The sequence below is a fragment of the Shewanella sp. 433 genome (assembly GCF_059338565.1).
Genome location: NZ_CM181703.1, coordinates 1,384,111 through 1,845,483 on the forward strand (window position 1 = coordinate 1,384,111; position 461,373 = coordinate 1,845,483).

Below are 461,373 nucleotides of genomic sequence, written 5' to 3' on the forward strand. Positions count from 1 at the left end.
TGGTAACTAGAGCGAACCATTGGGCCACATGCTGCATGGGTAAAGCCTATCTTTTCGGCAAACTCTCTTAGTTCGTCAAACTCCGCAGGCGGAACATAACGTTCTACAGGTAGGTGAAACTTAGATGGCTGAAGATATTGCCCTAGCGTGAGCATCTCGACGTTATGAGCGCGCAGATCTTGCAATACTTCAGCGATCTCTTCGTTGGTTTCACCAAGTCCCATCATCAATCCAGACTTCGTTGGTATTGATGGATGACGCTCTTTAAATTTCTTCAGCAGATCCAGTGACCATTGATAGTTGGCGCCAGGACGGGCCTTACGATAGTGCTTAGGCGCCGTTTCTAAGTTGTGGTTAAACACATCAGGTGGCTCAGTGGCTAATATGTCCAGCGCCGCATCAATACGGCCTCTGAAGTCAGGCACGAGAATCTCAATTTTGATCTCTGGATTTAATATCCGAATTTCACGAATGCAGTCGGCAAAATGTTGTGCTCCACCGTCTCTAAGATCGTCACGATCGACAGAAGTGATCACCACATATTTGAGCTTCATATCGCGAATCGTTTGTGCAAGCTTGACGGGCTCTTCGGCATCAGGCTTTAGTGGTCGGCCATGGGCTACGTCACAAAATGGACAGCGGCGAGTACAAATAGCACCCAAAATCATGAAGGTAGCTGTCCCATGGTTAAAGCACTCTGCTAAGTTAGGGCAAGATGCTTCTTCGCAGACAGAGTGCAAACCGTTTTTACGCAGTGCTTGTTTGATGTCGATAATACGCTGATTAGAAGCGGGTAATTTTACCCTTAACCAATCGGGTTTACGTAACATTGTTTCGCGCTCTGAAGGCACGATCTTAACAGGAATGCGTGAGACCTTATCGGCGTCACGTAACTTAACTCCCGGTTGTAGTCTTTCAGGCCTATTCATATGACTTTGCTAACCCTTGATGATGTTCTAAATGATGATAGCCCAGTGTTTGGCTAAAGGTTTGGATAAGTTTTTCACCAGCTTCTATAACAGTTTGAGGTCCGTTTAACGGTTTGCATTGCGCCATCTCTAAACCCGCATACCCACAGGGGTTGATGCGTTGAAATGGGGACATATCCATATCGACATTAAGTGCAAGGCCATGAAACGAGCATCCTTTGCGGATACGTAATCCGAGAGAGGCTATTTTACGCTCATCGACATAGACACCTGGCGCATCGGCTTTAGGATACGCCTTGATATCATACATCGCCAGCATACTGACGATGCTTTGCTCTATATCGGTCACCAGTTGGCGCACCCCAATTTTGAGACGCTTGATATCCAGTAAAGGATACGCTACCAGTTGTCCAGGCCCGTGGTAGGTCACTTGACCACCTCTGTCGACTTGAATAACGGGGATGTCACCAGGGTTAAGTATGTGCTCGCTCTTACCGGCTTGACCTTGGGTAAAAACGGCAGGGTGCTCTACTACCCATAGTTCATCTTGGCTGTGTTCATCGCGAGTATCGGTATAATGCTGCATGGCATGCCATACCGATTCGTAATCTTGACGACCAAGATGACGAATGTGTAAAACCTTATCCTTCAAGGGCAACCTCTCCCCTTAGCATTTTGTGCGCTTATTATACGCGCGAAATTAAGAAATGTAATATAGATCACACTTCTTCTTGTATGGCGCTGGATTAGAGTACGCGCTTAACACCATCAATTGCGGCTAATTCAACGTAAAGCGTCTCGATTTGCTCTTTACTGCTAACCGTCACTTTGATGGTGATGGAGTTATAAGTGCCCTTGCTCGACGCTTTAGTGGTCGGAATATAATCACCAGGCACATGGCGTTGCACTACTGCAACCACATCATCGGCCAGTGTGTCTCTTGCATCACCGACAACTTTAAATGGAAATGCTGCTGGGAACTCCATGAGCTCGTGAAACTTAGTGTCTAACATTGGTTTTAATCTCTTGCCGAAATAGATGAGGTAATAAATGGGGCGCATTATACCTAATTCAACCCCAGTAAGGTAAAACAAAAAGGCCACCCAGAGGTGACCTTAGTTTCGTACAATTAAGTTAGTTGAACCAACTGGCAAACATCTGCTTGAAATAGTCCATTAACTTACTGAACCAGCTGCCTTCTTTAACTTCTTGTAAGGTGACCAGCGGGAATTGGGCGACATCTTTACCATCAAGCTGGAAATAGAGCCGTCCGACAACTTCACCTTTGGCGAGTGGCGCGGTAAGTTCTTTATTGAGCTCAAAGTTAGCTTGGAGGTTTTGTGCCTGGCCACGGTAGATGGTAATTGGGGTGTCTGTAGTCACGCCCAAATCAACGGCTTCTCTATCACCGTACCAAATTTTTTGGGTCACAAAACTGTCACCAGCTTGGTATGGGGTAATTGTTTCGAAGAAACGGAAGCCATAATTGAGTAGCTTTTTGCTTTCAGCTTTACGTGCTGACTCGCTAGCGGTGCCCATGACAACTGAAATAAGACGCATACCGTCTTTAGTTGCTGAAGTGACAAGATTGTAGCCTGCGCCTGAAGTATGGCCAGTTTTGATGCCATCGACATTTAAGCTTTTGTCCCACAACAATCCGTTACGGTTGTATTGTTTTATGCCATTGTAGGTAAATGATTTTTCTGAGTAAACGCGGTACTCTTCTGGTACATCACGGATAAGTGCTGCGCCAAGAATCGCCATATCATAAGCGGTCGTTTTATGATTTTCAGAGTCGAGACCGTGGGAGTTTTCAAAGTAACTGTCGGTCATGCCGAGCTGCTTGGCCCATGAATTCATCAGGTCGACAAAGCCATCTTCTGTACCAGCAATATGTTCAGCCATCGCAACGCAAGCATCGTTACCCGATTGAATAATGATCCCGCGATTAAGATCGTCTACAGACACCTGTTTACCCACCTCGATAAACATCTTTGACGAATCGGGAAAGTTTTTAGACCACGCTTTTTTACTAATAGTGACCTGATCGTCGGGTGAGATGTTGCCCACTTTGATCTCATGACCGATGACGTAACTGGTCATCATTTTGGTCAAGCTGGCTGGATTTAAGCTTTCATAGGCATTTTCTTCAGCAATGATTTGACCAGAATGGTAATCCATTAAAATATAGGCTTTAGCAGCGACCTTAGGCGCATCAGGTGTCACCACTGGTGCGGCGCTGGCTGTGGTAAAGGAGAGTGAGGTCAAAAGGAACAGTGATTTTGCGTATTGATTGATCAATTTCATATTAAAAAGGCACGTCTTTTAGTTGAATGCGAAAAGAAAGCTGCTATCTGCTCGAGTATAACATTAGTCGACCGTGTAAATCAGTGAAGGTTCATTAATCTTCATTCAATTGAGTCGATTATTCACCTACTCTGTAACGACATAGCTTTGAGGAAAACCGTTTTGCTGCAGGGTTTGATGTAACTCTGTGGCTATTTGTTGGCGGCCAATGGGGCCTAGTTGAAGTTTATACAAGTTACCCGCTTGCAAAATACGCGTCTTTACCTGGTATTGGTTGGCTAACTGGTTTCCAAGCTGAGTGATGCGTTGTTTGTCTGAAGACGCTACCACTTGCACGTAATGTAAATCGGTATTTTTTAGTTCGGCAAGGGCGGTTGATTCTGGGCTCTCGATATAAATCACTTCTACATTAACCCTGGCCGTACCGGTTTTAAGCATATCGAGTCGATGAGCGGCGGCGTAAGATAAATCAATCAAACGCTCATCATGGAACGGACCGCGATCGTTAACCCGAACAACAACGCTCTTGTTGTTGGCTAAGTTAGTGATTTTAGCGTAACTGGGTATAGGCAAGGTTTTGTGAGCCGCCGACATCGAATACATATCATAGGTTTCACCATTAGAGGTGAGGTGGCCATGAAACTTAGCACCATACCATGACGCTATGCCTGCTTGTTGGTAGCCTTTCCCCGTATCGAGTACGCGATAGGTTTTGCCGCGTACCGTATAACTCTTACTGTTCCCACCCCGGCTGTAGGGTTCAAATTTAGGATGTGCATCTTCGACCTTAGTGACATCTGGGGTGTTGTTAGGCGCCGCATCATCGTTCATTTTATAGCGCCGATCGCTGCTTGATGAACATGCTGTCAGCAGTAAAATCAATGCAATTATGCTGGCATGATACAGCTGGCGACTATTGTGATAAAAGCGGTAATTATTTCGCATAAGCGTCTTTAAGTTGTTGGCTGAATTGATACACAGCCATGGCGTACAAGGGGCTACGATTATAACGGGTGATCACATAAAAATTGTGCAATCCTAACCAATAATCGGTTTGCTCGGCTTGCTCCAGTTCTACTATCATCGCCGGTTGGCTGATATCTAAATCGGTATTTTGCCCCAGTGCTATCTGTGGCGAGAGTATATCGGCCACTCGATAATGCAACTTTTCACCTTGCCACACATTTAAATGTTCTGGCAGCGCATGATTGGTCAATGGCAATGCCACAGGGTCACCTTTACGCCAATGATGTTGATGAAAGTAGTTGGCAACACTGCCAATGGCGTCGATGGGATTGCCAATTAAGTCACGCTGGCCATCATTATCAAAATCCACTGCGTAATGGCGATAGCTAGAGGGAATAAATTGACCAAACCCCATTGCGCCTGCATACGAGCCCTTTAGGTTGGCAATATCCAGCTGCTCCTCTTTGGCGAGCATTTGCAGATTAGCCAGTTCTTTACTAAAGAAGCTCGCTCTTGGAGTGTAGTGAAAGCCTAAAGTGTAAAGAGCATCAACTACAGGGTAATTACCTAAGTAGCCCCCGTAAAAGGTTTCGATACCGATAATGGCCACAATGATCTCGGGCTCAACCTGAAACTCATTGGCCGCCTTGGTTATGGTGTCGGCATAACGCTGCCAAAATTCGAGGCCCTTTGCTAGGCGTTGTTCGGTCAGGAAGATAGGCTGATAAAGGTGCCAAGGCTTGGCTTCCCATGGGGTGGTGATTGCATCAATCACTTTTTGGTTATAATTAGCCTTGGCAAGAAACTGCTCAATCTCTTGCTGGGTAAATCCTGCATCGAGTTGTGTTTGAATAAAAGCTTGCTTAGCGGTGCGAATATCACCATCGGCTGCTACCACAGTTGCAGCATGGGTCGTTGGCGAGTCAAGGCCCAGTGTAAGGGCTGCCATAATGGCAATGAGGGGCAATCTTAGCTTCACTCTGTGCTCCGTTATCGGTCGACAAAACGTCTATGGGTATGGATGCTCATTAAGATACCAAAGCCTGTCATCAGCGTCAGCATCGAGGTACCACCGTAACTAATTAAGGGTAATGGCACACCGACTACAGGTAAAATACCCGACACCATGCCTATGTTGACAAAAATATACACAAAGAAGGTTAAAGTAATACTGCCAGCGAGTAAACGGGCAAAACTGGTTTGTGCCCGCGCTGCAATTACTAAGCCGCGGCCAATCACATATAAATAGAGCGCCAATAACAATAGGCTACCGATTAAGCCAAACTCTTCACCAATGACCGCGAAGATAAAATCGGTATGGCGCTCGGGTAAGAATTCCAGTTGTGACTGAGTCCCTTCTAGCCAGCCCTTGCCCCATAAGCCTCCTGAGCCAATAGCAATTTTCGACTGAATAATATGGTAGCCTGCGCCCAAGGGATCCTTTTCAGGATCGAGTAGGGTTAATACCCGCGTGCGTTGATAGTCGTGCATTAAGAAAAACCACAGCACGGGTAACATGGCGAGTACGCCGCCGACAAAGCTGCCGACAATCGCCCAACTCATGCCTGACAAAAACAGTACAAATATCCCTGATGCGGCCACTAAAATTGAGGTGCCTAAGTCTGGTTGTTTGGCAATCAACAACGTCGGGATCAACAGTAACACCCCTGCTCCCGCTAGATAACGCTTCTTTGGTGGTAGCGGAAACTTACTGATATACCAGGCCATAGTGATGGGGAAGGCCAGTTTAATCAGCTCTGAGGGTTGAAACTCCATAAAGCCCAAGTTTAACCAGCGCTGAGCCCCCTTGTTGATCTCACCAAAAAAATGCACCCCCAGCAACAGTACTATCCCGGCAATATAGATAGGAAATGCCCAGCGCCTGAGAACTTCAGGGTTGATCTGCGCCACAAATAGCATGATGGCCAGTGACAGGCCGATACGCACTAATTGACGTTCCATCAGGGCAATATCTTCACCGCCAGCAGAATATATAACAAATAGGCCAAAGCACATCAGTGCCAAGATCCCCAACAGCAGGGGCAGGTCTATATGTAAACGTTGCCAGATGTTAGGGCGGTGGCTATGGGCGGTCATGGTGCGGCGCTCCGGCGGTGATGGTGGCAGGCTCATCTCTGAGAATATATTCATCGAGTAAGGCGCGTGCGACTGGGCCTGCATTAGCGCCACCCCAGCCGGCATTTTCGAGTACCACGGCTAATACAATTTTGGGTGACTCATAGGGCGCATAAGCAATGATTAGCGCATTATCGCGCAGGTGCTCATCAATGGTGTCGGCATCATATTTTTCATCTTCTGCCACGGTAAATACCTGTGCCGTACCGGTTTTCATCGCGGCTGTGTAACCGGCGTCGACAAAGCGCGATTTATGCGCCGTGTCCTTCATGGCGGTGTTGATGATCTCCCAATTGCGGGGATCTTTCAGTTCCAGTGGGGGCATTTTATCGATCAAGGTATCGACCTTGGTCGTGTCGTTTTCCACCGATTTAAGCAGGTGAGGCACAAATCGCTGGCCATTATTGGCTAAGATAGCCGTTGAATTAGCAAGCTGTAGCGGGGTGGTGGTCCAATACCCTTGGCCTATCCCAACTGAAATGGTGTCACCTATATACCAAGGCTGATTATACTTAGCCCGCTTCCATTCGCGAGAGGGCATAATGCCGGCCGATTCCTCGAAAATATCCACTCCGGTACGTTCACCAAAGCCAAATTGGTGCATAAAGTGGCTCATCTTATCGATGCCAGTTTTATAAGCTAAATCATAGAAGTAGGTGTCGCAGGAGTGCACGAGCGCACCATTGACATCAACCCAGCCATGGCCCCAGCGTTTCCAATCGCGATACTTATGATCGACATTGGGGATCTGCCAAAAGCCCGGGTCCCAGACGCGGGTTTTGGCGGTGACGACTTTATCTTCTAAGCCCAATAGCGCCATATGAGGTTTCACCGTTGAGGCCGGTGCATATTGCCCTTGGGTGGCGCGGTTAATTAAGGGGCGTGAGCGCGAGTTAAGCAGCTCGCCATAGGCTTTAGAGCTAATGCCGTGTACAAATTGGTTCGGATCGTAAGTTGGGCTAGATACCATGGCTAATATTCCGCCATCGCGGGGATCGATAGCCACTATAGAGCCGCGTCTGCCGTCTAATAGCTCCATGGCCTTTTTTTGCAGCTGCAGATCTAAGGTGAGGTGGATATCTTGGCCTGGTATCGGTGCGACCGACTTGAGGGTCCTAATGGTGCGGCCGCGATTATTGACCTCTTCCTCTAGGTGGCCTGGCGTGCCGTGTAACAAATTCTCATAAAACTTTTCAATGCCCTGCTTACCAATGTCTTTGGTGGCGGCATAATTTTTCCATAAGCCAGCGCTTTGTAGGGCTGCTTGATCGCGGTTGTTGATCCGGCCGACATAGCCAAGTACATGGGTCATCAAACCGTTGTAAGGGTAGTGACGTTTAAGGCCTGCATCGATAGAAAATCCGGGGAAGCGATGTTGGTTAACACTGAAGGCGGCGACTTGCTCTTCTGTCAGGCGGTTTTTAACCGTAATAGGCTTAAAGCGGCGATGATATTTTAAGGCTTCCAGCAGATTTTCTCGTTCATCGCTACTGATCTCAATCACCGCGTTAAGCACATCGAGGGTCGAGGCTACGTCAGTGACTTTTTCAGGAATAAGTTCAAGTGAGAAGAAGGGCTGATTTTCTGCCAGCAGTTGCCCATGGCGGTCATAAATCAGGCCGCGACTCGGTGCAACAGGAACCACTCGAATGCGATTGTCATTGGAGCGGGTTTCATAATCGGTGTAAGAGAGGACCTGTAACTGATAGAGATTGGTGAACAGGATGCACAATAACACCACGACACATACGAAAGTAAAAATAGCTCTTCGCTTGAACAGCGAGGCTTCGGCGGCATGGTTATGCATCGCCATCCGTTTACGTGGCGCCAATTATACTCTCTCCAGCAGTAAGTTGGTGTTCGTAATCATTAGCCTATCCTGTGGTGTCCTACGGGCATAGGAGCGCAAGGGTTATTCTCGATGATAGGGATGGTTATTGTTGACGCTCCAGGCCCGATAAAGGCTCTCAGCCACCAATACCCTAACCAAGGGGTGAGGTAATGTCAGTGCTGAAAGGCACCAGCTTTGGGTCGCCGCTTGCTTACAGGCGGGGGCAAGTCCTTCTGGACCACCAATCAGTAAGCTTACGTCGCGTCCATCATGTTGCCACCGGCTAAGCTGGGTTGCCAGTTCTGGTGTTGTCCAGTTTTTGCCGGGGAGATCGAGGCTAACGATATGATTACCTTTCGGTATCGCCGCTAGCATCAGCTCGCCTTCTTTATGAAGAATTCGAGCTATATCGGCATTTTTTCCACGTTTACCCGCTGGGATCTCAGTTAATTCGAAAGGCATATCCCGTGGAAAACGGCGCTGATACTCTTCAAATCCTGTGGTGACCCAACTGGGCATACGGGTGCCAACGGCAACTAACTGTAACTTCATTACTCTGGCTTTTCAGACCACAGCTTTTCAAGCTGGTAAAAATCACGAGTCTTGTCTTGCATCACATGCACAATAACATCGCCTAGGTCGACGAGAACCCATTCGCTGCTATCACGACCTTCAACACCATTGATGTGTAGGTTGGCACGTTTAGCTTCTAGTACCACGTTTTCAGCAATTGCTTTTACGTGAGTCTTAGATGTTCCTGAGCACACCACCATAAAATCGGTGATATTTGATTGCTCACTCACATCTAATACTGTGATATCTCTTGCTTTTAAATCTTCGACTTTGTCGATGACAAATTGTTTTAGCTCGGCGCTTTGCACGCGGTTTTCCTCATTCATTTTTGACAGCGGGGCAGTATAACAGGTTATCTTGCCAAAGTAATCGCCTATAGGCGGCATCAGCAGGGGATTTTTTAGCAAATTAGAACGCCAATAGCAACGCCTGTATCGCGATCAACGGTACAGCTGGTGCTCGGCGATATAGTCGCTAACGACTTTGGGCATGGCGTCAGCGGGCAAGGTGTTGTTAGCCAGTTGCTTTCTTATTTGCGTCGACGAGTAAGGTTGCTCTGTAATGGCCACTGGCAGAATAAGCCCGCCATATTGCCCCCGCTCTGTGGCGATGGCGAGGCTGGTTTTATCGCCGCGGCGCTGTTCAAGTAACTGCTGCATGGGAGAGTCGCTTGCTAGTTGCCAGCCCGGTCGTTGGCATACCACCAAATGGCACAGCTCGAGTAATTGCTGCCATTGATGCCAGCTAGGGAGGTTGATAAATGAGTCCATGCCCATAATAAATAGCAGTTGATCATTAGGGTGCGCCGTACGTAAACGTTTAAGCGTGGCCACTGAATATGACGGGCTGCTACGTTTAATTTCAATATCACATACCTGCATTTGTGGGTATTGCTGGCAGACTAAGCGCGCCATTTGCAGCCGGTGTGCAGTGCTGCACATAGGCTGAGGCTTGTGCGGCGGAATATTATTTGGCATTAGCCACACTTGGTCTAATCCAAGTGCTTGCTGCACCTCAAGTAACGGTGTGATGTGACCATAGTGGATCGGGTCAAAAGTGCCGCCGAGCAAGCCGATATTCATTTTATGCTAATTCGATATGGCTCAAGTGCTCGTGAGCGCTGGGATCGTACAACAGGCATAGGTGGCTCAAAGCGGTCCAATCTTCGACGCCTTGTTGTTTGAGTCTTAGCTCTGTTTTGGATGCAAACGCCAGCATGGCTTCGATTTGCGTTAGGCTTAAACGCGACAGCGCCGCTTGGTATAACGTTTTACGTTTATCCCAAATACGCAGTTTGCTCCATAAGCTACTGACATTGCCGCCCAGCTCTTGTGCCTGCTTTAGCTGTAATAGCGTGGTCAGCTCTTTAAATTGGCTCCATAATAAAATCGGCATAGCTACGCCTTCGGCCTGCAGTTGCGACAACATATGTTGCGCCTTATCTTGCTGATTATTAAGCAGTACATCGGCTAGCTGGAAAACGGTGAAGCGAGATTGATCTTCAAAGTACTGTTCAAGTTGTTGGCTGTCGATCAGATCGTTAGGGTTGAGCAACTGCAGCAGTTGCAACGCTTGATCGGCGGCGAGCAAGTTACCTTCATATAGGTTAAACAGCATCTGCTGTGCATCTTGGGTCAGCCGTAACTTAAAGTGACTGATTCTGCCTTGCAGCCAGCGCTGAAATTGCGCGCCTTCAGGCGTGGTACACGGAATATAAACGCCTTTAGCGTCGAGACTTTTAAACCACTTAGATTTAGTCTGTTCGCTGGCTAATTTGGGCCCGGTAAGCAGCAATAAGATATCGGGGTTATCGTGTTGCATTAACGCTTGCAACTGTGCGCTGCCGTCACTGCCAGGTTTGGCTTGGGGTAAAAACAACTCAATAATGCGGCGGCTCGCGAACAGGCTCATGGTGTTCCACTCTTCGAGCAAGTCTTGCCAATTAAACCCTGTTTCTTGGGTGAGTTGAATTCGCTCTTCGAAACCGTCGCGTTTGGCTTGGGCGTAAATTAAGGATTTACTGGTTTCGCACAGCCAAGGATCATCGCCAAAGACTAAATAGCATTGGGCTAATGGCGTGAGCTGTTTGGCTAATTGATCTGGATAAACCCGCATTAATTGGTCTCGATTGAAGCCAAAATTTGAATGATTTGGTCAGCCGCTTGGATGCGCATCTCTTTAACCAGCAGTTCCATTTCACGGCTTTTGGCCAGTGCAGTGCGCGGGTCATCGAGGTAGTCGCGATGAATTGCCACTTCAAAACGCTGTGCATCACGTTCAGGCAGTTGCACCGCAAATGAGACTAGGTAGTTGAGCTCATACTCGGCGACATTCCCTGTGGGATATAAGGAGAGTGTGGTTCTGTCGAGTGAATCATTAAGGATGCTCAGCGTGGGTAAGGCCGCGTTCGCGTCAACCACATTGATGCTGTTAAGACGTAAGCGTTCACGTACCAAGCGGGTGAGTTCGCTGTATTGATCTTGACTGCTAAGATGCAGTGATTTTAGCGCATCGGGAATAGAGTAACTGCGCTGCAGTTTAAAGCCGCAACCGCTGGTGGCCAAAAGGGTCAGGGTTAACAGGGCGAAACACAGGCGTTTAATAAACATAAGTGAGTCTGTTCTTCCTAAAGTAATGATGCTCAGCCTAACAACATAGGCTGAGCATTGCAGCACCTGAATCACAAAGGTTATTCAGGTGCCGGGCTTGCGACAGTTAGCTTGCTACGATATTGAGCAGCTTACCAGGGACATAAATCACTTTACGTATGGTTTTGCCTTCGGTGTGTTTAATCACGCCTTCTTGCGCCATACCCAAAGCTTCAACTGCGTCTTTATCGGCATCGGCCGCGACAGTGATTTTAGCACGTAGCTTGCCGTTAACTTGCACTATGATAAGTTTACTGTCTTCCACTAGCGCCGCTTGATCGACTTCAGGCCACAGTACCTCTTCAATCGCTTGTTCGTGCCCTAAAGCTTGCCATAGGCTGAAACACGTGTGCGGAATGATTGGGTACAGTAGGCGTACCACAGCGCAAAGTGCTTCTTGCATTAAGGCGCGGTCTTGCTCGCTCTCTGCTGGGGCTTTTTGCAGACGGTTCATCAACTCCATTACCGAGGCGATGGCGGTATTAAACATCTGACGACGCTCAATATCATCACCCACTTTAGCAATGGTCTTGTGCAGCTCGCGGCGCAGCTCTTTCTGTGCTGGATTGAGCGCAGTGAGATCTAAGCTCGTGGTCGGCCCTTGAGAGACATGGTCGTGTGCCAGTTTCCATAAACGCTTGATAAAGCGATGCGCGCCTTCAACACTCGACTCTTGCCATTCCAGAGTTAGCTCTGGTGGCGCAGCGAACATCATAAACAAGCGTACGGTATCGGCGCCGTATTTATCGACCATCTCTTGTGGGTCAATACCGTTATTTTTAGATTTAGACATCTTGCTCATGCCGGTATAAACCAGTTCATGGCCTTGGCTGTCTACCGCTTTAACGATACGGCCTTTGTCGTCCGTTTCAGTGACGGTGGCATCATTTGGTGAAACCCAAACGCGGGCGCCTTTCTCGTCGTTGTAGTAGAAAGCATCGGCCAACACCATTCCTTGAGTCAGTAGGCGTTTGGCTGGCTCATCACTGTTGACTAAGTCCATATCACGCAGCAACTTGTGGAAAAAACGGAAGTAAAGCAGGTGCATACATGCGTGCTCAATACCACCTATATATTGGTCCACAGGCAACCAGTAGTTGGCTTTCGCAGGATCTAACATCTGGTCTGCGTGCGGGCTGCAGTAACGAGCATAGTACCAAGATGACTCCATAAAGGTGTCAAAGGTGTCAGTCTCTCTGAATGCTTCTTGGCCATTAACTTGAGTCTTGGCCCACTCTTTGTCCGCCTTGATTGGGCTTTGAATACCATCCATCACCACATCTTCTGGCAAGATGACCGGCAGTTGATCTTCTGGCGTTGGCATTACAGTGCCATCGGCGAGTGTGACCATAGGAATAGGAGCACCCCAGTAACGCTGACGAGAAACTCCCCAGTCGCGCAAACGGAAGTTAACTTGGCGCTTACCTTTTCCTTCGCTCGATAGCTTGGCATCGATGGCATCGAATGCCGCTTGGAAGTCCAGACCATCTAGCTCTGGGAATGCGTCGCCAGAGTTAAACACAATGCCTTTTTCGGTATAAGCTTCTTTACTAATATCAAGCTCACCATCGACTGGCTTAATCACGCCCTCGATTGGCAGGCCATATTTAGTGGCAAATTCATAGTCGCGTTGGTCATGACCTGGAACCGACATCACCGCGCCAGTACCGTAGTTCATCAACACAAAGTTAGCTGCCCAAATAGGCACTAACTTACCCGTGAGTGGATGAATCGCTTTAAGACCAGTATCGACGCCTTTTTTCTCCATCGCAGCCATAGCGGCCTCGGTGGTGTCGGCATTTTTACACTCTTCGATAAAGTCTTTAAGTGTAGGGTTGTTGGCCGCGGCTTGCTCAGCGAGTGGGTGACCGGCGGCAATCGCCACATAAGTCACACCCATAACTGTATCGGGACGCGTGGTATATATATCGAAACTCTGCTCGCTATCAGCCACTTGGAAGGTCATCTCTATGCCTTCACTGCGACCAATCCAGTTGCGCTGCATGGTCTTAACTTGCTCAGGCCACTCATCGAGTTGGTCGATGTCGTTGAGTAGCTCTTCGGCGTAATCGGTGATTTTAATAAACCACTGAGGGATCTCTTTTTGCACCACTTCGGTGTCACAGCGCCAGCAGCAGCCGTCTTGTACTTGCTCATTGGCGAGTACGGTTTCATCGTTGGGGCACCAGTTAACCGCCGAGGTCTTTTTATAGACTAGGCCTTTTTCGTACAGCTTAGTGAAGAACCATTGTTCCCAGCGGTAGTACTCTGGGGTACAGGTGGCGATTTCACGGCTCCAGTCGTAGCCAAATCCCAGCATTTTCAGCTGGTTTTTCATGTAGTCGATATTTTCGTAAGTCCAAGGAGCTGGCGCCGTCTTGTTATTGATTGCCGCATTTTCAGCTGGCAGGCCAAATGAGTCCCAACCGATAGGTTGTAGGACATTTTTACCCTGAAGACGCTGGTAACGTGCAACTACATCGCCTATGGTGTAGTTGCGAACATGGCCCATATGGAGTCGGCCAGAAGGGTATGGAAACATCGAGAGGCAGTAAAACTTCTCCTTGCTTTCATCCTCGGTTACTTCAAATGTTTTTGTGTCTTGCCAGTGCTGCTGCACCTTAGCTTCAATCTCTGAAGGTAGATATTGCTCTTGCATTGATGATTCCCGGCCATGTCGCCTATTATTTGATCTTGCGCACGTTGTGCGCGAGTGAGATCTGCATAGAATAAACTAGAAGTGAGTCATTAAAAAGGTTCGCATGAAGGAGTATTGAACATGAGTCAAAGAAGTGCCGAATTACTATCGCTTTATCAGGCCCTGATCACGCAGGTTAAGTTGGATTTTGCCGACGATAACTCTATGACAGTAAAGGAGTTATATAAGCTTGTCACTAACAGTAAGGACTTTTTGGCTCTCAAACAACAAGCTAAAGCGGAAGAGTTAGCTTTAGTCGAACAATTTTTAAAACGTGATATCGCTGATTACTTGCAAGAGAAAAATGCTACCGACTTAAGCCATAGCCCTACAGTTATCGCGGTAGAAAATACGTTATGGCATTGGTTAAGTGAAATTACTGACCGTAGCCAAGTGGAGTGGCATGAGGTCACGCAAGACTTTAAACATAATGGCCTGTATCAGAGTGGTGAAATTATCGGGCAAGGGACGTTAGTGTGCACCGCCTGTGGCCATGAGATGCGCATTGAGTTTCCAGGGGTGATCCCCGACTGCCCTGAGTGTGATTGCGGGCAGTTTACTCGTGAGGCGCTAACGCCTTAGGGTTAGCTTATGAGTGTCATCAATCTCTTTAACGGCGGCACGGTAGCGCTAATGAGTCTTTGTTCTTAGCGCTACCATCACTATCGAAACGGCTAAGTGGTTAGCTTAATGTTTAGCTTAGTGTTTAGTTGATTTTCATACCTGTACGCTGAGCAATTGATAATCGCTCAGCGCACAAGCCATCGGCGCACAATCACATACCCCAATACGCCCCAACTAAATAGCAATATTGGCCATTGTCCCCAGCGGCTAAACAGCGTTTGCCCTGTCATTAGTGGGATACTGGCGTGTAATACCCCAGTTTCAAATTGCGGTAAGCTGGCGGTGATCTCGCCATCAACATTTACCACTGCGGTGACGCCATTATTGGTGCCCCTGACTAAGGGGCGACCCAGCTCAATGGCGCGCATCTGGGCAATCTCCATATGCTGCAAAGGACCATTTGAGCGGCCAAACCACGCGTCGTTAGACACCGTCAGCAGTAATTCGGTGTTGTTGGTCACATTAGCGCGCAGTTGCTCAGGAAAGGCTATTTCGTAGCAGATAGCGGGCGCGACTTGATGGCCTAGGGCATTGAGATTAGGTTGCTGATAATCGCCGCGAGCAAATGAAGACATGGGTAAGTTGAAAAAAGGTGCTAGCGGGCGTAGCAAGGACTCAAAGGGCACAAATTCACCAATAGGGAGAAGGTGATGCTTTCTAAACTCATTAATTCCATTGGCTTGATAATCCGGGCTACTTTGCATCGGCGCCTGGTGATTGCCTAAGACAATAAGCGAGTTATAAAACTGCTGTTGTTGACGGCTGATAATGCCGGTAATGATGGCGCTATTATTAAGATTGGCCACCTGATTGGCATTGTCGAGAAAATCACTCACCATATCTTCAGGAGCGGGAATTGCAGCCTCTGGCCAGATAAAAATATCGGTATTAGCAAATTCAGGTCGCGACAAGTCCATATATTTAAGCATGGTGGGCCATAGGGCTTCGGGCTGCCATTTCATGCTTTGGGCAATATTGCCTTGCACCAAGGTGACATTAACCTGTTTACCGGTAGGCGTGATGGGTGACAGTACTTTAGTCATGTAGCTCGCTGAGCAGGCCACTAATACGATGATGAATAAAGGCGCGCCGCGCTTTGCCAATGATGTTTTATGAGCGCTAAACAGCAACGCAAGCGCGCCAGCCAACAGTGCTACTAGGTAACTGAGGCCGAGTGCGCCGATCACACTGGCTAATGGACTCAACGGGCCGCTGGTTTGGCTGTACCCGGCCCATAACCAAGGAAACCCCGTCAATACCCAGCCACGAGACCATTCGGTGAGCATCCAAAGGGCAGGGAAGAGTAATAGGTTGCGCAGATAATGCGATTGCGGCGTCAGCTTGGCCAGTAAATAGCCTGCCAGCGCAGGATACAGTGCCAAATACAGGGCCAATAACGCCATTAATCCAATAGAGGCCGCCAGCGGCAGGCCGCCGAAGGTGTCCATGCTCACGTGCACCCAGCTAATGCCTACTGAGAAGCAGCCAAAGCCAAAGCTAAGCCAATAGTAAAATGTCAGCTTCGGTGAGAGTGGCTGGCTTTGACTAAGGGCAAAGGCCATTGAAACCAGATAGATAGGCCATAGGCCATAGGGAGCAAACGCAAGGGTAGTGCTGGCACCCGCCAGATAGGCGAGCACCAGTTTTAACCAAGGTTGATGGGCTATAGCCCTAAGTGGTAGCAGCATTTAAGCCTCATCAAGGGGATACGAAACTAGTCGTTATCGTTGTCAGTTTGGTTATCGGGTAATTTAACCCTGAGTTGGACCAGTCTGCGGGTATCGGCGCTAATGACTTTAAATTCTATATCGTCGATCATCACCTTTTCATTACGTTCAGGCAGGTGCCCAAAAGCATGGGAGACCAAACCACCGACAGTATCAAATTCTTCGTCACTAAAGTGAGTACCAAATTTTTCATTAAAGTCTTCAATGGGCGTTAAGGCTTTAACCATATAAAGCTGTTTGCCCACTTGACGGATTTCCGTTTCTTCGGCCGAATCGTGGTCAAATTCATCTTCAATTTCACCGACAATCTCTTCGAGAATATCTTCAATCGTCACCAAGCCCGATACGCCACCATATTCATCGACGACAATCGCCATGTGGTAGCGTTGTGAACGGAACTCTTTTAATAAGACATCAACACGCTTGCTCTCTGGCACAACAACAGCAGGGCGGATCACTTGCCCTAAAGAAAAAGGTTCGTCGTTGTTTTTAAAGCCGTATTTAAGCAGATCTTTGGCAAGTAAAATGCCTTCGATATGATCTTTATCTTCGTTGACGACAGGAAAGCGAGAGTGTGCAGAACCAATGACTGTCGACAGTAGTTCTTCAACTGTACTATCAATCTTTAGCGCCACAATTTGTGCTCGTGGGATCATGATGTCACGCACGCGCAGATCGGAAACTTCTAAAACACCTTTTATCATCTCGCGAGTGTCTTCGCTAATCACTTCTCTTAGCTCAGCATCGTGGATCACTTCCACTAACTCGTCGCGACTCTGTGGTTCGCCCTGGAATAACTGACTTACTTTTTCAAACCAGCCCTTCTTGTGGGCGTTGGTACTCGGTGGGATGTCATCGCTCATAGTAATTTCCTGGCTATTACAGCCAATTATTGCTCCTTGTAAGGATTAGGAAAGCCTAGGCTTTCAATCAGTTGAGTCTCTAAGGACTCCATCTCTTCTGCTTCGCTATCATCGATGTGATCATACCCTAGCAGATGCAGACAACCATGTACAACCATATGAGCCCAGTGGGCTTCTAAGGCTTTATCTTGTTGTTTTGCTTCAGCTTCGACAACGGGTACGCAGATCACTAAATCGCCAAGTAGTGGTAATTCCACTTCTGGAGGCGCTTCAAACGGGAATGATAGCACATTTGTCGGCTTGTCTTTACCGCGATAGCTATGATTTAAGCGTTGGCTCTCTTCTATGTCAACCAGTCGAATCGTCATTTCAGCTTCGGCCATAGTGTTGCCCAGTGCTAAGCGCACCCAGGTTTCAAATTGTGCCTGAGTCGGAAGCGCTTGGCTGTCGGTTGCAATTTGCAGGTCGAGACTCAATGCAAGAGTAGGGTGATCAGACATCATGTTGGGCTTGTTCCTGGGTTTGGTATTGGCTTGCGCGCTTGGCTTTTTCGCTAGCCATTTTTTGCTCATGGGCTTCATAAGCTTCGACAATTCGGGCCACAACGGGGTGGCGCACCACATCTTTGGCTTGGAAAAAGTTAAAGCTCACCTCATCGACATCACTAAGGACTTCAATGGCGTGACGCAAGCCTGATTTTTGGTGCTTGGGCAGATCGATCTGAGTAATATCGCCGGTGATCACGGCGCGCGAATTAAAACCGATGCGGGTTAAAAACATCTTCATCTGCTCGACGGTGGTATTTTGGCTTTCGTCTAAGATGATAAAGGCATCGTTTAGGGTTCGTCCGCGCATATAGGCAAGTGGCGCCACTTCGATAACGCTGCGTTCAATTAATCGTTCGACTTTTTCAAAGCCCATCATCTCAAATAGTGCATCGTATAGCGGGCGCAGATACGGATCGACCTTTTGGCTTAAATCACCTGGCAGAAAGCCCAGTTTCTCACCGGCTTCAACCGCAGGGCGCGTCAGTAAGATGCGTCTTACCTCTTGGCGCTCGAGGGCATCGACTGCGGCGGCGACCGCAAGGTAGGTTTTACCCGTACCAGCAGGGCCAACGCCAAAGCTGATGTCATGGCGGACGATATTGGCCACATAATCACTTTGGTTGGGGTTTCTTGGCTTAATGACACCGCGTTTGGTTTTTATATACAGCTCTTTGTCATCGCGGGGGGCGTCGGCCTCTAGCGCGATGGCAGCTTGAATAGCCATATGAACAGCATCTGGCTCTAAGTCAGGAGTACTGCCTCGTACAGGCTGGGTTTCAACATACAGCTCTTTGAGTAAGTTGTTGGCGGTTAAGCAGTTGCGTGGCAGGCCAACAATTTGAAAATGGTTGTTGCGGTAATTGATCTCAACACCGATGCGGCGTTCTAACTGTTTGATGTTGTCATCAAAAGGGCCGCATAGCGATGCAAGCCTACGGCTGTCAGCGGGTTCGAGATACAAATTGAGGGTGGTTAATTTATTTGACAAAAATAACTCCAAATGATGTTTGTCTGTATCCACAAATAGGGTTAATTCAGACAGTTTACGAGGCATTAAGTTGAAATGCTAACGCTAATTTTAGTGATCGATTCCATTCAAAGGGGACCACAGGTGTAGTGGCCTAGGTGTACTGGCAAGTCGAGCGAGCAATAAAAAAGCGACTGTGATGACAGTCGCTTTGATTCAACTTAGGTTGTCACTCGCCCAAGTGTTTAAGGGATGTACTGGGTGACGCCTAGCTCATCATCTTTCTTGTGCTTAGCTAAGATGTCTGATGGACGAAGATCGCGACGTAAATCCATCTCATCTTCACCACGGATAAAGATACCGCGTAATGAATTAGTGTAAACGTCGACAATTTCAACATCGACAAAGCTGCCAATGTGCTTAGGATCGCCCTCGAAGTTCACCACGCGGTTATTCTCGGTGCGTCCACGTAGCTCCATTGGGTTTTTAACCGATGGCCCTTCGACTAAGATACGCTGCACGGTCCCGAGCATTTGACGACTGTAACGCATCGCTTGCTGGGTGATCCTGTCTTGCAATATGGCTAAGCGCTCTTTTTTCTCTTCCATTGAGACATCATCTGGCAGATCGGCCGCAGGCGTGCCCGGACGAGCGCTATAGATAAAGCTAAAGCTGTGGTCAAATTGCACATCTTCTATCAACTTCATGGTGTCAGCGAAATCTTGTTTCGACTCACCGGGGAAGCCAATAATAAAGTCAGAGCTTATCTGAATATCGGGACGTGCTTTGCGCAGACGACGAATGATAGATTTATATTCAATCGCCATATGACCGCGTTTCATCTGGGTCAAAATCAGATCGGAGCCCGACTGCACAGGCAGGTGCAGGAAGCTCACCAATTCTGGGGTATCTTCATATACATCTATGATATCTTGAGTAAATTCAATCGGATGGCTGGTGGTAAAACGAATACGGTCAATACCGTCGATGGCTGCCACATAGCGCAGCAGTTCGGCAAACGTACAAATGTCATCGTCGTGAGTAGCACCACGATAAGCATTCACGTTTTGGCCAAGTAGATTGACCTCACGCACTCCTTGAGCCGCTAATTGGGCGATCTCTAAAATGACGTCATCGAGCGGGCGGCTGACCTCTTCACCGCGTGTGTATGGCACTACGCAGAAAGAGCAGTACTTGCTACAGCCTTCCATAATCGATACGAAGGCACTTGGCCCTTCGGCACGTGGCTCTGGCAGGCGGTCAAATTTCTCGATTTCAGGGAAACTGACATCGATAACCGCTTTGCCGCCTTGCTGGATTTGGTCAATCATTTCAGGCAAACGGTGCAAGGTCTGTGGCCCAAAGATCAGATCCACACACTGGGCTCTGTCTTTAATCGCCTTACCTTCTTGCGAGGCAACGCAGCCGCCAACACCAATGATAAGGCTTGGATTTTTATCTTTTAAGGTTTTCCAGCGACCAAGCTGGTGAAACACCTTTTCTTGCGCTTTTTCACGGATTGAGCAGGTGTTAAGCAGCAGTACATCCGCCTCTTCTGCATTATCCGTTAAGGTATACCCTTGGTATTCGTCTAGTAGGTCGGCCATCTTTGATGAGTCATACTCATTCATCTGACAGCCCCAAGTTTTAATATGGAGTTTCTTACTCATCAGTTTTGCGCCGTGGTTGCAATTACTGGGAAAAATAGCGCGACATTTTACCCTTTGAGCATCACTCTGGCTACCTTTTGCGCGTTATATATTAGAAATTACTCCGGGCTAAAGGTTTTTGCCGTTAACATTGAAGTTGGCGTTGTGTCGAAAGCAGGTTCAAGGGCTGCCGTTTCGAAGGCTCGGGCCATTGCAAGGCTGCTACTTCTGGCTTGATCTTGTATGCTGTCATAGATTTCAACTCTATATTGACTGCGCCATTCTGTCGTATATTGATATAGGGCATAATCTAGCGGTGCGCGGTAGGTTACAGTAATGACTTCCATAACCTCAGTTTGTTCGGCTAACGCTACATTGGCGATTAATGATGAGGAAATCATTACACTGGCAATTATTGAGCGTTTCATAGTGAACCTCTAATGCAATAAATAGTGAATGTAGGTGCATGAGTGAGTATCCATACTGACTAACGTCCACAACCACTATAGGACAAGCTGGGCTTGGGCTCAGCCGCCTTTGTAACTGAGTGTGAGTGAGTGCTGTGTCAGTCATATTTGCATACGTAATAGGCCTAATTGACATATTTAGACACAGAAATTGGCCGTCCAGCGATCTAAAGTGCTATCGCTATAGGTAATAGCTCTTTGTTTAGTCATAATCGGGCACTAGAAAGTTATCCATCAGGGAGAAAAGCGCAAGGTGAGTCAGAATCAAAGCCAACATCTAGAGCAAGATATCGTGATCCTCGGCGGTGGCATGGTGGGAGCCGCGACCGCAATTGGGTTAGCTCAGCTAGGGTTAAAGGTTGCCGTTATTGAATCTTTTGCGCCTAAAGCGTACAGCCCTGAGCAACCATTGGATTTACGTGTTTCAGCCATCAGCGTCGCTTCTGAGCAGTTGCTGCAACAGCTAGGAGCGCTCGAGGCTATTGCCGCGATGCGTCAAGTTGCCTATAAAGGGCTGGAAACCTGGGAGCTTGATGGGTGCCAGACACAGTTCCATAGCGATCAAGTTGGGGCGACTCATCTTGGGCACATTGTCGAAAATCGTGTGGTGCAACTAGCCTTATGGCAAGCATTTGACCAATATGATAATTTGCAGCTTATCTGCCCGGTGAAGGTCGACCAGCTTAACCGTAGCGAGCAGAGGGTTAGGCTGCAATTAAGTAATAACACAAGCATAGATACTCGCTTGTTAGTCGGCGCCGATGGGGCTAACTCTCAAGTTCGTCAGTGGGCAGGGATCGGTTTGACGGGGTGGGATTATGCCCAGTCGGCGATGTTGATTAATATTGAGACCCAGCAGGAAGAGCAAGATGTCACTTGGCAACAGTTTACTCCCCAAGGCCCACGCTCTTTGTTGCCGCTACCGGGTCGCAACGCGTCTTTAGTGTGGTACGACGATGCAAATAGGATTGCGCAGTTAAGCGGATTAAGTTCTGAGGCGATGTACGATCAAATTAACGCCCATTTCCCCGCGCGCCTCGATCGGGCATTTAAAGTGGTGTCTCATGGTAGCTTTAAGCTTACCAGACGTCATGCGCAGCGCTACTATCAGGATAATGTGGTGATTTTAGGTGACGCCGCCCACACGATCAATCCATTAGCTGGTCAAGGGGTGAATATTGGCTTTAAAGATGTGGCTGCATTAATAGCATCGGTTAAAGAGGCAATCGATGCTCAGCGCAGCTGGTGGACTCAAGATGTGTTGGCGCAATATCAGCGCCGCCGCTATGGCGACAATTTGTTGATGATGAGCACCATGGATCTCTTTTATGCCGGCTTTAGTAACAATAACTTGCCGCTGAAATTACTGCGTAATAGTGCACTTAAAATCGCCAATATTGACTCGCCGATTAAACATAAGGTGTTGAAATACGCCATGGGCCTCTAAGCGTCAACTCAAACGAGCTGGCTTTACCTATCATCTAATGGATCGAGCCGCTCACCGTTCAGCCTCCTCACCTCTCATGGCGATTGATTTAGCGGGTGAGGTTAATCGCTTAGGCCTTAGGGCATGGCGCAGTGCTAACCTTCCTTAAATTCCGCTGTCTTCACTACAACAAATTTGTTGCTCGGGCGATAGAGTGCTAAAATGCCGCGTTTTTATGCGCCCTTGCGAGATGGACATAGGTTAAATGAGCAATATTAAGCTGATTGTTGGGCTTGCAAACCCAGGTGAGAAGTACGAGCAAACCCGCCACAATGCGGGCGCTTGGTATGTTAATGAACTGGCGCGCGTTTGCGGCGTAACATTAGTTGCAGACAGTAAATATTACGGCCTTACAGCGAGAGCGACCCTATACGGTAAAGATGTTCGCCTATTGATCCCAACCACGTTTATGAACCTCAGCGGTAAATCGGTTGGTGCCTTGGCTAATTTCTTTCGCATCGAACCCGAAGAGATCCTGGTCGCCCATGATGAACTGGATATGCCGCCCGGCGTGGCCAAGTTTAAACTCGGTGGCGGTCATGGTGGTCACAACGGTTTAAAAGATATCATTGCTAGGCTTGCCAATAATAAAGGCTTTTATCGTTTGCGCATTGGTATCGGTCATCCAGGTGATAAGAGCCTAGTGAGCAATTATGTTTTAGGTAAGGCGCCGCAAGTTGAGCAAAGGTTAATCGAAGACGTGATTGACGAAGCGGTGCGGGCCACCGAACTGTTATTTAAAGAAGATATGAGTAAGGCGATGCATAGACTGCATTCTTACAAGGCGGGTTAATCCATCACATTCTGAAGCAATCAGGTGTGAGCAGCGTTATTATTAGTTGTGCTGATAATACTAATTGAATAAAGGTAAAAATATGGGTTTTAAATGTGGCATCGTTGGCCTACCAAACGTAGGTAAATCGACATTGTTCAACGCACTGACTAAAGCGGGCATCGAAGCGTCTAACTTCCCGTTTTGTACGATTGAACCTAACACCGGTGTGGTGCCTGTGCCCGATCCACGATTAGCGGCATTGGCTGAAATCGTTAAGCCTGAGCGTATTTTGCCGACCACGATGGAATTTGTCGACATCGCAGGCCTAGTGGCGGGCGCTTCTAAAGGTGAAGGGCTTGGAAATAAGTTCCTTGCTAATATTCGTGAAACCGATGCGATTGGTCATGTTGTGCGTTGCTTTGAAGATGACAATATCGTGCATGTGGCGAATAAAGTGTCGCCAGCCAGTGACATTGAAGTGATCAATACCGAATTAGCCTTAGCTGACTTAGACTCGTGCGAGCGCGCTATTACGCGTCAGCAAAAGCGTGCAAAAGGTGGCGATCAAGAAGCTAAGTTCGAAGTCAGCGTGTTAGAAAAGATGCGCCCAGTATTGGACGAAGGTCAAATGCTGCGTTCAATGGACTTAACTAAGGAAGAGTTGGCGGCAGTCGCTTACCTTAATTTCCTTACACTTAAGCCAACCATGTATATCGCGAACGTCGCTGAAGATGGCTTTGAAAATAATCCGCATCTGGATACGGTTCGCGACATTGCGGCCAAAGAGAATGCCGTGGTGGTTGCCGTGTGTGCTGCCATTGAATCTGAGCTGGCTGAGATGGACGCTGAAGACCGTGAAGAGTTTATGGCCGACCTTGGCTTAACCGAACCTGGATTGGATCGTGTGATCCGCGCTGGTTACGAGCTACTCGATCTGCACACCTACTTTACCGCAGGTGTTAAAGAGGTGCGTGCTTGGACCGTTAAAGTTGGGGCGAGTGCACCACAAGCCGCTGGCGTTATCCATACGGACTTTGAGCGCGGCTTTATTCGCGCCCAGGTGATGTCTTATGATGACTTTATTACCTATAAAGGTGAAGCTGGCGCGAAAGAAGCGGGTAAACTGCGTATCGAAGGTAAAACCTATATCGTTAAAGATGGCGATGTAATGCACTTCCTATTTAACGTATAAGCACGAGGCTAATCTTGTTAATAAAATAGCAAGGGGCATCATAGAATCTAAACGGCTCAATACATTATTGAGCCGTTTTTGTATTTTAAGGCCTATATCGATCTGCTATTTAATCCCTGCCTAAGGCCTAATATGGCGCTTTTATCCGCTTTATTGGATAACTGCTGCTCACTTTGGTGAGTTTATAAGCGAACGATGAGGTAAGTGTAAATTAGCGAAAAAAAGCTGTTGACCTCAATACGCTGAATAAGCATAATACGCCCCGTTCCTCACCAAGAGGGACGCGTAAGAAAACGATGGCAATGTAGCTCAGCTGGTTAGAGCACAGCACTCATAATGCTGGGGTCGCAGGTTCAAGTCCCGCCATTGCTACCATCTTATTCGGATGGAAAATGAATGCGTAGCGAGTCGGTATAAGCCCCGGCAATATGGCTACCATCTTCTCTAAGATGTAAAACTTGAGGTAAGCCAACTAGTTGATGATTGATGTTATATCTGTCAGCAGAAATAGGGTTGGTAACATCTTAACAAAGATGTAAAACTAGGTACCGCGTGAGAGTGGTGGATGTTGATAGTTAGACTCGCCATATCTTAATGCCATCTTAATCTAGATGTAAAACCTGATGCAGTGCGGGAGTGGTGGAATTGGTAGACACGCCAGATTTAGGTTCTGGTGCCGTAAGGTGTGAGAGTTCAAGTCTCTCTTCCCGTACCATTTATTTTAAGTTAGAGATTGTAACGTCTTTAACTTGAAGCAAGAAAAGATTGGGGTATCGCCAAGCGGTAAGGCACCGGGTTTTGATCTCGGCATTCCCAGGTTCGAATCCTGGTACCCCAGCCATTTCTTTTTGCTTCACACAGTTTTGGGGTATCGCCAAGCGGTAAGGCACCGGGTTTTGATCTCGGCATCCCCAGGTTCGAATCCTGGTACCCCAGCCATTATCTATATGATAATATGTGGCAATGTAGCTCAGCTGGTTAGAGCACAGCACTCATAATGCTGGGGTCGCAGGTTCAAGTCCCGCCATTGCTACCATCTTATTCAGATGTAAAATGAAGGCGCAACTTGAGTGAGTTGCCATCTTAATCGAGATGTAAAGCTAGGTGCAGCGTGAGAGTAGTGGATGTTGATAGTTAGACACGCCAGATCCATAATGCCATCTTAATCAAGATGTAAAACTAGATGCAGTGCGGGAGTGGTGGAATTGGTAGACACGCCAGATTTAGGTTCTGGTGCCGTAAGGTGTGAGAGTTCAAGTCTCTCCTCCCGTACCATTTATTATAAGTTGCAACCTTGTAGTCTACGAGGATGTAACAAAAGCGAAAGCTTTTGGGGTATCGCCAAGCGGTAAGGCACCGGGTTTTGATCTCGGCATTCCCAGGTTCGAATCCTGGTACCCCAGCCATTATTAACCACCCAAGTCATTGACTTGAGTGAATGGGTTAGCCCCATCATCTTTAATCAGGATGTAAAACTTGATGCAGTGCGGGAGTGGTGGAATTGGTAGACACGCCAGATTTAGGTTCTGGTGCCGTAAGGTGTGAGAGTTCAAGTCTCTCCTCCCGTACCATTTATTAAAAACAAATAAGCCTGTCTTTTTGACGGGCTTTTTTGTGTCTGAAATCTGCTCCTGCTATCTTGCGCCCCTTATTGTTCATTAGTGCTAATCGATGCTCACTCATGGCTTAATCACCCCATAGCAGTCATTTTTATAGTTTTAGAGGCTTAACCCTTAATCACTACATACTGACTAAATCCGCGCGGTTGTTGATATTGCCATCTGTAATATTGCCACCTAAGGCATAGTAGGTCGTCAGAGCGACTGAGTGAATAGAGGGCAAGAAGGTAAAGAATAGCGATGTTTGGGCTGATGGCGCTTCTAATCGCACTTGTACATCGTTTTATTGGTTGCCATACAAATGATGTAAGCCAAGCGCGGGATGATAAGCTGCGCGGACTTAGGGCTATGTTATAGGCAGGACTGGAGATAAAGAGTAGAGCGGCATGTTGTGGGAGGGGACGCTCAGATGGCTGCCATTGAAAGGCATAAAAAAACGCACTCAATTGAGTGCGTTTTCTGTTTAAACAATCTAATTGATTAGTGCTTGAACATCGCAGAGATAGACTCTTCGTTACTGACACGGCGGATCGCTTCAGCCATCACAGTCGACATGGTCAACTGGGTAACCTTATCTAATGCTGCAATTTCAGGGCTTAGCGGAATGGTATCGGTCACAATGACTTCATCAATCACTGATTCAGCAATGTTCTTAGCAGCGTTGCCAGAGAATACTGGGTGAGTCGCATAAGCAAATACTCGGTTAGCACCATGTTCTTTTAATGCTTCAGCAGCTTTACACAGTGTGCCACCGGTATCAATCATATCGTCAACGATAATACAGTCACGGCCTTGAACGTCACCGATGATATGCATAACCTGCGCGACGTTTGCCTGTGGACGACGCTTATCGATAATGGCGAGATCTGAGTCATCAAGTAGTTTGGCGACCGCGCGAGCACGTACTACACCGCCGATATCGGGTGACACTACGACAGGGTTATCTAACTTCTTAGCTAACATATCTTCTAACAGTACTGGGCTACCAAATACGTTATCAACAGGTACATCGAAGAAACCTTGGATCTGCTCGGCATGTAAGTCACAAGTCAGTACGCGGTCAACGCCTACACTTGATAAGAAATCGGCAACCACTTTAGCGGTAATAGGTACACGAGCGCTACGAACACGACGATCTTGACGTGCGTAACCAAAGTAAGGAATAACCGCTGTAATACGGCCAGCAGATGCGCGACGTAACGCATCAACCATCACGATAAGTTCCATCAAGTTATCGTTAGTCGGTGCACAAGTAGATTGAATGATAAATACATCCGCACCACGTACATTTTCGTTAATCTGGACACTGATTTCACCGTCGCTGAAAACGCCAACCTCTGCGTCTCCGAGTTTACAAAATAGACGATCTGCTATCTTCTTTGCGAGACTGGGTGTTGCGTTACCGGCAAATAGTTTAATGTCAGGCACTGTATGAACCTCAGGCGTATGCTTCATTTTAATGACCGGGATAAAGTAGCCTTATCCCGCATGATTCTAATCCTGCGCTAAGCGCAGCATTAATGGTGATTTATTTGTCCCTTTCGCGATAAAACCGCTCATATCGGCAGGCATTTTGGCAAATACCTGCTCAGCTTGCTCGCGAGTAGTGAATGTACCGAAAACACATGCACCTGTTCCGGTCATTCTAGACGGCGCATATTCTATCAGCCACGCCAATGCTTTGGCAACTTGGGGGTGACGTTTGGCGACCAGTTGTTGGCAATCATTGTGCCAGTTGCTGGTCATTAAATCGGCTAAAGACAACTTTGGTGTGTCTCGTGGTAATTGTGGGTCGTTAAATACCTCTGCCGTTGATACATGAACATCAGGTGTCACTACTAAATACCAAGGTTCTGGTAAATCTACCGCAATAAGTTTTTCACCTACCCCTTCGGCAAAAGCGGCTAAACCATTAATAAAAACAGGCACATCAGCACCTAAACTTAAGCCAATCTCTGCTAATTGTGTTAATGATAATTGGGTGTCCCATAAGTGGTTTAGCGCCACCAATGTTGTAGCCGCATCTGACGAGCCGCCGCCAATTCCACCGCCCATGGGTAATTTTTTATCGAGCCATATCTCTGCGCCTAAAGTGGTGGCGGTTTTTTTTTGCAGTGATTTTGCTGCTCTAAGAATTAAGTTATCTGTATTTGCGACAACATCACTGATGTTGGAGTGTAAGGTGAGTTCGCCAGTCTGGTTGATGGCAAAATCCAGTAGATCACCCTGCTCGATAAATTGAAACAGAGTTTGCAGTTCATGGTAACCGTCATGACGACGGCCATTGATGTGTAAAAACAGGTTAAGTTTTGCTGGCGCAGGCCATGCGGTAGAGCGTTTATTGGTCATGCGGTAGTCCGGCGTAATCAGTTAATTCTGTGCTGTTAGCAAGTGCTTGCCATAGATTAATTTGTATTTTTAATCGAACATCTTCACGGGTTAGTTCAAGTGTTCTAGGAAGTTGTGCGCCGCTTTGAGATTGCCAACTTTTAAACTCCACCTGCCATGGGGCTTGAGTCATGGTTGACTGCACTCGTTGAGGTCTGTGGTTGTTATCGTAACTGACTATCTGATCTGTAGGCGACACTTGGCCAGTTATCCATAATGGTAAATGTTCGACAGGGATAGACCAGCCTGTGAGCCGCTTGAGCAATTGCTCGGCATCATGATGCTCATAGGTGTTGTCGTCAATCATTAAACGAGCGCCATTGTCGTCACGCTCTAGCAGCATGATCGTTGTGCCTAACATTGTGGTTAGGCGTAATTGATCGCTGTCAGGGGTGTGAAGCCAATATAAATTAGTACTAAATTTATCGTCACGGGTTTTGGCCGCGAGCTTGCCCTGCATCTCCCAAGCTTTGGCCTGCTTTACATGGTCAACATTGACGGCCTGCAGAGCAATATCGGAGTGGCTTGCACACCCCCCTAACAATAAAGGGGTCAGTAATAGGGCGCTAATAAAGATTTTTGTGAAGTAGTTCAAATTATTCATCTATTACTGTTATATCGAGCCCATATCATACGAGCGCTGGATATAAATACCAATGCCAATCGTTAAATTTCCTGCTAACTCTAGGTTTAAAGGCGATACAACCTCTTGGTTCAATCACTTGTTTTTGGTCGTTTTTGTCCCGCTTTAACGTGAGAAATACGTTACAAACGAGATTATTATTCGGTTTTGTTAAGCGTATTCTGTTTTTAGTTGGCTCAATTCAGTAGAATGGCCGCCACTAAGAGAGATTAATCAGGGCGATGGCCCTTGCATGAGGATTTTGCCGCCAGTTGATATTAGGTCATGTGACTTGCATTACTCCTAAGTGTTGTCGGTTTATGGTGTAATGGTTACAGCACTTTGTTGGCAAAATTTAACTGCAAGCTAAACCCTAGTCGTTCGCCTCAAAGCCGTTAGTGGAGCAATATGAGCCAGTCGCATTTTCGCTTGTATTCTGACCACCGCTTTGAGCCAGAACAAATCTAATTCGCAAGATAAACAGACCCTAGAGACCAGAAAGAGTCAGATGAGCCTTGTAGCAATCGGTATTAATCATAAAACAGCGACGGTAGACCTACGTGAAAAAGTAGCGTTTTCACCCGATAAAATTCATGACGCGATGAAAAGCCTTGCCAGTCAAACCAAGACGGGTGAAGCGGTGATCATCTCGACCTGTAATCGCACCGAACTTTACTGTAACAACGGTGAAGTGCAGGACGTGATCAAGTGGTTAGAGGATTACCATCAGCTGTCCCATGAAGACGTGCTGCCTTGCCTGTACCAATATCGCGGCCAAGAGGCCGTGCGTCACCTGATGCGTGTCTCTGCTGGTCTCGACTCGCTTATCTTAGGTGAGCCACAGATTTTAGGCCAAGTTAAGCAATCTTTTGTTAAGGCCAAAGAAGCTGGCACGGTGGCAGTCACCATGGACCGACTGTTCCAAAATACCTTCTCTGTTGCTAAAAAAGTGCGCACCGAAACTGAAATCGGCGCCGCGGCCGTATCGGTGGCGTTTGCCGCCGTGAGCATGGCTAAACATATTTTCTCGGCTTTGAGTGCCACCAAGGTGTTACTCATCGGCGCAGGTGAGACCATAGAGTTGGTTGCTCGGCATCTTAAAGACAATGGCGTCGAGTCGATGATTGTGGCTAACCGCACAATTTCACGCGCCGAAGCCATGTGCGAAGAGTTCGGCGCGACCGCTATTACTCTAGAACAGATACCAGATTTTCTCCCTAAGGCCGATATCGTGATATCCTCTACCGCCAGCCCATTACCTATACTGGGTAAAGGCATGGTAGAAAAAGCGCTGAAACAGCGTCGTCATCAACCTATGTTGTTGGTTGATATAGCAGTTCCTAGAGATATTGAAGCCGAAGTAGGGGATCTAGATGATGCCTTTCTCTACACGGTTGACGACCTGCAAAGCATCATTGAACAGAATATGGCCTCCAGACGTGAGGCTGCCGAGCAAGCCGAATTAATTGTTGAAGAAGAATCTCATCTTTTCATGGAGTGGATCCGCTCATTAGAGTCGGTCGACAGTATTCGTGAATACCGTACCCAAAGTATGGCGATTAAAGATGAGCTGGTGGAGCGTGCGATCAATAAGTTAGCCCAAGGCGGTGATAGCGAACAGCTAATACTGGAACTGGCCAATAAGTTAACCAATAAATTGATCCATGCGCCGACTCAAGCCCTCACTCAGGCGAGTCGACGCGGTGACTTTAACAGTATCGGACAATTAAGAACGGCGCTTGGATTAGATAAAGACTAAGGTTAGCGTTGGAATGAAGGACAGTGTGATTCGCAAGCTTGAAGGCTTGCTTGAGCGTAATGAAGAAGTATTGGCGCTACTGAGCGATCCTAGCGTGATTGCCGACCAAGAGCGTTTTCGCGCTCTGTCCAAAGAGTATTCACAACTCGAAGACGTGGTAAGAAGCTTTAAGGCATTTCAACAGGCGCAGGCCGATCTCGAGTCGGCGCAAGAGATGTTAGCCGAAGACGATGCCGAGCTAAAAGAGATGGCGCAAGAAGAGATTAAAGCCGCCAAGCAAGTGATTGAGACGCTCGAAGACGAACTGCAGATCCTACTGCTGCCTAAAGATCCTAAAGACGACAACAATGCCTTCGTAGAAATTCGTGCCGGCGCAGGGGGTGATGAAGCTGCCATCTTTGCCGGTGATCTGTACCGTATGTATAGCCGTTACTGCGAAGCCAAACGTTGGCAGGTCGAGGTGATGAACGCCAACGAAGGCGAGCATGGTGGCTTTAAAGAGATCATCATTAAAGTGTCTGGCGATGGGGTTTATGGCCGACTGAAATTTGAATCGGGTGGTCACCGTGTACAGCGTGTGCCAGAGACCGAGTCGCAAGGACGAGTGCACACCTCTGCTTGCACTGTGGTGGTTATGCCTGAAGTCCCCGAAGCCGAAGCGATTCAAATTAATCCTGCCGATCTGAAAGTGGATACTTTCCGTGCATCGGGCGCGGGTGGTCAGCACGTTAACAAAACCGATTCGGCTATCCGTATTACGCACATTCCGTCTGGCATCATCGTAGAGTGTCAAGATCAGCGCTCGCAGCATAAAAACCGTGCTCAGGCGATGAGTGTACTGACGGCCCGTATACAAGCTGTTGAAGACGAAAAACGCCGCAGTGAAGAGGAATCGACTCGCCGAACATTAGTGGCCAGTGGTGATCGCTCTGAGCGTATCCGTACTTATAACTTCCCTCAGGGACGCGTCAGTGAGCACCGTATCAATTTGACTCTTTATCGCTTAAATGAAGTGATGGAAGGGGATTTAGATGCGATTATCGAACCACTAATGCAAGAAAACCAAGCCGATATGTTGGCTGCTTTAGCAGACGATTAATATACTCTAATATCGCGACTCTAGGTTAATAAGGATATTTTTTTGTACCAGACGTTAGCTGAAGCCCTTCAATGGGCTTCTTCTCAACTTGTTGAGATCTCTGATACCGCCAAGCTAGATGCCGAAGTGATGCTACTGCATGTCATCCATAAGCCGCGCAGCTACCTCTACACTTGGCCCGATGAACGTATTACCAGTGAACAGTCCACCGCGTTTCAGCAGATGGTCGCAAGGCGTGCTATTGGCACTCCGATTGCGCATATTGTGGGTGAACGTGAGTTTTGGTCATTGCCGTTTATGGTTAATCCCACCACGCTTATTCCGCGTCCTGATACCGAAATTTTGGTTGAGACCGCGTTAAACTTGCCGTTAGCACAAAATGCTAAGGTGCTCGATTTAGGCACGGGAACGGGGGCAATAGCCCTGTCGTTAGCCTTTGAGCGCAGCACATGGCAGATCACGGCCGTCGACAAAGTGATTGAAGCTGTGGCTTTGGCTAAGGCGAATCGTGACAACTTGAAGTTACCGCAAGTCGAGGTGCTACAAAGTGATTGGTTTGATGCTGTCAATCAGTACGATTTCAATCTTATTGTCTCTAACCCGCCTTATATCGACGAAGAAGATGAGCACTTGTCTCAAGGCGATGTACGCTTTGAACCACAGAGTGCGCTGACCGCTGCCGAACATGGTTATGCTGATCTGTTCCATATTGCGCAGTCGGCGCGTGATTATCTGGCGCCCGGTGGCTATTTGCTACTCGAACACGGTTTTGAGCAAGCCATTACGGTGCGCAATAAGATGATTGAGCTAGGTTATGAGTCGGTGTCGACCGTGAGAGACTTTGGCAGTAACGACCGTTGTACCTTAGGTCGCTGGCCTAGGCAGGGTTAACTGACACGCCTGATGCTTGACAGCGACTAACGTGATTAAACGCCATTGGCTTATGCTAATGGCGTTTTTGTTTGTGTATCTTACCGTTGTGGATGTTGCTTATCTCTATATTGAGCTAGGGGCTATCTCTATGGATTTTATTGTAGATTGTGGGCAAACGTAATATGAATGCAATCTCGTTAATTAATGATGTTAACCCATTGGACTGGTTTAATTCTTAAGAGCTTAGTTATTAGGCAAGGGTCATAGCACCGCTTATAGATCAATCGTTAAGGCAGTGGTACTAAGCCAAGCCTTCTTACCTCTTACACCTGCGCAAAGTAAATGAGCTTCGGTAAGGTGACTGCTCATATAGGCAACAATTGCTTGTATAAACTCATCTGCAACACTACCTTAACATTCTGGGTGGGTAAATTATTGTATGTTTATTCACCTCTAGATAGGTTAGTCATCGTAGTAGGTTATGGGTGTAACGTCAGTCAATACTTACAGAAACAGTTGGGTAACTTGTTGTTTATTAATAACCAAGGAGCTAGGTCTATGAATGTTAAGTTAGCCAATGTCGCGCTACTATCAGCCATCATCAGTGTGTCAATGTCGACTCATATGATTGCCAACGCCGCAGGTGGTGGCGGTGTGGTCACAAGCGAACCGGGTCAGCACTTTGATACTAAAGGGCAAGAGCCATCGCAATACACCATAGCGTTACAAAATGGCTTGCGTAAAACCCTGCCGTTTGATGATAAGCGTGACTTTGAAGAAGCCCAAAAAGGCTTTATTGCGGCGCCTGACTATAAACAAATTATGGCCGAAGCCGGTAACGTTGCTTGGGATATGGGCAGTTACGAGTGGTTGCTCGATGAAGGTCAAACCTTCGATACCATTAACCCTTCGTTGCAGCGTCAAGCAGTGCTCAACATGGCTTATGGCTTGTATGAAGTGTTGCCCGACCACATTTATCAGGTACGAGGCTATGATCTTGCCAATATCAGTTTTATTAAAGGGAAGACGGGTTGGATTGTATTTGATCCTTTAACGGCCAAAGAGACCGCGGCGGCGGCATTGGCCTTTATTAATCAGCAATTGGGTGAGCGTCCGGTCGTGGCCGTGGTCTACTCACACTCTCATGCCGACCACTTTGGTGGGGTCCGTGGTGTGGTCGATGAGCAAGATGTTCAAAGTGGTAAGGTGAAAGTCATTGCCCCAGAAGGCTTTATGCATCATGCGGTCGCAGAAAATGTGATGGCAGGTAATGCCATGACGCGTAGGATGTTTTTTCAATACGGTGTACTACTTCCCAGAAGTCCCTATGGTCATGTGGATCAATCTATCGGTAAAAATACCGCGGCGGGTAATTTAGGCTTAATCGCGCCTAACGTGATTATCGATAAAGCCTTTACTGAAATGACCATAGATGGTGTCAACATGGTGTTTCAAAATACTCCAGGCACTGAAGCGCCAGCAGAGATGAACACTTGGTTCCCAGACTTGAAAGCCTTTTGGGCCGCCGAGAATATTACCGGCACTATCCATAATATCTATACCTTACGTGGCGCATTGGTACGCGATGCATTGGAATGGTCTAAGCAAATTAATATTTCGCTGTATAAATTTGGTCAGCAGGCTGAGGTGATGTTTGCTTCCCACTCTTGGCCGCGCTGGGGCAATGAGCGTATTCAAGAGGTGATGCGCAGTCAGCGTGATACCTATGCTCACCTCAATAATCAGGTGCTGCACCTGGCCAATCAAGGGGTAACAATTAATCAAATTCACAATGTATATAAGCTCCCCGAGAGTTTGCAGCAGCAGTGGTCAGCCCACAGTTACCATGGCTCTGAGGAGCACAATAGCCGCGCGGTGTTGAATCGCTATCTAGGTTACTGGGATGCTAACCCAGCCACTTTAATGCCACTATCACCAGAAGAATCAGCGCCCCTATACGTTGAGATGATGGGTGGCAGCAGTAACATTATCGCCAAAGGCCAGCAATTATTTGAGCAAGGAAAATATTTTCATGCCATAGAGATCCTCAATAAACTGGTGTTTGCTGAGCCTCAAAATCAAGCGGGTAAGGATCTACTGGCTAATGTATATGAGCAGATTGGTTATCAAAAAGAGAGCCCTAGTGTGCGTAATAGCTTTTTAGCGGCGGCTTACGAATTACGTAACGGCATGCCAACAGGCGCTTCGCCTAAATCGACAGGGCCTGACCTTATCCGTGGTATGTCTACCGGGTTATGGCTTGACTACCTCGGAGTTCGCCTTGATACCAGCAAGACTGCAGATAAACACTTTGTCATTAACTTGGTCACTCCGGATAACGGCGAGCAGTATCTGGTTGAGTTGAGTAATTCGGCGCTGACCAATATCGAAGGGGTACAATCACCGCAAGCGGATCTCACCTTAACGATAGATCGCAGCGAGTTAAATGATGTGATGATGGGCGCGCAGAGTTTCGATGAAAAAATCAAAGCCGGCAAGGTGAAGGTTGAGGGCAACCGCCGTGCCATCGATGAGCTAATGGGCGCATTGGTCGAGTTCTCTATGGCGTTTGAGCTGCTGCCTGGGACACTGTCAGACACAGCCAAATAAGTCTGGATACTCTTACCGCTGATAGTCAGTTTTAATTGATTGGCGGTACGATATAACACCACGCTAAAGCTGCTGCCTTAGCGTGGTTTTTTATTGGGCCATTGGAGGTTGATAATAGGAGAGGGCATGAATCAGTGACATTATCTTATGTAAATTCATCACGCTGCCTAGATTATCTTAGGTTGATGGTCGCGACGCTAATGAGGGGGAATTTATCGTCAATAATCGGTTGATGCTATTGGTGCGGCTGGAGCAGATCAGTTACACTAGCGCCTTTGCCAGCAACCAAAGAATTTAAAATGGACAGTTTATACCCCGCTATAAAGCATATTCACCTGACGTTTATTGCCCTCAGTGTACTGTTTTTTATTGTGCGTTTTGCGCTGCACTTAAAGCAGTCGCCTATTATGGATAAGAAGTTCGTTAAGATAGCCCCGCACGTTATCGACACTTTGTTGGTGCTGTCTGGTTTAACCCTGTGTTTTATCATCAAGCAATATCCTTTCCAAGATGCATGGCTGACCGAAAAGATCGGTGGACTATTGGCTTATATTTTCTTAGCGACTATCGCGCTAAAAGCCAATCGCAACAAGCTGTTTAAAGTGTTTGCAGCCCTTGGTGCAATCGCTTGGGTAGCCTATGCAGGTAAGGTCGCCATGTTTAAACAAGCGATATTACTGAGTTAATGACACAGATGATCCTACAAGATGAGCTCTTGTTACCCGAGAGCGCGTTTGACATCACTCAGCATTTAGGTTTTTCCAATAAGAAGAGTGCTAATTGGGCCTGGCTTGAACTTGCAGGCTCAGTGCTGAGTCACTATGTGGTTGACCGTGAAGATCGATTGAATGCTCTGCTTAAGTGGTTTTATGGCGACTTAGGTTTTTGCGCTCGAGATGCTTATTTTAGTGTTGAAGCTGCCGATTTAGGCAGCTGCATACTCACTCGCCAAGGCAATAGCACAACCTTGGCCACGTTACTGATGTTACTGGCGAAACAGTTAGACCTAGTGCTTGAGCCTTTGCTACTGCCGGGCAATACAGTGCTGTGCAGTCGAATCGATAAGCAGGTGCGTTATATTGACCCATTAACGGGTCAGTCACTGACCAAGCATCAGTTACATGTTTTGGTGCGTGGCGAGTTGGGTAATGGGGCGGCCTTTAAACCGCGTTACTTAAAGCCTGCAAGTTTAAAGCGGTTATTGTCGCGCATGATCCACGAGCTTAAAGCGGGCGCGATTTTATCGAACCAGTTTGAGAGTGCGATGGAGTGTTGCAACCTGTTATTGCAATGGCATAGCGATGATCTCAACCTCAATCGTGAACGAGCCTTTATTGCACAGCAGTTAGGCTGTATCAGTGTTGCCGCCGCGGATTTACAGCATTTTGTCGACAATAGCCCGCATGATCCTGTGACTGAATTAGTTAAGCTGCAGATTAAAGAGCTAAGCGAAGATCTTGAGGTATACCATTAAAGAAAAGCTGAAGCCGTTATGGTTTCAGCTTTTTTATGTGGTTTGATGACGGCCATGACAATAGACGCCTTGCAGGGCAATCAATTATTTTATGCTGCTCGGCTCGCAATCTTGTCAGTCTTATATTGAACCGCCTGCAGTAACAGGCTAAAAACGACTCACCATTTAATCAGCAATACCATCATTAATATTTACAATAGGCTTGCATCACAGGCCAAATAAAAACGTGCTTTGATAAGCCGAATAAAACAACAAATTGATATTAAAAATAAAACTAAAAATAGATGTGAATTAGGGGGAAATATGAGCGGTACCGCATTAGTGACCAATGATGCCACTGGGCTGGGATTATTAGCAGCCATTTTAGGCTTGGTGTTTTATACCAATAGCAGTTCTCATCCATTTTGGGTGAAATTTTATCGTTACATTCCGGCGTTGTTACTGTGTTATTTCCTGCCATCACTGCTTAATTCATTTAATATTGTCGATGGCGATACCTCTAAGCTCTATTATGTGGCTTCACGTTATTTACTGCCAGCCTGCTTAGTATTATTGATCTTAAGCGTCGATTTAAAAGCGATCTTAGGCTTAGGCCCTAAAGCCATTGTGATGTTTCTCACCGGCACCGTTGGTATCGTGATTGGCGGGCCGATTGCGTTGCTTATTATCTCCAGCATTAATCCTGAGATCTTAGGTGTGAGTGGCCCCGATGCGGTCTGGCGTGGCATGACCACCTTAGCCGGTAGCTGGATTGGCGGTGGCGCTAACCAAGCGGCGATGAAAGAGATCTATGAAGCGGGCGGTAACATCTTCTCCATTATGGTGACAGTGGATGTGATCGTAGCCAATATCTGGATGGCGGTGCTGCTCTATATGGCCTCCAAAGCCAAGGAGATCGATGCCAAAACTGGCGCCGATACCCGTGCTATCGAGACCTTAAAACTTAAGGTTGAGAAGTACCATGCCGAACATTCGCGTATTCCAAGCTTACGTGACTTGATGATGATAGTGGCGGTCGGTTTTGGTATTACCGGACTGGCGCACATGTTTGCCGATTTCCTCGGGCCTTTTTTCGAAACCAACTATCCGTGGACACGTGATTACAGTTTAACGTCTAAATTTTTCTGGTTAATCGTCACTGTCACCACTATCGGTTTGGCGATGTCATTTAGCCCAGTGCGCCATTTAGAAGCCGCTGGCGCCTCTAAAGTGGCGTCGGCCTTTTTGTATATTCTGGTTGCCACCATTGGCTTGCATATGGATGTGTTTAAACTATTTGATCCGGCAAATCTTTGGTATTTCGCCATCGGTATTATCTGGATGTTAGTGCATGCCAGCTTTATGCTGCTGGTGGCTAAACTGATTAAGGCGCCGCTGTTTTATATGGCGGTGGGCAGTCAAGCCAATGTGGGCGGAGCAGCATCTGCGCCGGTTGTGGCGGCGGCATTCCACCCCGCATTAGCGCCCGTCGGTGTGTTATTGGCGGTGTTGGGCTATGCTGTAGGCACTTATATGGCATGGTTATGTGGCCAAATTTTACAGGCAGTTGCGCTATAATCGCCTGCTGCGATACCTATTTGAACAATGCTAAGGTGTGGCCTTAGCTTCTTAAGAGAGAAGTAACGATGAGTAATAAAACCATAAAGTTAGGTAGCATTGAGATTGCAAACGATAAGCCGTTTGTGTTGTTTGGCGGCATGAATGTGCTTGAATCGCGTGATTTAGCCATGCAGATCGCGGAAACCTATGCCGAAGTTACTCAAAAATTAGGGATCCCTTATGTGTTTAAGGCTTCATTCGATAAAGCCAACCGCTCTTCGGTGAACTCCTACCGTGGCCCAGGTATGGAAGAGGGGTTGAAGATTTTTCAAGAGATAAAATCGACCTTTAACTTGCCGTTGATCACCGACGTCCATGAAACTCATCAGTGTGCGCCAGTTGCCGAAGTGGTCGATGTGATTCAGTTGCCCGCGTTTTTAGCTCGCCAGACAGATCTGGTGGTAGCAATGGCCAAAACCGGTGCCATCATCAACGTTAAAAAACCGCAATTTTTAGCGCCACACGAGATGCGCCACATCATCACTAAGTTTAATGAAGCGGGTAACGATGAGATCATGCTGTGCGAGCGTGGCTCAAGCTTTGGTTACAATAATTTGGTGGTCGACATGTTGGGCATGGATGAGATGAAGCAATCGGGTTACCCAGTGATCTTCGATGCGACCCACGCCTTGCAGCGCCCGGGTGGCCGCAGCGACAGTGCCGGTGGACGTCGTGCTCAAGCCACTGAGCTTGCCCGCAGTGGTATGGCGTTAGGCTTAGCCGGTCTGTTTATTGAAGCGCATCCCGATCCAGATAACGCTAAATGTGACGGCCCATGTGCACTGCCACTGCACCAGCTGGAAAACTACCTCAAGCAGATGAAGGCGGTGGATGAACTAGTTAAATCATTCGAGCCTATCGATACCAGTAAATAATAACTTAACGTCACTTTATCAAGCCTCGCCATTGCGAGGCTTTTTTTTGCCTATTTTTAAGGTTGGCTACAGCCTGATTCGGTATCGTGTTGAATATTCAGCGTTATACTCCGTGACGCCCAAAGATTGCGGCAGTGAGTATGGTTGGGGTAAGCCGAACGGTATTAGGCTGGCTATAATGAACGCTGCAATGACAGACGATAATAACAAGTACGCTTAAGTACAAGGAGTGATGATGACAACAAACACGCAGGCACCCGGTTTATTAGGGCGGGCACTGGATACCATAGAACGAGTGGGCAATAAATTGCCCGATCCGGCCATGTTATTCTTAATGTTACTGTTTGCGGTGTGGGGCCTATCGGCGCTGTTATCTGGGGTCAGTTTTGAGGCTATCGACCCTCGTACCGATGCGCCCATCATAGTCACCAACCTCTTGAGTGCTGAGGCGCTAACGCACTTTCTAACCTCCATGGTATCGACGTTTACCGCCTTTGCGCCTTTAGGTGTGGTGTTAGTGGCGATGTTGGGTGTGGGAGTGGCGGAGCATTCTGGCTATATCAATACCGCGTTAAAGCAGATGCTTAAGATAACGCCGGCTAAATTGTTAACCCCTGCTGTGGTTGTGGTGGGGATTATCTCCCATACCGCGACCGATGCGGGCTATGTGGTGGTGATCCCGCTGGCAGGGGTGATCTTTTTTACCGTAGGCCGCCATCCGCTGGCGGGGATCGCGGCAGCTTTTGCTGGTGTGTCTGGCGGCTTTTGTGCCAACTTTATTCCCTCGGGTATCGACCCATTACTGCAAAGTTTTACCCAATCGGCCGCGCAGATTGTCGATGGCGATATTCAAATTAATCCGTTGAATAACTGGTTTTTTGCCGCTTCATCGTGCATTCCAATCACCTTGATTATTTGGTATCTCACCGACAAAGTGTTGGAGCCGCGTCTTAATCGAACCCACAAGGTCAATCGCGACGCGGTAGATATTCCTGAGATGGAGCTGACAACGCCGAGCGAGCTTAAGGCGTTTCGTATCGCCAGCCTAACGATGCTGGTGGCGATTATTGGCTTTTTCTCGTTAACCCTGCCTGAAACCTCGACCTTGCGCGACGCTAACGGCTCACTCACCAGTTTTAGCGCCCCTTTGATGAAGTCGATCGTGCCATTGATTTTTATCTTCTTCCTGTTGCCTGGGCTAGTGTATGGCTATCTCACTAAGACCTTTACTCAGTCTGCCGATGTGGTGCAGGCGATGTCTAAATCGATGAGTGGCATGTCGCACTATATTGTGATGGCTTTTTTCTGCGCCCAGTTTGTTGCGGCGTTTTCAGCCTCTAATTTGGGGGCATTAATCGCGGTAGAGGGGGCTGGTGCACTCAAGGCACTCAACTTGTCAGCTGAAGTCACCATCGTCGGCATGATACTACTGGTGGGCTTTGTTAACTTATTTGTCGGCTCATCGTCAGCCAAATGGGCACTGATTGGGCCGGTATTGGTGCCCATGTTAATGCAGCTTAATATTAGTCCAGATCTGTCGCAGGCTGCCTATCGTGTCGGTGACTCGAGCTCAAATATCATCACCCCTTTGATGCCCTATTTTCCCTTGGTGGTGGTCTATTGTCAGCGATATGTGCAAGGCATAGGCATCGGCACCTTAATCGCCATGATGTTGCCTTTTAGTGTGGCATTGATGTCGATTTGGAGTGCCTGGTTATTGCTGTATTGGTCGCTTGGGTTGCCACTGGGCTTAGGAGCCAGCTATACCTACTTTTAGTTCTAGACACTTCACTCACTTGAGATTAGAACTACCACGTTGAGCAAAGAGTGACTGTGTAGCGAGCCAACAGGATAAGAAAAACGCCATGATCAACATGGCGTTTTTTTATTAGCTACGCAGGCTCTCAATCAGATAATTGAGGCTGGGGTTGTCCTCTAAGTTTGCGGTCGGGGTGACGTTAAACTTAGGGGCGATGAGCCAGTTGCGCTGCACTAGCTCATCGAGCAGATCCAGATACTGCACGCTGGTTTTTCCCACCAACAGATTGGTTAAGCCGCGGCTGCTAGAGAGCTGCAACATCTGCAGAAAACCACTGAGGTAAAGGTGGTCTTTGGTGAAACCGCCGCCGCGATAGACCCGCGCCGTCGTCACAAAAGCGTCACCTGGCTCCATACCCACCTCATCTACTAGGTAATTATGGGTGAGATAAAAATCTTGCTCTTTGAGCATAGATTCAACCGCCAATACGCGACAGGCGAGGGTATTGAGGCGTGAGTGTGCCATAAAGCCAGCCTTTAGTTCGGCCAAGATAGCCAAACCTTCCTGGGTATAGGTGGCGCCTGGTAATCCAAGGCGTAACACCTTTAAGGGCTGTTGTTTGGCATTTAAGGTGGTTGCCATGTGGACCCCCAGTTCATGCTGGATCAGCCGCTGTACCTCTGCATGGGAAAATGTCGCATGGCTGTTAACGGTCAGCTGTGGTGGCATCGAGCTCACCATGGCCCGCGCCACAATCGATGAGCTAAGGCTTACCTTGCACTGCATGTCCCATTGCTCAGCTTGTCGCTTCATGAGTTCGGTGGCGGTTTTGGCATCATATTGCTCACCAGCAACCTCAGCAATCTCTTTGGCATATAACAAGAACTTCGCATTGTTAATTGCATGCGTATCGGGGCGGCCATGATAGCGTAGCGAGTTATAAACAAAGCCTTCTTGGCCAACACTGGTCAGTAAGTCGACCTGTTCGCCGAGCTTATTGACGATATCGCTGTACATCTGTTTGAGCGCAGGATCCGAGATATTGTCTATCGGTAATCGATACAACTTATATTTAAACTCGTTGGCATCGATAGGCAACTGACGGTAGCGAAAGTTGGGCTTATAACGGCTTGGCGCGCTAAAAAAGCGTTTGCGCTCAGCAACCAAGTTGGTCGGATTGACATACTTTAAGGTGTCGACCTTTTGCGCTAAGCGAAACAGGGTAGCATCGATGTCCAGTACTGCTGGCTCTATGGCACTGCTGAGCATGTCGGCGCTACGGGTTTTACTGCGTCGATTTAACTTGCGCTGAAAATAGGCACTGGTGGCACTGAAGGCGTTTTTAAGCCCTAACTTTAAGTCATCGAGCACGATAGGATAAACTTCGCCAGTAAGTTCATCCATAAACACTTTTTTGATCTCAGTGGGTAACACTAAGGTGCGGTCAAAGTGCGCATTGGTATGGGCAATAAGGTAGCCTCTACCCTCAAAAATCGCATTAATTTTAGCGTCAACTTCAATATTGGGTAGGGTGATCTGATTGAGTTCACTCTCGAACTTTTTCACCACAGGTGCCCAACGCTCCATGTCGATTTGCGCGGTGCCGATATTGAATACTGGCACGGATTTGTCGATGCGTTTGTAATTGTACGAATGCAGGTCAAACACAATCACCATGCCAAACAAGGACTCTAGTTTGGAGATTAGCGCTTCATAGAGAAGATAAAAATCATTGTGTTTGGCTTGGCTGATCGCGCGCTGTTTGGCACTAAGCGGTTTACGCCATACCTGTTTTAACCAGGCTGATTTGTAATAGGTGCTTAAACTTTTGGGTCGATTCAGATCGTACTCAAAACGTGAGTCAGTACCCACTAATGTGATGGGTTGTGATGCAATCACCTCGTCTGTGTATGGATCTTCCTCAAAATAGCGTTCCTCAGCGCTAAGCTGACCGAGTTTGATCAGCTCATGACGCAGAGTATGGCCCGCATGGATAGCAGTACATACTACAGGCAGGTATTCTTCAATTTTAATAAAACAACCTGACGATTCGAGTTGCCCCGAGAACGCTTCGCCGCGTTTAATCAGGCCTAACATTTGCTCTAAACTATAGGTTTGCATCTTCTACCGCACGTCGATATGCACTCTTACGTTGCATCAATAAGTCTTTTGAATTGATGATGTTTTCGGCAAAATCGATCACCTGCTTTTGCAGTTTAACGCGGTTAAGCTTGTTAATACGGGTTATGCCACCTGGGCTTAACACGTTTACCTCGACCAATTTATTACCTATCACGTCTAGGCCGGTAAAGTAGAGACCATCGCGCACCAGTTTAGGGCCAATCGCGGCGCACAATTCGCGCTCTTCGCGGGTGATGGTGTGTTTGACGACGGTACCCCCGGCGTGCACGTTAGAGCGAAATTCACCGCTGGCGGGGACGCGTCTCATGGCACCAATCGGTTCGCCATTGAGCATTAAGATGCGTTTATCGCCTTCCTCGGCGCCTTCGATGTAATCTTGTAAGATCACGTAGTTACTCTGATCATCCGTGCCAATATAAAAGTCGAGTAGCGAGCTAAAGTTCTGCCGTGCGCTTTTTTCAATGACAATAACTCCGTGACCGCCAAAACCGTTTAAGGGTTTAAGGATCATCTTGTCGCTGTCACTCTCTTCGAGTACGCGTTGCAAGTAGTCACGGTTTTTGGATACGTGGGTGGTAGGAATATAGCGACTCGCCGCACCACTCATGCTGGCGGTGTACAGTTTGTTATTGGCAACCCTTAACCCTTCAAGATCGTTAATGATCAGGGTGTCACCTTTTACCGAGTCGAGAAAGTTTAACGCTAAGTTGTCCAGTGGTGGGTTAGCGCGCATAAAAATGCAGTCAAACCCAGCCATTGGCAGACGCGCCTTATGAAACTCAACTGAGCGATAAAAGCGCGGAATATTATCCGGAATTTTCATGCCCTTTTTGATGATTTGGCAGAACCCGTAGACGCTACTGTCTCGAATGGTTAAACCACTGGTGGTGGTTATGGCAACGGTGTGACCACGCTGAGCGCACTCATGAACTAGTCTTAGGGTAGTATCGGATTCAGCATCGATACGTTCCCACGGGTACATCAAAAAGCAAATGTGCATCTTAGTTAAGCAACCTCATCTTCCGGGTGTGATTCTACATAAGTGTATTGTTCAACACGCTGATTAACAGTGCTGTTGAGCGTGTGAAATTTCTTTGGCTCTCGTGTGAGTTTTAGGTATTTCATCCACACATGTTCGAGCTTAGTATTGGCTTTATTAGGGTGTTTTAGCACCTTAATAAAATGTTTTTCCTCTGCAGTCTCAGGGTCTAATTGCCCGGCCTCGAAGGCTTGCATTGTGTCGCCGTATAGGCTTAACAATTCCGCTTCGGATAAGGTAAATTCTCCTGACTTGCTGAACCCTCTTGGAAAGTTTTTGTCATCAAAAAAACGCTTTTGACCAAAACGGAATGACTCTTCTGACATGGCAACCTCTAACTGTGATTTAAACGCTTTAACTACAGGGATATTCGATCGCGAAATTATGTTTTTTGGGGGCAAAAGAGAAACAAAACATTTTTGTCGTCACCATCAGGATTAGTTGTTATTCTCTCGGTCAAATCGATAGAGAGACCAAAATGGACGTCAAAGTATTTAAAACGTTTTTAGAAGTTGCGCAAACCCGCCATTTTGGCCGCGCCGCTGAGAACTTATATATTACCCAAGCTGCTGTTAGTGCTCGAATTAAGCAGCTAGAGTCTTTTTTTGATTCAGCACTTTTTATTCGAGACCGCAACAGCATTAAATTGACCTCGGCAGGCGAGCGTTTAGTCGGTTATGCCCATGTGATGGTCAATACCTTAGAGCAAGCCAAAAATGAGTTAGCCTTAACCAACAATAAAGCGCTGCAACTGACCATGGCGGGGACGCCTAACATTTGGGATGCCTATTTGCAGCACTGTTTAAGCAAGGTGACAGATGCCTTTGGTGGCTATGGCTTTATGGCACAGGCGCTCAGCCGTGAGCAGCTTAATCGCAACCTCATTGAGCGCACCTTAGATATGGCGTTTGCCTTTGACCCACTAAAGTCAGACGAATTAGTCTGTAAACAGGTAGCCGATTTAGTGCTGGTGCTAGTGTCGACATCGCCGTGCACTAAAGAGCAGGCATTAGCGGATAAATATGTGTATGTGGATTGGGGCACACGTTTTGCCTCAGAGCACGCCGAGCGTCATCATTGTGCGGTGCCGCCGTATTTACGCACCTCGACTGGGCGCATCGCGCTTGACTTTATTCTCGATAAAGCGGGCGCGGCTTATCTGCCGTTATCGATTGTTGAGCCTTTTTTGGCATCAAAGCAGCTGTATCGTGTTGCGGACGTCGAGCCTTGGCATCGGCCTATTTATCTTTCTTATCGCAAGGATAGCAGCTCATTAGAGGCGATCACTAAAATCCAAGAGCTGGTAAAAGAGATTGATCCCCTGACGGCATATACGCTGCAACAGATAGGGCAAATGCGTTAACCCATATCTGTAACTTATCGTTTACCCTGGCGGCGTTTATAGGCAATCGCAATGCAGAGCGCCGCGCCTCCCCAAGTGAGCGTTAATGCAAGACACATCATAATTAAGGCACTGTTACTCATGGCGGTTATCTCCTTTAGTCGATGATGTTGGGGGGCTCTGGTGCCACAGTCCATGATGACGTGAGCGCTTACTGGCAAAATCGATCAATAGCGCAAATAGCAACATGGCCGCCACCAGTCCCCAGCCCAACAGGAGTTGGTCGGCAATAGGGTAATCACCGTAGCCATTAGTCAGGGTGTTATAGAGGTTCTTAGCTAATATAGTGGCTAAAATGGCGGGGCTTATTATCTGTAAACAGATCTCTAACCAGCGCCCGACATGGAACTCAGAGCAATGATTAGCGTGGCGCCTGACTAAATTGACCTTTAACATCCAAGTGATAATCAGCAGTTCTACTAGGCAGCTCATTAACAGGGCGATGTTATTAATAAAGTAATCGACCAGATCCAGCAGTAGCAGTCCACCACTGGTGGCAAAGGCCATCGACACCAGATAACCGACCGCGCACACGATTATGGCCGCCGTTTTTCGTGGCAGATGAAACTTGTCGATGATCGCGCTGATAACCGCTTCTATGATAGAGATGTGTGAGCTTAATCCTGCGATAACTAAGGCCACAAAAAACAGCGGCCCAAGCAGTTGTGGCAGTGGCATCAAATTGATGGCCGTCGGGATGGTCACAAAGGCAAGTCCGATGCCTGAGCTGACCACTTCGGTCAAGGGCTTCATCTGCTGCTCAGCCATGTAACCGAGCACCCCGAAAATCAATATGCCCGCCAAAATAGAGAAGCCACAATTGATCAGCACTGTCATAAAGGCATTATTGTTAATGTCGGCTTTGGTGGGCAGGTAGCTGGAGTAAGCTAGCATAATGGCAAAGCCGACGCTTAAGGTGAAAAATATCTGCCCATAAGCGGCGGACCAGACTTGAATATCCAATAACCTACTAAAATCGGGCTCAAACAAGTAGTTAAGACCCGATAGCGCGCCGGGTAACAATAGCACTCGGGTGATCAACACCAACACCATAATAAATAGCATGGGCATCATGATTTTACTCGCCCGTTCAATGCCGCCTTTAACTCCGGTGAACACCGCCATTGTGGTGATGGCCCACGCTAAGCTCATGGCGGCAGCGATGCCCCACTGGAACTGCCCCAAATTTGTTGGGGAGTTATTACCTAGCTGTAAATACTGCTCAAAGAAGAAGGCGTTTGGATCATCCCCCCAACTCTGGCCGAAAGAGAAGCCTAAAAAAGAGATGGTCCAGCCGATAATGGCCACATAATAGACCGCGATGATGGCGGCAATAAACACTTGAAACCACCCCAACCACTCGAGGCGGAGCCCTAAGCTGGTGCCCAGCTGACTAAAGATGCGCGGGGCGGTTTTTTTGAGTTTATGACCTAGGCTAAACTCCATGATCATAAATGGGATGCCTGCGGTGAGCATGGCAAACAGATAGGGCACAAAGAAGGCGCCGCCGCCATTTTCGTAAGCCATATAGGGAAAGCGCCAAATATTGCCCAGCCCAATGGCTGAGCCCACTGCGGCTAAGATAAACCCCACCCTCGAATTCCATTGCTCTCGCTTCATCACTCACCTCGTGTCAGGCTGGTCCGTTAGTGCCTTAATTAACTGTAGCCGTTAATCCATGGATGAGTATGGAAAACACATTAAAACAAAGACAAGCAGTGAAGTGTGCAGCGTAAATTCGGTTAGCTCGAGCGCTGTTCAAGCGTCGTCAACTGCTGATAGATAGCCTGATTATGGGGCGTAGGGATACCATGAGCGGCTGCGCGATGGATAAGATAACCTGTTATGGCATCGATTTCGGTTGGTCGCCGATGGGCAATATCTTGATACATCGACGAGAAGTTATTGGCGGTTAAGTGAATAACGTCAAATACCCGCGCAATGAGGGGAGCTCTGGCAAGGGGCACTTGCTCAGCCTGAGCCACCAAGATCACCTCATCGAGCAGTCCTAAGATGGTGTGACGATATTCAGGGGCCGCCAATGCCCCATTGCGGCATTGATAAATAGCGGTTAAGGGATTTATAGCAATATTGACCGCCAATTTCTGCCATAGCATAGGAATAATGTCGTTACACCACTGGCTATTGGGAATGGCATTAAGTAGATAGGCTTTCGTCGTTTGCGTCAGCTCCTGGCCGCTAAACAAGCCAAGCTGAGTAAGGCCTGCACCGGTTTGACGCACCTGCCAGCGCTGCTGCTTTAACGCCCCTTGCGATGTGGTGCCAAGGCAGAGGGTTCGCCCGTTGAGATGGGGCGCAAGGTCTAGGTGTGGGCCCATGCCATTATGCAGCAATAACAGTTGGCACTCTCGATTAAGGCGCGGCAGCAGCGGTTTGAGAGTATCAATGACTTGATAGGCTTTGACGCAGACAATCAGTAGCGTGATGTGCTTTAAGTCAGCCTGCGCATCATCGCTGTTAGGGCTGATAACTTGAGCGGTGCGGGTTGATGAGACACCGTTTAGGTCGGTAAATTGCAGCAAGGTAGGCGTATTGTCGGCGCTAGCTTGTTGCCGGCCGATCAGCAGCGGCGCTTGTCCTACGCTGGCGAATTGATGAAACAGTAACTGACCGATAGCCCCAGCGCCGACAATAGCAATGTTGGGCTGGCAGTGGACAGGCTGGCTTTGCGGCGTGATTTGAGGGCTCGTCATTCGCTCAACTTTGCTGTAACGCACTGGCTTTAAGGTAACGCCGATACAACCACAAGCCGCAATAAAACAGCATGACGCCGAGCATGTCAGCGATAAAGTCGCCGAGTGAGGCGCTGCGATAAGGCAGGCGCGATTGCACCGCTTCGATAAAGCAGGCGTAAGCGGCGAGTATTGCAGCCAGACCATACCATTTAGGCTCAAAGGCCAAATGGGTGAGTAGGGCTAGGCAGAAAAAGCTGCCTAGATGGCCAATTTTATCTAGATTGGGGATCGCTTGCGAATAACTCGGGCGAGAAAAGACTAAATAACTGATCACCAGTAAGGCGATAAGTAGGGCGATTTTAAAAATGAGTTTTCTTGAGTTCACAGGTCACGATACATCAGCGAATTTTAGCAATCATAGGAAAATGTCACCCTAAAGTCATTAATAATTAAGTCTGAGTCGTTCGCGCTAGCGTTAACTTTTTTTGCCCCCACTGACTGCAAAAAGGTAAACTAGCGCCATTAGATTGAGCGGCGAGATGAGGAATAAACATGCCATCAATGGATATCGTATCGGAAGTGAATGAAGTTGAACTACGTAATGCGGTCGATAATACCCGTCGAGAGCTGAGCACTCGGTTTGATTTTCGCAACGTTGAAGCTGAAATTACCTACAAAGATCATCAGGTGACTTTGGCCTCAGAGTCAGATTTTCAATGCCAACAACTGCTCGATATGTTGCGTAACCAATTGAGTAAACGCAATGTCGATCCGGCTTCGATGGAGGTCGCCGATAAGGCGATCCACAGCGGTAAAACCTTTTCGCTTAAAGTGACCTTTAAAGAGGGCATCGAAAGCCTAGTGGCGAAAAAGCTGGTTAAACAGATTAAAGATAGCAAGCTTAAAGTGCAGGCAGCGATTCAGGGTGACTCGGTGCGAGTGACGGGTAAGAAGCGTGATGATTTACAGGCGGTAATGGCATTGGCCCGCGAATCGGATTTAGGCCAGCCATTCCAGTTTAATAACTTCCGTGACTAACATGCTGTCGCACCAGATGACATCTCATCGTGCGTAAGCGTATCAGGTCTAAGTACATCAGGTTTAAGCGCATCGACTGCGGCTTTAACTAAGCCCAACCTGCCCGCGATTATAAAAAGCCCCGCGTGAGTCATCACGTGGGGCTTTTTATGGCTGTAAGCCTAATATCGACCTTATCGAGCATGGATTACTGCAGGTTAGTGCTCTGCTTTCGCGGCCGTAGATTTTGGCTCTGTACTGGCTTGGGACGCACTTAAATCATCACTCGGATGGGGCGCGAATTTCTGCACCAACACAATTAAGCCCAATACGGGAAAACCAATAACACTGGCCGCAACAAAAAAGTTGATATAGCCGAAAGCGTCGATATAGGCTCCTGAAAATCCGGCAATAAACTTAGGGAATAACAACATAATTGATGACAGCAATGCATATTGTGTCGCGCTATAGCCGCTACTGGTCAAGCTAGAGAGGTAGGCAATAAAGGCCGCGGTGGCGATGCCCGCGCTGAAATTATCGATGGAGATCACCGCCGTTAACAGATTAACGTCATAACCTATCATCGCCTGATAGGCAAATAACAGGTTTGTGAGAGCGACCATCAAGGCGCCTAAAAATAATATCTTCATGGTGCCATAACGGGCCAGTAATACGCCACCCGCGCCCGCACCAACTAAGGTCATGATTAAGCCATAAACCTTACTGATGGCGGCGATTTCAGCCTTGGAAAACCCCATGTCGACATAGAACACATTCGCCATGATCCCCATGACGATATCTGAGATACGATAGCAGGAGATCAACAGTAAGATGAGCATGGCGCTGTAGCCATAGCGTTTGAAAAAGTCGATAAAGGGTAAAATACTGGCGGTATAAAACCATGAAAGTGCCGCAGCCACCACTCTATGATGACGCTTAGCGAGGGCAATGTTAAGCTCTGCTTCTTTAGCGTCAGCCTCTTTAGTTTCCACCAGGGGCTCTTTACTCATTAAGGTGGTGATAATGCCGACAGACATCAGCGCGGCCATCACCAGATACGCGGTTTGCCATGAAGCAAGATCATAGGCTTCGCTACTGGGGCCGACCCATGCGGCGATGGTTAAGGCGCCAGCTGTAGCCACAATCATGGCGCTGCGGTAACCCACTTGGTAGGCGGCGGCCAGCGCAGCTTGCATTTTTACTGGTGCTGAGTCGATACGAAAGGCATCAATCACAATATCTTGCGTCGCTGAAGCAAAGGCCACCATAAGCGCAAAGAGTGCCAAGCGTTCCAGATCTTGTACCGGATCACTCTGGCTCATGCCCAAAATAGCGACCACTAATATTAACTGGGCAAACAGCATCCATCCGCGTCGTCGGCCGAGTAAGCGGGTAAAGAGGGGGAGTGAAAGGCGATCAACTAAGGGCGACCAAGCCCATTTAATGCCATAGGCTAAGGCTATCCAACTAAAATAACCGATGGCGGTTCTGTCGATACCAGCTTCACGTAGCCAGAAGGAAAGAGTGGAAAATACCAGCATTAAAGGCAAGCCGGCAGAAAAGCCTAACAACAGCAGAATTAACACCCGCTTGTGACAGTAAATAGAGAGGGCGTCTTTTACATGAGAAAGGGTCACAGACATACAACAGGTTTACAGTAAGGTGAACTTAGCTTAAACGCTACGGCGGCAAATAAAAAGCGAAAATCGGCCATAAAAAAGCTCAGCCTATACGGGCTGAGCTTTTTTAGACGTTATCATGATAAAGAGCAGGGCCTGTTACCGATACAGCCACTTGGACATTGGCCGCCAAGACTCAAGAAGTCACAGCATTCGTCTATTTGCTTGCGCAAAAATTGATTGCCGCGAATACTCCAGTCAGGCCATTTGTTGAAGGCATGTATTAGGTGCCAAAACACTTTCTCCATATCACTTTGCGCATCACCCTGATGATTGAACTGCTGCCATTCTTCAAGGGTGTCCCATAAATAAAGCTGGATCTCATTGAAATCGAGTTGATTATTCAAAAACGCTTTTCCATATAGAGCCAACTGGGGCGCTTTATTATCGATGAACTCATTAGGGGTCACCGTTCGCCTCCTTGCTGCTACACCGAAGTAAGTATAGTCAGCCATTTTTTGTTATTGCAATTTTATCCATCTCATCAGCCGTCGGCGAAATATGCTGCTGTGGCGCTAGATTAGGATAACGCGATTCTGCTTGAGTATTGTGGCGCTAGGGGATATGCGCCACTTTGATTGGTCGACTTTGTGATGAGGCTAACGCTTATTTTTGTGGCCACTATTTGCGCGGCAACGACCTTTAACGCTAACGACTTTCGGGGCAACTATTCTCGCGGTAATAGCGTTGCCTTGGTTAAGATTATTGGCGTAACAGGCACATCGGGCCATCCGAGCTTGCTATTGATAGCCGTGGGTTGCTGCGCCATGGCTTCAAGCACCGCCAAGCCCTCGGTCACTTCACCAAATACGGCATAGCCCCAGCGACGTTTAGAGGGATCTAAGCGTTTGTTATCGGCCACGTTAAAATAAAACTGCGCCGTGGCCGAGTGCGGATCATTTTCCCGTGCCATGGCGATGGTGCCTAGGCTGTTACTCAAGCCGTTACCCGCTTCATTGACTATGGGGTTATCGGTCGGCTTTTCGTTAAATCTTGGGTCGAGTCCGCCACCTTGAACCACAAAGTCGGCAATCACCCGATGAAACAGGGTGTTGTCATAATGCCCTTTTACGACATAGGTGAGGAAGTTATCGACTGTGATAGGCGCGCGTTGACGGTCGAGCTCAACCACAATGTTGCCCATGCTGGTTTGCAGCTCTACCTTAGGGTAAAGGGTGTCAGCTTGTATATCGACCGCATGGGCCATGTTGCACAGCGACAGTAAAACCCATGCCAATATCCACTGTTTCATCTATTGCTCCTCGATGGGCTTATTGCTGAATAAACTGATTGAGTTCGGGATCGTTAATGATTTTGCCGGTTAAATCGCTCAATAGATCGTTGACGGCTAGCTCTAATGTGGCGAAGTCGGCGCTCAGCGGTCCCGATACCGTATTGCGCGCGGTATACCGCTTGGTGAATGTTTGGCTGCTATTTGTGGCAATAACGTTGATGATAATGTCATTGCTGGCTTCATAGCCAAACGTGGTCTCATTGACGTCGGTTAAGAGTTTCTCTAATTGCAGCTGCATATGGTTAGTGGCAGCAGGGTCAATTTGGTAACCGGCTTGGCTAAATCCTTGACGAAAGACCGCATCGAGCTGTTGACGCGGCGCTTCCGATGGGCTCACTAAGCGTGCGGCATCACCATCATGATTGAATCGGGCGACAAAGTTGGCCGAGCGAGTATCGATCATTTTAATGGCAATCGGTTTGGCTGCCATCGTGTGGGCGCTGATGGCTGGCAGCTGTGGATTCAATGCCATGTGAGTGGGGGCGTTACTGGCACACCCAAACAAAATGCCTGCGGTGGCGATAAGTAAAGTTAAGCGTCGCATAGTGGTGATTTTTATAGTCAAAAGGTGGCATCAGCATACCAGAATCGGCCGTCGATTCCACTGTTAAGCACGCCCCCTTGAGGGGGCTGATGACGTGATATGTTACGTGTTTGTTGCTTTGGGCTGTTAACTTACCTTAGAAACCGTTAGAGTAAAAAATCGATAGCAAAAAACCGTGCTCAGCGCTGCCTAATCCCTTGCCATGTTATCCCGGCGCCTTGGGGGATTTGCTCAGTAGCAGCGCTTGTTTATGGTTAAACCTGAACAGTTAATGCGAGGTTCCAGTGACAGAGTTAATCTCCCCTGCGGCGCCAGAGAGCCTGATATTACCCTCAGGAGAAGTCCAGTTTGGCCACTTTGATGGTCCCGTTGACTCTTTGGGACTGGCGCACTTTGAGTACCGCAATAACATGGATAAGCTGGCAAGTCGCTGGGCGCGGCATTTTCATTTTAAGCAGTTTCAATTTGTGTCGCTCCTCACGCCCCGATATGTGATTGGTGTGGCGTTGGCCGATATTGGTTATGTGGGCAGCGCCTTTTGTTATCTGTACGATATTGCGGCCAATACACTGGTTGAAACCACTTGGCTCAAACCGTTCGCCAAGGGGATGTCGATGTCGCCATCGCCTCGTCAGGGTAAAGCGTGCATTGGCGGTCGCCGCGGCAGTATTACTTTTAATCTGGTCGATGGCTTATGGCAATTGAGCCTAGAGACGCCACAGATAAGCGCCGAGCTTGAGCTGCATCCTTTGGCGCTGAGCTTGCCAATGGCGATGTGCACCCCAACAGGCTATAACGGCTGGACCTATACCCAAAAGCACAACGGCTTGATCCCCAAAGGGCGACTGACCATTAAGCATGAGCCGCAGCCGCTTAACAATGCACTAGCAGGTTATGACTATTCTGCAGGCTATATGCGCCGCGAGACCAGTTGGCGCTGGGCGAGCATTAATGCTCGAGTGGGTGATACCATCATAGGGCTTAACTTAGCGGCAGGGGTTAATGAAACTGGCGCCACAGAAAATGTATTGTGGATTAACGGGGCGCGGCATCTATTGGGGCCTGTGCAATTTGATTTTTTACGCAACAGTGATCATATGAGCGATGACTGTTGGCGAATAACGTCACTTGATGGACGGGTGGATCTGCGTTTTAAGGCGCGTAATGGTCGTCAGGAAAAACTCAATTTATGGCTATTACAGAGTAATTTTCGCCAGTACATAGGTCACTTTGAAGGCGAGGTTATCGATGGTGAAGGCCAGCGGCATCATTTGCAGCAGGTGCTTGGTTTAACTGAAGATCATTTTGCGCGCTGGTAAGAGCCGATGTGCAGGTTGATTTTATTAACGATTGAGCGGGATAGAAAAGATGGATTTTGATTGGTTGATATCACACCCTGAAGTGTTGCTCTTGGCCTTAGCGCCGATTTTCTTTATCTGTCTCTTACTCGAGTGGCAGTTTGGCGCTCGGTTGGGCCGCTTGCCGGCGAATGCGGCTTACCATTGGCCCGAAGTGTTATGTAACTTTACCTTAGCGGCGCTGCATCAAGCCAGCGACATCCTTACTGGTTTGCTGGTGGCTCACGTCTATCTGTGGGTATTTGGTTGGCGCCTGTTTGATATTGAGATGGGCGTCGTCAGCTTTATTGCCCTTATCATCGCCCAAGACTTTTGCTATTACTGGTTTCACCGCGCCAGCCACAGAGTACGCTGGATGTGGGCGGCCCATGTGGCGCACCACAGCTCAGAGCATATGAATTTTAGTACGGCGTTTAGGCAGAGTTTAATGTACCCATTGGCAGGCATGTGGTTGTTTTGGCTACCGCTGGTTATTATGGGTTTCGATCCCAACTGGGTGGTTTTTGTGGTGCTATTGAACTTAGGTTTACAGTTTTTTGTTCACACTCAAGCGATTAAATCCCTTGGGCCGCTAGAGTGGATCTTTAATACCCCATCGCATCATCGAGTGCACCATGGTCGCAATGCGCAGTATATTGACAAAAACTATGCCGGCGTGTTGATCATTTGGGACCGACTGTTTGGCACTTATGTTAAAGAGGAGGAGACGGTGGAGTATGGCATCACTAAGCCAATTAATAGCGTTAATCCTTTGGTGGTCACCTTTGCTGAGTGGCGCGATATGTTAGCTGAGGCCTTCGCTAAAGGGCTTAGGCTGAGGCAGCGTTTAAGGGTGTTATTTGCGCCGCCAAGCACTGTGGCGCAAACCACAGCGATGCCCATGGCTGCGAGTACAGAGCCTGATGCGGCGCAGGCAAATAAGGCGCGTTAATCGGTTGATTTAGCTTTATTAACCTGTTTTTTGGCTTGTAAAATCACAAATTTGCCGTTGGATGCCACAGTGGCGCAGTTTTTAAAGATGCGCTGCAGTTTAACGTGGTACGCCAAATGACGATTACCTACCACATGTAAGATCCCGCCATCGCCGAGTCGCCTAAAGGCATCTAAAAACATCTGCCAAGCAATATGGTCAGTGATGGCTTCGCCTTGGTGAAACGGCGGATTACATAAGACTAAATCGGGCTGAATCTCATCGCCCAAATGGGTTAAGCAGTCATCCCAATGAAAGCTGGCTTGCTCGCCCTCAAGGTCTGGATTAGCCAGTTGATTGAGCTGCCAGTTATTGCGAGCAGAGACGATGGCCATCTCGGAGTCATCGACAAAATGCAGCCGGGCATCAGGAAACAACTGTTTGGCCCTGAGTCCCAATATTCCGTTACCACAGCCTAAGTCGACAATGGACTTAAAATCACCTTGAGGCATATTGTCTAGCATGATCCGCGCGCCAATATCGAGTTTGTTGGCGGCAAAGACATTGCTTAAATTGCTGAGCGTTAATTGATATTCAGGCACATTCCAGCGAGTATCTGCTGGCAGCGGGCGGGCGATGCCATCACTGATGCAGGTGATAACGCGGGTCTTTTTCCAGGTGAGGCTGGCCGTCGCAGGGCCTAAATGCTGCTTGAGTAGTTGCAGCAGCGCCTTATTTATCGATTTGGCTTTGGCGCCAATATAGACTGTGGTGCCCTTGGTGAGCACCTGAGATAACCTGTCGAGTTGATGGGCCAAATAGTTAAGGTTTTTGGGTAATTTCATCAACACCAATTCAGGGCGCTGCGGTAATACATCGCGGCTATTACACCATTGAATATTATCGTCAGGCAGTTGGTTACGGCCAAGATTTTGCAAGGTGCCTAGCTGGCTGGTTTTCGCATCGGTTTCTACAAGCAATGGCCAAGCGCTATTTTGGTGAGTCAGGGCGCAGGTTAAGGCGCCAAAATTATCATTAATAATGGCAGTGCGACATACAGTTTGCTGTTGCTCAGTTAAGTGTTTAATCAAGTGCTCATCGGCGGCGTCCCAGGCCTGCAGGTTAGATTCCTGCTTGGCGGGATAACGATAAAGTTCAAGTTCGATATCGGCGACGGAGAATTGAGTTGTCATGACTGCACTGCTACGTTGAATTTGGGGGCGCGATTATCGCAGATTTCCCCCATCAGGTATAGTTAAGCTAGCGCACCGTTGACGTGAGTAACCCCTAGGCTTACTACGTTAAGCTCTGGATGCATTTTAATTCACTGCTCGAAATAATCAGGTGTAACGATAATGATTGAAGAAGCCAGAGTGCGTCAACCGAGTCTGGATTTAGAGGAGCAAGCCCAAGCCTCCCAAAGTAGTGTGCCGTTTACCTTAGTAGAAGGGTATCTTTCAATGGCGCAGCAACAGGCATTGTGGCAAGAGTCACTGGATTACCCTTTTAATCGTCCGCATATCCAAGTATTTGGTCAGTCACATGCGATCCCGCGCAGTCAGGTGTGGTTTGGTGATAAGGGCTGTGATTATCGTTATTCGGGGTTGTTTATCGAGGCATTGCCTTGGCCTAAATATGCCCAGCGTTTACAGGCAAAGCTTGCCCGAGAATGGCGATTAAACAGCAATGGCGTGCTGGTAAATCGTTATCAAGATGGGCAAGAGTCGATGGGCTGGCACAGCGATGATGAGCCTGAAATAGCGCCTGGCAGCGATATTGCCTCGGTCACCCTAGGGGCAAGTCGCGATTTTTTACTGCGCCATAAACAGACAAAACAGAAGATAAGCTTAAGCTTGCACAGTGGCGATCTGCTGATCATGCACTGGCCGATGCAAGCGTATTGGCAGCACAGTCTGCCTAAACGGTTAAGGGTTAAGCAAACGCGGCTTAATTACACGTTTAGGCAATTAACACCTAACTTTCACCAAGCTTGATGGTCTTATTTTGACGTGGTTGTGGACACTTCTTCGTTATTCGCCCGTTTGCTGTTGATAAATTTAGCGACCAACTGGTCTTATCACTGACTTTTGTTAGCCAGCTCTCACTTCGACATAAGTGAATGTTTTATGCTCAGTAAGCTATGGGAGCATTTATTGGAGCCAGCGATGCAAAAAATGATGATTACAACCGTTGTGGGCAGTGTTACCCCTGGGGTGATAAAAGCCTTAGCCGATACCACACGCGCTGTAGGCGGCGAATGGGTCACCAGTAAGGTGATTAAGCTCGATAGCCAGTTTGCTGCCCTGTTGAAAGTGGCAATCGCAGTAGATGCAATCGCTGAACTACAACAAGCGTTTGCACAAAAATTTCCACAGTTACTGTTTAACTATAGCGATCAAGCGTTGTCACCACCTCAGCATACGCGCATATTAAAATGCAATGTCGATTGTCGCGATCGCCCAGGATTGACCCGTGAAATTGTCGACCTCCTGTCCAATCTAAACCTAGAGATTGAGCATATGGAGTTTAATCGAGTCCATGTTTCGACAATTGGCCAAACGGTATTTTCATCTCAGCTAGCTATCATCGTGCCAGATGAGGTGAGTGATGCCAGTGTGGTTGAGTTATTGGAAGGTGTGTCAAAGGATGCCCGGGTGAGTTTGGGTTGATGGTTGACCTTTTGGCGTCAGCGCAGTAATCTGCCGCCATCATTTTTGTACTCAATTGAGACAATGGCTATGTCCGTCAAACAGATTATTATTGAAAAGCTTACCGCTGCATTATCTCCTGTTTATCTGGAAGTGATTAATGAAAGCGACAATCATCATGTGCCGCCCAATTCAGAAACTCACTTTAAGGTGATTATTGCCAGTGAGGCATTTGAAGGGCAGCGCTTGATAGGGCGTCACCGCAGTGTCAACCAAGCCTTAGCGGATGAATTTGCCAATGGCTTGCACGCCTTGTCTATGCATACTTTTACACCGAGCGAGTGGCAGGCCGAAGCAGAAATACCTAATTCTCCTAAATGCCGCGGTTAATAACCGAGCCCACATCGCATGACTCATTCATTAAAGCGCTTATCACTAAGCGCTTTTTTATTGGTAAATCACTTAAGCTTTATTACTCATCAATCTTCGCCGTATCTTGGTTGGTATAGAACGCAGGATCAATTTATCGCCGCACCGTATTTGTTTCTGGTGGAGAAGGTGCGCCATGGCGTTGGGTTAGCATGAGTGAGCTCGCCAAGTGGGGCAATCTTAGTTGCAGATACTTTACATCCGATTAACAGTGACGCATATTAAGTCCAGCGTAATACTGAGCAGTGTTGATTCACCGCTATTTTAGTTGAGTTTAGGTGCCTCTCGCCATAAGTCATCATGGTTTGAGTCGCCATAAGGAGATAAAAGCAATGCCGTTACTAGATAGTTTTACCGTCGATCATACTCGAATGTATGCCCCTGCGGTGCGAGTGGCTAAAACCATGAAAACCCCCAGTGGCGATGCGATCACGGTATTTGATTTACGCTTTTGTATTCCGAACCAAGAGATCTTAAGTGAGCGCGGTATTCATACGCTGGAGCATCTGTTTGCCGGCTTTATGCGTGATCATCTTAATAGCGATAAGGTTGAGATTATTGATATTTCGCCTATGGGCTGCCGCACCGGTTTTTATATGAGCCTTATTGGTACGCCATCAGAATCAGTCGTGGCGGATTGTTGGTTAGCGGCGATGGAAGATGTGCTTAAAGTTAAGCAGCAGTCAGAGATCCCTGAGCTCAATGAATATCAATGTGGTACCTATGAGATGCATTCGCTAGATCAGGCTAAAGAGATCGCCCGCAACATTATTGCGTCCGGAGTGAATGTTAATAAAAATGATGAACTAAAACTCAGTGATGAGATCCTCAAAGGGCTGTAATTAAGCGACCATTTTATAATGATAAAAGCAGCTGTGGCTGCTTTTATGTTATCTATATATTGGCTTGCCGACATTCATTATTGCTCGTTAAATCACATGCCCTATTTTGGTTGTTGCTAAGGTGAGCTGGTGCTCACTTTGGTATTTATTTACGCAGTTATGGGGTCTTGCTGCTGGTTTTTTCAGCGAACGTTCGGCGAGTTCGGCTAGACCTTAGTCTAATTTTTATGCAAACGATAACTTGGTGTTACTTAATTATTGAGCCAGAGTTTTACCTACTTTTTGATTCGCTCAAATGCTATAACCCTGCTAGGACAAGGGGCTAAATTAATTCGGCTTAATCTAATGATTAAAAAAACATAGAATTGTGATCAACTGCCCACAATAAAAATCCCGCTTTCCTTTTAAAACACCTGTATTTGCCATGGCGATAACTATTTATTTACGGTAAAATGCGCCCGACCAGCGTGATTGCGATCGCATTTCTGTAATAAATCTGCGCTAGCTCAATGAGATAGGATTTGCTTGAAGCTTCTCTCATTTAGCAGGAACGCGACGCATTATCTTTCCTTCATAACGTAGTGCTTGTGGATATGATTACAATAAAGAAAGGATTGGACCTACCTATAACAGGTGGACCAGAGCAAGTTATCCATAATGGCCCAGCCATTAAACATGTAGCTACTTTGGGTGAAGAGTATATTGGCTTACGTCCCACCATGAAGATCAAAGTGGGCGACAAAGTGCAAAAAGGTCAGGTGATTTTTGAAGACAAAAAGAATCCTGGCGTTAAATATACTGCTTTAGCCAGTGGCACAATTTCAGACATTAACCGGGGCGCTCAGCGTGTTCTTCAGTCGGTTGTCATTGCAGTGGAAGGGGACGATAGCGTTGCCTTTGCTAAATATGATGCATCTGCTTTAGACTCTCTTGACCAGCAACTGGTGCGTGACAACTTGATTGAATCAGGTTTATGGACCGCACTTCGCACTCGTCCCTTCAGTAAAGCACCTGCCGTAGATTCTTCTGCCGCTGGTATCTTTGTCACCGCTATCGATACTCAACCTCTTGCTGCCGATCCTGTCGTTATCATTAACGAGCACAAGGAAGATTTTGCTAATGGCTTAAAAGTCTTAGCCAGATTGACCGAAGGAAAAGTATATCTGTGTAAAGCGCCTGGTGCTGATATTCCAGCTGCCAATGCACAGGTTGAAGAGTTTGCCGGTCCGCATCCTGCGGGTCTTGTCGGTACCCATATACATTTTGTCTTACCAGCATCTGCAAAACGTACTGTTTGGCATATCGGCTACCAAGATGTGATCGCTATCGGTCAACTGTTCACTACGGGTGAGTTAAATACCCAGCGTGTGGTTGCTGTTGCCGGTCCTAAGGCGCTTAAGCCTAGATTGGTTCGTACCTTAGTGGGTGCATCGACGGTTGAGCTGACCGCAGGTGAAATGGCGGATGGTGATGTTCGTGTGATTGCCGGTTCCATTTTAAATGGTAAAACCGCCGTAGGCGCACACGCTTATATTGGTCGCTTCCATAACCAAGTATCACTACTTGAAGAAGGCAGACAGCAAGATTTTATCGGTTGGGCTATGCCTGGTGCTGATAAGTTCTCAATTACGCGTGCGTTTTTAGGCCATTTGTCACCTTCACGTCTGTTTAATATGACGACCAGCACAGGTGGTTCAGACCGTGCTATGGTGCCAATCGGTAACTATGAGCGTGTCATGCCTCTGGATATTCTTCCTACCATGCTATTACGTGACCTAGTGTCAAGTGATGTCGATGGCGCCGCCGCGTTAGGTGCGTTGGAGTTAGATGAAGAAGATTTGGCACTATGTACATTCGTATGTCCCGGCAAGTATGACTATGCGTCATATCTACGTGACTGCTTAGATACGATTGTGAGGGAAGGCTAATGGGCTTGAAACAGTTTTTCAAAAGTATTGAACCGCAGTTTGAAAAAGGCGGTAAATACGAAAAGTGGTACGCGCTGTTTGAAGCCGCGTACACAGTATTTTATACCCCGGGTCACGTAAACAAGGGTCGTACCCATGTGCGTGATAACCTCGATCTAAAGCGTATGATGATTACGGTTTGGGCCTGCGCATTTCCAGCCATGTTTGTGGGAATGTACAACGTGGGTCTGCAAGCGCAAGACGCCTTAGCCGCTGGTTTTGCAACGCCTGACGTGTGGCAAACCGCCTTGTTTGGCTTGTTTGGTACCGAGTTAACTGCCGACTCAGGTGTGGCCGCATTAATGTGGTACGGCGCCTGTTTCTTCCTGCCTATCTACGCGGTAACGTTTGCCGTGGGTGGTATATGGGAAGTGTTGTTTGCGACAGTTCGTGGCCATGAAGTTAACGAAGGTTTCTTTGTTACCTCTATCTTGTTTGCGCTGACACTGCCCGCGACTATCCCGTTGTGGATGGTGGCCTTAGGTATTACCTTCGGTGTGGTTGTGGCGAAAGAGATCTTCGGTGGTACTGGACGTAACTTCTTAAACCCAGCTCTTGCAGGTCGTGCTTTCTTGTTCTTTGCTTACCCGCTCAACATGTCAGGTGATACCACTTGGGTGGTGGCTGACGGTTACTCAGGCGCTACGGCACTGAGTCAAGCGGCGCAAGGCACCCTTGAGTATGGACTGACCCAAGACTGGTGGAATGCCTTCTTCGGTTTCATCCCAGGTTCAGTGGGTGAAGTGTCAACCTTGGCCATCTTGATAGGTGGCGCGGTGATCGTCTATACCCGTATCGCTTCATGGCGCATTGTGGGTGGCGTACTTGCCGGTATGATCGCGGTATCGCTACTGCTTAATGCCATTGGCAGCGACACTAACCCTATGTTTGCTATGCCTTGGTACTGGCACTTGGTGTTAGGTGGCTTTGCGTTCGGTATGATGTTTATGGCGACAGACCCGGTTTCTGCGTCATTCACTAATAATGCCAAATGGGCTTACGGTATCCTTATCGGTGCTATGGCGGTGTTCATTCGTGTTATCAACCCTGCTTTCCCTGAAGGCATGATGTTGGCCATCTTGTTCGCGAACCTGTTTGCTCCATTATTTGACCATTTCGTGGTTCAGTCGAATATCAAGCGGAGGATTGCACGTGGCTAATAATAAAGATTCGTTCGGTAGAACACTGTTTGTTGTTGTTGGATTATGTTTCATCTGCTCGGTATTTGTATCGACCGCAGCGGTACTGCTAAAGCCGACTCAACAAGAAAACAAGCTGCTTGATAAGCAAAAATACATTCTTGAAGCTGCAGGCCTGGTGGACACTAAGTCAGGTAGCGTTGAGAAAGATCAAATCTTAGCCACTTACAATAAGTATGTAGAAGCTAAGCTGGTCGATCTTAAGTCGGGAGAGTGGGTTGAAGGCGATGCCAACACCTTCGATGCCGATAAAGCAGCCCGTAACCCTGAGACCTCATTTAAACCTAAAAATGATATTGCATCGGTTAAAAATGTGGCTAACACCGGCGTGGTTTACTTAGTAAATGACGATAAAGGTGAGCTGAAAACCGTGATCATTCCTGTGAAAGGTTATGGTCTATGGTCAACCATGTATGCTTTCTTAGCGGTAGAAGCTGATCTTAACACTGTACGTAGTTTAGTTTATTACGACTTTACCGGGGCAGGGGAAACTCCAGGTCTAGGTGGCGAAGTGCAAAACCCGCAGTGGATTGCTAAGTGGGAAGGTAAAAAACTTTATGACGAGCAGGGCGACCTGGCGATTAAAGTGACCAAAAACCCAGCTATTGCAAACTCGGTACACGGTGTTGACGCACTATCGGGTGCGACCCTAACCAGTAATGGTGTGCAGTATTCACTCGAGTTTTGGTTGGGTGAAGAAGGTTATGCTCGCTTTATTGAAAAGGCGCGCAACGGAGGGCTAAGCTAATGGCTAATGCTAAAGAACTTAAACAGGTTCTGACTGGACCTATTATTAGTAACAACCCGATTGCGTTGCAGATCTTGGGTGTGTGTAGTGCTTTGGCTGTGACCAGTAAGATGGAAACAGCATTAGTGATGACCATTGCACTGACTGCAGTAACGGCCTTGTCTAACTTATTCATCTCGATGATCCGTAACCACATTCCAAGCAGTGTGCGTATTATCGTGCAGATGACGATTATCGCGTCGCTGGTTATCGTGGTAGACCAAGTCTTGCAAGCTTATGCCTATGACGTTGCCAAGCAGCTGTCGGTATTCGTGGGTTTGATTATTACCAACTGTATCGTAATGGGCCGCGCTGAAGCCTATGCGATGAAGACACCGCCAATGATGAGTTTCATGGATGGTATCGGTAATGGTTTAGGCTATGGTGCCATCCTGTTATCAGTCGGCTTCATTCGTGAGCTGTTTGGTAACGGTTCTCTATTTGGCGTTGAGATCTTAAGTAAGATTTCTGACGGTGGTTGGTATCAGCCAAACGGCTTGTTGTTGCTACCGCCGAGTGCGTTCTTCCTGATTGCTGCACTGATCTGGATTATCCGTACTATGAAGCCTGATCAAGTAGAAGCAAAAGGGTAAGCGCTATGGAACATTATATTAGTCTTTTAGTCCGTTCTGTTTTCATTGAAAACATGGCGTTATCCTTCTTCCTTGGTATGTGTACTTTCTTGGCTGTATCGAAGAAAGTGACCACCGCCATGGGCTTAGGTGTTGCCGTTATTGTGGTACTGGCGATTTCTGTACCCGTTAACCAAATTATCTATCAAGGGATCTTAGCCCCTGGTGCACTTGCTTGGGCTGGTGTTCCTGATGCTGATTTGAGCTTCTTGAAGTTCATCACCTTTATCGGTGTGATCGCCGCCTTAGTGCAGATCCTTGAGATGGCACTGGATAAGTACTTCCCACCGCTATACAACGCGTTAGGCATCTTCCTGCCGTTGATCACGGTAAACTGTGCGATTTTTGGTGCGGTATCTTTCATGGTTGAGCGTGACTACAACTTGACCGAAAGTTTAGTGTTTGGTGTCGGTTCTGGTATCGGTTGGGCATTGGCACTTGTGTTGCTGGCCGGTATTCGCGAGAAGTTAAAGTATGCTGATGTACCTGATGGTCTACGTGGTTTAGGTATTACCTTTGCTACCGCGGGTTTAATGGCGTTAGGTTTTATGTCGTTCTCAGGTGTGTCTCTGTAAAGAGACACCTTAACGGCTTCAGATTTTGAACCTTAAAGGATAAGTTCATGGGTATTATTGAATCTACTCCAATCGACGTCTATCTCGGTGTGAGTATGTTTACTGCCATTGTACTAGTGTTGGTATTGGTTATTTTATTTGCCAAATCAAAATTAGTCCCAAGTGGTGATATCACAATTGGCATCAATGATGATGCTGGCAAAGCAATTAAAACCAGTGCTGGTGGCAAACTACTTGGCGCACTCGCTGAAAACGGTATCTTCGTTTCATCGGCTTGTGGTGGCGGTGGCTCTTGTGGTCAGTGTAAAGTGATCGTTAAGTCGGGTGGTGGCGATATTCTGCCAACAGAGCGCGACCATATCTCTAAAGGCGATGCCCGTAACGGTTGCCGTTTATCGTGTCAGGTAAACGTGAAAGCCGATATGGAGATCGAACTAGAAGAAGAGATCTTCGGTATTAAGAAGTGGGATTGTGAAGTTATCTCTAACGATAACAAAGCGACCTTCATTAAAGAGCTTAAGCTGCAAATTCCTGATGGCGAATCAGTGCCTTTCCGCGCTGGTGGTTATATTCAGATTGAAGCGCCTGCTCACCATGTAAAATATGCTGATTTTGATGTACCAGCAGAATATCGTGGTGATTGGGAACATTTTGGCTTCTTTAATCTTGAATCAAAAGTGGACGAAGAAACCATTCGTGCGTACTCCATGGCGAACTATCCTGAAGAGGAAGGTATCATCATGTTGAACGTGCGTATTGCTACGCCGCCTCCACGTAACTTGAGCTTGCCTTGCGGTAAGATGTCGTCGTACATCTGGAGCCTGAAAGCGGGCGATAAGGTAACTATTTCTGGTCCATTTGGTGAGTTCTTCGCTAAAGATACCGATGCAGAGATGGTCTTTATCGGTGGTGGTGCAGGTATGGCCCCAATGCGTTCACACATCTTTGACCAGCTCAAGCGTCTTAAGTCTAAGCGTAAGATCAGCTTCTGGTACGGTGCACGTTCTAAGCGTGAAATGTTCTATGTTGAAGATTTTGACGGCCTAGCAGCAGAGAACCCTAACTTTGTGTGGCATGTTGCCTTGTCAGATCCACAGCCAGAAGATAACTGGGATGGTTACACAGGTTTTATTCATAACGTCTTGTATGAAAACTACCTACGCGACCATGAAGCGCCTGAGGATTGTGAGTACTACATGTGTGGTCCTCCAATGATGAACGCGGCCGTTATCGGTATGCTAAAAGATTTGGGCGTTGAAGATGAAAACATCTTATTGGATGACTTCGGCGGTTAATCGCAGGTTCTTGTGATAATATCGAATCAGCATTATGTGATTTCACCCAGGGCGCTTAGGCGTGCTGTGGTGAAATCCATTGTTGTTAATCTGATTGATTATTAAGGAATACGGTCAATATGTTGAAGACCTTTATCAATAGGTTAGTCTTAATTGGGCTAGCCTTTTTTGTTTCTGCTTGTAACCAAGCGGCTCCCATGATCTCGCTATCAGGCCAAACCATGGGCACCACCTATCACATCAAGTTGGTCAGTGGTGAACAGGTGCCAAATGAGCAGCTTTTGCAGGCCGAAATTGAGCTGGCACTAGAAAAAGTCAACAACCAGATGTCGACCTATCGAAGTAACTCCGAACTGTCACGTTTTAATCAGATGGCATTGGCTAGCACTATCGAGGTCTCACCAGATACGGCTTATGTGATTCAGGCCGGGATCGACTTATATCAGAGCACCGATGGTGCGTTAGATATCACACTGGGTCCGCTGGTGAACTTGTGGGGGTTTGGCCCCGACAAGCGCCCCGTCAAAGTGCCTAGCAGTGAGCTGATAGCGCAGACCAAAGCTAAAACGGGTATCGAGCATTTAAGCATCGATGGCGTGAAACTCAATAAAGATAATCCTGACCTGTATGTCGATTTATCCTCCATTGCTAAGGGGTTTGGGGTCGATAAAGTGGCTAGCCTTTTAGCTAAATATCAACCTAAAGGTTATTTGGTGGAGATAGGCGGAGAAGTGAGCCTGTACGGCACCAAAGCCGATGGTAGTCCATGGCGTATTGCCATTGAGCAGCCCGATGTCGATGAACGTCAGGTGCAGCAGGTGATAGCGCCAGGTAATATGGCGATGGCAACCTCAGGTGATTACCGTAATTATTACGAAGAAGAGGGTCAACGCTTCACCCATATAATCGACCCAAGAACTGGTTATCCGGTCAATCATCGTCTCGCTTCTGTGACTGTGCTACACAAGCAGTGTATGATAGCCGACGGCTACGCGACGGCCATGATGGTGATGGGCACCGAAGACTCATTAGCCTTAGCCCAAGAGCACAATCTTGCCATCATGCTAATAGAAAAGCAGCCTGACGGTTTCAAGGTCTATTACAGCGATGCGTTTAAGCCTTTTGTTGGCTTGTGATACAATATTAGATCTGTCATAGGCATCATCGCTGTTTGGCAGTTCACCCAATTGATTATTGACGCATATTGTCTGTCCAGTAGGCGGTGTGCATTTGGAGTATATGATGGGCACTTTTTTAGCGGCTTTTGTGGTATTACTGCTGTTTTTTGTATTAATGTCGGTTGGTTATATCGTGAAGCAGAAAGCGGTTGCCGGTAGCTGTGGTGGATTAGGCGCCTTAGGCATCGACAAAGCGTGTGATTGCGATGATCCGTGCGACAAGCGCAAGGCGAAAATGGCTGAAGAAGAACGCAGCAACAAATATAATCAAGACCGCATCATATAACACCTCAATTTGATGTAACAAAGGCACCGATAGCGGTGCCTTTTTTATTGCCTTCTATGACTCTCATTCACGGGGCTTTCAGCCTAAGATTAGTGCCATATACTATACTGTGATCCTATTAGAGTTAAGGTTTGGGCTAATAAGTTCACTCCCCAGTCTAAGGGTAACATTGTATTCCTTGCCACGATCCAGTAGCTTGAGGGTGTTATTCCCTAACGGGGTAATGTTGTGTAAGCGCATCAGACTTATGCTATGTCGGTGTTAGTTTACGTCGTCAGCCTGCTACCGTTTCTCATAGAATATAAGGATAATTGCTATGAAAGGTCATCCGAATGTCATTCGGCATCTCAATAAGATTTTGACATTTGAGCTTACCGCCATTAACCAATATTTTTTGCATGCGCGTATGTACAAAAATTGGGGTTTAGAAGAGCTCAACGAAAAATGTTATAAAAAGTCGATTCAGGACATGAAACACGCCGACAAGTTGATCGAGCGGGTACTGTTTCTCGAAGGTCTGCCTAATCTGCAGCAACTTGAAAAACTGCATATTGGTGAAAACCCGCAAGAGATGCTGCAATGCGATAAAACCATGCTTAAAGCACAATTGAGTGAACTACGTAACGTGATCAGCCTTTGTGAGTCTGAGCAAGATTATGTCAGCCGTGAAATCCTAGAAGATCTACTTGAAGATGAAGAGACCTACCTCGATTGGATTGAAGCGCAGCAAGACTTGATTAAGATGACAGGGATCCAGAACTATTTACAAGCGCAGATAGAGTCAGAGTAGGAGTTTAGGATGAAAGGAAATCAAGACATTATTAATACACTTAATCAATTACTTACTGGCGAATTGTCGGCGATGGATCAATATTTTGTTCACGGGCTGATGTACGATGATTGGGGCTTAACCGAGCTTCATGAGCGCATTTCCCATGAGTCAGATGATGAACGTGAACATGCCAAAAAGTTGGTTGAGCGCATACTGTTTCTCGAGGGCACACCCGATGTAGCCAGCCGCGAAGCACTGCACATAGGTAAAGATCCGCAAGAGATGCTGCAAAATGATCTTAACTATGAGTATCAAGTTGCCGATAACCTGCGCAAAGCCATCGCCTTATGTGAAGCCCACAAAGATTATGTCTCACGCGAATTGCTCGAGGTATTACTTGAGGAAACCGAGTCAGATCACATGTATTGGTTAGAGAAACAACTGGGTCTCATCGATAAAATTGGGCTGCAAAATTACCTGCAGTCTAAGATGTAAGGTTATAAGCTGTGGGCTGCAACTAAGGTAGTGCAAGTCGCGGTTATTTGAATTGCTCCAAGTTCACTCTGGTTGTTCTAATCATGGCGGATAAAAGTAGCTGATAGCTAAAACGTTAGATCTAAGCCACAGCATAATGCTGTGGTTTTTTGTTTACGCTTAAGGCGGTAGGGCCTTTAAGCCTACTGCTGTGGCAGGTTTAGGTGAGTTGGCATGGATAAGTGTTTGTGCACTGTTTAAATATACAGTATTCTTGCGGGTGGAGGTAATGCCCATTGAGAAAGATTATTCATGTGGACATGGACTGCTTTTATGCGGCAGTTGAAATGCGAGATTTTCCCGAGTTAAGAGACAAGCCGATAGCCGTGGGCGGGCGCAGCGATCGCCGCGGGGTGATCAGTACCTGTAATTATCAGGCTCGGCAATTTGGTGTACGCTCGGCTATGGCCTCAGCCTATGCCTTAAAGTTGTGTCCCGATTTAATTTTGGTGCCGGGTCGAATGGATGTGTATAAAGCGGTCTCCACTCAGATCCGCAGCGTCTTTAATCGCTATACCGAATTAGTCGAACCCTTATCGCTCGATGAAGCCTACCTCGATGTCACCGATTGCGATGCCCATAAAGGCTCTGCGACCTTAATTGCAGAAGCGATTAGGCAAGAGATATTTGACCTTACAGGTCTCACTGCATCGGCTGGGATAGCCCCAGTTAAGTTTTTAGCCAAAATTGCCTCCGATCTCAATAAACCCAATGGCCAATATGTGATCACCCCGGATGCCATAACCGAATTTGTTAAAACCTTACCCCTGATAAAGATCCCCGGAGTGGGAAAAGTCACTGCCGCCAAGTTAGCGCAGATGGGATTGAACACCTGTTTGGATGTGCAGCAGTGTTCTAAAACGGCGTTAATCGAGCGTTTCGGTAAGTTTGGTGGTGTCTTAGCCGAGCGGGCACAAGGGATCGATAATCGCAGTATTTCACCTCACCGCGAACGCAAGTCGGTGGGAGTCGAAACAACGCTGGCCAAGGATATCTATACCTTGGAGCAGTGTGAATCGGTTATGCCGCAACTTATCCAAGAGTTAGGGGCACGCATTAGTCGCAGCGCGTCGGCGCGGCGTATTCATAAGCAAGTGGTTAAACTTAAATTTGATGATTTTAAACAGACCACGATAGAGCATCGCAGCGATCAGGTGTCGGTGAAATTGTTTTATGACCTGTTATCGCAAGCGTTAGCACGCCAAGAGGGACGCGGCATCCGCTTGCTCGGTGTGTCGGTAGGGTTAGAGAGTGCTGCTGTCAGCGCTGACAGTGAAGATGAATTTAATGCTGCACAGATGGATCTCGGGTTTTAGGGTTAACCTTCAAATGAAGGTTTGTCATTTTTTCGTTTGGTTTAGTTGGTATTGGTTTAGAGTATTTGAAGGCGTACCTTCACTGTGGTCAATCGCCTGTCCGGCGGGTGCAGTGCATGGATGCGCAAATGTCGTGATCACATGGATGTGACAGAACGACCTTATGTGTAAACACTTCTGCTACACGGTGAGCTTGGCGACAGCCATATACTCGTGAACGAGAGACAAGGATGTCGAACTGGCTTTTGTATATGGATATATTTTGTCGAACTGGCTTTTAGATAGGGATATCGTTGTGAGCCATCCGTGGAGGCTCGACGATGGTATCCCTGCCATCAACGTCCGCAGCTGTATCTACACAGGGTTATTTCATCTCTTCGATTTGACTGCATTTGGTGTGAGTGGCGAGTAGAAAGCTAACTCAGTTTTGCCCCAAAGTTTGGTGGTCTTGGAATGACGGCATGGCATTTTTTTAAGTTTAATTGAGCAGCGTTATGCTGAATTTTCATTTATTGATGTGCTATGAAAACGCACCTTAATGGCAATTAATAGCCTGCCGCAGGCGTTATGTGCAAGCGCTCTTTTGGCTCGCTGTGAATATATCCCTATACGCTCCACGGCGGCATCCATGCCGCCAAGGGCCAAAACCGCACCTACACCTATCTCTAACGCTTCTTCGATTGGACTTCATTTGATACGAATAATGAGTAAAAAGCTAACGTGCTTTTGCCCCAAAGTTTGTTACCTTCGAATGAAGGTTTGACATTTTTTGGCTTAGTAGCGTTGGGCTACACTCTCATTTATTGAAAGTCTTTGAAGGTCACACCTTCGCTGTTACTAATCGCCTGTCCGGCGAGGAATGTGCAAGCGCTCTTTTGGCTCGGTGAGTGAAGCATAGCTTCGTGCTTACGAACGAGAGGCATGGATGCCGAACTGGCTTTTAGGCATGGACGTTGTTCAAGCACGTCCGTGTGGGCTCTGCGAAATCATCCATGATTTCGAAGGCCAAAACCGCGCTTACACCTCTACCTAACGCCTCTTCGATTGGACTTCATTTGATACGAGTAGCGAGTAAAAGGCTAACGTACTTTTGCCGCTTTATCATTTAGAACAATTACTCATTCGAACTTTGTGTTTCTGTGTTTACCTTATATTAACTAATGCGGAAAGCAAAAGATAAGGCCCTAGTAACTTGTCTTGTAGTATGCCTTAAAGACTATCAAGAGGGCTTATGACCCCAGTATGATGGCCACCAATCACATGGGTATATATCTCGGTTGTTTTGACATCACTGTGTCCCAATAACTCTTGGATGGTACGAATATCATGCCCTTTGAGTAATAAAGATGTTGCAAATGAATGGCGGAAAGTATGGGCGGTAACGCGCTTATCTATACCACTGTTAGTGGTAGCTTGCCTTAATACTCGTGAAAAAGCCGTTGGATGAATATGGTGTCTGCACACGTAGTTGTCACTTGGGTGCATACAACGGCGGCTAGCAGGAAAGATATATTGCCAATGAAACTTAGAGGCGTTACTGCGGTATTTTCTGATGAGAGAGATGGGCAATGAAGCAAGTCCAAAGCCATCTGACAAATCCGTCTCGTGGAGCTTTTTTACCTGTTTTATTTGTGACTTTAGAGCATCAATCAATCCGTTAGGTAGCATACAAACTCGATCTTTTTGCCCTTTACCTCGGTACACAAAGATAGATTTAGTGGTTAGATCAATATCTTTTACCCTAAGTTTTAGGGCTTCCTTTAATCTTAGGCCTGAGCCAAATAGGATGGCACCAATTAAATAGTGGTAGCCTGACAAATTGCTGATGATCAGTTTTGCTTCTTCGTTAGACAATACCTGCGGTATTCGTTTAGGGGCTTTTGCATAGGGAAATTGTAACTCATTGGGCTCAACGTTTAACACATGGCGACAAGCAAATACAATGGCACATAGGGCCTGTTTCTGGGTGCTCGCCGACACTTCACACGCCACAGCTAAAAAGCAGAGAAATTGTTCAATCAAAGCGGGGGTTATATCAGCGCCATGACGAATATTGCAATGTCGAATGAAATAGCGGTTCCAATAGAGGTAGGATTTTTCTGTTTGATAGCTGTAATGGCGTACCCTGATCTCTGTCCGTATAGCCTCCAAAAATGTTAATTGCCCCATAACCGTTACCTCACTAGAGCGCTGTATGTATATACAGTTATAGTTCAAGTTAAGATAATTACTATGAAAAAGATGCATAAATCGTTGGATTGGCGCATCGATAATACTAACTGTTAAACATTAACTCATTATTATCAATAGTTTGTAATATATATAAAAGTGCTATGCAGACCTCGTAAACACCTATGCATCTTTTTTATATGTTAAATTGTCATGTTTAACCTGTATTTTTTTGTTAAAAATATATTTACAACAAACACTTACAAGTGATATTTTGACGAAGAGACTTACAAGAAAGCAGGAGGTTATCCTGCTGCTAATCAATAAGCTGTTATACGAAATAGGATATCCAGTGAATAAAATTGAATTCACAAAAATCATCAAAGAAGTAGTAGCAAAATCAGCTATTGAAGATACGATTGAAAACCTTAATGATCCACCAGGACGAAAGCCGGATGCGCAGTTAGTTGCTCAGTCAGATTGGTTTAAGTCGTTAAAACCAATCGATCGTGAAATGGTAAGTAAAGTAATTGCTGAGGCAGTCCATGAATCTGTATTTGGCTTTTTCTGTGTCCTTGATGGAGTTCGTTCAATATCAAAGGCTGGTGAAACTAATAATTTGAATTTATCGCTAAATGATGTGCAGTTAAACGATATTTCAGGCGAACTACTGCATGATATCTACAAAAACGTATAACAAGTGCCAGCAAGCGGACTTGGGTAAATCGTCACCGTTTTTGCAAAAAGACGCAAAAACGCCGCCAATTCACCCAAGCCGTTGTGGCAGGCGTTATATGTCTCTCAAGTTTAGAGTTTTAATTTAATAAGGAAGTTAATCATGTCGAATACAGAACGGTCAAAAATGGCCATAAATTTAGATAAAGTTTTTTGTCCAAAGTGTGATGAAAAAATGCCTGCTTTGCGTATACCTAAAAATATTCAGCAATTAATGTGGGGTGGTTGGACTTGCCCTAAATGTGATTGCAAAATGAATAAATTCGGTAAAGAAATAGTTGAGTAAATAAACATATAACAAGCTAATAAATAAGGACAAAAAACAGTTGGCTGTTTTCGTTCCTCAACATTTTAGCCAACAATTTTTTGCCCATTATTAGGGCGTTAGCTTGATATCTCATAATATAGTCAATGCATTAGGTAATTAATGAAAAGAACCAATATCTTATACATGACCATTTTTTTGCTTGTCCTGTTTTCGGGCTGTCTAGCAATATGGGTGTATTACTTGAAGGAAGGCAAAGACCTCCTGAATTTCACTATATCAATAGTCGGATTTTGTATTGCATTGTTGGCCCTGTTTATCGCTGTTCGCACGTACACTTCAATTGATAGTGTAAACAATATAAGCAAGATGGATGGCAATATTCTCGATAACGAAAGATATGTAACTTCTCTACCAGAACTTATAAGTCAATATAAATCTAAAAACGAAAAAGATTTAGATGAGGAGCTGTTTGATGCGATAGAGCGAAAATTAAAAAGAGACTCCAATACGGCAGTGCTCTTCGCTGACACATTACAGTATTTGGTTGATCTAATCGTACTATTTCCTGCAGTTTTCAATGCAGCTGACACTGATAAAAAACGATATAAAAAGCGAATGGATCGGATATTAAAAAACATAGATAGACAACGTGATATTCTCCAATCTATTAGTAAAGGTAACTCCATACAAATTACTGAAACTATCAAGCTTTTCAAAGCGGTTGTTTCTTATCAAAGTTTTGTAGCTAATGGCAACTTCAATATCCATGCTGATCTTCTTCATGTTCGAGGTCCTATTCTGCGAAATCCGGTCACAAAAACGATTTATCACAACTACCTAGGCTTGTATTACAATAAAAAAGGTATGCACTTGCTTAAAGAGTCCATGAGCATGGGGTCTAGGGATATCCTTTCGATTGATGGACTTGATTTTGTGAGATCTAATATTGATTTTTGCTCGCCCTCAGTTATTGAAGAAGTGGTCATGTATTTGAGGTCTGCATGTGAACAGTTCGATCGCGCGCTTGAGATATCGAGCGAGGATGTAATGTGGCCAGGATTTATAAATTATAACAAGGCTAGGACTTTGTATTTTATGAACTTGCTTTCTGAATCAAAAGAAAGTTGGATTGGTGTTATGGATGATGCAGTTAAGTCGCGTTCTAGGCTAAATCGACTTATTGATGAGGTTTTAACAGTAAATCAAGCGGGTAAGGCCTGCGTTATTGATACGCACTTGAGGCAGTTTTTCCTTTATCAAGAAGAGCTTTCTCGCGTAATAAAATTAAATTTCATGCTCTCCGATGGAGCAAGTAAAAGTAAGACATCCCCTATTCTTTACAGAGGATCAAACATCGAAAACACAAAGAAAGGTGAGTTAATGAAACTGTTTGTGAATGTCGATAGTTTTCCTTTAGTCACATCTTACCAAGAAAAAGTTGTTGAAACTCTTGCTATAGATGGAAATTTATCAAGCTAACAAAGCATTGCAGCGGACAAGCCGCTGAATGCAGGCGTTATGTGCTTTTGAGATATCGAGTATGAAAATAGACTTCTACAAAATGAGTGATGACGTAGAAACGGAAGAGGACTTCATTCAATTTCTCGAGGCTTTGGCAGCAGATAAATTCGATGAGGATGAAAAGGAAGCTAATGAACCTTCATCCCCATTTTGCTCAGGTCATAATGATTGGGAAAATGGCTCAATCGGAGCATTTCTTGATGCTGCAAGTGGGTGGGGCGAGTCTACGACTAATGGCACTGAATTTTATAAAAAGCCAACAAATCCATGGAAGCGAGCCGCACAAATAATTCATGCAGGTAAGTTCTATGAGTAATCACATAACCAGGGCAGGCAACGGACCTCCGGCAACTGTCACCTTTTGTGCGGTGGATCTGCACAAAAGGCGCCATTTACCTCCGGCGGCTGCTGCCGGCGTTAGCTGTACCTAGGCAAATCGTTCTGTCTAATCCTAAGAACTAATAAAGAACAGGAAGAGTTTGTGAATTTGGTGAGTTCCACAATTACGGAAATGTCCGACTACGATCAGAATGCCACAGGAAAGATATACTCATTGGCTATAGATCTTTCTGATATTGAGCTTCGTGTCCAAGAAATGCACCAAGTAATAACTGACACAAGCTGGTTGAAGCCCTTAGATATTATTGATCATGCGACATATAAGGCACGTTCGAAGCCAACTATTGAAAAAGTTGTTAATGAAATACTTCAAAATATTGAAAGTGAAATCTCAGTGGATTTTGGAGAATATATGGTGTCGGATTCAGCTCAAACAGCTTTAGCTGACCATCTTAACCATATACGGCTACCATTAGCCGAGCTATTGAAAGAAAAAATATCAGGTAACCCAGGATTTGATTTTCATACAGAATCGCACGATTCAATTATAGCGTTCGGTGAGGCGAAGTACAGTGGAGTGGCAAATGCTCATGGTAGAGCTTTAAAACAAATAGGTGAGTTCATAGTTGCAGAGAAAGATATTCAGGAACTTTCAGATTTGAGGAAGTTTGTTACGGGTTCCGCTATTCAAAATGCAGTGAATGGAAAAAAAGCATTTTGCGCAGCCTTTTCTATAGTGTCAGATGATATTTTGAGTATTATGAAAAATGCCCTTGATTCCGAACATATTAGCGAACTGTATTGCTATGAAGCAGTATATCTTGTTGGAGTGAAAGTTAGTGCTTGAACAACTAGTCCAAGGTGATGATATAGAATTAGCTATTGAAGAAGCCATTTCGGAATTTCATGGGGTAGGGCCAGTAAATCCCGCAACACTCGAAAAGCTCAGTTTAATAAAAAAATATCATAATAATGTTTTCATGGAATACGAGGGAAAAATACTAAGTTCGATGGGGTTGTTTTACAAGCTCGGGGAACCTAGGTCATTCATGGAGGCTATCTATAGAGATTTATCAGAGACGATAGAAGATCAATATGGTCGATCTTTTACGCCAATGCAGGCTAGCGCTTATAAGTCTATATCAGAAAATCACCTTTATTCTTTCTCAGCCCCGACCAGCACCGGAAAATCTCATCTGTTTCGTGAGCTAATAAAGGAATATGACAACGATATTATAATTGTTGTCCCATCAAGAGCGTTGATCGCTGAGTTTTATGCGGCAATAATTGGCTTGGTGGAGAAGGACGTTCTTGTGCTTCAGTTTGTTGAAAATGTAAACCAGCACAATGCCTCTCGGCGGATTTTTATCATTACGCCGGAAAGAGGGGTCGAAATCTTCAAATATGCAGATGTGTTTGACGTTGGGTTATTTCTATTCGATGAGGCTCAAATATCAGAGGAGCCGATTAGAGGTATTTCATTCGATGCATTCGTAAGAAGATCAGAAAAGATTTTTCCAAATGCCAAAAAGGTATTTGCGCACCCATTTGTTGCTAATCCAGAGGCTCAATTCTTAAAGCATGGTTTCCAAAATGATCTAAAGTCCTTCAGTTTTACGCAGAGTAATGTGGGTAAGATTTATGTTGCCCGTGAAGTAGATGAATCATTTAGCTATATTTCCCCATTTGCTGATACCGAAGATCTTCCGATCGACTATGACCTAATCGAGGATACATTACGGCGAGATGGGGCCGTACTGATTTATATATCTAAAAGTAAAATATTTAATGGTGGGCATATAGAAGGTTTCGGGAATTATATAGATCTATGCCCGATGATCGAAGACGAGTCTGCACTTAAATTAATAGAAACTCTTGAGACTTATATTGGTTCATCTAGTACGCAATTGGGTAAGCAATCATCATTTATTCAACTTATGGCTAGAGGTGTGGTGGTTCATCATGGCTCTATGCCATTGAAAGCACGGCTGCTTATAGAACACTTTGTTCGAAAAGGTTATGCGAAGATTTGCTTTGCAACCTCTACGTTAAATCAGGGAATAAACATGCCGTTCGATTGTGTGTTGATAGACAATTTTCATAATATGGGAGAATTAACATTAAAAAACCTAATTGGAAGATCTGGGAGGAGTAGCAACCTAAATCAGTTTGATTATGGGTATACCATTGTAAATAGGAGGAATGTGGCGACTTTTACAAGACGTATCCAGAAAGAAGTGTATTTGACTAACTCCTCCATGCTTGATGGTGAGCAAAGCGATATTCCAGAGGATTATTCTGATCTTGTTGAAGCGATAAAAACAGATTCGTTCGATGATGATTTGCACCTCACAAATGAGCAGGTGGATCGAATTCAGAAATCCAACCTGAAATCAGACATTAAATATGTATTGGATAGGCTCATTGATGGTGATAGAACAATAACAGGTGCAGGGCGGGATCATACTTTGTTAACAGTAGGGAACTTCTTCGTATCTGCATGATCTGATCGGGCATGTTATTCTACTGAGCCTAATCCATGTCCTTATTTGAACACTTGAAACTCATCGAAGACCCTCGCTCCCACATCAACCTAAACCATGATTTAGTTGATATTATTTTTCTCGTTTTAGCCGCTATCGCTTCAGGTTGTGATGGCTGGCAAGCTATCGAAGAATTCGGCCAAGAGAACCTATCTTGGCTGCGTAAACATCGAGATTTTGATAGCGGGATCCCTACTCGGCATTCCATTGCTCGCATCATTAAAGTGATCGATACCGAAATACTGGTTATGACACTTTTTAGTTGGGCAAATCGTTTAAGAGAAGCTTCATCCAAGCCATTGATCGCTATTGACGGCAAAACCTTGCGTGGGGCAGTTAATCAACATGGCGCTAACAATGCGCTTCACTTGGTTTCGGCCTTTGATACCGAACAAGGAATTGTGCTGTATCAGCAAGATACACAGACTAAAGGCAGTGAAATCGCAACGGTTCAGGCGTTGTTGCACATGTTAGACATTAAAGACGCTGTTGTAACCTTTGATGCACTTCACTGCCAGCGGGAAACGCTTCAACAAATCATCAAAGCTAAAGGCGACTATATTGTTCAGGTAAAAGGCAACCAACCGCTACTGAGGCAGGCCATAGAGGAGCAGTTTCAACCTCACTGGGATAACGACGGCGTCGACACATTGAGTATCGAAGAGGATGACAAGGGGCATGGGCGTAAGGAGCGTCGCACGACGTTTCAAATTCCAGCAAAGCTGCCGCAGGCGCTCGCGAAAAAGTGGCCGTCAGCAAAGTCGCTCATTGCCATTGAACGTCAACGAACATGCAAAGGCATTACAACCATAAGTACGGATTATTTCTTAAGTTCTTTGTCTCTAGACGTCGAACTTGCAGCCAAAGCAGTGCGTCAGCATTGGCACGTCGAGAACCAGCAACATTGGGTTCTTGACGTCACCTTTAGGGAAGACAGTTCAAGGATTGGTGACCATGAAAACGCGAAGAAGATGGCGCTATTTCGGCGTATCGTGCTGAACCTTTTAGAGCAGCATCCGCTAAAAGCCAGTAAACCAACCAAGATAAGAAAAGCAGCATGGAATGGCGATTTTAGAAGCGAGATTTTCTTTGGTTAAATGATTTAACAAAGTTTAATCCCGCCCTGATAACAGGTGCTCAGTACTATGAACTTGGCAATGGTGTACGTCGAGGAATTAAAGAGAGGCTAAAGAAAATATATTGCTCCCATTTAAAGAAGACAAAACTCTCAATCCCTGAGCAAGGAGTACTCAGTACAGCTATTCCGCTGTTATTGTGGAAGGTTCAAGGAAAGTCATTTAGCGAAACACTTTCGCTCAGACACTCGTATCTTACAGAACGGGATAAAAGACGGAATCTTGGTCGACAATTGAGAGAAGAGAAAATAAGCCAATCAGAGTTTAATGAGAAATTAAAAAAAATTAAAATTAAGTTCTCCCCCAAGGCAGAAAGCCTTCCTAACTCAAAGTTATCGGCATCTATCCCGCTGTACCCCAATGGCGAGCCAGTCACACAATTCAATTATGATTTGCTAGTTTATGATACGTATGATTATTTAGATAAAGTGATTAGTTTATCACTGGCAGATCCTCTGGCTGCAGCCCTGACGCTTTATTATGAGGAACATGGCGATGAAAGGGCAAAGATCCTTAAGAATTACATTCAATATGGAACTAATGACGAAGTCGAAATTTGGTTGCTGAGATATGGATTTGATGCAGAGGATATTGAGTGGATCGCTGAATTAGTCGATCATATCGATGAGAATGGTATAGTTTTTAATAGTGATACTGCAGAGATATCTGAAGGAAAAAAATTTTTATTAAGTAGGTACCTTTAATATAGCTGCTGGATATACCAGGGCGGGATCATACTTTGTTAATAGTAGGGAACTTCTTCGTATCTGCATGATCTGATCGGGCATGTTATTCTACTGAGCCTAATCCATGTCCTTATTTGAACACTTGAAACTCATCGAAGACCCTCGCTCTCACATCAACCTAAACCATGATTTAGTTGATATTATTTTTCTCGTTTTAGCCGCTATCGCTTCAGGTAATGTTGTCGACAGACTATATTGACCATATTCCGCCTAAAGACTATGCGCAGATTGTGTATGAGAAGAACTCTGCGTTAGTAAACTATTTGGACAGTATCGAGCGCTGTGCGGTTAATACAGGTTTTAATCTAAATGACTTATAAAGCTTAAGTCTAAGCCTAACTAATAAGGATAGGCCGCGCGTAGCCGCGTCCTTATCCCGAGTGTTGAACAAGCCCGGGTTTGTAGGAAGTGATACCTTTATATAGTAAATAGCGGCGTGAGATCTCACGCTGGTTTAGGTCGGGGAGCTTAATTTACACTTTTGGCTAGCCATAGCTATCCCTTAGCACCGACAGCCAATAAGTAAGTCTATAGTTTCAAAAGCTTAATCACCTCCTGCGTTTCACTTCTAGAGATCTAAAATTTCAAAATCCTGTTATCTTACCGCTTAAACAGTAGCGTTAGATTGCTAAGTGCTCTGGCTATGAAAGCTTGTCAGTCGCCCCTGCTTTTTTCCATGTACGCCCATAAATGTCATCGGCTGCTGGCAGCAAGAACAAGGCCGTATTGCCGCAATGCGTTTTGCCTCTTCGACTAGGGGAAATACCGCCCCTGCGACAACGATCATCAACTGTATTTGTTGCCTCAGTTTGCTGCAATTCCCGCTAAGTAATCCATAATCTCGTACTCGGCGTAACCCTTTGGGCAAAACATGCTGAAGCACTAACCATAGGAACTCTATCGCGGGTAAGGTACGCACTTTATTGGTTTGAGTTTGGCTGTCTAGATACTCGAAGCTGACGTGCCCATCGATATTACTGATGATATTTTTATCAGGCAATACACCGCGATAGAGGTATCTTGATAAGTACTTCAGTGCAGGTAAGCCTTTGCCAACATGCTGGCAATCTACCACCCACTTCTTTGGGGTAACTGCTGACAGTGTGATATCTAGCTTATTTGTCAGGTATTCCAGCAATCTTGCTCGCCACACCGTGGCGAGATTAAAGGCGTTGAACAGATATTTACCTCTGCTTTTTTGCCACTGCTTTTTGCCTTTGTTGAAGCTTCCTGCGGGAATGATGAAGTTAAGATGCGGATGGTAGTCTCGGCGTCTGCTGTGGGTATGCAGTACTCCCGTGAAACCTATCTCTCCGCCAAGTGATTTTGAGTTGTGTGCAAAGTCTTTAAGTACACTGGCCGCTACTGAAAACATAGCTTGATAGATCTGCTCAGGTTGATGTTTTGCAATGACTCGAAGCTCAAAAGGTAAAGTGAACGTCACCATGTAATACTCAACGGGCAATAACTTAGTCTGTTGTTTAGCTAGCCAATCTGCTGTGGTGTTGTGCTGGCATTGAGGGCAGCTCCGGTGACCACATGAGAGTGGATAATCAGTGGTATGAGTACAACTCTGACATGCCCAATGACTCGTGCGTTCAGTATTGGTGCGGCAGCTGAGCATCGAATAAATGGCTTGTCGCATCGCGGTTGTTATCTGTTGCTCGTATGCCTGATTAAACGCATCAAGATGAGCATGTAAAATATCGACGAACTTCATACGCCACACTCCCATTTCAGCGCTAAACTATCCGTCAGCAGGTTAATTGCTTCGACCGTGTTCTTGCGAGTGATCTGGGTAAGTCGTGTATAGCGTGCAGTAGTATTTAGGCTGTTATGGCCGAGCAGACTTTGAACAGAGCGCAGATCTAATCCTTGTTCTAGCAAGTGAGTGGCATAGCTGTGGCGTAGATTATGCGGGCTGATAGATTTATGAATATTGCACTCAGTAATCACTTTTTTTAGTGCTTTCTGGATGCCGCCTTTGTCCAAAAACAATTTAGCTTTTAACGGCTATGTGGATACCAATGACGGCTAAATCGAAGAGATAGATAAGCCGGTGTAGGTATGTCGGTGGGGGTTGGTGGCATGGATGCCACCGTCGAGCGTATAGGGATATACTTGCAGCGCCCCACCGAAATACCTGCACGAAAGGCATGCTGCAGGCAATTGGTTGCCATGAAGGTTAACGCTACCATCAGCGATGTAAAAACCAACTCAGCCAAATGCAAAAGCCAAAAATGCCAACACCTTCATTCGAAGGCAAACACACTTTTGTCCAAAAACAATTTTGCTTTTGATTGTCCGAGACCCAAGATTAAGGTCAAATCGAAGAGATTAAGAACTCGGTGTAGGTGCGGCTGAGGCCTTCTATTTCAGGGATGAAATCGCAGAGCGCCTAGGGATGGCTCTTGTTTAACAAAAAGTCAGTGAGCCTCAGAAGTACCTGCACCAAAGGCATGCTGCAAGCAATTCAAATCAATAAAGGTTAACGCTAGCGTTCGTTAGGTAAACACCCATATCGTTGAATACCGCATAACAGCAACATTTTGTGTGCCGACAAAAAAGGCGCCTATGATGACTCATAGGCGCCTTTTTGATGTATCGCCGCTTAGGCTTTTGCTGGAATACGTTCGAGTACGGCTAGAAGCAGCTTCCAGTATTGATCGACGGTCTCAATCAATACCATCTCATCTGGGCTGTGAGGATAGCGGATGGTGGGGCCAATGGAGACCATATCCATCTCAGGGTAAGGCTTCTTAAACAAGCCACACTCAAGCCCGGCGTGGATCACCATAATGGTTGGCTCTTTATGGTAAATTGCCTCATAGGTGTCTTTGACAATCGCCATCACTGGGGAGCTGCTGTCTGGCTTCCAGCCGGGGTAAGCACCGCTAAACTCCACCTCTGCGCCCGCTAAGTTGCTCAGTGCTGTTAGGTTGCCTTCCACTTCTTTACGACCAGAATCGATAAGCGAGCGAATTAAACAAAGAATATTGACTGATTCTGCTTCGGTTGAGATCACGCCAACGTTTAACGAGGTTTCTGTTACGCCTGCTATCTCATCGCTCATGCGCATCACGCCATTAGGGCATGCATGCAGCAGATCGATAAGCGTTTGCTGCGCATCTTCACTCATTACCTGTTTCGCCGCTGGAGCCTCTTGCAGGGTTAACTGCATATCTGGGTCGGCAATGGCTAACTCTTGTCGAACGAGAGCGGTAAACTCTTGCATTAACTCATTTAGGCGCGCCACATTTTCACTGGGCAGCATAAAGCTGACGCTTGCCTCGCGGGGGATGGCATTACGCAGCGAGCCGCCAGTAAAGTTGGTCAGTTCAAGTGCTAACTCATCGGCGTGATTAAATAAAAAACGGGCCAGAAGCTTGTTGGCATTGCCGCGGCCTAAATGAATGTTAACACCTGAGTGCCCGCCTTTGAGACCTGAAATCGACAGAGTGTAGGTCGCGTTTGACGGCTCTGGCGCTTGCCATACCATAGGCACATTGATTTGAGCATCAACGCCACCGGCGCAGCCCATATAGATCTCACCCTCTTGCTCCGAGTCGGTGTTGATCAAGATCTCAGCATCAAGATAACCTGCTTCTAACCCAAATGCACCGGTCATGCCTGCTTCTTCATCTATGGTCAGTAGCACTTCTAATGGGCCGTGAGCAATATCATTGCTGCCCAGAATAGCCAAGGCCGACGCCATGCCGATACCGTTGTCTGAGCCTAAGGTTGTGCCTCTGGCTTTTACCCAATCACCATCGACATAAGCTTCGATAGGATCTTTTTCAAAGTCATGTTCTTTGTCGGCATTTTTTTGCGGCACCATATCGATATGGGCTTGCAGGGCGACGACTTTACGGTTTTCCATGCCTGGTGTGGCGGGTTTCTTAATGATCAGGTTGCCAACTTTATCTTCGACAACGCTGAGCCCTTTGTCTTTGGCCCAGTTTTGAATATGTTGACTTAATGCTTGCTCATGCTTTGACGGGTGGGGAATGGCGCAGATCTGTTCAAACCACTGCCATAAGGCTTGAGGTTGCAATTGACTTAATGTGCTCACGGACAAACTCCTCTTTCATTCTTTAATATAGGTCTTTGAGGTCAAAATTGGCCACAGTCTATCATAAGGTGATTTTACTCGGGTCGATTAAAGTCGATTTTGCCTGTGATATATGTCATACAAAGTTGCCAGATAGGATAACAATAGTTCTGATTTCACTTGGCTTTATTGCTACATAAAGTGAATAATGCCACAACAATCTGACTACGATGATCCGCCGCAGAGCGATATCGAGTTCACAAGCATAGGGAATGGATATGAATCCAATAACGTTTGTTGATGTACAAGATAATGATGCCATTTTTGAAGGTGCAGGCTGGGATGCACTTATCGTGGTAACGCCAAGTATCGATGCTATCGATATCGACGAGATCAGTTTACTGGCGCGCCATGGCGCTAAGGTCGATGCGCGAGTAGGGCGCAGTGCCACCTTATTATTTGCGCCCGGTTTGGCTGGCGGGCGTTTAATCGTCGCGCCAGTACTGGGTCATGACCAGGATGTTGAAGATGTGCGTATTTACGCCGAGGCTGCCCGTCAAGGCATTGCGCTGGCTAAAGATGCTGGGGCTCGTCAGCCACTATTGATTATTTCACCGAGTAACGCCCAGCAATATCGTCAATCACTTGCTGTTGCGGCTTTGGCTTGTGGCCAAGAGCTGTGGCAAGCATTAGAGCTGCGTGAAGCGGTCGCGCTCACCGATGGTATCGATACTATTGGTTTATTGGTTAGTGATGTGCAGGCTAAGGTACTTAATGCCATCGAAGCTGGGCGTCATCTTGCACGAGATCTGTGCGGTACCGAGCCCGAGCGGATGTCGGCCCCCGCGTTTGCACAATATTGCCTTGAGGCGTATCAAGATTCGGGCTTAAGCGTGAGCGTAATTGAAGATCGAGATGTACTTGAGCGTGATTATCCTCTGCTGAGCGCCGTTGGGCGCTCCTCTTTTGCGGTATCGCGCCACCAACCTCGGGTAGTTAAGGTGGAATATTGTGCCGATGACGAGATCACCCGCAGTTACTTTTTTGCCGGTAAAGGGGTGGTGTACGACACTGGTGGCGCCGATATCAAGGTCGGTGGCGGCATGGCGGGCATGAGCCGTGATAAAGGCGGGGCCGCTGCCATTGCCGGGCTGATGAAAACCTTGGCCATACTCAAGCCAAAGGGAATACGCGTCGTTGCCGAGCTTGGGTTGGTACGTAACAGTATTGGTAGTGAAGCCTTTGTTACCGATGAGATCATCAGTAGCCATGCGGGCGTGCGCGTGCGCATCGGTAATACCGATGCCGAGGGACGTTTAGTCTTGGCCGATCTGCTGTCGCATTTACGTATCAAGGCGGCTAATGCGGTGGCACCGCAGCTGTTTTCGGTCGCAACCCTAACAGGGCATGTGGTGCGCTGTTATGGCAATTATACTGCTGTGGTTGAAAATGCCGTGGCGCGTTCGCAGCGCGTGGCGGAGCAATTGCAAGAGGTGAGTGAAGCGTGGGCTGAGCCTATCGAGGTGTCTCGTTTGCGCCGTGAAGATTATAAGATGCTTATCGACCCCTCCGCGGCGGCCGATATTGTGTCATCCAATAATGCGCCTTCTTCGGTTACGGCTCGTGGTCATCAATACCCTGCAGCATTTTTACTTAAAGCCTCAGGGTTACAAGCCCACGGCTTAATGAGTGATAAGCCGCTGGCTTATACTCATGTGGATATTGCAGGCAGTGCCACTGAAGGCTCACCGCTGTATGGTAAACCGACGGCGGCCCCCTTAGTGGGTCTGTTTCAATATATCTTTGCCGCTGAGTGAGCCGTTGGCGCCAATGAATTTGGGTTACCTCATGCGAGCGTCGATTGGTGCAATGACTAAGGTGCATTAACTCAGTTTTAGTGTGAACCTCTCTATTGAGGGGCAAATTATCTTATGTTGATGGAGGCAGGCTTAGGCTTGCCTCTTGTCGTTTTTAGTTCAAAAAAAGCCAAATAGTGTGATCTTAATGCGCTGCCTAAGTTGTTTTGTTGTATTAAAACTACAAAATGAGCCTTTTTTACAAAAGATTGCCATAAAGGGTTGTAATAAAATTACGGTTTTGATTATAATAGCTTCGTTGGTTGGCACAGGCCCTCCAACATAAGTCTATCCAGGATGGATAATTCTCCAAGGAATCGAGCGACAAGTTGACTCTGCGGTATATCGCCCAATTTGAGCGACTAATATCAAGTTTCATTTATTCAACTTTGTTAGGAGTTTTGACTATGTCTTATACAGGAATGCAATACGTTTATTGGCAGAATACTTGGTTTAACACTGATGCTCTGCGTGGCGGATTGTTTGCTATGTCCTTTAAGGGTTAACTACCCCTTTATCAATTGAACCTAGTTCACTTGATAGCAAGTAGTTGCATCATCCATCAACCTTACCCCAATATTGGGGAATTTTAGACTCAAGTTGCATATTGTTCATATTGACCCATGAATGATATGTCAGTGTCATCCGCTAGCGCGGTAACTCTTTTCCGTTAGGAACACTTGATACATGTCTTGCCTGCTCTTTGAGCAGGCTTTTTTTTGCCTAAAATTCAGTGTTCTGCATCTTATTGCTCTCTGATTGGCTGTTATTGGGGCATTGTCGAGTATAATCGGCGCGCGATATCCCAGTGCTCTGGTGATATTACTAACCCCTACAATGACTTATTATTCAAGGAACCTTGTTCCATGTTAGAAAAATTATTCAAATTAAAAGCACATCAAACTAGTTTGAAGCAAGAAGTGGTGGCCGGATTAACCACTTTTTTAACCATGGCCTACATCATTTTCGTTAACCCTATGATGCTTGCTGATGCCGGCATGGATCACGGCGCAGTATTTGTGGCGACCTGTCTTGCGGCCGCCATTGGCTGTTTAATTATGGGGATAGTGGCTAATTACCCCATAGCATTAGCACCAGGCATGGGGCTCAATGCCTTTTTTACCTACACAGTTGTCGGTGAAATGGGTTATAGCTGGGAAACGGCACTAGGTGCAGTGTTTCTGTCTGGCGTCTGTTTTCTCGTGTTGTCTTTAGTCAAAATTCGCGAGTGGATTGTTAACAGTATTCCTATGTCGCTGCGTTTAGGTATTGCGGCGGGCATAGGCCTGTTTTTGGCGTTAATCGGACTAAAGAGTGCTGGCATTGTTGTGGCGAATCCGGCGACCTTGGTCAGCATGGGGGATGTGACGGCATTTCCTGCTGTGATGGCGGTGCTGGGCTTTTTTATGATCATCGCCATGGTGCATCGCGGCATGAAATCAGCCGTTATCGTCAGCATTCTGTCGATCACCGTGCTGGGGGTATTATTTGGCGATGTGCAATATAATGGCCTGATGGCGATGCCACCCTCTATTGCACCGACCTTTATGCAAATGGACCTCTCTAGTGTCCTAGAGATCAGCATGCTCTCGGTTGTGTTTGCCTTTTTGTTTGTCGATCTGTTCGATACCTCTGGCACCTTAGTGGCTGTTGCCCATCGTGGTGGGTTTCTGGATGATAAAGGCCGCTTGCCTAGATTGAACCGCGCGCTGACTGCCGACAGCACAGCGACCATTGCTGGTGCCATGTTAGGCACCTCAACAACCACAAGTTACATTGAAAGTACCGCAGGTGTCAGTGCCGGTGGCCGCACTGGACTCACCGCCGTGGTGGTTGGGGTAATGTTTTTATTATCGCTGTTTATCTCACCGCTGGCCGGTATGGTGCCAGCCTATGCCACCGCAGGCACTTTGTTTTATGTGGCTATCTTAATGATGTCGGGCCTAATGCATGTTGATTGGGATGACTTAACCGAAGCGGCCCCAGTGGTGGTGGTATGTATCTTAATGCCACTGACCTTCTCGATAGCAACGGGTATTGCCATGGGGTTTGTGGCCTATGCGGCGATTAAGCTATTAAGTGGTCGTTATAAAGATTTGAGCCTGGGCGTGGCAGTATTAGCCGTTCTATTTTTAGCTAAGTTTATCTATGGCTAACTAACTTCAGCCCACTTTTTACAGAGTCTCACATGTCTATTTTGTGTGAGACTCTTACCATTTAGTAAACTGTTTCTTTTTTATTTTAGATGTCCGCTCATCCCTCCTATCTGCTTTTTGCGTTTATGTCTCACGGTTATTTCTCGCGCTAGTGAACCACTGTTTTAGATTTACCCCTGCTATACAGAAAAAGATTCAACTAAATCAATGAATTTTGACAGATGCTATGTATTTAAAAATATGCCCACGCTATACTTTTTTACAAGTTGATAACTTGGTGTCTACTTTAGTTGGGCACTGGAAACCTTGCCATGAAATCATTTTTAAATGCCTTATCAGTGTTGTTTATCTGTTGTTTGTTTTTGCTTTGTAGTCCCCCAGTAAAATCTTTATTGCTCGAAGCCCCTCTGGCCGATTTTAGGCCTGTAAAGGTAGTTCAGTTTGCCTATGGACAGGGGACGCGAGAACGGGTGTTGCCTGGAGAAGTCAGGGCTGCTGATCGAGCCATACTCTCGTTTCGTGTCGCGGGCGAGATAGCCAGTATTTTGGTGAGCCCAGGTGATGAAGTGCGTATGGGAGACACCTTGGCGACGCTAGATCCGGCCATTTATGAGCAGCAAAGAGCAGTGGCTAACGCCCAGTTTGAGCTGGCGAAGGTCTTATTTGAGCGCGCCAGCAACTTAGTTGAGCAAGGTGTGGTTTCACGAGGGGATTATGATCAATCAAAAGGTGAGTATACCGTGGCGCAAGCTGCGTTAGATAAGGCCAATTCTGACTTAACTTATACCCGCTTATTGGCGCCCTATGACGGAATCATCTCTAAGCGTTATATGCGTGTGTTTCAATATGCACAGACGCAGGAACCAGTATTGGGGATCCAAACCGAGAATGCGGTAGATGTTAGCTTCCAATTACCAGAACAGTTTATTGGCGCATTACAACGGCTTAATCGGTTTGATAGCGAGTATGCCGGGATAGAAGTGAAGTTTGATAGCCGCGATGAGTGGTTTGCTGCCAGATTAAAGGAGCTTAATACCGTCGCTGATCCCGATACTGGCAGCTACACCCTGATCGTGACATTACCCATTCCAGAAAAACTCAATGTCTTGCCCGGCATGGCGGCGAGTGTCAAGGCCGTGCTGCCTTCAGGTGTGAGTGATAGTGGGGTGACATTGTCTGATGGTGCCATTGTGGAATCAGACGGGCAACGTTATGTATTTCGATGGTTGGAGAGGGTTAAGCGCGTCGAGAAAGTTCCCGTAGTGATAGAGTCAAATCAAATCGTTGAGGGGCTAAATGATGGCGACTGGCTGGTGGTTGCAGGGGCGTCGGAGTTAGTCGATGGGCAAAATGCGGTGCGTTGGTTAAAAGAGCGGGGGCTTTAATATGAAAACACTTATGGCCTCATGTCTAGTGGGTGGACTTTTGCTGATGGGTTGCAGTGAGTCTATGGTGATTGAAGCACCAGTGGCTCGAGTTGAAACGTTCACCCTACCGTACAGCAACAATCAAGTGATTAGAGAGTTTAATGCGCTGGCGCGGGCTCAAGATCTCACTCCGCTTTCATTTCGCGTCGATGGCAGGATCAGTAGCATACCCGTTATAAAAGGTCAGCGGGTTAAAAAGGGCGATTTGCTGGCGGCATTGGATAAGCAGGATTACGAAATAGTGTTAAACGATCGCACTGCGAGGATGGAGGTCGCTCGTAAACAGGCTCAGCGAACCAAACTGTTAGTCGATAAGCAGCTGATCTCGCAATCAGAATATGACCAGATAAAAGCTCAATATTTAGTGTCTCTTGCCGAGGCCAAGCAAGCAAAATTGTATCTAGATTACACCGAGTTACGAGCACCGTTCGATGGTGTTGTCAGCGATATTTTTGTGGAGTCCTTCGAGAATGTCCGACCTGGCTCTGAAATTGTCACTATGCATAAAGTTGAACGCATAGATGTCGAGGTGCAGATCCCAGATATTTTGCTAGCGGTATCAAAGCGCAATGATGTTAAGGCTATGCAGCAGGTTTATGATGTGACGTTTGACGCGTTTCCTGAGGTGATTTTTAAAGGCACCATCTTAGAGATAAACACGGAAAAAGATCCCTCATCTTATACGTTTATTGCCACACTAGCGGTGCCCTTAGATGGCAAATATAAAATCCTTGAGGGGATGCCTGCCAAAGTAAAAGCTAACTTAAGCCATTTGACCTACACCTACACTCGGCAGCACTTGGTGCCAATTGAGGCTGTGCTGATGCGAGATGGTAGTCAAATAAATGAACAAGAGGGTGGAGTGTGGCTGTATCAGGCTGATAGCGATAGCGTTAAATATCAGCAGGTTAAGCTGGGTGTAATTGTCGGTGACATGATTGAAGTGGTTTCAGGGTTATCCGGTGGGCAGATCATCATCACTGGTGGGGCTAAGCGCTTAGTTGATGGACAGAGAGTTGAGCTGATTAAGGGATAGTCACAATGAATGTAGCAGGGTACTTTGTCAAAAATGCCGTGATCAGTTGGATGTTTTCACTGATCTTACTCATCGGTGGGCTAATGGCCTTTACTGGCCTAGGTCAGTTAGAAGATCCCCCTTTCACCATTAAAGATGCCGTTGTGGTAACGCTTTACCCCGGTGCGACATCCACTGAGGTTGAGGAAGAGGTGACTTACCCCATAGAAAAGGCGATTCAGGCGTTGCCTTATGTGGATAAGATCCGTTCGTTGAGCACCTCAGGGTTGTCACAGATAAGCGTCACCATGAAAAACAACTATGGCCCAGATGAATTACCACAGATTTGGGATGAGTTGCGCCGTAAGGTCAATGATATGTCCGCTCAGTTGCCACCAGGGGTGAACCCGCCAATGGTGAATGATGACTTTGGCGATGTTTACGGCATCATGTATATGGTCAGTGGGCCTGATTACAGCTATCGAGACCTGCTTGATTATGTTGATTTTGTTAAACGTGAATTAGAACTGGTGCCTGGTGTCGGCAAGGTTTCATTGGCCGGGGCACAGCAGGAACAGATTTTTCTTGAGATATCATTAAACAAGTTATCTAACTCAAATATAGACCCAGCAACGATTAGTAATCTGCTGAACTCTCAGAATATGGTGTCAGATGCGGGCAATATTCGCGTGGCGGGTGATAACTTACGGATCCGCACCAGCGGCGGTTTTAAAACAGTTACCGAACTTGGCGATCTGATCATTCCAGGGGCTGCGGGGGCTAAACTGATTTACCTCAGAGACGTCGCCAGTATTAAACGGGGCTTTCAGGATATCCCAAGTAATGTCCTAAGTTTTAACCAAGATAGCGCAATCAATATTGGTGTCTCATTTTCATCCGGTGTGAATGTAGTGTCAGTAGGCGACGCGGTCGCCGAGAAATTAGCCGAGATAGATGATGCTCGCCCTGCGGGGATGAAAATCGCAACCATGTATAATCAGCCTGAAGAGGTTGATAAATCGGTGGGCAGTTTTGTATGGAACCTCATTGCGGCCGTGGCGATCGTTATTGGTGTTCTACTGGTCTTTATGGGGCTAAAGAGCGGGATATTGATTGGTTTAATCCTCTTTTTAACCTGTCTTGGCACCTTTATATTGATGTTGCAGGCTGATATTGAGCTGCAGAGGATCTCCTTGGGCGCGCTGATCATTGCGCTAGGGATGCTGGTTGATAATGCCATTGTGGTGGTTGAGGGGATCTTAATTGGTCGTCAACGCGGCGAGACAACCTTGCAAGCTGCGCAAGCAATCGTTAAACAAACCATGTGGCCACTGTTTGGCGCCACAATTATTGCCATTACCGCGTTTGCACCGATAGGCCTGTCGCCCGATGCGACCGGCGAGTTTGCCGGATCGCTATTCTGGGTGTTGTTATTTTCTCTGCTACTTTCTTGGGTCACGGCGATTACCATCACCCCTTTCTTTGCGCAACTTTTCTTTGGTGCAGATGGTGAGAAGGTGGTTAAAGGCGCTGAAAAGGACCCCTATGGCGGAGCATTTTTTACCGCTTACAAAGCTTTATTAGATATTTGTATGCGTTTTCGTTGGGTCACGGTTTTGCTGGTTTGCAGCGCTTTCGTCGCGGCTTTGGCTGGGTTCGCTTATGTGAAACAGTCCTTTTTTCCGCCATCTACGACCCCTATTTTTTTGGTCGATGTGTGGCTGCCTGAAGGCACTGATATTCGTGAAACACAGCGTGTGACGCAAGAGATGGAATCGATGGCCGTTCAAATCGACAATGTCGAGTTTGCGGCTTCTACGGTTGGTAAGGGATTCCCGCGTTTTCTGTTGACTTATGCGCCAGAGAAAAACTACTCATCCTATTCACAACTGGCGTTACGTACCACAAGCTTTGATGCCTTGTTGCCTGCCATGACAACCTATCGCGAGCAGGTTGAAGCCAGGTTCCCTCAGGTACAGTTTAAGTTTAAGCGCCTAGAAATCGGCCCCTCTTCCGATGCCAAAATTGAAGCCAGGATCAGTGGTGCAGATCCCGATGTCCTGAGGGAGTTAGCATTCCAAGTGATGACCGTTTTTAATCGCACGCCAGGAACCGTCAATGTGCGCCATGATTGGCGTGAGCGTGTGAAATTTATCTCTCCGGGCTTTAATGAGTCTCAGGCACGTCGTTTAGGCATAGTCAAAAGTAACGTTGATGACAACCTTAAGTTTGCATTTGCCGGGATGAACATCGGCATGTATAGAGAGGGGACAACACTGTTACCCATAGTGGCTCGATTACCCGAAGAGGAACGAGTTGATATTGGATCCTTGGAGAGTTTGCGGATATGGAGCCCTGTGCTGGGCGTTTATGTGCCTATGCAACAGGTCGTTGATGGCTTTGATGTAAAGTTTGAAGACCCTATTATTCAACGCAGAGATCGTAAGCGCACCATCACAGTGTTTGCCGATGCCGATTTTGCCTATGACATATTGCCGACGGAACTGCTTTCTAAGATGCAGTCGAGTGTCGAGGCGATAGAACTCCCCTCTGGTTATGAGCTTAATTGGGGCGGTGAGTATGAATCATCTAATGATGCTCAAGAATCCTTGTTTGCGACCTTGCCTTTGGGCTTTCTATTTATGTTCCTGATCACTGTTTTTCTGTTTAACTCGGTACGTAAGCCGCTGGTTATTTGGTGTTGTGTGCCGTTAGCCATTATAGGGATCACCTTGGGGTTATTGGTGCTCGATAAACCCTTTAGTTTTATGGCGTTATTAGGAATGTTAAGCCTATCTGGTATGTTATTGAAAAATGGCATTGTGCTGTTAGACCAAATCAATACGGAAATTGAGAAGGGAACAGAGGTGTTTGAGGCGGTATTTGAATCCACTGTTAGTCGTGTTAGACCTGTTTGTATGGCGGCCATCACGACCATTTTGGGGGTATTGCCGCTCATTACCGATGCATTTTTCGAGTCTCTTGCAGCGGTAGTGATGTTTGGTCTTGGGGTGGCGACCGTATTGACGCTAGTCGTTGTGCCTGTGTTCTATATCATTTTCTTTAAGGTGAAATATCGAAGCTATAAAACGTTTTCCAGTTAGTGATACTAAACACTCCACTTATTATAAAACGGCTAGGCAGGTCATTTAGGCCTGCCTTGATGTTGCAAGCTACTCATCTTTTAGTTCATTCGCTATCAATTTTTCTGTGGATTGGGTATAACGCTAAGTTCGGCATTATTTACTTTTTTTAAAATGAACTTAAGTGAGATTGGTTACCGCCGTGTGGTGGTGAAATTGGGGACCAGTGTGCTGACATCCGGCTCTAGGCAGCTAGATAAGGCGCATATGGTTGAACTGGCGCGCCAGATGGCAAGCTTAATGAAGTCAGGCATTGAAGTGGTGTTGTGTACCTCGGGGGCCATAGCCGCTGGGCGCGAACATTTAGGTTATCCTAGCCTGCCCGATACGGTGGCCAATAAGCAACTGTTGGCCGCTGTGGGGCAGGGACAACTGATTCTGGCGTGGTCACAACTGTTTAGTATTTACGGTTTACATGTCGGGCAGATGTTGCTGACCCGCGCCGATCTGCACGACCGAGAGCGTTATCTCAATGCCAGAGACTCGCTTAATGCGTTATTAGCTAATGGCATTATTCCTATCATTAATGAAAACGATGCGGTGGCGACCAACGAGATAAAAGTGGGCGATAACGATAATTTATCGGCCAGGGCGGCGCTACTGTGTGATGCCGACCTTTTGATTTTATTGACCGACCAAAAAGGGCTGTTCGATGCCGATCCTCGTGCCAATCCTGATGCCAAGTTGATTAAACAGGTGGTTAATATTGATGACAGTTTACGTCGGCTTGCAGGCGGAGCTGTGTCTGGATTAGGTACTGGCGGCATGGCGACCAAGTTGCAGGCCGCCGATATTGCCCGCCGCGCCGGTATTGAAGTGGTTATAGCATCAGGCCATAGACCAAGGGTCATCCAAGATGCGGTATGTAAAGAGGCGGTGGGTACGCACTTTACCGCGCTAGAAAACCCGCTTGAAAGCCGTAAGCAATGGATCTTAGCAGGACCTGCCACTAAAGGTAAATTAGTACTCGATAGTGGCGCGATTGTGGCTGTTACCCAAAAAGGTCGCAGCCTACTGTCAAAAGGTATTGTCAGCGTCAGTGGCCAATTTGAGCGTGGTGCGACCTTGCAGCTGGTGGACGAGTTGGGCCGCGAATATGCAAGGGGCATGACTCGTTACAGTGCTAAGGATCTGCTGGCCATTGCTGGTAGGCACTCAGATGAAATCGATTCTATCCTTGGCTACGATTATGGCGCTGCCGTTGTACACCGTAACGATATGGTGGTGCTGTAAAAGTACATAATATTAATCATTTCAGTAACAGCTGAGATAACTTTAGGAGTAAGGGTGTGATTGAACATCATCAAGCCTACTTGCAGACACTCGGTCAGCAAGCAAAGCAGGCAAGCTATGCACTGGCCAATCTCAGTGGTGAGCAGAAACAGCAGCTACTGAGCGCCATCGCGACCACGTTAACCGCCCGTAGCGACACCATTATCGCGGCCAATCAGCAAGACGTGGCTAACGCACGTGCCAGCGGCCTTAATGATGCGATGATCGACCGTTTGCTGCTTGATAAGGACCGGCTTAATAATGTCATAGCCGATATCGACAATGTGATACGCCTTGCCGATCCTGTCGGGACCGAGCTAGAAAGTCAGTTGCTCGATAACGGGCTGCGTTTGTCGCGTCGCCGCGTGCCATTAGGGGTGGTTGGGGTGATTTATGAGGCGCGCCCAAATGTCACCGTCGATATCGCAGTGTTGGCCCTAAAGACCGGCAATGCCGTTATCTTGCGTGGTGGTAAAGAGACATTGCTGTCAAATGTGGCACTCAGTGATGCGATTCGTGAGGCCATAACCGCGCAAGAGCTACCAGCCGATGCGGTGCAGTTGATCCAAAGCCCCGACCGTGCCTTAGTGACGGGACTGTTAAAGCTCGATAATTATATCGACATGATAGTGCCCCGTGGTGGCCAACATCTGCAGCGCTTATGCGCCGAGCAAGCGACTATCCCCGTGATATTGGGCGGGATAGGGATTTGCCACCTGTATGCAGACAAAGAGGTCGATATCGACAAGGCGATAGTCGTGATCGCCAACGCTAAGGTGCAGCGTCCTACCGTGTGTAATGCGCTCGATACCGCGCTAGTGCATCGAGACATCGCTGGCCAGTTGCTGCCTAAACTGTATCGTCAATTGGCCGATTTAGGCGTGAGCTTTTATGCCTGTCCGCAGGCCAAAACCTTGGCTGATGGTTTAGCTGTGGATATGCATGATGCCACTGAGGACAGCTATGCACAGGAGTGGTTAGCACTCACATTAGGCATTAAGGTGGTCGATGATATTGACGCCGCGATTGCCCATATTCGTCATTATTCCAGTGGTCATTCTGAGGGGATATTAACTGACAATATCCACGCCGCCGCCTACTTTGTTAATCAGGTCGATGCCTCTGCGGTATACGTGAATGCGAGTACGCGCTTTACCGATGGCGGTCAATTTGGGCTTGGTGCCGAAGTAGCGGTGTCGACGCAAAAATTGCATGCGCGGGGCCCGATGGGGCTTGAAGCCTTAACCACCTATAAGTGGATAGGGGTTGGGGATTATACCGCCCGTCGCTAATGGCGTTGACTTGAGTCAACGCCTGTAAAACTAACACGGCTTAAAGAGAAAGCAGCTATTCCCTAATGCTTTCTCTTTTTTATGTTTAAAGGTGTCTGTGCTGGGCTGTTGTTCAGTGCAGCCATTTTATTTTGTACGACAAAATAAAATGGCTTCCGAGCACCTAATCGCTAGTCTCAATTGGGGAAGGGCATCTTATAGCCCAATAGACTATAGCCCTGGAGATAGCGGGGCTTTGGGCGGACGCCGTTTTAGCTGTGGTAATAACTGCTGCAGTGCCAGTGCCGATAAAATTAACCCGAGGCCGATGAAGGTCGAGCGGGTAATGGTTTCTTGTAATATCCAAGCGATAAAGCCCACCGATAATACTGGTGTGATAAACACTAACGTGCTCATGCTGGCAGTGCGGTCGGCTTTTTTCAGGGCCACTAACCACAGAACAAAGGTCACACCCATCTCAAACAACCCCACATAAACCGCAGCGCCAAAGGCGTTGGCGTTCCAAGTGGGCAGCGATTCGGTCAGTAGCAATGTCACCACAATAAAAGGCAAGCCCATTAAAAAACTGAGTAGCAAGCTAACCACAGGGTCGCCACTGTCTTTGGTGTTGATTATCCAATAAAGACACCAAAGTACGGTGCTGGTGAGCGCAAGCATCACCCCTGCAGCGCTGTCAAAGTGGATATCGGTAATATGACCATTGGTGGCGATAATAAACACCCCTAGATAGGCGATAAGCGCCGCGGTGAGATCGCTTTTGCGTAGCTTTTGTTTGAGTAGCGGCACCGATAATAACGGCAATAGAATGGCCCAAGTGTAATTGAGCGACAGCGCCTGCTGCGCCGGTAATAAGTCATAGGCCTTAAACAGCACCAAATAATAGAGAAACGGATTGAGCAGCCCACTTTGTAAATAAAACCAAGGGCGGCGAGCCCATTGGCGTTGAATTAGGTGAAATTTGCCCATAATTAGCAGGATGACAGTCAGTGCCACAATGGAGCTGGAGACGGCAATAAACACCAACTGCAATGGCGTAAAGTGGCTCAAGGCTAACTTAAATGCGGTGGCGACGGTGGACCAGAGTAATATGGCACCAATGGCATAGAAGTAGGCTTGATTAGATGATTTCACTGACTTATCTCGTTAACTGAAATGGCCATAGAGCATGGCTATTGTGGGCTGTTTGGATGACTAATTGTATACATTATACCTATAAGGCCGGTTATTGAACTGACTTTCAGCCAAAAAAATGTTCAATTAAGCTAATTTTTATATTTTTAACCCTTGTAATCATCTCAGGCGGCCCAATATAGGGTGTTAAGGAAAGATATTGGCTTGGATAGTAAGGCTTGAAAATCATGACGCCTATCCCCATATCTGAATCAGATGACAAATTTAGCATTCGTTAAAAGTTTTTATTGGAGGACTCCATGGGTAAAATTATTGGTATCGATTTAGGTACAACCAACTCTTGTGTTGCAGTATTAGATGGTGGCAAGGCGCGCGTAATTGAAAACGCAGAGGGCGATCGTACCACCCCTTCAATCATCGCTTACACAGGTGAAGAAGTATTGGTTGGTCAGCCTGCGAAGCGCCAAGCGGTAACTAACCCAAAGAATACCTTCTTTGCGATTAAGCGTCTTATTGGTCGTCGTTTTAAAGATGATGAAGTACAGCGCGACGTAGACATCATGCCGTTTAAGATCATCGGTGCTGACAACGGTGATGCATGGGTTGAAGCGCACGGTAAGAAAATGGCGCCACCACAAGTGTCTGCAGAAATTCTGAAGAAGATGAAGAAGACTGCCGAAGACTTTTTAGGTGAGCCAGTAACAGAAGCGGTAATTACCGTTCCTGCATACTTTAACGACTCACAGCGTCAAGCGACTAAAGATGCTGGCCGTATCGCGGGTCTTGAAGTTAAGCGTATTATTAACGAACCAACGGCTGCGGCATTGGCTTACGGTATCGATAAGAAGCAAGGCGACAACGTTGTTGCGGTATACGACTTAGGTGGTGGTACATTCGATATCTCTATCATCGAAATCGATAGCGTAGATGGTGAGCAAACATTCGAAGTACTGGCGACTAACGGTGACACTCACTTAGGTGGTGAAGATTTTGACAACCGTCTAATCAACTACCTAGCCGATGAGTTCAAGAAAGAGCAGTCAATCGATCTACGTAACGATCCGCTAGCAATGCAGCGTCTAAAAGAAGCTGCTGAAAAAGCGAAGATTGAACTTTCTAGCACCACACAGACTGAAGTTAACCTGCCTTATATCACGGCAGATGCGACAGGTCCTAAGCACTTAGTGGTTAAGATCACACGCGCTAAACTTGAGTCACTGGTTGAAGATTTGATTGCTCGTACACTTGAGCCGCTAAAAGTAGCTTTAGCTGACGCTGATCTATCAGTATCAGATGTAAACGAAGTGATTTTGGTTGGTGGTCAAACTCGTATGCCTAAAGTACGCGCAGAAGTTTCTGCCTTCTTTGGTAAAGAGATCCGCCAAGACGTTAACCCAGACGAAGCGGTAGCTATCGGTGCAGCAGTGCAAGCTGGTGTACTTTCTGGTGACGTAAAAGACGTACTATTGCTAGACGTTACACCACTTTCTTTGGGTATTGAAACCATGGGTAGTGTAATGACTAAGCTAATTGAGAAGAACACGACTATCCCAACTAAGGCGAGTCAAGTCTTCTCAACAGCAGATGACAACCAGAGTGCGGTGACTATTCACGTACTTCAAGGTGAGCGTAAGCAGTCAAGTGCCAACAAGTCTCTAGGTCAATTTAACCTAGAAGGTATCGAGCCTGCGCCACGCGGTATGCCACAAATTGAAGTGGCGTTCGATATCGATGCTGATGGTATCTTGCACGTGTCTGCGACTGACAAGAAGACAGGTAAAGCACAAGCGATCACCATTAAAGCCTCTTCTGGTCTAAGTGAAGAAGAAGTTGAAGCTATGGTTCGTGATGCTGAAGCACACGCAGACGAAGATGCTAAATTCGAACAGCTTGTAACCGCACGTAACCAAGCCGATGGCATGGTGCATGCGACCAAGAAGCAGATCGAAGAAGCAGGCGATGCGCTACCAAGCGAAGACAAAGAGAAAATTGAAGCTGCGATGGCCGATGTTGATACCGCAAGTAAAGGTAACGACAAAGAAGCTATCGAGAAAGCGACTCAAGCATTGATGGAAGCATCTGCTAAGTTGATGGAAATTGCTCAAGCTAAGGCACAAGCAGGCCAAGGCGAACAAGCTGAAAAATCAACTGATTCGTCTGCTGATGATGTTGTCGATGCTGAGTTCGAAGAAGTTAAAGACGACAAAAAATAATTCAGGCTTAGCCTAAATTATTTCCAGCGGGCGTTATGGGGAAACTCTAACGCCCGTTCGTACAACTCTAGCGCAGAAAGTATAAGACTATGTCAAAGCGAGATTATTACGAAGTATTAGGCGTAGGTCGTGACGCCAGCGAACGCGAGATTAAAAAGGCTTATAAGCGGCTAGCCATGAAGTTTCACCCAGATCGTAATCCGGGTGACAAAGAGGCAGAAACCCGCTTTAAAGAGGTAAAAGAAGCCTACGAAATCCTAACCGACAGCGATAAGAAAGCCGCCTATGATCAGTTTGGTCATGCGGGTGTCGATCCTAATCGTGGTGGTGGCGGATTCGGCGGCGGTGCCGATTTCGGTGATGTGTTCGGCGATGTGTTTGGCGATATCTTTGGTGGTGGCCGTCGTGGTGGTCAGCGTCAAGCAGCGCGCGGTAGTGACTTACGTTACAACCTCGAATTGTCGCTTGAAGAAGCGGTGAGAGGCTTAACCAAAGAGCTACGCATTCCAACCCTTGCAGCATGTGATGCGTGTGATGGTAGCGGCGCGAAAAGAGGCTCATCGCCAACCACATGTGGCACCTGTCATGGACAAGGCCAAGTGCAGATGCGCCAAGGTTTCTTTGCCGTACAGCAAGCCTGTCCAACGTGTCATGGCCGTGGCAAGATCATTAAAGATCCTTGCAACAAGTGTCATGGCGAAGGTCGCGTCGAGAAGAGTAAAACCCTGTCAGTTAAAATCCCCGCTGGGGTGGATACTGGCGATCGCATTCGTCTCTCTGGCGAAGGTGAAGCGGGCGAGTTTGGCGCACCAGCAGGTGACTTATATGTTCAAGTCACGGTGCGAGAACATGCTATTTTCGTGCGTGATGGCAACAACCTGTACTGTGAAGTGCCTATCTCATTTAGCACTGCAGCCCTGGGCGGTGAGATTGAAGTGCCTACCCTAGATGGTAAGGTGAGCCTTAAGATCCCTGCCGAAACACAAACAGGACGTATGTTCCGTTTACGCGGCAAAGGGGTGAAATCGGTTCGCAGCCATGCAGTGGGTGACTTACTGTGTAAAGTTGTGATGGAAACACCAGTCAACTTAAGCGAAAAGCAAAAAGAGTTACTGCGTGATTTTGACAAAACACTGACGGGTTCGGCAAAGAAGCACAGCCCTAAAGCTGAAGGCTTTTTCGATGGTGTGAAAAAGTTCTTTCAAGACTTAAATAGCTAACGTCTGTTGGCAACTAAAAAAACCTCGCATAGCGAGGTTTTTTTATGGCTTACTCTCGCTAATATATGCTGTAACGGCTCAACTTTACTCGGCATTATCATCAAACGATTAAGCCCATAGCCTCTAGCTCCTTTAGCCATGATATCGAGCCATAGTATCGAACCATTGCTGCGACGGAAGATTACTGTGATTAGGGCTAGTATTATGATGATAGAGTATCCGTTGCATAATGCGGCTATAGTCGCTGGCTGGTGGACCCTAAAGGAATTGATGATGAAACAAATGATAACAGTGATAATACTAGTCATATTAGCTGGCTGCGCGACAAATCAGTCGCCCACAGGGCGATCGCAAACCTTGCTGTTTTCGGCGCAGCAGATGGATCAAATGGGCACCGAATCATTTGAGCAGATGAAACAGCAACAAGCCTTAAGTAAAGATAAGCAACGTATCGCCTATGTTCGCTGCGTCGCCTCTCGCATTACCGCAGTATTACCAGCAGGGCAACCCAAATGGGAGGTGGTGCTATTTGAGTCTGAGCAGATAAACGCCTTTGCATTGCCTGGTGGCCATATTGGGGTGTACACCGGCTTGCTCAAAGTGGCGACGAATCAAGATCAGCTAGCTACCGTTATCGGTCATGAGGTGGCACATGTGCTAGCCAATCACAGTAATGAGCAAGTCTCTCGGGCGCAGATGACTGGGGTTGGCATGCAGCTGGCGAATGCGGCACTGGATGTCAGCGGGGTGGGCAATCGCGACCTTTATATGGCGGCGCTTGGCTTAGGTGCCCAAGTGGGCTTTGTATTGCCCTATGGTCGTGAGCAAGAAAGTGAGGCCGATATTATGGGCGTTGAGTTAATGGCTCGGGCGGGGTTCGATCCCAGCCAAAGTATCGAGCTATGGCAAAATATGGCCAAGGCGGGCGGCAGCCAGGGACCTGAGTTGCTCTCGACACATCCGTCTCACGGACGCCGTATTGCCGATTTACAACAGATGCAACCTAAGGTGATGCCCTTATATCAGGCAAGCCAAGCTAAGGTAAAAAATAGCTGTGACTAATTGGCTATTCGCGAGTTTTTTGTTGCATAGTATGGTAAAATCCGCCGCGAAATTAATTGAATAAATGAGAGTATTATCATTATGTCTGACAAGTTCACCACAATTGAACAGCATGCCAGCTACGGTGTCGGTCGCCAATTAGGCGAGCAATTAGCGGCAAACTCTTTTGAAGGTATTGATATTTCAGCTGTACAAGTTGGTCTATCTGATGCGTTTGACGGTAAAGAGAGTGCGGTTTCTATGCAAGATCTTCAAACTGCCTTCACTGAAATTAGTCAGCGTATTCAGAAGGTACAAGAAGCTGCAGCAGCAGCTGCGTCTGCAGAAGGTGATACTTTCCTTGCGCAAAACCAACAACGTGAAGGTGTCGTAACCCTAGAGTCTGGTCTGCAGTATGAGATCATTACCGAAGGTAATGGTGATAAGCCTGCTTATGATTCTACTGTTCGTACTCACTACCATGGTACTTTTATCGGTGGTGACGTATTTGACAGTTCAGTATTACGTGATCAACCTGCCGAGTTCCCTGTGTCTGGCGTGATTGCCGGTTGGACCGAAGCACTACAACTTATGCCTGTTGGGTCTAAGTGGAAGCTGTATGTTCCGCATCACCTAGCTTACGGCGAGCGTGGTGCTGGTGCATCAATCCCGCCATACTCGGCGTTAGTGTTCGAAGTTGAGTTGCTCGATATACTTTAATAAAAATAGCCTAAGCCATTGCTTAGGCTTTTTTTTGTATTGTATTTAAAGCGAGTTTTGTGGTCTATTGGACATAATAATAAACCGTAAAACAGCGCAATATAGATCGAAGGGAGAAGTAGATGACAGAGCAAGTAAGAGTCGCTATTACTGGTGGCAGCGGCCGAATGGGTCGAACTCTTATTGAATCGGCCAAACTGAGTAGCAATATCTTTTTAGGTGCTGCGATTGAGCGTGCTGGATCGACACTGATTGGTGTCGATGCTGGTGAGCTTGCTGGTGTCGGGGCGATGAATGTGGTGATCACCGATTCGCTCGATCAAGCTGTCGATGACTTTGATATTTTGATCGACTTCACTTCTCCTGAAGCCAGCGTGGTACATACCGATTGGTGTGCACGCAATGGCAAGGGTATCGTTATCGGTACCACAGGCTTTAACCATGCTCAAAAAGAACAGATTGCTGCATATGGCGAAACCACGCCTATCGTGATGGCGCCCAATATGTCTGTTGGGGTGAATTTGATGTGGCGTTTGTTGGAATTAGCCGCCGAGGTGATGGGCGACTATACCGATATCGAGATCATCGAAGGCCATCACAGACATAAAAAAGATGCACCATCGGGCACTGCGTTAAAAATGGGCGAGGTGATTGCTGAGGTGTTGGGCCGCGATCTTGAAAAATGTGCCGTTTATGGCCGCGAGGGCATAATGGAAGAGCGTTCGCGCGAGACCATAGGTTTCTCGACCATCCGTGCTGGCGATTTAGTCGGTGAGCACACGGCGATGTTTGCTGATATCGGTGAACGTTTAGAGATCACCCATAAGGCATCCAGCAGAATGACCTTTGCTAATGGTGCAATGCGCGCCGCATTTTGGCTTGGCGATCAAGATCCGGGTCTCTATGACATGCAGCAGGTGTTAGGCCTGAAAGATTAGTATTTGATCAAAAACGCCCACGTGGCGTTTTTTTTTGAAATAAAATACCGCTTCACTATAGACGAGTAGCTACTTCACCTATAGAATTGACGGAATTTGTCAAAATTTCGTATTTCAGCGGAAGTTGGTATTTTAAAAGCAAGATAAAACCCTATTATACAATGGCTTGGCTCTTTTCGGAGGTCGCGTTGACAAAGTCTGCCTTACTCGTACTCGAAGATGGAACCGTATTCTCAGGCACTGCAATTGGTGCTGATGGACTGGCAGTAGGAGAAGTCGTTTTTAACACTTCAATGACTGGTTACCAAGAGATTCTTACTGATCCATCCTATTCTCGTCAAATTGTTACTTTAACCTACCCACACATTGGTAACACTGGAACCAATAGTGAAGATACCGAATCTGATGCAGTGCATGCATGCGGGTTAATCATTAGAGATTTACCACTAATGGCCAGTAACTTCAGAAATCAGCAATCCCTCAGTGATTATCTTAAAGCCAATAATGTTGTCGGCATCGCTGATATTGATACGCGTAAACTGACGCGTATTTTAAGGGAAAAAGGCGCGCAGGCTGGCGCTATTTTAGTCGGTGATACGGATGAAGCTAAAGCGCTTGCTGCAGCTCAAGCCTTTCCCGGATTAAAAGGCATGGATTTAGCCAAAGAGGTCACCACCGACACGCAATATCAGTGGCGCAGTGGCAGTTGGCGCTTAGTCGGCGGTCTACCAGAGGACACACCAAAAGCAGAACTAAAATTTAAAGTCGTTGCTTATGACTATGGTGTGAAGCGCAATATTTTACGTATGTTAGTTGACCGCGGTTGTGATGTGACAGTGGTTCCCGCCCAAACGCCTGCTAGCGAAGTGTTAGCGATGAATCCTGATGGGGTGTTTTTATCAAACGGCCCAGGCGATCCAGAGCCATGCGATTACGCTATTAGTGCGATTCAAGATATTTTGAAGACTGACGTTCCTGTATTTGGTATCTGCTTAGGGCATCAATTACTGGCACTGGCCTCTGGTGCTAAAACCTTGAAGATGAAGTTTGGTCACCATGGTGCTAACCATCCAGTGAGCAACATCGAACTCGGCAACGTGATGATCACCAGTCAAAACCACGGTTTTGCCGCTGATGAAGCTAGCCTACCCGATAATATCAGAGTGACGCATAAGTCGTTATTTGATGGTTCGTTACAAGGTATCCATCTTACCGATAAGCCAGCCTTTAGCTTCCAGGGGCACCCTGAAGCGAGTCCTGGCCCTCATGATGCGGCCCCCTTGTTTGATCACTTTATTGAATTGATTGAACAATATCGTCACCACGCTAAGTAGTCCGGGAGAAGGTTTCAGCAATGCCAAAACGTACAGATATAAAAAGTATTCTAATCTTAGGTGCCGGCCCGATTGTGATTGGGCAAGCGTGTGAGTTCGATTACTCGGGCGCTCAGGCCTGTAAAGCACTTCGTGAAGAGGGTTACCGAGTTATTTTGGTTAACTCGAATCCTGCGACTATCATGACCGACCCTGAAATGGCCGATGCGACCTATATCGAGCCGATCCAGTGGGAAGTTGTACGCAATATTATTGCCAAAGAGCGTCCAGACGCCATTTTGCCTACCATGGGTGGTCAAACTGCACTTAACTGTGCATTGCGCCTCGAAAGCGAAGGTGTATTGAGTGAATTTAATGTCGAGATGATTGGCGCCACAGCTGATGCAATCGATAAGGCTGAAGATCGTAGTCGCTTCGATGAAGCGATGAAGGCGATTGGTTTGGAGTGTCCACGAGCGGGTATCGCCCGTAGCATGGAAGATGCTTATGGCGTGCTTGAGCAGGTCGGATTCCCTTGTATTATTCGCCCATCATTTACCATGGGTGGTAGCGGTGGCGGTATCGCTTACAACAAGGAAGAGTTTGAAGAGATCTGTTCTCAAGGTCTTGACCTTTCACCGACCAATGAACTGCTTATTGATGAGTCGTTAATTGGTTGGAAAGAGTATGAGATGGAAGTGGTTCGTGATCGCAACGATAACTGTATCATCGTGTGTTCAATTGAAAACTTCGATCCAATGGGTGTTCACACGGGTGACTCAATCACAGTTGCTCCAGCACAGACGTTAACCGATAAAGAGTATCAGTTGATGCGTAATGCATCATTAGCTGTGCTGCGCGAGATCGGTGTTGAAACTGGTGGCTCTAACGTTCAGTTTGGTATCAATCCACTAGATGGGCGCATGGTGATCATCGAGATGAACCCACGGGTGTCTCGCTCATCGGCATTGGCATCTAAAGCCACAGGTTTCCCGATTGCTAAAATCGCCGCTAAACTTGCGGTTGGTTTTACCCTAGATGAACTAAGCAACGACATCACTGGTGGTGCGACCCCTGCCTCATTCGAGCCTGCTATCGATTACGTTGTGACTAAGGTACCTCGCTTTAATTTCGAAAAATTTGCCGGTGCCAATGACCGTCTAACCACTCAGATGAAATCTGTGGGTGAAGTGATGGCGATTGGCCGTACTTTCCAAGAGTCGCTGCAAAAAGCGCTGCGTGGGTTGGAAGTGGGCGTCAATGGTCTCGACGCTATCATCGATATCAAAGATAACGATGCGCTGTCACGTATTCGACACGAGCTCAAAGAACCTGGTGCAGACCGTATTTGGTATATTGGCGATGCGTTTCGCGCGGAATTGAGCTTAGAAGAGATTTTTAAGCTGACCAATATCGACCCTTGGTTCCTTATCCAAATTGAAGAGCTGCTTAACCTAGAGACGCAAGTCAAAGAGGTTGGTATGTCGGGCATGGATAAGGATTTCTTATACAAGCTCAAGCGTAAAGGCTTTGCCGATTCTCGTCTTGCCGTGCTGTTAGGTGTCAGTGAAGCCGAGATGCGCAAATTGCGCTACCGCCACGAGATCTATCCGGTGTACAAGCGCGTCGATACTTGTGCGGCTGAGTTCTCAACCGATACGGCTTACATGTACTCTACCTATGAGGAAGAGTGCGAAGCTAACCCGTCAGACCGTGAAAAAATCATGGTGATAGGGGGGGGGCCAAACCGTATTGGTCAAGGTATTGAGTTTGATTACTGTTGTGTTCACGCCGCTTTAGCACTGCGTGAAGACGGTTACGAAACCATCATGGTCAACTGTAACCCAGAGACGGTATCAACCGATTATGATACCTCTGACAGACTGTATTTCGAATCGATAACCCTTGAAGATGTGCTTGAAATTGTACGTATCGAAAAGCCCAAGGGGGTGATTGTACAGTACGGTGGTCAAACGCCACTTAAACTGGCGCGAGATTTAGAAGCTGCTGGCGTTCCGATTATAGGTACTAGTCCTGATGCCATCGACAGAGCCGAAGACCGCGAGCGTTTCCAGCAAGCGATTCAGCGTCTCGAGATGAAACAGCCTGAAAATGATACCGTAACCACGGTTGAAGGCGCGGTGATTTCTGCCGAGCGTATAGGCTATCCGCTCGTGGTACGTCCATCGTATGTACTGGGTGGCCGTGCAATGGAAATTGTCTATGACGAGCAGGATTTGCGTCGCTACTTTAATGAAGCGGTTAGCGTCTCTAATGCCTCGCCTGTGCTGCTGGACCGTTTCCTCGACAACGCGATTGAAGTGGATATCGACGCGATTTGCGACGGTGAAATCGTGGTGGTTGGTGCGATTATGGAGCATATCGAGCAAGCGGGGGTTCACTCTGGTGACTCAGGCTGTTCTCTGCCACCATACACCCTAAGCCAAGCGATACAAGCTGAAATGCGCGAGCAGGTTGGCAAGCTAGCAATGGAGTTGGGAGTGGTTGGCCTGATGAATGTGCAGTTTGCGGTGCAAGATAACAACATCTACATGATTGAGGTTAACCCTCGCGCAGCACGTACCGTGCCATTCGTCTCTAAGGCGACGGGTGTGCCGTTAGCTAAGATTGCCGCGCGCGTGATGGCGGGCCAATCGCTAACATCGCAAGGTTTTACTCAAGAAGTGATCCCACCTTTCTACTCAGTCAAAGAAGTGGTATTGCCGTTCAATAAATTCCCTGGTGTTGACCCATTGCTTGGCCCTGAAATGCGCTCAACCGGTGAAGTAATGGGCGTTGGTGACACGTTTGCCGAGGCTTATGCAAAAGCACAGCTTGGCGCGACATCAGAAGTGCCTAAGTCGGGTCGTGCGCTCTTGTCTGTGCGTAACAGCGACAAGAACCGCGTTGCCGATTTAGCGGCTAAGTTGATAGAGCTTGGTTACGAAATCGATGCCACTCACGGCACAGCTGTTGTGTTAGGCGAAGCGGGCATTAACCCTCGCCTCGTGAACAAGGTGCACGAAGGTCGCCCTCATATTCTTGACCGCATCAAGAACGATGAATACACCTACATAGTGAATACCACCGAAGGTCGTCAAGCGATTGAAGACTCACGTCAACTTCGCCGCGGTGCATTGCGTTATAAGGTTAACTACACGACGACATTGAACGCGGCTTTTGCCACGTGCATGGCGCACGCTGCAGATGATCGTACTAATGTGACGTCGGTGCAAGAGTTGCACAAGCGTATTACTGGCTAAGAGTTATTGAGCGTTAAAAAGGCCGCAGTAGCGGCCTTTTTTATGGGGTTGATTTACAATAAATACTCCTATGATAGCTTGTCGTTTAGCCATGGATTACCTACTATGTTTGCTGTGTTGTTCGGGTTGTATGTTAAGCAAGGTGGAGTAAAATACACCGTTCTTATGGCCTTACGATTAACAGAGTGTGATTCAATAGCATCTCGTAGCATCACGGTATAGAATAGAGTAATTCCACGCGTTATTTTACTTAGTCAGTGGCCTCAATATGGGTCAGGCTGGCTAGGATGCTTTTGTTTTTAAGGAGACGATCGTTCCTATGAATAAGGTTCCGATGACTGTAGTTGGCGCAGAACAACTACGTAAAGAGTTAGATTTTTTAAAGTTTGATAAGCGTCCTAAGATTGCTGAAGCGATCGGTATTGCCAGAGAGCTAGGTGATTTGAAAGAAAACGCTGAATATCATGCAGCCCGCGAAGAGCAAGGTTTGTGCGAAGCGCGTGTACGTGACATCGAAGGTAAACTGTCTAATGCACAGATCATCGATGTGACTAAGATGGAAAATACGGGCCGAGTTATTTTTGGTGCGACAGTGACTATCTTAAATATTGATACCGAAGAAGAGTTCACCTATCGCATCGTGGGCGAAGATGAAGCTAATATTAAACAAAATTTGTTGTCGGTTAGCTCACCTATCGCCCGTGGTTTGATAGGTAAAAATGTCAATGATGAAATCTCAATCACCACGCCGGGTGGCACCAGTGATTTTGAAATCATCAAAGTTGAATATATCTAGTCGACCAGGTGATACAAAAAAGCCGCTAATGGATAGCGGCTTTTTTATTAAGCAAAATGAATTTACTTTGCTCTAGGGATGGCAATCTTCATTTCTGGAGATTGACGGAAAAGGACCAATACGTGACCGATAAGCTGAACCTTTTCAGCTTGAGTTTCGCGTACAATGGCGTCAACGACTGCATTTTTTAGCTCTCTGTCTCCAGAGGCTACTTTCACTTTGATTAATTCATGATGAGAGAGTGCATTATCAATTTCAGCCAGTACACCTTCAGTCAGACCATTGGAACCAAGCTGTACAACAGGCTTTAGGTTATGTGCTAAGCCTTTTAAGTGCTGTTTTTGTTTGGTTGTTAAGTTCATTTCTACCAACTTTATGCTGAGTTACTGTTGAAAAAACGCTATTCTACCCTCATATAGCCTTTGTGTAACTCATATTTGTTACGGATTTTAAATGTCAGGTAAAAAACGAACAGCAAGTTCCTCGCGCTGGATGCAGGAACATTTCGATGATCACTATGTTAAATTATCGCAAAAGCGGGGCTTACGTTCGCGTGCCGCGTTTAAACTTGAAGAGATTCAGCAGAAAGATAAATTAATCCGTCCGGGAATGACAGTGGTTGATTTAGGTGCTGCGCCAGGAGGTTGGTCGCAAATTGCGGTTAAGCTAGCTGGCGATAAGGGTAAAGTCATCGCCTGTGACATTTTACCTATGGACCCAATCGTTGGGGTCGATTTTTTACAAGGAGACTTTCGAGAAGATAAAGTGCTCGAGGCCTTACTTGAACGTGTCGGTGATGCTAAAGTTGATGTTGTGCTATCTGATATGGCGCCCAATATGAGTGGTACAGGCGGTGTCGATCAGCCGCGGGCCATGTATTTGGTCGAACTTGCATTAGATATGTGTCATCAAGTGTTGGCACCTAACGGCAGTTTCGCGGTCAAAGTCTTTCAGGGGGAGGGCTTTGACGATTATATGAAAACGGTTAAAGAAGCTTTCACAACCGTTAAAACACGTAAGCCAGACTCTTCGCGACCGCGTTCGCGTGAAGTCTATCTTGTGGCGACAGGATACAAGTTGTAGTAACCTAACGTCAGTAACCGCAAGACTTTATGAGGTCTAGTAATTTTGAGTGATATGGCAAAAAATTTAATTCTCTGGGTTGTCATCGCCGTAGTGTTGATGTCAGTGTTTCAGGGCTACTCCCCCTCTTCATCAAATTCGTTGAAGATGGATTATTCAACATTCTTGGACGATGTGCGTTCCGGACAAATTAATACTGTCGAGATCAAAAGTGATCAACGTACTATCGAAGGGACTAAAAAAACCGGCGAAAAATTTACCACCATCATGCCGATGTATGACCAAGATCTGATTAACGACCTTGATCGCAAAGGGGTGATAATGAAAGGCCAAGAGGCGGAGGAATCCGGCTTCTTGACTCAGATCTTTATTTCTTGGTTCCCAATGTTACTGCTTATCGGGGTGTGGATATTCTTCATGCGCCAGATGCAAGGCGGTGGCGGTAAGGGCGCGATGTCGTTTGGTAAGAGTAAAGCCAAATTGATGAGTGAAGATCAGATTAAAACGACTTTTGGTGACGTTGCTGGTTGTGACGAAGCTAAAGAAGACGTTAAAGAGCTGGTTGATTACCTCAGAGAGCCAACTAAATTCCAAAAACTAGGTGGCCGTATTCCAACGGGCGTGCTGCTAGTTGGGCCTCCTGGTACAGGTAAAACCCTACTGGCTAAAGCAATTGCTGGTGAGGCGAAAGTACCTTTCTTTACTATTTCAGGTTCAGATTTCGTTGAGATGTTTGTTGGTGTCGGTGCATCACGTGTGCGTGACATGTTTGAACAAGCCAAGAAATCAGCGCCTTGTATCATCTTTATCGATGAGATTGATGCTGTCGGTCGTCAGCGTGGCGCTGGCGTTGGTGGTGGGCACGATGAGCGTGAGCAAACACTAAACCAGATGCTCGTTGAGATGGATGGTTTTGAAGGTAATGAAGGTATTATCGTTATCGCGGCGACTAACCGTCCAGACGTACTCGATGCAGCGCTATTGCGTCCAGGTCGTTTTGACCGTCAGGTGGTTGTTGGTTTGCCTGATGTGCGTGGTCGTGAGCAAATTCTTAAAGTGCATATGCGTAAAGTACCATTAGCCGATGATGTTAAAGCGAGTGTGATTGCTCGTGGTACACCAGGTTTCTCTGGTGCGGATCTGGCCAACCTTGTTAACGAAGCAGCGCTCTTTGCTGCACGAGGCAACCGCCGCGTAGTTGGTATGGAAGAGTTTGAAAGCGCTAAAGACAAGATCATGATGGGCGCAGAGCGCCGCACCATGGTGATGTCGGAAGAAGAGAAAGAGATGACCGCCTATCACGAAGCGGGTCACGCTATTGTGGGCTGTTTAGTACCAGAGCATGATCCTGTGCATAAGGTGACCATTATTCCTCGTGGCCGTGCGTTAGGTGTGACTTTCTTCCTCCCCGAAGCCGATGCAATCAGCCAGAGTCGCAGAAAGTTAGAGAGCCAGATTTCAGTCGCTTATGGTGGCCGTCTTGCCGAAGAGTTGATTTATGGCAGCGAGCGAGTCTCTACTGGTGCATCACAAGACATTAAGTATGCAACCTCTATCGCCCGTAATATGGTGACTCAGTGGGGCTTCTCTGAAAAGTTGGGTCCAGTCCTATATGCGGAAGATGAGAACGAAGTGTTCTTAGGTCGTAGCATGGGTAAGTCACAGCATATGTCTGATGAGACGGCTAAGATCATCGATGATGAAGTCAAAATGCTGATCGACGCTAACTATGACAGAGCCAAAAAATTCTTGACCGATAACATAGACATTCTTCATGCCATGAAAGATGCGTTAATGAAGTATGAAACACTTGATTCAACGCAAATAGAAGATCTTATGGCACGTCGTGAAGTTCGTCAGCCAGCCGATTGGAATTTGGATGAGAATGGCAGTAACGGTGGTGACAAAGGTGGCAAAAAAGCCGCCAGCGACACGGCAACGGCTACCGATGATACAACATCTGCAGAAGATCAAGATGATTCAGTAACGCCAACTGATGTTACTGAACAAGGTGACGCTAAAAATGTTGATGAATCGCCAGTGACTAAATAAGTCAATGCCTTAATAATCAACCGTTACTAACAGAAAACCCCGCAAGGGGTTTTCTTGTTTCGAGCCACCTATGGGTTATGAGTCTGGCGTAATAGTGAGTAGGTTTGGTCAAATTAGCGGCTAAGTTATTTTTAGAGTCGTTATTTACTTACTCGCTGTACAATTTGATAAGTGTCATTTCCTGTGACCATTAACGTTACTCTGCGTAGAAATGGTCACAATATCGAGGATCCTCTTTTGCAATTAGTTAGTAGACAGAAAACATTAGATTTAAATCAACCTAGAGTCATGGGGATATTAAATACCACACCAGATTCTTTTTCTGATGGCGGCAGGTACTCGCATTTTGAACATGCTTGCCAGCATGCCGAGCAGATGATTGCTGCTGGTGCCGACATTATTGATATTGGCGGCGAGTCTACCCGCCCTGGTGCGGCAGAGGTTTCTTTACAAGAAGAGCTAGATAGAGTTATCCCACTGGTAGAATATATTCATGCCCGTCACGAGGTATGGATATCTATCGATACCAGTAAAGCGCAGGTGATGGCGCAGGGGGTTAAAGCTGGAGCAGATCTCATTAATGATGTCAGGGCACTGCAAGAACCGGGCGCGTTAACAACGGCTGCAGCGCTTGGTGTCCCTGTTTGTTTAATGCATATGCAAGGTCAGCCTCGTACTATGCAAGAATTGCCTCAATACAATGATGTTATTGCTGATGTTACTCAATTTTTTGCTGAACGTATTCAAGCCTGTATTGATGCTTCAATACCTCGCTCACACATTATTCTAGATCCAGGTTTCGGATTCGGAAAAAGCTTGGCACACAATTACGAGTTACTGAATCGTTTGGCTGAGTTTAAGCATTTTGAATTGCCACTGCTGATAGGGTTATCGCGTAAGAGTATGATCGGCCAATTATTATCAGCAAGTGTCGAGCAGAGATTAGCCGGCAGTTTAGCCGCGGGTATGTTGAGTCTTCAGCGCGGTGCACATATTCTTCGAGTGCATGATGTAAAAGAGACTGTGGACATGATTGCCGTTATGCAGGCAATGGAGCACTATAAAACACTGTAAGTGAGTTTGATAAGCGATAAAATACAGCATTTGTGGTTAAGTGTCGGCACTTTTGGGTCGCTTAGTCAGTGATGCTTATCAGTACACATTGTAAAAAATGAAGTCCTAAGAAAGGACTCAAGGGGTTAATATTGTGAGAAAGTTTTTTGGCACCGATGGCATTAGAGGCAAGGTCGGCTCAGGTAAAATGACGCCTGAATTGGCGTTAAAATTGGGCTGGGCAGCGGGTAGGGTATTATCGCGCTCTGGTACCAATAAGGTGATTATTGGTAAGGATACGCGAATTTCAGGTTACCTATTTGAATCTGCGATGGAAGCGGGCCTGTCTGCTGCCGGATTAAATGTGATGCTAATGGGGCCGATGCCGACGCCTGCGGTCGCGTATTTAACCCGTACCTTTAGAGCCGAAGCGGGCGTAGTGATCAGTGCGTCACATAATCCCTATTATGATAACGGCATTAAATTCTTTTCCAATGATGGCAGTAAATTGGACGATGCCATCGAGCTTGAGATTGAAGCTGAACTAGAAAAGCCGCTTGTCTGTGTTGAGTCTCATCTACTAGGTAAAGTGTCACGTATCGAAGATGCACCTGGCCGATATATTGAGTATTGCAAAGGTAATTTCCCCGCCGAACATACCCTCAAAGGGCTTAAAATTGTGGTCGATTGTGCCCATGGCGCCACTTATCATATTGCCCCTAATGTTTTTCGTGAGCTTGGCGCCGATGTTGTTGTGATTGGTGCATCGCCTAATGGCACCAATATCAACCATGAGGTGGGGGCCACCTCAATGGGCAAGATCCGTGAAACGGTCATTGCAGAACAAGCCGATCTAGGTATTGCACTCGATGGTGATGGCGATCGCATCATGATGGTCAATCGTCATGGTAAGGTGATCGATGGTGACGAGATCCTATATATTTTAGCTTGTGATGCACAGGACAGAGGCATACTTAAAGGTGGGGTTGTCGGTACCTTAATGTCCAACCTCGGGTTAGATCTTGCCCTTAAGGCGCGAGGCATCGCTTTTGCTCGCTCTAAAGTCGGCGACCGCTATGTGATGGAGATGCTGAAAAAGAACCAATGGCGTATTGGCGGCGAAAATTCAGGTCATATTTTGAATTTAGATCACGGTACAACTGGTGACGGTATCATTGCGGGTATTTTAGTCTTAGCCGCAATGTGCCGTAAGCAGGCGACGTTGGAAGAACTGACCGAAGGCATTAAAATGCTACCGCAAGTCCTGGTTAATGTTCGTTTTGAAGGCAGCCATGATCCACTCAAAGCTGAGAGCGTGTTAGCGGCTAAAATTGAGGTCGAGAAACTACTGGGCGATCGCGGTCGGGTATTGTTACGTAAGTCGGGAACTGAGCCGCTGATCCGTGTGATGGTTGAGGGAGATGTAGCCAGTGATGTGACTCGTCACGCAAATACCATCGCCGATGCTATCAGGGCATTGGTCTAATTAGTTTTTACGCGTAAGATCAATAGGATTTAATCTTTCATGGTTAAATCCTGTTCGTTTACTCTCCGTTAAGGATAAAAAGTAGCCGAGTGGCGCGTTTATCGTAAAAATTCGTTATTTAGGTATTGTAAGTTCACAAGTGGTTCGCTATTATTCACGCCGCTTTCAGAAGGAGACAGTGATGGCACTAAGACGCCCAATGGTCGCTGGTAACTGGAAAATGAATGGCACAGCGCAATTAGCGCAAGAGCTATTTAATAAATTCGCTACCAAGCTTCAAAACGATTCTGCGGAAGTAGTCTTATGTCCGCCAAGTATATTTCTTGAAAGTGTGCGGCAGCAGCTTGATGCTAATAAAGAAGCTTTAAATGGTTGTCTAGTCAGAATGGGCGCGCAAAACGTAAGTCAACATGACTTCGGTGCTTATACTGGTGAAGTGTCAGGGCAAATGCTAAAAGATTCAGGATGTCGATATGTGATTATCGGTCACTCCGAACGTCGCCGTATGTACGGCGAAACTAGTGATATCGTAGCAGAGAAATTTGCTGCAGCTCAGAAGCACGGTTTGACCCCAATCTTATGTGTTGGTGAGTCAGGTCCAGCTCGTGAAGCAAGACGCACTTTTGAAGTGATAGCTGAAGAGCTAGACATAGTCATTGAAAAAAATGGTACCATGGCTTTTGATAACGCAATTATCGCCTACGAACCTTTATGGGCAGTAGGAACAGGTAAGAGCGCTACGCCAGAGCAGGCACAAGAAGTACATGCGTTTATACGCAAGCGTCTCTCTGAAGTTTCTCCATTTATTGGAGAGAATATCAGGATTTTGTACGGTGGTAGCGTAACGCCGAGTAATGCAGCAGATCTATTTGCTCAACCTGATGTAGATGGTGGACTGATAGGCGGTGCAAGCTTAAACTCTACCGAGTTTTTAAGTTTATGTTCGATAGCAATGAGCGCATAATATGTACGAAGTTTTAATGGTTATATACTTGTTGGTTGCACTAGGTCTAGTTGGCCTAATTCTAATCCAGCAGGGTAAAGGTGCTGATATGGGGGCCTCTTTTGGTGCCGGTGCTTCAGCAACGTTATTCGGATCTTCAGGGTCGGGTAACTTTTTAACACGTTCTACTGCCATATTGGCAATCGCATTTTTTGCATTAAGTCTAACCATAGGTAACTTAAGTGCAAACCATGCTAAAAGCGAAGAGTCGTGGAAAGATTTAGGCACAGATGCTGCGGCAGTGACTGAGCAAGTTACCGAAGCAACGGAAAGCCAAACTCAGTCAGAAGACAAAATTCCTGACTAAGACTCAGCCTAACTGGTTAAGTCAAGACACCGTGAAATATGGGTGTCACTATTAAGTCTCTTGGTAGTCCTCACTGCCAGATAGTAGAGATAAAATAGTAAAGTGTAACAATCACATGCGGATGTGGTGGAATTGGTAGACACGCCATCTTGAGGGGGTGGTGAGCTATGCTCGTGGGGGTTCAAGTCCCCCCATCCGCACCAAATTTAGATTGGTTTTATCATCGGTCTGAGTTAAATAAAGTCGCTAACTAAGCCGCTTTATTATTGCAAATATGGGTGACTATCCATATAATTGCAGCAGTTGACGCGGGGTGGAGCAGTTTGGTAGCTCGTCGGGCTCATAACCCGAAGGTCGTCGGTTCAAATCCGGCCCCCGCAACCAGCTCCCAGTAATGAAGATACTCTTCATTACTGCTACAGGTTCTGAATGCTATGACCTCGTGATTACGGGGTTTTTTGTTATCTGGACTTTTAAAATATCGCTATTTAGCGATGTCATACTGGGGCTTTAGGCCCTTTTTTGTTTTTCGGGGGGTAACCTTGGCAACTTTAGAAAGTAAACTGGAACAGATGCTTATCGCACCAGTTGAAGCATTAGGCCACAGTCTTTGGGGTATTGAATTCGTACATGCGGGTAAACATTCAATCTTGCGTGTTTATATTGACAATGAAAAAGGCATCTTTATTGACGATTGTGCCGACGTAAGTCGTCAAGTCAGTGCCGTACTCGATGTCGAAGACCCCATTTCAACCGAATACACATTAGAAGTTTCTTCTCCAGGTGTAGATAGACCACTATTTAATGCGGCGCAATATGCGCTCTACATCGGTGAAACCGTAAAGGTTCAATTGACTATGCCTGTTGCTGGTAGTCGCAATTTAAAAGGTACCGTCGTGGGTGTAGAGGGGCAGATGCTCACTCTAGCTGTCGATGGCAACGAACTGATTATTGCCCTGGATAACATCCGCAAAGGCAACTTAATCGCTAAGTTTTGATGGATTCAAGGTGAACGAGGCAAGAGGATGAATAAAGAGATTCTGCTAGTCGCTGAGGCGGTTTCAAATGAGAAAGCCGTGCCACGCGAAAAGATTTTTGAAGCGTTAGAAATAGCGCTCGCCACAGCAACCAAGAAAAAGTATGAAGGCGATATTGAAGTTCGTGTCGCTATCGACCGTAAAACGGGTGCTTATGAAACTTTCCGTCGCTGGATGGTGGTTGACGATAATGGTGAAGCGTTAGAAAATCCGTTTCGAGAAATTACATTAGAAGCGGCGAAATACGAAGACCCAGAGATCCAAGTCGGTGAATATATCGAAGATGAGATCGAATCTGTGGTATTTGACCGTATTACGACCCAAACAGCCAAACAAGTGATCGTACAAAAAGTACGTGAAGCTGAACGTGCTCAAATCGTGGATCAATTTCGTGAGAAAGAAGGCGAGTTGATCACCGGTGTCGTGAAGAAGAGTAACCGTGAGAGTGTCGTGGTTGATTTAGGTAACAATGCTGATGCAGTGTTATTTAAAGAAGACTTGATTTCCCGCGAAAGCTTCCGTCCTGGTGACCGCGTTCGTGCATTACTTTATGCCGTACGCCCTGAAGCGCGTGGTGCTCAGCTGTTTTTAACGCGTACAAAACCGGAAATGCTCATGGAGCTGTTCCGTGTTGAAGTGCCTGAAATTGCAGATGAAATGATTGAAATCATGGGCGCTGCTCGTGATCCAGGCTCGCGTGCAAAAATCGCCGTTAAATCCAACGACCGTCGTATCGATCCAATCGGTGCATGCGTTGGTATGCGTGGCGCACGTGTACAAGCCGTTTCTAATGAGTTAGGTGGCGAGCGTGTTGATATTGTGCTTTGGGATGATAATCCAGCACAGTTTGTGATTAATGCCATGGCACCAGCTGATGTGGCTTCTATCATCGTTGATGAAGATAACCACTCAATGGATATTGCTGTTGAAGCAGATTCATTGGCACAAGCTATTGGTCGTAATGGTCAAAACGTACGTCTAGCAACCCAGTTATCGGGATGGGAGCTAAACGTAATGACAGTGGCTGATATGCAAGCTAAACACCAAGCGGAAAGCGCGAAGGTTGTTAACTTGTTTGTTAGCGCATTGGATGTCGATGAAGATTTTGCTCAGGTACTTGCTGATGAAGGTTTCACCTCATTAGAGGAGATTGCTTATGTACCAGAAAGTGAGCTACTGGACATCGACGGATTCGACGAAGATATCGTTGAATCATTGAGAGAGCGTGCAAAAGCCGCTATCTCTACACGGGCTCTGGCGTCCGAAGAAGCACTTGATGGTGCTGAGCCGAGCGAAGATTTACTTGCCTTAGAAGGTTTAGAACGTCATTTGGCGTATGTGCTGGCAAGTAAAGGCGTAATTACGCTTGAAGATTTAGCCGAACAAGGCATTGATGATTTGATCGAGATTGAAGAATTAACAGAACAAAAGGCTGGTGAGCTCATCATGGCAGCCCGCAATATCTGTTGGTTTGGCGAAGAAGCATAAGTCGATCAACAGAGGGGATTTTACAGATGGCAGAAACTACAGTAGAAAAACTGGCGGTAGAAGTTGGCAAAAGTGCTGAACGATTAGTTGAGCAATTTTCCGAGGCTGGTATTAAGAAAAGTAAAAGCGATACAGTTTCAGAACAAGAAAAGCAGCAACTGCTTGATTTCTTGAAGAAACAGCATGGTGGCGATGCAACGCCAACGAAGATGACATTACAGCGTAAATCTGTGTCAACACTCAGTGTTGCAGGCAGTGGTGGTCAATCTAAAGACGTTAAAGTTGAAGTGCGTAAAAAACGTACCTTTGTTAAGCGTGACCCAGCTGTAGAAGCTGAAGCAGAAGCTAAAGCCAAGGCAGAAGCAGAAGCCCAAGCTGCGGCAGAAGCAGAAGCTAAGGCAAAAGCCGCTGCAGAAGCTAAAGCTAAGGCTGAAGCCGACGCAGCAAAAGCTAAGGCAAAAGCCGAAGCTGAAGCCAAAGCTAAAAAAGCCGCTGAAGCTAAGCCAGCAGTGCCAGAAACAGCTGAAGAGAAAGCAGCCAAACTTGAAGAGGCGCGTTTGTTAGCAGCAAAAGAAGCAGCAGCAAAACAAAAACTCGATGAAGAAGCCAAAGCGGCTGCTGAAGAAGCACGTCGATTAGCAGAAGAAAACGAGAAGCGTTGGGCGGAAGAAGAACGTCTGCGTAAAGAGTCTGAAAAGACCGGTGACCACCATGTCACTACGTCTACCGAAGCTCGTGCTGCAGAAGATACCGCCGACATGAACGCTGAAAAACGCGGACGTCGTGCACGTAAACCTGCTGGCGGCAAAGCTGCAACCAATAAAAAACGTGGCGGTAAAGATACTCGTGGCGGACGTGACCGTAATGGCCGTAATCAGCGTAATGCGCCTGAGTCAATGGATCATGGCTTTAACAAGCCTGTCGCTGCTGTTAGCCGCGATGTCAGCATTGGTGAAACCGTAACGGTTGCTGAGCTAGCTCAGAAGATGGCCGTTAAAGCCACCGAAATCATCAAGCAGATGATGAAGATGGGTTCTATGGTTACGATTAACCAAGTGCTCGATCAAGAAACAGCGCAGATGGTTGCCGAAGAGATGGGTCACAAGGTTGTGCTAACTCGTGAAAACGAGCTAGAGCATCAAGTACTTGCAGACCGTGATGGAAACGTTAAGCTGGAGCCACGTGCGCCTGTTGTGACCATTATGGGTCACGTTGACCACGGTAAAACATCGCTACTCGACTATATTCGTCGTGCGAAAGTGGCCTCAGGTGAAGCGGGTGGTATTACCCAGCATATCGGTGCTTACCACGTTGAAACCGAAAATGGCATGATCACTTTCTTAGATACTCCTGGTCACGCGGCGTTTACCGCTATGCGTGCTCGTGGTGCTAAGGCAACCGATATTGTTATTTTGGTGGTTGCAGCAGATGATGGTGTGATGCCACAAACGATTGAAGCGATTCAACACGCTAAAGCCGGTGGTGTTCCGCTTATCGTTGCAGTGAACAAAATTGATAAGCCAGAGGCCGATCCGGATCGCGTTAAGTCTGAGTTATCTCAGCACGGCGTAATGTCTGAAGATTGGGGCGGAAACAACATGTTCTGTCACGTGTCTGCTAAGACTGGTGAAGGTATCGACGAATTACTTGAAGGTATCTTGCTGGAAGCCGAAGTATTAGAGCTTAAAGCGGTTCGTGAAGGTATGGCAGCTGGTGTTGTTGTGGAATCTAAGCTTGATAAAGGCCGTGGCCCTGTGGCTACTGTACTGGTTCAAGAAGGTACCCTAAGACAAGGTGATGTTGTTCTGTGTGGTCTTGAGTACGGTAAAGTCCGTGCGATGAAAGATGAGAACGGTAATGCTATCACTGAAGCGGGTCCATCGATTCCTGTCGAGATCTTAGGTTTGTCAGGTGTACCATCAGCTGGTGACGAAGCAACCGTTGTACGTGATGAACGAAAGGCGCGTGAAGTTGCACTGTACCGTCAAGGTAAGTTCCGCGATGTGAAACTTGCTCGTCAGCAGAAGTCTAAGCTTGAAAACATGTTTGCTAACATGACAGAAGGCGAAGTTCAGGAGCTTAACATCGTGCTTAAGGCCGATGTACAAGGTTCACTTGAAGCGATTTCTGATTCACTTAACAAGCTGTCTACCGATGAAGTTAAAGTTAACATCATTGCTAGCGGTGTAGGTGGATTGACCGAGACTGATGCATCACTTGCAGCAGCATCAAATGCGATTATGGTTGGCTTTAACGTTCGTGCCGATGCACAAGCGCGTAAGACTATCGACAGCGAAAGTGTTGACCTACGTTATTACAGCGTTATCTATCATCTTATCGATGAAGTTCGCGCTGCAATGGGCGGCATGTTAGCGCCAGAATTTAAGCAAGAGATCATTGGTCTTGCTGAAGTTCGTGATGTGTTTAAGTCGCCTAAGATTGGTGCTATTGCTGGCTGTATGGTTACCGAAGGTACCATTAAGCGTAGCGCGCCAATTCGTGTACTGCGTGATAACGTGGTTATTTACGAAGGTGAACTTGAGTCACTGCGTCGCTTTAAAGATGATGTTAGCGAAGTGCGTAATGGCATGGAGTGTGGTATCGGTGTGAAGAACTATAATGACGTCAGAGTTGGCGATCAGATAGAGGTCTTCGAAACGATCGAAATCGCTCGAACCTTATAATCGAAAAGGGGCGGCGCAAGCCGCCTTTTTTAGTTAAGAGATGGCAATAATTATGGCAAAAGAATTTAGTCGTACCCGTCGTATTGCTCAGCAGCTCCAGCAAGAGCTTGCTCAAGTGTTACAGCGTGATATAAAAGATCCGCGTATTGGTATGGTTACCGTCAATGACGTCGATGTGTCTCGCGATCTCAGCTACGCCAAAGTCTATGTTACCTTCTTTGAAGAGGACAAAGCTGTGGTCGAGGAAAAGCTTGCTGCATTAGAAACCGCCGCTGGATATGTTCGTTCATTGGTCGCCGGCCGTATGAAGCTGCGTGTGATGCCTGAAATTCGATTTATTTATGATGCATCGTTAGTTGAAGGTATGCGTATGTCTAACTTGGTGAGCCAAGTGATCAGCTCTGATCAGGCTAAAGCGAAAGAGCATGGTTCTGACGTAGCAGACACTGATGAACATGAGCAAGGTGATAAGTAATGGCGCGTAAACCTAAAGGTCGGTTTATCGACGGCATAGTGCTACTCGATAAAGACACTGGGATGAGCTCCAACTTTGCATTGCAGCGTGTTAAGCGTATATACAATGCCGCTAAAGCGGGGCATACCGGTGCTTTAGATCCATTAGCTACCGGTATGCTACCTATCTGCCTTGGTGAAGCGACCAAATTTTCGCAGCACTTACTTGATGCAGATAAGCGTTATTTAGTCACGGCGAAACTGGGTGTACGCACCGATACCAGTGACTCTGATGGTGAAGTGGTACAAACGCGTCCGCTCAATTTTACCCAGGCACAACTTGAAGAGGCCTTAGCGTCTTTTCGCGGTGAGACCATGCAAGTGCCTTCAATGTTTTCGGCATTGAAATATCAAGGTCAACCACTGTATAAGTATGCGCGTGAAGGGATTGAAGTACCTAGAGAGGCAAGGCCTATAACCGTATATGAGCTTAATTTTATTAAGCTAGATGGTGATGAGCTAACCTTGGAGATCCATTGTTCTAAAGGTACCTACATTCGCACCATTACCGATGATTTAGGTGAGATGCTCGGTTGCGGTGCTCATGTCATCATGCTGCGCCGCACTGGTGTGGCTGGTTACCCTTATGACAAGATGGTCACGCTTGAACAGTTAGAGGCGTTATTAGCCCGAGCTGAAAGTGAGCAGCGCCCACCGAAAGAGCTGCTCGACCCGTTATTGCTACCAATGGATACCGCGGTTAGTAGCTTTAAAGAGATCAATGTATCTAGTGAGTTGGCACATTACCTCATGAATGGTAATCCAGTTCAGGTAGCCAATTTACCTATTGACCAATTAGTGAGAATTACCATTGGTGATGAGCACAAATTTGTTGGTATTGGTGAAATGAATGATGACGGCTTGCTAGCGCCCAAGCGCCTGATTGTTTTACGTGATGAGCAGGCTTAATGCTTGCAAGTGATGACTAAAATCGTTACTATATCGCGCTCTCTTTGGCTGAGTTAGTGATCGGCTAAAGTATTTATATTATTTTTGGAGATAAAAATGTCACTAAGTACAGAAGTAAAAGCACAAATTTTGGCTGATTTCGGTCGTTGTGAGAATGATACTGGTTCTACTGAAGTTCAAGTAGCTCTTTTGACTGCACAGATCAACCATCTGCAAGGTCACTTCAAAGAGCACATCCATGATCATCATTCACGTCGTGGTTTGCTTCGTATGGTTAGCTCACGTCGTAAGCTTCTAGCTTACCTTAAGCGTACTGAAAACGTTCGCTACCAAGAGCTGATCAAAAAGCTAGGTCTACGTCGCTAATATTACATTAGTGTTCGTTAGTAATTAAAGGAGGCTTAGCCTCCTTTTTTTTCTTTTATTTATAGTGTTTAGATTTGGCTGATTGTCGCGGTATTTGGCGCAATATATTTAGCTTCAAACTCATCTAGCGGCAGTGGTTGGCTGTAGTAAAACCCCTGACCGATTTCACAATTCATCTGCTTTAACCAATCTAATTGGGCTTCATTTTCAATCCCCTCCGCTACAATGTGTAAATTAAGCTGCTGGCCTAACATTAAGATTGTCGAGGCGATTGGGCTTTCATGGGGCAAATCGTTAACAAAACAACGATCAATTTTCATGGTGGTAATAGGCAGATGTTTAAGGTACGACAAAGATGAATAACCAATACCAAAGTCATCCACAGCAATACTAAAACCTGCCGATTTGAGTTGCTGAAGTTTATTGATGGCCAATTCGATATCATTCATCAATGAGGTTTCTGTTATCTCAAGCTCGAGCAAGTTTGGATCTATTTGGTACCTTAAGGAGAGTTGTTTAATATCCGGTACTAGACTGGGATCGGCAAATTGCTGTGAGGCCACATTGACGGCAACAGGGATTGCTACGTTGTAGCGGCGTTGCCAATGCTTGATAGTTTTACAGGCCTCTTCGATCACCCAGCGTCCAAGAGGGATGATGATGCCCGTTTCTTCGGCGATGGGAATAAAGGCCATAGGACTAATTAATCGTCCCTCTTTCTTCCAACGAATTAGCGCTTCACAGGCAACAACTTCGCCGGTTTTTATATTAAATTTAGGCTGAAAGTGTAGCAAAAACTCATTGTTTTTTAAGGCATCGTGTAGAGATGCTTCGGTTCTTAACCGCACCGCTGCGCGATCGGTCATCTGCTGCTTAAAGAACGCCCATTGATTGGTGCCTGAGGCCTTGGCGCTGTACATGGCAATATCTGCATGGCGAATCAGGTCTTCAGCGGTCAAGCCGTCATCTGGGTAGAGTGCGATACCTATTGAGGCGGCTGGATGAATCGTATGCTCGTTAAGTTGCAGTGGAATATTCAGTTCGATTAATAGCGTGTCGACTAAGTCAGCGGCTTGATCTGGTGTGTGTGCTTCGTTGGCTAAAATGACAAATTCGTCGCCACCAAGACGTGCCACTGTTCCAGTATCGCCCATCACACGCTCTAAGACTCTTGCGATTCTGGCAAGAAATTGGTCGCCCATAGCGTGCCCCAGTGAATCGTTAATATTTTTAAAACGATCCAGATCGATAAACAATAAACTAAACGCTTGTTGATGCACCCGGGCGCGTTGTATCGATATTGCGATGGTCTCAAGTAGTAAGGTACGATTAGAGAGTCCGGTAAGGGGATCGCGAGTCGCCATCTTACGGAGTTTATTTTGTGTTTGACCAAACTGAATGAGGATTTGATTAAATTTAGAGGTCACTAAGCCTAGTTCATCATCTTTATGTTCTGGCGACATCGGCAGGAGATTTTCATCTGGGGATTCAGGATCAATTTTATCAATGGCTTCGCTTATTTGGGCTATTGGCTTAGTTAAAAAACGGTGAAATAGCACCGAGAGCACTAAGGTCACGAGCAAGGCTCTGAGTAAGGTGGCAAAAAAACTAAATCTTAGCTGAGATAGTAGTGAATCGCTCAACTGCTCGGTGTTGTAATGCACAACCAAGGTGCCAATGACTTCGGGAGAGATGGCTACGCCAGAAGCTGTAGGACGGTACAATAATCGTGAGGTTTGTTTTAAGTCACTAAACAATCTATCGCTCAGTAGACCTATGACTGCGCTATCACTGGAAGAGTTGGTCATAGACACAAATTGTATGCCGTCATCGAGCTCAATCGTGGCCTGCGCAACATGCTCGACTTTTAAGACTCCGGTTAAGGTCTGCTTAGCTAAGTGATCGTCTAATGCCCATACGGCATTAGCTGCAGGTTGCTCAACAGAATTGAGCAATTCATATTGTGCTTCAAGTAAGTGCTGTCTGGCTGAAATACTGACTAATGCGATTTCGACGATGAAGATGGCTATGGCAAAAAATAACGCCGAAAAAACCACTAAGGTTGTCTGTTTCCATGTTAATGACTTGAAACTCGCGCTCATTTGCCATTCCTATTTTGGCGACTCATTACAGTATATTACAAATAAAGCCGTTAGATATTGCAGAAACTCAGGTAACTTGCCACTTTAGAGAAAAGATTCGGCTTTGTCATCCACATGGGCTCTTTATCTATTGAATAGACTTGAAGTATACTTACACGGGAAAATAAGGTTATTAAATTAAGGAATGGTTCACGTGAATCCAATCGTAAAAAGTTTTGAATATGGTCAACATACAGTCACATTAGAGACTGGGGTTATTGCACGTCAAGCTGACGCTGCTGTTTTAGCAAGTATGGGAGATACAACAGTACTAGTCACTGTTGTCGGAAAGAAAGCTGAAGAGCCAGGTCGTGACTTTTTCCCGCTAACCGTTAATTATCAGGAAAAGACATACGCAGCAGGTAAGATCCCAGGTGGATTTTTCAAGCGTGAAGGTCGCCCTTCTGAAAACGAAACACTGATTGCACGTCTTATTGACCGTCCAATCCGTCCACTATTTCCAAATGGCTTCAAGAATGAAGTTCAGGTAATTATCACAGTACTTTCTGTCGATCCTGAAATCAATCCTGACGTTATTTCTATGATTGGTACCTCTGCGGCGCTTGCTATCTCAGGCTTGCCGTTTAATGGACCTTTGGGTGCTGCTCGTGTTGGTTATATCAATGGCGAGTACGTATTGAACCCTGACGTTAGTCAACTTGTCGATAGCCAATTAGATTTGATTGTTGCTGGTACTCAAGGTGCCGTCCTGATGGTTGAATCAGAAGCCGATGCACTACCAGAAGAGGTTATGCTTGGTGGTGTGGTTTATGGTCATCAACAACAGCAATTAGTTATCGATGCCATTAGCGATCTAAAAGCCGAAGCCGGTAAGCCCGCTTGGGATTGGACTGCGCCAAAAGCGGATGAAGACTTAGTTGCCAAGATTAAGGCATTAGCTGAAGCAGAAATGACGGCAGCATACCAAATCACTGCTAAGCATGAGCGCCGTGATGCGGTGAATGCATTAAAACAAGCGACTGTCGCTAAATTAGTTGAAGAAGATGCCAACGTTGATTTACGTGAGCTAGACAAGTTACTGGGCAGCTTAGAAAAGAGCGTCGTACGTAACCGTATTATCGCTGGCAACCCGCGTATAGATGGACGTGAACCAGATATGGTTCGTGCGCTAAGCGTTATGGCTGGCGTATTGCCTCGTACTCACGGTAGTGCACTGTTTACCCGTGGTGAGACTCAGGCATTAGTAACCTGTACTTTAGGTACCGAGCGCGATGCACAGAAAGTCGATAGCATTATGGGCGAGTATACTAACCGCTTTATGCTGCATTATAACTTCCCTCCATATTCTGTTGGTGAAACAGGTATGGTTGGTTCACCAAAGCGTCGTGAAATCGGCCACGGTAAGCTAGCATGGCGCGGCATTAATGCGGTTATGCCATCTGCTGAAGAGTTCCCATACAGTGTTCGTGTCGTATCAGAAATTACTGAATCTAACGGTTCGAGTTCAATGGCTTCTGTTTGTGGTACTTCGTTAGCCTTAATGGATGCGGGTGTTCCAATCAAGACATCTGTTGCTGGTATTGCTATGGGCCTTGTTAAAGAAGGTGATGACTTCGTCGTGCTTTCTGACATTCTAGGCGATGAAGATCACTTAGGTGACATGGACTTTAAAGTGGCAGGTACTCGCGACGGTATCACTGCATTGCAGATGGATATCAAGATTGAAGGTATCACACAAGAGATCATGCAAATTGCATTGCAACAAGCTTATGGTGCTCGTGTACATATCCTCAACGTGATGGATCAAGCGATTGGTTCACATCGTGACGATATCTCTGATCACGCTCCACGTATCACCACTATCAAGATCAACCCTGAGAAGATCCGTGACGTGATTGGTAAAGGTGGCGCAACTATCCGTGCACTAACTGAAGAGACTGGCACGACTATTGAGCTTGAAGATGACGGTACGGTTAAAATTGCCTCTTCAAACGGTGAAGCGACTCAAGAAGCGATTCGTCGTATTCAAGAGATCACTGCTGAAGTTGAAGTGGGTACTGTCTATAACGGTAAAGTGGTTCGTATCGTTGATTTTGGTGCCTTTGTTACCATTCTTCCAGGTAAAGACGGCTTAGTACACATTTCGCAAATCGCTGAAGAGCGTGTCGCGAACGTGTCTGACTTCCTTGAAGTCGGTCAAGACGTAAAAGTGAAGGTAATGGAAGTGGATCGCCAAGGTCGTGTGCGTCTTTCAATGAAAGAAGCCCAGCCTAAAGCAGAAGCTGCAAGCGAGTAATTTATTCGCTAATGAATCAAAGGAGACCCTTAGGTCTCCTTTTTTATTGGGATTTTAAAAATGCAGATAGCCCTTGCTATTAGGGATTGCTATGATTGGTGCTATTGCGAAGCAAATAAGGTTAAATGGATGACTTATCAATTGCGCACAAAGACAGTCGCGGTGATGGCTGCTCTTAGCATGCTGCTGACAGGATGTGTATCGACTCAACTAGGACAAAGTGCAGCGCATGGCCAACTGATCGTTGCGCCAGTGATGCCCGATTATAAGTTAGAAGTGACCCTTGCCCGCCTTAATGACATCTTGGCTTCAGCTGAACTGACCATAGAGCAACGTGCGCGCTTTCATTATGATCGTGGCGTGATTTACGATAGTGTTGGTTTACGCATTTTAAGCCGTATTGATTTTCATCAAGCGTTAAAGCTACAGCCAAACTTAGCCGATGCCTATAATTTTCTTGGTATTTATTATACTCAAGAGGGTGAATTTGAGAGTGCCTATGAGGCTTTCGATGCGGTATTAGAACTCTCCCCCGATTATGATTATGCCTATTTGAATCGTGGTATTGCACTTTACTACGGCGAGCGCAATGAATTAGCGCTGACCGATATGCAGAGTTTTTATAACGGTGATAACCAAGATGGTTATCGTGCATTATGGCTATACATCACCGAAGCAAAAATCGATATTGAGCGAGCCAAAAATAATTTGCGAACCCATCGTAAATTATTAGCCGATAGCGCCTGGTCGACAATTATCATCGACTATTATTTAGACGACATCGATCGGGAGCAAGTTTTTAATTTAGCTAAGCAGGGGTTAACCCACCCTAATGAATATGCTGAGCGCTTATGTGAAGCTTATTTTTATATTGCTAAAGTTGCGCAGCAACAGCAGCGTTATAATGATGCCGCTAATTACTACCGTTTGGCGTTGGCCACCAATATTTATGATTTTGTTGAACATAGATATGCCAGAGTTGAGCTAGCTAGGATAGGTCAAAGCTTAAATGAAGAGTGAGCACTCTAATGGGGTTGCAGGCAATTAATGGCCTTGTTTAGGCGGGGTGAATAATCCGTCATTCAAGGCTTTTTTCTCTCTGTGGCTTGCGGGATCCTTTCACTATAAGCTTTACTTTCGAATGTTTGGTTGGTCATGGGATAAGGTAAAGCATATTTGATTAATTATCACCTTACTCAATATGACGTTAAATCTTTGTCTTTATGATTGAGGTTTCGTGTTAGTGTTACACTCCAGATCACATCTTAAGCTTCGTGTTTAGTAAAAAAGCCCCATCTATCTGCACCGCATTGATTGTTTAAAACGCCTAAATCGGTGAAAATAGACGCCAATGATTATTCACCTAACGGATTGGTTAACGCAGTCGCCCCTTTGGGTTACAGCAACGCGTGCTCAATTTCGTGTACAACCTAAAAAGAACTTTTAATGGCTGACCAGACTTTCCTTAACGAAATCAATAAGCGAAGAACATTCGCTATTATCTCTCACCCCGATGCCGGTAAGACCACCATTACTGAAAAGGTACTGCTGTTCGGCAACGCTTTGCAAAAAGCCGGTACGGTAAAAGGCAAAAAATCAGGCCAGCATGCTAAATCAGACTGGATGGAGATGGAAAAAGACCGTGGTATTTCCATCACCACCTCTGTGATGCAATTTCCTTATCGTGATGCCTTGGTGAACCTGCTCGATACCCCTGGTCACGAAGACTTCTCGGAAGATACTTATCGTACCTTGACCGCCGTTGATTCCTGTTTGATGGTGATCGATTCGGCTAAAGGTGTCGAGCAACGTACTATCAAATTAATGGAAGTGACGCGTCTACGTGATACACCAATTGTCACCTTTATGAACAAGCTCGACCGTGATATTCGAGATCCGATTGAGTTGATGGACGAAGTTGAAGATGTGCTTAATATTGCTTGTGCTCCTATCACTTGGCCTATAGGCGCGGGTAAAGAGTTTAAAGGGGTGTATCACCTGCTGCGTGATGAGGTGATTCTGTATCAAAATGGTATGGGACATACGATCCAAGACTCGCGCGTCATAAAAGGGTTAAATAATCCGGAGCTAGACCAAGCCATTGGCAGCTATGCGCAAGAGATCCGTGATGAGATGGAACTCGTGTTAGGCGCCTCTAATGAGTTTGATTTAGATGCCTTCCTAAAAGGTGAGCTGACTCCGGTTTTCTTTGGTACCGCATTGGGTAACTTTGGTGTTGACCATATACTTGACGGTATCGTGCAGTGGGCTCCGCGTCCTCAGCCTCGAGAAACTGATGTCAGAGTCATGGACCCTGAAGAGCCAAAGTTCAGTGGTTTTGTGTTTAAGATTCAAGCCAACATGGATCCGAAACATCGTGACCGTGTAGCCTTTATGCGTATCTGTACTGGACGTTACGAACAAGGCATGAAAATGCATCACGTGCGTATAGGTAAAGATGTCAACGTCAGTGATGCCTTGACCTTTATGGCTGGCGATCGTAATCGCGCTGAGGCGGCTTACCCTGGCGACATTATTGGCTTGCATAACCACGGTACTATCCGAATTGGTGATACCTTCACTCAAGGTGATAAGTTTCGCTATACCGGCATCCCTAACTTTGCCCCGGAAATGTTCCGCCGTATTCGCTTAAAAGATCCGTTAAAGCAGAAACAACTGTTAAAAGGCTTAGTGCAACTGTCTGAAGAGGGGGCTGTACAGGTGTTTAGACCCTTAGACACTAACGATTTAATCGTCGGCGCTGTCGGTGTGCTACAGTTCGAAGTGGTTGTACAGCGCTTAAAGAGCGAATACAAGGTGGAAGCCATTTACGAAGCGATCAGCGTAGCAACGGCGCGCTGGGTTTATTGTGACGATCACAAAAAGCTGGATGATTTTAAGCGTAAGTGTAGCAATAACTTAGCCCTCGATGGAGGTGATAACTTAACCTATATCGCACCCACTATGGTTAACCTCAACTTGTCGATGGAACGTTATCCAGACATTGAGTTTGCAAAAACACGCGAAAACTAAATGGCACTGAAGTGTGGCTCGATATGATTGAGCTTAGCACCATAGATAAAAAAGCAGATCCGTCTGCTTTTTTTTGTACCTAAATAGACTGGCTTTGCTAGCGGAATGTTAAATCGTTATTGAAACATGCTTGTAGCAAGAGAGGGGGTGTAAGTGAAATGTAAGTTTAGTCACCTTTATAGTGTTCACTGTTTTAACCGTAAATTAGAGCAGGAGGCTTAAGCTGATGGTTGATCATCTTATCTTCGATGCCAAAGCGCCCTCTATGTTCGTTATTGACAGCCATATCCATTTGGACTTTGAGCAGTTCGATGCAAAACGTGACGTGTTGATGTTACACATGCAGCAACAAGGTTTACAACATGCGGTGATCCCCGGCGTATCTGCGGCTCATTGGGCTAAACAATATGCCGTGGCGCAGCAGTATGATTGCAGCTACGCCTTGGGTATTCATCCTTGGTATTGCAATCAACATTGGTCTACAGAAATAGCCCAACTTGAACAATTACTCATAAAAAATAAGCAAGACAAACGCTTAGTGGCGATTGGTGAATGTGGTCTCGATGGCGGATATCGTGACACATGGCATATGCAAATAGCTTGTTTCGAGGCGCAGTTAAGCTTGGCGCAGCGTTTTGACCTACCTGTGATAGTCCACAGTGTCAAAGCTCATAATGAAGTACTGCATTTACTTAAACGTTATCCATTAAAAAAAGCGGGAGTGATCCATGGCTTTTATGGCAGTACTCAATTGGCGCAGCAGTATCTTGATTGTGGTATGAAGCTTGGGATCGGTCATTTGTTATTAAATAAAACAGCCAAAAAATTGCGGGAGTCCATTGTCAATGTTCCCTTAGCTTCTTTAGTGATTGAAACGGATCTTGCACTTGCCTCACTGCAGGGAAATCCTGATGTTGCCGATAATATCAACGAATCGAACTTAATGTTGCATTTGCTGATCGAAGAAATTGCAAGATTACAGAAAAAATCTCGCGTTCTAGTTTCAGAACAAGTGTTTCAAAATACCATGCAACTCTTTGACCTCTAATTTGATTTTTAAAAAACAGATGTGGCTCGCATCAAATTTATCGCCTAACGTATTGAAATAAAACTTCAAAAATTTGATCAAAACGACGATTTTAGCTAATCGCTCGGGTATAATCTGATGTTGAAAAAAGGTTGGTTAACAACATAATTAAAAATTATTAACAATAGGGTGATGGTTAATGGATATTTTAATGAGCTTGGTAGGGGTGGTCACCCTACTTGCAATAGGTTTTTTGTTATCGAATAACAAAAAAGCTATTAACTTCCGCACTGTGTTTGGCGCACTTGCTATTCAGGCGTTCTTCGCAGGTTTCGTGTTATATGTTCCAGTCGGTAAAGATATTCTTCAAACAGTATCTAATGGCGTGTCAAGCGTTATTAGTTACGCACAAGACGGTATTAGCTTCCTTTTCGGCGATTTAGCTAACTTCAAAGTTGGTTTCATCTTCGCGGTTAACGTGCTACCTGTTATCGTATTCTTCTCTTCACTTATCGCAGTACTTTACTACCTAGGCATCATGCAGTGGATCATCCGTATTATCGGTGGCGCGCTACAAAAAGCACTGGGTACTAGCCGTACTGAGTCTATGTCTGCGACAGCAAACATTTTCGTTGGTCAAACTGAAGCGCCACTAGTGGTTCGTCCGTTTATCGCGACGATGACGCAATCTGAGTTGTTTGCCATCATGGTTGGTGGTCTAGCCTCTATTGCGGGTTCGGTATTAGCCGGTTATGCGCAAATGGGTGTGCCTATTCAGTATCTTGTTGCTGCCTCTTTCATGGCGGCTCCAGGTGGTCTGTTAATGGCTAAGCTTATGCATCCAGAAACCGATAAAACGGTTAACGAAATGGATGAGCTTCCAGATGATCCAGATAAGCCAGCTAACGTGTTAGATGCTGCTGCTGCAGGTGCTTCATCGGGTATGCATTTAGCTCTAAACGTCGGTGCTATGCTACTTGCCTTCGTGGGGCTGATAGCCATGCTTAACGGCATCATTGGTGGTGTAACGGGTCTGTTTGGCTTAGAGGGGATTACCCTAGAGCTAATTTTAGGCTATGTGTTTATGCCACTTGCATTCCTTATCGGTGTACCTTGGAACGAGGCTTTAGTTGCTGGTTCTTTCATCGGTCAGAAGATTGTGGTTAACGAATTCGTTGCATACCTAAACTTCGCTCCATACCTAAAAGATGTCGCTGATGGCGGTTTATTAGTCGAAGCAACTAATGCTGTGATGACGGATAGAACTAAAGCTATCATTTCGTTCGCACTATGTGGCTTCGCTAACTTATCTTCAATCGCTATCTTACTTGGTGGTCTTGGTTCAATGGCGCCAAGCCGTCGTCACGACCTTGCTAAGCTAGGTTTCCGTGCGGTGATTGCTGGTTCACTAGCAAACTTGATGAGTGCAACGCTTGCGGGTCTATTCCTGGCGTTATAAGTCTCAGGTAATTCCTTGGGGGGATGCCCCTGAATGATGACTCTGCCCAGCAGGGCAGAGTCAGCGTTAACTACACCATTTTTCACAACAAGCAAAACAGCGTTATTAATTAACATTGTACTAGCGAGTCATGTGTCTGTTGCTGCAGGCGGCAGATTTATGAGGGTGCTAAGCCAGCGAACTCAGTCAGTCAGGTTGTAAATAGGGTCAATATTTACCAACCATGACCAATCATTGTAGTTTGTTTTTATGTTAGGAAATTGTGTTCGCATTTTCACGTTAATTGTATTGTGATTTAATACCATTTGGGTAAAATGCGGCGCGAAACAAAAAGAAACACTGACTCTTTAAGAGCAGTAAAACCATAAAATAATGGGGTTGATGATGAAAAACGTTAAAACTTTAGCTTTAGCTGCTACAGCCGTAGCTGCAATGTCAGGTACAGCCTTTGCTGCTGATCGCTCAGACCTTCATGGTAGCGATTACAAGTGGATGCAGTTCAATGCAATGTACTCAATCGATGAGCATCCAATCGCTGATGGTTCAGATGCACAGCATGATTACCTTGAGATGGAATTCGGCGGACGCTCTGGCGTTGTTGATCTTTACGGTTACGTTGACGTATTCAACCTAGCTAACACCAGTTCAGGTGACAAAGTAGATAACGCAAGCAAAATCTTCATGAAGTTTGCTCCTCGTTTCTCTATTGATGCGATCACAGGCAAAGATCTGTCTTTCGGTCCTGTGCAAGAAATTTACTTCTCTACTCTATTTAACTGGGGCGGCGGTGGAATCACTGGTTCATACACTGCTTCTGATAAAGACTTTAATGAGTTTGCAGCATACACTAAAGGTGATGTGAACATGTCTTTCTGGGGTATTGGTGCTGATGTGATGGTTCCATGGTTGGGCAAAACGGGCATGAACCTGTACGCCACTTACGACATCAATAGCAAAGATTGGAACGGTTACCAGTTCTCTGCTAACTGGTTCAAGCCTTTCTACTTCTTCGAAAACAAGAGCTTCCTATCTTTCCAAGGTTATATTGATTGGCAGTTTGCTATGGACGAAGAGCTTAGCGGCTTCAATGACTATACTGGCGAATATAACAACTCTACCGATGGTGGTAATCTTTTCCTAGGCCTATACTGGCATTCAGACCGCTACGCTGTGGGTTATGGTGCTAAGTACTACAACAAAGTATATGGTCTAAATAACCAAGCATTCGCTAATGAATTCTGGGGCGGATTAGACACTACTGGTTGGGGTCACTACTTCAGCGCAACTTACAAGTTCTAAGAATAGAATAAGTAAGTATTTGGGGCCGCCAACGCGGCTCCAAATTATTATCTTGTAAAGGAGCGACATCTTACGAGATAGGTTAATTTTTACTTAAGCATGGACTATATTGATAGAGCTTGTTTAGATAAAGGTTAGTCGTTTTACGCGCTAAAATGGATTTTTCGCGGAAAGGCAGGAACACTACTCTACAGTGATAATAACTCGTTCCCCTTCCCGGTCTTCAAGGATTCAAGTCGTTACCTTGTTTCAGGATGGATCGCAACATAGTGTGCGGCAATGAACTCCTGAATGTGTAAAACATATGCCACCTCTGTGTAATGGGGATGGTCTTGTTTTATGCCAACGCTGAAGACCCGGCCATAACAATAATCACAATTGCCAACTCTTAGGCGCTGTCATACGTCGATCTCTTTTTATTATTTTTAATTAATAAATTACGTCTCGGAGAGCTATTATGAGCGATTTAAAAAAAGCAGCACAACAAGCCATTCAATTGATGGACTTGACCACGTTAAATGACGACGATACCGATCAAAAAGTGATTGAGCTTTGTCATAAAGCGCAGACCCCTGCAGGCAATACCGCCGCTATCTGTATCTATCCTCGCTTCATTCCTATTGCGCGCAAAACCCTCAATGATATGGGCTGTGAAGAGATTAAAATCGCCACAGTGACTAATTTCCCTCACGGCAACGATGACATTGCTATTGCGGTACTCGAAACCCGCGCGGCAGTGGCTTATGGCGCCGATGAAGTGGATGTAGTATTCCCTTACCGCGCGTTAATGGAAGGCAACGAAACCATAGGTTTTGAACTTGTTAAAGCCTGTAAAGAAGAGTGCGGTGACGATGTCTTACTAAAAGTCATTATCGAATCGGGTGTGTTGCAAGATCCAGCATTAATTCGCCGTGCATCAGAGCTGTCTATCGACGCTGGCGCTGACTTTATCAAGACCTCAACAGGTAAAGTTGCAGTGAATGCCACCTTAGAAGCGGCAGAAATCATGATGACAGTGATCAGCGAAAAGAACCCTAAAGTGGGCTTTAAGCCTGCCGGTGGTGTGCGTGATGCCGCTGCCGCTGCCGAGTTCTTAGGCCTTGCAGCCCGCATACTCGGTGATGATTGGGTCAGCCCTGAGACATTCCGCTTTGGTGCATCTAGCCTACTCACTAACTTGCTACATACTTTAGAGTTAGGCGATGCCCCTAAAGGGCCGCAAGGTTACTAAAACTTTAAGCTAAGGCTTAATCAGTTTAGTGAGTTAGCGTTTAAATTAAGTGTGATCTAAATCTAATTGAAGACGCCATTTCAGCCAGTGTTTTACCTTATCTGTAGACTGGCATGGCGTCTTATAAAAGAGCTTGTCGTTATAACATAACGTAACGACAAACTTGGAGGCAGCACCATGTTTTTAGCACAAGAAATTATTCGTAAAAAACGTAATGGCGAAGCATTAACCACCGCAGAAATCCAGTTTTTCGTTAAAGGGATCACTGATAATAGTGTGTCAGAGGGGCAGATCGCGGCTCTAGGCATGGCGGTTTATTTTAATGACATGAATATGGATGAGCGTATAGCCCTCACTACGGCGATGCGTGACTCTGGTACCGTGCTCAATTGGGATAGCTTAGGGCTAAATGGCCCGATTATTGATAAACACAGTACCGGCGGTGTCGGTGATGTGATAAGCCTCATGCTTGGCCCCATGGCCGCCGCGTGTGGTGGTTATGTGCCGATGATATCGGGCCGAGGACTTGGTCACACCGGTGGCACGCTAGATAAGTTTGATGCAATTCCGGGTTACCAAACTGAACCCGACAGTCAGCTGTTTCGTCAGGTGGTTAAAGACGTTGGCGTTGCCATTATTGGTCAAACGGGTGACTTAGTCCCTGCCGATAAGCGCTTTTATTCTATTCGTGATAATACCGCCACGGTTGAATCTATCTCGCTTATCACCGCTTCTATCTTGTCGAAAAAATTGGCCTGCAGCCTTGATGCACTCGCGATGGATGTCAAAGTGGGCAGCGGCGCTTTCATGCCGACCTACGAAGCATCTGAAGAATTAGCGCGCTCTATCACTGCCGTTGCCAACGGCGCAGGGACAAAGACCACTGCATTACTAACCGACATGAACCAAGTCTTGGCGTCTTGTGCGGGTAATGCTGTTGAGGTGAAAGAGGCGGTTGATTTCTTAACCGGTGCCTATCGTAATCCCCGTCTATATGCTGTCACTATGGGACTGTGCGCCGAGATGTTGCAACTCGGTGGCCTTGCAGCCAGTGAAGCCCAAGCGCGTGACATGCTTAATCGCGTGCTAGATAACGGCAAAGCCGCCGAAATTTTTGGCCGGATGATCTCAGGTCTTGGTGGCCCAAGCGACTTTATCGAAAATTACGCTAACTATCTGCCACAATCAGCCATTATTCGCCCTGTGTATGCTAACCGCAGCGGATTTGCTGCGGCAATGGACACTCGCGAACTGGGTTTAGCGGTAGTGACCTTAGGTGGTGGGCGGCGTAAACCAGGGGATAAACTTGATTACAGTGTCGGGTTAACCCAAGTGTGTGCATTAGGTGATGAGATCACGGCCGATAAACCCCTCGCCATGATCCATGCACAATCGGAAGATGCATTTGATGCCGCGGCGCAGGCCGTACAAAATGCGATTCATATTGGCGATAGCGCGCCAGAAAAAACACCAGAGATCTATCGTTACATTCGTCAATCTGATCTCTAGGAGAGTAAACGATGAAAAGAACAGTAATTATGATGCTTGACTCATTCGGCGTCGGTGCAGCATCAGATGCACAAGCGTTTGGTGATGTGGGCTCAGACACCTTTGGTAATATCGCTAAAGCGTGCGCCGAAGGTAAAGCCAACGATGGTCGCGAAGGGCCATTAAAGTTGCCAAACCTTGCTAAACTGGGTTTAGCGTTAGCGGCTAAAGAGAGCACGGGCAACATGCCACAAGGTTTCAGCGATGACGTTGAGATCATTGGGGCTTATGGCCATGCCGATGAATTAAGTTCGGGTAAAGATACTCCCAGTGGCCATTGGGAAATGGCGGGCGTGCCTGTGCTTTATGAGTGGGGCTACTTCAGCGATCTAACCAACTCTTTTCCGCAAGAGCTGACTGATAAAATTTTGGCAAGAGCAGGTCTGAGCGATTATTTAGGTAATTGTCACGCTTCTGGCACCGCAATTTTAGAAGAGCTGGGTGAAGAGCATATGCGTTCAGGTATGCCCATTTTTTACACCTCAGCCGACTCGGTATTTCAAATTGCCTGCCATGAAGAGACCTTTGGTCTCGAAAAACTGTATGAGCTGTGTATTATCGCCCGTGAAGAACTTGAGCCATATAATATTGGCCGTGTTATTGCGCGCCCCTTTGTTGGCTCAGGCCCTAGTGATTTTGCTCGCACCGGTAATCGTCGTGATTACGCGGTTGAGCCGCCAGCAAAAACCGTACTGGATAAATTGAAAGAGTCAGGCGGCGAAGTGGTCAGTGTCGGTAAGATTGCCGATATCTATGCTCACTGTGGCATTACTCAAAAAGTGAAAGCGACTGGGTTAGAAGCCCTATTCGATGCGACACTTGAGCAAGTTAAGCTGGCGGGCGATCGGACTCTAGTCTTTACCAACTTTGTTGATTTTGACTCTCATTATGGTCATCGCCGCGATATTGCTGGCTACGCTCGTGCACTGGAGTATTTTGACAGCCGTTTACCTGAAATATTGGCATTGCTAGATGCTGATGATTTATTGCTGCTGACCGCCGATCATGGTTGTGATCCGACTTGGCCTGGCAGTGATCACACTCGTGAGCGCGTACCGGTATTAGCTTATGGCGCCGGGTTGGCCGCAGGCTCGCTTGGACTGCGTAACAGTTTTGCCGATATTGGCCAGAGTATCGCAAGTTACTTTGAGCTTGAACCGATGGAATATGGCACATCATTTGTAGGTTAATCTACCTGTAAATGGTCTAGAATTATTGATTTGGCGGAGCTGATTTTCCGCCAGTACTAGAAAGACTTAAGTCTAAAAAAATAGGGGTTAAATAGATGGCTACACCACATATTAATGCAGTAGACGGTGCATTTGCAGATACCGTGTTATTCCCAGGCGATCCACTACGTGCTAAATACATTGCTGAAACTTTCCTTGAGAATGTTGAGCAAGTAACTGACGTGCGTAACATGCTAGGGTTCACTGGTACTTACAAAGGCGTGCGTATTTCAGTGATGGGTTCTGGCATGGGTATTCCTTCATGCTCAATCTATGCCACTGAATTAATTAAAGATTACGGTGTTAAAAACCTAATCCGTGTTGGTACCTGTGGCGCGATCAGCACCGACGTTAAAGTGCGTGATGTGATCATCGGTATGGGTGCTTGTACTGACTCGCAAACTAACCGTCTGCGTTTCAAAAACCAAGACTTCGCTGCAATTTGTGATTACAGCCTATTGAGCGCTGTGGTTAAAGCTGCCGATGCTCGTGGTACCAAGTACCGCGTTGGTAACGTGTTCTCTGCTGATTTATTCTATACGCCAGATCCAGAAATGTTTGACGTAATGGAAAAAATGGACGTACTAGGTGTCGAAATGGAAGCCGCTGGTCTATATGGCGTTGCTAAAGAGTTCGGTGCTAAGGCGTTATGTGTGGTTACCGTATCAGATCATATCCGTACCGGTGAGAAAACCTCTTCAGATGAGCGTCAAACCACTTTTAACGAAATGATTGAAATGACATTGGAAGCTGCAATTACTCTGTAATTGGCTTACCCATTATTTTAAAACGGGCCTTAGGGCTAATGCCGATCAGTTAAGCATATAAACGATCAGTTGACCGATCTTTAAAAGGCTTCAAAATCCAATATCAGAAATGATATTGGATTTTTTTATGTCTTTAGAACAAGCTTTCTGCACCGCTTTTGAATACCACCAAGAAGCCACAGCCTTTACCAATCTTAATCACTTATTGGATGAAAACATCATCCAGCAAGCCTTTGAAACTGCTGGGGTCGCCACAGTAAGAAAACGTCGCTTACCCCTTGATGCAGTTATGTGGTCTGTCATTGGTATGAGTTTTTACCGACAACAGTCTGTATGGGAGCTTGCGACTCATATGGAGTTGATGCTACCAGGTAAAAAGAAGCTCATTGCCCCCAGTGCTCTTGTTCAAGGGCGCCAGAGGTTAGGTGTGCAGAGTATGAAAAATGCCTTTCAAATGATGGCAAAACATTACTATAGCAACACTCAATTTGAGACGTGGTGTGGACTGAATTTATTAGCCGTTGATGGTGTAGTCTGGCGCACTCAGGACACCGCTGATAATCGTAATGCTTTTGGCTCACCATCAAATCAACATGGTGACACCTCATTTCCTCAGGTTCGTATGGTGTGTCATATGGAGCTCACTAGCCATCAACTGATAAATAGCGCGTTTGATGGTTATAAAACGAGTGAAATGAAGCTAGCAGAAGCGCTCATACAGTCAACTCCAGACCATAGTCTCACGATGTTCGATAAAGGTTTTTACTCCTTAAACTTGCTACATCAATGGCAACTAGGTGGTGAAGAGCGGCACTGGTTAATCCCTGCGAGAAAGGGGCTTCAGTACGAGGTTTTACACTCAAATGGCCGGTTAGATAAACAGGTGAAATTGGCAATAACCGCCCAAGCCAGACAACAAAACCCAGCGCTACCGACGCATATAGAAGCGAGGCTGGTGACAAAATCAATAAAAGGTAAGACGCATCAGGTATTAACCTCAATGGTCGACCCATTACGCTTTCCAAGTGCTGACATCGTTGAGTTATATAATCATCGATGGGAAATAGAGCTTGGCTACCGAGAGATGAAACAGACCCTACTAAACAGCGAGTATACGCTAAGAAGTAAAAAATCAGAGATGGTAGAACAGGAACTTTGGGGCTTACTACTTGGCTACAACCTGATGCGTCAAGCAATGACTGAGGCCGCGTCAAGAAAAGGAATATGGGCCAATCGCCTCAGCTTCAGTAACTGCGCGAGTACGATACTAAGTTACCTAGCAAGATTACCACTGATGAGCCCAGGAAATTTACCCAATCATTACGAGCAACTGATAGAAATGCTAGGTAACTTCGAGCTACCAACGAAACGAGAAGATAGGGTGTACCCAAGGGCTATAAAGTCAAAACCAAGCAAATATCCCCATAAAAAGAAAAATGCCAATCAGCTTAACTGACTGGCATTAGCCTTAGGGCCCGTTTTTTGTGGCCCATATAAAAGCAACTGTGTAATTGATGGGCTGATATCTATTTTCTGTACCCATATTGTTTTCATATCAGCATATTAACGGATTGACTTAGTTTGACTCTATCTAGGCATGATTGCTTGTCATATCGTTAATCTGACTTTAATCAAGCTGAGGGGACTTTAATCGGATTTGCTTGCCGGTGTTTTATCCTTATCTGGCATAGACTCTTTGGCTGAATCAGTGGCAGGTCCAGCTAACGATTTAGTGTTTGACTGTGCTTCTGCCTGCTCTACCGTCAGAGCGGCAACCAGTTTCTTATCTAGCTTGCTTTTACGCTTTAAGCGATCAAATTGAGCTCGCTTAAACGAAAGCGCCCGTGATAACAACATGCCAATCAGCCCAGCGATGATTAACATCATCTGTTGCTGCTCCATATTGAGCTGATGCGCCTCTTTAATTTCGTTAAAAAACAGTTCAGGCACTAATCGTACTTCTACATAGCCTAAATTTTTATCCCCCTGTAGCACAGCTTCAACGTAAGGTGGGTAGTCGGCTAACAAGGCCTTTAACTCTTCGGCGTCGGGATCTAAATCCTGCTTGGTGACGCTTTGGGCAAATGAGAGCCGCTGGCCTTGTTCACTATAAATTGCAGCAGACATGACTTTAGGATCCAATACTAATGCACTGGTTAACCACTGAAGTTGTTCATCATTTTGTAATTGTAATGCAGGTCCAGCGCCATAAGCAGTTTGCTGTACTAGTAATCGCGCCATCTTTTGCGTTTGGGACTTTAGAAGCTGCTGACCTTGTAGTAGGCTTGTTTCCCATAATTGAAATAGGCCCACCATAAGCGCCAGCGCAATGCCAATTTGCAGTAACCGCGATAGCCGCTGGGTTTTTTTGAGTCCTTTAATAAAAAACACTGTGTACCTGAAGATGATAAGGGTTTGATTAATCATAATTGATTATGGTTAAACCCGATAGCCGGAGATGCGATACCAATGGAAAGTCAGCACCAAAATTCACTGTTTTCGTGGCTATATGAAGAGACCAGCGATCAGTTTGAATATCAAGGCAAACGGTTTGTCCGCCATAGCGAGGCTGAAGTCCCTGATGATACTCATCGAGTTCGTTTGGTTTATGACGCCGTAGCCCTTGAGGCGCAGCTCACCGATAACCTTATGGAGCTGACTTCACTCGTCAGTATGGCGACGATCCTGCGTCCGTTAGGGCTTTGGTGTGTTGAGCTGGGTTTAAACTCGCCCTTAACTGAATTGCAGCGTGCTCTCTTATCCGCCTTGCCTAAGCTTGAGGTGATTGAGATGTCTGAGCAGCCAGTTAGATTAGATCTCCCCGGTTTATTGGTGATGGACATGGATTCCACCGCCATTGAAATCGAATGTATCGATGAGCTGGCCAAGATGGCGGGGGTCGGTGCGGCGGTGGCAGAGGTGACCGAGCGAGCCATGTTGGGCGAGCTTGATTTCGAGCAAAGCTTACGCGCTCGCGTTAGCCAGCTCGCCGGAGCCGATGCCAGCATCATAGATAAGTTATGCACCGCGCTGCCTCTGATGCCCGGTCTTGAAGCCATGATTACCCTGTTGCAAGCGCGCCAATGGCGTTTGGTGTTAGCCTCTGGGGGCTTTACCCCCTTTGTTGGCCACCTGAAAGACTTACTTGCGTTAGATGCCGCTTACGCTAATGAGTTGGTCATTGAGTCTGGTACCCTTAAAGGTGAGGTGCGCGGCACGGTAGTCGATGCTCAGTTTAAGGCCGATACAGTAGCGCGCTGCGCCGAGGAGTGGGGTATCACTGTAGGTCAGCGCTGCGCCATTGGTGACGGTGCCAACGACATTCCTATGGTGCAAATGGCCGACTTTGGCATCGCATTTCATGCCAAACCTAAATTACGTCTTGCCGCCGATGCCGCTATAGCGCATTTAGATTTGCGTGTTTTACCCTATATGTTGCTCGATCTTAGCGAGTAATAGTGAATAAGACCGGGGCGCTGCGACTGAGTATCGTCCCTATCATTCCTCCAACATGCTGATAAACGCTGGAATTGTTGGTTAGCGCTCACATTATTTATTACAAGCTCACCGTTTTAATCAGAGATTTATTGACTGATCTATAAGTTGATTTTTTTAAACAGGTGTTTACTTATCGAGTCCCCGCAGTATTGTGACCCTTAATGCTCTTGTTTTATATCTTATTTGTCAGTAGTTTAGTTTAAATTTATTTTTAGTTGATGCCATTTTGAAACTTATACAGCAATCACTTTATATTCCCTATCGTCAAGGTCAATTACACCTTAGGCAGCTTAAACGAGCCGATGCCGATATGCGTAAGCCACCCATATTGATGCTCCATGGCGCTATGTCGAATGGACGGGTGTTCTACAGCGATAGCGGCCAAGGATTAGGGGGGTATTTAGCTCAAGCTGGGTTTGTGGTGTATGTGCTGGACACTTTGGGCAGAGGCTTAAGTACACCCAAGCTCGCCGCAGGTGCTAACCATGGTCAAGGTGAGGTGATCCGTGAACAGTTACCCTTAGTGCAGCATTATATTTTGTCTCAGCATCCAGATGCGGGCAAAGTGCATTGGTGTGGTCATTCGTGGGGCGGAGTATTAATGGCTAGCGCGATTGCCCGTTTCGATTTTTTTCAGCACAGTGTGGCCTCATTACTCACTTTTGGTAGTAAGCGTGCTATCAAAGTTCGCTCATTTAAGAAGTGGTTGATGGTCGATGTGGCGTGGAATACCCTTGCACCTGCCATCGCTAAAGGCCATGGGTATCTGGCCGCGGATCGTTGGCGCATGGGGATGGATAACGAGAGTAAGGCGTCGCTAGCACAAAGTATCGATTGGGTGCAAGGTGAGTGGATAGATCATGATGATGGCTTTAATTATGCGAGAGCGGCTAAGCAGTTAGGGTCTTGCAAAGGTTGGCCAAAAGCCTGGTTTATTGCTGGTTTGGGCGATGCAGTATTGGGCAATCCTGCCGATGTGCAGCGGATGATCGCCGAATGTCACTGTCATGATGTTAACTATACTTTGTTATCTAAAGCCAACGGCTATCGGCATGATTATGGCCATGCTGACATGCTCACCCACAAAGATGCCCGCGGTGATCACTTTTTGCAGGTGCTGAGCTGGTATCAGCGTGCCAATGGCGTTGATAAGCCTTGTCGTTAAGGCATTCTAGGCTATGAGTGTTTTAAGGGGCGAGTCAGCTCATGATAGTGGTTAGGGTAGCGTAGTAACACTTCGGCGGTAATATCGAGAAACTCACCGACGCCGATGATCCGCCACATCAATTGTTCTATCTGCGTGGCCTTGTGATGTGCGTGCACGCTAATGTGTTCCAGTTCGCGCTTAATGTAAGTTAGATCTGGTTTTGCTGTCGCGCCTCGATAGATCCGCAGTGCCATAAACTTACCTAAGTTATGGCTTTGGCGGATAAAATGAATTTGAGCCGTCTCATCGCCTATCTCAGCGGCAGTAACGCACTTGAGCTTTATTCGCCCCTGCGATTGTCTTGACACTTGCACGAATACTTCAAAAAAATCCAAGCCATCTTGGGGCTTCATTTGGCGTAAGGGATCGATTAAATCACGTTTAAGACGGCCGTTATCCAGTAAGCTGGCCAGATCATATTGCAGCGATTGTTGCGTGGTGGCGGCAAACAAATCGGCAATTTCATTAGTATGTTTACTTACACCAAGCACATTTAGCATGGCTGATTTTTGAGTTTTTTCGATAAAATAAGGCACCGACGCTAATTTGCGCATGAGTAAGTTTTTTAACCCGTCGGATAACTCTTTCATGTCACCATTGGCTTCAGTTAACTTTTTAAGTTTATCGCGATTGGTTTCGATTAATCGGTTTAAAAAGGCAACGCCGACATGTTGAGTGTGACCGATTATGGCCGCTAAATGCAGAGTGATGCCATTTTTACGGGTACGAATTAATCGGTATGGTAGTTGTGACAAATTGGCTTTACCTGCCAGAGGTTGTAACTTGGGAAAGCTTAATAGCAAGGGTTCACTGCTATCAAAGTCGGTGGGATCATTTAAGTTAACCTGTAAGCCTTTACCCGAAATGTCTAAGGTAAAGCCGGATACCGATAGTTGACCTTGGGTAATGGCGACCTGAGTTTTAAACGAAAACCGCGCTTCATTGCGCCTTTCGGTAAATTGTAGCGATAAGAGCTTAATCTGGTTTTCGGTGATTTTCTGTTGGCCAAAGGGCTTGAGTTGATTGACTTCTCGTCCCTGAGGTTGCCACTGACGGTAACGTGCTAGCATCTTTTCATTGGTTAAATCGATCAGCTGTAACACATGGCTAAAACGCTTAAGTTGTGCCTCAGTTAGCGCTGAATAATGGCTGCTATCACCAGGTAAAATACTCGATTTATAAGAAGTTTGATGATCGACTTCGTGACTGACGATCTTAAAAATACGCCAACTGGATTTGCTCGCGCCAAAGTGAATAAATAGCCCCAGTAGATCTTGCTCTAGCAGCTCAGCTAAAGTAGCTGAGTAAAAAAAGATATTGCCTTGAGTTTGAAAGGTAAAGCAAAAAAACAGTGCATGAGCTTCATTATCGGGCTGAGCAATCAAAGCATTAAGCCGTGATGGTGTCAGCATACCCGACAGCTGGCTAATCTCTTTTTCATCGATAAAGAAGTGATGTAAGCGCTGGTTGTCACGACTGAGTAATTTATGGGTGACTCTATATTGCCCGCAGTGGCGCTCAACATATAAGGGTAGGTGTGGTAAATGCGGTAAGTAGTGTCGCTCAAACCCAAGCCCATTGGCGGCCACCCAAATATCGTTGATATCGACCTTGTAGCGAAATTTATAGCTGTGGATCAGCTTGCTGAGCATCTCGGAAAGGGCATCGCTACCACTGATACGCTTAAGGCGTAACCAACTGTATTCGTGATTACTCTCGACATCGACCACTTGATAGTCAACCCCTTGCTGTAAATCTTGAAAATAGTACTCGTCACTGAGTTCTAATAGTTTTACTCGCAGTGGTTTATCTGTATTGAGCCCATGATCTAGCGGTAATCGGATCCGGGCGCCACCCACGGAGAGATCCACAGTAATGCCGCTTAACTCGCTTAAGGGCGCTTGAATGACCCCGATGCGCATAGAGTAGTTCATGCGCTCTTCGCTGCGGCTAAAATAACTGCCTAATACTGCTCCAGTAGCAATATAAGGGGTTAATACCACCTCTTTCTCGACTCTATGACGAGATTTTTGGCGTCTTAATTTGTGTGCGCTCATTACCTGCTCATAGACGCCAAGGGTATAATGGCCCTGATACAGAGCTAGCGCTTGGATAAAATTGTTTTTGGCTGGGGTGTCGATATAGTGGCTCTGTTCGCCGCAGATAAACAGCTCACAGGGTAATTCTGACTTGTCTCTTAAATCGATGATGCGGGTGCATAATGAGGCTAATCGTTTGAGTTCCATCTTGAGTAAGAAACGCGTAGAGTTCGACTCTTGCGCGGTCAAATTATCGAACAGCTCATTGAAATTAGCTTCCATGAGTAAAGGTTTTAATTGTTCGATTAATGCGTTGTGTTGCTCAAAACTCATCGGCGGTATCTTTTTAGAGTACGAAATGATTCAGTGACGGCTAATATGGTATCGGCAATTAGTCGAAAAACTTGATAGTCTTCTGTTTATTAACAACAAAACTTTTGGCGCGAGCACTGATGATTATTGAAACAGTGTAAGGCATTAGGGTCGGCCAGTGCGACTGATTTATATCGAAATACGACATTAGAATTGATTATGGCTAAGAATAAAACAGCGTATGTGTGTAACGAGTGTGGGCAAGACTTTCCCCGTTGGCAGGGGCAATGCAGTGCCTGCCAAGAGTGGAATACCATTACCGAGGTGCGATTAGCTCCAAGTAAATCGGCTAAAACGTCGGTATCGGGTTACGCCGGTGCGGTGGGCGGTGGCTCGAAAAAACTCAGTGAAGTGGAGGAGTTTGAAGCCAAAAAAATGCTCACCGGCATCGGAGAACTTGACCGAGTGTTATGTGGCGGCCTAACCACGGGCTCAGTGAATATCATTTCAGGCGATCCTGGTGCGGGTAAAACCACCATATTGTCCGATCTGGTGTCACGTATGTCGCAGTTTATGCCGTCACTCTACTGCACAGCAGAAGAGTCGCTGTCGCAGTTTAAAAACCGGGTTAATCGTCTCAAGTTAAACTGCAATGAAGATAACTTATACCTGATGGCTGAAACCAGTGTTGAGTCGATTATTGCCGAGCTTGAGGCCAAGCAAGTAAAGTTTGCGGTGATCGACTCTATTCAGGCGGTGGTGACCGACTTAGCCAATGGCAGTCCAGGCTCGCCTTCGCAAGTCAAAAGTAGTGCTCAGGCGCTGACACAGTATTGTAAGCAAAATAACGTCACCATGTTTTTGGTGGCACATGTGAATAAAAACAATGAAACGGCAGGGCCGCAAACCCTGATCCACATTGTCGACTGTCTAACCCATTTAGAGTGCAATGATGGGCAGGTACGTACCCTCAGGGCCAATAAAAACCGTTTTGGTGATGTCGATACCGTGGGTATTTTTAAGATGACCGAGCGCGGTATGATAAGCGTGGATAATCCCAGCGAAATCTTTCTGTCGGGCTCCACGACCGACTCGCCGGGAGCAGCCATTACCTGTATCCGCAAGGGTAATCGTAACTTGTTGTTAGAAATCCAATGTTTAACCACAGAAACAGAGGGCGAGTTCCCCCAGCGGGTGTGTGTTGGTTTGAATATGAACCGCATTAAGATGCTCACCGGCATATTGCGTAAGCATACCCGCACTAAGATTTTCCATGACACCTATTTTAATCTCGTTGGCGGATTAAAAATCGATGAGTCAGAAACCTGTATCGATTTAGCCTTGGTTGCGGCATTGCTGAGTAGCTTAAATGATTTTGTGGTGCCCAGAACCACCTGCATCATGGGTGAGCTGAGCCTCAATGGCGATGTGCGCCCCATAGATAGTGGTGTTCCACGGGTGAAAGAGGCGGTGCAACATGGGTTTACTGAGATCTATATTCCGTTTCGAAATTATCATAAATCGATGGAAGGCTTAGGAGCTAAGATCCACCCAATAAAAACGATCCATGAGCTACTCGAGTTGATTAACTAGTGGTTTATCAAATAACTGGTTATATCAATTGACTCGCAGATTGTGCTGGCAAAGGGGAGCGAATCGCTTAAGTGATTGCGCGTGACATCAAAGTGACGCGCAGTTACTGGATAAGCCAATTCTAATCTAAATTGAAACTGAGTTCAGTCACAGGGCTGAGCTCGCAAGAGGGGCATTCAAGCCGATGCAGTGACGCCGATGTGATGTTAGCAAGTCATCAATTGTCACCGCAGGGCTACTTTGGCTATGGCTATTCAGAGAGAGGCTATTCAGATTCGCAGCTGGCTTGCGGCTCAATAATCGACAACTTATTACTTAAAATCAGCGAATTAGGAATTAAGTGAGTCACCCCATCTCCTTTAATGGTGATATAACGTAAGTTCAAGTCAATCACTGTACCTTTAGAACCCGTTACTTCAATGGTATTGCCCATTCTTATGGGTTTATAAAGTACTATCATTATCCCGGCGACTAAGTTTGATATCGCATCTTTTAAGGCGAAGCCAAGCGCAAAGCCTGTTAATCCTAAGCCTGCCACTAACGCGCCTACATCAAAGCCCATCTTTGACAGGGCTAATATGCTACCAATAAAAAGTAACATGGCTTTTTGCGAGTTAGAGATTAATCGAAATGATTCAGACGCTGTCGAATCGAACCGAGTCTCGATTTTTTTTAGTAGCTTATCAATGGCTAGACTTAATACAAAAAATGCGGCAAAAACCAGGAGGGCGAAGATGATCTGTTGGCTCATTTAATCTGCTCATTTTATTAAAATAATGCCAGCTAATGCTGGCGAAGTAACCCTAATGCACAGTGTAAATGGCTTAAGCAAAACACTAAAGTGATTTTTAATCTTGTATTATCACTCAATAGCGAATTGCCAAGGCGCCTTACGGAGCTCACTCACTCAATCACTCACTTTAATTATGGGCTGAACACTTATGTTTTTGTACCCTTCAACTGGGCTAAGGCATTCACCTGAGGCTGCTACTCACGATTTAAGTTTGCTCGTGCACTTTAACAAACAGTTTAAGTTCACGATTGAGTAGTTCAGCATCCCCCAAGTTAAGTTCTAACATTCGCCGTAAGTGACTGATGCTGTCGAGGTCGATAAACAGGCAAGACAACCCCAGGAGATCATCTTGTCGATGGCTTAATTGGGTTTCCATCGACACCACCATATCTGAGTCGCCTAAGGTAAAGCTTAATTGCAGTGGCTGGTCGTTCAGCGACAACCCGTCTGGTTGTTCTACAAGAGCGCCATTGAGGCTGAGATCATGGATTGTGGTTGGCCAGGTGGTCTGTCCCTGAGTGAGTGTTGCTTTCGCTTCATATAAGATCCGCGAAAATTGGCGTCGTTCATTCATTATCTGTCCTTAACTGCCTTAAACATTGCACTGGCTGGCTTTAGCCTACTAACTAAGCATAAGCTAACATGGGCTAGCTGTAAAAATCTTGTTTTATATCGATATTTTTCATTTGTTTAGTTGATTTAGTCAACGCTTAGGTTAGGCGCATTTTGTGGGGCATGTCGATATTAACGACAGTGTATTGCCTGAGGGGATTCAAAACGCTTCTTGCTTAGGTTCGCAGTTTTACAATATTACTAATATGCTTATATGCATATATGAAAAATTATGAATAATGTCGTTATCAGGCGATAAACCGATTTAGGGCGGGCAAATGGCTCATTCTCTTATGATTAATACAGTGCTGGTGGTTGATGACGAGGCGGTCATTCGTGCTCGGTTAAAAGGCTATTTTGAGAAAGAGGGCTATCGGGTGATTGAGGCTGAAGATGGCGAGCAGATGTGGCAGCAATTTTCGAGTCAACATGTTGATTTAGTTATGTTAGACATTAACCTTCCCGGTGTTGATGGCTTGAGTTTAGCGCGCGAGCTCAGAAGTCGCTCCGATGTGGGGATCATCTTAGTGACCGGGCGTGATGAAGCCATTGACAAGATCATCGGCCTCGAAATGGGGGCCGATGATTATGTGACCAAGCCCTTTGAGTTACGTGAACTACTGGTACGAGTCAAAAACCTGCTTTGGCGTATGTCATTAGTTAAAAAAGCCCAGCAAGAGACCATTGCCCAGTTAGAGTGTAAAGATGATGTGATGGAGTTCGAGGGCTACACCTTAGAACTCAACAGTCGTAAATTAAAGTGCGGCGATGAGATCATCAAACTCACTAAAGCCGAGTTTGAGCTATTAGTTGCGTTTTCGTTACACCCTCAGCAAGTGCTATCGCGCGAGCGCTTGATGCAGCAAACCAGCCATCGTAATCAAGATGTGAATGACAGGACCATAGATGTCATTATTCGTCGGCTGCGCAATAAACTGCATCCAGAGTTGTTTGTGACTGTCCATGGTGAAGGGTATCTGTTCTCTGCCAAAGTCGACAACTAGTTGTCGACGTGCTTCAGCGCTGTAACCCGATAGATGGGATAAAAGTCGGCAGGGGCCAAACTGTGACGCAGTTGATTAGCTGAGGGTACCTCTTGGTGTAAACCGATAATTTTAGGACCGATATCACCAAAGGCTGCGGCGCCTTGTAGTTCTCGCACCACTATATCGATGGCGAGTTTTCCCTGTAATACCACCTGATCATCGGCGCTAAAAGCCACTTTGTGTCGATAAAGCCCTCTAAGGATCGCGGGCGATAGGTAGCTGCTGACTAGAGTGACCTTGGTATCGAGTTGTTGCTGTTGCAATGCGCCTATCGCCGCTTCAATGGCCACCGCGCTGCCTAGAATAAAGTCAGGCATATGGTCTTTGAGTAAATGATGCAGTTGGTCTCGGTATAAATTGCGATTATTATCGGCATGGCGATTCGATGATATGGTCACTGGGCTATCGGCTAGAGCGTCAATAACGCCTTGCTCTACCCAAGTGGTGCCGCCCACTTTTTCGGGGCCTGTGAGCAGTGCCAAACGTATGTTGGTCTTCGATGGGGCTTTGGTCAACAATTGCCGGATATAGTCGCCGCCAGTCCAGCCCATCTGATACCAGTTGACCCCTATGCGAGTGGTTACCAACTCACTGTCGAGGCGATTGACGAGCGCAATAATCGGCTTATTGACCGGTCCTTGGTAACCTCGCAGCAATAGCGGATCGACACTACCCAGTAATACGGCGTCGAAAGGGGATTGCATGCAGTGTTCAAGTTGTGCCAATTGGCGGTCTTTATCGTAATAACTACCCGCTTCAAATAATTCGAGTTCGATACCCAGTTGTGTGGCTTGGGTGACGAGTCCATAATCTATGCCTATCCAATAGGCATCTTTAAGGTGCGGCACTAACACACAGACGCGCCAAGGTTTTTTAGACGATAATAAAGCGGTGTGTTCAAGAATGCTTGTCTGTTGCAGCTTGGCATTAAAGGGACTGCGCTGTTCGAGTATCCATGGCCTATGATTGGCCGCAGTTGCCGAATAACTTAACCATATCAACATTAATATGAGATGAAGTAAGGTTTTTGTTAGGCTGCTCATAAGGTAATGCTCATCGATAGAGAATAGAGGAGAGCTCATGGTCGCCGTAGCTATCTACGCCATGGCGTAACGTTTATCATTGTAGTGTAACAGTTTGAGGAGTGTTGTGGGCGCGTTATCGTTATCAAGCAAAAGCTTAGTTGGCCGTTTAATGGTTGCGTTTAGCCTACTAGGTTTGCTGTTATTATTGCTCGTTACCCTAGGCAGTGTATCGCTTTATTGGGTTAAAGAGGCTGACCAATACCTCTATGAAGAGGCATTACCAGCCTCCGAAGCTGCGCGCCAATTAATGCAGTCTTCCAATGCCTTACTGGATAACGCTCAAGGTTTAAAGCAGGTTGAAGAGGAAACGCAGCGAGCATTTTTAGGTCGAAAGTTATCATTAGAAGGCAGTAACTTACTGGGGGCTATTGCGCGCTTAAAGACGTTAAATGTCGAAGACGATCGCCTTTTAGAGCTTGCCGCGGGCGACATTTTACGTGATTTATCGCAATTAGGCCGTCAAGTGGGTGAGCGTTTAATTTTGGCTAAAAAACTAAGTGAGCAGGGGCAAGCACTAACAGACGCCGCCAGCCGTGCCATTGAGCTGCTAGAGGCTGAGCTGGCCATTGTGGACTCGGCGGTATTGGCCAAGCTAAGTTTGGCCTATCCACAAGTCGTGGGGGAGTTACAAACGGCACACCTGCTTGATACCATAATAGAGCAAGATCTCGATATTCAAGAACGACTTAATCGTGCCTTAGCCTTAGTGCATCATATCGCTCTGGTGGGACAGTTACTTCAGTCACCCGAGCAGCAACTAGGCTTAAATAAGGTGCTGACCAGCATGTCCAATCTGGTGCCTACAACGCGTAAAGTGTATCAAGTTGAGCCTATAACACTGGCGGATTCGGCGCAGATGTTGCCATTCACGCAGATAAATATGATGCCGCTGGAGCTCTTAAAGGGGTTGATACGCGATCCTAGGCGCGCCGTGGAACTAGATAAAGAGTTAACCATTTTACGCGGTGTGAGCCAAGGGCTCGCGTTGCAGCAAAACTATGGTCAAGTATTAGCGCAGCAAAATCAGCAGCTATTCAATTTGACGGAAAAACTGGCGCAGTTAAATAGTGCGGTTGACGAGGCCATGCAGGCACAGCAGGCTAAAGCCGCCGAGGCGCGGCAGCAATTTTTACAGCAACTGTCTTGGGCTAAAGCCGGGTTATGGAGTACGGGCTTATTGATGTTGATCTTAATGCTGCTGGTGGTCTATCGGGTGATTTACCGTGGTATTGCGCTGCGTTTAAATGAGGCGACCTATGCGCTGTCTCGCCTCAGTCGCGGTGATACCTCGGTCGCGTTAGACCCACACGGTGATGACGAACTCACCGCCATGGCATCCGCTATCGAAGTGTTTAAGCAAAAGACGCGGCATAATCAGAAGCTGCAAGCTGAGCTTATTCAGCATAAAGCCTCGCTGGAAAAGACCATTCAAGCTAGAACTCAGCAGCTCGCCGAGGCGAACCGCCAGCTCGATGCCGAGGCCAAAGGGCATAGCGCGGCAAGGGTGATAGCCGAGGAAGCCAGTAAAGCCAAATCGCTATTCTTAGCCACGATGAGCCATGAAATTCGCACGCCGCTCAATGGATTATTAGGCACTTTAACCTTGCTGGGACAATCACCGCTGCCCACGGCGCAAAAACAGATGTTGGCCTTGTCGCAATACAGCGGCACGCTGCTGCAAACGGTATTAAATGATATTTTGGATTTTTCACGTTTAGAGCAAGGTCAGTTTAATAATGAACCGCGTCCGGTCGCCTTGCCTGCGCTGCTCGACGATATCGTGGCCATTATGTTAGCCGGCGCCGGATTATCTGGTTTAGCTCTCAGGCTCGAGAGTGACAATGTGCCTGATTGGACGTTGCTTGATGGGCCTAAACTGCGCCAAGTGTTGTTTAACTTATTGGGCAATGCCATCAAGTTCACTCCCGAGGGTGGGATCATCTTACGAGTCCGCGCACAGGAAAATCGGCTCTATTTTGAGGTGGCCGATACTGGCGTTGGCATCAGTGATGAGGGGAAAGCACAACTTTTTAAAGTGTATAGTGACTTGCCAAATCAAGGTCGCTCGCGCGGAACCGGGCTAGGGTTAGCCATCAGTAAAGAGCTGGTGGAGGTGATGAATCAAGGCGCAAGCGAACACGCCGCGAGCGAGCACACCACATTATGGGTGCAAAGCGAGCAAGATAAAGGCAGTGTATTTGGTTTTAGTGTGCCATTTATTAACTGTGAGCCGGCGGTTGAGGCCAGCGGCGAAATCATCAAAACCGTGTTAAAGCAGCGAGTGCTTGTCGTTGAGGACAACAAGGTTAATGCCATGGTGGCGCAAGGCTTTTTAGCCCATTTAGGGCATGAGGCCGTACTGGCGACCAGCTGTGCACAAGCGCTCAATTGCTATTATGCTGACGCGCGTGGTTTCGATGCCGTTATGCTTGATATTCAGCTAGGTGATGGTTCGGGATTTGAACTACTGAGGCAATTGAAACCTGACAATGACACCAACATATCATCGGTAACGTTTGCGGCATTTACGGCGCAGATCCAAAGCGAGGATGTTGTCAGTTATCAGCAAGCGGGTTTCGATGTGGTATTGGCTAAACCGCTCAATATGCAAGCCTTGATGAGTTGGATTGGTGTGGTTGCAGTTAAAGATACACCACACACGCCTGATGAGGTTGTTATACAAACTGACGGGCAGCAAGATAGTGAGGTAATAGCAGGGGATGCAACCCTGCCGCACCCGTTACTCAATCAGCGCCAGCTAGATGAAGATAGGCAATATATAGGTAAAGCCACCCTAGTTGAGATGTTTACCTTGTTTCAAAGCTCGAGCCGCGAGCAGCTTGCCCGCTTGAGCGTGTTACCCGAAGACGCCGCTAAATGGCTGCATGGGTTAAAGGGCAGCAGCGCGAGCATGGGCATGTTGGCGTTGATGCAGCGGTGCCAATTACTCGAAGCGCAACTGGCTGCGGGAACTGCTTTGACTCTTGAGCAGTATCAACAGCTAGAAGCCTTATGGCTAGCCTCGTTAGCTGCCATGACCGCTGAGTTGGATAAAGAGGCGTAATGAAACACAGTGCCAGCGTTGCAGCAGCCTTAACGGGAGAGGTGGCTTACAGCGGGCGTAAATCTGGTAAACTTGACGCTTATTGATTGTCTCTTACTCGTTACTTATTGTTTTTACGCTTGTATCTGCAAGCAACAGGTTGATTTGAATGCAATTTGCTCAGTTAGATTTACATCCATCATTACTCCGCGCGCTGACACTCTTAGGCTTTGCTCAGCCAACGGCGATTCAGGCCGCCGCCATCCCGGCCATTTTAGCGCAGCAAGACATACTCGCCTCGGCGCAAACGGGCACAGGTAAAACCGCCGCATTTGTGTTGCCGATATTGCAACAGCTGCTGGCGCAGCAGGATGACGGGAGTCACTCACCCGTGGCGATTAAGGCGCTCATTTTAGTCCCAACACGCGAGCTGGCGCTGCAGGTGCAAGCGAGTGTACAAGCCCTTGCGCAGATGACGTCATTGCGCAGCGCCGTTGTGTATGGTGGTGTCAGTATCGATGCTCAGCAAAGCCAATTACATCAAGGTGTTGACCTGTTAGTTGCAACCCCAGGACGGTTACTCGACCACCTACGCCGCGGCGGATTGAGTGTGGACGCGGTCTCATACCTGGTGTTTGATGAAGCTGACCGCATGTTGGATATGGGCTTTATGGATGAGATAAACGCCGTGATGGCGCAGCTGCCAAGCACTCGCCAGACCTTGTTATTTTCAGCAACCCTTGACGATAGTGTGCTGAGCTTTAGTCGCAATCTGCTGCGCAGCCCCCAACGTATCGAGGTCGACGCCCCTCATAGTGCGGCGCGCGACATAGAACAACGGGTTTATGCGGTCGATAGTGATAATAAGTTCGCTCTACTCAGCCATCTTATTCGTCAAGGTCAGTGGCAGCGGGTTTTGGTGTTTAGTCGTAAAAAGATCGCTGCCGATAAGTTAGCTCAGCGCTTAATTGATGCGGGTATCATGGCTAGGGCACTTCATGGTTCATTGTCGCAAGGCGGGCGAGAGCAAGTGTTGCAAGCATTTAAGGCTGGCGATATTAATGTGTTGGTGGCGACCGATGTGGCCGCTCGTGGTATCGACATTGCCTCGCTCGATCATGTGGTTAATTATGAGTTACCGTTTGCGGCGCAAGATTATGTGCATCGCATTGGCCGTACTGGGCGAGCCGGACAAAAAGGAGTGGCTATTACCCTGTATAGCGAGGAGGAGGATGCCTTACAGCTCGAAGAGGTCGAAGCCCTATTAGACAAGCGTTTGCCGCAGCAGTGGTTGCCAGGGTTTGAGCCCGATCTGACTAAAATGGCGCCGTTGGCGGGTAAGCAGGGGAAGTCGGCGCAGAAACGCCGCGCTAAACGCCGTGGTCGCGGCTGAACAGTACCTATAAAAAAGCGCCGCAGAAGCGGCGCTTTTTTTCGTGTTGTGCTGATTTAATGCGATTGTGATGCGGCTAGCGTTTCACAATCAACCTTGACCCAATGGGTGGTTAAATGGGCCAATGCGGTATAAAACTGACCATTATCGCACTGGCTCACTTTGTCGCTAAACGTCTTTAACCAACTATTAAGGTAATTGTTGATAAACGCCTGTTGTGTGGTGCTATCGGCTCGTTCAGCCTGATGGGCAACATAGGCTAAGATCACCGCCAGATGATCTGCAGGCTCAGGGAATTCACTCTGAACCTGTAACTGACTCTGTTCTAAATGGTCGAGCATCTGTTGATGTTGCTCGCCAAACAGCAGTACGTCATCATCGTCTTGCTTATCATTGGCCATATACAGGCTAGCGTATGGGCTGGCGCTATGTTTAGTGCCGACCAAAAACAGGCCGCAATAGTCCGCAGCCAGTTCCAGTAGGGCTTTATCTGTGGTTAAACCTAACAATACCGCGTTGATCTTAGCCACATCGGCGCCCAACAGTGGATCGCTTGCCAGCTGTGCCAAGAAGGCTTGCGCCTGCGCACTGGTCAGTTCATGCAATAGTGGCTGGTCGACCTCTTTAGCAAATAATGCCGACAGTAAGCGATAGACCATGGCTCTGCCCTGATTAACGTTATTGTCCTGTGCGTTGCTGTTATTCATTGCTGTCTCCTTGGCGTTGGCCATTGTCTTAAATTGCCGTTTCGATAGGGCCACTAAACGAGCTGACCTCAGGCACTTTACCTTGGTAGCGCTCAAATTCGACCAAACAGGTGTAGGCCGAGCAGGCTTGGGCCAATTTTGAGGTACCGATATCGAGGGTCAAGGTATTGGGGTCACCATAGCTGCACAATGCGCCAATTTCGTTGCCGCCTTGCTTGCTACCATCTTTACCGACCGGGCCATACCAGGCACCTTCTTGGATACGCACCACCCCTTGAGGGAAGCGGTTAGACACCACCGCACCAGCCAGTAACTGACCTCGGCCGTTAAATACCCGCACAATATCGCCATCGTTAATGCCGCGCTGCTTGGCATCGAGTGGATTGATAAACACTGGCTCACGACCCTGAACCGTATAGGTTTCTCGGTATTGCTCTGACTCACACATCTGCGAATGTAAGCGATGGTCAGGGTGGCATGATTGCAGCCAAATCGGGTGTTTATCCGAACCAGGGCCGCCATGGCTGCGCTCTGATTTTTCTATCCAGGTGGGGTGACCGGGGCAATCATCGTAATTATATTGCGCTATTTTACGACTGAATATTTCAATTAAGCCCGAAGGTGTACCCAGTGGATTGATTTCAGGATCGTCTCTAAAGTCAGCGTGACGTGTCCACGGTTCGCCCTCGCCAAAGTGGACATAACCTTGCTTCCAGAAGGTGTCAAAGTCAGGCATGGCAAAACTACCATCGTTATCGGCCTTACAGTCGTTATACAGCTTTTTGAGCCAGTCAAATTCACTCATGCCGCGAGTATACTGTTCACCTTTGCCTATCAGAGTGGCAAAGCGGGTGAAAATTTCAAAATCTGACAAGCTTTCATACAATGGCTCAACCATCTTTTGCATCGCCAAGACCCCGCGATTAGCATAACTGCCGTACACATCTAGATCGTTGCGCTCAAAGGTAGTACAGGCTGGCAGCACGATATCAGAGAAGCGGCAAGTGGCTGTCCAGTTAGTATCTATGGTGACGACACATTCGAGTTTGTGAAATGCACGTTTCATGCGGTTACGATCTTGGTGGTGATTCCAAGGGTTATTACCGGAAAATACCATCATCTTAATGTCTGGATAGGTAACCTTAGAACCATTAGCTTCAATGGTTTTCCCAGGCTCTAAAATGGCATCAATCCAACGTGCTACCGGGATAGTGCTACTGGCGCCCTTAAAGTCATTGTTATCAAATAACGGCTTTTGGCCTTCATCTAGGTTACGCGGAAACGCGCCCGGCGCCGCGGCACCCGATGAGGGCACACCAATACCCGAATAGTGATGACCATAGCTGATACCTCCGCCCGGTAAGCCAATTTGGCCTATCATGGTGGCGAGTACGGCGGCCATCCAATAGGGTTGCTCGCCATGTTGTTGGCGTTGAATACACCAACCCATCATAATTTGGGTGCGCCCCGCAGTCATCACTTTAGCCAGATCGCGGATGATCTCCTGGCTAACGCCGGTGATCTTACTGGCCCACTCGGGGGTTTTCGCTACGCCGTCTGACTCACCCATAAGGTAGGGGAGGAATTGATCGAAGCCTAAGCTATAGCCTTCGATAAACTGTTTATCATGCAGGTTTTGGCTCACCATCTCATGGGCGATACCCAGCATTAAGGCGACATCGGTTTGCGGATTGACATATAACTGCTCACAACCCAAGTATTTTTGGGTTTTGGTGACCACAGGATCTATGCTGATCACTCGGATCTTGCCTTGTTTCACTTTTTCTTTAAGTTGCGCAAGGTAAGCAAATGACTCATGAGTCTCGGCGTTCCAACCCACTTGCAGATTTTTATAGGGATCATTTGACCATAAAATAATGGTGTTGGATTCTTGTAAGATCAGCTCCCATGAGGTGCCCTGTGCATAAACCTCGGTCGAACCGAGCACATAAGGCATGATGGTTTGACCGGCTCCGGTTGAGTAGTCACCGATTTTTTTGATGAAGTTACCGTGCATACCCACAGCGCGTTGCATATGGCTGGTACAAGAGTGCAGTTGGCCTGTGGCGCGCCAGCCCGTTTGGCCAGCGTGTAGGCCTGAGGGACCATATTTGGTTTGCACTTCATCGAGTGAATCTTTAAACAGTGATAAGGCCTTATCCCAGGTCACACGTACAAAGCGAAAATCACCACGTTGGCTGGTGTCACTCTTGTGGCCGTTAAGCAAAAAGTCTAAGCGCACCATAGGGTAACGAACCCGAGATGGATTGTAGACCAAGCCTTTAATACCGTTAATCATATCGGTTGGATATTGGTCTCGGTCAAATGGGATCACCTGATCGATAACGCCATTTTTACGCTTCATCTTAAATGCACCAAAGTGCGACCCGGTTGTTAACCAGCCATCATTGGCGCCTGTGTTGGCGAGGGCATTAAGGGGGGCCAATACTGACGCACCACTGAGGGTCACATAAGAGGTGGCTGCAAGGCCCTTAAGAAAATCTCTTCTGTTCATGTTGATATCCTTTTTAGTGCGCCGACTTATCGAAAGTAGATGAATGTTCTTGCAAGTATTTTTGTACTAACGCTTGAGTGTCTTGGTCCATGTTGACGAACGCTATCATGCCTTGGAACATGCCTGGCCAAGTGTTGGCATCGAAATGCGCTTCGTCTGGTTGGGTATGACAGACGCTACAACTGGTGGAGTAGGTCTCACGTGCGTAGTCCCACAGGGGTTGTAAATCTTTGACGAGGAAATCTTTTTCGGTCCAAATCTTGGCTTCGACTCGTTGCCATTGCAGCCCTGTCATCGGATCTTCTTTCTGCTCGAACACCTCCATGACGCCTTCTTCCAGTGCGGCTTCTTTTGACAGTTGCGCCGACAAGATATTGAGACCAAAATCGAAGTAGATCACCCGTCCCGCGCCCACTTTCTTACGCCAGCCGTCGATGCCGACTTTAACGCGATCGCCTTGGGTTTCGAGTACGGTCACTTTAGTGGCGATATTCAATGTGCCGGCTTCGACATCTGTGGTGCCATTAAAATAGAGTGGTTTAGTCAGTGCGGTGAAGTAGGTGTCACCCACTTGTAGGCTGCTTTCGCCAGAGCCCACTTGGGCGATGAGTTCAGGTGCACGTGAGGTGCCCATATCAGGTAGTTTGTGAGCAATACCTTTATGGCAATCGACACAGCTTTGATCCATTTCGGCTGCGCGTTTCATCTGTTTTTGCGCCAGTTTTGACATGCTTTCCCATTTCATTGAGGCATAGTCGTGGCAATTTTTACAGGCTAGCGAGTCATCGCGATCGAATCGTTTCCATTCGCGGCTGGCCATTTCAAGTCGCTTAGCTTCAAATTTTTCATCTGTGTTGACCGTTTGCAGTAACCAACCCCAGACATCGTGAGAGGCTTCCATTTTACGGGCAATTTTACGCGTCCAGTTGTGTGGTACATGGCAGTCAGGGCAGGTGGCGCGCACCCCTGAGTGATTTGACCAGTGCACCGTTTGTTGCAGCTCTTGGTAAGGCTTACTTTCCATGCTGTGACAGCTAATGCAAAAGGCTTCGGTATTGGTCATTTCCAGTGCGGTGTTAAAACCACCCCAGAAAATAATGCCCATGAGAAAGGCTGATAAACTGATGGTACCTAAGGTGAGGTACTTGGCGGGCTTGTTGAGCGTACGCCAGATAGTAATAAACCACTTCATAACAGCATCCTTAAAAAATAGATCAGGTAATTATTTAACTTAGTGTGAGACGACGCCGCCGAACGCTTGGATCATCCAAATGACAAAGCCATAAGCCCCTATGCCGCTGACCGTTAAAATGGGAAACAGTAAAAAAATGATGAAGCCCAGCGCCTTAAGTTCTTTGGATTTCACCTGACTGGGTTTAGTCGCTAACTCTTGCTCTGCCATGATCTGCTCTCTTAGTGGTGATCTTTGTCTATGGCTACAATATTAGAGGAGGGTTGTTAACGGCTGTCACACTTGGGATGAATGAACATCGACAACTTATGAAAAAATATGAAAATTAATTTTGAACATCACAGCAATTGCCCACTGTTACTGTTAATCATCTGGTTTTAAATGGATTAAATTGACATGTGCATCTAAAAAATCGCTACGATCAGGTGTGCAGAAGCTGCTTTAATCACAACAGGTACAGGAAGCCTTGGCCTATGTGATAAATATCTGCTGATTTGTTAATTTGCGCTAGTTTATCGCGCCAGATTTCCTGTAAAATTCGCGCCAATCAAGGTTGTGTTGGCGCTCGATTATGCCGAGCTTCGCTAGGTGCTGCATTTTTGTTCCCTCATTATGCCGCGCACAATAAGGTACATCATAAGTACTCTGTGGTTCTTTAATCCGATAGTGTTGAACGGGATCCTCACTGCCATAACCTTGTCAAACTAAGCGCACAATAAAGGTAAATAATTATGAAGTCTGAACAGACTCTCGATACCCCTGCTGTACCTACAAGTTCGATGTTGGATCGTTTTTTTACTATTTCTGCCCGTGGCAGTAGCATAAAACAAGAAGTGATTGCCGGGTTTACCACCTTCTTGGCCATGGTTTACTCGGTCATAGTGGTGCCTAATATGCTTGGTACCGCTGGCTTTGATGCTGGCGCAGTATTTATTGCGACCTGTTTAATCGCCGCTTTTGGTTCGTTGTTAATGGGGCTGTGGGCTAACCTGCCAATGGCGATTGGCTGTGCCATCTCATTAACCGCTTTTACCGCGTTTAGCATGGTATTAGGCCAAGGGATCTCGATTCCGGTCACGTTAGGCGCCATCTTTTTAATGGGGATAGTGTTTACGTTAGTGAGCGTGACGGGGATTCGTCAGTGGGTACTAACCAACCTGCCTAAAGGGATTGCCCACGGTACGGGTATCGGTATCGGCTTATTCCTTTTGCTTATTGCCACTAACAGTGTGCAGCTTATCGTCGCTAACGATGCGGGTTTACCGGTGAAGTTGGGCGATATCCATAGCTTACCTGTGCTTGCGACCGTTATTGGCTTGGCGGCGACCATTGGCCTTGAGCGCCGTGGTGTGCCAGGTGGCATTTTGTTGGTGATTATCGCGCTGTCGCTATTTGGCCTTATGTTTGACCCTTCGGTGACCTATCAAGGCTTGTTTGCTTTGCCGGATCTGATGTCTGAACAATCGTTGATCGGTCAGCTCGATATAATGGGGGCGTTAAACCCCTTAGTATTACCTATCGTACTCGCGTTAGTGATGACAGCGATTTTTGATGCCACAGGCACTATCCGTGCGGTGGCGGGTCAAGCCGAATTACTCGATAAAGACGATAATATTGTTGGTGGTGGTAAGGCGCTCACCTCTGACTCTGTGAGCAGCATCTTTGCTGGTGCTGTGGGCGGCGCGCCCGCTGCTGTGTATATCGAGTCGGCTGCAGGGACCGCCGCTGGTGGTAAAACTGGCCTGACAGCGACCATTGTCGGTGTGCTATTTTTACTGATGATGTTCTTGGCACCACTGAGTTATTTAGTGCCTGCTTACGCCACAGCGCCTGCGCTAATGTATGTCGGATTGTTGATGTTGAGCAATGTGACCAAGCTTGATTTTAACGATAAAGTCGATGCTATGGCTGGACTAACTTGCGCAGTGTTTATCATTTTAAGCTGTAACATTGTCACAGGGATCATGTTGGGCTTTGTCACCTTAGTGATAGGCAGACTGTGCAGCGGCGAATGGCGTGCCATCAAGCCGGGTGTGTTAGCGATCACTATCGGTCTGGTGGTTTTCTATCTCGGTGGCTGGGCAATTTAAGCGCTTATCCATATCATAACCTGCCTAAATTTGTTGCTGTAGCTGAATTGCCCCTCAGCGCAGCGCATAAAAAGGACCCCAAAAGACGAAATATCCTTTCGTCTTTTTTTATTGGCTGTAAGCGCGCAGCAGATCTTTCCAGGTGACGATGCCGACAATCTTATCCTGAGATAATACTGGCAGTGAGCCAATATTATGTTGCAACAACAAATGAGCCGCCGCTTGTAAGGAGCAATCTGTTGTGGTGGTGATAGGGTTGCGCGTCATCACTTGGTGTGCGCGTCGCTGCAGGGTTTCAGCATCACGTTCGGTTGCGTTGATGGCGCCAATATGGGGGCTTAATGTGCGCAGGTAATCTCGCTCAGATAACACCCCTTGTAGTTTATCGTTTTCAATCACCAATAGATGATGAAACGGCGCACTGTCAAAAATCTCTTTGACTACGGTAAGACGGTCATCCATGTCGATAGTGGCGACTCGGGTACTCATAATATCGGCAACGGTGACGCTCATAGTCTACTCCCTCATGTTGATGTTATTTATAACAGACAATTAACCGTTCAACAAATCAACGATTTTGCTGAAATATGCAAAGGCTTACTACCGTGATATAACCTGCGGCAAGTGTTGCTGTGCGTCATTCACCAACAGGAGATGAGTCAGTCACACTGAGCCTTAGTCTGTTGGCGTTAGGCAGATAAAGAGTGTTAACAGATTGAGAGACTAGCCATTGCATGGTGTTTCTTAACTATGACGGCAGGGCCCAAATTGAGGCGTGTTATCGAGGTGAAGGGGACATCAGCCTAGGCGATCCTAGGCTGATGTTAGGTTTTATGTGTCGAATGTATTAGAAAATCAGATGCGCGGCACCCGCGATAACAGGCAGGGTCACTAGGGTTCTTAAAATAAACACTACAAATAACTCGACAATATTGACCGGGATCTTACTGCCTATCAGCAAGGCGCCCACTTCACTCATATAGATAAGCTGGGTGACCGACAGGGCGGCAATAATAAAGCGAGTCATATCTGATTCGATAGTACTGGCCAAAATCGAGGGGATAAACATATCCGCAAAACCCACTACGATGGTTTTTGAGGCCTCAGTGGCTTCAGGAATTTGCAGTAACTCAAGTAGTGGGATGAATGGCATGCCAAGGTAGTTAAATAGCGGCGTGTATTCGGCGATCATCAATGCGATGGTGCCGATAGCCATGACGACCGGGATCACGCCAAATACCATATCGATGACATTTTTGAGGCCATCTTTTAAGGTGTGCGACACGCCTTGTGCATGCGCCGCTTTGTTCATTGCTTGCTCAAAGCTCCAAGCAAACACGCCCTTGCCGTGCGGCACGACTTCATCGTCTGGGTGACGTGGTGTGTCGTCGATGTAGAGATCTTTTTTCCAGCACAGTGGCGGTAACTTAGGCACGATAATCGCTGCAACCACACCTGCTAAACAGACGGTTAAGTAAAATGGTGCAAACAGGTGCTCCAATTTAACCTGCGAAATCACCACCAATGAGAAGGTGATTGAAACCGCCGAAAAGGTAGTCCCTATCACAGCCGCTTCTCGCTGAGTATAAAGGCGGGCTTCATATTGTTTACTGGTCATCAATATGCCAACGCTGCCGTCGCCAAGCCAAGAGGCCATGCAATCAATGGCGCTGCGACCTGGCAAGTTAAATACTGGGCGCATAATTTTGGTTAACAAGGTGCCAAATAGTTCTAGCAAGCCGAAGTTAAGCAGTAATGGCAATAACATACCGGCAAAAATAAATACGCAAAATAGCACGGGCAGTAGGTCGTTGAGGACCAAAGCGCCGGTATTACCCGAATGTATCGCTTCGGGGCCTATGCCCATATAAGTCAATACAATGAAGACCGCACCAATGATGCGAACGATTGCCCACATTGGGTTTACGTCAAGCAATGCATTGATAAAGTGATGCTGCTTTAAAGCGTTAGGCTTGAGTAATTTGCAGATAATGGTCGCGATAGCGGTAATGACCACTATAAAGGTCACTATGGCGGTTAGTGCATCGCCTAATAAGCTTTGTAATCCTTTTGATACGATAGCGATGGGGATGGTGATCGCATCTTGATAGCTAATCGGTGTCATAAACAGTAATAAGCCGATCAGCGAAGGGATGAGAAATGTAAGTAACGTTTTTATGTTAGTTTTTTGTTTTATAGCCACTTTTTTTGCCTTAAATTACGCTGTCTGTACAACGGCAAGAAATAAGAATTAAATCCATAATTTTATTTACAATGAATATCCATTCATCTAATCGACGGAGGTTACCGCCTAAGTCCAGTGATGTAAAACCATTTAATGCGCAATCTTGTGACTGGTTGCAATAGCATAGTTATTTGCACTTAATGACTATTTATATTGTACTCAAAATTATCGCTTTTGCACTATGTAATTTCTGGTTGCAATTGGGTTAAGTGTTTGTTGTTGATTGGTTTTATTAAGTTTGCTCTAGCGTCAGCTGTTGTCGGTTGAGAGCGGCATTAATTGGGTGAGTTCGGCGCTAACATGATGATGCTAAAGCATTTGATTTGTGGACTTAAGGGGCTATGACGACAAGTTTTGCGCCTAATCGACTGTCGATTAGGCGCTGTTTGCGGTAAATACACGGCTAATATAGAGCGGTTAATAACGTATGTGGTCAATAGTTAGCACGTTTCAGTGCTGCGTTTTTATCGACTTAATGCTCGCTCGGGATAAAGATATTCGCGCGCCAAGTTTAGTGGATTTTGTCCGCCAGTTAACCGAAAGTCTGCCTTAGGCTTTTGGCTTTATCCGCATTAATTTTCAGCTCAGAAATGGAGCCTTCAACGCTCTGTAGTGCAACCAGATTATTATTCGATGCCTGGGTGATCTGATTAATTCCCTGATTTAGTTCTTGTACCACTTGCATCTGCTGCTGCGCCGCGACGGCATTTTGCTGGGCAAATTCGTGAATGCTGCTGATTGATGTATAGAGTTCATCCAGCTTTATCGCCGAAGATTCGGTTTGCTGGGCGCAGTGTTCGGCCAATTGCTGGCTTTGACGCATCTCTTCGCTCCAGTCGCTGAGCATCTTGAACATTTTGTCGACGCTTTGGGATATGCTGGTTGTCGATTCTTGAGTGCGGCTCGATAGCGCCCTGACTTCATCGGCAACGACCGCAAAGCCGCGCCCCTGTTCGCCTGCTCGGGCAGCTTCAATGGCGGCATTGAGTGCCAATAAGTTGGTTTGCTCGGCGATGGCATCGATTTCGCCCATGGCATTGGCCACATGTTGAGCTTCTTGATGCAGCTGCTGAGTATTTTTTGCTACATGGGTGACGCTTTGAGTGAGCGAGTCGATATCTTGGCTGTTTTGCTGCATCATGGTGCGATTATCGTGACAAATTTGATAAGTGTCATCGATATGGTTTGAGGTCGACTGAATATTACTCACCACCTCATTAAGGGTCGCCCCCATCTCTTCCATAGCGCTGGCCATCTGCTCAATTTCTTGATGCTCTTTATCGATGCCACTGTGAGTTTGATTCACGGCAATAATCAGTTGATTGGTGATGTCGGTGATCTTATCGGCGCTATCTTGATTTTTGCCTAACACGCCCTGCATCTTGGCGTCTTTCATCAATATCTGAAATGTTAGTAGTGAGGAGGAGTCTTTTCCGCAATACACAAAGCGGCTGACCGAGTCATACTCTTGTTTCATCGCCATTAACTGCGTTGGCACCCGAAAGGCCTCATCGTAAAAGATGGCCAGATTCAATCCGATCAATACCAGTCCGACTAAAATGGTCTGCCAGCCTAAGAAGTAGCCCGCCATCGCCAGCCCTAGGGTGGTAACCACCGCAGAAACGATGCGCTTTTGCACTAATGAAAGTGGATCCTTGACCGTTTTACCTTGGTTAATTTGCTCATATAGGGCCTGCGCGCTGCTGATTTTTTTTGCATCGGGTTTTACCCTTACAGATTGATAACCTATGAGTTTGCCTTGCTCGTATAAGGGGGAGACAAAAGCATCGACCCAGTAAAATGAGCCATCTTTACAACGGTTTTTCACCATACCGCGCCAAGATTGGCCGGCTTTTAGTTTTTGCCAAAGATCGGCAAATGCCGCCGCAGGCATGTCGGGATGACGCACCAGATTGTGATTATGGCCCACCAATTCTGATTCACTGTAACCTGAGATGTTGATAAAGGCTTGGTTAACGTAAGTGATCACGCCACGGGTATCAGTGCTCGAAATGAGCTCGTCTTTATCTGCAAGTTTTACCTCGCGCATCGAGGTGGGGAGATCATGATGTCTAGTTGTGCTCATGTAGGGAGGTCTTCAGCAAGTCGCCATCTCCAGCTTGTTATTTGCGAAGTGGTTGGTGGCGTAATAAAAAATTCATGGGAATTCTAACAGGCATGCCATCAATTTGTTAGCTGCCTCACAAATCTATTTTTAGTGAGACGTGGCGCGTAAAATAAATGCTAAGATTATGATCTTGCTCTAATAAAAATATTGACTCAGTGATGATGTCACGTATATTCGTTTACCCTTTTATATTATAAGGTTATTTGTGAGCGAGTCGCAGAATAGGCTAATAATGTTGCTAAAATTGTTATCAGAAATATGCGCCAAAGCTCGGCATAAAATTCTAATTCCATATAACCTAGTAGGACGACAGCATTGCATTATCAACGGACTATGAATTCATCACAGCGTAAATTACCCACATTGGGGTTTAGATTTGGCATGCTGGGCATTACTGTGCATGTGCTTAGTTTAATAGTGGCGGCGTTGGGATTTAATGATTTTAATGGTAATGGTTTTAGCTTTTTTAATTTCTCATTAAGTGAACTGGGCCAATATGGTCATTCTCAATTAGCGGTAGTGTTTAACGGTGGGTTATTTTTTGGTAGTTTGAGCTTGGTGTTGTTTTGTTTGTTTTCATTGCAATATAGCGACAGCCCGCTGCTGTACCCTTGTCTGTTACTGCTGATATTAGCCTTGTTGGCGCTGGCCATTACAGGTTTATTTCCCATCAATGTGCACCATTTACACACCTTAGGTATCGAGTCTTTCTTTTATTGTTCGCTGCTGAGTATCGCTTGTTACTTGGGGTATGTATGGCAGGGTGCAAGGTTGGCAATAAAGCCCCTTAAGCGTTTTGCTTATCGAGGCTGCGGTGTGTTGAGTTTGCTGTGTTTAGCCGTGTTTGGTTTGTTTGTTTTTTTTGCTCAAGTGGATAATAGCCTAAGCAATAATGGCCAAGCATTTTACCATGGAATGATGATGATCGAGCCACGCCCTGAATTTTGGTGGCCCGCCATCGTTGAGTGGTTAGCGTTACTGCTGTTTCTTGGTTGGAGCGCGGCCTTGGTGTGGACTCAGCGCCCTACGCGCGACTAGCGCCCTTGCTCAAATCCCGCTTGTCCAAACCAGTATCCATTACAGGTTAAGTTATTGTTAGTGGTGACATCGGCACTCGTGATATTGACGCTATTAGCTGTCTGGTTAGTTTTTAACTTATTGTCAATAAACAAGTTATTAGCTAACTCTATTGAAGCTAAGCTACTAGGGGAAACCCTAAAATAGTCGACGCCGAGGCGCTGCATCTCTTGTTGCTGATCACTCAAGTCAATATAACTGGCCGATTGAGTTTGAATGCCATTAAGGCGTAGCAGCGGCTGGTTTTCTTGGGTTTGCGCCAATACACCTTGCGGATAGTCAATACAGATGGTTTGGCAGCTATCTTTGGTTAATCCTTGTTGGCGCGCGGTAAAGCAGCGCGCAGAGTGTGCCAGTGGCATGTAGCCATGGCCAAAGACTTCCACCTCGATTTGCCTTGGAGCCAAGTCGGTTAATACTCGTTCGAGCCAGTGCTTTGATAGCTCCAGTGGCATGACAAATCGTTGCATTCCCCAAGCGGCTAATTTCTGCAAACTGGCCGCATTATAGTTGTTAATACTTGGCCCACAGATAAAAGGTAAGCCGAGTGATTTCGCTACTTCCACTGCACCCATATCGTTGGCTTCCACCATAAACTCACCATTATCGATTTGCTGCTTTAAGGCGGTAAATTCAGATTGTGCTTCGATCAGTGCCAGCGTGGAGAGCACCACCTGTTTACCCGATGCCTTGAGCATCTGAGCTAGCTCAAGGTAGTCGCTAAATTTCAGTTGGCGGCGACGGCTGCAGACGGTTTCACCTAAATAGATCAGCTCAATGTCGCTATTGGCTGCTTGTTGATAAAATTCGCTGACCTGCGCCTTTGACCAGCAATATTGAATAGGGCCTAAAGATATTTTCATATTTGCTCCTTTATTAGCTACTGCCAAGTGCGCTCATAGGCTCCAAGTGTGGTGACTTGACCTTCAGATACTTTGGCTAACGCTTTGTCCCACTCAGCTTGAGTTGTGTAGGCCTCGGGATGGTGTAAAAACGTGTCGATAGCCTGACGCCAAACACGGGTGACTTGCTCAACATAGGCAGGGCTGCGCTGGCGTCCCTCGATTTTAAGCGAGGCTATGTTCGCCTTTGCCAGCTCTGGCAATAAACTGAGGGTATTAAGGCTGGTCGGCGATTCCAATAGATGGCTCGGTTGGTTGTTATCTGCTGTGATATAACGGCCCTTACACACCACGGGGTAACCCATCTGTTCGTTAATATTGGACTTATCAATAAGCACTTCATTTAGACGCGTTAAGCGTTGATCGCCAAGCTCTTGCCAGCGCACTGCATTGGCCGGTGAGCAGGAGCCACCAGTATTGGGCGATTGCCCGGTCACATAGGAGGAAAGGTGGCAACGCCCTTCGGCCATAATGCACAAGCTGCCAAAGGCAAACACCTCCAGATCCACAGGTGTCACCTTAGCAAGGTCGCGTACCTGTTTCATCGACAACACTCGCGGCAACACGGCTCGCTCAATATTAAACTCGCGTTTATAGAGGCTTAAGGCGCCAAGATTGGTGGCGCTGGCTTGCACCGATAAATGCAGTGGCAGCTGAGGGTAGCGGCTATGGGCGTAATCAAGTAGCGATAAATCGGCGACAATTAAGGCATCGACGCCAAGATCGGCGGCGATATCGATAGCCTGATACCAACGCTGTTCTTCTCCCGGTTGAGGAAACGTATTGATAGTCAAAAATAACTTCTTCCTCAGAGCGTGAGTGTACTGCACCGCCTGCACCAGTTTCTTCGGGGTAAAGTTTAGGCCAGCAAACGAGCGCGCATTGGTATCATCTTTAAGGCCAACATAAATCGCATCGGCACCTGCATTGAGTGCTACTTTCAATGCGGCTAAGTTCCCCGCAGGGCATAAGAGCTCCATAACTGCCTCTTTCTTAAAAAGTGTGCAGTGTAAAAGGGAATGGCCACCTATATGTTGATGTAAAACAGGTTTGCGATCATAAAAGCTGGGTAAAATTGAATTATCTCTCACTTTCGGGGTGAAAGCCGAATCGATCATTAATATTAAGCGCGGTTGACGCGAGTTGGTCACGCTTGCATAAAGGAGTTATTCACGCGATGCAAAAAAGTGTGCTAGCCAATACCGCTCAACATCTGTTGCAACTTGGTCCTCAGGTGATCGCCAAGCCGTTAACTATAGTGCCTTTTGCCGTGAAGGCGCGCATATTAGAAAAGCTGTTGAACTTGTTAATGGCGGAACAAATCGAGGATGGTGAGCTGAGCTTTCTTCTGCAGCGCTGGGTTAAAATTGACATTGTCGATATGAAACTGAGTTTTGATGTTAGCTTTGATAAACACTTTGTGGTGCGAGCGCCCGCAAAGGCCGAAGTGACCTTTAGCGGTCGCAGCAAAGAGCTGGTATTGATTGCCGCAGGTAAAGAAGATCCCGACACGCTATTTTTTCAACGTCAACTGGCTATCGAAGGCGATACTGAATTGGGGCTTGAGGTGAAAAATTTATTGTTAAGTATCGAATTTGACACTATGCCGGGTTTGGCCAGAGAAGGGCTAACCGCCTTAGCTTCGCTGCTTGAACAACTGCAGCGTCAAGCCGATGCTCAGTGGGCATAACGCTAACTTTTGTACCGTGTTGTACGTAACCGGTGAGGCTAGTTTAGGCAATTTAAGCGTTAGGCTTTACTTGGATGCCGTTAATAAAAAAGCGAAGTGTAATACTTCGCTTTTTTGTGGTTTTGCGTCTGTTAATAGACTAAGTGAATTACTCGCTCAGCGGTTTGCCGGTGATCAAGTGATACTTGAGCAACAGCGCTTCATCAGACTCAATATGTTGTGGATCTGGGTCGATACAATCGATAGGGCATACCGACACACAGGTGGGCTTGTCATAATGGCCCACGCATTCGGTACACAGGTCTGGATCTATCTCGTAGATCTCCTCGCCCATAGTGATCGCTTGGTTGGGACACTCAGGCTCACACATGTCACAGTTAATGCAGCTATCATCTATCAGTAATGCCATTATCTGGGTCCAGTTACACCGCTTGGTGCGGGTTGCGGGTGTTTTGTCCGCTATTAAGATTACGCATTAGTATCGCTTTATCGACATTAACTTCTTGCGGTACCGGTAAAAACACAAAGTGGCCCGAACCGAGTCCAGCTTCGACGGCTTCACCCTTACGGTTTTCTAAATGTTCGATAGTCAGGTTAATATTGCCTTGCGGCGTCATCAACTCAACACTGTCGCCAACCGAAAATTTGTTTTTCACATCCACTTCGGCCATGCCTTTATCGTTACGCTTGCCGGTAAATTCACCCACAAATTGCTGTGTGTCACTGATAGAGTAACCGTAGTCGTAATTTTGGTATTCATCATGCACATGGCGACGCAAGAAGCCTTCGGTGTATCCACGGTGGGCGAGTCCTTCCAGTTGGTGCATCAGCGCTGGGTTAAATTCACGACCAGAAGCGGCATCTTCAATCGCTTGGCGATAAAGCTGTGCGGTACGTGCCACGTAATAAAATGACTTGGTGCGGCCTTCGATTTTAAGCGAGTCGATGCCCATTTTGGTCAGGCGCTCAACATGCTGGATGGCACGTAAGTCTTTAGAGTTCATGATGTAGGTGCCATGCTCGTCTTCAAAGGCGGGCATGTATTCACCTGGGCGTCCCGCTTCTTGCAGTAACACCACCTCATTACTCGGTGCGCCGGCGCCTAGGGTCGGGTTATGCAGTTGTACATCTGGGTTCACCGCGACTATGTCACCGGTGTCGGTTTGCACTGCTTCATGGGCGTCATATTTCCAGCGACAGGCATTGGTGCAAGTGCCTTGGTTTGGATCGCGTTTATTGATGTAACCCGACAGCAGGCAGCGGCCCGAGTAAGCCATACACAAGGCGCCGTGCACAAACACTTCCAGCTCGATATCAGGGCAGCGCTGACGGATCTCTTCAATCTCATCGAGCGAGAGTTCACGGGATAAGATCACCCGCTTAATGCCTTGTTGTTGCCAAAATTTAACCGAGGCCCAGTTGATGGCGTTAGCTTGTACGGACAGGTGCACCACTTGATCGGGAAACGCTTCGCGTACCATCATGATAAGCCCGGGATCTGACATGATCAGCGCATCAGGCTGCATGGCAACCACAGGCTCCATATCTTTGATATAGGTTTTCAGTTTGGTGTTATGCGGCGCGATGTTGCTCACCACGTACAGCTTTTTGCCTAACGCGTGAGCCTCTTGAATACCGGTAGCGAGGTTTTCCATTTTGAAATCATTGTTTCTAACACGCAGGCTATATCTCGGCTGGCCTGCGTAGACCGCATCCGCGCCATAGGCAAACGCATAACGCATATTTTTTAAGGTCCCAGCAGGAGACAGTAGCTCAGGTTTAAACATAATTTCTCTCAATTAACAGGTTGCAAACTAACTTGGGGCGGGCATTTTACTCAATGGAGGGAGCCTTATGCAAATAGTAACCTTGTTTATTCTGTGGTCAACCGCCCATTGCCGCCATAAATAGGCTTCCTATTCCACTGTTTTACGCCGCATACTTGCCCTTGTAGCCAGATGACAGTGATTGCCGCTCTTGTTGGTGGCTATCACGTCCAGCTGGTTTGCTTTAGGGGGCATAGGTTCGCGACTTACCTTTTAATAGCCTATTTTATCCATTATTGCCAAAATGCCCTCTTAGTGCTTGGTGTTATATCAGCGTTGATTGTGGGCGCAGCGGCTATCGTAGAACCATTTAGTTGGTAGTCGGTGAACCAGCGGCGAGGGCTTTTATCGGCCAATATGTGTTGCCGCATGATTATCCTTTAACTAATATTGACGCTTAAAATAGCAACAGACCTTAATTTATCTGCTTAAATTTAAGCGATATTTAGCTCCTTTGAGTCTAGGGCCTGTTGATCTTTGCTGGTTGAATTTCGTTCGAGACAAAAACGTTTTTAGCCGAACCCTTCGGGCAGCGTTTGTTGGTCATTTCTACTGCGTTGTCAGCTTTTTATGTAGAATAACTACACCATAAAGCTTCCGCCTTGTATAAATACCCAACAATTCGCTGCAAAAACAACCTTGAAAGATCAACTGGCCCTAGCTAAGCCATTTTACCATCACGCTTGGCAACCAGTCCTGATATACTCTAGCGCATTATTAGGCGGTAATATTTTATTAAGGAGTCAGCATGTCTAGCGAGCATCAACTACTGGTTGGGTTATTAAAAAAGTTAAAGGCCGATGCGTTAGTGTTGCCAACTTTGCCCGAGGTAGCAATGCGCGTCCAAGAGGTCGTTGCTAGGCCCGATTCCAGCCCTAAACAGGTGGCGGAGATTATTGGTCAAGATGCCGCGATATCGGCGCGTATGATAAAAGTGGCCAACAGCGCCATGTACAGTCGTGGCACCAAAGCAGAAAACATTAACAGCGCAGTGAGCCGTATCGGTTTAACTCAAATAAAGGCTATCGCGACATCGGTTGCCATGGAGCAGTTGTTTATCTCTACTAATGAGATGGTGTGGGAGGTGATGGATGAGGTGTGGCGCTCGTCAATCGAGGTGACCTCTGCGGCCTGTGCATTATTGATGAAGTACTCGAAGACTCATAAAGGTTGTGGTTTAAATTACGATACCCTGACGCTTGCCAGCTTGGTACACAATATTGGTGCCTTGCCTGTATTGACGGAGGCAGAAGCTCATCCGCATCTGTTTACCAGCATAGAACAATTACGCGCTCTGGTGAGAAAAATGCAGGGGCCGATAGGTCGAGCGGTATTGAAAAGTTGGGACTTTTCGCCAGAGGTGATGGAAGTGGTTGAACGATGGGCTGACTTACCCTATCTGCCTGAGCGAGTGACCTATTTAGACTTTGTGCGTTCGGCCGCTTTTTATACCGGTGAGTTAAGAGCGGGTCATGAGCTTGAAGAGCGTTTAGATGTGTTTGTGAAGCGTGGCTTACCCGTATCGCCAGAGTATTTAGGCTCTGATGAATTTCTCGATAATTATCATTCTATTAAGATGAGTTACGAATAGTTGTGACGGTCGATTAACTCTGTTAATAATAGTGGTTAATTTTTCTGCTTCGTAAACATTAAGGCTTTGTGTGGATGCTGCTAATCTCTATTGGATAATGGCTTACATTATAGCCATTGGCGTCGCTGGTACCCTCTATTGGTACTGGCATAGACGTGCTGGCATCCGCTTTTTGCAACAACTCACAAAGCAATTGCAGCAACAAGATAAAGTGCGTAAGCCGTTAGACATTGATTCCGTCCCCAGTGATTTTATTCCGTTATACCTACAGTTACAGCGATTATTAAAGCATTTGCCACCGCCGCCAGGGCGAGATAAATTAACGGGCTTGCTTAATCGAGTTGGGCTTAAATCACGTTTATCTCGCCTGATGCCTCTCAATCAGGGCATGTTTGTGCTGATTGATATTCATCGTTTTCGCTACGTTAACGATCTGTTTGGTTTCTCTTTTGGCGATAAGTTACTGCTGGCCATGAGTGAGCGAATTAAACAGCCGCTGAGTGCTCAAGAGCTTGTCGCGCGTATGAATGAAGATGAGTTTTTAGTGGTGTTTAAAGCGCCGCTAAGTAGTGAGCAACTCAACGCATTGCAAAACCAGTTACAACAGCCATTTTATATTAATGATACCGTGATTAATCTACAGGTACAGCTTGGGTATATGGATCTCTCATTGCATCATGCCGATGTAAGCCAGATGCTAAGGCGCATCGATTTGGCCTTAGTGCGAGCTAAGTCTAGCTCAGGCTTAATCGCCGCCTATCGACAAGGGGATGATAAGAGTCAACATAGGCAGTTGAGTATTATTCGCTGTTTTCCTAAGGCGTTAGCGCAAAGTGAACTCTATGTGGTATATCAGCCTAAATACAACCTCATCAGTCGTAATTGCAGCCACGCTGAAGCCCTTATTCGCTGGGAAAGCCCATTATTAGGCACGGTTTCGCCAGCAGAGTTTATTCCTTTGCTCGAGCGTGCAGGGATGATTTCTATGCTCAGTCAATGGGTTATTGAGCAGGTGCTCGAGCAACAAAGTGAGTGGCGTCAAGGTGATGTTAAGCTGCAGGTGGCGGTCAATCTAGCGCTTGATGATTTATGTGGCAGCCAATTGTGCCAGTGGATCGTGGCGCAGATGCAGCAGCGTCAACTGAGCTCTGATGTACTGGCCATCGAGGTTACCGAGAGCCAGTTAATGACAGATATGCAGCGCACGATTAATGCCCTCGATTGTCTCAAGCGTGCGGGTATTAACGCTGCCATCGACGACTTCGGCACCGGGCACTCCTCTTTGGCGTACCTCAAAAGCCTCCCTGTGAACGAAGTTAAAGTGGACAAAGCTTTTTTGGATAATGTGACCACAGATTTTCGTGGCCAGCATATTCTTAGCAGCGCAGTGTCATTAGCTCAAGGGTTGGGGTTTTCGGTCACAGTTGAAGGCGTAGAAACCCAAGCTGAGTTTATGTTACTACAACAGATGGGCGTCGATAAAATTCAGGGTGATCTATTTGCTAAACCTATGAGTGCAGCCGAGCTTGAAATGTATTGGCAAACACTCAATCGGCCCATTGCCGTATTATCTTAATAATAAGGTGTCACTCTTGCTTTGTAATGTAACGACTGAGCTCGGCGATAAGCTCTGCTGACATGGGGGTCATCTGCCGCGCTTTATTCATGCATACCATCTCAATTTGGGCGCTGACCGCCGGTTTTTTGCCTTGTGGTCGCCAGATCTCTTGTTGCCATACAGTGCGGTATTTACTCTCAAAATAAAACTGCGTGCGCACATCGACAATCTCCGCAAACTCGACGCCATCATGGCATAGCATATCACTGCGATAGACGGCAAAACCTAAACCTTGCTGGGCCCAAAGGCGAGCCAAGGTTTCGGCGCCGATGACATGTTCTCTGGCACGTTCAAAATATTTTAAGAAATTAGGGTGATACACTACACCTGAAAAATCGGTATCTTCATAATAAATCTGCACCGGAAAATGAAATTGGGTGCTGTATTGCGCTTGTTGAGGCTGCTTCATATCTTAAAGGGAGGCGGCTAATAGTGCGCGCCAGCTTAGCACATTTAAGTAAAACCGCACATGCTGCCTAGCCATTTCAGTTTTAAGCCTTGATAGTCGCTTTCGATGGATGATTGTCGCCATTGATTGCCATCACTGATAAGTGGTTTTCCATTGGTGGTATCGACCTAATAGAAGGGCGGCTTTCACTTCTGGTTAAGCGTATTTTTTATTCAACTCTGCTACACTCTGCAGTGTGTTATCTACTTGATAATAAGATGTTAGATTACTTATGTCCCTCGATACTTTATCTGTTTTTTTTCAAAATGCAGCACTACTGCTGGTATTAGTTGTTATTTATGACGCAGTGCCGCGTCAGCGTCATCACCACTATGCTTGGTTGTGGCGTGTGCTCGCGGGATTACTCATAGGTGTGGTGCTTGTGATCACTATGATCACCTCATGGGAATACCAAGTGGGTATTTTTGTCGACGCGCGCGCCATCATTTTAGGGATCTCCGGACTGTTTTTTGGTGGCGTACCCACCTTAGTTGCTACCCTCGTGGGGATTGTTTTTCGTGTATTGGAAGGCGGTCCAGCGATGCTTCCCGGCATTATGGTGATGGTTGCTACGGCCAGTTTGGGCTGTTTATGGCGTTATTATCGTAAAAATGATATCGCCGATATGACCTTTAAAGAGTTACTACTGTTTGGCTTTGTTTTACATCTGCTCACTTTATCCCTATTAGCGCTGCTACCCTTTGAGTTGTTTGTGGATATATTATCCTTGGCGGCGCTGCCAATGATGATGATCTTTCCCTTGGTAACGGCACTAATTGGCCAGCTATTGTCACGTCGGCTTGAAGTTGAGCGCGACGCTAAGATTAAGCTGCAAGATGATTTTATTTTTCGCTCGCAATTTGACATTGGCAATATGGGCATCGCCATCACCTCGGTGGATCAGCATTGGATAAAAGTGAATCCAAGGTTATGTAAGATGCTGAAATATTCCGAACAAGAATTGCTTCAGCGTACTTGGTCTGAATTAACGTATTTTGAAGATCTTCAGGCTGATGAAGATCAGTATAAGCGCCTATTAAATGGAGAGATTGATGTTTACGAGATGGATAAGCGTTATGTCGCCAAAGATGGCGAAATTGTTTATACCCATCTAGCGGTTGCGTGCCGACGAGTAAATCATCAAGTCGATATGGTGATTGCTGGCATTATCGACATTACGGCCAATAAACAAGCCGAATTGGCCGTCAGAACCAGTCAAGAAAGGTTAGCTCTCGTGTTAGAAAGCAGTGATTTAGGCCTATGGGACTGGGATATCAACCGCAATGAAACCAGGCGTAACCCATGGTGTGCTAAGGTGCTTGGTTGCGAGTTAGAGCGCCTCAATAATGACCCAAGGTTGTGGACTGATGCGATTCACCCGCAAGATAGACCCACGGTATTAAGTGCTATCGATAAACACCTTAAAGGTGAGACCCCCAAGTACAGTGCTCAGTATCGGCTAATCACCCTTACTGGCGAGGAGCGCTGGATTGTCGATACAGGTAAAACCGTGAGTCGTGATATTCACGGGCGGCCATTGCGGATGTGTGGTGTGCACAGCGATATTACTGAGCAGAGACAGATCCAAGAGTCATTAGAGCTCGCCGCCTCGGTCTACAATAACTCTAGCGAGGCGATGAGCGTGTTAGATCATCAAGGTCAAATCATCACGGTTAACGCCGCCTTCACCGCCATCACAGGTTATCAACAAGAAGAAGTAGAGCACCAAGGTATTGGCATATTAAAGTGCGAGCATGGTGATAAGTTGCAATATGCACAACTAAAGCAAGCTGTGAGCGATGTGGGGCGTTGGCAGGGTGAGTTGTGTATCAAAAATAAAGATGGCAATGAATATATGGTGTGGTTCACCATTAATACCATTTACGACCAACAGGGTGAGGTTTTTCGCCGTGTCGCCCTGTTTTCTGATATTACCGATAAAAAACAAGCCGAACAGATTATCTGGAAGCAGGCCAATTATGATCCTCTCACCGGCTTACCCAATCGACGTATGCTGCTCGAATATTTAAGCAGTGAGATGTTACGTATCGACCGTGACGAGAGCCATTTTGCGTTATTATTTTTGGATTTAGACTGTTTTAAAGAGGTGAACGATACCTTAGGCCACGACATGGGTGACTTGCTATTGCAAGAAACGGCCAAACGCTTAAAGGGCTGTATTCGTGAAGTCGATATGTGTGCCAGGCTGGGGGGCGATGAGTTTACCGTGGTGTTATCGGGCATTGATTTTCCCGGCGGAGTCGAGCGCGTTGCGCAATGTATTTTACAGCGCATTAGTGAGCCTTATAGCTTAGGTGATGAAACGGCTTACATCAGTGTCAGTATTGGGATAACTATGTATCCCGACGATGCGACCAGCGTTGAAGGGTTATTAAAGCATGCTGATCAGGCGATGTATGCCGCTAAAGAGCAAGGGCGAAATCGCTTTCATTATTTTACTCCCTCGATGCAAGAGTTTGCCCGTTATCGTATGGCGTTGATTAAAGATCTGCGTCACGCCATCATCCATGATGAGTTTGAGCTTTATTATCAACCGATCATCGATATGAACAGTGGCGATATTTATAAGGCGGAAGCCTTGATCCGCTGGAATCACTCGTCGCGGGGCATGGTGTCACCCAGTGAGTTTATTTCGGTTGCCGAAGAGACGGGCTTAATCAACGATATCGGTAATTGGGTGTTTGAGCAGGCGGCGCATCAGAGTGCGAAGTGGCGTAAGCAATTTGGCACCGAAATTCAGATAAGCATTAATAAATCGCCGGTGCAGTTTCGTGACGAAGGTGACACCTTTAGTGACTGGCTCGCCTTATTGCAGCGCCTCAAACTATCTAGCAATGCCATCTGCGTCGAAATAACCGAAGGGTTGTTATTGGATGCATCCATGGGGGTCACCGAAAAATTACTCGCCTATCGTGATGCTGGTATTCAAGTCTCGCTAGATGATTTTGGTACGGGTTATTCGTCGTTAGCCTACCTGAAAAAATTTGATATCGATTACCTCAAAATTGATCAATCTTTCACCCGTAATTTAGAAAGTGATACCGATGGCGTGGCCTTGTGTGAAGCCATTATCGTGATGGCGCACAAACTGGGGATTAACGTGATTGCCGAAGGTGTAGAAACCGAGTTTCAACGTGACTTTTTAGCCAAGGCTGGCTGTGATTATGCCCAAGGTTATCTGTTTGCTCGGCCGCTGCCACAAGCGGAGTTTGAGCAAACTTACTTAAATCAACACTCAAGCTCGTCAAGCCGAATGGGCCGTGATTGTTAAATGAGTTGCTAAGTGATAAACGCTCAATATTAACGACTGATAACGGGCCAATCATGCTGAATTGTTATCCTTATGGCGTGGATTTTGATAGACTCCGCGCTCAGTTTTGACCCAATAGCCATTGACCATCGAGCCCATTATGAATTTTGATTCACTCCCTTTGCATCCTCTGCTTATCCAAGCGACAGCGCTATGCGGTTATCAGCAATTAACCCAAGTGCAGGCCAAGGTGATTCCGATTGCATTGCAAGGCCGAGATGTGATGGCCTGCGCCGAAACGGGCACGGGTAAAACAGCGGCCTTCAGCCTGCCTTTCCTACATAAGCTGCTTGAGAGCGACAGGCCATTAGGCCAGCTCAGTGTGCTGGTGCTAACACCAACCCGTGAATTAGCGATACAAGTGGGCGAGAGTATTGCCAAGTACAGTCAGTTGACGCCATTAACGTCACTGGCGGTTTACGGTGGCGCTAATATTAACCCTCAGCGTAAGGCACTGGCAAAGGGCGTCGATATTTTAATTGCCACTCCAGGGCGTTTATTTGACCTTATCGGCCAGCATGGCTTGGATCTGTCGTCGGTCGAGCAGCTGGTTATCGATGAAGCCGACCGTATGTTGGATTTAGGCTTTGTTAAAGACATTGAGCGAGTCAAAAACCTTATCGCCCCGCGCCATTCGACTCAGCTGTTTTCGGCGACCTTTAGCAAGGCGATTAAGGTGCTAGCCACTAAGATGCTAGATGATCCCGAGTGGATTAATGTGACGCAAAATACCACCGCAGCCAATATAAAGCAGGAGGTGTATCCGGTCGATAAGCGCCGTAAAGCCGAGCTATTGGCTGAGCTGATCGGGCGTAATAATTGGCAACAGGTATTGGTCTTTGTTAGCAGTAAAGAGAGTGCAGAGTCGCTGCACAAAGAGCTAAAACTAGACGGTATAAAAAATGCCGTATTCCATGGTGACAAGACCCAAGGCGCGCGCAATCGGGCGCTGGAGCAGTTTAAATCGGGTGAACTCAGAGTGATGGTAGCGACCGATGTTGCCGCCAGAGGACTGGATATCGCGGCGTTACCACTGGTGATTAACCTTGAATTGCCGCTGGATGCTGAAGATTATGTGCATCGTATTGGCCGCACCGGCCGCGCGGGGTTAGCCGGCCATGCCATCTCATTTGTGGCATTGAATGATGAAAAAATGCTGCAAGAAATTGAAGCCTTAATTGGACAAACCTTGCCAAGACACATAGTGCCTGGATATGAGATAGGGGCGCCATTACCTGCCCGTTACCGTGAGTTGCAACTGGAAACGACCAGCCCATCACATAAACCCAAGCGAGCGAAGCGCCCTTCAGCACGAGACAGTCAGCATCATAGTTATGCTAGCCGACGGGCGAATAAGTCGCGCAAGGTGTAATGAACTTGGGGCTATCGTTACTGAGTCATAATGGGGCTAAAGCGATATCATTAGAGTCAACTGGCACAGATAAGCGTTATCTAGCGTAAAGGTTAGCCAAGCTGATGAGCCGGACCGTAATGTAACTATAGCGAGAACAAGATGCGCAAACCGATCATAACTCAGCCTGTCGCAACCAATGTGATCACCGGTTTTTTAGGCGTGGGTAAGACTACGCTCATTCAATATTTATTAGCGAATAAGCCCGCTAATCAAGTATGGGCTGTGTTAATTAATGAGTTCGGTGAGATCGGTATTGATGCCAGTTTTATCGGTAAACAATCGGGTAAGGTGCAAATAAAAGAGGTCGCCGGCGGCTGTATTTGCTGCGCCGCAGGCGTGCCCACTCAGGTGGCGGTTAATCAGTTGCTTGCACAAGCTAAGCCCGACCGATTATTGATTGAGCCCACAGGATTAGGGCACCCTAAAGCAATTATAGACACCCTAAGTCAGCCGCATTTTCGACAGGTTATCGCCTTAAAAAGCACTATCTGCTTAGTGGATGCACGCAAGGTGAGCGATAACCGCTATCGAAAAAGCGATATTTTTAAGCAGCAGTTAGCCATTGCCGATCAGATCTTTGTCACCAAAGGTGATTTAGCGGCAGAGGATGATTTGGCACAGTTGCACACCTTTCTCGCCCAGCACTCTATTAGCGCGCCAGTGCAATCAATCAATTTAACCCGCGAGCAAGAGAGCCAAACTCCGGCGTTATTTAATCGGTTAGCGGAGCAGGTGTTAGATAGTGCTCAGCGCCTTCCTAACGCGCAGGTCAGTTCATCAGTCCGCAGTGGCCCATCTCTTGGCTCTAATTCGTCCCTCTTTTCAGCTTCAATACCGCTAAGCCCTTTATTCGAGTCGTCCACCATGGAGCCACAAACATCGCCGTTGGCGGAGTTTGATCAGCTTGGCATCTATCGCAATGATAATCAGCATGAGGGGATATACAGTGCTGGCTGGGTATTTGATTGCCATTATGAATTTGATTTTGAAGCCATTGTCGCCTGGGTAAAGCATCAGGACTACCTGCGTTTAAAAGCCTTGTTAATTTGCGATGAAGGTATTGCCGCCCTTAATTACGTCGATAAGCAGCTGCAGGTTGTTGAGCTTGATGATGCGTTGGATTCTCGTATTGAGTTGATTTCTCGCCAACCAATCACTATATCCACAACCGAGCAGCAACTGCTGTCGCTTGCCAAGCGCTACGCCGTTTAACGACGTAGCGCCTATGATTATCAATCATAGTAGCCAATCCTTGTCGGCAAGGTAGCGGCTAGGTCCGCGTTACAGTGAATGGTTAACAGGATTTCTTTGTCTTTTTTACTGAGCAGATAGATAACTGACTATGCAAGACGTACCACATGATCAATCGTTAGCAACAGACCCAATCCCAACATTAGTATGGCGTTATACCATTCCCACGATCTTATCTATGTTAGTGACTGGGGTGTATATGGTGATAGACGGCATGTTTATTGGCCATTATCTGGGCGAAGTCGGCTTGGCCGGAATGATGCTGGCGTACCCGGTTGGGGCCATTTTGTATGCGGTCGGTGCGCTGTTGGGGATGGGCGGCGCCTCATTGGTGTCTATCAATTTGGGGCGCAATGATCCGGCGCGAGCGCGAAAAATACTCGGTAACACCTTTACCCTCTGTTTAATTACCGGCGTTTTATTTGCGCTGGTGGGCACATTTTTTAGTCGCGATATCTTAATTTGGTTGGGCGCCGAGGGAGAAGTGCTACGCAGCGCCGATGAATACCTGTTTTGGTATTTTGCCTTAGGTGTGTTTCCTATTTTGGCCATCGCGTTTGCAGCGCTGTTAAGAAACGATGGTCGCCCAGGTTTTGTAACTTGGATATTGATCATCAGCGGTTGCCTTAATGCGCTACTCGATTGGCTGTTTATTGTGGTGTTTCCTTTCGGGCTAGCAGGTGCCGCCATTGCCACTATGATCTGTCAAGCAGTGACAGGCTTGGCTTGTTTACAACATTTTTTTACGGCAAAAACGCGCCTCGGTATCAATATCGAGCAGATGAAGCTGACCCTAGATCACTGCCTCAACATTGTAAAAGTGGGTTTTCCCAGCTTTTTAATGAACCTGTATCTCTCTATTGTGTTAACGCTACATAATATGGCGTTTTTATGGGTGGGTGGGCCAATACATGTTGCCGCTTACGGTGTGGTCAGCTACACCGAGGCATTGTTTTATTTGATTTTTGAGGGAATAGCGCTCGGCACGCAACCCATTTTCAGTTTTAATGCGGGAGCCAACCGGTTCGACAGGGTGTTCCAGACGTTTAAAATTGCTACTTTGATGACCTTAATCACAGCGGCCATCGGTTTATTGTTTATCTATCTGCTGCCGAAATATTTGGTGTATATTTTTGCCGGCGATAATGCCGAGTTAACGCCTGTGGCTATCGAAGGGATGCGCCTCTATTTTTGGGGACTGCCTTTTGAAGGCGTTATTCTTACTGGCGCGGCATTTTTCCAGGCGATCAATCGCCCTAAAGACGCGGCCATGCTAACGGGCAGTAAGTTAATTTTAATTGCCGCTATTATTTATCTGTTTGCTTGGGCGTTTGGGGTGACAGGCGTGTGGATCTCTTTGGCGTGTTGCAGCGCCTTACTGACCTTATGGATGGTCAGGCGATTAAGCTTACTTTACAAGAGTTTGCAATAACTGGGTAGACTGTTAGGATAGCTGTTAACCAGTGAAATGCTTGTTTAACATGAGTCGAGTTTACCTAATATAAAGCAGGGAAAAGCTGCGTTAGTTTAGTTTCACAAATAAGGATATTTGTTTATATGGTTTTAAAATTACCGCTTTTGGCGCTAAATGCAGTACTGTTAATCAATTCTGCATCGCTTAGCGCCTCTCCTTTTAGCGACAGTTATGCCGCTTATCAACATGCCGTTAAAGTTAAAGATAGCCAAGCTGCTGAGCAGTATGCAGAGCAAACCTATCTGCTCGGTCAGGGGTATTTTGAACCTGGCGCTATCGACATTGCTCACCTGCAATTGAACTGGGCAACATCCCTGCAGGCCAAAGGCGATCTTGAGGCCGCGCAGCAACAGTTTTTGCAGGTTTTAGCACGCTATCGCGGCCATTTTGGGGCTGAAGCCATCGAGCTTATCGACCCACTACTGGGCGCTGCGCAAACCATGTCGGCGTCTAAAGAGCAAAAGTCGCTGTTTAAAGAAGCTATCTCCATTGCACAGACAAGCGATAACCTGTTACTTACCGCCGAGGTCAAGTTATTGGCTTTTAAGGCGTTGGTGTCGACGGAATATTACGGTCGTGATATTCGCAGTGATGTATTAGATGCCTATGAGATCTATCAGCAGCTGCCTAATAATGATATCCGCCGGATAACGGCAACTTATTACGTTGGCGTAATAAAGGCGAGTGAAAAGCGCTACAGTGATGCAATTCCCCATCTAGAAGAGGTGGTCAAGCAGTTTGCTGTGCTCGATTTTAGTCATCCCTATAAGCTGTCAGCCCATGCACGTTTAGTCGAGCTATATGAGCATGAGGGCGAGAGCGAGCAGGCCACAGCCCACTGTATTGCGATTGGCAGTATGACGCCTTGGGATGAACAACAAGAACAAACACCGCTGTTTCGTTCGTCGCCTAACTATCCTATGTCCTATATCCGTGCTGGACGCGAAGGATGGTCGGAGATTGAATTTACTGTCGATGAACAAGGGTTTGTGCAAGATCCTGTGACCCTAGCCTCTGAAGGGGGGCCTTTATTTATAAAAGAGTCGCTAAAGGCGATAAAGCAGTGGCGCTATGCGCCTAAGTTTGTCGATGGTAAGCCCGTTGCGGCGCAGACCAGAGTGCGATTACTGTTTGAGGTACAAGGTTAACAGCTAGTCTGCCTTTTTGGCGATTAAGCCATCGAATGGTAAGTTATTAATTAATAAGCCCTCTTGTAATGCGAGGGCTTATTTTTGAGTGTCACAAAATTTGAACCGATGGCATGTGACCTATTTGAGTTATATAAAAATAGGTAAATTGCCTGTTGTCATTCGCTTGGGTGATTCTGGGGTAAGTGGCGTTATTACCCGTAGCTATAAGTGTGGTCATTAGTTAAAACAATTTACTGCCCCAACCGAGTTTACTTCTTAGTACGTTAAAGTAGTTATATCCCGTAGGATGGATTAAATGTAAGCGCTCTTTGCTGCGGCGGATAATAATTTCATCGCCTGGCAGTACCGCTAAAGTGACATGACCATCACAGCTGACCTCTAAGGCATCATCATTATCGGGTGACACCACTAGTTTAATGGTGCTACAGGCATCGACCACTATCGGCCGGCAAGACAAAGTGTGTGGAAACATCGGCACTAAAATGAGCGCCTCAAGGTTGGGGGTTAAAATGGCTCCCCCGGCAGAAAGTGAATAGGCTGTAGAGCCCGTTGGGGTGGAAACAATCATGCCATCGGCGCGCTGACTATACATAAAGTTGCCGTCAATATAGACTTCAAACTCAATCATATGCGCAATTTTACCTGGATGGAGCACCGTTTCATTAACAGCGGTATTACTGGCTTTTACGCTGCCATGACGATGGACTTCCGATTCGAGTAAGAAGCGGTATTCAGTTTCGTAATTGCCTTCGAGCACTTTAGTTAATGCGGGTTCAAATCCTTCGGGAGGCAGATCGGTTAAGAAGCCCAAATTACCGCGGTTGACGCCGATAACGCCAATATCAAAACGGGCTAGTACGCGCGCCGCACCTAACATATTACCATCACCGCCGACGACGATAGCCAAATCGCAGTATTCACCTATTTGCAGTAAATCGACCGATTTGACATGGGGGCCAATTTCAGCGGAAACTCGCTCTTCAACATAAACATCATAGCCTTGTTGGGTTAACCAATGATGCAGTTGTTTTAGAGTATTATGTGTCCCAAGGTGATGGGGTTTGCCAATTAAGCCGATTGTGTGGAACGCTTTACTCATATTTGTCTTTGATCCATGCCTTAGGGCTTGAAACCTCAAATTTGATCCCCATAATATGCCCAGAGCATGCAGAAACAAAGCATTTTTAGCTGGAGTAACAATGAGCAACGAATCAAATAAAGCACAAGAGCCACAGATTGATCAAAATATCGCGCCAGAAGTCGACACCGAAGTGGTTGAAGATGCGGCCAATTTGATGGATGAGCTAACCCAAGCTAATTTTCGTATAGAAGAGCTTGAACAGGCACTCGCCGCTGCGGAAGCGAAAGTCGAGGAGCAGAAAGATTCTGTGATCCGCGCCGCTGCAGAAGTGGATAATGTCCGTCGTCGTGCTGCCATGGATGTGGAAAAGGCCCACAAGTTCGCCCTCGAAAAGTTTGCCAATGAACTTTTACCTGTTATTGATAACATGGAGCGAGCGCTTCAAGGAACCAATGTAGAAGATGAGACCACCAAGGCGATTTATGAAGGGGTTGAGCTGACGCTTAAGAGCTTTACTACAGCGGTTGAAAAGTTTGGTCTATCACCATTGAACCCACAAGGTGAAGCCTTTAACCCTGATCATCATCAAGCTATTGGCATGCAGCCAAGTGATGAGTTTCCGGCAAATACCGTTATGATGGTCATGCAAAAAGGTTACATCCTTAACGACCGCCTGCTGCGCCCTGCTATGGTAATGGTGTCGCAAGGTGGCGATTCGGCCGATACTGGCTCAATCGATACCCAAGCCTAATAGGTATTCGATGTCGTTAGTATAAAAAGACGTTATTATAAAAATAGGCCTCAAGTTGAGGCCTATTTTTTTGTCACTATTTGACTAGATATACTGACTGATCACGCACCGATATAGGCGTTGATTTGATGTAAAATCCCTTCGCCATCGAGTTTCAACTCTGCCAAAATCTCCGCCGACTCACCGTGTTTAATAAACTCATCGGGCAAACCGATATTAAGCACTGGCATGGGCAATTTCAGTTGTTGCAGTAGTTCCAATACGCCAGAACCTGCGCCGCCCATAATGGCATTTTCTTCCACTGTCACTAACAGGTCGTGGCTGGTGGCTAATTGCTTAACCAGTTCAGCATCTAATGGCTTAACAAAACGCATGTCAGCCAGTGTGGCATCTAAGGCCTGGGCCGCATAATCTGCCGCAGCCAAGGTGGTGCCGAAGTTAAGGATGGCAATTTTTTGGCCTTGACGCTTAATCAACCCCTTACCAATTTCCATAGCCGTCATGGTGTCAACTTGTGGTTCGCCAGTGGCACTTCCTCTAGGGTAACGGATGGCCGTTGGGCCATCGTTATAACAGTAGCCTGTATAGAGCATTTGCCGGCATTCATTTTCGTCAGATGGCGCCATGATCACCATATTAGGAACCGTGCGCATAAAGCTTAAGTCAAATGCGCCCTGATGGGTCGGGCCATCTGCGCCAACAATACCGCCGCGGTCGATAGCAAAGATCACCGGTAACTTTTGCAGCGCCACGTCATGAATTAATTGATCATACCCGCGTTGCAAGAAGGTCGAATAGATGGCCACAACGGGCTTATACCCTTCACAAGCAAAGCCTGCGGCTAATGTCACTGCGTGTTGCTCAGCAATCGCGGCATCGAAATATTGCCCCGGGAAACGCTGAGAAAACTCAACCATGCCTGAACCTTCGCGCATGGCGGGGGTGATCCCCAAGACTTTGTCATCCTTTGCTGCCATATCACACAGCCAGCGGCCAAATATTTGAGAAAAGCTAGGATTTGAAGGTTTTGCGGCCGGCTTGGCAAAGGTTGACGGATCAAACTTAGGCACTGCATGCCAGCCTATGGGATCTTTTTCTGCCGGTTCATAACCACGACCTTTCTTGGTCATGATATGTAAAATCTGCGGTCCCGATAGGTTACGCATGTTTCGCATGGTTTCGACTAAGGCATCGACATCGTGACCGTCGATAGGGCCAATATAGTTAAAGCCCAGCTCTTCAAACATGGTACCAGGTACGACCATACCTTTAAGGTGCTCTTCGGTGCGCTTAGCCATCTCTTTGATAACAGGCATCCCTTTGAGCACTTTTTTACTGCTTTCACGGATGGTGGTATATAAGCGGCCAGACATCAGTTGGGCTAGATGATTATTGAGTGCGCCGACGTTTTCTGAAATCGACATCTCGTTATCATTAAGCACGACTAACATGTCGTTATGCAGGTCTCCAGCGTGGTTCATCGCCTCAAACACCATGCCGCCAGTCATCGCGCCATCGCCAATCACAGCGACCACTTTTCGCCCTGCTTGCTCTTTCTCTGCAGCCACGGCCATGGCCAGAGCTGCACTGATAGAGGTACCTGAGTGACCCACACTAAAGGTGTCATATTCACTTTCTTCACGCCAAGGGAAGGGGTGTATGCCGCCCTTTTGACGTATGGTATGCATCTTATCGCGGCGCCCGGTTAAAATTTTATGTGGATAGGCTTGATGCCCCACATCCCAAACGAGTCTATCGAATGGCGTGTTATAGACATAGTGCAAGGCAACGGTGAGTTCGACTGTGCCGAGCCCTGAGGCAAAGTGGCCACTCGAAATGCCTACCGATTGCAGCAAAAAACTTCTGAGTTCATCAGCAAGTTTTGGGAGCACGCCCTGTGGCAACTGTCTCAGCTCATCAGGGGTGTTGGCCTGTGCTAACACAGGGTATTTCGTTATATCCAAACTCATAGCGAGATTCTTTGGCTCTTTATTATACTCTTCGCTCAATGATAAAACGGGCGAATTCGGCAATTAACTGGCTATTGTATGGTAATTTAGCCAGCGCTGATAGGGCATCATCGATCAAACTTTTAGCGGTTGCTTGTGCACCAGGCAAGCCCAGCAATTTAGGGTAGGTGCTCTTATTGGACTCGCAGTCAGACCCTTGTGGCTTTCCAAGCTCTTCGGTGCTGGCGATAATATCGAGCACATCGTCTTGAACTTGAAAGGCTAAACCCACTGCGTCGGCAAATTCTAACAGTAGATCGCGCTCGTTATCTGTGATGGCTGCGGCAATGATAGGTAATTCCACTGCGCAGCGAATTAGGGCGCCAGTTTTAAGGCGATGTAAGCGTTTTAATGTGGTTAAGTCTATCTGTTTATCGGTGGCATTAAGATCCATCGATTGACCGCCACACATCCCATGATAGCCAGAAGCCTTGGCTAGCGAGCGTACCATGGCCAACTGTTGGCTTGGTTGTAAATCTGGCTGCTCTTGGCTAATAATTTCAAAAGCTAGGGTCTGCAAAGCATCACCGGCTAAAATCGCGGTGGCTTCATCGAAGGCGATATGCACTGTGGGTTGACCGCGGCGCAAGGCGTCGTCGTCCATGGCGGGTAAATCGTCGTGAATAAGTGAGTAGGCATGGATGCATTCGATGGCGGCGGCGCAGGCGTCGAGTTGCTTCAAGGGGACATTAAGCATGTCGCCTACAGCGTACACTAGGAAGGGCCGAATACGTTTGCCCCCCAGTAATGCGCCATGCGCCATCGCGGCTTTGAGTTTCGGCTCGGTATCATCTTGAGCATGGATAAAGTGGCGCAGCTGGTCATCGACTCGCTGCTGATATTGGGTTATCGCATCGGCTAGCAATTATTCGCCCTCGGCAATATAGGGATGCAAACTGGGTTGGTCGTGCTCTTGGGTTAGAATAGTCACTTTTTGTTGTGCCTGCTCTAACTTTGCTTGGCTGTTTCTGACTAGGTTGATACCGCGCTCAAATTGTTTTAATGCGTCATCGAGCGATACATCACCTTGCTCTAAGTCGCCGACAATCCGTTCTAACTCGGATAAGGATTCTTCAAAAGTGAGGTTTTCAGGTTTTTTAGCCACAGTGATTTTCCCAAGAAATTAGCGACAGACAAAGTATCTCAGTCAACCTTAAGGGTCAAATTACGCTGCCGTATATTTGTGCAACAGCACGCTTTAAAGAGGTTTTTTTATAAAAAATTGAATTTATAACTAAACTTGCGTGTAAGCTGTCCGATAATGGTAATAGATTAAGACTCAATTTTGTCGACGATTATACCCTAAAGTGCGCGAAGCCGTTAAGGTGGTCTGTGGCCGATAATGGCTTTATCTGGCAAACATAGACCGTATAATTATTTGTGTTAGGGATATATGGGGTGACCATCAACAGGCCCCATTTTTTGCGTTTATCGAGCTGATTAACTTGGTCGCGTTGCTTGAGCGAGCAAGTTAGAGACAGCCTATTTTATAGATAAGGAAGAGTTGTGGATTTAGCGACACTGATAGGCCTAATTGGTGCGTTTGCTTTTATTATCGGTGCCATGTTCACCAGTGGTGGCATAGCAATTTATATTGATGTGCCCTCGGTACTGATTGTGATGATAGGCTCGCTGTTTGTGGTCATGATGAAGTACAACTTAAAGCAGTTTTTAGGTGCAGTAAAAATTGCCGCCAAAGCCTTTATCTTTAAAATCGATAAACCCGATGAGTTGATTGAACAGTCGGTTACTATGGCAGATGCGGCGCGTAAGGGCGGTTTTTTAGCGCTAGAAGAGGCTGAAATCAGTAATAGTTTTATGCAAAAAGCGGTCGACATGTTGGTCGATGGTCACGATGGTGAGGTGGTGCGTGAAGCACTGGAAAAAGATATTTCGCTCACAGAGGACCGCCATAAAACCGGCATTGGTATTTTTCAATCCTTAGGTGATGTTGCCCCTGCTATGGGGATGATCGGTACCTTAATCGGCTTGGTGGCCATGTTGTCTAACATGGATGACCCTAAGTCTATCGGGCCTGCGATGGCCGTCGCCTTGCTGACCACCTTATATGGCGCCATCATTGCCAATATGATCGCTATTCCGATTGCCGATAAATTGACCCTGCGTATGAGTGAAGAGATGCTCAATCGTAACTTGATCATGGACGCGGTATTGGCTATCCAAGATGGTCAAAACCCGAGGGTGATAGAAGGTTTCTTGAAAAACTATTTATCAGAGAAGCAGCGCACAATCGATACCACGGACGGGGAATAGCCGTATGGCTAAGAAAGTCAAATGCGATTGTCCGCCTGCGGGGGCACCTAAGTGGTTGGCGACCTTTGCAGACTTGATGTCGCTGTTGATGTGCTTTTTCGTGCTGCTGCTGGCGTTTTCCGAAATGGATGTCATGAAGTTTAAGCAGATCGCCGGCTCAATGAAATACGCCTTCGGGGTGCAAAATAAGGTTGAAGTTAAAGATATCCCTAAGGGCACGTCTGTTATTGCGCTAGAGTTTCGTCCTGGCAAACCCGAGCCCACACCTATTGAAATCATTAATCAGCAAACCAATGAGATGACAGAGCAGACGATTGAAGTGCAGGCGGGTGAAGATGACAGCGCTGGTGGCATACAGCAGCAACAAGGGGCTCAGCGCGGTGGCGATGCTTCGTCGACGGCACAAGAGCAGGCGGAAGCCGAAGCTCAGTCGCAGCAACAAGCCTCTTCACAAGATCAGATTAACGACCAAGTAAAGAAAATGGCTCAAGCCCTCAATAAAGAGATTGTTGATGGGGCGATTGAAATTGAGTCTCTAGGGCAGCAGATCATCATCCGCATTCGTGAAAAAGGCGCCTTTGCATCTGGCTCTGGTTTCTTACAGCCGAGATTTAAACCAGTAGTGCGCCGTGTTGGCGAACTACTCAAAGATGTGCCGGGTGTGGTGACGGTATCGGGGCATACCGATGATATAAAAATCAATAATGAACTCTATAGTTCTAACTGGGATCTCTCCAGTAAGCGTGCGGTGGCTGTCGCCCATGAGTTAATTAAAGTGGACGGCTTTAAACCACAACGGATGAAAGTGGTCGGTATGGCCAGCTCAGAGCCTCTGGTGGCTAACGACTCTGCCGAACATCGTACACGCAATCGACGTGTCGAAATTGCCATTGAGCAAGGCAAGGCAAAGGAAACCGATGAGATCAAGGTCGGGCCATAACCGCTGACTTATATCATAATTGTCCATAACGGGTCACTATTTGGGGCCCGTTTGCTGTGTGCCCGTTTAAAATTATGATCTTTTAGCGCTGCACAATAGGCATTTGTGCAGTGAGCTTGATATAATGGCTAAATTGCTGTCTAAATTTATCCCCCTCGGAACTTCCATGAAATTTATCGTAAAACTGTTTCCTGAAATCATGATGAAAAGCAAACCGGTAAGAATGCGTTTTACCAAGATGCTTGAAACTAATATTCGTAATGTGCTGCGCAAGGTCGATGAGGACGCAAAAGTCCAGCGCCAGTGGGATAAAATCATGGTTATGGTACCCGCAGATAAGCCTGAAATGGTGGCTGTATATGCCGAGCGCTTAGCCTGTATTCCTGGGATCGCCCATGTGCTGCAAGTTAAAGAGAGTACCTTTGAGTCGGTTGACGATATCTATCAGCAGACGTTAGCCCTATATAAAGATCAACTTGCGGGAAAAACCTTTTGTGTAAGGGTCAAGCGCAGTGGTAAGCATGAGTTTAACTCGATTGAAGTTGAACGCTACGTGGGCGGTGGTTTAAATCAGTTTACCGACGCTACTGGCGTTAGGCTGAAAAACCCCGATATGACGGTTAATTTAGAGATCGATAGAGAGCACCTTTATCTGGTTGAAAAACGTATCGACGGACTCGGCGGTTTCCCTATGGCTACCCAAGAAGATGTACTTTCTTTGCTGTCTGGTGGGTTTGACTCGGGTGTGTCGAGTTACCAGTTTATTAAGCGTGGCTCGCGAACCCATTATTGCTTCTTTAATCTTGGCGGCGATCAACATGAGATCGGTGTAAAGCAGGTTGCTTACCACTTATGGCAAAAATACGGCGAATCTCATAAGGTTAAATTCGTTTCAGTCCCGTTTGATCCTGTCGTGACCGAGATTTTAGAAAAAATAGATAATGGTCAGATGGGTGTTATCCTTAAGCGGATGATGATGCGCGCTGCGACTCGGGTTGCCGAAAAAATGGGTATTCAAGCATTAGTGACTGGTGAGGCTATGGGGCAGGTATCGAGCCAGACTTTGACTAACCTCAATGTGATAGATCGCTGCACCGATATGTTGATTTTACGCCCACTTATTGTGATGGATAAGCAAGATATTATTAATCTGAGTCGTCAAATTGGCACCGAAGATTTCGCCAAGTCGATACCCGAATACTGCGGTGTTATTTCACAAAAACCTACGGTAAAAGCGGTATTATCAAAAATCGAGGCCGAAGAAGCTAAGTTTTCTGACGATCTGTTAGATAGGGTGATTGCCGATGCCGAAATTATTGATATTAGGGAGATAGCAACCAGCATGGATACTAAGATCACGGCAACTGAAACCGTTGACTCAATTGGTGGTGGCGAAGTTGTCATCGACATTCGTGCTCCAGAAGAGCAAGAGCAGAGCCCATTAACGATTGACGGGGTCGAGATTAAAACCATTCCATTCTTTAAGTTGGCCACTCAGTTTGCCGCCCTCGATAAAGATAAAACCTATCTATTGTATTGCGATAGAGGGGTAATGAGTAAGTTGCAGGCGTTGTATCTGCAAGAGCAAGGCTATAATAACGTGAAGGTCTATCGCCCGTAATTGTTATTTAGCTTTTAAAAGCCGCCTAACAGGCGGCTTTTTGTTATCTGATGTTTACACGATAGTCAGTACATTATGTGGTTAACATACCATGGCGACTCACAAGGGGTTAGCGCCTGAATCTAATGCAGCCTGCAGGTTAGTGTATCTGCGAAGGTTTAGTTTATATGACTTGATTGAGTCCAGCTAGCTGACTTAAACGATGAGACAAAGCGACTTGATAAAGTTAAGAGATTGGCTTCATAGGTAAAAGTCACAATGGGAGGCACAGTCATCCATGGGCCTAGCAGATGGCTATAATGGTGCAAGATGAATATTGCTAATATTATATTACCAATAAGCTACTTTGATTGGCTCAAAGGTTGAATAAGTGGCCATAATGAGTGGTAATAAAAAAGCCGCATCAAAGAATGCGGCTTTTTATGACTTGCAATAAGTACTATTGCTCGTGATGATGCAACTTATGCTACTCTGCAAGTTGTGCGCTAACGGCTTCGGTCTTTAATTGCTCATCTTCATGTGCAATTAAAATAGCGTTGAGGTCATCATTGAGATCTTGTTGCATCTGGGTCAATCCTTCGGCCAACTCTGCGCTGATCGATGCATGTAAATCGGTAGTATCTACAAGGATTTCATCTGCGTTTACGACAGTTGAGCTAGAGAGCAACGCCATAGCAAAAACAGTCTTAAAGTTAATCATATTAATCGTCTCCGAGCGATTGCTATTGGGGGATTAGACACTCCCCCTTCTCGTCGTAGAGGCTGTCTAATATCATCGTTTAATTGGTGCAAATTTTACCAGTTCCTTGTTTCTTTACAAACGATAAAATGTAACAATTAGGATTAGGAAAACTAATCAAAATGTGCGACAAGGATCACTATGTCTAGACGTCTACCTCCACTGAATGCGGTCAAAGCATTTGAAGCTGCTGCCAGGCATTTAAGCTTTACACGAGCAGCAGAAGAATTGTTTGTCACGCAAGCCGCTGTTAGTCATCAAATTAAGGCGTTGGAGGAGTACCTTGGCTTAAAATTATTCCGTCGTAAAAACCGCTCTTTGTTGTTAACTGAAGAGGGGCAGGGCTATTTTCTCGATATCAAAGATATTTTCATTCAGCTGGCCGATGCAACAGATCGTTTACTTGCTCGAAGCGCCGTAGGATCCCTTACTGTCAGTACCTCGCCGAGTTTTGCGATTCAATGGTTAGTGCCTCGTTTATCTAATTTCAGTGAAAAGAATCCTGATATTGATGTGCGCATTAAAGCTGTCGACGATGAAACCAGTTCGCTTACTGACGATGTTGATGTGGCTATCTATTATGGCATGGGAAACTGGCCCGGTGTGCGTGCCGACAAGCTGCGCAATGAGGTGTTAATTCCAGTGTGTTCACCCATGTTACTCAATGGACCTAAACCACTTCAGCAGCCAAGTGATTTAAAGCATCACACCCTATTACATGACTCAAGTCGTCACGATTGGCAGGCTTGGTTTCGGCAATGTGGCATTAATGATATTAATGTGAACCAAGGTCCCATTTTTAGTCATTCATCGTTAGTCTTACAGGCGGCAGCTCATGGTCAAGGGGTTGCATTGGGTTACAGTGTCTTGGCGAGACCCGATATTAAAGCCGGCCGTTTAGTCTGCCCTTTCTCTGAAGTGCTGGTAAGCAAAGATGCCTATTACCTCGTGTGTCAGCAAAACCATGCCGAAATCGGTAAGATTGCCGCCTTTAGGCAATGGATGTTAGATATGTTTGAAGAGGAGTCTCGTAGTGAGTTGTTGCCAGGTTAAGGATGCGGATAATCAAGATACTAAGACGGCTACCTTTAGCCGTTTGTTGCTTGAGCAACCTATGCTTGATAACGCATTGCCGAGTAGCGAATGTTGGCTTTCAGGGCCTGTGGCGGACAAAGACACTGATATCGACACGCTGATTTTGTTGGCCCATGGCGCAGGTGCCAATATGGCGCATCCCTTTATGGCCGATTTGGCTGCTGGATTAAGTGCTACAGGAATGAGTGTAGTGCGCTTTAATTTCCCTTATATGCGTAACAATGCCATTGATGGCAAACGACGCCCGCCAGACAGGGCGCCTAAACTCTTAAATGATTTTAAGTTACATATTGAGGCGATACGTCAACGCTACCGTCCGCGGCAACTGATTTTAATGGGTAAGTCGATGGGCGGGCGTATGGCCGCTATGGTATCGAGCGAAGTGGCGGTCGATGCCGTGATTTGCTTGGGTTATCCATTTGTGCCACCGAAAGGGGGCGAGCCAAGACTCGAGCCGATTGCTTTGTGTCCCGCGCCATTGCTGGTGATACAAGGGGAGCGCGATAAATTTGGCGCTAAAGGGCAAGTAGAACCATGGCTTACCCCATATTCTGCGCAGTTACTATGGTTAAGCGATGGCGATCATAGTTTTGCGCCGCGAAAGTCGTCAGGCACCACACAAGCGGCTAACCTGCAACAGGCAATATCTTATAGCGTGAGTTTTATTAGGGGGTTACATGCATAAAGGATTTTTACTCATGGCGGCGCTCAGTGGTTTTATGGCCGTGGCGTTAGGCGCCTTTGCCGCACACGGGTTAAAGCAGGTCACGAGTGCCGAGATGATAACTATCTTTAATCTGGGCGTTGAGTATCAGTTTTATCATACCTTTGCCTTAATTGCGGTGGCCTTTGGTGGTCATTGGTTAAAGTCGCGTTTAATCACGTGGGCTGGATATCTGTTTATGCTGGGGATTGTGCTGTTTTCAGGCTCGCTTTACTTGTATGCCTTGCTTGGTGCCAAATGGACTGGCCCTGTAACGCCGATGGGGGGATTTTGCTTCTTACTTGGTTGGCTGTTTATTGCCGTTGCGGTATGGCGTGACAGGGTGGTTGAGCTGGATGATTAGTGCCTTGCCTGTTATGGCAATCGTATTCGTTTAGTAGAAAGTGTAGAATGGCGGCCGATTGTTTTGGTCGCCATTTTTTATTCAGGAAGTTCTGATGATTAACCTATTTTTATATTGCCGTGCTGGCTACGAGAAAGAGTGCGCCGCCGAGATCCAGCATCGCGCTGCTGAATTGGATATTGGTGGCTTTGTCAAAACCAACAAAAATGACGGTTACGTTATTTTTCAATGTTTTCAAGCTGGCGACGCCGATATTCTGGCTAAAAAGCTGGAGTTAGATTCGCTCATTTTTACTCGTCAGATGTTTGCCGCCAATGAGTTACTAAAATCACTGCCTGAAAACGATCGCGTCACGCCAATCGTTGAAGCGTTAGCCAAAGTGAGCAAAGCGGGCGAGCTGAGGGTTGAAACCCCTGATACCAATGAAGCGAAAGAGTTATCTAACTTCTGCCGTAAGTTTACGGTACCGCTTCGTCAAGCCTTAAAGCGCAGTGGCACTCTGCTAGAAAAAGAAAATCCAAAACGCCCGATTATTCATGTCTGTTTTGTTGGTTCAGGCACGGCGTATGTGGGTTACTCGCTCAGCAATAACAGCTCGCCCTACTTTATGGGGATCCCGCGTTTAAAGATGGCTGCGGATGCGCCGAGTCGCTCAACGCTTAAACTGGATGAAGCCTTTATCCATTTTATTCCTAAGGATCAACAAGAGCAGCGTTTACGTAGCGGAATGAACGCCGTCGATTTAGGCGCATGCCCTGGTGGGTGGACTTATCAATTGGTGCGTCGAGGCATGTTTGTGGCCGCTGTCGATAATGGCCCAATGGATCAAGGCTTAATGGACACCGGACAGGTAAAACATTATCAAGCTGATGGTTTTCGTTTTGAACCGCCGCGTAAAAATATTTACTGGTTAGTGTGCGACATGGTTGAGAAGCCTTCGCGAGTGGCGGAGTTGATAGAAGCATGGGCAATTAATGGCTGGTTTAAAGAGGCTATTTTTAATCTTAAACTGCCGATGAAGAGTCGTTATAAAGAGGTGTCGACAATATTAGACACCATGAAGACCATCTTAAAAGAGAATGGCATTGAAGAGTTTCATTTAGCCTGCAAGCATTTGTATCACGATCGTGATGAAGTGACAGTGCACTTATGGCTGCGCCCTAATACGGCTTGGAACTAAGCCTTATCTTGGACAGCATGATATTAAAAAGCCCCACATAATTGCTTATGCGGGGCTTTTTTTATGAGGTGTTAAACCATTAAAGACGGTCAATCACAGCTTGAGTGAAATCGGTAGTACCGTGAGTACCGCCTAAGTCACGGGTAGTACGATCGCCTTCGGCGATAACTGCCGACACAGCGCCTCGGATAGCTTCGGCTTTATCAGACATACCCAAGTACTCGAGCATCTGGATAGAAGCTAAGATCACTGAAGTTGGGTTTGCCAAGTTTTTACCCGCAATGTCAGGTGCGCTGCCATGAACGGCTTCGAAGATCGCGGCATTTTTACCAATGTTGGCGCCAGGAGCCATACCTAGGCCACCGACAAGACCGGCACACAAGTCTGACAAAATGTCGCCAAATAGGTTAGTCGTCACAATCACATCGAAGTTTTCTGGGTTCATCACCAGCTTCATGCAAGTTGCGTCAACAATCATCTCTTCGGTCGTGATGTCTGGGTAACGTAGGCTCACTTCACGTGCCACTTTCAGGAATAGACCGGAAGTAGACTTCATGATGTTGGCTTTATGCACGATAGTGACCTTCTTACGGCCCTCTTTACGAGCAAGTTCATAAGCAAATGTGGTGATCTGCTCAGCGCCTTGACGCGTAATAATGCTGGTGGCTTCGGCTGTGTCACCATCGGCCGAGATAGTTTGTCCAAGGCCTGAATACATACCTTCGGTATTTTCACGTACGGTAATAATGTCGATATTGTCGTAACGGGCTTGAGTACCTTTAAAAGACAATACAGGACGTACGTTAGCGTAAAGACTGAATCGCTTACGTAAAGTCACGTTGATTGAGGTAAAGCCTTCGCCAACTGGAGTGGTAAGTGGACCTTTAAGGGTAATACGATTTTTTTCAATTAAATCGAGAGTACGTTGCGGAAGAAGCTCACCTTGCTTCTCAAGCGCAGCCAAACCTGCATCGGCAAACTCATACTCAAAATCACAGCCTGCTTTATCTAAAATTTTGATTGCTGAGTCGATAATACTAGGTCCAATCCCATCACCCGGGATCACGGTAATTGTTCTTTTTGACATGGAGAGTCCTTCCACGGTTGGTCGTTACTGCTATTGTCTGACCATGTCGAAGACACGGTTTTATGACTATGAATTGTTTAGAAACTTATCCGCTCTATTTTAACCACTTTCGCGCAAGTTTTACAGGAAATAGTGAGCAAAATCACATTATTTGTTGCGCTTAACTTGCATTAATAAAGGCTAATGACGATGATTGATCCTTAAGCGTTAAAAAAGTCTACTTTAGTCTAAGATATAGCGACAGAATGCGACAAAATTGTTAATAAAATAATTATAAATGAGGAAAGCCTTGAAGTTATTACCTACAGCATCACTGACCATGTTATGTGTCAGCCTCTTTTCTGCCGGTACGTTTGCCGCAGATGTCACCCCCAGCGCCATCATGAAATTTGAGTCACTGCATAAGCCAGTATTAGCAGCCCAAGGGAGCGCCTTTGCCGTTGAAGTTGCCCCCGATCGCGGCGATAGTCACGGTTTAGCGAAACGACTCGACTCCAAGAAGTCATTTACAGTGAAAGGCGGATCTAAACCGCAAATCAATCGTGATGGTCGTTTTGCCGCGTTTGTGATTGAGCCGACTTTACTTGCGCAAGAGATGGCTACAGATAAGGCGCGTAAGCAATTAAAGTCGGGGTTGGTATTACTCAATACCGATACCGGTAGCCAAGTGCAGTATGCCAGCGTCGAGCAATTTGCTTTTAATGAAGTAGGCTCGCATCTGGCCATCTGGTATGTGGCCGATGAGGCTTCCGATGAAAGTGATACTCAAGAGGAGGGTGAGCCTCAAGAAAGCGCTGCTACTGAGATTGCTACCCCTAAGGCGACTGACACCAGCGCCCCTAAAGTGGATAAATACGATAAAGGCCGCACTTTAGAATTAGTAAACTTAAACGGTGCTAGCAGTCAAAAAATCGACCAAGTGACTGCTTATTATTTTGATAAGGCTGGCCGTTATGCGCTGGTGGCGCAAAATGATATCACCGCCAATGTGCACAATTTAGTGTTAATCGATCTAACTACCGATAAACAAACTGTGCTACAAACCTATGTTGACCAACAAATTGGTGCGGTAGCAGTAAGCGAAGATGGCCGCTTTGTGGCACATACTTTTGGTGCGGCATCACAGGCGCCTTTTGGCCGTGAATACCAATTGAGCTTATATGGTTTAGCCGATGGCCGCGCTCATAGCGTTTCCAATACAGATGGATGGACCCTTAATCGTTATAGTGAACTGACCTTTTCTGATGATAGCCAACGCCTATTTTTTGGTCGTGTGCCTCAGGTAAGCCAACAGCTTGAGCTGCCTAAAGTGGCGTCAGAGTCCGATCTTTTTGACCCTAGTATGATCACCGCTCAGCGTGGTCTTAAGCTTTGGCATGGCGACGATCCTAGGATTAAACCTAACGAAATAAAACAATATGAAAAAGATCTTAAGCGCAGTTATCTAGCGGTATTGCATCTTGATAGCAATCAAGTGGTGCAACTAGCTGATCTACAAGTTCCAGATATTGAGCTGCAACAGCAGCAGCGCTATTTGATTGCCAGTTCGGATAAGCCTTATCTTAAAATGATCACCTGGGCGGGCTTTTACCGCGACTACTATATTGTTGACATCAATACGGGCCGCAAAACGTTGTTTTTAACCCAGCAGCCCAGTGATGAAGTACCGACCTTATCGCCAAATGGACGTTTTGTGGCGTATTACCAGCAAGGTGAGCTATTTCTCTATCAGATAGCACAAGATCGACGCGTGCACCTCACCATGGGGATAGATACGCCGTTTGCCGACGAAGATCATGATTACCCCTCGGCCGCACCGAGTTACGGTTTTGGTCCCTGGCTGGACGATGGCTCGGCGCTTTTAGCTTATGATAAATATGATATTTGGCAATTTAATACCGAATCATTTACTGGGTTTACGCTTACGGCGGGCCAAGGGCGTCAGCAGCAGATCCAATATCGAGTTGCAGCTTTAGTGGAGCATAAAAATAAACCCACAACCTTAACCGATGGCCAAAGCGTGTTATTACATGGTTATAACGAGCGTACTAAAGGTGATGGTTTTTATCAGGCTAAGGTTGGGGTAGCTGGGGTTAAGGCATTGATGCAAGGCGATTATAAACTCACGCCTTTAGCCCGTGCAGAGCACAGTGATACGGTACTATTTAGTAAGCAGCGTTATGACCTGTACCCCGATATATACAGCAGCGATATTAGCGCGCCGCAGCGCGCAGTGCGTCAAACCGACCTAGATAGCCAAAAACGTGGTCTCGATTGGGGTAATGCTGAGCTGGTACACTGGACCAATGGTGATGGCCAGCCATTGGATGGCGTATTAATTAAACCGAGCAATTACCAAGCGGGTAAACGCTATCCTGTACTGGTCTATTTTTACCGTTTTATGAGTGACAGGTTGCATGCTTTTCCGCAAATGAAACTCAACCATCGGCCCAATTTTGCTTGGTATGCCGACAATGGCTACGCTATTTTCTTACCCGATATCCGTTTTGAAGTAGGGTATCCGGGGGCGGCATCGGTTCAGGCTTTAACTTCTGGTGTACAGCATTTGATTGAAATGGGGATTGCCGATAGAGAGGCGATTGGTATTCAAGGTCATTCGTGGGGCGGGTATCAAACCGCATTTGCGGTGACTCAAACCCATATATTTAAAGCGGCGGTAACAGGGGCTCCAGTGGCAAACATGACCAGTGCTTACAGTGGCATACGTCACGGAACAGGCCTTGCCCGTCAGTTTCAGTATGAAACGGGTCAGAGTCGTATAGGTGAAAGTTTGTTCAATTCGCCGCAAAAATATATCGAAAATTCACCAGTATTCTATGCTGAGCGGATTAAAACACCTATGATGATCATGTTCGGCGACAAAGACAATGCCGTGCCGTGGGAGCAAGGCGTTGAGCTTTATTTAGCCATGCGACGTGCGGGTAAAGAGGTGGTGTTTTTACAGTATGAAGATGAGCCTCATCATCTGAAAAAGTACCCCAATAAACTCGATTACAGCCTACGTATGATGCAGTATTTCGATCATTACCTTAAAGGCACGCCAGCGCCGCAATGGTTGCAGCAAGGCGAAGCGTATACTGAGTATAAAAAAGCCGATTAAGTGATGTTGATGCGCGAGCAATAATTTAATTGAGTGAAAGCCGAGCGCAACCTTGCTCGGCTTTTTGTTATCCAAAATAACAACAGGAATGCCCATGACGATTAAAAATAACGATGCAGATACTGACAGAGCAAAAACCCTTGGCGACAATCAAGGCGCGCACAACCAAGGTGCTAGGGTAAAGTTTCCACCACCGCTAGTCTTTATCATTATGATAGGGTTAGCCTATGTGGCTGAGCTGTATTATCCGTCGGGTATTACGTTGCCCACAGTCGTTAAGGTGTTGGCGCAGCTGCTGATGTTACTTGGCTTGTTGATGCTTGTGCATTTACTGTTGATTTTTAAACGAAACCGTACTTCGATTGAGCCTTGGGGGACGGCCTCATGCATCATCACCAGTGGCTATTATCGTTACTCGCGTAACCCAATTTATGTGATTTTTTGTCTCTATCCTCTTGGTCTGGGAGTGGTACTCGATTCGCTATGGGTGATATTTAGTGTGATCCCCAGCTGCGTGGGAGTGTATTACATTGCGATTAAGCCTGAGGAGCGTTATCTGCGAGCCCGCTTTCCTAAAGCGTATGGCGAGTATTGTCAGCGTGTTAGGCGCTGGTGTTAATCGCACTATCTAGATTATGTTGTTGATTAAGCTCTGCTATGGGTTTCCCCCGCCAACATTAGTGGTTAAATATTGCTGATAAGTATCTTGACCCCATGCAATAAGTTTATTGTTTTTAAACAGCAGTGGGGTGCATTCATCCCGCGTAGTTTCACCATCAGATTGACTGTGGTGAGTGCGGTAAAACAACACTTGTAGCGAGTCTTGCTCGACAGTTTTAGCCTCTGAAAAATCGGCTTTACCTAGCACCAATGTGACGGTATCTAATGGTTGGCCTAAGGTTAACTCACTCAGCTTTGCATTGTTGTAAGCCTGTCTATCTTGCCAGTCCATATCTTCAGGTCTTGGTTCATAAACCAATACAACCACAAGTACAAAAGCGACGTAAGCCGCAAACAGAGTACCAATAATAACGGGGACCTTTGATTTCATGCCGGTATACGCTCCTTATGATTGGCGGTAAACAGAATATCGCCTTTGCAGTTAACATAACCTTTACAATATAAAACAGATGAAATAGCGAAGATAGCTTTAGCTTGGTAAATGTACTCAATTATTCAGTAAGCCAATGTTTACGCGTTATTGGCCTGCTTGATTCTAAAATGGGCCAAATGAGTGTTGAGTGGTATATCAGTTTGAAGTTGGACTAATTTATAGCTCAGTCTGGCAAGTGGTTTTCCCTGCTCAAGTTTCTGTGCCTGTTTCGCGCCGATACTCTCTAGTGAAGCATATACATTGGCTAACGTTCTATAGGTTTTTAATAGCTCAGCAGCCGATTTAGGGCCAATGCCGGGCACACCGGGGATCTTATTACCGCTATCGCCAGCTAGTGCTAAAAAGTCGATGAATTGACTGCGATCGACAGCTAGCTTTTGTTCGCGCTCTGCGATACTGATATCACATTGGTTAAAGTAGTCCCACAGTAAAATGTTGGGGTGCAATAATTGCGTGAAGCCTTTATCGGTTGAGACGATAATGGCCCTGTGCGCTTGACTCATTTTAGTGGCGAGTGTGGCTATGACATCATCGGCTTCCGCTTGGGCATTGATTGAGTTTATTCCAAGCTCTGCCAAGTAGTTTTTAATGCCATCTAATGCTTTTGCTAGCGCATCTGGCATAGGTTTACGGCCTTTTTTATAATCTTCATATAACCGTTTACGCCAAGAGATCGCATCACCATCCCAGACAATAGCGATATGGGTCGGTTCGTGGACTTTGAGTAGTTTTAAGCAGGCAGAACCGACACGTTGGGGTAAGCCATTAACGTCATTTTCGTTGGGTTGGGCGGCATGGATACGCCGCACTAGATTCAGTCCATCAATGATTAAAAACGTATTCATAAACGGTATCGGGTCTCTGCGTTAGCTGATGATTTTATAGCAAGGAAGATATTTGCTACCGGGTAATTTCATGCGTTGTTGGTCGACAAAGGCTTGCAATAGTGTGTCCATCATCGCCATTAGTTTAGGGTCGCCTTTAAGTTCAAATGGGCCAAATTGTTGAATATCTCTGATGGTATCCATTTTCACATTTCCCGCGACGATGCCTGAAAATGCGCGCCTTAGGTTAGCGGCTAGTTCCGCTTTGTTATTGATAAAATATAGGTTTAAATTACTCATTACTTCATGGGTGGGTGTAAAAGGTAGCTGGAATTCGGGTTCAATTTTAAGTGACCAATTGTACTGGTATGAGTCACCAATCTCCTTACGGTAGTGTTTAATATCATCCATGCCATGGCTCATAATGCGAGCCACATGCACAGGATCATCTATGATAATTTGGTACTTGTCTTGCGCTTCTTTGCCTAATGTAGCGGCAATAAATTCATCAATTTTATTAAAATAATCTTCACTCTCTCTTGGCCCTGTTAAGATGAGTGGAAAAGGGAGTGGTTGATTTTCTTTACTGAGTAAAATACCCAGTAGATAGAGCAACTCTTCGGCGGTTCCGGCGCCGCCGGGGAAGATAATGATACCGTGACCAAGGCGTACAAAGGCTTCTAGGCGTTTTTCGATATCAGGTAGAATGACCAGTTCATTGACAATTTGATTGGGCGGCTCGGCGGCGATGATACTGGGTTCGGTTAAGCCTATGTATCTGGCATCGCGGACCCGCTGTTTAGCGTGACCAATCGCCGCGCCCTTCATTGGTCCCTCCATTGCGCCAGGACCACAACCAGTACAAATATCGAGATTGCGTAAACCTAGCTGATAGCCGACTTCGCGGGTGTATTGGTATTCATCGCCATTAATACTATGGCCACCCCAGCACACGACAATATTAGGTTCGCGGCGAGGAATAGCCTGAGCATTACGTAAGATATCAAATACCACATTGGTGATGTGGCTCGAATTTGTGAGGTTAATATGTTTGAGGTTATCGTAACGGTCACTTAAATAGACGATATCGCGTAAGACGGCGAACAGGTGTTCTTGAATGCCCGCAATAATATTACCGTCGACAAAAGCCGCTTCTGGTGGGTTGATTAACTCTATCTTTATGCCACGTTCACGGCGTAGCACATTAATATTAAAATCTTTGTATTGTTCAAATAGTTGAACGGCATCATCGGTGTGGGAGCCGGAGGCGAGTACCGCGAGCGCGCAACTGCGAAATAGTTGGTACAGTTCGCTGCTGGCGTTTTGTTTGAGGCGATCGACTTCCAGTTGTGAAAGTTGATCCATACTGCCTCTAGGACTGATGTTGACGATCATGGCATCTCCTTAATGTGCACAGTGACGCATGAAGATGACAGGAGAATGTCCGGATGCTCACTATGCTAAAAGTGATGTAGCTTTAGCGATATGACTTATGTCAGGGGACTTAAGTTGATGGCTAAATCTTCGGCTGTCGGTTTATGCCTTGGCCTCGGGTTACGCGTCAATAATCACTCTGTCTCTGCTTTCATGTTTAGCCTGATAGAGTGCAGCATCGGCTCGTTCAAAGGTTTCATTTATCTGTTCGGTATCGAGAAGTTGTGCAGCACCTATAGATACTGTAACTGTAATTCTCTGATTTTTAAATTTAAAAGGAATGTTTTTCACTTTTTCCCTTACGCGATTGAGCAGATACTTTATATCGGTCGCCGAGACATCGGGGATAAGTAGGACAAACTCTTCACCACCGTAACGGGCTACAAACTCAGATTCTCGTAAGGAGTTTTTCAGTGCCATGGAGATCACCTGCAAGGTTTTATCGCCTGTGCTGTGACCAAAACTATCATTGATGGCCTTGAAGTGATCGATATCGGCCACTGCGACCCATAGTGGATTTTTATGGCGTTGGTAATTGCGGTACTCAAGCTCCATTCGATCTTCAAGGGCGGCTCGATTGGGCAGTTGTGTCAGTGAGTCGAGCATATTAAGTTTTTGTTGCTCAAATAACCGTTCTTTATAAGCATTGGCCTCTTGACTCAACTCATTGAGTTCGTCTCGCATCGTTTCTATCGACTTACGGAGTAGGGCTTGCTCACGTTGTTCCAACGCTTCTTTGCGACTTAAAGCAGTACGAATAGAGACCAGTTGTTGAGTGACCTGTGATTTGAGCTGGTCAATATTATTAATATCGATAACCGCTTCACCCACATTATCTACTCGTAAATTAATTTCTCTATTAAGCTGCTGTTTGAGTTGGTAACTGCGTTGACTATTATTATAGGAGTCAGTAACCACTTCTCGCACGGCCGATAGCGCATCGTTAAGTACATATAAAAATTCTTGTGAGGCACTTTTTTCTAGCGCGATATTTTCCAGTAATAGGGTTAATACGGTTTGATAAGCATCGATAAGACCATCAATGTCTATTTCACTGGCCAAATAGTCTTTAATGACTAAGACTTGATCGCGCTGATCTTTTCTAAATTCGATTTCTGAGATCATTTGAGCCAACTCATGGGCGAGTTGGCGGTGTTTGGGTAATATCTCGAGGGAGTGACCTTGGGTCAATTGCGCCTGTAAAATAGCATCATAAAAATTGACTAGGCTTTTGACTTTTGGGAAATAATCCCAATAACTATGAAAAGGTTTTCCTAAATCTTGTTTGAAATAGGCGATCTCTTTTTTAAGTTTTTCGGGTAACGAGTCAAATCGTTGTAGCTGGCGTACCACTTTGGTTAAGCTTGCGCGGCCATCTTCTAACTGCGCCATAACATGATGATATTGGTGTTTAATTAAATGCTCAACTTCGACTAATTCAGGTAAGACTTCTTCGATTTGTTCGACGTTTGTCAAGTTATGACGCAGTTTAGCTAATTTATTATCCAGTTCGATATTTTGCCCTTTACAGGCGAGGCTTAACTGACTGATAAATTGCAGCAAACAATGTTGATTTTGGTTTTTTTGTTCGCTGAGTTCAACTAATGCAGCTCTAGCAGAATGAAGTTTCTGCTGCAAAAGTGATACTTGTGAAACACTAGCCATAGAGTCTTTCATGCTAGACCTTATAATTGTAATTACGCGTAATCATAATGGTAAAAATATCCTGGGCCGTGCATCTTGAAATAGCTAAATTGATAGCACTTTAAAGCAAGTTATATGGCACTTATGTTATCCCATTAAAGGGGGTAAGCAAACGAACTTTAGGCGCGAGTTGCGTCATTCTCCGCACTTTTGATCATTTAAGCTGTAGCAGAGTCATTATTTGACCAACGAATAAGCGTTTTATCATCATTACATTCCACTTTGACTAAACCGCGATTAATGCCTTTTTCTAAGTGTGAATAGAGCGGCGCGGAGAACACAGCGACAGGTGCAAAACTCTGTGGTGTGATTGAGACAAAATAGTCTTTATTGTGGCCGAGACTTATCGCACCAGCGACCATCATTTGCAGTACATCAAAATAGGTTTTTGGTTCGAGTTTAATATCGGGGTCTTGTAGTAGCGGTAGGCTCAATATACCTAAATGTAACTGGGCATCATTAAGCTTAGGTTGGGAGTCAAGCACGTGGCGAATATTTTCCAGCAGTGTTTGGCGTTCTTGCATCTTTTTGAGCGTAATAGCCAAAACGCCCGGGCGGATTAGGTAACTGTCACAATCGAGTTGTTGGTTTAATTGGTGTATAAACTGCTGCTGCACTTGTGCAGAAGTGTCCAGTCCCCATTCGATGTCGATATTGTGTTTGTTGGTTAAGGAAATTAATCCCACCATGGCTAGATTGTCGATTTGGGCTAAGGATTCAATTAACCCTCGGTAGCCATTAATTTCACTAACGGGTTCAGTAGACAATTGGCGTTTTAGGTTGAACTTACGTCGGCGAATTTGTTGCTTACTACGCCATTGATAAAGACAAAACAATAACAATAGGGCTGCTAATGCAAGGCTTATCACTGATGCCGTTTTAAACTGTGCAAGTTGTTGTTGTAGGAGGTTACTTGCGGCTTTTAATTGGCTTAATTGTAGTTCAAGCTTTTGTTCTGCAAGGCTATTACTATGCTGTTCTGTTTTTTCATTGGCTTGTTGATTAAGCTCTTCGCTAAGGTCGAGCAGTTGTGTTAGCGCATTGTGGGCTTTTTCTGTATCTCCTAGTGCGATAAAGGCTTGAATGCGATAGCGTAATGCCTCAATCATCTGCTCTAAGAGGCTTTTTTCTTTGGCTAACAGAAAGGCTTTGGCGGCATAGTGATTAACCATGCGCCAGTCTTCAAGGCTACTGGCAACTTGAGCGATAAGTAGGTCGTTGTATACTAGGTAGTGTTTGCTTTTTTTCTGTAAAAATAAGTTGTTAGCCTTTACTAAGAAGTCTAATGCGGTTTGGGCTTCATTGTTATTAAAATAGGCTTCACCTAAATTATGAAAGTTAAGCGCCTGAGCGGTTAGGTTACCGCTTTTGACATCAATTTGTTGCGCATTAAGATAATAATCAATGGCTTGGTTCCATAACCCTTGCTCGGCATAAACAATCGCAATCGCTGTCATGCAACTTGATAAATAATTATCGTTATTGAGAGCTTTAAAACTGTCTGCTGCCTTGTGAGCATATTGTAATGCTTCATCCCAAGATTGTAGATCGCGATAAACCCGTGCCAATCTCAGTGATAATGTTGCATTTAAGAAAGGTTTGTTGATGTTTTCTGAGCGACGATATGCTTCGGTGTAATGTTGTAATGCTTTAGTAAATTCTTCATTTTGAGTATAGAGTTTGCCTAATGCTGCTTCAGCGTTGGCGCTGAGGTAGTCATTATTGAGCTGATAGGCGAGTTGTCGATATTGATTAAGGTGGAGTTGGGCTTGAGGTATTTGTAGTGTAATACGATAGAGATCGCCTATTTGGTGATGGATATTGTGTCTTAGCAGCGTGGTGCGAATATCTTCAGTGTTACCTAGTTGATTAAGGGCTTGAGTATAAAGCGCAATGGCTTGTTGGTAATCTTGCTTTTCTCTTCCTGCTTTACGTGCTTGTAACATGTATAAATTACTGATGTCGTAAGGTGTGTCAGCAATGGTTTCTAGTGACGCAATGAGAGCGCTAGCCTTGCTTATGCTGGTGTTTTCTCCTAACCCTGGCTCAAGATAGATACGTGCGAGCCATTGCAGTTGCTCTTCTAATTCATCAGCATCGAAACCATGCTCAAGCGCCAATTGTCTAAATTCAATGTCACTGCTAAAGCTGAGGTCAAAGTTTAGAGGTGGCATCAACTCTTCAAAAAGCAGGCTAGGCGTCTCCCGTATTTTAACCTCTTGTGATACAAGTTGAAGTTGGCTATATGCGGCAGTTGCCGCAGAGCAATACAAGAATGCCGATACTAATAAACAATAGAAAAAAGCGCGCATGAGGATCTCGCCACATCCCTTTAATTAAGGGCTTATTATGATTTTTAAATTAGGTTCGTAACTCAATGTTATTGAGGTATGAGGACGAACTTGATGTGGCAACAATAGTAACAGAAGGAGACGCGCGAGAAACTAGCTATACGCTTGATTTTGAGTTTAAATGTCTTTTTTATCGTCGAATATTCTATCGAGGTTAAGTGCTATATAGACTTTAGTCTAAGCCTGTCACCTAGCTGGATGTGTTATTTCTATTAACGTTTATTGCTTAATATCGATTGAAGCTTACCTTTATTTACGGCGGTAAAGTGTCAATTTATCTTAAGGTTTGGCAACTCGATACAAAAAGCCACCGCAGATGGTGGTGGCTTTTTATTCATACCTGCAGAGCTAACCAATAGGTCAGGTTAAGCCTTGCTCACTAACTTAGTGATTAACTGCTTTACAGGCTATCTTCGAAACCGCCAAGCACTTCCACTAAGGCGTTCATCAAGGCGATTAATTCGCTGCCCATTAAGGCAAAGTCTGCGTCCAGTCGTGCGATAGGATCTTCGGTGCCCACTTCGTCATTGCCTGCTCTAAACTCTTCAGAAAACTTAAGGCGTTTAATGCCAGCATCTGATTGCAGTACAAACGCAATGGATTGAGCAAAATGCAGTGCTAACTTATGTACTTGCTTACCCGTTTCGATATGGGCAAGGACCTCGTTTTCGGTCAGATCTTGCTGCTTGAAGCGTACAATACCACCTTCATCTGAGTCAGATTTGAGTTCGGCTTCATCTTGCATCTCAAACGGCGCTGGTGCGCTATTGGCTTTTAACCAATCGGTTAACTGGGTTTCAATAGGCGTTTTAAAGCTCAATGGAATAACCGGTAGCGAGCCTAATGCCTTACGCAGTAGCGCGAGTAACTCTTCTGCCTTAGCGGCGCTTGAGCTGTCGACTAAAATCATATCGATCTCAGGCAAGATCAACGCATGAGTCTGGCTACGACGAGAAAAAGCGCGTGGTAGCAAGGTCGTGGTGATCTCATCTTTTAATGCATCTTTCTCTTTTTTCGCCAGTTTACGATTTTCTGCATCTTCGATTTGCATGACTTTTTCATCAAGCGCCTCTTTAATCACTTGTGATGGGAGAATTTTCTCTTCTTTGGTGACACAAATAAGGTGTCTGTCACCTGCGCTATGGACTAAGGTGTGCCCGAGTTTACCTAATGCTTTTGAAAAGCCAAACTTGCTGATGTCCTGACTTGAGCAGGGAGAAAAGGTAAAGTCTTCAAGTGACTTCTCTAGCGCTTCTGTATCGACAGAGAAAGGTTTATTAAAACGATAAACAGTAAGATTTTTAAACCACATGATAGGCGCCCAATCAAAAATAAAGCCGCAGTGTAAGCCATTGTCGACGTCGGGTAAACCGCTATCGCTTAGCGGCAAAATGTCATAAAAAGTTCGCTTTTAGCATAATTCATCAAACTGTCACATTACTTTTAGTCTTGCTCAAAGCCTTACTCTGTATGGCTTTGAGAGCCAATCTCATCGTCTTCATACGCTTAGCTCGATAGCAATGCCAAAACATGAAATAAAACTGCAACATAAAAATTGCACACTTTCGGCCGTCCAAACCAATAACCCAGACGAACATACGTCGAAAGGATTAAATGATGAACGTTTTTTGTAAAACTCTGCTTGCTTCTGCGTTAGCAACAGCCACTCTTGCATCTGCACAGGCGGCGGATCCATTGACTGTTTACGGAAAGTTAAATGTGACGGCTCAATCTAATGATGTCGATGGTGATGCAACAACGACGATTCAAAGTAACGCTTCACGCTTTGGTGTTAAAGGGGATTTTGAGTTAAGCCATTCGCTCGAAGCTTTCTATACTGTGGAATATGAAGTTGATACCGGTGACTCAGCCAAGGAAAACTTCAAGGCGCGCAATCAGTTTGTTGGCCTTAAAGGTAACTTTGGGGCTTTTTCTGTTGGCCGTAACGACACTATGCTTAAGGTGTCTCAAGGTAAGATTGACCAGTTTAACGATCTCTCGGGTGATCTGAAAATCTTATTTAAAGGTGAAAACCGTATCGAGCAGACAGCGACTTATATTACGCCAGCCTTTAGCGGTTTTACCCTTGGGGTGACCTATGCCGCAGAAGGTGCAAGTTCACAATATGCTCAAGATGGATTTAGCGTTGCAGCCATGTATGGTGATGCTAAGTTGAAAAAATCGCCTATCTTCGCCTCGGTTGCCTATGATGTAGACGTAAAAGGCTACGAGGTGGTGCGCGCCACGGTGCAAGGTAAAATTGCCGATTTAGTGTTAGGTGGTATGTATCAGCAGCAAGAGGCGACTTACACTAAGTTAGGTGAAGCGGTTGTCGGCGCCGAGAGTAAAACGGGCTACTTGTTAAGTGCGGCTTACACCATAGAGGCTATCGTGCTGAAAGCGCAATACCAAGATATGGAAGATTTGGGTGACTCATGGTCAGTGGGTGGTGATTACAAACTGGGTAAGCCAACTAAGCTACTTGCTTTTTACACTAACCGTTCGTTAGAAGCTGAAGTTAACGATGAAAAATACTTCGGTGTAGGCTTAGAGCATAAATTTTAATGTGACTCTATAGCCAGCTTTAATTGCCATTAACGCTGAGTCAAAAACCCTTAATGCCAGCATTAAGGGTTTTTTGTTTGATGGATTTAATCTAGCCCTGCTAGTCATTAAAGGCAGCCATATCTATGTTTATTCACCTTATATGGGGGTACTTAAATTAAGGTGATATTGTGGTGGCATAGGCAACAGGGATAAAGCAAATAGGCTGAATAGAGGTGGCTTGGTAAGTAAGGTTAACTTGCCATAAATGCAAACAGGCGCCATTAACTCATCGTTAAGTGGCGCCTATTTATTGCGAGGTTATGCGAGGAGGATTTACTTGTCGTCCTTTTACTGATTACTGGTCATCCTGCTGAGGGACATAACCTTCAATTTCGACCTCTTTACCTTCAAATAAAAAGTTGACCATCTGCTCTTCGAGGAACTTACGGTCGTCAACATTCATCATGTTGAGCTTTTTCTCGTTGATAAGCATGGTTTGTTTTGCTTGCCAAAGTGTCCATGCCTCTTGACTAATATTGTCAAAAATACGTTTACCCAACTCTCCTGGGTAAAGTTGGAAGGCTAGGCCGTCAGCCTCTTTCTTTAGATATTGGCAATTCACTGTACGCGCCATGATTACTCCTTAATGACTACTGAACCTAGGCTGGCTAAAATACGCTCGGTTGCCGCAGCAAGGCCAACTTTCGGTGGATTGGTTATGTTATACCAGAGTGATGCATCATCTTCCATTACCAGATGGGCTTTTGCTGCCACTTTATCTTGGCTGTCACTTTGGACTATGGTGCCCTCTATGGCGGTGATATCGAGATGGAAATGGCTAAAGGTGTGCCTAAAACTGGTGAGCGGCTCAGCTAAGTGCAGCCTAATTGCATGCTGCTGGGCATAGTTATCCAACTCGGCTTGAGAGGCAAATTGAGGGAAACACCAGAGCCCGCCCCAAATGCCTGCCGGAGGACGTTTAATCATCATGACCCGCTTGTTATTGCGGATCACCAACATAAAGGCTTGTTTTTCTGGGATGCTTTTTTTAGGTTTTTTCCCTGGGTACTCGGTTTGGCGTCCCATTAACTGGGCTTGGCAATCGACTGCCACAGGGCACTGTTCGCACTTAGGTTTTGTGCGAGTACAGATGCTGGCACCAATATCCATCATCGCTTGATTGTATTGGGTAATGTGCTGTTTTGGCGTAAGGGTGTCGGTAAGCTGCCATAGCTGCTCCTCAACCTGCTTTTTTCCTGGCCAGCCAGCGATGGCGCCGTGGCGCGCGAGCACTCTTTTTACATTGCCATCTAAAATCGGATGATGTTGACCAAGAGAGAGCGATAACACCGCGCCTGCTGTGGAGCGACCAATGCCGGGTAACGCTAATACTTGTTCAAATTCAATAGGAAACTCGCCGCCATGCTGGGTGACGATAAGCTGGGCACTTTTATGCAAGTTGCGCGCTCTGGCATAGTAGCCTAGGCCCGTCCAATGGTGCAGCACTTCATCTTGCTCGGCCATTGCGAGCTCTTTTATGCTCGGAAATCGCTGCATAAAGGCTTCGAAATAGGGAATAACAGTCGCGACTTGCGTCTGCTGCAACATGATCTCAGAAACCCATACTTTATAAGGGGTTTTATCTTGTTGCCAAGGAAGGTGCTTACGGCCGTGTTCGGCGTACCAGCTAACAATGCGCTGGTGAAATGGCTCTTTTTTCATGGCGCACAGTGTATAGAGCGTATCTTGGTTTCTCAACCTAAATAGGCGTTAAGCTATAGCGTTGGTCGCATCTATGATGATTATTGGTATACTTTGGCGACAATAGGGCTTGCACTGCACCAGTAACTTTGCATAATGCCTTTCTTTTTATGATTTCCAAATATATTAGTATCAAGGTTAACTACAATCTTGCTGGTGAGGCGCCGTTATCGGCAGATAACCCTAATTTAAGCTACATCAGAGACTATATGGCCATCGCAGGCAGATTATTGAGGCTAAAACAATGAGTGACGTTACCACCGCTGAATTTAATGAAGAGGGTAAATACCTTCGTAAAGTAAGAAGCTTTGTATTACGAGAAGGGCGTTTAACAAAAGGTCAAGCGGTTGCAATGGAGCAACAATGGCCAGTGATGGGGCTAGATTACTCGCCACAGCCACTGGATTTAGCCGCCATATTTGGCCGCGAAGCAGATACCGTACTGGAGATCGGTTTCGGTATGGGTGCCTCACTGGTCGAGATGGCTAAGGCCGCTCCTGAGCTGAACTTTATTGGTATTGAAGTGCATAAACCTGGGGTTGGCGCATGTTTAGCCGATGCCGCCGAAGCGGGCGTGACCAATTTACGCGTGTTCCATCATGATGCGATTGAAGTGCTCGAAAACAGTATCTTACCTGGCTCTCTTGCGCGGGTGCAGCTGTTTTTCCCCGATCCTTGGCACAAAAAACGTCATCACAAGCGTCGTATTGTGCAGCCTGAATTTGTGCAGACGATTCGTAACAGCCTTAAGATTGGTGGTGTGTTTCATTTGGCAACCGATTGGGAAAATTACAGCGAGCATATGCTTGAGGTTATGACCGCGGCACCTGGTTATAAAAATCAGTCTGTTACCGGGGATTTTGTGCCACGTCCAGAGCATCGCCCCTTAACTAAGTTTGAAGCCCGTGGTCATCGTCTCGGCCATGGCGTATGGGATCTAATGTTCGAACGCTGTGAATAAGATTTTAACATTGCCATGATAATCAAATGATTAATCTGGCTGTATTGAGTAAGTATTGTTAGCAATTAACGGGGTAAAATATGGCAACACGTAGCCGTCGTCTTCGCAAAAAACTGCGTATTGATGAGTTTCAAGAGTTTGGATTTGATGTTAACTGGACATTTGACGATTCAGTGTCAGAAGAGCAGATCGACACTATAGTGGATCAGTTTATTGCCCAAGTGATAGAGGCGCGTAAGTTAGGCTTCCACGGTGGTGGACATAAAGAGTGGGAAGGTATTGTTGCCACTCAGTCTATCGGTAAGTGCACCGAAGAAGACCGTGAAGCGGTACGTGCGTTTTGGCAGCAACAACCGACAACCAAGGTTGAAGTTAGCGAGCTTTACGATATTTGGTGGAATTAATGCCCGAACAGGCATTATTAGAGCAGGTGGTGGCGCAAGTTCGCCCCCTGCTCGGCCAAGGCAAGGTCGCCGACTATATTCCTGCATTAGCTAATGTCGATCCCGGTAAGTTAGGCATTGCGGTCACCACTATTGATGGCACCACCATAGGCGCTGGTGATTACTTAGAGCCTTTTTCGATACAAAGTATCTCCAAAGTGTTTAGCCTGACTGTGGCGCTCACCCTGTATGAAGAACTAGATATCTGGTCTCGGGTAGGCAAAGAACCATCTGGACAATCATTTAACTCCCTAGTGCAAATTGAACTTGAACGTGGCGTGCCGCGTAATCCGTTTATTAATGCTGGCGCTTTAATTATTGCCGATCTATTGCATACTCGTCTTGGAGCACCTAAGCAGCGCATGCTGGAGATAGTCAGGGGCCTTAGCGGTAACCCGCATATAGTGTATGACAAGCAGGTGGCTGCATCAGAATATGATCACAGCGCCCGCAATGCTGCGATTGCCTATTTGATGAAGTCTTTTGGTAATTTCAATAATGATGTCAATAAAGTCTTAAAAAACTATTTTCATTATTGTGCCATGCGTATGAGCTGCGCCGATCTGTCTAAGGCGATGCTTTACTTGGCGAATGGCGGTAAAAGTTTGTCGGGTGAGGCGATTGTTTCGCCGGTTCAGACCCGAAAGCTCAATGCCTTATTGGCTACATCTGGCCTATACGACGGCGCAGGGGAGTTTGCTTATCGCGTCGGCATGCCGGGTAAAAGTGGGGTTGGCGGTGGCATTATTGCCGTTATTCCCGGCGATATGAGCGTATGCGTTTGGTCGCCCGAGTTAGATAAAAATGGTAACTCTCTTGCTGGCACCGCAGCCCTTGAGCTGCTATCTCAATCTCTGGGTCGCTCGATTTTCTAATCTTTTGATGAGATTAGCAATAGTGACTAACTACTGGTTTAAATTGCTAACCTCTCGCTTATACCTCTTTTAAATAAATCCTTAAACAATTGATAGTTATACTTATATTTATTTTGGCATAAATCCTGTATTCATTGAGCTTACATTAAGTCAATCTAACAAGCGTCAACGATAGCGATATCTCATGCCCGTTTCTGGTGATGCCGCTGGCAATTGATATCCATAACTTATAATTAAGGATTAATGATATGAACAACATCAGCACCTCTTTGGGATTGTGTGCACTACTGGTCACTAGCAGCACTATGGCGAGCGAGCAAGATAATCGCCTCTCTTTTGGCCATGATAATCATCAGTGCGAGGTAAGCCTTAATTATGACGTGGCGGTTGAACCTCAGAAACTGGTGATAACAGAGGCTCAAAAAGAGGTGTATCGCATCGAGCTTGGCAAGCTGTATGTCGATGGCGTCGAGGTGGCACTCAACGAGCAGCAACGAACTTTAGTTAACCAATACGCTGATGAAGTGTCGAGACAGTTGCCAGAGGTTATTGATCTTGTTCATGATGCTGTGGATATTGCCTCAACCGCAGTCAGCATGGCGTTAACCCCTTTGCTTGGTGATGCGAGTGGCGCCAAAATTGATGAAATGATGGCCGGATTAAGCCAGCGAATTGATACTGTTGCTTACCAAAATGGCGATAAATTTTATCTAGGTGCTACAGAGTCTTCATTGGAAGAGACTTTCGGCCAAGAGTTTGAACAGCAGATGGAGCAATTGGTACAAAGCTCTATTGGTAGCATGATAATGACGCTAGGTAGCGAGATGATGAAAGGTGATGGCGACTCGTTTGAGCAAAAAATGCAAGCATTCGCCACCAAGATGGACAATGTCGGTAAAGATATCGAAGTGCAAATTGAGCAACAAAGTAATGATTTGCAGCAGCGCGCTGACAAACTGTGTGATGACTTTCAGCAGTTGGTTGCGCTTGAGTCGCAATTACGTCAACAAGTACCTGAGTTGACTACTTATCCCCTAATGAATCCCCCTCAGAAACTATTGTTAGAATAACTGCGAATTGTTGCATCTTCTCTAGTAGGCCTTATATGGCTACATTTTCCCTACACTTGCCTTGGGTGTAGGGCTTTTTTGTTTGCAGGTTGGTTATATTTCTTCATTTACCCACAGAATCAATGCTAATGCATGGCAGGAATTAGAATTAAAGCGTAAATTTTTGGTATACTTGCGAAAAATTATAACAATGCTGGCTAAATTTCGATGATGAAATGAGTAACAGTTTGACTCTACTGTTAAGTTATTTTTAATTATCACAGAGATAACCATAAACGGGTGGCTTATCACTATGGTTTACAACATATATTAATATGGTCGCAAACACCTTAAGGCTATTTAAATGTTAGAACTTTTAGAACCTATTGCAATTTTTACTCATGTTGCTCGTGCAGGTAGTTTTAGTTCCGCCGCGCGTAAATTGGGGATTTCTAAATCTAAAGTTAGCACCCAGGTTGCTGATTTAGAACATAAACTTGGTGTTCAGCTGATCCAGCGTACCACGCGTAGTTTGAGTCTAACCGAGGCCGGACAGTTACTCTATACCCAAGGTGAAGAGTTACTGAGAGATGCCGAGCAAGCGGTTGCGAGTGTACACAATCTTAATGATGCCACCCGCGGTGTGCTTAAAGTGGGGATTTCACAGTCTTTTGGAACCATGCATCTTATTCCAGCATTACCTGATTTTATGGCTAAACATCCGGAGTTAGAATTACAGGTCAGCTTGTTAGACCATAAAGTGGATGTCGTCAGTGAAGGATTAGACCTACTATTAACTATGTCAGAGCAATTGCCGCTGGGTATGGTGGCCAGACCCTTAATGAAGTGCCAGTTTTTACTGCTGGCTTCCCCCGATTATGTCGAAAAGCATGGTTATCCTGAGCGTCCAGAGCAGTTAGTCGACCATAACTGTCTTGTGTATCAAGGCGAGTGGCACGAACACAGTGTTTGGCAGTTTAAGAAAGAAGATGATTATTGTGAGATAGGGGTCTCGGGTAACTTTAGGGTCGATAATGCACCTGCCCTGAAATCGGCTGCGGTTAGTGGTTTAGGTGTGGTGTATCTTGCCAGTTATCTATTAGAAGATGAGATAGCCAAAGGCACCTTAGTCCCGCTGTTACCAGAATGGCAATTGACTCACCATTTACCCTTGCAAGCCGTCTACCCACGACGTAAACATTTAGCACCCAAGGTGAGTGCATTTATTGACTTTATTAAGGGGCATATCGGTGCGCCACCTTATTGGGATGCGCCTTATGAGTCGCTATATGCTAAGCGAAAGTAATTTTGTAGACTCGTTATTGTTCTCGCAATGGTGCTAGTCTCTGCGGGGGAGTTTGTGAGAGAGTAAACATATAATTGAAAACATTGTTCTAGCATGAACACAATAAGCCCACAACCGATTGGTTGTAGGGCTTTTTTGTTTTAATTCATATAGTTAATCTTGCTTTGGTGATTGAGCTTGTGCTGATTTTTAAACGTGATAGTAACTTGGTTATATTACACGTTGCACAACGTTCTTAATTTAATACAATAGTTGCAGTTGATTTGGGATGACCTGATCCCGTTAAGTCGATTAAGAATGACCCCTCTTGATCGGTTTTACGCAGGTTCGCACTATTTAGTATTATGCAATCTTAAATTGATGCTGGCAGCGGTTTAATAACTAAAACAATGCTAGCCTTAACCATCATCCTAGTTTTGGTTTACCCCAGCAAGGCTTGCTGGGGTGATTTTTCTTTATCAATAGCCCTGCGCCCTTCAATATACTTTCCATTAGCTATCCTAGTGCTATTTCTTATTTGTCCGACTAATGATTCGATTTTTGAGCACATTAACCAGCGCGGCAGGCTTAATTGAGTGCTGTTTTGTCATGATATCGCTATGCCTTAATGGGCTTGGAATGGCGATTGAATTTGTGGTTTCATCGTCAAGTTTATCGATTGATGACTGCTGAAATATTCAGATGGTTGTAGATAAAGGAAGGTACGCAGTAAGCGATATTTCGATTGCCCGCTAGTCTGTTCTAGCGGGCAGGAGAATAGTACTGTATTAACAATATTGGTGATTAATCGCAGAACTGCGCGAGTAGTTCATTGACGAACATGTTGCCTTTGGGGGTGAGCTGCCAATGCTCGTCACCTGTGGTAACTAAGCCTTTTTGTTCACCCAGTAGCATACCCTTATCGAGTACACTGCGATGCAACCCTGTGCGCTGCTCGAACTCCAGTTTAGGGATAGGCGACATGAGCCGAAGGCGGTTCATTAGGTACTCTAGCGGGCGATCCTCATTTAGCACTTCACTCTTGTCAAACAGGTGATCTACTGCACTGAGATACCCCTTAGGGTGCTTAATTTTCACCGTGCGCCAAATGCGTTGTTCAGCTTCGAGGGTTATCTTGCCATGGGCACCGCAACCTATGCCTAGGTAATCACCAAACTGCCAATAGTTGAGGTTGTGTTGGCATTGATAGCCGGGTTTCGCATAGGCGGAGATCTCATATTGCTCATACCCAAGCTGTGCCAGACGTTGCTGCCCCTGTTCATATATGTGCCATAGCGCCTCATCATCGGGCAGTTGTGGCGGTTTAGAGTGGAACAGGGTGTTTGGCTCAATCGTCAGTTGATACCAAGACAGGTGCGGAGGGTTAAGTGCCGCGGCTGTTTCGATATCCTGCATGGCTTCGTCAAAGCTTTGATTAGGTAGCCCATGCATCAAGTCTAAGTTAAAGCTATTGTAGTTAGCCTGCTGGGCTTTTTCTGCCGCCACTTGAGCTTCATCTTTATCATGGATGCGTCCTAACAGATTAAGCTTATCGCTGGCAAAACTCTGTACCCCAATTGATAAGCGCGTAACGCCTGCTGCGCGGTAGGCGGCAAAGTCATCGTGCTCTAAGGTGCCAGGGTTGGCTTCCATGGTGATTTCGATATTGTCTTTAAAGGCAATTTGTTCTCTTACACCTTCAAGTAACCATTGTATTTGGCTCGCATCAAACAGTGACGGCGTGCCGCCACCAATAAAGATGGAGTGTAGCTTACGCCCCTGAACATATTGATGATCTTTAGCTAAGTCGACCAGCAGTGCATCGACATATTCTTGCTGGGGCAGCTCGCCATGTTGACCGTGCGAATTAAAGTCACAATAAGGGCATTTTTGGACACACCATGGGATGTGAATATAGAGACTCAGTGGTGGCAGTAGTAACATTACCCTAGTACGCCTTTAGCTTGTAATTCAGCAAGTAACAGTTGCATCGCCTTACCGCGGTGACTTAAGGCATTTTTCTCTTCGCTGCTCATTTGTGCCGCGCTGCATTGATGATGCTCTGGGATAAAAATCGGATCGTAGCCATGACCATTATCGCCTTGGGGCTCGAAAGCAATACTTCCTTCCCACGCCGCTTGGCAGATAATTGGAGTCGGATCATCTGCATGACGCATATAGACCAAAATACATTGAAAGCGCGCGCTGCGCTGCTCGGGGCTATCTTTTAATGCTGCTAGGAGTTTGTTGTAATTATCGCTGTCACTGGCATTGTCACCGCCGTAACGGGCCGAATAGATCCCTGGCGCACCGCCAAGAACGTCGACCTCTAGTCCTGAGTCATCGGCAATGGCCGCTAGTCCGGTAATGTTTGCGGCGTGACGCGCCTTGATAATCGCATTTTCAACAAAGGTGGTGCCCGTTTCAGGAACTTCTTCAACATTGAACTGGCTTTGGGGCAGTACTTCGATACCAAATTCAGCTAAGATTTCAGCAAACTCTTTTAACTTGCCTTTATTGCCGCTGGCTAACACTATTTTATTCATCTGGAGCACCAATGAGAGATGGAGATAATTGGCGGCAATGATACCCAAGCTGGGGCCGAAACGGTAGGGGAAAGCGCGTTTTACTTTGCTCTTTAGCGGCGACTAAAAAGCAAAGTGCTGTGCCGTGTTTGTGTGAGGCACAGCTCGCTGTGTACTGTTATTTTTTAGGCTTAATCGACATAAAATTTCTGCTTAAAGGTGATCTGGGTATTGAGTTTATTGCCGTATTTAATTGCCACCTGAAAATTGATTTCTTGATCATCACGATAAGGCACTTCAGCGATGTAGTAGATGGCGTCGCCTTCTCTTATTTCGCGAAATACTAAATCGAGACGAGCATCGAGCAGATTATTGGCAATGCCAGAAATTTCCACCGGGATAGCAGGATTACCTTCTTTGCTGGTGTCTAGCACAGAGATATTAATTAATCCTGTGTAGCTGCTACGTTTTATGCCATAGGTTTTGGCTATATTTGGGGTGATGAAAGTGCTGCCTAAGGCGACATAATGAATATCGTAATGGCCCACGCTCTGTTTTTGCTCGGCGCTAGCGTGACCTGCTATGCCTAGCGACAGCAATAGAGCGCAAAATAAAGAACGAAACATGGTTAACTCCTAGAGACTAAATAATGGATATTAGTATAGCTTTTAATGCTTAACTTGGTGTCTTTAAGCAAAGCGGTATTGAGTCTTAATATTGAATTTAGACTACTTTCGAGCATCATTAGTTTATAGCGTGAGTAAGCTCGCAATCTCATCAGGCAGCTGTTTTGGCGCCAACACCTTAACTTGTTTATGGCGACCCAATTCGCCTTTTTCGATAACAATATGGCTTTTCGGCACCTTAAACAGCTTGGCCAAATATTTGCTCAAATGAGCGTTGGCCTTGCCGTCGATAGGCGGAGCGGTGATCGCCACTTTCAGCTCCTCACCATGGGGACCCACAATCTGGTCCCGGCTGGCTTTAGGTTGTATATAGAGCTTGAGCAGCAGATCACCTTGCTCTTGTGTCACTGACGCCATTAAACATTGGCCCAAAATGGCACGTATTGAGCGAGCAAAATATTGACAAAGTTAAGAATGATCATCATCACCAGTAACGACAAGTCTAACCCTCCCATCGGCGGCAAAATACGGCGAATGGGTGACAATAGTGGCTCAGTGAGTTGTGCCATGACCATTTCGATAGGGTTATGACCTTGGCTCACCCAGCTTAAAATTGCACGTAAAATCAACATCCAAAACAGCAATACCCCAGCCTCTTTAACCACTGAGACTACAGAGATCAGTAAAATTGTCGGAATGCTAATGGCGGCGCCAGCAATCAAGCTGAGTATGACAAACTTAGCCACAACCACTAATAGGGCGAGTACCACTGATGCGGTATCTAATGCCCCTATAGAGGGGATGATACGTCGCATTGGCGCCACAATGGGTTGAGTGGCTTTTACCACAAATTGGCTAAATGGATTGTAAAAATCGGCGCGAGCCAGCTGCAACCAGATGCGGATAATGACCACCATCAGGTACAGGTCGAAAACGGTACTGATTAAAAAGCTAAATGCGTTCATTGGATCTCTCTATTTAACGGTATTGAATTAAAATTGTTTAGCCATCTCTGCGGCGCGATCCATACAATCGTGCATTGCATTTCTGACGATGCCCCTTAAATTAGCCGCTTCAAATGCCGCTAATGCTTGCGCCGTAGTGCCGCCTTTAGAGGTGACATTTTCGCGTAACTGTCCGGCCGACAGTTGTGGATTTTGCTTCACCATTTGCGCGGCGCCAAGGGCGGCTTGCTGCACTAATTGACGAGCCAGATCCTCGTCAACGCCATCTTGCTTCGCGCTGTCAATCATAGCCTCCATCATCAGGAAAAAATAGGCGGGGGAACTGCCCGCTAACGCAATGACTTGATTAAGATCATCTTCTTTTGACACCCACACAGTTTCGCCGCCACTTTGCATGATTTGTTCGCACAGGGCTTTGTCTTGTGATGACACCGACGGCTGGGCATACAGGCCAGTCATGCCGTAGCCGATTTGCGTTGGCGTGTTTGGCATAGTGCGAATGAGCTTTATCGGCTGCTTAAAATAATCATGATAACGTGATGCCGCTACGCCCGCAGCTATGGTAATAATCAGTTTTTGTGATAAATCTAAGTCGCTTAATGCTTCGCACACTTGCTGCATTAACTGAGGTTTTACCGCCAGAACGATAACATCGGCTTCAATAGCCGCTTGGCGATTATCATGTGACACCTTGATACCGAGTTGCTGCGATAAGACTTGCAGCTTAGCTTCACTGGGGTTGGTGGCGTGGATGAGTTCAGCCGGATAGCCACTGTTGACTATACCGCTGGCGATGCTGCGCGTCATGTTACCGGCACCAATAAAGCATATTTTTTTCTGTATCATAAGGGTCTCTGTTTTTTTGCCTAAAACTGATGTTAATAATATTAGGGCAAGTGATGAAAAAACAAGGCTTGTCAATCTAATAGACTAGCCTGCTGATGGGGCAGCATTTAGATTAGCACTTTTACACCGACCTAATTTTACGCTGTTTAGGGCATCGCTATGCTATTTCGGGCCTATTATTGCCAGCCAATCATTGCTAGCCAATCACTCCTGAGCGATGACGATTGCAGATGGCGATTAACCTAGCTACGGGCACCGAAAATGGCGCTGCCAATACGTACTAGGGTCGAGCCAGAAGCTATCGCCATTTCCAAATCGTTACTCATACCCATCGACAGAGTGTCAAGCTGTGGATATTTGACTTGTAATGCTTGATATAGCTGCTGCATATGTGACAACTCTTGCTGTTGGCGGTGCTCATCATCGGTTGCAGTAGGAATTGCCATCAACCCGCGTAAACATAAATGTGGTAATGAGTCGATCACATCTGCCAATGCCGTTATCTGCTCCTCATCAGGGGGGAGCCCAGATTTACTGGCTTCTTGGCTGATATTAAGTTGAATACACACATTGAGCGGCGCGCACTGAAGCGGGCGCTGCTCATTTAGGCGCTGAGCTATCTTGGCTCGGTCTAGGGTGTGCATCCAATCAAAGTGCTCGGCAATCACTTTCGTTTTATTCGATTGCAGCGGGCCGATAAAATGCCATTCAATATCGGGGTAGTCAGCTTTTAGGGCAATAATCTTGGATTCACCCTCTTGAACATAGTTTTCACCAAAAAGACGTTGTCCGGCCTGATAAGCGGCTACTATCTGTGAAATAGGCTTAGTTTTACTCACTGCCAGTAGCTTTATTTCGTCACTATGACGTGATGAATTTTGCGCCGCTTGAGCGATTCTTTGGTGGGCTAGCGCCAGTCTGTCTGCTATTGTTGTCATGGTCTACGTTTTTGGTTAAATGGATATCCCAAACTATGGAAATCACAGAGTTACTTGCCTTTAGTGTAAAGCACAATGCATCGGATCTACACCTTTCTGCAGGTGTATCGCCAATGATACGTGTAGATGGTGAGGTCAGAAAGATTAATCTGCCTGCTTTAGACCACCAAGGCGTGCACAGCCTTGTTTATGACATCATGAATGATAAGCAGCGTAAAGATTACGAAGAACATCTTGAAATCGATTTCTCCTTTGAAGTACCTAATTTAGCCCGTTTCCGTGTTAACGCCTTTAACCAGTCTCGTGGCGCAGCAGCGGTATTTCGTACTATTCCCAGTGAAATTTTAAGCCTAGAAAAACTCGGCGCCCCTGAGATTTTTAAAAAGATAGCCAGTTACCCTCGTGGCTTGGTATTGGTGACGGGGCCGACAGGCTCGGGTAAGAGTACCACCTTGGCGGCAATGATCGATTACGTTAATGAAAACCGCCATGATCATATTTTGACCATTGAAGACCCTATCGAATTCGTCCACCAAAATAAGCAATGTTTGATTAACCAACGTGAAGTGCATCGCCACACTCACAGCTTTAATGCCGCGCTCAGAAGTGCACTGCGTGAAGACCCTGATGTGATTTTGGTGGGGGAAATGCGCGATCTCGAAACCATACGTTTGGCGATGACGGCGGCAGAAACCGGCCACTTAGTCTTTGGCACCTTGCATACCACCTCTGCGGCGAAAACCATTGACCGTGTGGTCGATGTATTTCCCGAAGGTGAAAAAGGCATGGTCAGAACCATGTTATCAGAATCGCTGCAGGCGGTGATTTCACAAACCCTGATTAAGAAGGTGGGCGGTGGTCGTGTTGCAGCCCATGAGATCATGATGGGAACACCGGCCATTCGTAACTTAATCCGTGAAGATAAGGTCGCCCAGATGTATTCAGCCATTCAAACGGGTATGGCCCATGGCATGCAAACCTTAGATCAGTGTTTACAAAACTTGGTCAATCGAGGCCTGATCACTCGCGAAGACGCCATGTCAAAGAGTTCCAATAAGAACGCTAGTTTCTAAGTTAAGGTAGTATTATGGAAGTTCGTCCTTTTTTAAAAGTCATGGTCGATCGCAAAGCGTCGGATCTGTTCATTACCGCAGGCTTTCCCCCTAGCGCCAAAATCGATGGTGAGGTCAGGCAACTGGCCGAAAATCCGTTTACGCCGCAGCAATCGCTTGAGTTTGTCGAAGCGTTAATGACTGAAGCGCAGCGTAAAGAGTTTCATGAAAGTCGTGAATGTAACTTTGCCTTTGCGGCCAAAGATCTGGGGCGTTTTCGTGTCAGTGCCTTTTGGCAACGCGAATCTCCCGGTTGCGTGATGCGCCGTATCGAAACCAAGATCCCTGAGGTTGAAGATTTAAAATTACCGCCCATCCTAAAAGATTTAGTCATGAGTAAGCGTGGTCTTATCATCATGGTTGGGGGCACCGGCACGGGTAAATCAACCTCTTTAGCCGCATTAGTGGGTTATCGTAATGCTAATGCCCGCGGGCATATTTTAACTATCGAAGACCCTGTCGAATTTGTACATGATCACCGCAAGAGCATTATTACCCAGCGCGAAGTAGGTATCGATACCGAATCGTTTGATGCCGCGCTTAAAAGTTCGTTACGTCAGGCGCCCGATGTCATTTTGATTGGTGAGATCCGCAGCCAGGAGACCATGGAATTTGCCCTCTCTTTTGCCGAAACGGGCCACTTATGTATGGCGACCTTACATGCTAATAATGCCAACCAAGCGTTAGATCGTATTATGCACCTAGTTCCTGAGAGTAAGCATCAGCAGTTACTGTTTGATTTATCGCTTAACTTACGGGGTATTGTGGCGCAGCAACTGGTGCCAAAAAGTGATGGTACGGGTCGCCGAGCCGCCATTGAAGTACTCATCAATACTCCGCGAGTCGCCAGTTTGATCGCCAAAAACGAACTGCATGTGTTAAAAGAGACCATGGCCAAGTCTAATGAGCAAGGCATGCAAACATTCGATCAGGCGTTATTAAAGCTCTATGTTGAGGGCGAAATAAGCTATGCCGATGCGCTGCATCATGCCGACTCTCCTAACGACTTGCGCTTAATGATTAAGCTACAAAGTAGTGAACCAACGAGCTCAGGTTTTATGGAAGGTGTAACTCTAGACTTAGATTAACGCCTTATGTGACAAAGCCGAAAAACCTCTATGGTTATCGGCTTTGTCATTATGTGAGTAGACGTTAATTTTATGCCGCTAACTGAAGCCAATTATCCGCTGAAGAATCTTTCGATGCTGTGATCTAATACACTGATTAACACGTATATTCGCCTTTACAGTGCTGGAGATATCACGATGAAATCGATATTATTACCCTTAGTTGTTTTAGGCATGGCAAGCTTATCAAGCCAAGCAAGTGCGGCGGAATGTGCCGAGTTTTTCCAAGTTGAGGCGCGTAAGTTGCATTCTGAGCAAGAACTCGACTTGTGTAAGTTGACCCAAGGCAAGCCGGTATTAGTGGTCAATACTGCCAGCCGTTGTGGCTATACCTCGCAATTTAAAGGCTTAGAGCAACTGCACCAGCGCTATAAAGATAGCGGCTTAGTAGTATTAGGCTTTCCTTCTAATGACTTTAATCAAGAAGAAGCACAGGAGGTAAAAACCGCCGATGTGTGTTATATCAATTACGGCGTGACCTTTACCATGCTAGCCACAGGCGCGGTAAAAGGCGATGCGGCCCAGCGTCCATTTGACCACTTAGCCGCGGTGACTAAAGCTCCCAGCTGGAACTTTAATAAATACTTAATCAGCGCCGACGGTAAACAAGTTCAACGATTTGCTTCTAGTGTAAAACCTAACGACAGTGTTTTAATCGAAGCAATTGAAAAGCAATTGAAAAGCAATTATAAAAATTGAAAATCAGGGAGTTAAATTGGCTAAATATATTGGCTTAACCAAAGAGCAAGGACATCAAAAGCGATCGAAAGTAACGGTATTGCTGATGAATTTAGGCACCCCTAGCGCACCGACAACATCAGAGGTGCGTCGTTATTTGGCCGAGTTCTTGGCCGATCCGCGTGTGGTCGAGATCCCTAAGCTACTTTGGATGATCATTTTACATGGCATTATCTTACGAGTGAGACCGGCTAAATCGGCCGCGTTATACAAGCAAATTTGGGGAGAGTCAGGCTCGCCATTGATGGAGATCACCCAAAAACAGACGGCCAAGTTAGCAGAGCGGTTTCGTGAGCGCGGTGATGACATTAATGTCGATTTCTGTATGCGTTACGGCGAGCCAAGTGTCAAAGACACCCTAAACCGTTTACATCAACAAGGCACAGACAAGCTAGTCGTGTTGCCGCTTTATCCTCAATATGCGGCGCCAACCACGGCATCGGCGTTTGATGCCTTGACCTTAGAACTGCGTAATTGGCGCTATCTGCCCAGCGTGCATTTTATTAATACCTATCATGACAACCCTGATTATATTGCCGCATTGGCCGACTCTATTCAGCGTGATTTTGACAAACATGGTAAGCCGAAGAAGCTAGTGATCTCTTATCACGGCATGCCTGAGCGTAATTTACATTTAGGCGATCCTTACTCTTGTTTTTGTCATAAAACCACCCGTTTAGTGGTGGAAAAGCTAGGTCTTACAGAGAGTGATTACATTACCACCTTCCAATCTCGATTCGGTAAGGCAAAATGGCTGACGCCTTATACCGATGAGACGCTGCAACGCTTGGGCAATGAAGGAGTAGATGACGTCGCCATTATCTGCCCAGCATTTAGTGCTGACTGTTTAGAGACGTTAGAAGAGATTGAACATGAAAATCGTCAGGTGTTTATCGAAGCTGGTGGCAAGCAGTATCGTTATATTGCTGCGCTAAACGATGATGATGCGCATATTGCGATGATGGAAAATTTAGTTAAGCCTTACTTGGTTTAACACACTCAATATTTATCACTTGTAAATATCTATAGGCCTTCCAATGAAGGCCTATTTTATTTTGGCGCAAAGTTTGTTGGCCTTGGAATCAAGAGCAATCACATCTGCTTGAGTAGCGGCTGGCTGCATTTTCATTTATTGAAAGCGTTTGAAGGGCAAACCTTCACTGTTATTAATCGCCTGCTCGGTGGGGGGGAATGCGCAAGCCAGTCGCAACTGGCTCGGGTGAGGTTAATAAAGGTTCTCGAAATAGCTTTCGATAATCAGCACAGCCGACATCGAGTCCACTTGTCCTTTCGATAGTGCTTTAAAGCCACCCATTTCAAACAGTCGCGCTTTAGCATCGGCCGTGGTTAAGCGCTCATCTTGGGTGGCGGTTTTGACGCCAAATCGGCCGCTGATTCGGTTGGCAAACTTACGCGCCCTTTGGGTCATCTCTTGTTCGCTGCCATCCATGTTGAGTGGTAAACCGACGACGACAATATCGGGTTTCCACTCATCGATTAACGCGCCAATTTCTTCCCATTGCGGGATGCCATCATTAGCTTTAATTGACGTTAGCGGGGTAGCACTTGCGGTAATTTGTTGGCCTATCGCCACGCCAATACTCTTAGTGCCGAAGTCGAAACCAAGCACTGTTGCTGCATTCATCTCTTATGTCCTGTTGGGGTTAGGCATGGCCTATTTGGTTGCAAAGCTGGCCAATATCAAAGCCTAGGGTTTGGGTGGCCTTTTGCCAGCGTTGCTCGTGTGGCGTTTTAAATAAAATATCGAGAGAGGCGGGGATGGTTAACCATGAATTTTCCCCTAACTCTTGCTCTAATTGCTGCCGGCCCCATCCGGCGTAACCTAGTGCGACAATAAAGTTGTCGGGTGCATTGTTACTGCCCAGTGAAGCCAGTACATCGCGCGATGTAGTGAGCATTATTTCATCATTTATAAGCTGACTATTACTCCACTTATCTTGGGGGGTGTGAAGCACAAAGCCCTTTTCTTGTTCTACAGGGCCGCCAAGCAGTACTTCACTGTTAATGCTGTCAACTTTATTGACCTCGTTGAGGTTCATCTGCTGCAGTAGCTCATTAACATCGATACCGACTGGGCGGTTAATCATCAGCCCCATGGCGCCTTGTTGGTTGTGTTCACATAAGTAGATGACTGAACGCTCGAAAAAGGTATCGTGAAGCGAAGGCATTGCAATAAGTAGATGATGCTGCAAACTTTCCATCTAGCACTCCAGAGTCATTAGCCACCGGCTAATTTAACTTGATAATTGAGTTTTTCAAGTAGGGTTTTGAGTTGTTCGCGATTGTCGGTTTGTACTTCAATATTGAACTCTTTGACCGTGCCGCCGCAACCGCACTGTTTTTTGAGCTTCTGTGCTAATGCTTTTAACTCTTTTTCATCTAACTCTAGGCCTTTTATAACAGAGACCCCTTTGCCTTTACGGCCTTTGCTGTCTTTGTGAATTCGGACTATGCCGTCACCTTGTGGGGCGGATTCTGGCTGTTTCTTTTCAGTGATTTTGCCTATATCTGTGCTATAGACTAAAGCTACATTAGGATCGATTCTCATCTTTAATCGGACGGTTATGGGCGATATATCGAGTTTACCAAATTGCGCTATCCAGTGGGAGGTCTTCGCAACATTAGACAAAAAAAAGACCACAAAAATGTGGTCATGGATAAGGCTTTATATCAATTTGCAGGGAGATATAAAGTCTGTATTATCCCAAAGCAACTAACGAATTAGCGCAAGGTGTGAGCAAATGGGTTATCGCTGTAATACTAATAATAGCAGGCTTAATGCGGTAAATGCCGCGCCAGTAATAATATAAGGGTGTAGTTTAGGTACTGCCACTGCGAAGCCTGTAAGGGTAAAGGCCATTGCAACCGTAAGGTAAGGGGCGTTGTCTAAGGTGGCTAAAATAAAAGCAAGCGACATCAACAATAGCAGTGGCAGTAGCAAGCATCGCCACTGCCCTTTAATTTGGGTGAGAGAGTCGGCGGTTGGCGTGGCTAATGACTTTGGCGCAAAGACAAAAATAGCACTGGCGATAACAAATGCACTGATAAACCAAGTCATATTTAACTCCCTTCCAAATCTAATTGATAATCATTATCATTTGAGGGTTGCTTCAAGTCAAGGTATTTATGTTTTACAGTGTGCCAAAATAGAGTTGTAGATCAGAAATTTGCTCTGTAAGCTAAAATTTAATGAGTTAGGTTGATAGTAGGCCTTGTTTTTTGCTGGAGTTAGTATGAAAAAAATAATCGTTTTAGCAGCTGCGCTAGCGTTAACTGCTTGTAGCACGATGAAGTCGAGCTCAGATTATGATCCAAAAGTAAATTTTAATCAGATTAAAAGTTATGCTTGGGTAGATAAAAGAAATGATGATACGACTTATCATCTTGATGGTTTGATGGATCAACGTGTTAGAAGTGCTATCGAGAGTCAGTTGCAACTTAAAGGCATCACCAAAACCCGCGCCGAACAGGCCGATGTATTAGTGAACTACTTTACTAAGGTCGATAAAAAAATTGATGTTGATACTTTCAATACCAACTTTGGCTACAACCCCTATTATGGGCCGGGCTGGGCATGGGGTGGCAATATGCATACCCAAACTACGGTGCGCGAATATGAAGTGGGTACTTTAGTGGTCGACTTGGTTGATCGTAGTTCTGGGCAGTTAATTTGGCGTGGTTCTGTTGCCGATACCGTGCGCAATAAGAACACCCCCGAAGAGCGTATTGAAGTGGTTAATCGGGCGATTGCCGAGGTGATGACCCACTACCCACCCAAAGCTGAAGTAAAATAGTACTGAGGGTTGAACTCTTAGCGTAATGCATCAATAACAGTGTTATCAGGCGATAAACTCAATTTTACTTTTGATGGTTAACATTAAAACAACACAAGCGGCTCAGCCGCTTGTGTTGTTTCTATCTATAGGTTAGATGCGTAAAAGTTGCATACTCCACAAGCAGAGGTATTTAGACCAAAGTGCTAGATATTATTGCTGCTCTCTGGTGTTATTCTCACCAGACTATCTACTGGTTATGGGTTATGGAGGCAGCGTGGAACAGTTTTTACAGCAATGGTTTCATCATTACGATAAAGGTGTAGGCGTAGAGGCGAGTGATTTGAGCCAAGAGACTACTCGACATTGGCAATGTTTACTCCTTAACGCCAAAAGTGGTCAACTTAATAGCTGGCAACATAATCCACCAGGCAGGTTGGCACTGATTTTACTCATGGGACCTGTGGCGCACCTTTTAGAAGATGATAGCGCCATGACATTACAGCTTAAAGCTAGAGAGCTGTGTGTCTCAGGGGTTGATAAAGGTTTTGATACCCAATTAGAGCCAGTGCAACGCCGCTGTTTTTACGATCCGCTATTTTATTCAGCTAAAGCCGATGATAGAGCCTTGTTGATCCGCTTACTCGAAGGGATGCAGTCGCAATTAGCTTCTGCGGCCAAGCCTGCTTGGTCTACCTGGTATCAGCAAGCATCTGTTGCAAGTCATTAAGTCACCATGTGCAGTGAATGCTTATTTTAAGTGAGTGAGCAGCGATTATTGGTTTCGCAATCCTGAACAATATGACTTCATATGTTATGTGACCATATTGTTCATCATATTTTTAAGTAGTTGCCTTACTAAGCGGCTGAGCTCCTCATTGATACCATGATGTTGTATTACGTCAACATTCACTATCCAAACAAATTGTTCAAAAGACATAGATATGCTGCATAATTGCTGTTTGTTCAGTGCTTCTTGAGTGAAATGTTCGGGTAATAGTGCCCAGCCAAAGCCTGATTTAGTCTGCTCCAACAACACATAATAATTGTCCGCATCCCCAACATCTGGCGAGTGTTGTAATTGATAACTTGAGTGCTGAGTATCTTTTGCTCCGATCACCAATTGTCGATATAACGTTAAGCTGTGGGTAGCGCTCTGCTAGCATTTTCAGTTGCTCGGTTAAGTCAGCCTATGGCACTCCTTCGTCTATGGCTAAACTAAATCGCTGCGGAACACACCGGCCTCTATCTTGGCTATGTGTTCGAGTAACTGGCGACGGATGGCTATACTGGTTAACAGATTCGTTTGAGATGTTGAGCTCTTCGTTGGCGATTGGCGCTTAAGTAGCTAAAATGGATGGGATATTAATGATTTTTAATTGCATTTCATCCCCTTGTTAGTAAAAGAGGCAATAAATCTGCCGCACTTTTAGGTCAGTTATAATGAACATATTTATTCGCATTGGGCTATTAGTATTAGCGGGATTGTACTGTGCGAATGCCTTTTCGTGGCAAGATACAGATAACGACGGTGTGCCCGATCCCAAAGATGCTTGTCCACATACTGCGGCAGACACCAGAGTCGACGCCCGTGGCTGTGAAAAACTAAGGCTGGTGTCCTTGTGTTTGCCGACAACCAGTGGTGAGACATATCCGGCACAATGTAAACTTAATGAATCAGTTAGGATCTACTTTCGCTTTGCTCGTGCCGAGGTGGATTATTCACAATGGTCCAGTATTGCTCGGTTAGCGACTTGGTTAACTGAGCATCCCATTAAGTTGTGTATTGTTGGCCATACCGATAGTGTAGGCACTGCAGAGTTTAATCAAGTTTTGTCTTATGATAGAGCCTTGAATGTCAAAAAAGTACTTGTTGAAGAGTATGGGTTTAATCCCAGTCGGTTTTGTATCGCAGGCAAAGGCAGTACTCAGCCCATTGCCAGTAATGCCTCTGTTGCCGGGCGAGCACAAAATCGACGAGCCGAATTTATTGTCGAGACGCGGTAGTTACCGGGTTTATATTATTGAGGGAACGTTAAATGGAAAACTTGGATAGTTATATTGCACAAGCGCCAGAGCTTATCATGACCTACGGTTTGCAGGTTGTGTTAGCTCTGGTGATTTTTGTTGTTGGTAAATACTTTGCCAATATTGCTAAAAAAATCACCAGTAAATTATTAACTAAACGCAAGATAGATCCGACGGTTGTCTCGTTTGTGTCTAATTTGGCGTGGGCGGCGGTGTTTGTCTTTACCGTGATAGCCACGTTAGGACAGATAGGGGTGCAGACGGCTTCATTAGTGGCCGTTATCGGTGCCGCCGGTTTGGCTGTGGGTCTTGCATTACAGGGCTCTCTATCAAACTTTGCCTCTGGCGTGTTAATGGTAATATTTCGTCCTTGTCGTGTCGGGGACTATATTGAGGCTGCGGGTATCGCGGGGACTGTCGATGAGATCACCATCTTTTCGACTAAACTGCGCACCCCTGACAACAAGGTGATTGTTGCGCCTAATTCCTCGGTTATGAATGGCACTATTACCAACTACTCGGCAATGGACACTCGTCGTATCGATTTAGTCATTGGGGTCTCTTATGATGCCGATCTAAAAGAGACTAAGGCGGTATTAAAAAGTGTATTAGATAATAATAGCTATGTACTCAAGGAGCCTGCCTACACAGTGGCACTGGTTGAGTTGGCTAATTCATCGGTTAATTTTGTGGTGCGTCCTTGGGTTAAAGGCAGTGATTACTGGCCTGCACGCTTTGAGATCCTTGAGCAAATTAAAGTCGCGCTGGATGAAGCTAATATTGGTATTCCTTATCCACAAATGGATATTTACGTCAAAGAAACACCCGCCACTTAAGCATTAATCTTATTGTGTGGTCTAAAGCCAGCCGTTACTCACGGCTGGCTTTTTTGTTTGCCATTTATCTAAGGTGAATACCCTAAAGCGGTGATATACAGCGGCGAAGAATTACCTTGGCTCCTCTCTGTTTTTAAGTTTCATGACAATAATAAGCGACTTTATGACAATATAGGGGGGCTGATTCATAATTTTGTAATAAAACGGCCTAATAATGGCAACGTGGGTATTCACTGATAGAAGATCGCATATGACTGCTAGGATTTTGATAGTTGAAGATGAGTTAGCCATCCGAGAGATGTTAGCTTTTGTTTTAGAACAACATGGATTTACGACAACTACAGCAGAGGATTTTGATTCAGCACTCGACATGCTGACAGAGCCCTATCCCGATTTAGTGCTGCTGGATTGGATGTTTCCCGGTGGGAGTGGTATTCAATTAGCTAAAAAGCTGCGTCAGGATGAATTTACGCGCCATATACCGGTGATCATGTTAACGGCAAGGGGCGAAGAGGAAGATAAGGTCAAAGGGCTAGAAGTCGGCGCCGATGACTATATTACCAAGCCTTTTTCGCCTAAAGAGTTGGTAGCACGAATTAAGGCGGTTATGCGCCGCAGTGCGCCTACGGCCTTAGATGAACCTATTGATGTGCAAGGTCTGGTGCTAGACCCTGTTAGTCACCGAGTCACCGTCGGCGAACAGGTAGTCGATATGGGGCCGACCGAGTTTAGATTATTGCATTTCTTTATGACCCATCCAGAGCGAGTATATAGCCGCGAACAACTGCTTGATAATGTGTGGGGCACTAATGTGTATGTTGAAGACCGCACCGTTGATGTGCATATTCGCCGCTTACGTAAAGCCGTTGAACCCTCTAATCACGACAGGTTGATTCAAACCGTTAGAGGGGCCGGGTACCGTTTTTCGACCCGGCTCTAATGGCTTGTGTTGAGTTAATGGGTGCATGAAAATTTAATAGGCGTTAGCCTCAGTATCGATTATCTTGTGCTCACTTGCGCATTAGGGTTTCGCTATGTTTAATTCATACTCTGGCTATCAATTGCTGAGTCGCTTAGCGCTGTTTTTGTTGGCTTGTCTGGTTATAGGCTTGCTGCTTGGGCAATTGTTGCCAGTGATGCTGTTCGGTTGTATCGGTTTATTGGCTTGGCATTATAAGCAGCTATCTAGGCTTAATTTTTGGCTATGGCGTGATAAACGTCTGACTCCTCCTAACGGCAGCGGAAGTTGGGAAGGGGTGTTTAATGGTATCTATCGTCTGCAAGGTAAAAACCGTAAACGGGTGGCGCAATTAGCCGATCTGCTAGCGCGTTTTCGGCAAGGGGCGGAGGCGCTGCCAGATGCAGCTGTCGTGCTTGATTCAGACAATAATATTGCTTGGTGTAATAAATTAGCCCAACGATTGTTGGGATTAGTATGGCCACAAGACAAGGGCCAGCGTATCGATAATCTGCTACGGCATCCCGACTTTTCTGGTTATCTTAAACAAGCGACTTTTGATGAGCCCTTTGAGTTTGTCGATAGTCAAAATGAATCACGCGTGTTAGAAATTCGTATTATGGATTATGGCGCTGGGCAACGCTTGCTGATCGCCCGTGATATTACCCGTATTCGTCAACTCGAAGGGATGCGCAAAGAGTTTGTCGCTAATGTGTCGCACGAATTAAAAACGCCCTTAACCGTGTTACAAGGTTATTTGGAAATGATGCAGGAGATGGCAGAGTTTAATCCTGGTCAACATAAAGCGTTAGAGCAAATGCAGCAACAGACTAACCGCATGCATTCTATGGTCGAGCAGTTACTGGTGTTATCACGTATTGAAGATGGCTCTGCGGTCAATCTCGATACCAAAGTTAATATGGCTTTGTTGATTGATACGCTCAAAGAGGAAGCACAAGCCTTAGCTAAGGGGCAGTATCAATTGAGTTTTGATTGTGATCCGACCTTGAATATTTTTGGTAATGAAGTCCAGATAAGAAGTGCCTGCTCGAATTTGCTCTCTAACGCCATTCGTTATAACGACCCCGGCGGCAGTGTACATGTGTGTTGGCAGCGAGTGCCTTTAGGGGCGCAGTTTAGTGTGACCGACTCGGGTGAGGGCATTGCGCCACAGCACCTAACACGACTCACTGAGCGATTTTATCGCGTCGACAGTGCCCGTTCTCGGCAGCGGGGCGGAACAGGGCTAGGATTGGCGATCACGAAACATGCGCTTAATCATCACCAGAGTGATTTGATGATAGAAAGTCGACTGGGTAAAGGTAGCTGCTTTAGTTTTATTATTCCCAATCACCTTATTGATACGGGTAAGCGTGCTCATTAAACCTATGGGTTAAAGGTGCTAAGTGACTTTAAATTATCTGTCTATTGCATAAATCAGTTAACCATCCCTGTTTATTCGCATCATGAAGAGAGATAGCGCCACTAAGGCGCTTTTTTGCTATTTGTGTTTTGGAATGTACAAGTTAAGGCGAGGCTGCAATAAATCACTTTTATGGTGGTCTGTCATCTCAGTGTCATATCTTCGTCATACACTTGTCATTGTTGCGATAGATACTGACTGCAACTTAAATAAAACGAGTAAGCAAGTCGCTTAACACTGGAGCAAAGAATGAAACTTAAACAGCTTGTTGGTGCGGTAAGTTTGACAGCCGCTAGCGTTTTCTCTGTCACTTCTATGGCAGCTATCGATCCGTCACTGCCTACTTATGAAAAAAGCAGTGGAGTCTCGGGTAACCTTTCATCTGTTGGCTCAGATACCTTAGCGAATATGATGACCCTGTGGGCCGAAGAGTACAAAGAAATGTACCCTAACGTTAACATTCAAATTCAGGCGGCGGGCTCTTCTACTGCGCCGCCAGCATTGACTGAAGGCACTTCACAGTTTGGCCCAATGAGCCGCAAAATGAAGCCCAATGAAGTCGAAGCATTTGAGAAACATTATGGCTATAAGCCAACGGAGATCCGTGTCGCCATTGATGCGCTGGCTGTTTTTGTTCATAAGGATAACCCTATTAAGGGGCTGAGTATCGAGCAGATCGACGGTATCTTCTCGGCTACCCATAAGTGCGGCGGTAATGATGTGCAGCGTTGGGCTGATGTGGGGCTTGGGGGCGATTGGGCAGCGAAAGATGTGCAGCTTTACGGTCGTAACTCGGTTTCTGGAACCTACGGTTACTTTAAGAAAAAAGCACTCTGTAAAGGCGACTTTAAAGCCAACGTGAACGAACAACCTGGTTCGGCGTCGGTAGTGCAATCTGTCTCGCAGTCATTAAATGCCATTGGTTATTCTGGTATTGGTTATAAGACTGCTGGGGTGAAAGCCGTGGCTATCGCCAAGAAAGGCGATGATTACATCGAAGCAACCGCTGCCAATGCAGCAGACGGCAGTTATCCACTATCACGTTACTTATACGTTTATGTGAATAAGCATCCCAATAAAGACTTAGCGCCATTAGAGCGTGAATTCCTACGCTTTATTTTGTCTAAGCAAGGGCAGAAAACAGTAGAGAAAGACGGTTATGTACCACTACCGCTGACTGTGACAGCCAAAGATTTAGCAAAAGCCGGTATCCGCCTATAACGGACATAGTGTAGAGTGACACCCCATCAAAAAGGCCTCAATAATGAGGCCTTTTTGTTTTTTTGTACTATCAGGTATGAGCCATCAGTTATGAACCCATTTGATAGGCGAGGCGCTTTACCCATGTTATTTCGGTGGCTAACAATACGATAACAGGGGATGCCATATTGGTGAGCAAAAAAAAGCGACCTAAAGTAGGTCGCTACAAATGCCAGTTGGGATTTGGTTGATAGCCGCGCTAGAGGCTATCGAAAAAGGGAGATGATGAACCATGAAAACCTTACTAACCAATTAATTACCCGTTAGGGACTCTGTATTCGTCAATATCAATTCTGTTCATATAATCAGAGTCTACTTTACTATTTTAGTTCCGATTTTTTGTGATTATTTTTTGGGGTTGATTTTTAAGGTCCGAATTTAGCCGAGAGCCAATCTTTGTAAACGGTGACCTTAGCGGCGAATGCTGCTGCATAGGATAGTGGTTTGCTTAATCTCAATGACAAGCGGTTAGTCGATGATTACACTAAGCGCTATTGACGTTAGGGCAACAATAATAAGGATAAAATGTGGCTAAGCAATGGGATAATCAGCAAGACCATCACTCTTTTGCGAATGTTGAACAGATCCGCGTATTGCATCTAAGCTTGGTGGTTGCGGTCGATTTTGAGCGGCATAGGCTCGCTGGCAGTGCTAAGTTAACGCTGAATTATCTTGATGAGCAGTGCCGCCATTTGTATCTGGACTGCCGCGATCTCGTGATCCACTCGGTGCGAGATGACAAAGACAATCGGCTCGACTTTCATTTTGATAAGCACGATCTTATCCGCGGGCAGCGACTGCATATTCAGCTGCGTGCTAATTCAGCGAACATCACTATTGATTATCACACTAGCGCCAATGCGCAGGGGCTGCAGTGGCTAACTCCCGAACAAACCAGCGGCAAGCAGTTACCGTTTCTATTTAGTCAGTCGCAACCCATTAATGCCCGCAGTTGGATCCCGTTGCAAGACACCCCTAAAGCCAGAATCACCTTTGATGCCAAAGTGAATGTGCCTGCTGATATGCGCGCTGTGATGAGTGCCATGAACGATGCAAGCGCGCCGCTTAATGGCCAGTTTTTATTTGAAATGGAAAAGCCCATTCCGACTCATCTGCTGGCGATTGCCGTTGGCGATTTACAATTTGGCAGCCTAGGCCCGCGTAGTGGCGTTTATGCCGAGCCTGAGGTGCTTGGTTCGGCGGTGAGTGAATTTGAAGATACAGAGCAGATGATCAATACCGCAGAGTCGCTGCTGGGCCCCTACCCATGGGGGCGTTACGATATGATAGTCTTACCGCCTAGTTTTCCCTTTGGTGGTATGGAAAATCCGCGCTTGGCCTTTATGACCCCCACCTTAATTGCAGGTGATAAAAGCCTAGTGTCCACCGTTGCCCATGAACTGGCGCATTCATGGACCGGCAACTTAGTCAGCAATGCAACTTGGCGCGATCTTTGGCTTAATGAAGGATTTACCACCTATTTTACCCATCGAATTGTTGAAGCGGTTTATGGCAAAGAGCAAGCGCAGCTCGAATTAGTCTTAGAGTATGGTCGCCTAGCGCAAGAACTCGCCTCCATGCCGACAACGGCGCAAACCTTGCCAGCTAATGTGCAAGCAGGCGATCCAAATGAGGCTTTTAACCGTTTTACCTACGATAAAGCATCGATGTTTGTGCATGACTTAGAAAAACGCTTAGGCAGAGAGGCGTTCGATGCATTCTTAAACGCCTATGTGAGCCATTTTGCCTTTGAGGCGATCACCACAGAGCAGTTTATCGATTATGCGCAGCAGACATTACTGCAACAACATGGTGATGTACTGAGTGAGGCTGAGTTGCTGGAATGGATCTACGGCACAGGCATGCCGTCATGGTTTACGCCGCCTTATTCAAATAGTTTAGATAAAGTCGATGCGCTTCTGATGAGCTGGCGAGCCGGTGGTGATATTACTCCCGCGCAAACCGCAGATTGGCGCGTGCATCATTGGCAATATTTTATTAATAGCTTGCCGGAACAATTAAGCCATCAACAGCTGCAACAGCTAGATAGTGCTTTTGATTTTAGTCATTCGACTAACGCTGAAATTGCCTGTGATTGGTATCGGGTGGCCATTCGTAATCATTATGATGTCGTGCTGCCCTTGGTGGAGACGTTCTTACTAAATATTGGCCGAGCTAAGTTTGTGCGGCCCTTATATGCCGAGCTTTTGTTGGCAGGCTATGAGCAACCCTTAATGGCGATTTATCAACAGGCGCGAGTAAGGTATCACCCGTCATTAGTTGCGCAACTTGATAAGCAATTGGGCGTGTAACAGCTTGCCAATCAATAGGTAAAAAAAATGGCAACCTAATAGGTTGCCATAAACGAAAGTGGTGGAGTGTGATTAACCCAAATGCGCTAGCGTGGGGTTAATGCTCCTGGGGCCCATCCGGCCACCAAAGGGAGATGATGATGAACAAATCATGATGAAAAATCTGTTACCCTTTATCAGAGTGCATGGTTGCCAGTTAGTTCCCAGCTTGAGTAAAAAAAATAATATTGCCGCTTAATATCACGCTTTATTTGTACTTTATAGAGGGGCGCAATTTAACGACTTTATGAGGTAGCTACATGATGTGCCTTACATTGTTCACGACTTATTCTATCAGCAGACTTCGCAGCGCTCGTTGTCAAAATAGCCAAAAAAAAAGGCAACCTAATAGGTTGCCATAAACAAAGTGTTGGAGTGTGATTAATCCAAATGCGCTAGCGTTGGATTAATGCTCCTGGGGCCCATCCGGCCACCAAAGGGAGATGATGATGAACAATGAAACAAAATTATGTGCCGTGCACCTAATTCAATAATCCGTTCAAGTAATCAGAGTCGTCAGCGAATAAAAAGTTCACTGAGTTTGTCAAAAAAATCATTTAATTTTGCCGCCCGATAAAAGAGGAGGGTTAATACCGACAACCGAGGGCATAAAAAAAGGCAACTCAACTGGTTGCCTGTTGATCTATTTAGATCAAGGGGACCGCGCTAGAAGTCCCAGGGAGAATGATGAACATGAATAAGCAAATCTTCGCGTTCAATTATTGGAGTGCAAGCGACACATAAAGTTCATTTCAACGTACATAAAATGAGCGTTTTTTATGGTGTCATAGGTTGACCTATTGCTATCTAGCTGGATTTATTCAGTAAAGATTTTATTTTGTCCCTCATAGATTCGGGTTTAGTCGTGGGAGCATAACGCTCAATGACCTGCCCCTCACTATCGACTAAAAATTTAGTAAAGTTCCATTTAATTGCTTCGCTGCCAAGCAAGCCTTTGGCTTGGTGTTTCAAGTAGTCATAGAGCGGATCTGTGTTGGCTCCATTGACCTCAATTTTGGCAAACAGCGGGAAATTAACCCCAAAGTTGAGCTCACAAAAATGATTAATTTCGGCTTCAGCCTCAGGTTCTTGCTGCCCAAACTGGTTGCACGGAAAACCTAATACCACAAATTTTTCTGGGCCAAAATCTTCATATAGCGCCTGTAATGCCTTGTATTGTGGTGTAAAGCCGCATTTGCTGGCGGTATTTACAATCAGCAACACCTTTCCCTTAAACTCTTGCATTGAGCGCGTGCTGCCATCGATATTGGTCAGCGAAAAATCATAAATAGACATCGTATTCTCCTTTTTTGATGAAAGGATAGCCTATCAGTAAAATAAATTGTGCGCAATTTACATGGTGATTTGAGTAGTAAGGTTAGTGTCATTTAGCGTTAAATGAGCATTGAATGCCTACCGCAGTGTGATAAGCGGGGGATTTAGCAAGAGTCGATTCAAGCGATGGGTAAAGGATGAGTTTGATAAAAAACACCTTTGCTACAGGGCCAGTAAACGGCTTTAGTGTGACTGGCCCTGTATGGCGGAGTTAACGCTTTATCATCTTCGCGACAAACATACCGTCGCTATCGGCTTGATAGGGTAATACGGTTAACATCGATTGCTGCTCACCGGTAAATGGATGGCACAGCTGTTGTAATGTAAAGTTAGGGTTGCTGGCGAGGAACGCCTCAACCACAGCTTCATTTTCGGTGGGGCTAATGGAGCAGGTGGCGTACACTATTACTCCGCCAGTGCGCACCGCCTTAGCTGAACGCTGTAAAATATCTAACTGTAAAGCGGGTTTGTCGCTAATGGCGCTTGCATCATCGAGCCAGCGCATATCGGGGTTGCGTCGCCAAGTTCCAGTGCAACTGCAGGGGGCATCCACCAATACACCATCGAACTGATCGCTTGCGACAGGCAATGCATCAGTTTTCCATGGCGATACACTGATCTGGTTAAAATGGGCCCGTTTTACGCGTTTAGCCAGTTCTTCTAATGGCTTACGGCGAATATCTGACGCTATGATACTGCCTTTGCTGTGGCTGTCTTGCTGCAACATTAAAGAGCGTAGTTGCAGCGTTTTACCGCCGGCGCCACTGCAGGCGTCCCACCAGTTATCATCGGGGCGCGGCGCGCAGATATGCCCAATCACTTGCGAGCCTAAGTCTTGGATCTCCAGTTGTCCCTCATTGTAGAGCTTAAGGCTATTTAGGTTGATGCTCTTATGGCCAAGGTTGATGGCATCACCGAAGTAGTCACTCATTTTGGCTTCGATACCGCTAGTATTTAGTGAGGAGAGTGCATCTTCACTATTAATACCTTGCAGGCGGCCCCAAATGGGGGGGCGAGAGCAGAGCGCTTCAATCAAGGCATATTGCTCATCAGCACTGCTTGTTGGGTAGTGTTGCCAATACCAAGTTGGGACTAATTGAGTGAAAGCAAACTCATGCTGTGGAAAGCACGTTTGCAGCAGTTGTTGCTTGGCCGCTAGGCGGGAGAGATCGCCAGCATCGTTAAGGGGCGCGAGTGCAGGGTGCGCCGCAAAGGTTTGCCAAGCATCGCTAAATTCCTGCCAAGGGTGGCCTTCAATTTTGGCGGTTAATGCTAAAGAGGCAAACCAAGCTTTAGGCGCTGTGCAAAGAGTTGCCAGTTGACTTAACCAACCATGCCAACGAAAGAGCCCAAATAGGCTCTCGCGGATCACGCGTCTATCTTTAGAGCCATGCTTCTTATTGATACGAAAATATTCGGCCACAATACGATCGGCAGGTTGCTTGCTCTGCATCACTTGTTCAAAGAGCTGGTGGATTGTGATGCTGTAGCTCAGGGCGCGCTTTTGTGCCGATGTATCGGCATTGATACCATGATGCAACGCTAAAGTTGGGGAAGTATCGGTTGCCTTTTGAGCTTGAGAAGAGGTTAACGAAGAAGGTGTGGTATCGGCCATGAATATTTGCCCAGCGCTGGTAGGTGTTAAGAGCGGCAAGTTTAACAGAAGTGGCCGATTTTGGTATCTCTTGGCTAGAGATAGACACACTTTAACTGCTTTTATAGCGGCATTTATCGGATGCTTGAAAAGCTCTTGCAATCTTAACGTAATTTACAATAAGTGGACTCTGGTGTGATTTTACTGTGAGAGTACACATTTTGTTGTCAGTGACTAGCATGTTTCCGGTTGGTGCTGCGCGGATTATTTGGCTGCGCTTATTTTACAGCAGCTTCATCAAGCCGTGACGGTAAAGGTGTGTTCATCGAAATCAATAAGCATGACCAAGCCTCATGGTTTTATTTTACTGAACTCGTTAAAAAGTGTCGGTTAAAACAACAATAAAAGCTGTACAGACGTTAATCTTGTGGGCGATAAAATGGCTAATATTGACTCAGGAGTATGAAAGCAGAGCAACTGGTTAAGTTGTTCTGCTTTTTTTGACTGTGGCGCATGAGTCTGGGTGTGATTTCTGTTATGGTGCAGCTCAAATGAGAGGGGATTATGGAAAAGTACGAACAACTATTAATTTCACTGCGCCGCGTAATAAGAGCCATCGATATACATTCTCGGCAACTCAGTAAGCAATCGGGGTTAACGGGCCCACAGTTGATGGTGATGCAGAAAATTGCCCAGCTTGAAGTGCCGCTCGCCAAGCAAATTGCTCAAGATGTGGCGCTGAGCCCTGCAACGGTTGCTACCATCATCGAGCGATTAGAAACCCGTGGCTTAGTGACTCGAACCCGCAGTGAAACCGATAAACGTAAATTGCATTTGTCGCTAACCGAATCGGGTAAAACGATTTTGGGTGCGGCGCCTAAACCGCTGCAAGAACACTTTATTAAGCGTTATCAAAATCTTGAAGAGTGGGAGCAGAGTCAACTGTTATCTGCTGTCGAGCGTATCGCCTCGATGATGGATGCCCAAGAGCTCGATGCGGCACCCGTATTGCTAGTGGGGCAGATCCAAGCCGAAGAGTGAAACCTATAATGTGACAGGCCAATGAGTGTAGGTGTTATGTCCACCTTTGGTCTGACTACTTTAACGGGGCGCTTGCTCATTGGTTGATGTTATTTCTCGCAGTTGTGCTCGCCTCGCTTAATTCGCCACCATACTGTTCGCTCTCCTATCCTCACCAGGTTAAAATAACCATTTAATAACAATGCATTGCCATGAAATCTATGATGGTGGTGTTTGTTATTTTTAATTTATCTGTGTACTCTCAATGTCGATTTTATAGAAGCAAGCCATTTAATATATGACGATAATAGGCTTGTAGTGGCAATATAGGTGCAGCATAACTGATGTTAGTCGCGCATTGATAAACGGGGGCAGGGTGCTTAATTTAAACTCGGTGGACAAGACAACATCGTCTCGCGGCCTAACAATTAGTGACACAGGCTTAGTGCTCGAGGGCGGTGGGCTGCGCGCTATCTATACCGCTGGGGTATTAGACGCCTTTCTCGCTGCCGATGTTCATTTTAAGTATTTGGTTGGGGTCTCCGCTGGGGCGATTTATCCTGCGTCTTACCTGTCGCGTCAGCACGGGCGCAACCTTAAAATTCAGCAACGTTATCTTGCCGATAAGCGCTATATGGGATTGAAGTATTTTTTACGTGACGGCAATTATGTTAATACCGATTTTACCTATCGGCGTATGGCCCATGAGCTCTTACCCTATGATTTTGAGGCCTTTCAACACGCTGACGCTGAATTTAAAGTCGGCGCCTTTAATTGCCTAACGGGTGAGACCGCATTTTTTGGTAAGTGTGATTTTGCCGAGCATGACACATTTTTAGAGGTACTTATTGCCTCGAGCAGTTTGCCGTTTATCTCTTCCCCCACCCTATTAAACAACACTCCCTATTTAGATGGCGGTATTGCAGCGCCTATCCCTTTGGCGCAAGCAAGAGTTGATGGTTATCAACGTCAAGTGGTTATTTTGACCCAAGAGCCAGACTATCGAAAATCAGCCTTTAAATTAAAGTGGTTAGCACAGCGTGTTTACCGTCGTTATCCTAAAGTGGCCGCCGCGATATTAGCCCGTCATCAAGTATACAATGACGCTTTAGCTGACTTGGCCGCCGCACAAGCAGCGGGCAGTGCGCTGGTATTACAGCCACAAACGTCTTTAGGCTTGTCGCGTTTAGAGCGTGATGTGTCGAAAGTCGAGGCGGTGTATCATCGCGGCGTATCAGACGGTAACGCTTTTTTGCCTCAGCTGCTCGATTTTGTCGCTTAGGTTTTTGCTGCTTAGTTTTATTCAGCTTCTGCTCTATCGGATTTAAAGCAGAACGTATTGTTTTTTAATCACTTGCGGTACTCATTATCAAACAGTATTTTAAAGTATTGTTAATGAATTTTAGGAGTGCAACCGATGGACAAAGATAAGTTTCAGCAAGGGTTAGCGGTAAGGCGAGAAGTGATGGGCGATGCATTTGTCGATAGGGCGCTAAATTCAGCCACAGATTTTACCCAGCCACTGCAAGATCTGGTGACCCGAAATGCGTGGGGAGAAGTGTGGGTGCGAGAGGGGATCTCAAAGCAAACTCGCAGCCTTGTTACCATTGCCACTTTGGCAGCATTAAAGGCGCCGACAGAGCTTAAAGGCCATGTAAGAGGCGCGCTGCGAAACGGCTGCACAGTTGCAGAGATCCAAGAGGTGTTACTGCACTCAACTGTCTACTGCGGCATGCCATCGGGTATCGAGGCATTTCGCGCCGCCGCCGATGCCATTGAGGCTTGGCAGACCGAGTGCTCACAAACGGATATAGAGTAACCTTAGACTGTGGCCATGCTGGCTTTAAGGCGCGTTTTGCCACAAGACTCTTAACCTAAAAATGATTAGCATGGTGGCAAGCGTATAGATAAGGCTGAGCGACACAGCTTAGCCTTAGTTGTCTCAATTTAATGAATACAAACCCACAAAATGGACTCTTTAACCAGTAATCTAGATACATGGAATAAGCATACGGCTATGCATATTAACGTTAGCAGCAACGGCGGCGTTTAATCTAGCCCTATAATCAGTGAGGCGTTATTGTGAAACAAAATATTGTTCATATTGCATTAGTCGTAAAAGACTATGATGAAGCGATCGATTTTTATGTCAATAAGTTAAAGTTTGATCTGGTCGAAGATACCTACCAAGCTGAACAAGATAAACGCTGGGTGGTGGTCGCGCCGCCGGGTTCAACTGGCATGAGTCTACTGCTCGCTAAAGCATCTAAACCTGAGCAAGAGGCCTTTATCGGCAATCAGGCCGGTGGACGCGTTTTTTTATTCCTTAATACCGATGATTTTTGGCGTGACTATCATCACATGGTCTCTGTTGGGGTTAACTTTATTCGAGAGCCTGCAGAGCAAGATTATGGCACAGTCGCTGTGTTTGAAGATCTCTACGGCAACCGCTGGGATCTATTGCAATTAAAGCCAGATCATCCAATGGTATCAAGAACCGCATAACGGTATAACGACAATGGCTCAGATGAGCCTTAAGCATTAGATTGAACTGGTTATCGCGTCTCTTGTGGATAGGCGCCAGGTTCAAGAGAGGGTGAGAATGAAGCGGATATTAACCTGTATTCTATTGAGCTTAAGCCTATTGTCCTTGCCTGTGTGGGCCAATGATGCGCTTTTACAACAGGCTTATGAATCACAACAAAGTCATATTCAGGTGCAAGGCGAGGGCACAGTGATTCGTTTGTTAGCTGATGATAATAAAGGCTCAAGACACCAACGCTTTATTTTACGTCTTGATAATCGACAGAGTATTTTAATTGCACATAATATCGATATCGCCCCCAAGATCCCTAACCTAGCTATTGGCGACTCAGTGCAATTTTATGGCGAATATGCGTGGAATAAAAAAGGCGGCGTCATTCACTGGACGCACCAAGATCCTAAAAACCGTCACCCTCATGGCTGGTTAAAGCACAAAGGGATAAAGTATCAATGAGTGAGCGTTGCTCCAGTGTGCTGTTAAACCGTTACCGGCAACGCGAACATCGCCCCATCAACCATAAGCCTACCATTATCAATTAGGAAGATGCCGTGGAAGTAAATATTTATCAAGTTGACTCGTTCACATCTGAAGTCTTTAAAGGTAATCCTGCAGGGGTATGTATTACAGAGCAGAGTCTCGATAAGAGCACTATGTTGGCCATTTCAGGTGAGATGGCGGTGTCAGAAACGGCATTTTTAGCACTTGATACGATGCAATTACGCTGGTTTACACCAGAAGTTGAAGTCAACTTGTGTGGCCATGGAACCTTAGCCGTTGCGCATATACTTAAAGAACAGGGGCGCTATCGTACTGGTGACATCATTGAGTTCAATACGCTATCGGGAGTATTGCAAGCAGAGCTGGATAGCGATTGTATTCATCTATCGTTTCCCGCCCCACGGTTAAATATGAGCCGTGACATGGATCCTGCGCTTATTCAGTTATTAGGTATGACCGCAGAGAGTGTTATCGATTCTGGTACTTTTGATACTAAACACTTAATCGTGCTCGATAGTGAAGATAGCGTCAAGCGGCTTTCGCCTAATTTCGGCCGTCTAGCTGAGCTTCAAGGTCGTGGTGTGCTTGTCACGGCTAAATCAGACTCCGCAGTTGATTTTATTTCCCGTTACTTTGCGCCTTGGGTGGGGGTTAATGAAGATCCTGTGACGGGTTCAGCCCATTGTGCCTTGTGTCTCTATTGGTCAGAAAAGTTGCACAAATCTCGTATGCAGGGGTTTCAGGCCTCTTCGCGAGGTGGCTATGTTGATGTTGAGCTGTTGGCATCAGGTTTGATTAAACTATCAGGTCAGGCGATTACGGTACTGAAAGGACAAATGAAAATCGCATAACATAGCATTAAGCACTAAAGATGAAACACAGGCGTCCAACGCGTGACATTAGGCTAGAACTGTTGCTGCTTGCGAGCGCCGTTAGATAATGATTTTTACCATGGAAAAGAATTACGTCATTCTTAGGTGCTGAAGTGATTAAGTATCGTCGCACTGTTGAGACTCATATCTCCTCACTCTTTATTATCGAAAGTATCGCAAGATTTTGATATTCAATCGTTATTGGAGTCAAAACCATCAATTAAGTTAATCGAGATAATGGGCTGGCACGATGGGCTTAGGTGATCAATGATGTTAATTATAAAAGTCATCAAAAATAATGCCGAATAAGCGATTGGGTGGCTTAATCTAAGGCGTAGTGATTACATCTGTATTATTGATGTAACCACTAAGCCCAAGTCCCGCACCAAAGACGTCGGTGTAAGAGTGGTCAACACGACACTCAACCTGACGCTAGTTTAGTGATACAGCTAATGTTACCCCGGCGATATAAACATGCATTGAGCGATGTGATCGCCCTGTGCTGCGCACGGTTAATCTCTGTTAAAGGTCATTTTCTTCGGTCCAATCTTTGAGTTTTTCTAATATCGCTAGTGCGGTGCGGCCAAAGTCGGTGATTTCATAAGTCACAGCAATAGGACGAGTACAGATGATCTCTCTGGTCACCAGCCCTTGGGCTTCTAGTTCTTTAAGGCGTTGATCGACCATTTTTTTACTGGCGCCTGCCAGCATGCGTGATAGTTCATTAAAGCGCACTGGGCCATCTTTTAAATGCCACAAAATGGATGCCTTCCACTTTCCGCCTAAAATCCGCATGCCGCGCTCGATCAGACAAGGTTGTTCACAGCTTGGTGAATTTATTTCTTTATCTTTAGTCATTGTATTTAAACTATTATTTTTAATGTTGTCGTTAAAATATAGGTGGTTACTAAAAGTATACTGGTTGCTTTAATTTACCACTCTAGCAAACTATGTCTCAGTCACCAAAGATAATGTATCTGGCATGAGCCTAAGTTAATGCCTTTGAAGGAAACCAATTGATGTCTATGCTCACCTCTTACAACCCAATCGATCAACAAGCGCTCGGTGAGGTTGCCATTACCACTCTTGCACAAATGCCTTTGCGAGTTAAACGGGCACAAGCCGCGCAGCGCTCTTGGGGGCAATTATCCTTAAGCGCGCGGCAGCAAAAAGTGGTTCAGGCATATGCCAATCTCACAAAAGTCCAACCATCACTGGCATTATTAATCAGTAAAGAGATGGGTAAAGATCATCGCAGAGCGAGTTATGAAGCCGCAGGCACGGTACAAAATGCCGAGTATTTTTGCCAAGAGATTGCCGCTGCGCTAAAGGCTGAGCCTTTAGGGCGCGGCGCCGAGTTACAATACCGACCTTTAGGCGTGGTTGGGGTGATTTCTCCATGGAATTATCCGCTTGCAATGGCGAACAACTTGTTGCTTCCTGCGCTAATGGCAGGTAACAGCGTGATATTAAAACCATCAGAGGAAACCCCTTTGGTGGCAGACTTATTTGTGAACACGTTAAATGAGGTGTTGCCCGAAGGCCTATTGCAAATTGCCCATGGCGGGGCGGAAACGGGGAAGGCTTTAGTCAATGCCGATATTAATATGGTGGCCTTCACCGGCTCGCTTGCTGCGGGGAAACACATAATGGCGTCAGCGGCATCTTCATTAAAACGCTTAGTCATGGAGCTTGGCGGAAATGATCCATTAATCGTCATGGCAAGCGCGGATATTGATAACGCGGTGCAGTTTGCTGTGGCGAGCTCCTTTGAAAATGCGGGGCAGATGTGTACCTCGACCGAGCGTATCTATGTCGATGCTCGTATTGCCGATGAATTTGAGCAAAAAGTGGTGGCTCTAGCTAGCCGTTATCGCGTGGGGGCTTGGGATCTGGCTAATGTGAACATTGGGCCGATAGTCAACCATAAGCAGCATCAGAGCGTGGTGGCACAGCTTATCGATGCTCAAGATAAAGGCGCCCGATTCCTACTCGGTCAGGCGCATTATGAGCCACCATTTATACATCCAACGGTAGTGGCCGATATCACTGCCGACATGCAATTAGAGCAAGAGGAAACCTTCGGCCCAGTTGTGGCCATTAGCCGCTTCACTGATATATCTCAAGCGATTGAGCGAGCGAATGCCACTCCTTATGGGCTGGGCGCATCTGTGTTTGGCGGTGTTGGCGCCGCGGATGTAGCCGAGCAGCTGCAAGCGGGTATGGTGGGGATTAATCAGGGCGCTGGTGGTGTCGGACCATGGGTTGGGGCTAAACAAAGTGGCTTTGGTTTTCATGGCACGCCTGCTGGGCATCGCCAATTTGCGCAGGTGAGAGTACTCAGCCGATAACTCGGTTGGATAATATAAGCCAATTGTTACTTATCAAATTGATATTAATGATATAGATGAAAATTGTTTGCCAGTGATGCGCCGCTTAATCACCGCAAAATTAACTGTAATTCGAGATAAATATGAAACCTGAAAATAAGCCAGAATCGTTTTTTGTTGCCGCCTTTGAGCCAGGGGCTGAGCATCCGGCGTTGCCGGCATGGGGAAACTCTGCTGCTAACCCGGCCATGTTAAGCCGTGACTTTGATATTAGCCAGATCATGCGCCGCGAGTTAACCCATGTCCCCGGGGCGTTTCAGTTACTAAATGTATTGTCTAAGGATGAATGCGCGAGATTGATTGCGCTCAGCGAGCAGCTGGGCTTTTTACCTGACGCCGCAGTATCACTGCCGCGCAGTGTTCGTCATAACGATAGCTTAACTTGGGTCGTTGATACTCATACCGATGGCATAATTTGGCAACGAGTGGCACATCTGATGGACGATAGGCAGGGGATTTTTAACAGTGCGACGGCGTTAGGCATCAATGCGCGGTTTCGTTTTTATCGTTATAACCAAGATGACTATTTCAAACCTCACTCGGATGGTGCTTGGTCGGGTAGCCGCATTATCGACAACCAACTTGTTGCCAATGCCTACCCAGATCGTTTTAGCCAAATGACCTTTTTAATCTTGTTAAGTGATGACTTTGAAGGCGGAGAAACCCGCTTTATGGTCAACGCTAACGATGCCGCTAAACCGGTTAAAGCCGGGGATGAGGTGACCAATGTCGATGTCAGAACCCCAGCCGGTAGCGTGTTATGTTTCCCACATGGCATGCATCCAATGCACTGTATTCATAGCTCTGTGGCGATAACCAAAGGGGTAAAATATATCATTCGCAGCGATGTATTATTTAGCCTCTAACTGCCCTAGTCTTTATATCGGTTAAGCCTAAGTGAAGCGCGAGCCTAAGTGAAGCCCGATTGGCCTCACTTAGGCTGTGATCAGCGGCGGTGCAGCGCCGTTACTCAGCCGATTAACCCGCAGTGCAGCAGTCAATTTGCCCTTAGTGACTTAGATTAGTGACTCACATTAGCGATTTACATTAGTTACTCACATTAGTTACTTACATTACTGCATTTACCTTGTAGCACTGACATTCGTGCTGAGGCTGAGTCACTTGTTAGTGCTTACCTGAGTTAACCGCTTGAATCGAGGGGCGTTGCTCCATTTGATTTAGCCAAGCGATGAGGTGTATTTGAGCCTCATCAGGGGTTATTTCAAGATGTTTGATAAAGCTCAGCATGACATAAGCGGTAATGTCGGCGACCGAAAAATGTTTGCCAGCGATATAGGGCTGCTTGCTGAGCTGAGTGTCGAGTGTGGGCAGAAATTCGATGACGCGTTGGCGCGACTCTTCCCCCCAGGCTTCGATGCAGCGCTCACGGTCTTGGTAAATCTTAGTGATATTTCTAAAGGCCTGAAACGCGACGAATAAACCTTGTAGTTCACAGATACGTTGCCACATCTCAATCTGGGCTTTCTCAAGTGCAGCGTTGCCAAATAGCGAACGCGGCGCTGGATAGATCTCGTCAAGGTAGCGACATATGGCTATGGACTCACACAAGGTTTGTCCATCATCAAGCTGCAGCACCGGAATACGACCGTTGACGCTAAGTGCTTTAAATTCAGGGCTGAGGTTGTCGCCAGCACGTATATTGACCGTTTCGCGCTCAAGTTCAATTCCCATCTCGTTAAGGAAAATATTGACCCGCCTCGCACTCGGGGTCATGGCTAGTTCATATAGCTTCATCGTTCCATCTCCTGTTGTGCACTATTTCGCGCCTTTAATCAGCGGAATGCCGTTGGTTCCGACAGGTATGTATACCGTGGTGTGATTGGGCGAGTCAGCCATTTTCATTTGGGCATTAATGGCTTCATGTTGCAAGTAATTGGGGGTCAGGGTGGTGTTGATGATCTTTTGCGCCTCAGCGATACCTTTCGCTTCTTCTATGCGGATCTCGGCATCTTTTTGCGCAATCTCTTTTTGGGTTTCTTTCTCAGATAATAACTGCTGCGCAGCCAGCTTTTTCTCAACCGCGATCGCCACAATCTCAGGATAGTTGATATTGCCTATGACCACGTTTCTAAGCTGAAACGGTGAGGTTTTAAGATAGTCTTTGAGGTTTATCTCGACCGCTTCGGCAATTTTTGAGCGGTTTTCTTTTAGGGCAACACTATCGTAGCGCTGCACTTCATCGCGGACATAGGTCCTGAAGGTTTCACGGACAAAACGGATATACCAGTTTTCTGCGCCATACTGTTCAACCACGTCTTTGACAGAGCCAGCTTTAATGGCGATGACCGCATGAAAATTAAAACTGATGTTGAGATCATCATTGGCCAGTATGTTAAAGCTTTCGGTGTAAGTATTGGGCCGCATATCGATATTAATGATTTCGTTGCGCCACAATGATACGCCATAGTTACTGGGGCCTATCAGGCTGCCACGATATCCACCAGAGCCAAAGATCCTAGGTTTTTCGAAGACATAACCTTCTTCACCTGCTGGCGTGTTTGGGTTGGTACAGCCTGATAGTGAGGCGCTGACCAGGCCGATGGTCATTAATGTCGTTAGTGGTTTTGTGATCGTTTTAGTCGTTAACCGCTTGTTCATCTAATATCCCTATTTTTTTAATAATCTAAATCCAATGCAAAGCAAAGGTAACCCATAAGCTTGTTGGCGTGGCTAAATTGCTTGGCGCACCACACATCAAAATTGTCGGCAAATAGTTGCTCCGTGCTGATGGCTTTGATGGCGATAAAGTCTTTGCGCTTAAGCTCATCAATCATAGGGTGGTCTTTATCAAATCCTTTCGGTGGCCTGATTAGACTGTCGCCCTCCATGGCGAAACCGGCATCAGCCAGTTGCTTTAAGGCTTGTTTATAGGCATTGGGGTTGTCAAGGATACAGCTACGAATGTGGTTTAGCGCCTTGCTGTCAGGGTGCCAAATACCAGCGCCGATAAAGCAGCCTTCGTTGGCAATATGCAGGTAAAAACCCGGTGCATGCACATCCTTGCCTTGGAAGTGGCGAAACTGGATACCGACATTGATTTTATAGGGGGTTTTATCTTTGCTAAAGCGGGCATCGCGTTGGGGGCGCATTAGGCTGCCGCCGACCTTTTTGGCCACCGCCGTTAGGCGAGGCGATAGCTGTTGAATGTGCGGCGCCATCGCTGCAATAAATTGCAGTGCAGGGGTGCGCACCTTATCTTCATAGTCGGCTTGATTGGCCTTAAACCAGTCGCGATGGTTGTTCGCTTCAAGTTGAGCTAAAAAGGCGAAGGTGTCTGGCGTAAAGGCTGGCGCAGGTGCGTTGCTGCTAACTACTGTCATAATAAATTGATTACTAATAAAGCCCTGATAATGGGATAAAAATACCATATCTTTTACTAAAGTGTTAATCGAACCTTGGCCAAGATGGGGGCTGGGCATATTTAGTCGCCAAGCGGATTTATGCTATAGTCGCCGCCAATTAATCATGCACTTAATCGCGCTGCGCCATTGGCATAGATAGCGACGCATGAGGGTTAAGTGCAATAGATAGGCACATAAGTGTTTGCTCAAATGAGCTGGAGGGGTAAATGAAAATTTGGGTCGATGCCGACGCATGTCCTGGGGTGATAAAAGAGATGCTATTTCGCGCAGCCGATCGCGCCGAAATCGAGGTGACCTTAGTGGCGAATCACGCAATGCGCATTCCGCCGTCACGTTTCATCAATTTAGTGACCGTTTCGTCAGGCTTTGATGTGGCCGATGATGAGATAGTCAAACGCTTAAATGCAGGCGATTTGGTGATCACCGCCGATATTCCACTAGCCTCAGAGGTGATAGATAAGGGCGGCTTTGCGTTAAACCCAAGAGGCGAGCTATATACCACGCAAAATATTAAATCGATTCTTAATATGCGTGATTTTATGGACACCATGCGCGCCAGTGGCGTACAAACGGGAGGCCCCGCGGCGATAGGCCAAAGTGAGAAACAGGCCTTTGGCAATCAGCTTGATAAGTTTATCACTAAGCACCATAAGCGTTAAGCTCATCACCTTGGCCGTTTAAGCTTGCATAGCTTATCGGCTGCTACCTAGCCTTTAGTCAACCGTGTGAAATAAAAGATTTAACCTAGCCATTAGTCGTTATTTTACGGCAACAATGTTATCCTTTTGTAAACACGATGCGCTAGGACTCAATATGGACCCCCAACTTGTTGAAATAAAGGATTTCGTCTCTTTTACCTTAGCGATTATTGCGCTATTTATCGGTAAAAATATCATTTCACGTTATGAGCTGCTGCGTAAATACAGTATTCCAGAGCCTGTGGTGGGGGGCTTTGCCTGTGCGGCGATTGTGGGCATTCTCTATTATGGCTTCGATCTGCAGATTGAGTTTAACCTCGATGTTCGTGACATCTTACTGTTGTACTTCTTTGCGGGTATTGGTCTTAAGGCTGATATCGCTACTCTGTTGAAAGGTGGTAAGCCGTTACTGATTTTACTGCTGCTCTCCTCCAGCTTTATCTTTATTCAAAACGTGATGGGCGTCAGTGTCGCGACCCTATTTGGTCTCGATCCTAAAGCGGGATTAATGTCTGGGTCTATTGCCCTCATCGGTGGCGTGGGGACCACCATGGCGTGGACGCCCACTTTTGTTGAAGAGTTAGGTATTGCCAATGCGGCTGAGCTCGGGATAGCGTCTAATACGCTCGGTTTAATCTCTGCTTGTATGATTGGGGGGCCGATCGCGGCTTATTTAATGAAACGTCACCACCTTAAAGCCAGTGGCGATGATGAGCTTGATATTGGTACTAGCCATCAAGAGAATAGCCAGCACATGCAGGTCGACTATTTTGGGGTATTACGAGCGTGGTTATGGCTCAATGTCACCCTCATCATGGGTTATTTTATCGATGTTGGGTTAACGGGGTTTGGGCTTAAATTACCGTTATTTGTGAGCTGTTTACTGGCGGGGATTATCCTTGGTAATAGTGGTCGATTTTATCTTGAGCGCAAGGGGCGAGCGCAAAGTGCTTATATCCTTGAGGCTGGCCGGGGCTTAACCTTGATCCAAGATATCTGTTTGGGGATGTTTTTAACCATGGCATTGATGAGCCTAAAAATATGGGAACTTGAAGGCAGTTTACTGTATATCTCGACGGTGATGGGCTTACAGGTGCTGTTATCTGTGATGTTCACCATCTTCGTGGTGTTTCGGGCTATGGGCAAAGATTATGAATCTGCGGTGATATGCTCAGGTTTTGGCGGTGTGACATTAGGCTCAACCGCTACCGCGATTGTCAATATGACCGCGGTGACACAGCAATATGGCGCCGCTCACCGCGCCTTTATTATCGTGCCACTGGTGTGTGGGTTCTTTATTGATATTATCAATGCGATGATCATCAATATGTTTGTAAATTTTTAAGGCTTTACTGACGGATTTAAGAGGGAGAATCATCTCCCTCTTGCTGACATTATAACAGTTGTTGGGTGATCAATTTTAGCAGGTAAGTTTCGCGTTCAATCGACATCCCTTTTTTATTGCTATGGGCCATAGTGTGCTCGTTATGGGCGATTGCATCATGGATGTTAATCCACACCGGATACATGCCATTTTGGATCTCATGGGCTTCAAGCTTAGTGTCTCCTAGGGTTTCACCAATGGAACACACAAAGCAAAATGACTCCATATGAACAAAGTCAAAACCATCTTTATACCAAGGACGGTATTCTTCATAGCGGCCAAATTCAGACACAATTTCAATGGTGTGCGCGCCAGTTTCCTCTTCGAGTTCACGAATCAAGCCTTGGCGGATATCTTCGCCTTCATCCACTCCGCCGCCGGGAATACTGTAATCGTGATAACGCTCGGTATATAGCATCAAAATTTGTTCGCCGCGTAAAATGATGCCGCGCGCAGCCTGGCGATGAAAACCTTTCGCGTTCGTTTGTTGGTTGTTAAGAGCAGCATGGGTGGATGATTTTAATAAGCGCATAGGACGTTAGGCGAAGGTCAATTATAAAAAAGGCGCCGATTATAGCGTTAATGGGGGAGCGATGACATCTTTATACCGATGAGGGTTAATAGCCCATGCTCAGCATTTGTTGGTTATCTAATGTCGCTATCGCTGTTGGCTCAATGTGGTTAAGTGTAGTGAGCATCGCCTTGGCGACGACATCTGCTTTTATGGGGCGATATTGAGCTAGCTTACCCAGCATTAATGGGGCGATAAGTGGCATGATATGCTGGCCAATATCTTCAAGTATCCGACTGTGATCGCGCTGGCCTAACAGCAGACTCGGTTGTACCAACAGTAGGGCTTTACTTTGCTCTACTGCCCAAGTGGTGAGTTTAAGTTCGGTTTTTCCTTTGACTCTGTTGTAAAACACGCGGCTGTTGGCATCGGCTCCCAGTGCCGTGATGACAGCCGTTTTGTTAGCATTACAGCACAGGGTGAATTGAATTACCGCGTCGTGGTCAACCGCGGCAAAAGCTGCTTTACTGCCCGCTTGTTTTATTGTGGTGCCAAGACAGCAAAACCCATGGTCAATAGGGAAGGGGGGCGTGAGTTGCGCAAGCATATCAAGCTCAATTGACTGAAATATTAATTTTGGATGCTCCAAAGCAGGCGCGCGTCGGCCTAATACCCAGATTTTTTGATATCTTTGATCTGCAACAAGGCGCATTAATAGCGCGTTACCCACTAATCCAGTTGCGCCAATAATTGCAGCATTCATATTGCGGTCTCGGTAACGCTCCGGCTGTTGTTAGCGTGATGAGTTATGCGATTACATCCATCTCAAGTTCAATGTCGGTGCAGCCTTTTTTACAAAAAACGCCGTATTTACCACTGGCTTGCTTATCGGTTGGTACAACCAATTGCAGTGGCTGCTTACACTCTTCACACAGCACGGTATTGCCTTTGAACAGGCGTTTGATCAAATTTTTTTGTTCATTAAAGGATTTGGCGGTGGTTTTATTGATGGCTGAAAAATCCAGTTTCTGGGTCTTCGGGGCGCTATTCTCGCTCATATTTCTCATTCGTCGTCGGTCAATCGTTGCGCCAGTATATTCAGTCTTGCTATAACACTAAAGTCTTTCTGTTTAATCCGCTACCTGAGTGGTTAATTATTCACATTGATGACAGTTTACAGCGGCTATTTATCAGGTTTCTCTGATACCTCATCATCCTCAAATATAGTGGCTTAATAACATAGCCCTGCACAAAAATAGTCCTACACAAATACGCGTTAACACATCGCCGTTAGCAAAATCACTCGCAATCGACTTTTCATGGTGAGATTAACAGGCTTATGGGATAGAGTTAGCTCAACGACTGTTTTACGGCTGCTATGCTTTAACCATAAAGTGGATGCCGACTGTTAGTATAATGAGGTGCGTGGCGATGGGGTTTTTTAATATGCTCATCATATTCAGCATAACCATAATGATGACGTTGTCTGTTATGGCTAATCCCAGTAGCGTCGAACAACTTAAAAGCGCTATGGGTGGCGGCAATGCTGAGCAGCCCGATGAGATATTGTCGGTCGTCAGTATTCATTACCCACCCTTTACCATGAGATCGATTGATGGCGATAATGGCTTATCCTATACTCTGCTTCGTCAGGCGTTAACGGGCGCACATATAAAAGTTAAGACGTTAACCTATCCCCCTGCACGAGCCGAAAAGTTAATCGACAGCGAGCAGTGGTGTGCCAGTTTTTACCCGCCTACCTTAGCATCTAAGCGCGAGGTGTTAGTCGGACTATCAGATCAACTGGTTCATTTGGGCTTACTTAGAAAACGGCAAAATAACCGTTTTCGATGGCAGGATTTATCCGAATTAAGCGGCAAAAAAGTGGCTTATTTTCGTGGTTCATTAAAACCCTCAGGGATGGGGCAAGCGATGCTTGATGCTAACATGAGTATTTTTGATGTCGAAACCATCAAGCAAGGGGTGCAGTTATTGATTAAAGGCAGAGTCGACTACGCTTTTGCCGATAACATTTCGACCAAGGCGATATTCGAGCAGTTAGATATCGATGCGCAGGAATATCAATTTTCAGAAACCTTGTTGAAAGATGTGCAAATAGGAATTTGGCTTAATCTTGAATGCGCGACTGCACGAAAAGCCTATCAATATTTGTTATCTAAAGGCTATGTTGTCGTCACGCCAGATAATGGGCGGTAACGGTGGATGGCTTGTCCTGACGGTGGGGCTGTGTGAAAATATCGGCTCATTTTGGTTAACTCAATATCGCTATGTCATCTAAAGCCAACCTAACTCAAGAAAGTCAGCGCCAAGACGGTACTCCTCGAGCGAATCAAGCTGGGAGCGGCGAATCGCAAGCAAGCCCTTTAGCGGAGGCGAGCGATGAGATGAAACTGGCGGTGGATTTGATCTACTTGCTAGAGACGCATGCCATTGACCCACAAGTTGCGCTGGACGCACTCGCCATTGTCAGTGCCGATCTGCGGGCTAAAATTGCCGCCAGTGAGGAGTAAGGCGCTGGGGTCAATCAGCGACCCATAAAAAAGCCACTGTTTTAATCGAACAGTGGCTTTTTAGTGCAAGGCTTTGGCTTATCGCTGTGGGCTATTGCTGCTGGCAGGAACTCGCCATGCTATTTGGCTCGTTTGCATCGAGTATCAGTTAGAGGCGGGCTTTGCTTACCTTGCCCATCGGCCAGCAGACACTGGCCGTCTTTTATTAATAACTGCACAATGCGCGGCGATTCATAGTCACGCCCCATAATAAGCACGCCGTTGGCATCCTTATGCGCTAGGCGTGCTAGTGTCAGGTTGGGGTTTTGAGTAAAAGCCCCTGCAGCCAGAGTCACCTTTTGCATCTGCAGCAGGGTGGCAATAGTACGCTCTAACTCTAAGGTGCTGGCGGCACTAGGTTCAACGATAACTGCTGGCAAGGCTTCGGCCTGACTGTCATCGGCTTGTAGGCTACAGCCTGCAAGCAGCAAGTAAGTCATCAGCCACCAGCTATGGCGAGTAAGAGGGTGAGATTCAGCATCAGCTTGCATCTGTACTCCTTATAACCCAGTAGGCCAAATACGGTTATTACGTAGCTTACTTTGCATCCGCGTGTCTTCGAGGGTAAACCCTTTATCGATAAAGGGGGCCTGTACGGCGGCTCTGGCCATTGATGTGCTCACGGCTGGGCAGCGGTTATTGTCGCGATAAAAAAGTGCGGCGGATAACAAGCGCTCTTCAGTATTACCGAGCGGCTGGCTAAAGTCATCATTAAGGGCGCAACCTGGAAGATCGCTGGCTAATGTAGGGTTACTGCTGGGGACAAATCCGTCCGAGTAATCGCCGAAGCCTTTGTCGTTGATCCCTTTAAATTGCACGCTAAAGTAGGTGGTATCACAGTTCGGCGTTGGATAAAAACCATAAGGTTTACCGCAACTGGTGCCGCCGATTTGGATCACCTCAATATCGATGCCGCGCAGGCCATTCATTAAGGCTTCACTGGCTGAGCAGGTGTTATTGGTGGTAAGTACAAACACCCGTTGTAGATTGAGTGACGGCAGGGCTTGTCCGGCCCCAAGTGAGCTGGGATCAAAGCCGATGCTCTGGTCGATAAAGGGGATAGGGGTTAAGGCATCACCCGTCACCGGATCGCGAGTAGGGTATTTGTCGTTAAAAGTGAGTCGTTCAAAGGTGCGATTTTGGGTCGCTTGCTCACCGGCAATCATGTAACCCAATTGGCTTGCTAGGGCGAGTAAGCCACCGCCGTTATAGCGTAAGTCCAACACCAGATCTTGTACATCAGAATTCTTTAAGCCGTTGATGGCATCAACCAATTGACCCTCTGCAGTGGCGATATGGGCGTTAAATTGGATATAGCCGACATTGCCGCTAAATGTGGGGATGGCGCTGGCAATAGGCACTGGTGTCGACACCACGCTTTTGGCGGTTAAAGTGACATTGCGGGTCTCGGTGGCGCCTAAGTCGAGTACGCCAAAGTCTGTCTGTTTGCCTGACACACTAGGGAATAGACCGGCATTAAGAATGTTGATTGAGTCGCTGTCATTCGCATCTTTAATACTGACGCCATCCACACTGACAATCACCGCGCCGCGGCCGATACTGGCCAACGCCGCTGGAGAGTTGGGCTCACTAAAGGTGACGGTGACTTTTCTATCCACCCCGGCACTGGCCTGCTGTAAGTATAAATTAAAGCCGTAACCTAACGACGCTCCCGCCTGGTTTAATTGCTCCCACTCGTCGCTGGGCATGGCGAAATGGAACTGATCTTTGATGTTGCCAGATGCCGATAATTCATCGGTTTTAAGCAGGTCAAAGTACTCGAGCACCGTATAAGGTGCGGGATCTCTATCGATGATTTCGTCATACCATAAATAGGTGTCGTTACTCCATGAACGCAGCCACAGCTTTTCATTGAGTGCAGATCCCGTTTGGTCTGCAATGCATTGGTTTGCCAGTTGGGCATAAGGGGTGAACTCACCCTCAACCCAGGTCAAAGCGCCGTTATTGTTGCCCGTATCGCTAGTTCCACCAGTGAGATCAATAGTGTTACCACTGCCGCCTCCACCACATGCGGTCAAGAACAGTGCCGATAGTAATAAGCTTGGCAGTCGGTGTTTAATGGATAACGTCATAAATAATCCTTTATTGTCTATTAGTCGTTGTTACTAGGACGAAATTCTACAACTCATTAGGGCTTAAAACAATTCATTAACAAGTGTTTCATCTTTTGGTGAGGATTTCGTGCTAAATGGACAAAGGCTGTGCGAGTGGGCTTGTCGTTTGTTTGCAATATTAATAGCATATGATTTAATGAGTTGTCGCCACGGGTATGCTGTGGTGCTACCTGCACTCGGTGGATGATGTGCGTTAAGGACGATTAACTGTGATGACCTATTATCTGTTCGACATGATTGCCGCGCTCTGCTTTTTTAGTTGCTGGGCGGGCTATAGCCGATTTGCACGCATTAAGGCTAAATCAAGCAATTGTATCGCCAAATGCATGCATCAACATCGTATTCATTGGATGAACCAGTTAGTGGGCCGTGAAGTGCGGGTGGCAGAGGCAGCATTACTGGCCAATTTAGAGCGCAATATTACTTTTTTTGCCTCGACCACCATGCTAGTGCTCGCTGGCGTACTGACCCTATTTGCCCAAGTGGAGCGCTTAGAAGCGGTGATCGCATCGATACCCTTGACGGCGCCGCCCGAGCACTTACTGATCCAATTGAAACTGACGTTATTGGCATTTATTTTTGTGATGGCCTTTTTTCAGTTTACCTGGTCGATGCGCCAATATGGCTTTTTAAACGTGATGATTGGGGCAACGCCAGTGGATAAAAGTGGTACTAATAAGCCGTTGCAAGACTATGCGTTGCAGATGGCCAGAGTGCAAGATCGCGCCGCCCATGCCTATAACTACGGTTTGCGTTCCTACTATTTTGCCATGGCGGTGCTATGTGGCTTCTTTCACCCCTTGCTGTTTATTGTGGCCAGCCTTGTGGTGGTGTATACCCTCTACCGCCGAGAGTTTAAATCTAAGGCGGTGGTGGCGATTACTGCAGGCATGCAGATCCTTGATGCCGAGCAGCTTGCTCACGATAAATCACGTGCACAATGATGCGGCCCCGTAGCATGGTTGGCATACAAAAAAATGGCTAATGATTGAGTATCGTTAGCCATTTTTATTGCTATTACAGCAGATTATATTGTCTAGCGACTGGCCTTTTCTAATGCCTGTGCCACATCGGCAATAATGTCGTCAATATGCTCAATGCCCACCGAGATACGTACTAAGTCCTCAGATACCCCCGCCTTCGCCAGTTCGGTAGCGTCAAGCTGCCTGTGCGTGGTGGTGGCCGGATGACAGGCTAAGGACTTTGCATCGCCGATATTGACCAAACGTAAGATCATCTGCAACGCGTCGATAAAGCGCCCGCCTGCGGCCTTGGCTTCCTGTGGTGACGAGGCTTTAATGCCAAAACTAATAATGCCCGAGGCTTTGCCGCCAGTGATTTTATGGCAGTTATCACGATAGGGGCTCTGCTCCAATGCGCCGTAATTGACCCAAGCTATCTGCGGATGCTGGCTGAGATATTGCGCTAAAGTGAGTGCGTTACTGCAATGGCGTTCCATTCGCAGCGCCAAGGTTTCTAGCCCTTGCAGTAGCAAGAAGGCGCTTTGTGGAGCGAGCGCCGCGCCGGTATTTCTCAGTGGCACTACTCGGCAACGACCAATAAAGGCGGCAGGACCAAAAGCCTCGGTATAGACAACGCCATGATAAGAGGGATCGGGTTCGTTGAGCACGGCAAAGCGTTTGGGCTGCGCTGCCCAGTCAAATTGACCCGAGTCAATAATGGCGCCGCCAACCGTGGTGCCGTGGCCGCCAATGTATTTGGTGAGCGAATGCACCACAATATCGGCGCCAAATTCAAATGGGCGACACAGCACAGGTGTTGCTACGGTATTATCGACGATCAGTGGCACTCCATGGCGGTGGGCGATGTCGGCTAGGCGTTCGATGTCGACAATATTACCGGCCGGATTACCAATCGACTCGCAAAATAAAGCCTTGGTATTGTCATCGATGAGTGCGGCTAAGCCGTCAAAATCATCAAACGCCGCCATGCGAACTTCAACCCCTTGCCGCGGCAGTGTGTGGGCAAACAGATTATAGGTGCCGCCATAGAGCTGGCTGGTGCTAACAATGTTGTCGCCGACCTGAGTTAAGGCTTGGATCGCATAGGTGATGGCGGCCATCCCCGAAGCCACAGCAAGGGCACCAATGCCCCCTTCGATTGCCGCCAAGCGTTGCTCTAACACATTAGTGGTGGGATTCATGATGCGGGTGTAGATGTTGCCAGCCACTTTTAAGTCAAACAGGTCGGCACCATGCTGAGTGTCATCAAAGGTGTAGGAGGTAGTTTGGTAGATGGGAACCGCCGCCGCTTTGGTGGTCGCTTCTGACTCATATCCATGGTGTAGTGCTAATGATTCGAGTTTCATCTTGTGGGTTCCTATTCCTTTGAGTGAATGAAGAACATAGCACTTGGCCATCTGGATGTCTAAATGTTTTTTTGGACATATTGTCTGGGGTCATCAGCAAGCTGACTTTCAACATGGCGATGTCGCGTAATGACTCGTTTGTGGGACTTATTGGCGAGTTTACTTACCTGCCTTACGAGATTTTTAAGCACTAAAAGCGCTTTTTATTGTTATAAAACTACATTGTTAGGTCAGAGTGTCGAAGAGGCCACATTATTTACCGATCTAGATCACGTTATGCGCTAAAGCTGCGTTGCTTAGTTACCAAACGGTGCCGGAGTGTGACTTTACTATCGGTATTTTAGTTAACAATCATTTACTATTGAGTATCCCAAAATTTTAATGGTTGATGTTTGCGATGGCAGGTTTCTCAGACAAGATTAAGACAATCAAGAAGGGCTTAGATGTGCCCATCGCCGGTGAGCCAAGGCAAGAGATTGAAACAGCAGCGTTTCCTACTAAGGTGGCCCTGCTGGGTGAAGAATATGTGGGGTTAAAACCCACGTTACTGGTTGAGGTTGGCGATAGCGTCAAGCAAGGTCAGCCCCTGTTTGAAGATAAGACAACCCCTGGTGTGCTATTCACCGCGCCCGCCAGCGGCGTGGTGGTCGAAATTAATCGTGGTGAACGTCGTCGCCTGCAATCTGTGGTGATTGCGGTTGAAGGTGATGACAAGCTTAGGTTTGAATCTTTCAACGACTTGAGCCAAGTAAGCCGCGAAACGGTGCAGCAAAACCTCGTTAATAGTGGTTTGTGGACAGCGCTCAGAACGCGTCCTTTTTCTCGTATCCCTCAGCTTGATAGCCAACCAACGGCCATTTTTGTTAATGCCATGGATACCAATCCGTTGGCGGCCGATCCGCGCATTATTATTGCCGAGCAGCCACAAGCGTTTGCCGCAGGTTTAACTGTGCTCGGCTATCTAACTGATGGCCCGATACACCTATGCCATGATGTAGGTGAAGCAATGCCTGGCGCTGACTTACCTAAAGTAACCAGTCATCGCTTTGCCGGAGTGCATCCAGCAGGCCTAGTGGGCACTCACATTCACTTTATTCAACCCGCTAGCATTGAAAGGCCGGTATGGCACCTGGGTTACCAAGATGTGATTGCTTACGGCAAACTGTTTTTGACCGGCGAGTTATACACCAGCCGAGTGGTGGCCCTTGGTGGCCCAATGGTGGCAAATCCGCGTTTACTGCGCACTCAGTTGGGCGCTCAGCTAAGCCAGTTAGTGCAAGGTGAAATGAAGCCCGGTAATAACCGTATCGTTTCAGGCTCTATTCTTGCAGGTCATACTGCCGATGGTCCTCACGATTATCTCGGTCGCTTCCACCAACAAATTGCTATTTTGGCCGAAGCAGAAGGCCAACAGCTGCTGCCATGGGTACGCGGTGGCTCAAACAAGTTCTCTATTACTCGCGCCGTGACGTCACGCTTTAAAGGTGCTAAGCGGCTGTTTAATTTAACCACTCAGGCGGGTGGTTCACACCGTGCGATAATGGCATTTGGTCAACTTGATCGCGTTATGCCACTGGATATTTTGCCCACACTATTAATGCGCGACCTTGTGGTGCGTGACACAGACGAAGCGCAACTCTTAGGGGCGTTAGAACTCGATGAAGAAGATTTGGCATTGTGTACATTTGTCTGCCCGGGCAAATATGATTTTGGCCAAGAACTGCGCATCTGCCTAGATATTATTGAGAGGGAAGGGTAATGAGTAAGCCAAATAACACGCCTGACAAACAAACTGACTACTATGCCCATGGCGAGTCAATGCGCAGCTATTTTCGCTCCTTGCTCTATGCCAGTGGTCGCAGTACCAAAGGCAAAGTGCATGTGCGTGATGCCATTGATGTTAAGCGGACTATGACGATAGTTGGGCTCTGTTTGCTGCCGGCCATCTTAATCGGTGTCTATAACTTGGGTCTGCAGGCTCAGCTGGCACTGGCGTCAGGGTTGACTACGCCAGATGTATGGCAGCTATTGGCCTTTAATGGCGTTACCGGTGGGCTCACTGAGCAGTCTGGGCTGTTAAGCCGTTTTGCTTATGGCTTAAGCTTCTATGTGCCTATCTATTTGACCGCCTTGTCGGTTAGCCTCTTTTGGGAGGTGGTATTCGCTAAGGTGCGTCGTCAAGAACTGCACGAAGGTTTCTTCGTTACCGCATTGCTATTTACCTTAATTATTCCGGTGTCGACCCCGCTATGGATAGTGGCTTTGGGCATTACCTTTGGGGTGATCATAGCGAAAGAGATGTTTGGCGGCATGGGGTATAACTTCCTTAACCCTGCGCTGGCGGGTTATGCCTTTATCTACTTTGCCTACCCCACTGAGGTGGCGCAGTTGTCGCAGTTTGTGGCGGTTGATGGATTTGCCGGAGCGACGACCTTAACGCAAGTGGCTGCGGGCAAGCTGAGCTTTGCCGATCAGAGCTGGTATCAAGCCTTTAGTGATCCATTATGGTGGGATGCCCTGTTTGGCTTTACGGTGGGCACCATTGCCGAAACCAGCACCTTGGCAATTTTATTTGGCGGTTTAATGCTGATCTTAACCCGCTTGGCCGATTGGCGCATTGTGGTGGGTGTCATGCTCGGTATGGTGTTGACGGCGGTGATGTTTAATCTGATTGGCTCGGATAAAAACGAGATGTTTGCTATGCCGTGGACCTGGCACCTAGTGACTGGCGGTTTTGCGCTGGGGATGATGTTTATGGCGACCGATCCAGTGACCACAGCTTACACCCGTCAGGGCAAGTTTTTTTATGGTTTGATGATTGGCTTTATGACAGTGCTGATTCGAGTGCTTAACCTCAAAATGCCAGAAGGCATTATGCTGGCTATCCTGTTTGCCAATCTGTGGGCCCCCTTATTCGACTATGTCGTTGCCCGTAGCAATATGAAGCGGAGGCTAAAACGTAATGCCGCATAAATCACAGCAGATGTTACAAGTGCAGACGGCCAATTTATGGTCATCGATCATCGCATCGTTTTTATTTCGACTGTCCAGCCGCGACTCGCGCGTCGATATGGGAGATAAATCCTAATGGCATTTAAGAAAGACACCGTCGTGGGGACCATGATCTTCACTATCATTCTCTGCCTCTCTTGTTCATTTATGATCACTGGTACCGCCGAGATCCTTAAAGAGCGTAAATTGGCCAAAAAACGTGACGAGTTAAAGCGTTATGTGCTGATGGCGGCCGATGTAAATATCGCTGGTGAGCAAGATTTTCGACAAATTTTTGCTAAGTCTGTCACCCCATTATTGGTTGAACTCGATACAGGTGAGATTGATACCAGCAGCGATGTGCTCGACTTTGATGAGCGGATGGCGGCGATTAACCCCGAGACCTCGAGTAAGCCTAAAAAAGACACCGCTAAGATCAAAAGCCGCGCCGACAAAGCGCGGGTATTTAAAGTGTTGAATGATAATGGTGAGCTGCGCGCCGTGGTACTGCCTATTTACGGTAAAGGGCTGTGGTCGATGATTTATGGCTATGTGGCGGTTAAACCCGATTTCAATACCATCGAAAATGTGGTGTTTTACGAACATGGTGAAACCCCAGGTATTGGTGATTTCCTCAATGATACTGCCTGGACCGATACCTTTAAGGGTAAGCAACTGTTTAATGAACAAGGCAAGGTCTCGTTCAAAGTGGTGAAAGGTGGTGCTAAGCCGGGTGACCTACATGGCGTCGATGCCATTAGTGGCGCCACTATGACCGGGCGCGGCGTGCAGCGTGCTATTGAGTTCTGGTTTGGCAATGAAGGTTTTGAGACCTTCCTAAACAAGCTAAAAGCATCGGAGGTTTAACATGAGTAAGAGCATGACAGCGACTCGGGATCTATTAACCAGTCCTATTTTTGCTAACAACCCCGTTGCGATGCAGGTGCTTGGGGTCTGTTCGGCGCTGGCGGTGAGTAATTCAATGCAAACGGCATTGGTGATGACACTGGCGGTGACCTTCGTTTTGGTGTTTTCTAACCTGATTATCTCCACCATTCGCAACTTTATACCTAACAGTGTGCGGATCATTGCGCAGATGACGGTTATCGCCTCCTTGGTGATTATCGTCGACATGATTTTGCAAGATATCGCCTATGAGCTGTCGCGTCAGTTGTCGGTATTTGTGGGGCTTATCATCACCAACTGCATCATTATGGGCCGTGCTGAAGCCTTTGCGATGAAGATGCCGCCGCATTTAGCCGTGGTCGATGCCATAGGTAACGCCATAGGTTATGGCGTTATCTTGTTAGGTGTTGCCTTTGTACGAGAGCTACTGGGCAGTGGCACCCTGTTTGGTCATGAAATATTTACCACTATTGAAAACGGTGGCTGGTATCTGGCCAACGAGATGTTCAAGTTACCACCAAGCGCCTTCTTCTTGATTGGCTTGATGATTTGGGCCATCAATGTTGTTCAGCGTAAGCGAGGGTAAGGAACGGATATGGAACACTATATTAATCTTTTTGTTCAAGCGGCCTTTATCGACAATATGGCGCTGTCATTTTTCATGGGCATGTGTACCTTCCTTGCGGTGTCGAAAAAAGTTTCGACCTCTTTTGGCTTAGGTATCGCGGTGATCGTGGTGATGATGTTAGCCGTGCCGTTAAATCAGCTGATTTATGTCAATGTGTTAGCCCCAGGAGCGCTGGCGTGGGCCGGTTACCCTGAGCTGGATCTGAGCTACTTACAGCTGATCACCTTCATTGGCGTGATCGCTGCTTTAGTGCAGATTTTAGAGATGTTTTTAGACAAGTACATTCCGAGCCTTTATCAAAGTTTAGGGATTTTCTTGCCATTGCTAACGGTCAACTGCGCCATTTTTGCTGGGGTCATTTTTATGGCCAACCGCGACTATACCTTTACTGAATCGGTGGTGTTTGCTGCTGGCTCAGGTTTTGGTTGGGCGGTGGCGATTGTGATGCTGGCGGGTCTGCGTGAGCGGATGAAGTTTCATGCCATACCCGCGGGGCTTCAGGGCGTGGGTATCACCTTTATTACCACCGGTCTGATGGCGTTAGGCTTTATGTCGTTCTCGGGGATTTCGTTTTAAGTGGTGGCTTGTCCCATTTAAATCAGATGCATTATACAAAAGGGTTTTGAGATGGAAATGGCAATAGGCATAGGCATGTTCACCATAGTGGTGTGTGTGCTGGTTATGGTGATACTGCTCGCCAAAAGCAAATTGGTCATCAATGGCGATGTAAAAATCAATATTAACGATGACGAGGAAAAAAGCATTGTGACCGCCGCTGGCGATAAACTGCTGGGGGCGCTTGCGAGTAAAAATATCTTTATCCCATCGGCCTGTGGCGGTGGTGGCACTTGTGGTCAATGCCGAGTTACCGTTAAATCGGGTGGCGGGGATATTTTACCGACCGAGCGCGATCATATTAATAAGAAAGAGGCCAAAGCCGGGTGTCGTCTTGCTTGCCAAGTGGCGGTTAAAACCGACATGGAGCTAGAGATCGAAGAGGAGATCTTCGGGGTGAAGAAGTGGCAATGTGAGGTGATCTCCAATAACAATCAGGCCACTTTTATCAAAGAGTTACTGCTTAAATTACCTGAAGGCGAGGACGTTAAGTTTAAGGCGGGTGGTTATATTCAGATTGAAGCACCCGCGCATCAAGTTAAATACAGTGATTTTGATATTCCAGCGCAGTACCGTGATGACTGGGAGAAATATGGTTTATTTGACCTAGTCTCGACCGTAGATGAAGAGGTATTGCGCGCCTATTCGATGGCCAACTATCCTGATGAGAAAGGCCTTATCATGCTTAACGTACGTATCGCGACGCCGCCAGCCCCCGGTTTACCACCAGGCAAAATGTCATCGTACATTTTTAACCTCAAAGCGGGTGATAAGGTGACTATTTCGGGCCCCTTTGGTGAGTTCTTCGTCAAAGATACCGACGCTGAGATGGTGTTTATTGGCGGTGGTGCAGGGATGGCGCCGATGCGGTCACACATTTTTAACCAGCTTAAAGGTGAAAAGACCAAACGTAAGATGACCTTCTGGTACGGCGCGCGTTCGCGGCGTGAAATCTTCTACAAAGAAGATTTTGATACCCTAGCAGCGGAAAATGACAATTTTGAATGGCATGTGGCACTGTCCGATCCGCTCCCTGAAGATAATTGGGACGGCTACACCGGCTTTATTCACAACGTACTTTACGAGAATTACCTTAAACACCATAAGGCGCCTGAAGATTGTGAGTTCTACATGTGTGGCCCGCCAATCATGAACTCGTCAGTGATCAACATGCTTGAAAACTTAGGGGTTGAGCAAGAAAACATCTTACTCGATGACTTTGGTGATTAGAGGTGATTAGACTCGTTTGACCCATTGATATAAAAAACGCCCAATAGGGCGTTTTTTAGTTTTAGCCTTAAATCCACTTGTGCGACGATGCTGTGCATCGGTTAGGTTTGATGTCGGCGTTGATTAAATTGCTGATTTTTTTCATGTAAGTTTAATTTGATGACTGGTTTCAGATATGGAGTAATCCGTCGTTCCTGTTGGTATCGCTCAGCGCATTATTGACCTAAGATCTCATTTCGCAGCGAATATGCAGCCATTAACAGTTCCTGCTGCTCTTGCTGGCCGACATTGTGTTTGGCCAGTACTACCAAGATATCATCGATCACCGCCATATATTCTCGCTCATTGATATTCATGCCTCTGTGAGTATCAACCATGCTTTTACCCGTGTATTCCTGCGGTCCGCCCGTAGCCATACACAGAAATTCGGTGACTTTCTTGATAACGTTATCACGATCAGAGTCTTGGTAACGACTCGCTATAATTGGATTTACAGCGTGAGTATCAAAGATGTCGGCTGCCACTTTGGCTATATTTGACTCGCCACCTAGGCGGGTATAAAGACTGGTTTCACTCATCATATTGCCTCTTATTTGACTCAAAGAAACGGTAGAGATTAAGGATCTTCAATCGTAAATCGTAGTCTTTAAGTGTAGTGCCTGAGGCGAATGTCATGGCGCTAATGAGCTGTCATTGTGATTAGTTTGGGCTGGTAGTTGTAAGGAGATACTTCATTACTCTCGATTATCGTTTTTAGCCTATGAGTTGGGCTAAAAAGATCATTTTAGCCCAAATCAAAAACGCAGCCACTGGCTAATGCCAGTCAGTTAAGCTGATTGGCATTTTTCTTTTTATGGGGATATTTGCTTGGTTTTGACTTTATAGCCCTTGGGTACACCCTATCTTCTCGTTTCGTTGGTAGCTCGAAGTTACCTAGCATTTCTATCAGTTGCTCGTAATGATTGGGTAAATTTCCTGGGCTCATCAGTGGTAATCTTGCTAGGTAACTTAGTATCGTACTCGCGCAGTTACTGAAGCTGAGGCGATTGGCCCATATTCCTTTTCTTGACGCGGCCTCAGTCATTGCTTGACGCATCAGGTTGTAGCCAAGTAGTAAGCCCCAAAGTTCCTGTTCTACCATCTCTGATTTTTTACTTCTTAGCGTATACTCGCTGTTTAGTAGGGTCTGTTTCATCTCTCGGTAGCCAAGCTCTATTTCCCATCGATGATTATATAACTCAACGATGTCAGCACTTGGAAAGCGTAATGGGTCGACCATTGAGGTTAATACCTGATGCGTCTTACCTTTTATTGATTTTGTCACCAGCCTCGCTTCTATATGCGTCGGTAGCGCTGGGTTTTGTTGTCTGGCTTGGGCGGTTATTGCCAATTTCACCTGTTTATCTAACCGGCCATTTGAGTGTAAAACCTCGTACTGAAGCCCCTTTCTCGCAGGGATTAACCAGTGCCGCTCTTCACCACCTAGTTGCCATTGATGTAGCAAGTTTAAGGAGTAAAAACCTTTATCGAACATCGTGAGACTATGGTCTGGAGTTGACTGTATGAGCGCTTCTGCTAGCTTCATTTCACTCGTTTTATAACCATCAAACGCGCTATTTATCAGTTGATGGCTAGTGAGCTCCATATGACACACCATACGAACCTGAGGAAATGAGGTGTCACCATGTTGATTTGATGGTGAGCCAAAAGCATTACGATTATCAGCGGTGTCCTGAGTGCGCCAGACTACACCATCAACGGCTAATAAATTCAGTCCACACCACGTCTCAAATTGAGTGTTGCTATAGTAATGTTTTGCCATCATTTGAAAGGCATTTTTCATACTCTGCACACCTAACCTCTGGCGCCCTTGAACAAGAGCACTGGGGGCAATGAGCTTCTTTTTACCTGGTAGCATCAACTCCATATGAGTCGCAAGCTCCCATACAGACTGTTGTCGGTAAAAACTCATACCAATGACAGACCACATAACTGCATCAAGGGGTAAGCGACGTTTTCTTACTGTGGCGACCCCAGCAGTTTCAAAGGCTTGCTGGATGATGTTTTCATCCAATAAGTGATTAAGATTGGTAAAGGCTGTGGCTTCTTGGTGGTATTCAAAAGCGGTGCAGAAAGCTTGTTCTAAAGACATAAAAAAATCCAATATCATTTCTGATATTGGATTTTGAAGCCTTTTAAAGATCGGTCAACTGATCGTTTATATGCTTAACTGATCGGCATTAAGCCACTGGCTGCATTTTAGTGTGTAATTGGATTGCTATTACACAAATACTGGCGCATCGTAATCGTAACCTTCGTCGCTGTATGCGGTCACGATGGCATCGTCAACTAAACCGTCTGCGGCGGCCACTTGGGTATCAAAAAAGTGCTGTATCTGTTTGCGGCGTCCGTGGGCGGCCCAACTAGCGGCATCCATCCAAATTTCATTAAACATAATTGGATAATCGGTGCGAGTGGCACTAGGGTGGTCGATTTGACGGGTCAAGATGTACTGAATACAGCCTTGTTCACGCAGCGCATCGGGCTCTAACGCTTTCAGCACGTCAAACAGTTGTGCCTCTTTACCTATCTTTGGGCGAAATTGAGCAATAACAAAAATACGTGATGACATAAGTGTGGCCTTTTCCTTGGTAAAAGCTAGAGTGTAAATCAAGAGTGTAAACCAAGATTGGTCAGTGCTCTAGGATTGATATATTGGCCATAAACATAAGCAGTGATAGAGTTTACGCTTTAACACTGCGACTCCCTCGAGGACTAAGGAATAATGTCAGAGTGTCAATTAGCGGATTTTACGCTCTATTTAAAACAGCTAGGGCTAGACGACAGTTTAATGACGACTGCTACTGGGCAGGCGACATTGCTACAACTGGGTGCTGACGAGGTACTGTTACATCAAGGAAGTCGGCAAAAATTTGCCTATTTTATTAGCGCGGGGCTACTCAAAGCCTGCCATTACAATGACAATGGCGCGCCCTTGGTCAAAGAGTTTTATTTTGAGCAGGAGTTGTGTTTCTTATATAGCAGTTGGTTAACAGGTGAGGTTGCGCAGTATCAGATTGAGGTGATGCAAGAAGCCCATGTTGTCAGGCTGCCATTAGTGCTGCTTGATGATCGCAGTTGGCATAAGGTCAAAATCAACTTATTGAGTCAACAACTGATCTATAAAGAGCAGAAAGAAGCCTTTTTATTACTGCATACACCTGAGCAGCGCTATCTCCACCTGCTTAAACATAGGCCTATGTGGGTTGATAGACTCAATAATCAGCAACTGGCTTATTATATCGGTATTAGCCCTGTGAGTTTGTCTCGACTAAAAGCTCGGCTTGCTAATGACCTCTATGTCGCCGCTCGCTAACTCGCATGTCTGGCGCCGTTATGGTGTTTGTCCTGTAACAGGAAGTGGCTGGCGATTGGCCATCAGGGGCGGCGATGCTCCGTAAAATCACATTCCATTCAATCAATTCCATCTCAATCAGTTATTTACCGTTAAAAATGGCAATAACCTAGCGCAATTAACTTAAGTTAATGCTGAGGATGGGTGTGAGCATCATACTGTTGCCACTTCTCTTATCATTGTCTCAACTGAAATCAGAACAATGTTTTCAACAGGTGGTTTATGTCAGTATTTATGGTGTCGCAATGGCTTATTGGTATTGCAATTATCTTTGATCTTGCCTCATTTCAATTTAAACCAAAGCACCATATTGTTGCGTGTCTAGCGGTGTCGGGTGTACTCATTAGCAGCCACTTTGCTCTACTGCAACAGTGGACTGCAGCAGGCTTAATGCTAGTGGCAGCGATACGCTATGTTGTCACTATCTTTAGCCACTCAAAGTTATTGATGTCGCTATTTTTGGCCATTAGCAGCCTTATTACCTTAGTCACCTTTGCTGGCCCACTTAGCCTGATTAGTTTTGCTGGCAGTGCCACGCAAACTGTCGCGGCATTTAGCCAAAGCGATCAACGTTTACGGCAACTAATGATAATCGGTACTAGCCTCTGGTTGCTTAACAATATTCTAGTCGGTTCACCCACGGCAGTATTGATGGAGGTACTGTTTATTGGTAGCAACTTGGTTGGCTATTATCGCTTTTATGGCACGCGGATAGCACTAGATTAATGCTTGGATATCTGATCAACAATACTCATAATGCAAAGCTTAATGACCCAAGGCAGAGTGGCAGGATTAATGCGATTAGACAAATTTGTGTGCAAGAGTACAAGGCTTGATCGCCAACAAGCAGTATTGGCTATCGTTGCAGGTGATGTCACGGTCAATGGCAATACGATTGTTGATGCCAACATACAGGTGCATGAGAGTAATTGTATTGAGCTGGAGGGCATGCGACTCGTATTGAGACCTTTTCGCTATCTGCTGCTCAATAAGCCGATGGACACACTTTGTTCTAATGTTGATGGCGATTATCCCTCCATTTTTAATTTAATCGATGTCCCCAATCCTCATGAGCTGCATATTGCTGGCAGGCTCGATGCCGACACCACAGGATTGGTGCTGATCACCGATGATGGCCGCTGGTCGTTTAATGTTTTTAATCCTAAGTATCAGTGCCAAAAAGTGTATCGGGTCACCTTAAGGGATAGTATTGAAGGTGAACGTAGTGGCGAACTTGATAGACAGTTAATGATTCGGTTTAAGCAGGGGTTAGCGTTACCCGGTGAGACTAAGCCCACCTTGCCCGCCAAACTCCAGTATGTCAGTGCGCGTGAGGTGCTGCTGACGATTAGCGAAGGGCGTTATCATCAGGTCAAACGTATGTTTGCCGCTGTGGGCAATCGCGTCAACGGCCTTCACCGAGAGCGTGTGGGTGAGATCCAATGTGATGTTGCTTGCGGTGAGTGGCGATATTTAAGTGATACCGAGGTTGAGGGATTTGGTTTTTCGCCATTAAGCGAGTTAGATAAACAGTAGGCTCAAGTGGCTGACTTGAGCCTATCTAGCCTCATAAAATCACGGCTTGTTCATTGGCTAATGCTCTCGCTGCTTAGTTCTGTCTTGGGAACTGTGCTGCGAGCGTTCGCGACTAGCTCGATGATTGACTTGAGCGCGATGCTGAGTGTTTGGTTGAACGCTTCTCTCACGTTGAGTACTGTAATCTCGTTGAGGACTTCTATTCCGTTGCAGGCTCTTCTCTCTTTGATGTGTCCTATCTTTGCCTAAAGCGGGCTGAGTTTTTGATGACTCGACTTTATGGGCCGAGTTTGTCGTCTGCTTAATGCGTTTCTCTTGATGGATTGCTGTGTCGTTTATCTTTCGTTGGCCACGATTATCCCGTTTATAGCTACTATTAAACTCAGATTTTTGGCTTGCTTTAATATTCCGATATGCTCTCGTATTACTGATTGCCAGTTTATGACCAAAATCCTGTTCACGGCGCTGCTTTACTTGAGCTGTGCTGTAGTGTTTTGGTTTTGCACTGTTACCATGGCGCTCGACACTTCTTCGTTGCTTTGTGTGCAGTGTGCTGGGTCTATGGCTGTTATAGCGCTGTTTCACACTGGTCGAACGATAAGCTACACCTCGGCGATGGGCAGGTTTATGGTTCCAGCGCTGCGCGCCACTGCTGGTCACAATGCGACTGTGTGAGCGATAACGATTAGCGTGATGATGGTGAGTAACCACAATATGGCGCTTATGCCAGTGGAACGCGCTAAAGTAATAATTAAAGCTAATGTGAATACCACTATGCCAATAAAAGCGGCTCGAGTAGTGGCTAGGATAGTGCACTGGGTATCGTGGTGGGTAGACCCAATACACTGGCGGGTAGTTATACCAGCGCCAATGGCCGTACACCACGCGAGTGTCATACACTGGCACGTAAACAATCTCTTGCTGCACAGGCTCAATGATGATCTGCTGATTAATTTTAGTCACCTTCATATTGTCCATATCATCGAAGGTGTTGGCGTTATCGGCTTGCTGACGCAACGTTTGAATACTGGCGAGTACGCGCGCTTCATCTTGCAAGAAGGCATCGCCCAGTGTTTGTGTCCAATCTAAGTCGTCACTGAGCTTTTCAAGTACGCTAGGGAAGGCGAGTAGCGCTAAGATGCTAGGATCCCAACCCTTATCTTCGGCGCGTTTGACCGCTGCTTTAGCGTCGAGTGCTTGATGTTTATTGCGCCATCGGTTGGCTTGTACCACCTCTAAAGGGTAGGTCGAGGCGATTAATATGTGCGTTAGTAAACTATCGGGGTAGAGCGCGATTGGGGCTAATATTTGCGCTAGCTGGGCCTCACTAAATTGTATCTCTTCGATACGTTCTGCTGGTTCATCTAGTGCTAATACGCTAGGTGCCAGTAGTAGTTGTGATAGGGCGATAAGCAAGACTAAAGCGCCATGTTTTATGCTGTTCATATCGTCTCCAACTCTTCACTGTCTTTTGATTGACTTCGATAGTAGACGAGTGAAGATGAACATAAGCTGAAAGTCTTTTGCGGTGGATATGACAGTGTAGTGATGAGTAGTAAAGGGGATACGTTTTTTTAAGTCATCATGTTAGCCGTATTAATAGCCAATAATTTGCTTATGGGCATTTTTTATCTTTAATAAAGCCATTGCTACTGACAGCAGTATTTAAGTCCACATACGCCAATTATTGGCCTATTAAAGGTTATCACTTCATTTATGCAGGTTTTGTGTCGTTTTATTGCTGTATCCATGAAAAATGCTCTGTACATCTTGCGTATCACCTGTTGTTTAGTTGTTACTTGAGTGGTGCTGTTGCTTGAAAAGTAGAGTGTGATGTTATTGCGATATAGATAACAACTCGCACGAACAGTGTGATCTGAATGTCATGGCAAAATTAATTAATTTATTTATCCGTTAGCTGACGTTACAGATGGATTTGTTTGTTGCTAAAAAGTGTTTTTTTGATGGCTTATTGAGCTCGCCCTGGTTGTTAAAAGCACTGCCTGCTCTTAAATTGAGCAGTTCGTTTGTTTTTATTCTTTGTTGTGCTTAGCTATCATCTTTTATTGCTTTTGGTTATATAGTGAAGCTGGTTGTTATCATATATCATGCCGCGCTATAACAATCAGGTCTAATATATCTTATTGCGTTATATACATTCTCAAATAAATGGAATAGTTGAGCTAGCCAATGAAAAATAATCGATGCACCACCAATAATGAACGTAAATTTAGCGCTAATAATAAATTAATCAGCGTTACTGATTTACAAGGAAATATTCAGGATTGCAATGACGATTTTGTTGAAATTAGTGGTTATGCTAGGGACGAGCTCATTGGGCAGCCACACAGTATAGTGCGTCATCCAGACATGCCCGCAGAGGCATTTAGGGTGATGTGGGCGCATTTAAAGCAAGGTAAGCCTTGGATGGGCTTAGTGAAAAATCGCTGTAAAAACGGCGATTTTTATTGGGTAGATGCTTATGTGACGCCAATAACCGATAAAGGCCAGGTGGTAGGGTATGAATCGGTAAGGTCTTGTCCCAAAAGAGACGATATTACCAGAGCCGAAAAGTTATATGCTCAAGTTAATCAAGGTAAAACCCCGTCGAAACTCACCTCTCTCTCGCCAGAAAATATCTTCTTAATCCTCACTGTTATTGCTACTTTTATTCTATTTTTATCTGCTGGTTGGTCATCCATTCAAATACCTTTACTGGCTATCGCATTTATTTATGCCGCTTGGGTAACATACAGCAAAAATGCCACGATTAATCACTTGAACGCTATGCTAAAAAATAGTTTTTCGCATCCGTTAGCAGCACAAACCTACTCAGATTCAAGTGGTGATGTGGGATTATTGCAGGTTGCTATTTTGAGCCAAATTGCTCATTTAGGCACTGTCATTGCTCGCATTGAAACGGCAGCCTTAAGAGTGGCTAGAGAATCCGACAGGGGATATCAACAAACGGTTAAAACCGCGCAAGAGATAGAGAAACAACAGGCTGAAACGTTCCAAGTGGCTACCGCGATGAATCAAATGGCCACCACCATCACCGAGGTCTCTCGCCACGTTTCCGATACGGCAAGCCATGCAGGGATCGCCAATGACTTGGCCGTGAATGGGAATAAGGTTGCTGAAATAACCCATCAATCTATTCAAAAGCTTAATGAAACGGTATCAGATATCAGCATCTCTGTGAGTCAGTTGTCCGATCAAACCGCGTTAATTGCCAAAGCGGCACAACATATCGAACAGATAGCCGATCAGACCAATTTGTTGGCCCTTAATGCCGCTATTGAGGCGGCGCGGGCCGGCGAGCAAGGGCGAGGCTTTGCGGTTGTCGCTGATGAAGTTAGAAACTTAGCCAAGCGCACGCAAGAGTCGACGCGTGATATTTACGGTATTGTGCATGAGTTAACGGCCAGCGCAGAAGTCGCAGTGAATACCGCTAAGCTTGGTACTGATGCGGCAGAAGAAGGGTTAGAGCGAGTACAAGAAAGCACTAGCATGCTTAACGGTATTTTCGATGCCGTGGGTGAGATAACCAATATGTCGACGCAAATGGCGGCAGCGGTAGAAGAGCAGGCCCATGTTGCTGAAGATATTAATCGTCAAGTGGTGAGCATCTCAGAATTAGCTTCGGCATGTGCGGATAGTTCTAGTGAAACCACTGAATCGATGACTTTGGTTAAATCGATATCTGATGAATTACATGAATTAGTGGTGCGGTTTAAGCCTCATTAATGGCCCTGTTAAAGCTGAAGTGAAGTCGAGCTCCACGCCGCTATGACTGGAGTTGAGTCATAGCGGCGTGGTGATGCTATCCATATTATCCAGGTTGATTGAAACTCACCTCGAAGCAGGCGCCACCAAGGTGTGATGAGGTGGTAATGGTTAAATGTCCCTGATAGCTATCGATTAAGTCGCGCACAATCGCTAGGCCAATGCCATGGCCTTGCTCGTAGGTATCGACCCGCTTGCCTCGCTCAAATATGGCATGATGTTGCTGCTCACTAATCCCCTTGCCGTCATCTTCAATAATAAAGCGCAGTGTCGCCTCTTGTTGTACAACCGATAGCCTCACCCGCGAGGCGGCAGCTTTGCAGGCGTTATCGAGCAAATTCCCCAGTAACTCAGTTAAGTCACTCTGATCGCCATAAAAGACGCATTGTTCAGTGGGGGGCTGAGCATAATCGAGCTCAATGCCAGGGTGGATTTTGGTTAAGGTGCGCATCAGTTTATCTGATACTAGGCTGACCTTGATGCCCAAATGCCACGCGGTGCCTGCAGCACTTTGAGCACGTTTTAGCTGGTGGCCTATGGTGCGGTTGATCTGATCCACTTGCTCGATAGAGGTTGGGCTGAGATCTTTTTGGCTCTGGATGACTGCCAAGGGCGTTTTGAGGCTGTGGGCTAAATCCGATAGCGCATTACGATAGCGACTGCGCTGACGTTGTTCGGTACTCAGCAGCGTATTGAGTTGTTTGGCTACGGCTTGTAACTCTGTTGGATATTGCCCAGTTAATTGGTGTGACTCTCCTCGCTGCACCGATTTTAACTCTAATTTAAAGCGGGCAAGGGGTTTTAATGTCCAACGTAACCAGGCGATTTGAATGGTGAGCAGCACTAACATCAGTAGCAGTAACCAACTCCAAAGGTGCTGGCTGAACGCCTGTTGTTGCTCCGAAACGGTGGCGAAATCTTTAATGATATGCACGGTAATTGGCGCATCGGATGGATTGTGAGCTGTGGCAGCAAAACGTACGCTGAAACTGTAGATAAGGTGGGCTTTGCCATCGATGTCGATGTCACTAAAGTCACCACGGCCGACGTCTGGATTAGGTAACTGCTGTGGCTCACTGAGACCTAAAAACGAGTTAGATGCCCATATAACTTTGCTGTTAGGGGGCTTATTTACTTGCTCCGAAATTAATGCATATAGTCCCGAGTTGATGACATTAAATTGATTTTCCAATAAGCGCTCAGGCATCAGCAGTTCGCCATCTTCCATGTCAGTCACCGCAAGCACTGAATATAAATAGGCACTGAGTTGGTCCTGAGTATTAATCATTACCTGTTGTTTAAAGGCATTGTTAAGCGCAAGACCTATGATGGGCAATAGCACCACGATAAGCAGCAGGGCACTTAGCATTAAGCGGGTGCTAAGTGAGTTGAATAGCTTAGTAGGTTGGTTAACTATCTTCATGGTTTTTAGTCGTTAGCCAGTTGTCGCATACGATACCCTTGGCCTCTCAAGGTTTCGATTAAGCCATGTTCATTATCAGGATCGAGTTTTTTACGTAAACGGCGAATAAACACCTCGATGACATTGGAATCTAAATCGAAATCTTGATCGTAAATATGCTCGATAAGTACGCTTTTGGATTTCACTTCACCAATATGCAGCATGAAATACTCAAATAGCTTGTATTCTGAACCGCTTAACTTGATCTGCTGCTCACCGACTTTGATTTCATGGCTGCTGGTATTGAGGCTAAATATGCCGTTTTGAATGAGTGGGCTCGATTTTCCCGCCGAGCGACGAATAAGTGCTTTGAGGCGGGCGATTAACTCTTCAGGGTGAAAAGGTTTAGTGAGATAGTCATCGGCGCCAGCATCTAACCCTTCGACTTTATCTTGCCAACTGTCTCGTGCGGTGAGGATTAAAATGGGGAACTCAATACCTTGAGCACGCAGCTGGTTAATGAGCGTGATACCATCTAACTTAGGCAGGCCCACATCAATAATGGCTGCGTCATAGCTATATTCTACCCCTTGAAATAATCCCTCTTCACCATCACTGGCCACATCTAAGGTGTAATTGGCATCAAGCAGATGCTGCTTTAAGTTATCTTGTAGCGCTAAATCATCTTCAACCAGTAATAATCGCATCTGTTTTTCCTTAACTATCAGGTTACCGTCTACTCATTTGTCCGCTTACGGCGTCAATTGATACATAAAAAACGACACCATCGGCGCTGAGCAGTTTAGCGCGATATCCTGGGTTGCCATTGATCTTGGCTGATTGAACACTGAGCACTTTACCTCCGTATTGGCTTTTAACCATTTGGGTGGCCTGTTGGCGGTTTTTGACTCTGAGATTGGGTTGGTTTTTTTGTGCAGCGATTAACATGCTACTACTTGCCATCGTCGATAACCCATAGCTTGCTGCATTCCCATGAGAGGGGAGTAAAAAGCAAAGTGATGCTATCAATATCAGCGCAATTCTCATCAAAAGTACCTGTATTCCTATTGTCTGCTCAGTGTAAAAGATCCTATAAAAATAAGAAACATATCAACCTACTTAGGCCCTATTTTAGTCCTGTTATTTCGCTTGTTGTGCCACACCTTGTTGCACTCATAAACTGATGGCTAACTCCTATTATCCCCAAGTGAAAATGAATATTAGCTGAATGGTTTTTTTACATCATCACACTGAATTAACGATATTTTATCGTTCAGCTCATGTTCATTTTGGGCGGGCTTTAATAGATGCAACGACAAGATAACAGTTCTAAATGGAGATTGATTATGCCAACAATCACTCAGCTTACTCAAAACGTTACAACGGCGTTAACATCGACAATCTCGCTGCTTAATTCAAGAGTCTTACCGAGTGTGTTACTGCTTGGTTTGAGTTCGAGCATAGCGGTTGCGGCCGGCAATACTGCTGGTGAAAATAGCGCTGCTGACAATACAGATACGTTGAGCTCAGTATCGAAAAGTATTGCGCAAGGCTCAAGTGGCAAACCGCAGCCATTTAGCCGCGCTTTGCAGCCAATGAACGCGGCTCAGTTGTTAGCCGCTGAGCAACTTAAGCAAATTGAGAGCACGAGTAAGCAACGCAAGACTCGTGAACAAGTGATCGCGGAGCGTCAGTCTAGCGGGAATAAAACCGAGAAGCTACGCTCAGCATCTCAGCGTTTGAATGCGGGCATTTACCATGAATTCTCTATCTATGAGGCGAGTAGTCGTTTGTTTGAAGATATTGACTACGATGGATTTTTCCGCACATTTAGCGTGACCTTTGATGCCGATGTTCATAGTTTCTATATGGGCGAGCGTGCCGATGTTTTTGCTGATCTTTATTTAAGTCGAAACGGCGGCCCCTGGGAGCTTTATCATACCACTGATGTTTTCACTATTGTTGACGATGTGAGTGATGACGATTTTGAGGTATTAACGACCTTGCATGCAGGTTATCCAACCGATCATTACGATGTGTTGATCGATCTGTATGAGGTTGGTTACAGTGATATTGTTGCCACCATTAGCAGCGATGATCTCGACGAGCTTTATGCTTTACCCTTAGAAAGTGCCGATCGCGATAATGACGAATACATAGTGTCAGAGGTGATTATCGAAGGCGGCGCAATATCTGTGTTCGGGCTGTTAGGCTTAGTTGGGTTGGCCGTTATCAGGCGTAGACGCCGACTTAAAGGGGCTATTTCTGTGTAATGGCACTAATATATCAATGTTAGTCTTACTTATCAGATGATTTATACCCATCTATGAGGTGGCAATTGATAGCGACTTAGGCAAGGCTTACTTTTGCTGCCACTGAGCTTGTAGTGGGAAATTTAAATAATAAAGCGATAGTAGGTCATCCCTACTATCGCTTAGTTGGCTAATTAACTTTATATTAGCTGATTAGAAACGGTAGCTAACTTCCGCACGATATGTTGCACCAATAGCAGCGCCTGGGTAGGCAAAGCTATTGTAATACGGCCATGAATCATGAGAAGTATCAGTTTGTGGGCGCTCATTAAAGATGTTCTCACCGCTAATCAACACACTTAAGTCATCCGTGAAGTTGTAACCCACAGTCATGTTTACTGTGAAGTAAGGGTCTAAACGGTCGACTTTAAGTACTTCTCCAGTGTCAGGATCGTAGTTTTCAGCAGGTTGTTCCCACACAGGGATTTGACCAATTCTGTCAACACGAGTAGCAACAATCCAATCTTGATATTGCCAGCTAACCACTACGTTTGTCTTAGAACGTGGCTCTGAATTATCTTTGTCATCACGAATATCTTCTACTGGAGAATCATCGTTGACTTGATATTCTGTTTTAAGAATATGAGTCCAGCCAAATTGGAAGCCAAAATCACCGTAAGAGGTATCAATGGTGTAATTCACCTTAGCATCTAAACCGCTCTGACCGTAGAGTGATTTATTTTCTGGCGTTACACTGATTGATTCCAGTTGACCTTCACCCGGTGTACCCGCCGCACCGCGATTAATTTTAGCGCTATTGCTTGTACATTCGCTGCTGCTTGGATCTTTACCGTTTAAGCCATATTGACAGTCATATTCTAGGTTTAGAATATCTTGGGCACTCTCATCGGCAATAATATCTTCTAAAGAGATATCATAGTAATCAAGAGTAAAGCTGAAGTTATCAAAAGGTTCAACAATAACTCCTACACCCCAGTTAGTACCTTTCTCTTCTTCAAGAGTCTGGCTACCTGAACGACTTCCCTGGTAGTTAGTGGCTTCACACGAGCTTGGATTTGGGATGAAGTTTGGATCATCACCAAAATCATTCACGCGGCAATCAACATAGTCATATGCACTAGAGTAGAAGCCTGATGGGCCTGCAAATACATAATGCATATCTGGCGCTCTAAAGCTTTGTCCCCAGTTAGCCCTAAACTTCAACTCATCCATCACTTTATAAGTTAAGTTAACGCTTGGAGATACTCGTCCGCCAACATCGGTAGTGCTATCATCATATTCATCGTAACGCGCTGCAACACCAAGATCTAGGTCGTCAATCACTGGGATCAGTAGTTCGATACCTGCAGCATAACGACTACGATCGCCACCGCCTTCAGTGCCCGTTAGGCCTTGCCAACCATTGCCATCTTGATTCAGAGTACGTTCATCTTGATTAAGCTCGTAACCTTGCTTGTTGTATTCGATAACCGCGGCAAAGCCAACAGGACCTGCAGGTAGCTCAAAGAGATCACCGTTGATGTCGGCTGACATGGTACGAGAGTACGAATCGGCGACAATCACTTGGGTGCCAAGTACTTGATCTCTAATCTCAGGAGTAATGACATCATATAATCCCACAGAGCCTTGACCATTATAAAGACCATACGGGTTATCGACTTGGCCTAAAAAGAGCTCAGTAACTTTCTCTTCTTTCATCCAATCTCTATTACTTTCATAGTCATAACGACTTTCAGAGTAATAAACTTGCCAGTTATATTCATTGCCGATATCCCCTTTTAAACCAAGGGTGACATTGTAGCTTTGCTCATCGAATGTAGTGGTGCGCTGGCCCATTTCGTTAAAGTTAAATAGACGTTGAGCAAGCACATAGTCTTTTGAACCACCGGCAAAGTTACCAGAGCCATCAGGTGTGTCCATCAATAAGTATTCGCTGTAGAAATGGCGTGAACCATAAACAGCTGAGTCGACTGTTGAATACATAGTGTCTGCAAATAATTGCAGGTGGTCATTGATATCGTAAGTACCGAATAGGTAACCGGTTAAAGTTTCGCGCTCGTTACGGATGGTATTATCACCTGTAGTATCGACACCACAGTAATTACCAAATCCTTCACGTTCAGCATAGGTATATCCAGAGCCCGAGTCTTCACATTTTTGGGCACCCGGATCTCTATACTGTGCCGTAAAGGCATCCATAAATAAAATACCACGCGATAATGGGCCTGCGCCTGCTGGATTATCATCAACAGAGTCCATAAAGTCTCTATCACGAGAGTAGATAGGCTCTTGCTCATAATACTCTAATGTTCCGCCTATTGAATAATTAGAGCCTGTGGTTCCTGAGGTAATACTTAAGCGCTTTTGATCACCACCACCGTCTTGGGTTAAGCCATACATGGCATTAACAGTTGTGGAATCAATGTCTTTCTTTAGAATGATGTTAACAACACCAGCAACAGCATCTGAACCGTAAATAGCGGAAGCGCCTTGAGTCAAAATTTCAATTCGGTCAACCGCTGAAAATGGCACGCCGCTTAAGTTAACGAAGTTACTTTGTCCGTTATAAGGTGTTGGGTTTTCGGCAATACGTCTGCCGTTGAGTAGTACAAGAGTATAACCGGGTCCAAAACCACGTAGGTTAATGACATCAGCGTTTGGTGTGAAACCGCCTTGAGCACCAAATTCATTACCTTGTACTGTACCTGTATTTTGCGAGATACTTTGAATCGCATCAAAGGCAGTAGTAAAACCTTCGTTTTTCATATCTTCAGCGGTTAATACTACAACAGGCTGCGCAGTTTCTAAGTCGGTTCGATTAATACGACTACCGGTAACTTCCACTCGTTCTATTTCTTGTTCAATGACGACTTCATCTGCTTCAGCTGCAAACGCACTTGTCCCAGCAGTCAATGATGTAGCCAGCAATCCTAATTGAATTGCCCGGTATAACTTTGTTGTACTGTGCATGTCTACTTCTCCGAACCACTTCGCGATCCCCGTATTGCTGTTGCTTTACGTTTGGATATGCGAGTTTGGTTGTTTGTTTTTATGTTAATTTTGTTGGTTCTTTGCAACATAACCTACGGTATATCAAAGAGAATCGGATGTAAACAAGGTGGTTAAAAAGTTGCGTAATAGTTGTTAATGTTGTAAGTATTGCTTTGCTTTATATGTCTCTGAGGATATTTATTCTGATAAATAATGCTCAGGTAGGTTTATATTTCACTAAAGCTCGACATTTATTGTTAATGGCATGGAGTGTCATAGTGACAACGCGAGATTTATTGAGTGATATTTGATAATGGAAGGTTGTATATGGTGAAGGGGTCTAAAGTCTTGCTTACGGCAGGAATGTTATTTTTAAGTAGTAGTGCGGTAGTTTCTGCAGCCACTGATGTTGAGCAATTTTCTAAACACAGTATGTTTAATAATGTCAAAATTTCTCCAGATGGTCGTTATTTAGCTGCGACTTACCCCTTTAAGGAGCATAGGCGACTGGCAATCATTAATAATGCTGATCAAAAGATAGTTTGTAATTTTTTCTTTAAGGATGATGAGTCAGTTCAGGGTTTTTGGTGGGCAAATGACGAACGTGTATTGATGACAATTTCTACACAGTCAGGTCAATACGCGGCCCCTTTTCTGACCGGTGAGTTATTTGCGGGTAATTATGATTGCTCTAAAAAAGAGCAATTATTCGGAGTGCGTAATAACGATATTGCAGCGGCAAATATAGAAAGCCTGTTGATGGATGATCCCGAAAACATATTAATTTCATCAAATTTAGAAAAAAAGCAATTTAGTAATTTATATAAATTAGATATTTATAATGGAAAACGTCAGTTAGTCGAGAAAGCGAATTTTGAAAACGCTTCAATTGTGTTAGACAACGACGATAAGTGGCGAGTAAGTCAGTCAATGGTGACGGAGCGTAAGGGCATCTTAAAAGCTGAAGGCTCTGGAGACATGATCACTTATCTTCGCGATAGTAAAGATAATTGGCAAAAACTGTCTTTAATTGATTTGGTGCGTACCAGTGCTCAAGGTTCGGCAAATGTAGTTGGATTTAGTGCTGATAATAACTACATGTATACATTAGATAATACAGAAGCCAGTACACAAGGTATCTATAAAATAGAATTAGCGACAGGTAAGCGTGAACTCATGTATCGCAATGAGATAGTTGATTCACGCCCCTTGATGGATGTTTATACATCAAAAGAAGGTAAGCGTATAAAAGAAGTTGTAGGCGCAGTTTTCCATGATGGAAAACCCGACCTGGTCTTTTTTGATGAAGAGTCTGCATTTGCTAAAGAGTTTAGGGGGTTACAACAAGCGTTTAAAGGTAACGTCTTGAGTATCACTTCAAAAACAGCTGATAACAATAAATGGGTATTGATGACGTACTCGGATGTTAATCCTGGTAAGTTTTTTATTTATGATAGAGTGACGAAAAAGGCATCGTTTCTAGCAGCCTCTCGACCATGGATTGATGAGACTAAAATGTCTCATAAAACGCCTGTCAGCTTTGTTGCACGTGATGGATTGACTATCCATGGCTACTTAACCATCCCCAAAGGTAGTGAAGGGAAAAATTTACCACTGATTGTTCACCCCCACGGTGGTCCTCATGGGCCTAGGGATTACTGGGGATTTGAAGATGAAGTACAAGTATATGCCAGTGAAGGTTATGGCGTTCTTCAGATCAACTTTCGTGGCTCTGGCGGCTATGGTCGTGAATTTGAAGATGGTGGCTACGGTCAGTGGGGCGGAGAGATGCAGGATGACTTAACCGATGGTACCCTATGGGCGATAAAACAAGGGTATGCAGATAAAGATAAGATTTGTATTTCTGGTGCGAGTTATGGTGGTTATGCAGCACTAATGGGGGTAGTTAAAGAACCGGATCTTTATAAATGTGCTATTGGCTATGTTGGGGTATATGACTTACCTTTGATGTTCAGCAAAGGCAATGTTGCTGAAAGACTTGGTTGGGGTAAGCAATATATGGAAGAAGCTTTTGGCGGTACTGAAGCTGAAATGAAGAAAAACTCTCCTGCATACCATGCCGATAAAATCAAAGCCGGTGTATTTTTAGTTCATGGTGGGCGAGATGAGCAAGCTCATTATGAGAATGCCTATGTCATGCGCGATGCTTTGACTAAGGCGGGTAAAGAGCCTAAGTGGTTGTGGAAACAAACAGAAGGTCATGGTTTCTATGACGAGGATAACCGCAAAGAGCTTTATACGGAAATGGCTTCTTTCTTAAAAACCTATTTGAATTAAATCTCTGAGCTAGATGATAAGCTTAAAGCCACCTTTATAAGGTGGCTTTTTATTGGATTTCGTTTATTGGTTTTTAACTTAGTAATTACGGTGCATCGAAGCCGTATTCTGCCAGAATGGCTTGGCCTTGTGGCGCGATTATAAAATTGGCTAATTCATTGGCGTGAGGGTGGGCACCATTGAGCACCGTGAGGCCATAGTTAGCGCCGACGCTGAGATTGTCGGGTAGGGCGATTATCTGCAGTGTATTCACCTGCTTTTTGGCCAATACTGCGTTGGTGCAATAGGTCAAAAAAATATCAGCTTGGTGGTTTTCCATCACCCAGCCATAGGGATTGCGGCCATCAGGTGCTTTAGCACTGGTTGGGCCGCCGGTTAATTGCAAGGCTTTGCTGCTTAGTATTTTTTGGGCATTTGGTGACAGTTTTTCCGCTCGCTCGAATACCTTAAAAGCATAATCCCCAGCGGGATCGGCTTTGGGAGTCGAGGTGCCTAAGCGAGTCGTGTCATTTAACATCTGCTGGAGTAAGGTGGTAGGCGTTACGGTGACTTCTGGCTGGGCGAGGGCACACAGCTTATTACGGGCAAACATCACCACTTCACCACTCAGGCCCGCGTTATGCAATGCGGTGGGGTGTTTCATGTTCGCAGATGCATACAGGTCGACTTTTTCTCCCTGCTCAATACGTTGACGTAGCAGTCCTGAGGGCGCAAATTGCGCATCAATATCACTAACAGTACCGCTTGTTTGTTGATATGCTCCGATGATATCTGTCATGGCGGCTTTTAAACTCCCGGCTGCGCGAAATTGCAGTGGGTTGTCATGGGCTACGGCGCTGGTGGTTAATCCTAGAGTCAGTAAGGTTCCTAATATCCATTGATGCTTCATTATTGTATTCCTATACGTAAACGATAGTTGCTCAGGGTATCAAGCCTGAGTTGATAGCGGCTCGCAATAGAAGGATTAGCTTGGGTGAAAGACTTGCAGTAGAGATCGCTAACTTACGTTGATTATACGACAAATTGTCGCAGCCCATCATGAGAGACTTGTTTGGTTGGCTATCACTCTCAGTGAGAGAGCATTAGTAGTGCCAACAGCTTGGCCACTGCATTGAGCTTAATACCTTACAAAGGGGGGGATTAAGCTCACAACTAGCCTCAATTGATCACGGCGATTACTTCATCACGGCCATTATTTCATCAGAGCCTTAGTGCCGATAATTTTAAATGCCGGAACGCCTCTGACCAACGTTGGCCTTGCAAAGGCTTGCTGACACTGAGGGCAGATACCCGGTGCGAAGGTATAGTCTTCGCTTATCCGCTCTTTAAAACATTTAACCAGTGCGCCTTTGCCTCCCTTACGGTATTTATACAGTTTGCATTTGCACTGAGCACAGACAATATCGACAGTCCGACTAGGGCCTTTCTTATTGGGTTTTGCCATAATAATATTTTGCTCTCAACGGCTTAGAGCCTAATGCTTACGTCATAAAAAATGGGGCCATACTGTTAACATATGCGCAACTTGGTTATAGTGGTGGCCATTCAAGCGAAGTTGGTGTTACTTCATGATTAACATAATAAAAAAAAGTGTCATCTTGCTGTTATCGGTTGCCTTTTTGCTGCTCGTTGGCGCCTATATTAGTTTGCACTTGAGTCTACCTAAACTGACTGGCGAATTGAAGACAGCCAAGATCAGCAGTGTAACCTCCATTGAGCGAGATAAACTAGGCACAGCGGTCATTAGCGGCAAAAATCGCCAAGATGTGGCTTTTGCATTGGGGTTTGCCCACGGTCAAGACCGCTTCTTTCAAATGGATCTGCTGCGGCGTAATTCGGCGGGTGAGCTGAGTGAAATTTTTGGCCCCATAGCGGTTAACCTCGACAAACAGCGCCGTTTCCATCAACTGAGAAAGCGTGCCAATAAGGCATTGACTCAGTTGCCCGTGGCGCAGCAACAGTTGCTCGATCGTTATACCGATGGCGTCAATCAAGCGTTAGCTCAGCAGCGATTACGCTCATTCGAATACCTACTGACCCGCAGTCGCCCTGAGCCTTGGCATCCAAGTGATAGCTTGCTGGTAATTTACAGTATGTATCTGGATTTACAGAGTAATACCATAGCAAGAGATATCACGCTGACCCTAATAGATCGGATGTTTGGCAAACCGATGCGGGCATTTATCACCCAAACCTCGAACTATCAGGCGGCATTAGATCACAGTTTATTCCCCTCCGATCCGCCGCTTATTCCTATGCTCGAAAGCAGCCTAATGGCAAATCGCCGCGATAGCGTTATTGGCGAGATGGCTGAAGTTGGCAGTAATAACTGGGCGGTCACAGGCACCTTAACCGAGTCAGGACATGCCATGCTCTCTGACGATATGCACCTGTCATTTGCCGTGCCTATTATCTGGTATCGGGCGCAGCTTAATTATACTGATGCAAACGGCCAAGCGGTACAAGTGACCGGGATTTCCCTACCCGGGGCTCCCGCGATTGTGGTCGGTTCTAATGGTAAAGTGGCTTGGGGCTTTACTAATGCTTACATCGATACCGCCGATTGGGTCGCCATTACCGCCGATGAACCGTTAACCCAAGAACAAGAGCCCATTGCCTTGGCTGGTGATGTTGTGGATCATCAGGTGATAACCTCTCGCTTTGGACCGGTTAAAACCTATGCAGGTCAACCTTATGCGCTCTCTTGGGTGGCGCACCAAGATTACGCCGTCAATATGGAGTTAATGGCACTTGAGACCGTAAGCGATGCCGAGCAGGGGATAGCCATTGCCCATGGTTTTGGCGTGCCGGTGCAAAATATGTTGATTGTCGATGCTAAAGGCAATGCGGCATGGCAAATAGCGGGAGCGGTGCCGGCAAGACCCAATCCAAGTGATGTGGCGCAAGAGCCTGAGCAGGTAAAACTGTCATTGTGGCAACAAGGTGAAAGCCATTTACCGCAGGCATTCAATCCCAGCGGTGCTAGATTATGGAGTGCGAATGCGCGGGTGATGAGCACAAACGATGCAAGGCGTTTTGGCGATGGAGGCTATGCATTGGGCGCGCGCAGCGCACAAGTGCGTGATAGGTTGCAAGAGCAAGAGCAATTTAACGAAGCCGATTTTTACCGTATTCAACTGGATAATCAGGCGCGCTTTTATCGACCTTGGCATGATCTCCTACTTAAGACGTTGATGTCTCAACCGCAGCGTTTTGCCGAAGATATTCATCATCTGCAACAATGGGGCGAATGTGCTTGCAGCGAGTCGATAGGCTTTACCTTAGTGAAACAGTTTAGTAGCCAGCTTGTCGATCGCAGTTTTGCGGCGATAGAGACACCATTGAGTCAGCATCAATTAAGTCTGTCAGTGTTAAAGCGCTATCTTGAACCCGCCATGTGGCAGCTGTTACGCGAGCAGCCAGCAAGCTGGTTACCCAGTGAGTACGCTTCATGGCAGGAGTTTGTGATTGGTACCTATGTGATGGCCACTCAGTCTCTGATGGCCCAGCACAGTGAGAGTCATCGTTATGAAGACCTGGCATGGGGTAAGGTGAACACCTTGCATATTCAGCACCCGTTTAGTAAGCAGATGCCGCTGTTGAGCCGTTGGTTAGATATGCCTAAGGTGGCAGGCTTTGGCGATACCTTTATGCCTGCAGTGCAGCGTCCTAATTTTGGTGCATCACAGCGCTTTATTGTGCAGCCTGGGCTTGAGTCACAAGCTATTTTAACCATACCCGGCGGGCAGTCGGGGCATCCGCTATCGCCTTATTACCGCGCTGGATTCGATGAATATGCAGAGCAGGCCGTCACGCCGTTATTACCTGGAGCGATTCAGGCGCGTTTAGTGCTGCAACCCGCAAACTAACCAAGATACAGAGTGTTAGATAATAAAAAACCAGCCTAAGCTGGTTTTTGACTATCTATCGAACTCGCGGCTTGAACTCTAGTAGCTAGAGTTTGAACTTAGCTCTTAGGCCATGCGCTCAACGGGTTTCCAGCGCAGTAGCTCACTAGGCAGTTTTACCCCTTGGGCGGTGATGCTGTTAATGCGATTGAGGTAAGCCGCGCCGTACATCAAGTGCTTCGCCAAATCCACCGCATTGCGATTTTGGTAGTCATCTAAATAACTGCCTTTGGCCCACTGGTTAAAGGCGCCAAGTGCAGGGCCAGCCCAAATTTGGTAATCCATCTCACGGCCCACTTCACCTGAGTTTGACCAGCGGCTCGACAGTCCTAAATACCAGCGGAAAATCAGTGCCATCTTACGTTTTGGGTTACCTTCTGCGCGTTCTATCTGCTTAGGATCGCGCTCATTAAAGTGGGCGACGGTGCCCGCCCAAATATCATCGAGACTTGAGCGAAACACCTGCTTCTCAAGTTTTTCACGCTCATCGGCGGGGATGGACTCAATGGCGTCATAACGGCTGTAGATCTCATACAGCTTATTAGCGCGCATCGGAAATAGCGTGCCACGTTTAACCACCTGAAGCTTAACGCCCATCTCAAACATGTCGGCGGCAGGTGCCATGGTGACATCGGCCATCTCTGTGGTGGCCAGAAGCTTGCGGGTATGCTCACTGGCCCCGGCTTCGACACAGGCTTGGTTGATTGAACCGGTAACGATATAAGCGGCGCCCATGTTAAAGGTCGCCAATGCCGCATCTGGGGTGCCCACACCACCGCCACAACCCACGCGAAGTGGTGTTGGGTATTGGTACTTGGCTTGGATCTCCTCTTTTAGCGCGAGAATGGTGGGGAGCAGCGTAACCAAAGGACGGTTATCGGTATGGCCGCCAGAATCGGCTTCGGCAGTAATATCGTCAGCCATGGGGATCTGTTGGGCCATCTCCATCTGATCGACACTGATCAAACCCTCATCCACGAGTTTTTGTAGCATCTTCACGGGCGCAGGCATCATGAACTTTTCTGCCACTTCGGTGCGGCTCACTTTAGCGATCACCTTGTTGCCGATAACGATGTTGCCATGGGCGTCACGACTCAGACCCGCTGCGCGGTAGTAAACAATCTGTGGTGTGAGGCCTAAGAAAGCCGATGCTTCAACAGTGCGTACCTTATGCTTAAGAAACAGCTCGACGCTGCCACGCTCTAGGGCGGGTTCGCTTGGGCTATGAATAAGGTTAAACATGTAAGGGCCATTGGGCAGCGCGGCTTGAATGCGGTTAATGGCGGCTTCTACCCGGCTAGGGATCAGACCCGCAGCGCCAAATGAGCACAGAATGCCCGCTTTACCTAAGGCGATAACCAGCTCTTCAGAGGAGATGCCGTTGGCCATGGCGCCAGCATAGTAAGCATATTTTACGCCGTGAACGCGGCGAAAATTACTGTCGCCAAGGCTTTCGGTGCCCAGTGCAGGGGTGAAAGCGCTCACTGGATGGCCTTGAGTGTTGTTAGTCGTCATTAGGCTGGCTTGTGTCGCGATGCCAACGCCTTTGTCGCTGTCATTGATGACATAACAGGCGCGGCTGAAATCTTTCAGCTGCGCGGCCATGGTTGTCGTATCAAAACTGATGTCGGCATCACTGACTTGCCAAGGCCATGGCGATAATTTGTCGTTGGTTGTGGTGGGATTCATTTAAATAAGACCCTTATCATTTTTTATGCTTTATTCGATTGTCTAACTTGAGGTATTGGCGGGTGGCCAAATACCTCAAGTGATCTATTTTTTACAAGGCTTCTTCGATACAGATAGCAATGTCGGTGACTTCGTAGATACGCAGCCCATCTTTACTTAGGCTTGCGTTACCTGTGATCACCTTCTTGTCACCTTCATCTTTTATCGAGGTAATACTGACATCCATCGACATCTGCTTATTGAGTGGGTTGATCTGACCGCGATATTTCCACTTAATGTTTGACAAAATCTGGCCAAACTTAGGGTTTTTAAATCCAGCGCCCAAATCTTTACTGATGGCGTAAGTTTGCATGGTTTCGATAATGGCTTCAACGCCTAACGAACCTGGCATCACAGGATCTTGGTGGAAATGGAACTGGAAGAACCAGTCGCTAGGATCGATAGTGCGCTCAGCATAGAGATAGCCTAAGCCTTCGGTGCCGCCGTTATCGACAATCTCGACGCTATCGATAAAGTTGAGTTGTCCGCCAGCAAGGCGATAGTGAGGCTGATTGGCCGGCGCATTAAAGTGGCGCCCAGCTTTATCTAACAAATTCACTTTGGTGTCGGCACTAATGCCTTTGGCCACATGCCAAGGCTGAGTCACTTTGCCATTGTCTAAGCCCAGCTGGTCTTTAAGCGCATCGCCTTTGAAGTAGCCAAATACTGCGGTGCCGCGATAGAAGGGCTCACCGTCGGTGCTCAACTCAAAGCTGAAACTTTGAATAATATTAGTGCCAGCCATCACCGTCGACAACAGACGCGAGTCGTTGACAATGGTTTTACCGCGTAGGTCGACATCGCGTAGTAGCTCGCCACTACCATCTAGGTTGCGGAAAAACAGCTCAAGCCCCGGAAAGCCTAATGTGGTGCCCATGTAACCAGAGATGAAGCCATTAGGCTGCAAAGAGATCTCCATCAGCACCGAATAAGGCATGACAGCATGGTGGCTATTCTTATCGAAATACCACGCATCCGTTGGCACTTCATATTCGGCAATACAGCTTGACGGCTTTTTAAATTCCCCACGTTTACCGTTAACTTCTACTACGCGGGTGGTTAACTGCAGATCGCCGCACGGGGTACGTGGCGGGATCATTCCGCGATAAATTGAAAACTCAGAGCCAAAGCAGTTTTCAATATTGCCTGTGGCAAATTCAAATAGGTGGTACGGCGTAAACGGGACTGTGTCAGGCACGCGATTGGGATAATCAGGTGTGAGTGGTGCCTCTACATGTGACAGAGGGATCACGCCTTTGTTAGGTGCAGCGCTCAAATCAGGCACTTGTGCCATTAACGGTGCATTGATTGACGCACCTTGATAGCCCTTTTTAGCACTTGCTGAGTCAGCAGGCACTGTGCTGCTAATCGCCAATGGAGCGTCATAGCGGGTGCACTCATCTTGCTCTTTGATCATCACGCCGAGGTTTTGGAAGTCCACCACCACTTTGCCATTAAGCAGAATGTCGATGTTGGCTTTGGCATAAGGACGTGGGCTGAATCCAATCTCGGTCACTTCCATACGATAGGTGAGCTGGGCCGATTGCGGAAGAACCTGACCACGACAACGTACCTTTTGTGACGCATTTTCAAGTGGTTGGAAACGACCATTTTTCGTTTGGGTGTGCATCCCTAGGTGTAACATGTAGAACTGCAGTAACTGGCCACAGCCCTCTGCCATCAAGGAGCCTGCCATCACCTGATCATCTTTAAAGTGACAAGGGAAGTACCAATGGTTAGGTTCCAGTTGCTTATGACCTTCGATTAACCCTAGTCCCCATGCACCGCCCGTTCTGTCGACCTTACTGACCTGTTCGATCATCAAGAACTTCTCAGAGGCAAAACACAGTGACGGTTGAGCTGAACCTGCGTGTGACGGACCAAAACAGCCTTCAATGTCGGCCGATAATAGCTTATGAATCGCAGTGTAATCGAACTGAGTCTGCGGGCAATCCAGTAGCGGATTAAAGCGTAGCTTAGTTGCGTTATTACGGGCCTTAATTTCATCTTCTGTGCGAATGACACCCTTACCGTCGGCCAGTTCAGCATCGGTAAAGAAGCCAGCACAGCCACCATCCATCTTGAGGATCATGGTATCGCCAACGAAACACTCATAAGAGAAGAAGAACAACAGGGTATCGCCGTTACGGGCATAGTGGTTGATCTTAATATCGTATCTTAATGTGTCACCGCCCCGTGGCAGGTCGCCTAAGAAGGTGAGGGTACAGTCCAGTAGACGGTAAACGCGCTCACCCTTGTTTTCAAAATCAATACCTAAGTAGCTGATTAGCATTAAGTCACACTGACCCGATTCAACGGCAACTGCCCAAGGAATTTGGCCATCGACTAAGTAAGGCGCATCCTCTGGGATGTCATACTCAGTGGTCATTGAACTTGGCTTGTATTCATTAATGTTGGCGTCGAGTTTCGTCACCCGCGACACCAACAGATAGTCGGTGGTCGGTAGGCGAACGCGGCGCGAATAGTTATCGATTGAGGCATATTCTGGGCCAAATACTTTGGCGATGTCGCCTTCAGCATACTCGACGAGATCATGGTAATCCCAGATGCAGGGCTTGTGTGCTGGCACTGGGGCGCGGTAAGGTTCTACTTTGTCATGCTGTGGTTTAAGGGTTGGTTGCGCTTTAGCCTGCACGTGTGACTGAGCCGGCGCCGCACCAGTGGCTTGTGCAAGCTGCTGCTTGAGCAGTTGGTCAGCCACTTTAAGGCCTGTTTCACGGCTTTTTAGGAAGGCGATATGCGCCTGCTGTGTGAGCTGCTGGTTATGTTGAAATGCCGCTAACTCGCCTTGTGGCAAATCTAATTGGCTCGCATCGAATGCGCTGGGTGTGTTGCTTGTCATGATGTTCTGGGTACCTATTGCTTTAGCAATGTGAGCCTGTGTTGGCGTTTGGGCATCTGCCGCCGACGTCGCAACTGGCTGTGGGTAGCTGATTAGTTGCGACGCACGTGAAGTGGTTGGCGCTAAATGACCCTGAGCAACTTTTGCTTTGATGGTGTCTAGGCCAGGTATCGGGGTGTTAATAATATGACCCACGATATCGCGCCCACCTAAACCGACCTCTTTCACTAAGCTGCGCTCAGCGTGGGTGCCTAAGGTGTGTGCCAGTCGCTGAGTCAGTGCTGTGCACTGCGCGGCATCTTGACTGATGTGGGTTAGCGAACACTGATTTTCACTGATGTTAGCGATCACCGCATGCTGACTTGTATCTTGCGCACCTTGTTGATTGCATTGTTGATTGAGGCGCAGCAGGCCATAGATAAGGCTGGTCATGCCTGCGGCGGCAAAGCTGTGTCCAAGCTGTTGTTGACCCTGCTCATAACGTGCATGGGTTAGCGGCAATGCTTGTTGCAATTGGTCGCATGTCAACGCGCTGCCTGGAGCAATACTCTGCTCAACTAGACTGATTTGTGCGCCATGGGTGCCTGTGAGTGTCAGTAACTCATCGGCGACGCGGCTAACCGTGCTGGTGGCGCCAAAGTTTACGCTCTCAATGGTGGCATAACTTTGCTTGGCTTGGGCAAGTGGTTCGAGCACTATCGCCCCCGCGCCCTCTGCCAGTTTCCAGCCTGTATCGCTTGGGGTTACCGCCATCGGACTTACGGCATTTTTAAGCATCACCTGCTCAATGCTGCCAGAGAGGTCGACCGCGGCAATCACCACGGCATCGAGCTGTTCTTGCACCATCATATTTTCGGCCACATCGAGTGCGCGACTCACAGACTGTTCACCCGCTGAAATGGTGAAAGCAGGGCCGTTAAAATCCCAAAGGGATGCGATACGCGATGCCATGATGTTGCCAATAAAGCTGGTGTACTGGTTGAGCTTGGCAGCATCGAGCACGCTGTCCATGGCGATGGTTTCGATGGATTGATACTCACTGTCTGTGAGTGTCACGCCCATGGCATTGAGGCTTTGTTTCAATTGCGTATGCAGATTGACGCGGCCACGGAACTGATGTAGTTCAAGCTCTGTCTCCATTGCGACCAGCACGGCCACTTTCTGGCCCGGCTTTAACTTGGCATCACGAATGGCCTCGTCGGTCACCTTCATCAACATCAGTTGCTGACAGATCAAGCGATCATCTTCATTAGGCGGCAGTTTAAAGCGTAAAAAATCCAGCTCAAAACTGTCAACATAAGCCCCTTGTGGAATGGCATGGATGCCAAATTTAGCTAATAGTTCAGGGTGCTTGTCGAGCCCTTTCCAACGTTTGTTGGGGAGGTCGATAAACGCATGTTGACCCTGTTGTAAGGTCGCATCGAGTTGATTAATGGTGCTAAGCGGCCCAATGTGGCTGGCGATACCGCTAATGGCAAATGCGGGAGTTGAGCCGTTACTGCAGGCCTGTGAAGGTGCGCTTGCAGCTCTTGGCTGTTTAGCGGTGTATGACTCTAATAGTAGGTGAGCATTACAGCCACCAAAGCCAAATACCGAGACCCCTGCAAGCCGTTCATGGTTGCCTGGCTTTACCGGCCATGGGGTGACTTTATTTGGCAAAGTATGAGCACCAAATAGGCCATTTGGCGAGCCAATGGCCTCACTAATATTAATGCTGGGCGGCAATACGCCTTGGCGCATGGCGAAGATCATCTTCATGATCCCCGGCATACCAGCGGCAGTAAGTAGGTGGCCTAAGTTGGATTTGGCTGAGCCAATAAGGGGTGCGGCTGAGCCATTGAGACGTGGTGCAAAAAACTGCTCCATCGAGGCCAGTTCAACCTTGTCTCCCAGTGGCGTGCCAGTGGCATGACATTCGATCACTTCGATATTTTCTGGCGCTATGTCGCTGCTGCGATAGGCGCGTTCGAAGGCCTTTACTTGGCCTTTGCTATTTGGACTCAGTACAAACTGGCCTTTACCGTCGTTAGACAGGCCGATCCCGCTGACCACGGCGTAGATCTTATCGCCGTCGCGCTCGGCATCGTCGAGACGTTTAAGCGCCAGTACGCCAGCGCCTTCACCGGCAAACAAGCCTTTGCTGTTTTTATCAAAGGGGGCTGAGAATCCATGATCTGGGTAGGCGTGAAAAATCGAGAACCCCATATTGATAAAGAAAGGGTCCGCGCCAGAAACGGCGCCCGCCAACATTAAATCGGCTTTGCCCGTTGCAAGGTAATCACAGGCTAATTTAAGTGAATAAACTGAGCTGGCACAGGCGGCATCTAGGCTGAGCTGCACGCGACCAAGGCCTAGCGCGTCGGCAACAACCTTAGAGGCATTATGGGCAATAGCCCCGTTGGCACAATCGATTGATGGCGTGTGTTGGGTCTGCGCGTTAAAGGCTTGCAGGCGAAAATCTCGGCTATCTAACTTGGTTTGCAAGGCCTTCTCTACCGCATTGTGATAGAGCGGCAGAAACAGCTCATTCGATTTTGCGGTTGGGAATGACAGCGCGCCCATGATGATGCCTGTGCGCTCGAGTAGCGGTGAGTCCACTGCCACGCCTGCATCGAGTAGCGCGTTACGGCTGGTATCGAGTGCCCATTTGAAACTGTCATCGAGTCCCTTGAGCTGCTCAGCCCCGATACGATAGCCGTTTGCATCGAAGATAAAGTCTTCAATATAGCCGCCGTTGTCGCAGTAGAAACGATCCGATTGGCCCTGTACACCTTGATAGTCGCTGCTATTGGCACCGAGTTTTTTATCGCTCAATGTGGTACGTGAGTCGCGTTTATCGAGTAAGTTTTGCCAAAATTGATCCGGCGTTTTAGCGTCGGGATACAGGGTCGCTAACCCGACTATCGCTATTTTGCATGGTTGAGAAGGCGCTTCATTTGAAGGCATTATGCTTCCCCTTTTAATAAGGTATTTGCCGCATCAGTTGTCTTTAGCTGCTCTTGCAGTGCTAATTGACGCTTTAGTCCCAGCTGCAACACGGTCAGGCTGACGGGGACACGATGACTGATTAACTGTCCGATCGCCTTAAGCAGAGTCGCGATATCGCTGCTCCCTTTGGCGTTTAGCGGAATAGTGCAGCATTGAGATGTAAGGTGTGCCGACGGTGATAACAGATTATCGATGAGTTTTTCACTGTCACTGCTTTTTAGTATTTTGTCTATGAGAGTGCAGTTTTGGCGATCGGCACCGATTTCGACAAATAGCCGTGCGCCTTGGCGCGTTGCACTCTGGATCAGGGCTGTAAAATCTAAGCTATTGCAGAAGGTATCGGCAATCGAGGTTGCTATCAGCTTAGGATTCAACTGACCCTGTTCATCGCCAACGCCCCTATCGATACCTTTGCCTGTATCGGCGGCGCTGATAAATGTGACTGGGTGACTCACCGCTTCTGGAACAATATTTTGCTGATAAAAAGCGATCACATTTTCATGCTGGCTGAGTGCAGGTGTCGTGTGCATTGCCGTTACACGATTGGCTGCAATCCCGCGTTTCCCCAAGGCTTTTAGTAGCTGCTGACAGCCATGCTCACAACCTGCAATCACGCAGGTGTCTCCCTGAGTAATAGCTAAGTAAACACGTGGATATTGCTCAAGCATTGAGCGAATCGACTCAGGAGTGCAGCGTACTACAAAGCTGTTCCAATGAATCACATCGCTATCGGTCAGTCCCCAAGCGCTGCGCACAGCGCTTAAGTCGCCTGAGATGACGGACGTAAATAGCGGATCGCTTTTGGTTTTGTCGATCAAGAGATGAGGCTGCTGCCATACGTCAAGACTGGCCCACATTGAGGCTTCGCCCATGGAGTAACCTAGCGCGTATTCTGGCTTAACATCAAACTCATCCATTAATAGTTTGCTCAGCAGATAACTCGCACCTACGCCTGCAATCGCCATATCGCCCAGCGCCATCTGCTCTGTGATCTGTTTGTCGCTATGATAGATCTCATCAGCCTGTAACATGGCTTTGAGATCGCCTTGCTGCTCTAAGCGGGCATAGAGCGCAGGGAAATAGTGATGCAGTTCGCTGAGCATGTCGTGGTAGACAGTGCCAACACCAGGATAAACAAAGGCCAGGTGTTGTTGTCCAAGTGGCTCGGCCGTAAAAAAGCTTCCAGCTGGGGTTTTGTATTGTCCTTTTTCTTTAAACACTCCGCCTAACGCATCACTCATACAGGCAATCTCTTGCGTGAGAGACTCTATGCTAGTGGCTTGCAATGTGAGCGCAAAACGTGGACTGGTACTGATTTCAAATTCATGTAAATTTTCCTGCATTAACTCCAGCAAAGATGACGTGATCTTTGAATTGTCGACCATCAACCTAATACTATCTAGCTCAGCGGCTAACGCCCACAAACCTTGATTTAACTCGGCTTCACTGGTGCCAGAGATTAAGAAGAATAGGCGCTGTGCTTTGAGCAAGGATCTTGCTTTTAATCGACCCGTACCTTGGGTCAGCACAATGGCTACATGGATCATTGCACTATCTGCGGGGTCAAATTGCAGATTTAACCTTGCTACACGTGCCTGATAACGCTCTGTAAACCAATAGTGGCTCGAGTTATCGTCACGGGTAATGGTGCGCTGTGCGATATCGATAATCAGTTGGCAAAGCGCGTCAAATGCAAGTTGATTGCGTTCAACCTCTGGATGACTCACTTGTTCATTATTAATAACAAGAGTGCGCTGACAGTTTACCGCGCTCAGATCTCGCTTAGCTTGTTTTAGCGCGAGGTTCGATGCCACGTCAGCAGTTTTGGCATATTGCACCCCAGCGAGATACGCGTGCGGATGCAGCTTTCGCTGCGCGGCCACAAGTGCGGGCATTAATACCAAACTGCTTTGCGGTGCCTGAATGTTGACTACTTCGCCAGCGGCCACAAGGTCTAGCGCCATTTCAAGATTTGTTGTGAACCTGTCAAGCTCAATCACCAAGATAGGTTCATTGCTCAGCTCGCTAGGCATAACGTCTGCCATATTAATCACGAGCGCGGCGACACGCAGTGGCGCCGCCTCATCTTGGTCAAGCTTGCTATCGCTTTGCGTTGCACTCCCTTTATTGAGAGTCCCATTATTGAGTGTCACTATGCATGATCCTCTTTAATGTGTTGCTCGTTAACAAAAGCGCCGTTAAGCGATTTGCTAATGGTCACTTTTGCCGATCTCATTACGCAGCTTAATTGGCCATTTTGATGATACAGGGCGACATCAGCGATGAGCTGTCGGCTGCTGGTTTTAAGGACGGTGAGTTCAATATAACCATTGTCGCCAAAGTCCATAGGTAACACACTGACGAACTCGCCAATGGTCGAGGGTAGGCTGGCAGCACCATAGGTTAATCTTGCCCAAACTAGCATCGCTTGCAGTAGCAGATCTTCAGCAAAAGGCTGACACCCTTTAGCCGTTAAGCTTGGGGTAAAGTCGCCACAATCTTGCTTGGCCACATTAGGCAGCTGACAGCTAACCACTAAGCCGTGCTCATTAAAGCGCAGCACCTTATCTAAGCCTTGTAAACGCGGACCATGGAACAGGGTGCCGTCGCTGTAAAGCCTAGCTTTATCCGTTACAGGCACGACTTGGCTGAGCTCATCAAACTGCTTAGTGCTATGTTGCACGTCGCCTGCATTCACTAATAGTGCCTGATACTGAGGCCGTCCTTCACAGCTGATTAACGCCTTAATACCTTTGAGTGCACCCGCTTCATATTGCGGGGTTAAGCTCATCATTAAGGTTTGGCTCTCGCCTGAGTCGAACACTATGCCTTTGAGTAACTTGTAGTCTTGCACCATGAGCGTTAGCCCATACTGCTCAAGCGCCGCTTCGCGCATCCATTGGATAGCACAGACCGTTGGCAATACGGGATTGCCACCAATGCGGTGATCTCGAACAAAGGTCAATGCATCAGGCTTTAGCACTCGCTTAAGTGTCACTTCAGTCAGTGCGGTGACGTCGCGCTGCGGGCGCTGTGCAACTTGCACCTCACCCGCATTAGGCTTTTTTACCGTCGCTTCCTTAGTGGCAGTGTTACTTTTGCTGTTGCCTTGCATGTCTGTGCCCACGAGCAGCTGCACGCCACTCTCTGTGAGTAGTTGGGTTGCAAATAGCTCCGCACCTGCTTGCAGAGGGATCACATACACGCCTCGGTCAGTAAACATCTTTTTCAGCGCCGGGTTAACCATGCCGCCATCCCAAGGTCCCCAGTTAAAGCTCATCACTTTGGCACTTGGGTGCTTTGCCGACAGTTGCAGTGCCGCTTTGTTAAGGATGTCGTTCGACATGGCATAGTCGCTTTGGCCAGTATTGCCGTAGAAACCTGCCGCCGAGGAGAACATGGCAACCAGTTTTAGCTGGCTGGTATCAATGACAGAAAGCAGTGCCTTGAGGCCGTTGACTTTGGTGCCATAAACCCGTGCCAGTTCATCTAAGGTTTTGTCTTGGATATGTTTGTCAGCCAAGACACCAGCACCATGGATAAGGCCTGTGATTGGCGTTATCTGAGTGATAGCGCTCAGTGCGCTGTTTACCGAGTCAGCATTGCTCACATCCATGCTGATGTATTCGGCGCTCGCGCCTACTGCGTTAAACGCATCCAGCGCGGCATTGATCTCTAAACTGCTCTGTACCGGCCACACGAGTGCATCTACCTGCTTAGGCGTTGGTTTGTCACCCGAGACAATAATGTGGGCAATCGCGGCTGATTTGAGCTCAGTGGCAGATTTACCTTGTGCCCAGCTGGGCAGATTGTTAAGGGTCACATGTTGGCTACGACCCGCCAAGATAAAGTGAGACTGACAACGCTTAGCGAGAGCTAGGGCACACTCAAAGGTTACGCCTTTTGCACCCCCGGTCACCAGTATTTTATCTGCGCTGTTTAGCTCACTTTTTGCTGTTTTTACGCTCGCATCGCCTGCAATCAGGGCTGTGCGCTGCAGTTGACCTTGCTCATTGAGGCTTAAACCTGCTTCGTTCAATGTTGCATTGCTATCAAACAGCTCGTTGGCGATGGCATCACTTAAGCGGCTGGCATCCAATGCAGGTGCGATGTCTAATGCACGGCAAAATACGCTTGGCCACTCGTGACTTAATGTCTTGGTGAGACCAGCCAGTGCGGCTTGGTTGAGCTCTGCAGTTTTTAACTGTTCAAGGTCTAAATAACCGAAGCCACCGTCAATACGACTGACGCTGATGAACGCGCGTCGCGCACCGGTATCTTGGGTTAATTTAGCTTGCAACAACTTGGCCCACAAGAAGGCTTGGCTCAAGTGATTGAAGCTGTCGTCGCTAAGCTGCACGCTGCTATTATCTGTTGCTTGCGTCTCTTGTGGGTGCAAGTGAACAAAGCCGCTGATAGTGCCTAACTGCTTTTCAATCTGATCAATTACGGCAGCGATGCCAGTTTCATCTGCACTGTCAGCTTGAAAGCTTTTGATATCACTGTTTAGCGGTGACTGTGGTTGACCTTTCGGTAAACGCACTACGGCCACGTTTAAGCCCTGTTTAACCAGTTTCTCGGCTAGCACACCTGCATTATGGCCATCATCATTGATCACAATGTGAGTGTTAGCGGCGAAACAGTTGTTAACTAACTCCGCCGCATCAAGCTTTTTTAGCGCTACCTCGCTGTGAGGTGGCAGTTCAACACTCGGCTCGCTTGAGATCGCAGCAGGCTTATCATTTAAGGGCTCAGCCTTTACAGGCGCAGCGATTGATGAAGCGCCGAGCTTACTGTTCATATAGCTAACAATTTCACCTAAGGTACGACACTCAGCTAAATCTTCTGGGTTTAACTCAGGTAGACCCGGTAGCTCGTCTTGCACTGTGCCCAAAATTTCAACGCGCTTGATAGAGTCGATACCTAAATCGGCTTCCATATCCATCTCTAGGGCGAGCATCTCTGTTGGGTAACCGGTTTTCTCGGCCACCACGTTCATCATGGTGCTCTGCACTTGCTCGTTAGTCAGGCCGCCTTGAACAGGCGCAGCAGTCATGGCAGGAGTGAGGGCAACAGGCGCAGCGGCTATCGCTGGTAACTTGCTGTTCATATAGGCCACGATTTCACCTAAGGTGCGACACTCGGCTAAGTCTTCTGGGCTGAGCTCAGGTAGCCCTGGCAGCTCATCTTGCACTGTGCCCAAAATTTCAACGCGCTTGATAGAGTCGATACCTAAATCGGCTTCCATATCCATCTCGAGGGCGAGCATCTCGGTGGGGTAACCGGTTTTCTCTGCCACCACGTTCATCATGGTGTTGTGCACTTGCTCGTTAGTCAGACCGCTTTGAACAGGCGCAGCAGTCGTGGCAGGAGTGAGGGCCGCTGGCGCATTTGCAGCAACGGGCGCAGCGGCTATCGCTGGTAACTTGCTGTTCATATAGGCCACGATTTCGCCTAAGGTGCGACACTCGGCTAAGTCTTCTGGGCTGAGCTCTGGTAGCCCTGGTAGCTCATCTTGCACTGTGCCTAAAATTTCAACGCGCTTGATAGAGTCGATGCCTAAATCGGCTTCCATATCCATCTCAAGGGCGAGCATCTCAGTTGGGTAACCGGTTTTCTCTGCCACCACGTTCATCATGGTGTTGTGCACTTGCTCGTTAGTCAGACCGCTTTGAACAGGCGCAGCAGTCGTGGCAGTCGTGGCAGGAGTGAGGGCAGCTGGCGCATTTGCAGCAACGGGCGCAGCGGCTGTCGCTGGTAACTTGCTGTTCATGTAAGCAACGATTTCACCTAAGGTGCGACACTCGGCTAAGTCTTCTGGGCTGAGCTCTGGTAAACCTGGTAGCTCATCTTGCACTGTGCCTAAAATTTCGACGCGCTTGATAGAGTCGATGCCTAAGTCGGCTTCCATATCCATCTCAAGCTCAAGCATCTCAGTTGGGTAACCGGTTTTCTCGGCTACCACGTTCATCATGGTGCTATGCACTTGCTCGTTAGTTAGACCGCTTGGAGCCGACGCGCTTGTTGTAACGGGTGCACTGCCAACGGCTGGCAGTTTACTGTTCATGTAAGCAACGATTTCACCTAAGGTGCGACACTCAGCTAAGTCTTCTGGGCTGAGCTCTGGCAAACCTGGTAGCTCATCTTGCACTGTGCCTAAAATTTCAACGCGCTTGATAGAGTCGATGCCTAAGTCGGCTTCCATATCCATCTCAAGTTCAAGCATCTCGGTTGGGTAACCGGTTTTTTCAGCCACTACCGACATCATGGTCGCTTGCACTTTATCAGCAGAAAGCGCGTTGCTTGGCGCTGGTTCAACGACTGGGCTTGCAACAACTGGCGTTATAACGGCTGGTGCAGTAACTGCCACGACAGGCGCTACAGCTTTTGGTGCTACCGCAGGGGCAACGATAGGTGCAGCCTTTGTCATTGAGGTTGCCGCAGTGCTAGCCAATGGTGCAGCGGTAACGACTGGGGCTGACTGGGTTGGCGCTGCTTGTACTGGCGCTGGCGGAGTTGTAGCGATTGCACCATGATTTAACAGTTCAAGCGCAGCAGTACTGCTTTGTGCTTGCAGTTCAAGGAACTGTGTATGGCTTTGCAGCGTTTGCGCCTGATGCTGGTGGAACTGCTCCATTGAGCGTTGCAGACTTTCTGGAATAGTCATTCCAGAGGCTGCCATCTGTGCTTGCGCGGTCATCAAGCTAGTGAAGGTTTCACCATATTGCTGAGGAATTGACAGGAACTGCTGATGCAATGCCGCCGCTTGGCTTTGGGCTGCAAAGAACTGGCTTAGGGCATCGTTGCTCACTGGCGTGGCCATGGTGGTAGCCATTTTGGGCGCAGCCGCTTGTGCTGGGGTATTGTTTACAGGCGAACGGTTTACCGCGCCGTTGTTTTCTACGACTTTTTCCACAACTTTCTCAACTTCCACAATCTTCTCTACTTCTACAATTTTCTCGACTTCGACCACTTTCTCAACTTCAACTAATTTTTCAACTATTTGACTCGAGATCGCACCTGTCTGTAACGATTTGGCCATCTTAGCCTGAGTTGCTGGGCTAATATGATTGGTCGCTGTCAGCTTGATGTTCATTGCCGATGGCTGCTCTTCGGCCGCTATTGGCGCCGCATAAGGATCGAGGTTTTCTAATGCAATACCATTAACAGCTAGTTGAACTGCCGCTTGACGCAGTTGCACATCGCTATTGCCTTTAGGATTTGGGTTGATGCTGACAGTGCACAGTTCGCTCATCTTGTCGCTAAGGGTGTTTTCAACCAATTTTTGTAAGATGTTTTTAGGACCGAACTCAACAAATACACGGGCACCCGCATCATACATGGCTTGCAACTGCTCGCTAAAACGAACCGATTGCAGCATATGTTGCTTAAACTCGCTCTTAATGGTCTTCGCGGCCGAGTTATACTGTTGGCCTGTGGCATTTGAGTAGATCGGGCGTTGTGGCTTAGTGAATTTCGCCGCATCGATAGCCTTAGCAAACGGAGCTTGAGCATGGCCAACCAATGGCGTATGGAACGCACCCGAAACCGGCAGTGAGATCGCTTTAAAGCCGATGTCACTTAAGGCTTTTGCTGCCTCTGAAGTTGCGGCGGTAGGGCCTGCAATCACTAGCTGAGTTGGCGCGTTGTAGTTTGCCACTTTTACGCCATCAAATTTGGCGATAGTTGATTCAAGTAATTCAAGATCACTGGCAGCTTTGGTGATAATGGCATACATTGCGCCGCTATCCACACCGTCATCAAGCTTAGTCGCCATGGCATCGCCGCGGGCAAAGGTGAGCTTGTAGTAATCGTCACTGCTGATAACCCCTGCGGCACAAAGCGCACTGAGTTCACCAAAGCTGTGGCCAGCGACCATGTCAGCTTCAAAACCTGCGGCGGTCAGTAACGCGTATTGGCCCATTGAGATGGCACCAATCGCACTTTGTGCGTTAGCTGTGTTGGTTAATAGTGCTTCTTGTGCCTTTTTAGCCTCAGTGCTAAACACTGGAATAGGGTAAACAACCTGAGACAATGGTGTCTTGTTGTGGGCATCAAACACCTTGTCAGCGCGTACAAATTGCTGGCGTATCTCTGGGAAGTGGCAAGCGAGTTCACGGCCCATATTGAGGTACTGTGAGCCTTGCCCTGCAAAGAGGGCGGCCACTTTACCCTCTGTCATTGCTGCGGCGCGGTAATGAATACCACCTGGCAGTGACCAGTGAGCCTCGTCACTAGATTGCAGCTTGGTTAGCGCCTGATTTATCAGCTTAATGAGCTCGTCATTGCTGCTAGCGACCAAGCCTAGGCGCGGGGCATTAGCCTCAAGTTTTCGTAGACCATAACCGCTGGCGATGTCGGTTAGGCGAGTGCCATTGTTGGCGGCGCTGAGGGCGCTATTGAGGCTTGCGATTAACTCAGCGTTATTCGTGCCACTAAATAGCAGGCTTTGAGCAACGCTGCGCTGACGGTATTGGGTCAGCTGGCTATCGGTACGCGCATGTTCACTGTTGTACTCTTCCAATACAAAGTGGAAGTTAGTGCCGCCAAAACCAAATGAGCTGATCCCCGCGCGGCGCGGCGTGCCATCGGGACGAGGCAGCCAAGGGCGAGTTTCAGTGTTTAAGTAAAACGGTGAGTTTTCGATATCCAGTTTTGGATTTGGCTCGCTGACATTAATGGTAGCTGGCAACACCTTGTGGTGCAGCGCTAGTGCCGCCTTGATCAACCCTGCGGTTCCCGCGGTTGATTTGGTGTGACCGATTTGCGATTTTACCGAACCCAGCGCGATATGTTGTTTGCTGTCATTGTCCTCTGCAAATACTGAGCTTAAGCCCCTAAATTCGGCCGCATCACCGGCGGCTGTGCCCGTGCCGTGCGCTTCGATAAGCCCAAGAGTGTGGGGCGCAAAGCCTGCGTCATCATAGGCGCGTTTAAGTGCCTTAGCTTGACCTTCAGGGCGCGGTGCATAGATAGACTTAAATTTGCCGTCTGACGATGCACCTATGCCTTTGATCACTGAATAGATACGATCGCCGTCACGCTCCGCATCCTCAAGACGCTTAAGCGCTATCATGCCGATGCCTTCGCCAATCATCATCCCTTTAGAGTCGATATCAAAGGGCTGAATGGTTTCATTGGTGGTAAAGGCGGGGGTCTTTGAGAAGCTCATATACATCGAAGGAGAGTTGTCGGTACACACACCACCTGTGATCATCATCTCTGAGCGGCCTTCAACGAGCTCACTCAGCGCCATACGCATAGCGGCTAATGAACCAGCACACGCGGCGTCGACAACACAGTTCATACCACCTAGGTCGAAACGGTTGGCAATACGGCCTGCAATCACGTTACCTAAGGAACCAGGGAATGAGTTCTCTTCCCAGTGGATATACTGGTCTTGGAATTTCTTGATCAGCATTTCACTGTCTGCATCGCTGATACCGCTGTTTTTGAATACTTTTTTAAGTACAGGGTATTGCAAGCGTGCATTGAGACTTTGACTGATCTTTTGACCGCCGCCGACCCCAAGGGTGATCCCGATTTTGTCACGATCATAATCGGCTGGCAGATTGGCATCGGCTAAGACTTCTTTGGCGACGATGAGTGACAATAACTGCGAGGTATCGGTTAACTCGAGGATATTTGGCGGTAGGCCAAACTCCATTGGGTTGAAGTTGACTTCTGGCATAAAGCCGCCGCGCTTACAGTAACTTTTGTCGGGCGCACTCTTATTGGTGTCAAAGTAGTCTTCGCTGTTCCAATGGGTGTCTGGCACTTCCGTTATCGCATCAATTTTCTCACTGATTAAGTCCCAAAACTTGTTCAGGTAGCGAGAGTTGGCAAAGATGCTGGCCATGCCAACGATGGCAATTGGCATATCTTTCAGTCGCTTATTGAGGCGTGTGTCACGCTGCTCAGCGGCTTGTTCGGCTGTAGGTTTAGCGGTCTGGCTCATTATGAGTCTCCAGTAGATGCCTGAGTGTCAGGCGTCTTGTTGTGAATGTCAGCGTCTGTGTGTGTGCCATGAGTGAGCTTGGCACCAGGGAATCGCTGTAAAAATAGGTGATAGTTGCGTACTAATAACTTACGCAAATGAAACGGCCCATGTTGTAATACGTGGGCGATATAGCGTCTTGTGGCTTGGGTATTGCCATCTTGGTATATGTCTAAATAGATCCAGTCACTGTGAGGGTCGATACCCAGTAGCACAGAGCTAGGGGTGGAGTCGGTTAGTTGTGGCGGAATGGTCAGTGATGCTACTTGCACCACAGTGTCGCCATCGGCTTGGGGCAGTGCCAAGGTATTGGCTAATGTTTCAGGGTTTAGCGTATAGGTGGCAATATCGCTCCCTTGTGCGATAGGCAATTGATTAAAATAACGCTCGGGCACGTTGGGGCTTTCGATGTCGCTGACCCGTGATACACCATAACGCTTGAGGCAGCGAGCGAGACCAGAGCGAGATACATTGGGGTTAATAAACTGCTGAGTTACCTCTAACAATCTGTCGAGCGGCATCTTTAATTGATAGCGCAAGCCCACCACCACATATTCTTGCATTGGGGTCAACGTGGTATTGAGATGATGTGGCGTATTCGGTGTGTTATTGACTGAATCGCGCTTACGCCACTTACGTACCGTGGCTTCACTGATATTGAGCACTCTCGCCAGCTGACTTACTGGCAGATCAGAGCCTTGAATGAAGCGGCGCATCTCGGGCGTCGTCGTAGCATTTTTATGGCTTAACTCACTTAATCTGCTGGCCTCAAGGCGTACAGGGCGCGCTGGTAACCTTTCATCTATCACAAGCGGGTTTTCATCCTGAGGTTCAACCATAGGCTCAGTTAAATTCCATTAATAATCAGTTGGGACAACCACCAAATCTTTGCGTACTGATGCCGAAACAACGACACCCTAGGTCACATATTTATCGATGATTCATCATTATTTGCCAGCAGACTACAGTAGGTTTACGGTCAACACAATCACCTGGGACTTAAAAGTCTCGTATGAGTACTGTTTTAGCGTACTCATGTGCGCTCAACATCAGTCTTGAGAGGCTCCCGTATGGATCACTCTTGAGTGTTTATCAATCCGTGATCTCGATCAAAAGTTACTGTGCCTGAGACGCCTATACTGGTTAACAAATCGTTAGCAATGATCACATTAGGGTGGCAGTAGCATCGATGCAGTCTCCACTTTTTGCGTGTACCCCATGATCACACCATCGCGCGGTTGTATCGGGATAACATTAACAAAAGGAGGCCTATATGGCTGAGTTCATGACGGAGCAGATCCGTAACCTAGCGGTGCTCGGACACACGGGGGCAGGTAAATCATCACTGCTCGAGGCATTACTGTTTAAGGGTAAAGCGTTCCCTCAAAAAGGCAGGGTGGATAAGGGCACAAATCATGCCGATTTCACTGCCCAAGAAAAAGATCATCGCCACAGCCTCGAACCCTCCTTTCTCTATCTCGACATTGACAATCAGCACATCAACTTTATCGACACCCCAGGTCTTCCTGACTTTTTTGGACGAGCACTATTACCTCTGCCAGGCGTCGAGACTGTGTTGTTGGTGATTAACGCCATCACAGGGATTGAAACCATCACCCAACGTGCCTTTGAAGCCGCAAGGGCTCAGGGCAAAGTGGTACTTATCGTCGTTAATCATATTGATGGTAATGGCGATAAACTTGCTGCCTTGTTAGACGATATTCAAACTAAGTGGGGCCAAGGGTGTTTACCGGTTAATTTACCTAATACAGATCTTGATAAGGTGATTGATTGTTATCTGCATCCCGAACCACAGCTGCAAGGTGAAGCGCTATTTCATGATATTGCCAGTGCCCGTGATGAGCTGATTGATACGGTATTGGAAGAAGATGATGAGTTAATGGCACTCTATTTAGAGCAGGGAGAGACGTTAACTCCCGAGCAGTTGCATGGGCCGTTAGAGATGGCATTGCGACGGGGGCATTTAGTGCCTATCTGTTTTACTAGCGCCGAAACTGAGATCGGTATTACCGAGCTACTCGAACTGATCATTAAGCTATGCCCTAATCCGCTGGAAGCCAATCCACCGCAGTTTTTAAAAGGATTTGCCGACAAAACTAAGCCTGTAGAGGTCACGCAAGCTGCCGATGATCATGTACTTGCTCATGTATTTCGGGTCGCGATCGATCCTTTCTTTGGTCGGATGGGCGTGTTTAGAGTGCACCAAGGTACGATTCAATTAGGCATGAAGCTCTTTATTGGTGATGGGCGCAAACCTTTCAAAGTCAGTAACTTATTTAAGTTACAAGGGGATAAACAGATCGCAGTGACCTCGGCTATCCCTGGTGATATCTGCGCTGTGTCTAAAGTCGATGAATTGATGGTGGGGGCGGTTTTACATGACAGCCATGATGAGGATGAATTTCGCATGCCGGAATTGCATCTGCCTGAGCCTATCTTTGGCCTAGCGGTGTCGGCCAAGCGTCGCGGTGATGAACAAAAAATTGCCGAGGTGTTGCATAAGTTGGTGGTGGAAGATCCCAGTTTACAGATCGCCAAGAATGAAGCCGAAGGCCAGACCATTTTGCAAGGGCAAGGCGATTTACATTTGCAAATCGCGCTCGAAAAAGCCCACGACCTGTTTAATGTCGATATGGATACCGATGTGCCCGCCGTTGCCTATCGTGAAACCGTGACATCGACAGCGCAGGCGCGTTATCGCCACAAAAAGCAGTCCGGTGGTTCTGGCCAATTTGGTGAAGTGATGCTGGCCATTGAGCCCTTGCCCCGTGGTACAGGATTTGAATTTGTCAGTAAAGTGGTGGGTGGCGCCGTGCCTAGCCAATACATTCCGGCGGTGGAAAAAGGGGTAAAAGAAGCGATGAGTAGCGGCGTCTTGGCGGGTTACCCTTTGCAAGATGTGCGCGTGTCGCTACTTGACGGTAAGCATCATAGTGTTGACTCGAAAGAGATCGCTTTCGTCATGGCCGGCAAAAAGGCTTTTATTGAAGCGGTCCAAGCAGCCAGTCCGGTTATTTTAGAGCCGATAGTGGAGATGAAAGTGCAAGTAGCGCAAGAGCACGTCGGCGATATCACCGGTGATATCAGTGCCAATCGCGGCATTATTTGTGGCACGCAAGCACTCGATAACAACAAGGTCGAGGTGGCAGTAGAAGCACCTCTGGCCACGGTGGATGATTATTCCACTCGGCTTAAATCGCTTACTGGTGGTGATGGGCAATTTTCAGTCAGCTTTAGTCGTTATGATGTGGTACCAGAGCATATACAGCGGGAATTGGTGGCTGGTGCCAAGCGTGATTAGTTAAGCCTATTGGTTGTGTTGGAGCATGGTTTTTACGGTGGGGTTAATGGAGATCCTGTGATGAGATAAGGCGTTATTACTAACGCCTTATTCTTTAACTTTGCCTCATCACAGCTCGTTAGCTTCTCTTATACGCTCGTGTTTTTCTTGTTCCTCTTCAAAGGCAGCTTGGATCTCTTCGAGCACTGAATGGACGTCAGCAGTATGGGTATCTTCTGCAAATTGACCGGTTAACTGGGTGTCAGGGGTCAATTTAGCTTTTTCATACAGGGCCCACATCTCTTTGGCGTATTTGGTTTGTTTTAGCTCGGGGGCAAATTGAGAGTAGTAGCCTGTCATGTTGTTAACATCACGAGCGAGCATGGCTTTGGCGTTATTATTGGCTGAGGCATCAACTGCTTGGGGCAGGTCGATGATCACAGGACCTGTGGCATCCAGTAATACATTAAACTCGGATAGATCACCATGGACTATGCCAGCACACAACATGCGGGTGATGTAACCCATCATGGTGTCGTGATCTTTTATTGCCTGCTCGGGGGTTAGCATCACATCATTGAGACGCGGCGCCACATCCCCATTGGCATCCGTGATGAGTTCCATTAATAACACACCATCGAAACAGCCAAAGGGAGTGGGAACTCTAATATCGGCGGCGGCACATTTATACAGGGCATCAACCTCGGCATTTTGCCAGGCTTGCTCTTGTTGCTCGCGTCCATAGCTTGAGCCTTTTTCCATTGCACGGCTGCGACGGCTATTTCGACTCTTTCTACCTTCTTGATATTGCGCCGCTTTTTTGAAACTACGTTGAGTTGCTTCTTTATAGACTTTGGCGCAGCGGATCTCTGTCCCACAGCGAACGATGTAGACAGTGGCTTCTTTACCGCTCATCAATTGACTGATGACTTCGTCGACGAGACCGTCATCAACGAGTGGTTGTATGCGTTTGGGAGTTTTCATTGCGTCGTTATACCTTACTTCAGCCTCGGATGGTACCTCTACACCAGTAAATAAGCCGATAGTGGCCAATAAGGGGGAATGTTTGTTACCTGTTTTGGTTATCAATAATGGGCGATTTTGTTAACGCTAGTAAGGGGCATCGATTTCATTCTGATTAATCATGTCTGTAAGCTTTACGCTATTGACGTAATTATTATCATGTTCACTTTTATGAACTTTCGAACACTCCTTATTCGTTTTGATGGTATTAGCATATGGTAGGTGACATATGTTAATAGCGACAATGTGATTTTAGTGGTTTGTAGGTTTTTAATGTTGTTTAAATGAGGCTTTTTATTTGGTATTGATTTTTATTTACAGTTTTATATGTTAGTTATTTTTTTGAGGGTAAAGTCATTATCGTCAGGTTTTTATTGCTAATTTCCTCATTGTTAATTTATCCGTCATAAAATTATTTATTGTTAAGTTATCAATTTTCAAGTTGTTTTTATTGTTCTTTACTATTTTTTGTCGCTCAATTTAATTCTTCTTGATGAGTTCTCTTTGTTATTAGTTGAGTTCAGGGGGGCTTGCTTGTTTTAATATAGCTATTCTTATGTTTTTCATTTAAAGCGCTGTATTTAATCGTTTTTATTTGGATTTTGTTTTGTGGTGTTGCTATTTTTATCCACGTATTGATATGTCATTTTTTATCTGTTCTATTTTTACATAGAGCTTGCTACCAAGGTCTTATAGATATTTATTATAAATTAAAATCAGGGCTTTTATTATTTTTTTTGTGAAAAATTTAAATGTGGTGGTTGTTATTGATAATTTTTAAGTTGATCACGGTATTGCATTTAACTTGGTATGATAAATGTTAATTCATTTTAAATTAAGGTTGGCTTAGTACGGTTGATTCACTTAATCTTTACATTTGTTTCAATTTAAGTCGTTAGTTGTATTTAACAGTATTTAAATAATTAGCAGGTAATGATTAAGTACCAACTTAAATAAAATAATAAATTTTCTATGTTTTAAACATAAATGGGAGAGACTATGAGTGAGTCATTTAATAAGTCGATTATTTGTGGCTTAGTAATTGCTGGCCTAGCGATGGGTTGCAGCGATGGCAATGATGGTAAAGATGGTCAAGACGGGACTAACGGCAGTGATGGTAGTGACGGTGAGAATGGCATTGTTATCGCGACTTCAGCCGAGTCATTAAGCTTAGAATATATCACTTATGGCTTCGATGCCGATGGGGTGCGTTCTGCCACATTTAAAGTGACTAATGAACAGGGCTTGCCTGTTGTTGGTGTGCCCTCGGTACGTTTCTTGAGTTCGCAATTGGTTCAGAGTGAGCAGGGCTACAGCGAACGACAGGGACTTGGCTATGAAACCTGTACAACCGAAGCAGATAGTTGCTTAACCGATCATAAAGACGGTACTTATACCGTGGTGAGTACCACCAAAATCGGCGAGTTAGATTTTACCGATAAGTCTTATGTATTTGATGAAACAGCGCCACAACGCTTTATGGTACGCGTACAAGCCTATAACGGTATTCCTGGAATTGGTAGCGTGCAAGATATTATGCAAGAAGTTGATTTTATGATCGACGGCTCTGCAGTCACCTTGACTCGCGCTATGGTGAGTACCGAAAGTTGTAATGCCTGTCATACCGATATCGCTTATGCACGTTACGATAGCTATTATCGTTCACCGCATTATGGCAACAACGTTGAAGCGTGTACCACCTGTCATACCACTGGCGAAAAAGACGGTAAGGGGACTATTGTTGAGCGGGCTCACCGTTGGCACAGTGGGTTACCTAATAATCTAGTCGCCAGTTCTTATGATTGTACTAGCTGTCACGTCACCGAAAATAACGACACATTGCTTAATGGTGATGAATGGCTCAGTAAAACCGCTAATGATAAGGCCTGTTTGAGTTGTCACAGTGCGGACACACTTAAGCATGGCAGTGATTTGCCATTAAGTTGTGCTAGTTGTCATGATGTGGCTGAAATGCATCTGGTTAAACAAGACGCTAAAAAAACTGCGCGTGATGCATATAGTGTCGATGTCACCCAAGTTTCGCTGGCACCAGTAACATCTATGCGTAATGGTAATACCTACGAAACGGCTGAAATTACTTTCACCATTAAAGTGTTAGACCATGCTGGTAAGCCTTTAGCTGTGTCACCTAAAGATGCAGGTTTCTTTGCGGACATGCGCGCTACAGTGGCATGGGACATGGAAGCGGGTTACCGCACTTTGACCACAGAAACTAAACCAGATGGTGGCTTGAGCCGTATGGCCAACCATGCGATTAACTACAAGTTTGTTGGCGTCGATCCCATCAGTGGCGATCCAGCGACAGGTGAATATACCTATGTAATATCTGGGGATTTAGTGGATGATTTGAGCAAAGGTAGTACAGGACTCATCATTCCTAATAGTACCGATAGCCAAACGGGTATTTTAGCCATCGAAACGACGTTGAAAGCCGATGAGAAAACAGGTCAGCCTGATGCTGATGGGGCCTTGACTGAGCGTTTGCGTTCAAGCTCAAGTTTCTTTACGTTAGCCGGACTGAGCGATACGCCGCGCCGTCAAGTGGTCGATAATGCCTTATGTGCTTCGTGTCATGGCGACCAAGCTTATGGGTATCATGGCCGTCGTAATGATCTAGAGCAGCAATGTGTAGCTTGTCATAACTTAGGTAACGCCGAGTGGGATAAGTACCATATGGCTGAGCAAGTTGCGCCGAAAGATACGGTATTAAACCATATCTCTTGGAATACCTTTGTGCATGCTTTACACGCACAAAACCGCGATGAGCAGAAACTGGAAGAGGGTGCCAAACGCCAATTTAAGTATCCAGCAAGGCTAAACGATTGTGCCCAGTGCCATGTGGATGGCAGTGCAAGCCTAACTGAGATTGAAAAAGCGAATGCGCTGATCACTCGCCACGATTATGTTGATAACGCTGATTTCTTTGCCACCAGCCCAGCTGCAGCAACCTGCTGGTCATGTCATGGCCCTTACGGAGGGGATTCATTGAAGGCCCATATGCAAAGTAACGGCGCCACTTTTGAAGTCAAAGTCGACAGTAGCAATGCTACATTTGACGGTGATGTCGTGGTCGATGTTAATTTGCCTAGAGAGTCGTGCTCTGTGTGTCACTCAACCAACAAGTTAGCTGAGTCGCATCAGTTTTAGTGGGTAGGGCAAGGTTATGCTTTGCCCTGATGCAGTAACATCATTTCCCTGCAAAGTTTGATGGTAATTAAAGTAAAAGACCCGATATTCTCGGGTCTTTTTATCTGTGCAGTATGTGGGCTTATCTGTTTAGCACTGTGTTATTCAGGGCGACTCAGGCGCTCAATAATGGTTTGGTGCTGCGGGTATTGGGCGAGTAGGGTTTGTTGACTAAACAACTCAAAATTATCGAAAGTAAACCCAGGTGAAACCATGCAACCGACCAGTGAAAACCCGGGCTGGTTCATCGCCGAGCCGAAAATGCAGCCTTTGGGTACTAAAAATTGTGGACGTTCACCCGCGGCGATGTCGAGACCTAACTGGGCCGTGGTTAATTCACCTTGTTCATCAATCATATAGATAGTTAATGACTGCCCCGCATGGAAATACCACATCTCATCAGAGGTTAAGCGATGAAAATGCGACACCTCACCAGTACGCAATAAAAAGTAGATGCTGCTCCACAGTGAGCGCGTGGCATCGAAATCACTTTGTGAGCGAAAAGAGGATCGATAGTAACCACCTTCAACATGTTGTTCGAGTTCGAGTTGTTGAATAAAGTCATCGGCTGTTTGCATGTAAAGTACCTATTAAATGTCTAAATTATGTAGAGGGCATAGCGTGTGTTAGTGGCATGAGTCATGCCATTTGCTTATGAGGTATGCTTGTACTGCGCCATTAAACGCGCTCTTAAAATACTTGTCAAAGCCAATCCCGCTTTGATGTTACTTAAGGCGCTATTTTTATACGGCCGCTAGCCCAAGTCAGTTAATGACATTACCATAGCGAGCTAATAATCGATTAAAGGAGTTATTAATGACACAGAGTATGAAAATTGAACGCCTCAATCCCACAACACGTTGGTCAGATGCCACTGTGTATAACGGTATTGGTCATTTTGTGGAAATTGCAGCCGATACCGACGCGGATATTGCAGGCCAGGTGTCACAGATCTTTGCTCAAGCAGAAGCGACATTGGCGCACATTAACAGCGATCATTCGCGTTTACTGTCGGCAACGATTTATATTACAGACTTTACTTACCTCCCCACCTTTAATGCACTGTGGGATGCCTGGTTACCCGCAGGGTGTGCGCCAAGTCGAGCCTGTATAAAGGCTGAGCTTGCCGACCCTAACTATTTGGTTGAAATTGCTTTTGTCGCTGCCGTTTAGCAAGGTTACTGTGTGCGACGGTGTCGATTAGCAGCGCTCTGTTTGTCGACATCCTTGGTGTTCTATCTTATTAAGTCGTGGCGCCTTGATGGCATTTTAGCGCGATAAGTTTAACTTACTTTGTCGAGGTTGTTTAAAAACATTGATCTAAATCAAATACATCTTTATTATCCGTAAAAATATATATTATTTACATGTTAAAGGTGTCGCACTATGTTAGATAAGCAAACTATTCAAATCGTCAAAAGCACGATTCCGCTATTAGAGTCTGCGGGCCCCGCGTTAACCAGCCATTTTTACCAGCGTATGTTTGAGCACAATCCTGAATTAAAAGATACATTTAACTTAGCCAATCAACATAATGGTGGTCAGCCAGTCGCGCTATTTAATGCGGTTGCGGCTTATGCGAAAAATATCGATAATTTAGCAGTGCTCAGCAGCGCAGTGGAGCGCATCGCGCAAAAACATACCGGCTTTTTAATCCAACCAGAGCAGTACCAAGTTGTTGGGCATCATCTGTTAGCCACGCTAAAAGAGTTGGGCGGCGAGGCAGTAACCGATGAAGTACTCGATGCATGGGGTCGTGCTTATGGGGTATTAGCCGATATTTTTATTGGCCGTGAGAGTCAGCTTTATCAAACTCGTGCCGAGCAAGCAGGTGGCTGGAAAGGGACGCGGGCTTTTACGATTACCGCCAAGCAGCAAGAGTCTGAGGTGATAACTTCATTTGTTCTCACTCCAAATGATGGCCAAGCGGTTATGGATTTTGTACCAGGGCAATATTTAAGTGTGCAGGTACAAGATAGCGATTTTGAGCAACAAGAAATTCGCCAGTATTCGTTGTCAGATGCCCCCAATGGCAGTAGCTATCGGATCAGTGTTAAGCGTGAAGTGGGTGGCTTAGTCTCATCTAAACTGCATGATGGCTTTAATGTGGGTGATGAACTGGCGGTGATCCCACCCGCGGGAGACTTTGTGCTGGCGGTCGATGATGACACGCCAGCGGTGTTGATTTCAGCGGGTGTGGGACTGACCCCAATGATGAGCATGCTTAATCAGTTGATGGGCTCTGAGCATCACAGCGACATCACTTGGTTACATGCCTGTGAATTTGGGGCGTTTCATGGTTTTAAGTCAGATATTAAGCAAAAAGCGGCTAGTTATGAGCCTTTAGCGGCCTATACCTGGTATCGCGAGCCAAGCAGTGATGACCGTATCGGTGAGGATTATCAGTTTACTGGTACTATCGAGTTGGACAAGGTTGCAGGCAGATTACTCCCTCATGCGCAGTACTATTTTTGTGGGCCTGTGCCCTTTATGGCTGAGGTAAAGCGACAATTGTTAGCACTTGGCATAGCGCCTAGTCAGTTGCATTACGAGGTCTTTGGCCCGCATCAAAGCTTGTAATTAATCGCTGCTCGATTGGCTAGATAAAAAATAGGCTAGAAAAATAAAGGGCCCAGCACGTTGAATACACGGCGCTGGTCCCGTCACGTATAGGGGAGCGTCGCTTTCGCTTAATCTTGCTTAAGAGCGCCATTTGTTTTATCTCATTACTTATTTTTATCCCATCACTCATGTTAACCCGCCACTGAGTTTATACAGCGTTTATACCGCCGCTTAATGTAGAGCATCGAGAACACGAGGGAGATGAAGGCAAGGGGAAGTTAAACGTATTAACCTTTCGGTGTGCTTAATCCTTAATTAGTGCTTTTTGCTGCAAACTCATCGCGATTAATGCCACCGGAGGAGGTTATACTAGGGCATATGTTCTCTCATGGTGTTTGCTATCGTGTCCGCATTTGCTTTATCTCAGCCTTTATCGGCAGTGACCCTCTATTTTTGTGATTTGGCGCCTCAAGGGGTAAGGCAAACACAGTTGCAGCAATTGCGCTTTTGGCTACCTGATGACGAGCAAGCCAAAGCCGACCGCTTTATACAGCCTGATGCGCGCGTGAAAGGCTTACTGGTACGCAGTTATTTACGCGCTATATTGTCGCTGTACGCCCGTGACATGGGAGTTGAAATTGCTCCTTCGCAATGGGAGTTTACTTACCTTGATAAAGGTAAGCCTGTGTTGTCCGCGGCTTGTTTCGCCCGTTGTCCGTTATTGTTCAATATCAGCCACAGTGGCGATTATCTGCTGGTGGCCATCGCTCATGCTAACCACTGGCTCTCGCTTGGGGTTGATATTGAGCGCCAACGTGAGAGCACCAATATCTACCCTATTTTAAATCATTATTTCACTCGTGATGAAACCGATAGCCTACTGGATTTACCGCTGGCGCAGCAACGAGCCCGCTTTTTCGATCTGTGGGCGCTTAAAGAGTCATATATCAAGGCTAAGGGCTTGGGGCTAGCATTATCACTTAAATCCTTTAGTTTTGCCTTTGACTCGCGACAGCATGATGATGTTATGAATGCTGAATCAACTTCACTACCAAGGGTTACTCAAACTGAAAATATACAGATAGTTGCTCACCAACAGGACTCAGCGCCAGATAGTCAGTTGCAAGTCGATAATCAAGCGTGTGCAAGGCGTGCTTTACGTGAGGGGATGCAAGCTCAGATTGAGCGCAATATTACCTTGTCGTTTCATGATGAGCAGGGGAAACGGTCGAGCGACAGTTGGCAGTTGGTGTTAGGCCACTTAGATGCGCAGTATCGCTTTGCACTAAGCCTTGAGCGCGCTAAGGCTACAGATGCTCAATCTGAGGCTAAAGACAGACCGATGCTGCTGGCAAGGCATCTGAACGTGCAGCAATTATTACGCTGTTCTTAAGCTCTTTATCATGGGTGTGTTTGTTAGTACGCGGCATTGGCTGTGCGTGAATTCTGTCGCCAAGGATCTAGCGAGTGTTGGATACTGGTGTGGAGTAGAGTAGTAAAAAAGCCCGTTAGTCATACGGGCTTTTTATAAATCAAATCGTTGAGTAGTCACGTCGTTGGGTAATAACCGTCACGGTTATTGGCTTCTCGCTTTTGCTAGCAAGCGGCTAAGTGACTATTGGCGCGCGAGGCGATGGCTCTCCGGTGGATTTTCAAAGTCGCTACGATAAGGGTTAATGTCGAGCCCTCCTCGGCGAGTATAGCGAGCATACACGGTTAATTTAGCGCAGTGGCATAACTTTTTGAGATCCACAAAAATACGCTCAACGCACTGTTCATGAAACTCGTTGTGCTGACGAAACGAAATCAAATAACGCAGCAGTTTTTCACGATCAATCTTAGGGCCTTGATAGCGAATCATCACTGTGCCCCAGTCCGGTTGTGAGGTGATTAAACAGTTGGACTTGAGCAAGTTTGAGGTTAAGGTTTCTGCGACAATACTTTTGTCATCGGTGCTGTCGATAAGGTAGTCGCTGCTAAAATCATAATCATCGACTTCGATATCTAAATCATCGATGCAGGTACCGGGAAGCTCAACGATTCTTTGGCTACCAAAGTGCTTTGGCTCGATAATTTTAACCGAGATTTCTCCTTGAGCATATGCGCAAAGATCGTCAGTTAATGTCTGCTGCACCTGTTCAATGCTGTTGAATTTAGTTTGGTTAAAACTATTGAGGTACAGCTTGAACGACTTAGATTCGATTAAGTTGGCGCTATTCACATCTAAGCAGAACTCGGCAATGGCAACCATGGGTTTACCTTTGGCATTGAGCCATGAAAGTTCATAACCTGTCCAAATATCGGCCCCATGAAATGGCAATTGATGGCCTAAATCAATGGCATCACGATTAAGTTTACGCGGCACGCCCTGTAATAAATTGGCATCGTACTGTGCTTGGTAGCCCGTCGATTTACCTAAGGTTAATTCTGCAAGGGCGGGAGCATCACTGTATGGGTCATGAACTGGTGTCATCGAGTGGATTTCCATGTCAAAATAGCCTTACATTATACTCAAATTTTGGACTGCTGCTAAGTGTCTTCTTTACCTGCTTTAGATAATTTTTTTGACGTTTACCACCAAAGTTATATTGAAAAGCTAGCTGAACCGCCTAGATATTACCCTGAAGGTGAAGATTCTGAGTGCATTTTAAGCGAAGATAAAGCCCATGTGGTGAATCGTCCAGAGGTTGCTGTGCGTTGGCTGGCTGTTGAGCGGCAATCCCCCGGCGGCTTTAATAATATTGAACATGCCTTAGAGTTGAGCCTGCATCACAGCATAAATGCCTTTTATGGGGCTTACTATGCGGCGCCGTTAATGTTTGATTCTGCCTGGGGGCAAGGCGAACTGCTACAGGTGTGGAACCATCAAGATTTTGAATATTTACAGCAAAACTTGATTGGGCATTTAATGATGAAGCAAAAATTGAAACAGAGTCCCACCTGGTTTATTGGTGTGCTTAACGAAGGCGATCAGATGTTGGTGGTCGATAATAATGACGGCAGTGTCTGGCTGGAGATCCCTGGGCAGGTGCCTCATCAACGGTTAGCCGAGAGTTTAAATGAGTTTATCGATGCGTTATCTCCCAGAGTATGCCCGCCGGTTAAGCATATTGAAGAGTCTCTGCCCGAGCTTGACCATCCGGGGATATGGCAGCGGATTAAAACCATGTGGGCCAATCTCAGAGGTAAAAGCTAAAGGTTTATGTTGCAGGCTAACGTTAACAGTACTGCTAAGTCAATCTGGCTCATCAATGTATGCCCCATTGATGAGCCTGTTGAGGTGAGTTCACTAAAGCTATTTTTTAAATAGTTAAAGGTGATCCCATGAGATGTTAGAGACAATACGGCAGTCATCACACCGAAAGTGGAACATATCTAATAAGGGCTCATCGAGTAACCAGTCTTGATTGCCACAGCGCGGGCATGGCCGTTGTTGCTCAGACGCTAAACTTTCGCCCCCAACGCGATATAAGTAATAGTAGGTGGGGATGTGTGTTAGGTATTCAACGCGGCCGCGCAGATCCCAACCTCGTCTAAACAGGTCGCTGTCGCTCGAGGTTAATTCTTCAAGTGCGGCAAATTCGGCTTTGGTGGCCGCAGCCATCTGCAGTTCATCACAGGCTTGCCATTCAGTTTGCCATTTAATGATACGTTTATGATCGCCATTAAAGGTGGCTGGGATCTGGTATAGCGGGATAGGTTGTAAGGTATCACCGTTGCGAAGTGGGGAGCACATATGCACGTAACTGGTGTAAATTAGCTGCCAACTGGGCGTCTCTGTACTGGTCACTTCTGAATTGATATCTTGGCCGATATATTTTTCGCGAGGGTGCAACAGTTTTGCTTCGGTCAGCTGAGCTAAGGCGTGCTCGACCCATGGGCTGTTATAGCGTTTTGCTAGGCTGCTTTTTTCTGGCATCAGCAGACGTACGCGAAATTCCCCGTCATTAAATGCCACTGCAAATTCGCGCCCAAGGACTTGGCCGTTAGCACGGTAAGCTTCGAGAAGCCCATTGATAGCCTGTTCTGCCGCGGTGATGGTGGTGTTATCGAAGCATTCAAATCTTAATTCCACGACGTGCATTAATGGTTATCTCGCTGTGTGAGTTTGGCTTCTAGGGCGGAGATCCTATTGATTAACTCCTGTTGCTGTTGTGTTAAGGCATGCACTTGTTGCTGCAATTGCGCTAAGGCGGTCTCGGCACTGGCGGACTGCTCTACCACGGTGGGCAGGTGATAGCTTGCATCAAGCGCCGCCACTTCTTCCTTAGATAACGCCTTAAAATGTTGTATGCCTTGAATGAGCACTGGCATAGGCAATGCGTTTCCCAGCTTTGATTTTATCAGTGCCAGACTAGGTGTCTTGCCGGAGTCGACAATCGCTTTTGCCACTGCAACGACCTGTTCGATTGGAGTCATAATGAGTGAAATTCCTTACTTTTTAGCAATTATGGTATCCATTAAAAGAACCGACCAAATAAAAAACATTATTATTCATATAGATAGTTGTTTGGCATGCACTTTGCTGTAATTAATGTCGATTATAATAGATAAACAGGGAGTTAAAGTGAAAACAAAATTACTGAGTTTGATTATTTTGACAGCATCAACCATTGGAATGTCAGGTTGTGTGATCAATATTGGCGACGAAGAGGGCGGCTGGGATAAGGGCCATAGCTGGCAAGCCACGCAAGCACAAAATCGGGAAAATTTGTCGAAGTTGGCCATCGGCATGAATAGAGAGCAAGTGATTTCACTAATGGGCACGGCTGATTTTACTGAAGCCTATGTTAAACAAGGCCAAGAGGTCGCCATACTCTATTATCGTACCCAGCGCATCAGAGGAGATGGTACGACTACTAAAGATGAATGTACGCCGATAGTCTTAGCCGATAACAAGGTTACTGGTTGGGGCGATGCGGCCTATGCTAACCTCTAAGCATGGCTGCTCAGTTAAAGGGTTAATCATCTTGATCCCGCTATACGTCACATGGCGAAATGATAAAGGCCATAACGACTATTAGACACTTGGCTCGTTATACGATATCGAGCCAAGTCTATCTACTCTTTACCTGCAAGTTTATGCTCTTAACTGCGCATCTAGCTGATCGATCACCTCTGTCCACTGCGCATCTTCTTCGAGTGATTCTTTAATAAAATGGCGTTGAGATGGGTTCCAAAAGTCGGCGTTAGCAATATGGATATTGTCTGCCATTTTGTGTTGCGCAATAAAGTCTGCTATCGCCTGATCGCTATTAGGTAGTCCTAGCTGTGCAAATAAACTATTGAGATTGGGTGTAGTGATATCCATTTTGGGCTCCTTAATTAATATCGAATCAGTTCATTGAGTATGGAACAAAATGATTAAGTTACTGAAATATTATGAACCTGTTTGTCAGTACCCTATGCACTGTAGCCTGCAGCGCGTAATCAGTATGCCAGTAAATTATCTACTGAAAATTTTTATTACATTTCGAAGTGGATGCAGATATTAGTCAGATTAGGCGGACAAAGATTATGCTTTGCACTAATTAACACTTTTGTTACATTGGAAAGGTTGACCGCTAATTTGGACATTCAGAAATGAATAGCAAAGCCCCCATACAGACCCTCAATGGCTATAAGGCTGTATATTTAACCGCTGAAGATCTTCGCATCGCAGCTTCCATCTTATATAACGCTTACCATGATGATGCTTTTTTTATGGCCGCTTTATATCAAGGCGACAAAGCGCAATATGAACAAAATTTGCGCGGGGCAATTCGCGAAGAATTACATACATTGTGGCAAGAAGAGCAAGCGTTAATTGGCCTGTTTGATGATCAAAGACTTGTTGGGTTAGTGTGTATTGTGACTCAGCAAGTGCCTCTTGGTGAAGCACGATATTGGCATTGGCGACTAAAAATGTTAATCAGTACTGGCTGGCGCTCAACTCAAGCGTTAATGAACAAAGAAGACTCCATTCTAGAACACTTACCCAGTACTCATTGTGGTATCTTGCAATTTATTGCGTTGACACCAACAGAACAAAATAAAGGCTTAGGAGTGTGGTTAGTCGAGGCGGTGATTAGTTGGTGTGATGAACAACCAAAGCTTGATGGCATTGGTGTGTTTGTAACCGAAGATAAACATGCTCATCTGTTTTCCAAACTGGGGTTTGCCGCAATAGAAAGCTTGGATATCGACGGTGTAGAGGGCGAACTGTTATTTTATCGCAGCGCCGAAAGTGAATAAGCCTTTACACCGTTTTAGCGATTTTTACCCGTTTTATTTATCACAACATCAGCATCCTATGTGTCGTGCGCTGCATTATGTTGGTAGTACTTTGGTATTACTATTAATCGCCTTAGCAATCTCACTGGGTAACGTTTGGGTGTTATTACTGCTTCCTATTGTGGGCTATGGTCCAGCTTGGCTAGGACACTATGCTTTTGAGCATAATCGCCCCGCGACGTTTACTCACCCAATATACAGTTTTTTGGCAGATTGGCTGATGTTTACGCAGTGGGTAAAATCGTTATATAAAATTAAACCCAAATAACAAGAATAGCTTGGGCTAATGGCTTTTATCGAGCGAATTGCTTTGTGGCGGTTAACTCCTTATCTCTCATCTAGATGTAAGAGATCTCTTACAATGATGTGAGTGATTAACTTTTTCATTGAGTGTTTTATGGGGTTTTTACATAGTAAGCTTTTATAAAACAATGGCTTAAATTATATTTTTTTGCAGGTTATCCCTAGCATGTTGAGTATGATTGTTTTTATCATCGTACGCTAGAACAAAGCTTGGCCTTATAATAACCGCAGTTAAGGAATTGAGCTTAAGTCACACCTTAAATGACTTCAGGATGAAGTGCTTGGGACAAGGTGATGGATGGAGTCAGGATGCACTCTAGTGACATGGGATGTGACAATAAGGAATAACGACTTAAGTCTTTAGTACAAGGATTGTCTTGCTGGATGCACCAATGCTTAATGGAATGAGCGATTCAGTTAAACGGAATAATTGAACTCAGGAAAAACAGCTAGGATGTTAAAGGATCTGTTTGGAGCTGGCAGGATGCCGCAGCATTAGGGATGAAGCAGGGAGCAGTGTGATAGCAGGAAGGCTAACAAAAGTATACTAGGCGCACTTTTTAGTGCGCCTTTTTCTTTGGTTAAATATAGGCCTGCTCTCGTCATTGCATGTTGGCCTTCTCGAGTTAACAGCTGCTATGTTGTTAACATTTATTGGTGTATAAACCCACATCTGCTCGTGATCTTGTGAGCTATCTCTTACAACAGCGTAAGACTTTGGGGGAGTTACCACTAGATAAAAACTCATCTTTTATTTTAATTTTCAATTTTTTCATACGGTTATTAACGGTTTGGCTGGTTAAGATAGCTTGTTATGGCAATGCTAATGGTTATTACCGGTCAAAATATTTCTCGGTGTTTTACAATTGATCGTGTTCAAGGATGAATGCTTATGGACAATGAATCAGGATGATTCAGTGCTGTTAGGATTGATAGCATACTAGGAGTGGCAAGGATGTAGCGCTCAGGATGAGTGCAAGCAGACTAAGGAAGGCCGAATATTCATGGATGAACGCGCTCTGCCTAGGATGGCAGTAGACACGGAGTGTGTAGCAAGGAAGCACAAGGACGACAAAGGACATGCTTAAGGAGTAAGCAAACTTGGTAAAAGGATGACCAAGTAAAGGGACAGTACGTCAAGTACAAGGATGCAAGGGATACAGGGAAGAGGCAAGGAGCAATTCGAACCCATGGATGGTGCAGGGAGCACAGGCATAGCAGGATAGCTTAGCGAAAGACACAAGGCGCGACTCTTTATTGAGCCGCGCTTTTTTTTGGAGACTTTCACATATCGCCTGGATTGAGTTCAGCTTCACATTATCTTTTTTGAGCCTGTTTTATAGGCTTAGTGCTATTTACAGCCATTGGGTTTACAGCCGCCACGACTACCGCAACCGCCGCCAATAGAGCCGCTGGCTTGTGGTGCATCTAACCATTCGGGTTCAGGAAATATTGGCCACTGAATTTTTTGGATCTTTTTTCCATGCATCCAGATAGTTGCTTGATATTGATTGAGGCCGTCGGTACTAAAATCCAATAGAAACTTAGCTTTCCATGTGAGACCACTATTACCGCCTATGCTGGGGCGAGCCGATTCCATGGCGATAGCCAAAAACTGCACTCGTTGTTTTTTGCATTCGCTATTGGCAAACAAACGGCTTACTTCAGCCATCTGTCTTAATTGCCAGAAAAAGGCGGCAATGATCACGAGCGCCGCAATCAATAAAAAGTCTGTCATCATGCTTTCGTTACCTTAAATAATCCACCAATTGCGGCAGACAGTACTGTGCTGCGATTAGGATTACGGAGTTCCATTAATAGCTCGGCTCTAATCGCTGGAATAGCTACGATATCAGCAAAAATTTGGTTAAAGAAGTGTTGATCTTGTTTTGCAAGGGCTTCGAGATAAAGAGTGCGGGTCTGATCGTCTTTTAGGGCCATCCAATTGCGAGCGGCAATGGTAATTAGTGTCTCTTTATCTAAACGGTCGTGCTGAGCAAAGTAGTGAATGGCTTTTTGAGAATATTTAGCTTGAGATGCTAAAGCGCGCATAAAGTAGAGTTTATGTTCAGCCTTTACGCTATAGAGTTTCTCCAGTAAGCGCTCTGCAAATTCGGCAGAAAGGGTTAAATGTTCTAATTGCTGACATATAGCGATTTGTACCTCTATGGCACCGTGCTCTAAAGCGTTTTCAATCTGAGCTTGGTGATCGAGTTCATCGGCGTGAACACAAATATCGGCAATCCCTTGCAAACCCACATCTTGCCAGCGGCTGGTATCCGCTTGGCCGGAGAGGTATTGATAGGCAAATTCATATTGCGCAGAAGCCACTTGGCCGAGCTGCTTTCTCACTAGAGCATTAAACAGCGCCAGCTTTTCGGCGCTAGGCTTAAAGGCGAAAGGGTGATTGGCCAGTCTATTTTGTTGCTCTTCAGATATGGGCTGGGTGGGATCGTTGCCCAACGCCTCAAGCACCATACGAATAAATTGGGTTCTTGGCGCAGGAGAGAGCAAGCCTCGCTCATCAAGAGGGAGTTTTAAAAACCAGATGTAATACTGTTTTGATGCGTCCCAAAAAACCAATGCAAATTGAGCATGGCCTTGAATAGGTGAAGGGTAAGGCGTTGCTAGCTGCTCAATTTGGGAAAATGCTAACTTATCGATATGTTGTACCCGGCGGCCTAGATCATAGATTTCGAATTGAGAGTTGGCCGTGGTTAAAAATTGGGTGAGAGTGGTGATTTCAGTCATGAGTTAGAATGCCGTTACATGTGAGGACTAGATTTCAATGGCCGTTATTATAGGGAGAACTCTACCGAGATGGTATAATTTGGCGCAAAATAGCCAAGATATCCGTCACTAGAGACAAGATCTATCGTCAATGATGCTAGGAAATTACAATGTTGTACCGGTTTACCCAAAAGCAATTAGCTCTCATTACGCAGGAACTAAAAGCGCAGGCGTTATGGGCTGATGAGCCACCGTCAGCGCAGGCCATGGCCGATCCTACGCCGTTTGCTTGTGAGTCAATGCCATTTGAGCATTGGCTGCAATTTATTTTTATTCCCAAGATGAATGAGCTTGTGGCCCAGCGAGCTCCTTTGCCAACTAATATTGCGTTAGCACCGATGGCTGAATACGTATGGCAGCACCGCATTGAGCTGCGAACGTTAATTAGCATTATTAATCAATTAGATGAGTGTTTAAGTGAACCAAGATAATCCAATAGTCGATCCGCAAGCGATGCCCTGTGATGAAACCTGTAGTGCCGCAGACTCAGCGCCAGAGATAGTTATTCTTTATGAGGATGAAGATCTGGTCGTGATCCATAAGCCCGCTGGCTTATTGGTGCATCGCAGCTATCTTGCTCGCCGAGAACGCTTTTTTGCCATGCAAATGACGCGTGACAAAGTCGGCTGCCATGTGTTTCCGGTACACCGCCTAGACAGGCCAACATCGGGTGTATTGTTGTTTGCTAAAAGCAGTGAAATGGCTAATGTTTTGTGTCAGCAATTCGCCTCAAAAGCGGTTGAAAAGCACTATTTAGCCATAGTGCGTGGAAATATGTTGCAAGGTGATACCTTGGATTATCCGCTTAAACAGGAGTTTGATGAGCTGGGCGATAAGGATGTCGACCCTAATAAGGCGGCTCAAGAAGCGCAAACCAGTTACCAGCCTCTGCTAAACTGTGAAATACCCTATGCTTCAGGACGCTATCCTACCAGTCGTTACGCATTGGTGCAGTTAACGCCTCATACGGGACGTAAACACCAACTTCGCCGGCACATGGCGCATCTGCGTCATCCAATTGTGGGTGACACCACCCATGGTGATGGTAAGCAAAATCGCTTTTTTAGGGATCACTTTGGCATCAATCGTTTATGGCTTATCGCTAAAAAATTAAGCTTCACTCATCCAAGAACGGGTGAGCCTATGAGTGTCGAAACCGAGTTAGAACCAGAGTGGTTGACCTTGTTTGAGGCCTTTGGTTGGAATGATGAATTGTTGTCTGATAAGCCAAGCTTACTGATCGCACGCTAATTATGTTGGTTTAATACCGCTCATTGCCTACTATATTTTACCGTTATCATCAAATGCCTTACGCCACCTTGAATAAAAACAAGTGTCAGTGCGTAAGGTATTTTCATTGAAGGTGTTTATTTAGTCATACTCATCGGTAAGTGTCAGTCGGTGCTCTGCGCCGTAGATAAGTTACTGGTTATGACTAGAACAGGACTAACGATCGGTTAGCTATTTACACTCTTGTTTATCTTTATCAGTCTGATGGGTTAACAACTCAGTTTCTTTCTTGATGGTCAGTTCGTATGGTTGCAGCGGGGCAAAAGTGTGGACGGTTCTGAAATAACACATGCGTCTAATATGAGCGCTTCGTTGAACATGCTTTAGATGTTTTTTTCGGCTAGAGTGTCGCATCTAATTGATCCTTGAAACTCAATAACCTAGTGTAGCTATCAAGCTTTCAATAAAGTATTGTTTGAATTATATGTAAATTCTGTGCCGAGGGCTAAAGAAAAAATGAAAAAAGTTAATCTAGTTTTTGGAACTGTTTATGGCAACGCCCAGTTTGTGGCCGAAACCTTACAAGCACAACTTGTCGAGGCCCAATGGCCTGTGATGCTTAGCGCCCCTGAAACCTTGACGGGCTTTGTGCCGCCAGAAGATGAGTTGCTACTCATCGTTACATCAACTACAGGACAGGGGGATATTCCAGACGAGCTTAATCTTTGGTTTGAGACGCTGCGACAGGCAGCACCTTATCTACCTAAGTTAGCTTACGGGGTCATTGCCTTGGGTGACTCAAGTTATGAGACTTTCTGCCATGCAGGAATTAAGTTTGATGAGCTATTAACTGAATTAGGTGCTACTAGGGTCGGTGAGCTACTTAAGCTTGATGCTTGTGAAACCATGGAGCCCGAGCTCGCGGCTAAAGCCTGGTTGAGTCAATGGCTATTAATGGCCTCACCGAATCACGTCGATTGAAACAACTCCGTCATCAATGGTTTAAGTTTGCCCAGCGACTAAGCCAGTCATTGCTATTGCCCATCGCGATTTTACCTGCAGCAGGGCTGATGGTGGGGTTAGCTTTCAACCCTATTGCGTTTATTTCGGCCAATAGTGCCGTTGTAATGTTAGCCATAGGTGAGTTGATTTTCGCTATGATGCCGATGCTATTTGCGGTGACCATAGCGATAGGGTTTTGTCGTGATCAAGGGATTGCCGCCTTTACTGCAGTATTTGGCTATAGCGTATTTTTTGCCAGTTTATCGGCGTGGGTCGATATACATCAATTTGATGCGCAGAGCATATTAGGGGCGCAAACGTTCGACACTGGTATCGCTGGTGGTATTGTTGTTGGTGCAGTGACCTGCATCGCGGTTAGGCTTAGCGAGCGGCTTAGACTGCCTGCAGTGTTCTCGTTTTTTGAAGGCCACCGTAGCGCTCCGTTGTTAATGTTACCTATCGCCATGGGGTTGGGCTATGGTGCCCTGTTGCTATGGCCGCCACTATCTCACTGGATTGAGGGCGTCTCAGATTGGGCCGTGTATCAAGAGCCCGTATTGGCCTTTGCTATCTACGGTAGTGTTGAGCGGCTATTAATCCCATTTGGATTACACCATATTTGGAATGCGCCGTTTTACCTTGAAATGGGGCAATATGCTACCGATAGCGAAGTTGTGAGGGGCGAAGTTGCCCGTTATTTAGCGGGCGATCCTAAAGCAGGTCATTTAGCTGGTGGTTATCTGATTAAAATGTGGGGGTTACCTGCTGCGGCACTGGCTATTTGGCGCTGTGCGGATAAAAGTGAGCGTAATCGCGTCGCAGGAATCATGCTCTCAGCAGCGGGGGCAAGCTGGTTAACTGGGGTGACCGAAGCCGTCGAATTTGCCTTTATGCTTGTCGCGCCATTATTGTTTTTAGTGCATGCCTTGATGACCGGGCTTGCCTATGCGGTGGCTATTGCCTTAGATATTCACCACAGTGTGGTGTTCTCCCATGGGCTGGTGGATTTTACCTTATTGTTTGGATTGTCACATAATACACATTGGTTTTGGGTATTAGGCCCGCTGACGGCAGTGATCTATTATCTGGTGTTTCGTATTTCCATTATGACCTTTAATTTGAAAACCCCTGGGCGAGTAGAAGGACAATCGGCACCACCTCTAGGTATCATTGCCATGATCTCAGCCTTAGGTGGTAAAGATAACATCAGTGGATTGAGTGCTTGCTTAACTCGGCTGCGGATAGGCATTAAACAGGCCGAACTTGTGGATAAGCAACGCCTAGCACAACTGGGGGCAAAGGGTGTGGTGATGGTCGGAAGTGGCGTACAACTGGTTTATGGGACTAAAGCTGAACGCATTCGTCGCTTGTTACAGCGGTATTTAGACCGACATAAACCGTCATCATAACGGCTGAGTTATCGGGCTAGCTAATGAACAAAACAAGCGTCATTATTGGCTTAGATCGAGGTTAATGGAGAAAAATGATGCAACGAAAAGTACTGATCACCGACTGCGCCGATGCGCCGGGGTTAATCACTAAAATTACCGCTGTCTGTTATGCCCACGGCTTAAATATCGTTAAGAACAGTGAGTTTGTTGATAATGCACAGGGGCGATTTTTTATGCGCACCGAGGTCGAAGGCTGTGAGGATGAGCAGGGGTTACTGTTCGATGTAGGGAAGGTATTACCGCCCCAGCGTCATCTTAAACTGGTGACCAAAAGCACCAAGCGGATTGTTGTGATGGTAACCAAAGAGGCTCATTGCCTTGGCGATTTACTTATGAAAGCGTATTACGGTGCTTTAGATGTTGAAATATCAGCAATTATTGGTAATTACGATCTACTCAAACCATTAGCTGAAAAATTTAATATCCCGTTTTATCAGGTGTCTCATGAGGGCTTGACTCGTCATGAACATGAGCAAGCCATGTTGGATATTATCGTGCAATATCAACCTGATTACCTCGTTTTGGCTAAATATATGCGGGTGTTAACCCCGGAGTTTGTAGAGCAACACCCTAACCGTATCATCAATATTCACCACTCTTTTTTGCCAGCTTTTGTGGGGGCTGCACCTTACCGACAAGCGTGGGAACGTGGGGTGAAAATCATTGGCGCCACGGCGCACTTTGTCAATAATTGCTTGGATGAAGGGCCGATTATTAAGCAAGATGTGATCCCAGTGGATCATAGCTTTAGCGCCGATGATCTGGCTCAATGTGGTCGTGATGTTGAGAAAAGCGTGTTGAGCAAAGCGCTGCAATTGGTACTGCAAGAAAATGTCATTGTTTATGGCAATAAGACGGTGGTGTTTTAATAGCTGTGACGCTAAATCTGCGGTGATGGTATCAATGAGCATATAAAGTCTTGGTTGACCCGTCGCTAGGCGACGAGGTCAACTGAGATCAAATCTCAAATCTCAAATCTTTAACTTAGAATTGCTAACCTATCGGCTACGTAGCTTCTGCTTTCGTCACTGGTTTGTTGATTACGGCTAATCTCTCTAGGTTTACGCTCCATGCTTTATGATAAGTCGTTAATAGTTAACGGTAAGTGGCTGCATATCCTCATAATGCATGGCAATATCTGTGATGGTTACACTTCCTTTGGTGTAACGTAATATCTGCTGTGCGGTACGCTCTGCGCCTTGGGACTGAGCGAACTGGTAAAAGCTCTGCTGATTACAAACGAGCCTAGGGAAAATACGCTGTTTATTGATGCGGTATTCCCGCATGGTGCCATTAAACTTAACGACGTTGTTGCTGGCCCCTGCTTTGCAAACGGCAATTAAAGCGTTTTCCATCTGCACTGTCATGGCTGCCTGAGTTGAGAAAGCCAATGGCGCTAAAGCAATGACAGCGATCGAGAGTAACTTTTTCATGTTGAACTCCTAGCATTTTTTATGGCGGTTAAGGTTGAGTTAAGTCGTTTTTAGCGCCAAAAGCTGTGAGTAAATTGTCTAAAAATGTATTTTTATGTGAGGCATGTATCGAATGGTATCTGCAGGTAAACAAATGTGTCTTTGTGGGGGCCAATAGGTCAGAGAAGAGAGCTCAAAGGTTAAGGGGATAGGGCGATGAATAATTAGTACAAGGTAGTACAAGGCTATTAGCATAGAGCAATGCCTGTACCCAGCGTATAAAAAAGCCAGCTGATAGTGCTGCAGCTGGCGTTAATATTAGGTGCAACGGTGATTAATCAACGATACGCAGTAGTTCATTAATGCCCACTTTGCCGCGAGTTTTGGCATCGACTTTCTTGACGATGATCGCCGCATAGAGGCTGTAAGTGCCACATTTTGACGGTAAGTTACCCGACACCACCACAGAGCCGGCAGGAACGCGGCCATAATGCACTTCGCCAGTTTCACGGTCAAAAATACGTGTGCTTTGGCCAATGTAGACGCCCATAGAGATAACCGAGCCTTCTTCAACCACAACACCTTCAACAATCTCAGAGCGGGCGCCGATAAAACAGTTATCTTCGATAATGGTGGGGCCAGCTTGCAGCGGTTCAAGTACACCGCCAATGCCAACGCCGCCTGACAAGTGCACGTTTTTACCAATTTGTGCACATGAGCCCACAGTTGCCCAAGTGTCGACCATAGTGCCTTCGTCGACGTAAGCGCCCAAGTTGACATATGACGGCATCAATACGGTATTTTTGCCGATATAAGAGCCTTTACGCACAGCTGCAGGAGGTACCACACGAATCGCTTCCGCTTTAAAACGTGCTTCGTCGTAGTCGGCAAATTTCATCGGCACTTTATCAAAGTACTTAGTTTCTGCACCGTCGACCACTTGATTGTCGAAAATACGGAACGAGAGTAAAACGGCTTTCTTCAACCATTGGTGCACATGCCACTGACCATCAATTTTCTCGGCGACGCGTGCCTCGCCTTTATCAAGCATATTGATGACTTTTTCTACGTCGGCACGCACGCTGGCATCGACCGTGGTAGGGGTAATTTCTGCGCGAGCTTCAAAAGCTGCCTCAATACGTTGGCGTAAAGCCTCCATTAACGTCTCCCGATTATCATTAAAGATGATTGCTGAATAAAAAGTATTTAGTTACTTGGCTCGGCGAGCGCTTCGATTAACGCGGCGCTGAGCTCCTCTTGTTGAGCTGGTTCTAACTGTTTGCCATCGGCGGTTTGCAACATAAAAAAGTCTTCTGCACGCTCACCAATCGTGGTGATCTTGGCCGCCAGCAGCGTGACCTGACAACGATAAAAAATATCACCGACCTTAGCCAGTAAGCCAGGGCTGTCTAATGCAATAAGCTCCATTAAGGTGGTGCCTTGCTTGCGCGCGGGTAAAAAACTCACCTGAGTCGGTACCCTAAAGGGTTTCATCTTACGCGGCAATTTTTTAAATTTGGGCAGTTTGGCGGTATCGCTGCTTAAGGCTCTGATCAGGGCTTTTCTTAAGCTCTGAATTCGAGATAACTGCGAAACTGGGCTGCCATCTTGCTCTAAAATGACGAAAGAATCCAGTGCATATCCATCTTTTGAGTTCATGATATTAGCATCATGCACATTGATGTTTTTATTATCGAGTACCGCCATAACAGTGGCAAATAATCTCGGTTTGTCTGGAGTATAAACAAATAATTCTGTACCACCACGAGTGGTGTGTTTGGAGATGAGTACTAAGGCTTCATCATGTTTATGTTTAAGGATAGCCTCGGCATGCCAAGCTACTTGATTGGGCTGGTGACGCAAAAAGTAATCGGCTTTAAAGCGTAACCATAATTGGTCGAGGCTTTTTTCTTTAATGCCGCGTCTTAGCAGCTCTTTTTTTGCCTTGGCTTGGTGTTCGCGTACACGGGCACGAATATCAACCGGCTTTTCTTTGCCGCGTGCTAGCACCCGCTGCGTCGAAAAGTAAAGATCGCGCAGTAACGAGCCTTTCCAGCTGTTCCAGGTTTTTTCATTGGTGGCACAAATATCCGCGACCGTCAGGCAGTAGAGATAGCTTAAATGCACCGCATCTCGCACTTTATCGGCAAATTCAGCAACCACATCAGGGTCGGAAATATCGCGGCGCTGCGCCGTTACCGACATAATCAGGTGATTCTCGACTAGCCAGCTAACCAGTCTGCCATCGTGTTTATTTAAGCCGTGTAGATCGCAAAATGCTTGAGCATCGACTGCGCCCAGCTTGCTGTGATCACCGCCGCGGCCTTTGCCTATATCGTGAAAAATGGCCGCCAAGACCAGTAAACCTTTTTTAGGCAGCTGATTAATCAGCACTGAACCAAGTGGAAATTCCTCTTTTTGCTCGGGTTGAGAAAACCGCTCGATATTTAAGATTAATCTATGGGTATGTTCATCGACCGTATAGGCATGGAACAGGTCAAACTGCATCTGACCTTCGATACTGCGCCAAGCAGGTAAGTAGGCAGACATGATCCCGTGGCTGTGCATCAATGATAAGGCCGCAATACCGCGCGGATGGCGTAATATTTCAAGAAATATCGCCCGGCACGGCTCATGATGCATTAGCGGTTGGGTTTGTGCACGCCGCGCTCGGCGAAGCTGGCGCAGGGTAGGCGCGTAAATGGCTTTAATATTGGAGTTACGCGCCACTTGTAAGAAGAGCCCCATGATCTCGGCGGGATCGTCAAAAAGGTTAGGCTTAAGACACTCGATAAAGCTACTACGACGTTGGTAGTTTTCATCGATAGGGAAGATTTCAAGTGCCGTAGTGTGACCTAAGGTTGCCCGTTTAAACAGTTGCAGCAGCATCTGGTTAAGCTCCATCACCCGGCGCACCGTGCGATAGTAGCGTTTCATCATCTGTTCTACCGCAAGCTGAGTTTTATCTTTATAACCAAGTAATTCAGCAACTTGACGCTGCAAGTCAAACAGTAAACGGTTTTCGTCACGGCCAGAGATAAGGTGCAGTGCAAATCTCAACTGCCACAAGTATTCTTGGCATTCGAGTAGTTCGTCTAACTCTGCTTTTTCTAAAAAACCGTGGGCGACTAAGTCTTCGGTGCAGCTGGCATTAAAGTAGCGCATAGCTACCCAAGTAATGGTTTGAATATCGCGTAAACCACCAGGGCATGATTTGATGTTGGGTTCGAGATCGAAGGCACTGGCTTTAGCGTGCCGGAGAATCTGTTCATCGCGCTTAGCAATAAAAAACTCACTGGCAGGCCAAAAGTTGGCTTCTCTTACGCGGCGATATAACTCTGCAAATAACTTGTGTGGACCACATAGCCGCCGCGCTTCGAGCAAGTTGGTTGCTATGGTAATGTCATTACGGCCTTGATTGATAGTGTCATCAACGCTGCGGACGCTATGGCCCACTTCTAAGCCAGCGTCCCACAAAAAGGCGATATATTGCCCCAATAGGTGTTCACCTTCTTGGGATAATTGTCCGTCAATCAAAAACAGCAGATCTACGTCTGAGTGCGGGTGCAGTTCGCCACGACCATAACCACCAACCGCGATCAGTGCCACAGGATGTTGCTCAAGTTGATGAGAACGCCATTGTTTGCACAGTAACGCATCTACGGCGCGACAGCGTTGCTTTACCAGCAAGGTAACCGACTCGCCCGCATTAAATCGCTCTAATAGTTGCTCGTTTTGCAGTTTTAAGGCTGATTTAGCGTTCAGTGCGTTATTCATTGGTATCCTTCGGGGAAAGGCTGCGGCTATTGCCGAACCGCAGCCTGATATTATCGTAATCCACTCTCCACTTTACGCACTACTTAAACGGAAAGTACAGCAATTAGTGATTGATTATGCGCGGGAAGTCTTCTTCTGAACGTAGGGTCAATACTTCAACCCCTTTGTCAGTCACTAATAGGGTATGTTCCCATTGGGCCGAGTTTTTACCGTCAGAGGTCGTTACCGTCCAGTTGTCATCTTTATCTAATACGCTTGTATGACGACCCGCATTGATCATTGGTTCGATGGTAAAACACATGCCAGGACGCAATACGGTCTTGTCATTGTTTTTGTAATGCATGACTTGGGGTTCTTCATGAAAACCAGCGCCGATACCATGGCCACAGTAATCGGTTACGATACTGTATTTCTCTAGACCGGTTTTCTTACTCTTAATGTATTTCTCAATGATGGTGCCAATTTCACCTAGCTTCATACCTGGACGCACCTTTTTGATGGCTTCGTATAAGCTTTCTTGAGCGACACGGCACAAACGTTTGTCTTTGGCGCTGACATCACCAATCAGAAACATTTTTGAGGTGTCACCATGGTAGCCATCCTTAATCACGGTAATGTCGATATTGAGGATATCGCCATCTTTTAAGGCTCTGTCATTGGGAATGCCATGACAAATCACCTCATTAATAGAGGTGCAAATAGATTTCGGGAAACCGTGATAGTTAAGTGGCGCCGAAATTGCCCCTTGCTCTGCAGTATATTTGGCACAGATATCGTTAAGCTCATTCGTGGTGACGCCCGCCTTAACGTAAGGGGCTATCATCTCTAGAACATCGGCGGCTAATTTGCCCGCAGCGCGCATTTTTTCGATCTCTTCGGCTGTTTTAATCACTATACTCATTAGGCTTTCTCTTGTTTCTCGGTAGTCTTATTTTTGGCGCGTCAACTATGCTAAAAATTTGTGTTTTCGCTGGTTTCATGGTATAAAGCGCGCCGTTACGTTTGACTCTTGATTACTTGTCATCTGACCAGGTCTTCTGACGTTTGGTTAAGAGCGAATCTGGCGGCCATTATACATGGCAATTACTAAATACTAAATCACACACGTATCGACACGTTCTCCGGGGTGCCTATAAAAGGTCGGAGATATGGGATGCGTGGAGGTCTAACCCCCAATTTTAAGGTAATAAAATGACTACAGTTTCAATGCGCGACATGCTTCAAGCCGGTGTTCACTTCGGTCACCAAACTCGTTACTGGAACCCAAAGATGAAGCCATTCATCTTCGGCGCTCGTAATGGTGTTCACATCATTAACCTAGAGCACACTGTGCCTATGTTCAATGAAGCACTAGCGTTCATCAGCAACGTAGCATCTAAGAAAGGGAAAGTTCTTTTCGTAGGTACTAAGCGCGCTGCAAGCGAAGCTATCAAAGAAGCAGCAATTTCTTGTGATCAGTACTATGTTGATAACCGCTGGTTAGGTGGTATGTTGACTAACTGGAAAACAGTTCGTCAATCAATCAAGCGTCTAAAAGATCTAGAAAGCCAGTCAATCGATGGCACTTTCGACAAGCTAACTAAGAAAGAGGCGCTAATGCGTACTCGCGAGCTTGAGAAACTAGAAAAGTCTCTTGGTGGTATCAAGAACATGGGCGGTCTACCTGACGTTATCTTCGTTATCGGTGCTGACCATGAGCACATCGCGATTAAAGAAGCTAACAACCTAGGTATCCCAGTTGTTGCTGTTGTAGATACTAACTCTTCTCCAGACGGCATCACCTACATCGTTCCTGGTAACGATGATGCTATGCGTTCTATCCGTCTGTACACTGAGTCAGTTGCTGCAGCTGCTAAAGCTGGTCGCGGTCAAGACCTAGCGGTTCAAGCTGAACAAGACGGTTTCGTAGAAGCTGAATAATAAGGCGAGATGAATTTCATCGCCCTTATTAACCAAGATATATGATTGGTGAACAGGGGCCCTTAAGGCCCCTGTTTTATATCATTTGATTTGTAGATTTACCTATAGAGGATTTAACAATGGCAATTACTGCTGCCCAAGTTAAAGAACTACGTGAGCGCACTGGCGCTGGCATGATGGATTGTAAAAAAGCGCTAACTGAAACCAATGGTGACATTGAGCTAGCGATTGAAAACATGCGTAAGAGCGGTGCTGCTAAGGCTGCTAAAAAAGCGGGTAACATCGCTGCTGAAGGTACTATCCTTATCAAGCAAGGCGAAGGTTTCACTGCACTTTTAGAAGTTAACTGTCAAACTGACTTCGTTGCTAAAGACGGTAACTTCCTAGCATTCGCTAACGCAGTACTTGATGTTGCTGCTGCATCTAAAGTGACTGTTGAAGACCTAAAAGCACAGTTCGAAGAAACGCGTGTTGCACTAGTGGCTAAAATCGGTGAAAACATCAACGTACGTCGCGTTGAGTACATCGATGGTACTAACACTGCTTCATACCGTCACGGCGAACGCATCGGTGTTGTTGTCACTGGTGATGCAGACGAAGAAACACTTAAGCACATCGCAATGCACGTAGCGGCTTCTAAGCCTGAATACGTTCACCCAGAAGATGTTCCTGCTGATGTTGTTGAGAAAGAAAGAGCCGTTCAAATCGAAATCGCGATGAATGAAGGCAAGCCTCAAGAGATCGCTGAGAAGATGGTTGCGGGTCGTATGAAGAAGTTCACCGGTGAAGTTTCTCTTACTGGTCAAGCTTTCATCATGGAACCAAAGAAAACAGTTGGCGAGATTCTTAAAGAGAAAGGCGCTACTGTTACAAACTTCATTCGTTTAGAAGTTGGTGAAGGTATCGCGAAGAAAGAAGAAGATTTCGCTGCTGAAGTTGCAGCACAAATCGCTGCTTCAAAGGCGTAATCGCCGCTTTTTTGATACCCTAAAAACCGCAGCAATCGCTGCGGTTTTATTATGCCAATTAGATTGTCACAGCCTGCATTTTTTTCGATATAATTGGTAAAATACCCACCAGCATTTATCAGGACAAAAAACTATGAGCACAAACCCCAAACCCGCTTTTCGACGTATTCTTCTTAAATTGAGTGGCGAAGCCCTGATGGGCGAAGAAGGCTTTGGTATCGACCCTAAAGTACTCGATCGTATGGCACAAGAGGTTAAGGAGTTGGTTGAGCTTGGTATTCAAGTTGGTGTTGTGATCGGTGGTGGTAACCTGTTCCGTGGTGAAGGGCTGGCTAAAGCCGGTATGAACCGTGTTGTTGGCGACCATATGGGCATGTTAGCCACTGTGATGAATGGCTTAGCAATGCGTGATGCCTTGCACCGTGCTTATGTTAATGCGCGCCTGATGTCAGCAATACCGCTTAAAGGTGTGTGTGACGATTATAACTGGGCTGAAGCGATTAGCTTGCTTAAATCGGGTCGAGTGGTGATTTTTGCAGCCGGTACGGGTAATCCATTTTGCACTACTGACTCTGCTGCGTGCCTGCGCGGTATTGAGATTGAAGCCGAAGTTGTGCTCAAGGGCACCAAAGTCGATGGCGTCTATTCAGACGACCCAGTGAAGAACCCTGAAGCCGTTAAATATGACGAAATGGGTTACGACGAAGTACTAGACAAAGAATTAAAAGTGATGGATCTTGCTGCATTTACACTGGCGAGAGATCACGACATGCCTATTTTAGTGTTCAATATGAATAAGCCTGGTGCGCTGCGCCGTGTTATTATGGGTGATCATGAAGGCACAATGATCAAAAGTAGCCGCGTAAAATCAGCCGAATAAGTACCATTTATACTAACGTAAATTTAGTAAGCAAAAAGGATATTAAACGTGATTAATGAAATCAAAGAAGATGCGAAACTACGCATGGGTAAATGTGTTGAAGCGACTAAAACGCAAATGGCTAAAGTGCGTACCGGTCGTGCTCACCCGAGTCTACTTGATTCAATCAAGGTACCTTATTACGGTTCACTGACTCCACTAAAGCAAGTGGGTAACGTATCGATTGAAGATTCAAGAACCCTAGCGGTCAGCGTTTTTGACTCAACTATGATAGCAGCGGTAGAAAAGGCAATTATGAGTTCAGATTTGGGGCTAAACCCTATGTCTGCAGGCACCACTATTCGCATTCCGCTACCTGCGCTAACTGAAGAGCGTCGTAAAGACCTGATCAAAGTGGTTCGCGCCGAAGCGGAAAACGGACGTATTGCCGTACGTAACGTTCGCCGTGATGCTAACTCTGATGTAAAAGCATTAGAGAAAGAAAAAGAGTGTACCGAAGACGATGTGCGTCGCAGTGAAGATGAAATTCAGAAGTTTACCGATGCACACATTAAAATGATTGATGAAATTTTGGCGGCTAAAGAAGCAGAGTTGATGGAAGTCTAATCTGCAGTCTTAGTTACTAGAGTTAACACGCCGTGTAGGGGTATACTACACGGCGTTTGCTATTTTTAAGGGTTGTAATAGATGTCGATCGAATCTCAATCTGGCTCAGAGTTAGCTGATGACACACTCGCTGAGCTGATTAAGCTGTCTATACCTAAGCACGTTGCTATTATCATGGATGGCAATGGGCGTTGGGCGCAAGCTCAAGGTAAGCCGCGGGTGATTGGACATAAAGCAGGCGTAAAGGCGGTTCGCCGAGCGGTGAGCACTGCACGAGAAATGGGGGTCGGTTCATTGACCTTATTTGCATTTTCCAGTGAGAATTGGCGCCGACCAGACAAAGAAGTTAGCTTGTTAATGGAGCTGTTTTTTACCGTGTTACAACGGGAGTTAAAGCGACTACATAACAATGGCGTACGCCTCAATATCATAGGCGATACCAGTCGCTTTTCGCCGCGTTTGCAAAAGAAAATTGCTTCGGCAATGGCACAAACTGCCGAGAATGACGGTTTAATCTTAAACGTCGCAGCCAACTATGGCGGTCGTTGGGACATCATGCAAGCGGCGCAAACCTTAGCCAAAAAGGTTGAATCTGGCGAAATGAGCAGCAGTCAGTTCACCGAAGAGGCGTTAAGTCTGCATTTATGCATGCAAAATCAGCCGGAAGTTGATTTAATGATCCGTACGGGTGGAGATTTTCGCATCAGTAATTTTATACTCTGGCAGGCCGCTTATGCAGAGTTAGTGTTTACTGAGGTGCTTTGGCCCGACTTTGACGAGCAAGCCTTTAAAGAAGCTGTCGCTGTATTTGCTTCGCGTCAACGCCGTTTCGGATTAACGGGAACGCAAATTGAGACGCTACAGGCTGAGCAATAAATTATAAGAGGGAAAGTTTTGCTAAAGCATAGAATAATAACAGCAGTATGGTTAATCCCATTAGTGATGGGTGCCATATTCTTTTTCCCTGTGGAGTATTTTTCATGGGCTCTGGTGGCGGTATTTTTAATCGCCGCTAAAGAGTGGGGCCGTATTATCGATAAACGTTGTAACATCACTCAGTGGAGTTTCACGTTGACTATCGGTATTTTATTAGTGGCGCTCAATCTGTTTGTACCTAGCACAGAGGTGTGGTTTAAGGGCCATTTACATCCCATATTTCTAGCGATTATGGTCATTGGTGCATTTTGGTGGGTTATCTCCTTACTCTTCATCGTGTCATATCCTAAAAGTTCGACCTTGTGGGCTAAGAGCCACATGTTCAAGTCGATGTTTGGCCAGTTAACATTAATCCCTTGTTTTACTGCATTAGTTGCGCTCAAGGCATTAAGCTCACAGGCTGATCCCTATTACGGTGGTACCTTGGTCTTCTTGGTGATGTTGACCGTATGGGCTGCCGATTCTGGCGCTTACTTTGCGGGTAAAGCCTTAGGTAAACATAAATTGATGCCCAATGTCAGCCCTGCTAAAACCGTGGAAGGCCTCATTGGTGGCCTGCTGACGACTATGCTTGTTGTTGCTGGGGTGATGTTACTCTCACCTGAGCAAGAGTTAGGCTTGGTGATTGTAGTCACCCTGTTTGTTGCCTTAGTGTCTGCGGTGGGCGATCTGTCTGAGAGTATGTTTAAGCGTGTTGCCGACATAAAAGACTCAGGTACTATCTTGCCTGGCCATGGTGGCGTTCTAGACAGAATTGATAGCCTAACCGCCGCGTTGCCAGTCTTTACACTCATTTATATCGCATTTTGGATGTAACCATGCAAAAGATGGTGATTCTAGGGGCCACAGGCTCAATTGGCGCCAGCACGCTCAGTGTTGTCGAGCGTAATCCGGCTGATTATGAGGTTTACGCCCTAGTGGCCAATCGTAGTGTCGATAAGATGCTAGCGTTATGCATAACCCATGAGCCTTGTGTGGCGCACATGGTCGATGCCGATGCGGCCAAAGAGTTAGCAGACCGACTGCCTAAATCACTGCGCACCCGAGTCTCTAGCGGTGCAGATGAACTGCTCGATTTAGTTGCCGCAAGTGAGGTGGATACTGTGATGGCGGCCATTGTCGGGGCTGCCGGATTACCTTCAACCTTAGCTGCGGTTCGTGCGGGCAAGCGAGTGTTATTGGCCAATAAAGAATCATTGGTGATGTCAGGACGTTTGTTTATCGATCAGATGCAAGCTTCTGGCGCGCAAGTGCTGCCTGTGGACAGCGAGCATAATGCGATTTTTCAATGTTTACCCTTCGAGGTGCAGCAGCAAATCGGCGTATGCCAACTAACCGACGCCGGTATTTCACATATTTTGCTGACTGGTTCGGGTGGTCCTTTTCTTAGTACTGACCTTGCCACTTTGCAGCACATGACACCAGATCAAGCCTGTAAGCACCCCAACTGGTCGATGGGACGTAAAATCTCTGTTGATTCGGCTAGCATGATGAATAAAGGGCTGGAATATATTGAGGCCCGTTGGTTGTTTAATGCCGGCAAAGAGCAATTAAAAGTGGTGGTGCATCCACAAAGTGTCATTCACTCAATGGTGCAATATAAAGATGGATCTGTTGTCGCTCAGTTGGGCAACCCTGATATGCGCACGCCTATCGCGCATTGTATGGCTTATCCACAAAGAATTTCTGCTGGCGTTGAACCTTTAGATTTTTTCAAAGTCGGACAGTTAAGCTTTCTTGAACCCGATTTTAACCGTTTCCCTTGTTTAGCATTAGCCATTGATGCCTGTGAGCAAGGCCAAGAAGCGACAACTGTGCTCAACGCGGCTAATGAAATATCGGTCGAAGCATTCCTAGCAGGGCGCATTCGGTTTACCGATATTGCTCTTATCAACGAATTTTGCCTAACCAAAGTGGCCAAGCAAAGTTTAAACACGATTGAAGATATTTTGGCGCTGGATAACCAAACTCGCCGAGTGGCTGCTGAACATGTTAAACGTGTGCAGCAGTAAAGAAGGAGCTCAATGCTAGATTTTTTATGGAACCTAGGTTCCTTTATTATTGCTTTAGGCATATTAATCACGGCCCATGAATATGGCCACTTTTGGCTCGCACGTCGCTGCGGCGTCAAAGTGGAGCGCTTTTCCATCGGTTTTGGTAAAGCGATTTGGCGTAAAATCGGAGCAGATGGCACCGAGTATGTGGTCGCGATGATCCCGCTCGGTGGTTACGTGAAGATGCTCGATGAGCGTGTTGACGATGTGCCAGAAGCATTAAAATCTCAAGCTTTTAATCGTAAGTCCGTCTGGCAGCGCATTGCCATTGTCGGCGCCGGCCCCATGGCTAACTTTATCTTCGCCATTTTTGCGTTGTACATCATGTACCTCATTGGTGTGCCGTCATTAAAACCAGTTATTGAAACCACCCAGCCTAATACGCCTGCCGCTATCATTGAGGTTAAACAGCCGCAGCAAGTGATTGCCGTTGGCGACCAAGCCGTCCGCAACTGGGAGGAGGTGACCTATGCCTTAGTTGGGCATATTGGCGATGATAATATCGACATAACCCTAGCCCCACTATCAGGTGTTATGGGCCAAGAGCGTACTTATCGCCTCGACACTCGTCAGTGGCAATTTGACCCAGAAAAACAATCACCTATCACCTCGCTGGGGTTAGGCATTTATCAACCAGACGTGAGCCCCACCTTGGCCTTTGTCAGTGAAGATGGCGCCGCGTATGCCGCAGGGCTTAGGGTTGGTGATACCTTGGTTGCTATCGATGGCCAGCGTTATAGCCAATGGGATGGGTTTGTCGAACAAATTAAAGCGGCGGCGGGTAAGACTGTAAACATCACTGTGCTACGCGATGGTATGCAGGTTGAGCTTGCGGTGACGCCTAAATCGCGTACTGGTGATTATGGTCAAATAGAGGGCGTAATAGGTGTTGCACCCACTCAAGATCCTTGGCCAGATGATATGCGTTTACAGTTAGAATACGGTTTAGGCGAATCTTTTGTGGTTGCCGCCGATAAAACGTGGCAACTTGTGTCAGTCAGCATTAAGATGATTGGCAAATTATTTACTGGCGATGTGTCGGTGAAAAACCTAAGTGGACCTATTTCAATCGCACAAGGTGCGGGGAGTAGTGCTAACTATGGTTTAGTTTACTTTTTAGGGTTCCTAGCATTAATTAGCGTCAATTTAGGCATTATTAACCTATTGCCTTTACCAGTGCTAGATGGTGGGCATCTGTTATATTACTTCATCGAAGTGATCACAGGCAGGCCTGTACCGGAGAAGGTACAGGAAATTGGATTCAGATTTGGGGCAGCTATGCTGCTAATGTTGATGAGTATCGCCCTTTTCAATGATTTTTCCCGACTCTGAGCAAGGACACACACATAATTAGAAGTGCTCTATGAGATTGAATAAAATTTTTGCCTCGATGTTATTAGTCGGTGCGTCTTTATCAGGGAACGGTTGGGCCGAAACATTCCAGCCTTTTGAAGTTACAGACATCCAAGTACAAGGTTTACAACGTGTTGCATTAGGTGCCGCACTCCTCAATATCCCCATTAAGGTGGGCGATACCGTTGACGAAACGCGTCTGCAGCAAGCGATTAAAAGCTTGTACGCGTCAACTAACTTCGAACATATCGAAGTCAGTCGCGATGGCAATGTCCTCGTGGTGACGGTCAAAGAGCGTCCAACCATTAGCGCTGTGACCTTCGAAGGCAACAAAGACATTAAAGATGAGCAGTTGCAAGAGAGTCTCGATGGCAGTGACGTTAAAGTTGGTGAGTCATTAGATCGCACCATGCTTAGCGGAATTGAAAAAAGCCTGCAAGATTTCTACTACGGTGTGGGTAAATACGGCGCTAAAGTGGAAGCACAGGTGATTAACTTACCGCGAAATCGTGTCGAGCTTAAGTTTAAGTTTACTGAAGGCTTAGCCGCTGAAATTCGCCAGATAAACGTTGTGGGTAACACAGTGTTTAGCGATGCTGAATTGATCAGCATGTTGGAATTAAAAGATTATGTGGCCTGGTGGGACCTGTTTGGTGAGCGTCGTTACCAAAAGCAAAAGCTGCAAGCCGACCTTGAAACCATCAAAACCTTTTACCATAACCGCGGTTATATTCGCTTCGATGTCACCTCGACTCAGGTCGCGATGACGCCTGATCGTAAAGGGCTGTATATCACGATTAATGTCGATGAAGGTGAGCAGTACAAGGTAAAAGAGGTCAACCTCACCGGAGACCTTATGGGCCGTGAAGAGGTGATGCAAGCGATTTTGCCGATCAAAGTGGGTGATACCTACAATGGCGGCGACGTGACCTTTACCGAAGAGATGTACGGCAAGTATCTTGGTCGTTTCGGCTATGCCTATCCTGAAGTGAAAACCTACCCAGAAATTAATGACGACACCAAAGAGGTGACTCTTAATGTCAATATTAAACCGGGCAAGCGGGTTTATGTGCGTAGCATTAACTTCACGGGTAACCAAGTCACTAAAGATGAAGTAATGCGTCGTGAATTACGCCAGATGGAAGGGGCATGGTTAAATGCCGCGCAAGTCGAGCAATCTAAAGCGCGCCTTAACCGTCTAGGTTATTTCGAAACCGTCGATACACAAACGGTGCAAGTACCTGGCACCGATGATTTGGTCGATGTTGCCTTTAATGTGAAAGAGCAGCCTTCTGGTTCATTTAACGCGGGTGTGGGTTATGGTACCGAATCAGGTATAAGCTTGCAGTTTGGTGTACAGCAAAGCAATTTCTTGGGTACCGGTAATCAGGCCGGCATTAACTTAAATACTAATAAGTATTCTAAGAATATTAATTTCTCTTATACCGATCCCTATTTCACTAAGGACGGCGTGAGCTTAGGCGGCAGTGTTTTCTGGAATGAGTTTGATGCGCAAGAGGCTAACCTTGAGCGTTATAAAAACAGCTCTTACGGCGTTGCTTTAAACTCAGGTTTCCCAATTAATGAATATAACCGTATTAACGGTGGTATAGGCTATCGTCATAACGCAATTTCAGAGATTTCAGCTTATGAGCAGGCGCTGCGTTTCTACAATATCTATCGTGATCAAGATGACCCTAATGCCGAGCTAGCATTTGATAATTTCGAATTGAATCTTGGCTGGTATCGCAGTACGTTGAACCGCGGTACCTTCCCAACAGACGGTTCATCACAGCGTTTAAGCGGTAAGATGACGGTTCCTGGTTCAGATCTGCAATACTTTAAAACCGACTTTGACACCAGCTTCTACTGGCCCTTTAACCGTAGCCATAGCTTCGTGTTATTAACTAAGGCGCGTGTCGGCTACGGTAATGGTTATGGCCAGTTTGGGGATAACGATCAGATTTTACCGTTCTGGGAAAACTACTACTCGGGTGGTAGCAGCTCATTACGTGGCTTTAAGTCGAACTCTGTGGGCCCTCGTTCATTCTACTTGTATCGTGGTAGTGAGCCGTGTTCACCAGATCCATCGGGTGATGGTTGTACCTTGCCTGGCGATCCAAATCGCATCGAAGTCAGCCAAGGGCGTTCTATCGGTGGTAATGCCATCGCGACCGCCAGTATTGAGCTTATTGTGCCGACGCCATTCTTGGACGAAGCCTATACTAACTCTGTGCGTACCAGCTTCTTTGTCGATGCGGGTAATGTCTGGGATACTGAATTTGATTACGATTCCTATCGCGGCTTGCCTGCTGAAGAGTTTGCCGAACTGGCAGATTACTCTGATCCTTCACGCATTCGTGCGTCAGCGGGGATGAGTGTTCAGTGGTTGTCGCCCATGGGGCCAATGGTATTTAGCCTTGCGTGGCCAATCACAGAGTATGAAGATGATGAAACCGAGATTTTCTCGTTCAACATTGGTAAAACTTTCTAAGTTAGAACTAATTTAAATAAAAATAATCGGCAAGTTTTGCTGACAACAAGGAGTTTATTTTGAATAAGATGTTTAATCGCGCAATGATGGTTTTGGTTCTGTTAGGTGCACCGATTGCTGCACAAGCAGAAAAAATTGCAGTGGTAGATATGCAAGCGGTATTTGAGCAGTTACCCCAGCGCGAAGCCGTGAGTAAAACACTCAAAACCGAATTTGGTGACCGTGTGGCTAACGTGCAAAAGATGCAAGACGAACTACGTGGCATGCTTGAGAAGCAGCAACGTGATGCCGCGCTGATGAGCGAAAGCCAAAAAACCGATATGTTGCGTAAGATGGAATCACTCAAAGCTGAGCTGCAATTAAAAGGCAAAGCTTTAGATGAAGATATGCGTCGTCGTAACGGTGAAGAGCAAAACAAACTGTTAGTTGAAGTGCAAAAAGCGATCACCGCTATTGCGGAAAAAGAGCAATATGACCTAGTGCTGCAGCGTGGTGCTGCCATCTATGTTAAGCCTTCTTCAGATATCAGCAGTAAAGTTGTTGAAGCGTTGAGCAAAGGCTAACGATTAATGAAAAGCTATACATTAAAAGAGATCGCTGTTTACTTAAATGCTGCGGTACAAGGTGACGACACGGTTGAAATTAACCGAGTTGCCACTCTCGAAAAAGCGCAAAAGGGTGAGATCTCTTTTTTAGCCAACTCAAAATACCAGCATCAGCTTGCGGGCACATTGGCATCAGCAGTGTTGTTGTCGCCCAAAATGGCGGCTGATTTTAACGGCAACGCAATTGTACTTAATGATCCTTATGTAGGATTTGCAAGGGTGGCGCAGTTACTCGACTCGACGCCTAAAGCCGCTGAAGCAATTCATCCCAGCGCAGTGATTGATGTCAGTGCCACTATAGGCGAAGGCGTTGCTATTGGCGCCAATGCCGTTATCGGCCCCAATGTGATTTTGGGGCAGCAGGTACAGATTGGTGCAGGATGTGTTATTGGGCAAGATGTTATCATCGGCTCCAATACCATCTTGTGGCCTAATGTGACTGTGTACCACAATGTCCACCTTGGTCAAGACTGTATAGTGCATTCGGGCACGGTACTGGGATCGGACGGTTTTGGTTATGCTAATGAGCGTGGGCAGTGGATCCGCATTCCGCAAACGGGGGGCGTGCGTATTGGTGAGCGGGTTGAAATTGGTGCTTGTACCAGTATTGACCGTGGCGCACTAGATCATACCGAAATCCATGATGGGGTGATCATCGATAACCAAGTGCAAATTGCCCATAATGTGATTATTGGTGAAAACAGTGCCCTTGCCGGTGGTTCAACTTTTGCCGGTAGTGTCACCATAGGTAAATATTGTATCATTGGTGGCTGTAGCGCCGTAGCTGGACATTTATCCGTCGCCGACGGTACCCATATCTCAGGTGGCACAAACGTTACGAGTGTTATCAGGGAGCCTGGTGTATACTCCTCGGCTACTGTGGCGATGGAAAACAAGGTGTGGCGTCGAAATACCGTACGGTTTAGACAGCTAGATGAACTGTTCCAACGCGTTAAAAAGTTAGAAAAAAACGTTAAAATAGAAGATTAAGTGCCCCTTGGCAGCTAAGGAAATTATTGAGTGTCAAATCAATTAAACACAATGGATATCAAAGAGATCCTAAAGTTTTTGCCCCATAGGTATCCGTTTTTATTGATCGATAGAGTCCTCGACTTTACCCCTGGCGAATCACTCCATGCGATCAAAAATGTCACTATTAATGAGCCATTTTTTCAAGGCCATTTCCCCGTTCAACCCGTGATGCCGGGGGTATTAATCCTCGAAGCGATGGCACAAGCCACGGGTTTATTAGCATTTAAGACCATGAGTGACGAACCATCAAATAATGCACTCTACTATTTCGCGGGTATCGACAAAGCACGTTTTAAGCGTGTGGTTGAGCCAGGCGATCAGCTGCATTTTGAAGTGAAAATGATTAAAGAACGCCGCGGGATAGGGGTGTTTACTGGTGAAGCAAAGGTCGATGGCGAACTAGTCTGTTCTGCCGAGATTATGTGTGCCCGTAGAGAGATTAGTCAGTGATTGATGATTTAGCGTTTGTACATCCCGATGCCAAAATTGGTAATAATGTCACCATAGGTCCATGGACCTATATTGGTGCCGATGTTGAAATTGGTGACGATTGCCACCTGAGTTCTCATGTTGTGGTCAAAGGCCCGACAGTGATGGGCAAAGGCAATCGCATTTTCCAGTTCGCCTCTGTGGGTGAAGACTGCCAAGATAAAAAGTACGCGGGTGAACCAACGCGCTTAATTATCGGCGACAATAATGTGATCCGTGAGTCGGTGACTATTCATCGCGGTACGATTCAAGACCAGGGTGAAACCGTTATTGGTTCTAACAACCTGTTTATGGCCTACGTGCATATTGCCCACGACTGTGTGGTTGGCAATAATGTGATCATGGCTAACAATGCTTCGATTGCAGGTCATGTTCATGTCGGTGATTGGGCCATTTTAGGTGGTATGACTGGCGTGCATCAGTTTGTGCATATAGGCGCGCATGCTTTTACCGCAGGTAGCTCACTTATTTTGCAAGATGTGCCTCCGTTTGTGATGGCTTCAGGCCAACCTGCGATACCACGTGGTCTCAACGCCGAAGGGCTCAAGCGTCGTGGCTTCTCTAAAGAGAGCCAACTTGCGGTGCGCCGAGCTTATAAAACTGTGTACCGCAAAGGGTTGACGGTTGATGAAGCCATTGCCGCATTGAGTGAAGAGTCTCAAGATGAGCAAGTGAAGCTATTTACTGATTTCATCGCCAATTCCAGTCGAGGCATTATTCGTTAAGCCACTGGTCTTGAAAATCAAAAGCTCGTTTAGACGGGCTTTTTTTTATGAGTGAAATTAAACCAATCGCATTAATTATCAGCTCGATCTTGATGGCTAAAATAGGCTGTTTCTCTGGTGTAAATGGTATCAGCCCATTGCAGGCATCAATGAATAGTCATTGAGTTAATGTGATTAATCGTAAGTCGGAAACAACGGATAAGAATCGGGTTATGACTGAACGTAGACAAAAAATATTTGCCATGGTCGCAGGCGAACTGTCTGGGGACATCTTAGGCGCAGGTTTAATCCGTGCCCTGAAGCAGCGTTATCCTGACGCGCGTTTTGTCGGCATTGGTGGTCCACAGATGGACGAATTGGGCTTTGAGTCGCTGTTCTCATTTGAAGAGTTAGCGGTGATGGGGATAGTGGAGGTCTTGTCGCGTCTGCCTCGGTTGCTTAAGGTGCGTAAAACCCTCATCGATGAAATCTCCGCCTTGTCACCCGATTGTTTTATCGGTATCGATGCGCCCGATTTCAATATCGGCCTCGAGTTAAAGCTTAAGCAGCGTGGCATTAAAACCGTGCATTATGTCAGCCCATCTGTGTGGGCATGGCGGCCTAAGCGCATCTTTAAAATTGCCAAAGCAACCAACATGGTGCTGTCGTTGTTGCCGTTTGAAAAGGCGTTTTATGATAAACATCAGGTGCCGTGCACTTTCGTCGGTCATACCTTAGCCGACGACATCCCTCTGGAGAATGATAAAGCAGCAGCCCGAGCTCAGCTGGGGTTAGATGCCGAAGATGAATACTTAGCCTTATTGCCGGGCTCACGCGGTGGCGAACTAAAGCAGTTGGCAGAGCCTTTTGTGAAAGCGGCATTGCTGCTACGACAACGTTATCCCGATCTTAAGTTCATCACGCCGCTGGTTAATGCCAAACGCCGCGCCCAATTTGAGGCGGCGCTTGAACAATTTGCTCCCGATTTGGCGATTCATATGGTTGAAGGACAGTCGCGGGTGGTGATGGCGGCTGCGGATGCCATTTTACTGGCGTCAGGCACGGCGACGTTAGAAGCCATGTTGGTTAAACGGCCGATGGTGGTGGCGTATCGCGTGAGTCCGATCACCTATAGCATTGCCAAACGTATGATGCAGATAGACAGTTACTCACTGCCTAATCTATTGGCTGGTGAGAACATTATTCCTGAGTTGATCCAAGCCGACTGCACCGCGCAGAAGATTGCCGATGCGGTAGCGCAACAACTCGATAGCGATCATCGTCCGTTAATGAAGCGTTTTGCCACCTTGCATCAACAACTCAAATGTAATGCCAGTCAGCGGGCCGCCGATGCGGTGGTCGCGTTAATTGAGGAGGCGTAATATGGCGACCTTTAAAGAGATCACGCAAGCGCAAATCAGCCTGTTGTGCCAAGGGTTTTACGCCGGTGTCGATGAGGTGGGGCGCGGACCTCTAGTAGGAGATGTCGTCACCGCGGCCGTGGTACTCGACCCTAATAATCCTATCGCTGGGCTGAATGACTCGAAAAAATTGTCAGAAAAAAAACGCTTAGCCTTGTTTGCCGAGATTAACCAAAAAGCCCTGGATGTCAGTGTGGGGCGTGCAAGCCCTGCTGAGATAGATGAGCTTAATATTCTGCACGCCACTATGCTGGCAATGCAGCGCGCGGTGGCCGGTCTTAAGGCTCGCCCCGAGCGGATACTGGTCGATGGTAATCGTGTGCCTGATTTTGGTATTGAAAGCCATGCGGTGATCAAAGGCGATGGCCTGATCGCTGGCATCAGCGCCGCATCGATCATTGCCAAAGTGGTGCGAGATCAAGAGATGGACGCGCTCGATGCCAGGTACCCACAATTTGGTTTTGCTAAGCATAAGGGCTACCCGACAAAAGCGCATTTTGAGGCGCTAGAACAACATGGCGTATTAGCCGAACACCGTAAGAGTTTTCGCCCCGTACAGGCACGTTTATCGCGGGATGATTAATCCTTATCAGCATAGGCAAAGCCGAGCTGAAAGGGTGACGCTGTGTTTCGCTATGTGTTAATCTCAGTCTGTTAATCTCAATGGGCGCTTGCCGCCCAACTAAAAAGATACTATCAACTATGTCAGAACCTCGTTTCGTGCATCTGCGCGTTCACAGTGATTTTTCCATGTCCGACGGCCTCTCGAAAGTGAAGCCCATTCTAGCTAAGGCGACTGAGCTTGAAATGGCGGCGCTTGCCCTGACCGATAAAACCAATTTATGTGGTTTGGTCAAGTTTTACAGCGGCTGCCATGGGGCGGGGATTAAGCCAATTATTGGCACTGACTTTTCGATGTTGGTGCCAGGCTTTGACGACGAGTTTTGCTCGATTACGGTATTGGCCATCAACAATCAAGGTTATAAAAACCTCACCTTATTGATAAGCGATGCCTATCTACGTGGTCATGTACGCGACCGCGCGGTGATCGATCAAGAGTGGCTGATTAAATACAGTGAAGGGTTAATTTTACTTTCGGGCGCCAAAGATGGCGACGTCGGTAAGGCGTTGCTTAAAGGCAACAAAGGCCAAGTTGACTCCTTGGTGGCATTTTATCAGACCCATTTTCCTGAGCGCTATTATCTGGAGCTTATCCGAACGGGTCGCCCCGACGAAGAGCGCTATTTGCACATGGCGGTCGAACTGGCGGCTGATAAAGACTTGCCTGTGGTCGCGACCAACCAAGTGGTATTTATTCAACCCGAGCAGTTTGAGGCCCATGAGATCCGTGTGGCGATTTCTGATGGCTATACACTCGCCGATCCGCGCCGCCCTAAAACCTACAGCAAAGAGCAGTATTTCCGCTCACAAGATGAGATGTGTGAGCTGTTTGCCGATATTCCTGAAGCGTTGGCAAACTCGGTGGAGATCGCCAAGCGCTGTAATGTCACTGTGCGCCTTGGCGAATACTTTTTGCCTAATTTCCCCACTGGCGATCTGTCCATCGAAGACTTTCTCGTTGACGTGTCTAAAAAAGGGCTTGAAGAGCGTCTCGAGTTTTTGTTTCCCGACCCTAAGGTTCGAGCCGAGCGCCGCCCCGAATATGATGAGCGTCTCGATGTTGAGCTGACCGTGATTAACAACATGGGTTTCCCCGGCTACTTCCTTATCGTGATGGAGTTTATTCAGTGGGGTAAAGACAACGGTATTCCGATTGGCCCGGGTCGTGGTTCAGGAGCGGGCTCGTTGGTGGCGTATGCGCTGAAGATCACCGACCTTGACCCATTAGAATTTGACCTGCTGTTCGAACGTTTCTTGAACCCAGAACGGGTATCGATGCCCGATTTCGACGTCGACTTTTGTATGGACCGTCGCGATGAGGTGATCGATCACGTGGCCGAGCTGTATGGCCGAGATGCGGTATCGCAAATCATCACTTTTGGTACCATGGCTGCCAAAGCCGTGGTGCGCGATGTGGGCCGCGTGCTGGGTCACCCTTATGGTTTTGTCGACCGTATTTCAAAGATGATCCCTGCCGAGCCTGGCATGACGCTGGCTAAAGCCTTTGAGGCGGAACCTGCGCTTCCTGAAGCTTATAACGCCGATGAAGAGGTTAAAGATCTCATCGACATGTGCCGCATCTTAGAAGGGGTGACGCGTAACGCGGGTAAGCACGCAGGTGGCGTGGTGATCGCGCCAACGGTGATCACCGACTTCGCGCCACTGTACTGCGACTCTGAAGGGCAAAATCCGGTTACCCAATTTGATAAAAATGATGTCGAAACCGCTGGATTAGTTAAGTTCGACTTCTTGGGGCTGCGAACCTTAACCATCATCGACTGGGCGCTGCAGATGATCAATCCGCGTCTAGAAAAAGCCGGCAAAGAGCCCATTAGAATCGAAGCGATACCGCTAGATGATCCGGCCTCATTTAGGCTGTTGCAGCGTTATGAAACTACGGCAGTATTCCAGCTGGAATCTCGCGGTATGAAAGACTTGATTAAGCGTCTGCAACCCGATTGCTTTGAAGATATGATCGCCTTGGTGGCGCTGTTTCGTCCCGGACCGCTACAGTCAGGCATGGTAGATAACTTTATTGAGCGTAAGCACGGTCGAGAAGAGGTTTCCTATCCCGACTCTCAATATCAGCATGAGTCTTTAAAAACCCTGCTTGAGCCCACTTACGGCATTATTTTGTATCAAGAACAGGTGATGCAGATAGCCCAGGTCTTATCTGGTTATACCTTGGGCGGCGCGGATATGTTGCGTCGTGCTATGGGTAAGAAAAAACCTGAGGAGATGGCCAAGCAGCGAAGTATCTTTAAAGAGGGCGCAGTCAATAACGGCATCGATGGCGAGCTATCGATGAAGATTTTCGACTTGGTGGAAAAGTTTGCCGGTTACGGTTTTAACAAATCTCACTCGGCCGCTTATGCCTTGGTGTCGTACCAAACCTTGTGGCTTAAGACCCATTTCCCATCGCAATTTATGGCCGCGGTGATGTCGGCCGATATGGATAACACCGACAAGATCGTCACCCTGGTTGATGAGTGTGAACGCATGGGCTTGCCACTGTTGCCACCGGATGTGAATAAAGGGCTGTTTCGTTTTACCGTGGATGACGATATGAACATCGTCTACGGCATTGGTGCCATTAAAGGGGTGGGTGAAGGTCCTGTCGACTCGATTCTCAAGGCGCGTGAAGATGGCCCCTTTATCGACCTATTCGACTTTTGTGCGCGAATTGATCTGAAAAAGCTCAATAAACGGGTTATCGAAAAACTTATCTGTGCTGGCGCCCTCGACACTTTAGGGCCGCACCGCGCGTCAATGATGGCCACCTTGCCAGAGGCCATTCGCGCCGCCGACCAACATGCGAAAGCCGAAGCGATTGGCCAGCACGATATGTTTGGCTTACTCAATAGCGAGCCCGAAGACAGCAAACAGCAATTTGTCGAATGCACCCCGTGGCCCGATAAAGTCTGGCTCGAAGGGGAGCGCGATACCTTGGGCTTGTACCTTACAGGTCATCCGATTAATCAATATCTTAAAGAGTTGAAACACTACACTTCGGGGCGCTTAAAAGACGTGCATCCGACCGAGCGCGGTAAAACCACTAAGGCCGCTGGCTTGGTGGTCGCCACCCGAGTGATGATGACCAAACGCGGCTCTAAGATGGGCTTAGTCACCTTAGACGATAAGAGTGCGCGCCTAGAGGTGATGCTATTTACCGAAGCCTTTGATAAATTTGGCCACCTGCTTGAAAAAGATCGCATCTTAATTGTCGAAGGCGAAGTCAGTTTTGATGACTTTTCAGGTGGCAACCGCATGACGGCACGTAACATTATCGATATGGGCGAGGCGCGGAGCCATTTTGCCCAGGCGGTAGAGGTGGATGTCGATGCAAGCGAAGTCGACAGCAACTGGCTCAACCGGTTTCATCAGGTATTAATGCCGTGGAAAGCGGGCGCGGTGCCGGTGGTGATTAATTATGCGCAGCCACAAGCCAAAGCCCAATTTAAGCTGGGCGATGAATGGCGGGTTAACCCAACCGATGAGCTGATGTTGTCACTGGAGACCTTGACGGGCTCCGATAAAGTCAGGATCCTATTTTAATATGAACGCCACCGCTTGGCAGCCCGCAGAGCAAATTGCGGCATTAATCGCGCAGTTAACGCCACCGCCTGGCACTCAACTGGTGCTGGCCTACAGTGGCGGCGTCGATTCTGAAGTTTTGGCTTTTGGTTTGGCCCAGTTTGCCAAGCAGTATCCCGAGTATCGTTATCTGTTGGTACATGTGCATCATGGGTTAAGTGACAATGCCGGGTGCTGGGCAACCCATTGCCAAGGGCGCGCCTTAGCATACGACCTACCCATTAAGGTTAAGCAAGTTGCGGTGAACACTGGGCCTAGGGTAAGCCTAGAAGCCGCGGCGCGCGACGCCAGATACCACGCCTTAGCCCAAGAGTTAACTGCAGGCGATCTGCTATTGACGGCGCATCATCAAGACGATCAGCTAGAGACCTTATTATTGGCGTTAAAGCGCGGTTTGGGTCCCAAGGGACTGGCCGCCATGGGCGCAATACAAGCATTTCATCAAGATAAGTGGTTGCTACGTCCCTTGCTCGATATTAGCCGGCAACAGGTCGAGCAATTTGCGGCCACTCACGCCATTGAACATATCGAAGATGAGAGCAATTTAGATAATCGTTTTGACAGAAACTTCCTGCGTCTTGAGGTGATCCCCGCTTTGCGTGCGCGCTGGCCGGCCATTGCCGCCACCAGTGCTCGCAGCGCGCAGCTGTGCGCCGAGCAGCAAGCCTTGATTGATGACGAGGTAGCCTCTCGCTTACCCGTCATGTTGCAAGATACCGCTAACTCAAGCAGGCCTGTATTAGATTTACGTTTGTTAGCCCAGCAATCAGCGCCGTGGCGCGCGCAGTTATTAAGGGGTTTTATCGACTCTCTCGGGTTTGCCATGCCATCTGCAGCGCAGCTTAAACAGGTTCTGGTGCAACTCATTGACGCTAAAGAAGATGCTAAGGTCGAAATCAGGCTTAACGCTATGGTGTTACGCCGCTTTCGTCATCAGCTCTATATCGATAGATATCAACCTCATACAAAGTTAGCGCCAATTAATATTTGCGTTAGCGATGCGCCATTACAACATTGGCCGATAACGGACACCATCTCATTGCAGGCTAAGCGCTGTTGTCACGGCGATCGCTTGCGCCTTCCTATGGCAGATGAGCGGGTGAGCGTACGCTTTGGTGCGCCAGGGGCGCTGCGTTGTCATCCCCATTTTCGAGATAAGGGACGTGAGTTAAAAAAACTGTGGCAGGAGTTAGCCGTACCGCCGTGGATGCGCGATCAAGTGCCGCTTATCTATTTTGATGACAATCTCGTTGCCGCGGTGGGCTACTGGATAGAAAAGCGAGATATCGCGATGGCCGATGACGTGGGGGTGGTTTTTGAGTGCGTTGTTTAAGCTTTGTAGTTAGTTAGAGATAGTTGACTTAGCTTCAAATATCTCATGTTATTCTGCGATCCTATAACAGCGACGACCAGCGACCTTGGCATCATATAAGGCTTTATCTGCGCGCAGGTAGAGGTTTTCGGCGTTATCCATAGCTTGCCACTCGGCGACACCTAAGCTGGTATAAATCTCTCTATTATGTTGCTGATTATTATGCTGCATCATGGTCAATATGCGCTGACAAATGAGGCTTGCCGCTTGTGCGTTGCCTTGCACTAATATAGTAAACTCATCGCCACCGATACGAAAAGCCTGGTCGCTGCTACGGATTGCCTGATTAATGGTTTGCCCGAATGTAATGAGCGTCTCATCGCCAATGTGGTGTCCGTATCTATCGTTAAGCGTCTTAAAATGATCTAAATCTAATAAGATTAATGATAAAGGTTCGTCGTGACGAGTGGCTCTGGCTAGCGATTGCTTGAGGCTTTCGATGTAATAACGACGATTACCCAGTTGAGTTAATGCATCGTACATCGCCTGTTTAGCCACCTGCTCATACTGCGCTGCGTTAAATAGCGGACGCGCTAATAATGCCTGCAGTTGATAAAGTAATTCGGTTTGCGAATTTAGCATCGGCGCATTGAGGCGATATTCAATAACAGCACTGCTGCCTTCAATGGGCAGGTGTTGTTTTATTTGCAAACCTTGCTCACTGCCCCAGCTTAGCTGATACTCTTTAAAGTGCAGCTTTATGCCGTTGACAGGCAAATATTGGCCGACCACTTTGCCGTAACAGCTAAAGACAGATGCCGGGTCTAAATGCTGGTGTAGCTGTTGCACTATGGTCACCATATTGGGTGAGTCCATACTGGCTTGACGATATGCCGGCTGGTAACGATATTCGCCGGGTGAAAACTCGCTAGCTAAGGCAAAGTCCATGCATTAACTCCACAAAAAATTGGACTAGAGATATGCTAAAAATAAAGCAATTATCGTGCCTACATTTTTAATTGATTATTTCTCTATATTTGTCATTCAGTTACCTCGGTTACATAAAGGTAGTAAATCGGGCGTCAGGATTTTGACAAGCTCAATAAACCCTGACAAGGTAAGGTGTTGCGTGTGTCAACATTTCAAATGTGACCTCATCTATGTTCGGTCGAGCATCGAGCAGAATGCGTCAGGGCATTGTCATGTTGGTAGGGAGGAATGGCTGATTTGGAGCCTAAATGGAACATAGCTTTCTGATTAAAATTTTATTGATGCTGATGATAGCGATCGTCGCCATTGCGATGTTTCGCCGTTTGGGCTTGCCGGCTATTTTAGCTTATTTAGTTACTGGGGCCCTCAGTGGTCCATCGGTATTCAATTGGTTTAGCCAGCAGCAAATACATTCGGTGGCCGAGCTTGGTGTAGTACTGTTGATGTTCTCGCTAGGATTAGAATTTTCTTTACCACGCCTGTGGGCCATGCGCCGCACTGTATTTGGCCTAGGTAGTGCGCAAGTCTTTGTCACTGTTTTGCTTAGTATGTGTATCAGCTTAATGATGGGGCTGAGCATTAATGAGTCGATTATTGTCGGCGCGGCCATCGCTTTATCTTCCACCGCCATAGTTCTTAAGCTGCTCAACGAACAGGGGTGGCTGCGTCGTCGCCACGGTGAACTGTCGGTTAGTGTGTTGCTGTTTCAAGATCTTGCCGTAGTCCCTCTGCTGATTTTAATGCCCTTACTGGCCTCAGACGGTGAGCCGTTAAGTTGGCAAAGTATCGGTCTTGCTATGGTAGAGGGGGTATTCGCCTTCATCGCGTTAATGGCCTTTGGTAAGTGGGCTCTGCCTAAGTTGTTTGATGAGGTGGCTCGCTCGCGATCCAATGAGTTGTTTGTATTATCAACCCTAGTGGTGGCCTTGGTGACTGGCGCAGTGACTCAATGGCTGGGGTTATCCATGGCTTTAGGGGCGTTTATGGCGGGGATGTTACTTGGGGAAAGCCAATATAAGCGCCAGTTAGAGGCCGATATTCGCCCCTTTCGGGACTTGTTAATGGGGCTGTTTTTTATCTCAATCGGTATGCTGCTCGATTTTGGTTTGGTGGTCGATTTTTGGTGGCAGGTACTCTTGCTGGTGGTAGCGGTGATAGTGGCTAAGGCATTGATTGTGTATGGCTTACTTCGCGCCGCTAAAGAATCGTTTCGTACCTCGGTGGCCAGTGCGATCAGTTTAGCTCAGGTGGGGGAGTTTAGTTTTGTGGTGCTGGCACTGGCGGTCAATTACCAGTTATTGGAGATCACCGTCAGTACTAAGCTGGTAATGGTGGCGGTGCTGTCAATGGCGATAGCGCCATGGCTGGTTAAGCACAGCGTCGATATTGCACGGCGCTTACAGGGCAGTAGATTTAAGAGTGAGTTAGAGGGGCAAGGCATACCGCCAATGGAGCACAGTAAAGATCTGGTGTTGATTTTAGGCTATGGCAGAGTCGGGCAGACCATTGCTCGCTTTATGAAAACCGAAGCGGTGCCTTATCTTGTACTCGACCTTGATCCCACTCGAGTGACCGAAGCCCGCCGCGCCGGAGAGCCGGTGTACTTTGGTGATGTGGCTAAACGGGCTATTTTAAAACAAGCGCAAATACGGCAAGCCAAGTTAATCGTGATTACTTTTAGCAGTGCGCGGGTGTTAGATGAGGTATTGCCTTTGTGTCGCCAGTTGGCACCCGATGCCAACATTTTAGTCAGAACACGCGATGATGAGGGCATGGAAGCGCTCGAACAAGCGGGTGCAAGCCAGGTGATCCCCGAGTCGCTCGAGGGCAGTTTAATGTTGGTATCGCAGGTGCTGTATCAGTGTGGTGTGCCACTGACGCGCATCTTAAAACGGCTCGAATATGAACGTCGTAACCATTATCAATATCTGCACGGTTTTTTTTCAGGAGAGGAGACTGACTTTACCTTAGAGTTACTGCATGCGGTAGCACTGCCCAAGGGGGCGCAAGTGGTGGGCCAAACCTTAGCCGATATCCCATGGCAAGAGTTACGGGTAGAGTTACGCGCTGTCAGGCGAGCCGGCGCTGAAGTGGAAAGCCCCGATCTGACCTGGCTTATCAGGCCCGGTGATATTTTAATTTTGCTGGGTAAACCTAGGCGTGTCGAGAAAGCGGAACATTTTTTATTGCAAGGGTGAGTGATTAAGGCGTGTTATTGAGGCGCAGCATGATAGCAGTAAGTGACATATGATGAGTCAGCACAAAAAGGAGGAGCGGATGCAATCGTGGTTAGCGACCCTATTACTGCCTTTGCTTACACCAATGTTAGTGCTACAGGCCTTATGGGTTAAGCGGGTAACGCCTAAATTACCAGAAGCTAAGGGGCCACGTGAAGGCTTGATTGAGTCGAGTCACAATATGTTGGATTTTGCATTGGCTAAGGAGGCTTGTGGAACTGCTGATACGTCGTTGATAAAGAGCATTAATATCCTTATTTTAGGCGACTCAGCTGCGGCGGGAGTGGGGGTGGATTTGCAGCAACAGGCACTAAGCGGCTATTTGACCAAACGGTTAAGCGAACATTATGTCGTGCGTTGGACCTTGCTTGCTCGCAGTGGCTTAACCACAAACAAAACATTGGCTAAGCTCAGCAGTGAGTCTTGGCAAGCCAGTTTACGCCAAGGGCAATATGATGTGGTGTTGCTGTCTCTAGGTGTTAATGACGTGCTTAGCCCGTTAAGGGTGACGAAATGGCTTAGCAGTACAGAATGTTTACTGCATGAGCTCAGGCAACACTCGCCAGAGGCGCAGTTACTACTTACACCCGTGCCGCCGTTAGGGGCATTTTTGGCATTCCCACAGCCACTGCGCTGGTTTGTAGGACAACGAAGCGATGAATTTAATCGGCGTTTACAACAATTGCTCGCCTCAAAGAGCCGTTGCTACCTGCTATCACTGCAACTTCCTTTGAGTCATGATTCGCTGGCAGCTGATGGATTTCACCCCAGTGAGTCGAGCTATCGCCTGTGGGCTGACGTTGCTGTGCAGCAAATGCTATCGCAGCCTGGTATTGACGGCAGGGTGAATTAGTATGATGAGTCGATATTAAAAAACGCTTTAATCTCATCAATCTGACACATGGCATCTTGATAGCCCAAATTAATTAATGCGCCACAATAGGGCTGCTCAAACAGCAGATAGGAGGCGATACTCGAGTCCGATTGCTGATTAATGCCGATAAGGCGCAGTAATGTGCGCACCGCCAGCGGCATCTTATGATAGTACTGCGCCGCAATTTGGCTTAAGTCTTCGCTGGGTTTAATCACTAAGGTATCGATAGGTTTAAGCGAAACTTGTTGGCGCGCCGCTTCTGGGATCAAACTCAAGGTACTGTTAATACGCTGTAATCGTTCTAAGTCACTGTTGAGCGTGTCAGAGAAGATAGTATCTAATAGGTGACCCGCAATGGTCGCCGTCTTAGGATGATGTTCCATCTCCTGATGTAGCTGTTTATGTGGGCTCTCTAAATTAATCACCATAATTTTTTGGGCCCCTAAATGAATCGGGCTGCTCAGTGGAGCCAGTTGATGCACTGAGCCATCACCATAATAACCTCGGTTGAGCTTGACCGAGGGAAACACCAAAGGGATCGCCGCGCTCGCCAGTAAATGTTCGGTATTTAACTGTGTCCGTTGACCGCCACGGCGGGCTCGATTCCACTCTTCAATTTGGCGACTGGCTTGAAAAAAGGTCACTGAACGTGCCGAGTTATAGCATGAGGTGTCAATACTTAAGGCGTGCAGGGCGCCATTGGCAATATTTCTGTCGATGCGAGCAAAGTTGATTACTTCATTGAGTAGACCACGCAGCGGTTCATTGTCAAATAGGCTGCCAGGTTCGGGATTGATCCGCTCATCTTGTAATCCCATTAATGCCATTTTAGCCAGGTGTGAAAATACGCCACCAAAGGAGGAGCGGTAGACCATATGGGTATTAAAATGGCGCCAAATCCACTCGAGCTTACGAACCCCAAGATGAAAACAGGAGGCGTGAGTCGCTATAGAAGTACCATTGATCGCCCCCGCTGAGGTGCCACAAATGATCTTAAAAGGGATGCCATGATTACGAGGATAAAATTGCACAATCGCCTTGAGCACCCCTATCTGATAAGCGGCTCTTGCACCCCCACCCCCCAAGACTAACGCTGTTGTGTCCGGCAAGTTCATCCCTTACTATCGTTAAGCTACTATCTTATTAAAAATAAACACTTATTTTTAATTGTTATTGGTTTTGCGTGTTGGTCAAATATGCGCTATGTCATCAAGTTGTTATTAATTTAGAATATGTGAGCGGCTGTTGATGTTCAAGTGACATGGCATCTTTTTATCAGGTAATGGCTGCTGTGATGTTTGCTTCCTATCATCAGCGCTAGCGTATTTTAGGGCTTGGCAGCAAAGCGCGACCCTAACATAAAGTGCTGCCGATATCGTCTAGTTAATAAGTCTATATTTACCCAAGCCTGAAAATGTGTTTCAGCAAGAGATATAAGCCTATCTTATTGTAATTAATATGTTAAGTTTGAAGTGGCGTCTACTTTGTTGCCAACTGGGCAGATTTGATAATATCGGAGGTTGCGGTAGACTGGAAAAATCTACATTTGAGGGATTAACCATGTTACAGCCACTAAAAATAATAATAGCTGATGACCATCCACTGTTTAGACAAGCATTAGTCAATATCCTAACCAGTCAGTTCGACAACATAACCTTGTTAGAGGCCGAAAGCGTGGGTCAACTCGAAGCGCTGTTAATGGCTCATGACGATGCCGACCTGCTGTTATTAGACCTTAATATTCCTAATGCTCATGGTTTTAATACCTTAGTCAATATCCGTAATAGTTACCCACAGATTGGTGTATTAGTGATCTCTGGCCAAGAAGATAAGCTAACCGTAGGCAAGAGCATCTCCTTTGGCGCGGCAGGCTTTATCCCTAAGTCGACGGCGGTCGATGAGATGGTTAAAGCCATCAAGGCTGTGCTGGCGGGGCAGCAATGGATCCCTCAGGGTTGTGGCGACTTAGCCTCGGTCACCTTAGACAGTATGAGCAGTAAAATTGCCAGTTTATCGCCGCGGCAACACCGCATTTTAATGATGTTTGCCGATGGCCTACTCAATAAGCAAATTGCCTACGAGCTGGGTTTATCTGAAGCGACCATCAAGGCCCACGCCAGTGCGATTTTCCTAAAATTAGGCGTCCATACTCGCACTCAGGCCGTGATTGCCATGAGTCAGTTATATCTGGATAAGACGCCGCAGCCTGAGCAGGCCTAACGACTAAGTTTACATGGCTAACGTTAATATGATTAAGCAGACTCCACCTCATCGATAGCCACTCTCTATTACTCGATTAAGCCGCTAGCCATGCCTAGTTGCGATGACAACTCGTTATTAAGGTTCTCGTTCGCCGGCGGCATAATTAGCCGATGTGGGCGCCGAGTAGTTATTGTGTAGGCTACTCGCCAGTGTGGCGCTCATCACCGCCCGCAGTGCGATGGGTTTAATGATTTTGCGTAGATACCCATAACCTAAGGCTTTGGCCTGCAATACCACGCTTTCATCTATGGTGGCGGTGATCAGCACTGCTGGCACCGGATGGGGTGACAGGGCTTGTAGCTGACTCATTAAATCCAAACCATTTTGGTTATCATCGAGTTGATAGTCCATCAATACAATATCGATATTGGCAGCATATTGCTTAAACAGCGCTTTGGCTCGCTCTGGCGTCGATGCCCCGTAGACTTGGCAGCGCCAGCCTGCCAGCAACTCTGTCATGCCATTGAGTACGTTAGGATCGTTATCGACCACCAAGACGTGCACCCCATTGAGAGTCAAAATATCTGCCTGAGTGGCAATTGTTGTACAGGGCTGAGCCGTGACCGTTTGCACCGCCAAACTGAAGATGCTGCCGCTGCCCACCTCGGACGATAAGGTCAGCTGATGTTGCAGTAACCCGGCTAATCCTTGTGCAATGTTTAAGCCTAACCCTAAACCGTTAACGCCATCATGCCCCGAATGCTGCAGGCGGGTGAACTGCTCAAAGATCATCGCCTGTTTGTCGGCTGGGATCCCTGGGCCATCGTCGACCACTTGCACTAATACGCCAGTTGCTTGCCTGCGACAACCCAGTACTATTTTACCATTCCCCGCGTAGCGAAACGCATTGCTGACCAGGTTTTGTAAGATGCGTCTGAGCAACACTTTATCACTGCGGATCCACACCGAGGTGTTAATCAACTTGAACTTAACCTTAGATGCCGCCGCCATGGCGCTAAACTCTTCTTTAAGCGAGTCCAGCACCTCTTGCAGGGCGAAGGCGGTAATTTCGGGCACTACCGTGCCACTTTCAATACGTGATACCTCATTAAGATCCAGTAGCAGTTCGTTAGCCACCTGCAGGGCATTGTCGATATAGCCTATCTGCTGTTTTTGTTTGGCACTGAGCTGACCATTTTGCACAAAGGCGGAGGAAAATAATCTGGCCGCCGACAGGGGCTGCAGGAGATCATGGCTGCACGCCTTGAGATATTGGCTTTTTTTCTGGTGAGCCTGCTCCACTTTTTGCAGCGCCTGAGCCAGCTCGGCGTTGGACTGGGCCAGCTGGGCGTTGGCTTGCTCCATCTTTTTGGTGCGCTCAGAGACTCGGGCCTCTAGATCGAGGTTTTTCTCTTTGAGCAGTTTTTCCGCTTCGCGATAGATAGTGATATCGGAAAAAATCATCACAAAACCACCATCGGGGATCGGATTGCCCTGAATGCGAATGGTCTTACCATCGGGCTGCTGGCGCTCTGTGCTGTGATGACTGCCTTGACGTAAAAAATCCAACCGCCGCTCTACCTGCTCATCGAGATTGGCAATGTAGCGTTTGCCCACGCTGAGGTTATATTCGATAAGTTGGCTCACCGGGCAACCTATGTAGATCAGGTCGTCCGGATAGTTAAACAGGTTCAAATAGTGTTGGTTCCAGGCCACTAACTTGAGATCTCTGTCGATCACCGAAATCCCTTCACTGGCATTTTCAATCGCGCTATGGAGTACCGAACGGCTAAACTCCATCCGATGGCTGGAGGCGACTTCCACCAACTGGGCCACATCTTCAATGGCAATATCGCGGCCATTGAGGGCATAAGAGAGCACTAAGCGCGCCGACGCTGACCCCATTACGCTGGCAAGCATGTTTTCGGTATAGAAAATCAGCGCCTGATTATGGGCGTTTTTATCGACAATAGGTTGGGGCTGACATGCAAAAAAATGGTAAAAGCCTTGGGCGGCCTTATCTTTGCCCACAAAGCGCGCCACTAAGAGTTCAAGCTCGGTCGGATTAACGTTTTTGGGCACCTCTTGCTGTAATTTATCCAGCTCTGGTCGCTCGATAAAGTGGCCGATTTGCATCTGCTCATGCACGCTTTGACGGGTAAAGGAAGACACCAACCAGATAGTCATGATATTGACAAACAAGCCCACTAAGGTCGCCATGGTCGTCATGGAGTAGTCGCTGCCAGCAAAGGGATGTGGATACAAGCCAAGCTGTGGCAGTAAGTTCAGTGTCAACCACAAGCTGAAGCCTGCACTTATCCCCACCAACACACCAATCAGGGTCACGCGGCGCCATAAAAATGCGGCAAAGAACGCCGGACCAATTTGCGCGATAGCGCCAAAAGCCACTTCTCCAAGTGAGGATAGGGTGTCGGGGGGGGCGATAAGGAACATGCCATAGCTCATAAATATCACCACTAATACCAGTGCTTTACGTATATTGAGCAGGTGTGAGCGAAATTTATGAAAGTCGTTGCTGTGGATATTATTGATCTTAAATAGGGTGGGAAACACCACCTCGTTACTGAGCATGGTACTCAGGGCGATGGTCGAGATGATCACCATAGAGCTGGCCGCCGAAATCGCCCCAAGAAAGCTAAACAAGCCTAACCAAAGATCGCCGTTAACCGTGGGTAAAAACAATACATAAGCATCACTTTGCAACGAATCGCCATAGAGAATATTGCCTGCCTGTCCCAGCGGGGTGGCAAAAAAAGCAAAGACCAACACATACAGCGGAAACGTCCAGCGGCTCCATAGCGCGTGTTTTTGCTCTTTTAGCTCCACAATCAACACCTGAAACTGGCGCGGCAGACACAAAAACGCTGACATCACGATAAACAGTAAGCCAAACATCGAAATAATATTGGGGTAGGCAAACTCGGTGGTGATAGGGGAGAGCGCGCTGGCCTGACGCCATATCTCTAGGGGCGACTCAAAGAGAAAAAAGGAGACAAAAATCCCGATGGTGAGATAAGCGATAAGCTTGACCAGAGATTCAAAGGCAATCGCCAGCATCATACCTGGGTGGCGCTCAGTGACATCGATGGCGCGCACGCCAAAGATAATGGTAAAACCGGCCAAGATTAAACTCACCACCAGACCCAACTGCCACGATGATAAGAGGTGGTCTTGGCGCAAAATTTCATAGGAGTTAACAATCGCTTTTTGCTGCAAGGCTATATAGGGCAGGGTGCCGAACAGGGCGACTAAGGTCACCACTACTGCCAATAGCGGCGATTTACCAAAGCGGGACGCGAGCAGGTCGGCAATCGAGGTGATATTGAGCCGCAAACAGACCCGTATCACCCGCTGAATAAAGGGCCAAGCGAAAATAAACAGTAAAATAGGCGCAATATACACAGGTAAGTAAGCAAACGAGTTGTTCGCCGCTTGCCCTGCAGTCCCCAGAAAGCCCCACGAGGTGCAGTACACCCCAAGAGACAGTGAATAGATAATCTTATGTTGCTGTTTAAACAGCTTATCGCGGTATTTGTCACCGATAAATGCCATCAAAAACAGCAAACCGATATAGCTGATGCTGATGGTCACTAAGAGCCAATTAGGAAACATGGTAGCGCTAAACCTATTGCGGCGCAGTGTTGTGGCTAGGCAGCCCACTGCTGTGATTGTTATGTAAATTAACTTATCACATTTTGTGCGATCTGCATCACATATAGGCTACCGACTTAAGTCTTAAGGGCTTGCTTAGTTTGCCCACTTGAGGGCAGTTGAGATGACACACACTTTTGTCTTACGACTTATGGGTTACCCCTTATTGGTTAATGCTTGCTGATTACGCCTTGGTGACTAAGTCCCATGGTGTAAGCCAAGGGATCTAAGCCCTGTGCATTAATACCTATTCCCAATTGAGCCTTCAAGGTTATATGTCCATCTTGGAGGCAGACTAAACAGGGGAAAAACGATGCTCACTTCAACCATAAAAAACATCACGCTTGCTACTTCACTCTGCCTCGTGGCGGGTTCTGCCGCTGCTGCATTTGACTTTGAGGTCGGCGACGAGGGCAAGTTGTCATTTGGCGGTTACCTAAAAGCCGATGCGCGTTACGTGTCTGGTGACGTTGCCTACCGCGACTTTTGGATAGGAGCGGGTCAGCCGCTCGCAGAAAGTGCGAATCAATTTAAGATTTTTGCTAACGAATCACGCTTTAACACCAAGTATGTCCATGGCGATGTGATGGGCTTTATTGAGATGGATTTTTATGGTGGTGGCGGTAGCGAGGTGGTATCGAATTCGGCTAATCCACGCCTGCGCCACGCCTTTATAAAATACAAAGGGCTGACGGCTGGGCAAACCTGGACCACCTTTATGAACACCAGTGCCATACCTGAAACGGCCGACTTTGCCGGTGCCACCATTGGTTTAGCGTTTGTGCGTCAGGGGCAGGTGCGTTACGACATGGGCAATTTCCAGGTGTCGATAGAAAATCCAGAGAGTGTCGGCGGCGATACGGCTAATGACGACTTGCCCGATGTGGTCGCGCGTTACAACCTTAAAGGCGACTGGGGTAATGTGTCGTTTTCGGCTCTAGGCCGCAACCTTAATACCACAACGGGTAACAGTGAGACCGCCTTTGGTGGCTCTATCGCCGGCGTGGTTAACACCTTTGGCAAAGATGATTTTCGCTTTCAGGTGCACCTAGGTGATGTGGGGCGTTATGTGGGCGTGGGCGCCGTGCAAGACTTAGTGGGCGAAGAGGTAGAAAGCACCACCTCGTATTTAGCGGCCTACCGTCATTACTGGACCGATACCCTCAGAAGTACCGTGCTTTATGGCTACCTAGAAACCGATGAAACCAATATTGAGCGCAGCCAATGGAGCGTTAATTTGTTCCAAAATCTCACGCCAGCACTAGCCATAGGTGTTGAGGTGGGCAATTTTGCCATGGATGAGCAAAACGTCGATTCAGACTACGTGCAACTGTCTATGCGCTACGCCCTCTAGACCCACCACTTGGCGAGGCGGCAATGTGCCCCTCGCCTTTTTGACATCAGTTTTGACACCACAATACAGCGCTACCAGTTAAGTGAGCTAGCGGGTTGAGATAAACCGCGCTGCGCTCAAGGCGAGATAAGCGTTTTTTTAAAAGGAGTATGGGTGTGACAGAGACCATTTTAAAAGTCGAGCAGATTTCACTGGCATTTGGTGGCGTTAAGGCGCTGACCGATGTCAGTTTTGAGGTCAATCGCGGCGCCGTTTTCTCCATCATTGGTCCAAATGGTGCGGGCAAGACCTCGATGCTTAACAGCATTTCAGGCCGTTATCGCCCGCAGCAGGGCTCGATTCATTTTGACGGCCAAGATGTGACCCACATGCGCCCTAACGATCGCGCCGACCTTGGCATTGGGCGCACCTTCCAAAACTTGGCGCTGTTTGGCCATATGTCGGTGCTCGACAACATCATGGTTGGGCGTCATCACCTGATGAAAAATAACTGGCTGACGGGCCCGCTGTACTGGGCATCGCCGGCACAAAAAGAGGAGCTGAGTCATCGTCGCCACGTCGAGGAGATCATCGACTTTCTCGACATCTCTCATGTGCGTAAATCTGTCGCAGGCACCTTGTCATACGGGCTGCGCAAACGGGTTGAATTGGCGCGCGCTATTGCACTCAATCCCAAGCTGATTTTGCTTGACGAGCCGATGGCAGGCATGAACCTGGAAGAGAAAGAGGATATGGCACGTTATATCCTCGACTTAAATGAAGAATTTGACATCACTGTGGTGATGATTGAGCACGATATGGGCGTGGTGATGGATATCTCCCACGAAGTGATGGTGCTCGATTTTGGTAAGCGGCTTATTTGTGGTCTCCCGGATGAGGTGATGGCCGACGAGCACGTAAGACAGGCTTATTTAGGGCTTGAAGACAATGAGCAATTAAAAGAGGTCGTCTAATGAGTAGGTCAAATCAAGCAGCGCAATCCTTTGATATGGGAAGCATGGATACCTTTCCCAAGATCTTGCGCCATAACGCCGCTAACTGGGGCGCCGACATCGCCATGCGTGAAAAAGAGTTTGGCATTTGGAGCGAGTTTAGCTGGCAAGATTATCACAATCGCGTCAAGTGGATGGCGCTCGCATTTAACCATTTAGGCATTACAGCCAACACCACCATTGCCCTACTGGGTGAAAACCGCCCCGAGTGGGTGTGGGGCGAGGTGGCCGCCCACGCCTTATGTTGTTACTCGCTGGGTATTTACCAAGACTCGATGCATGAAGAGGTGGCTTATCTGCTTAATCGCAGTAATGCCCAAGTGGTGGTGGCTGAAGATGAAGAGCAGTGCGATAAGTTACTCGAGCTGGGCGACCAGATCCCGTCGGTAAAATACATTGTCTATTGCGACCCAAGAGGCATGCGTAAATATGACGACCCACGCCTGATCAGTGTGGAAGAGATTTACCGCATTGGTCAGCAGGTGGATAACACCTCACCGCGCTATTATGACAACTTAGTCGATGCCGGAAAGGCCGACAACATCGCCATCTATTGCACCACATCGGGCACCACCTCTAAGCCGAAAATTGTGTTGCTGCAAGGCAGTAAATTTATCGACCATTGCTGCTCCTATTTACGTGCCGATCCTAGGGCACCGGGTGATAACTATGTGTCGGTTTTGCCGCTGCCGTGGATCATGGAGCAGGTATATGCTGTGGGGCAGGCATTAATTGCCCGGCAAATCGTCAATTTTGTGGAAGAGCAAGAGACCATGATGGCGGATCTGCGCGAGATAGGTCCTAGCTTTGTGCTGCTCGCTCCCCGTGTGTGGGAAGGCATTCTTGCCGATGTCAAAGCGCGCATGATGGACTCCACCCCCTTTAAGCAAAAGCTGTTTAACTTTGCCATGGCGCGCGCCGAACAACGGCTGACGCAGGGCAAACGTTCTCAGCTTGCCGATTGGTTGTTGATGAAGGCGCTGCGTGATCGTTTAGGGTTCTCGTTTTTAAAATCGGCAGCCACCGGCGGCGCCGCGATGGGGCCAGACACCTTTAAGTTTTTTCAAAGCATCGGCGTTCCGCTGCGTCAGCTCTATGGGCAAACCGAGATGTGTGGCGCTTACACTATTCATCAGCAAGATGATGTGGATTACGACAGCGTTGGGGTCGCCTTTGATACCGCCGAACTCAAAGTGATCAACACCGACAGTGAAGGGGTGGGTGAGGTTATCGCCAAAACCGTTGGCATGTTTAACGGGTATTTAGGCGACGATGAAGCTTATCTGGAAGATGTCAAAGATGGTTGGATGCACACCGGCGATGCTGGTTACTTCAAGCCATCGGGTCATTTGGTGGTGATTGACCGCATTAAAGATCTGGCTAAAACCAGTAACGGTATTCAGTACTCACCACAATATATCGAAAACAAACTCAAGTTCTCCTCCTTTATCGGTGAGGCGGTGATTTTGGGCAAAGATAAACCCTATTTGTCGGCGATATTGTGCATTCGTTTCAGTATTGTCGCCAAGTGGGCCGAGCAGCAAGGCTTGGCGTTTACCAACTACACCAACCTGTCGAGTTTGCCTGAGGTGTATGAGCAGCTCAGCCTTGAAGTGCAGCGGGTCAATGAAACCCTGCCAGATGCACAAAAAATCAATAAATTCATTTTGTTATATAAAGAACTCGATGCCGATGACGGTGAGCTCACCCGTACCCGTAAGGTGCGCCGTGGGGTGATCGCCGACAAGTATGGCGACATTATCGACTCGATTTATAACGATGAGCCCCATGTGGATATCGACACAGTGATCACCTTCCAAGATGGCACTCAGTCGCGGATTAAAACCCAACTTAAGGTCGCCACCGTGGTCGATGGCCCTACGGCTACCGATGCCAATGTCACGCAAAGGAGAGCATCATGAATTTCGAACTGTTATTACAACTGATCATTAACGGCCTGATAGTCGGCCTGTTGTATGGGGTTGTCGGCATGTGTTTTGTGTTGGTGTATAAGTCGACCCAAATCGTCAACTTTGCCCAAGGTGAGTTTTTGCTGGTGGGCGCGTGGGTCTGCTGGGCATTTTTAACCTACTTCCAGTTACCTTTTTTCTTAGGCTTTATATTAACCCTCTGTTTTATGGCCGCGTTTGGCGTGTTACTGCAGATGATAGTGCTGCGCCCCATGATTGGCGAACCGATAATTTCGGTGATCATGGTGACTATCGGCCTGTCGATTTTCTTCCAGTCGTTAACTAAATGGATTTTTGGGGTGTCGCCCCAGAGCTATCCGCAGGTGTTTGATACCCAGTCGGTGGCCATCTTTGGCCTCAATATCGAATTTGCCTACTTGATGAGTACTGTGATTGCGCTGCTGATCATGGTGAGCTTCTTTCTGTTCTTTAAATATTCTAAGCATGGGTTAGCCATGCGCGCCACCGCGTTTGATCAGCAGGTTGCACAAAGCCTAGGCATTTCGGTTAAGCAGGTCTTTGCCATGAGCTGGGGCATTGCCGCCACCGTATCGGCCACCGCAGGTGTGGTGATTGGCATGGTTAACGGGGTATCAGACTCACTCTCCTCTATCGGCATTAAGGTGTTTCCAGCGGTGATCTTGGGCGGGCTAGACTCCATTGTCGGTGCCATTGTCGGCGGCGTGGTGATTGGCGTGCTGGAAAACGTGGCCGAGTTCTTCGACAGCCAATATCTGCATATTGGTAACATGTACGACATCGCGCCTTTTTATGTGTTGCTTATCATCTTGTGGTTTAAACCTTACGGCCTATTTGGCACCCGTGATATTGAGCGGATCTAGAGGATAGCATTATGAATCAACTATTTGAGATTGACCTATTGGCCCAAGGAGTTTGTTATGTCTAGTTTGGCGATGCGCCCCTGTGGTGATTTCCGCACCAGTTATAAGGCGGATAACACCATTTTCGAAACCAGTACCATTCGATTAGTAACCATCATGGTGATCGCTCTGGCGTGTGCGGCACCGTTGGTGCTCGACGGTTACTTTTTAACCCTGTTTATTCAAATCTCCTATCTTGGTATTGCGGCCCTGGGGCTCAATATTCTGGTGGGCTTTACCGGACAGATCTCCTTAGGTCACGGCGCCTTTTTTGGCTTTGGTGCGTTTGCCTCGGCTTGGCTCAATACCAGTTTCAATATTCCTGTGGTGTTTTGTATCCCCTTGGCGGGTTTCTTAACCATGGCGGTTGGCATGATGTTTGGTATGCCGGCAGCGCGCATTAAGGGCTTGTACTTGGCTATCGCCACCTTGGCAGCGCAGTTCATTATTCAGGACTTCTTTGGCCGCGCCGAATGGTTTTCTGGCGGTGCGTCGGGGGCGATGGCTGCGCCAGTTAACCTGTTTGGTTTCGAATTTGATACCGACTTGAGCTTCTACTTTATCGCGCTGTTCGCCTTAGTGTTTATGTACATCTGGGGCTGTAACTTGATGCGAAGCCGTGATGGCCGCGCCTTTGTGGCGGTGCGCGACCATTATCTTTCTGCCGAGATCATGGGCGTTAAATTAAATAAATATCGTCTGTTGTCTTTTGGGATCTCCTCTTTTTATGCCGGCATTGGTGGCGCGCTATATGGCCACTATTTGGGTTATGTGTCGGCGGAAGGCTTTACCATTTTTATGTCGATTCAGTTTCTGGCCATGGTGATCATCGGCGGGCTAGGGTCGGTAAAAGGCACCTTAATGGGGGTGGTGTTTATGGTGTTACTGCCCGAAGTGCTCGAGAGCATGGTGGGGTTAATGAATTACACCCCGTGGGGTGACATCCCTATGGTGACCGACGGCCTTGCCTATATCAAAGAGATGGCCATTGGCTTGGTGATCATCTTGTTTTTGATTTTTGAACCGCAAGGTCTAGCCCATCGCTGGGGCCAAATTAAAAACTACTGGAAGTGCTATCCATTTGCTTACTAGTAGTGACGGTTTTACCTGTGTCCCGAGAGCGGACACAGCCGTTAACGGTGCTGGCGAGCAGCGTTAACAAGATACTCTTCTTAGCCTTTAAAGAAGCACGCAGTTTGACATGAGAACGGGCTTAGCCTAACCCACTTGGGGGCGGCAGCGTTCAACCTGATGGACCATTTTTGAAGGGAAATTATTATGTATAAGACACTATTACTTGGCTCAACATTGGCAGGAATGACCTTAGTCAGTGCGGGCGTGCAAGCCGAAGATTCGGTATTTGTTGGCCATCTTGCTGATATGTCAGGCCCCACAGCGTTTGTGGGCAAGCCTTACGCCGATGGCGTGCGTGATGCGCTGGCGTATATCAATGCCAATGGCGGTATCGACGGCACCACGCTGGAATATGAAACCATAGATTATGCTTACAAGGTGCCGCAGGCTATCGCCTCCTATAAAAAGTGGTTGTCGCGTGAAAATATGGTGGCGATGCAAGGCTGGGGCACGGCCGATACCGAAGCGTTGATCTCTTTTGCCGCTAAAGATGAACTGCCGATCTTCTCGGCTTCCTATTCGGGGCATCTCACCGATCCGCAAGGTAAAAACCCCAATACCAAAAAGCCTGCGCCGTATAACTTCTTCTATGGCGCGTCTTATTCTGATGCATGTCGTGGCTTGGTGCAGTGGGCCGCAGAGGATTGGCAAGCAAAAGGAGGGCAGGGCAAGCCAAAGTTCACCCACATTGGTGCCAACCATCCGTTCCCTAACGCCCCTAAAGAGGCGTGCGCCGAATACGCCACCGAGCTTGGCTTTGATGTACAGCCGCCGGTGGTGATCTCGATGAAACCCGGTGACTTTAAAGCGCAATGTTTAAGCCTTAAAAGTTCGGGGACCAATTATGGCTATATCGGCAACTTAGGCGGTTCGGTGCAGTCGTTAATCAAGTCGTGCGACACGGTCGGCACCGATATTCAGTTTATGTCTAATATTTGGGGCGGCGACAAGTTGGTATTTCAGGCGGCGGGTGAAGGGGTGAAAAACTATATCTTCCCTACCATGACCCCGTTTTGGGGCGATGAGGTACCGGGCATGGCGCTGGTTCGTGAGATCTCAAAAATGTCCGATGCTAGCGGTCAAGAACCTCGTCTACACCACTATATTCGCGGTGTTTGCTCCACCTACTTTATGAAAGAGTCGATGCAGTGGGCTAAGGCCAATGGCGGGATTACTGGGCCTAACGTTAAAAAAGGCATGTATGTGCAGCAAAACTGGGTGCCTAAAGGGCTTGAAGGCGTCTGCTTAGCGGCGACGTGGACACCTGATGATCACCGCGGCATTAATCAGGTCAACATCTACAAAGGCAACTATAACGGTGGAGACATTAAGGTTGAGAAGGTCAACCAAGTCACGCTTGAGCGCCGCGTTGATTGGTTAGGTTATTAATTACCCATTTCGGCCTAGCATGGTATTACAGCCTGCTAGGCCATCACCTATCGCCCTGGAGTTGTTATGACACAAGCAGTGCAGTTAAAGCCAGAAAGCCCCATTCTCTCTATTAATAATATCGAAGTGGTGTATGACGATGTCATTCAGGTGCTTCGCGGCGTCAGTATCGATGTGCCACAAGGCGAAATCGTCACCCTACTTGGCCCTAATGGCGCAGGTAAATCGACCACCTTGAAGGCGATATCTGGATTACTAAAGACCGAAAACGGTGAGGTGTCTCGTGGTGACATCCATTTTATGGGCGAGCGAATCGATACCCAAAACGCTTCGGATGTGGTGCGCTCAGGCCTATTTCAGGTGATGGAAGGTCGGCGGATCATTGAAGATATGAGCGTGATTGAAAATTTAAAGTTAGGCGCCTATACCCGTCATGACGGTCAAGTTAATCAAGACATTGAGATGGTGTTTAACTACTTTCCACGCCTAAAAGAGCGCACCGGGCTCGCCGGATACCTGTCGGGCGGCGAGCAGCAAATGCTGGCCATCGGCCGCGCGTTAATGGCGCGCCCTAAGATGATCTGTCTCGATGAACCCTCGATGGGCCTATCGCCACTGCTGGTTAAAGAGGTGTTTGGCATTATTGAGAAGATCAATCGCGAGCAGGGGATCACCATGCTGCTGGTAGAGCAAAATGCTAACTACGCCTTAAAGGCTGCCAATTACGGCTATATCATGGAGTCGGGCAAGATAGTGCTCGATGGCAGTAAGGCGCAGCTGCTCAATAACGAAGACGTAAAAGAGTTTTATCTGGGGGGCGGTAATGAAACCCGCAAAAGTTTTAAAAATTTAAAGTCGTATAAACGCCGTAAACGCTGGTTGTAACAGGAGCCGACATGAGCCATTTTTATCACCCACTGGAAGGGCAAAGCGCTACCGTTCGCGAAGACTACCTTATGTCGGCGCTGGCCGAGCAGCTGAGCTTTGCTAAAAATCACTGCAACTATTATGCGATGCGGTTAGCCGACATCGATGTTAGCCAAATCAATAGCCGGGCTGCGTTAGCGACGCTGCCCATCACCCGTAAGGCCGATCTGATTGAATTGCAGGCCGCGAAGCCGCCTTTTGCCGGCATGACCCCCACGCATCATCATGTGGGGCGTATATTTCAATCACCGGGCCCAATTCATGAGCCCGAATGTGATGGCCATGATTGGTGGCGCATGGGACAAGCGTTTTTTGCTGCGGGTTTTCGTCAGGGCGATCGGGTGCAAAATTGTCTCTCTTATCATTTAACTCCTGGCGGCTTTATGATGGACTCGGGTGCTAAGGCCTGTGGTTGCAGCGTGATCCCCGCCGGTCCCGGGCAGACAGAGCAGCAACTGGCCTTGATTGGCAGCTTAAAGCCCAATGGCTATTGCGGCACACCCTCATTTTTAAATATCTTGCTCGAAAAAGCTCAGCAGTTGGATGGCGATGTCTCGTCAATCACTAAGGCGCTGGTCTCTGGCGAGGCGTTAACGGCGCCGCTCAAAGCCCGCTTTGCCGAGGCGGGCATTACCGTTAAGCAGGCTTATGCGACTGCTGATCTGGGGCTTATCGCCTTTGAAAGTGTCAGCGATGACGGCTTAGTGGTCGCCGAAGATATTATTGTCGAAATTGTGCGCCCAGGTACGCAAACTCCTGTTGTCGATGGTGAAGTTGGCGAGGTGGTGGTCACCAGCTTTAATCGCGATTATCCGCTGATCCGCTTTGCCACCGGGGATTTGTCAGCCTTCATGGGTGGGGAAAGTCGCTGCGGGCGCACCAATATGCGCATTAAAGGCTGGATGGGCCGCGCCGATCAAACCTGTAAAGTGAAAGGCTTGTTTGTGCACCCAGAACAAGTTGAGCGTATTCGCCGTCGTCATAGCCAGCTTGCTAAAGTACGGCTAGTGATCGCGAGCAGTAACCACAACGATACTATGTGTTTACTGTGTGAAGTGGATGAGCCGCAGCGATCGCAACTGGATATTGCCGCCATTAGCGCCTCTATTCGAGCCGAAACCCAGCTCAGTGGCGAGGTGGTTTTGGTTGCCACAGGGACATTAGCCAATGATGGCGTGGTGATTGAGGATAAAAGATAGCGTTTTGATGTCGTGCTAAAAAGTAGTGCTTAGAATGAGCGATGATACTCAGTCGATTATGTACTTAAGTGTAATGCCTAGCCTTGAATGAGGCTGGGCATTTTTGTGTTTGTTTGAGTCGTGGCTGGTGGTTGGCTGATGGAGTTTTGTTTAGCTGATGCGATGGGTTTATTGTCAGCATAAGCAATCTTTCCAATAGCTAGGTGTAACCATTTGTTAACATTTACAGATCTCTAGCATAGGTCTACTATTTATTGATAATTCGTTTTACCTTAGTTTTTATGATAGGTGTTTCAAATTTACGTAGTCGTAAGTGCCGAAAACGGTTGTAAATAGCGTGAGATGTATCGTGGCGTTTGCAGGTGGATACTCGAGTAAGTAACTCTAAATATAAACAATATAATGGAGATAGCTTTATGAAGTTGACAAAATTAGCAAGTGCAGTGATGGCATTAAGTGTTGGCCTTTCAACCTCGGCAGTTGCTGATGATGAGCGTTACATCATCCAAGTAGAAAATGGAGGCAAGGGTGTTGTAAAGGCGCTTGCTAAGCAATTAGGGGCTCAGATCCACGTTGATGGCGATGGTTTTGTCGCTGCGACATTTACGGGCAGAGATTTAGCTCAAGTGAGAGGATTGTTCAATAATCCACATGTAAAATGGGTCGAAGTGGATCAACGTCGTTACCTTATGGGTTTTAGTGATGATGTGGGTGATCCTATGACCCAGCAATTGACTCCTTATGCTATTTATCAATCTCAAGCCGACCAGGTAAGCTTTAATGCTGCTGCCGGTATGAAGGTGTGTGTTATCGACTCGGGCTTAGATGCCTCTAATCCTGACTTCGTTTGGAATAATATCACCGGTGACAACGATTCCGGTACCGGCAACTGGAATGAAAATGGTGGCCCACATGGCACCCATGTTGCTGGAACCATAGGGGCTGCCGATAACAATATTGGTGTGTTGGGCATGGCGCCAGGGGTCGATATGCACATTATCAAGGTGTTTAATGCTACAGGCTGGGGCTACTCCTCAGATTTAGCCCATGCAACCAATTTATGTAGTGCCGCGGGAGCTAACATCATCAGTATGAGTTTAGGTGGCGGCGGTGCTAATGCGACCGAGTCGAATGCATTCCAAACATTTGTTGATGCTGGCGGTTTAGTCGTTGCTGCGGCCGGTAACGACGGTAATAATGTGCGTTCATATCCTGCGGGTTACTCATCTGTGATGATGGTGGGGGCTAACGATGCAAATAACAATATTGCCGATTTTTCACAATTCCCATCGTGTACATCGGGTCGTGGTAAGCGCGTGAGGACAGATGAAAACACCTGTGTAGAAGTGACTGCGGGTGGTGTGGATACGTTATCGACTTACCCTGCGAATATGGCGACAGCCTCTTATTTGTCGGCAGATGGTGTTGTTGTGGCGAGCAGCGCGATGGAGAACGCTGGGGCTGTCTCTGGTAATACTTACTTTATGGGGACGGCGCAAACGCCAGATCCCAGTGCCAACGGTAACATCTGTGTCATTGACCGTGGAGTGATCTCATTTCATGACAAAGTCGCGAACTGCGAAAGCTCGGGTGGTATCGGTGCGATCATTATTAACAACGAGCCCGGCATGTTATACGCCACATTAGGCACAGTTAATAACACCTCTATTGCTGCAGTCGGTGCAGCGCAAGAAGATAGGGCGGTGTTAGTTGCAGCCAATACGGCCAGCATCGATATTGGTGCTTCTGATTATGGGTTTATGAGTGGTACTTCTATGGCAACGCCTGCAGTATCGGGGATTGCTGCATTGGTATGGTCTAATCATAACCAATGTACAGGTAGTGAGATCCGTCAAGCGCTTAAAGCCACGGCACTTGATGCTGGCGCAACGGGTAAAGATGTTTACTTTGGATACGGTATAGTTCAAGCCGCTGCTGCGGATGCTTATCTAACGGCAAATGGTTGCGCCGGCGGTGGTAATGGCGGAGATAACGGCGGTGGCACTGGTGATTTCTCCATCTCTGCAACAAGTTATAAGAGTAAAGGTGTTAACAAGGTTGACTTAACCTTTAGCGGTGCAGCGGGTGCCAGTGTGGATGTTTATCGTGATGAGAGCTTGATTACAACAACGTCTGCGAGTACCACCTACACTGATACTATTAGTAGTAAGGGAGGCGGAAGCTACACTTATAAGGCATGTGATGCAGGCACTTCAACTTGCACTGCAGATGTGATTATTGTTTTCTGAGCCAGCTTTTTAAAAGCAGTTTTTAAAAACGCCTAGATCATTCTAGGCGTTTTTATTGGCTATTGATTGCTAATAATGCGAGCTAATTGTGCTCAATATCACTTAGCAGACTTAATAAAGTCGATGATTTGATCGAATGGAATATCTTGCTTTTCACCTGTGCGGCGGTTCTTATATTCGAATACACCGCTGTCGATGTTGCGATCGCCAATCACGATAACGTGTGGCAGACCGATAAGCTCCATATCGGCAAACATTACGCCAGGGCGCTCTTTACGGTCGTCAAACAGCACTTCGATACCGGCATCGTTAAGGTCTTGATATAGCTGCTCAGCCATATCCTTAACGCGGTGAGATTTGTGCATGTTCATTGGCAAGATGCCTACTTTGAACGGTGCAATCGCATCTGGCCAGATAATGCCGCGATCATCGTTGTTTTGCTCAATTGCCGCCGCCACCATGCGGCTTACGCCCACACCGTAACAACCCATCAGTAAGGTTTTTGACTTGCCGTTTTCGTCTAGTACGTTAGCGCCCATCGACTCTGAGTAGTTCGTACCTAACTGGAAGATATGACCCACTTCGATGCCGCGCAGTAGTCCGATAGTGCCCTTGCCACATGGGCTCGCTTCACCTTCGATGACGTTACGTAGGTCGGCAACGGGGGCTTCCGGTAGGTCGCGCTCCCAGTTAATGCCCACATAGTGCTTACCATCTTGGTTAGCGCCAGCGGCAAAATCACTCATGATGTTAACGCTGTGGTCAATATAGACTGGAATATTAAGCCCGACAGGACCTAGTGATCCAGGGCCTGCACCCAGTGCTTTGCGGATATCGGCTTCATCGGCCATCTCAAATGGAGCCAATACGGCGTCAAGCTTCTCAACTTTCACTTCGTTAAGCTCATGGTCGCCACGAATGATCACGGCAACTAACGGCGCTTCTTCGGTTGCACCTTTAACAATAATGGTCTTAACGGTTTTTTCGATAGCGATGCCGTGCTGTGAGACGAGTTCTTCAATGGTCTTAGCATTAGGCGTATCGATAATGCTCATTTCAACCGTTGCTGCGCCGCGTGGCTCAGTTGGGATTGGCGCTTCTGCTTTTTCGATGTTAGCGGCGTAATCACTCTCAGTTGAGTAAGCTATTAAGTCTTCACCGCTGTTGGCTAATACGTGGAACTCATGTGACATGCTGCCACCGATAGAGCCGGTATCAGCAAGTACTGGGCGGAAAGCCAGACCCATACGGCCTAGGATGTTGCTATAGGCGGTGTACATCGCCTCATAGGTTTCATCCATGGTTTGTTGGTCTAAATGGAAAGAGTAAGCGTCTTTCATCAAGAATTCACGCGAGCGCATCACACCAAAACGTGGACGTACTTCATCGCGGAATTTAGTTTGAATTTGGTAAAGGTTAAGTGGTAACTGCTTGTATGAGTTAACTTCTTTACGAACGATGTCGGTGATCACTTCTTCATGGGTCGGGCCTAAGACGAAGTCACGGTTGTGACGGTCTTGAAAGCGCAATAGCTCAGGACCAAATTTTTCCCAACGACCGGTTTCAACCCACAGATCAGCCGGTTGTACCATGGGCATTAAGATCTCAACAGCACCTGCATTGTTCATCTCTTCACGCACAATCGCTTCAATCTTACGCAGTACACGTAAGCCTGTCGGCAACCAGCTGTAAAGACCTGATGCGTTACGACGGATCATTCCCGCACGTAGCATTAATTGATGACTTACCACCTCAGCGTTTGCTGGGGTCTCTTTTTGTGTTGACAGCAGGTACTTGCTAACTCGCATTGCCAATATCCAGTTATGTAGTGAAATAGGTCGACATTTTAGCACCCTGTGTGTTGATGTCACCTAGTTTGTTTGAGCACTGGCAGCGAAAACGGGCTGGTTGTGAATGATTGGCTTAATTTGATCATTAACCGTCGTTAGAGTGCTTTTTTGCGGTTGTTTTGTTGTTCCTACTTTAACCGACGTTATTTGCGTATAACAGCTATCTGTAATGAGTCAGTCGCGATTTGAGTCATGCCGTGTTTAGAAAAGCATGTTTGTGCTGTAGATTTGTGAAGCCCAATAAGGGATAGTCGTTAGTGGTATTGGCCTCGAGTCTTACGGGCATATCAAGCTGCTCGCGGCTCTTTTTATGGCAAATTTAAATAAACCCAGAGTTAGGTGATTTTTAAGTGTGTATTTGACATCAGTCGGTTAACCTGTGTTGATAAAATATCACGCATTCTATTTGCCTTAATTTCTCTAAATATTAGTAGCATCTTGCTAATAGTGCGTCTTGCTAGGTTATTCATTGCGGTGATAGAGACCTATATTAACTCATGCTTAACTATAAAAAGGATACTGAGTTTTGGACATTCGATTAGCGACCAGTGACGATTTACCGCGTTTTTTTGTTTATCTGGCCAAGCAACTTAAAGAGAATGGCGCCGATGACAGTGTGCCATTTCTACCATTGTCGGTGGCCGAGTCGCAGCTTAATGATGAGATGCGTGCCCGTTTCACACAAGGAATAGACAAGCCGTTGCAACAAGGTGGTTGGCGTCGTCTGTTGTTGGCTTTTGATAATGAGCAGGTTGTGGGGCATATCGATATTCGTCCTCATCAAGAGCCGCATACGCCGCATCGAGTGTTACTCGGCATGGGCGTCGATAAGTCGTGTCGTGGACAGGGGCTTGGTAGCCAATTACTTAATAGCATGTTTGTGTGGGCGGCGCTGCACACCGACTGTGAGGTGATTGATTTATGGTTGCTGACGGAGAATCAGTCTGCTTACAAACTGTATCAACGTCATGACTTTATTCAATGTGCGCAGATTAATGATATGTATCGCATCGATGGTCGCTCTCTTGGGTATACCATGATGTCGCGCCGCATCTGTAGTTAACTCGGTGTTGGTCATGGGGGACAATGATGGACACATTGTATGATAATTGACTGCGTTTTCCCTTGGATGCTGAATGGTAAAAATAGCACTAATGTGCCTATTCATGCTGTTTGTCGCCATTATTGCACATCATTGGCCAACGCCTGATAACCCATTAATGAGCATCGTTAGCCAAGATCTGTTTAATGAAAATAGGCTAGCAACGGCAAGTTTAATCAAGTGTTGCTCTGTGCAGTATTTGCTTTACATTTTCGCCCCATCCAACCCAATCAATTTACATCTCTAGTGTTTTCCACTGATTTTTTCGTCAAGAGTAAATTAAACTTGTACTACCAGTGTTAAAATGACGTGGGTTTCGCTATAAAATAGTGTTTTTTTCTTTTGTTGTTTTATTACGTGTGCGAGAATGCCCGCCAAGATTGAGGTGGTTTTTCAGTCTCTAATCGCACACTAAATTTAGCGACTAAATGGCTTTATTTATCCCTGTCCCTTAGTTTCATTAAACATCAGATTAGCATCCAATATGAATTCATATTCACTCAAGAAAAAAATATTGTTATCGGTTGTACTTGCCCTTGCGGTTGTTATTGCACTGCTATCATGGCGCAGCTATTCCACCCAAAAAGCCTTGTTACTGCAAAGCAGTGTCGCTCAGGTGAGTGAATCTGGCGAGCAACAGGCGATGCGCATTAAAGAGTGGTTAGCCGATCGTCAACGTGTCATCGCATCGGTCGCGACGAAAGTTGAGGGCGATACGCTAAATGCGCTGCAACAAGCACAAGCCTCTGGCGATTTTCAGTTAACCTATTTTGGCAGTAACACTGGTGTCATGGTTGACTCCGATCCGAGTATCGACCGCACAGGGTACGATCCTCGCGCTCGTCCTTGGTATGAGCAAGCGCAACAAGCGCGCGGCGCCATTATTACCAAGCCATATTTAGATGTGGCCTTCAATGTATTAGTGGTAACCATAGCCCAGCCGACACGCAATGGTGTTGTAGGGGGCGATGTATCGATTGCCAGCTTGGTCGAAAGTGTCAACAATATGTCACTGCCGGCCAACGGTTACGCCATCATGATGCACAAAGATGGCACTGTGATAGCCCATAAAGATCCCAGTAAGTTGATGGACAAGGTGACAGATGTCGATGATGAGTTGAGTCAGCGCTTGTCTGAAATGAGTCGTCAAACAGGGCAATTAGCGCCCGCCTATTTTGAGGCTGAAGGACGCGATAAACTGCTTTGGGCTGTTGAGATCCCCACTACCGATTGGCAGTTGGTGTTTGTTCTCGATAAAGAGACGTTAGAAGCCCCATTGAGCAACTTGATGCTAACTCAGTTAGGTTTAGCTGCACTAGCCTTAATCATCAGTGTGTTAGCTATTTCTTGGCTATTAAGTCTGTTACTGGGGCCATTAAGCCGCGTATCACAAGCGCTGTCACGTATTGCCGATGGTAATGGTGATTTAACCCAGCGCATCGAGGTGGACAGCCAAGATGAAGTGGGCGTTCTGGCCGACAGCTTTAACCGTTTTGTCAGTAGTCAGCATGAGCTAATCAGTCATATTCGTCAGCTCGCTATTGAGCTTGATGCTGACGCCGAGCAGAGCTTAGTCACTAACCAATCGAGTGTCGATGAGCTGCAACGCCAGCAGCAAGAAGTGTCTATGGTCGCCACGGCGGTCACCGAAATGTCGAGCGCGACTCATGAAATTGCCGCCAATGCTGAAAGTACCGCCGCCGCGGCGCAGCAGTCGGCGCAAAGCAGTACTCAGGGTAAAGGGTTGGTGGATCAAACCCGCACAACCATTAATGCACTGGCATCAGAAGTTGACGAGGCAACCACTGTGATTGGTGAGTTAAGTCGACACGCTCAAGCGATTTCAAGCATCTTAACCACGATTCAAGGGATCGCAGAGCAGACCAACTTATTGGCGTTAAATGCGGCGATTGAAGCGGCGCGCGCTGGTGAGCAAGGGCGAGGTTTTGCGGTAGTGGCTGACGAAGTGCGGGTGTTATCTCGCCGTACCCAAGATTCTACCGAAGAGATCTATACCACAATCGAAACCTTACAAAATACCACCAAGCAGGCGGTTAGTTTGATGGACAGCAGTAAGGGACTGGCCAATAACAGTGTCAATGATGTTAATGCGGCCGCGCAAGCACTTGAGGAGATCACTCAAGCGGTGAATGTGATTTCTGATATGGCAGGCCAAATTGCCACTGCCGCAGAAGAGCAGACGCAGGTGACCAACGAGATCACTCAAAATACGGTTGCGATAAAAGATGTTACCGATGAGATCACCTCATCAGCCAGAACCCATTTAACTCAGGCAAAAATACTCAAAGATCGGGCAACCGATTTGAGCGAGAAGGTCGCGACGTTTATTTTGTAAGCGTCAGACGACATGTCATCAATGGGGTTGCCAACGAGCGTCCGGGCATAACCTAAAAAAGCCAACCTGCATGCAGGTTGGCTTTTTGTTTGGTCGCTATTTTTACGCATACCGCTAAGGTTTAGTCTTCGTTTTAGTCTTAGTCAGCTTGCCTTGCTCTTTGAGTGACTGATGAACCTTGCCTGCAACTTAATACACGGCTATCCATCAGGCTTAGGCGCAGCTTACCGACTCACGGTTAATGTCTTGATAGAGTTCTTGATACATGAGTTCACGCATTTTGAACTTCTGGATTTTCCCCGTCACTGTCATTGGGTATTGCTCGACAAATTTGATGTACCTTGGCACCTTGAAGTAGGCTATTTTCTCGGTTAAGAAATGGCGGATCGCCGCCTCATCAATTTGAGCGCGTGGCTGCACTTTAATCCACACGCACACCTCTTCACCGTATTTGTCACTTTGCACCCCAAATACGGCCGCATCTTGTACATCGGGATGACTATAAAGCTTCTCTTCAATTTCGCGCGGGTAGATATTTTCGCCGCCGCGAATGATCATATCTTTAATCCGCCCGACAATTTTAACGTATCCTTCGCTGTCCATTTCGCCAATATCGCCAGAGTGTAACCAACCGTCATTGTCTATGGTGGCCGCGGTTTTTTCAGCATCATTCCAATAACACTGCATCACCCCGTAGCCGCGGCTGCACACTTCACCAGGCTGGCCTATAGGCACGAGTTCGCCAAATTCGTCGACTATTTTAACCTGAGTATGGGCCAGAGCGCGGCCTACCGTGGTGACCCGCTTCTCTACCGAAGAGTCGATTTCGGTCATGTTGTTAATTGGGCTGCATTCGGTTTGGCCGTAACCAATAAGCACTTGCTCCATATACATCAGGCTTTGTACTCGGCGCATCACCTCTTCGGGGCAGGTGGCGCCAGCCATGACGCCGGTGCGCAGCGAACTTAAATCAAACTGATTAAATTCTGGGTGCTCAAGCTGAGCGATAAACATGGTCGGTACCCCATGCAGGGCGGTGCACTTTTCTGCTTCAACCACCTGCAAGGTGGTGAGCGGATCGAATGAGTCGCTTGGAAATATCGCCGCCGCACCTTTGCTGATGCACGATAAGTTACCCAGCACCATCCCAAAACAGTGATATAAGGGCACTGGGATGCACAACTTGTCATCGGCGCTCAGCTGCATGGCGTTAGCCACCAAGAGGCCATTGTTGAGAATATTATGATGACTCAAGGTCGCGCCTTTAGGATTGCCAGTGGTGCCTGAGGTAAATTGAATATTAATGGCATCAAAGGGCGAGAGCCCTTGCGCGACGGCATTGAGTTGTATCTTGTCAGCGCTGCTCAGTGGGCGCTTAACGTGGTCGAAATTGAGCATGCCGGGGGAGGCGTCGTGCCCCATGCGGATCACACATTCTAACGAGGGTAACTGCGCCGCGGTGAGTTGCCCCGGTTGACAGTCGTGTAACTCGGGCGCTAATTGATACAGCATCTCGAGGTAGTTACTCGACTTAAATTTTTCGGCGCAGATAATCGCGCGGCAGCCGACATTATTGAGGGCATACTGCAGCTCTTCGGGGCGATAGGCAGGATTGATGCACACCATAATGGCGCCAATTTTGGCGGTGGCAAATTGGGTTAAACACCATTCAATATTATTGGGTGACCAGATACCAACGCGATCGCCTGGTTGGATACCGATAGCCAGCAGGCCAGCCGCCAATTCATCTATCTGTGCTTGATATTCTTGGTAACTCCAGCGGATCCCTTGGTGATGCATCACAATAGCGAGTTTATCCGGGTAACGCTTTACTATGTCATCGAAATAGTGGCCTATGGTGCGCTCTATTAACGGCGAGCTAGTGTGGCCGTCATATTGGCTGAGGGTAAGCGGAAAAGTGTTGTTGTTTGCAAATGTCGGTACGGCAGACATGAGGCCTCCATGCATAACAGTGTTCTGAGTGATGTAGGTCAACACACTACCCAATGCTGGTAAGACGCCACAAGCACATTGTGGCATTTATAGACTAAAGCACTAATAGCCTGTTAGGTGATAAATAGGGCTGCAGCTTAGTGGTAAGGTGGCGATAAAATGACCTATCAACAAGGCGTTGAATTTTGGAATATACACCCCAATTTACCTGCCGATAGGGATTATGAGGCAGTGATAAGCGCGTAGCTTGACTCTCCGATGACTTAAGTTCGCATCGGCGAGCCAAGGTGAAATTACTCTGGCGTGTCCTGCTGATCGCGGGTGGCTTTTTGGGCTGATTTTTCAGCTAGGCGCTGCGCTTTAGTGCGCCAGTGGCGGGTGTTATAAATAAATTCAGGCAGTAACTTAGTGAGCCAGGCGACCAGACGCCAGCGCTTAGTGATATAAGCTTTACGTTTGGCCGATTGCATCGCCTTTATCACCTGCCGAGCCACTTCATCCGGAGGCGAGAGCCATAAGCGACTGCGTTGCAGGGCGGCTTTATCGAGCAGTCCCAGTTGCAGATCGGTGATGGTAATGGGCAATTTGAGTCGCTGAGCATGCATACTCAGCCCTTCAAGGTAGTTGCTGGCGTAGGCTTTTGAGGCATGGTAAGCCACACTGGGGCCGCCGCGCAGGCCTGCGATAGAATTGATCGCCGCGAGCTGACCATAACCTTGTTCGGTAAACAGCCTAAAGGCAGTATTACAGACGGCGCTAAAGCCTTGTACATTGACGGTAATAATGTCGGCTTCAGGTTGCCAAGGCAGGGTGGGATCATAGCTATTGAGCCCTGTGTTGACTAATACTAAGTGTACGCTGTCAAGTTGCTGCCAGAGGGTTTCTAGGGTGGTAATGATGGCCGCGGGTTGATCAATTTGCAGCGCCTCAACCCTGACCTTGGTCGGTAAGGATTGCGCAAATTCATTAATTGAGTCAGGATCTTGAGCCAGTAGGACGAGTTCAACATCTTGTTTGGCAAGTTGTTTGGCTATTTCTTGGCTGAGTAGTGAGCTTGCGCCCACAATAATGGCAGTAGCTTGGGTCATTAGGCTATTTCGCAACAAATGGTCGTTCCATGATATGAAGATATCGATCCTAGAACAAGGTGTATCACTTAAGTGAATGACACAAACATGGGTGCTTTCACAATTCTTGGTAAGATAACTGCTTGTGAGATCAGTTATTTGTTGCAATTGAGGTTAGACATATAGACATCCAGATGTCTTGATGTATTATAAGGAGCTAGATAATGAACAAATGGTTAAAACCGCTGTTACCTGTGGTCATGGCGGCCAGTGTGCTTAGTGGCTGTGCGACGCCTAATGCCAGTGTCGAAATTCAAGGTGAAGTGTGGTTTAGAGAGCGTATCGCGCTACCTAGCGATGCGGTATTAACGGTGCAGGTGAAAGATGTCTCTAAGATGGATGCACCCGCGGTGGTATTAGCGGAATTGCAGCGCAGTGATATTACCACTCCAGCACCGTTTCAGTTTGTGATCCCAAGTGATCAGTTTGAGCCTGGGCATACTTATGCCGTCGGGGCGAAAATTAGTCATAACGATCAGCTGATGTTCATTAATACTCAGGCGTATCCTATCGATCTTGGCTCACAAGAACCCATTTCGGTATTGGTACAGCAGGTCGGCCGATAATCCTGAATGTTTGTTCAGTGCCATAAACTTTGGCACTGACAAAGCGCTAAACAGCCGTTATCGCGCCGATTTCATTATTGTGCACCTTTAAGTGTGCTTAACAAGATTGAAAGAGGCGCGCTATGCCGGTAAAAATTCCTGATAATCTGCCAGCGGCAGAGATCCTTGAATCAGAAAATATTTTCGTCATGTCTGAAACCCGGGCGGCGAATCAAGATATCAGACCCATGAAGGTGCTGATCTTAAATCTGATGCCCAACAAAATTGAAACCGAAACCCAACTGCTGCGCCTGCTGGGCAATACGCCGCTACAAGTCGATGTCGATCTGCTGCGTATTCATGACAAAGCGTCCAAGCATACTTCTATCGATCATATGAATAACTTTTATCGTGATTTTGAAGATGTGCGCCATAAAAATTACGATGGCTTAATCATTACCGGTGCCCCCCTTGGGCAGGTAGAGTTTGAAGATGTTATCTACTGGGAACATATTTGCGAGATCATCGACTGGTCTCAAGCTCATGTTACCTCGGTATTGTTTTTATGTTGGGCCGCCCATGCTGCGCTCTATCATCTATATGGTTTACAACGCCAATTGCTGGATAGAAAACGCTCTGGGGTATTTTGTCACCAACGTACGTCGATTCATTTTCCGCTGCTGCGCGGCTTCGATGAGGAGTTTTTTGCGCCCCATTCGCGCTTTGCCGAGATGAATGTTGAGCAATTAAAGCAACATCCTGAGTTGCAAGTGCTGACCGAATCGGATGAGGCGGGCGCCTATATGGTGCTCAGTCGCAGTAACCGTAATCTGTTTGTGATGGGCCACCCCGAATACCAAAAGTCGACCTTGAATGAGGAGTATCAGCGCGATTTAAACGCTGGACTTAATCCCGACATTCCGCAAAATTATTATCGCGGCGACGATCCTAGCCAAGAGCCCGTCGCTCGCTGGCATGGTCACGGTAGTCTACTGGTGAGTAATTGGCTTAACTACTATGTTTATCAGCTAACCCCCTACAATCTTGAAGATATGAGTGGCATTACGCCATGGGAATCAAGGTAAGCGTGATGACGGCCTCGATAGCAGGAGTTTGTCTGGGCGCGTATTTTGTCATTAACACTTGCCAATGCGGCTCAGAGTTATGGCTGGATTAATAGGCCAGCATGGCGGTTGACCTCGCCATTTTTAGGCGGCAACTTTCTCGTTACTGTGCTTGAGACTCAAGGCGTTACAGGCTATTTTATTTAGACCTTTGACGCGATAATATTGCAAGGCAATTGCGTCATACCGCCTCCTATAGGACGCTCATGTCGACGACTCACAAACGTGTTTTACTCTTGCTTGCCCATCCTTCCCAGCATCGCTCTGAAGTGAATCTGCCACTATTTAAGGCGGCAAGGGTCATTGATGGTGTGACCACTGTCGATCTGTATGGCGAATACCCTACCTTCGATATCGATATTGAGCGCGAGCAGCAGCGACTGATTGAGCACGATATTATTATTTTCCAATTTCCGCTGTACTGGTATTCGACCCCTGCCATTTTAAAAGAGTGGCAAGATTTAGTGCTTGAATATGGTTTTGCGTATGGCGCCGATGGCATTCAGCTTAAGGGTAAAACCTTTTTTTGCGCCCTCAGCGCTGGTGGTAAGGAAGATGCTTATCAAGCGCAAGGTTATAACCATTTCACCGTGCGCCAGTTGTTGGCCCCACTGGAGCAAACCGCCAGCTTGACTGGCATGCATTATCTAGCGCCGCTGGTGCTGTTTGGTGCCCGAACGGCTATCGAAGATGACTTTATGACGCGCCATATACGCCAGTGGCAACGCCTGTTAAAAGCCCTTGTCGAAGATAGAGTCAATTTGCATCAGGCGGCTAAGCTAGACTGTTTAAATCATCATCTGGACACCATTATCGAGGGAGAGGTGCGATGACGGGCTATTTTCTACAGGCGTTTATCTATTTAGTCGCCGCGGTGATCGCCGTGCCCTTAGCTAAACGCTTTGGTTTAGGGTCGGTACTGGGATACCTCATCGCCGGTGTGGTTATTGGCCCTGTGGTCGGGCTCGTGGGTGAAGAAGCCAGCGTTATTCAGCATTTTGCCGAGTTTGGTGTGGTGATGATGCTGTTTGTGGTGGGGTTAGAACTCGAGCCCAAAATGTTGTGGGCGATGCGCCATCGCTTAATGGGACTGGGCGGCTTGCAAGTGGTGTTGACCGCCGCTGCAGTGATGGCGGTTGCGCTCTATTTTGAGGTGCAATGGACCATCGCCTTGACCATAGGCTTAGTGTTTACCCTATCGTCGACCGCGATAGTGTTGCAAACCTTCAATGAGAAAGGGCTGGGGAAAACCGACGGCGGGCGCAGCGCATTTTCGGTGCTACTGTTGCAAGATATCGCGGTGATCCCCATGTTAGCTTTTATCCCATTATTGGCATTGCCTGAGTTGGTGGATAAAGCGCAACAGATAGCGAGCACCGCTGCGCAGCACCATCAAGAGGTGAGTCTGGTTGCTGGCTTGCCCGGTTGGGCTTACGCCTTGGTGATAACCGGGGCCATCGCCCTGTTGGTGATTGGCGGCCATTACTTGAGCCGGCCGCTGTTTCGGTTTGTTGCCAGTTCAGGCTTAAGAGAGATTTTTACCGCCACCGCGCTGATGTTGGTGATTGGCATTGCCGCCTTGATGAGTCTCGTGGGGTTATCGCCGGCTTTAGGGGCCTTTTTAGCCGGCGTAGTCTTAGCCAACAGTGAGTTCCGCCATGAGCTAGAGTCGAGTATCGAGCCTTTTAAAGGCTTGTTATTAGGCTTATTTTTTATCACCGTAGGCGCGGGAGTGAATTTTGCTTGGTTGTGGCAAGAGTTAGGGGTCATTGTCTTGATGACACTGGGCTTGATGCTGCTCAAAGTTTTAGTATTACTGCTGCTGAGCCTGCTGTTTAAGATTAGAAAAAGCGATCGCTGGCTATTTGCTCTGAGCCTTGCTCAAGCGGGGGAGTTTGGCTTCGTATTGGTGAGCTATTCAGTGCAAAATAATGTGCTACCCACCGACTTGGCCCAAACCTTATTACTGGTAGTGGCGCTGAGTATGTTCCTCACACCCGGGTTATTTATCGCCTTCGAAAAGCTCATTTTACCCCGTTACCGCGCAGCGCCTGACGCTCGAGAGGCCGATATTATTGAAGACCGAGGACCGGTGATCATTGCCGGTGTCGGCCGTTTTGGCCAGGTGGTGAACCGCTTATTGACGGCCAACGGGGTTAACACTGTAGTGCTGGATCATCAGATAAGCCAAGTGGATATTCTGCGCAGTATCAATGTGAAAAGCTATTTTGGCGATGCCACTCGCCCCGATCTGCTGCACACCGCAGGTATTGAAGAGGCCTCCTTATTAGTGGTGTCGATGGATAACCCTGAAAGTGCGACCGAGTTAGTGAAATACGTGAAACATGCTTACCCTAAAGTGAAGGTGTTAGCGCGGGCCTTCGACCGCGGTCATGCTTATATGCTGCGCCGCGCGGGCGCGGATTTTATTCAAAAGGAAACCCTTTTATCGGCGTTAGAGCTAGGTGCCGATGCGATGAAATGTTTAGGTTTTCATCCCTTTCACGTTGAGCAGCAGAAAAACACCTTCAAGCGCATCGAAAAACGCAGTTCCGATATCCTCTATCAAGCCTGGTGTGATGACAGCTCAGGTGAGCGATTCGACAATAACTATCGTAAGTTATTTATTGAGCTGGAAGAGACCATTAAAACCGCGATGACGCGAGATAGAAGTGACAAGCACTCTAACAGTGAACGTGGCTGGACACCGCCGCCTAAAGGCTATGAAGAGGTGCTTGATGGCGATGAGCCTATCGACACCTCGGCGGCTAAAGCCGATATCACACCTTAACGGCCGCCGAGGCTGCGAGATGTTCCTTGTGCTCACTTGAGCCGCGCTGTGATTAATGGATTAATCGAGCGCGGCAAGCTGAGGTTGTAGGTGCTCGGGCAGGGCAATATGCAGCTTCTCTTGGGTGAGCGGACAGGTAAAGTCGAGAAAGCAGGCGGTTAATTGCAGGTTAGGATCACCTGCAATGGCATCGCCATGTTGCCTGTCGCCAACCACGGGATAACCTATGCTGGCCATATGGATACGGATCTGATGTTTGCGACCTGTTTCAATGGTCACCTGCACCAGCGAGCGATGATGCTGGGCATCGTATTCGATAAGCTCAGCATGCGAGCGCGCCGCTTTACCATCGACGTCGGTCTCTATCGTTTGGCGCTGCTTGGGAAACTCGCCTTTGACTATGACGCGGTATTGCTTATTCAGTGCGCGATGCTCAAATTGCGCCGCCAGTGCCGCCGTGGTGGTTTTACTGTGACCGATGATCACTAAGCCTGTGGCGGCGCGGTCGAGGCGGTGCACAATAAAAGCCGGGCGTTGAGGGGTAAGGTGGGTTTCGACAAAACGATTAATCGTGGTGTGATCGCTCCATTTTGACCCTTGGCAGAGCATGGCGTAAGGCTTATACCAAATACTGTATTGGCCTTTGTCGAGAATGAGCTGCGCATCGGCAACCGTTTGCGCCAACACCTCTGGATGATAATACAGGTGTAATTCATCACCCACTTTGAGTGCTTTTTTTGCCCGTCGTAGGCGTTGGGTATATTTGCCACGGCTTAGCCACACTGCACCTTTGACCATGGCCTGCTTAATGGTTTGCTTAGACAATCCGCTGTGCGCTGCTAAGAGGCTAACCGCATCGTCATCGGGTTGAGTAATGGTAAGGTGATATTCAGATTTGCTTGGGGTCATGAATTAGGCTATTTGTTGATGGTTGTCGCTATTGTTCTGGCGAGTTTACACTATTTTCGACGAACATGAGAGGCTGACATCGGCCTGATACTGGCTTAAACGGTAGCCATGGTTGTAGTGAAATAGCAAAATAACCATTTTGGCTGCGATTGCATAATTAAGATCGCTTCACGTTTGGTGAATGCGGCAAGGTTAATTATATTTTTAGGCTGAAAACCGGTTTTAGATCAAAGCTTAGGCGCGAAATTACCTTGTTGTTAAGCTGTTAAAAACGTAATCTGAGTATAAGCATAATTTCAGGACGAAAGTGCCACCTTATCGGCCATCAGTCAGGTTCGTTAGGTGATAAAGCGACATGCTCGCACGGCATTCCTTACTCGATAGGGATTAAACCATGCATCTATCCAGATCAAAACCTATTCAACATCCTACTGTCACTGCGGTGCACATCGAACACCTAGCAGCGGTGTTAAAAGCCTTACCCGACCCAACTTTTATCTTGTCGCAAAGTGGCAAATATCTTGGCGTATTTGGCGGCAACGATTCGCGTTACTATCATGATGGTTCTACATTGGTTGGTTTATATCTACATGAACTTATCTCGGCAGATAAAGCACAGTGGTTCCTCGATAAAATAGCGCAAGCGTTACAATCTAATATCTTACTCATTGAAGAGTATGAGCTATCCAATAAAGATGTGTTAGGAGTATCAGACGATGGGCCAGAGCAGCCCATTTGGTTTGAGGGGCGTATCCAACCGCTCGACTTTACAATCGAGGGTGAGGGTGTGGTGCTGTGGGTGGCAAGCAATATTTCTAAGCGACATGAAATGGAGCAGCAACTGCGACAGTACAGCGATACCGACCAACTGACTGGGTTATTTAATCGGCGCAGGTTAGATCGTGATTTAACCCTACATTATGAGCAATGGACACGCCATGGTGTACCTTGCAGTATATTGATGCTCGATCTGGATAATTTAAAGACCATAAATGATACCTTGGGCCACCATATGGGCGACGATATCATCGTTGCCATGGCGGATATTTGCCGCGCACAAGTTAGAAAAACCGACGCGGCTTATCGTTTTGGTGGTGATGAATTTGTATTGGCCTTGCCCTGTCTGAGCGTAAAACAAGCTTTAGCATTTGCCGAGCGATTACATCAATGTGCGCTAACCGAGTTTGCACGGTTGGCGGTGCAGGGCTTGTCGGCATCGGTCAGTATTGGTGTGGCGAGCATGGCGATAAGTGATGCCGGTTATCAAGATTGTCTCAAACGCGCCGACGCCGCTTTGTACCGGGCTAAGGGAGCCGGTAAAAACTGTGTCGTGTTAACGGCGTGATAAGGATTTGCTCAAGGCGGAGCATTACCTGTTTATGTCTGATTTTCCCCCGGACGTGCTTTGACTACAGGGATTGTGATTGCCGCCAAATTACCCTAATGTGCTAATCAACTGTTTAATAACTTATTATGTGCTAATCACCAGATGTAAATTTAACGGCCTCTTCAGCCTGCACACAAGTTAAGGTGTGCGGTGATTTTTGGCTGATTTGTTGATTAACGATACTATTTTCATGAATGATATAAGGGAGACTTAGCCATGCTAGAGGCATTTAAACTCGACAACCAGGTAGCAATTGTGACCGGTGCTGGCGCTGGTATTGGCCGAGCCATTGCGCAGTTATTTGCTCAGGCCGGCGCGGCTGTGGTGGTGAGCGATCTTAAAGCGCAGGCTGCGGCCGATGTGGCACAAACCATCACCACTGCCGGAGGCAAAGCCATCGCAGTTGGGTGTGATGTCACCGATGAAACCGCCCTAACCGAGTTAGTCGACAAGGCCCTAGCCGCCTTCGGTAAAATCACCTTATTGGTTAATAATGCCGGTGGTGGCGGCCCCAAACCATTTGATATGTCGATGGATGAGTTTAACCGAGCGTATCAGCTTAACGTATTTTCAGTATTTAGATTGTGCCAGCTGTGCGCGCCTCATATGGCCGAGGCCAATGGCGGCGCTATTTTAAATATCTCTTCGATGTCGGCGGAGAATAAAAATATCAATATGGCGGCCTATGGTTCATCAAAAGCGGCGCTGAGCCACCTGACGCGTAACATCGCTTTCGATTTAGGGCCCAAGGGCATTAGGGTTAATGCCATCGCCCCTGGCGCCATTAAGACCGATGCCTTAAATAGCGTGTTAACCCCTGAAATTGAGCAGGCTATGCTGAAACATACCCCATTGGCGCGCTTAGGCGAGACTCGTGACATCGCCTATGGTGCACTTTATCTCTGTTCTGGGGCGGCCAGTTGGGTGAGTGGCCAAGTATTAACCATTAGTGGGGGCGGCGTGCAGGAGCTGGATTAGGCACTGACTCTGGCCTTGAGCCATGTGAGGATTTAGCTATCACGCGCTTTGGTGATGAGCGTGTGGTAGCGATTGATCATGAACGCCCCACAGCTTTACTGCGTATACTAACCTTAATACAAATTCACTTGTTCTCTTGTGCGCAGCGGCCTACTGTTAATCGTGATTCTAGGTATTCGCATAAGGGTTTACTCGGTGAAAAGGAGGTTAATATGGATGCACATTTACAGGCAAAAATTCATCATTGGTTAGGGCTAGATGGCGATCCCGTCAGTCACGCCGAGATCCAAGCCTTGCTCGATAGCGGTGACCATAGTGAGCTTGAGCAGCGCTTTAGTGGCCGATTGACCTTCGGCACCGCTGGGATCCGTGGTGTGGTGGGGGCCGGCCCGATGCGAATGAACCGTTTAGTGGTTCAACAAACCTCAAAAGGGGTAGCCGAATACCTTAAAGCACAGGTCAAAGATGCCCCCAGTCGTGGTGTGGTGATCGGTTTTGATGGCCGGCATGATTCCAGTCAGTTTGCCTATGATGCCGCTGCTGTGTTGACTGAAGCAGGGATAAAGGTTTATCTCACTGAAGATGTGGCTCCCACGCCATTAGTGGCGTTTGGTGTACTGCACCTTAAGGCGGCTGCGGGCATAGTGGTCACCGCGAGCCACAATCCGCCACAATACAATGGTTACAAAGTCTACTGGGGCAATGGCGCACAAATTATTCCGCCGCACGACACAGGTATTGCGGCGCGTATCGAACAGGCTGCTCAGCAGCGAGTGTCATTAATGCCGACTCAAGATGCGCTGGCAAGCGAGCTGTTGGTGATGCTCGGCGACGATTTTTATCAGGCTTACCGCAATGGCATTAAACAGGCCAAAGTATTGCAAAACCATACCCAACCCACATTAGTGAGCCTAGCTTATACCGCCATGCATGGCGTCGGCGCTGAGATGGCGGAAACTGTGCTCAAAGATGCTGGCTTTACTCAGGTGTATTCGGTGGCTGCGCAGCGTGAGCCGGATGGCGATTTCCCGACGGTGAATTTTCCTAACCCCGAAGAAGCTGGGGCGATGGATTTGGTGATGGCCGAAGCGCACCAACATAATGCCATGTTAGCGTGCGCCAACGATCCCGACGCCGACCGCTTTGCGGTGGCGGTAAGAAAGCCCGATGCCTCTGCCACTATGACGGCAGCTGAGGCGTATCAAATGCTCACAGGCGATCAAGTGGGGGTGTTGTTAGGGCATTATTTATTGTCTCATGCGCCAGAAAATCAAAGGCTTACCTGCCGCACCATAGTCTCATCCAGTTTGTTATCTAAGGTGAGTGCGGCGATGAACGGTGTGTGTGAAACCACCTTAACCGGCTTTAAATGGTTAACCAATGTGGGCATGGCTAAGCAAACGCCAGACAATCAGTTTTTGTTTGCCTATGAGGAGGCGCTGGGCTACACCATCGGCAGCATGGTGTGGGATAAAGATGGCTTATCGGCCTTAGTGGCCTTTGCTCAATTAACCGCAGATCTCGCCGCCCAAGGGCAAACCATTTGGGACAGGCTCGAAGCCATCTATCGTCAGCACGGATTTTATCTTAATCAGCAGGTCAGTATTGCCCTAGATCAGAGTAAGGTGGGCGGCCCAACTATTGGTGAGCAGTTAAGGGCGTTAGCGCCTAAAACCATTGCAGGTCGAGCCGTGGTGTCAGTGGATGATATAAGCCTTGGCACGCGCTACTTTGCTGATGGTCGCGAGGAAATCATCGACTTGCCCCGCAGTGATGTGCTTATTTATCAGCTGGACGATGGCGCTAGGGTCATTGTTCGCCCATCAGGCACCGAACCTAAGGTAAAATGTTATTACGAGGTGGTCGAGTCTATGACGGCAGATGATGATTTACTAAGTGCCCAGCAGAGAGCGCAGGCTCATATGGATGATATTATCAGCGTGCATCAAGCTGAGCTATCGAAGTTGAGGTAACTGACGTGGCTGATAAATAAGGTCAGTTAATGAAGCGGGACATTAACTTAGTTGCTTAGCGTCAGTTGAAGCCACCGAAGATGAACGGTGGCTTTTATCATTTAGGCGACGGGCTAATGTCCGGCCCTTAATGCACCTAATGCAATAGCAAAACAAGACTGAAATGATCGAATAGGCCACCTAATTCAGTGGCTAATTCAATAAAGCGGCTCAATAAAGCCGTTTAATATAGTGAGGTTATCAAAAGCTATTTCAACGAAACTATCTGAATAAAGCTTAGGTTTATCAAGGCTAGGCCAATAAAACGAGACAGTCATCCCTGTGAGTTAAGCCTAAGTGAATTAAGCCCAGAGCAGGGCTTAAATTACCTTTGATAATACACTTTTGTCAGGTGAATTTACCCCAGATTATGTGCTTGATGAGTTAGGTAAAATACGCTCTAAATGAAAGCAATAGGTATCGTATTGCAACTGCCAAAGTTGCTTTGACTGTTTTGGGTCAAGGTGCGCAAACGCCAAGCCAACACCATCTTCCATCCCCATTAAAAATAGACATAGCATAGTTAACTCTTCATCCGATCCCGTGGCACCAAAGCGACGAAACTGCCTGATATGGAATGCAATTAAGAACTCTCTATGAAAATCATCTAGAGCGGTAAACTCTGGGATCAGCTCCCACAATCCTTGTAAAGAGTGATAGTTGGTTTCGTAATGCCCATCGGCTCGACAACGGATTAAAATTTGATAGAAATAATCCCGCCATTGCAGTTGCATATAGGGCTCTGATTCAAAATCGAGGCACATTTGCCTAAGTGACAATAGCCACCTGTCGGCGATGAGATAAAGGATCGACTCTTTATTGGGGAAAAACTCATACAGAGACTTTATATCAATGTTTGCGTGCTGGGCGATCGCATTAGTATTTACAGCATGATAACCATACTGTTGCACCAAAGTTTGGGTACTTTGGATCACCTTTTCTAATAGCGCCAAGGTGCGCTTTTGTTTTGGCTGCTTACGTAATTGCAAGCGTGTTGGCACTGGCAATTCAATCAATGTTAAACCCCCATTAAAAAAGATACTTTATCAGAAAAATCAGACGCTTTCTAAAGTTAATCGCTGTTTTAAAAACTGAACAAAATGAAGGTTTGTTATCTTTTTGTAAAAAATATTGAATTTACTGCTTGATATTTGACCATGATCCTATAGTTTATTTCAGTAATTGCTGAAATTAAATATAAGGAGAAATGATGCAATTAGTTAAAACACTGTTAGCTGCGACAACGCTTTGTTTGATGACGGGATGTGGAAGCGATGACACAGAGCAAAGCAATGATAGCCAAGTGGTTGCCGATACCATTTACCAAAACGGTTACATCTATACTGCCGATAGGAATCAATCCGTTGCACAGTCGATAGCGATAAAGGCGGGAGAGATCATCTATGTGGGCGATACTGCAGGAGTCCAAGCGTTTATTGGCGATGAGACAAAGATCAATGAGTTAGAAAATAAAATGATGTTACCTGGGCTGCATGATGCCCATATTCATCCAACCGGCATTGTCGATGTTGATATGTGCGATCTCGGTGTGGAAGAGATGGATTTAGACGGATTAGTTGCCGCACTTAATGGCTGTAAGGCGCAGTATCAATATGGCGATGATGAGCTCATATTTGCCTTGCAGTGGAACTCCTATGTTGGCAACGAGCCGACGGCGAGCTATAAGAATTTGGTTGCCGCGCTCGATGCTATCTCAACGACACAAGCGGTTTACCTTGCTGGCCCCGATGGCCACACGGGCGCCGCTAATAGCTTTGCGCTGGCAAAGGTGAAAAACGATAAGGGCGAAGTGGTTGGCTTAAATAAAGAGACTCTCAAAGGTGAATTTAGCCAATATGCGCCGTTTGTTGGTGTGGATGCGGCGGGTAACCCTAATGGTAATTTGTCGGAATCGGCGCTGCATCTCGTGGGCGTGCCTAATTTTCTCTATCCGTTGCAACAGAACCCTGAAGAGCTGCCAAAAATAGCGCAAAAGCTTAATAAGTATGGCATTACATCGGTGCAAGATGCTTGGGTTGGACCCGATGAATTAGCCCTGTATAAACAGCTCGCCGATGACGGCAACATGACTTTTAGGCTCACAGCAGCGCAAAAATACAGTGTCGCTGAGAATATCAATGCTGGTGTGGTGAACTACGCAGGCTTGATCGCTGACGTGAAAGCGGTGCGTGAAAGTGTAACAAGCTATCCCTACATCAAAGCGGATGCGGTTAAGATCATGATTGACGGAGTGCAGGAGGGAAGCCTGATTGAAGTGCCACCGACCTTACCCACATCGGTGATGATTGACGATTTTAAACAGCCCATTGTTAATTTGAGTCAACTGTCTGATGGTATTGTGACATTAGAGGGATATGTCGACTTAGAAAGTGATCAGTGTAAGGCCGTGAGAAGTCAGCCTGATGATTATAATGATACGGCTGAGGTCGCCGCGTTTATGGCGATCTACTCTTATCATCCCACTCAATGTGCCAAAGAAAAAGGCGAAACATTAGCGGCCAGCGGTGACACCTTTCTGTTTAATGAGAATCATATCGCGCCCATTAATTTCTTAAATACCTTTGTCACTGAATTGGATGCCGCTGATTTTGTGGTGCACATGCATGCGGTGGGAGATGGCGCGGTTCGCTCTGGCATCGATGCTATTGAAATCGCTAAAACCAAAAATAGTTCGAGTAATTTGCCCCATACCATAGCCCATCTTCAGGTGGTGCACCCGGACGATCAGCAACGCTTAGGTGAGCTGGGTATTTACTTGGCTTTCACTTATGGTTGGGCTATCCCTGATTACTTATATGACTTAAGTGTGATGCCATTTTTAGATGAGCTAGATAATCTTGAACCTGCCACCTTGTTCGATGAAAACAACTACTACATACAGGCGACGTATCCAACTAAGACCACAAAAGATGCGGGAGCGGTATTAATTGCCGGGAGTGATGCACCGGTTGATACCAGAGAACCAGTGCCATTTTCACATATGGCGACGGGAATGACGCGCAACGATTTTATTGGCGATGAACTCTATTCACTCAATGCCAATCAGGTGCTTAATGTGCATCAAATGATCGCCGCTTATACCATTAATGGTGCCAAGGCGCTGCGCCAAGATGACATTGTTGGCTCAATCGAAGTGGGTAAAAGAGCGGATCTGGTGATTATTGACCGTAACATTGTTGAGCTGGCTGAAAGCGACGATCCTGAGGCGATTTATGGTGTGTATGACACTCAGGTACTGACAACGGTCTTTGATGGCGAAGTGGTTTATCAAGCCGCCAGCAATGAGTAGGCAATGAGTAAGCGCTATGTTGATAAACTTTAGGGTTTTATTAACATAGCGCTTTTTTACTTATACGCTGTGCCAGTTTAAGACGGCTTAACTTTCCTTATCCCCATATATCTATATTCAGGTGACTACCCTATGATGAATCACGCAGATGTAGCGTGCAGGCATTGCAGGGTGTTTGTTGCTTGTTTATCGACAACAGCGAGTCATCACTACGCGCCAAAAGCTAAGCGTCAATGGCTAAGCCAAGGCTTAGGCTGATAAGACAGAGACAGAGACAGAGACGGGAGTTGAGATGAAAACAGTGACACGGGCGGCGCAGCAAGTGAGTGGCTTAAGCATTCGCACCACCAATGCGGCAGAGGCCGACAGTCAAACTCAAAAAATTGCGCCTATGTGGCAAGCGTTTATGGCGCAATATGGCGAGCACCTCGGCAATCAGCCGCTCTATGGGGTGTATTATGATTATCAATCGGACATGAACGGTGAGTTTAGCGTTATGGCGGCGGTGGTGAGTGAGGCATTGCCCACTTCGCTGACCAATACAGCGCTTACTAAGGTTACCTTAGCCGCTGGCAATTACCTCTGCTTTAGTGCCAAGGGCGAAATGCCTCATACTGTATTTAAGCTCTGGCAACAGATTTGGACCTATTTTGCCGCCGCAACTTGTCCTTATCAGCGCCAGTACCTGACCGATTTTGAATGTTATACCTCAGGTGAGAGTGTCGATATTTATATCGGTGTCCATGTTGAGGTGTAACTCTTCTCCGTTTATCTTGATGCGGCTCACGGTTTTGATGTTGTGCCGATGGACGCTGAGGTGCGGATTAATGAGTAAAACTTAATGACGCATCTGCAGCCGCTAGTGATGTTTGATGGGCGTTGTAATTTATGTCACGGCGCGGTGACTTTTATTATCGGGCGCGATCCACACAAACAGTTTCGATTTTGCGCTCTACAAAGCGCTGCCGCGCAGGCAATACTGGCGCAAAGTGATGCGACATTATTGCAGCATGACACTGTGTATCTATTTCAACATGATAGGGTATATATCAAGAGTGAGGCGGCGATTGAAATTGCCCAATTATTAGCGGGTCACTGGCCGCTGCTACGTTATGGGCGGTGGCTGCCTTTATGGTTACGTGATGGGATATATGATTTAGTAGCGCGCTATCGTTACCGCTTATTTGGCCAGCGCCCGCTCTGTTTGCTCCCCGATGATGACACCCAAAGCCGCTTCGTTGAGTGAAGCGGTTGTCAGTTAAATATAAGATAGGGCTTATTTCCGGTTTAGCTTAAGGCTAATAGCTGCGGTAAGAATGGGTTATCTTGCTGGGCAATTTCGCGTTGCTCCTCAAGTACCTGCTGCAGAATATCATCTCCGGTTAACGGGTTAGCGAGTACGACTCTAAACACCACCGAGGTGAGCTCAAGATTATCTGCTGGCGTGATTCGGGTGCGCGACACGAACGATTTCCCCTGTTCGCGCTGACGTTTTTGTATAAATTTAGTCAGGCCGTCGAGTAAACCGTTTATCTGGCTTACCTTGTTAAGGTCGCTATCGAGCACCGCCAGTTTAAGCAAACGCTGCACTGTAGCGGGCACATAACGGTAGGTCAGCAAGCAGAGTTCGGGTGCCGACACCAACTGAAAATCCGCTTGCTGCTTAATCAGCTCGGCAAAGTCGCGCGCCTTTTCTAGGCTATTGTTTATCAAAATCTCATAGCCGTCGCGGCCAATCACCTGCAGGCAGGCGTGCACTAACATCGCCATGCCAGGGCGAGAGCCCTCCAGTGTCTGGCTACCTAAATCTTTTGATCCTTTACGTAAAATGTATTCGGCGTGGTGCTTAATGGCATTCGCCAGCTGAGGATCTTTAAACAGCACCATGCCTGCGCCCATAGGGACATACATCTGTTTATGGGCATCGATGGTGACCGAGTCGGCGCGCTCAATTCCGGCTAGTAGGTGACGATATTTGTTGGATAATAAACTCGCGCCGCCCCATGCGGCGTCCACATGAAAATGACACTCAAGCTCTGCGGCTAAATCGGCAAGCGCGTCTAAAGGGTCGATATTGCCGGTTTCTGTGGTGCCAGCCACGCCTACAATCGCCATCACCTTGATATTACGCGCCTTGAGCTCATTCGCTGCGGCGCGCATCTTAGCCACATCGACCTTGTTATCTTTAGCGCAGGGGATTTGAATAATGTTATCGCGGCCGATACCTAAGAGATCGGCGGCTTTACCAAGCGAGTAGTGTCCACGAGTCGACACCAAAATGGCTAAGTCATCATAGCCATAATGGCGCAGCGCGCCCATTAAGCCGCTGGCGGTGACGCCGCGAAAATCCCCATCGGCTTTTAACAAGCGGTTACGGGCAATCCACAGCGCAGTAATATTCGCCACCGTGCCACCAGAGCAAAACGCCCCCAGCGAATGGTTAGCGCTGTGCATCCAATTGTCATAAAAACCATCAGCTTGTCCATATACCATATGGTGCATCATGCCCAGTACTTGGCGCTCTAACGGTGTAAAGGCTTTTGAGGTTTCAATTTTGACGAGGTTTTGATTAAGCCCCACCATCATCTTCGATAGCGGCAGCACAAAGTAGGGCAGTGCCGAGGTCATATGGCCGATAAAGCTTGGCGCCGAGGTGTGCACGCTGTGAGCAATTAAGGTTTGCATCATCTGCTCGGCGTAATCGGACACAAAGCTCGGTGATGCGGGAATTTGGTGCGCCTGAAAATCTTTCTCGATTTCAGTTAAGGGTTTTTCGACGGCGACAATATTTTCTTTTAAGAACCCCATGAGATTTTCAGAGAGATTTTTTTCAATCTGACTCAAGGTCGAGTGGGGGGCTTCTGGCAAGGTGAAAATACGCAGTAATGCTGCTTCAGAGGCCGTTGCTTGTCGTGTCTGTTTAGATGTCATCAAGGTGCATCGCTTCACTGTGACCCGCTCCCTTATTGCTGGGGCGTGGTCAGTCAAAAATGGGAGCTCACTTTACTGTAAGCTTTATAACGCATCAAGCGGAAAAGTTAAATGGCCGTTGTTTATCAGGATAAAGGGATTGAGCCGATCCCGTTATCCTTTATTTGGCTTAGCGGGTGCGATTGGTGTTATATAGCGCGGCAATGCTTACCGAGGTGGAGTATAAATTATGTTTGGCGCTGGCCAACACTTGGTTCAGCGGCATCGCCCTTGGGGTGGTAGAAAAGAGCGCGCAAAAGCCATGATTGAGTAGCACATTGGCATCATCACTGACGCATCCTGCAATGGCAATCACCGGAATGTTCAGCTTATTGGCTTCACGAGCGACGCCCATGGGCGTTTTGCCATGCAGGGTTTGGCTGTCGAGGCGACCTTCACCAGTGATCACCAGATCGGCGCCCTTGAGCGCTTCGGCCAGATCGACCGTTTTCATTACGATATCGATACCGGGTTTGAGTTCACCCTTAAGGTAAGCCAGTACCGCAAAGCCCATGCCGCCAGCAGCGCCCGCTCCCGGGGTATTACGGTGTTCGGTTAACGTGGTTTTGGATGTGATATCGGCAAAATGGGCCAGCGCATTATCGAGGCGTTCAACCATAGTGTCAGTCGCGCCTTTTTGTGGGCCAAAGATAGCCGAGGCTCCCTTATCGCCACACAGTGGGTTGTTAACATCACAGGCGACTTCGATTTGACAGCTACCTAGCAGTGGATGCAATTGGCTGATATCGATAGAGTGCAGCGCTTCAAGCCCAGCGCCACCCACATTGATGGCTTGCCCATGTTTATCGAGCAGATTCACGCCAAGGGCTTGTAGCATTCCCGCGCCCGCATCATTGGTGGCACTGCCGCCTAAACCAATAATAATATGTTTTATGCCTGCATTTAGGGCGTGACATATCAGTTCGCCAGTGCCATAGCTGGTGGTTAACTGCGGGTTGCGCTGGCCAATAGGGACATGATGTAACCCAGAAGCCGAGGCCATCTCGATAACCGCCGTTTTGGTTTTATTAACACTTGCGCCAATATTTTTGGGACCCAAAATACCGTAGCGAGCCGTGACGGGCTCGCCCAGTGGCCCGATAACGGACAGTTCAATGATCTTGCCGTTTGTCGCATCAACCATAGATTGCACTGTACCTTCGCCGCCGTCCGCGACGGGAACTTTTACATAGTCTGCATTGGGGAGCACTTGGCGAAATCCGCGTTCGATTTCGGTGGCAACTTCCATGGCGCTCAAGCTTTCTTTATACGAATCGGGCGCAATGACTATCTTCATTGAAACATCCTGTGATCTAAAAATGGGAGTGACAAGCCGTGGGCGGAAAAGGGGGCGCACATCTTGCGTGATAAGCGGCATGGGTCTCGATTAATGGTTGAGGCCCATGCCGATGATTATTGTTTACAGCAGCACAAGACTCAGTAGATACACTAAAATCATTGCGGTTACGCCTTGAATTAAGGTGGCCATTGTCTGCGCTTTATAGGCTTGCTTAACGCTCATGCGGCTAAACTGGGTGACGACCCAAAAGAAGCTGTCGTTAGCATGAGACACTGTCATGGCGCCTGCACCAATGGCCATGACGGTCAACACTCGGCCCATCTCGCTTGCTAGACCAATATCGCCAAGCATAGGCGCGACCATCGCCGAGGTGGCCACTAAGGCGACGGTGGATGAACCTTGCGCCGACTTAAGCGCCGCAGCCACAATAAAGGGCATGAAAATGCCAATGCCCAGAGCCGACAATGAACTGCCAAGGAAGCTGCCAATTTCGGTGGCTTTTAATACTGCGCCAAATGCGCCGCCAGCACCGGTGATCAGCAAAATCGGCGCAGCGACAACTAAGCCATGGCTGATCCGCTCGCTAAATTCTTTGATGCGATTATCGCTCTTAAGTAATGCCAGCGACAACATGAGGCCAATCATCAAGGCGTTCACCGGTTGACCTAAGAAAGTGAGCACAGCAAAGAGGTTAGCATCGCCTAAAGGCTGTGACGGAAACTTAGCGATAGAGCCTAAACAGATTAACAGAATCGGCACGAAGATAGGCGCAAAGGCTTTGCTTGGGCTAGGCAGTTTACCGTAAGCGGCTTTTAAGCTATCGAAATCTTCGACACTCTCTTTAAGCTCTTGTGCGCCTTCACCGTCGGGTTCTACATGGGCAAAACGGTTGGCCCACAACATGCCGGCCAAGGCGGCAACGGCCGCGACGACAATACCGACACCAATCACCAATCCAAGATTTGATTCGAGGCCTAAATTCCCCGCCGCGGCGATAGGCCCAGGTGTTGGCGGCACAAAGGTATGGGTGGCATACAGGCCGGTGGCTAAGGCGACACTCATCGACACGCTTGAGACCTTCATGCGATTGGCCATCGATTGTTTCAGCGAGTTTAAGATCACAAAGCCTGAGTCACAAAAGACCGGTATCGAGACCAAGTAACCAATGATCGACATGGTGAGGGTGGGAAAGCGTTGCCCCAGCACCTTAATGACTACATCAGCCATGGTGATAGCCGCACCACTTTTTTCTAAGATGGTGCCAATAATGGTACCTAATACAATCACTAGGCCGATATAGCCTAAGATGCCACCAAAGCCAGAGGTGATGGTTTTGGCAATATCAGCACTTGGTAGCCCGTAGGCAAATGCAGCAATAAATGACGCGAGAATAAGGGTTAAAAACGGATGTAACTTAAATTTCGACGTGGCGATAACGATAAACGCGATCACGGCGAGCAAGATCAGTACGAGGCTCATAGGGTGTCCCTGTATTTGGGTTATATTTATTTGATTGTTCGAACAATGACCCGCTTAGTCAGCGCCACCTAAAGTGAGGGCTAAGGTATTTCAGGCTGCGACTATTATCCGCACAAAAGGATAATCAAGCTTCGGCAAACTTGATGAATTTTTAAGGGATTTATAAGCTTATTTTGTGCAATTGCACATATTTTGACGCTTTGGTGTGCTAGCTATGACCATATTGCGCTTTTTTGCTTGCGGCATTTTGTTGAGTTGTTTTTATTTCACTGATACGCAAATGTCGTGATCACATGGATATGAAAGAATGCAGGCCTTCGAATGAAGGTGTAGGCATTGTTTGGCTTATAGCATTTGCCGGAATAGGTTTTTTACATCGCTGATGGTAGCGTTAACCTTTATGGCAACCAATTGCCTGCCGCATGGCTTTCGTGCAGGTGCTTCTGTGACACGGTGAGTGAAGCCCAGCTTCGCGCTTACGAACGAGAGACATGGATGCCGAACTGGCTTTTAGACATGGACGTTGTTCAAGTACAATCCCTGTAGGCTCTGCCGTGACATCCATGTCACGGAAGGTCACAACCGCACCTACACCCGAGTTCTTAATCTCTTCGATTTGACCTTACTAGTGTCACTCGGACAATCAAAAGTTAAATTGTTTTTGGACAAAAATCGTTTAGTGCTTAGGCTCTAAATTATACGATTCACATTATCATTAGTAATGACGCTCTTAAGAAAGCAGGCTTCTGTTCATTAAGAGATGGATGGATCGCAGTTCACTCTCGAAACCAAGAAGCTAACCAGAAAGTTTAGGTTAGGCGTTCTAAATGAACCGCCCTCGGCTCTGGCATCCTGCTTTGCCCTACCTCCTAAATCCATTTAGTCGTGTGCGGAGCCGCATGCAGGGTGGTGTGGGGGCTGGAGGCTAGATACCTCCGGCTACCCGATTAGGCAACTTTTTTACCATTGACTAGCGGTATTGGCCTGAACTCGCCTTGTTTCTTTTCGTGCATTACAGCCACTAATTTTAAGGTGCATCCTTCATTGGGGGTTAGCTCTACAACAAAAGGAAAACCGGGGGCTGTACTGCGCTCAATAGCAATGAATTTACCGTTATAAGTTTGACCATTATTAAGCTGTAAACCTTTATTAAAACCGTTTCTAGTCATAGCGCTGCTAGTACAATTGAATGTAATTTCTGATTCGTCATTTTCTACTACAAAAAGAAAATTAGAAATTGCTTCCAAGTAGAATTCAGCGTGACATTCAATTGTTGTTTTTTGTCCCTCAGTAGATACGTATGCACGTAGGTTTGAAAATTCTTGAGGTCCTCTTTGGAAGGTGTTTTTGCCTTGAGTAACATCAACAATTTGTCTTAATGCAACTTCTAAACCTTGACCAAATAAATCGATATATAGTGATTGCATTAAAATCGGGGGCATCATGCAATCATCCATTTTAACAGGGATAATTTTAGTTTTGCCCTGTGTTGCTTTGATTACAGCATTTTGCCACTCAAGCTCAACCATTTTACTCTGTAAGCTATTTTTAGACACGAAAAATAAGAATAGCTCGCAGTCACCAAGACCTTTATTCATTTGATCAATAATGCCGTCACCAGGTTGTATTGACCAAGAATCATAGAACACTTGATCCTGACCGAATAGTTGACTGAGCCTTAATGCGATCTGTTCTACTACTGGTTTGTCATTGTAATTATGAGATAGGAATATCACCGTACCATCCTTAGTTGCCTAACAGCTTATTGATTAGCAGCAGGATAACCTCCTGCTTTCTTGTAAGTCTCTTCGTCAAAATATCACTTGTAAGTGTTTGTTGTAAATACATTATTTAACAAAAAAATACAGGTTAAACATGACAATTTAACAGATAAAAAAGATGCATAGGTGTTTACGAGGTCTGCATAGCACTTTTATATATATTACAAACTATTGATAATAATGAGTTAATGTTTAAAAGTTAGTATTATCGATGCGCCAATCAAACGATTTATGCATCTTTTTCATAGTAATTATCTTAACTTGAACTGTATATGATCCAGTTTTTTGATCGGTAGTGGATTACATCATGCGGGTGTAGCGATAAAAATTTCTAGGCCAGAAAGTCTGCTCGTTACTGAACCACCGACAACTTGTTAACTCATTTTGGGGTAAAACCTAGTTAGCTTTTGAACTGGCAACTCACATAAAATACGGCTAAATCGAAGAGGCGTTAGAGATCGGTGTAAGCGCGGTTTTGGCCCTTGGCGGCATGGATGCCGCCGTGGAGCGTATAGGGATATATTCACAGCGAGCCAAAAGAGCGCTTGCACATAAAGCCTGCGGCAGGCTATTAATTGCCATTAAGGTGCGTTTTCATAGCACATCAATAAATGAAAATTCAGCATAACGCTGCTCAAGTAAACTTAAAAAAATGCCATACCTTCACTTCAAGGCCAGCACACTTTGGGGCAAAAGTACGTTAGCCTTTAACTCACTAGTCGTATCAAATGAAGTCCAATCGAAGAAGCGTTAGAGATAGGTGTAAGCGCGGTTTTGACCCTTGGCGGCATGGCCAAAAATGTTCCTTACATTTTTTGGCATTCCCTCCATCCATGGAGGTCAGATGCCGCCGTGGAGCGTATAGGGATGGCGCACAACGATATCCCTATCTAAAAGCCAGTTCGACAAAATATATCCATATACAAAAGCCAGTTCGACATCCCTGTCTCTCGTTCACGAGTATATGGCTGTCGCCAAGCTCACCCTGTCTCTCGTTCGTAAGCACGAAACTACGCTTCACTCACCGAGCCAAAAGAGCGCTTGCACATAAGGTCGTTCTTTCACATCCATGTGATCACGACATTTGCGCATCCATGCACTGCACCTGCGGCAGGCTATTAATTGCCATTAAGGCGCGTCTTCAAAGCACATCAATAAATGAAAATTCAGCATAACGCAGCTCAAGTAAACTTAAAAAAGCTAAAGCTTCATTTCAATATCCACCTTCTTCACGTTGCACGGGTTGCTAAATAATGACTTCACTGGCATGACAGCGTAAAATCACGCCTCATTATTGCTGTGCAGGCCTTGTGTCGTATCAGCCTTGTTTTGCTTAGTCACCGTTAAGATGTCAATAATTTATGCACCAAGCTCCTATCCAAGCTCCTGTAGATCAGGCTCAGCATTGTTTTACCGCGTTTAAATCGCCAATCGATAGTTATCAACTACCCGAGCGTTTTACCTTTCCGTTTTATTATGAGCCGCACCCTTTGTGCGTTTTGGCGGCAGAGGAGCTACAAGCTTATCTGAGTAGCCAAACGGATTGGCAACATAACTTTGGCTTAGGCAGCGATACCAATAATGTTATCGGTAAGATGTTTGGTGTGCTGTTAGTGCGCAACAAGAGCGGTGAGATTGGTTACTTGGCGGCATTTTCTGGCAAATTGGCTGAGCAAAACCTTATCGATGGTTTTGTGCCGCCAGTCTTTGATATGTTGACTAAAGACAGCTTCTTTCATGCTGAGCAACAGGCGATTAATCAGCTGACCTGTGAGTTAACACAGCTTGAGGCCTCGACAGAGTTATCGAGATTGAGAGAGCAGTTAGCCACATTAATGCAACAGGCTGATGATGAGCTTGAAGCGATGCGCGCGGCTATTATCGAAGGGCGCAAAGCGCGCAAATTAACGCGCGCTCAGGCGGAAGCTGAGTTAGGCCCAGAGCCGTTAGCCGCGTTAAATGTGCAATTGGGCAAAGAGAGTGTGGATGAAAAGCACCAGCTAAAAGCGATAAAGCAGCATTGGGATAGCCTCATTGCAGCGGCGAGCGCCTCGTTACAATTGTTAGAGACCGAGATTGAATCACTTAAAACGCGGCGGGCAAAGCAGTCTAACGCCTTGCAGCAAAAACTGTTCGCTCAGTATCGCTTTTTGAATCAAGCGGGTGAGCTGCAAGATCTTAATCAGATCTTTAACGATGCGCCCAATCAGCTGCCGCCAGCGGGGGCCGGTGAGTGCGCCGCGCCTAAGTTACTACAATACGCTTTTGCCCAGCAGTTAACGCCACTGGCGATAGCCGAGTTTTGGTGGGGCGCCTCACCAAAGTCAGAGGTGAAGCAACATAAGCAGTTTTATGGTGCTTGCCATGGTAAATGCCAACCGATCTTAGGCCATATGCTTAAAGGCATCGAGATGGATGACAATCCATTATTGAATAACCCGGCTGAAGGTAAAACTATCGATATCTTGTATCAAGATGAGGCGATAGCGGTGATCAACAAGCCGGCTGAGTTTTTGTCGGTGCCGGGCAAAAATATTACCGATTCAGTTTATGCGCGCATGAAGCAGTTGTTTCCCACGGCGACGGGGCCTTTGATCGTGCATCGTTTGGATATGTCGACCTCGGGCCTAATGGTTATAGCCTTAAGCAAAGAGGCCAACAGGGCGCTGGTGCAGCAGTTTATTGGCCGCACGGTTGAGAAACGCTATGTGGCGAAACTGGCGGGGATTGTCGCAGGCGAGCAGGGCGAGATTAACTTGCCACTGCGAGTCGACCTTGACGACAGGCCGCGCCAGCTGGTCTGTTTTGAACATGGTAAACAGGCGCACACCCTGTGGCAGGTCAAGGCGCGAGACGATAACCACACTTGGCTATACCTCTATCCCCAAACTGGCCGTACTCATCAGTTGCGGGTGCATTGTGCCCATGTTGATGGACTTAATCTGCCGATTATTGGTGATGATCTATACGGCACTAAAGCGGACCGATTACATTTACATGCGCAGAAGTTAGTGCTTAATCACCCTACAACACAGGTGCGGATGACCTTTGAGGCTGAGCCTGCATTTTAGGGTTAACGCATAGCGGTTAGCGCCATCAACTTGAGACCCCATCATCCTGAATCTCCCAGCCCCTGAAGCTTAGGTGCGCGAGGTGAATAGCGCTTGACCCAGATAGAGCTGCAGTAAGCCGTTAAGGTTACTCAGCTCGACGCCTGTTATCTGACTTATTTTGTCGAGCCGATAGCGCAGGGTATTGCGATGAATATACAACTGCTTAGCGCAGGCACCTTGATCGCCAAAATGGTTTAGGTAGGCGGCGAGGGTTTTTTGCAGTTGTTGGTTATTGTCTTGGTCGACCAGCTTTTGAAAAGGGGTGAGCAGTTGCTGACCGCGCCAATCCTGTTGCAGCCCAGATAACATTACCAGCAGTGCATAATCTTCAAATAGGTATTTATGGCGTGTAGGGTGCATCTGCATGCCAAATTTTAGGGTCTCTTTGGCGGTTTGGTAGGAGCGGTGAATATCTTCTGGACGAGGAAAATAATGCCCCAAGGCGATATTAAGCTGGGCGCTCATCTCTGGCGGTATACGCTTGAGCAGTTGGTCGATACGCTGGCTTTCAAGTTCGGCGCGCCACTGTTTCCCATCGAGAAAGGCGGGTTTGAGGATCACCAGTTCTGTCATCGAGGTCATGGCGATAAGGTTGCCGCGTGAGGGGGTTTCTAATAGGTTTAGTACCTGTTTCAGTAGCGATTTAGCACTCGATTCAGTGCTGTCCTCTTGCACTTGAATGACGGCCGCGACCCGGGGCATGGTTAAATCTATGCCCAAACGTTGGGCTCTGTCGCTCAGTTGCCCTAGCTGCTGATATTCGCCCTTAATCAGTTGCAGAATAAACTCTTCCTGCTGGCGGTTTTGCCATTGAGCAAGCTCGATAGAGTTGGCTTGCTCGACAATCATCTCGGCGCTCATCTTAAGCAATTTACCAAAGGCCATCAGGGTTTCGGGCTCGCCGGTAATGCCAATCACTCCGATGATCTCACCTTGGTAGTGCAGGGGTAAATTGATGCCAGGTTTTACCCCTTGTAGGCTAGCCGTGGTGCCGTGATTAATCTTAACGGTGCGATTTTGGCTAATGGCGAGCAAGGCACCTTCGTGGACAGAACCAATACGATTGTTGTCACCAGAGCCTAATATAACCCCTTGGTTATTCATCACATTAATATTGTGGCCGATAATCACCATGGTGCGATCGACAATCTGTTGTGCGAGCGGCGAGTTTAAAAGGTACACAGAATTATTACGCGGTTATGGTTTTACATGAGCTTACGGTAAATTGGTGAGTGGCACTAGATCTGCACCGCACTTTTGTTAATTGCTGTGGTGTCGGGCATAAAAAAACCCGCTAATTAAGCGGGTTTTTTATATGAAGCGATAACACTTATAGCTTATAGCTCATGCTTAACATCACCAAATGGGCGGTGTAATCATGGCTGTTGCTACCAAAGCTGACCACATTCCAAATACCATCGGGAGCGATGCTATTGCCTGGGTCATTGTCTTGATAGTTTTCCATCTTGTAATCAAGACGCAGGGCCATTTTTTCGGTGGCCTGATATTGACCATAGACATTGACGTTGTGCACTTTGGCAAAGTAATCGCCATAGTCACCGCTTATGCCTTGAGTGACTTGGGTATTACTGCTTGAATCTGAATAGGTGTAATCTACGCCTAGACGCAGTTTATTTTCTAACAGATTGTTATAGCTAAAGCCCGCACCCACCACATCGACTTGATCTTCGATTTGGCTAAACCAGTTAGCGGCACCAAAGTTGGTGCTACCTGACTGATCCGAATCGATATTTTGACGATTATAGAAAGCGTTAACCATCATGTCGTCGGTGATCAAGTAACTGGCATTGATATCGTAACTAAGATCGGTCGATTCAGTTAAGCCAATCTGGGTGTCGTTGTAATCATCCAGAGCGTAGCGTGCACCTAGATCGATAGTCAGCGCATCGATAGGCGTGTGGCTCACACGAGCCTCGACCATGCTGCGTTTGCGATCAGCTAAGTTGTACTTACGTAGTAGGTCGTTCGACTCGCTTGAAGTCCACTGTGATGCTTGATACTCAGAACCATCACGTTCGCCATAGCTGCCCTTGATCCACATATCCCAGTTGTTAAATGCACTGATATGGAACTTAGTCCAAAGTGTATTTTCATCTGTGGTTTCACGATCTTGGTAGCTACGCTCATCACGACGGTAATCGTAACCCGCATCGAGCTTCATGCCGCGGCTGATACGAAAATCAGCGCCCAATTTACCGCGATGGGTGGTAATATCATAGGGCGTGTTGTAAGCCACTTTACCGCTAGTCGAGTCGATGCTGATCTGCGTCCACTGCTCAATCTCGGTTTGATTATCACGGTCGCTGTAGTCGTAGCTGGCATTCACACGCACAGTACGATTTAAGCGCGACACCACTTTAAGATTAGCGCCACTCATATCGACCTGCGCATCCAATGACTCTGCAGGTAATTGATAACCATAGCCTGAGGTGACAAAGGCTTGATCTTGGGTCATTTGACCATAGTGAACGCGGCCACTCATCACGGTTTGCCCTAGGTGATATTGGCCTAGTAACGAGACCGTATGGGCTTCGTTGTCAGGGTCAAGCGCCATAGTGCCTTGGGTCTGCGCCCCAAAAGTTGGGTTGAACGCGTTATCAAACGTCAGTTGGCTATATTGGTTTTTAAAGCTCGAACCTGAATAGTTGAGCGCGGTAAACCAATTATCGCCTTTGAGTTTAATGCCGGCCTCAAGGTTATCAGTGGTGTGATCAACGGGTTCAGCGAGCATCATCGACTGATTAAAGAAGCTGCCAGATGCTGACTTTAGCCCGGTTTTATCTTCACGCTGATACTTGATGTAAGCGCTCCATAACTCTTCACCTTGATAGCTCAGCCCAAGTCCTGCGCGCTTACGTTTAAGCGACAACTCTTGCGGCGTTAAGCTGGCGTTAAGCTGGCTCATCTCTTGGCTTGACCCGGCGGTTTGCCAGTTATTAGGCAAGGTTAAATCGCCGCCACCAATACCTTGGTAAGGGGTCATGGCACTGTCGGTTTTGTAGGTCGCAATTTGACGATAATTCAAATTGAGGTTGTACTGGGCAACTTTACCAGCATTCACCTCTAAACGACCATTTTCCATGCCTAAGTCTTGTGCTTCGACAGAGGCGCGGTAGCCCGATGTACCGACGTAATTCACATCGGCATCGACTTTACCGGCAAACTCGTTTTCTGCGGCAAAGGCATTGGCAGAGCGGATATCATCGCTGTCGTTATAGCCGACGCCCGCACCAACCGTGCCCGATACGCCAGTTTCAATGTCACAGCGCTTACATTCCCACTTGTCTAGCTGCACCTTGCTGGTGTTGGCCTGTTGAATATTATAGCCATCGGCGAGCACGATATTGGGCACAAACACACTGGCGTTAGCGATGAGGGCGAGCGTGACTAAATTTAAGTTAAATTTCATGTTGTCGTCTCCTTAGCGCTGAAACAGCTTGCCAGATGGATGGTTTGAACCATGGATCTGACTGTGGCAGTTTAAGCAGCTGCGACCACCGGTGAAGGCATTTGTGCCCACTTCAGAACCCAGTTCAGTGTTACCCATGTAGGCGTTACTGGCGTGACCATCGCTAGCATGACATTGCTGACATAGCTGTGGTGCACGGGTCTTGAGCATTCCTTCGTTCACGCTGCCGTGTGGGTTATGACACGCAACACAATCTTCAGTTACGGGTGCATGTTCCCACAGCTTTGGGCCGCGTTTTTCGGCGTGGCATGAGTAGCAGGTTTCATTGACACTGGGCTTAACTAGATCCGCATCAGACATACTGCCGTGAGGATTATGACAATCGCTACACACCATTTGATCCCATTTCATGGGGTGGCTTGAGCGTTTGTGCATATCCGCTTTTTGCTTAGTATGGCAGCTCGTACATACTTCCATTTCGGTGCTTTTTGATAGCACAGGATCTTTGGCGGTATGCACTGAGTGACATGAGGCACAAGCTACATCGGCATTGTCATGATGACCGCCATTCCATGACATACGCTTATCGTCTTGGTGGCAGCTCAAACAGACACTGTTTTGTTTTTCAGCAGACAAGCTAGAGGTAGGACCGAAATCGATCATTGGCTCTTTGCCGCCCTTGTTATGTTTGCCCATTGGGCCGTGGCATGATTCACACTGTAGGCCCGCCATGGGGCTTTTGCTTGAATCAATTGCGCCATGGACGCCTTTGAACAGATCCATCACTTTTTCAGACTTGCGGTGACACATTAAGCAAGAGTCGGCGCCTTTAGGTGAATAGTCACCTTCGGCAAATTTCTTGTCCAAGGTGGCTTCCACTTCGTCCGGTGTCATGCTGGCGTCCCACTTGGCAGCGGTTGCTTGACTGGCGCCAAACGAGAGCAGCGCAGCAGCAAGCATTGCTGGTATAAAGCGGGTTAATTTATTGGTGATTTTCATAATAGACTTCCTAATTTGCACAAATGGTAGCGAAAATGGGGGAGAGGACTCCCCCGTTTTTCATATTGAGATGAGCAAATTACATCTTCACAGCCGTGTGATCGTCGATAACCGGTGCGTGGCAGTAGAAACAGGTTTCTAGCTGTGCGGCATCGTTTACAGCACCTTTATTTTCCATATTTACAATCGCACCTTGGCCTTCAACGTGATTCTTAAACTTGTCACCGCTGTAGCTGTGACATGAGTAACACGTTGCTGCTATGGGTGTAGTGTAAGCAGATATGGTGATTTGGTCTTTTTCATCAACGACGCCATCTTTGTTTTCATCTTCAGTCGATTGTTCTTTACGAGAAGAGGTTGCTAAAGCGCCTTTTTTCTTGAACGCTTGGGTGTTGAAGTCGTTATGACATGAGCTGCAGTTCATACCATAAACCGCGGCATAATCGCCATGGCTATGGGTTTTATGCAGTTTCATCTCTAGCGCGCCTTTGTTAGCGCCGCTTGCATAAGTACCATCTGGCGTATGACAAGTGACACAGCCATCGACACCCGTGACGATTTCACCATTAAGCTCACGGCCTAACTGCTCTGACATGACAAAGCCTGCGTGATAACCTTTATGGATCTCGAAGGTTTCACCATGACAGCTTTCACAGCCAGCAAAATTAACCGAGTTGATGTGACGTGTGCTTGGGGCTTCACCCGATAAAGTGCCGTGGGCTAGCTCAGCTTTCATGCTGGCCGTTGCAACACCTTCGGCACATTCAACAAGCTTGCCTTGTGCTGTACACATCTCTAAGCCAATTAAACTAAAGGCGGTATCAGTGTCAGTACCGGCTGCGCCAAAAGGTAATGGGCCAGTGTTAACAACCAATGCGCCATCAACGATTTGAGCGCCGCCGTTAAGTGCACTGTTCTTAATCATATCGATAGCGACTTTGTGCTCGCCATTAATGGGGTTTGCGTTGTAACCCATAATTGGGTAGTTGGGCCCGACATTGGTGATGCTTTCGACCCGTTTAATTTTAGGCAGGATACTAGTGACATCCAACGCGTTGCCGGCTTCATCAGAGAAGCTAATGGTGATGTTAGCACTCATATCTGCGGGTACAGCAGTTAGGGTTGCGTTCATACCGACTAAATCGATAAGGGCACGTTTTTGAATGGCATCGGCAGTATGAATTTCTTCAGTCCAGCTGGCATTATGACAGGCGATACAGTTGCTGTTGTCATTTTGCTGTGAGTGGCCTTTACCAGCCATAAAGTCGACATTGACGTGGCAGCTAGTACAGGTTTCCATGGTAGGAACCCGTGACCAGTTACCCCATTCAGAAAGCTCTTCTGATTCTACGTGACAGGCCTGACAGTTGTTTTGAATTAACAATTCTGCCGCTTTACCGTCATACTCTTTCCCCTTTCTGTCAGTAAAGCTTTTTGCTGAGTTATGGATGTTATGAACGAGGTGGTTCCATTGCGACTCAGTTGACATTGAGCTGCTATGGCAAGTGGCACAGGTTTCTTGGGTGTAGTAACTGCTGTGACGTGTCGTCAGCGGTTCACCTTCGGCGTGACAAGCAGTACAAGCTTGGTGACTGACAATATCTTTAGTGTACTTAGCTTGATAACCGTTGCCATCAAAGTCTGCAACGATTTCACGGCGCGGAACCGACGTTACACCGTCGGCAAGCGTAGAGTCTTTACCGCCAGCATAGACGTTAAAGCGCTGTGTGAGCTCTTGATTGTAACCTTCGACTTCGAAGGTAAATTGATAGCTACCGTCTTTGTTGTCAATGTAGTTGTCAGCACCAGATACCCGAGCAATGCGAGTCCACTGTGCGCTATTACCTGCGCCAGTCGCCCCCATAGGAGCCAACTGTGCGGCGACAATGCCTAAATCTTGCAGACCAACGATAGGTAAATCTTCTTCGTTGGTGGCAAATACGGTCACCGTTGGGATGCCGTTGTCATAGGTGACGCTTTTCACGTCTAGGTTAAGTGTATTGATTGCTGGCGCAGCTGGACCACCAGGGTTACCTGGATTGCCGTTGTCACCATCGCTGCCGCCACAACCACTAAGAGCCATAGAGACTGCACCTGCTGCCAGAAGCAGCTTAAACTTATTATTTTGTACGTTCATCATATTTTCCCTGCATAGGTTTGGCATCGTCTTAAGTGCATGGTCAGTTTTCTGAACCGTTCTCATTATAAGTAGTGCAACCTAAGTCAATGCTGGAAATAGAAATCCCCACCGAAATCGTAACGTAACAAGCGGCTAAAATCTGCCGAACATAGTCTAATGTGTGACCGAGATCTTTCTATTTCTAAAGAGGTAGTTAGATTGGAAGCTAAAGCATGAGGGTGAACAAAAAAACAGGCGTATTACATTAGCTTAACGCAATTGTTTGCATTGTTATTATATTGTTTTACTGAAAAAACAAAGGGAGGCAAAGCCTCCCTTTGGGGTGTTATTGAAGTTAACTCATCACTTAGGGATGAATCATTATCTCAATATTAGTTACCGTGAATTGTCATGATATTTGCTGGTGTATGACATGTCTGGCAAGTCTCTGCTGCATTAGCTTTTACATAGTCAGCATTGCTACCATCTAAAATACCACCGTTGGTTTTGATGTGAGACTTAGCGGCATCATCTAGGTGCGCTTGGTGACAGCTTAGGCAGCTACCTGCATCAGATGAGACCCAAATTTCACCATTACCATCGAAAGCAGGGTAGCGCCATGCGCGCTCAGGTGCTTGGCCTAGTTTAACGCCTGAGTCAGCATGACAGGTTGTACAATCTGTTTTCATGACTGTCTCAGATTTTAGACCGCTGCCCCATTTAGCGTTCATATCATGCCCTGAAGCGTGATGAGCTTTATAAGCAAAGCTTGTAGGTGCAATGTCTCCCCACTGAGTTAAGCCTTTATCAGGAGTATGACAAGCTTGACAGTTGACACCATTATCGTAATGAGCAATCACTTTATTGTGGCAACCCATACACTTAGTTGAATCGATAATCGCCCGGCGAGCCTTAGCAGGTTCACTGGTGTCGGTATCATTCCAGGTAAAGCGCAGAGGCTCATCTTGAATGTAAGCGCTGGTGACGACTGAATTACCATAGTCGTCGACCGTATCACAAGCTACTGGCTCAACAACAGGTCGGCCATAACCTCCCTTTCTAAAGCAAGTCGATACGCCTGCAAATAGCTCAACACTCTTACCTTCTAGTGCTAAGTCACCTGTTATATCATCGGTAGGGAGCTTTAGTGTACTGTTGCTGCTATCTATGCTGAACGTTTTAGTAGTTGCATCATAGCTGGCGGCATTCAGTGCAAAGCCGCGGTCACCGTATTTACTCCCATCTTTGTAAGCGGGGTAGTCTTTGTCGATATCCCAAGAGAAGTAGATGCTTGACGGCGTGTATTGGCTAGGGTCTGCAATAAACTCTTTGGCTACAGGCTCACCTTTATCATCTAAGATTTGCACATCAAAGGTTAATACTTTAGCTGTAACCTTGATGTTGCTGAACTTAGCTGAGTAGCCTTGGCTAGCATTATAGCTTTTCATCACATCGCCATGTGCTTCAGCCCCGCTTCTAGCGTAACCCTCTTCTATATGACAAGAGATACAGTTTTCATTTTGAGGATCGTGATATTTTTTAGGCATGGTAGTGTGGCAAGCAATACAGGCCGTATTACTTTGATTAGCCAAAAATAGATCGGCATTGGCTGGTGCACTTTCACCTGTTACGTGACACGCTGCACAATCAGCTGCCGGCTTTTGGGGATACATCACCTTACCATAGTCATGCACAGAGCCTTTATAACCAATTACCTTGTAAGGTGCAGGAATATTGCCGTTTGCATCAGGTACAGGATCGGTCGAGTCTGGTGCGTAAGTTGTTCTTGCATGACCTTTGTGGATCGCATGGATCATATAGGTAAAGTCGACACTGTTACCTGATTCAGGATCGCCCGATGTGGCAGTATGACAAGAGGCACAGTTTTCGATGTTAATACGGCGGCCGCCATGTAGCTCAAGACTCTCTGGCTGATGGCAGGTATAGCAGGTTTCGATTGAAACCACATCGCGACTCTGGATCCCTTCGGTTAAGCCTGTTGAAGGTTGCCAGTCAAAGTTTGCATTAGCTGCAAGGGGACTTAGTTCAAGCTCTAAGGTGGCACGCTGAGTGTAGTCGGCATTATAAGTGACTGCGACAGGGGTAGTCACATCAGCAATATTCTGTTGGAAGGTGTAACTATAGGTACCGTCGCCATTATCGACAAAACAGGTGTCACATTTAGCTGCTTGTTCAACATTTGCTTGGAACTGTGTTGTTGGGTTGATGTTGGTTTCGCCGTCAGGGATCCAATCTGGATTAGGCGCTTTTTCTGCGTTGATATAAGCTTGCCATTGGTAACCGCGATCGGCTTCGATTGCCTCTTCACCTTCTCCAGTAGTTTCAATAACGTGAGTTAATTGTGCAATACCAAATCGTAAGTCGTGATCTTTGGTTAATCCTAGGATAGCGACGCCATTGTCATTTTCGAGTTTAAAATCAACTGTGACGCTACCAGCATCGACAGTGGCATTAGTAAATACTGCATTAATGCTTTTAGCTGTATCGATTTTGACGCCAATAACGCCGTCTTTTCCGTCTTCACCATCTTTACCGTCGCTGCCGCAACCAGAAAGTGCTAAAGAAAGAAGCCCTGCACCTAATACAGCTTTGGTCGCCGCATTAAAATTGAACTTTTTCATCATGATTATTCCCTGCAATAGTTTTAATCATCACTATTGAGTTGTTCTGTTTTAAAAACAGGTCTCACAATTGAGAACAGTTTCTATTTATAAATTTGTAAAACACTCAATTAGTGTGTGGAATTAAATTTCCACCTCTAAGGCTATCTAAGCTGCGGCGATTTAGCAGTTGTTTTAATTGCTTTATGTGATTGAGATCTGACTATTTCTTTAGAGGTAGTCGAATTGGATTAGATAAATGGAAGATGCAGAATTAAACCCTGACAAAAAGCAAAAAATTAACAGTCCCCCTGTATATGTAAATGCCGCTGTGTGAATGCTATCGTATTGTAGTCTCTTTTTTTTACGCTTATTTTGCCGCTTGTTTTGTGGCCAACCTAGTTCACAGTTACAGCTGCAGCTATTTGATGCTTGCCATTGGTTAACAAGCAATAAAAAAGGAGGGCAAGCCTCCTTTGTGGATTTAATCTCTTTTTTAGCCTGAATCAGCTAGCACACTTAATCGCTAAGGTATTGGCTTTAGCCGCTAAGGAGTTCCCTCGCGGCTAACTCATTAGACTAAATTATTACACTAGCCACCGTGGATTGAGCGCAATTGCGTGGGGGTGTGGCAGGTCGAACAGGCTTCGGCCGCTCGGGTTCTGACATCATCCACGCTAGTACCATCGAGAATCCCGCCATTGGTTTCGATATGGCTGGCGCCAGCTTCACTGAGGTATTTCTGGTGACAACTTAAACAGGTACCAGCATCTGATGATACCCAGATATCGGCTCCTGTAGTGGTGTCGCCATAGCGCCATACGCGCTCACTTGCGCGGCCCAGTGCAATACCGTTGTCGGTATGACAGGTACTGCAATCGGTTTTTAAGACAGTGCCCGATTGCACTCCGGCATATTTGAGATAGTGACCTGGCGCCTCATGAGCCTTAAAAGCATAGCTAGTGGATTTTTGGCCACCTGGATAGTCACTGTCAGAACGGGTCGTTTTATCAGCGGTATGACAAGTCTGACAATTGTAGCCGTTGTTATAGTGATGATTTTCTTGATTATGGCAGCCCTGACATTTAGCACTGTCGATAATACTGCGGCGCATGGCCGTTTGTGCGTTAGCATCGAGGCCTGAGCCTGCCCAGACAAACTGATAAGGCGGCTCTTTAACGGCAACGCTGCGGGTGTTATCGCTACAAGCTGTCATGACCACTTGGGCCACGCCATAGCCGCCATTGTTAAAGCAGACCTCAATGGTTGACCATAACTCGAAGGTTTTACCATCAGCATCAGCAGGTATATCAAAGTTGCTGCCAATAAGAGTGTAAGTCATCGTGGCGGCATTATAGGTGCCTTCAGATAAACGTATGCGGCGCTCGCGATAAGAGGCATCCTCATAAGCGGGGTAATCCTTATCGGTATCCCACGCGACCACGACTCGGGTACTTTGGTCGACAAACTCGCTGGCAATAGGTGCGCCACTGGCATCGGTTACTTGTACATCAAACGTCAGTTTACCGTTGGCATCGAGCCCGATATTACTAAAGCTGACGCCCATGGCTTCCGCGTCAACATACGCTTGTAATACGTCACCATGGCGTTTTTCCGCATTGCCTGTACCAGGGTACGTATTGGTGGCGTTATGGCAGGCCATACAGTTGGTATCAGTATGATTTTGTGAGGGCTTTTCGCTGTGACAGGCGACACATGCCGTGTTGCTCAGATCGGCTTTAAACAGATCCGCATTCGCCGGAGCGCCAGCGCCTTCAACATGGCATGAGGCACAATCTGCCGCAGGCTTTTGCGGGAAGGTGACTTTGCCATAGTCGTGTAAACTACCGCCATAACCCACAATCTTATAAGGGGCTGGTACTAATCCATCAGGGGTGCTGATTTGTCTGTCTTGCCCTCTGTGAATGGCATGGATCATGAAGGTAAAGTCGACGCTGTTACCGCTTTCAGGATCGCCTGAAGTTGATGTATGGCAACTGGCGCAGTTTTCTAATGCGATGCGTCGACCGCCATGCAGTGCCAAGCTTTCTGCCTGATGACAGGTATAACAGGTGTCGATAGTCACCACATTACGGGTTTGAATATCGTCGGTAGCGCCTGTTGAGGGCTGCCAATCGTGATGGGCATTGGCCGTTGCTTGATCAAGTTTTAATTCTAACGTCACTCTATGGGTATTGTCGGCGCCATAAGTGATCGTCAGCGGCTCGGTTACATTGGCGATATTTTGTTGGAAAGTGTAGCGATAACTACCATCGAGGTTGTCGACAAGGCAATCTTCACAGTTGCTGGCGGCTTCGACATTGGCTTGATATTGTGGCGATGGGTTTAGCCCAGCAGTATCATCTGGCAGTGTTCCCGGTTGTTTCAAGGTATTAATATAGGCCTGCCATTGCAAACCCCTATCATAAACCTCACCCTCGATTGTCTCTGTGACAGGTGCCAGTTGCGCGATACCAAAACGGATATCGTAGTCTTTGTTAAGGCCCAGCACTGCAACGCCATTGGCGTTTTCTAATCTAAAGTCAACGCTGACGATACCATCGGCAATCGAGGCTTGGGTAAATTCAGCCATGATGGTCGATGTTGAATCAATATTGACACCAATAGGGCCATCTACGCCATCTTTGCCATCGTCTCCGTCACTGCCGCAACCGATTAATAACGTGCTACACGCCAGAGCGATAACGCTCCATGGGGTACCTTTTGCTTTTATATCCATAATTATGCGTTCCATAAATAGTGCGTTTCAAAAGTCACTAACAAGATGTGCACGAGGGAGCACCTAGCGCACATCGTCATTACTTGATCGGGTGAACCTTGAGTACATCGGCGCTTGCGCCCTGACCGTGACAGGTGGTGCAGCTTTCTGTTCCGGCGTTGGCATCGGCTAAGGAACCCTTAAATACGGCGCCTTGTTGCATCATATGGTTGGTGGCGCTATCACTGGCGTGGCAATCGCTGCAGATGGCGGCGGTAGGGCTGGTGTACAAATCGCCCGCGATAGCCAGTGGTTTTACGCCCGCATACAGTGGCAATGCTGCGGTTAATACGCCAGCTTGTTGGCTATGACACTGCGCACAATTACCTAAGTTTCCAGGATAGTTAATCGACTCATAACCTTCACGTTGGCCACTGTGTATCCCATGCACTAGGTGCTTGTAATCGGCGGTGGCGGTAGAGGGGTTATCGGTGGCATCGGCAACCATATTAGGGTTATGACACAGCTGACATTGTCCTTCTAAATCATTGCGTGAACCGTGGAAATTAAGTTGTTGATCGCCATGACAACTCCCACAAGTGTCATTAGTGACCACGACTCGTCGACCGCTATCGCTTAGTGCTTGTGCGCTAAAGAATTGGTGGCTCGACTTGATGTTAACTTCACTGTTTGTGGCGTCACTACAGTCGCCTAATACGCCATTGGCGGCGCAAACTTTGCCTTGTATGGCTAAGGCGCCTAAACCCATCTCAGTGCCAGCTGGAACCGTGACGCCAGTAATTTGATAACTATAGTTGCCATTACTACCAGCGATGGGGGCTTCCTCTTGCAAGCGGATGGAGCGTGGCGAACGTGTCGCGTAATCGAAACTGGTTCCCCAATTAGCGTATACACGTAGATCGGCGACAAAGTTAAGATTGTTGGCACTGTCTGTATAGATCTGACCTGATGCGGGGTTACGTAAACTCAAGGTAAAGGAGACAGTATCGCCACTGAGTGATGCTGATTTGATGCTGGCTGCAAACTGGCCTAGGGCCTCATCATTACCACCGTCGTTGTGCACATTGGCTGTCCAATCTGGGTTGTGGCAGGCGATACAGTTGGCATTGTCTGCTTGAGCTGGATGTCCTTGGCCTGCTTTAAAGTCGATATTGTTGTGGCAAGCACCGCAAGCCTCCATGGTCGGAACCCGAGCCCAATTATGATTTTCACTTAAGGTATCATCAGCCACATGGCATGTTTGGCAGTTAGCCAAAGAACCAGGAAAGCCCGATAAGTGTTTGGTGTGTACCATCTGTGGGAAAATATTGTCAGGATTGCTGACTCTATCGGCGTTATGACAAGTGACGCAGGTTTCTATTTGGTTGTAGTTACTACCATGAAAGGCTAAGTCATTATGGCAGCTATTACAGGTAGCAATGGTCACGATATTGCGGGTGTAAGCGGGCTCTGCACTTTGCCCTGTAGTGGGGGCTTGCCAATCAAGATGTTGATTGGTCACGGGAAGGGCTGTGCCATCGGCTAGGCTATCACCGCCCATTTTTATGACGATTCGTTGAGTCGCCCCTGCTTGGTAACTAATGTCATTCATGCCATCAAATGGGGCATCGAAGGTGTAGCTGTAGTCGCCATTTTTATAGTCGACATAATCCCCTGCACACCTAGCAGGGCAGTTTTGTGAGGTAAAAAACTGCCATTGTGAGCTATTGCCGGCGTTAGTGTAACCTTGGGGCAGCAACTGCGCAGCAATAAAGGTTGCGCTTGCCACGCCAACCACCGGTTGATCATCTTGGTTGGTGACATGGTAGTTAACGGTGGCAATACCAGACTGCATAGTGACATCATCGATAGCGATTTGTAAGGTATCGATCGTCATTGCTGGTGGGCCGCCAGGCTCTCCGGGTTTACCGGGGGCACCATCATCACCACCACAGGCGCTGAGGATAAAAGCCACAGCTAACGTGGCAGCGTAACGGTTAAGGTAGGTCATTTTCTTCATCATCTCTTCCTTGGAAATTTGGTCGTTGGCATCAGTTAGAGTTGATAACTTAATGTCAGCCCAAAATAGTGGGCGTTGTAATCGTGGCTTAAATCGCCAAAGCTCAACACATTCGGGATACTGTCTGGCGCTAGCCCCCCATTTGCCCAGTCAGCATCTTGATATTGTTCAAAAATCCAATCGAAACGCAGCCCAAATTTGTCGCTAATTTGGTAGTTAGCAAAGGTATTGAGTGTGTGCCTAGTTGAATAGTAATTGTCATAGGGGCTGCGTAGACCTTGGAGCACTTCGGTATCGTTTTGGCCATCGGCATAAGTGTAATCGATTCCTAATTTAAGCTTGTTATCTAGTAGGTTAGCGTAATTTAATCCAGCGCCGATCAGAGTTGATTTTGCGGCTGAGGTGGCATACCAGTTAGGCGCGCCAAAATTGCTACTGCCGGCTTGGTCACTATCGCGCCAATCTTGATTAACAAAGGCGTTGAGGTTGATATTGTCGTTGACGGCGTATTGTGCCGACAGATCATAGCCTTGTGTGTCTACTTTGGTGAGCCCAATAAGGGTGTCAGTGTAATCATCTTGCATCCAATGTGCGTTGGCGCTGGCAGAGAAGGCACCAGTGACGTAGCTGCCGTATAGTCCGTAACGTTGGCGCTCGCGGTCTGCCAAATAGCTTTTTCTTAACAAAGGATTGCTAGGACTTGCTGTGCTGGTGACTGGCGAGTATTCGCTACCCGTTCTATCGCTACCGCTGGCTTTGAGCCAGACTTGCCATTGGGTGGAAATGCGATAATTTATTTTGGCAAATAGCGTCGACTCTTGCAGGCTTTGTCTGTCTAAATCACTGTAATTATTGTGATCATAGTCGTAGCCTATATCGATATACGCGGCGCGATTTAGTCGATATTTAGCCGCAAGTTTGGCCTGCTGTGCGGTGCGATCATATTCGAGGTTGTGTGCATAACCACTGAGATAGCTGTCGGTAATGATCTGGGGATAAGGATTAACTTGGCTTTTGTTGTCACGGTCACGGTAGTCATAACTGGCACGCAGTGACAATACCCGAGACAGCCTCCCCGAATAGTTGAGTTTCATCTCGGTAATATCAACTTGGCCCGCTAAATTATCCGTTGGTAGCACAGGAGAGGGGCCATTAATGGTGGCGGGCAAATAGGACTGATCTTGGGTCATACGGGTAAAGCCAACATGCATCAATACGTGCTGAGCCCCGTTGGTAAACTGACTATTTCCTGCGATGCGATACGCTTTATTATCGGGTGATACGGCATTTTGGCCAGAGTAAGCGGCACCAAAGGTGGGGGTAAAAGCCGATTGCCAACGCAGGGCTTGTTGATCATTCTTATAATGACTGAGTTGTGTTTCGATGCCAGCTAACCAATTAGCACCGTTAAGGTAAATTTTAGCGGTAACATTATCGGTCGCGTCATCAATACGCTCTGCCAGCATGGTACTGTTAGTGAGTAGATTGCCACTGGCGCGGCGCTGACCTTGGCGCTGCTCATATTGATAACCCAGTTCGGCGCGATAAAAGCTACCAGTATAGCTGGCATCTAAGTTGTAACGCTCCCGTTCTATCTGCAATGCAGTTGGCTGAATGCTGCTTTGTAGGTCCGTCATTTGTGATGTGGTCGCACCGGTTTGCCATTGTGGAGGTAAAATCCACGTATCGCCTTGGGAGCGGTAGGGGGTTAAAGCATGATTGGTGTCATATTGGGCAATACCGCGGTAGGCGGCCGATATTTTATATTGGCCCGGTTTACCTGTTGTGAGCTGAGCCGAACCATTATCGTAACCCAGTTTATCGGCGCTAAAGTGGGTTTGGTAACCCGATGATGCCTTATGTTGTATATCCGCCTCTAGGCTTGCTACAACACCATCATTATCTGTACCGCTGGTATTGCCAAAATGGCTATCTTCGCCATCGTTATAGGCTGCACCTACACCGATAGCACCACTGGTGCCAGTTGCGGTGGTACAGCGTTTACACTCCCAAGCCTCGGTTTTAAGGTTGTCGCGGTTGACCGATGCCAGGCTATATCCTTCGCCAAGTGCCGTTGTGCTGAGGATGGCCAGTGCCAGCGTACTTAGGCGCAGCGGCAGGGGATTTCTAGTGTGGTGTGTCATTGCTCATACTCCCTGTTAACGCTGCAGCAGTTTGCCAGATGGATGATTGGAGCCGTGGACTTGGCTGTGACAATTCATACAGCTTTGGCCTGCATTAAAGGCATTAGCCGTGTTACCAAACACCGCGTTAGATGTATGGCCTTCGGATGCATGACATTGCTGACATAATTGTGGTGGTTTAGCGATTAGCATGGCTTCATTAACGCTGCCGTGCGGGTTATGGCAACTGGCACAATTGTCTGTGACGGGGGCATGCTCCCACAGCTTAGGCCCGCGTTTCTCTGCATGGCAGGCGTAGCAGTTGTCGTTAATACTCATCTGTTTGAGACTGGCATCACTGAGGCTGCCGTGTGGGTTATGGCAATCACTGCAAACCATTTGTTGCCATTGCATTGGGTGAGCGCTGCGTTTGTGCATGTCGGCTTTTTGCTGGGTATGGCAACTGGTGCACACGGCCACTTCTTGAGCGCGATCGGATATAGGGTCATGGCCAGTATGGACTTGATGGCAATCAGCACAAGCAACATCGGCGGTATCATGATGATTGCCATTCCAAGCCATGCGTTGGTCATCGTTATGGCAGCTCATACAAACACTATTTTGTTTTGCAGCCGGTACTGGAGAGTTGGCGCCGAAGGTGATCATTGGCTCTTTACCGCCTTTATTATGCTTCCCCATAGGACCATGGCAGGCTTCACATTGTAGATCGGCCATAGGGGAGCCCTTGATAGTGGTGCTACCATGAACACCGTCGAATAGTGCCATCACAGTTTGGCTTTTACGGTGACAAGTTAAACAGCTATCAGCGCCTTTGGATGAGTACTGACCTTCAGCAAACTTCTTATCGAGTATCTGTTCTACCTCTTGAGCCGATTGTTCATCCGACGGGGTAGCCATTACATTGATGCTTAATAGCATCAAGATAGCGATAAAACTTCCTTGGAATAGAGGCTTTATCCCTGTTGTATCCATATTCATCATTATTCGTCCCGAGCACGTAAGCCGTTTTAATTGTTATGTTTCACGATTGGCTAAATTACCAAAGGTAAATAGTAGAATTAAAATGTGAATGATGTGTAAATAAATAGTTATATTTCGTGCTTTTTTAGCTCGTTCTGCTAGGGAGAATGCTTAAGTGTGATACTCGTCACAACTTTGGCTGTTGTGGATGGTAGATTTTCGATATTAATGAAAATCATTATCAATCGCATAAAGGGTTTTACTCGTTGAGAGATCTGTCACATAATACAAAACACAATTGAAAACTATTATCGTTTACGGTCTCAAATGTTGATCTAGATAAAGTTATTTTAAGTGATGCTCCGTTAGAATCGGTGCTAATAAAGCTCTTTCGAGGCCTGAAAAGGTAGACATATGAAATTAAGCGAATTAAAGCCGGGCGAGAGTGCTGTTATCGCCGAAGTAGGTCAGATTAATCTGCCGTCCGTTGTTAAGCGTAAGCTGTTATCCATGGGCATAACCCCTAACACCGCTTTCACTATGCTCAGACGAGCGCCATTAGGCACAGGTGTAGAATTGGCTATTCGCGGTAGTAAATTGTGTATGCGTAAAGATTTAGCAGATGTAATAGAGGTGGATGTTGCCCATGGCTAACCAATTTCATTGTGTCACAGTCGGTAACCCTAATGCGGGTAAATCGACTTTATTTAATGCGTTAACTGGCGCTAATCAGCAGGTTGGTAATTGGTCTGGTGTAACCGTTGAAAAGAAAACGGGGCAATTCACACTCAATGGAGCCGATGTTTTATTAACTGATTTACCTGGCATTTACGATCTTCTTCCGGCAGGCAGTAGCTGTGATTGCTCACTTGATGAGCAGGTTGCACAGCAGTATTTAGCCGATACTAGTATGGATGCCATTATTAATTTGGTTGATGCCACTAATATTGAGCGCCACCTTTATTTGACCGTCCAGCTGCGTGAGCTGGGTATCCCTATGGTCGTCGTTATTAATAAGATTGACGTCGCTAAGGCTCACGGTATTGACATTAACGTCACTGAAATGAGCCAGCAATTAGGTTGCCCTGTGATTGCGGTATGTTCGCGTGAAGCGGGAGATATTGAGCAAGTAAAAAGTCAAGTTGTCGATTTACTTGAGGGGAGAGTATCTGAAGCGCCTTTAGTATTGTCATACGATGATGAAATCGAGCGTGGAATTAAGGCGCTACATAGCCGTGACGCCAACCTTAGCCGTGGTCGTGCCTTAGCGATGTTGGCTAATGGCTTAGGTTGTGGCCAATGTAAAAATGGTCAAATGCTGTCTGAAGTGTCTCAGTGTTCTGAAGCATTAGCGGCACAAGGCCAAGATATCGAGATCATGATTGCAACGACCCGCTTTGATTTTGTGCAGCAGGTGTTTGATCAGTCTGTTATCAGCACCAACGTGCCTACCTTAAGCGATCGTATAGATAAAGTGGCACTACACCCTGTTGTGGGGGTCCCTGTTTTTCTATTTGTGATGTATTTAATGTTCATGTTTAGTATTAACGTGGGCAGTGCATTCATCGATTTTTTCGATATCGTCGCCGGCGCCGTATTTGTTGATCACCTCGGTGCTTTAATGAGTAGTCTCAGTCTGCCAGACTGGCTGGTGACAATTGTTGCTGGTGGTGTTGGTCAAGGTATTCAGACAGTTGCTACTTTTATTCCGGTGATTGCTGCGCTGTTTTTGGCGCTATCAGTATTGGAAGGTTCTGGTTATATGGCGCGCGCCGCGTTTGTGGTTGATGGCCTGATGCGTCGCATTGGTCTGCCAGGCAAAGCATTTGTGCCTATGATTGTAGGTTTTGGCTGCTCAGTTCCCGCCATTATGGCAACCCGTACCCTAGGCAGTGAGCGTGAGCGCATCGTGACAGGCATGATGGCACCTTTCATGTCGTGCGGTGCTCGTCTACCTGTGTACGCCTTGTTTGCCGCGGCATTTTTTGCTGAATCGGGACAAAACCTAGTCTTTTTACTTTATATCATCGGAATTATCGCCGCTGTGGGGACTGGCTTGCTGTTACGTTCTACCTTGCTTCCTGGCTCAAGTAGTGCTGTGGTGATGGAGCTACCTAATTATGAAACGCCTAAATTCAAGACGGTAATGGCCCGTACGGGCAAGCGCACCAAGAGCTTTATTAAAGGCGCAGGTAAAACCATTGTAATTGTCGTGACCTTGCTTAACTTTATTAATGCCATTGGTGTTGATGGCTCTTTTGGTCATGAAGATAGTTCTGAGTCGGTGCTCAGTGTGGCAAGCCAAAAGGTAACTCCACTGTTTTCACCTATGGGGATAGAGCAAGATAATTGGCCTGCTACAGTGGGGATCATCACTGGAATTTTTGCTAAAGAAGCTGTCGTGGGCACCTTAAATAGCCTTTACTCGACCGCAGGTAGCGATGAGGGCGCATTAACGCCATTATCTGAAAGTGTAAGTGAAGCATTGGCAACTATACCGGAAAATCTGTTTGGTATTGCGCCAGAAGATCCATTGTCTATGTCAGTAGGTGATATTTCAAACGTAGAGGTTGCAGCTGAAGAGTTGGTGGTTGATACCACGACATTCAGTGCATTACAGGCAGGATTTAGTGGCACTATTGCAGCGTTTGCTTACCTGTTATTTATTTTGTTGTATACACCCTGTGTTGCAGCAATGGGAGCGTTAGTGGGCGAGTTTGGTTCACGTTGGGCCACTTTTGCGGCGACTTGGACCTTTGCCTTAGCCTATGGCACCGCGACTGTATTTTATCAAGCGGCGACATTTGCCCAGCATCCACTCCAGTCGAGTCTTTGGATTGGTTTCTTTGTGGTGGCATTAATCAGCTTCTATCTGTGGCTGAAGCGCAAAGGAAGAAAGGCACAGACCTTGATCCCTGTGGTTAATATCGTGACCGAATAAAGCGGGCTCTGATTCAAAAAGCAGCGAATTATCGCTGCTTTTTTGTTTTTGCGATAAATGATAGGGCTTTTTGTCTATCAGCCGTTGTAACTCAACCTGATCTGTAGGAATATGCAGGTTTTCCCTAATCGGCACCGATCGACTACACTCTCGATTGGTCATAGCACTGTTGGCAAAGAGGATTTCCATGAGTCATGCGGGCACTGAAGTTCGTCCAAGTAACTTCATTCGTAATATCATAGATGAAGATTTAGCAAGCGGTAAGCACACTCAGGTGCATACCCGCTTCCCACCAGAGCCTAATGGCTACCTTCATATTGGTCATGCCAAATCGATCTGTTTAAATTTCGGTTTAGCGCAAGACTATAAAGGGCTATGTAACTTACGTTTTGATGATACTAACCCTGAGAAAGAGGATATCGATTACGTTAACTCTATTCAGGCTGACGTGCAGTGGTTAGGATTTCAGTGGGATGGGGATGTTCGTTATTCATCAAATTACTTTGATAAATTACATCAGTATGCGGTTGAATTAATCACCAAAGGTTTAGCCTACGTGTGTTTTCTTAATGGTGAACAAACACGTGAATATCGTGGCACCTTAAAAGAGCCAGGTAAAAATAGTCCTTACCGTGACACTTCAGTGGCTGAAAACCTTGAGCTGTTTGAAAAAATGCGTAAGGGTGAGTTTAAAGAAGGTGAGTGTTCGCTGCGTGCAAAGGTGGACATGGCATCACCGTTTATGTGTATGCGCGATCCTATTATTTACCGTATTCGTTTTGCCCATCATCATCAGACGGGCGACAAGTGGTGCATCTACCCAATGTACGACTTTACCCATTGTATCTCTGATGCCCTTGAAAATATCACTCACTCTTTGTGTACCTTAGAGTTTCAAGATAATCGTCGTTTGTATGACTGGGTATTAGATAATCTTGATGATTTTCAGGCGCCAAACCGGACGCGTCAATATGAATTCTCGCGCTTAAATCTTGAATATACCCTGATGTCTAAGCGTAAGCTTAATGATTTAGTGGTACGTAATTTGGTGTCGGGTTGGGATGATCCGCGTATGCCGACCATCGCGGGTCTACGTCGCCGTGGTTACACGCCTTCATCAATTCGCGAGTTTTGTCGTCGCATCGGCGTGACTAAACAAGAGAATATGGTCGAAGTGGGTATGCTTGATGCTTGTATCCGTGAAGAGTTAAACGAACACGCACCTCGTGCCATGGCGGTGATTAATCCCGTTAAGTTGGTTATTGAGAACTATCCAGCAGATCAGATTGAGCGTTTAAGCGCACCAGCCCACCCAACGATAGAGTCGATGGGACAGCGTGAGCTTGCCTTTGGCCGTGAAATTTACATTGATGCCGATGATTTCCGTGAAGAGGCGAACAAAAAGTACAAACGTTTGGTGCAAGGCAAAGAGGTGCGGTTACGTAATGCTTATGTGATCAAGGCGGAACGTTGTGATAAAGACGCAGAGGGTAATGTAACTACCATCTACTGTACTTATGATAAGGATACATTGGGCAAAAACCCCGCAGATGGCCGTAAAGTCAAAGGTGTGATCCACTGGGTTGAAGCCACAACCGCAGTGAAAGCCGAGTTGCGTCTGTACGACAAGTTGTTTAGCCAGCCTAATCCAGCAGCAGCAGCAACCGTAGATGAGGTATTAAATCCTAACTCATTGGTGGTTAAGCATGGCTTGGTTGAAGCAAGTTTGGTTAATGCTCCAGCAGAAAAAGCATATCAGTTTGAGCGCGAAGGCTATTTCTGTGCTGACAGTAAAGACTCAACACCTGAGAATCTAGTGTTTAATCTAACGGTCGCACTACGAGATTCGTCAGACTAATGATGCCACACTCTCAATTATCCAATTGGGAATAGTGAACAAAAAGGCCTTAGGATATCCTAAGGCCTTTTGTTTTTATTGTTCCCCTAGAGACAAGTTATTGGTACATAGGTCCTAGTCCTAGGCTCCATAAGATGATGCTAGAGGCCATTAAGGCTACTAATAGTACAAGGCCTGCGGTGACTACAGAACTTGCGTAGATAAAGCCTTTTTCTTCTGGAATATTCATGATAATTGGCACGCCAGTGTAGAGTAAATACACTGAGTAGCTAAGCCCCGCCAATCCAACCACCATTATAAACCAAAGTGACGGATACAAGGCGGCCAGCCCTACCATAAATAGTGGTGTCGCGGTATAGGCTGCGAGTTCAAGTGCTTGGGTAAAACTTGGCATAGCATCAAAGGTTTTTGCCATCCAAAATGCTAAATAAGCTAATGCAAATACTCCAATTATGAGGCCAATGTACATGCTAATCGACATCATCAGTGCGCTGGTTTTGGTGAGAAATAGAGGATCTGAAACACCTAAGTCCCATCCTATAGAGGTTGAGGCGAAATAAGTGCAAATAGCGGGTATAAGTGCGATTAATAATACATGGCTTAAACTACTTTTGACCGCCTCGTGATTTTTTTCAATTGTGTGCCACTCTTCCTTAGGATGAGTGTATAACCCCATTAAGTGATTCAATATCATTATAGTTATCCTTGTTTAGCTTCAATCTTGTGCTCGCCAAACCTCAGACGAACCCGTAATGCCTTCTGGCCTGCAACCAATAGACCCTAGGCTCCAATCCACCACGTCACTGTGACGGGCATAGTTTATTTATTGAACATAAACCCGAACTAGTCAAGGTAACGCTGTCATGTTGGCTGTCAGAATATAGCCATAGCGCCATTTTTTGTTAAAATGGACGACTGTAGCAACTACCCTTTAGAGTCGACCATGCAAGGCTTATTAGCACCGATACAAGCGTTTTTACAATGTGAAACCCCAGATGAGTGGATTGCACAGGCGATCAAGTCTGAGCAATTGCCAGCCTTGTTGATCGATCATTGTAATTGCGAGCTTAAGGCGGCGCAGACGGCGATGTTTTTGATTCGTAAGTACGCTATCGATAAAGTCAGTGGGGATTTACTCCTGAACTGGGCTAAACCCTATGAGGAGTTTGTTTACAATAAACAGCGCTCTATTACCGATTTTTTAGCAAGAGAAGCCAAAAAGAATGAGCTTTTAGGGGAGTTAACACCTAAGGCGGGTGTAGATTATAGTGCAGATCTTATTAGCAAAATGGTGCGGCTGATTAAAGAAGAATTTCATCATTTTGAGCAGGTACTTGAGATAATGCATGCGCGAAATATTCCCTATCAAAACTTAACCGCTGGACGTTACGCTAAAGGCATGATGAAGCAGGTGCGTACCCATGAGCCTGCCACACTTATTGATAAGCTGATTGTGGGCGCCTTTATCGAGGCGCGCTCATGCGAGCGCTTTGCAAAGTTAGCCCCTCATCTCGATGACGGCTTACAAAAGTTTTATGTTTCATTGCTGCGCTCAGAAGCGCGTCATTATCAAGACTATTTGACCTTGGCTCAAGCTATTGCAACAGAGGATATTAGTGAGCGAATTGCTCATTTTGCACAGATTGAAGCCCAGTTGATCCGTGAACCAGATAATGAATTCAAATTTCATTCAGGTTGCCCAGTTTAGTCATTTAGGTGAATGATTGGGTACTCAGAATTTAGTGGCGGGGCTAGCAGCTATGCTAGCCATGATTTAGTTAAGCGGTAAACTGGCTAATGTGGTGTTGGTAGAAGTGACCGTTAATACGCTGCCTTGATCGTACCAGTCGCCGACCACAATGCGTCGCCGATCTCGCGCTAAAGAATGAATGTCAGGTCGATGGGTGTGGCCGTGGATCATCAAGATAGCACCTGTTTTATCCATTAAGTCTGTCACCGCGTGGTTTTCAACGTCCATGATAGTGTGACTTTTTTGCTGATTACTCTGTTGACTCTTATTACGTAGTCCTTTCGCGATAGCGACACGGCGTTTTTTGGGCAGCAAACCATAAATAAACTTTACCCATGGTTGATTTCTAAACCAGCGAAAGCGTTGATAAGCCTTATCTAAGGTGCACAGACTATCGCCGTGTAATAACACAGTAGCTTGTCCATACAAATCGATGCAATGTACTTCAGGCAATAGCGTCATGCCAGCTAAGGCTGCGTATTCTTTACCGAGTAAGAAATCGCGGTTGCCGTGGATAAAATAGATAGGGGTATGTGCAGAAAATCGCTTAAGTGTCGCAGCCAGTTCTAGGGCAAAAGGCTCAGCCAGATCGTCGCCCACCCACACCTCAAACAGATCGCCAAGTATGTATAAGGCATCGCAGTGGTTAGTGTGTTGCTTGAGGAAACCATAAAAAGCCGCGAGGATGTCGGGGCGATCGGCACTCAGGTGCAGATCGCCCACGAAAAGAGTGTAATTCAACAAGTGATACTCTGGTGTGATGAAAAGTGGCTTAAGAGAGGCTGATTATTCAGCAATGGTCACTTTTTCAATCACAACCGCTTCCAGTGGCACATCTTGGTGCATACCACGGTTGCCAGTGGCTACCGCTTTGATCTTGTTTACCACGTCCATGCCTTCAACTACTTTCCCAAATACACAGTAACCCCAGCCTTGCGCCGATTCAGCTTTAAAATCGAGGAAAGTGTTATCGTTGATGTTGATAAAGAACTGCGCGGTTGCTGAATGGGGATCAGATGTTCTTGCCATTGCAATGGTGCCAACGGTGTTTGACAAGCCATTGTTGGCTTCATTTTCGATAGCCTCATTCACACGTTTTTGCGTCATATCTTCGGTGAAACCACCGCCTTGCACCATAAAACCGTCAATAACACGGTGAAAGATGGTGCCGTCATAAAAGCCATCTTTTACATATTGAGTGAAATTAGCCGCGGTAACAGGGGCTTTTTCGGCATCTAATTCAATTTTGATTTCGCCGTGATTGGTTTGCATTGTGATCATTTGATTCATTCTCATCGTGTGTAACAGGATAGATAGTGCAAGATTCTAGCCTATTACACCTGCAGCATAAAGCCATTCTGTCGACTTTTCCTGTTGAGCAATACCAAGTTGCTGGGGTTTTAATCAGCAAAATGTCGATAATGTGTTGAAGGGCAAAAAACGCTGTAGATTCGCGCTATCAAGCTGGAAGCGCTGGTTTTCAGGTGATAGACTGAAGCCACTTTTTTGTTGTCAATTATTTATATAGAGAATCTCAATGTTGAAGTTATACAACAGTCTTACCCGCCAAAAAGAGGAATTCAAGCCATTACAGCCAGGTAAAGTTGGCATGTATGTCTGCGGGGTGACCATCTATGATTTATGTCATATTGGTCATGGACGTACGTTTGTTGCTTTCGACATGATAGTGAGATACCTCAGATATCGTGGTTATGAGGTTAATTTTCAGCGCAATATTACCGATGTCGATGACAAAATTATTAAACGCGCAGCAGAGAATAACGAGAGTTGTGAGTCATTAACCGAGCGTTTGATTGGTGAAATGCACCGGGATTTTGATGCGCTTAATATGAAACGCCCTGATTTTGAGCCGCGTGCAACATTACATATCCCTGAAATTGTTGAGTTAGTTGAGCGTTTGATTGAGCGTGGACATGCTTATATTGCAGCAGACGGCGATGTGCTGTTTAGTGTGTCATCATACCCAGAGTATGGCCGCTTGTCGGGACAAAACTTAGATCAGCTGCAAGCCGGCGCGCGGGTTGAAGTTGATGAAAATAAACGCGACCCGATGGATTTTGTGTTGTGGAAAATGTCTAAACCCGGTGAACCCACGTGGGAGTCGCCATGGGGACCAGGTCGTCCAGGCTGGCATATCGAGTGCTCTGCGATGAACGGTAAACACTTAGGTGAACATTTCGATATTCACGGTGGTGGTTCAGATCTACAGTTCCCACATCATGAAAATGAGATTGCTCAATCTTGTTGCGCCCATGACACACCTTATGTGAACTACTGGATGCATACCGGTATGGTGATGGTCGACAAAGAGAAGATGTCTAAATCATTAAATAACTTCTTTACCATTCGGGACGTGCTCGCTCATTACGATGCGTCGACAGTGCGTTATTTTCTGTTGTCCGGCCATTATCGCAGTCAGCTTAATTATTCTGAGGATAATCTTAAACAGGCTAAGGCAGCGTTAGAGCGTCTTTATACCGCGTTAAAGGGCTTAGATTTAACCGTCGAGGCTGCACCAGCAACAGAATTTGTGGCTAAGTTTACTGCAGCGATGGATGATGATTTCAATACGCCTGAAGCTTATTCGGTGTTGTTTGACATGGTCCGTGAGATTAATCGTCTTAAGGTCGATGACTTGGCAGCAGCGTCTGCATTAGGCGTTAGCCTGAAACAGCTTGGCGATGTGCTGGGCATTTTAGATCAAGATGTCGATGCCTTCTTTAAAGGCGAGGGCAGTGATGACGAAGTTGCGCAAATCGAAGCCTTAATTGTTGAGCGAAATCGCGCCCGTACTGAAAAAGATTGGGCGGCGGCTGATGTGGCCCGTGATGGCCTAAATGCCCTTGGCGTTATTTTAGAAGATGGTCCAGAAGGCACGACTTGGCGTAAAAAGTAATTAGTTCTGCTTGTTGAGTACAAATAAAAATGCCTGCGTGAGAGCGCAGGCATTTTTTATGCTGGTCGAAACTCGAAACTCGAAACTTATCTAGTCGTGATAGTTTTCCGCAGCATACAAGGTATTTTCGAGTAAGCTAGCAATGGTCATTGGGCCAACACCACCAGGCACAGGCGTAATATAACTGGCGTGCTGGGCTGCAACATCAAATTGTATATCACCGACGAGTTTACCGTCGCCTAAGCGATTAATTCCCACATCGATCACGATAGCGCCAGGTTTGATCCACTCACCAGGAATAAAGTTGGCTTTGCCTACCGCCACAATCACTAAATCGGCACCACGGATCTTATCTTCAAGATTGCGGGTAAATCGATGGCAAGTCGTGGTTGTACAGCCGGCGAGAAGCAACTCTAAAGTCATGGGTCTGCCAACAATATTAGATGCACCAACGACCACGGCATCTAAACCATAGGTATCGACTCCGGTTGATTTGATCAACGTCATAATACCCATAGGTGTACAAGAACGCAGCACAGGAATGCGCTGTGCTAGACGACCGACGTTGTAAGGATGGAAACCATCGACATCTTTATCGGGGCGAATACGTTCAATCACTTTTGACTCTTCAATGTGCTTTGGCAGCGGCAATTGTACTAAAATGCCATCTATAGCTGCATCGTCGTTACACTTATCGATTAAGGCGAGTAAATCTGCTTCAGAGGTCTCAGAGGGAAGGTCAAATGATTGTGAGAGGAAGCCAACTTCCTCACAAGCCCGTCTTTTGCTGCCAACATAGACTTGTGATGCCGGATCGGCTCCAACAAGGATCACGGCTAAGCCAGGAACACGTTGTCCAGCCTCTTTACGGGCGGTTACTTTTATAGCTAACTGAGTTCGAATGGATTGGGCGATCGCTTTGCCATCGATTATTTGGGCTGTCATGAGGGGTGGATTTCCTTTATATGGCGCGATAATAAAAACGGCGACATTTTAACAGGGGCATAGGTTGGTGTCATTGATTTAGCCGTATAACAGACCGTTTTAAAATAAGAATAATCCAGTGATGCTGGATTTAGCTAATAGCATCTTGATTATTTGGCGAAAAAGGCCTTTAGCATAGCAATAAGGCAAAATGCAGCTGTTATGGATTGAGCGGCAACGGTTTATGGTGTTAACAGTCAGCGAGAGAGCCACTTTATGTCAAACCATAATAGCCGGTTAGGTGAATTTACTAGCGTGTAGATGTTAAAGTGAGCAAGTGAATGCGCTTTTAAAAATAATCGTTGACGCTATTTAACTGAGGGGATAAGATGCGCTCCGTTCTCAGGCAGACTTAGTCAATCGGTGAACATGTAACACCTTCGGTGATTAGCGCAGCCCGGTAGCGCATCTGGTTTGGGACCAGAGGGTCAGAGGTTCGAATCCTCTATCACCGACCAAATTTTTAAGTAGCGTGTAAACGCTATTTGCCCAGTTAGGATATGAACCTAGTTCATAACGAAGCGCCCGTAGCTCAGTTGGATAGAGCATCCGCCTTCTAAGCGGATGGCCGCAGGTTCGAATCCTGCCGGGCGTACCAAACAGTGGTGATTGTAGCTCAGTTGGTAGAGCCCCGGATTGTGATTCCGGTTGTCGTGGGTTCGAGCCCCATCAGTCACCCCACTTCTTTTTAGAAGAAAATAAAAAAAGCGACCTTGAGTCGCTTTTTTTACGTCTGTAATTCGAGCTATGAGGCTCGACTATGCAGAAAACCGTGGCTATAATGTCGCGTCTTGATAAATTTCAACTATGTGCGACGACTGCCAAATTCAGTTACCAAGCCATTTTAGTCGTTTTTTTAGATCAAGAAACGAATACCTTAGTAGTTGAATATTCGACTATTACAAAAAGACGTTTGACATATTTCGAGGTAAAACAATGCAAGTTTCTGTAGAAACAACACAAGGTTTAGAACGCCGTCTAACTATTTCTGTTCCTGCTGAGCAGATCGAGAAAGCCGTTTCAGATAGTTTGAAAAATGAAGCCAAGCGTGCGCGTATTCCTGGTTTTCGACCAGGCAAAGTACCAGTAAGCGTGATCAATAAGCGTTACGGTAGTGCGATTCGTCAAGACATCACTGGTGAAGTGATGCAACGTAATTTTGTTGAAGCTATTATCGCTGAAAAGTTAAATCCTGCAGGTGCACCTACTTTCGTTCCTGGCGAAACTGACGGTGAAAACTTCCAGTTTGTGGCTACTTTCGAGATCTACCCAGAAGTAGAACTAAAAGGTCTAGATGCGATTGAAGTTGAACAACCTAAAGCAGAAGTGACTGATGCTGACGTTGATGCGATGATTGAAACCCTACGTAAGCAACATGCTACGTTTGAAGTCGTTGACCGTGCAGCGGCTGATGGCGACAAGGCGAAAATCGATTTCGTTGGTTCTATCGACGGTGAAGAGTTCGAAGGCGGTAAAGCTGAAGATTTCGAGCTGCAACTGGGTAGTAACCGCATGATCCCTGGTTTTGAATCAGGTGTTGAAGGTCACAAAGCCGGTGAAGAGTTCGACATTGAAGTAACTTTCCCTGAAGATTACCACGCTGAAAACCTGAAAGGTAAAGTTGCTAAGTTTGCAATCACCCTTAAAGAAGTTCAAGCGGCGAATCTACCAGAAGTGAACGATGAGTTTGCTAAGTTGTTTGGTGTTGCTGAAGGTGGCCTAGAGGCACTTAAGGCTGAGATCAGCAAGAACATGAGCCGTGAACTTGAACAAGCGCTAAAAGCGAATGTTAAAGAGCAAGTACTTAACGGTCTGCTTGAGCAAAATGATATCGAACTGCCAAAAGCACTTATCGACGGTGAAGTAAACGTACTGCGTCAGCAAGCGATGCAACGTTTTGGTCAGCAAGCGGCTAACATGCCTGAGCTACCAGCCGATCTATTCACTGAACAAGCTGAGCGCCGCGTAAAAGTGGGTCTACTGCTTGGTGAAGTGATTAAAGCTAACGAGCTAAAAGCTGAAGATGATCGCGTACAAGCGCTAATCGCCTCTATGGCTTCTGCATATGAAGATCCAAGTGAAGTTGTTGAGTATTACAACAACAATCCAGAGATGATGCAGAACATGCGTAACGTTGCATTAGAAGAGCAAGCCGTTGAAGCATTGTTAAAATCTGCGAAAGTGACCGAAAAAGAAGTCAATTTCGAAGAATTTATGAACAAGGCTACCGGTCGCGCATAACCTATGCTTGACTTAAATGGCTATTAGCCATTTATAATGGCTCGTATGAGGCTCCTCATGCGAGCCATTTTTATTTAGGGAAGTTAATAATGCTAAATGCACCAGAATCAGTACTGAATGCACTTGTCCCGATGGTTGTTGAACAAACGGCCAAAGGTGAACGCTCATATGATATCTATTCTCGTCTCTTAAAAGAGCGCGTGATCTTTCTTGTTGGGCAAGTTGAAGAGCACATGGCTAACCTCATTGTTGCTCAACTACTGTTTTTAGAGTCGGAAAGCCCAGACAAAGATATTTATCTTTATATTAATTCTCCAGGTGGCTCGGTCACTGCAGGTATGGCAATTTATGATACTATGCAGTTCATTAAACCGAATGTCAGCACGGTATGTATCGGTCAGGCAGCCAGCATGGGCGCATTTTTGTTAGCCGGTGGCGCCGAAGGTAAACGCCATTGTTTGCCTAACTCGCGGGTGATGATCCATCAGCCACTAGGTGGTTTCCAGGGACAGGCGTCTGATATCGCGATTCATGCGCAAGAGATCTTGGGCATTAAGAATAAATTAAATCAAATGCTGGCCGATCATACAGGTCAACCTTTGGAAGTGATTGAACGTGATACCGATCGTGATAACTTTATGAGCGCCAAAGAGGCCGAAGCCTATGGTCTGGTTGACTCTGTGTTAGATAAACGAAGCTGATAATTGTCCGTTGCTGAGCTATGATCAGTAAAGGTTGTAAGATTAATTGTGCAGTGCCTGACACTGCAAAAGAGGTAAAGTAATGGGCGACAACAAAAGCAACGGTGATAGTGGGAAACTACTGTACTGCTCTTTTTGTGGAAAGAGTCAGCATGAGGTTCGTAAGCTCATTGCTGGTCCTTCTGTGTATGTATGTGATGAGTGTGTCGAGCTTTGCAATGACATCATCCGCGAAGAGATCAGAGAGATATCACCTAAGCCTGAACAAGATAAGCTACCTACACCTCATGATCTCAGAGCACATCTTGATGATTATGTTATCGGTCAGGAAAAAGCGAAAAAAGTGTTGTCGGTTGCAGTATACAACCATTATAAGCGCTTAAAGAATGCTTCTCCTAAAGATGGTGTTGAGTTAGGAAAGAGTAACATCTTGCTGATAGGTCCTACGGGTAGCGGTAAAACCTTATTGGCCGAAACGCTAGCTCGGTTCTTGAATGTTCCGTTTACCATGGCAGACGCAACGACACTGACCGAAGCCGGTTATGTGGGTGAAGATGTTGAAAACATCATCCAGAAATTATTGCAAAAGTGCGACTACGATGTAGAAAAAGCCCAGCGTGGTATCGTCTATATCGATGAGATTGATAAGATCAGCCGTAAGTCAGATAACCCATCGATCACCCGTGATGTGTCTGGTGAAGGTGTGCAGCAAGCTTTGCTCAAGCTGATAGAAGGTACGGTTGCTGCTGTGCCTCCACAAGGCGGCCGTAAGCATCCGCAACAGGAGTTCCTACAGGTTGATACCTCAAAGATCTTATTTATCTGTGGTGGTGCATTTGCGGGCTTAGAGAAAGTAGTTGAGCAACGTTCACAAGTCGGTACCGGTATCGGTTTTGGTGCTGAAGTTAAAGGTGAATCGGATAAGGCTACTATCTCTGATATGTTGATGCAGGTTGAGCCTGAAGATTTAGTTAAATACGGTCTGATCCCAGAGTTTATTGGGCGTTTACCAGTATTAGCCACGTTAACTGAACTTGATGATGCTGCGTTAGTACAGATATTATCTGAGCCTAAAAACGCATTAACTAAGCAGTTTGCTGCGCTTTTCGAAATGGAAGGTGTTGAACTTGAGTTTAGAGAGGATGCGTTAAAAGCGATTGCGTTAAAAGCGAAGACCCGTAAAACAGGTGCACGTGGTTTACGTTCAATCGTAGAAGGTTTGTTACTCGATATCATGTACGACTTACCATCACTGGATCACGTCGTCAAAGTCGTTATCGATGAATCTGTGGTAAACGGCGAATCAGACCCCATCTTGATTTATGAGAACACTGAATCTCAAGCGGCTGTTGCCGAACAATAATTGGTCTAACAGAGCAATAAATTATGATTAAGGAGTCCGACGGGCTCCTTTTTTTATGTTTGCCATTGAAACCCATTAATCAACCCCAATATACTCCTTAATATTGTTAGCAACCGGAATCGAGCTATGACCTTAGAGCGTGAAGCGCGAATCGAACTCCCTGTACTGCCGCTGAGAGACGTGGTGGTATATCCTCATATGGTTATTCCCCTGTTTGTTGGTCGGGAAAAATCAATTCGTTGCCTAGAAGCGGCGATGGAGCAAGATAAGCAGATTATTTTAGTAGCACAACGCGATGCTGAACTAGATGAACCAACTAGTGATGATATCTTCGAGGTGGGTACAGTTGCATCAATCCTACAATTACTTAAGTTACCCGACGGCACAGTAAAAGTACTGGTTGAAGGTGGCCAACGTGCTCGCATTGATAAATATACCCAAGAAACTGAATACTTTATTGCTACTGCTGAGTATTTAGAGTCTGATCAAATTGCCGACAAAGAAGAAGAGGTCTTAGTTCGCTCTGCTATCGGTCAATTTGAAGGTTATATCAAGCTCAACAAAAAGATCCCCCCAGAGGTGTTGACCTCGCTGTCAGGTATTGATGAAGCCGCGCGCCTCGCCGATACCATGGCCGCTCATATGCCATTAAAGCTTGAAGACAAACAAACCATTCTCGAGATGGTTAATGTTTCTGAGCGACTCGAATACCTGATGGCCATGATGGAGTCTGAAATCGATCTGTTACAAGTCGAGAAGCGCATCCGTTCTCGCGTTAAAAAACAGATGGAAAAGAGTCAGCGTGAGTATTACCTCAATGAGCAGATGAAGGCGATTCAAAAGGAACTTGGTGATATCGACGAGTCCCATGATGAATTTGAAACCTTAGCGAAAAAAATCGATGAAGCCGGCATGCCTAGCGAGGCAAAAGAGAAAGCCGTTGCTGAGCTAAATAAGCTGAAGATGATGTCGCCAATGTCGGCAGAAGCCACAGTGGTACGCAGCTATGTCGATTGGATGATCTCAGTGCCTTGGAAGCAGCGCTCTAAAATTAAGCGTGACTTAGCCAAAGCACAAGATGTGCTCGATACCGACCATTTTGGCTTGGAAAAAGTCAAAGAGCGCATTTTAGAGTATCTCGCGGTGCAGAGCCGCGTTAAGCAGCTTAAAGGGCCCATTTTATGTTTAGTTGGGCCACCAGGTGTAGGTAAAACCTCGCTGGGTCAGTCCATTGCTAAAGCGACAGGCCGTAAATATGTGCGTGTTGCGCTAGGTGGTGTCCGTGATGAGGCGGAGATCCGTGGACATCGTCGTACCTACATTGGCTCAATGCCGGGGAAAGTGATTCAAAAAATGTCGAAAGTCGGCGTTAAGAATCCGCTGTTCTTGCTCGATGAGATCGATAAAATGAGCTCAGATATGCGTGGTGACCCAGCGTCAGCGTTGCTTGAAGTACTCGATCCTGAGCAAAATGCGACCTTTAGCGATCACTATTTAGAAGTGGATTACGATCTATCCGATGTGATGTTTGTTGCCACCTCTAACTCAATGAATATTCCGGGTCCGTTGCTTGACCGTATGGAGGTGATTCGTCTCTCTGGTTACACCGAAGATGAAAAACTAAACATCGCTAAACAGCACCTATTGCCTAAACAGATTGAGCGTAATGGCCTCAAAGCCAGTGAAGTGACGGTCGATGATAGTGCCATCATCGGTATTATTCGTTATTACACGCGTGAAGCTGGTGTGCGCTCGCTTGAGCGCGAGTTATCTAAGATTTGCCGTAAAGTGGTAAAGACAATCTTACTCGATAAGTCGGTTAAGCATGTCGATGTAAATCAGGAAAACTTGAAATCCTTCCTAGGTGTACAGCGCTTTGATTACGGTAAAGCAGAGTCAAATAACCAAATTGGTCAAGTAACGGGCCTTGCTTGGACCGAAGTGGGTGGTGACTTGCTCACTATTGAAGCCACCTCAGTACCCGGTAAAGGCAAGTTAACTTACACAGGTTCACTGGGTGATGTGATGCAAGAGTCGATTCAGGCCGCAATGACAGTCGTTCGCGCGCGCGCCGAACAGCTAGGCATTAACCCTGATTTTTATGAAAAGCGTGATATTCATGTGCACGTACCTGAAGGCGCGACACCTAAAGATGGTCCATCTGCAGGTGCCGCTATGTGTACGGCATTAGTGTCTAGCTTAACGGGTAACCCTGTACGGGCCGATGTGGCGATGACAGGTGAAATCACCTTGCGTGGTGAAGTCTTACCTATTGGTGGTTTAAAAGAGAAGTTACTTGCAGCCCATCGCGGCGGGACAAAACTGGTGCTTATTCCGAAAGAGAATGAACGCGATTTAGAAGAAATTCCTGCTAATGTGATTGCCGATCTGGACATTAGACCGGTGCGTTGGGTCGATGAAGTATTGGCTTTGGCGTTAGAACGACCAATCGAAGGCTTTGAAGTTGTTAAAAATTTGGGCTAACGCAAGAAAATACTTATTTGCATTAAAAAAAATGCAAAAAGGGGCTTTCTAAAGTCTTAACCTGTGGTAGCCTAGGTCGGTGGATAGCTTTTTAGCTACAGGCCTTGGCGCTACTGGTTTTTAGCTTATTCCAATTTTATTTCTTAGGTTTTCCTATTTGGCTTGAACTTTAGGATCAAGCTTGTTATAAAAGCCACCGCAGACCGCTCTAGACAAGGATTTGGTTGCGGCGCACAAAATTAAATTCAAGGGGATGACATGAACAAATCTGAACTAATCGAGAAAATCGCATCTGGTGCTGATATTTCTAAAGCGGCAGCTGGCCGTGCTCTAGATTCTTTTATTTCTGCTGTGACAGATGGCCTAAAAGATGGCGATAAAATTTCTCTAGTTGGTTTTGGTACTTTTGAAGTTCGTCAACGTGCAGAGCGCACTGGTCGTAACCCACAAACGGGTAAAGAGATCAAGATTGCAGCGGCAAACATTCCTGCGTTCAAAGCAGGTAAAGCACTTAAAGACGCTGTAAACTAAGACATACTTAGTCAAGGTGGCCTTTGTAAACCTTACATGTCAATAAGCACTGTTTAGGCAGTGCTTTTTACCGAGTAAGTGTTTTGGTAATGCAGTTGTCATTATCATGCCGTTGGCCTAACTTACGTAATGTATAACTAGGTCTGACAATTTACATAGAAGGCGCATCCTATCGAGTGATGCGCCTTTTTATTTTAAGTAACAAGCGAGAAATCTGATGTTAGAAAAGATTCGCGAAGGCTCACAGGGCGTGATTGCAAAAAGCATTCTCGTCCTTGTAATACTATCCTTTGCATTTACTGGCGTGAGTAGCTACTTAGGATCATCATCTGAGCCTGTAGCTGCCACCGTAAACGGCGAAGAGATCAGTAACTCAGCGTTGGAGCAAGCCTATCAAAGCGAGCGTGCTCGATTAGAGCAGCAACTGGGCGAAATGTATGATGCACTTGCCAGTAATGACACTTACTTAGCAAGCGTAAAACAAAGCGTGCTAGAGCGTTTAGTTGCCGACAAGCTTATCGATCAAGCTGCTGTAGATTTAGGATTGACCGTCTCTGATGAGCAGATCAAAAATGCGATTATTAATGAACCAGCCTTTCAAACCGATGGCCAATTTGATAATGACCGTTATCTTGCGCTGATCCGTCAGCTGGGTTATCAAGTCAATAGTTTCCGTGACATGATGCGTGTCGATATGACCCGTCGTCAGTTGGTGGCCTCACTAGTCGGTTCAGAGTTTGTGCTACCAGGCGAAGTCAATTACTTAGCCAATATCCAGGCGCAGACTCGCGATATCCGTTATCACGTTGTCGATGCTACACCGCTATTTGACCAAGTCAGTATCTCTGATGAGGAAGTTGAGAGCTATTATCAAGCTAATCAACATCAATTTGTGCGCCCAGAAACTGTGTCAGTCGATTATATTGAACTGAATGCGGCCGATATGGCCAGTGGACACAGTGTTTCAGACGAAGAAGCTCAAGCCTATTATGATGAGCATCAAGCGCAGTACCTGCAGCCTGAAAAACGTCTTGCTGGACATATCTTAGTTAATTTTGGTGATGATGACGCGGCGGCTAAAGCCAAAGCCGATGCTATCTATGCTAAGTTAGAAGCTGGTGAGGATTTTGCCACCTTAGCCCAAACAGAGTCTGATGATACCTTCAGTGCTGAGCAGGGCGGGCAACTTGATTGGTTTGAACTGGGCGTTATGGATCCCGCTTTCGACAGTGCTTTATTCGCGCTAGATAAAGGTCAGTATTCTGATGTGGTAAGAACCAATTTTGGTTTCCACATCATTAAACTACTCGACGTACAAGCCGGCTCTACTGCATCATTTGATGATGTTAAACAGCAGATTGTCGCCCAGTTGACGGAAAAGAAAGCCGTAGATCAATTTTATGGTCTGCAGCAACGCTTAGCCGATGTGAGCTACGAAGTGCCAGATACCCTGTCTGAAGCCGCTCAAGAAGTGGGTGTAGCAGTTAAGACTAGTCCAGAGTTTTCACGTGATAATGCACCAGAGCCGCTTAATGCGCCTGAAGTGATTAAAGCGGCCTTTTCTGAAACGGTATTGCTCGACGGTATGAACAGCGACGTTATTGAATTAGGTCCAAACCATGTGATGGTTGTTCGAGTGAAATCTCACACCCCTGCAGGAACGCTAGCCATAGAGCAAGTTAAAGCCAGTATTGTTGAGCGCCTGAAGCAAGACAAGGCCAACGATATTGCTCGTGAGCAGGCTCAAACACTGATGACGGCAATCAAAGCCGGTGATAGTACTGCTGAGCTAACGACTCAAGTGCAACTGGCGCGTTTCGATCAACGCATTGATAACGCTATTATCACTAAAGCCTTTGAAATGGCGCAGCCAGATGGTGAGCCTGTGGTAGATACCGCCGCCTTGGCCAATGGCTATGCGGTTATCGTGCTCGATAAAGTCAATGCAGCTGAGACTGTCGATGACAACTTGGCCAATGCCATTAAGCAGCGCTTAAATTCACAGTATGCTGAAAGCGATTACCGTGCTGTGATAAGCTTGTTGAAAGCACAAAGCGAAGTGGTTTACAGCCCAGCTGAATAAATTGCAACTTTAATGATAACAAGCCAGAAGAGTGATCTTCTGGCTTTTTTATGCTTAAAAGTTATCGGTGCTAGCGGTATAGATTCAGGCTTACGCTGTGTCATCGTCTCTTTGTTAACGCTATAAGGTCAGGATTTTGTTCTCTTGAGTCGCTTTGCTAATAGGACGTCTTTTTGACGGGGCGAAAACTGACGAGACGAGTGCTTATTTATCGTTTACAACAATAGCGTTGATTAGAATTATATCGCTTAGAGATGGTGCGCAGATGAAGTTAGGAACGCTTAGGCGCCTATAGGGGTAAATAAAAAACCACGATAGGCATCGTGGTTTTTTGTTAGAGTGTTTTTTTTGCTAGGTACTGTTTTTAGCTGACAGTGTTTCTAGCTTCAGATTATATTGGTTCTACGTCGAAGTTAATTTCAGGATTAACATCGGCATCATAATCAACTGACTCCACGCCGAAACCAAACAGCTTTAAGAACTCTTGTTTATATTCGCGATAATCGGTGAGCTCACAGAGATTTTCTGTGGTGACTAACGGCCATAAGTCACGGCAATGCTGCTGTACCTCCTCTTTGAGCTCCCAATCATCTAGGCGCAGACGATTGGCTTCATCAAGTTGTGGCGCCGTGCCATCCTCGCGGAATAAACGTTCTCTGAACATACGGTTAATCTGCTCTTGGCAACCTTCATGCAGGCCTTCTTCACGCATCTTTTTAAAGACCATCGCGATATACAAGGGCATGACCGGAATAGCTGAGCTGGCTTGAGTGACGACACTCTTAAGCACGGCAACATTGGCACTGCCACCGGTAGCTGACAGCTTGGCGTTAAGTTCATGGGCTGCACGGTCAAGATCCATCTTGGCTTTGCCAAGAGCGCCATGCCAATAGATAGGCCAAGTCAATTCGGTGCCGATATAGCTATAAGCAACGGTCTTACACTTGGGGGCCAATACACCGGCATCGGCTAGGGCGTTGATCCATAGCTCCCAATCTTGACCACCCATAACGGTAATGGTGTCTTGGATCTCTTGCTCTGTGGCGGGCTCAACGCTGGTTTCGATAATGATATCTTTGTTGGTATCCACCGCGGTTGCGGTATAGGTTTCCCCTATAGGTTTAAGCGCTGAGCGGATTAATTCGCCGCTATCAGGCAGTTTTCGAACCGGTGAGGCCAGTGAGTAGACCACCATGTCGACTTGGCCAAGATCTTGTTTGATGATCTCAATGGCGCGTTGTTTAGCCTCATGGCTAAAAGCATCACCGTTTAAACTCTTTGAGTATAAGCCAGCTTGTTTAGCAAACTTGTCAAATGCCGCAGAGTTATACCAACCGGCGGTACCTGGTTTGGTTTCGGTTCCTGGTTTTTCAAAAAAGACGCCGAGGGTTGCAGCGCCGCTACCAAAAGCCGCTGCAATACGTGAAGATAGACCATAGCCGCTTGAAGAGCCGATAACCAGTACCTTTTTAGGGCCGTTGGCAACAGGTCCGTTTGCCTTAGTTAGGTTAATTTGCTCAAGTACATTTGCTTCACAGCCGACCGGATGAGTGGTAGTACAAATAAAGCCACGTGTTTTGGGTTTGATTATCATGTTTCTGCTTCTCTTGAAAAAGTGCCATAAGGATAATTAAAGCAAGATGAAATGGCACATGTTTTTTAATAATTAGGCATATAAGCCCTAGTGGTTGGAGCAGTTTAGCGTTTGTAGGAGAACATCGTTTGCTCTTGGATCAGCCGCTGGGTGTATTCATGTTGCGGCGAATTGAATAAATTCTCCGTGGTGGCCTTCTCCACCATTTCACCCTGATGTAACACCATAATTTTGTCGCTAAAATGGCGAATAATGTTCATGTTGTGTGATACAAAAATATAAGACAATCCCATCTCTTGCTGGAGTTTAAGCAACAGATTTAAAATTTGCGATCGCACCGATAGATCCAATGCGGTTAATGCTTCATCGGCAATAATGATTTTTGGGTCTAACATCAAGGCTCTTGCCACCGCGACTCGCTGTTTCATCCCCTCTGAAATCATATGGGGATAAAAATCGGCGTGCTCAGGCAGTAAGCCAACCTTTCTTAAGCGGTCAATCACTTGTGCACGGCGGCTGTGTTTATCTAAGTCGGTATTAAAGCGTAGCGGTTCATCGAGCAGTTCACCCACAGTTAAACTGGGATTTAATGAAGTATTGGGATCTTGGAAAATCATCCTAATTAACTTGCAACGCTGCTTAAGGTTACGGCTATCAAGGCGTTCACCTTCAAAATAAATCTCCCCCGCGCTGCGCTGCTCTGCGCCCACAAGAATGCGCGCTAGGGTACTCTTACCCGAACCCGTTTCGCCCACAATGGCCAGGGTTTCGCCGCTGTTAAGTTCAAACGATATTGGTCCAAGCGCTTGATTATATTGACGTTTAAAACCTTTGTAGCCAGCAAAAAAGGTTTTACTGAGTTGGCTAACTTTTAGTAAGGGGCTCGTCATGACTTGGCTCATTATAGTAAGGGAAATGACACGCAAAATAGCGATCTTTATGATGGCTCAATTTAGGCTGATTCACACAGTGCTTTTGCGCCTGAGGGCAACGGGGGCCAAGGCGGCAACCAATGGGTTGGTGTTGTAGTGATGGCGCCGAGCCACGCAGAGTTTGCATCATGGTTTTATGCAACTCAGGGTTAGAATAATCAGGAATATTGTCCAGTATCGCCTTGGTATAAGGGTGATATGGCTGAGCAATCACATCGGCGGTGGGGCCAGATTCCATTATTTGGCCACTGTACATGACTGATAAACGGTCACACCATTGAGATAAGTTTTCTAGCTCGTGGCTAATCAATAAAATCGATACATTATGTAATTGATTTAATTTACTCAGCAGGCGAAATATTTGCGCTTGAGTTCTGACTTCCATGGAGTTGGTCGGCTCGTCGGCGATCAGTAAGCGTGGTTGGTTGGCGACCGCAATGGCAATCATCACTTTTTGGCATTCACCGTCAGACAGCTCCCAGGCGTAGCTTGACATCACTTTTTGGGTTTCTTTAATGCCCACCTTATGTAGCCATTGCCGCGCGGTTTTACGTTTGTCTTGCTCACGTCGCCACCAAGGTAACGCCTTGTTTTCGGGCATGGCTTCGATAATTTGCACGCCGACCACTATGGTGGGGTCTAAGCTACTAATGGGATCTTGAAAAATCATCGCCATTTCGCTGCCCATTAAGGCGCGGCGTGCTTTAGTGCTCATGTCCAATAAGTTTTGACCATCCCACATCATGCGATCGGCTTGTATTGTCCAATTATGCCCAGGGATCCCCATAATGGCTTTTGCCAGTAAGGTTCGCCCCGAGCCAGATTCACCCAGTAGACCATGAATTTCACCCGGGTTAAGGGTTAAGCTTACCCGCTCTAGTGCCTTCACCCGGCCGTGGGGCGTATCGAGTTCGATGGTGAGGTTTCTAATGTCCAATAATGGCATGTTGGTTTCTCATTAATGGCGAATGGGTGAAAGTGCAGAGCGCAGACCGTCGCCAACGAGGTTAATCGCCAGTACACTGCATAAGATGGCTACGCCAGGGATGGTGACGGTCCATGGCGCCGTTAAGAGGTTATCTAACCCTTGTGCCACCATAGCGCCCCATTCAGGGCTCGGTGCTTGTGCCCCCAGATTTAAGAAACCTAAGGCGGCGATATCCAAAATAGCTGCTGAAATACCTAAGGTGGTTTGAATAATCATGGTGTCTAAAATATTCGGTAAAATCACATACCAAAAAATCTGTAGTGGGTTGGCCCCATCGAGCCTTGCGGCAGTCACATACTCTTTTTGCAGCTCTTCATGTACCGCTTGGTGGATAGCCCTGACAAATTGAGGCGTTAATGCAATACCTACCGCCCAAAATACATTGCCCAGTCCAGGTCCGGTGACAGCCACCACTAATATTGCCATTAATAACGAGGGGATAGAGAGAAGTGCGTCGAGTAAATGACTCAATATACTCGATTTTAAGCCCGTCATCATGCCCGAAATAGAGCCTATTACAAAGCCTATCACCAAGGCCGTGGCGACAATCGCCAGTGCCATGCCAAAGGTCAGGTGCGCCCCATGCAGCAACCTGCTAAAGATGTCTCTACCCAGATCGTCGGTTCCCAAAAAGTGTTCAACCGTGCCAGCAGGATCCCAAGAGGGAGGTAGCAATAAAGCTTGTGGATCCTGATGTGCGGCTGAAAATGGCGCGATAATTGGTCCAAATAATGCCAGTAATATGAGGCAGCAAATCGCCCAAAAACCGGCAAATGCAAATGGGTTGTCAGTAAACGCATTCCAGATGCGTCTCAGAGGTGAGGGGATATGGCCTACCTGATAAATTTTAATGGGCGGCATAGAGTTCTTTCCTACTGAGCGGATTGATCGCCGTATGTAACACTTCAATTAAGATACTTAAAAAGATAATGATCATTGCTACCGCTAAAATCCCCCCTTGGATCACGGTATAATCTCGCTGGTAGATCCCCGAGACTAACCAAGCACCGACCCCTGGCCAGCTAAAAATTACCTCAACTACAATCGCGTAACTGGCAAATGCTCCGAGCATCAGTCCCATATTTTTAAGTAGTGGGATAAAGGCATTGGGCAGTGCATGGCGTATCACTATGGTATAGGTTCTTAGGCCCCGAGCTTCGGCGGCTTTAATATAGGTTTTTTCCATAATCGACATCATGGCACTTCGGGTGATGCGCACCACCACAGTAAAAGGCAGTACGGCCAAGGTGACCGCGGGTAATACAATGTGTTGTAAGGCGTCGATAAACGCTGACCAAGCATATTGAGAGTCCCATAACAAGATATCTATCAGCAGAAAACCCGTCACCGGTTTTATCTCGTAAAGCAGGTTGATTTGACCGGAGATGGGTAGCCAGCCTAAGCGCACGCCAAACCACAGTGACAGACTCAGTCCCAGCCAGAAGACCGGAATTGAATAGCCAGTTAAGGTGATCGCCATAATGGTATGTTGGGTTATTTTATGTTGACTTAACGACGCTAAAACTCCTAGAGGGATCCCGAGTAGTAGTGCAATCGCACCAGCGACAAAGGCCAATTCGAAGCTGGCGCTGAGCACGGCGGTTAATTCATTAGACACCGGATTTTGCGAGGTAACAGAGATCCCTAAGTTTCCCGATAAACGCTGCTCTAAATAAGCAATAAATTGGCTGATTTGGCCTTGGTCGAGACGATAAGCTGCATTGATGCTGGCTTGTTCTTCCGTGGTGGGAGCTTGAATGCCAGTGAGGGCGACGGTGTGTTCGACCGGAAACTGTGCGGTGACACTAAACATCACCATAAACAACACCAGTGATGTCGCAAGAAATAGATTTAAGCGGCGAGCAAGATAGCGTGCCATCAGTTTGGTTCCTCAATAGCCACAATGGCCGGTGTCACCTTAGTGGTATTGGTGAAAGAGATCCCCCCAAACGGGGTTAACTTAGACTGAGTTATCCGTTTTTGTTTGACTACCATGCGGGTGGCGTGTGCAAAAGGCAACATTGGAACTTGCTCGGCAATATATTGCTCAGCCTGTTGGTATAAGGCTGTGCGCGTAACGCGATCCGTAGTCGACCTAGCCGTCTGTAGAATACGGTCAAATTCTGGTGAGCACCAACGTGAGCGGTTACTGTTAGAATTTACCGATGCGCAACTCAAAATGGGGGTGAAAAAATTGTCCGGATCGCTGTTATCGGCGTTCCATCCAATGAGTACCGAATCATAATTTTGGCCACTCAGTTTTTGGTTAAACACACTCCAATCGTAACTGACTATGTTGACCTTCACCCCAATACGCGCCAAATCGGCTTGAATTAATTCAGCGGTTTTGTGGGCATTAGGGTTATAAATTCGGGCTACCGGCATTGCCCAGATATCGATGCTTAAGTCACTGATGCCAGCATCGCTAAGTAATTTACGTGCTTTTTCCGGGTTATAGTCGATTAGGCTTTTATTGGTTGAATAGGCCCATGATAACGGGGGCAGCAGACCAACGGCTTCTACGGCCGTTTGATGGTATACCGCCCGCAGGATATTTTCTTTATCCACTGCATGGGCTAATGCTTGGCGCACCCGCACATCGTTAAAGGGAATACGTTCGGTATTAAATGCCCAAAAAGCCACATTAAAACCCGGGATGGAATCGACCTCTAAATTGGGCTTATCGATCACAACGGGTAACTCTCCAGCTTTGGGGAGTGCCGAAATGTTACAGTCACCTGTAATGAGCTTCGCCAGTCGTGTGGTACTTTTGGGGGTAATATCAAAGACCAGTTGCTCAACTTCAGGAGTTAGGCGCCAGTAATGATGGTTACGATAATAGCGAATAAAATCATTTTTGACATAGTCGACTAGCCTAAAAGGACCAGTACCAATCGCCAGTTTATCGACGAGTTCAGGTTCGCCTGCCTGCAGTTGTTGCTGCGCATACTCTTGTGACAAGATGACGGCAAACCCAGTGGCGAGGTTAGATAAAAATGAGGCGTCTTTTTGTGTCAGGTGAAAAGCAACTTGATAGTCGTTTATTTTCTCAATGTTGTCGATTAAATCAGAAAAGCCAATGCTTTGGAAAAAAGGGTAACCTGTTTTAGCCACATCATGATACGGGTGAGTGCTATCGGTAATACGGTTAAATGAGAACAGGACATCATCGGCGTTGAAATTACGCGTTGGGGTAAAGATGTTTGAGTGATGGAAACGCACCCCAGTGCGTAACGAAAAAGTGTACACGCGCTCATCGTCACTGATAGTCCAGGCGGTGGCTAAAGAGGGGACTAACTGCCCTGATGTCGCATCATAATCGACCAGTCCATCATAGAGTTGCTGTGAAGTGGCATCGATTGTGGTGCCAGAGGTTACTAATTGTGGATTGAAAGACTCTGGATTACCTTCAGAACAATAAACCAGGCCAGAAGGAACACGAGAAGGACCACAGGCTGCTAATAGGGGGATAACGCAGCAAAGAACCAATCCTAACGTGAGACGCTTAAGCAGCTCTGTCATCAGTAGATGTAATCGTTGTTTGAATGAATAATTTCATTTTAACAGTGCTACAGAGCTAGGAGCAAACTTCATCTGCGTTAAGCGAGATTTATTTATCCAATAAATTGTATTTTTTCAAAATTCCTCGCAGTTGATGGTAACTGAGACCCAGCAATTCGGCCGTTTTTTTCTGGTTGTATTGCCCCGCATCTAAGGCTTTACTGAGTAACTGCACTTCATGGGATTCGCAGTGTTCTTTAAAGTCTAACGGAAACTCAATTGCGGCAGCCTTGTGTGGTTGCGGCGCTGATTCAGGCTCAGGCTCAAGTGGGGCGACAGGCGTCGCATTGGGCTGCGGTATAGCTTGGCGCGAAGTGGTTTTTACTCTGTGCATTGGGCGGTAGGGTGAAGCAAAGGGATCAATGACGATATTATCAATCGCGGTATGCAGATCCGTATTACGATAAACGCTGCGCTCAACCACGTTTTTGAGTTCACGAATATTGCCCGGCCAATCATATTGCATTAATTGCTCGACAGCGCGGGGGGAGAAACCGTCAAACAGTTCATGTTTTAATTGCCGCGCCATGCCGATAGCAAAGTATTCTGCCAGCGGCATAATATCTTCGGGGCGATGACGCAGTGGCGGTAAGGTGATCACATCAAAGGCTAAGCGATCTAGCAGATCTGGTCTAAATTCTCCGGCTTGGGCAAGTGAAGGCAGATCTTCATTGGCGGCGCAGATTAAGCGCACATCGGTTTGTACCGTTTTACTGCCGCCCACTCGTTCAAATTCACCGTACTCAATGACTCTGAGTAGCTTCTCTTGTATGAGTCCTGAGGTGTTGGCCAATTCATCTAAAAAAAGTGTGCCGCCATCGGCGCGCTCGAAGCGACCTTCATGCTTTTTATTGGCACCGGTAAATGCACCAGCATCATGGCCAAAGAGTTCACTTTCCAGTAAGTTCTCACTCAAGGAGGAGCAGTTAAGTTTGATAAAATTGTGTTCCCAGCGCGTTGACAGGTAGTGCAATCGCTCGGCGATGAGTTCCTTACCCGTGCCACGTTCCCCAATAATAAGTACGGGTTTGGATAAGGGGGCAACTTTTGAAACGTGCTCTAGTACTTCCAATAACGCATTCGATTGGCCGATCAGATTATCTTGTTGGAATTGATTCGCCACGATAAGTTTTAGCCTTTCACACTAATAATTGGTGAAATTTATAATATGTGGCCGCGGTTACAAAATAAAGCAAAAGTTAAAATAATGTTTAAGTGTCTGTATTGTAATGAATATCAAAAGTTGGCACACTAAATGTATTATTCTTTGCGACACCAACGTTAATTTAGAGGACAGTATTATGGGCATTTTCTCTCGCTTCGCAGATATCATCAATTCTAATATCAGCGCGCTACTCGATAAGGCCGAAGATCCAGAAAAAATGGTGCGCTTGATCATCCAGGAGATGGAAGACACCTTAGTCGAAGTACGTTCAACTTCAGCTAAAGTGCTTGCAGAGAAAAAAGAGATCCTGCGTCGTATCGCCAAAGTGCAAGAGCAGGTACATGATTGGCAAGATAAAGCTGAGCTAGCGTTATCGAAAGATCGCGAAGATTTAGCCAAAGCGGCATTACTGGAAAAGCAGAAAGCCAGCGAACTGGCAGCTACGCTTGAAAAAGAGTTAATGGTCGTTGAAGAGCACATTGCTCGCCTCAAAGAGGAAGTGAATCTGCTACAAGAAAAGCTAGCCGATGCTAAAGCACGTCAAAAGACCATTATCATGCGCAAGCAGACCGCCTCTTCTCGTTTAGAAGTAAAGCGTCAGCTTGATTCAAGTAAAATTGATAATGCGATGAGCAAATTTGAGCAATATGAGCGCCGTGTCGAAGGGTTAGAGTCACAAGTTGAGTCTTACGACTTGGGTAATCAAAAGACACTTAATGATGAGTTCGCCGCTTTAGAAGCCGAAGATTCAGTCAACGCCGAGTTGGAAGCCTTAAAAGCCAAGGTTAAAGCCAGCAACGCGAAAAAACAGACGACTAAAACAACTAAATAGAAACGATTCAGAGGTGAGTTATGGATATGGATTTATTAATAGCCCCGATCATCATCTTCATGATAGTGGTGGCACCCATTTGGCTGATCCTACATTACCGTAGTAAACGCCAAGTGAGCCAAGGACTCACTGAAGAAGAGTTTACTCAGCTAAATGAGTTAATTAGCAAAGCCGATAAAATGGCCCAACGCATAGAAACCTTGGAAGCTATTTTAGACAGCGAGGCGCCACAATGGAGGCATCGAGATGAGCGCATCTAATGGACGTCCCTTATATCGCATTCCCGAATCAGGCAAAATCGCTGGGGTCTGCGCCGGCATAGCCGATTACTTTAACTTCGAAACCTGGTTAGTCAGGGTGGTGGCAGCATCGATATTTTTACTTGGGGGATCGGGCATCATCTTTATCATCTATGTGCTACTGTGGATGATATTAGATATCAAGCCTGGCAGCACAAAGAACAAACACCAGCATAAAGAGATTGAGGTTAAAAAGAAGGTCTGGCAGGCTGGCGAACCCGCTAAGGCAGCGTTACGGGATGTCAGCAGCCAATTTAGACAATTAGAGGTAAGGCTTCAACAGCTTGAACGTCATGTCACCTCTGATAGTTTCGATCTCAAACGGGAGATCAACAACCTGTAAGCTTGACTCATCATGACTTACATAAGGCATAAGGGCGGTGAATACCGCCCTTAAACATGGCTACGATTCGAATACGGATATTATAGGGGCCAAGATAGGTGCTATGAACTCACTCAATCGCTCACTTCATAAGCTATCACAACAGTCAAAATCTTTGGTCAAACGAACCACAGACAATCATGTACGCCTAGCGGTAACGGGTTTGTCTGGCGCAGGCAAAACCGCTTTTATCACCGGATTAGTGAATCAACTCCTGCACAGTGGTACCGTTGGGCAACATAATGCGTTGCCCTTGTGGCAAGTGGCGCGAGATGAGCGCCTTTATGGGGTAAAGCGCACCTTACAGCCCGATATGACCATTGCCAGTTTTGATTACGAAGGCGCCATGGCGGCCTTAACCTCTAGTGAACCTCACTGGCCAGCGTCCACGCGTAATATCAGTGAGCTGAGGTTAGCGATTAAATACCAGCCGCAAAAAGGGCTGCTGGCAAAACTGACTGACCATAGCACCTTATATGTTGATATTGTTGACTACCCAGGTGAGTGGTTACTCGATTTACCTATGTTAAAACTCACCTATCCACAGTGGTGTCAGCGTCAAAGTCTGCGTAGCAGCTTGTTGTCGCTTAGCGAGTATTATACGCCCTTTATCGACGCTTGCGCCGAGCTGCCTTTAGCATCACCGGCGCAAGAGCTGCAACTCAAACAGGTGTCGAGCCTGTATCAACAACTGCTGTGTGACAGTGTACATACCCATGGGTTTTATAATGCCCAACCTGGACGCATGTTATTGCCAGGTGAGCTGGCCGATACGCCAGTGTTAGCGTTTTTTCCTCTACTCGGCTTAAGTGAGGGGCAGTGCGATGCATTAGAAAAAAGCCCTAAAGACTCCTATTACCATGTACTTAAAAAACGTTATCACAGCTATGTAATCCAGGTTGTTAAACCCTTCTACCGCGATTACTTTGGCAAGTTTGACCGTCAATTATTATTAGTTGACTGTTTTACGCCGCTTAATCGCGGTAAAGCGCAGTTTGATGATATGAGTCAGGCGCTAGACGGCATCATGGCTAGCTTTCATTTTGGTCAATCTAACTTATTGAAAAGGCTCTTTTCTCCTCGTATTGATAAGCTGTTATTTGCTGCCAGTAAAGTGGACCATATTACCCGCGATCAGCAGGGTAATGTGTTATCGCTATTGACCCAGCTGGTTAACCGCAGTCAGCAACATGCTAAGTTTGAAGGTTGCGATGTTGAGGTGATGGCGATCAGTGCTATAAAAGCCACACAACATGGCATGGTGCAAGTTGACACTAAACAGATAGAGGTGGTTAAGGGACGCGATATGGCAAGTGGTAAAGCGGTCACTTTGTTTCCTGGCGAAGTCCCCAAGCAGCTGCCTCGCAGTGAATTTTGGCAGCAACAAGGGTTTGAATTTGTTAATTTTGCGCCGCCTCAAATCGCCAGTACTGCTAAGGATGTGCATTTTGAGCATATTCGCTTAGATCACCTATTGCAGTATTTAATTGGCGATAAGCTAACTTAGCTATCCCTGATTTACATCTTGATTGATGATAGGAACGATAATGACACACCCCTCAGATCCGATAGAAAAAAAACAGTTATTCGAGCTAGGCGATGATGATCAATCGACTCAGCCAAGGCTACAACAGGCAAGGCATTTTGATGCTGAACCTGTACACATATTATCGCCCGAGAGTGACGAGGAGCAGCTTGCACAATTATTAGATATTGACCCTAGCATTAAGCGCACCTTGATGGCGAGTAAGCGTCGCCGCTGGTCATGGTTGACTAAAAGCATGTTGCTTGGCCTTATCATCTTAGTACTGACCCAAACCGGCTTGTCCTTGTCACAAGCATGGACCGACAGCCCTTGGTTATTTGGGGTATATGCCAGTGTTCTGGCTTTGGTTATTTTGTGGGCTGGGCGGATAACCTTTAATGAATGGCGCCAACTGCAACGATTAAGGGGCGTAGAGGAGGCGCAGCAAGTGAGTGAGCGCTTAGCCCTGAGCATGCAAATTGGTGAGGCCGACCCGTTTATCGAGCGTATTTTGGCTAAATTACCCACAGATATCGACACCCAAAACTACCGTGATCATGTGCGTGATGAGCATAACGATGCCGAGCGCGTGCTGTTGTTTGAGTCGCTGGTGTTAACTGAAATCGATAAAAAAGCCAAAAAATTGGTGCATCGCTATGCCACTGAATCGGCGTTATTGTTAGCCGCAAGCCCATTAGCCGTGCTCGATATGGCGATTATTTTATGGCGTAACCAGAAGATGATCCGCGAGTTAGCCAGCTGCTATGGCATTGAACTAGGTTATTGGAGCCGCATTAAGCTCATCCGCTCGGTGATAATCAATATTATTTATGCGGGGGCCAGTGAGGTGGTGACCGATATTGGTACCCAGTTGCTATCACTGGAAGTGTCCGGCAAGGTATCGACGCGGATGGCGCAAGGGTTAGGCGGGGGATTGCTCACTGCAAGATTGGGTTATCAGGCCATGGCACTGTGTCGCCCTGTGGTATTTAGTCATGAGACCCGCCCCAAGTTAACCAAGATCCATACCGCGCTACTGAGTGAACTCAAAGATTTCTCATTAGCCGCACTCGGTAAACGCACCAACCGTAACAAAGATTTTACATCCAACTAGGGCTTAATCTGCTGCTATAACTTTACTCTCAGGCGCAAAACGAGCCAAGGTTAGTGTTTACCTTGACTTAGTCAATCAACACTTTGGAGAGAGATAATGCAACAAAAATGGCAGCAGGCGACTCAGGTTATCCACGCTGGGCATCAAAGGGATGCCATGGGCGCATTAGTCTCACCACTGTATCAAAGCGCCACCTTTGCATTCGAGAACACAGAGCAAGGTAGCGCACGGTTTGCTGGTGAGCAGCAAGGGTATATTTATACCCGCTTAGGTAATCCCACCACGGCAGAGCTTGAGCGCAAGTTAGCGATACTCGAGGGCAGCGAAGCCGCTGCCGCTACCGCATCGGGTATGGCGGCGGTATCGGCCGCATTATTAACCCATTTATGCTGTGGCGATCATTTAGTTGCCGCTAAAGCCGTTTACGGCTGTACCTTTGCCTTGATGACCACGCAGTTGAGTAAGTTTGGGATTGAAGTCACCTTGGTGGACTTTAATGATGTCGATGAAATAAAGCGCGCCATTAAGCCCACTACGAAAGTGCTGTTTTGTGAAACTCCGGTGAACCCCCATCTCGATGTGTATGACTTAACCGCGATTGCAGGTATAGCGAAGCAGCATCATCTGGTGAGTATTGTTGATAACACCTTTATGACGCCGCTGTTGCAGCAGCCCATCGCGTTGGGCATCAATATGGTGGTGCATAGCGCCACTAAATACCTTAATGGCCACGGCGATGTGATTGCCGGCATAGTGTGTGGCAGTGAGGAGATGATAGCTAAACTCAAAACAGAAATCCTCAAAGATATCGGCGCGGTATTATCACCACACGATGCCTGGCTTATCTTACGCGGGCTAAAAACCTTAGATGTTAGAGTTGCTCGTCATTGTGATAATGCCCAAGTGATTGCCGAATATCTGGATAAACACCCGCAAATTAGCCGAGTTTATTATCCTGGTTTAGCGCACCATAGTGGACATCATCTTATCGGCTCGCAGATGCGCCGAGCTGGGGGAGTGGTGGCCTTTGAACTTGATAGTGGTTTTGATGGCGCTGTTGCATTTGTGAATCGACTGAAGTTATTTACCATCGCGGTCAGTTTGGGTGACGCTGAGTCACTTATCCAGCATCCAGCTTCGATGACCCATTCACCCTATTCATTTGAGGAGCGAGTTGTGGCGGGTATTAGTGACAGTCTATTGCGTATATCGGTAGGCTTAGAGGCGGTTGAAGATATTATTAGCGATTTACGCCAAGCGTTAGAAGGGAGTTAATCCATCTGTGGCCAACTCATTATCGAGTAGGCCACAAATGTGCAAGCGGATTATGCTTAGATAGTCCAGAACAGGTGGGCAATGATATACAGTACCAACATACTGATAAAGTTGATTATTGCGCCAGCTCGCATCATCTCTGATTGCTTAATGTGGCCTGACCCATACACAATCGCATTGGGCGGCGTCGCCACTGGCAGCATAAAGGCACAAGAAGCCGCAATACCAATTAATACCGACAGCATCACAGGTGATAGTCCCAGTGCTTCAGCAATCGCGGCAAATACAGGTACCAACAAAGCAGCACTGGCGGTATTACTGGCAAACTCAGTGAGCATCACCACAAAAAATATCACCGCAAAGGTAAATAATGCCATATGGGTGTTACCAAAAATATCGGTGACCCAATGCGCCAAAAATACGCTGGTGCCTGTGGCTTTTAAAATAGCACTGAGTGTTAAGCCACCACCAAAGAGGATGAGCACGCCCCAATCTGTGGTTTTTTCTATTTTTTTCCACTGCACTAAACCTAAACCCGCCAGTAATACCACGGC

At 46.8% G+C, this 461,373-nt stretch carries 378 protein-coding genes, 13 tRNA genes and 1 pseudogene (2 of these 392 cut by a window edge); 235 read left to right on the forward strand and 157 right to left on the reverse strand.

Annotation, left to right across the window (positions count from 1 at the left end; translation table 11 throughout):
• From lipA to leuS, 14 genes are all read right to left on the reverse strand, one after another.
• On the reverse strand, positions 1–929 hold the 5' portion of the coding sequence (gene lipA / locus AC5YB1_RS06185; RefSeq protein WP_110457843.1) for a lipoyl synthase. It extends 37 nt beyond the left edge of the window; only the first 929 of its 966 coding nucleotides appear in the window; it begins with the start codon at positions 927–929; the stop codon falls past the left edge of the window.
• Entirely contained in the window at positions 922–1,581 is a 660-nt protein-coding gene (gene lipB / locus AC5YB1_RS06190) for a lipoyl(octanoyl) transferase LipB (RefSeq protein WP_494521140.1), read from the reverse strand. Before lipB ends, lipA begins: the two co-directional genes overlap by 8 nt.
• A 94-nt stretch (positions 1,582–1,675) precedes the next feature.
• The gene (gene ybeD, locus AC5YB1_RS06195) at positions 1,676–1,942 is read right to left on the reverse strand and encodes a DUF493 family protein YbeD (RefSeq protein ID WP_494521141.1); all 267 of its coding nucleotides are present in this window, start codon (positions 1,940–1,942) and stop codon (positions 1,676–1,678) included.
• A gap of 121 nt (positions 1,943–2,063) precedes the next feature.
• Positions 2,064–3,236, reverse strand: a complete 1,173-nt coding sequence (locus tag AC5YB1_RS06200) for a serine hydrolase (RefSeq protein WP_494521142.1) — start codon at positions 3,234–3,236, stop codon at positions 2,064–2,066.
• Positions 3,237–3,362: 126 nt separating this feature from the next.
• Complete coding sequence (locus AC5YB1_RS06205; RefSeq protein WP_494521143.1) at positions 3,363–4,181, reverse strand: septal ring lytic transglycosylase RlpA family protein; 819 nt, start codon at positions 4,179–4,181, stop codon at positions 3,363–3,365.
• Complete coding sequence (gene mltB / locus AC5YB1_RS06210) at positions 4,171–5,151, reverse strand: lytic murein transglycosylase B (RefSeq protein ID WP_494521593.1); 981 nt, start codon at positions 5,149–5,151, stop codon at positions 4,171–4,173. The genes AC5YB1_RS06205 and mltB overlap by 11 nt, the downstream gene beginning before the upstream one ends.
• Before the next feature lie 41 nt (positions 5,152–5,192).
• Positions 5,193–6,299 (reverse strand): rod shape-determining protein RodA, encoded by a 1,107-nt coding sequence (rodA, locus tag AC5YB1_RS06215; protein WP_494521594.1) that lies wholly within the window; start codon positions 6,297–6,299, stop codon positions 5,193–5,195.
• Positions 6,286–8,169, reverse strand: a complete 1,884-nt coding sequence (gene mrdA, locus AC5YB1_RS06220; RefSeq protein ID WP_494521144.1) for a penicillin-binding protein 2 — start codon at positions 8,167–8,169, stop codon at positions 6,286–6,288. Before mrdA ends, rodA begins: the two co-directional genes overlap by 14 nt.
• 81 nt (positions 8,170–8,250) lie before the next feature.
• Positions 8,251–8,721 carry a 23S rRNA (pseudouridine(1915)-N(3))-methyltransferase RlmH gene (gene rlmH, locus AC5YB1_RS06225; protein ID WP_119978369.1) on the reverse strand — a complete coding sequence of 157 codons (471 nt, stop codon included), beginning with the start codon at positions 8,719–8,721 and terminating at the stop codon, positions 8,251–8,253.
• Positions 8,721–9,050 carry a ribosome silencing factor gene (gene rsfS, locus AC5YB1_RS06230; RefSeq protein ID WP_110457874.1) on the reverse strand — a complete coding sequence of 110 codons (330 nt, stop codon included), beginning with the start codon at positions 9,048–9,050 and terminating at the stop codon, positions 8,721–8,723. Before rsfS ends, rlmH begins: the two co-directional genes overlap by 1 nt.
• A gap of 132 nt (positions 9,051–9,182) precedes the next feature.
• Entirely contained in the window at positions 9,183–9,824 is a 642-nt protein-coding gene (gene nadD / locus AC5YB1_RS06235) for a nicotinate-nucleotide adenylyltransferase (RefSeq protein ID WP_475514604.1), read from the reverse strand.
• A 1-nt stretch (position 9,825) separates the two neighbouring features.
• Positions 9,826–10,857: a DNA polymerase III subunit delta gene (gene holA / locus AC5YB1_RS06240; protein WP_494521145.1), complete on the reverse strand. Its 1,032-nt coding sequence runs from the start codon at positions 10,855–10,857 to the stop codon at positions 9,826–9,828.
• Positions 10,857–11,351, reverse strand: coding sequence for an LPS-assembly lipoprotein LptE (locus AC5YB1_RS06245; protein ID WP_475514602.1), 495 nt, complete (start codon positions 11,349–11,351; stop codon positions 10,857–10,859). Before AC5YB1_RS06245 ends, holA begins: the two co-directional genes overlap by 1 nt.
• A 106-nt stretch (positions 11,352–11,457) precedes the next feature.
• The gene (gene leuS / locus AC5YB1_RS06250) at positions 11,458–14,049 is read right to left on the reverse strand and encodes a leucine--tRNA ligase (RefSeq protein WP_494521146.1); all 2,592 of its coding nucleotides are present in this window, start codon (positions 14,047–14,049) and stop codon (positions 11,458–11,460) included.
• 120 nt (positions 14,050–14,169) lie between these two features.
• Between leuS and AC5YB1_RS06255 the strand changes: the two genes are divergently transcribed.
• Positions 14,170–14,670 carry a zinc ribbon-containing protein gene (locus AC5YB1_RS06255; protein ID WP_494521147.1) on the forward strand — a complete coding sequence of 167 codons (501 nt, stop codon included), beginning with the start codon at positions 14,170–14,172 and terminating at the stop codon, positions 14,668–14,670.
• 167 nt (positions 14,671–14,837) lie between these two features.
• On the opposite strand, the gene lnt is transcribed toward AC5YB1_RS06255, so the two are convergent.
• The 6 genes from lnt to AC5YB1_RS06285 all read right to left on the reverse strand — a co-directional run bounded on the left by lnt (position 14,838) and on the right by AC5YB1_RS06285 (position 20,894).
• Positions 14,838–16,400, reverse strand: coding sequence for an apolipoprotein N-acyltransferase (gene lnt / locus AC5YB1_RS06260; RefSeq protein WP_494521148.1), 1,563 nt, complete (start codon positions 16,398–16,400; stop codon positions 14,838–14,840).
• 26 nt (positions 16,401–16,426) lie between these two features.
• Positions 16,427–17,302 carry a CNNM family magnesium/cobalt transport protein CorC gene (corC, locus tag AC5YB1_RS06265; RefSeq protein ID WP_110457830.1) on the reverse strand — a complete coding sequence of 292 codons (876 nt, stop codon included), beginning with the start codon at positions 17,300–17,302 and terminating at the stop codon, positions 16,427–16,429.
• Between the two features lie 26 nt (positions 17,303–17,328).
• Positions 17,329–17,805 carry an rRNA maturation RNase YbeY gene (ybeY, locus tag AC5YB1_RS06270; RefSeq protein WP_110457829.1) on the reverse strand — a complete coding sequence of 159 codons (477 nt, stop codon included), beginning with the start codon at positions 17,803–17,805 and terminating at the stop codon, positions 17,329–17,331.
• On the reverse strand, positions 17,795–18,838 hold the full coding sequence (locus tag AC5YB1_RS06275) for a PhoH family protein (RefSeq protein WP_475514597.1): 1,044 nt from the start codon (positions 18,836–18,838) through the stop codon (positions 17,795–17,797). Before AC5YB1_RS06275 ends, ybeY begins: the two co-directional genes overlap by 11 nt.
• Positions 18,839–19,062: 224 nt before the next feature.
• A complete protein-coding gene (gene miaB, locus AC5YB1_RS06280) occupies positions 19,063–20,487 on the reverse strand; it encodes a tRNA (N6-isopentenyl adenosine(37)-C2)-methylthiotransferase MiaB (RefSeq protein WP_475514596.1) in 1,425 nt (474 codons plus the stop codon).
• Between the two features lie 98 nt (positions 20,488–20,585).
• Positions 20,586–20,894 (reverse strand): hypothetical protein, encoded by a 309-nt coding sequence (locus AC5YB1_RS06285; RefSeq protein WP_494521149.1) that lies wholly within the window; start codon positions 20,892–20,894, stop codon positions 20,586–20,588.
• A gap of 349 nt (positions 20,895–21,243) precedes the next feature.
• Between AC5YB1_RS06285 and AC5YB1_RS06290 the strand changes: the two genes are divergently transcribed.
• The 11 genes from AC5YB1_RS06290 to AC5YB1_RS06340 all read left to right on the forward strand — a co-directional run bounded on the left by AC5YB1_RS06290 (position 21,244) and on the right by AC5YB1_RS06340 (position 25,957).
• Positions 21,244–22,380, forward strand: coding sequence for an FAD-dependent monooxygenase (locus AC5YB1_RS06290; protein WP_494521595.1), 1,137 nt, complete (start codon positions 21,244–21,246; stop codon positions 22,378–22,380).
• A 244-nt stretch (positions 22,381–22,624) separates the two neighbouring features.
• Complete coding sequence (gene pth / locus AC5YB1_RS06295) at positions 22,625–23,212, forward strand: aminoacyl-tRNA hydrolase (protein WP_110457825.1); 588 nt, start codon at positions 22,625–22,627, stop codon at positions 23,210–23,212.
• Between the two features lie 82 nt (positions 23,213–23,294).
• Entirely contained in the window at positions 23,295–24,386 is a 1,092-nt protein-coding gene (gene ychF / locus AC5YB1_RS06300; RefSeq protein ID WP_494521150.1) for a redox-regulated ATPase YchF, read from the forward strand.
• A 298-nt stretch (positions 24,387–24,684) separates the two neighbouring features.
• Positions 24,685–24,761 (forward strand) — tRNA-Met (locus tag AC5YB1_RS06305).
• Between the two features lie 255 nt (positions 24,762–25,016).
• A tRNA-Leu gene (locus tag AC5YB1_RS06310) sits at positions 25,017–25,101 on the forward strand.
• A 51-nt stretch (positions 25,102–25,152) separates the two neighbouring features.
• Positions 25,153–25,227, forward strand: a tRNA-Gln gene (locus tag AC5YB1_RS06315).
• 23 nt (positions 25,228–25,250) lie between these two features.
• Positions 25,251–25,325, forward strand: a tRNA-Gln gene (locus AC5YB1_RS06320).
• A gap of 20 nt (positions 25,326–25,345) precedes the next feature.
• Positions 25,346–25,422: transfer RNA gene (locus AC5YB1_RS06325), tRNA-Met, on the forward strand.
• A gap of 154 nt (positions 25,423–25,576) precedes the next feature.
• Positions 25,577–25,661, forward strand: a tRNA-Leu gene (locus AC5YB1_RS06330).
• Between the two features lie 56 nt (positions 25,662–25,717).
• Positions 25,718–25,792 (forward strand) — tRNA-Gln (locus AC5YB1_RS06335).
• Between the two features lie 80 nt (positions 25,793–25,872).
• Positions 25,873–25,957, forward strand: a tRNA-Leu gene (locus AC5YB1_RS06340).
• 528 nt (positions 25,958–26,485) lie between these two features.
• On the opposite strand, the gene AC5YB1_RS06345 is transcribed toward AC5YB1_RS06340, so the two are convergent.
• The 3 genes from AC5YB1_RS06345 to lolB form a co-directional block, all read right to left on the reverse strand.
• Entirely contained in the window at positions 26,486–27,433 is a 948-nt protein-coding gene (locus AC5YB1_RS06345; protein ID WP_110457872.1) for a ribose-phosphate pyrophosphokinase, read from the reverse strand.
• A 66-nt stretch (positions 27,434–27,499) separates the two neighbouring features.
• Complete coding sequence (ispE, locus tag AC5YB1_RS06350; protein ID WP_494521151.1) at positions 27,500–28,354, reverse strand: 4-(cytidine 5'-diphospho)-2-C-methyl-D-erythritol kinase; 855 nt, start codon at positions 28,352–28,354, stop codon at positions 27,500–27,502.
• Positions 28,344–28,997 carry a lipoprotein insertase outer membrane protein LolB gene (lolB, locus tag AC5YB1_RS06355; protein ID WP_494521152.1) on the reverse strand — a complete coding sequence of 218 codons (654 nt, stop codon included), beginning with the start codon at positions 28,995–28,997 and terminating at the stop codon, positions 28,344–28,346. Before lolB ends, ispE begins: the two co-directional genes overlap by 11 nt.
• 526 nt (positions 28,998–29,523) lie before the next feature.
• Here lolB and hemA point away from each other — a divergent pair.
• The 9 genes from hemA (at position 29,524) to AC5YB1_RS06400 (ending at position 41,081) form a co-directional block, all read left to right on the forward strand.
• Positions 29,524–30,774, forward strand: coding sequence for a glutamyl-tRNA reductase (hemA, locus tag AC5YB1_RS06360; protein ID WP_494521153.1), 1,251 nt, complete (start codon positions 29,524–29,526; stop codon positions 30,772–30,774).
• Between the two features lie 13 nt (positions 30,775–30,787).
• Positions 30,788–31,873: a peptide chain release factor 1 gene (gene prfA / locus AC5YB1_RS06365; protein ID WP_494521154.1), complete on the forward strand. Its 1,086-nt coding sequence runs from the start codon at positions 30,788–30,790 to the stop codon at positions 31,871–31,873.
• 42 nt (positions 31,874–31,915) lie between these two features.
• On the forward strand, positions 31,916–32,764 hold the full coding sequence (gene prmC, locus AC5YB1_RS06370; RefSeq protein WP_494521155.1) for a peptide chain release factor N(5)-glutamine methyltransferase: 849 nt from the start codon (positions 31,916–31,918) through the stop codon (positions 32,762–32,764).
• A 540-nt stretch (positions 32,765–33,304) separates the two neighbouring features.
• Positions 33,305–35,356, forward strand: a complete 2,052-nt coding sequence (locus AC5YB1_RS06375; RefSeq protein ID WP_494521156.1) for an alkyl/aryl-sulfatase — start codon at positions 33,305–33,307, stop codon at positions 35,354–35,356.
• A 299-nt stretch (positions 35,357–35,655) separates the two neighbouring features.
• Complete coding sequence (locus AC5YB1_RS06380) at positions 35,656–36,042, forward strand: SirB2 family protein (RefSeq protein WP_494521157.1); 387 nt, start codon at positions 35,656–35,658, stop codon at positions 36,040–36,042.
• Positions 36,042–36,830 carry a transglutaminase family protein gene (locus AC5YB1_RS06385; protein WP_494521158.1) on the forward strand — a complete coding sequence of 263 codons (789 nt, stop codon included), beginning with the start codon at positions 36,042–36,044 and terminating at the stop codon, positions 36,828–36,830. Before AC5YB1_RS06380 ends, AC5YB1_RS06385 begins: the two co-directional genes overlap by 1 nt.
• Before the next feature lie 303 nt (positions 36,831–37,133).
• Positions 37,134–38,387: a DUF819 family protein gene (locus tag AC5YB1_RS06390; protein ID WP_494521159.1), complete on the forward strand. Its 1,254-nt coding sequence runs from the start codon at positions 37,134–37,136 to the stop codon at positions 38,385–38,387.
• Positions 38,388–38,455: 68 nt separating this feature from the next.
• Entirely contained in the window at positions 38,456–39,304 is an 849-nt protein-coding gene (gene kdsA / locus AC5YB1_RS06395) for a 3-deoxy-8-phosphooctulonate synthase (RefSeq protein ID WP_475514585.1), read from the forward strand.
• 235 nt (positions 39,305–39,539) lie between these two features.
• The gene (locus tag AC5YB1_RS06400) at positions 39,540–41,081 is read left to right on the forward strand and encodes an AbgT family transporter (protein WP_494521160.1); all 1,542 of its coding nucleotides are present in this window, start codon (positions 39,540–39,542) and stop codon (positions 41,079–41,081) included.
• A 111-nt stretch (positions 41,082–41,192) separates the two neighbouring features.
• Here the strand turns inward: AC5YB1_RS06400 and AC5YB1_RS06405 are convergent, their stop codons facing one another.
• Genes AC5YB1_RS06405 through AC5YB1_RS06415 form a run of 3 tightly spaced genes read right to left on the reverse strand, consistent with a single transcriptional unit; the run spans position 41,193 to position 44,570 of the window.
• Positions 41,193–43,184 (reverse strand): flavohemoglobin expression-modulating QEGLA motif protein, encoded by a 1,992-nt coding sequence (locus AC5YB1_RS06405; protein ID WP_494521161.1) that lies wholly within the window; start codon positions 43,182–43,184, stop codon positions 41,193–41,195.
• Entirely contained in the window at positions 43,171–44,205 is a 1,035-nt protein-coding gene (gene gshB, locus AC5YB1_RS06410; RefSeq protein ID WP_494521162.1) for a glutathione synthase, read from the reverse strand. Before gshB ends, AC5YB1_RS06405 begins: the two co-directional genes overlap by 14 nt.
• A gap of 5 nt (positions 44,206–44,210) precedes the next feature.
• Positions 44,211–44,570 (reverse strand): MaoP family protein, encoded by a 360-nt coding sequence (locus tag AC5YB1_RS06415; RefSeq protein WP_119978353.1) that lies wholly within the window; start codon positions 44,568–44,570, stop codon positions 44,211–44,213.
• Between the two features lie 152 nt (positions 44,571–44,722).
• Here AC5YB1_RS06415 and AC5YB1_RS06420 point away from each other — a divergent pair, with 152 nt between their 5' ends.
• Entirely contained in the window at positions 44,723–45,607 is an 885-nt protein-coding gene (locus AC5YB1_RS06420; protein WP_494521163.1) for a LysR family transcriptional regulator, read from the forward strand.
• Between the two features lie 14 nt (positions 45,608–45,621).
• On the opposite strand, the gene AC5YB1_RS06425 is transcribed toward AC5YB1_RS06420, so the two are convergent.
• The 4 genes from AC5YB1_RS06425 to AC5YB1_RS06440 form a co-directional block, all read right to left on the reverse strand.
• Complete coding sequence (locus AC5YB1_RS06425; RefSeq protein ID WP_475514581.1) at positions 45,622–45,729, reverse strand: MetS family NSS transporter small subunit; 108 nt, start codon at positions 45,727–45,729, stop codon at positions 45,622–45,624.
• The gene (locus AC5YB1_RS06430) at positions 45,722–47,266 is read right to left on the reverse strand and encodes a sodium-dependent transporter (RefSeq protein WP_494521164.1); all 1,545 of its coding nucleotides are present in this window, start codon (positions 47,264–47,266) and stop codon (positions 45,722–45,724) included. The genes AC5YB1_RS06425 and AC5YB1_RS06430 overlap by 8 nt, the downstream gene beginning before the upstream one ends.
• A 122-nt stretch (positions 47,267–47,388) precedes the next feature.
• Positions 47,389–48,360: a ketopantoate reductase family protein gene (locus AC5YB1_RS06435; protein ID WP_475514579.1), complete on the reverse strand. Its 972-nt coding sequence runs from the start codon at positions 48,358–48,360 to the stop codon at positions 47,389–47,391.
• A 4-nt stretch (positions 48,361–48,364) separates the two neighbouring features.
• Entirely contained in the window at positions 48,365–48,727 is a 363-nt protein-coding gene (locus tag AC5YB1_RS06440) for a VanZ family protein (RefSeq protein WP_475514578.1), read from the reverse strand.
• 167 nt (positions 48,728–48,894) lie between these two features.
• On the opposite strand from AC5YB1_RS06440, the gene AC5YB1_RS06445 reads away from it, so the two are divergent.
• Entirely contained in the window at positions 48,895–49,380 is a 486-nt protein-coding gene (locus AC5YB1_RS06445) for a YajQ family cyclic di-GMP-binding protein (protein ID WP_110457805.1), read from the forward strand.
• A gap of 197 nt (positions 49,381–49,577) precedes the next feature.
• Here the strand turns inward: AC5YB1_RS06445 and AC5YB1_RS06450 are convergent, their stop codons facing one another.
• The 4 genes from AC5YB1_RS06450 to AC5YB1_RS06465 form a co-directional block, all read right to left on the reverse strand.
• On the reverse strand, positions 49,578–51,002 hold the full coding sequence (locus AC5YB1_RS06450; RefSeq protein WP_494521165.1) for an AmpG family muropeptide MFS transporter: 1,425 nt from the start codon (positions 51,000–51,002) through the stop codon (positions 49,578–49,580).
• Positions 51,003–51,115: 113 nt separating this feature from the next.
• Complete coding sequence (locus AC5YB1_RS06455) at positions 51,116–51,448, reverse strand: hypothetical protein (RefSeq protein ID WP_475514576.1); 333 nt, start codon at positions 51,446–51,448, stop codon at positions 51,116–51,118.
• Between the two features lie 257 nt (positions 51,449–51,705).
• The gene (locus AC5YB1_RS06460; protein ID WP_475514575.1) at positions 51,706–52,290 is read right to left on the reverse strand and encodes a peptidylprolyl isomerase; all 585 of its coding nucleotides are present in this window, start codon (positions 52,288–52,290) and stop codon (positions 51,706–51,708) included.
• Positions 52,291–52,309: 19 nt separating this feature from the next.
• Positions 52,310–52,876 carry a YajG family lipoprotein gene (locus AC5YB1_RS06465; protein WP_475514574.1) on the reverse strand — a complete coding sequence of 189 codons (567 nt, stop codon included), beginning with the start codon at positions 52,874–52,876 and terminating at the stop codon, positions 52,310–52,312.
• 284 nt (positions 52,877–53,160) lie between these two features.
• Between AC5YB1_RS06465 and AC5YB1_RS06470 the strand changes: the two genes are divergently transcribed.
• Together AC5YB1_RS06470 and AC5YB1_RS06475 are read left to right on the forward strand one after the other, a co-directional pair.
• Complete coding sequence (locus tag AC5YB1_RS06470) at positions 53,161–54,195, forward strand: DUF2804 domain-containing protein (RefSeq protein ID WP_494521166.1); 1,035 nt, start codon at positions 53,161–53,163, stop codon at positions 54,193–54,195.
• Positions 54,196–54,244: 49 nt separating this feature from the next.
• A complete protein-coding gene (locus AC5YB1_RS06475) occupies positions 54,245–55,165 on the forward strand; it encodes a sterol desaturase family protein (protein WP_475514572.1) in 921 nt (306 codons plus the stop codon).
• On the opposite strand, the gene AC5YB1_RS06480 is transcribed toward AC5YB1_RS06475, so the two are convergent.
• The gene (locus AC5YB1_RS06480; RefSeq protein ID WP_494521167.1) at positions 55,162–56,337 is read right to left on the reverse strand and encodes a methyltransferase; all 1,176 of its coding nucleotides are present in this window, start codon (positions 56,335–56,337) and stop codon (positions 55,162–55,164) included. The genes AC5YB1_RS06475 and AC5YB1_RS06480 overlap by 4 nt on opposite strands.
• Before the next feature lie 162 nt (positions 56,338–56,499).
• Between AC5YB1_RS06480 and AC5YB1_RS06485 the strand changes: the two genes are divergently transcribed.
• The 15 genes from AC5YB1_RS06485 to dinB all read left to right on the forward strand — a co-directional run bounded on the left by AC5YB1_RS06485 (position 56,500) and on the right by dinB (position 69,604).
• Positions 56,500–57,138, forward strand: a complete 639-nt coding sequence (locus AC5YB1_RS06485) for an alpha-ketoglutarate-dependent dioxygenase AlkB family protein (RefSeq protein ID WP_494521168.1) — start codon at positions 56,500–56,502, stop codon at positions 57,136–57,138.
• Between the two features lie 171 nt (positions 57,139–57,309).
• Positions 57,310–57,813, forward strand: a complete 504-nt coding sequence (locus AC5YB1_RS06490; protein WP_475514569.1) for an ACT domain-containing protein — start codon at positions 57,310–57,312, stop codon at positions 57,811–57,813.
• Positions 57,814–57,882: 69 nt separating this feature from the next.
• The gene (locus AC5YB1_RS06495) at positions 57,883–58,182 is read left to right on the forward strand and encodes a BolA family protein (RefSeq protein WP_475514568.1); all 300 of its coding nucleotides are present in this window, start codon (positions 57,883–57,885) and stop codon (positions 58,180–58,182) included.
• 371 nt (positions 58,183–58,553) lie between these two features.
• Complete coding sequence (gene luxS / locus AC5YB1_RS06500) at positions 58,554–59,063, forward strand: S-ribosylhomocysteine lyase (protein ID WP_494521169.1); 510 nt, start codon at positions 58,554–58,556, stop codon at positions 59,061–59,063.
• 593 nt (positions 59,064–59,656) lie between these two features.
• Positions 59,657–60,991, forward strand: coding sequence for a Na(+)-translocating NADH-quinone reductase subunit A (locus AC5YB1_RS06505; RefSeq protein ID WP_494521170.1), 1,335 nt, complete (start codon positions 59,657–59,659; stop codon positions 60,989–60,991).
• Positions 60,991–62,190, forward strand: coding sequence for an NADH:ubiquinone reductase (Na(+)-transporting) subunit B (locus AC5YB1_RS06510; RefSeq protein WP_494521171.1), 1,200 nt, complete (start codon positions 60,991–60,993; stop codon positions 62,188–62,190). Before AC5YB1_RS06505 ends, AC5YB1_RS06510 begins: the two co-directional genes overlap by 1 nt.
• The gene (locus tag AC5YB1_RS06515; protein WP_494521172.1) at positions 62,183–62,977 is read left to right on the forward strand and encodes a Na(+)-translocating NADH-quinone reductase subunit C; all 795 of its coding nucleotides are present in this window, start codon (positions 62,183–62,185) and stop codon (positions 62,975–62,977) included. The genes AC5YB1_RS06510 and AC5YB1_RS06515 overlap by 8 nt, the downstream gene beginning before the upstream one ends.
• Positions 62,977–63,609: an NADH:ubiquinone reductase (Na(+)-transporting) subunit D gene (locus tag AC5YB1_RS06520; RefSeq protein ID WP_110457792.1), complete on the forward strand. Its 633-nt coding sequence runs from the start codon at positions 62,977–62,979 to the stop codon at positions 63,607–63,609. Before AC5YB1_RS06515 ends, AC5YB1_RS06520 begins: the two co-directional genes overlap by 1 nt.
• Before the next feature lie 5 nt (positions 63,610–63,614).
• A complete protein-coding gene (gene nqrE, locus AC5YB1_RS06525; RefSeq protein WP_475514565.1) occupies positions 63,615–64,223 on the forward strand; it encodes an NADH:ubiquinone reductase (Na(+)-transporting) subunit E in 609 nt (202 codons plus the stop codon).
• A gap of 47 nt (positions 64,224–64,270) precedes the next feature.
• A complete protein-coding gene (gene nqrF, locus AC5YB1_RS06530) occupies positions 64,271–65,518 on the forward strand; it encodes an NADH:ubiquinone reductase (Na(+)-transporting) subunit F (protein ID WP_475514564.1) in 1,248 nt (415 codons plus the stop codon).
• A gap of 119 nt (positions 65,519–65,637) precedes the next feature.
• Positions 65,638–66,654 carry an FAD:protein FMN transferase gene (locus tag AC5YB1_RS06535; RefSeq protein WP_494521173.1) on the forward strand — a complete coding sequence of 339 codons (1,017 nt, stop codon included), beginning with the start codon at positions 65,638–65,640 and terminating at the stop codon, positions 66,652–66,654.
• 106 nt (positions 66,655–66,760) lie between these two features.
• Positions 66,761–66,982 carry a (Na+)-NQR maturation NqrM gene (nqrM, locus tag AC5YB1_RS06540; RefSeq protein ID WP_494521174.1) on the forward strand — a complete coding sequence of 74 codons (222 nt, stop codon included), beginning with the start codon at positions 66,761–66,763 and terminating at the stop codon, positions 66,980–66,982.
• A gap of 316 nt (positions 66,983–67,298) precedes the next feature.
• A complete protein-coding gene (bfr, locus tag AC5YB1_RS06545) occupies positions 67,299–67,772 on the forward strand; it encodes a bacterioferritin (protein ID WP_494521175.1) in 474 nt (157 codons plus the stop codon).
• A gap of 9 nt (positions 67,773–67,781) precedes the next feature.
• The gene (bfr, locus tag AC5YB1_RS06550) at positions 67,782–68,249 is read left to right on the forward strand and encodes a bacterioferritin (RefSeq protein WP_494521176.1); all 468 of its coding nucleotides are present in this window, start codon (positions 67,782–67,784) and stop codon (positions 68,247–68,249) included.
• 275 nt (positions 68,250–68,524) lie between these two features.
• A complete protein-coding gene (dinB, locus tag AC5YB1_RS06555) occupies positions 68,525–69,604 on the forward strand; it encodes a DNA polymerase IV (protein ID WP_494521177.1) in 1,080 nt (359 codons plus the stop codon).
• Positions 69,605–70,813: 1,209 nt separating this feature from the next.
• On the opposite strand, the gene AC5YB1_RS06560 is transcribed toward dinB, so the two are convergent.
• Positions 70,814–71,773, reverse strand: a complete 960-nt coding sequence (locus tag AC5YB1_RS06560) for an integron integrase (RefSeq protein WP_494521178.1) — start codon at positions 71,771–71,773, stop codon at positions 70,814–70,816.
• 352 nt (positions 71,774–72,125) lie between these two features.
• On the opposite strand from AC5YB1_RS06560, the gene AC5YB1_RS06565 reads away from it, so the two are divergent.
• The 9 genes and pseudogenes from AC5YB1_RS06565 to AC5YB1_RS06605 all read left to right on the forward strand — a co-directional run.
• Positions 72,126–72,470, forward strand: coding sequence for a hypothetical protein (locus AC5YB1_RS06565; RefSeq protein ID WP_494521179.1), 345 nt, complete (start codon positions 72,126–72,128; stop codon positions 72,468–72,470).
• Between the two features lie 141 nt (positions 72,471–72,611).
• On the forward strand, positions 72,612–72,794 hold the full coding sequence (locus tag AC5YB1_RS06570; protein ID WP_494521180.1) for a hypothetical protein: 183 nt from the start codon (positions 72,612–72,614) through the stop codon (positions 72,792–72,794).
• 213 nt (positions 72,795–73,007) lie between these two features.
• The gene (locus AC5YB1_RS06575) at positions 73,008–74,255 is read left to right on the forward strand and encodes a hypothetical protein (protein WP_494521596.1); all 1,248 of its coding nucleotides are present in this window, start codon (positions 73,008–73,010) and stop codon (positions 74,253–74,255) included.
• Positions 74,256–74,316: 61 nt separating this feature from the next.
• Positions 74,317–74,613, forward strand: a complete 297-nt coding sequence (locus tag AC5YB1_RS06580; RefSeq protein ID WP_494521181.1) for a DUF7660 family protein — start codon at positions 74,317–74,319, stop codon at positions 74,611–74,613.
• A gap of 237 nt (positions 74,614–74,850) precedes the next feature.
• A complete protein-coding gene (locus AC5YB1_RS06585) occupies positions 74,851–75,483 on the forward strand; it encodes a hypothetical protein (RefSeq protein WP_494521182.1) in 633 nt (210 codons plus the stop codon).
• Entirely contained in the window at positions 75,476–77,140 is a 1,665-nt protein-coding gene (locus AC5YB1_RS06590) for a DEAD/DEAH box helicase (RefSeq protein ID WP_494521183.1), read from the forward strand. Before AC5YB1_RS06585 ends, AC5YB1_RS06590 begins: the two co-directional genes overlap by 8 nt.
• 35 nt (positions 77,141–77,175) lie before the next feature.
• Entirely contained in the window at positions 77,176–78,276 is a 1,101-nt protein-coding gene (locus tag AC5YB1_RS06595; RefSeq protein WP_494519076.1) for an ISAs1 family transposase, read from the forward strand.
• 272 nt (positions 78,277–78,548) lie between these two features.
• Positions 78,549–79,019 carry a hypothetical protein gene (locus tag AC5YB1_RS06600; RefSeq protein ID WP_494521184.1) on the forward strand — a complete coding sequence of 157 codons (471 nt, stop codon included), beginning with the start codon at positions 78,549–78,551 and terminating at the stop codon, positions 79,017–79,019.
• A 106-nt stretch (positions 79,020–79,125) separates the two neighbouring features.
• Positions 79,126–79,236 (forward strand): annotated as a pseudogene (locus tag AC5YB1_RS06605) (transposase family protein); the annotation flags it as partial.
• Between the two features lie 453 nt (positions 79,237–79,689).
• Here AC5YB1_RS06605 and AC5YB1_RS06610 read toward each other — a convergent pair.
• The 3 genes from AC5YB1_RS06610 to AC5YB1_RS06620 form a co-directional block, all read right to left on the reverse strand.
• Positions 79,690–80,781 (reverse strand): IS91 family transposase, encoded by a 1,092-nt coding sequence (locus tag AC5YB1_RS06610; protein ID WP_494521185.1) that lies wholly within the window; start codon positions 80,779–80,781, stop codon positions 79,690–79,692.
• Positions 80,778–81,059 (reverse strand): tyrosine-type recombinase/integrase, encoded by a 282-nt coding sequence (locus tag AC5YB1_RS06615; RefSeq protein WP_494521186.1) that lies wholly within the window; start codon positions 81,057–81,059, stop codon positions 80,778–80,780. Before AC5YB1_RS06615 ends, AC5YB1_RS06610 begins: the two co-directional genes overlap by 4 nt.
• Before the next feature lie 613 nt (positions 81,060–81,672).
• Positions 81,673–83,133 (reverse strand): aminoacyl-histidine dipeptidase, encoded by a 1,461-nt coding sequence (locus tag AC5YB1_RS06620; RefSeq protein ID WP_494521187.1) that lies wholly within the window; start codon positions 83,131–83,133, stop codon positions 81,673–81,675.
• A 257-nt stretch (positions 83,134–83,390) separates the two neighbouring features.
• Between AC5YB1_RS06620 and AC5YB1_RS06625 the strand changes: the two genes are divergently transcribed.
• The 7 genes from AC5YB1_RS06625 to AC5YB1_RS06655 all read left to right on the forward strand — a co-directional run bounded on the left by AC5YB1_RS06625 (position 83,391) and on the right by AC5YB1_RS06655 (position 95,273).
• Entirely contained in the window at positions 83,391–84,929 is a 1,539-nt protein-coding gene (locus AC5YB1_RS06625) for a M17 family metallopeptidase (RefSeq protein ID WP_494521188.1), read from the forward strand.
• A 905-nt stretch (positions 84,930–85,834) separates the two neighbouring features.
• Positions 85,835–87,124: an NCS2 family permease gene (locus AC5YB1_RS06630; protein ID WP_475514550.1), complete on the forward strand. Its 1,290-nt coding sequence runs from the start codon at positions 85,835–85,837 to the stop codon at positions 87,122–87,124.
• Between the two features lie 311 nt (positions 87,125–87,435).
• Positions 87,436–88,509 (forward strand): efflux RND transporter periplasmic adaptor subunit, encoded by a 1,074-nt coding sequence (locus tag AC5YB1_RS06635; protein ID WP_494521189.1) that lies wholly within the window; start codon positions 87,436–87,438, stop codon positions 88,507–88,509.
• A gap of 1 nt (position 88,510) precedes the next feature.
• A complete protein-coding gene (locus AC5YB1_RS06640; protein ID WP_494521190.1) occupies positions 88,511–89,587 on the forward strand; it encodes an efflux RND transporter periplasmic adaptor subunit in 1,077 nt (358 codons plus the stop codon).
• A gap of 5 nt (positions 89,588–89,592) precedes the next feature.
• On the forward strand, positions 89,593–92,670 hold the full coding sequence (locus tag AC5YB1_RS06645) for an efflux RND transporter permease subunit (protein WP_494521191.1): 3,078 nt from the start codon (positions 89,593–89,595) through the stop codon (positions 92,668–92,670).
• A gap of 153 nt (positions 92,671–92,823) precedes the next feature.
• Positions 92,824–93,942, forward strand: a complete 1,119-nt coding sequence (gene proB / locus AC5YB1_RS06650) for a glutamate 5-kinase (protein ID WP_494521192.1) — start codon at positions 92,824–92,826, stop codon at positions 93,940–93,942.
• A gap of 56 nt (positions 93,943–93,998) precedes the next feature.
• Positions 93,999–95,273 carry a glutamate-5-semialdehyde dehydrogenase gene (locus AC5YB1_RS06655; protein WP_475514548.1) on the forward strand — a complete coding sequence of 425 codons (1,275 nt, stop codon included), beginning with the start codon at positions 93,999–94,001 and terminating at the stop codon, positions 95,271–95,273.
• Positions 95,274–95,483: 210 nt separating this feature from the next.
• On the opposite strand, the gene AC5YB1_RS06660 is transcribed toward AC5YB1_RS06655, so the two are convergent.
• Positions 95,484–96,404 (reverse strand): DMT family transporter, encoded by a 921-nt coding sequence (locus AC5YB1_RS06660; RefSeq protein ID WP_494521193.1) that lies wholly within the window; start codon positions 96,402–96,404, stop codon positions 95,484–95,486.
• 299 nt (positions 96,405–96,703) lie between these two features.
• Between AC5YB1_RS06660 and dnaK the strand changes: the two genes are divergently transcribed.
• The 8 genes from dnaK (at position 96,704) to greA (ending at position 107,908) form a co-directional block, all read left to right on the forward strand.
• Positions 96,704–98,617, forward strand: a complete 1,914-nt coding sequence (gene dnaK, locus AC5YB1_RS06665; RefSeq protein WP_494521194.1) for a molecular chaperone DnaK — start codon at positions 96,704–96,706, stop codon at positions 98,615–98,617.
• A gap of 89 nt (positions 98,618–98,706) precedes the next feature.
• Positions 98,707–99,837: a molecular chaperone DnaJ gene (gene dnaJ, locus AC5YB1_RS06670; protein WP_110458253.1), complete on the forward strand. Its 1,131-nt coding sequence runs from the start codon at positions 98,707–98,709 to the stop codon at positions 99,835–99,837.
• A 270-nt stretch (positions 99,838–100,107) separates the two neighbouring features.
• The gene (locus AC5YB1_RS06675) at positions 100,108–100,899 is read left to right on the forward strand and encodes a M48 family metallopeptidase (protein ID WP_494521597.1); all 792 of its coding nucleotides are present in this window, start codon (positions 100,108–100,110) and stop codon (positions 100,897–100,899) included.
• Positions 100,900–100,980: 81 nt separating this feature from the next.
• The gene (gene bamJ, locus AC5YB1_RS06680) at positions 100,981–101,598 is read left to right on the forward strand and encodes a BamJ family beta-barrel-assembly machinery protein (RefSeq protein ID WP_110458251.1); all 618 of its coding nucleotides are present in this window, start codon (positions 100,981–100,983) and stop codon (positions 101,596–101,598) included.
• Between the two features lie 122 nt (positions 101,599–101,720).
• Complete coding sequence (dapB, locus tag AC5YB1_RS06685; protein WP_494521195.1) at positions 101,721–102,536, forward strand: 4-hydroxy-tetrahydrodipicolinate reductase; 816 nt, start codon at positions 101,721–101,723, stop codon at positions 102,534–102,536.
• Between the two features lie 161 nt (positions 102,537–102,697).
• A complete protein-coding gene (carA, locus tag AC5YB1_RS06690; protein WP_494521196.1) occupies positions 102,698–103,870 on the forward strand; it encodes a glutamine-hydrolyzing carbamoyl-phosphate synthase small subunit in 1,173 nt (390 codons plus the stop codon).
• A 20-nt stretch (positions 103,871–103,890) separates the two neighbouring features.
• Entirely contained in the window at positions 103,891–107,112 is a 3,222-nt protein-coding gene (gene carB, locus AC5YB1_RS06695; protein WP_494521197.1) for a carbamoyl-phosphate synthase large subunit, read from the forward strand.
• A gap of 319 nt (positions 107,113–107,431) precedes the next feature.
• Positions 107,432–107,908 (forward strand): transcription elongation factor GreA, encoded by a 477-nt coding sequence (greA, locus tag AC5YB1_RS06700; RefSeq protein WP_475514539.1) that lies wholly within the window; start codon positions 107,432–107,434, stop codon positions 107,906–107,908.
• A gap of 62 nt (positions 107,909–107,970) precedes the next feature.
• Here the strand turns inward: greA and yhbY are convergent, their stop codons facing one another.
• Complete coding sequence (gene yhbY / locus AC5YB1_RS06705) at positions 107,971–108,270, reverse strand: ribosome assembly RNA-binding protein YhbY (RefSeq protein ID WP_110458246.1); 300 nt, start codon at positions 108,268–108,270, stop codon at positions 107,971–107,973.
• A gap of 91 nt (positions 108,271–108,361) precedes the next feature.
• Here yhbY and rlmE point away from each other — a divergent pair, with 91 nt between their 5' ends.
• The 14 genes from rlmE (at position 108,362) to rpsO (ending at position 121,889) form a co-directional block, all read left to right on the forward strand.
• The gene (gene rlmE / locus AC5YB1_RS06710; RefSeq protein WP_110458245.1) at positions 108,362–108,991 is read left to right on the forward strand and encodes a 23S rRNA (uridine(2552)-2'-O)-methyltransferase RlmE; all 630 of its coding nucleotides are present in this window, start codon (positions 108,362–108,364) and stop codon (positions 108,989–108,991) included.
• Positions 108,992–109,045: 54 nt separating this feature from the next.
• Positions 109,046–111,043 (forward strand): ATP-dependent zinc metalloprotease FtsH, encoded by a 1,998-nt coding sequence (gene ftsH / locus AC5YB1_RS06715; protein WP_494521198.1) that lies wholly within the window; start codon positions 109,046–109,048, stop codon positions 111,041–111,043.
• Between the two features lie 288 nt (positions 111,044–111,331).
• Positions 111,332–112,117: a dihydropteroate synthase gene (folP, locus tag AC5YB1_RS06720; RefSeq protein WP_475517025.1), complete on the forward strand. Its 786-nt coding sequence runs from the start codon at positions 111,332–111,334 to the stop codon at positions 112,115–112,117.
• Positions 112,118–112,250: 133 nt separating this feature from the next.
• Positions 112,251–113,582 (forward strand): phosphoglucosamine mutase, encoded by a 1,332-nt coding sequence (gene glmM / locus AC5YB1_RS06725; RefSeq protein WP_494521199.1) that lies wholly within the window; start codon positions 112,251–112,253, stop codon positions 113,580–113,582.
• Positions 113,583–113,763: 181 nt separating this feature from the next.
• Complete coding sequence (gene tpiA / locus AC5YB1_RS06730; protein ID WP_110458241.1) at positions 113,764–114,546, forward strand: triose-phosphate isomerase; 783 nt, start codon at positions 113,764–113,766, stop codon at positions 114,544–114,546.
• A 1-nt stretch (position 114,547) separates the two neighbouring features.
• Entirely contained in the window at positions 114,548–114,892 is a 345-nt protein-coding gene (secG, locus tag AC5YB1_RS06735) for a preprotein translocase subunit SecG (RefSeq protein WP_494521200.1), read from the forward strand.
• A gap of 117 nt (positions 114,893–115,009) precedes the next feature.
• Positions 115,010–115,095: transfer RNA gene (locus AC5YB1_RS06740), tRNA-Leu, on the forward strand.
• A 104-nt stretch (positions 115,096–115,199) separates the two neighbouring features.
• Positions 115,200–115,276, forward strand: a tRNA-Met gene (locus AC5YB1_RS06745).
• A 158-nt stretch (positions 115,277–115,434) separates the two neighbouring features.
• Positions 115,435–115,890 (forward strand): ribosome maturation factor RimP, encoded by a 456-nt coding sequence (gene rimP, locus AC5YB1_RS06750; protein WP_110458239.1) that lies wholly within the window; start codon positions 115,435–115,437, stop codon positions 115,888–115,890.
• Between the two features lie 27 nt (positions 115,891–115,917).
• A complete protein-coding gene (nusA, locus tag AC5YB1_RS06755) occupies positions 115,918–117,417 on the forward strand; it encodes a transcription termination factor NusA (protein ID WP_494521201.1) in 1,500 nt (499 codons plus the stop codon).
• 26 nt (positions 117,418–117,443) lie between these two features.
• A complete protein-coding gene (gene infB / locus AC5YB1_RS06760; protein ID WP_494521202.1) occupies positions 117,444–120,101 on the forward strand; it encodes a translation initiation factor IF-2 in 2,658 nt (885 codons plus the stop codon).
• A 52-nt stretch (positions 120,102–120,153) separates the two neighbouring features.
• A complete protein-coding gene (gene rbfA, locus AC5YB1_RS06765) occupies positions 120,154–120,576 on the forward strand; it encodes a 30S ribosome-binding factor RbfA (protein ID WP_475514535.1) in 423 nt (140 codons plus the stop codon).
• Entirely contained in the window at positions 120,576–121,523 is a 948-nt protein-coding gene (truB, locus tag AC5YB1_RS06770; RefSeq protein ID WP_475514534.1) for a tRNA pseudouridine(55) synthase TruB, read from the forward strand. The genes rbfA and truB overlap by 1 nt, the downstream gene beginning before the upstream one ends.
• Positions 121,524–121,619: 96 nt before the next feature.
• Positions 121,620–121,889 (forward strand): 30S ribosomal protein S15, encoded by a 270-nt coding sequence (gene rpsO / locus AC5YB1_RS06775; RefSeq protein WP_119978316.1) that lies wholly within the window; start codon positions 121,620–121,622, stop codon positions 121,887–121,889.
• A gap of 68 nt (positions 121,890–121,957) precedes the next feature.
• Here rpsO and AC5YB1_RS06780 read toward each other — a convergent pair whose 3' ends face one another.
• Complete coding sequence (locus AC5YB1_RS06780) at positions 121,958–123,991, reverse strand: putative bifunctional diguanylate cyclase/phosphodiesterase (RefSeq protein WP_494521203.1); 2,034 nt, start codon at positions 123,989–123,991, stop codon at positions 121,958–121,960.
• A 193-nt stretch (positions 123,992–124,184) separates the two neighbouring features.
• On the opposite strand from AC5YB1_RS06780, the gene pnp reads away from it, so the two are divergent.
• The 11 genes from pnp to AC5YB1_RS06835 all read left to right on the forward strand — a co-directional run bounded on the left by pnp (position 124,185) and on the right by AC5YB1_RS06835 (position 139,336).
• Positions 124,185–126,287 carry a polyribonucleotide nucleotidyltransferase gene (gene pnp, locus AC5YB1_RS06785; protein WP_494521204.1) on the forward strand — a complete coding sequence of 701 codons (2,103 nt, stop codon included), beginning with the start codon at positions 124,185–124,187 and terminating at the stop codon, positions 126,285–126,287.
• A gap of 129 nt (positions 126,288–126,416) precedes the next feature.
• The gene (gene nlpI / locus AC5YB1_RS06790) at positions 126,417–127,307 is read left to right on the forward strand and encodes a lipoprotein NlpI (RefSeq protein ID WP_494521205.1); all 891 of its coding nucleotides are present in this window, start codon (positions 126,417–126,419) and stop codon (positions 127,305–127,307) included.
• 426 nt (positions 127,308–127,733) lie between these two features.
• Positions 127,734–129,320, forward strand: coding sequence for a peptide chain release factor 3 (prfC, locus tag AC5YB1_RS06795; protein ID WP_475514531.1), 1,587 nt, complete (start codon positions 127,734–127,736; stop codon positions 129,318–129,320).
• A gap of 226 nt (positions 129,321–129,546) precedes the next feature.
• Positions 129,547–130,368: a TatD family hydrolase gene (locus AC5YB1_RS06800; protein WP_494521206.1), complete on the forward strand. Its 822-nt coding sequence runs from the start codon at positions 129,547–129,549 to the stop codon at positions 130,366–130,368.
• A 178-nt stretch (positions 130,369–130,546) separates the two neighbouring features.
• Positions 130,547–131,806 (forward strand): NupC/NupG family nucleoside CNT transporter, encoded by a 1,260-nt coding sequence (locus AC5YB1_RS06805; protein WP_494521207.1) that lies wholly within the window; start codon positions 130,547–130,549, stop codon positions 131,804–131,806.
• 384 nt (positions 131,807–132,190) lie between these two features.
• The gene (locus AC5YB1_RS06810) at positions 132,191–133,105 is read left to right on the forward strand and encodes a nucleoside-specific channel-forming Tsx family protein (RefSeq protein WP_494521208.1); all 915 of its coding nucleotides are present in this window, start codon (positions 132,191–132,193) and stop codon (positions 133,103–133,105) included.
• Positions 133,106–133,562: 457 nt separating this feature from the next.
• Complete coding sequence (gene deoC, locus AC5YB1_RS06815) at positions 133,563–134,336, forward strand: deoxyribose-phosphate aldolase (RefSeq protein WP_494521209.1); 774 nt, start codon at positions 133,563–133,565, stop codon at positions 134,334–134,336.
• Between the two features lie 177 nt (positions 134,337–134,513).
• The gene (gene deoA / locus AC5YB1_RS06820; RefSeq protein ID WP_494521210.1) at positions 134,514–135,845 is read left to right on the forward strand and encodes a thymidine phosphorylase; all 1,332 of its coding nucleotides are present in this window, start codon (positions 134,514–134,516) and stop codon (positions 135,843–135,845) included.
• An 11-nt stretch (positions 135,846–135,856) separates the two neighbouring features.
• Entirely contained in the window at positions 135,857–137,074 is a 1,218-nt protein-coding gene (locus tag AC5YB1_RS06825) for a phosphopentomutase (protein ID WP_494521211.1), read from the forward strand.
• A 95-nt stretch (positions 137,075–137,169) separates the two neighbouring features.
• Positions 137,170–137,880 (forward strand): purine-nucleoside phosphorylase, encoded by a 711-nt coding sequence (gene deoD / locus AC5YB1_RS06830; protein ID WP_494521212.1) that lies wholly within the window; start codon positions 137,170–137,172, stop codon positions 137,878–137,880.
• Positions 137,881–138,007: 127 nt separating this feature from the next.
• Entirely contained in the window at positions 138,008–139,336 is a 1,329-nt protein-coding gene (locus AC5YB1_RS06835; RefSeq protein WP_494519369.1) for an IS4 family transposase, read from the forward strand.
• Positions 139,337–139,527: 191 nt separating this feature from the next.
• Here AC5YB1_RS06835 and AC5YB1_RS06840 read toward each other — a convergent pair whose 3' ends face one another.
• The gene (locus tag AC5YB1_RS06840; protein WP_494521213.1) at positions 139,528–140,271 is read right to left on the reverse strand and encodes a YtjB family periplasmic protein; all 744 of its coding nucleotides are present in this window, start codon (positions 140,269–140,271) and stop codon (positions 139,528–139,530) included.
• A 78-nt stretch (positions 140,272–140,349) separates the two neighbouring features.
• Here AC5YB1_RS06840 and serB point away from each other — a divergent pair, with 78 nt between their 5' ends.
• The gene (gene serB / locus AC5YB1_RS06845) at positions 140,350–141,336 is read left to right on the forward strand and encodes a phosphoserine phosphatase SerB (protein ID WP_494521214.1); all 987 of its coding nucleotides are present in this window, start codon (positions 140,350–140,352) and stop codon (positions 141,334–141,336) included.
• Between the two features lie 268 nt (positions 141,337–141,604).
• Positions 141,605–142,543: an alpha/beta fold hydrolase gene (locus tag AC5YB1_RS06850; RefSeq protein ID WP_494521215.1), complete on the forward strand. Its 939-nt coding sequence runs from the start codon at positions 141,605–141,607 to the stop codon at positions 142,541–142,543.
• Positions 142,544–142,554: 11 nt separating this feature from the next.
• On the opposite strand, the gene AC5YB1_RS06855 is transcribed toward AC5YB1_RS06850, so the two are convergent.
• Positions 142,555–144,957, reverse strand: coding sequence for a PilZ domain-containing protein (locus AC5YB1_RS06855; protein ID WP_494521216.1), 2,403 nt, complete (start codon positions 144,955–144,957; stop codon positions 142,555–142,557).
• A 198-nt stretch (positions 144,958–145,155) separates the two neighbouring features.
• On the opposite strand from AC5YB1_RS06855, the gene radA reads away from it, so the two are divergent.
• Positions 145,156–146,529 (forward strand): DNA repair protein RadA, encoded by a 1,374-nt coding sequence (gene radA, locus AC5YB1_RS06860; RefSeq protein ID WP_494521217.1) that lies wholly within the window; start codon positions 145,156–145,158, stop codon positions 146,527–146,529.
• Between the two features lie 265 nt (positions 146,530–146,794).
• Here radA and AC5YB1_RS06865 read toward each other — a convergent pair whose 3' ends face one another.
• Positions 146,795–147,280, reverse strand: a complete 486-nt coding sequence (locus AC5YB1_RS06865; RefSeq protein WP_494521218.1) for a mechanosensitive ion channel family protein — start codon at positions 147,278–147,280, stop codon at positions 146,795–146,797.
• A 247-nt stretch (positions 147,281–147,527) separates the two neighbouring features.
• Positions 147,528–147,896, reverse strand: a complete 369-nt coding sequence (locus AC5YB1_RS06870; protein ID WP_494521219.1) for a PilZ domain-containing protein — start codon at positions 147,894–147,896, stop codon at positions 147,528–147,530.
• Positions 147,897–148,227: 331 nt separating this feature from the next.
• Here AC5YB1_RS06870 and torR point away from each other — a divergent pair, with 331 nt between their 5' ends.
• Entirely contained in the window at positions 148,228–148,938 is a 711-nt protein-coding gene (gene torR / locus AC5YB1_RS06875) for a two-component system response regulator TorR (protein ID WP_494521598.1), read from the forward strand.
• On the opposite strand, the gene torT is transcribed toward torR, so the two are convergent.
• A complete protein-coding gene (gene torT, locus AC5YB1_RS06880) occupies positions 148,935–149,984 on the reverse strand; it encodes a TMAO reductase system periplasmic protein TorT (protein WP_494521599.1) in 1,050 nt (349 codons plus the stop codon). The genes torR and torT overlap by 4 nt on opposite strands.
• Before the next feature lie 145 nt (positions 149,985–150,129).
• Here torT and torS point away from each other — a divergent pair, with 145 nt between their 5' ends.
• A complete protein-coding gene (torS, locus tag AC5YB1_RS06885; RefSeq protein ID WP_494521220.1) occupies positions 150,130–153,129 on the forward strand; it encodes a TMAO reductase system sensor histidine kinase/response regulator TorS in 3,000 nt (999 codons plus the stop codon).
• Positions 153,130–153,277: 148 nt separating this feature from the next.
• Positions 153,278–154,501: a DEAD/DEAH box helicase gene (locus AC5YB1_RS06890; RefSeq protein ID WP_494521221.1), complete on the forward strand. Its 1,224-nt coding sequence runs from the start codon at positions 153,278–153,280 to the stop codon at positions 154,499–154,501.
• 56 nt (positions 154,502–154,557) lie between these two features.
• On the opposite strand, the gene torD is transcribed toward AC5YB1_RS06890, so the two are convergent.
• Genes torD through torE form a run of 4 tightly spaced genes read right to left on the reverse strand, consistent with a single transcriptional unit; the run spans position 154,558 to position 159,125 of the window.
• Positions 154,558–155,208 carry a molecular chaperone TorD gene (gene torD, locus AC5YB1_RS06895; RefSeq protein WP_494521222.1) on the reverse strand — a complete coding sequence of 217 codons (651 nt, stop codon included), beginning with the start codon at positions 155,206–155,208 and terminating at the stop codon, positions 154,558–154,560.
• A 28-nt stretch (positions 155,209–155,236) separates the two neighbouring features.
• On the reverse strand, positions 155,237–157,723 hold the full coding sequence (torA, locus tag AC5YB1_RS06900; RefSeq protein ID WP_494521223.1) for a trimethylamine-N-oxide reductase TorA: 2,487 nt from the start codon (positions 157,721–157,723) through the stop codon (positions 155,237–155,239).
• A gap of 13 nt (positions 157,724–157,736) precedes the next feature.
• The gene (gene torC, locus AC5YB1_RS06905) at positions 157,737–158,915 is read right to left on the reverse strand and encodes a pentaheme c-type cytochrome TorC (RefSeq protein WP_494521224.1); all 1,179 of its coding nucleotides are present in this window, start codon (positions 158,913–158,915) and stop codon (positions 157,737–157,739) included.
• Between the two features lie 39 nt (positions 158,916–158,954).
• Positions 158,955–159,125 (reverse strand): trimethylamine N-oxide reductase system protein TorE, encoded by a 171-nt coding sequence (gene torE / locus AC5YB1_RS06910; protein ID WP_494521225.1) that lies wholly within the window; start codon positions 159,123–159,125, stop codon positions 158,955–158,957.
• Positions 159,126–159,646: 521 nt separating this feature from the next.
• Here torE and AC5YB1_RS06915 point away from each other — a divergent pair.
• On the forward strand, positions 159,647–161,005 hold the full coding sequence (locus tag AC5YB1_RS06915; protein WP_494521226.1) for an NCS2 family permease: 1,359 nt from the start codon (positions 159,647–159,649) through the stop codon (positions 161,003–161,005).
• A 108-nt stretch (positions 161,006–161,113) separates the two neighbouring features.
• Here AC5YB1_RS06915 and AC5YB1_RS06920 read toward each other — a convergent pair whose 3' ends face one another.
• From AC5YB1_RS06920 to AC5YB1_RS06930, 3 genes are all read right to left on the reverse strand, one after another.
• On the reverse strand, positions 161,114–161,518 hold the full coding sequence (locus tag AC5YB1_RS06920) for a CBS domain-containing protein (protein ID WP_494521227.1): 405 nt from the start codon (positions 161,516–161,518) through the stop codon (positions 161,114–161,116).
• Between the two features lie 334 nt (positions 161,519–161,852).
• A complete protein-coding gene (locus tag AC5YB1_RS06925; protein ID WP_494521228.1) occupies positions 161,853–163,130 on the reverse strand; it encodes a YjiH family protein in 1,278 nt (425 codons plus the stop codon).
• A gap of 652 nt (positions 163,131–163,782) precedes the next feature.
• Positions 163,783–165,336, reverse strand: a complete 1,554-nt coding sequence (locus AC5YB1_RS06930; protein ID WP_494521229.1) for a methyl-accepting chemotaxis protein — start codon at positions 165,334–165,336, stop codon at positions 163,783–163,785.
• A 375-nt stretch (positions 165,337–165,711) separates the two neighbouring features.
• Between AC5YB1_RS06930 and AC5YB1_RS06935 the strand changes: the two genes are divergently transcribed.
• A complete protein-coding gene (locus tag AC5YB1_RS06935) occupies positions 165,712–166,416 on the forward strand; it encodes a DUF998 domain-containing protein (protein ID WP_494521230.1) in 705 nt (234 codons plus the stop codon).
• Here AC5YB1_RS06935 and AC5YB1_RS06940 read toward each other — a convergent pair.
• Positions 166,413–167,318 carry a U32 family peptidase gene (locus AC5YB1_RS06940; RefSeq protein WP_494521231.1) on the reverse strand — a complete coding sequence of 302 codons (906 nt, stop codon included), beginning with the start codon at positions 167,316–167,318 and terminating at the stop codon, positions 166,413–166,415. The two genes, AC5YB1_RS06935 and AC5YB1_RS06940, sit on opposite strands and share 4 nt — an antisense overlap.
• 17 nt (positions 167,319–167,335) lie before the next feature.
• Complete coding sequence (ubiU, locus tag AC5YB1_RS06945; protein ID WP_494521232.1) at positions 167,336–168,337, reverse strand: ubiquinone anaerobic biosynthesis protein UbiU; 1,002 nt, start codon at positions 168,335–168,337, stop codon at positions 167,336–167,338.
• A gap of 197 nt (positions 168,338–168,534) precedes the next feature.
• On the opposite strand from ubiU, the gene ubiT reads away from it, so the two are divergent.
• A complete protein-coding gene (ubiT, locus tag AC5YB1_RS06950) occupies positions 168,535–169,047 on the forward strand; it encodes a ubiquinone anaerobic biosynthesis accessory factor UbiT (protein ID WP_494521233.1) in 513 nt (170 codons plus the stop codon).
• Between the two features lie 148 nt (positions 169,048–169,195).
• Here the strand turns inward: ubiT and AC5YB1_RS06955 are convergent, their stop codons facing one another.
• The gene (locus tag AC5YB1_RS06955) at positions 169,196–169,456 is read right to left on the reverse strand and encodes a YfhL family 4Fe-4S dicluster ferredoxin (protein WP_110458198.1); all 261 of its coding nucleotides are present in this window, start codon (positions 169,454–169,456) and stop codon (positions 169,196–169,198) included.
• Positions 169,457–169,469: 13 nt separating this feature from the next.
• Complete coding sequence (trhP, locus tag AC5YB1_RS06960; RefSeq protein ID WP_110458485.1) at positions 169,470–170,834, reverse strand: prephenate-dependent tRNA uridine(34) hydroxylase TrhP; 1,365 nt, start codon at positions 170,832–170,834, stop codon at positions 169,470–169,472.
• Positions 170,835–171,621: 787 nt separating this feature from the next.
• Here trhP and AC5YB1_RS06965 point away from each other — a divergent pair.
• Together AC5YB1_RS06965 and AC5YB1_RS06970 are read left to right on the forward strand one after the other, a co-directional pair.
• Positions 171,622–172,464 carry an HDOD domain-containing protein gene (locus tag AC5YB1_RS06965; protein ID WP_494521234.1) on the forward strand — a complete coding sequence of 281 codons (843 nt, stop codon included), beginning with the start codon at positions 171,622–171,624 and terminating at the stop codon, positions 172,462–172,464.
• A gap of 70 nt (positions 172,465–172,534) precedes the next feature.
• Complete coding sequence (locus tag AC5YB1_RS06970; protein ID WP_494521235.1) at positions 172,535–174,040, forward strand: putative bifunctional diguanylate cyclase/phosphodiesterase; 1,506 nt, start codon at positions 172,535–172,537, stop codon at positions 174,038–174,040.
• Positions 174,041–174,050: 10 nt separating this feature from the next.
• On the opposite strand, the gene AC5YB1_RS06975 is transcribed toward AC5YB1_RS06970, so the two are convergent.
• Entirely contained in the window at positions 174,051–174,491 is a 441-nt protein-coding gene (locus AC5YB1_RS06975; protein WP_494521236.1) for a thioesterase family protein, read from the reverse strand.
• A gap of 271 nt (positions 174,492–174,762) precedes the next feature.
• Here AC5YB1_RS06975 and AC5YB1_RS06980 point away from each other — a divergent pair, with 271 nt between their 5' ends.
• The 5 genes from AC5YB1_RS06980 (at position 174,763) to AC5YB1_RS07000 (ending at position 183,148) form a co-directional block, all read left to right on the forward strand.
• Entirely contained in the window at positions 174,763–177,822 is a 3,060-nt protein-coding gene (locus AC5YB1_RS06980) for an EAL domain-containing protein (RefSeq protein ID WP_494521237.1), read from the forward strand.
• A gap of 139 nt (positions 177,823–177,961) precedes the next feature.
• A complete protein-coding gene (locus AC5YB1_RS06985; RefSeq protein ID WP_494521238.1) occupies positions 177,962–179,233 on the forward strand; it encodes a DEAD/DEAH box helicase in 1,272 nt (423 codons plus the stop codon).
• Between the two features lie 141 nt (positions 179,234–179,374).
• Positions 179,375–180,487: a CobW family GTP-binding protein gene (locus tag AC5YB1_RS06990; protein WP_494521239.1), complete on the forward strand. Its 1,113-nt coding sequence runs from the start codon at positions 179,375–179,377 to the stop codon at positions 180,485–180,487.
• Positions 180,488–180,617: 130 nt separating this feature from the next.
• Positions 180,618–181,958, forward strand: coding sequence for an MATE family efflux transporter (locus tag AC5YB1_RS06995; RefSeq protein WP_494521240.1), 1,341 nt, complete (start codon positions 180,618–180,620; stop codon positions 181,956–181,958).
• Positions 181,959–182,083: 125 nt separating this feature from the next.
• Positions 182,084–183,148, forward strand: coding sequence for a TonB family protein (locus tag AC5YB1_RS07000; RefSeq protein WP_494521241.1), 1,065 nt, complete (start codon positions 182,084–182,086; stop codon positions 183,146–183,148).
• Positions 183,149–183,371: 223 nt separating this feature from the next.
• Here the strand turns inward: AC5YB1_RS07000 and nadK are convergent, their stop codons facing one another.
• Positions 183,372–184,250: an NAD(+) kinase gene (gene nadK / locus AC5YB1_RS07005; protein ID WP_494521242.1), complete on the reverse strand. Its 879-nt coding sequence runs from the start codon at positions 184,248–184,250 to the stop codon at positions 183,372–183,374.
• A 100-nt stretch (positions 184,251–184,350) separates the two neighbouring features.
• On the opposite strand from nadK, the gene grpE reads away from it, so the two are divergent.
• Positions 184,351–184,983, forward strand: a complete 633-nt coding sequence (grpE, locus tag AC5YB1_RS07010) for a nucleotide exchange factor GrpE (RefSeq protein WP_494521243.1) — start codon at positions 184,351–184,353, stop codon at positions 184,981–184,983.
• A 101-nt stretch (positions 184,984–185,084) separates the two neighbouring features.
• On the opposite strand, the gene dxs is transcribed toward grpE, so the two are convergent.
• Genes dxs through xseB form a run of 3 tightly spaced genes read right to left on the reverse strand, consistent with a single transcriptional unit; the run spans position 185,085 to position 188,097 of the window.
• Positions 185,085–186,953 carry a 1-deoxy-D-xylulose-5-phosphate synthase gene (gene dxs / locus AC5YB1_RS07015; RefSeq protein ID WP_494521244.1) on the reverse strand — a complete coding sequence of 623 codons (1,869 nt, stop codon included), beginning with the start codon at positions 186,951–186,953 and terminating at the stop codon, positions 185,085–185,087.
• A gap of 22 nt (positions 186,954–186,975) precedes the next feature.
• Complete coding sequence (ispA, locus tag AC5YB1_RS07020) at positions 186,976–187,857, reverse strand: (2E,6E)-farnesyl diphosphate synthase (protein ID WP_494521245.1); 882 nt, start codon at positions 187,855–187,857, stop codon at positions 186,976–186,978.
• Entirely contained in the window at positions 187,858–188,097 is a 240-nt protein-coding gene (gene xseB, locus AC5YB1_RS07025; RefSeq protein WP_494521246.1) for an exodeoxyribonuclease VII small subunit, read from the reverse strand.
• Positions 188,098–188,498: 401 nt separating this feature from the next.
• Between xseB and pomA the strand changes: the two genes are divergently transcribed.
• The 3 genes from pomA to thiI all read left to right on the forward strand — a co-directional run bounded on the left by pomA (position 188,499) and on the right by thiI (position 191,827).
• The gene (pomA, locus tag AC5YB1_RS07030; RefSeq protein WP_494521247.1) at positions 188,499–189,266 is read left to right on the forward strand and encodes a flagellar motor protein PomA; all 768 of its coding nucleotides are present in this window, start codon (positions 188,499–188,501) and stop codon (positions 189,264–189,266) included.
• Positions 189,267–189,270: 4 nt separating this feature from the next.
• Positions 189,271–190,206, forward strand: a complete 936-nt coding sequence (locus AC5YB1_RS07035) for a flagellar motor protein MotB (protein ID WP_494521248.1) — start codon at positions 189,271–189,273, stop codon at positions 190,204–190,206.
• 166 nt (positions 190,207–190,372) lie between these two features.
• On the forward strand, positions 190,373–191,827 hold the full coding sequence (gene thiI / locus AC5YB1_RS07040; protein WP_494521249.1) for a tRNA uracil 4-sulfurtransferase ThiI: 1,455 nt from the start codon (positions 190,373–190,375) through the stop codon (positions 191,825–191,827).
• A 466-nt stretch (positions 191,828–192,293) separates the two neighbouring features.
• On the opposite strand, the gene AC5YB1_RS07045 is transcribed toward thiI, so the two are convergent.
• Positions 192,294–192,527, reverse strand: coding sequence for a hypothetical protein (locus tag AC5YB1_RS07045; protein ID WP_494521250.1), 234 nt, complete (start codon positions 192,525–192,527; stop codon positions 192,294–192,296).
• 180 nt (positions 192,528–192,707) lie between these two features.
• Between AC5YB1_RS07045 and AC5YB1_RS07050 the strand changes: the two genes are divergently transcribed.
• The 4 genes from AC5YB1_RS07050 (at position 192,708) to rlmM (ending at position 195,908) form a co-directional block, all read left to right on the forward strand.
• Positions 192,708–193,619 carry a transcriptional regulator GcvA gene (locus AC5YB1_RS07050; protein ID WP_494521251.1) on the forward strand — a complete coding sequence of 304 codons (912 nt, stop codon included), beginning with the start codon at positions 192,708–192,710 and terminating at the stop codon, positions 193,617–193,619.
• Positions 193,600–194,346, forward strand: coding sequence for an alpha/beta fold hydrolase (locus AC5YB1_RS07055; protein WP_494521252.1), 747 nt, complete (start codon positions 193,600–193,602; stop codon positions 194,344–194,346). The genes AC5YB1_RS07050 and AC5YB1_RS07055 overlap by 20 nt, the downstream gene beginning before the upstream one ends.
• Entirely contained in the window at positions 194,339–194,728 is a 390-nt protein-coding gene (locus AC5YB1_RS07060) for a DUF423 domain-containing protein (RefSeq protein ID WP_494521253.1), read from the forward strand. Before AC5YB1_RS07055 ends, AC5YB1_RS07060 begins: the two co-directional genes overlap by 8 nt.
• A gap of 94 nt (positions 194,729–194,822) precedes the next feature.
• Positions 194,823–195,908, forward strand: a complete 1,086-nt coding sequence (rlmM, locus tag AC5YB1_RS07065; protein ID WP_475514489.1) for a 23S rRNA (cytidine(2498)-2'-O)-methyltransferase RlmM — start codon at positions 194,823–194,825, stop codon at positions 195,906–195,908.
• A gap of 79 nt (positions 195,909–195,987) precedes the next feature.
• Here the strand turns inward: rlmM and AC5YB1_RS07070 are convergent, their stop codons facing one another.
• Positions 195,988–196,995: an isocitrate dehydrogenase gene (locus AC5YB1_RS07070; RefSeq protein WP_494521254.1), complete on the reverse strand. Its 1,008-nt coding sequence runs from the start codon at positions 196,993–196,995 to the stop codon at positions 195,988–195,990.
• 289 nt (positions 196,996–197,284) lie between these two features.
• Between AC5YB1_RS07070 and AC5YB1_RS07075 the strand changes: the two genes are divergently transcribed.
• Positions 197,285–200,116 carry a S9 family peptidase gene (locus AC5YB1_RS07075; RefSeq protein WP_494521255.1) on the forward strand — a complete coding sequence of 944 codons (2,832 nt, stop codon included), beginning with the start codon at positions 197,285–197,287 and terminating at the stop codon, positions 200,114–200,116.
• 94 nt (positions 200,117–200,210) lie between these two features.
• Complete coding sequence (locus AC5YB1_RS07080) at positions 200,211–200,735, forward strand: methyltransferase family protein (protein WP_494521256.1); 525 nt, start codon at positions 200,211–200,213, stop codon at positions 200,733–200,735.
• Positions 200,736–200,771: 36 nt separating this feature from the next.
• Here AC5YB1_RS07080 and AC5YB1_RS07085 read toward each other — a convergent pair whose 3' ends face one another.
• The 6 genes from AC5YB1_RS07085 to rdgC all read right to left on the reverse strand — a co-directional run bounded on the left by AC5YB1_RS07085 (position 200,772) and on the right by rdgC (position 208,855).
• Entirely contained in the window at positions 200,772–201,167 is a 396-nt protein-coding gene (locus AC5YB1_RS07085; RefSeq protein ID WP_494521257.1) for a DUF3192 domain-containing protein, read from the reverse strand.
• A 140-nt stretch (positions 201,168–201,307) separates the two neighbouring features.
• Positions 201,308–202,075 (reverse strand): flap endonuclease Xni, encoded by a 768-nt coding sequence (gene xni / locus AC5YB1_RS07090; RefSeq protein ID WP_494521258.1) that lies wholly within the window; start codon positions 202,073–202,075, stop codon positions 201,308–201,310.
• Between the two features lie 21 nt (positions 202,076–202,096).
• A complete protein-coding gene (ppnN, locus tag AC5YB1_RS07095; RefSeq protein ID WP_494521259.1) occupies positions 202,097–203,449 on the reverse strand; it encodes a nucleotide 5'-monophosphate nucleosidase PpnN in 1,353 nt (450 codons plus the stop codon).
• Positions 203,450–203,608: 159 nt separating this feature from the next.
• On the reverse strand, positions 203,609–205,165 hold the full coding sequence (locus AC5YB1_RS07100) for a GGDEF domain-containing protein (protein ID WP_494521260.1): 1,557 nt from the start codon (positions 205,163–205,165) through the stop codon (positions 203,609–203,611).
• Between the two features lie 185 nt (positions 205,166–205,350).
• Positions 205,351–207,504: a tetratricopeptide repeat protein gene (locus AC5YB1_RS07105; RefSeq protein WP_494521261.1), complete on the reverse strand. Its 2,154-nt coding sequence runs from the start codon at positions 207,502–207,504 to the stop codon at positions 205,351–205,353.
• 439 nt (positions 207,505–207,943) lie between these two features.
• Positions 207,944–208,855, reverse strand: a complete 912-nt coding sequence (gene rdgC, locus AC5YB1_RS07110; RefSeq protein ID WP_494521262.1) for a recombination-associated protein RdgC — start codon at positions 208,853–208,855, stop codon at positions 207,944–207,946.
• A 302-nt stretch (positions 208,856–209,157) separates the two neighbouring features.
• Here rdgC and AC5YB1_RS07115 point away from each other — a divergent pair, with 302 nt between their 5' ends.
• Positions 209,158–210,108 carry a porin gene (locus tag AC5YB1_RS07115; protein WP_494521263.1) on the forward strand — a complete coding sequence of 317 codons (951 nt, stop codon included), beginning with the start codon at positions 209,158–209,160 and terminating at the stop codon, positions 210,106–210,108.
• A gap of 337 nt (positions 210,109–210,445) precedes the next feature.
• Here the strand turns inward: AC5YB1_RS07115 and AC5YB1_RS07120 are convergent, their stop codons facing one another.
• On the reverse strand, positions 210,446–210,724 hold the full coding sequence (locus tag AC5YB1_RS07120) for an oxidative damage protection protein (protein ID WP_494521264.1): 279 nt from the start codon (positions 210,722–210,724) through the stop codon (positions 210,446–210,448).
• A 2-nt stretch (positions 210,725–210,726) separates the two neighbouring features.
• A complete protein-coding gene (gene mutY / locus AC5YB1_RS07125; protein WP_494521265.1) occupies positions 210,727–211,812 on the reverse strand; it encodes an A/G-specific adenine glycosylase in 1,086 nt (361 codons plus the stop codon).
• Positions 211,813–212,095: 283 nt separating this feature from the next.
• On the opposite strand from mutY, the gene trmB reads away from it, so the two are divergent.
• The 5 genes from trmB (at position 212,096) to AC5YB1_RS07150 (ending at position 216,485) form a co-directional block, all read left to right on the forward strand.
• Complete coding sequence (gene trmB, locus AC5YB1_RS07130) at positions 212,096–212,812, forward strand: tRNA (guanosine(46)-N7)-methyltransferase TrmB (protein ID WP_494521266.1); 717 nt, start codon at positions 212,096–212,098, stop codon at positions 212,810–212,812.
• An 80-nt stretch (positions 212,813–212,892) separates the two neighbouring features.
• Positions 212,893–213,216, forward strand: a complete 324-nt coding sequence (locus AC5YB1_RS07135) for a YggL family protein (protein WP_475514477.1) — start codon at positions 212,893–212,895, stop codon at positions 213,214–213,216.
• Complete coding sequence (glsB, locus tag AC5YB1_RS07140; protein ID WP_494521267.1) at positions 213,216–214,130, forward strand: glutaminase B; 915 nt, start codon at positions 213,216–213,218, stop codon at positions 214,128–214,130. The genes AC5YB1_RS07135 and glsB overlap by 1 nt, the downstream gene beginning before the upstream one ends.
• A 248-nt stretch (positions 214,131–214,378) precedes the next feature.
• Positions 214,379–215,200, forward strand: a complete 822-nt coding sequence (locus tag AC5YB1_RS07145; RefSeq protein WP_494521268.1) for a YggN family protein — start codon at positions 214,379–214,381, stop codon at positions 215,198–215,200.
• A 343-nt stretch (positions 215,201–215,543) separates the two neighbouring features.
• Positions 215,544–216,485 (forward strand): LysR family transcriptional regulator, encoded by a 942-nt coding sequence (locus tag AC5YB1_RS07150; protein WP_475514476.1) that lies wholly within the window; start codon positions 215,544–215,546, stop codon positions 216,483–216,485.
• A 783-nt stretch (positions 216,486–217,268) separates the two neighbouring features.
• Here the strand turns inward: AC5YB1_RS07150 and hemW are convergent.
• From hemW to AC5YB1_RS07185, 7 genes are all read right to left on the reverse strand, one after another.
• Positions 217,269–218,408 (reverse strand): radical SAM family heme chaperone HemW, encoded by a 1,140-nt coding sequence (hemW, locus tag AC5YB1_RS07155; RefSeq protein ID WP_494521269.1) that lies wholly within the window; start codon positions 218,406–218,408, stop codon positions 217,269–217,271.
• Positions 218,408–219,010: an RdgB/HAM1 family non-canonical purine NTP pyrophosphatase gene (rdgB, locus tag AC5YB1_RS07160; RefSeq protein ID WP_494521270.1), complete on the reverse strand. Its 603-nt coding sequence runs from the start codon at positions 219,008–219,010 to the stop codon at positions 218,408–218,410. The genes hemW and rdgB overlap by 1 nt, the downstream gene beginning before the upstream one ends.
• A gap of 170 nt (positions 219,011–219,180) precedes the next feature.
• On the reverse strand, positions 219,181–219,615 hold the full coding sequence (locus tag AC5YB1_RS07165; RefSeq protein WP_494521271.1) for a DUF4426 domain-containing protein: 435 nt from the start codon (positions 219,613–219,615) through the stop codon (positions 219,181–219,183).
• A 123-nt stretch (positions 219,616–219,738) separates the two neighbouring features.
• Positions 219,739–220,032, reverse strand: coding sequence for a DUF167 family protein YggU (gene yggU / locus AC5YB1_RS07170; protein WP_494521272.1), 294 nt, complete (start codon positions 220,030–220,032; stop codon positions 219,739–219,741).
• Positions 220,032–220,580, reverse strand: a complete 549-nt coding sequence (locus AC5YB1_RS07175) for a YggT family protein (protein ID WP_494521273.1) — start codon at positions 220,578–220,580, stop codon at positions 220,032–220,034. The genes yggU and AC5YB1_RS07175 overlap by 1 nt, the downstream gene beginning before the upstream one ends.
• 27 nt (positions 220,581–220,607) lie before the next feature.
• Positions 220,608–221,426: a pyrroline-5-carboxylate reductase gene (proC, locus tag AC5YB1_RS07180; RefSeq protein ID WP_494521274.1), complete on the reverse strand. Its 819-nt coding sequence runs from the start codon at positions 221,424–221,426 to the stop codon at positions 220,608–220,610.
• Positions 221,427–221,668: 242 nt separating this feature from the next.
• Positions 221,669–222,364 (reverse strand): YggS family pyridoxal phosphate-dependent enzyme, encoded by a 696-nt coding sequence (locus AC5YB1_RS07185; RefSeq protein ID WP_494521275.1) that lies wholly within the window; start codon positions 222,362–222,364, stop codon positions 221,669–221,671.
• 35 nt (positions 222,365–222,399) lie between these two features.
• Between AC5YB1_RS07185 and AC5YB1_RS07190 the strand changes: the two genes are divergently transcribed.
• The 4 genes from AC5YB1_RS07190 (at position 222,400) to hemH (ending at position 226,335) form a co-directional block, all read left to right on the forward strand.
• The gene (locus AC5YB1_RS07190) at positions 222,400–223,437 is read left to right on the forward strand and encodes a type IV pilus twitching motility protein PilT (protein ID WP_110458530.1); all 1,038 of its coding nucleotides are present in this window, start codon (positions 222,400–222,402) and stop codon (positions 223,435–223,437) included.
• 14 nt (positions 223,438–223,451) lie between these two features.
• On the forward strand, positions 223,452–224,564 hold the full coding sequence (locus AC5YB1_RS07195; RefSeq protein ID WP_475514468.1) for a PilT/PilU family type 4a pilus ATPase: 1,113 nt from the start codon (positions 223,452–223,454) through the stop codon (positions 224,562–224,564).
• Between the two features lie 177 nt (positions 224,565–224,741).
• Positions 224,742–225,302, forward strand: coding sequence for a glutathione peroxidase (locus tag AC5YB1_RS07200; RefSeq protein ID WP_494521276.1), 561 nt, complete (start codon positions 224,742–224,744; stop codon positions 225,300–225,302).
• A gap of 16 nt (positions 225,303–225,318) precedes the next feature.
• A complete protein-coding gene (gene hemH, locus AC5YB1_RS07205; protein ID WP_494521277.1) occupies positions 225,319–226,335 on the forward strand; it encodes a ferrochelatase in 1,017 nt (338 codons plus the stop codon).
• A gap of 231 nt (positions 226,336–226,566) precedes the next feature.
• Here the strand turns inward: hemH and ruvX are convergent, their stop codons facing one another.
• The 4 genes from ruvX to AC5YB1_RS07225 all read right to left on the reverse strand — a co-directional run bounded on the left by ruvX (position 226,567) and on the right by AC5YB1_RS07225 (position 228,420).
• Positions 226,567–226,986, reverse strand: a complete 420-nt coding sequence (gene ruvX / locus AC5YB1_RS07210; RefSeq protein ID WP_475514465.1) for a Holliday junction resolvase RuvX — start codon at positions 226,984–226,986, stop codon at positions 226,567–226,569.
• 19 nt (positions 226,987–227,005) lie between these two features.
• Positions 227,006–227,563, reverse strand: a complete 558-nt coding sequence (locus tag AC5YB1_RS07215) for a YqgE/AlgH family protein (RefSeq protein ID WP_475514464.1) — start codon at positions 227,561–227,563, stop codon at positions 227,006–227,008.
• A 17-nt stretch (positions 227,564–227,580) separates the two neighbouring features.
• Positions 227,581–227,910 (reverse strand): stress response translation initiation inhibitor YciH, encoded by a 330-nt coding sequence (yciH, locus tag AC5YB1_RS07220; protein ID WP_494521278.1) that lies wholly within the window; start codon positions 227,908–227,910, stop codon positions 227,581–227,583.
• Positions 227,911–228,108: 198 nt separating this feature from the next.
• Positions 228,109–228,420: a hypothetical protein gene (locus AC5YB1_RS07225; protein ID WP_475514463.1), complete on the reverse strand. Its 312-nt coding sequence runs from the start codon at positions 228,418–228,420 to the stop codon at positions 228,109–228,111.
• A gap of 175 nt (positions 228,421–228,595) precedes the next feature.
• On the opposite strand from AC5YB1_RS07225, the gene AC5YB1_RS07230 reads away from it, so the two are divergent.
• The gene (locus tag AC5YB1_RS07230) at positions 228,596–229,156 is read left to right on the forward strand and encodes a DUF4136 domain-containing protein (RefSeq protein ID WP_475514462.1); all 561 of its coding nucleotides are present in this window, start codon (positions 228,596–228,598) and stop codon (positions 229,154–229,156) included.
• 256 nt (positions 229,157–229,412) lie between these two features.
• On the forward strand, positions 229,413–229,865 hold the full coding sequence (locus AC5YB1_RS07235; protein ID WP_494521279.1) for a DUF924 family protein: 453 nt from the start codon (positions 229,413–229,415) through the stop codon (positions 229,863–229,865).
• Between the two features lie 84 nt (positions 229,866–229,949).
• On the opposite strand, the gene AC5YB1_RS07240 is transcribed toward AC5YB1_RS07235, so the two are convergent.
• Complete coding sequence (locus AC5YB1_RS07240) at positions 229,950–230,255, reverse strand: hypothetical protein (RefSeq protein WP_494521280.1); 306 nt, start codon at positions 230,253–230,255, stop codon at positions 229,950–229,952.
• A 323-nt stretch (positions 230,256–230,578) separates the two neighbouring features.
• Between AC5YB1_RS07240 and AC5YB1_RS07245 the strand changes: the two genes are divergently transcribed.
• The 6 genes from AC5YB1_RS07245 to AC5YB1_RS07270 all read left to right on the forward strand — a co-directional run bounded on the left by AC5YB1_RS07245 (position 230,579) and on the right by AC5YB1_RS07270 (position 237,952).
• Positions 230,579–231,142, forward strand: coding sequence for an OmpA family protein (locus AC5YB1_RS07245; RefSeq protein WP_494521281.1), 564 nt, complete (start codon positions 230,579–230,581; stop codon positions 231,140–231,142).
• Between the two features lie 32 nt (positions 231,143–231,174).
• Entirely contained in the window at positions 231,175–231,999 is an 825-nt protein-coding gene (locus AC5YB1_RS07250; protein WP_494521282.1) for a mechanosensitive ion channel family protein, read from the forward strand.
• Positions 232,000–232,249: 250 nt separating this feature from the next.
• Positions 232,250–232,939 carry a phosphate regulon transcriptional regulator PhoB gene (gene phoB, locus AC5YB1_RS07255; protein ID WP_475514456.1) on the forward strand — a complete coding sequence of 230 codons (690 nt, stop codon included), beginning with the start codon at positions 232,250–232,252 and terminating at the stop codon, positions 232,937–232,939.
• Between the two features lie 94 nt (positions 232,940–233,033).
• Positions 233,034–234,341: a phosphate regulon sensor histidine kinase PhoR gene (phoR, locus tag AC5YB1_RS07260; RefSeq protein ID WP_494521283.1), complete on the forward strand. Its 1,308-nt coding sequence runs from the start codon at positions 233,034–233,036 to the stop codon at positions 234,339–234,341.
• Between the two features lie 288 nt (positions 234,342–234,629).
• Positions 234,630–235,601 carry a PstS family phosphate ABC transporter substrate-binding protein gene (locus AC5YB1_RS07265; protein WP_494521284.1) on the forward strand — a complete coding sequence of 324 codons (972 nt, stop codon included), beginning with the start codon at positions 234,630–234,632 and terminating at the stop codon, positions 235,599–235,601.
• Positions 235,602–236,167: 566 nt separating this feature from the next.
• A complete protein-coding gene (locus tag AC5YB1_RS07270) occupies positions 236,168–237,952 on the forward strand; it encodes a M1 family metallopeptidase (RefSeq protein ID WP_494521285.1) in 1,785 nt (594 codons plus the stop codon).
• 846 nt (positions 237,953–238,798) lie between these two features.
• On the opposite strand, the gene AC5YB1_RS07275 is transcribed toward AC5YB1_RS07270, so the two are convergent.
• Both AC5YB1_RS07275 and AC5YB1_RS07280 read right to left on the reverse strand, forming a co-directional pair.
• Positions 238,799–239,287 carry a glutathione peroxidase gene (locus AC5YB1_RS07275; RefSeq protein WP_494521286.1) on the reverse strand — a complete coding sequence of 163 codons (489 nt, stop codon included), beginning with the start codon at positions 239,285–239,287 and terminating at the stop codon, positions 238,799–238,801.
• A gap of 250 nt (positions 239,288–239,537) precedes the next feature.
• A complete protein-coding gene (locus tag AC5YB1_RS07280; protein ID WP_494521287.1) occupies positions 239,538–240,941 on the reverse strand; it encodes an RsmB/NOP family class I SAM-dependent RNA methyltransferase in 1,404 nt (467 codons plus the stop codon).
• Positions 240,942–241,484: 543 nt separating this feature from the next.
• Here AC5YB1_RS07280 and AC5YB1_RS07285 point away from each other — a divergent pair.
• From AC5YB1_RS07285 to AC5YB1_RS07310, 6 genes are all read left to right on the forward strand, one after another.
• On the forward strand, positions 241,485–241,961 hold the full coding sequence (locus AC5YB1_RS07285) for a MarR family winged helix-turn-helix transcriptional regulator (RefSeq protein WP_475514445.1): 477 nt from the start codon (positions 241,485–241,487) through the stop codon (positions 241,959–241,961).
• Positions 241,962–242,367: 406 nt separating this feature from the next.
• Positions 242,368–243,222 carry a patatin-like phospholipase family protein gene (locus tag AC5YB1_RS07290; protein WP_494521600.1) on the forward strand — a complete coding sequence of 285 codons (855 nt, stop codon included), beginning with the start codon at positions 242,368–242,370 and terminating at the stop codon, positions 243,220–243,222.
• A gap of 135 nt (positions 243,223–243,357) precedes the next feature.
• Positions 243,358–243,759, forward strand: coding sequence for a carboxymuconolactone decarboxylase family protein (locus AC5YB1_RS07295; protein ID WP_494521288.1), 402 nt, complete (start codon positions 243,358–243,360; stop codon positions 243,757–243,759).
• 263 nt (positions 243,760–244,022) lie between these two features.
• On the forward strand, positions 244,023–244,445 hold the full coding sequence (locus AC5YB1_RS07300) for a VOC family protein (RefSeq protein WP_475514443.1): 423 nt from the start codon (positions 244,023–244,025) through the stop codon (positions 244,443–244,445).
• Between the two features lie 97 nt (positions 244,446–244,542).
• The gene (locus AC5YB1_RS07305; protein WP_475514442.1) at positions 244,543–244,938 is read left to right on the forward strand and encodes a DUF3465 domain-containing protein; all 396 of its coding nucleotides are present in this window, start codon (positions 244,543–244,545) and stop codon (positions 244,936–244,938) included.
• Between the two features lie 95 nt (positions 244,939–245,033).
• Positions 245,034–245,834: a PhzF family phenazine biosynthesis protein gene (locus AC5YB1_RS07310; protein WP_494521289.1), complete on the forward strand. Its 801-nt coding sequence runs from the start codon at positions 245,034–245,036 to the stop codon at positions 245,832–245,834.
• A 543-nt stretch (positions 245,835–246,377) separates the two neighbouring features.
• Here the strand turns inward: AC5YB1_RS07310 and AC5YB1_RS07315 are convergent.
• On the reverse strand, positions 246,378–246,713 hold the full coding sequence (locus AC5YB1_RS07315) for a winged helix-turn-helix transcriptional regulator (RefSeq protein ID WP_494521290.1): 336 nt from the start codon (positions 246,711–246,713) through the stop codon (positions 246,378–246,380).
• 161 nt (positions 246,714–246,874) lie between these two features.
• Between AC5YB1_RS07315 and AC5YB1_RS07320 the strand changes: the two genes are divergently transcribed.
• Together AC5YB1_RS07320 and AC5YB1_RS07325 are read left to right on the forward strand one after the other, a co-directional pair.
• Positions 246,875–248,206 carry an aldehyde dehydrogenase family protein gene (locus tag AC5YB1_RS07320; RefSeq protein ID WP_494521291.1) on the forward strand — a complete coding sequence of 444 codons (1,332 nt, stop codon included), beginning with the start codon at positions 246,875–246,877 and terminating at the stop codon, positions 248,204–248,206.
• 122 nt (positions 248,207–248,328) lie between these two features.
• Positions 248,329–249,111 (forward strand): 2OG-Fe(II) oxygenase family protein, encoded by a 783-nt coding sequence (locus AC5YB1_RS07325; protein ID WP_494521292.1) that lies wholly within the window; start codon positions 248,329–248,331, stop codon positions 249,109–249,111.
• Between the two features lie 259 nt (positions 249,112–249,370).
• On the opposite strand, the gene AC5YB1_RS07330 is transcribed toward AC5YB1_RS07325, so the two are convergent.
• The 3 genes from AC5YB1_RS07330 to AC5YB1_RS07340 all read right to left on the reverse strand — a co-directional run bounded on the left by AC5YB1_RS07330 (position 249,371) and on the right by AC5YB1_RS07340 (position 251,586).
• On the reverse strand, positions 249,371–250,000 hold the full coding sequence (locus tag AC5YB1_RS07330; RefSeq protein ID WP_494521293.1) for a glutathione S-transferase: 630 nt from the start codon (positions 249,998–250,000) through the stop codon (positions 249,371–249,373).
• A 21-nt stretch (positions 250,001–250,021) separates the two neighbouring features.
• On the reverse strand, positions 250,022–250,813 hold the full coding sequence (locus AC5YB1_RS07335) for an SPFH domain-containing protein (protein ID WP_494521601.1): 792 nt from the start codon (positions 250,811–250,813) through the stop codon (positions 250,022–250,024).
• Positions 250,814–250,881: 68 nt separating this feature from the next.
• Positions 250,882–251,586, reverse strand: a complete 705-nt coding sequence (locus AC5YB1_RS07340; protein ID WP_494521602.1) for a DUF2461 domain-containing protein — start codon at positions 251,584–251,586, stop codon at positions 250,882–250,884.
• A gap of 248 nt (positions 251,587–251,834) precedes the next feature.
• Between AC5YB1_RS07340 and AC5YB1_RS07345 the strand changes: the two genes are divergently transcribed.
• Both AC5YB1_RS07345 and gltS read left to right on the forward strand, forming a co-directional pair.
• Positions 251,835–252,287 (forward strand): YaiI/YqxD family protein, encoded by a 453-nt coding sequence (locus AC5YB1_RS07345; RefSeq protein WP_494521294.1) that lies wholly within the window; start codon positions 251,835–251,837, stop codon positions 252,285–252,287.
• A gap of 154 nt (positions 252,288–252,441) precedes the next feature.
• Complete coding sequence (gene gltS / locus AC5YB1_RS07350; RefSeq protein ID WP_494521295.1) at positions 252,442–253,671, forward strand: sodium/glutamate symporter; 1,230 nt, start codon at positions 252,442–252,444, stop codon at positions 253,669–253,671.
• A gap of 49 nt (positions 253,672–253,720) precedes the next feature.
• Here gltS and AC5YB1_RS07355 read toward each other — a convergent pair whose 3' ends face one another.
• From AC5YB1_RS07355 to AC5YB1_RS07365, 3 genes are all read right to left on the reverse strand, one after another.
• The gene (locus tag AC5YB1_RS07355) at positions 253,721–254,242 is read right to left on the reverse strand and encodes an NUDIX hydrolase (RefSeq protein ID WP_494521296.1); all 522 of its coding nucleotides are present in this window, start codon (positions 254,240–254,242) and stop codon (positions 253,721–253,723) included.
• An 85-nt stretch (positions 254,243–254,327) separates the two neighbouring features.
• Positions 254,328–254,984, reverse strand: a complete 657-nt coding sequence (locus AC5YB1_RS07360) for a Rossmann-fold NAD(P)-binding domain-containing protein (protein ID WP_494521297.1) — start codon at positions 254,982–254,984, stop codon at positions 254,328–254,330.
• Positions 254,985–255,027: 43 nt separating this feature from the next.
• Positions 255,028–255,279, reverse strand: a complete 252-nt coding sequence (locus AC5YB1_RS07365; RefSeq protein WP_494521298.1) for a hypothetical protein — start codon at positions 255,277–255,279, stop codon at positions 255,028–255,030.
• Between the two features lie 415 nt (positions 255,280–255,694).
• On the opposite strand from AC5YB1_RS07365, the gene AC5YB1_RS07370 reads away from it, so the two are divergent.
• Together AC5YB1_RS07370 and AC5YB1_RS07375 are read left to right on the forward strand one after the other, a co-directional pair.
• Positions 255,695–256,438 carry a substrate-binding periplasmic protein gene (locus AC5YB1_RS07370; RefSeq protein ID WP_494521299.1) on the forward strand — a complete coding sequence of 248 codons (744 nt, stop codon included), beginning with the start codon at positions 255,695–255,697 and terminating at the stop codon, positions 256,436–256,438.
• Positions 256,439–256,509: 71 nt separating this feature from the next.
• Entirely contained in the window at positions 256,510–256,752 is a 243-nt protein-coding gene (locus tag AC5YB1_RS07375; RefSeq protein ID WP_494521300.1) for a DUF2496 domain-containing protein, read from the forward strand.
• A gap of 119 nt (positions 256,753–256,871) precedes the next feature.
• Here AC5YB1_RS07375 and AC5YB1_RS07380 read toward each other — a convergent pair whose 3' ends face one another.
• Positions 256,872–257,282 carry a hypothetical protein gene (locus AC5YB1_RS07380; protein WP_494521301.1) on the reverse strand — a complete coding sequence of 137 codons (411 nt, stop codon included), beginning with the start codon at positions 257,280–257,282 and terminating at the stop codon, positions 256,872–256,874.
• 9 nt (positions 257,283–257,291) lie between these two features.
• Complete coding sequence (locus tag AC5YB1_RS07385) at positions 257,292–258,884, reverse strand: S41 family peptidase (protein ID WP_494521302.1); 1,593 nt, start codon at positions 258,882–258,884, stop codon at positions 257,292–257,294.
• Between the two features lie 254 nt (positions 258,885–259,138).
• Here AC5YB1_RS07385 and AC5YB1_RS07390 point away from each other — a divergent pair, with 254 nt between their 5' ends.
• On the forward strand, positions 259,139–259,870 hold the full coding sequence (locus tag AC5YB1_RS07390) for a DUF599 domain-containing protein (protein WP_494521603.1): 732 nt from the start codon (positions 259,139–259,141) through the stop codon (positions 259,868–259,870).
• 92 nt (positions 259,871–259,962) lie between these two features.
• Here AC5YB1_RS07390 and AC5YB1_RS07395 read toward each other — a convergent pair whose 3' ends face one another.
• Entirely contained in the window at positions 259,963–261,255 is a 1,293-nt protein-coding gene (locus AC5YB1_RS07395) for an O-acetylhomoserine aminocarboxypropyltransferase/cysteine synthase family protein (RefSeq protein WP_494521303.1), read from the reverse strand.
• A gap of 397 nt (positions 261,256–261,652) precedes the next feature.
• Here AC5YB1_RS07395 and AC5YB1_RS07400 point away from each other — a divergent pair, with 397 nt between their 5' ends.
• The 6 genes from AC5YB1_RS07400 (at position 261,653) to nqrF (AC5YB1_RS07425) (ending at position 267,625) form a co-directional block, all read left to right on the forward strand.
• Entirely contained in the window at positions 261,653–263,014 is a 1,362-nt protein-coding gene (locus AC5YB1_RS07400) for a Na(+)-translocating NADH-quinone reductase subunit A (protein WP_494521304.1), read from the forward strand.
• Positions 263,014–264,228, forward strand: a complete 1,215-nt coding sequence (locus AC5YB1_RS07405) for an NADH:ubiquinone reductase (Na(+)-transporting) subunit B (RefSeq protein WP_494521305.1) — start codon at positions 263,014–263,016, stop codon at positions 264,226–264,228. The genes AC5YB1_RS07400 and AC5YB1_RS07405 overlap by 1 nt, the downstream gene beginning before the upstream one ends.
• A gap of 114 nt (positions 264,229–264,342) precedes the next feature.
• Positions 264,343–265,113 (forward strand): Na(+)-translocating NADH-quinone reductase subunit C, encoded by a 771-nt coding sequence (locus AC5YB1_RS07410; protein WP_494521306.1) that lies wholly within the window; start codon positions 264,343–264,345, stop codon positions 265,111–265,113.
• A 1-nt stretch (position 265,114) separates the two neighbouring features.
• Entirely contained in the window at positions 265,115–265,738 is a 624-nt protein-coding gene (locus tag AC5YB1_RS07415) for an NADH:ubiquinone reductase (Na(+)-transporting) subunit D (RefSeq protein WP_494521307.1), read from the forward strand.
• 9 nt (positions 265,739–265,747) lie between these two features.
• Positions 265,748–266,356, forward strand: coding sequence for an NADH:ubiquinone reductase (Na(+)-transporting) subunit E (nqrE, locus tag AC5YB1_RS07420; protein ID WP_494521308.1), 609 nt, complete (start codon positions 265,748–265,750; stop codon positions 266,354–266,356).
• Between the two features lie 51 nt (positions 266,357–266,407).
• Complete coding sequence (gene nqrF / locus AC5YB1_RS07425) at positions 266,408–267,625, forward strand: NADH:ubiquinone reductase (Na(+)-transporting) subunit F (protein ID WP_494521309.1); 1,218 nt, start codon at positions 266,408–266,410, stop codon at positions 267,623–267,625.
• A gap of 215 nt (positions 267,626–267,840) precedes the next feature.
• On the opposite strand, the gene AC5YB1_RS07430 is transcribed toward nqrF (AC5YB1_RS07425), so the two are convergent.
• From AC5YB1_RS07430 to AC5YB1_RS07440, 3 genes are all read right to left on the reverse strand, one after another.
• The gene (locus AC5YB1_RS07430; RefSeq protein WP_494521310.1) at positions 267,841–268,206 is read right to left on the reverse strand and encodes a group I truncated hemoglobin; all 366 of its coding nucleotides are present in this window, start codon (positions 268,204–268,206) and stop codon (positions 267,841–267,843) included.
• A gap of 242 nt (positions 268,207–268,448) precedes the next feature.
• Positions 268,449–269,777 carry an IS4 family transposase gene (locus AC5YB1_RS07435; protein WP_494519369.1) on the reverse strand — a complete coding sequence of 443 codons (1,329 nt, stop codon included), beginning with the start codon at positions 269,775–269,777 and terminating at the stop codon, positions 268,449–268,451.
• 129 nt (positions 269,778–269,906) lie between these two features.
• Complete coding sequence (locus tag AC5YB1_RS07440; RefSeq protein WP_494521311.1) at positions 269,907–270,257, reverse strand: putative quinol monooxygenase; 351 nt, start codon at positions 270,255–270,257, stop codon at positions 269,907–269,909.
• A 153-nt stretch (positions 270,258–270,410) separates the two neighbouring features.
• Here AC5YB1_RS07440 and AC5YB1_RS07445 point away from each other — a divergent pair, with 153 nt between their 5' ends.
• From AC5YB1_RS07445 to AC5YB1_RS07455, 3 genes are all read left to right on the forward strand, one after another.
• Complete coding sequence (locus AC5YB1_RS07445) at positions 270,411–271,001, forward strand: Crp/Fnr family transcriptional regulator (RefSeq protein WP_494521312.1); 591 nt, start codon at positions 270,411–270,413, stop codon at positions 270,999–271,001.
• Between the two features lie 261 nt (positions 271,002–271,262).
• Positions 271,263–271,766 carry a YgjV family protein gene (locus AC5YB1_RS07450; protein ID WP_494521313.1) on the forward strand — a complete coding sequence of 168 codons (504 nt, stop codon included), beginning with the start codon at positions 271,263–271,265 and terminating at the stop codon, positions 271,764–271,766.
• A gap of 69 nt (positions 271,767–271,835) precedes the next feature.
• Positions 271,836–272,576: a pseudouridine synthase gene (locus AC5YB1_RS07455; RefSeq protein WP_494521604.1), complete on the forward strand. Its 741-nt coding sequence runs from the start codon at positions 271,836–271,838 to the stop codon at positions 272,574–272,576.
• Between the two features lie 57 nt (positions 272,577–272,633).
• Here the strand turns inward: AC5YB1_RS07455 and AC5YB1_RS07460 are convergent, their stop codons facing one another.
• Positions 272,634–274,022, reverse strand: a complete 1,389-nt coding sequence (locus tag AC5YB1_RS07460) for a DUF3300 domain-containing protein (protein ID WP_494521314.1) — start codon at positions 274,020–274,022, stop codon at positions 272,634–272,636.
• A 744-nt stretch (positions 274,023–274,766) separates the two neighbouring features.
• On the opposite strand from AC5YB1_RS07460, the gene AC5YB1_RS07465 reads away from it, so the two are divergent.
• Positions 274,767–276,323, forward strand: a complete 1,557-nt coding sequence (locus AC5YB1_RS07465; protein ID WP_494521315.1) for a methyl-accepting chemotaxis protein — start codon at positions 274,767–274,769, stop codon at positions 276,321–276,323.
• Positions 276,324–276,408: 85 nt separating this feature from the next.
• On the opposite strand, the gene AC5YB1_RS07470 is transcribed toward AC5YB1_RS07465, so the two are convergent.
• Genes AC5YB1_RS07470 through AC5YB1_RS07480 form a run of 3 tightly spaced genes read right to left on the reverse strand, consistent with a single transcriptional unit; the run spans position 276,409 to position 278,727 of the window.
• Positions 276,409–277,785, reverse strand: a complete 1,377-nt coding sequence (locus AC5YB1_RS07470) for an ATP-binding protein (RefSeq protein ID WP_494521316.1) — start codon at positions 277,783–277,785, stop codon at positions 276,409–276,411.
• Positions 277,786–277,790: 5 nt separating this feature from the next.
• Entirely contained in the window at positions 277,791–278,471 is a 681-nt protein-coding gene (locus AC5YB1_RS07475; protein WP_494521317.1) for a response regulator transcription factor, read from the reverse strand.
• Between the two features lie 22 nt (positions 278,472–278,493).
• The gene (locus AC5YB1_RS07480) at positions 278,494–278,727 is read right to left on the reverse strand and encodes a PepSY domain-containing protein (protein WP_494521318.1); all 234 of its coding nucleotides are present in this window, start codon (positions 278,725–278,727) and stop codon (positions 278,494–278,496) included.
• Positions 278,728–279,110: 383 nt separating this feature from the next.
• Between AC5YB1_RS07480 and AC5YB1_RS07485 the strand changes: the two genes are divergently transcribed.
• Positions 279,111–280,037, forward strand: coding sequence for a choice-of-anchor H family protein (locus AC5YB1_RS07485; protein WP_494521319.1), 927 nt, complete (start codon positions 279,111–279,113; stop codon positions 280,035–280,037).
• 192 nt (positions 280,038–280,229) lie between these two features.
• Here the strand turns inward: AC5YB1_RS07485 and AC5YB1_RS07490 are convergent, their stop codons facing one another.
• Positions 280,230–283,007, reverse strand: a complete 2,778-nt coding sequence (locus tag AC5YB1_RS07490) for a TonB-dependent receptor domain-containing protein (protein ID WP_494521320.1) — start codon at positions 283,005–283,007, stop codon at positions 280,230–280,232.
• Positions 283,008–283,355: 348 nt separating this feature from the next.
• Between AC5YB1_RS07490 and AC5YB1_RS07495 the strand changes: the two genes are divergently transcribed.
• Positions 283,356–285,326: an alpha/beta hydrolase family protein gene (locus tag AC5YB1_RS07495; RefSeq protein ID WP_494521321.1), complete on the forward strand. Its 1,971-nt coding sequence runs from the start codon at positions 283,356–283,358 to the stop codon at positions 285,324–285,326.
• 85 nt (positions 285,327–285,411) lie between these two features.
• Here the strand turns inward: AC5YB1_RS07495 and AC5YB1_RS07500 are convergent, their stop codons facing one another.
• Together AC5YB1_RS07500 and AC5YB1_RS07505 are read right to left on the reverse strand one after the other, a co-directional pair.
• The gene (locus tag AC5YB1_RS07500) at positions 285,412–286,215 is read right to left on the reverse strand and encodes a molybdate ABC transporter substrate-binding protein (RefSeq protein WP_494521322.1); all 804 of its coding nucleotides are present in this window, start codon (positions 286,213–286,215) and stop codon (positions 285,412–285,414) included.
• A gap of 303 nt (positions 286,216–286,518) precedes the next feature.
• Positions 286,519–286,770 carry a hypothetical protein gene (locus AC5YB1_RS07505; RefSeq protein WP_110458578.1) on the reverse strand — a complete coding sequence of 84 codons (252 nt, stop codon included), beginning with the start codon at positions 286,768–286,770 and terminating at the stop codon, positions 286,519–286,521.
• 124 nt (positions 286,771–286,894) lie between these two features.
• Here AC5YB1_RS07505 and AC5YB1_RS07510 point away from each other — a divergent pair, with 124 nt between their 5' ends.
• On the forward strand, positions 286,895–289,195 hold the full coding sequence (locus AC5YB1_RS07510; protein ID WP_494521323.1) for a penicillin acylase family protein: 2,301 nt from the start codon (positions 286,895–286,897) through the stop codon (positions 289,193–289,195).
• Positions 289,196–289,300: 105 nt separating this feature from the next.
• Here AC5YB1_RS07510 and pfaD read toward each other — a convergent pair whose 3' ends face one another.
• From pfaD to AC5YB1_RS07535, 5 genes are all read right to left on the reverse strand, one after another.
• A complete protein-coding gene (gene pfaD / locus AC5YB1_RS07515) occupies positions 289,301–290,923 on the reverse strand; it encodes an eicosapentaenoate synthase subunit PfaD (protein WP_494521324.1) in 1,623 nt (540 codons plus the stop codon).
• 91 nt (positions 290,924–291,014) lie between these two features.
• Entirely contained in the window at positions 291,015–296,771 is a 5,757-nt protein-coding gene (locus AC5YB1_RS07520) for a hotdog fold thioesterase (RefSeq protein WP_494521325.1), read from the reverse strand.
• Positions 296,771–298,966, reverse strand: coding sequence for a PfaB family protein (locus AC5YB1_RS07525; RefSeq protein WP_494521326.1), 2,196 nt, complete (start codon positions 298,964–298,966; stop codon positions 296,771–296,773). The genes AC5YB1_RS07520 and AC5YB1_RS07525 overlap by 1 nt, the downstream gene beginning before the upstream one ends.
• Positions 298,966–306,771 carry an SDR family NAD(P)-dependent oxidoreductase gene (locus tag AC5YB1_RS07530; protein ID WP_494521327.1) on the reverse strand — a complete coding sequence of 2,602 codons (7,806 nt, stop codon included), beginning with the start codon at positions 306,769–306,771 and terminating at the stop codon, positions 298,966–298,968. Before AC5YB1_RS07530 ends, AC5YB1_RS07525 begins: the two co-directional genes overlap by 1 nt.
• Positions 306,771–307,649: a transposase family protein gene (locus AC5YB1_RS07535; RefSeq protein ID WP_494521328.1), complete on the reverse strand. Its 879-nt coding sequence runs from the start codon at positions 307,647–307,649 to the stop codon at positions 306,771–306,773. The genes AC5YB1_RS07530 and AC5YB1_RS07535 overlap by 1 nt, the downstream gene beginning before the upstream one ends.
• Positions 307,650–308,083: 434 nt before the next feature.
• On the opposite strand from AC5YB1_RS07535, the gene fusA reads away from it, so the two are divergent.
• A complete protein-coding gene (gene fusA, locus AC5YB1_RS07540) occupies positions 308,084–310,132 on the forward strand; it encodes an elongation factor G (RefSeq protein WP_494521329.1) in 2,049 nt (682 codons plus the stop codon).
• 108 nt (positions 310,133–310,240) lie between these two features.
• Here the strand turns inward: fusA and AC5YB1_RS07545 are convergent, their stop codons facing one another.
• Positions 310,241–311,095: a PA4780 family RIO1-like protein kinase gene (locus tag AC5YB1_RS07545; RefSeq protein WP_475514406.1), complete on the reverse strand. Its 855-nt coding sequence runs from the start codon at positions 311,093–311,095 to the stop codon at positions 310,241–310,243.
• A gap of 1,038 nt (positions 311,096–312,133) precedes the next feature.
• On the opposite strand from AC5YB1_RS07545, the gene AC5YB1_RS07550 reads away from it, so the two are divergent.
• On the forward strand, positions 312,134–314,302 hold the full coding sequence (locus AC5YB1_RS07550; RefSeq protein ID WP_494521330.1) for an OmcA/MtrC family decaheme c-type cytochrome: 2,169 nt from the start codon (positions 312,134–312,136) through the stop codon (positions 314,300–314,302).
• A gap of 140 nt (positions 314,303–314,442) precedes the next feature.
• Here AC5YB1_RS07550 and AC5YB1_RS07555 read toward each other — a convergent pair whose 3' ends face one another.
• Positions 314,443–314,919 (reverse strand): cupin domain-containing protein, encoded by a 477-nt coding sequence (locus AC5YB1_RS07555; protein ID WP_494521331.1) that lies wholly within the window; start codon positions 314,917–314,919, stop codon positions 314,443–314,445.
• Positions 314,920–315,157: 238 nt separating this feature from the next.
• Between AC5YB1_RS07555 and AC5YB1_RS07560 the strand changes: the two genes are divergently transcribed.
• From AC5YB1_RS07560 to AC5YB1_RS07570, 3 genes are all read left to right on the forward strand, one after another.
• A complete protein-coding gene (locus tag AC5YB1_RS07560) occupies positions 315,158–315,514 on the forward strand; it encodes a RidA family protein (protein WP_494521332.1) in 357 nt (118 codons plus the stop codon).
• A 213-nt stretch (positions 315,515–315,727) separates the two neighbouring features.
• A complete protein-coding gene (hmpA, locus tag AC5YB1_RS07565; protein WP_494521333.1) occupies positions 315,728–316,921 on the forward strand; it encodes an NO-inducible flavohemoprotein in 1,194 nt (397 codons plus the stop codon).
• 385 nt (positions 316,922–317,306) lie between these two features.
• Complete coding sequence (locus AC5YB1_RS07570; RefSeq protein WP_494521334.1) at positions 317,307–318,296, forward strand: 4'-phosphopantetheinyl transferase family protein; 990 nt, start codon at positions 317,307–317,309, stop codon at positions 318,294–318,296.
• A 222-nt stretch (positions 318,297–318,518) separates the two neighbouring features.
• Here AC5YB1_RS07570 and queF read toward each other — a convergent pair whose 3' ends face one another.
• Positions 318,519–319,376 carry an NADPH-dependent 7-cyano-7-deazaguanine reductase QueF gene (queF, locus tag AC5YB1_RS07575; protein WP_494521335.1) on the reverse strand — a complete coding sequence of 286 codons (858 nt, stop codon included), beginning with the start codon at positions 319,374–319,376 and terminating at the stop codon, positions 318,519–318,521.
• A 60-nt stretch (positions 319,377–319,436) separates the two neighbouring features.
• Between queF and syd the strand changes: the two genes are divergently transcribed.
• A complete protein-coding gene (syd, locus tag AC5YB1_RS07580) occupies positions 319,437–320,099 on the forward strand; it encodes a SecY-interacting protein (protein ID WP_475514399.1) in 663 nt (220 codons plus the stop codon).
• Positions 320,100–320,213: 114 nt separating this feature from the next.
• On the opposite strand, the gene AC5YB1_RS07585 is transcribed toward syd, so the two are convergent.
• Both AC5YB1_RS07585 and AC5YB1_RS07590 read right to left on the reverse strand, forming a co-directional pair.
• Positions 320,214–320,987, reverse strand: coding sequence for a Zn-ribbon-containing protein (locus AC5YB1_RS07585; RefSeq protein ID WP_475514398.1), 774 nt, complete (start codon positions 320,985–320,987; stop codon positions 320,214–320,216).
• Complete coding sequence (locus AC5YB1_RS07590) at positions 320,987–321,322, reverse strand: hypothetical protein (RefSeq protein ID WP_494521336.1); 336 nt, start codon at positions 321,320–321,322, stop codon at positions 320,987–320,989. Before AC5YB1_RS07590 ends, AC5YB1_RS07585 begins: the two co-directional genes overlap by 1 nt.
• Before the next feature lie 115 nt (positions 321,323–321,437).
• Between AC5YB1_RS07590 and AC5YB1_RS07595 the strand changes: the two genes are divergently transcribed.
• Positions 321,438–321,842: a DUF3192 domain-containing protein gene (locus tag AC5YB1_RS07595; RefSeq protein ID WP_475514396.1), complete on the forward strand. Its 405-nt coding sequence runs from the start codon at positions 321,438–321,440 to the stop codon at positions 321,840–321,842.
• Positions 321,843–321,983: 141 nt separating this feature from the next.
• On the opposite strand, the gene AC5YB1_RS07600 is transcribed toward AC5YB1_RS07595, so the two are convergent.
• Positions 321,984–322,214, reverse strand: a complete 231-nt coding sequence (locus AC5YB1_RS07600) for a DUF2789 domain-containing protein (RefSeq protein ID WP_475514395.1) — start codon at positions 322,212–322,214, stop codon at positions 321,984–321,986.
• A gap of 272 nt (positions 322,215–322,486) precedes the next feature.
• Here AC5YB1_RS07600 and AC5YB1_RS07605 point away from each other — a divergent pair, with 272 nt between their 5' ends.
• Positions 322,487–323,137, forward strand: coding sequence for a GNAT family N-acetyltransferase (locus tag AC5YB1_RS07605; protein ID WP_494521337.1), 651 nt, complete (start codon positions 322,487–322,489; stop codon positions 323,135–323,137).
• The gene (locus AC5YB1_RS07610) at positions 323,130–323,444 is read left to right on the forward strand and encodes an Mpo1-like protein (protein WP_494521338.1); all 315 of its coding nucleotides are present in this window, start codon (positions 323,130–323,132) and stop codon (positions 323,442–323,444) included. Before AC5YB1_RS07605 ends, AC5YB1_RS07610 begins: the two co-directional genes overlap by 8 nt.
• Before the next feature lie 1,386 nt (positions 323,445–324,830).
• Here AC5YB1_RS07610 and AC5YB1_RS07615 read toward each other — a convergent pair.
• Together AC5YB1_RS07615 and AC5YB1_RS07620 are read right to left on the reverse strand one after the other, a co-directional pair.
• Positions 324,831–325,220 (reverse strand): DUF3301 domain-containing protein, encoded by a 390-nt coding sequence (locus AC5YB1_RS07615; protein WP_475514392.1) that lies wholly within the window; start codon positions 325,218–325,220, stop codon positions 324,831–324,833.
• The gene (locus tag AC5YB1_RS07620; protein ID WP_494521339.1) at positions 325,217–326,230 is read right to left on the reverse strand and encodes a DUF3549 family protein; all 1,014 of its coding nucleotides are present in this window, start codon (positions 326,228–326,230) and stop codon (positions 325,217–325,219) included. The genes AC5YB1_RS07615 and AC5YB1_RS07620 overlap by 4 nt, the downstream gene beginning before the upstream one ends.
• Positions 326,231–326,379: 149 nt before the next feature.
• Here AC5YB1_RS07620 and AC5YB1_RS07625 point away from each other — a divergent pair, with 149 nt between their 5' ends.
• The 5 genes from AC5YB1_RS07625 (at position 326,380) to purU (ending at position 330,821) form a co-directional block, all read left to right on the forward strand.
• The gene (locus AC5YB1_RS07625) at positions 326,380–326,700 is read left to right on the forward strand and encodes a YqcC family protein (protein WP_475514390.1); all 321 of its coding nucleotides are present in this window, start codon (positions 326,380–326,382) and stop codon (positions 326,698–326,700) included.
• A 22-nt stretch (positions 326,701–326,722) separates the two neighbouring features.
• A complete protein-coding gene (gene truC / locus AC5YB1_RS07630) occupies positions 326,723–327,520 on the forward strand; it encodes a tRNA pseudouridine(65) synthase TruC (protein ID WP_494521605.1) in 798 nt (265 codons plus the stop codon).
• A gap of 495 nt (positions 327,521–328,015) precedes the next feature.
• On the forward strand, positions 328,016–328,480 hold the full coding sequence (locus AC5YB1_RS07635) for a flavodoxin (protein ID WP_494521340.1): 465 nt from the start codon (positions 328,016–328,018) through the stop codon (positions 328,478–328,480).
• Complete coding sequence (locus tag AC5YB1_RS07640) at positions 328,444–329,910, forward strand: PTS transporter subunit EIIC (protein ID WP_494521341.1); 1,467 nt, start codon at positions 328,444–328,446, stop codon at positions 329,908–329,910. Before AC5YB1_RS07635 ends, AC5YB1_RS07640 begins: the two co-directional genes overlap by 37 nt.
• Positions 329,911–329,987: 77 nt before the next feature.
• Positions 329,988–330,821: a formyltetrahydrofolate deformylase gene (gene purU / locus AC5YB1_RS07645; protein ID WP_494521606.1), complete on the forward strand. Its 834-nt coding sequence runs from the start codon at positions 329,988–329,990 to the stop codon at positions 330,819–330,821.
• Between the two features lie 219 nt (positions 330,822–331,040).
• Here purU and AC5YB1_RS07650 read toward each other — a convergent pair whose 3' ends face one another.
• The 4 genes from AC5YB1_RS07650 to map form a co-directional block, all read right to left on the reverse strand.
• The gene (locus tag AC5YB1_RS07650) at positions 331,041–331,385 is read right to left on the reverse strand and encodes a DUF3718 domain-containing protein (RefSeq protein WP_494521342.1); all 345 of its coding nucleotides are present in this window, start codon (positions 331,383–331,385) and stop codon (positions 331,041–331,043) included.
• Between the two features lie 313 nt (positions 331,386–331,698).
• Positions 331,699–332,523: a 2,3,4,5-tetrahydropyridine-2,6-dicarboxylate N-succinyltransferase gene (dapD, locus tag AC5YB1_RS07655; RefSeq protein WP_494521343.1), complete on the reverse strand. Its 825-nt coding sequence runs from the start codon at positions 332,521–332,523 to the stop codon at positions 331,699–331,701.
• 47 nt (positions 332,524–332,570) lie between these two features.
• The gene (glnD, locus tag AC5YB1_RS07660; protein WP_494521344.1) at positions 332,571–335,141 is read right to left on the reverse strand and encodes a bifunctional uridylyltransferase/uridylyl-removing protein GlnD; all 2,571 of its coding nucleotides are present in this window, start codon (positions 335,139–335,141) and stop codon (positions 332,571–332,573) included.
• Between the two features lie 103 nt (positions 335,142–335,244).
• Positions 335,245–336,042, reverse strand: a complete 798-nt coding sequence (map, locus tag AC5YB1_RS07665; protein WP_494521345.1) for a type I methionyl aminopeptidase — start codon at positions 336,040–336,042, stop codon at positions 335,245–335,247.
• Between the two features lie 290 nt (positions 336,043–336,332).
• On the opposite strand from map, the gene rpsB reads away from it, so the two are divergent.
• From rpsB to tilS, 17 genes are all read left to right on the forward strand, one after another.
• Positions 336,333–337,061, forward strand: coding sequence for a 30S ribosomal protein S2 (rpsB, locus tag AC5YB1_RS07670; protein WP_110458609.1), 729 nt, complete (start codon positions 336,333–336,335; stop codon positions 337,059–337,061).
• A 119-nt stretch (positions 337,062–337,180) separates the two neighbouring features.
• On the forward strand, positions 337,181–338,029 hold the full coding sequence (gene tsf, locus AC5YB1_RS07675) for a translation elongation factor Ts (protein ID WP_475514383.1): 849 nt from the start codon (positions 337,181–337,183) through the stop codon (positions 338,027–338,029).
• Between the two features lie 133 nt (positions 338,030–338,162).
• Positions 338,163–338,909: a UMP kinase gene (gene pyrH / locus AC5YB1_RS07680; RefSeq protein WP_475514382.1), complete on the forward strand. Its 747-nt coding sequence runs from the start codon at positions 338,163–338,165 to the stop codon at positions 338,907–338,909.
• A gap of 48 nt (positions 338,910–338,957) precedes the next feature.
• Positions 338,958–339,515, forward strand: coding sequence for a ribosome recycling factor (frr, locus tag AC5YB1_RS07685; RefSeq protein ID WP_494521346.1), 558 nt, complete (start codon positions 338,958–338,960; stop codon positions 339,513–339,515).
• An 81-nt stretch (positions 339,516–339,596) separates the two neighbouring features.
• Positions 339,597–340,391 (forward strand): polyprenyl diphosphate synthase, encoded by a 795-nt coding sequence (gene uppS, locus AC5YB1_RS07690; protein ID WP_494521347.1) that lies wholly within the window; start codon positions 339,597–339,599, stop codon positions 340,389–340,391.
• An 18-nt stretch (positions 340,392–340,409) separates the two neighbouring features.
• Positions 340,410–341,267, forward strand: coding sequence for a phosphatidate cytidylyltransferase (locus AC5YB1_RS07695; protein ID WP_494521348.1), 858 nt, complete (start codon positions 340,410–340,412; stop codon positions 341,265–341,267).
• A 2-nt stretch (positions 341,268–341,269) separates the two neighbouring features.
• The gene (ispC, locus tag AC5YB1_RS07700; protein ID WP_494521349.1) at positions 341,270–342,463 is read left to right on the forward strand and encodes a 1-deoxy-D-xylulose-5-phosphate reductoisomerase; all 1,194 of its coding nucleotides are present in this window, start codon (positions 341,270–341,272) and stop codon (positions 342,461–342,463) included.
• Positions 342,464–342,475: 12 nt separating this feature from the next.
• Positions 342,476–343,837 carry a sigma E protease regulator RseP gene (gene rseP / locus AC5YB1_RS07705; protein WP_494521350.1) on the forward strand — a complete coding sequence of 454 codons (1,362 nt, stop codon included), beginning with the start codon at positions 342,476–342,478 and terminating at the stop codon, positions 343,835–343,837.
• A gap of 31 nt (positions 343,838–343,868) precedes the next feature.
• Entirely contained in the window at positions 343,869–346,352 is a 2,484-nt protein-coding gene (gene bamA, locus AC5YB1_RS07710) for an outer membrane protein assembly factor BamA (protein WP_494521351.1), read from the forward strand.
• A 68-nt stretch (positions 346,353–346,420) separates the two neighbouring features.
• Positions 346,421–346,915: an OmpH/Skp family outer membrane protein gene (locus AC5YB1_RS07715; protein WP_494521607.1), complete on the forward strand. Its 495-nt coding sequence runs from the start codon at positions 346,421–346,423 to the stop codon at positions 346,913–346,915.
• A gap of 6 nt (positions 346,916–346,921) precedes the next feature.
• Positions 346,922–347,947 (forward strand): UDP-3-O-(3-hydroxymyristoyl)glucosamine N-acyltransferase, encoded by a 1,026-nt coding sequence (lpxD, locus tag AC5YB1_RS07720; RefSeq protein ID WP_494521352.1) that lies wholly within the window; start codon positions 346,922–346,924, stop codon positions 347,945–347,947.
• A 30-nt stretch (positions 347,948–347,977) separates the two neighbouring features.
• On the forward strand, positions 347,978–348,439 hold the full coding sequence (gene fabZ, locus AC5YB1_RS07725) for a 3-hydroxyacyl-ACP dehydratase FabZ (protein ID WP_494521353.1): 462 nt from the start codon (positions 347,978–347,980) through the stop codon (positions 348,437–348,439).
• Positions 348,436–349,203 carry an acyl-ACP--UDP-N-acetylglucosamine O-acyltransferase gene (gene lpxA, locus AC5YB1_RS07730; RefSeq protein ID WP_494521354.1) on the forward strand — a complete coding sequence of 256 codons (768 nt, stop codon included), beginning with the start codon at positions 348,436–348,438 and terminating at the stop codon, positions 349,201–349,203. Before fabZ ends, lpxA begins: the two co-directional genes overlap by 4 nt.
• A gap of 212 nt (positions 349,204–349,415) precedes the next feature.
• The gene (lpxB, locus tag AC5YB1_RS07735) at positions 349,416–350,564 is read left to right on the forward strand and encodes a lipid-A-disaccharide synthase (RefSeq protein WP_494521355.1); all 1,149 of its coding nucleotides are present in this window, start codon (positions 349,416–349,418) and stop codon (positions 350,562–350,564) included.
• Position 350,565: 1 nt separating this feature from the next.
• Positions 350,566–351,186, forward strand: coding sequence for a ribonuclease HII (gene rnhB, locus AC5YB1_RS07740; protein ID WP_119977789.1), 621 nt, complete (start codon positions 350,566–350,568; stop codon positions 351,184–351,186).
• Positions 351,187–351,305: 119 nt separating this feature from the next.
• Positions 351,306–354,779, forward strand: coding sequence for a DNA polymerase III subunit alpha (dnaE, locus tag AC5YB1_RS07745; protein WP_494521356.1), 3,474 nt, complete (start codon positions 351,306–351,308; stop codon positions 354,777–354,779).
• 1 nt (position 354,780) lies between these two features.
• The gene (tilS, locus tag AC5YB1_RS07750) at positions 354,781–356,151 is read left to right on the forward strand and encodes a tRNA lysidine(34) synthetase TilS (protein ID WP_494521357.1); all 1,371 of its coding nucleotides are present in this window, start codon (positions 354,781–354,783) and stop codon (positions 356,149–356,151) included.
• Positions 356,152–356,199: 48 nt separating this feature from the next.
• Here the strand turns inward: tilS and dgcS are convergent, their stop codons facing one another.
• On the reverse strand, positions 356,200–357,078 hold the full coding sequence (gene dgcS / locus AC5YB1_RS07755; RefSeq protein WP_494521358.1) for a diguanylate cyclase DgcS: 879 nt from the start codon (positions 357,076–357,078) through the stop codon (positions 356,200–356,202).
• Between the two features lie 290 nt (positions 357,079–357,368).
• Between dgcS and AC5YB1_RS07760 the strand changes: the two genes are divergently transcribed.
• Together AC5YB1_RS07760 and AC5YB1_RS07765 are read left to right on the forward strand one after the other, a co-directional pair.
• Positions 357,369–359,318, forward strand: coding sequence for a monovalent cation:proton antiporter family protein (locus AC5YB1_RS07760; protein ID WP_494521359.1), 1,950 nt, complete (start codon positions 357,369–357,371; stop codon positions 359,316–359,318).
• A 79-nt stretch (positions 359,319–359,397) separates the two neighbouring features.
• Entirely contained in the window at positions 359,398–360,210 is an 813-nt protein-coding gene (locus tag AC5YB1_RS07765) for an SGNH/GDSL hydrolase family protein (protein WP_494521360.1), read from the forward strand.
• On the opposite strand, the gene AC5YB1_RS07770 is transcribed toward AC5YB1_RS07765, so the two are convergent.
• A complete protein-coding gene (locus AC5YB1_RS07770) occupies positions 360,207–361,340 on the reverse strand; it encodes a patatin-like phospholipase family protein (protein WP_494521361.1) in 1,134 nt (377 codons plus the stop codon). The genes AC5YB1_RS07765 and AC5YB1_RS07770 overlap by 4 nt on opposite strands.
• A gap of 451 nt (positions 361,341–361,791) precedes the next feature.
• Here AC5YB1_RS07770 and AC5YB1_RS07775 point away from each other — a divergent pair, with 451 nt between their 5' ends.
• Positions 361,792–362,451, forward strand: coding sequence for a response regulator transcription factor (locus AC5YB1_RS07775; protein WP_494521362.1), 660 nt, complete (start codon positions 361,792–361,794; stop codon positions 362,449–362,451).
• Between the two features lie 117 nt (positions 362,452–362,568).
• Here AC5YB1_RS07775 and AC5YB1_RS07780 read toward each other — a convergent pair whose 3' ends face one another.
• Positions 362,569–366,066 (reverse strand): sensor histidine kinase, encoded by a 3,498-nt coding sequence (locus AC5YB1_RS07780; protein ID WP_494521363.1) that lies wholly within the window; start codon positions 366,064–366,066, stop codon positions 362,569–362,571.
• Between the two features lie 352 nt (positions 366,067–366,418).
• On the opposite strand from AC5YB1_RS07780, the gene AC5YB1_RS07785 reads away from it, so the two are divergent.
• The 9 genes from AC5YB1_RS07785 to AC5YB1_RS07825 all read left to right on the forward strand — a co-directional run bounded on the left by AC5YB1_RS07785 (position 366,419) and on the right by AC5YB1_RS07825 (position 378,200).
• Positions 366,419–367,459, forward strand: coding sequence for a DcaP family trimeric outer membrane transporter (locus AC5YB1_RS07785; RefSeq protein ID WP_494521364.1), 1,041 nt, complete (start codon positions 366,419–366,421; stop codon positions 367,457–367,459).
• 155 nt (positions 367,460–367,614) lie between these two features.
• A complete protein-coding gene (locus tag AC5YB1_RS07790; RefSeq protein ID WP_494521365.1) occupies positions 367,615–368,412 on the forward strand; it encodes an ABC transporter ATP-binding protein in 798 nt (265 codons plus the stop codon).
• Entirely contained in the window at positions 368,412–370,373 is a 1,962-nt protein-coding gene (locus AC5YB1_RS07795; RefSeq protein WP_494521366.1) for a long-chain fatty acid--CoA ligase, read from the forward strand. The genes AC5YB1_RS07790 and AC5YB1_RS07795 overlap by 1 nt, the downstream gene beginning before the upstream one ends.
• Positions 370,370–371,263 (forward strand): branched-chain amino acid ABC transporter permease, encoded by an 894-nt coding sequence (locus AC5YB1_RS07800; RefSeq protein ID WP_110458633.1) that lies wholly within the window; start codon positions 370,370–370,372, stop codon positions 371,261–371,263. Before AC5YB1_RS07795 ends, AC5YB1_RS07800 begins: the two co-directional genes overlap by 4 nt.
• Positions 371,264–371,320: 57 nt before the next feature.
• A complete protein-coding gene (locus AC5YB1_RS07805) occupies positions 371,321–372,394 on the forward strand; it encodes a branched-chain amino acid ABC transporter permease (protein WP_494521367.1) in 1,074 nt (357 codons plus the stop codon).
• 186 nt (positions 372,395–372,580) lie between these two features.
• The gene (locus AC5YB1_RS07810) at positions 372,581–373,825 is read left to right on the forward strand and encodes an ABC transporter substrate-binding protein (protein WP_494521368.1); all 1,245 of its coding nucleotides are present in this window, start codon (positions 372,581–372,583) and stop codon (positions 373,823–373,825) included.
• 66 nt (positions 373,826–373,891) lie between these two features.
• Entirely contained in the window at positions 373,892–374,710 is an 819-nt protein-coding gene (locus AC5YB1_RS07815; RefSeq protein WP_110458636.1) for an ABC transporter ATP-binding protein, read from the forward strand.
• An 11-nt stretch (positions 374,711–374,721) separates the two neighbouring features.
• The gene (locus tag AC5YB1_RS07820) at positions 374,722–375,951 is read left to right on the forward strand and encodes a phenylacetate--CoA ligase family protein (RefSeq protein WP_494521369.1); all 1,230 of its coding nucleotides are present in this window, start codon (positions 374,722–374,724) and stop codon (positions 375,949–375,951) included.
• A gap of 416 nt (positions 375,952–376,367) precedes the next feature.
• On the forward strand, positions 376,368–378,200 hold the full coding sequence (locus AC5YB1_RS07825; RefSeq protein ID WP_494521370.1) for a S8 family serine peptidase: 1,833 nt from the start codon (positions 376,368–376,370) through the stop codon (positions 378,198–378,200).
• Positions 378,201–378,298: 98 nt separating this feature from the next.
• Here the strand turns inward: AC5YB1_RS07825 and AC5YB1_RS07830 are convergent, their stop codons facing one another.
• Positions 378,299–380,008, reverse strand: coding sequence for a proline--tRNA ligase (locus AC5YB1_RS07830; RefSeq protein ID WP_494521371.1), 1,710 nt, complete (start codon positions 380,006–380,008; stop codon positions 378,299–378,301).
• 568 nt (positions 380,009–380,576) lie between these two features.
• Between AC5YB1_RS07830 and AC5YB1_RS07835 the strand changes: the two genes are divergently transcribed.
• Positions 380,577–381,113: a GNAT family N-acetyltransferase gene (locus tag AC5YB1_RS07835; protein WP_475514355.1), complete on the forward strand. Its 537-nt coding sequence runs from the start codon at positions 380,577–380,579 to the stop codon at positions 381,111–381,113.
• A 523-nt stretch (positions 381,114–381,636) separates the two neighbouring features.
• Positions 381,637–383,508, forward strand: a complete 1,872-nt coding sequence (locus AC5YB1_RS07840; RefSeq protein WP_494521372.1) for a methyl-accepting chemotaxis protein — start codon at positions 381,637–381,639, stop codon at positions 383,506–383,508.
• 213 nt (positions 383,509–383,721) lie between these two features.
• Here AC5YB1_RS07840 and AC5YB1_RS07845 read toward each other — a convergent pair whose 3' ends face one another.
• Both AC5YB1_RS07845 and AC5YB1_RS07850 read right to left on the reverse strand, forming a co-directional pair.
• The gene (locus AC5YB1_RS07845) at positions 383,722–385,461 is read right to left on the reverse strand and encodes an AMP-binding protein (RefSeq protein ID WP_494521373.1); all 1,740 of its coding nucleotides are present in this window, start codon (positions 385,459–385,461) and stop codon (positions 383,722–383,724) included.
• A gap of 293 nt (positions 385,462–385,754) precedes the next feature.
• The gene (locus AC5YB1_RS07850) at positions 385,755–386,549 is read right to left on the reverse strand and encodes an SDR family NAD(P)-dependent oxidoreductase (protein ID WP_494521374.1); all 795 of its coding nucleotides are present in this window, start codon (positions 386,547–386,549) and stop codon (positions 385,755–385,757) included.
• Positions 386,550–386,752: 203 nt separating this feature from the next.
• On the opposite strand from AC5YB1_RS07850, the gene AC5YB1_RS07855 reads away from it, so the two are divergent.
• From AC5YB1_RS07855 to AC5YB1_RS07870, 4 genes are all read left to right on the forward strand, one after another.
• Positions 386,753–387,154: a YbaY family lipoprotein gene (locus tag AC5YB1_RS07855; protein ID WP_494521375.1), complete on the forward strand. Its 402-nt coding sequence runs from the start codon at positions 386,753–386,755 to the stop codon at positions 387,152–387,154.
• Between the two features lie 122 nt (positions 387,155–387,276).
• Positions 387,277–388,218 (forward strand): homoserine O-succinyltransferase MetA, encoded by a 942-nt coding sequence (metA, locus tag AC5YB1_RS07860; RefSeq protein WP_494521376.1) that lies wholly within the window; start codon positions 387,277–387,279, stop codon positions 388,216–388,218.
• Positions 388,219–388,463: 245 nt separating this feature from the next.
• Positions 388,464–389,090 carry an NAD(P)H-dependent oxidoreductase gene (locus tag AC5YB1_RS07865; protein WP_494521377.1) on the forward strand — a complete coding sequence of 209 codons (627 nt, stop codon included), beginning with the start codon at positions 388,464–388,466 and terminating at the stop codon, positions 389,088–389,090.
• On the forward strand, positions 389,087–391,048 hold the full coding sequence (locus tag AC5YB1_RS07870) for a monovalent cation:proton antiporter-2 (CPA2) family protein (protein WP_494521378.1): 1,962 nt from the start codon (positions 389,087–389,089) through the stop codon (positions 391,046–391,048). Before AC5YB1_RS07865 ends, AC5YB1_RS07870 begins: the two co-directional genes overlap by 4 nt.
• A gap of 60 nt (positions 391,049–391,108) precedes the next feature.
• On the opposite strand, the gene AC5YB1_RS07875 is transcribed toward AC5YB1_RS07870, so the two are convergent.
• A complete protein-coding gene (locus AC5YB1_RS07875; RefSeq protein WP_494521379.1) occupies positions 391,109–391,957 on the reverse strand; it encodes an RluA family pseudouridine synthase in 849 nt (282 codons plus the stop codon).
• Positions 391,958–392,351: 394 nt separating this feature from the next.
• Here AC5YB1_RS07875 and AC5YB1_RS07880 point away from each other — a divergent pair, with 394 nt between their 5' ends.
• The 3 genes from AC5YB1_RS07880 (at position 392,352) to AC5YB1_RS07890 (ending at position 396,295) form a co-directional block, all read left to right on the forward strand.
• Positions 392,352–393,302, forward strand: coding sequence for a GGDEF domain-containing protein (locus AC5YB1_RS07880; protein WP_494521380.1), 951 nt, complete (start codon positions 392,352–392,354; stop codon positions 393,300–393,302).
• Positions 393,303–393,560: 258 nt separating this feature from the next.
• Positions 393,561–394,322, forward strand: a complete 762-nt coding sequence (hdhA, locus tag AC5YB1_RS07885) for a 7-alpha-hydroxysteroid dehydrogenase (RefSeq protein ID WP_494521381.1) — start codon at positions 393,561–393,563, stop codon at positions 394,320–394,322.
• A gap of 212 nt (positions 394,323–394,534) precedes the next feature.
• Positions 394,535–396,295 carry a phospho-sugar mutase gene (locus AC5YB1_RS07890; protein WP_494521382.1) on the forward strand — a complete coding sequence of 587 codons (1,761 nt, stop codon included), beginning with the start codon at positions 394,535–394,537 and terminating at the stop codon, positions 396,293–396,295.
• Between the two features lie 407 nt (positions 396,296–396,702).
• On the opposite strand, the gene AC5YB1_RS07895 is transcribed toward AC5YB1_RS07890, so the two are convergent.
• Entirely contained in the window at positions 396,703–397,350 is a 648-nt protein-coding gene (locus AC5YB1_RS07895; protein WP_475514343.1) for a TetR/AcrR family transcriptional regulator, read from the reverse strand.
• A 191-nt stretch (positions 397,351–397,541) separates the two neighbouring features.
• On the opposite strand from AC5YB1_RS07895, the gene AC5YB1_RS07900 reads away from it, so the two are divergent.
• The 3 genes from AC5YB1_RS07900 to AC5YB1_RS07910 all read left to right on the forward strand — a co-directional run bounded on the left by AC5YB1_RS07900 (position 397,542) and on the right by AC5YB1_RS07910 (position 400,890).
• Positions 397,542–399,644 (forward strand): amidohydrolase, encoded by a 2,103-nt coding sequence (locus AC5YB1_RS07900; RefSeq protein ID WP_494521383.1) that lies wholly within the window; start codon positions 397,542–397,544, stop codon positions 399,642–399,644.
• 292 nt (positions 399,645–399,936) lie between these two features.
• A complete protein-coding gene (locus tag AC5YB1_RS07905; protein WP_494521384.1) occupies positions 399,937–400,401 on the forward strand; it encodes a GyrI-like domain-containing protein in 465 nt (154 codons plus the stop codon).
• 84 nt (positions 400,402–400,485) lie between these two features.
• Entirely contained in the window at positions 400,486–400,890 is a 405-nt protein-coding gene (locus AC5YB1_RS07910) for a thiol-disulfide oxidoreductase DCC family protein (protein ID WP_494521385.1), read from the forward strand.
• A gap of 41 nt (positions 400,891–400,931) precedes the next feature.
• Here AC5YB1_RS07910 and panP read toward each other — a convergent pair whose 3' ends face one another.
• The 4 genes from panP to AC5YB1_RS07930 all read right to left on the reverse strand — a co-directional run bounded on the left by panP (position 400,932) and on the right by AC5YB1_RS07930 (position 407,129).
• Positions 400,932–402,575, reverse strand: a complete 1,644-nt coding sequence (gene panP, locus AC5YB1_RS07915; protein ID WP_494521608.1) for a pyridoxal-dependent aspartate 1-decarboxylase PanP — start codon at positions 402,573–402,575, stop codon at positions 400,932–400,934.
• Between the two features lie 169 nt (positions 402,576–402,744).
• The gene (locus AC5YB1_RS07920) at positions 402,745–403,911 is read right to left on the reverse strand and encodes a glycerate kinase (protein WP_494521386.1); all 1,167 of its coding nucleotides are present in this window, start codon (positions 403,909–403,911) and stop codon (positions 402,745–402,747) included.
• 123 nt (positions 403,912–404,034) lie between these two features.
• A complete protein-coding gene (locus tag AC5YB1_RS07925) occupies positions 404,035–405,393 on the reverse strand; it encodes a GntP family permease (RefSeq protein ID WP_494521387.1) in 1,359 nt (452 codons plus the stop codon).
• Between the two features lie 947 nt (positions 405,394–406,340).
• The gene (locus AC5YB1_RS07930; protein ID WP_494521388.1) at positions 406,341–407,129 is read right to left on the reverse strand and encodes a toll/interleukin-1 receptor domain-containing protein; all 789 of its coding nucleotides are present in this window, start codon (positions 407,127–407,129) and stop codon (positions 406,341–406,343) included.
• Between the two features lie 1,406 nt (positions 407,130–408,535).
• Here AC5YB1_RS07930 and AC5YB1_RS07935 point away from each other — a divergent pair.
• Positions 408,536–410,245: an RluA family pseudouridine synthase gene (locus AC5YB1_RS07935; protein ID WP_494521389.1), complete on the forward strand. Its 1,710-nt coding sequence runs from the start codon at positions 408,536–408,538 to the stop codon at positions 410,243–410,245.
• Positions 410,246–410,314: 69 nt separating this feature from the next.
• Here the strand turns inward: AC5YB1_RS07935 and AC5YB1_RS07940 are convergent, their stop codons facing one another.
• From AC5YB1_RS07940 to AC5YB1_RS07980, 9 genes are all read right to left on the reverse strand, one after another.
• Positions 410,315–411,469, reverse strand: a complete 1,155-nt coding sequence (locus AC5YB1_RS07940; protein ID WP_494521390.1) for a sugar diacid recognition domain-containing protein — start codon at positions 411,467–411,469, stop codon at positions 410,315–410,317.
• Between the two features lie 148 nt (positions 411,470–411,617).
• Positions 411,618–413,717, reverse strand: coding sequence for an MtrB/PioB family decaheme-associated outer membrane protein (locus tag AC5YB1_RS07945; RefSeq protein WP_494521391.1), 2,100 nt, complete (start codon positions 413,715–413,717; stop codon positions 411,618–411,620).
• Positions 413,718–413,729: 12 nt separating this feature from the next.
• Positions 413,730–414,677 carry a DmsE family decaheme c-type cytochrome gene (locus tag AC5YB1_RS07950; RefSeq protein ID WP_494521609.1) on the reverse strand — a complete coding sequence of 316 codons (948 nt, stop codon included), beginning with the start codon at positions 414,675–414,677 and terminating at the stop codon, positions 413,730–413,732.
• A gap of 118 nt (positions 414,678–414,795) precedes the next feature.
• On the reverse strand, positions 414,796–416,856 hold the full coding sequence (locus tag AC5YB1_RS07955; protein ID WP_494521392.1) for an OmcA/MtrC family decaheme c-type cytochrome: 2,061 nt from the start codon (positions 416,854–416,856) through the stop codon (positions 414,796–414,798).
• A 371-nt stretch (positions 416,857–417,227) separates the two neighbouring features.
• Positions 417,228–419,480: an OmcA/MtrC family decaheme c-type cytochrome gene (locus AC5YB1_RS07960; RefSeq protein WP_494521393.1), complete on the reverse strand. Its 2,253-nt coding sequence runs from the start codon at positions 419,478–419,480 to the stop codon at positions 417,228–417,230.
• A gap of 568 nt (positions 419,481–420,048) precedes the next feature.
• Positions 420,049–422,196, reverse strand: a complete 2,148-nt coding sequence (locus AC5YB1_RS07965; RefSeq protein WP_494521394.1) for an OmcA/MtrC family decaheme c-type cytochrome — start codon at positions 422,194–422,196, stop codon at positions 420,049–420,051.
• A 79-nt stretch (positions 422,197–422,275) separates the two neighbouring features.
• Positions 422,276–424,198 (reverse strand): OmcA/MtrC family decaheme c-type cytochrome, encoded by a 1,923-nt coding sequence (locus tag AC5YB1_RS07970; protein ID WP_494521395.1) that lies wholly within the window; start codon positions 424,196–424,198, stop codon positions 422,276–422,278.
• Positions 424,199–424,230: 32 nt separating this feature from the next.
• A complete protein-coding gene (locus tag AC5YB1_RS07975) occupies positions 424,231–426,339 on the reverse strand; it encodes an MtrB/PioB family decaheme-associated outer membrane protein (protein WP_494521396.1) in 2,109 nt (702 codons plus the stop codon).
• A gap of 15 nt (positions 426,340–426,354) precedes the next feature.
• Positions 426,355–427,257 carry a DmsE family decaheme c-type cytochrome gene (locus AC5YB1_RS07980; protein ID WP_494521610.1) on the reverse strand — a complete coding sequence of 301 codons (903 nt, stop codon included), beginning with the start codon at positions 427,255–427,257 and terminating at the stop codon, positions 426,355–426,357.
• Between the two features lie 456 nt (positions 427,258–427,713).
• On the opposite strand from AC5YB1_RS07980, the gene AC5YB1_RS07985 reads away from it, so the two are divergent.
• The 3 genes from AC5YB1_RS07985 to glnS all read left to right on the forward strand — a co-directional run bounded on the left by AC5YB1_RS07985 (position 427,714) and on the right by glnS (position 432,098).
• On the forward strand, positions 427,714–427,953 hold the full coding sequence (locus tag AC5YB1_RS07985; protein WP_494521397.1) for a FeoA family protein: 240 nt from the start codon (positions 427,714–427,716) through the stop codon (positions 427,951–427,953).
• Positions 427,946–430,240: a Fe(2+) transporter permease subunit FeoB gene (gene feoB / locus AC5YB1_RS07990; RefSeq protein ID WP_494521398.1), complete on the forward strand. Its 2,295-nt coding sequence runs from the start codon at positions 427,946–427,948 to the stop codon at positions 430,238–430,240. Before AC5YB1_RS07985 ends, feoB begins: the two co-directional genes overlap by 8 nt.
• Positions 430,241–430,427: 187 nt before the next feature.
• Positions 430,428–432,098, forward strand: a complete 1,671-nt coding sequence (gene glnS / locus AC5YB1_RS07995; protein ID WP_494521399.1) for a glutamine--tRNA ligase — start codon at positions 430,428–430,430, stop codon at positions 432,096–432,098.
• 97 nt (positions 432,099–432,195) lie between these two features.
• On the opposite strand, the gene AC5YB1_RS08000 is transcribed toward glnS, so the two are convergent.
• The gene (locus AC5YB1_RS08000) at positions 432,196–432,792 is read right to left on the reverse strand and encodes a Yip1 family protein (protein WP_494521400.1); all 597 of its coding nucleotides are present in this window, start codon (positions 432,790–432,792) and stop codon (positions 432,196–432,198) included.
• 249 nt (positions 432,793–433,041) lie between these two features.
• On the opposite strand from AC5YB1_RS08000, the gene miaE reads away from it, so the two are divergent.
• Positions 433,042–433,806, forward strand: a complete 765-nt coding sequence (gene miaE / locus AC5YB1_RS08005; protein WP_494521401.1) for a tRNA isopentenyl-2-thiomethyl-A-37 hydroxylase MiaE — start codon at positions 433,042–433,044, stop codon at positions 433,804–433,806.
• A 66-nt stretch (positions 433,807–433,872) separates the two neighbouring features.
• Here miaE and AC5YB1_RS08010 read toward each other — a convergent pair whose 3' ends face one another.
• Together AC5YB1_RS08010 and AC5YB1_RS08015 are read right to left on the reverse strand one after the other, a co-directional pair.
• The gene (locus AC5YB1_RS08010) at positions 433,873–434,589 is read right to left on the reverse strand and encodes a UDP-2,3-diacylglucosamine diphosphatase (RefSeq protein ID WP_494521402.1); all 717 of its coding nucleotides are present in this window, start codon (positions 434,587–434,589) and stop codon (positions 433,873–433,875) included.
• Positions 434,590–434,634: 45 nt separating this feature from the next.
• Positions 434,635–435,129, reverse strand: coding sequence for a peptidylprolyl isomerase (locus AC5YB1_RS08015; protein ID WP_494521403.1), 495 nt, complete (start codon positions 435,127–435,129; stop codon positions 434,635–434,637).
• Between the two features lie 256 nt (positions 435,130–435,385).
• On the opposite strand from AC5YB1_RS08015, the gene cysS reads away from it, so the two are divergent.
• Positions 435,386–436,765 carry a cysteine--tRNA ligase gene (gene cysS, locus AC5YB1_RS08020; protein ID WP_494521404.1) on the forward strand — a complete coding sequence of 460 codons (1,380 nt, stop codon included), beginning with the start codon at positions 435,386–435,388 and terminating at the stop codon, positions 436,763–436,765.
• Positions 436,766–436,855: 90 nt separating this feature from the next.
• On the opposite strand, the gene folD is transcribed toward cysS, so the two are convergent.
• On the reverse strand, positions 436,856–437,710 hold the full coding sequence (folD, locus tag AC5YB1_RS08025; protein ID WP_494521405.1) for a bifunctional methylenetetrahydrofolate dehydrogenase/methenyltetrahydrofolate cyclohydrolase FolD: 855 nt from the start codon (positions 437,708–437,710) through the stop codon (positions 436,856–436,858).
• A gap of 420 nt (positions 437,711–438,130) precedes the next feature.
• On the opposite strand from folD, the gene AC5YB1_RS08030 reads away from it, so the two are divergent.
• The 9 genes from AC5YB1_RS08030 to AC5YB1_RS08070 all read left to right on the forward strand — a co-directional run bounded on the left by AC5YB1_RS08030 (position 438,131) and on the right by AC5YB1_RS08070 (position 447,152).
• Positions 438,131–438,207, forward strand: a tRNA-Pro gene (locus tag AC5YB1_RS08030).
• A gap of 63 nt (positions 438,208–438,270) precedes the next feature.
• Positions 438,271–438,347: transfer RNA gene (locus tag AC5YB1_RS08035), tRNA-Arg, on the forward strand.
• 7 nt (positions 438,348–438,354) lie between these two features.
• Positions 438,355–438,430, forward strand: a tRNA-His gene (locus AC5YB1_RS08040).
• A 255-nt stretch (positions 438,431–438,685) separates the two neighbouring features.
• Positions 438,686–439,990 (forward strand): trigger factor, encoded by a 1,305-nt coding sequence (gene tig / locus AC5YB1_RS08045; RefSeq protein ID WP_494521406.1) that lies wholly within the window; start codon positions 438,686–438,688, stop codon positions 439,988–439,990.
• Between the two features lie 89 nt (positions 439,991–440,079).
• A complete protein-coding gene (gene clpP / locus AC5YB1_RS08050) occupies positions 440,080–440,691 on the forward strand; it encodes an ATP-dependent Clp endopeptidase proteolytic subunit ClpP (protein ID WP_110456621.1) in 612 nt (203 codons plus the stop codon).
• Between the two features lie 82 nt (positions 440,692–440,773).
• Entirely contained in the window at positions 440,774–442,054 is a 1,281-nt protein-coding gene (clpX, locus tag AC5YB1_RS08055; RefSeq protein WP_494521407.1) for an ATP-dependent protease ATP-binding subunit ClpX, read from the forward strand.
• Between the two features lie 126 nt (positions 442,055–442,180).
• Entirely contained in the window at positions 442,181–444,538 is a 2,358-nt protein-coding gene (gene lon, locus AC5YB1_RS08060; RefSeq protein ID WP_494521408.1) for an endopeptidase La, read from the forward strand.
• A 258-nt stretch (positions 444,539–444,796) separates the two neighbouring features.
• A complete protein-coding gene (locus tag AC5YB1_RS08065) occupies positions 444,797–445,069 on the forward strand; it encodes an HU family DNA-binding protein (RefSeq protein ID WP_011866302.1) in 273 nt (90 codons plus the stop codon).
• A 217-nt stretch (positions 445,070–445,286) separates the two neighbouring features.
• A complete protein-coding gene (locus AC5YB1_RS08070; protein WP_494521409.1) occupies positions 445,287–447,152 on the forward strand; it encodes a SurA N-terminal domain-containing protein in 1,866 nt (621 codons plus the stop codon).
• Positions 447,153–447,543: 391 nt separating this feature from the next.
• Here AC5YB1_RS08070 and fabV read toward each other — a convergent pair whose 3' ends face one another.
• The 7 genes from fabV to pspF form a co-directional block, all read right to left on the reverse strand.
• Positions 447,544–448,746 carry an enoyl-ACP reductase FabV gene (gene fabV / locus AC5YB1_RS08075; protein ID WP_494521410.1) on the reverse strand — a complete coding sequence of 401 codons (1,203 nt, stop codon included), beginning with the start codon at positions 448,744–448,746 and terminating at the stop codon, positions 447,544–447,546.
• 104 nt (positions 448,747–448,850) lie between these two features.
• The gene (locus AC5YB1_RS08080) at positions 448,851–449,636 is read right to left on the reverse strand and encodes a peptide ABC transporter ATP-binding protein (protein WP_494521411.1); all 786 of its coding nucleotides are present in this window, start codon (positions 449,634–449,636) and stop codon (positions 448,851–448,853) included.
• A complete protein-coding gene (locus tag AC5YB1_RS08085; RefSeq protein ID WP_475514306.1) occupies positions 449,611–450,624 on the reverse strand; it encodes an oligopeptide/dipeptide ABC transporter ATP-binding protein in 1,014 nt (337 codons plus the stop codon). Before AC5YB1_RS08085 ends, AC5YB1_RS08080 begins: the two co-directional genes overlap by 26 nt.
• Before the next feature lie 12 nt (positions 450,625–450,636).
• Positions 450,637–451,527: an ABC transporter permease subunit gene (locus AC5YB1_RS08090; RefSeq protein WP_494521412.1), complete on the reverse strand. Its 891-nt coding sequence runs from the start codon at positions 451,525–451,527 to the stop codon at positions 450,637–450,639.
• Positions 451,514–452,545: an ABC transporter permease gene (locus AC5YB1_RS08095; protein WP_494521413.1), complete on the reverse strand. Its 1,032-nt coding sequence runs from the start codon at positions 452,543–452,545 to the stop codon at positions 451,514–451,516. Before AC5YB1_RS08095 ends, AC5YB1_RS08090 begins: the two co-directional genes overlap by 14 nt.
• A complete protein-coding gene (locus AC5YB1_RS08100) occupies positions 452,545–454,188 on the reverse strand; it encodes an ABC transporter substrate-binding protein (protein WP_494521414.1) in 1,644 nt (547 codons plus the stop codon). Before AC5YB1_RS08100 ends, AC5YB1_RS08095 begins: the two co-directional genes overlap by 1 nt.
• An 88-nt stretch (positions 454,189–454,276) precedes the next feature.
• The gene (gene pspF / locus AC5YB1_RS08105; protein ID WP_494521415.1) at positions 454,277–455,350 is read right to left on the reverse strand and encodes a phage shock protein operon transcriptional activator; all 1,074 of its coding nucleotides are present in this window, start codon (positions 455,348–455,350) and stop codon (positions 454,277–454,279) included.
• A gap of 178 nt (positions 455,351–455,528) precedes the next feature.
• Here pspF and pspA point away from each other — a divergent pair, with 178 nt between their 5' ends.
• The 6 genes from pspA to megL all read left to right on the forward strand — a co-directional run bounded on the left by pspA (position 455,529) and on the right by megL (position 460,819).
• A complete protein-coding gene (gene pspA, locus AC5YB1_RS08110) occupies positions 455,529–456,224 on the forward strand; it encodes a phage shock protein PspA (protein WP_494521611.1) in 696 nt (231 codons plus the stop codon).
• Positions 456,225–456,244: 20 nt separating this feature from the next.
• Complete coding sequence (gene pspB, locus AC5YB1_RS08115; RefSeq protein WP_110456720.1) at positions 456,245–456,484, forward strand: envelope stress response membrane protein PspB; 240 nt, start codon at positions 456,245–456,247, stop codon at positions 456,482–456,484.
• Positions 456,471–456,866 (forward strand): envelope stress response membrane protein PspC, encoded by a 396-nt coding sequence (pspC, locus tag AC5YB1_RS08120; protein ID WP_475514302.1) that lies wholly within the window; start codon positions 456,471–456,473, stop codon positions 456,864–456,866. The genes pspB and pspC overlap by 14 nt, the downstream gene beginning before the upstream one ends.
• 103 nt (positions 456,867–456,969) lie before the next feature.
• Positions 456,970–458,412 (forward strand): YcjX family GTP-binding protein, encoded by a 1,443-nt coding sequence (locus AC5YB1_RS08125; protein WP_494521416.1) that lies wholly within the window; start codon positions 456,970–456,972, stop codon positions 458,410–458,412.
• 40 nt (positions 458,413–458,452) lie between these two features.
• Positions 458,453–459,544 (forward strand): YcjF family protein, encoded by a 1,092-nt coding sequence (locus tag AC5YB1_RS08130; RefSeq protein WP_494521417.1) that lies wholly within the window; start codon positions 458,453–458,455, stop codon positions 459,542–459,544.
• Positions 459,545–459,640: 96 nt separating this feature from the next.
• Complete coding sequence (megL, locus tag AC5YB1_RS08135) at positions 459,641–460,819, forward strand: methionine gamma-lyase (protein WP_494521418.1); 1,179 nt, start codon at positions 459,641–459,643, stop codon at positions 460,817–460,819.
• Between the two features lie 56 nt (positions 460,820–460,875).
• On the opposite strand, the gene AC5YB1_RS08140 is transcribed toward megL, so the two are convergent.
• Positions 460,876–461,373, reverse strand: the final stretch of a protein-coding gene (locus tag AC5YB1_RS08140) for an SLC13 family permease (RefSeq protein WP_494521419.1). 894 nt of this gene lie beyond the right edge of the window; 498 of the gene's 1,392 nt are visible here — the last part of the coding sequence; the start codon falls outside the window, past its right edge — the gene reads right to left on this strand; it ends in the stop codon at positions 460,876–460,878.

Bases quoted from the DNA above. Each gene is read 5' to 3' on its own strand.
- ybeD (WP_494521141.1), bottom strand. From the start codon at position 1,942: ATGTTAGACACTAAGTTTCACGAGCTCATGGAGTTCCCAGCAGCATTT.
- AC5YB1_RS06200 (WP_494521142.1), bottom strand. From the start codon at position 3,236: ATGAAATTGATCAATCAATACGCAAAATCACTGTTCCTTTTGACCTCA.
- AC5YB1_RS06205 (WP_494521143.1), bottom strand. From the start codon at position 4,181: ATGCGAAATAATTACCGCTTTTATCACAATAGTCGCCAGCTGTATCAT.
- mltB (WP_494521593.1), bottom strand. From the start codon at position 5,151: ATGGCAGCCCTTACACTGGGCCTTGACTCGCCAACGACCCATGCTGCA.
- rodA (WP_494521594.1), bottom strand. From the start codon at position 6,299: ATGACCGCCCATAGCCACCGCCCTAACATCTGGCAACGTTTACATATA.
- rlmH (WP_119978369.1), bottom strand. From the start codon at position 8,721: ATGAAGTTACAGTTAGTTGCCGTTGGCACCCGTATGCCCAGTTGGGTC.
- nadD (WP_475514604.1), bottom strand. From the start codon at position 9,824: ATGAATATCGGCTTGCTCGGCGGCACTTTTGACCCGATCCACTATGGT.
- holA (WP_494521145.1), bottom strand. From the start codon at position 10,857: ATGCGGGTTTATCCAGATCAATTAGCCAAACAGCTCACGCCATTAGCC.
- AC5YB1_RS06245 (WP_475514602.1), bottom strand. From the start codon at position 11,351: ATGTTTATTAAACGCCTGTGTTTCGCCCTGTTAACCCTGACCCTTTTG.
- leuS (WP_494521146.1), bottom strand. From the start codon at position 14,049: ATGCAAGAGCAATATCTACCTTCAGAGATTGAAGCTAAGGTGCAGCAG.
- AC5YB1_RS06255 (WP_494521147.1), top strand. From the start codon at position 14,170: ATGAGTCAAAGAAGTGCCGAATTACTATCGCTTTATCAGGCCCTGATC.
- lnt (WP_494521148.1), bottom strand. From the start codon at position 16,400: ATGCTGCTACCACTTAGGGCTATAGCCCATCAACCTTGGTTAAAACTG.
- corC (WP_110457830.1), bottom strand. From the start codon at position 17,302: ATGAGCGATGACATCCCACCGAGTACCAACGCCCACAAGAAGGGCTGG.
- ybeY (WP_110457829.1), bottom strand. From the start codon at position 17,805: ATGATGTCTGATCACCCTACTCTTGCATTGAGTCTCGACCTGCAAATT.
- miaB (WP_475514596.1), bottom strand. From the start codon at position 20,487: ATGAGTAAGAAACTCCATATTAAAACTTGGGGCTGTCAGATGAATGAG.
- AC5YB1_RS06285 (WP_494521149.1), bottom strand. From the start codon at position 20,894: ATGAAACGCTCAATAATTGCCAGTGTAATGATTTCCTCATCATTAATC.
- AC5YB1_RS06290 (WP_494521595.1), top strand. From the start codon at position 21,244: ATGGTGGGAGCCGCGACCGCAATTGGGTTAGCTCAGCTAGGGTTAAAG.
- pth (WP_110457825.1), top strand. From the start codon at position 22,625: ATGAGCAATATTAAGCTGATTGTTGGGCTTGCAAACCCAGGTGAGAAG.
- ychF (WP_494521150.1), top strand. From the start codon at position 23,295: ATGGGTTTTAAATGTGGCATCGTTGGCCTACCAAACGTAGGTAAATCG.
- ispE (WP_494521151.1), bottom strand. From the start codon at position 28,354: ATGACCAATAAACGCTCTACCGCATGGCCTGCGCCAGCAAAACTTAAC.
- lolB (WP_494521152.1), bottom strand. From the start codon at position 28,997: ATGAATAATTTGAACTACTTCACAAAAATCTTTATTAGCGCCCTATTA.
- hemA (WP_494521153.1), top strand. From the start codon at position 29,524: ATGAGCCTTGTAGCAATCGGTATTAATCATAAAACAGCGACGGTAGAC.
- prfA (WP_494521154.1), top strand. From the start codon at position 30,788: ATGAAGGACAGTGTGATTCGCAAGCTTGAAGGCTTGCTTGAGCGTAAT.
- AC5YB1_RS06375 (WP_494521156.1), top strand. From the start codon at position 33,305: ATGAATGTTAAGTTAGCCAATGTCGCGCTACTATCAGCCATCATCAGT.
- AC5YB1_RS06380 (WP_494521157.1), top strand. From the start codon at position 35,656: ATGGACAGTTTATACCCCGCTATAAAGCATATTCACCTGACGTTTATT.
- AC5YB1_RS06385 (WP_494521158.1), top strand. From the start codon at position 36,042: ATGACACAGATGATCCTACAAGATGAGCTCTTGTTACCCGAGAGCGCG.
- AC5YB1_RS06390 (WP_494521159.1), top strand. From the start codon at position 37,134: ATGAGCGGTACCGCATTAGTGACCAATGATGCCACTGGGCTGGGATTA.
- kdsA (WP_475514585.1), top strand. From the start codon at position 38,456: ATGAGTAATAAAACCATAAAGTTAGGTAGCATTGAGATTGCAAACGAT.
- AC5YB1_RS06400 (WP_494521160.1), top strand. From the start codon at position 39,540: ATGACAACAAACACGCAGGCACCCGGTTTATTAGGGCGGGCACTGGAT.
- AC5YB1_RS06405 (WP_494521161.1), bottom strand. From the start codon at position 43,184: ATGCAAACCTATAGTTTAGAGCAAATGTTAGGCCTGATTAAACGCGGC.
- gshB (WP_494521162.1), bottom strand. From the start codon at position 44,205: ATGCACATTTGCTTTTTGATGTACCCGTGGGAACGTATCGATGCTGAA.
- AC5YB1_RS06415 (WP_119978353.1), bottom strand. From the start codon at position 44,570: ATGTCAGAAGAGTCATTCCGTTTTGGTCAAAAGCGTTTTTTTGATGAC.
- AC5YB1_RS06420 (WP_494521163.1), top strand. From the start codon at position 44,723: ATGGACGTCAAAGTATTTAAAACGTTTTTAGAAGTTGCGCAAACCCGC.
- AC5YB1_RS06425 (WP_475514581.1), bottom strand. From the start codon at position 45,729: ATGAGTAACAGTGCCTTAATTATGATGTGTCTTGCATTAACGCTCACT.
- AC5YB1_RS06430 (WP_494521164.1), bottom strand. From the start codon at position 47,266: ATGAAGCGAGAGCAATGGAATTCGAGGGTGGGGTTTATCTTAGCCGCA.
- AC5YB1_RS06435 (WP_475514579.1), bottom strand. From the start codon at position 48,360: ATGACGAGCCCTCAAATCACGCCGCAAAGCCAGCCTGTCCACTGCCAG.
- AC5YB1_RS06445 (WP_110457805.1), top strand. From the start codon at position 48,895: ATGCCATCAATGGATATCGTATCGGAAGTGAATGAAGTTGAACTACGT.
- AC5YB1_RS06450 (WP_494521165.1), bottom strand. From the start codon at position 51,002: ATGTCTGTGACCCTTTCTCATGTAAAAGACGCCCTCTCTATTTACTGT.
- AC5YB1_RS06460 (WP_475514575.1), bottom strand. From the start codon at position 52,290: ATGAAACAGTGGATATTGGCATGGGTTTTACTGTCGCTGTGCAACATG.
- AC5YB1_RS06465 (WP_475514574.1), bottom strand. From the start codon at position 52,876: ATGCGACGCTTAACTTTACTTATCGCCACCGCAGGCATTTTGTTTGGG.
- AC5YB1_RS06475 (WP_475514572.1), top strand. From the start codon at position 54,245: ATGGATTTTGATTGGTTGATATCACACCCTGAAGTGTTGCTCTTGGCC.
- AC5YB1_RS06480 (WP_494521167.1), bottom strand. From the start codon at position 56,337: ATGACAACTCAATTCTCCGTCGCCGATATCGAACTTGAACTTTATCGT.
- AC5YB1_RS06485 (WP_494521168.1), top strand. From the start codon at position 56,500: ATGATTGAAGAAGCCAGAGTGCGTCAACCGAGTCTGGATTTAGAGGAG.
- AC5YB1_RS06490 (WP_475514569.1), top strand. From the start codon at position 57,310: ATGCAAAAAATGATGATTACAACCGTTGTGGGCAGTGTTACCCCTGGG.
- AC5YB1_RS06495 (WP_475514568.1), top strand. From the start codon at position 57,883: ATGTCCGTCAAACAGATTATTATTGAAAAGCTTACCGCTGCATTATCT.
- luxS (WP_494521169.1), top strand. From the start codon at position 58,554: ATGCCGTTACTAGATAGTTTTACCGTCGATCATACTCGAATGTATGCC.
- AC5YB1_RS06505 (WP_494521170.1), top strand. From the start codon at position 59,657: ATGATTACAATAAAGAAAGGATTGGACCTACCTATAACAGGTGGACCA.
- AC5YB1_RS06510 (WP_494521171.1), top strand. From the start codon at position 60,991: ATGGGCTTGAAACAGTTTTTCAAAAGTATTGAACCGCAGTTTGAAAAA.
- AC5YB1_RS06520 (WP_110457792.1), top strand. From the start codon at position 62,977: ATGGCTAATGCTAAAGAACTTAAACAGGTTCTGACTGGACCTATTATT.
- nqrE (WP_475514565.1), top strand. From the start codon at position 63,615: ATGGAACATTATATTAGTCTTTTAGTCCGTTCTGTTTTCATTGAAAAC.
- nqrF (WP_475514564.1), top strand. From the start codon at position 64,271: ATGGGTATTATTGAATCTACTCCAATCGACGTCTATCTCGGTGTGAGT.
- AC5YB1_RS06535 (WP_494521173.1), top strand. From the start codon at position 65,638: ATGTTGAAGACCTTTATCAATAGGTTAGTCTTAATTGGGCTAGCCTTT.
- nqrM (WP_494521174.1), top strand. From the start codon at position 66,761: ATGGGCACTTTTTTAGCGGCTTTTGTGGTATTACTGCTGTTTTTTGTA.
- bfr (WP_494521175.1), top strand. From the start codon at position 67,299: ATGAAAGGTCATCCGAATGTCATTCGGCATCTCAATAAGATTTTGACA.
- bfr (WP_494521176.1), top strand. From the start codon at position 67,782: ATGAAAGGAAATCAAGACATTATTAATACACTTAATCAATTACTTACT.
- AC5YB1_RS06560 (WP_494521178.1), bottom strand. From the start codon at position 71,773: ATGGGGCAATTAACATTTTTGGAGGCTATACGGACAGAGATCAGGGTA.
- AC5YB1_RS06570 (WP_494521180.1), top strand. From the start codon at position 72,612: ATGTCGAATACAGAACGGTCAAAAATGGCCATAAATTTAGATAAAGTT.
- AC5YB1_RS06580 (WP_494521181.1), top strand. From the start codon at position 74,317: ATGAAAATAGACTTCTACAAAATGAGTGATGACGTAGAAACGGAAGAG.
- AC5YB1_RS06595 (WP_494519076.1), top strand. From the start codon at position 77,176: ATGTCCTTATTTGAACACTTGAAACTCATCGAAGACCCTCGCTCCCAC.
- AC5YB1_RS06610 (WP_494521185.1), bottom strand. From the start codon at position 80,781: ATGAAGTTCGTCGATATTTTACATGCTCATCTTGATGCGTTTAATCAG.
- AC5YB1_RS06625 (WP_494521188.1), top strand. From the start codon at position 83,391: ATGAATCCAATAACGTTTGTTGATGTACAAGATAATGATGCCATTTTT.
- AC5YB1_RS06630 (WP_475514550.1), top strand. From the start codon at position 85,835: ATGTTAGAAAAATTATTCAAATTAAAAGCACATCAAACTAGTTTGAAG.
- AC5YB1_RS06635 (WP_494521189.1), top strand. From the start codon at position 87,436: ATGAAATCATTTTTAAATGCCTTATCAGTGTTGTTTATCTGTTGTTTG.
- AC5YB1_RS06640 (WP_494521190.1), top strand. From the start codon at position 88,511: ATGAAAACACTTATGGCCTCATGTCTAGTGGGTGGACTTTTGCTGATG.
- AC5YB1_RS06645 (WP_494521191.1), top strand. From the start codon at position 89,593: ATGAATGTAGCAGGGTACTTTGTCAAAAATGCCGTGATCAGTTGGATG.
- proB (WP_494521192.1), top strand. From the start codon at position 92,824: ATGAACTTAAGTGAGATTGGTTACCGCCGTGTGGTGGTGAAATTGGGG.
- dnaK (WP_494521194.1), top strand. From the start codon at position 96,704: ATGGGTAAAATTATTGGTATCGATTTAGGTACAACCAACTCTTGTGTT.
- dnaJ (WP_110458253.1), top strand. From the start codon at position 98,707: ATGTCAAAGCGAGATTATTACGAAGTATTAGGCGTAGGTCGTGACGCC.
- AC5YB1_RS06675 (WP_494521597.1), top strand. From the start codon at position 100,108: ATGATGAAACAAATGATAACAGTGATAATACTAGTCATATTAGCTGGC.
- bamJ (WP_110458251.1), top strand. From the start codon at position 100,981: ATGTCTGACAAGTTCACCACAATTGAACAGCATGCCAGCTACGGTGTC.
- dapB (WP_494521195.1), top strand. From the start codon at position 101,721: ATGACAGAGCAAGTAAGAGTCGCTATTACTGGTGGCAGCGGCCGAATG.
- carA (WP_494521196.1), top strand. From the start codon at position 102,698: ATGGCTTGGCTCTTTTCGGAGGTCGCGTTGACAAAGTCTGCCTTACTC.
- carB (WP_494521197.1), top strand. From the start codon at position 103,891: ATGCCAAAACGTACAGATATAAAAAGTATTCTAATCTTAGGTGCCGGC.
- greA (WP_475514539.1), top strand. From the start codon at position 107,432: ATGAATAAGGTTCCGATGACTGTAGTTGGCGCAGAACAACTACGTAAA.
- yhbY (WP_110458246.1), bottom strand. From the start codon at position 108,270: ATGAACTTAACAACCAAACAAAAACAGCACTTAAAAGGCTTAGCACAT.
- rlmE (WP_110458245.1), top strand. From the start codon at position 108,362: ATGTCAGGTAAAAAACGAACAGCAAGTTCCTCGCGCTGGATGCAGGAA.
- ftsH (WP_494521198.1), top strand. From the start codon at position 109,046: ATGGCAAAAAATTTAATTCTCTGGGTTGTCATCGCCGTAGTGTTGATG.
- folP (WP_475517025.1), top strand. From the start codon at position 111,332: ATGGGGATATTAAATACCACACCAGATTCTTTTTCTGATGGCGGCAGG.
- tpiA (WP_110458241.1), top strand. From the start codon at position 113,764: ATGGCACTAAGACGCCCAATGGTCGCTGGTAACTGGAAAATGAATGGC.
- secG (WP_494521200.1), top strand. From the start codon at position 114,548: ATGTACGAAGTTTTAATGGTTATATACTTGTTGGTTGCACTAGGTCTA.
- nusA (WP_494521201.1), top strand. From the start codon at position 115,918: ATGAATAAAGAGATTCTGCTAGTCGCTGAGGCGGTTTCAAATGAGAAA.
- infB (WP_494521202.1), top strand. From the start codon at position 117,444: ATGGCAGAAACTACAGTAGAAAAACTGGCGGTAGAAGTTGGCAAAAGT.
- rbfA (WP_475514535.1), top strand. From the start codon at position 120,154: ATGGCAAAAGAATTTAGTCGTACCCGTCGTATTGCTCAGCAGCTCCAG.
- truB (WP_475514534.1), top strand. From the start codon at position 120,576: ATGGCGCGTAAACCTAAAGGTCGGTTTATCGACGGCATAGTGCTACTC.
- rpsO (WP_119978316.1), top strand. From the start codon at position 121,620: ATGTCACTAAGTACAGAAGTAAAAGCACAAATTTTGGCTGATTTCGGT.
- AC5YB1_RS06780 (WP_494521203.1), bottom strand. From the start codon at position 123,991: ATGAGCGCGAGTTTCAAGTCATTAACATGGAAACAGACAACCTTAGTG.
- nlpI (WP_494521205.1), top strand. From the start codon at position 126,417: ATGACTTATCAATTGCGCACAAAGACAGTCGCGGTGATGGCTGCTCTT.
- prfC (WP_475514531.1), top strand. From the start codon at position 127,734: ATGGCTGACCAGACTTTCCTTAACGAAATCAATAAGCGAAGAACATTC.
- AC5YB1_RS06800 (WP_494521206.1), top strand. From the start codon at position 129,547: ATGGTTGATCATCTTATCTTCGATGCCAAAGCGCCCTCTATGTTCGTT.
- AC5YB1_RS06805 (WP_494521207.1), top strand. From the start codon at position 130,547: ATGGATATTTTAATGAGCTTGGTAGGGGTGGTCACCCTACTTGCAATA.
- AC5YB1_RS06810 (WP_494521208.1), top strand. From the start codon at position 132,191: ATGAAAAACGTTAAAACTTTAGCTTTAGCTGCTACAGCCGTAGCTGCA.
- deoC (WP_494521209.1), top strand. From the start codon at position 133,563: ATGAGCGATTTAAAAAAAGCAGCACAACAAGCCATTCAATTGATGGAC.
- deoA (WP_494521210.1), top strand. From the start codon at position 134,514: ATGTTTTTAGCACAAGAAATTATTCGTAAAAAACGTAATGGCGAAGCA.
- AC5YB1_RS06825 (WP_494521211.1), top strand. From the start codon at position 135,857: ATGAAAAGAACAGTAATTATGATGCTTGACTCATTCGGCGTCGGTGCA.
- deoD (WP_494521212.1), top strand. From the start codon at position 137,170: ATGGCTACACCACATATTAATGCAGTAGACGGTGCATTTGCAGATACC.
- AC5YB1_RS06835 (WP_494519369.1), top strand. From the start codon at position 138,008: ATGTCTTTAGAACAAGCTTTCTGCACCGCTTTTGAATACCACCAAGAA.
- serB (WP_494521214.1), top strand. From the start codon at position 140,350: ATGGAAAGTCAGCACCAAAATTCACTGTTTTCGTGGCTATATGAAGAG.
- AC5YB1_RS06855 (WP_494521216.1), bottom strand. From the start codon at position 144,957: ATGAGTTTTGAGCAACACAACGCATTAATCGAACAATTAAAACCTTTA.
- radA (WP_494521217.1), top strand. From the start codon at position 145,156: ATGGCTAAGAATAAAACAGCGTATGTGTGTAACGAGTGTGGGCAAGAC.
- AC5YB1_RS06865 (WP_494521218.1), bottom strand. From the start codon at position 147,280: ATGAGCCAACAGATCATCTTCGCCCTCCTGGTTTTTGCCGCATTTTTT.
- AC5YB1_RS06870 (WP_494521219.1), bottom strand. From the start codon at position 147,896: ATGAATGAACGACGCCAATTTTCGCGGATCTTATATGAAGCGAAAGCA.
- torR (WP_494521598.1), top strand. From the start codon at position 148,228: ATGATTAATACAGTGCTGGTGGTTGATGACGAGGCGGTCATTCGTGCT.
- torT (WP_494521599.1), bottom strand. From the start codon at position 149,984: ATGTTGATATGGTTAAGTTATTCGGCAACTGCGGCCAATCATAGGCCA.
- AC5YB1_RS06890 (WP_494521221.1), top strand. From the start codon at position 153,278: ATGCAATTTGCTCAGTTAGATTTACATCCATCATTACTCCGCGCGCTG.
- torD (WP_494521222.1), bottom strand. From the start codon at position 155,208: ATGAATAACAGCAACGCACAGGACAATAACGTTAATCAGGGCAGAGCC.
- torA (WP_494521223.1), bottom strand. From the start codon at position 157,723: ATGAACAGAAGAGATTTTCTTAAGGGCCTTGCAGCCACCTCTTATGTG.
- torC (WP_494521224.1), bottom strand. From the start codon at position 158,915: ATGAAGTGGTTTATTACTATCTGGCGTACGCTCAACAAGCCCGCCAAG.
- torE (WP_494521225.1), bottom strand. From the start codon at position 159,125: ATGGCAGAGCAAGAGTTAGCGACTAAACCCAGTCAGGTGAAATCCAAA.
- AC5YB1_RS06915 (WP_494521226.1), top strand. From the start codon at position 159,647: ATGAAGTCTGAACAGACTCTCGATACCCCTGCTGTACCTACAAGTTCG.
- AC5YB1_RS06920 (WP_494521227.1), bottom strand. From the start codon at position 161,518: ATGAGCGTCACCGTTGCCGATATTATGAGTACCCGAGTCGCCACTATC.
- AC5YB1_RS06925 (WP_494521228.1), bottom strand. From the start codon at position 163,130: ATGACACCGATTAGCTATCAAGATGCGATCACCATCCCCATCGCTATC.
- AC5YB1_RS06930 (WP_494521229.1), bottom strand. From the start codon at position 165,336: ATGAGCACAACTAGACATCATGATCTCCCCACCTCGATGCGCGAGGTA.
- AC5YB1_RS06935 (WP_494521230.1), top strand. From the start codon at position 165,712: ATGAATTCATCACAGCGTAAATTACCCACATTGGGGTTTAGATTTGGC.
- AC5YB1_RS06940 (WP_494521231.1), bottom strand. From the start codon at position 167,318: ATGAAAATATCTTTAGGCCCTATTCAATATTGCTGGTCAAAGGCGCAG.
- ubiU (WP_494521232.1), bottom strand. From the start codon at position 168,337: ATGGAGCTCTTATGCCCTGCGGGGAACTTAGCCGCATTGAAAGTAGCA.
- ubiT (WP_494521233.1), top strand. From the start codon at position 168,535: ATGCAAAAAAGTGTGCTAGCCAATACCGCTCAACATCTGTTGCAACTT.
- AC5YB1_RS06955 (WP_110458198.1), bottom strand. From the start codon at position 169,456: ATGGCATTACTGATAGATGATAGCTGCATTAACTGTGACATGTGTGAG.
- trhP (WP_110458485.1), bottom strand. From the start codon at position 170,834: ATGTTTAAACCTGAGCTACTGTCTCCTGCTGGGACCTTAAAAAATATG.
- AC5YB1_RS06965 (WP_494521234.1), top strand. From the start codon at position 171,622: ATGTCTAGCGAGCATCAACTACTGGTTGGGTTATTAAAAAAGTTAAAG.
- AC5YB1_RS06975 (WP_494521236.1), bottom strand. From the start codon at position 174,491: ATGAAGCAGCCTCAACAAGCGCAATACAGCACCCAATTTCATTTTCCG.
- AC5YB1_RS06980 (WP_494521237.1), top strand. From the start codon at position 174,763: ATGTCCCTCGATACTTTATCTGTTTTTTTTCAAAATGCAGCACTACTG.
- AC5YB1_RS06985 (WP_494521238.1), top strand. From the start codon at position 177,962: ATGAATTTTGATTCACTCCCTTTGCATCCTCTGCTTATCCAAGCGACA.
- AC5YB1_RS06990 (WP_494521239.1), top strand. From the start codon at position 179,375: ATGCGCAAACCGATCATAACTCAGCCTGTCGCAACCAATGTGATCACC.
- AC5YB1_RS06995 (WP_494521240.1), top strand. From the start codon at position 180,618: ATGCAAGACGTACCACATGATCAATCGTTAGCAACAGACCCAATCCCA.
- AC5YB1_RS07000 (WP_494521241.1), top strand. From the start codon at position 182,084: ATGGTTTTAAAATTACCGCTTTTGGCGCTAAATGCAGTACTGTTAATC.
- nadK (WP_494521242.1), bottom strand. From the start codon at position 184,250: ATGAGTAAAGCGTTCCACACAATCGGCTTAATTGGCAAACCCCATCAC.
- grpE (WP_494521243.1), top strand. From the start codon at position 184,351: ATGAGCAACGAATCAAATAAAGCACAAGAGCCACAGATTGATCAAAAT.
- dxs (WP_494521244.1), bottom strand. From the start codon at position 186,953: ATGAGTTTGGATATAACGAAATACCCTGTGTTAGCACAGGCCAACACC.
- AC5YB1_RS07035 (WP_494521248.1), top strand. From the start codon at position 189,271: ATGGCTAAGAAAGTCAAATGCGATTGTCCGCCTGCGGGGGCACCTAAG.
- thiI (WP_494521249.1), top strand. From the start codon at position 190,373: ATGAAATTTATCGTAAAACTGTTTCCTGAAATCATGATGAAAAGCAAA.
- AC5YB1_RS07045 (WP_494521250.1), bottom strand. From the start codon at position 192,527: ATGATTAACTTTAAGACTGTTTTTGCTATGGCGTTGCTCTCTAGCTCA.
- AC5YB1_RS07050 (WP_494521251.1), top strand. From the start codon at position 192,708: ATGTCTAGACGTCTACCTCCACTGAATGCGGTCAAAGCATTTGAAGCT.
- AC5YB1_RS07060 (WP_494521253.1), top strand. From the start codon at position 194,339: ATGCATAAAGGATTTTTACTCATGGCGGCGCTCAGTGGTTTTATGGCC.
- rlmM (WP_475514489.1), top strand. From the start codon at position 194,823: ATGATTAACCTATTTTTATATTGCCGTGCTGGCTACGAGAAAGAGTGC.
- AC5YB1_RS07070 (WP_494521254.1), bottom strand. From the start codon at position 196,995: ATGTCAAAAAGAACAATTACCGTGATCCCGGGTGATGGGATTGGACCT.
- AC5YB1_RS07080 (WP_494521256.1), top strand. From the start codon at position 200,211: ATGACGATTAAAAATAACGATGCAGATACTGACAGAGCAAAAACCCTT.
- AC5YB1_RS07085 (WP_494521257.1), bottom strand. From the start codon at position 201,167: ATGAAATCAAAGGTCCCCGTTATTATTGGTACTCTGTTTGCGGCTTAC.
- xni (WP_494521258.1), bottom strand. From the start codon at position 202,075: ATGAATACGTTTTTAATCATTGATGGACTGAATCTAGTGCGGCGTATC.
- ppnN (WP_494521259.1), bottom strand. From the start codon at position 203,449: ATGATCGTCAACATCAGTCCTAGAGGCAGTATGGATCAACTTTCACAA.
- AC5YB1_RS07100 (WP_494521260.1), bottom strand. From the start codon at position 205,165: ATGAAAGACTCTATGGCTAGTGTTTCACAAGTATCACTTTTGCAGCAG.
- AC5YB1_RS07105 (WP_494521261.1), bottom strand. From the start codon at position 207,504: ATGCGCGCTTTTTTCTATTGTTTATTAGTATCGGCATTCTTGTATTGC.
- rdgC (WP_494521262.1), bottom strand. From the start codon at position 208,855: ATGTGGTTTAAAAATCTTACTGTTTATCGTTTTAATAAACCTTTCTCT.
- AC5YB1_RS07115 (WP_494521263.1), top strand. From the start codon at position 209,158: ATGATGAACGTTTTTTGTAAAACTCTGCTTGCTTCTGCGTTAGCAACA.
- AC5YB1_RS07120 (WP_494521264.1), bottom strand. From the start codon at position 210,724: ATGGCGCGTACAGTGAATTGCCAATATCTAAAGAAAGAGGCTGACGGC.
- mutY (WP_494521265.1), bottom strand. From the start codon at position 211,812: ATGAAAAAAGAGCCATTTCACCAGCGCATTGTTAGCTGGTACGCCGAA.
- trmB (WP_494521266.1), top strand. From the start codon at position 212,096: ATGAGTGACGTTACCACCGCTGAATTTAATGAAGAGGGTAAATACCTT.
- AC5YB1_RS07135 (WP_475514477.1), top strand. From the start codon at position 212,893: ATGGCAACACGTAGCCGTCGTCTTCGCAAAAAACTGCGTATTGATGAG.
- glsB (WP_494521267.1), top strand. From the start codon at position 213,216: ATGCCCGAACAGGCATTATTAGAGCAGGTGGTGGCGCAAGTTCGCCCC.
- AC5YB1_RS07145 (WP_494521268.1), top strand. From the start codon at position 214,379: ATGAACAACATCAGCACCTCTTTGGGATTGTGTGCACTACTGGTCACT.
- AC5YB1_RS07150 (WP_475514476.1), top strand. From the start codon at position 215,544: ATGTTAGAACTTTTAGAACCTATTGCAATTTTTACTCATGTTGCTCGT.
- hemW (WP_494521269.1), bottom strand. From the start codon at position 218,408: ATGTTACTACTGCCACCACTGAGTCTCTATATTCACATCCCATGGTGT.
- rdgB (WP_494521270.1), bottom strand. From the start codon at position 219,010: ATGAATAAAATAGTGTTAGCCAGCGGCAATAAAGGCAAGTTAAAAGAG.
- AC5YB1_RS07165 (WP_494521271.1), bottom strand. From the start codon at position 219,615: ATGTTTCGTTCTTTATTTTGCGCTCTATTGCTGTCGCTAGGCATAGCA.
- yggU (WP_494521272.1), bottom strand. From the start codon at position 220,032: ATGGCGTCAGTGACACAAGAGCAAGGTGATCTGCTGCTCAAGCTCTAT.
- AC5YB1_RS07175 (WP_494521273.1), bottom strand. From the start codon at position 220,580: ATGAACGCATTTAGCTTTTTAATCAGTACCGTTTTCGACCTGTACCTG.
- proC (WP_494521274.1), bottom strand. From the start codon at position 221,426: ATGATACAGAAAAAAATATGCTTTATTGGTGCCGGTAACATGACGCGC.
- AC5YB1_RS07185 (WP_494521275.1), bottom strand. From the start codon at position 222,364: ATGACAACAATAGCAGACAGACTGGCGCTAGCCCACCAAAGAATCGCT.
- AC5YB1_RS07190 (WP_110458530.1), top strand. From the start codon at position 222,400: ATGGAAATCACAGAGTTACTTGCCTTTAGTGTAAAGCACAATGCATCG.
- AC5YB1_RS07195 (WP_475514468.1), top strand. From the start codon at position 223,452: ATGGAAGTTCGTCCTTTTTTAAAAGTCATGGTCGATCGCAAAGCGTCG.
- AC5YB1_RS07200 (WP_494521276.1), top strand. From the start codon at position 224,742: ATGAAATCGATATTATTACCCTTAGTTGTTTTAGGCATGGCAAGCTTA.
- ruvX (WP_475514465.1), bottom strand. From the start codon at position 226,986: ATGAATGCAGCAACAGTGCTTGGTTTCGACTTCGGCACTAAGAGTATT.
- AC5YB1_RS07215 (WP_475514464.1), bottom strand. From the start codon at position 227,563: ATGGAAAGTTTGCAGCATCATCTACTTATTGCAATGCCTTCGCTTCAC.
- yciH (WP_494521278.1), bottom strand. From the start codon at position 227,910: ATGAGAATCGATCCTAATGTAGCTTTAGTCTATAGCACAGATATAGGC.
- AC5YB1_RS07225 (WP_475514463.1), bottom strand. From the start codon at position 228,420: ATGACTTGGTTTATCAGTGCATTTGTTATCGCCAGTGCTATTTTTGTC.
- AC5YB1_RS07230 (WP_475514462.1), top strand. From the start codon at position 228,596: ATGAAAAAAATAATCGTTTTAGCAGCTGCGCTAGCGTTAACTGCTTGT.
- AC5YB1_RS07245 (WP_494521281.1), top strand. From the start codon at position 230,579: ATGAACATATTTATTCGCATTGGGCTATTAGTATTAGCGGGATTGTAC.
- AC5YB1_RS07250 (WP_494521282.1), top strand. From the start codon at position 231,175: ATGGAAAACTTGGATAGTTATATTGCACAAGCGCCAGAGCTTATCATG.
- phoB (WP_475514456.1), top strand. From the start codon at position 232,250: ATGACTGCTAGGATTTTGATAGTTGAAGATGAGTTAGCCATCCGAGAG.
- phoR (WP_494521283.1), top strand. From the start codon at position 233,034: ATGTTTAATTCATACTCTGGCTATCAATTGCTGAGTCGCTTAGCGCTG.
- AC5YB1_RS07265 (WP_494521284.1), top strand. From the start codon at position 234,630: ATGAAACTTAAACAGCTTGTTGGTGCGGTAAGTTTGACAGCCGCTAGC.
- AC5YB1_RS07275 (WP_494521286.1), bottom strand. From the start codon at position 239,287: ATGTCTATTTATGATTTTTCGCTGACCAATATCGATGGCAGCACGCGC.
- AC5YB1_RS07280 (WP_494521287.1), bottom strand. From the start codon at position 240,941: ATGGCCGATACCACACCTTCTTCGTTAACCTCTTCTCAAGCTCAAAAG.
- AC5YB1_RS07285 (WP_475514445.1), top strand. From the start codon at position 241,485: ATGGAAAAGTACGAACAACTATTAATTTCACTGCGCCGCGTAATAAGA.
- AC5YB1_RS07295 (WP_494521288.1), top strand. From the start codon at position 243,358: ATGGACAAAGATAAGTTTCAGCAAGGGTTAGCGGTAAGGCGAGAAGTG.
- AC5YB1_RS07305 (WP_475514442.1), top strand. From the start codon at position 244,543: ATGAAGCGGATATTAACCTGTATTCTATTGAGCTTAAGCCTATTGTCC.
- AC5YB1_RS07315 (WP_494521290.1), bottom strand. From the start codon at position 246,713: ATGACTAAAGATAAAGAAATAAATTCACCAAGCTGTGAACAACCTTGT.
- AC5YB1_RS07320 (WP_494521291.1), top strand. From the start codon at position 246,875: ATGTCTATGCTCACCTCTTACAACCCAATCGATCAACAAGCGCTCGGT.
- AC5YB1_RS07325 (WP_494521292.1), top strand. From the start codon at position 248,329: ATGAAACCTGAAAATAAGCCAGAATCGTTTTTTGTTGCCGCCTTTGAG.
- AC5YB1_RS07330 (WP_494521293.1), bottom strand. From the start codon at position 250,000: ATGAAGCTATATGAACTAGCCATGACCCCGAGTGCGAGGCGGGTCAAT.
- AC5YB1_RS07335 (WP_494521601.1), bottom strand. From the start codon at position 250,813: ATGACCATCGGCCTGGTCAGCGCCTCACTATCAGGCTGTACCAACCCA.
- AC5YB1_RS07340 (WP_494521602.1), bottom strand. From the start codon at position 251,586: ATGACAGTAGTTAGCAGCAACGCACCTGCGCCAGCCTTTACGCCAGAC.
- AC5YB1_RS07345 (WP_494521294.1), top strand. From the start codon at position 251,835: ATGAAAATTTGGGTCGATGCCGACGCATGTCCTGGGGTGATAAAAGAG.
- gltS (WP_494521295.1), top strand. From the start codon at position 252,442: ATGGACCCCCAACTTGTTGAAATAAAGGATTTCGTCTCTTTTACCTTA.
- AC5YB1_RS07355 (WP_494521296.1), bottom strand. From the start codon at position 254,242: ATGCGCTTATTAAAATCATCCACCCATGCTGCTCTTAACAACCAACAA.
- AC5YB1_RS07360 (WP_494521297.1), bottom strand. From the start codon at position 254,984: ATGAATGCTGCAATTATTGGCGCAACTGGATTAGTGGGTAACGCGCTA.
- AC5YB1_RS07365 (WP_494521298.1), bottom strand. From the start codon at position 255,279: ATGAGCGAGAATAGCGCCCCGAAGACCCAGAAACTGGATTTTTCAGCC.
- AC5YB1_RS07370 (WP_494521299.1), top strand. From the start codon at position 255,695: ATGATGACGTTGTCTGTTATGGCTAATCCCAGTAGCGTCGAACAACTT.
- AC5YB1_RS07375 (WP_494521300.1), top strand. From the start codon at position 256,510: ATGTCATCTAAAGCCAACCTAACTCAAGAAAGTCAGCGCCAAGACGGT.
- AC5YB1_RS07380 (WP_494521301.1), bottom strand. From the start codon at position 257,282: ATGCAAGCTGATGCTGAATCTCACCCTCTTACTCGCCATAGCTGGTGG.
- AC5YB1_RS07385 (WP_494521302.1), bottom strand. From the start codon at position 258,884: ATGACGTTATCCATTAAACACCGACTGCCAAGCTTATTACTATCGGCA.
- AC5YB1_RS07390 (WP_494521603.1), top strand. From the start codon at position 259,139: ATGACCTATTATCTGTTCGACATGATTGCCGCGCTCTGCTTTTTTAGT.
- AC5YB1_RS07395 (WP_494521303.1), bottom strand. From the start codon at position 261,255: ATGAAACTCGAATCATTAGCACTACACCATGGATATGAGTCAGAAGCG.
- AC5YB1_RS07400 (WP_494521304.1), top strand. From the start codon at position 261,653: ATGGCAGGTTTCTCAGACAAGATTAAGACAATCAAGAAGGGCTTAGAT.
- AC5YB1_RS07405 (WP_494521305.1), top strand. From the start codon at position 263,014: ATGAGTAAGCCAAATAACACGCCTGACAAACAAACTGACTACTATGCC.
- AC5YB1_RS07410 (WP_494521306.1), top strand. From the start codon at position 264,343: ATGGCATTTAAGAAAGACACCGTCGTGGGGACCATGATCTTCACTATC.
- AC5YB1_RS07415 (WP_494521307.1), top strand. From the start codon at position 265,115: ATGAGTAAGAGCATGACAGCGACTCGGGATCTATTAACCAGTCCTATT.
- nqrE (WP_494521308.1), top strand. From the start codon at position 265,748: ATGGAACACTATATTAATCTTTTTGTTCAAGCGGCCTTTATCGACAAT.
- nqrF (WP_494521309.1), top strand. From the start codon at position 266,408: ATGGAAATGGCAATAGGCATAGGCATGTTCACCATAGTGGTGTGTGTG.
- AC5YB1_RS07430 (WP_494521310.1), bottom strand. From the start codon at position 268,206: ATGATGAGTGAAACCAGTCTTTATACCCGCCTAGGTGGCGAGTCAAAT.
- AC5YB1_RS07435 (WP_494519369.1), bottom strand. From the start codon at position 269,777: ATGTCTTTAGAACAAGCTTTCTGCACCGCTTTTGAATACCACCAAGAA.
- AC5YB1_RS07440 (WP_494521311.1), bottom strand. From the start codon at position 270,257: ATGTCATCACGTATTTTTGTTATTGCTCAATTTCGCCCAAAGATAGGT.
- AC5YB1_RS07445 (WP_494521312.1), top strand. From the start codon at position 270,411: ATGTCAGAGTGTCAATTAGCGGATTTTACGCTCTATTTAAAACAGCTA.
- AC5YB1_RS07450 (WP_494521313.1), top strand. From the start codon at position 271,263: ATGTCAGTATTTATGGTGTCGCAATGGCTTATTGGTATTGCAATTATC.
- AC5YB1_RS07455 (WP_494521604.1), top strand. From the start codon at position 271,836: ATGCGATTAGACAAATTTGTGTGCAAGAGTACAAGGCTTGATCGCCAA.
- AC5YB1_RS07460 (WP_494521314.1), bottom strand. From the start codon at position 274,022: ATGAACAGCATAAAACATGGCGCTTTAGTCTTGCTTATCGCCCTATCA.
- AC5YB1_RS07465 (WP_494521315.1), top strand. From the start codon at position 274,767: ATGAAAAATAATCGATGCACCACCAATAATGAACGTAAATTTAGCGCT.
- AC5YB1_RS07470 (WP_494521316.1), bottom strand. From the start codon at position 277,785: ATGAAGATAGTTAACCAACCTACTAAGCTATTCAACTCACTTAGCACC.
- AC5YB1_RS07475 (WP_494521317.1), bottom strand. From the start codon at position 278,471: ATGCGATTATTACTGGTTGAAGATGATTTAGCGCTACAAGATAACTTA.
- AC5YB1_RS07480 (WP_494521318.1), bottom strand. From the start codon at position 278,727: ATGGCAAGTAGTAGCATGTTAATCGCTGCACAAAAAAACCAACCCAAT.
- AC5YB1_RS07485 (WP_494521319.1), top strand. From the start codon at position 279,111: ATGCCAACAATCACTCAGCTTACTCAAAACGTTACAACGGCGTTAACA.
- AC5YB1_RS07490 (WP_494521320.1), bottom strand. From the start codon at position 283,007: ATGCACAGTACAACAAAGTTATACCGGGCAATTCAATTAGGATTGCTG.
- AC5YB1_RS07495 (WP_494521321.1), top strand. From the start codon at position 283,356: ATGGTGAAGGGGTCTAAAGTCTTGCTTACGGCAGGAATGTTATTTTTA.
- AC5YB1_RS07500 (WP_494521322.1), bottom strand. From the start codon at position 286,215: ATGAAGCATCAATGGATATTAGGAACCTTACTGACTCTAGGATTAACC.
- AC5YB1_RS07505 (WP_110458578.1), bottom strand. From the start codon at position 286,770: ATGGCAAAACCCAATAAGAAAGGCCCTAGTCGGACTGTCGATATTGTC.
- AC5YB1_RS07510 (WP_494521323.1), top strand. From the start codon at position 286,895: ATGATTAACATAATAAAAAAAAGTGTCATCTTGCTGTTATCGGTTGCC.
- pfaD (WP_494521324.1), bottom strand. From the start codon at position 290,923: ATGAATCCCACCACAACCAACGACAAATTATCGCCATGGCCTTGGCAA.
- AC5YB1_RS07520 (WP_494521325.1), bottom strand. From the start codon at position 296,771: ATGCCTTCAAATGAAGCGCCTTCTCAACCATGCAAAATAGCGATAGTC.
- AC5YB1_RS07530 (WP_494521327.1), bottom strand. From the start codon at position 306,771: ATGAGCCAGACCGCTAAACCTACAGCCGAACAAGCCGCTGAGCAGCGT.
- AC5YB1_RS07535 (WP_494521328.1), bottom strand. From the start codon at position 307,649: ATGGTTGAACCTCAGGATGAAAACCCGCTTGTGATAGATGAAAGGTTA.
- fusA (WP_494521329.1), top strand. From the start codon at position 308,084: ATGGCTGAGTTCATGACGGAGCAGATCCGTAACCTAGCGGTGCTCGGA.
- AC5YB1_RS07545 (WP_475514406.1), bottom strand. From the start codon at position 311,095: ATGAAAACTCCCAAACGCATACAACCACTCGTTGATGACGGTCTCGTC.
- AC5YB1_RS07550 (WP_494521330.1), top strand. From the start codon at position 312,134: ATGAGTGAGTCATTTAATAAGTCGATTATTTGTGGCTTAGTAATTGCT.
- AC5YB1_RS07555 (WP_494521331.1), bottom strand. From the start codon at position 314,919: ATGCAAACAGCCGATGACTTTATTCAACAACTCGAACTCGAACAACAT.
- AC5YB1_RS07560 (WP_494521332.1), top strand. From the start codon at position 315,158: ATGACACAGAGTATGAAAATTGAACGCCTCAATCCCACAACACGTTGG.
- hmpA (WP_494521333.1), top strand. From the start codon at position 315,728: ATGTTAGATAAGCAAACTATTCAAATCGTCAAAAGCACGATTCCGCTA.
- queF (WP_494521335.1), bottom strand. From the start codon at position 319,376: ATGACACCAGTTCATGACCCATACAGTGATGCTCCCGCCCTTGCAGAA.
- AC5YB1_RS07585 (WP_475514398.1), bottom strand. From the start codon at position 320,987: ATGCACGTCGTGGAATTAAGATTTGAATGCTTCGATAACACCACCATC.
- AC5YB1_RS07590 (WP_494521336.1), bottom strand. From the start codon at position 321,322: ATGACTCCAATCGAACAGGTCGTTGCAGTGGCAAAAGCGATTGTCGAC.
- AC5YB1_RS07595 (WP_475514396.1), top strand. From the start codon at position 321,438: ATGTCGATTATAATAGATAAACAGGGAGTTAAAGTGAAAACAAAATTA.
- AC5YB1_RS07600 (WP_475514395.1), bottom strand. From the start codon at position 322,214: ATGGATATCACTACACCCAATCTCAATAGTTTATTTGCACAGCTAGGA.
- AC5YB1_RS07605 (WP_494521337.1), top strand. From the start codon at position 322,487: ATGAATAGCAAAGCCCCCATACAGACCCTCAATGGCTATAAGGCTGTA.
- AC5YB1_RS07615 (WP_475514392.1), bottom strand. From the start codon at position 325,220: ATGATGACAGACTTTTTATTGATTGCGGCGCTCGTGATCATTGCCGCC.
- AC5YB1_RS07620 (WP_494521339.1), bottom strand. From the start codon at position 326,230: ATGACTGAAATCACCACTCTCACCCAATTTTTAACCACGGCCAACTCT.
- AC5YB1_RS07625 (WP_475514390.1), top strand. From the start codon at position 326,380: ATGTTGTACCGGTTTACCCAAAAGCAATTAGCTCTCATTACGCAGGAA.
- truC (WP_494521605.1), top strand. From the start codon at position 326,723: ATGCCCTGTGATGAAACCTGTAGTGCCGCAGACTCAGCGCCAGAGATA.
- AC5YB1_RS07635 (WP_494521340.1), top strand. From the start codon at position 328,016: ATGAAAAAAGTTAATCTAGTTTTTGGAACTGTTTATGGCAACGCCCAG.
- AC5YB1_RS07640 (WP_494521341.1), top strand. From the start codon at position 328,444: ATGGCTATTAATGGCCTCACCGAATCACGTCGATTGAAACAACTCCGT.
- purU (WP_494521606.1), top strand. From the start codon at position 329,988: ATGCAACGAAAAGTACTGATCACCGACTGCGCCGATGCGCCGGGGTTA.
- AC5YB1_RS07650 (WP_494521342.1), bottom strand. From the start codon at position 331,385: ATGAAAAAGTTACTCTCGATCGCTGTCATTGCTTTAGCGCCATTGGCT.
- dapD (WP_494521343.1), bottom strand. From the start codon at position 332,523: ATGGAGGCTTTACGCCAACGTATTGAGGCAGCTTTTGAAGCTCGCGCA.
- glnD (WP_494521344.1), bottom strand. From the start codon at position 335,141: ATGAATAACGCACTGAACGCTAAATCAGCCTTAAAACTGCAAAACGAG.
- map (WP_494521345.1), bottom strand. From the start codon at position 336,042: ATGAGTATAGTGATTAAAACAGCCGAAGAGATCGAAAAAATGCGCGCT.
- rpsB (WP_110458609.1), top strand. From the start codon at position 336,333: ATGACTACAGTTTCAATGCGCGACATGCTTCAAGCCGGTGTTCACTTC.
- tsf (WP_475514383.1), top strand. From the start codon at position 337,181: ATGGCAATTACTGCTGCCCAAGTTAAAGAACTACGTGAGCGCACTGGC.
- pyrH (WP_475514382.1), top strand. From the start codon at position 338,163: ATGAGCACAAACCCCAAACCCGCTTTTCGACGTATTCTTCTTAAATTG.
- uppS (WP_494521347.1), top strand. From the start codon at position 339,597: ATGTCGATCGAATCTCAATCTGGCTCAGAGTTAGCTGATGACACACTC.
- ispC (WP_494521349.1), top strand. From the start codon at position 341,270: ATGCAAAAGATGGTGATTCTAGGGGCCACAGGCTCAATTGGCGCCAGC.
- rseP (WP_494521350.1), top strand. From the start codon at position 342,476: ATGCTAGATTTTTTATGGAACCTAGGTTCCTTTATTATTGCTTTAGGC.
- bamA (WP_494521351.1), top strand. From the start codon at position 343,869: ATGAGATTGAATAAAATTTTTGCCTCGATGTTATTAGTCGGTGCGTCT.
- AC5YB1_RS07715 (WP_494521607.1), top strand. From the start codon at position 346,421: ATGTTTAATCGCGCAATGATGGTTTTGGTTCTGTTAGGTGCACCGATT.
- lpxD (WP_494521352.1), top strand. From the start codon at position 346,922: ATGAAAAGCTATACATTAAAAGAGATCGCTGTTTACTTAAATGCTGCG.
- lpxB (WP_494521355.1), top strand. From the start codon at position 349,416: ATGACTGAACGTAGACAAAAAATATTTGCCATGGTCGCAGGCGAACTG.
- rnhB (WP_119977789.1), top strand. From the start codon at position 350,566: ATGGCGACCTTTAAAGAGATCACGCAAGCGCAAATCAGCCTGTTGTGC.
- dnaE (WP_494521356.1), top strand. From the start codon at position 351,306: ATGTCAGAACCTCGTTTCGTGCATCTGCGCGTTCACAGTGATTTTTCC.
- tilS (WP_494521357.1), top strand. From the start codon at position 354,781: ATGAACGCCACCGCTTGGCAGCCCGCAGAGCAAATTGCGGCATTAATC.
- dgcS (WP_494521358.1), bottom strand. From the start codon at position 357,078: ATGGACTTTGCCTTAGCTAGCGAGTTTTCACCCGGCGAATATCGTTAC.
- AC5YB1_RS07760 (WP_494521359.1), top strand. From the start codon at position 357,369: ATGGAACATAGCTTTCTGATTAAAATTTTATTGATGCTGATGATAGCG.
- AC5YB1_RS07765 (WP_494521360.1), top strand. From the start codon at position 359,398: ATGCAATCGTGGTTAGCGACCCTATTACTGCCTTTGCTTACACCAATG.
- AC5YB1_RS07775 (WP_494521362.1), top strand. From the start codon at position 361,792: ATGTTACAGCCACTAAAAATAATAATAGCTGATGACCATCCACTGTTT.
- AC5YB1_RS07780 (WP_494521363.1), bottom strand. From the start codon at position 366,066: ATGTTTCCTAATTGGCTCTTAGTGACCATCAGCATCAGCTATATCGGT.
- AC5YB1_RS07785 (WP_494521364.1), top strand. From the start codon at position 366,419: ATGCTCACTTCAACCATAAAAAACATCACGCTTGCTACTTCACTCTGC.
- AC5YB1_RS07795 (WP_494521366.1), top strand. From the start codon at position 368,412: ATGAGTAGGTCAAATCAAGCAGCGCAATCCTTTGATATGGGAAGCATG.
- AC5YB1_RS07800 (WP_110458633.1), top strand. From the start codon at position 370,370: ATGAATTTCGAACTGTTATTACAACTGATCATTAACGGCCTGATAGTC.
- AC5YB1_RS07805 (WP_494521367.1), top strand. From the start codon at position 371,321: ATGTCTAGTTTGGCGATGCGCCCCTGTGGTGATTTCCGCACCAGTTAT.
- AC5YB1_RS07810 (WP_494521368.1), top strand. From the start codon at position 372,581: ATGTATAAGACACTATTACTTGGCTCAACATTGGCAGGAATGACCTTA.
- AC5YB1_RS07815 (WP_110458636.1), top strand. From the start codon at position 373,892: ATGACACAAGCAGTGCAGTTAAAGCCAGAAAGCCCCATTCTCTCTATT.
- AC5YB1_RS07820 (WP_494521369.1), top strand. From the start codon at position 374,722: ATGAGCCATTTTTATCACCCACTGGAAGGGCAAAGCGCTACCGTTCGC.
- AC5YB1_RS07825 (WP_494521370.1), top strand. From the start codon at position 376,368: ATGAAGTTGACAAAATTAGCAAGTGCAGTGATGGCATTAAGTGTTGGC.
- AC5YB1_RS07830 (WP_494521371.1), bottom strand. From the start codon at position 380,008: ATGCGAGTTAGCAAGTACCTGCTGTCAACACAAAAAGAGACCCCAGCA.
- AC5YB1_RS07840 (WP_494521372.1), top strand. From the start codon at position 381,637: ATGAATTCATATTCACTCAAGAAAAAAATATTGTTATCGGTTGTACTT.
- AC5YB1_RS07845 (WP_494521373.1), bottom strand. From the start codon at position 385,461: ATGTCTGCCGTACCGACATTTGCAAACAACAACACTTTTCCGCTTACC.
- AC5YB1_RS07850 (WP_494521374.1), bottom strand. From the start codon at position 386,549: ATGACCCAAGCTACTGCCATTATTGTGGGCGCAAGCTCACTACTCAGC.
- AC5YB1_RS07855 (WP_494521375.1), top strand. From the start codon at position 386,753: ATGAACAAATGGTTAAAACCGCTGTTACCTGTGGTCATGGCGGCCAGT.
- metA (WP_494521376.1), top strand. From the start codon at position 387,277: ATGCCGGTAAAAATTCCTGATAATCTGCCAGCGGCAGAGATCCTTGAA.
- AC5YB1_RS07865 (WP_494521377.1), top strand. From the start codon at position 388,464: ATGTCGACGACTCACAAACGTGTTTTACTCTTGCTTGCCCATCCTTCC.
- AC5YB1_RS07870 (WP_494521378.1), top strand. From the start codon at position 389,087: ATGACGGGCTATTTTCTACAGGCGTTTATCTATTTAGTCGCCGCGGTG.
- AC5YB1_RS07875 (WP_494521379.1), bottom strand. From the start codon at position 391,957: ATGACCCCAAGCAAATCTGAATATCACCTTACCATTACTCAACCCGAT.
- AC5YB1_RS07880 (WP_494521380.1), top strand. From the start codon at position 392,352: ATGCATCTATCCAGATCAAAACCTATTCAACATCCTACTGTCACTGCG.
- hdhA (WP_494521381.1), top strand. From the start codon at position 393,561: ATGCTAGAGGCATTTAAACTCGACAACCAGGTAGCAATTGTGACCGGT.
- AC5YB1_RS07890 (WP_494521382.1), top strand. From the start codon at position 394,535: ATGGATGCACATTTACAGGCAAAAATTCATCATTGGTTAGGGCTAGAT.
- AC5YB1_RS07900 (WP_494521383.1), top strand. From the start codon at position 397,542: ATGATGCAATTAGTTAAAACACTGTTAGCTGCGACAACGCTTTGTTTG.
- AC5YB1_RS07905 (WP_494521384.1), top strand. From the start codon at position 399,937: ATGAAAACAGTGACACGGGCGGCGCAGCAAGTGAGTGGCTTAAGCATT.
- AC5YB1_RS07910 (WP_494521385.1), top strand. From the start codon at position 400,486: ATGACGCATCTGCAGCCGCTAGTGATGTTTGATGGGCGTTGTAATTTA.
- panP (WP_494521608.1), bottom strand. From the start codon at position 402,575: ATGACATCTAAACAGACACGACAAGCAACGGCCTCTGAAGCAGCATTA.
- AC5YB1_RS07920 (WP_494521386.1), bottom strand. From the start codon at position 403,911: ATGAAGATAGTCATTGCGCCCGATTCGTATAAAGAAAGCTTGAGCGCC.
- AC5YB1_RS07925 (WP_494521387.1), bottom strand. From the start codon at position 405,393: ATGAGCCTCGTACTGATCTTGCTCGCCGTGATCGCGTTTATCGTTATC.
- AC5YB1_RS07935 (WP_494521389.1), top strand. From the start codon at position 408,536: ATGCACCAAGCTCCTATCCAAGCTCCTGTAGATCAGGCTCAGCATTGT.
- AC5YB1_RS07945 (WP_494521391.1), bottom strand. From the start codon at position 413,717: ATGAAATTTAACTTAAATTTAGTCACGCTCGCCCTCATCGCTAACGCC.
- AC5YB1_RS07950 (WP_494521609.1), bottom strand. From the start codon at position 414,677: ATGCTTGCTGCTGCGCTGCTCTCGTTTGGCGCCAGTCAAGCAACCGCT.
- AC5YB1_RS07955 (WP_494521392.1), bottom strand. From the start codon at position 416,856: ATGATGAACGTACAAAATAATAAGTTTAAGCTGCTTCTGGCAGCAGGT.
- AC5YB1_RS07960 (WP_494521393.1), bottom strand. From the start codon at position 419,480: ATGATGAAAAAGTTCAATTTTAATGCGGCGACCAAAGCTGTATTAGGT.
- AC5YB1_RS07965 (WP_494521394.1), bottom strand. From the start codon at position 422,196: ATGGATATAAAAGCAAAAGGTACCCCATGGAGCGTTATCGCTCTGGCG.
- AC5YB1_RS07970 (WP_494521395.1), bottom strand. From the start codon at position 424,198: ATGATGAAGAAAATGACCTACCTTAACCGTTACGCTGCCACGTTAGCT.
- AC5YB1_RS07975 (WP_494521396.1), bottom strand. From the start codon at position 426,339: ATGACACACCACACTAGAAATCCCCTGCCGCTGCGCCTAAGTACGCTG.
- AC5YB1_RS07980 (WP_494521610.1), bottom strand. From the start codon at position 427,257: ATGCTATTAAGCATCAATGTAATGGCTACCCCGTCGGATGAACAATCG.
- AC5YB1_RS07985 (WP_494521397.1), top strand. From the start codon at position 427,714: ATGAAATTAAGCGAATTAAAGCCGGGCGAGAGTGCTGTTATCGCCGAA.
- feoB (WP_494521398.1), top strand. From the start codon at position 427,946: ATGGCTAACCAATTTCATTGTGTCACAGTCGGTAACCCTAATGCGGGT.
- glnS (WP_494521399.1), top strand. From the start codon at position 430,428: ATGAGTCATGCGGGCACTGAAGTTCGTCCAAGTAACTTCATTCGTAAT.
- AC5YB1_RS08000 (WP_494521400.1), bottom strand. From the start codon at position 432,792: ATGATATTGAATCACTTAATGGGGTTATACACTCATCCTAAGGAAGAG.
- miaE (WP_494521401.1), top strand. From the start codon at position 433,042: ATGCAAGGCTTATTAGCACCGATACAAGCGTTTTTACAATGTGAAACC.
- AC5YB1_RS08015 (WP_494521403.1), bottom strand. From the start codon at position 435,129: ATGATCACAATGCAAACCAATCACGGCGAAATCAAAATTGAATTAGAT.
- cysS (WP_494521404.1), top strand. From the start codon at position 435,386: ATGTTGAAGTTATACAACAGTCTTACCCGCCAAAAAGAGGAATTCAAG.
- folD (WP_494521405.1), bottom strand. From the start codon at position 437,710: ATGACAGCCCAAATAATCGATGGCAAAGCGATCGCCCAATCCATTCGA.
- tig (WP_494521406.1), top strand. From the start codon at position 438,686: ATGCAAGTTTCTGTAGAAACAACACAAGGTTTAGAACGCCGTCTAACT.
- clpP (WP_110456621.1), top strand. From the start codon at position 440,080: ATGCTAAATGCACCAGAATCAGTACTGAATGCACTTGTCCCGATGGTT.
- clpX (WP_494521407.1), top strand. From the start codon at position 440,774: ATGGGCGACAACAAAAGCAACGGTGATAGTGGGAAACTACTGTACTGC.
- lon (WP_494521408.1), top strand. From the start codon at position 442,181: ATGACCTTAGAGCGTGAAGCGCGAATCGAACTCCCTGTACTGCCGCTG.
- AC5YB1_RS08065 (WP_011866302.1), top strand. From the start codon at position 444,797: ATGAACAAATCTGAACTAATCGAGAAAATCGCATCTGGTGCTGATATT.
- AC5YB1_RS08070 (WP_494521409.1), top strand. From the start codon at position 445,287: ATGTTAGAAAAGATTCGCGAAGGCTCACAGGGCGTGATTGCAAAAAGC.
- fabV (WP_494521410.1), bottom strand. From the start codon at position 448,746: ATGATAATCAAACCCAAAACACGTGGCTTTATTTGTACTACCACTCAT.
- AC5YB1_RS08080 (WP_494521411.1), bottom strand. From the start codon at position 449,636: ATGACGAGCCCCTTACTAAAAGTTAGCCAACTCAGTAAAACCTTTTTT.
- AC5YB1_RS08085 (WP_475514306.1), bottom strand. From the start codon at position 450,624: ATGCCATTATTGGACATTAGAAACCTCACCATCGAACTCGATACGCCC.
- AC5YB1_RS08090 (WP_494521412.1), bottom strand. From the start codon at position 451,527: ATGCCGCCCATTAAAATTTATCAGGTAGGCCATATCCCCTCACCTCTG.
- AC5YB1_RS08095 (WP_494521413.1), bottom strand. From the start codon at position 452,545: ATGGCACGCTATCTTGCTCGCCGCTTAAATCTATTTCTTGCGACATCA.
- AC5YB1_RS08100 (WP_494521414.1), bottom strand. From the start codon at position 454,188: ATGACAGAGCTGCTTAAGCGTCTCACGTTAGGATTGGTTCTTTGCTGC.
- pspA (WP_494521611.1), top strand. From the start codon at position 455,529: ATGGGCATTTTCTCTCGCTTCGCAGATATCATCAATTCTAATATCAGC.
- pspB (WP_110456720.1), top strand. From the start codon at position 456,245: ATGGATATGGATTTATTAATAGCCCCGATCATCATCTTCATGATAGTG.
- pspC (WP_475514302.1), top strand. From the start codon at position 456,471: ATGAGCGCATCTAATGGACGTCCCTTATATCGCATTCCCGAATCAGGC.
- AC5YB1_RS08125 (WP_494521416.1), top strand. From the start codon at position 456,970: ATGAACTCACTCAATCGCTCACTTCATAAGCTATCACAACAGTCAAAA.
- AC5YB1_RS08130 (WP_494521417.1), top strand. From the start codon at position 458,453: ATGACACACCCCTCAGATCCGATAGAAAAAAAACAGTTATTCGAGCTA.
- megL (WP_494521418.1), top strand. From the start codon at position 459,641: ATGCAACAAAAATGGCAGCAGGCGACTCAGGTTATCCACGCTGGGCAT.